Source organism: Methylocystis sp. Se48 (genome assembly GCF_056269425.1).
The window spans coordinates 1320565-1766111 of sequence record NZ_CM149850.1; the positions used below are offsets into that span (position 1 = coordinate 1320565).

The 445547-nt window shown below is 64.2% G+C and carries 411 protein-coding genes, 4 tRNA genes, 16 pseudogenes and 1 CRISPR repeat array (1 of these 432 running past the window's edge); of the genes and pseudogenes, 191 read left to right on the plus strand and 240 right to left on the minus strand.

From position 1 onward, the window contains the following. Positions 1-84 carry the final stretch of a 50S ribosomal protein L19 gene (gene rplS, locus ACV959_RS06500; protein ID WP_475739083.1) on the plus strand. The gene continues 300 nt to the left of window position 1, outside the view, so only the last 84 of its 384 coding nucleotides appear in the window; its start codon lies off the left edge, out of view; the stop codon is at positions 82-84. Positions 85-157: 73 nt separating this feature from the next. On the opposite strand, the gene ACV959_RS06505 is transcribed toward rplS, so the two are convergent. Both ACV959_RS06505 and ACV959_RS06510 read right to left on the minus strand, forming a co-directional pair. Then, on the minus strand, positions 158-565 hold the full coding sequence (locus ACV959_RS06505; protein ID WP_475739084.1) for a VOC family protein: 408 nt from the start codon (positions 563-565) through the stop codon (positions 158-160). Then, positions 562-1554, minus strand: coding sequence for a small ribosomal subunit Rsm22 family protein (locus tag ACV959_RS06510; RefSeq protein WP_475739085.1), 993 nt, complete (start codon positions 1552-1554; stop codon positions 562-564). The genes ACV959_RS06505 and ACV959_RS06510 overlap by 4 nt, the downstream gene beginning before the upstream one ends. A gap of 109 nt (positions 1555-1663) precedes the next feature. Here ACV959_RS06510 and leuC point away from each other — a divergent pair, with 109 nt between their 5' ends. The 3 genes from leuC (at position 1664) to ACV959_RS06525 (ending at position 4239) form a co-directional block, all read left to right on the plus strand. After that, the gene (gene leuC, locus ACV959_RS06515; RefSeq protein WP_475739086.1) at positions 1664-3079 is read left to right on the plus strand and encodes a 3-isopropylmalate dehydratase large subunit; all 1416 of its coding nucleotides are present in this window, start codon (positions 1664-1666) and stop codon (positions 3077-3079) included. 297 nt (positions 3080-3376) lie between these two features. Beyond that, entirely contained in the window at positions 3377-3799 is a 423-nt protein-coding gene (locus ACV959_RS06520) for a metallopeptidase family protein (protein WP_475739087.1), read from the plus strand. A 20-nt stretch (positions 3800-3819) separates the two neighbouring features. Next, positions 3820-4239, plus strand: a complete 420-nt coding sequence (locus ACV959_RS06525; RefSeq protein WP_475739088.1) for a YbaY family lipoprotein — start codon at positions 3820-3822, stop codon at positions 4237-4239. Positions 4240-4244: 5 nt separating this feature from the next. Here the strand turns inward: ACV959_RS06525 and ACV959_RS06530 are convergent, their stop codons facing one another. Together ACV959_RS06530 and ACV959_RS06535 are read right to left on the minus strand one after the other, a co-directional pair. After that, positions 4245-5363, minus strand: coding sequence for a FecR family protein (locus ACV959_RS06530; RefSeq protein WP_475739089.1), 1119 nt, complete (start codon positions 5361-5363; stop codon positions 4245-4247). Between the two features lie 130 nt (positions 5364-5493). Then, complete coding sequence (locus ACV959_RS06535; RefSeq protein WP_475739090.1) at positions 5494-6297, minus strand: putative bifunctional diguanylate cyclase/phosphodiesterase; 804 nt, start codon at positions 6295-6297, stop codon at positions 5494-5496. A gap of 313 nt (positions 6298-6610) precedes the next feature. Here ACV959_RS06535 and ACV959_RS06540 point away from each other — a divergent pair, with 313 nt between their 5' ends. The 5 genes from ACV959_RS06540 to ACV959_RS06560 all read left to right on the plus strand — a co-directional run bounded on the left by ACV959_RS06540 (position 6611) and on the right by ACV959_RS06560 (position 15086). Beyond that, positions 6611-7765 carry a hybrid sensor histidine kinase/response regulator gene (locus ACV959_RS06540; RefSeq protein WP_475739091.1) on the plus strand — a complete coding sequence of 385 codons (1155 nt, stop codon included), beginning with the start codon at positions 6611-6613 and terminating at the stop codon, positions 7763-7765. Further along, positions 7765-9063, plus strand: a complete 1299-nt coding sequence (locus ACV959_RS06545) for a TadE/TadG family type IV pilus assembly protein (RefSeq protein ID WP_475739092.1) — start codon at positions 7765-7767, stop codon at positions 9061-9063. The genes ACV959_RS06540 and ACV959_RS06545 overlap by 1 nt, the downstream gene beginning before the upstream one ends. Before the next feature lie 44 nt (positions 9064-9107). Next, positions 9108-11888, plus strand: a complete 2781-nt coding sequence (locus tag ACV959_RS06550; RefSeq protein ID WP_475739093.1) for an ATP-binding protein — start codon at positions 9108-9110, stop codon at positions 11886-11888. Between the two features lie 316 nt (positions 11889-12204). Then, positions 12205-12852: a sigma-70 family RNA polymerase sigma factor gene (locus ACV959_RS06555; protein WP_475739094.1), complete on the plus strand. Its 648-nt coding sequence runs from the start codon at positions 12205-12207 to the stop codon at positions 12850-12852. 485 nt (positions 12853-13337) lie between these two features. Then, positions 13338-15086: a TadE/TadG family type IV pilus assembly protein gene (locus ACV959_RS06560; RefSeq protein WP_475739095.1), complete on the plus strand. Its 1749-nt coding sequence runs from the start codon at positions 13338-13340 to the stop codon at positions 15084-15086. A 66-nt stretch (positions 15087-15152) separates the two neighbouring features. Here ACV959_RS06560 and topA read toward each other — a convergent pair whose 3' ends face one another. Continuing rightward, on the minus strand, positions 15153-18038 hold the full coding sequence (gene topA / locus ACV959_RS06565; RefSeq protein WP_475739096.1) for a type I DNA topoisomerase: 2886 nt from the start codon (positions 18036-18038) through the stop codon (positions 15153-15155). A 108-nt stretch (positions 18039-18146) separates the two neighbouring features. Here topA and ACV959_RS06570 point away from each other — a divergent pair, with 108 nt between their 5' ends. The 5 genes from ACV959_RS06570 (at position 18147) to ACV959_RS06590 (ending at position 20258) form a co-directional block, all read left to right on the plus strand. Next, on the plus strand, positions 18147-18632 hold the full coding sequence (locus ACV959_RS06570; RefSeq protein ID WP_475739097.1) for a cupin domain-containing protein: 486 nt from the start codon (positions 18147-18149) through the stop codon (positions 18630-18632). A gap of 12 nt (positions 18633-18644) precedes the next feature. Continuing rightward, a complete protein-coding gene (locus tag ACV959_RS06575; protein ID WP_475739098.1) occupies positions 18645-19358 on the plus strand; it encodes an MgtC/SapB family protein in 714 nt (237 codons plus the stop codon). Between the two features lie 101 nt (positions 19359-19459). Further along, positions 19460-19533: transfer RNA gene (locus ACV959_RS06580), tRNA-Cys, on the plus strand. Positions 19534-19657: 124 nt separating this feature from the next. Continuing rightward, positions 19658-19861 carry a hypothetical protein gene (locus tag ACV959_RS06585; protein ID WP_475739099.1) on the plus strand — a complete coding sequence of 68 codons (204 nt, stop codon included), beginning with the start codon at positions 19658-19660 and terminating at the stop codon, positions 19859-19861. A 100-nt stretch (positions 19862-19961) separates the two neighbouring features. After that, the gene (locus ACV959_RS06590; RefSeq protein ID WP_475739100.1) at positions 19962-20258 is read left to right on the plus strand and encodes a hypothetical protein; all 297 of its coding nucleotides are present in this window, start codon (positions 19962-19964) and stop codon (positions 20256-20258) included. 95 nt (positions 20259-20353) lie between these two features. On the opposite strand, the gene ACV959_RS06595 is transcribed toward ACV959_RS06590, so the two are convergent. From ACV959_RS06595 to ACV959_RS06625, 7 genes are all read right to left on the minus strand, one after another. Next, positions 20354-22288, minus strand: coding sequence for an AsmA family protein (locus ACV959_RS06595; protein WP_475739101.1), 1935 nt, complete (start codon positions 22286-22288; stop codon positions 20354-20356). Between the two features lie 78 nt (positions 22289-22366). After that, positions 22367-23368 (minus strand): DUF2865 domain-containing protein, encoded by a 1002-nt coding sequence (locus ACV959_RS06600; RefSeq protein WP_475739102.1) that lies wholly within the window; start codon positions 23366-23368, stop codon positions 22367-22369. Between the two features lie 99 nt (positions 23369-23467). Then, positions 23468-23902: a response regulator gene (locus ACV959_RS06605; RefSeq protein ID WP_475739103.1), complete on the minus strand. Its 435-nt coding sequence runs from the start codon at positions 23900-23902 to the stop codon at positions 23468-23470. A gap of 95 nt (positions 23903-23997) precedes the next feature. Then, positions 23998-24369, minus strand: a complete 372-nt coding sequence (locus ACV959_RS06610; RefSeq protein WP_475739104.1) for a DUF423 domain-containing protein — start codon at positions 24367-24369, stop codon at positions 23998-24000. A gap of 23 nt (positions 24370-24392) precedes the next feature. Next, complete coding sequence (locus ACV959_RS06615) at positions 24393-25937, minus strand: undecaprenyl-phosphate glucose phosphotransferase (protein ID WP_475739105.1); 1545 nt, start codon at positions 25935-25937, stop codon at positions 24393-24395. A 4-nt stretch (positions 25938-25941) separates the two neighbouring features. Then, on the minus strand, positions 25942-27165 hold the full coding sequence (locus ACV959_RS06620) for a glycosyltransferase family 4 protein (protein ID WP_475739106.1): 1224 nt from the start codon (positions 27163-27165) through the stop codon (positions 25942-25944). 15 nt (positions 27166-27180) lie between these two features. Beyond that, positions 27181-27777: a polysaccharide biosynthesis/export family protein gene (locus ACV959_RS06625; protein WP_475739107.1), complete on the minus strand. Its 597-nt coding sequence runs from the start codon at positions 27775-27777 to the stop codon at positions 27181-27183. A 161-nt stretch (positions 27778-27938) separates the two neighbouring features. Between ACV959_RS06625 and ACV959_RS06630 the strand changes: the two genes are divergently transcribed. Then, the gene (locus ACV959_RS06630) at positions 27939-30035 is read left to right on the plus strand and encodes a GumC family protein (protein WP_475739108.1); all 2097 of its coding nucleotides are present in this window, start codon (positions 27939-27941) and stop codon (positions 30033-30035) included. A 10-nt stretch (positions 30036-30045) separates the two neighbouring features. Here the strand turns inward: ACV959_RS06630 and ACV959_RS06635 are convergent, their stop codons facing one another. Further along, positions 30046-31239, minus strand: a complete 1194-nt coding sequence (locus ACV959_RS06635; RefSeq protein ID WP_475739109.1) for a GNAT family N-acetyltransferase — start codon at positions 31237-31239, stop codon at positions 30046-30048. Between the two features lie 117 nt (positions 31240-31356). On the opposite strand from ACV959_RS06635, the gene ACV959_RS06640 reads away from it, so the two are divergent. From ACV959_RS06640 to ACV959_RS06670, 7 genes are all read left to right on the plus strand, one after another. Further along, positions 31357-32412 (plus strand): polysaccharide deacetylase family protein, encoded by a 1056-nt coding sequence (locus ACV959_RS06640; protein WP_475739110.1) that lies wholly within the window; start codon positions 31357-31359, stop codon positions 32410-32412. 73 nt (positions 32413-32485) lie between these two features. Further along, complete coding sequence (locus ACV959_RS06645) at positions 32486-33409, plus strand: J domain-containing protein (RefSeq protein WP_475739111.1); 924 nt, start codon at positions 32486-32488, stop codon at positions 33407-33409. 65 nt (positions 33410-33474) lie between these two features. Continuing rightward, entirely contained in the window at positions 33475-34710 is a 1236-nt protein-coding gene (locus ACV959_RS06650) for a M48 family metallopeptidase (protein WP_475739112.1), read from the plus strand. Between the two features lie 96 nt (positions 34711-34806). Continuing rightward, positions 34807-36360 carry a M15 family metallopeptidase gene (locus ACV959_RS06655; RefSeq protein WP_475739113.1) on the plus strand — a complete coding sequence of 518 codons (1554 nt, stop codon included), beginning with the start codon at positions 34807-34809 and terminating at the stop codon, positions 36358-36360. Between the two features lie 242 nt (positions 36361-36602). Then, positions 36603-39896, plus strand: a complete 3294-nt coding sequence (locus tag ACV959_RS06660; RefSeq protein WP_475739114.1) for a transglutaminase family protein — start codon at positions 36603-36605, stop codon at positions 39894-39896. Further along, positions 39886-42408, plus strand: coding sequence for a circularly permuted type 2 ATP-grasp protein (locus ACV959_RS06665; RefSeq protein WP_475739115.1), 2523 nt, complete (start codon positions 39886-39888; stop codon positions 42406-42408). Before ACV959_RS06660 ends, ACV959_RS06665 begins: the two co-directional genes overlap by 11 nt. Continuing rightward, positions 42405-43289 carry a transglutaminase family protein gene (locus ACV959_RS06670; protein ID WP_475739116.1) on the plus strand — a complete coding sequence of 295 codons (885 nt, stop codon included), beginning with the start codon at positions 42405-42407 and terminating at the stop codon, positions 43287-43289. The genes ACV959_RS06665 and ACV959_RS06670 overlap by 4 nt, the downstream gene beginning before the upstream one ends. Before the next feature lie 24 nt (positions 43290-43313). Here the strand turns inward: ACV959_RS06670 and bufA2 are convergent, their stop codons facing one another. After that, the gene (gene bufA2, locus ACV959_RS06675; RefSeq protein WP_475739117.1) at positions 43314-43574 is read right to left on the minus strand and encodes a BufA2 family periplasmic bufferin-type metallophore; all 261 of its coding nucleotides are present in this window, start codon (positions 43572-43574) and stop codon (positions 43314-43316) included. 1412 nt (positions 43575-44986) lie between these two features. Here bufA2 and ACV959_RS06680 point away from each other — a divergent pair. Then, positions 44987-45913 (plus strand): annotated as a pseudogene (locus ACV959_RS06680) (IS3 family transposase). Positions 45914-46208: 295 nt separating this feature from the next. Then, on the plus strand, positions 46209-46982 hold the full coding sequence (locus ACV959_RS06685) for a polysaccharide deacetylase family protein (protein ID WP_475739118.1): 774 nt from the start codon (positions 46209-46211) through the stop codon (positions 46980-46982). A 45-nt stretch (positions 46983-47027) separates the two neighbouring features. On the opposite strand, the pseudogene ACV959_RS06690 reads toward ACV959_RS06685, so the two are convergent. After that, a pseudogene (locus ACV959_RS06690) lies at positions 47028-47183 on the minus strand (IS5/IS1182 family transposase); the annotation flags it as partial. A 70-nt stretch (positions 47184-47253) separates the two neighbouring features. On the opposite strand from ACV959_RS06690, the gene ACV959_RS06695 reads away from it, so the two are divergent. Next, entirely contained in the window at positions 47254-48180 is a 927-nt protein-coding gene (locus ACV959_RS06695; protein WP_475739606.1) for a transposase, read from the plus strand. A 276-nt stretch (positions 48181-48456) separates the two neighbouring features. Here ACV959_RS06695 and ACV959_RS06700 read toward each other — a convergent pair whose 3' ends face one another. The 3 genes from ACV959_RS06700 to ACV959_RS06710 form a co-directional block, all read right to left on the minus strand. Continuing rightward, complete coding sequence (locus ACV959_RS06700) at positions 48457-49044, minus strand: hypothetical protein (protein ID WP_475739119.1); 588 nt, start codon at positions 49042-49044, stop codon at positions 48457-48459. 505 nt (positions 49045-49549) lie between these two features. After that, positions 49550-50779 carry a pilus assembly protein TadG-related protein gene (locus ACV959_RS06705; protein ID WP_475739120.1) on the minus strand — a complete coding sequence of 410 codons (1230 nt, stop codon included), beginning with the start codon at positions 50777-50779 and terminating at the stop codon, positions 49550-49552. A gap of 111 nt (positions 50780-50890) precedes the next feature. Beyond that, positions 50891-51070 (minus strand): hypothetical protein, encoded by a 180-nt coding sequence (locus tag ACV959_RS06710; RefSeq protein WP_475739121.1) that lies wholly within the window; start codon positions 51068-51070, stop codon positions 50891-50893. Positions 51071-51281: 211 nt separating this feature from the next. Here ACV959_RS06710 and ACV959_RS06715 point away from each other — a divergent pair, with 211 nt between their 5' ends. Next, complete coding sequence (locus tag ACV959_RS06715) at positions 51282-52379, plus strand: alpha/beta hydrolase (RefSeq protein WP_475739122.1); 1098 nt, start codon at positions 51282-51284, stop codon at positions 52377-52379. Positions 52380-52849: 470 nt separating this feature from the next. Here ACV959_RS06715 and ACV959_RS06720 read toward each other — a convergent pair whose 3' ends face one another. Next, positions 52850-53065, minus strand: a complete 216-nt coding sequence (locus ACV959_RS06720) for a hypothetical protein (RefSeq protein ID WP_475739123.1) — start codon at positions 53063-53065, stop codon at positions 52850-52852. 272 nt (positions 53066-53337) lie between these two features. Here ACV959_RS06720 and pdxR point away from each other — a divergent pair, with 272 nt between their 5' ends. Beyond that, on the plus strand, positions 53338-54867 hold the full coding sequence (gene pdxR, locus ACV959_RS06725; protein WP_475739124.1) for a MocR-like pyridoxine biosynthesis transcription factor PdxR: 1530 nt from the start codon (positions 53338-53340) through the stop codon (positions 54865-54867). A gap of 58 nt (positions 54868-54925) precedes the next feature. Here the strand turns inward: pdxR and haoB are convergent, their stop codons facing one another. Together haoB and ACV959_RS06735 are read right to left on the minus strand one after the other, a co-directional pair. Then, entirely contained in the window at positions 54926-55876 is a 951-nt protein-coding gene (gene haoB / locus ACV959_RS06730; protein ID WP_475739125.1) for a hydroxylamine oxidation protein HaoB, read from the minus strand. A 103-nt stretch (positions 55877-55979) separates the two neighbouring features. Beyond that, a complete protein-coding gene (locus ACV959_RS06735; RefSeq protein WP_475739126.1) occupies positions 55980-57689 on the minus strand; it encodes a multiheme c-type cytochrome in 1710 nt (569 codons plus the stop codon). Between the two features lie 213 nt (positions 57690-57902). Between ACV959_RS06735 and ACV959_RS06740 the strand changes: the two genes are divergently transcribed. Next, complete coding sequence (locus ACV959_RS06740) at positions 57903-58598, plus strand: metallophosphoesterase family protein (RefSeq protein ID WP_475739127.1); 696 nt, start codon at positions 57903-57905, stop codon at positions 58596-58598. Between the two features lie 22 nt (positions 58599-58620). Here ACV959_RS06740 and ACV959_RS06745 read toward each other — a convergent pair whose 3' ends face one another. The 4 genes from ACV959_RS06745 to rsmI all read right to left on the minus strand — a co-directional run bounded on the left by ACV959_RS06745 (position 58621) and on the right by rsmI (position 61874). Next, a complete protein-coding gene (locus tag ACV959_RS06745; protein ID WP_475739128.1) occupies positions 58621-59577 on the minus strand; it encodes a transketolase family protein in 957 nt (318 codons plus the stop codon). Further along, positions 59570-60400 (minus strand): transketolase, encoded by an 831-nt coding sequence (locus ACV959_RS06750; RefSeq protein ID WP_475739129.1) that lies wholly within the window; start codon positions 60398-60400, stop codon positions 59570-59572. The genes ACV959_RS06745 and ACV959_RS06750 overlap by 8 nt, the downstream gene beginning before the upstream one ends. Positions 60401-60524: 124 nt before the next feature. After that, a complete protein-coding gene (locus ACV959_RS06755; RefSeq protein ID WP_475739130.1) occupies positions 60525-60902 on the minus strand; it encodes a YraN family protein in 378 nt (125 codons plus the stop codon). Positions 60903-60911: 9 nt separating this feature from the next. Beyond that, on the minus strand, positions 60912-61874 hold the full coding sequence (rsmI, locus tag ACV959_RS06760) for a 16S rRNA (cytidine(1402)-2'-O)-methyltransferase (RefSeq protein ID WP_475739131.1): 963 nt from the start codon (positions 61872-61874) through the stop codon (positions 60912-60914). 203 nt (positions 61875-62077) lie between these two features. Between rsmI and ACV959_RS06765 the strand changes: the two genes are divergently transcribed. Next, positions 62078-63310, plus strand: a complete 1233-nt coding sequence (locus ACV959_RS06765) for a penicillin-binding protein activator (RefSeq protein WP_475739607.1) — start codon at positions 62078-62080, stop codon at positions 63308-63310. A 177-nt stretch (positions 63311-63487) separates the two neighbouring features. Here ACV959_RS06765 and glyS read toward each other — a convergent pair whose 3' ends face one another. The 6 genes from glyS to carB form a co-directional block, all read right to left on the minus strand. Further along, entirely contained in the window at positions 63488-65665 is a 2178-nt protein-coding gene (gene glyS / locus ACV959_RS06770) for a glycine--tRNA ligase subunit beta (protein WP_475739132.1), read from the minus strand. Positions 65666-65761: 96 nt separating this feature from the next. Continuing rightward, a complete protein-coding gene (locus ACV959_RS06775) occupies positions 65762-66001 on the minus strand; it encodes a CDGSH iron-sulfur domain-containing protein (protein ID WP_475739133.1) in 240 nt (79 codons plus the stop codon). A 19-nt stretch (positions 66002-66020) separates the two neighbouring features. Then, a complete protein-coding gene (gene trxB, locus ACV959_RS06780) occupies positions 66021-66971 on the minus strand; it encodes a thioredoxin-disulfide reductase (RefSeq protein ID WP_475739134.1) in 951 nt (316 codons plus the stop codon). Between the two features lie 43 nt (positions 66972-67014). After that, complete coding sequence (locus ACV959_RS06785; RefSeq protein ID WP_475739135.1) at positions 67015-68007, minus strand: mitochondrial fission ELM1 family protein; 993 nt, start codon at positions 68005-68007, stop codon at positions 67015-67017. Further along, entirely contained in the window at positions 68000-68473 is a 474-nt protein-coding gene (gene greA, locus ACV959_RS06790) for a transcription elongation factor GreA (protein ID WP_475739136.1), read from the minus strand. Before greA ends, ACV959_RS06785 begins: the two co-directional genes overlap by 8 nt. 193 nt (positions 68474-68666) lie before the next feature. Next, on the minus strand, positions 68667-72002 hold the full coding sequence (carB, locus tag ACV959_RS06795; RefSeq protein ID WP_475739137.1) for a carbamoyl-phosphate synthase large subunit: 3336 nt from the start codon (positions 72000-72002) through the stop codon (positions 68667-68669). Between the two features lie 433 nt (positions 72003-72435). Here carB and ACV959_RS06800 point away from each other — a divergent pair, with 433 nt between their 5' ends. The 3 genes from ACV959_RS06800 to ACV959_RS06810 all read left to right on the plus strand — a co-directional run bounded on the left by ACV959_RS06800 (position 72436) and on the right by ACV959_RS06810 (position 73529). After that, positions 72436-72765 (plus strand): hypothetical protein, encoded by a 330-nt coding sequence (locus ACV959_RS06800; protein ID WP_475739138.1) that lies wholly within the window; start codon positions 72436-72438, stop codon positions 72763-72765. Between the two features lie 85 nt (positions 72766-72850). After that, positions 72851-73159 (plus strand): c-type cytochrome, encoded by a 309-nt coding sequence (locus tag ACV959_RS06805; protein ID WP_475739139.1) that lies wholly within the window; start codon positions 72851-72853, stop codon positions 73157-73159. 1 nt (position 73160) lies between these two features. Next, positions 73161-73529: a GtrA family protein gene (locus ACV959_RS06810; RefSeq protein ID WP_475739140.1), complete on the plus strand. Its 369-nt coding sequence runs from the start codon at positions 73161-73163 to the stop codon at positions 73527-73529. A gap of 3 nt (positions 73530-73532) precedes the next feature. Here ACV959_RS06810 and hemF read toward each other — a convergent pair whose 3' ends face one another. Together hemF and ACV959_RS06820 are read right to left on the minus strand one after the other, a co-directional pair. Beyond that, a complete protein-coding gene (gene hemF, locus ACV959_RS06815) occupies positions 73533-74444 on the minus strand; it encodes an oxygen-dependent coproporphyrinogen oxidase (RefSeq protein ID WP_475739141.1) in 912 nt (303 codons plus the stop codon). A 71-nt stretch (positions 74445-74515) separates the two neighbouring features. Next, entirely contained in the window at positions 74516-74995 is a 480-nt protein-coding gene (locus ACV959_RS06820; RefSeq protein WP_475739142.1) for a tRNA (cytidine(34)-2'-O)-methyltransferase, read from the minus strand. Positions 74996-75284: 289 nt separating this feature from the next. Here ACV959_RS06820 and petA point away from each other — a divergent pair, with 289 nt between their 5' ends. From petA to ACV959_RS06835, 3 genes are all read left to right on the plus strand, one after another. Then, the gene (gene petA / locus ACV959_RS06825; RefSeq protein WP_475739143.1) at positions 75285-75818 is read left to right on the plus strand and encodes a ubiquinol-cytochrome c reductase iron-sulfur subunit; all 534 of its coding nucleotides are present in this window, start codon (positions 75285-75287) and stop codon (positions 75816-75818) included. A 61-nt stretch (positions 75819-75879) separates the two neighbouring features. Next, on the plus strand, positions 75880-77118 hold the full coding sequence (locus tag ACV959_RS06830; protein ID WP_475739144.1) for a cytochrome b: 1239 nt from the start codon (positions 75880-75882) through the stop codon (positions 77116-77118). Positions 77119-77152: 34 nt separating this feature from the next. Then, on the plus strand, positions 77153-78004 hold the full coding sequence (locus tag ACV959_RS06835) for a cytochrome c1 (RefSeq protein WP_475739145.1): 852 nt from the start codon (positions 77153-77155) through the stop codon (positions 78002-78004). Here the strand turns inward: ACV959_RS06835 and ACV959_RS06840 are convergent. Together ACV959_RS06840 and smbP (ACV959_RS06845) are read right to left on the minus strand one after the other, a co-directional pair. Further along, on the minus strand, positions 78001-78636 hold the full coding sequence (locus ACV959_RS06840; protein ID WP_475739146.1) for a MarC family protein: 636 nt from the start codon (positions 78634-78636) through the stop codon (positions 78001-78003). The two genes, ACV959_RS06835 and ACV959_RS06840, sit on opposite strands and share 4 nt — an antisense overlap. Before the next feature lie 31 nt (positions 78637-78667). Beyond that, positions 78668-79024: a small metal-binding protein SmbP gene (smbP, locus tag ACV959_RS06845; protein WP_475739147.1), complete on the minus strand. Its 357-nt coding sequence runs from the start codon at positions 79022-79024 to the stop codon at positions 78668-78670. Between the two features lie 179 nt (positions 79025-79203). Between smbP (ACV959_RS06845) and ACV959_RS06850 the strand changes: the two genes are divergently transcribed. After that, positions 79204-80502: a homoserine dehydrogenase gene (locus ACV959_RS06850; protein WP_475739148.1), complete on the plus strand. Its 1299-nt coding sequence runs from the start codon at positions 79204-79206 to the stop codon at positions 80500-80502. 17 nt (positions 80503-80519) lie between these two features. Beyond that, a complete protein-coding gene (gene glpX / locus ACV959_RS06855; RefSeq protein WP_475739149.1) occupies positions 80520-81500 on the plus strand; it encodes a class II fructose-bisphosphatase in 981 nt (326 codons plus the stop codon). Positions 81501-81527: 27 nt separating this feature from the next. Here the strand turns inward: glpX and ACV959_RS06860 are convergent, their stop codons facing one another. Then, positions 81528-82022, minus strand: coding sequence for a hypothetical protein (locus ACV959_RS06860; protein WP_475739150.1), 495 nt, complete (start codon positions 82020-82022; stop codon positions 81528-81530). A gap of 160 nt (positions 82023-82182) precedes the next feature. On the opposite strand from ACV959_RS06860, the gene ACV959_RS06865 reads away from it, so the two are divergent. From ACV959_RS06865 to ACV959_RS06880, 4 genes are all read left to right on the plus strand, one after another. Further along, positions 82183-83472, plus strand: a complete 1290-nt coding sequence (locus ACV959_RS06865) for an RsmB/NOP family class I SAM-dependent RNA methyltransferase (protein WP_475739609.1) — start codon at positions 82183-82185, stop codon at positions 83470-83472. Between the two features lie 129 nt (positions 83473-83601). Beyond that, positions 83602-84000, plus strand: a complete 399-nt coding sequence (locus ACV959_RS06870) for an endonuclease domain-containing protein (RefSeq protein WP_475739151.1) — start codon at positions 83602-83604, stop codon at positions 83998-84000. Positions 84001-84091: 91 nt separating this feature from the next. After that, complete coding sequence (gene guaA, locus ACV959_RS06875; RefSeq protein ID WP_475739152.1) at positions 84092-85696, plus strand: glutamine-hydrolyzing GMP synthase; 1605 nt, start codon at positions 84092-84094, stop codon at positions 85694-85696. A gap of 293 nt (positions 85697-85989) precedes the next feature. Next, the gene (locus ACV959_RS06880) at positions 85990-87246 is read left to right on the plus strand and encodes a tyrosine-type recombinase/integrase (protein WP_475739153.1); all 1257 of its coding nucleotides are present in this window, start codon (positions 85990-85992) and stop codon (positions 87244-87246) included. Here the strand turns inward: ACV959_RS06880 and ACV959_RS06885 are convergent. The 12 genes from ACV959_RS06885 to trbB all read right to left on the minus strand — a co-directional run bounded on the left by ACV959_RS06885 (position 87212) and on the right by trbB (position 97100). Then, complete coding sequence (locus ACV959_RS06885) at positions 87212-87496, minus strand: helix-turn-helix transcriptional regulator (protein ID WP_475739154.1); 285 nt, start codon at positions 87494-87496, stop codon at positions 87212-87214. The two genes, ACV959_RS06880 and ACV959_RS06885, sit on opposite strands and share 35 nt — an antisense overlap. Positions 87497-87622: 126 nt before the next feature. Beyond that, a complete protein-coding gene (locus ACV959_RS06890) occupies positions 87623-87835 on the minus strand; it encodes a DUF2274 domain-containing protein (protein WP_475739155.1) in 213 nt (70 codons plus the stop codon). After that, positions 87832-89046 carry a TraB/TrbI/VirB10 family type IV secretion system protein gene (locus tag ACV959_RS06895; RefSeq protein WP_475739156.1) on the minus strand — a complete coding sequence of 405 codons (1215 nt, stop codon included), beginning with the start codon at positions 89044-89046 and terminating at the stop codon, positions 87832-87834. The genes ACV959_RS06890 and ACV959_RS06895 overlap by 4 nt, the downstream gene beginning before the upstream one ends. Then, complete coding sequence (gene trbG, locus ACV959_RS06900) at positions 89043-90038, minus strand: P-type conjugative transfer protein TrbG (RefSeq protein ID WP_475739157.1); 996 nt, start codon at positions 90036-90038, stop codon at positions 89043-89045. The genes ACV959_RS06895 and trbG overlap by 4 nt, the downstream gene beginning before the upstream one ends. After that, the gene (gene trbF, locus ACV959_RS06905; RefSeq protein ID WP_475739158.1) at positions 90035-90718 is read right to left on the minus strand and encodes a conjugal transfer protein TrbF; all 684 of its coding nucleotides are present in this window, start codon (positions 90716-90718) and stop codon (positions 90035-90037) included. Before trbF ends, trbG begins: the two co-directional genes overlap by 4 nt. Continuing rightward, the gene (trbL, locus tag ACV959_RS06910; RefSeq protein WP_475739159.1) at positions 90718-91971 is read right to left on the minus strand and encodes a P-type conjugative transfer protein TrbL; all 1254 of its coding nucleotides are present in this window, start codon (positions 91969-91971) and stop codon (positions 90718-90720) included. Before trbL ends, trbF begins: the two co-directional genes overlap by 1 nt. A gap of 4 nt (positions 91972-91975) precedes the next feature. Then, positions 91976-92353, minus strand: a complete 378-nt coding sequence (trbK-alt, locus tag ACV959_RS06915) for a putative entry exclusion protein TrbK-alt (protein WP_475739160.1) — start codon at positions 92351-92353, stop codon at positions 91976-91978. Positions 92354-92367: 14 nt separating this feature from the next. Beyond that, positions 92368-93102 carry a P-type conjugative transfer protein TrbJ gene (gene trbJ, locus ACV959_RS06920; RefSeq protein WP_475739161.1) on the minus strand — a complete coding sequence of 245 codons (735 nt, stop codon included), beginning with the start codon at positions 93100-93102 and terminating at the stop codon, positions 92368-92370. Beyond that, entirely contained in the window at positions 93099-95534 is a 2436-nt protein-coding gene (gene trbE / locus ACV959_RS06925) for a conjugal transfer protein TrbE (protein WP_475739162.1), read from the minus strand. The genes trbJ and trbE overlap by 4 nt, the downstream gene beginning before the upstream one ends. A 12-nt stretch (positions 95535-95546) precedes the next feature. Further along, positions 95547-95831 carry a VirB3 family type IV secretion system protein gene (locus ACV959_RS06930; protein ID WP_475739163.1) on the minus strand — a complete coding sequence of 95 codons (285 nt, stop codon included), beginning with the start codon at positions 95829-95831 and terminating at the stop codon, positions 95547-95549. Beyond that, the gene (locus tag ACV959_RS06935; RefSeq protein WP_475739164.1) at positions 95831-96169 is read right to left on the minus strand and encodes a TrbC/VirB2 family type IV secretion system protein; all 339 of its coding nucleotides are present in this window, start codon (positions 96167-96169) and stop codon (positions 95831-95833) included. Before ACV959_RS06935 ends, ACV959_RS06930 begins: the two co-directional genes overlap by 1 nt. Beyond that, a complete protein-coding gene (gene trbB, locus ACV959_RS06940; protein WP_475739610.1) occupies positions 96162-97100 on the minus strand; it encodes a P-type conjugative transfer ATPase TrbB in 939 nt (312 codons plus the stop codon). Before trbB ends, ACV959_RS06935 begins: the two co-directional genes overlap by 8 nt. 427 nt (positions 97101-97527) lie before the next feature. Between trbB and ACV959_RS06945 the strand changes: the two genes are divergently transcribed. Then, on the plus strand, positions 97528-99816 hold the full coding sequence (locus ACV959_RS06945) for a copper-transporting P-type ATPase (protein WP_475739165.1): 2289 nt from the start codon (positions 97528-97530) through the stop codon (positions 99814-99816). A gap of 121 nt (positions 99817-99937) precedes the next feature. On the opposite strand, the gene ACV959_RS06950 is transcribed toward ACV959_RS06945, so the two are convergent. From ACV959_RS06950 to ACV959_RS07025, 16 genes are all read right to left on the minus strand, one after another. After that, positions 99938-100168: a hypothetical protein gene (locus tag ACV959_RS06950; protein WP_475739166.1), complete on the minus strand. Its 231-nt coding sequence runs from the start codon at positions 100166-100168 to the stop codon at positions 99938-99940. Between the two features lie 509 nt (positions 100169-100677). Continuing rightward, positions 100678-103830, minus strand: coding sequence for an efflux RND transporter permease subunit (locus ACV959_RS06955; RefSeq protein ID WP_475739167.1), 3153 nt, complete (start codon positions 103828-103830; stop codon positions 100678-100680). Continuing rightward, a complete protein-coding gene (locus tag ACV959_RS06960; RefSeq protein ID WP_475739168.1) occupies positions 103827-105197 on the minus strand; it encodes an efflux RND transporter periplasmic adaptor subunit in 1371 nt (456 codons plus the stop codon). The genes ACV959_RS06955 and ACV959_RS06960 overlap by 4 nt, the downstream gene beginning before the upstream one ends. Continuing rightward, a complete protein-coding gene (locus ACV959_RS06965) occupies positions 105194-106429 on the minus strand; it encodes a TolC family protein (protein ID WP_475739169.1) in 1236 nt (411 codons plus the stop codon). The genes ACV959_RS06960 and ACV959_RS06965 overlap by 4 nt, the downstream gene beginning before the upstream one ends. Next, positions 106426-106818, minus strand: coding sequence for a FixH family protein (locus ACV959_RS06970; protein ID WP_475739170.1), 393 nt, complete (start codon positions 106816-106818; stop codon positions 106426-106428). Before ACV959_RS06970 ends, ACV959_RS06965 begins: the two co-directional genes overlap by 4 nt. 700 nt (positions 106819-107518) lie before the next feature. Then, on the minus strand, positions 107519-107950 hold the full coding sequence (locus ACV959_RS06975) for a ribbon-helix-helix protein, CopG family (RefSeq protein ID WP_475739171.1): 432 nt from the start codon (positions 107948-107950) through the stop codon (positions 107519-107521). 9 nt (positions 107951-107959) lie between these two features. Further along, positions 107960-109954, minus strand: a complete 1995-nt coding sequence (locus ACV959_RS06980) for a conjugal transfer protein TraG (RefSeq protein WP_475739172.1) — start codon at positions 109952-109954, stop codon at positions 107960-107962. Between the two features lie 161 nt (positions 109955-110115). After that, on the minus strand, positions 110116-111855 hold the full coding sequence (locus ACV959_RS06985) for a relaxase/mobilization nuclease domain-containing protein (protein ID WP_475739173.1): 1740 nt from the start codon (positions 111853-111855) through the stop codon (positions 110116-110118). A gap of 243 nt (positions 111856-112098) precedes the next feature. Continuing rightward, positions 112099-112947 (minus strand): lytic transglycosylase domain-containing protein, encoded by an 849-nt coding sequence (locus tag ACV959_RS06990; protein WP_475739174.1) that lies wholly within the window; start codon positions 112945-112947, stop codon positions 112099-112101. Then, positions 112947-113447 carry a S26 family signal peptidase gene (locus ACV959_RS06995; RefSeq protein ID WP_475739175.1) on the minus strand — a complete coding sequence of 167 codons (501 nt, stop codon included), beginning with the start codon at positions 113445-113447 and terminating at the stop codon, positions 112947-112949. The genes ACV959_RS06990 and ACV959_RS06995 overlap by 1 nt, the downstream gene beginning before the upstream one ends. Further along, entirely contained in the window at positions 113444-113914 is a 471-nt protein-coding gene (locus ACV959_RS07000; RefSeq protein WP_475739176.1) for a DUF2840 domain-containing protein, read from the minus strand. The genes ACV959_RS06995 and ACV959_RS07000 overlap by 4 nt, the downstream gene beginning before the upstream one ends. A gap of 379 nt (positions 113915-114293) precedes the next feature. Next, on the minus strand, positions 114294-115193 hold the full coding sequence (locus ACV959_RS07005; RefSeq protein ID WP_475739177.1) for a replication initiator protein A: 900 nt from the start codon (positions 115191-115193) through the stop codon (positions 114294-114296). A gap of 19 nt (positions 115194-115212) precedes the next feature. Then, positions 115213-115497 (minus strand): helix-turn-helix transcriptional regulator, encoded by a 285-nt coding sequence (locus tag ACV959_RS07010; RefSeq protein WP_341108144.1) that lies wholly within the window; start codon positions 115495-115497, stop codon positions 115213-115215. A gap of 155 nt (positions 115498-115652) precedes the next feature. Then, on the minus strand, positions 115653-115964 hold the full coding sequence (locus ACV959_RS07015; protein WP_475739178.1) for a DUF2285 domain-containing protein: 312 nt from the start codon (positions 115962-115964) through the stop codon (positions 115653-115655). Positions 115965-116196: 232 nt separating this feature from the next. Beyond that, a complete protein-coding gene (locus ACV959_RS07020; RefSeq protein WP_475739179.1) occupies positions 116197-116436 on the minus strand; it encodes a transcriptional regulator domain-containing protein in 240 nt (79 codons plus the stop codon). A gap of 132 nt (positions 116437-116568) precedes the next feature. Then, positions 116569-116835, minus strand: coding sequence for a hypothetical protein (locus ACV959_RS07025; RefSeq protein ID WP_475739180.1), 267 nt, complete (start codon positions 116833-116835; stop codon positions 116569-116571). Between the two features lie 137 nt (positions 116836-116972). On the opposite strand from ACV959_RS07025, the pseudogene ACV959_RS07030 reads away from it, so the two are divergent. Beyond that, a pseudogene (locus ACV959_RS07030) lies at positions 116973-117188 on the plus strand (helix-turn-helix domain-containing protein); the annotation flags it as partial. Between the two features lie 197 nt (positions 117189-117385). Here ACV959_RS07030 and ACV959_RS07035 read toward each other — a convergent pair. The 7 genes and pseudogenes from ACV959_RS07035 to ACV959_RS07065 form a co-directional block, all read right to left on the minus strand. After that, the gene (locus ACV959_RS07035) at positions 117386-117709 is read right to left on the minus strand and encodes a DUF736 domain-containing protein (protein ID WP_475736700.1); all 324 of its coding nucleotides are present in this window, start codon (positions 117707-117709) and stop codon (positions 117386-117388) included. 145 nt (positions 117710-117854) lie between these two features. Next, positions 117855-118157 (minus strand): DUF736 domain-containing protein, encoded by a 303-nt coding sequence (locus ACV959_RS07040; protein ID WP_475736699.1) that lies wholly within the window; start codon positions 118155-118157, stop codon positions 117855-117857. Between the two features lie 548 nt (positions 118158-118705). Continuing rightward, positions 118706-119854: pseudogene (locus ACV959_RS07045) on the minus strand (IS110 family RNA-guided transposase). A 616-nt stretch (positions 119855-120470) separates the two neighbouring features. Further along, positions 120471-120887 (minus strand): hypothetical protein, encoded by a 417-nt coding sequence (locus tag ACV959_RS07050; protein ID WP_475739181.1) that lies wholly within the window; start codon positions 120885-120887, stop codon positions 120471-120473. A gap of 123 nt (positions 120888-121010) precedes the next feature. After that, the gene (locus ACV959_RS07055; protein ID WP_475739182.1) at positions 121011-121949 is read right to left on the minus strand and encodes a DUF2493 domain-containing protein; all 939 of its coding nucleotides are present in this window, start codon (positions 121947-121949) and stop codon (positions 121011-121013) included. 329 nt (positions 121950-122278) lie between these two features. Beyond that, on the minus strand, positions 122279-123322 hold the full coding sequence (locus tag ACV959_RS07060; RefSeq protein ID WP_475739183.1) for a DUF7146 domain-containing protein: 1044 nt from the start codon (positions 123320-123322) through the stop codon (positions 122279-122281). 70 nt (positions 123323-123392) lie between these two features. Further along, a complete protein-coding gene (locus tag ACV959_RS07065) occupies positions 123393-125546 on the minus strand; it encodes a ParB/RepB/Spo0J family partition protein (protein WP_475739184.1) in 2154 nt (717 codons plus the stop codon). 413 nt (positions 125547-125959) lie between these two features. Here ACV959_RS07065 and ACV959_RS07070 point away from each other — a divergent pair, with 413 nt between their 5' ends. Genes ACV959_RS07070 through ACV959_RS07080 form a run of 3 tightly spaced genes read left to right on the plus strand, consistent with a single transcriptional unit; the run spans position 125960 to position 129410 of the window. Next, positions 125960-127504: a tyrosine-type recombinase/integrase gene (locus ACV959_RS07070; protein WP_475737034.1), complete on the plus strand. Its 1545-nt coding sequence runs from the start codon at positions 125960-125962 to the stop codon at positions 127502-127504. Further along, on the plus strand, positions 127498-128412 hold the full coding sequence (locus tag ACV959_RS07075; RefSeq protein WP_475739185.1) for a tyrosine-type recombinase/integrase: 915 nt from the start codon (positions 127498-127500) through the stop codon (positions 128410-128412). The genes ACV959_RS07070 and ACV959_RS07075 overlap by 7 nt, the downstream gene beginning before the upstream one ends. Next, entirely contained in the window at positions 128409-129410 is a 1002-nt protein-coding gene (locus ACV959_RS07080) for a tyrosine-type recombinase/integrase (protein WP_475737032.1), read from the plus strand. The genes ACV959_RS07075 and ACV959_RS07080 overlap by 4 nt, the downstream gene beginning before the upstream one ends. Positions 129411-129476: 66 nt before the next feature. Here ACV959_RS07080 and ACV959_RS07085 read toward each other — a convergent pair whose 3' ends face one another. Next, positions 129477-130661, minus strand: a complete 1185-nt coding sequence (locus ACV959_RS07085) for a DUF932 domain-containing protein (protein WP_475739186.1) — start codon at positions 130659-130661, stop codon at positions 129477-129479. Between the two features lie 358 nt (positions 130662-131019). Between ACV959_RS07085 and ACV959_RS07090 the strand changes: the two genes are divergently transcribed. The 7 genes and pseudogenes from ACV959_RS07090 to ACV959_RS07120 all read left to right on the plus strand — a co-directional run bounded on the left by ACV959_RS07090 (position 131020) and on the right by ACV959_RS07120 (position 140709). Continuing rightward, entirely contained in the window at positions 131020-131313 is a 294-nt protein-coding gene (locus tag ACV959_RS07090; protein ID WP_475739187.1) for a HigA family addiction module antitoxin, read from the plus strand. Continuing rightward, a pseudogene (locus ACV959_RS07095) lies at positions 131310-132911 on the plus strand (DNA methyltransferase); the annotation flags it as partial. The gene ACV959_RS07090 and the pseudogene ACV959_RS07095, both read left to right, overlap by 4 nt. A 130-nt stretch (positions 132912-133041) precedes the next feature. Continuing rightward, positions 133042-134385, plus strand: a complete 1344-nt coding sequence (locus ACV959_RS07100; protein WP_475737583.1) for an IS1380 family transposase — start codon at positions 133042-133044, stop codon at positions 134383-134385. Further along, complete coding sequence (locus ACV959_RS07105; RefSeq protein ID WP_475739611.1) at positions 134309-135730, plus strand: type IIL restriction-modification enzyme MmeI; 1422 nt, start codon at positions 134309-134311, stop codon at positions 135728-135730. The genes ACV959_RS07100 and ACV959_RS07105 overlap by 77 nt, the downstream gene beginning before the upstream one ends. A 20-nt stretch (positions 135731-135750) precedes the next feature. Then, positions 135751-137466 carry a GmrSD restriction endonuclease domain-containing protein gene (locus tag ACV959_RS07110; RefSeq protein WP_475739188.1) on the plus strand — a complete coding sequence of 572 codons (1716 nt, stop codon included), beginning with the start codon at positions 135751-135753 and terminating at the stop codon, positions 137464-137466. Continuing rightward, positions 137463-139517, plus strand: a complete 2055-nt coding sequence (locus tag ACV959_RS07115) for a DEAD/DEAH box helicase (protein WP_475739189.1) — start codon at positions 137463-137465, stop codon at positions 139515-139517. The genes ACV959_RS07110 and ACV959_RS07115 overlap by 4 nt, the downstream gene beginning before the upstream one ends. Next, complete coding sequence (locus ACV959_RS07120; RefSeq protein ID WP_475739190.1) at positions 139510-140709, plus strand: GIY-YIG nuclease family protein; 1200 nt, start codon at positions 139510-139512, stop codon at positions 140707-140709. The genes ACV959_RS07115 and ACV959_RS07120 overlap by 8 nt, the downstream gene beginning before the upstream one ends. A gap of 31 nt (positions 140710-140740) precedes the next feature. On the opposite strand, the gene qatD is transcribed toward ACV959_RS07120, so the two are convergent. The 13 genes and pseudogenes from qatD to ACV959_RS07185 form a co-directional block, all read right to left on the minus strand. After that, entirely contained in the window at positions 140741-141313 is a 573-nt protein-coding gene (gene qatD / locus ACV959_RS07125; RefSeq protein WP_475739191.1) for a Qat anti-phage system TatD family nuclease QatD, read from the minus strand. A 118-nt stretch (positions 141314-141431) separates the two neighbouring features. Continuing rightward, a pseudogene (locus ACV959_RS07130) lies at positions 141432-141533 on the minus strand (ATP-binding protein); the annotation flags it as partial. A gap of 7 nt (positions 141534-141540) precedes the next feature. Then, a complete protein-coding gene (locus ACV959_RS07135) occupies positions 141541-143643 on the minus strand; it encodes a recombinase family protein (protein ID WP_475739192.1) in 2103 nt (700 codons plus the stop codon). A 525-nt stretch (positions 143644-144168) separates the two neighbouring features. Continuing rightward, a pseudogene (gene istB / locus ACV959_RS07140) lies at positions 144169-144795 on the minus strand (IS21-like element helper ATPase IstB); the annotation flags it as partial. After that, positions 144698-146294, minus strand: a pseudogene (istA, locus tag ACV959_RS07145) (IS21 family transposase). The pseudogenes istB and istA, both read right to left, overlap by 98 nt. A gap of 56 nt (positions 146295-146350) precedes the next feature. After that, positions 146351-146893, minus strand: coding sequence for a KAP family P-loop NTPase fold protein (locus ACV959_RS07150; protein WP_475739193.1), 543 nt, complete (start codon positions 146891-146893; stop codon positions 146351-146353). Between the two features lie 417 nt (positions 146894-147310). After that, positions 147311-149956: an AAA family ATPase gene (locus tag ACV959_RS07155; protein ID WP_475739194.1), complete on the minus strand. Its 2646-nt coding sequence runs from the start codon at positions 149954-149956 to the stop codon at positions 147311-147313. A 58-nt stretch (positions 149957-150014) separates the two neighbouring features. Further along, positions 150015-151139, minus strand: a complete 1125-nt coding sequence (locus tag ACV959_RS07160) for a hypothetical protein (RefSeq protein WP_475739195.1) — start codon at positions 151137-151139, stop codon at positions 150015-150017. Further along, the gene (locus ACV959_RS07165) at positions 151136-152383 is read right to left on the minus strand and encodes a type II toxin-antitoxin system HipA family toxin (RefSeq protein WP_475739196.1); all 1248 of its coding nucleotides are present in this window, start codon (positions 152381-152383) and stop codon (positions 151136-151138) included. The genes ACV959_RS07160 and ACV959_RS07165 overlap by 4 nt, the downstream gene beginning before the upstream one ends. After that, positions 152376-152711 carry a helix-turn-helix domain-containing protein gene (locus ACV959_RS07170; protein ID WP_475739197.1) on the minus strand — a complete coding sequence of 112 codons (336 nt, stop codon included), beginning with the start codon at positions 152709-152711 and terminating at the stop codon, positions 152376-152378. Before ACV959_RS07170 ends, ACV959_RS07165 begins: the two co-directional genes overlap by 8 nt. 494 nt (positions 152712-153205) lie before the next feature. Beyond that, the gene (locus ACV959_RS07175) at positions 153206-153973 is read right to left on the minus strand and encodes an SDR family NAD(P)-dependent oxidoreductase (protein ID WP_475739198.1); all 768 of its coding nucleotides are present in this window, start codon (positions 153971-153973) and stop codon (positions 153206-153208) included. A 10-nt stretch (positions 153974-153983) separates the two neighbouring features. Continuing rightward, positions 153984-155540 carry an FAD-dependent oxidoreductase gene (locus ACV959_RS07180; protein WP_475739199.1) on the minus strand — a complete coding sequence of 519 codons (1557 nt, stop codon included), beginning with the start codon at positions 155538-155540 and terminating at the stop codon, positions 153984-153986. A 17-nt stretch (positions 155541-155557) separates the two neighbouring features. Next, positions 155558-156640 carry a helix-turn-helix transcriptional regulator gene (locus ACV959_RS07185; RefSeq protein ID WP_475739200.1) on the minus strand — a complete coding sequence of 361 codons (1083 nt, stop codon included), beginning with the start codon at positions 156638-156640 and terminating at the stop codon, positions 155558-155560. A 199-nt stretch (positions 156641-156839) separates the two neighbouring features. On the opposite strand from ACV959_RS07185, the gene ACV959_RS07190 reads away from it, so the two are divergent. From ACV959_RS07190 to ACV959_RS07200, 3 genes and pseudogenes are all read left to right on the plus strand, one after another. Further along, positions 156840-157540, plus strand: a protein-coding gene (locus ACV959_RS07190) for an IS5 family transposase (RefSeq protein WP_475739612.1) whose coding sequence is annotated in 2 segments (ribosomal slippage) — positions 156840-157100 and positions 157103-157540 — 699 coding nt in all. Because the reading frame shifts where the segments join, the coding sequence is not laid out codon by codon here. A gap of 290 nt (positions 157541-157830) precedes the next feature. Further along, positions 157831-158193: pseudogene (locus tag ACV959_RS07195) on the plus strand (DUF7146 domain-containing protein); the annotation flags it as partial. Between the two features lie 158 nt (positions 158194-158351). After that, entirely contained in the window at positions 158352-159551 is a 1200-nt protein-coding gene (locus ACV959_RS07200; RefSeq protein ID WP_475739201.1) for an IS256 family transposase, read from the plus strand. 115 nt (positions 159552-159666) lie between these two features. Continuing rightward, positions 159667-163210: a CRISPR direct-repeat array (repeat unit 36 nt; unit sequence GCTTCAATGAGGCCGAGGCGCGCGCGCCTCGGATGC). Positions 163211-163480: 270 nt separating this feature from the next. On the opposite strand, the gene cas2 is transcribed toward ACV959_RS07200, so the two are convergent. Genes cas2 through cas7g form a run of 6 tightly spaced genes read right to left on the minus strand, consistent with a single transcriptional unit; the run spans position 163481 to position 172324 of the window. Continuing rightward, positions 163481-163774 carry a CRISPR-associated endonuclease Cas2 gene (gene cas2 / locus ACV959_RS07205; protein WP_475739202.1) on the minus strand — a complete coding sequence of 98 codons (294 nt, stop codon included), beginning with the start codon at positions 163772-163774 and terminating at the stop codon, positions 163481-163483. A gap of 9 nt (positions 163775-163783) precedes the next feature. Next, positions 163784-165523, minus strand: a complete 1740-nt coding sequence (cas4g/cas1g, locus tag ACV959_RS07210) for a CRISPR-associated endonuclease Cas4g/Cas1g (RefSeq protein WP_475739203.1) — start codon at positions 165521-165523, stop codon at positions 163784-163786. 32 nt (positions 165524-165555) lie between these two features. After that, a complete protein-coding gene (locus tag ACV959_RS07215; RefSeq protein WP_475739204.1) occupies positions 165556-166557 on the minus strand; it encodes a type I-G CRISPR-associated protein, Cas3-extension family in 1002 nt (333 codons plus the stop codon). Next, a complete protein-coding gene (gene cas3g / locus ACV959_RS07220) occupies positions 166554-169562 on the minus strand; it encodes a type I-G CRISPR-associated helicase/endonuclease Cas3g (RefSeq protein WP_475739205.1) in 3009 nt (1002 codons plus the stop codon). Before cas3g ends, ACV959_RS07215 begins: the two co-directional genes overlap by 4 nt. Further along, positions 169549-171084, minus strand: coding sequence for a type I-G CRISPR-associated protein Csb2 (csb2, locus tag ACV959_RS07225; RefSeq protein ID WP_475739206.1), 1536 nt, complete (start codon positions 171082-171084; stop codon positions 169549-169551). Before csb2 ends, cas3g begins: the two co-directional genes overlap by 14 nt. Beyond that, a complete protein-coding gene (gene cas7g / locus ACV959_RS07230; protein WP_475739207.1) occupies positions 171062-172324 on the minus strand; it encodes a type I-G CRISPR-associated RAMP protein Csb1/Cas7g in 1263 nt (420 codons plus the stop codon). The genes csb2 and cas7g overlap by 23 nt, the downstream gene beginning before the upstream one ends. Positions 172325-172445: 121 nt before the next feature. Between cas7g and ACV959_RS07235 the strand changes: the two genes are divergently transcribed. Together ACV959_RS07235 and ACV959_RS07240 are read left to right on the plus strand one after the other, a co-directional pair. After that, positions 172446-172736, plus strand: a complete 291-nt coding sequence (locus tag ACV959_RS07235; protein ID WP_475739208.1) for a type II toxin-antitoxin system TacA family antitoxin — start codon at positions 172446-172448, stop codon at positions 172734-172736. Then, complete coding sequence (locus tag ACV959_RS07240) at positions 172737-173249, plus strand: GNAT family N-acetyltransferase (protein ID WP_475739209.1); 513 nt, start codon at positions 172737-172739, stop codon at positions 173247-173249. Between the two features lie 203 nt (positions 173250-173452). Here ACV959_RS07240 and tnpC (ACV959_RS07245) read toward each other — a convergent pair whose 3' ends face one another. From tnpC (ACV959_RS07245) to tnpC (ACV959_RS07270), 6 genes and pseudogenes are all read right to left on the minus strand, one after another. Further along, positions 173453-174985, minus strand: coding sequence for an IS66 family transposase (gene tnpC / locus ACV959_RS07245; protein WP_475736307.1), 1533 nt, complete (start codon positions 174983-174985; stop codon positions 173453-173455). Between the two features lie 69 nt (positions 174986-175054). After that, positions 175055-175411: an IS66 family insertion sequence element accessory protein TnpB gene (gene tnpB / locus ACV959_RS07250; protein WP_475736306.1), complete on the minus strand. Its 357-nt coding sequence runs from the start codon at positions 175409-175411 to the stop codon at positions 175055-175057. Further along, positions 175408-175860 (minus strand): IS66-like element accessory protein TnpA, encoded by a 453-nt coding sequence (tnpA, locus tag ACV959_RS07255; RefSeq protein ID WP_475736305.1) that lies wholly within the window; start codon positions 175858-175860, stop codon positions 175408-175410. Before tnpA (ACV959_RS07255) ends, tnpB (ACV959_RS07250) begins: the two co-directional genes overlap by 4 nt. A gap of 71 nt (positions 175861-175931) precedes the next feature. Beyond that, a protein-coding gene (locus ACV959_RS07260) for an IS5 family transposase (RefSeq protein ID WP_475739210.1) occupies positions 175932-176644 on the minus strand; the annotation gives its coding sequence in 2 pieces (ribosomal slippage) (positions 175932-176285 and positions 176288-176644; 711 coding nt in all). Between the two features lie 214 nt (positions 176645-176858). After that, positions 176859-177200 carry a hypothetical protein gene (locus tag ACV959_RS07265; RefSeq protein ID WP_475739211.1) on the minus strand — a complete coding sequence of 114 codons (342 nt, stop codon included), beginning with the start codon at positions 177198-177200 and terminating at the stop codon, positions 176859-176861. 258 nt (positions 177201-177458) lie between these two features. Continuing rightward, positions 177459-178094: pseudogene (gene tnpC, locus ACV959_RS07270) on the minus strand (IS66 family transposase); the annotation flags it as partial. 57 nt (positions 178095-178151) lie between these two features. On the opposite strand from tnpC (ACV959_RS07270), the gene ACV959_RS07275 reads away from it, so the two are divergent. After that, a protein-coding gene (locus ACV959_RS07275) for an IS630 family transposase (protein ID WP_475737613.1) occupies positions 178152-179101 on the plus strand; the annotation gives its coding sequence in 2 pieces (ribosomal slippage) (positions 178152-178493 and positions 178496-179101; 948 coding nt in all). A 12-nt stretch (positions 179102-179113) separates the two neighbouring features. Here the strand turns inward: ACV959_RS07275 and ACV959_RS07280 are convergent. Genes ACV959_RS07280 through ACV959_RS07290 form a run of 3 tightly spaced genes read right to left on the minus strand, consistent with a single transcriptional unit; the run spans position 179114 to position 181079 of the window. Beyond that, positions 179114-179629: a hypothetical protein gene (locus ACV959_RS07280; RefSeq protein WP_475739212.1), complete on the minus strand. Its 516-nt coding sequence runs from the start codon at positions 179627-179629 to the stop codon at positions 179114-179116. An 8-nt stretch (positions 179630-179637) separates the two neighbouring features. After that, positions 179638-180783 carry a HigA family addiction module antitoxin gene (locus ACV959_RS07285; RefSeq protein WP_475739213.1) on the minus strand — a complete coding sequence of 382 codons (1146 nt, stop codon included), beginning with the start codon at positions 180781-180783 and terminating at the stop codon, positions 179638-179640. Beyond that, the gene (locus ACV959_RS07290) at positions 180783-181079 is read right to left on the minus strand and encodes a type II toxin-antitoxin system RelE/ParE family toxin (RefSeq protein WP_475739214.1); all 297 of its coding nucleotides are present in this window, start codon (positions 181077-181079) and stop codon (positions 180783-180785) included. Before ACV959_RS07290 ends, ACV959_RS07285 begins: the two co-directional genes overlap by 1 nt. Before the next feature lie 108 nt (positions 181080-181187). On the opposite strand from ACV959_RS07290, the gene ACV959_RS07295 reads away from it, so the two are divergent. The 3 genes from ACV959_RS07295 (at position 181188) to ACV959_RS07305 (ending at position 183007) form a co-directional block, all read left to right on the plus strand. Next, positions 181188-182081, plus strand: coding sequence for an IS1 family transposase (locus ACV959_RS07295; protein ID WP_475739613.1), 894 nt, complete (start codon positions 181188-181190; stop codon positions 182079-182081). A gap of 82 nt (positions 182082-182163) precedes the next feature. Continuing rightward, positions 182164-182766: a J domain-containing protein gene (locus ACV959_RS07300; RefSeq protein WP_475739215.1), complete on the plus strand. Its 603-nt coding sequence runs from the start codon at positions 182164-182166 to the stop codon at positions 182764-182766. A 79-nt stretch (positions 182767-182845) separates the two neighbouring features. After that, the gene (locus ACV959_RS07305) at positions 182846-183007 is read left to right on the plus strand and encodes a hypothetical protein (RefSeq protein WP_475739216.1); all 162 of its coding nucleotides are present in this window, start codon (positions 182846-182848) and stop codon (positions 183005-183007) included. Between the two features lie 3 nt (positions 183008-183010). On the opposite strand, the gene argC is transcribed toward ACV959_RS07305, so the two are convergent. Together argC and ACV959_RS07315 are read right to left on the minus strand one after the other, a co-directional pair. Continuing rightward, complete coding sequence (gene argC, locus ACV959_RS07310; protein WP_475739217.1) at positions 183011-183928, minus strand: N-acetyl-gamma-glutamyl-phosphate reductase; 918 nt, start codon at positions 183926-183928, stop codon at positions 183011-183013. 75 nt (positions 183929-184003) lie between these two features. Continuing rightward, positions 184004-185854 (minus strand): glycosyltransferase family 61 protein, encoded by a 1851-nt coding sequence (locus tag ACV959_RS07315; RefSeq protein WP_475739218.1) that lies wholly within the window; start codon positions 185852-185854, stop codon positions 184004-184006. Positions 185855-185979: 125 nt separating this feature from the next. Between ACV959_RS07315 and ACV959_RS07320 the strand changes: the two genes are divergently transcribed. Genes ACV959_RS07320 through ACV959_RS07330 form a run of 3 tightly spaced genes read left to right on the plus strand, consistent with a single transcriptional unit; the run spans position 185980 to position 188013 of the window. Beyond that, entirely contained in the window at positions 185980-186159 is a 180-nt protein-coding gene (locus ACV959_RS07320; RefSeq protein ID WP_475739219.1) for a hypothetical protein, read from the plus strand. Further along, entirely contained in the window at positions 186156-186626 is a 471-nt protein-coding gene (locus tag ACV959_RS07325; RefSeq protein ID WP_475739220.1) for a flavodoxin family protein, read from the plus strand. The genes ACV959_RS07320 and ACV959_RS07325 overlap by 4 nt, the downstream gene beginning before the upstream one ends. Positions 186627-186651: 25 nt before the next feature. Then, positions 186652-188013 (plus strand): peptide MFS transporter, encoded by a 1362-nt coding sequence (locus ACV959_RS07330; protein WP_475739221.1) that lies wholly within the window; start codon positions 186652-186654, stop codon positions 188011-188013. Here the strand turns inward: ACV959_RS07330 and ACV959_RS07335 are convergent. The 9 genes from ACV959_RS07335 to ACV959_RS07375 all read right to left on the minus strand — a co-directional run bounded on the left by ACV959_RS07335 (position 187994) and on the right by ACV959_RS07375 (position 194722). Beyond that, complete coding sequence (locus ACV959_RS07335; protein WP_475739222.1) at positions 187994-188350, minus strand: DMT family protein; 357 nt, start codon at positions 188348-188350, stop codon at positions 187994-187996. The two genes, ACV959_RS07330 and ACV959_RS07335, sit on opposite strands and share 20 nt — an antisense overlap. Before the next feature lie 93 nt (positions 188351-188443). Beyond that, the gene (locus ACV959_RS07340; RefSeq protein ID WP_475739223.1) at positions 188444-188914 is read right to left on the minus strand and encodes a cupin domain-containing protein; all 471 of its coding nucleotides are present in this window, start codon (positions 188912-188914) and stop codon (positions 188444-188446) included. Between the two features lie 120 nt (positions 188915-189034). Next, positions 189035-189412 (minus strand): hypothetical protein, encoded by a 378-nt coding sequence (locus ACV959_RS07345; RefSeq protein WP_475739224.1) that lies wholly within the window; start codon positions 189410-189412, stop codon positions 189035-189037. 103 nt (positions 189413-189515) lie between these two features. After that, positions 189516-190103: a nucleoside deaminase gene (locus ACV959_RS07350; RefSeq protein WP_475739225.1), complete on the minus strand. Its 588-nt coding sequence runs from the start codon at positions 190101-190103 to the stop codon at positions 189516-189518. Between the two features lie 223 nt (positions 190104-190326). Continuing rightward, positions 190327-190809, minus strand: coding sequence for a 30S ribosomal protein S9 (rpsI, locus tag ACV959_RS07355; RefSeq protein WP_475739226.1), 483 nt, complete (start codon positions 190807-190809; stop codon positions 190327-190329). A gap of 2 nt (positions 190810-190811) precedes the next feature. Next, the gene (gene rplM / locus ACV959_RS07360) at positions 190812-191282 is read right to left on the minus strand and encodes a 50S ribosomal protein L13 (RefSeq protein ID WP_475739227.1); all 471 of its coding nucleotides are present in this window, start codon (positions 191280-191282) and stop codon (positions 190812-190814) included. Positions 191283-191441: 159 nt separating this feature from the next. Beyond that, a complete protein-coding gene (locus ACV959_RS07365) occupies positions 191442-192911 on the minus strand; it encodes a TadE/TadG family type IV pilus assembly protein (protein ID WP_475739228.1) in 1470 nt (489 codons plus the stop codon). 149 nt (positions 192912-193060) lie between these two features. Beyond that, positions 193061-194362 carry an ammonium transporter gene (locus ACV959_RS07370; protein ID WP_475739229.1) on the minus strand — a complete coding sequence of 434 codons (1302 nt, stop codon included), beginning with the start codon at positions 194360-194362 and terminating at the stop codon, positions 193061-193063. A gap of 21 nt (positions 194363-194383) precedes the next feature. Continuing rightward, complete coding sequence (locus ACV959_RS07375) at positions 194384-194722, minus strand: P-II family nitrogen regulator (RefSeq protein WP_475739230.1); 339 nt, start codon at positions 194720-194722, stop codon at positions 194384-194386. Positions 194723-195017: 295 nt separating this feature from the next. Between ACV959_RS07375 and ACV959_RS07380 the strand changes: the two genes are divergently transcribed. Then, positions 195018-197735: a caspase family protein gene (locus tag ACV959_RS07380; RefSeq protein WP_475739231.1), complete on the plus strand. Its 2718-nt coding sequence runs from the start codon at positions 195018-195020 to the stop codon at positions 197733-197735. A gap of 69 nt (positions 197736-197804) precedes the next feature. On the opposite strand, the gene ACV959_RS07385 is transcribed toward ACV959_RS07380, so the two are convergent. After that, positions 197805-198623, minus strand: a complete 819-nt coding sequence (locus ACV959_RS07385; RefSeq protein ID WP_475739232.1) for a tetratricopeptide repeat protein — start codon at positions 198621-198623, stop codon at positions 197805-197807. A 98-nt stretch (positions 198624-198721) separates the two neighbouring features. Between ACV959_RS07385 and ACV959_RS07390 the strand changes: the two genes are divergently transcribed. From ACV959_RS07390 to ACV959_RS07400, 3 genes are all read left to right on the plus strand, one after another. Next, a complete protein-coding gene (locus ACV959_RS07390; RefSeq protein WP_475739614.1) occupies positions 198722-200110 on the plus strand; it encodes a leucyl aminopeptidase family protein in 1389 nt (462 codons plus the stop codon). Further along, positions 200107-200958, plus strand: a complete 852-nt coding sequence (locus tag ACV959_RS07395; protein ID WP_475739233.1) for a C40 family peptidase — start codon at positions 200107-200109, stop codon at positions 200956-200958. Before ACV959_RS07390 ends, ACV959_RS07395 begins: the two co-directional genes overlap by 4 nt. A gap of 66 nt (positions 200959-201024) precedes the next feature. Then, a complete protein-coding gene (locus ACV959_RS07400; protein ID WP_475739234.1) occupies positions 201025-201513 on the plus strand; it encodes a MaoC/PaaZ C-terminal domain-containing protein in 489 nt (162 codons plus the stop codon). Here ACV959_RS07400 and ACV959_RS07405 read toward each other — a convergent pair. The 7 genes and pseudogenes from ACV959_RS07405 to ACV959_RS07435 form a co-directional block, all read right to left on the minus strand. Next, positions 201510-202316: a phosphorylase family protein gene (locus tag ACV959_RS07405; RefSeq protein WP_475739235.1), complete on the minus strand. Its 807-nt coding sequence runs from the start codon at positions 202314-202316 to the stop codon at positions 201510-201512. The two genes, ACV959_RS07400 and ACV959_RS07405, sit on opposite strands and share 4 nt — an antisense overlap. A 105-nt stretch (positions 202317-202421) precedes the next feature. Beyond that, the gene (locus ACV959_RS07410) at positions 202422-203279 is read right to left on the minus strand and encodes an ATP-binding cassette domain-containing protein (RefSeq protein WP_475739615.1); all 858 of its coding nucleotides are present in this window, start codon (positions 203277-203279) and stop codon (positions 202422-202424) included. After that, a pseudogene (locus ACV959_RS07415) lies at positions 203262-204056 on the minus strand (ATP-binding cassette domain-containing protein); the annotation flags it as partial. The pseudogene ACV959_RS07415 and the gene ACV959_RS07410, both read right to left, overlap by 18 nt. Next, entirely contained in the window at positions 204053-205216 is a 1164-nt protein-coding gene (locus tag ACV959_RS07420) for an ABC transporter permease (protein WP_475739236.1), read from the minus strand. The pseudogene ACV959_RS07415 and the gene ACV959_RS07420, both read right to left, overlap by 4 nt. 1 nt (position 205217) lies before the next feature. Next, complete coding sequence (locus ACV959_RS07425; RefSeq protein ID WP_475739237.1) at positions 205218-206330, minus strand: microcin C ABC transporter permease YejB; 1113 nt, start codon at positions 206328-206330, stop codon at positions 205218-205220. Positions 206331-206333: 3 nt separating this feature from the next. Next, positions 206334-208241 carry an extracellular solute-binding protein gene (locus ACV959_RS07430; protein ID WP_475739238.1) on the minus strand — a complete coding sequence of 636 codons (1908 nt, stop codon included), beginning with the start codon at positions 208239-208241 and terminating at the stop codon, positions 206334-206336. A gap of 101 nt (positions 208242-208342) precedes the next feature. After that, positions 208343-210433: a GumC family protein gene (locus ACV959_RS07435; protein ID WP_475739239.1), complete on the minus strand. Its 2091-nt coding sequence runs from the start codon at positions 210431-210433 to the stop codon at positions 208343-208345. Positions 210434-210567: 134 nt separating this feature from the next. Here ACV959_RS07435 and ACV959_RS07440 point away from each other — a divergent pair, with 134 nt between their 5' ends. Continuing rightward, the gene (locus ACV959_RS07440) at positions 210568-211767 is read left to right on the plus strand and encodes a glycoside hydrolase family 5 protein (RefSeq protein WP_475739240.1); all 1200 of its coding nucleotides are present in this window, start codon (positions 210568-210570) and stop codon (positions 211765-211767) included. A gap of 1539 nt (positions 211768-213306) precedes the next feature. On the opposite strand, the gene ACV959_RS07445 is transcribed toward ACV959_RS07440, so the two are convergent. Beyond that, positions 213307-214254, minus strand: a complete 948-nt coding sequence (locus ACV959_RS07445; RefSeq protein ID WP_475739241.1) for a class I SAM-dependent methyltransferase — start codon at positions 214252-214254, stop codon at positions 213307-213309. Between the two features lie 242 nt (positions 214255-214496). Between ACV959_RS07445 and ACV959_RS07450 the strand changes: the two genes are divergently transcribed. Then, positions 214497-215867, plus strand: coding sequence for a lipopolysaccharide biosynthesis protein (locus ACV959_RS07450; RefSeq protein WP_475739242.1), 1371 nt, complete (start codon positions 214497-214499; stop codon positions 215865-215867). Positions 215868-215928: 61 nt separating this feature from the next. Here the strand turns inward: ACV959_RS07450 and ACV959_RS07455 are convergent, their stop codons facing one another. Together ACV959_RS07455 and ACV959_RS07460 are read right to left on the minus strand one after the other, a co-directional pair. Continuing rightward, positions 215929-217503 carry a glucosamine inositolphosphorylceramide transferase family protein gene (locus ACV959_RS07455; RefSeq protein WP_475739243.1) on the minus strand — a complete coding sequence of 525 codons (1575 nt, stop codon included), beginning with the start codon at positions 217501-217503 and terminating at the stop codon, positions 215929-215931. Then, a complete protein-coding gene (locus ACV959_RS07460) occupies positions 217500-218615 on the minus strand; it encodes a glycosyltransferase family 4 protein (protein WP_475739244.1) in 1116 nt (371 codons plus the stop codon). Before ACV959_RS07460 ends, ACV959_RS07455 begins: the two co-directional genes overlap by 4 nt. Positions 218616-218827: 212 nt before the next feature. Here ACV959_RS07460 and ACV959_RS07465 point away from each other — a divergent pair, with 212 nt between their 5' ends. Next, complete coding sequence (locus ACV959_RS07465; RefSeq protein WP_475739616.1) at positions 218828-220276, plus strand: NAD-dependent succinate-semialdehyde dehydrogenase; 1449 nt, start codon at positions 218828-218830, stop codon at positions 220274-220276. Between the two features lie 24 nt (positions 220277-220300). Here ACV959_RS07465 and ACV959_RS07470 read toward each other — a convergent pair whose 3' ends face one another. Then, a complete protein-coding gene (locus ACV959_RS07470) occupies positions 220301-220648 on the minus strand; it encodes a hypothetical protein (protein WP_475739245.1) in 348 nt (115 codons plus the stop codon). A gap of 251 nt (positions 220649-220899) precedes the next feature. Between ACV959_RS07470 and smbP (ACV959_RS07475) the strand changes: the two genes are divergently transcribed. Next, on the plus strand, positions 220900-221241 hold the full coding sequence (gene smbP, locus ACV959_RS07475; protein ID WP_475739246.1) for a small metal-binding protein SmbP: 342 nt from the start codon (positions 220900-220902) through the stop codon (positions 221239-221241). A 97-nt stretch (positions 221242-221338) separates the two neighbouring features. Here smbP (ACV959_RS07475) and ACV959_RS07480 read toward each other — a convergent pair whose 3' ends face one another. The 3 genes from ACV959_RS07480 to ACV959_RS07490 all read right to left on the minus strand — a co-directional run bounded on the left by ACV959_RS07480 (position 221339) and on the right by ACV959_RS07490 (position 224107). Then, the gene (locus ACV959_RS07480) at positions 221339-222064 is read right to left on the minus strand and encodes a DUF2076 domain-containing protein (protein WP_475739247.1); all 726 of its coding nucleotides are present in this window, start codon (positions 222062-222064) and stop codon (positions 221339-221341) included. A gap of 262 nt (positions 222065-222326) precedes the next feature. Continuing rightward, positions 222327-223457 (minus strand): glutamate 5-kinase, encoded by a 1131-nt coding sequence (gene proB, locus ACV959_RS07485; RefSeq protein WP_475739248.1) that lies wholly within the window; start codon positions 223455-223457, stop codon positions 222327-222329. An 83-nt stretch (positions 223458-223540) separates the two neighbouring features. Next, entirely contained in the window at positions 223541-224107 is a 567-nt protein-coding gene (locus ACV959_RS07490) for a DUF2585 family protein (RefSeq protein ID WP_475739249.1), read from the minus strand. A 123-nt stretch (positions 224108-224230) separates the two neighbouring features. On the opposite strand from ACV959_RS07490, the gene ACV959_RS07495 reads away from it, so the two are divergent. Further along, positions 224231-224611 carry a DUF2147 domain-containing protein gene (locus tag ACV959_RS07495; RefSeq protein WP_475739250.1) on the plus strand — a complete coding sequence of 127 codons (381 nt, stop codon included), beginning with the start codon at positions 224231-224233 and terminating at the stop codon, positions 224609-224611. Between the two features lie 105 nt (positions 224612-224716). Here ACV959_RS07495 and ACV959_RS07500 read toward each other — a convergent pair. The 3 genes from ACV959_RS07500 to ACV959_RS07510 all read right to left on the minus strand — a co-directional run bounded on the left by ACV959_RS07500 (position 224717) and on the right by ACV959_RS07510 (position 226028). Further along, positions 224717-224792, minus strand: a tRNA-Trp gene (locus ACV959_RS07500). A 68-nt stretch (positions 224793-224860) separates the two neighbouring features. Further along, positions 224861-225391, minus strand: a complete 531-nt coding sequence (gene pal, locus ACV959_RS07505) for a peptidoglycan-associated lipoprotein Pal (RefSeq protein WP_475739251.1) — start codon at positions 225389-225391, stop codon at positions 224861-224863. Positions 225392-225560: 169 nt separating this feature from the next. Beyond that, a complete protein-coding gene (locus ACV959_RS07510) occupies positions 225561-226028 on the minus strand; it encodes a hypothetical protein (RefSeq protein ID WP_475739252.1) in 468 nt (155 codons plus the stop codon). Between the two features lie 154 nt (positions 226029-226182). Here ACV959_RS07510 and ACV959_RS07515 point away from each other — a divergent pair, with 154 nt between their 5' ends. After that, positions 226183-226632, plus strand: a complete 450-nt coding sequence (locus tag ACV959_RS07515; protein WP_475739253.1) for a hypothetical protein — start codon at positions 226183-226185, stop codon at positions 226630-226632. On the opposite strand, the gene xseA is transcribed toward ACV959_RS07515, so the two are convergent. The 3 genes from xseA to glmM all read right to left on the minus strand — a co-directional run bounded on the left by xseA (position 226633) and on the right by glmM (position 230704). Next, positions 226633-228174 carry an exodeoxyribonuclease VII large subunit gene (xseA, locus tag ACV959_RS07520; protein WP_475739254.1) on the minus strand — a complete coding sequence of 514 codons (1542 nt, stop codon included), beginning with the start codon at positions 228172-228174 and terminating at the stop codon, positions 226633-226635. A 94-nt stretch (positions 228175-228268) separates the two neighbouring features. Next, positions 228269-229138 carry an outer membrane protein gene (locus tag ACV959_RS07525; RefSeq protein WP_475739255.1) on the minus strand — a complete coding sequence of 290 codons (870 nt, stop codon included), beginning with the start codon at positions 229136-229138 and terminating at the stop codon, positions 228269-228271. Positions 229139-229357: 219 nt separating this feature from the next. After that, positions 229358-230704, minus strand: coding sequence for a phosphoglucosamine mutase (glmM, locus tag ACV959_RS07530; protein WP_475739256.1), 1347 nt, complete (start codon positions 230702-230704; stop codon positions 229358-229360). Between the two features lie 148 nt (positions 230705-230852). Here glmM and arsC point away from each other — a divergent pair, with 148 nt between their 5' ends. Then, positions 230853-231218 (plus strand): arsenate reductase (glutaredoxin), encoded by a 366-nt coding sequence (gene arsC / locus ACV959_RS07535; RefSeq protein ID WP_475739257.1) that lies wholly within the window; start codon positions 230853-230855, stop codon positions 231216-231218. Positions 231219-231313: 95 nt separating this feature from the next. Beyond that, on the plus strand, positions 231314-231577 hold the full coding sequence (locus ACV959_RS07540; protein WP_475739258.1) for a PilZ domain-containing protein: 264 nt from the start codon (positions 231314-231316) through the stop codon (positions 231575-231577). Positions 231578-231659: 82 nt separating this feature from the next. Here ACV959_RS07540 and ftsH (ACV959_RS07545) read toward each other — a convergent pair whose 3' ends face one another. The 3 genes from ftsH (ACV959_RS07545) to ybgF all read right to left on the minus strand — a co-directional run bounded on the left by ftsH (ACV959_RS07545) (position 231660) and on the right by ybgF (position 235718). Further along, on the minus strand, positions 231660-233579 hold the full coding sequence (gene ftsH, locus ACV959_RS07545; protein ID WP_475739259.1) for an ATP-dependent zinc metalloprotease FtsH: 1920 nt from the start codon (positions 233577-233579) through the stop codon (positions 231660-231662). A gap of 119 nt (positions 233580-233698) precedes the next feature. Further along, positions 233699-234694, minus strand: a complete 996-nt coding sequence (tilS, locus tag ACV959_RS07550; RefSeq protein ID WP_475739260.1) for a tRNA lysidine(34) synthetase TilS — start codon at positions 234692-234694, stop codon at positions 233699-233701. Between the two features lie 22 nt (positions 234695-234716). Further along, a complete protein-coding gene (gene ybgF, locus ACV959_RS07555; protein ID WP_475739261.1) occupies positions 234717-235718 on the minus strand; it encodes a tol-pal system protein YbgF in 1002 nt (333 codons plus the stop codon). Positions 235719-235849: 131 nt separating this feature from the next. On the opposite strand from ybgF, the gene ACV959_RS07560 reads away from it, so the two are divergent. From ACV959_RS07560 to ACV959_RS07570, 3 genes are all read left to right on the plus strand, one after another. Next, positions 235850-236686 carry a nuclease gene (locus ACV959_RS07560; RefSeq protein WP_475739262.1) on the plus strand — a complete coding sequence of 279 codons (837 nt, stop codon included), beginning with the start codon at positions 235850-235852 and terminating at the stop codon, positions 236684-236686. Further along, positions 236667-238139: a M48 family metalloprotease gene (locus ACV959_RS07565; RefSeq protein WP_475739263.1), complete on the plus strand. Its 1473-nt coding sequence runs from the start codon at positions 236667-236669 to the stop codon at positions 238137-238139. The genes ACV959_RS07560 and ACV959_RS07565 overlap by 20 nt, the downstream gene beginning before the upstream one ends. A gap of 118 nt (positions 238140-238257) precedes the next feature. Further along, entirely contained in the window at positions 238258-239145 is an 888-nt protein-coding gene (locus tag ACV959_RS07570; protein WP_475739264.1) for an RNA polymerase factor sigma-32, read from the plus strand. 65 nt (positions 239146-239210) lie between these two features. Here the strand turns inward: ACV959_RS07570 and ACV959_RS07575 are convergent, their stop codons facing one another. Then, the gene (locus ACV959_RS07575; RefSeq protein WP_475739265.1) at positions 239211-239900 is read right to left on the minus strand and encodes a CarD family transcriptional regulator; all 690 of its coding nucleotides are present in this window, start codon (positions 239898-239900) and stop codon (positions 239211-239213) included. Between the two features lie 511 nt (positions 239901-240411). On the opposite strand from ACV959_RS07575, the gene ACV959_RS07580 reads away from it, so the two are divergent. Beyond that, positions 240412-240618, plus strand: coding sequence for a hypothetical protein (locus ACV959_RS07580; RefSeq protein ID WP_475739266.1), 207 nt, complete (start codon positions 240412-240414; stop codon positions 240616-240618). 534 nt (positions 240619-241152) lie between these two features. Here the strand turns inward: ACV959_RS07580 and fdxA are convergent. Then, complete coding sequence (fdxA, locus tag ACV959_RS07585; protein WP_475739267.1) at positions 241153-241491, minus strand: ferredoxin FdxA; 339 nt, start codon at positions 241489-241491, stop codon at positions 241153-241155. Positions 241492-241627: 136 nt separating this feature from the next. On the opposite strand from fdxA, the gene ACV959_RS07590 reads away from it, so the two are divergent. Further along, entirely contained in the window at positions 241628-242518 is an 891-nt protein-coding gene (locus tag ACV959_RS07590; protein ID WP_475739268.1) for an RMD1 family protein, read from the plus strand. Here ACV959_RS07590 and miaA read toward each other — a convergent pair. Continuing rightward, positions 242434-243360 carry a tRNA (adenosine(37)-N6)-dimethylallyltransferase MiaA gene (gene miaA, locus ACV959_RS07595; RefSeq protein WP_475739269.1) on the minus strand — a complete coding sequence of 309 codons (927 nt, stop codon included), beginning with the start codon at positions 243358-243360 and terminating at the stop codon, positions 242434-242436. The genes ACV959_RS07590 and miaA overlap by 85 nt on opposite strands. Before the next feature lie 27 nt (positions 243361-243387). On the opposite strand from miaA, the gene serB reads away from it, so the two are divergent. After that, a complete protein-coding gene (gene serB, locus ACV959_RS07600; protein ID WP_475739270.1) occupies positions 243388-244284 on the plus strand; it encodes a phosphoserine phosphatase SerB in 897 nt (298 codons plus the stop codon). Between the two features lie 39 nt (positions 244285-244323). Here the strand turns inward: serB and ACV959_RS07605 are convergent, their stop codons facing one another. The 3 genes from ACV959_RS07605 to hflK all read right to left on the minus strand — a co-directional run bounded on the left by ACV959_RS07605 (position 244324) and on the right by hflK (position 247929). Continuing rightward, entirely contained in the window at positions 244324-245805 is a 1482-nt protein-coding gene (locus ACV959_RS07605) for a DegQ family serine endoprotease (RefSeq protein ID WP_475739271.1), read from the minus strand. 61 nt (positions 245806-245866) lie between these two features. Next, positions 245867-246793 (minus strand): protease modulator HflC, encoded by a 927-nt coding sequence (gene hflC / locus ACV959_RS07610; RefSeq protein ID WP_475739272.1) that lies wholly within the window; start codon positions 246791-246793, stop codon positions 245867-245869. Then, complete coding sequence (gene hflK / locus ACV959_RS07615; protein ID WP_475739273.1) at positions 246790-247929, minus strand: FtsH protease activity modulator HflK; 1140 nt, start codon at positions 247927-247929, stop codon at positions 246790-246792. Before hflK ends, hflC begins: the two co-directional genes overlap by 4 nt. 129 nt (positions 247930-248058) lie before the next feature. Between hflK and ACV959_RS07620 the strand changes: the two genes are divergently transcribed. Continuing rightward, the gene (locus ACV959_RS07620) at positions 248059-248442 is read left to right on the plus strand and encodes a YidH family protein (protein ID WP_475739274.1); all 384 of its coding nucleotides are present in this window, start codon (positions 248059-248061) and stop codon (positions 248440-248442) included. Positions 248443-248680: 238 nt separating this feature from the next. On the opposite strand, the gene ACV959_RS07625 is transcribed toward ACV959_RS07620, so the two are convergent. Further along, positions 248681-249073: a hypothetical protein gene (locus ACV959_RS07625; RefSeq protein WP_475739275.1), complete on the minus strand. Its 393-nt coding sequence runs from the start codon at positions 249071-249073 to the stop codon at positions 248681-248683. Between the two features lie 323 nt (positions 249074-249396). Next, positions 249397-249486 (minus strand) — tRNA-Ser (locus ACV959_RS07630). Between the two features lie 419 nt (positions 249487-249905). Between ACV959_RS07630 and ACV959_RS07635 the strand changes: the two genes are divergently transcribed. The 3 genes from ACV959_RS07635 (at position 249906) to ACV959_RS07645 (ending at position 252489) form a co-directional block, all read left to right on the plus strand. After that, positions 249906-250823 carry an outer membrane protein gene (locus tag ACV959_RS07635; RefSeq protein WP_475739276.1) on the plus strand — a complete coding sequence of 306 codons (918 nt, stop codon included), beginning with the start codon at positions 249906-249908 and terminating at the stop codon, positions 250821-250823. A 197-nt stretch (positions 250824-251020) separates the two neighbouring features. Next, on the plus strand, positions 251021-251761 hold the full coding sequence (locus ACV959_RS07640; protein ID WP_475739277.1) for a LuxR family transcriptional regulator: 741 nt from the start codon (positions 251021-251023) through the stop codon (positions 251759-251761). Positions 251762-251841: 80 nt separating this feature from the next. Continuing rightward, positions 251842-252489, plus strand: a complete 648-nt coding sequence (locus ACV959_RS07645; RefSeq protein WP_475739278.1) for an acyl-homoserine-lactone synthase — start codon at positions 251842-251844, stop codon at positions 252487-252489. Between the two features lie 445 nt (positions 252490-252934). Here the strand turns inward: ACV959_RS07645 and ACV959_RS07650 are convergent, their stop codons facing one another. Both ACV959_RS07650 and ACV959_RS07655 read right to left on the minus strand, forming a co-directional pair. Continuing rightward, positions 252935-253096, minus strand: coding sequence for a hypothetical protein (locus tag ACV959_RS07650; protein ID WP_475739279.1), 162 nt, complete (start codon positions 253094-253096; stop codon positions 252935-252937). A 173-nt stretch (positions 253097-253269) separates the two neighbouring features. Beyond that, the gene (locus tag ACV959_RS07655) at positions 253270-254736 is read right to left on the minus strand and encodes a GlxA family transcriptional regulator (protein ID WP_475739280.1); all 1467 of its coding nucleotides are present in this window, start codon (positions 254734-254736) and stop codon (positions 253270-253272) included. Positions 254737-254918: 182 nt separating this feature from the next. Here ACV959_RS07655 and ftsH (ACV959_RS07660) point away from each other — a divergent pair, with 182 nt between their 5' ends. From ftsH (ACV959_RS07660) to ACV959_RS07670, 3 genes are all read left to right on the plus strand, one after another. After that, entirely contained in the window at positions 254919-256844 is a 1926-nt protein-coding gene (ftsH, locus tag ACV959_RS07660) for an ATP-dependent zinc metalloprotease FtsH (RefSeq protein ID WP_475739281.1), read from the plus strand. A 229-nt stretch (positions 256845-257073) separates the two neighbouring features. After that, positions 257074-257844 (plus strand): bacterial ammonia monooxygenase, subunit AmoC, encoded by a 771-nt coding sequence (gene amoC / locus ACV959_RS07665; RefSeq protein ID WP_475737512.1) that lies wholly within the window; start codon positions 257074-257076, stop codon positions 257842-257844. Positions 257845-258252: 408 nt separating this feature from the next. Then, positions 258253-258750: a DUF1269 domain-containing protein gene (locus tag ACV959_RS07670; protein ID WP_475739282.1), complete on the plus strand. Its 498-nt coding sequence runs from the start codon at positions 258253-258255 to the stop codon at positions 258748-258750. A 53-nt stretch (positions 258751-258803) separates the two neighbouring features. Here the strand turns inward: ACV959_RS07670 and ACV959_RS07675 are convergent, their stop codons facing one another. Next, positions 258804-259478 carry a hypothetical protein gene (locus ACV959_RS07675; RefSeq protein ID WP_475739283.1) on the minus strand — a complete coding sequence of 225 codons (675 nt, stop codon included), beginning with the start codon at positions 259476-259478 and terminating at the stop codon, positions 258804-258806. 198 nt (positions 259479-259676) lie between these two features. Here ACV959_RS07675 and ACV959_RS07680 point away from each other — a divergent pair, with 198 nt between their 5' ends. Continuing rightward, entirely contained in the window at positions 259677-259847 is a 171-nt protein-coding gene (locus ACV959_RS07680; protein ID WP_475739284.1) for a hypothetical protein, read from the plus strand. 354 nt (positions 259848-260201) lie between these two features. On the opposite strand, the gene ACV959_RS07685 is transcribed toward ACV959_RS07680, so the two are convergent. Next, positions 260202-260495, minus strand: coding sequence for a hypothetical protein (locus ACV959_RS07685; protein WP_475739285.1), 294 nt, complete (start codon positions 260493-260495; stop codon positions 260202-260204). A 283-nt stretch (positions 260496-260778) separates the two neighbouring features. On the opposite strand from ACV959_RS07685, the gene ACV959_RS07690 reads away from it, so the two are divergent. Then, on the plus strand, positions 260779-260952 hold the full coding sequence (locus tag ACV959_RS07690; protein ID WP_475739286.1) for a hypothetical protein: 174 nt from the start codon (positions 260779-260781) through the stop codon (positions 260950-260952). A 205-nt stretch (positions 260953-261157) separates the two neighbouring features. On the opposite strand, the gene ACV959_RS07695 is transcribed toward ACV959_RS07690, so the two are convergent. After that, entirely contained in the window at positions 261158-262171 is a 1014-nt protein-coding gene (locus ACV959_RS07695) for a right-handed parallel beta-helix repeat-containing protein (protein WP_475739287.1), read from the minus strand. A gap of 253 nt (positions 262172-262424) precedes the next feature. Between ACV959_RS07695 and ACV959_RS07700 the strand changes: the two genes are divergently transcribed. From ACV959_RS07700 to ACV959_RS07710, 3 genes are all read left to right on the plus strand, one after another. Next, a complete protein-coding gene (locus ACV959_RS07700; protein ID WP_475739288.1) occupies positions 262425-262766 on the plus strand; it encodes a hypothetical protein in 342 nt (113 codons plus the stop codon). A 12-nt stretch (positions 262767-262778) separates the two neighbouring features. After that, positions 262779-263954 (plus strand): FAD-dependent oxidoreductase, encoded by a 1176-nt coding sequence (locus ACV959_RS07705; RefSeq protein ID WP_475739289.1) that lies wholly within the window; start codon positions 262779-262781, stop codon positions 263952-263954. 92 nt (positions 263955-264046) lie between these two features. Further along, a complete protein-coding gene (locus tag ACV959_RS07710; RefSeq protein WP_475739290.1) occupies positions 264047-264763 on the plus strand; it encodes a TylF/MycF/NovP-related O-methyltransferase in 717 nt (238 codons plus the stop codon). Between the two features lie 264 nt (positions 264764-265027). On the opposite strand, the gene ACV959_RS07715 is transcribed toward ACV959_RS07710, so the two are convergent. Beyond that, on the minus strand, positions 265028-266233 hold the full coding sequence (locus tag ACV959_RS07715; RefSeq protein ID WP_475739291.1) for a GNAT family N-acetyltransferase: 1206 nt from the start codon (positions 266231-266233) through the stop codon (positions 265028-265030). A 389-nt stretch (positions 266234-266622) separates the two neighbouring features. Here ACV959_RS07715 and ACV959_RS07720 point away from each other — a divergent pair, with 389 nt between their 5' ends. Beyond that, on the plus strand, positions 266623-268614 hold the full coding sequence (locus ACV959_RS07720; RefSeq protein ID WP_475739292.1) for an acyltransferase family protein: 1992 nt from the start codon (positions 266623-266625) through the stop codon (positions 268612-268614). 112 nt (positions 268615-268726) lie between these two features. Here the strand turns inward: ACV959_RS07720 and ruvB are convergent, their stop codons facing one another. Continuing rightward, complete coding sequence (gene ruvB / locus ACV959_RS07725; RefSeq protein ID WP_475739293.1) at positions 268727-269767, minus strand: Holliday junction branch migration DNA helicase RuvB; 1041 nt, start codon at positions 269765-269767, stop codon at positions 268727-268729. Between the two features lie 60 nt (positions 269768-269827). Between ruvB and ACV959_RS07730 the strand changes: the two genes are divergently transcribed. Beyond that, a complete protein-coding gene (locus tag ACV959_RS07730; RefSeq protein ID WP_475739294.1) occupies positions 269828-270400 on the plus strand; it encodes a Uma2 family endonuclease in 573 nt (190 codons plus the stop codon). A gap of 38 nt (positions 270401-270438) precedes the next feature. Here the strand turns inward: ACV959_RS07730 and ACV959_RS07735 are convergent, their stop codons facing one another. From ACV959_RS07735 to ACV959_RS07750, 4 genes are all read right to left on the minus strand, one after another. Continuing rightward, a complete protein-coding gene (locus ACV959_RS07735) occupies positions 270439-271011 on the minus strand; it encodes a methyltransferase family protein (protein ID WP_475739295.1) in 573 nt (190 codons plus the stop codon). Between the two features lie 105 nt (positions 271012-271116). Next, on the minus strand, positions 271117-271734 hold the full coding sequence (gene ruvA / locus ACV959_RS07740) for a Holliday junction branch migration protein RuvA (protein WP_475739296.1): 618 nt from the start codon (positions 271732-271734) through the stop codon (positions 271117-271119). Further along, entirely contained in the window at positions 271731-272237 is a 507-nt protein-coding gene (ruvC, locus tag ACV959_RS07745) for a crossover junction endodeoxyribonuclease RuvC (protein WP_475739297.1), read from the minus strand. Before ruvC ends, ruvA begins: the two co-directional genes overlap by 4 nt. Positions 272238-272267: 30 nt before the next feature. Then, positions 272268-272702: an iron-sulfur cluster assembly scaffold protein gene (locus ACV959_RS07750; RefSeq protein ID WP_475739298.1), complete on the minus strand. Its 435-nt coding sequence runs from the start codon at positions 272700-272702 to the stop codon at positions 272268-272270. 253 nt (positions 272703-272955) lie between these two features. Between ACV959_RS07750 and folE the strand changes: the two genes are divergently transcribed. From folE to ACV959_RS07770, 4 genes are all read left to right on the plus strand, one after another. Beyond that, a complete protein-coding gene (folE, locus tag ACV959_RS07755; protein WP_475739299.1) occupies positions 272956-273660 on the plus strand; it encodes a GTP cyclohydrolase I FolE in 705 nt (234 codons plus the stop codon). Then, positions 273660-274061, plus strand: coding sequence for a phosphoribosyl-AMP cyclohydrolase (hisI, locus tag ACV959_RS07760; RefSeq protein WP_475739300.1), 402 nt, complete (start codon positions 273660-273662; stop codon positions 274059-274061). The genes folE and hisI overlap by 1 nt, the downstream gene beginning before the upstream one ends. Continuing rightward, a complete protein-coding gene (locus ACV959_RS07765) occupies positions 274021-274575 on the plus strand; it encodes a hypothetical protein (protein ID WP_475739301.1) in 555 nt (184 codons plus the stop codon). The genes hisI and ACV959_RS07765 overlap by 41 nt, the downstream gene beginning before the upstream one ends. Positions 274576-274761: 186 nt before the next feature. Continuing rightward, complete coding sequence (locus ACV959_RS07770; protein WP_475739617.1) at positions 274762-275766, plus strand: patatin-like phospholipase family protein; 1005 nt, start codon at positions 274762-274764, stop codon at positions 275764-275766. A gap of 3 nt (positions 275767-275769) precedes the next feature. Here ACV959_RS07770 and ACV959_RS07775 read toward each other — a convergent pair whose 3' ends face one another. Further along, a complete protein-coding gene (locus ACV959_RS07775) occupies positions 275770-276201 on the minus strand; it encodes a CBS domain-containing protein (RefSeq protein WP_475739302.1) in 432 nt (143 codons plus the stop codon). Positions 276202-276284: 83 nt separating this feature from the next. After that, positions 276285-277037 carry a rhomboid family intramembrane serine protease gene (locus ACV959_RS07780; RefSeq protein WP_475739303.1) on the minus strand — a complete coding sequence of 251 codons (753 nt, stop codon included), beginning with the start codon at positions 277035-277037 and terminating at the stop codon, positions 276285-276287. A gap of 482 nt (positions 277038-277519) precedes the next feature. Between ACV959_RS07780 and ACV959_RS07785 the strand changes: the two genes are divergently transcribed. From ACV959_RS07785 to ACV959_RS07795, 3 genes are all read left to right on the plus strand, one after another. Then, on the plus strand, positions 277520-278098 hold the full coding sequence (locus ACV959_RS07785; protein WP_475739304.1) for a PAS domain-containing protein: 579 nt from the start codon (positions 277520-277522) through the stop codon (positions 278096-278098). A gap of 89 nt (positions 278099-278187) precedes the next feature. Beyond that, the gene (locus tag ACV959_RS07790; RefSeq protein ID WP_475739305.1) at positions 278188-278802 is read left to right on the plus strand and encodes a PilZ domain-containing protein; all 615 of its coding nucleotides are present in this window, start codon (positions 278188-278190) and stop codon (positions 278800-278802) included. A gap of 277 nt (positions 278803-279079) precedes the next feature. Next, entirely contained in the window at positions 279080-279571 is a 492-nt protein-coding gene (locus ACV959_RS07795) for a hypothetical protein (protein ID WP_475739306.1), read from the plus strand. Positions 279572-279652: 81 nt separating this feature from the next. On the opposite strand, the gene ACV959_RS07800 is transcribed toward ACV959_RS07795, so the two are convergent. After that, positions 279653-279892 carry a cysteine rich repeat-containing protein gene (locus ACV959_RS07800; protein ID WP_475739307.1) on the minus strand — a complete coding sequence of 80 codons (240 nt, stop codon included), beginning with the start codon at positions 279890-279892 and terminating at the stop codon, positions 279653-279655. A 358-nt stretch (positions 279893-280250) separates the two neighbouring features. Between ACV959_RS07800 and ACV959_RS07805 the strand changes: the two genes are divergently transcribed. Beyond that, on the plus strand, positions 280251-281267 hold the full coding sequence (locus ACV959_RS07805; RefSeq protein WP_475739308.1) for a right-handed parallel beta-helix repeat-containing protein: 1017 nt from the start codon (positions 280251-280253) through the stop codon (positions 281265-281267). Between the two features lie 157 nt (positions 281268-281424). On the opposite strand, the gene ACV959_RS07810 is transcribed toward ACV959_RS07805, so the two are convergent. Next, positions 281425-281502: transfer RNA gene (locus ACV959_RS07810), tRNA-Pro, on the minus strand. Positions 281503-281554: 52 nt separating this feature from the next. Further along, complete coding sequence (locus ACV959_RS07815) at positions 281555-282226, minus strand: MerR family transcriptional regulator (RefSeq protein WP_475739309.1); 672 nt, start codon at positions 282224-282226, stop codon at positions 281555-281557. 161 nt (positions 282227-282387) lie between these two features. Here ACV959_RS07815 and ACV959_RS07820 point away from each other — a divergent pair, with 161 nt between their 5' ends. Genes ACV959_RS07820 through ACV959_RS07835 form a run of 4 tightly spaced genes read left to right on the plus strand, consistent with a single transcriptional unit; the run spans position 282388 to position 285836 of the window. Next, positions 282388-283500, plus strand: coding sequence for a COX15/CtaA family protein (locus ACV959_RS07820; protein ID WP_475739310.1), 1113 nt, complete (start codon positions 282388-282390; stop codon positions 283498-283500). Positions 283501-283514: 14 nt separating this feature from the next. Beyond that, positions 283515-284438, plus strand: a complete 924-nt coding sequence (locus ACV959_RS07825) for a TIGR04222 domain-containing membrane protein (protein WP_475739311.1) — start codon at positions 283515-283517, stop codon at positions 284436-284438. After that, positions 284422-285261 (plus strand): MbnB/TglH/ChrH family RiPP precursor modification enzyme, encoded by an 840-nt coding sequence (locus ACV959_RS07830; RefSeq protein ID WP_475739312.1) that lies wholly within the window; start codon positions 284422-284424, stop codon positions 285259-285261. Before ACV959_RS07825 ends, ACV959_RS07830 begins: the two co-directional genes overlap by 17 nt. Continuing rightward, complete coding sequence (locus tag ACV959_RS07835) at positions 285252-285836, plus strand: SCO6045 C-terminal-like domain-containing protein (protein ID WP_475739313.1); 585 nt, start codon at positions 285252-285254, stop codon at positions 285834-285836. The genes ACV959_RS07830 and ACV959_RS07835 overlap by 10 nt, the downstream gene beginning before the upstream one ends. On the opposite strand, the gene ACV959_RS07840 is transcribed toward ACV959_RS07835, so the two are convergent. From ACV959_RS07840 to ACV959_RS07900, 13 genes are all read right to left on the minus strand, one after another. Continuing rightward, complete coding sequence (locus tag ACV959_RS07840) at positions 285812-286216, minus strand: flagellar export protein FliJ (RefSeq protein ID WP_475739314.1); 405 nt, start codon at positions 286214-286216, stop codon at positions 285812-285814. The genes ACV959_RS07835 and ACV959_RS07840 overlap by 25 nt on opposite strands. A 244-nt stretch (positions 286217-286460) precedes the next feature. Beyond that, positions 286461-287927, minus strand: a complete 1467-nt coding sequence (gene pqqE, locus ACV959_RS07845; protein ID WP_475739315.1) for a pyrroloquinoline quinone biosynthesis protein PqqE — start codon at positions 287925-287927, stop codon at positions 286461-286463. 19 nt (positions 287928-287946) lie between these two features. After that, positions 287947-288705 (minus strand): pyrroloquinoline-quinone synthase PqqC, encoded by a 759-nt coding sequence (gene pqqC, locus ACV959_RS07850; RefSeq protein ID WP_475739316.1) that lies wholly within the window; start codon positions 288703-288705, stop codon positions 287947-287949. Beyond that, positions 288702-289631: a pyrroloquinoline quinone biosynthesis protein PqqB gene (gene pqqB / locus ACV959_RS07855; RefSeq protein WP_475739317.1), complete on the minus strand. Its 930-nt coding sequence runs from the start codon at positions 289629-289631 to the stop codon at positions 288702-288704. The genes pqqC and pqqB overlap by 4 nt, the downstream gene beginning before the upstream one ends. A gap of 231 nt (positions 289632-289862) precedes the next feature. Beyond that, entirely contained in the window at positions 289863-289988 is a 126-nt protein-coding gene (locus ACV959_RS07860) for a hypothetical protein (protein WP_475739318.1), read from the minus strand. Positions 289989-290251: 263 nt separating this feature from the next. Continuing rightward, complete coding sequence (locus tag ACV959_RS07865; protein ID WP_475739319.1) at positions 290252-291091, minus strand: CDP-alcohol phosphatidyltransferase family protein; 840 nt, start codon at positions 291089-291091, stop codon at positions 290252-290254. Positions 291092-291097: 6 nt separating this feature from the next. Next, positions 291098-291823, minus strand: coding sequence for a phosphatidylserine decarboxylase (locus ACV959_RS07870; RefSeq protein ID WP_475739320.1), 726 nt, complete (start codon positions 291821-291823; stop codon positions 291098-291100). 60 nt (positions 291824-291883) lie between these two features. Then, a complete protein-coding gene (locus ACV959_RS07875; protein ID WP_475739321.1) occupies positions 291884-293101 on the minus strand; it encodes a molybdopterin molybdotransferase MoeA in 1218 nt (405 codons plus the stop codon). A gap of 3 nt (positions 293102-293104) precedes the next feature. After that, positions 293105-293584 carry a cyclic pyranopterin monophosphate synthase MoaC gene (moaC, locus tag ACV959_RS07880; RefSeq protein WP_475739322.1) on the minus strand — a complete coding sequence of 160 codons (480 nt, stop codon included), beginning with the start codon at positions 293582-293584 and terminating at the stop codon, positions 293105-293107. Between the two features lie 59 nt (positions 293585-293643). Next, positions 293644-294267, minus strand: coding sequence for a PilZ domain-containing protein (locus ACV959_RS07885; RefSeq protein WP_475739323.1), 624 nt, complete (start codon positions 294265-294267; stop codon positions 293644-293646). 237 nt (positions 294268-294504) lie between these two features. Next, positions 294505-295296, minus strand: coding sequence for an indole-3-glycerol phosphate synthase TrpC (gene trpC / locus ACV959_RS07890; RefSeq protein WP_475739324.1), 792 nt, complete (start codon positions 295294-295296; stop codon positions 294505-294507). 134 nt (positions 295297-295430) lie between these two features. Next, the gene (trpD, locus tag ACV959_RS07895; RefSeq protein WP_475739325.1) at positions 295431-296450 is read right to left on the minus strand and encodes an anthranilate phosphoribosyltransferase; all 1020 of its coding nucleotides are present in this window, start codon (positions 296448-296450) and stop codon (positions 295431-295433) included. Beyond that, positions 296447-297061, minus strand: coding sequence for an anthranilate synthase component II (locus ACV959_RS07900; protein ID WP_475739326.1), 615 nt, complete (start codon positions 297059-297061; stop codon positions 296447-296449). The genes trpD and ACV959_RS07900 overlap by 4 nt, the downstream gene beginning before the upstream one ends. Positions 297062-297307: 246 nt before the next feature. On the opposite strand from ACV959_RS07900, the gene ACV959_RS07905 reads away from it, so the two are divergent. Both ACV959_RS07905 and ACV959_RS07910 read left to right on the plus strand, forming a co-directional pair. Next, a complete protein-coding gene (locus ACV959_RS07905; RefSeq protein WP_475739327.1) occupies positions 297308-298663 on the plus strand; it encodes a DUF1800 domain-containing protein in 1356 nt (451 codons plus the stop codon). A 2-nt stretch (positions 298664-298665) separates the two neighbouring features. Then, entirely contained in the window at positions 298666-300024 is a 1359-nt protein-coding gene (locus ACV959_RS07910; protein WP_475739328.1) for a DUF1501 domain-containing protein, read from the plus strand. Positions 300025-300041: 17 nt separating this feature from the next. Here ACV959_RS07910 and ACV959_RS07915 read toward each other — a convergent pair whose 3' ends face one another. The 3 genes from ACV959_RS07915 to ldtR all read right to left on the minus strand — a co-directional run bounded on the left by ACV959_RS07915 (position 300042) and on the right by ldtR (position 302682). After that, positions 300042-301148, minus strand: a complete 1107-nt coding sequence (locus ACV959_RS07915) for a site-2 protease family protein (RefSeq protein WP_475739329.1) — start codon at positions 301146-301148, stop codon at positions 300042-300044. 80 nt (positions 301149-301228) lie between these two features. Further along, entirely contained in the window at positions 301229-301978 is a 750-nt protein-coding gene (locus ACV959_RS07920) for a DUF5765 domain-containing protein (protein ID WP_475739330.1), read from the minus strand. Between the two features lie 191 nt (positions 301979-302169). Then, positions 302170-302682 carry a transcriptional regulator LdtR gene (ldtR, locus tag ACV959_RS07925; RefSeq protein WP_475739331.1) on the minus strand — a complete coding sequence of 171 codons (513 nt, stop codon included), beginning with the start codon at positions 302680-302682 and terminating at the stop codon, positions 302170-302172. 349 nt (positions 302683-303031) lie between these two features. Here ldtR and ACV959_RS07930 point away from each other — a divergent pair, with 349 nt between their 5' ends. Together ACV959_RS07930 and ACV959_RS07935 are read left to right on the plus strand one after the other, a co-directional pair. Continuing rightward, positions 303032-304057 carry a bifunctional nicotinamide-nucleotide adenylyltransferase/Nudix hydroxylase gene (locus ACV959_RS07930; protein ID WP_475739332.1) on the plus strand — a complete coding sequence of 342 codons (1026 nt, stop codon included), beginning with the start codon at positions 303032-303034 and terminating at the stop codon, positions 304055-304057. A 134-nt stretch (positions 304058-304191) separates the two neighbouring features. Then, positions 304192-305583 carry a nicotinate phosphoribosyltransferase gene (locus ACV959_RS07935; protein WP_475739333.1) on the plus strand — a complete coding sequence of 464 codons (1392 nt, stop codon included), beginning with the start codon at positions 304192-304194 and terminating at the stop codon, positions 305581-305583. Here ACV959_RS07935 and ACV959_RS07940 read toward each other — a convergent pair. The 3 genes from ACV959_RS07940 to ACV959_RS07950 are packed head-to-tail and all read right to left on the minus strand — an operon-like array spanning position 305580 to position 309562. Further along, the gene (locus tag ACV959_RS07940; RefSeq protein ID WP_475739334.1) at positions 305580-306098 is read right to left on the minus strand and encodes a DUF6163 family protein; all 519 of its coding nucleotides are present in this window, start codon (positions 306096-306098) and stop codon (positions 305580-305582) included. The two genes, ACV959_RS07935 and ACV959_RS07940, sit on opposite strands and share 4 nt — an antisense overlap. Before the next feature lie 27 nt (positions 306099-306125). Further along, positions 306126-307649, minus strand: a complete 1524-nt coding sequence (trpE, locus tag ACV959_RS07945; protein WP_475739335.1) for an anthranilate synthase component I — start codon at positions 307647-307649, stop codon at positions 306126-306128. 8 nt (positions 307650-307657) lie between these two features. Beyond that, positions 307658-309562, minus strand: a complete 1905-nt coding sequence (locus tag ACV959_RS07950; RefSeq protein ID WP_475739336.1) for a SurA N-terminal domain-containing protein — start codon at positions 309560-309562, stop codon at positions 307658-307660. A gap of 232 nt (positions 309563-309794) precedes the next feature. Here ACV959_RS07950 and ppk2 point away from each other — a divergent pair, with 232 nt between their 5' ends. Further along, a complete protein-coding gene (ppk2, locus tag ACV959_RS07955) occupies positions 309795-310817 on the plus strand; it encodes a polyphosphate kinase 2 (protein ID WP_475739337.1) in 1023 nt (340 codons plus the stop codon). On the opposite strand, the gene arsB is transcribed toward ppk2, so the two are convergent. From arsB to ACV959_RS07970, 3 genes are read right to left on the minus strand one after another with little or no spacing between them, the layout of a single operon-like run. Continuing rightward, complete coding sequence (arsB, locus tag ACV959_RS07960) at positions 310814-311875, minus strand: ACR3 family arsenite efflux transporter (protein WP_475739338.1); 1062 nt, start codon at positions 311873-311875, stop codon at positions 310814-310816. The two genes, ppk2 and arsB, sit on opposite strands and share 4 nt — an antisense overlap. Positions 311876-311881: 6 nt before the next feature. Next, positions 311882-312409, minus strand: a complete 528-nt coding sequence (locus ACV959_RS07965; RefSeq protein ID WP_475739339.1) for an arsenate reductase ArsC — start codon at positions 312407-312409, stop codon at positions 311882-311884. Next, positions 312406-312747, minus strand: a complete 342-nt coding sequence (locus tag ACV959_RS07970; protein WP_475739340.1) for an ArsR/SmtB family transcription factor — start codon at positions 312745-312747, stop codon at positions 312406-312408. Before ACV959_RS07970 ends, ACV959_RS07965 begins: the two co-directional genes overlap by 4 nt. A 115-nt stretch (positions 312748-312862) precedes the next feature. Between ACV959_RS07970 and tpiA the strand changes: the two genes are divergently transcribed. Continuing rightward, positions 312863-313615, plus strand: coding sequence for a triose-phosphate isomerase (gene tpiA / locus ACV959_RS07975; RefSeq protein ID WP_475739341.1), 753 nt, complete (start codon positions 312863-312865; stop codon positions 313613-313615). A 35-nt stretch (positions 313616-313650) separates the two neighbouring features. Here tpiA and ACV959_RS07980 read toward each other — a convergent pair whose 3' ends face one another. Further along, positions 313651-313920 carry a hypothetical protein gene (locus ACV959_RS07980; RefSeq protein WP_475739342.1) on the minus strand — a complete coding sequence of 90 codons (270 nt, stop codon included), beginning with the start codon at positions 313918-313920 and terminating at the stop codon, positions 313651-313653. Between the two features lie 125 nt (positions 313921-314045). On the opposite strand from ACV959_RS07980, the gene ndk reads away from it, so the two are divergent. Continuing rightward, complete coding sequence (gene ndk, locus ACV959_RS07985) at positions 314046-314468, plus strand: nucleoside-diphosphate kinase (RefSeq protein WP_475739343.1); 423 nt, start codon at positions 314046-314048, stop codon at positions 314466-314468. A gap of 77 nt (positions 314469-314545) precedes the next feature. Here ndk and ACV959_RS07990 read toward each other — a convergent pair whose 3' ends face one another. Genes ACV959_RS07990 through purM form a run of 3 tightly spaced genes read right to left on the minus strand, consistent with a single transcriptional unit; the run spans position 314546 to position 317033 of the window. After that, the gene (locus tag ACV959_RS07990) at positions 314546-315262 is read right to left on the minus strand and encodes a glutathione S-transferase family protein (RefSeq protein WP_475739344.1); all 717 of its coding nucleotides are present in this window, start codon (positions 315260-315262) and stop codon (positions 314546-314548) included. A 4-nt stretch (positions 315263-315266) separates the two neighbouring features. Further along, on the minus strand, positions 315267-315917 hold the full coding sequence (gene purN, locus ACV959_RS07995; protein WP_475739345.1) for a phosphoribosylglycinamide formyltransferase: 651 nt from the start codon (positions 315915-315917) through the stop codon (positions 315267-315269). A gap of 51 nt (positions 315918-315968) precedes the next feature. Continuing rightward, entirely contained in the window at positions 315969-317033 is a 1065-nt protein-coding gene (purM, locus tag ACV959_RS08000; protein ID WP_475739346.1) for a phosphoribosylformylglycinamidine cyclo-ligase, read from the minus strand. A 164-nt stretch (positions 317034-317197) separates the two neighbouring features. Between purM and ACV959_RS08005 the strand changes: the two genes are divergently transcribed. Next, the gene (locus ACV959_RS08005; RefSeq protein WP_475739347.1) at positions 317198-318268 is read left to right on the plus strand and encodes a hypothetical protein; all 1071 of its coding nucleotides are present in this window, start codon (positions 317198-317200) and stop codon (positions 318266-318268) included. Between the two features lie 10 nt (positions 318269-318278). Here the strand turns inward: ACV959_RS08005 and ACV959_RS08010 are convergent, their stop codons facing one another. Then, positions 318279-318641, minus strand: coding sequence for a hypothetical protein (locus ACV959_RS08010; protein ID WP_475739348.1), 363 nt, complete (start codon positions 318639-318641; stop codon positions 318279-318281). Positions 318642-319095: 454 nt separating this feature from the next. Between ACV959_RS08010 and ACV959_RS08015 the strand changes: the two genes are divergently transcribed. Both ACV959_RS08015 and ACV959_RS08020 read left to right on the plus strand, forming a co-directional pair. Further along, positions 319096-319809 carry a DUF1013 domain-containing protein gene (locus tag ACV959_RS08015; protein ID WP_475739349.1) on the plus strand — a complete coding sequence of 238 codons (714 nt, stop codon included), beginning with the start codon at positions 319096-319098 and terminating at the stop codon, positions 319807-319809. A gap of 83 nt (positions 319810-319892) precedes the next feature. After that, complete coding sequence (locus ACV959_RS08020; protein ID WP_475739350.1) at positions 319893-321545, plus strand: acyl-CoA synthetase; 1653 nt, start codon at positions 319893-319895, stop codon at positions 321543-321545. Between the two features lie 128 nt (positions 321546-321673). On the opposite strand, the gene ACV959_RS08025 is transcribed toward ACV959_RS08020, so the two are convergent. Both ACV959_RS08025 and ACV959_RS08030 read right to left on the minus strand, forming a co-directional pair. Then, the gene (locus ACV959_RS08025) at positions 321674-321841 is read right to left on the minus strand and encodes a hypothetical protein (RefSeq protein WP_475739351.1); all 168 of its coding nucleotides are present in this window, start codon (positions 321839-321841) and stop codon (positions 321674-321676) included. A gap of 57 nt (positions 321842-321898) precedes the next feature. Then, on the minus strand, positions 321899-322066 hold the full coding sequence (locus tag ACV959_RS08030) for a hypothetical protein (RefSeq protein WP_475739352.1): 168 nt from the start codon (positions 322064-322066) through the stop codon (positions 321899-321901). A gap of 337 nt (positions 322067-322403) precedes the next feature. Between ACV959_RS08030 and ACV959_RS08035 the strand changes: the two genes are divergently transcribed. Next, positions 322404-324212 carry an ABC transporter transmembrane domain-containing protein gene (locus ACV959_RS08035; protein ID WP_475739353.1) on the plus strand — a complete coding sequence of 603 codons (1809 nt, stop codon included), beginning with the start codon at positions 322404-322406 and terminating at the stop codon, positions 324210-324212. Positions 324213-324242: 30 nt separating this feature from the next. Here ACV959_RS08035 and ACV959_RS08040 read toward each other — a convergent pair whose 3' ends face one another. After that, positions 324243-326282 (minus strand): pilus assembly protein TadG-related protein, encoded by a 2040-nt coding sequence (locus ACV959_RS08040; protein WP_475739354.1) that lies wholly within the window; start codon positions 326280-326282, stop codon positions 324243-324245. A 270-nt stretch (positions 326283-326552) separates the two neighbouring features. On the opposite strand from ACV959_RS08040, the gene guaB reads away from it, so the two are divergent. Beyond that, positions 326553-328040, plus strand: coding sequence for an IMP dehydrogenase (gene guaB, locus ACV959_RS08045; protein ID WP_475739355.1), 1488 nt, complete (start codon positions 326553-326555; stop codon positions 328038-328040). Between the two features lie 268 nt (positions 328041-328308). On the opposite strand, the gene ACV959_RS08050 is transcribed toward guaB, so the two are convergent. Genes ACV959_RS08050 through ACV959_RS08060 form a run of 3 tightly spaced genes read right to left on the minus strand, consistent with a single transcriptional unit; the run spans position 328309 to position 330972 of the window. Further along, entirely contained in the window at positions 328309-328707 is a 399-nt protein-coding gene (locus ACV959_RS08050) for a c-type cytochrome (protein ID WP_475739356.1), read from the minus strand. A gap of 15 nt (positions 328708-328722) precedes the next feature. After that, entirely contained in the window at positions 328723-329802 is a 1080-nt protein-coding gene (locus tag ACV959_RS08055) for a metallophosphoesterase family protein (RefSeq protein ID WP_475739357.1), read from the minus strand. A 30-nt stretch (positions 329803-329832) separates the two neighbouring features. Then, entirely contained in the window at positions 329833-330972 is a 1140-nt protein-coding gene (locus ACV959_RS08060) for a cytochrome-c peroxidase (RefSeq protein WP_475739358.1), read from the minus strand. A gap of 407 nt (positions 330973-331379) precedes the next feature. Here ACV959_RS08060 and ACV959_RS08065 point away from each other — a divergent pair, with 407 nt between their 5' ends. The 8 genes from ACV959_RS08065 (at position 331380) to ACV959_RS08100 (ending at position 340695) form a co-directional block, all read left to right on the plus strand. Next, the gene (locus ACV959_RS08065) at positions 331380-332417 is read left to right on the plus strand and encodes a cytochrome-c peroxidase (RefSeq protein ID WP_475739359.1); all 1038 of its coding nucleotides are present in this window, start codon (positions 331380-331382) and stop codon (positions 332415-332417) included. 773 nt (positions 332418-333190) lie between these two features. After that, on the plus strand, positions 333191-333961 hold the full coding sequence (gene amoC, locus ACV959_RS08070) for a bacterial ammonia monooxygenase, subunit AmoC (protein ID WP_475737512.1): 771 nt from the start codon (positions 333191-333193) through the stop codon (positions 333959-333961). A 327-nt stretch (positions 333962-334288) separates the two neighbouring features. Next, a complete protein-coding gene (gene amoA / locus ACV959_RS08075) occupies positions 334289-335047 on the plus strand; it encodes a bacterial ammonia monooxygenase, subunit AmoA (protein ID WP_475737511.1) in 759 nt (252 codons plus the stop codon). Between the two features lie 162 nt (positions 335048-335209). Next, positions 335210-336469, plus strand: a complete 1260-nt coding sequence (gene amoB / locus ACV959_RS08080) for a bacterial ammonia monooxygenase, subunit AmoB (protein WP_475737510.1) — start codon at positions 335210-335212, stop codon at positions 336467-336469. Between the two features lie 313 nt (positions 336470-336782). Next, the gene (locus ACV959_RS08085; RefSeq protein WP_475739360.1) at positions 336783-337493 is read left to right on the plus strand and encodes a hypothetical protein; all 711 of its coding nucleotides are present in this window, start codon (positions 336783-336785) and stop codon (positions 337491-337493) included. 77 nt (positions 337494-337570) lie between these two features. Beyond that, a complete protein-coding gene (locus tag ACV959_RS08090; RefSeq protein WP_475739361.1) occupies positions 337571-337957 on the plus strand; it encodes a copper resistance CopC family protein in 387 nt (128 codons plus the stop codon). 136 nt (positions 337958-338093) lie between these two features. Further along, positions 338094-340019, plus strand: coding sequence for a CopD family protein (locus tag ACV959_RS08095; RefSeq protein ID WP_475739362.1), 1926 nt, complete (start codon positions 338094-338096; stop codon positions 340017-340019). A gap of 70 nt (positions 340020-340089) precedes the next feature. Further along, positions 340090-340695 (plus strand): copper chaperone PCu(A)C, encoded by a 606-nt coding sequence (locus tag ACV959_RS08100; RefSeq protein ID WP_475739363.1) that lies wholly within the window; start codon positions 340090-340092, stop codon positions 340693-340695. 114 nt (positions 340696-340809) lie between these two features. Here ACV959_RS08100 and ACV959_RS08105 read toward each other — a convergent pair whose 3' ends face one another. Together ACV959_RS08105 and ACV959_RS08110 are read right to left on the minus strand one after the other, a co-directional pair. Continuing rightward, positions 340810-341037, minus strand: coding sequence for a hypothetical protein (locus ACV959_RS08105; protein ID WP_475739364.1), 228 nt, complete (start codon positions 341035-341037; stop codon positions 340810-340812). A gap of 266 nt (positions 341038-341303) precedes the next feature. Then, the gene (locus tag ACV959_RS08110; protein WP_475739365.1) at positions 341304-342290 is read right to left on the minus strand and encodes a phosphatase PAP2 family protein; all 987 of its coding nucleotides are present in this window, start codon (positions 342288-342290) and stop codon (positions 341304-341306) included. Between the two features lie 183 nt (positions 342291-342473). Between ACV959_RS08110 and ACV959_RS08115 the strand changes: the two genes are divergently transcribed. The 3 genes from ACV959_RS08115 (at position 342474) to ACV959_RS08125 (ending at position 344678) form a co-directional block, all read left to right on the plus strand. Next, positions 342474-343679: a pyridoxal phosphate-dependent aminotransferase gene (locus ACV959_RS08115; RefSeq protein ID WP_475739366.1), complete on the plus strand. Its 1206-nt coding sequence runs from the start codon at positions 342474-342476 to the stop codon at positions 343677-343679. Positions 343680-343778: 99 nt separating this feature from the next. Then, positions 343779-344330 (plus strand): SRPBCC family protein, encoded by a 552-nt coding sequence (locus ACV959_RS08120; protein ID WP_475739367.1) that lies wholly within the window; start codon positions 343779-343781, stop codon positions 344328-344330. A 132-nt stretch (positions 344331-344462) separates the two neighbouring features. Continuing rightward, positions 344463-344678, plus strand: coding sequence for a hypothetical protein (locus tag ACV959_RS08125; protein WP_475739368.1), 216 nt, complete (start codon positions 344463-344465; stop codon positions 344676-344678). A gap of 97 nt (positions 344679-344775) precedes the next feature. On the opposite strand, the gene ACV959_RS08130 is transcribed toward ACV959_RS08125, so the two are convergent. Both ACV959_RS08130 and ACV959_RS08135 read right to left on the minus strand, forming a co-directional pair. Beyond that, entirely contained in the window at positions 344776-345372 is a 597-nt protein-coding gene (locus ACV959_RS08130; RefSeq protein WP_475739369.1) for a superoxide dismutase, read from the minus strand. A 162-nt stretch (positions 345373-345534) separates the two neighbouring features. Further along, complete coding sequence (locus ACV959_RS08135) at positions 345535-346152, minus strand: hypothetical protein (protein ID WP_475739370.1); 618 nt, start codon at positions 346150-346152, stop codon at positions 345535-345537. A gap of 500 nt (positions 346153-346652) precedes the next feature. Between ACV959_RS08135 and ACV959_RS08140 the strand changes: the two genes are divergently transcribed. Further along, positions 346653-347174, plus strand: coding sequence for a hypothetical protein (locus ACV959_RS08140; RefSeq protein WP_475739371.1), 522 nt, complete (start codon positions 346653-346655; stop codon positions 347172-347174). A gap of 105 nt (positions 347175-347279) precedes the next feature. Here ACV959_RS08140 and ACV959_RS08145 read toward each other — a convergent pair whose 3' ends face one another. The 3 genes from ACV959_RS08145 to ACV959_RS08155 are packed head-to-tail and all read right to left on the minus strand — an operon-like array spanning position 347280 to position 350074. Then, positions 347280-348209 (minus strand): CBS domain-containing protein, encoded by a 930-nt coding sequence (locus tag ACV959_RS08145; RefSeq protein WP_475739372.1) that lies wholly within the window; start codon positions 348207-348209, stop codon positions 347280-347282. Between the two features lie 22 nt (positions 348210-348231). Next, entirely contained in the window at positions 348232-349029 is a 798-nt protein-coding gene (xth, locus tag ACV959_RS08150) for an exodeoxyribonuclease III (protein ID WP_475739373.1), read from the minus strand. 1 nt (position 349030) lies between these two features. After that, entirely contained in the window at positions 349031-350074 is a 1044-nt protein-coding gene (locus tag ACV959_RS08155) for a YcjF family protein (protein WP_475739374.1), read from the minus strand. A gap of 197 nt (positions 350075-350271) precedes the next feature. Between ACV959_RS08155 and plsY the strand changes: the two genes are divergently transcribed. Beyond that, positions 350272-350868, plus strand: coding sequence for a glycerol-3-phosphate 1-O-acyltransferase PlsY (plsY, locus tag ACV959_RS08160; RefSeq protein WP_475739375.1), 597 nt, complete (start codon positions 350272-350274; stop codon positions 350866-350868). Next, a complete protein-coding gene (dprA, locus tag ACV959_RS08165) occupies positions 350865-352121 on the plus strand; it encodes a DNA-processing protein DprA (RefSeq protein WP_475739376.1) in 1257 nt (418 codons plus the stop codon). The genes plsY and dprA overlap by 4 nt, the downstream gene beginning before the upstream one ends. Positions 352122-352572: 451 nt before the next feature. On the opposite strand, the gene ruvX is transcribed toward dprA, so the two are convergent. Continuing rightward, on the minus strand, positions 352573-353043 hold the full coding sequence (gene ruvX, locus ACV959_RS08170) for a Holliday junction resolvase RuvX (protein ID WP_475739377.1): 471 nt from the start codon (positions 353041-353043) through the stop codon (positions 352573-352575). A 140-nt stretch (positions 353044-353183) separates the two neighbouring features. Here ruvX and gatC point away from each other — a divergent pair, with 140 nt between their 5' ends. Genes gatC through ACV959_RS08185 form a run of 3 tightly spaced genes read left to right on the plus strand, consistent with a single transcriptional unit; the run spans position 353184 to position 355335 of the window. Continuing rightward, the gene (gene gatC, locus ACV959_RS08175) at positions 353184-353471 is read left to right on the plus strand and encodes an Asp-tRNA(Asn)/Glu-tRNA(Gln) amidotransferase subunit GatC (RefSeq protein WP_475739378.1); all 288 of its coding nucleotides are present in this window, start codon (positions 353184-353186) and stop codon (positions 353469-353471) included. Positions 353472-353518: 47 nt separating this feature from the next. After that, positions 353519-355006 carry an Asp-tRNA(Asn)/Glu-tRNA(Gln) amidotransferase subunit GatA gene (gene gatA / locus ACV959_RS08180; protein WP_475739379.1) on the plus strand — a complete coding sequence of 496 codons (1488 nt, stop codon included), beginning with the start codon at positions 353519-353521 and terminating at the stop codon, positions 355004-355006. Further along, positions 355003-355335 (plus strand): chorismate mutase, encoded by a 333-nt coding sequence (locus tag ACV959_RS08185; RefSeq protein ID WP_475739380.1) that lies wholly within the window; start codon positions 355003-355005, stop codon positions 355333-355335. The genes gatA and ACV959_RS08185 overlap by 4 nt, the downstream gene beginning before the upstream one ends. Positions 355336-355376: 41 nt before the next feature. Here the strand turns inward: ACV959_RS08185 and ACV959_RS08190 are convergent, their stop codons facing one another. Continuing rightward, positions 355377-355700 (minus strand): hypothetical protein, encoded by a 324-nt coding sequence (locus tag ACV959_RS08190; RefSeq protein WP_475739381.1) that lies wholly within the window; start codon positions 355698-355700, stop codon positions 355377-355379. A gap of 215 nt (positions 355701-355915) precedes the next feature. On the opposite strand from ACV959_RS08190, the gene gatB reads away from it, so the two are divergent. The 3 genes from gatB (at position 355916) to ACV959_RS08205 (ending at position 358371) form a co-directional block, all read left to right on the plus strand. Continuing rightward, positions 355916-357382 (plus strand): Asp-tRNA(Asn)/Glu-tRNA(Gln) amidotransferase subunit GatB, encoded by a 1467-nt coding sequence (gene gatB / locus ACV959_RS08195; RefSeq protein ID WP_475739382.1) that lies wholly within the window; start codon positions 355916-355918, stop codon positions 357380-357382. A 148-nt stretch (positions 357383-357530) separates the two neighbouring features. Next, positions 357531-357791, plus strand: coding sequence for a hypothetical protein (locus ACV959_RS08200; protein WP_475739384.1), 261 nt, complete (start codon positions 357531-357533; stop codon positions 357789-357791). Between the two features lie 247 nt (positions 357792-358038). Further along, complete coding sequence (locus ACV959_RS08205; RefSeq protein WP_475739385.1) at positions 358039-358371, plus strand: histone; 333 nt, start codon at positions 358039-358041, stop codon at positions 358369-358371. Between the two features lie 136 nt (positions 358372-358507). On the opposite strand, the gene ACV959_RS08210 is transcribed toward ACV959_RS08205, so the two are convergent. Next, positions 358508-358900 (minus strand): hypothetical protein, encoded by a 393-nt coding sequence (locus tag ACV959_RS08210; RefSeq protein WP_475739386.1) that lies wholly within the window; start codon positions 358898-358900, stop codon positions 358508-358510. A gap of 144 nt (positions 358901-359044) precedes the next feature. Between ACV959_RS08210 and hemB the strand changes: the two genes are divergently transcribed. Continuing rightward, entirely contained in the window at positions 359045-360064 is a 1020-nt protein-coding gene (hemB, locus tag ACV959_RS08215) for a porphobilinogen synthase (RefSeq protein WP_475739387.1), read from the plus strand. Positions 360065-360073: 9 nt separating this feature from the next. On the opposite strand, the gene ACV959_RS08220 is transcribed toward hemB, so the two are convergent. Beyond that, complete coding sequence (locus ACV959_RS08220) at positions 360074-360658, minus strand: NAD(P)H-dependent oxidoreductase (protein ID WP_475739388.1); 585 nt, start codon at positions 360656-360658, stop codon at positions 360074-360076. 192 nt (positions 360659-360850) lie between these two features. Between ACV959_RS08220 and ACV959_RS08225 the strand changes: the two genes are divergently transcribed. The 4 genes and pseudogenes from ACV959_RS08225 to ACV959_RS08240 form a co-directional block, all read left to right on the plus strand. After that, complete coding sequence (locus ACV959_RS08225; RefSeq protein ID WP_475739389.1) at positions 360851-361273, plus strand: DUF1036 domain-containing protein; 423 nt, start codon at positions 360851-360853, stop codon at positions 361271-361273. A gap of 48 nt (positions 361274-361321) precedes the next feature. Continuing rightward, the gene (gene pyk, locus ACV959_RS08230; protein WP_475739390.1) at positions 361322-362743 is read left to right on the plus strand and encodes a pyruvate kinase; all 1422 of its coding nucleotides are present in this window, start codon (positions 361322-361324) and stop codon (positions 362741-362743) included. Between the two features lie 83 nt (positions 362744-362826). Further along, complete coding sequence (locus tag ACV959_RS08235; RefSeq protein ID WP_475739391.1) at positions 362827-363648, plus strand: class I SAM-dependent methyltransferase; 822 nt, start codon at positions 362827-362829, stop codon at positions 363646-363648. Between the two features lie 63 nt (positions 363649-363711). Next, positions 363712-364041: pseudogene (locus ACV959_RS08240) on the plus strand (IS5 family transposase); the annotation flags it as partial. Positions 364042-364287: 246 nt separating this feature from the next. On the opposite strand, the gene ACV959_RS08245 reads toward ACV959_RS08240, so the two are convergent. Together ACV959_RS08245 and ACV959_RS08250 are read right to left on the minus strand one after the other, a co-directional pair. Continuing rightward, positions 364288-364794: a GNAT family N-acetyltransferase gene (locus ACV959_RS08245; RefSeq protein WP_475739392.1), complete on the minus strand. Its 507-nt coding sequence runs from the start codon at positions 364792-364794 to the stop codon at positions 364288-364290. Continuing rightward, complete coding sequence (locus ACV959_RS08250; protein ID WP_475739393.1) at positions 364791-365582, minus strand: inositol monophosphatase family protein; 792 nt, start codon at positions 365580-365582, stop codon at positions 364791-364793. Before ACV959_RS08250 ends, ACV959_RS08245 begins: the two co-directional genes overlap by 4 nt. 160 nt (positions 365583-365742) lie before the next feature. Here ACV959_RS08250 and ACV959_RS08255 point away from each other — a divergent pair, with 160 nt between their 5' ends. Then, the gene (locus ACV959_RS08255) at positions 365743-366015 is read left to right on the plus strand and encodes a hypothetical protein (RefSeq protein WP_475739394.1); all 273 of its coding nucleotides are present in this window, start codon (positions 365743-365745) and stop codon (positions 366013-366015) included. 477 nt (positions 366016-366492) lie between these two features. Beyond that, positions 366493-367026 (plus strand): protease adaptor protein RcdA, encoded by a 534-nt coding sequence (gene rcdA / locus ACV959_RS08260; protein ID WP_475739395.1) that lies wholly within the window; start codon positions 366493-366495, stop codon positions 367024-367026. Between the two features lie 148 nt (positions 367027-367174). Here the strand turns inward: rcdA and rpmE are convergent, their stop codons facing one another. Together rpmE and ACV959_RS08270 are read right to left on the minus strand one after the other, a co-directional pair. Further along, positions 367175-367405, minus strand: coding sequence for a 50S ribosomal protein L31 (rpmE, locus tag ACV959_RS08265; protein ID WP_428384876.1), 231 nt, complete (start codon positions 367403-367405; stop codon positions 367175-367177). A 125-nt stretch (positions 367406-367530) separates the two neighbouring features. After that, entirely contained in the window at positions 367531-368610 is a 1080-nt protein-coding gene (locus ACV959_RS08270; protein ID WP_475739396.1) for a hypothetical protein, read from the minus strand. A 224-nt stretch (positions 368611-368834) separates the two neighbouring features. Here ACV959_RS08270 and ACV959_RS08275 point away from each other — a divergent pair, with 224 nt between their 5' ends. Then, complete coding sequence (locus ACV959_RS08275; RefSeq protein WP_475739397.1) at positions 368835-369887, plus strand: hypothetical protein; 1053 nt, start codon at positions 368835-368837, stop codon at positions 369885-369887. Between the two features lie 15 nt (positions 369888-369902). Here ACV959_RS08275 and cpdR read toward each other — a convergent pair whose 3' ends face one another. After that, entirely contained in the window at positions 369903-370277 is a 375-nt protein-coding gene (cpdR, locus tag ACV959_RS08280) for a cell cycle two-component system response regulator CpdR (protein ID WP_475739398.1), read from the minus strand. Between the two features lie 186 nt (positions 370278-370463). On the opposite strand from cpdR, the gene ACV959_RS08285 reads away from it, so the two are divergent. After that, complete coding sequence (locus ACV959_RS08285; RefSeq protein WP_475739400.1) at positions 370464-371420, plus strand: N-formylglutamate amidohydrolase; 957 nt, start codon at positions 370464-370466, stop codon at positions 371418-371420. Positions 371421-371450: 30 nt separating this feature from the next. Continuing rightward, entirely contained in the window at positions 371451-372254 is an 804-nt protein-coding gene (gene hisN / locus ACV959_RS08290; protein ID WP_475739401.1) for a histidinol-phosphatase, read from the plus strand. Here hisN and ACV959_RS08295 read toward each other — a convergent pair. The 4 genes from ACV959_RS08295 to ACV959_RS08310 form a co-directional block, all read right to left on the minus strand. Next, positions 372251-373195, minus strand: a complete 945-nt coding sequence (locus tag ACV959_RS08295; protein ID WP_475739402.1) for an alpha/beta fold hydrolase — start codon at positions 373193-373195, stop codon at positions 372251-372253. The two genes, hisN and ACV959_RS08295, sit on opposite strands and share 4 nt — an antisense overlap. An 81-nt stretch (positions 373196-373276) precedes the next feature. Further along, positions 373277-373843 (minus strand): TlpA family protein disulfide reductase, encoded by a 567-nt coding sequence (locus ACV959_RS08300; RefSeq protein WP_475739403.1) that lies wholly within the window; start codon positions 373841-373843, stop codon positions 373277-373279. Between the two features lie 67 nt (positions 373844-373910). Further along, positions 373911-376430, minus strand: a complete 2520-nt coding sequence (locus ACV959_RS08305) for a TonB-dependent receptor (RefSeq protein ID WP_475739404.1) — start codon at positions 376428-376430, stop codon at positions 373911-373913. 78 nt (positions 376431-376508) lie between these two features. After that, complete coding sequence (locus ACV959_RS08310; RefSeq protein WP_475739405.1) at positions 376509-377057, minus strand: hypothetical protein; 549 nt, start codon at positions 377055-377057, stop codon at positions 376509-376511. Between the two features lie 139 nt (positions 377058-377196). On the opposite strand from ACV959_RS08310, the gene ACV959_RS08315 reads away from it, so the two are divergent. After that, positions 377197-377661, plus strand: a complete 465-nt coding sequence (locus ACV959_RS08315) for an Hsp20 family protein (RefSeq protein WP_475739406.1) — start codon at positions 377197-377199, stop codon at positions 377659-377661. Between the two features lie 67 nt (positions 377662-377728). Here the strand turns inward: ACV959_RS08315 and ACV959_RS08320 are convergent, their stop codons facing one another. Continuing rightward, positions 377729-378607 carry a hypothetical protein gene (locus ACV959_RS08320; RefSeq protein WP_475739407.1) on the minus strand — a complete coding sequence of 293 codons (879 nt, stop codon included), beginning with the start codon at positions 378605-378607 and terminating at the stop codon, positions 377729-377731. A 491-nt stretch (positions 378608-379098) separates the two neighbouring features. Between ACV959_RS08320 and gltB the strand changes: the two genes are divergently transcribed. The 3 genes from gltB to ACV959_RS08335 all read left to right on the plus strand — a co-directional run bounded on the left by gltB (position 379099) and on the right by ACV959_RS08335 (position 385675). Continuing rightward, complete coding sequence (gene gltB / locus ACV959_RS08325) at positions 379099-383802, plus strand: glutamate synthase large subunit (RefSeq protein WP_475739408.1); 4704 nt, start codon at positions 379099-379101, stop codon at positions 383800-383802. A 237-nt stretch (positions 383803-384039) separates the two neighbouring features. Next, positions 384040-385458: a glutamate synthase subunit beta gene (locus tag ACV959_RS08330; RefSeq protein ID WP_475739409.1), complete on the plus strand. Its 1419-nt coding sequence runs from the start codon at positions 384040-384042 to the stop codon at positions 385456-385458. A gap of 7 nt (positions 385459-385465) precedes the next feature. After that, positions 385466-385675 (plus strand): hypothetical protein, encoded by a 210-nt coding sequence (locus ACV959_RS08335; RefSeq protein ID WP_475739410.1) that lies wholly within the window; start codon positions 385466-385468, stop codon positions 385673-385675. A gap of 61 nt (positions 385676-385736) precedes the next feature. Here the strand turns inward: ACV959_RS08335 and ACV959_RS08340 are convergent, their stop codons facing one another. Continuing rightward, positions 385737-386420 carry a L,D-transpeptidase gene (locus tag ACV959_RS08340; protein WP_475739412.1) on the minus strand — a complete coding sequence of 228 codons (684 nt, stop codon included), beginning with the start codon at positions 386418-386420 and terminating at the stop codon, positions 385737-385739. A 144-nt stretch (positions 386421-386564) separates the two neighbouring features. Continuing rightward, a complete protein-coding gene (locus ACV959_RS08345; RefSeq protein ID WP_475739413.1) occupies positions 386565-387887 on the minus strand; it encodes an SGNH/GDSL hydrolase family protein in 1323 nt (440 codons plus the stop codon). 98 nt (positions 387888-387985) lie between these two features. On the opposite strand from ACV959_RS08345, the gene ACV959_RS08350 reads away from it, so the two are divergent. From ACV959_RS08350 to ACV959_RS08360, 3 genes are read left to right on the plus strand one after another with little or no spacing between them, the layout of a single operon-like run. Next, positions 387986-388447 (plus strand): hypothetical protein, encoded by a 462-nt coding sequence (locus tag ACV959_RS08350; protein ID WP_475739414.1) that lies wholly within the window; start codon positions 387986-387988, stop codon positions 388445-388447. Positions 388448-388476: 29 nt separating this feature from the next. Beyond that, positions 388477-389238 carry a ribonuclease T2 family protein gene (locus ACV959_RS08355; RefSeq protein WP_475739415.1) on the plus strand — a complete coding sequence of 254 codons (762 nt, stop codon included), beginning with the start codon at positions 388477-388479 and terminating at the stop codon, positions 389236-389238. Next, the gene (locus ACV959_RS08360; protein WP_475739416.1) at positions 389235-390080 is read left to right on the plus strand and encodes a 23S rRNA (adenine(2030)-N(6))-methyltransferase RlmJ; all 846 of its coding nucleotides are present in this window, start codon (positions 389235-389237) and stop codon (positions 390078-390080) included. Before ACV959_RS08355 ends, ACV959_RS08360 begins: the two co-directional genes overlap by 4 nt. Positions 390081-390126: 46 nt before the next feature. Here the strand turns inward: ACV959_RS08360 and ACV959_RS08365 are convergent, their stop codons facing one another. Beyond that, the gene (locus ACV959_RS08365; protein WP_475739417.1) at positions 390127-391200 is read right to left on the minus strand and encodes an alkene reductase; all 1074 of its coding nucleotides are present in this window, start codon (positions 391198-391200) and stop codon (positions 390127-390129) included. An 82-nt stretch (positions 391201-391282) separates the two neighbouring features. On the opposite strand from ACV959_RS08365, the gene ACV959_RS08370 reads away from it, so the two are divergent. Then, positions 391283-391876, plus strand: a complete 594-nt coding sequence (locus ACV959_RS08370) for a glutathione S-transferase (RefSeq protein ID WP_475739418.1) — start codon at positions 391283-391285, stop codon at positions 391874-391876. Between the two features lie 60 nt (positions 391877-391936). Here ACV959_RS08370 and lysM read toward each other — a convergent pair whose 3' ends face one another. Further along, positions 391937-392461 carry a peptidoglycan-binding protein LysM gene (gene lysM, locus ACV959_RS08375; protein WP_475739419.1) on the minus strand — a complete coding sequence of 175 codons (525 nt, stop codon included), beginning with the start codon at positions 392459-392461 and terminating at the stop codon, positions 391937-391939. Between the two features lie 92 nt (positions 392462-392553). Continuing rightward, positions 392554-393240, minus strand: a complete 687-nt coding sequence (locus tag ACV959_RS08380; protein WP_475739421.1) for an outer membrane protein — start codon at positions 393238-393240, stop codon at positions 392554-392556. 347 nt (positions 393241-393587) lie between these two features. On the opposite strand from ACV959_RS08380, the gene ACV959_RS08385 reads away from it, so the two are divergent. Together ACV959_RS08385 and ACV959_RS08390 are read left to right on the plus strand one after the other, a co-directional pair. Then, positions 393588-394358, plus strand: coding sequence for an SDR family oxidoreductase (locus ACV959_RS08385; protein ID WP_475739422.1), 771 nt, complete (start codon positions 393588-393590; stop codon positions 394356-394358). Between the two features lie 149 nt (positions 394359-394507). Continuing rightward, positions 394508-395890 carry a universal stress protein gene (locus tag ACV959_RS08390; protein WP_475739423.1) on the plus strand — a complete coding sequence of 461 codons (1383 nt, stop codon included), beginning with the start codon at positions 394508-394510 and terminating at the stop codon, positions 395888-395890. 34 nt (positions 395891-395924) lie between these two features. Here the strand turns inward: ACV959_RS08390 and ACV959_RS08395 are convergent, their stop codons facing one another. Next, positions 395925-396575 carry an MT-A70 family methyltransferase gene (locus ACV959_RS08395; protein ID WP_475739424.1) on the minus strand — a complete coding sequence of 217 codons (651 nt, stop codon included), beginning with the start codon at positions 396573-396575 and terminating at the stop codon, positions 395925-395927. 369 nt (positions 396576-396944) lie between these two features. Between ACV959_RS08395 and tsaD the strand changes: the two genes are divergently transcribed. Genes tsaD through ACV959_RS08410 form a run of 3 tightly spaced genes read left to right on the plus strand, consistent with a single transcriptional unit; the run spans position 396945 to position 399544 of the window. After that, positions 396945-398006: a tRNA (adenosine(37)-N6)-threonylcarbamoyltransferase complex transferase subunit TsaD gene (gene tsaD, locus ACV959_RS08400; RefSeq protein WP_475739425.1), complete on the plus strand. Its 1062-nt coding sequence runs from the start codon at positions 396945-396947 to the stop codon at positions 398004-398006. A 3-nt stretch (positions 398007-398009) separates the two neighbouring features. Next, positions 398010-398558: a phospholipase D-like domain-containing protein gene (locus ACV959_RS08405; RefSeq protein WP_475739426.1), complete on the plus strand. Its 549-nt coding sequence runs from the start codon at positions 398010-398012 to the stop codon at positions 398556-398558. Then, a complete protein-coding gene (locus ACV959_RS08410; RefSeq protein ID WP_475739427.1) occupies positions 398555-399544 on the plus strand; it encodes an NAD(P)H-dependent glycerol-3-phosphate dehydrogenase in 990 nt (329 codons plus the stop codon). Before ACV959_RS08405 ends, ACV959_RS08410 begins: the two co-directional genes overlap by 4 nt. Positions 399545-399546: 2 nt before the next feature. Here the strand turns inward: ACV959_RS08410 and ACV959_RS08415 are convergent, their stop codons facing one another. The 3 genes from ACV959_RS08415 to ACV959_RS08425 all read right to left on the minus strand — a co-directional run bounded on the left by ACV959_RS08415 (position 399547) and on the right by ACV959_RS08425 (position 403951). Further along, positions 399547-401442: a CHASE3 domain-containing protein gene (locus ACV959_RS08415; RefSeq protein WP_475739428.1), complete on the minus strand. Its 1896-nt coding sequence runs from the start codon at positions 401440-401442 to the stop codon at positions 399547-399549. A gap of 159 nt (positions 401443-401601) precedes the next feature. Continuing rightward, on the minus strand, positions 401602-403440 hold the full coding sequence (ilvD, locus tag ACV959_RS08420; RefSeq protein WP_475739429.1) for a dihydroxy-acid dehydratase: 1839 nt from the start codon (positions 403438-403440) through the stop codon (positions 401602-401604). A 250-nt stretch (positions 403441-403690) separates the two neighbouring features. Further along, positions 403691-403951, minus strand: coding sequence for an acyl carrier protein (locus tag ACV959_RS08425; protein WP_475739430.1), 261 nt, complete (start codon positions 403949-403951; stop codon positions 403691-403693). Here ACV959_RS08425 and ACV959_RS08430 point away from each other — a divergent pair. The 6 genes from ACV959_RS08430 to ACV959_RS08455 all read left to right on the plus strand — a co-directional run bounded on the left by ACV959_RS08430 (position 403938) and on the right by ACV959_RS08455 (position 407527). After that, on the plus strand, positions 403938-404948 hold the full coding sequence (locus tag ACV959_RS08430; protein WP_475739431.1) for a tetratricopeptide repeat protein: 1011 nt from the start codon (positions 403938-403940) through the stop codon (positions 404946-404948). The two genes, ACV959_RS08425 and ACV959_RS08430, sit on opposite strands and share 14 nt — an antisense overlap. Positions 404949-404972: 24 nt before the next feature. Further along, the gene (locus ACV959_RS08435) at positions 404973-405569 is read left to right on the plus strand and encodes a malonic semialdehyde reductase (RefSeq protein ID WP_475739432.1); all 597 of its coding nucleotides are present in this window, start codon (positions 404973-404975) and stop codon (positions 405567-405569) included. 11 nt (positions 405570-405580) lie between these two features. Further along, positions 405581-405970, plus strand: a complete 390-nt coding sequence (locus ACV959_RS08440) for a DoxX family protein (protein WP_475739433.1) — start codon at positions 405581-405583, stop codon at positions 405968-405970. A gap of 210 nt (positions 405971-406180) precedes the next feature. Then, positions 406181-406789: a CDP-diacylglycerol--glycerol-3-phosphate 3-phosphatidyltransferase gene (gene pgsA / locus ACV959_RS08445; RefSeq protein ID WP_475739434.1), complete on the plus strand. Its 609-nt coding sequence runs from the start codon at positions 406181-406183 to the stop codon at positions 406787-406789. 13 nt (positions 406790-406802) lie between these two features. Continuing rightward, a complete protein-coding gene (moaD, locus tag ACV959_RS08450; RefSeq protein WP_475739435.1) occupies positions 406803-407054 on the plus strand; it encodes a molybdopterin converting factor subunit 1 in 252 nt (83 codons plus the stop codon). Then, a complete protein-coding gene (locus tag ACV959_RS08455) occupies positions 407054-407527 on the plus strand; it encodes a molybdenum cofactor biosynthesis protein MoaE (RefSeq protein ID WP_475739436.1) in 474 nt (157 codons plus the stop codon). The genes moaD and ACV959_RS08455 overlap by 1 nt, the downstream gene beginning before the upstream one ends. A 53-nt stretch (positions 407528-407580) precedes the next feature. Here ACV959_RS08455 and ACV959_RS08460 read toward each other — a convergent pair whose 3' ends face one another. After that, the gene (locus ACV959_RS08460) at positions 407581-408147 is read right to left on the minus strand and encodes a Yip1 family protein (protein ID WP_475739437.1); all 567 of its coding nucleotides are present in this window, start codon (positions 408145-408147) and stop codon (positions 407581-407583) included. A 147-nt stretch (positions 408148-408294) separates the two neighbouring features. Here ACV959_RS08460 and ACV959_RS08465 point away from each other — a divergent pair, with 147 nt between their 5' ends. Then, positions 408295-409290 carry a lysylphosphatidylglycerol synthase transmembrane domain-containing protein gene (locus ACV959_RS08465; RefSeq protein WP_475739438.1) on the plus strand — a complete coding sequence of 332 codons (996 nt, stop codon included), beginning with the start codon at positions 408295-408297 and terminating at the stop codon, positions 409288-409290. A gap of 53 nt (positions 409291-409343) precedes the next feature. Here the strand turns inward: ACV959_RS08465 and sciP are convergent, their stop codons facing one another. The 3 genes from sciP to ACV959_RS08480 all read right to left on the minus strand — a co-directional run bounded on the left by sciP (position 409344) and on the right by ACV959_RS08480 (position 410992). After that, on the minus strand, positions 409344-409619 hold the full coding sequence (sciP, locus tag ACV959_RS08470; RefSeq protein WP_016920503.1) for a CtrA inhibitor SciP: 276 nt from the start codon (positions 409617-409619) through the stop codon (positions 409344-409346). 265 nt (positions 409620-409884) lie between these two features. After that, entirely contained in the window at positions 409885-410607 is a 723-nt protein-coding gene (locus ACV959_RS08475; protein WP_475739439.1) for a cytochrome c biogenesis CcdA family protein, read from the minus strand. Position 410608: 1 nt separating this feature from the next. Then, positions 410609-410992: a thioredoxin family protein gene (locus ACV959_RS08480; protein ID WP_475739440.1), complete on the minus strand. Its 384-nt coding sequence runs from the start codon at positions 410990-410992 to the stop codon at positions 410609-410611. Between the two features lie 75 nt (positions 410993-411067). Between ACV959_RS08480 and mobA the strand changes: the two genes are divergently transcribed. Further along, on the plus strand, positions 411068-411685 hold the full coding sequence (gene mobA / locus ACV959_RS08485) for a molybdenum cofactor guanylyltransferase MobA (protein ID WP_475739441.1): 618 nt from the start codon (positions 411068-411070) through the stop codon (positions 411683-411685). 27 nt (positions 411686-411712) lie between these two features. Further along, entirely contained in the window at positions 411713-412378 is a 666-nt protein-coding gene (locus ACV959_RS08490) for a hypothetical protein (protein WP_475739442.1), read from the plus strand. 42 nt (positions 412379-412420) lie between these two features. On the opposite strand, the gene ACV959_RS08495 is transcribed toward ACV959_RS08490, so the two are convergent. Beyond that, entirely contained in the window at positions 412421-413452 is a 1032-nt protein-coding gene (locus ACV959_RS08495) for a cysteine synthase A (RefSeq protein WP_475739443.1), read from the minus strand. Between the two features lie 143 nt (positions 413453-413595). Here ACV959_RS08495 and ACV959_RS08500 point away from each other — a divergent pair, with 143 nt between their 5' ends. Next, positions 413596-413823 carry a hypothetical protein gene (locus ACV959_RS08500; protein ID WP_475739444.1) on the plus strand — a complete coding sequence of 76 codons (228 nt, stop codon included), beginning with the start codon at positions 413596-413598 and terminating at the stop codon, positions 413821-413823. A 173-nt stretch (positions 413824-413996) separates the two neighbouring features. Here ACV959_RS08500 and ACV959_RS08505 read toward each other — a convergent pair whose 3' ends face one another. Beyond that, on the minus strand, positions 413997-414878 hold the full coding sequence (locus tag ACV959_RS08505) for an aldose epimerase family protein (RefSeq protein WP_475739445.1): 882 nt from the start codon (positions 414876-414878) through the stop codon (positions 413997-413999). A gap of 120 nt (positions 414879-414998) precedes the next feature. On the opposite strand from ACV959_RS08505, the gene ACV959_RS08510 reads away from it, so the two are divergent. From ACV959_RS08510 to ACV959_RS08535, 6 genes are all read left to right on the plus strand, one after another. Next, positions 414999-415697 carry a MarC family protein gene (locus ACV959_RS08510; RefSeq protein WP_475739447.1) on the plus strand — a complete coding sequence of 233 codons (699 nt, stop codon included), beginning with the start codon at positions 414999-415001 and terminating at the stop codon, positions 415695-415697. Positions 415698-415706: 9 nt separating this feature from the next. Further along, on the plus strand, positions 415707-417515 hold the full coding sequence (gene recJ / locus ACV959_RS08515; RefSeq protein ID WP_475739448.1) for a single-stranded-DNA-specific exonuclease RecJ: 1809 nt from the start codon (positions 415707-415709) through the stop codon (positions 417513-417515). Positions 417516-417840: 325 nt separating this feature from the next. Further along, on the plus strand, positions 417841-418854 hold the full coding sequence (locus ACV959_RS08520; RefSeq protein WP_475739449.1) for a septal ring lytic transglycosylase RlpA family protein: 1014 nt from the start codon (positions 417841-417843) through the stop codon (positions 418852-418854). Between the two features lie 138 nt (positions 418855-418992). Further along, a complete protein-coding gene (locus ACV959_RS08525; RefSeq protein WP_475739618.1) occupies positions 418993-420147 on the plus strand; it encodes a D-alanyl-D-alanine carboxypeptidase family protein in 1155 nt (384 codons plus the stop codon). Next, positions 420144-420818, plus strand: coding sequence for a dTMP kinase (gene tmk, locus ACV959_RS08530; RefSeq protein ID WP_475739450.1), 675 nt, complete (start codon positions 420144-420146; stop codon positions 420816-420818). The genes ACV959_RS08525 and tmk overlap by 4 nt, the downstream gene beginning before the upstream one ends. Beyond that, on the plus strand, positions 420815-421894 hold the full coding sequence (locus ACV959_RS08535; RefSeq protein WP_475739451.1) for a DNA polymerase III subunit delta': 1080 nt from the start codon (positions 420815-420817) through the stop codon (positions 421892-421894). The genes tmk and ACV959_RS08535 overlap by 4 nt, the downstream gene beginning before the upstream one ends. 77 nt (positions 421895-421971) lie before the next feature. Here ACV959_RS08535 and ACV959_RS08540 read toward each other — a convergent pair whose 3' ends face one another. The 3 genes from ACV959_RS08540 to ACV959_RS08550 all read right to left on the minus strand — a co-directional run bounded on the left by ACV959_RS08540 (position 421972) and on the right by ACV959_RS08550 (position 425013). After that, on the minus strand, positions 421972-423345 hold the full coding sequence (locus tag ACV959_RS08540) for an outer membrane protein (protein WP_475739452.1): 1374 nt from the start codon (positions 423343-423345) through the stop codon (positions 421972-421974). A gap of 181 nt (positions 423346-423526) precedes the next feature. Further along, the gene (locus tag ACV959_RS08545) at positions 423527-424759 is read right to left on the minus strand and encodes a CCA tRNA nucleotidyltransferase (RefSeq protein ID WP_475739453.1); all 1233 of its coding nucleotides are present in this window, start codon (positions 424757-424759) and stop codon (positions 423527-423529) included. Next, complete coding sequence (locus tag ACV959_RS08550; protein ID WP_475739455.1) at positions 424756-425013, minus strand: DUF6111 family protein; 258 nt, start codon at positions 425011-425013, stop codon at positions 424756-424758. Before ACV959_RS08550 ends, ACV959_RS08545 begins: the two co-directional genes overlap by 4 nt. A 502-nt stretch (positions 425014-425515) precedes the next feature. Here ACV959_RS08550 and ACV959_RS08555 point away from each other — a divergent pair. The 4 genes and pseudogenes from ACV959_RS08555 (at position 425516) to ACV959_RS08570 (ending at position 428076) form a co-directional block, all read left to right on the plus strand. Further along, positions 425516-426007, plus strand: coding sequence for a PilZ domain-containing protein (locus tag ACV959_RS08555; RefSeq protein WP_475739457.1), 492 nt, complete (start codon positions 425516-425518; stop codon positions 426005-426007). A 184-nt stretch (positions 426008-426191) separates the two neighbouring features. Then, positions 426192-426350: pseudogene (locus ACV959_RS08560) on the plus strand (hypothetical protein); the annotation flags it as partial. Further along, positions 426320-426961, plus strand: coding sequence for an IS5 family transposase (locus ACV959_RS08565; protein ID WP_475739458.1), 642 nt, complete (start codon positions 426320-426322; stop codon positions 426959-426961). The pseudogene ACV959_RS08560 and the gene ACV959_RS08565, both read left to right, overlap by 31 nt. Positions 426962-427375: 414 nt before the next feature. Beyond that, positions 427376-428076, plus strand: a protein-coding gene (locus ACV959_RS08570; protein WP_475739620.1) for an IS5 family transposase whose coding sequence is annotated in 2 segments (ribosomal slippage) — positions 427376-427636 and positions 427639-428076 — 699 coding nt in all. Because the reading frame shifts where the segments join, the coding sequence is not laid out codon by codon here. Here ACV959_RS08570 and ACV959_RS08575 read toward each other — a convergent pair. The 3 genes from ACV959_RS08575 to ACV959_RS08585 form a co-directional block, all read right to left on the minus strand. After that, complete coding sequence (locus ACV959_RS08575) at positions 428069-428236, minus strand: Arm DNA-binding domain-containing protein (RefSeq protein WP_475739460.1); 168 nt, start codon at positions 428234-428236, stop codon at positions 428069-428071. The genes ACV959_RS08570 and ACV959_RS08575 overlap by 8 nt on opposite strands. A 563-nt stretch (positions 428237-428799) precedes the next feature. Then, a complete protein-coding gene (locus tag ACV959_RS08580; protein WP_475739461.1) occupies positions 428800-430170 on the minus strand; it encodes a sensor histidine kinase in 1371 nt (456 codons plus the stop codon). Next, complete coding sequence (locus ACV959_RS08585; RefSeq protein WP_475739462.1) at positions 430167-430859, minus strand: response regulator transcription factor; 693 nt, start codon at positions 430857-430859, stop codon at positions 430167-430169. The genes ACV959_RS08580 and ACV959_RS08585 overlap by 4 nt, the downstream gene beginning before the upstream one ends. 827 nt (positions 430860-431686) lie before the next feature. Here ACV959_RS08585 and ACV959_RS08590 point away from each other — a divergent pair. The 5 genes and pseudogenes from ACV959_RS08590 to ACV959_RS08610 form a co-directional block, all read left to right on the plus strand. Continuing rightward, positions 431687-434023 carry a TonB-dependent siderophore receptor gene (locus ACV959_RS08590; protein ID WP_475739463.1) on the plus strand — a complete coding sequence of 779 codons (2337 nt, stop codon included), beginning with the start codon at positions 431687-431689 and terminating at the stop codon, positions 434021-434023. A 77-nt stretch (positions 434024-434100) separates the two neighbouring features. Next, complete coding sequence (locus ACV959_RS08595) at positions 434101-435318, plus strand: PepSY-associated TM helix domain-containing protein (protein ID WP_475739464.1); 1218 nt, start codon at positions 434101-434103, stop codon at positions 435316-435318. Between the two features lie 22 nt (positions 435319-435340). Further along, complete coding sequence (locus ACV959_RS08600) at positions 435341-435658, plus strand: hypothetical protein (RefSeq protein WP_475739465.1); 318 nt, start codon at positions 435341-435343, stop codon at positions 435656-435658. A 197-nt stretch (positions 435659-435855) separates the two neighbouring features. Beyond that, a complete protein-coding gene (locus ACV959_RS08605; RefSeq protein WP_475739466.1) occupies positions 435856-437769 on the plus strand; it encodes a TonB-dependent receptor in 1914 nt (637 codons plus the stop codon). A 312-nt stretch (positions 437770-438081) separates the two neighbouring features. Continuing rightward, a pseudogene (locus ACV959_RS08610) lies at positions 438082-439053 on the plus strand (transposase); the annotation flags it as partial. Positions 439054-439087: 34 nt separating this feature from the next. Here the strand turns inward: ACV959_RS08610 and ACV959_RS08615 are convergent. Beyond that, positions 439088-440329: an IS256 family transposase gene (locus tag ACV959_RS08615; protein ID WP_475739621.1), complete on the minus strand. Its 1242-nt coding sequence runs from the start codon at positions 440327-440329 to the stop codon at positions 439088-439090. On the opposite strand from ACV959_RS08615, the gene ACV959_RS08620 reads away from it, so the two are divergent. Further along, positions 440328-441566 carry an IS256 family transposase gene (locus ACV959_RS08620; RefSeq protein WP_475739622.1) on the plus strand — a complete coding sequence of 413 codons (1239 nt, stop codon included), beginning with the start codon at positions 440328-440330 and terminating at the stop codon, positions 441564-441566. The two genes, ACV959_RS08615 and ACV959_RS08620, sit on opposite strands and share 2 nt — an antisense overlap. Positions 441567-441591: 25 nt before the next feature. Continuing rightward, a complete protein-coding gene (locus tag ACV959_RS08625; protein WP_475739740.1) occupies positions 441592-441993 on the plus strand; it encodes a hypothetical protein in 402 nt (133 codons plus the stop codon). Positions 441994-442115: 122 nt separating this feature from the next. Here the strand turns inward: ACV959_RS08625 and ACV959_RS08630 are convergent. The 5 genes and pseudogenes from ACV959_RS08630 to ACV959_RS08650 form a co-directional block, all read right to left on the minus strand. After that, positions 442116-442628: pseudogene (locus ACV959_RS08630) on the minus strand (DUF932 domain-containing protein); the annotation flags it as partial. A 6-nt stretch (positions 442629-442634) separates the two neighbouring features. Beyond that, entirely contained in the window at positions 442635-444167 is a 1533-nt protein-coding gene (gene tnpC, locus ACV959_RS08635; protein WP_475736307.1) for an IS66 family transposase, read from the minus strand. A gap of 69 nt (positions 444168-444236) precedes the next feature. Further along, positions 444237-444593, minus strand: a complete 357-nt coding sequence (gene tnpB, locus ACV959_RS08640; RefSeq protein ID WP_475736306.1) for an IS66 family insertion sequence element accessory protein TnpB — start codon at positions 444591-444593, stop codon at positions 444237-444239. Continuing rightward, positions 444590-445042 (minus strand): IS66-like element accessory protein TnpA, encoded by a 453-nt coding sequence (gene tnpA, locus ACV959_RS08645; RefSeq protein WP_475736305.1) that lies wholly within the window; start codon positions 445040-445042, stop codon positions 444590-444592. Before tnpA (ACV959_RS08645) ends, tnpB (ACV959_RS08640) begins: the two co-directional genes overlap by 4 nt. Before the next feature lie 66 nt (positions 445043-445108). Beyond that, positions 445109-445435: pseudogene (locus ACV959_RS08650) on the minus strand (DUF932 domain-containing protein); the annotation flags it as partial. Between the last annotated feature and the right edge of the window lie 112 nt (positions 445436-445547).

Sequence of the window (445547 nt, forward strand, 5' to 3'; positions counted from 1 at the left end):
CTCTATTACCTCCGCGACCGTCGCGGCAAGTCGGCGCGCATCGCCGAGCGCGTGGACCACAAGACGAAGGCCGCGAGCGAGTAATCGCCCGTCTTTCGAGGGTTTTCAGCCGCCCGGCGCCGCGAGGCTCCGGGCGGTTCTGTTTTGCGGCGGCGCCCTATTTGTCCAGCGAGCCGTTCAGAATCCACCGGTGGCCGAAGGGATCCTTCAGGCTCGCGTAGCGGGTGCCCCAGAAGGAGTTGGTGGGCTGGGTCTCGATCTTGGCCCCGAGCTTTGCGGCGCGGGCGCAGACCTCGTCGACCTCCTTCGCTGAATCATATTCGAGGCTGATCGAGACGGTTGCGCTGTCGCCGGGCATGGGCACGCGGGTCTGGCCGAATTCGGGAAAAAAGTCGGCGAGCATCACCGAGCCGCCGTTGATCAGCAATTCGCAGTGCGCGATGCGCAGACCGTCGACGGAAGGCATCAGCGCGCGCTGCTTGGCGTCGAAGGCGCCTGTGTAAAATGCGATCGCCGCAGCGGCGGGGCTGACGGTCAGATAGGGCGCGACCCTCGGTCTAGTCATTCAGCGTCCTCCGGCGGGGCGTCAAGCGCGTCGCCCCAGTCTTTCCTGCGCAGGCTTTCATAGCGAGCCTTGTCGCGCTTTGGCACGAAAATTTCGCGTAGCCCGCGCTTTTCGCAAAGTTTTAGCGCGAGGCCCGCCTTGGAGTGGCGCGGGGCCGAGAGAATGCGCGCGGACGCGCCTTCGCCCCCGCGCGCCGCGACGAGGAAGGAGAATTTCTCGTCCTCAAAGGGCGCGTCCGCCCCCTTGAGCAATTTATGATCCCTCGAGCGCGGAAGCCTGACCGAGAAGCGGCACCAGTCCGGGACCGCCAGCGGGCAGGGCCGGACGTGGGGGCAGGGCGCGAGGATCGCGGCGCCGAGATCGACAAGGCGCGCGCGGACCCGCATCAGCCGTTCGTGGTCGCGCGGCGTGCCGGGTTCGACGACGACGAGCGTACGGCCCGCGCGCCCCCAGAGCGCGGTCGCCACGCTCTCGATGTCGGGATCGGCGATCTCCGTGAGCGCATAGGCTGCGACGACGAGATCGCGCGGCGGTCCCGCGGGCGGCCGGGACAGATCGGCCTGCGTGAAACAGGCGCTCGCGAGGGCCGGGACGTCGGCCGCCGCGGCCAGCGTGCGAGCGAGCGCGAGAAAAGGCCGGCTGCGGTCCAGCAGCTCCGCCTCCGCTATCTCCGGCCAAAGGCGCAGGGCGGCGTAGGCGCCCGCGCCGAGCCCGCACCCCGCGTCGAGGAGGCTTTCAGGCGCGAAATCCGGATGCTCCTGCGACAGCCGGCCGAGCGCGGCGACGACGGCGGCGTAGGTCGCGGGCATCCGCGTCAGCGCATAGGCGAGCGCGTCGTTTTCGTCGCGGATCGCCTCGCTCGACTTTCCTCTCGCGCGGTAGGCGTCCGAGAGGCGACGGGCGCTTTCCGCGAGCGCGGCGCGCGGGCGGCGTTCCAGTTTCGTCGCGATCGCGGCGGCGAGCCCGGCGGGCAGGGCGGGGGCGATCATGTGCGCCTCGCGGCGGGGAGGGGACGCGAACGCTCTTCCATGAGGCTTGCGTTACGGTTAGAAGACCCTCAATTCAAGTGGGCCGCAACCTGCGGCATAGGGAAAGACCATGTCCAATTCGACCGGGCCGCGCACGCTTTACGACAAGATCTGGGATGACCATGTCGTCGACCGTCAGGATGACGGCGCCTGCCTGCTCTATATCGACCGCCATCTGGTCCACGAAGTGACCAGCCCGCAGGCGTTCGAGGGTCTGCGCATGTCTGGCCGGAAGGTCCGCGCGCCCCAAAAGACGCTTGCCGTCGTCGATCACAACGTGCCGACGACCGACCGCTCGCTGCCGATCGAAGACCCCGAAAGCAAGGCGCAGGTCGAGCAGCTTGCGGCCAACGCCAAAGAATTCGGCGTCGAATATTACAATGAACATGACCGCCGGCAAGGCGTCGTCCATATCGTTGGACCCGAGCAGGGATTTACGCTGCCCGGCATGACGATCGTCTGCGGCGACAGCCACACCTCGACGCATGGCGCTTTCGGCGCGCTGGCGCATGGCATCGGCACGTCCGAGGTCGAGCATGTTCTTGCGACCCAGACGCTGATCCAGAAAAAAGCCCAGAACATGCTGGTGCAGGTGGACGGCAAGCTCCGCGACGGCGCCACCGCCAAGGACATTATCCTCGCCATCATCGGCGAGATCGGCACCGCCGGCGGAACCGGCTATGTGATCGAATATGCGGGCGAGGCGATCCGCGATCTGTCGATGGAAGGCCGCATGACGGTCTGCAACATGTCGATCGAAGCCGGCGCCCGCGCCGGCCTTATCGCGCCCGACGAAAAGACCTTCGCCTATATCAAGGATCGCCCGAAGGCGCCCAAGGGCGACGCCTTCGACATGGCGCGTAAATATTGGGAGACGCTCTACACTGACGCGGGCGCCCGGTTTGACAAGGTCGTCAAGCTGGACGCAAGCAAGATCGCCCCGACCGTCACCTGGGGCACCTCGCCCGAAGACGTCGTCGCCATCGACGGGACCGTGCCGACTCCCGATAGCGCCAGGACGCCCCAGAAGCGCGCCGCGATCGAACGCGCGCTGGCCTATATGGGCCTGAAGGGCGGGGAGAAGATGACGGACATCGAGATCGACCGCGTCTTCATCGGCTCCTGCACCAACGGCCGCATCGAGGATTTGCGCGCCGCCGCCAAAATGGTGGAAGGCAAGAAGGTCAACGGGCGCGTCAACGCCATGGTCGTGCCGGGGTCGGGGCTGGTGAAGGCGCAGGCCGAGGCCGAGGGCCTCGACAGGATCTTCAAGGACGCAGGCTTCGAATGGCGCGAGCCTGGCTGTTCGATGTGCCTCGCCATGAATCCGGACCGTCTCGCGCCGGGCGAGCGTTGCGCCTCGACATCGAACCGCAATTTCGAGGGCCGTCAGGGCTTCAAGGGCCGCACCCATCTCGTGTCGCCCGCCATGGCGGCGGCGGCGGCCATCGCCGGGCGCTTCGTTGACATCCGCGACTGGCGGTGAATCCGTTTGGCGCCCGCCTGACGTCGGCTGCGCGTAAATGCGCGTAAACAAGGGGATCCTCGCGATCCCCTTATTTTTTCCCTCACGCGGCTAAGCGAACGCGGTTCCGTCCCGTCGTCTTCGCTTGGCGGAGGCATGCGCCGGCGCATTCGATCATGGCTTCCGGTTCCACGAAACGAGATTATCCGAACCTTATCCGGTTCAGACGGCCCCCGGAGACTTTTGGCGCGACAATTTGTTATGATGCCGCGCGAGTTCGAAAATCAACTTCCCGCAAACCGAATGGCGTCGTCATCCATGGCTGAGACATCGACCGAGTGGGCGCGCCTTCACGCCCCAACGCTGTCCGAAATAGAGGCGCTCGCAGAGGCCGCTTTCGCGGCGCTGCCGGAGAAATTCACGCGCCTGTGCGAGGGCGTCGTGATGCGCGTCGAGGATTTCCCTGACGACGAGACGCTCGACGAGATGGCGTGCGAGACCGAGTTCGACCTTCTCGGCCTCTTTCGCGGGCGCGGTCTCGTCGAGGGGGAGCATTTGGCGGAGACAGGAGCGGAGCCCAATATGGTTTGGCTCTATCGCCGCCCGATTCTCGATCTTTGGGCCGAGGGCGACGATACGCTGGGCGCGATCGTCACCCATGTCCTCGTCCATGAGATTGGCCATCATTTCGGCCTCTCGGACGAGGACATGGAGGAAATCGAGCGCAGCGCCGGCGCTTAGGGCCGCAAGGGACCGTCGACATGGAAATAACATCGTCCATGTGCACTCGCCATTTTCTACTCGTCTGCCTCCTTGCGCAGTCGATCCCCGCCGCCGCCGCGACGGCGCATGTGACAGGCCGCGTCAGCGCGCGCGAGCGGATCGCCCTGCCGCCGGGATATGTCCTGCGGGTCGAACTGCGCGACATCACCCGGCAGGACGCCGCGTCCGAGGAGATCGCCGCCGTCGAGATGCGGCCGAAGCATCAGCTTCCGGTCCGCTATTCGCTCGCCTACGATCCTGGGCGCATTCATCCCGCGCATTTGTATTCGGTTTCCGCGCGCGTTCTTGTCGGGGCCCGGCTGGCCTTCATCAGCACGCGCATCAACGCCGTCATCACGCGCGGCGGATCCAACGCCGCGGATATCGTTGTGCAAGCCGTTCGCCACGCCGCGCGTTGAGATGGTCAGCGGGGGCCCCAGTCGCGAGAGGCGAAGGGGCTCGGTCCGCGCATTGTCGGACCGCCATATGACCCCGGCCCGCGCATGATGGACGGCGCGCGAGGCCCGTCTCCGTAGGCTCCCGAAGGGTAGCGAGGCCGCGGGAAGGGCGGACGATAGATCGGATCCCCATGTCCGACCGGCGGGAAATAAGGGCCGGGGTAGGGCCGTGGCCGCGGCGGATAGAAAGGCGGCGGCGGCGGCGGGTAGTCGTCCACCGGCGCCGGGCGCGCGATGGTTGGATCATAGGGTCGCCAGGGCCGCACGCGGGGCGGCCGCCCCGGCGCTACGGGTTGCGGCGCAAGGCGCGCATAGGATGGACGCGGCCGGAAATCCGCCAGCTGCGAAGGCTCCGCGCGCGCGGCCTGCGCTTTCGGAGCCGCAGTCCGGCCGCGCCCCGGAGGCTGGGCTGCGGCTCGCCTCGGCGCCATTTGCGGCGGCGGGGCGCTCTTCGGCGACTCGATCGCGCCTTGCCGGCGCCGGGGACCCTTCCGTTTCTTGCACGCGTCGTCGAAGCTCCAGTCGGCGGGGCCGACGTCGCGTGTGGTCGTGAAGCCCGCGTCCGTAACGGTGACGAAGGAGCAAGGCTCGCTCAACGTGCGGCAGGCGCCGCCGGCGGGAAGGCAAACCTCGATTGCGCCGTCGTAAAGAACGGCGTCGGTGCGCTCGGGCGTGGCGCGCACCCCGAAAGCCGTGCCGCGCACGCCGATGGAGGCCTTGGGCGTGCGAACTTCGTAGCCCTTGTGGCCGCCCGGCGCGCTGGCGAAGCGAAACACGCCCTTCGCCGCATTGAAAGCGACGGCCGGGGCGCTCGCAAAGACGAAACTGTCGAGCTTCACTTGCGACAGCGGCCCCATCTCCAACTTCGCCCGGTCGTCAAAGACGAATTTGCCGCGGCTCCCGGCGCCCGTCGTCAGCAATTCTTGAAAAAAGACGTCGTCGCCGACTTTCAGCCGCATGTTTCGGTCTCCGGCGACGCCTGCCACCTCCTTCTCGATGGAGACGGCGCTGCCGATTTTCTCCTCGGCGCGGAGCGGCGCGCTCACGACGAGCAGCGCCGAAAGTGAAACCGCCAGACTGCGCATGAGACGCCCCATTGCTGTCGGGTCGGCCCGGCCGGCTAGGAACCGCGGGCCCTCGACGACATGGAGCGATGAATGGAAGCGGCGCGCTGTGCGACGGCGCACAGGAGCGCCGGCCGGCGGCCGGTCGAGATCAGCCCGCCCGGGCGAGAGCGTCCTGAAGCCGCGCCGTCTCGAGCGCCGCCTGTGCGTAAAGGCGCGCCGTGATCGTTTCCGCGTCGACCGGGCGGCTGAAGCGGTATCCCTGCAAGGAATGGACGCCCGCGACTCGTAGAAACTTGTGCTGCTCGGCGGTTTCCACGCCCTCTGCGGTGACATGCATCCCCAGGGCCCGGCCGAGGCTGACGATCGCGTGAACAATGGCCGCCCCCCTGGCGTCGTCCGCCGCGCGCATGACGAAACTGCGGTCGATCTTTAGCTTTTGGAAAGGAAGCGAGACCAGATAGTTCAGGCTCGAATAGCCGGCGCCAAAGTCGTCGAGCGCCAGACTCGCGCCGATGGCCCGCAGCGCGCGCATTTTCTCCCGAGCGTTAATGAGATTGTCGAGGAACAGGCTTTCCGTCAGCTCCAGCTCGAGACGCGACGGCTCGATGTTCGTTTCGGCCAGAATGAAGCCTATGATATCGATGAAATTCGGCTCCGTGAACTGCCGGGGCGACACGTTCACCGCGAGCTTTATCCCCGGCCAGGCGCGGGCGTCGAGGCAGGCCCGCCTCAACACCCACTCGCCCAGCGGCGCGATCAATTCAACGTCTTCGGCAAGCTGGATGAATTTGGGCGGGGGAACGTCGCCGAGGACCGGATGGCGCCAGCGGCAGAGGGCTTCCACTCCCAGCATTTTCTCGCCGGAGACATCCATGATCGGCTGGTAAACGACATTGAGGCAATTTTCATGAATCGCTTGTCTCAAATCGCGCGCAAGGCGTTCGCGAGCCACGGTTTCCTGCCGTCCCTGTTCATGCATGGAATTTTACCGAGAGGATTTGACTTATTTGACAACATCGCGCCATCCGTTTCGTAACGCAACGCTCCCCGAAGGCCGTTGCGTTCGAAGCGTTAGCCGCGCGTAAATCGGGACGCCGCAATTCGATCTGCATTCGACTGAAGCGACAGGAGGCGCCGCCATCGTCAGCTCAAACGAAACAGCAAATAGGCGTTAATGAAATCCAGCGTAGAAATATAACCGGTTCTTAAAATGCTTGGCTGTATCTCTCGCGTCGAGCCACCCGGGCTGCGAGAGGGAGAATGGCGTGTCCCGCGACGCGGCAAATCCATGGACCTTCGTAATCGACGAGGAGACGCGACTGCTCTTTGTCGACGATGATCCGATTCTTGCCGAGTTCGCTAAGGTTCACCTCGCGACGCCCGCGACGAAAGTGGACGTCGCCGCCGACGGCGAGGAGGCGTGGGAGCGCCTTCGCAGCGAGCGCTTCGATCTCGTTCTTCTCGACATCGAAATGCCCCGGCTCGACGGCTTCGACCTTCTCGCGCGGCTGCGCGCCGACGCGCGCTTCGCCGCGGTGCCGGTCGTCATGCTGACGGGCCGGGAGGATATCGCGTCGATCGACCGGGCTTTCCAACTCGGCGCAAATTCCTTCATCACGAAGCCGATCAACTGGCGGCAATTGAGCTATTCGCTACGCTACGTGCTGCGAACGACGCGCATGGAGGCCGAGTTGCTGCGGGAACGCGAGCGATCCCGCGAATTGTTGCGGCTCACGACGAGTCTTCTGTCGCTCATTCGTATCGAGGCGCGAACGCCGTTGAGCGCGATCATCGGCTTTTGCGACTGCATCACCGAACAGATCGACGGGCCGGTGCCGCCGAACTATCTGAAATATGGCGAACAGATTCAATCGGCCGCGCGTCAGCTTCAGGACAATTTCCTGGACCTCATCCAATACGCGCAACTCGCCTCCGGGGCTGCGACGCTGGCGAGGGACGAATATTCGGCCGCGAAGCTTCTCGACGCCGCGATCTCCGGTCTCGGTCGCGAGGTCACGGAGCGCGCCGCCATCCGCGTCGTCAAGCCCGAACGGAGTTTCGAACTTTCCTGCGATCTCATGTGGCTCGCGCGCGCGCTGCGCCATCTCATCGAGGTCGCGTCGAATGGCGCGACAAGCGTCGAGCTTTCGATCTCCTTGACGCCGGAGGGCGGGGCGAGGGCGACGATCGTCGCAGCGCCGGCGCCCGATGCGGTCGGCGCGCGGCAGGCCGCCTCTCCTGAAAACGTCCGTCATGAAATGGGCGTCGGCGTGGCCTTCGCGAAATGCGTGATCGAACTTCATGGCGGCGCGTTGATCGTCGTCGATGGGAAGGACGGGTCCGAGACGATGGAGATCGTTTTTCCGCCGTCGCTCGTTGTTTCCGCCAAGGATCGCCGGCGCGGGAATGAGGCCGCATGATGAGCGTCTTCCACGTTTTTGGCGCCATCGCCGTCACGCTTCGCGAATTGTCCGGCTCGCCCGGAGGATTGGCGTACGACCGGCGCGGCAGCATCGCGATCTTTTTTTCCCTCTCGATCCTGCCGCTCATAGCGGTGGCCGGCGCGGGATACGATCTGCTCGCGATCAGCACGCTGAAAGGCCAGCTTCAGGCGGCGGCCGACGCCGGCGCGCTGCGCGTCGCGCGCGAACTGCGCCTCGCGCGCCGGGGCGGCTATGATCCGACTCCCATCGCCCGCAACGCGGCGCAGGCGGCATTATCGCGCTCCGCGCAGCCGCTCTCTTCTCTGAACGTCGCAGCGGCGTTGATCGACAACAGCAGCGCGGTGCAGGTCAAGGTCGACGCGGTCTATAACCCGCGCGTTCTGCGCGTGGTCTACAGGGAGCCGGTGAAGCTCGCCGCCAAGGCCACCGCGCGCACCAATGGCTTTCCGATCTGCGCGCTGGGTCTCGCGCAAGAGACGTCGGACAACGCAACGGTTTATCTCGAAGCCTCGGCGCGCGTAACCGCCCAGTTTTGCGCCGTGCATTCCAACGCAAAGTCGCCCGTCGGCATCACCGCGATGAACAATTCGAAGCTGACGGCCGGTCAGATTTGCTCGGCGGGCGGGACACACGGCCCGAAAGCGAATTTTCAGCCGGGACCGATCAACGACTGCCCTGTCTTGCCGGATCCGCTCGCCTCGCGTTCGCCGCCGCCCGTCGGCGCCTGCGCGCACAACGACGAAGTCGTCGATGGCGGCACGGTGACGCTGACGCCCGGAACCTATTGCGGCGGACTCAAGGTCGGCAGCGGCGCAATCGTCACGTTGTCGCCTGGCGAGTATGTCATCAAGGACGGACCGCTCGTCGTGGAGAAAAACGCGACGCTGATCGCGCAAAGCGCGGGCGTCTATCTCACGGGCTCGAACGCCACCGTTCGGTTCGCCGCCGAGTCGACGATCAAGATGACGGCGCCAGTCACAGGACCGCTCGCGGGACTATTGTTCTTCGAGGATCGCGCAGCCCCGAAAGAGCGCGGCCACAAGTTTACGAGCGACAATGCGCCGGTTCTTCTCGGGACGATTTATCTTCCGCAGGGCGTTCTGGTCATTGACGCCAACAGGCCGATCGCGCAGCAGTCCGCCTTCACGATCGTCGTCGCGCGCAAGCTCAAGCTCATGGCGGGTCCGGATCTGGTCCTCAACTCGGATTACGGCGCGACGAGCGTGCCCGTGCCCGGCGGCCTGAACCCCGGCGTTTCCTATCTGACGCAATAGCGTCGCCGCGCGGCGGGCGGCCGCGTCCTGCTGTGGCGCAGTTCATGACATTTGAGTCTCCATCCCCGCGTCTTTCCACGAACCGAACGCCGAGGCGTTCGATCGCCCGGAAGCTCGCCCTGCTCGTAACGATCGCCGTCGCAACGTCTGCGATGACGATGTCCGGCGTGTTCATTTGGCAGGAAATCAATCGTTACGCCGAGGCGAAATCGCGATCGCTCTTCGCCTCCGCGCAGGTCTTCGCCTCCGCGACCGCGCGCGCCGCCGCGACGGGAAACCAGTCCGGAGCCTATCAGGCGATCAAGGCCATCGCGCATATTCCCGGTTTCCTCTACGCGCGGGTCGACGCGCGCGGGCGCACGCTCGCGGCGATCGGCGGCGCGACCCAGCTCGATGGCGATCTGCGTCTAAGGGACGGCGCGGCCGCGTCGATTTCGCCGCTCGCGCTGTTGTCCAGCCACAGTATCGAGGTCTCGGCGCCCATCATCGACGGCGGCGTCGCTGTCGGGCGTCTGACGCTGGTTGCCGACGTCAGCGATCTTGCCGACAGCCTTTATGCGTCGCTGCGCGGGGCCGCCGTCGGCGCGGCGGCTGCGCTCGCGATCGGCCTTCTCGTCGCGAGCCAGCTTCAGAAAGGATTCACGCGTCCCTTGCGCGAATTCAGCGAAGCGATCTGGCGCATCCGCCGCAATCACGATTACGCGGAGCGCGTGACGGCGAAAAGCGACGACGAGGTCGGACTCCTGATCGAAGGCTTCAACGGGATGCTCGAGGAGCTGAACGAGCGCGACAAGAGCCTCGCCGAGCACAGGCGAAACCTCGAAAAGGAGGTCAGCGACCGCACGCGCGATCTGCGCGTCGCCAAGGACGCGGCGGAACAGGCGGCCGCCGCGAAATCGGACTTCCTCGCGACGATGAGCCATGAAATCCGCACGCCGATGAACGGCGTCATGGTGATGGCGGAGCTGCTCGCGGCGTCGGATATTCCCGAGCGCCAGCGCCGCTATGCGGAAGTCATCGTCAAATCGGGCCAGAGCCTTCTCGCGATCATCAACGACGTCCTGGATTTTTCGAAGATCGAATCGGGCAAACTCCAGCTCGAGCGCGTCGCGCTCGATCCCGCCGAGATCGCGGAGGACGTCACGAGTCTCTTCGGCGAGCGGGCCCGCGAGAAGGGCCTCGATCTCGTGTCCTATGTCTCGCCGGCGACGCCGCGCCTCGTGACGGGCGATCCGGTTCGCCTCAATCAGGTCATCGGCAATCTCGTCAACAATGCGTTGAAATTCACCGAGACGGGCTCCGTGATTTTGAAGGTCGCGCCCGATCCGAAAGACGCGGCGCGCATTCGCTTCGCCGTGACCGATACGGGTATCGGCATTCGGGCCCACAAGCTCAAGGAAATTTTCGGCGCCTTCTCGCAGGCGGACGCGTCGACGTCGCGGCGTTTCGGCGGCACGGGGCTCGGTCTTGCGATCAGCAAGCGGCTGATCGAAGCCATGGAGGGCGAGCTCGACGTGAAGAGCGTCTACGGACGCGGCTCGACCTTCTCGTTTTCGATTCCCGTCGGCGCGAGCGAAGCGGCGGGCCGCTGGCCGCGCGCACGGAACGTCGGAGCGACCGCCGTCGTCGCCGTGGATGGAGAGGCGACGCGGGCGACGCTGCTCCGTTATCTGACCGAGGCTGGCTATGCCGCCGCCGCCGAGCAGGAAGGCAGGCCCATCGCCGCTGACATCGTCGTGGCCGACCCCCAGCGGCTCGATCGGGTGCGGCGTTCGGAGGGCGGATATCTGCTCTGCCTCGCGACGTTCGGCGATCCAACGGCGCATCAGATGGTGCAACAGGGCCGGGCGGACGCAACGCTGTCGCGGCCCTTGCGCCGCTCCGAAATCGTCAGCCTGCTGGGCCGCATCGGCGTGGGGCGCAAGCTCGTCGACGCGACCGAAAAGCGCGTCGCCGCCTTGCAGGAGACGACCCGGCGCGAAGGGCTGCGCGTGCTCGTCGCGGACGATCAGGCGATCAATCGGGAGGTCGCGATCGAGTCGCTGCGCCAGCTCGGCGCCTTGGTGACGACAGCGCAAAACGGCCTCGAGGCTGTCGTGGCCATCGAATCCGGGAAGTTCGACGTCGTGCTGATGGACGTGAGCATGCCCGAGGTCGACGGCTTCGAGGCGACCCGCCGGATCCGCAAGTGGGAGAAGGCGAACCGACATGCCCGCACGCCAATCGTCGCGGTCACCGCGCATGTCGTCGGCAGCGCCGCCGATGCGTGGCGCGACGCCGGAATGGACGCCGTTCTTCACAAGCCTTACACGGTGCGTTCATTGTCGGATTGCCTTGCGGCCGTGGCGCCTGCGACCATCGTCGCGCCCGCCCCGTATGCGGCGCCCGCGTCTCGCGAGTCGGGTCCGTCGAAATTCGCCGGCGCGCCTGTGCTGAATGAAGACAAGCTGCGCCAGATGAATTTGCTCGGGGGAGTCGGCCCGTCCGAGTTTCTCCACCGGATTTTCGGTCTCTACCTGAAGCACGGGCCGGCCTCGATTGCGGACATGCGCCGGGCGATGGCGGATGGCGACAAGGGCGCCGTGGGACGCGCCGCCCATGCGCTGAAATCCATGAGCCTGAATCTCGGCGCCGATCGCGTGAGCGCGCTGGCCGAGGAGATCGAGCGCCGCGCGGCTCTGGGCGAATCCGGGATCGGGGAACAGGATGTCGACGCTCTGGACGACGCAATGCAACAAACCTGCGCGCGCATCCACGCGCTAACGGACGGATCGAAGATCGGGGCCGCCCAAGCGGATGCCCCGCCGGTCGCGCGACGGTCCTAGCGCGTCGGTCCGGAGCGCAGCCGATTTTTTTCAGTCGGACGACATGTCGCAGTGCAATGGGGCAAGCGTCGCCTCCGTGCGGCGCGCGCCTTTCCTTCCGGCGCGCGCCGCGCTGAAAATCGAAGGTCAGCCAAGTCGATAGACTTATCGAGAGGCGGCGTCCGCGGAGACGCCCCGCGAGCGATCACCAGGAATTAAAAGTAAAGCTGCAGCTTGCATAAGTATTTTTCCCAATAGCTAAGCCGATCCATTTTGTTACGAAACATCAGGCCTCTCTCTTGCACACCTGAAGGTTGTGTCAACGAGGCAAAAGAAGATGGAACAGCGCTTGAACAACAGTAGCTTGGCCGTATTGAAGGCCGACGTGATCTCGGCAATACCAACCCTTCGGGCATTTGCGCGGGCCCTGTGCTGGAATGTCGACCGCGCAGACGATCTTGTTCAGGAAACCTTGACCAGAGCTTTGGAGAACCTCGATTCCTTTGATCGCGGAACCAACCTCAAGGCTTGGCTGCGAACGATTTTGAGAAATACTTATTATAGCGAGCAGCGGAAGCGCCGCCGCGAACTGCCGGACCCGGACGGGATCGCCGCCGCCCAACTTATTTCGGCGCCGGATCAGGACGGCCGGCTGGACTTCCAGGATTTTCTCGCTGCGCTGCAACTGCTGCCGTCGCAGCAGCGCGAGGCCGTTATCCTCATCGGCGCGGAGGGAATGACCTATGACGAGGCGGCGCAGATCTGCGGCTGCAGCATTGGGACGATCAAAAGCCGGCTGAGCCGTGGACGGGAACGGCTGTCGAGCCTGCTCGGGGAGACCGGGACCGAACCTGTCAGCGGCGTCGAACCCCTGCGCTGCAGCGCCACGGACCGGAGCAGGGGGCGGATGCGCCCGACCGCCCTTGAGGCGATCTCGCCCCGGATTTCCCGGCCCACTGTCGAAAAGGAACGCGCCTGCGCCTGACAAAGGCGCTGGCGCCTCCGGTTGATCGTTCTACGCTTCCCCGGTTCGGCGCATTTTCGACGCGGCCGGGTTGAGCGTTCAGGATTTGGCGCGCGAATGCGGCAGGGATGAGCCCTGTCGGCGTCGTCGATCGCCTGCCGAACGCGATGTGAATCGCTTCCCTTCCAACGCCAGCGCCGTCGAGACGGCGGCTTTCGGCCTCGCGCGGTCCGGGCGGGCTCGGGGCGGCGCGTCCCTGCAATTTCTTGACTTTTGAAAAACTGGCGCAATTTGCCGGATTTTTGTTCCGGCTTTTCAAAGAAACGCCGCCTGTCGCCGGCGCCCTTCCTACAGGATTTCGACCATCGGTTAAGGTTTACTGCGGTTAACCGAGATCCCGAGATCTCGACAACTTAATCAGAAAGGAGAGTGGAACCATCTTGCGCGAGAAAGAGGGGGCTCCCGGCCCCTGGGAGCATCGACGGCCAGCGTTTCAGGAGATTGCAATGAAGCGGGCGAAAAAAAGATTTTACGCCACAGCATTCGTGAGGAACGAAAGCGGCAACGCCGCCATGATTTTTGGCCTCAGCTTCGTTCCGGTGATGTTCATGCTGGGGGCCGCCGCCGATTATGCGCGCCTGACCACGACGCGCGCGGAATTGCAGCAGGCTGTGGACAGCGCTGCTCTCGCCGTCGCGTCAAAAATGAAGAGCACGACAACCAATGCGGAAGCCCAGAAGCAGATTCAGGTTCTAGTCGCCTCGCGCCCCAAGCTTGCCGGCGCGACGGTGAGCAATGTCACGATTAGCGCCGACGCGCGGACGCTTTGCGCCGATGCGACGGCGCCGGTCGACAGCATCTTCATGAAAGTTGCGCATCTGGACAAAATGTTCGCCTCCGCGAAAGTCTGCGCTGATCTTGCAGGCGGCGTGAGCCCCGATACGACCTACGAGATCGCGCTGGTGCTCGATAATTCCGGCTCGATGTCGTCGAGCGCCGGCGGCAAAAGCAAGATGCAGGCGCTGCGCGACGCGGCGACGAGCTTCGCCAACACCATGTTCTCGAAGGTGGCGTCAGGCAATCTGAAGATGTCGATCGTCCCGTTCAACGCGATGGTCAGGGCGGTCGATCCATCGGTGGCCGCCAACCGCACCGCGTCCTGGATCGACACGCAAGGCGACTCCTCCCAGCATTGGGTCGTCTTCGGGGGCAAGGCGGCTGCGAACGCGGCGGGTTTTACGAACCGCTTCGATATTTTCAACAAGCTGAAAGCCAGACGCTCGGCGTGGGACTGGAACGGCTGCTTCGAGTCGTTGCCCTATCCGATGAATGTCAACGACACCGCGCCCACCGCGAGCAATCCGGACACGCTTTTCGTGCCTTACCTCTCTCCCGATGAACCGGACGGCTATTATAGAAAGTCGGACGGCAGCTATTTCGGTTCGAGCAGCGGGTCCAATACGTTCAGCTATCCGAACAGCTATCTGAACAGTGACAACCCTGGCGGAGGCTGCACGGGCGCGAGCGGCCAGTGGGACAGGCTGAACAAGGTCTGCAAATACAATATTTCCGGCACCGCCTCGATCAACACGAGCGTTCTCGGGCCGGACGGATATTGCACGGGCAATGCCAATCAGACCCTGATGCGGCTTTCCTCCAACAAGGCCACCGTCGTCAACAAGATCAGTAATCTGGTCGAAGGCGGCAACACCAACATCCACGACGGAACCATGTGGGGATGGCGCACGATTTCGCCGAATCCGCCCTTCGCCGACGGCGCTCCCTATAACGCCGAGAAAAATCGAAAGATCATGATCATTATGTCGGACGGCGAGAATTTCTGGGCGTCGAGCCCTTACACCGCCGGCGGTTCGACTTATCAGGCGGCCGGATATTACAGCTACAATGGCGCGGCGAACCAGCGGCTGCCTGACGGTTCCGTCGGCGGCGTCAATCATCAGGACACGCTCAAGGCGGCGGCGCCAAACAACGCGACCGATTTCCAGAGTCTGTCCCGCAGCGCGCAGGACGAACTGACGAAACAGGCTTGCGCCAACGCCAAAACGGCTGGCGTCGAGATCTTCACCATCGGCTTCTCGACGCCGGGCGATCCGATCGACGCGCAAGGTCTCGCCTTGCTGAAGGGCTGCGCGACCAACGACGATCACTATTTCAAGGCGGAGGACGCCGCTCAGCTCAACGCGGCATTCTCGCAAATCGGCATCGGTCTTGGAAAGCTGCGCCTGTCCCTGTGACGCGCAACAGAACTGGCGCTTCGCCCCGCTTCTTGGCCAGGGCGCTGCGCGCGACGGAAAAGCCGCCTATTTCGAGGCGGCTTTTTTCGTGGCCGGCTTTTTCGTCGCGGCTTTCTTCGCCGGCGCCTTTTTCGTCGCGGTGGTCTTCTTCACCGGCGTCGCGTCCTCGAAGGGCGCTTCGTCGCTGTCCTCGATGACCTTCTTCGACTTGGCGGGCGCTTTCTTCGCGGGGGCTTTCTTCTTCGGCGGGCCGCCCTTGGCGTCAATCAGCTTAATGGCCTCGTCGAGCGTCACGTCTTCCGCCGACATGCTCTTGGGCAGCGTCGCGTTGATCTTGCCGAGATTGACGTAGGGGCCGAAGCGGCCCGCGCGCACGGTGATGGCGCCGCCGTCCGGATGTTCTCCGAGCACGCGCCCGCCCGTCGCGCCGCCGGCCGCCCCCTTGGCGGCGATCATCGCCAGCGCCTGTTCGAGCGTCAGCGTCGCGGGGTCGACGTCCTTGGGGATGGTCGCGTTGACCTTCTTCCAGTTGACATAGGGCCCGAAGCGCCCGGCTTTCACGGTGACGGCGCCGCCCTCGGGATGGTCGCCGAGCGTCCGGCCGGGTTCGGACGCGCGTCCGAAACGTGAGCCGCCGCCGCCTGATTCCTTCTGCACGATGAGGTCGATCGCGCGATTGGCGCCGATCGTCAGCACGTCGTCGTCGCGTCCCACATTGGCGTAGGTCTTGCCGTGCTGCACATATGGCCCGAAGCGGCCGATATTGACGATGATCGGTTCGCCGGTCGTCGGATGTTTGGCGACCTCGCGCGGCAGCGAGAGCAGGCCGATCGCCTGCTGAAGCGTGAGGTCGTCCGGCTTGATGGTCTTGGGCACGGAGGCGCGCTTGGGCTTCTCGGCCCCTTCCTCCTGCTCGCCCTCCTGCACATAGGCGCCGAAACGGCCATCGCGCAGCGTGACTTCGGCGCCGGTCTCCGGATTGACGCCGAGGACCTTGACGCCGGGCCGCGCGCTTTCCGCCGCGTCGCCCGTGGGCGGCGACAATGTGCGCGTGTAGCGGCATTCCGGATAATTCGAGCAGCCGATGAAGGCGCCGAATTTGCCGACCTTCAGGGAAAGCTGGCCGCTGTTGCAGGCCGGGCAGAGGCGGGGATCGGAGCCGTCTTCCTTCGCCGGAAAGATATGCGGCCCCAGAAGCTCGTTGAGACTGTCGAGCACCTGCGTCGTGCGCAGATCCTTGGTCTCGTTCACGGCCGCGGAGAAATCCTTCCAGAAGTCGCGCAGCACCTGTTTCCAGTCGATCTCGTTATTTGAAATGCGATCGAGCTGCTCCTCGAGGTCGGCGGTGAAGTCGAACTCGACATAGCGCGAGAAGAAGCTTTCGAGAAAGGCGACGACGAGGCGTCCCTTGTCCTCCGGCACGAGACGCTTCTTGTCGAGCCGGACATAGTCGCGGTCGCGCAGCGTTGCGAGCGTAGACGCGTAGGTGGAGGGGCGCCCGATGCCGAGTTCCTCCATTCGCTTCACCAGAGTCGCTTCCGTGTAGCGCGGCGGCGGCTCAGTGAAATGCTGCGTCGCCTCGATCTTTTCGCGCGAACAGGGCTCGCCCTCTTTCATCGGCGGCAGGCGGCCGCTGTCCTCGTCTTGTTCGTCGTCGCGGCCTTCCTGATAAAGTTCGAGAAAACCGGGGAAGCGCACGACCTGGCCGGTGGCGCGCAGGTCGAGCGTGCGGGGACCGGCCTTGGCCTCGATATCGACCGTGGTGCGCTCGAGTTCGGCGGACTCCATCTGGCTCGCGATGGTGCGCGTCCAGATCAGCTCGTAGAGCCTGGCCTGCTCGGGCTCCAGATATTTCGCCATCTCCTTGGGCAGCCGCGCGGCGTCCGTCGGGCGGATCGCCTCGTGCGCCTCCTGCGCGTTCTTGGCCTTGGCGGTGTATTTGCGCGGCGCCGAAGGCACGAAACGGTCGCCATATTCCTTGGCGATCACCTTTCGGACGCTGGCGACGGCCTCGGGCGCCATGTCGACGCCGTCCGTTCGCATATAGGTAATGAGGCCCGCCGTCTCGCCGCCGATGTCGACGCCCTCATAGAGACGCTGCGCGATGCGCATGGTGACCGCTGGCGCGAGACCGAGCTTGCGCGAGGCTTCCTGTTGCAGAGTCGAGGTCGTGAAAGGCGCATAAGGGTGGCGCTTGACCGGCTTGGCCTCCACCGAACGGACGGTGAAGGTCGCGGCGTCGAGCGCCTTCTTGAAGCCCTCGGCCTCCGCGCCGGCGCCGATGTCGAGGCGCTGGATCTTCTTGCCGTCGGCGCCGACCAGCCGCGCCGTGAAGGGCTCGCCCGCCTTCGTCTTCAGATGCGCGACGATCGACCAATATTCGCGCGGGACGAACTTCTCGATCTCCAGCTCGCGGTCGCAGACGAGCCGCAGCGCGACCGATTGCACCCGCCCGGCGGAGCGTGCGCCGGGGAGCTTGCGCCACAGAACGGGCGACAGGGTGAAGCCAACGAGATAGTCGAGCGCGCGGCGGGCGAGATAGGCGTCGACCAGCGCCTGGTCGATCTCGCGGGGATGCGCCATCGCCTCCTTGATCGCGTCCTTGGTGACGGCGTTGAAGACGACGCGCTCGATCTTCTTGTCCTTGAGAACGCGCTTCTTGTTGAGGATGTCGAGCAGATGCCAGGAGATGGCCTCGCCCTCGCGATCCGGGTCGGTCGCGAGGATGACCTTGTCGGCCCCCTTGACCGCGTCCGCGATGGCCGAGACGCGCTTGGCCCCCTTGGCGTCCATCTCCCAGACCATGGCGAAATCCGCCTCGGGATCCACCGAGCCGTCCTTGGGAGGAAGGTCGCGTACGTGCCCATAGCAGGCGATCACATTGAAATCGCGGCCTAAATATTTGTTGATAGTCTGCGCCTTGGCCGCCGATTCGACGATTACGACATTCATTCCTGACGATCCCGAAGGGCGCCTGCCCGGCGCATGGGGCGCGAAGATGGTCAAAAGGAGCGGCGCCTGTCAAATTGGCGTCGGATCCGGGGGGAGGGAGAGACGGACGTGACCGGCGAGGATCGCAACCGATCGAGTGCAATAGACGCCGCTTCTGCTCCGCCCAGAAGCCGTCCGTCGAACTATCCCGAGCCCTTCGCCGCCCGCGTCGCCGGCCGAGAGAAGCGCCCGCTGGGGGACATTTTCGGCCTGACGAACTTCGGCGTGAACCTCACGCGGCTCGCCCCGGGCGCCCAGTCGGCGCTGCTGCATCGCCACAGCCGGCAGGACGAGTTCGTTTATGTCCTCGAAGGCGCGCCCACCCTCGTCACCGAGGCCGGCGAAACGCCGCTCGCGTCCGGCATGTGCGCCGGTTTCCCGGCCGGGGGCCTCGCCCATTGCCTCGTCAACAGAACCGACACGGACGTCGTCTATCTCGAAATTGGCGACCGGACGCCGGGGGATAGCGGGGAATATCCCGCCGATGACCTCGAGGCGCGCCTCGACCCTGAGGGCCGGTGGCGGTTTTTCCACAAGGACGGCCGTCCTTACTGACGCGGGAAAGTCATGGCGGGCGTAATCAGCTTCAACGGCGTCGAGTTTCTCAACACTTTCATTTCTCTCCTCGTCGCGATCGTGCTGGGCACGCTCATCGGCGCGGAGCGGCAATACCGGCAGCGCAATGCGGGATTGCGCACCAACGCGCTGGTCGCGCTCGGCGCCGCAGCCTTCGTCGATCTCGGGATGCGATTGACGGGCGACGAGGGCGCGACCCGGGTGCTCGCCTATGTAGCTTCGGGCGTCGGCTTTCTCGGCGCGGGCGTCATTCTGAAGGAGGGAATGAACATCCGCGGCCTGAACACGGCGGCGACCATCTGGTGCTCGGCCGCGACGGGCGCCTTCGCGGGAGCGGACCATCCGGCCGAGGCCGTGCTCATGTGCGCTTTCGTCCTCGCCGGCAACACCTTTTTGCGGCCGCTCGTCAATCTCATCGAGCGCGCGCCGATCGACGAGAGCCGGACCGAATCCATCTTCGAGATTCGCGTGACTACGGACGCCGCCAGCCGCGACGCCCTGCGCGACCTCATCGAGGAGCGGCTCGAGGAGGCGAAATATCCGGCCAGGGAGGTGCGCGAGCTGGAGCGGGAAGATGGCGTCGAGATCGTCGCCACATTGGCCGCGACCAGCGTCGACGCCGAGGAGCTCGACGCGATCCTCGAATCGCTGGGCAGGCTGAAAAACGTCGCTCACGCCACATGGTCGGCCCGCAATTCGGATTGAGCGGAGCCCGGGCCGAGGTTTCGCGACGGCGCTCTTGCCGATGAAGGCGCCCTCCTGTAAGAGCACGCGCAGGCGAAGCGCGTCGCGCCCATCGCTCGGACGGCCTCGTGGCGGAGTGGCTACGCAGAGGACTGCAAATCCTTGTACGGGGGTTCGATTCCCTCCGAGGCCTCCATCACTCGCCGCGACGCCTTGAACGCTGGAACTGGCGAGCTTTTACACGGCGCACCGGCGCCCCGTTAATGGCGTAAGTCGCCGTCTTCGAAATGGTTTAGTCTAGCCCACGACAAGGGGGAACGATGCTGCATGCTCTGATTGCCGACGCACAGGCCAGGCTCGACGAAGCGCGCCGTCAGCTGCGACTCGCTGCGATCAACTTCGACGTCTCGGACGAGGAGCTGCTCGAGCTGCGCGCGAACGCCCGCAAGGTCTATGAAGAACTGGCGGCGCTCGACCGCAAGTTCCTGAGGAAAGGCCTTTTCGGCTTCCTGAAGTTCTGGTGACCGCCCGATTCCGCTGACGACGTCTTGCTTCCGAGACGGCCGCGCCCTCCTTAATTTGAAAAGGGCGCGGCGCGCGTCGCCGCTGCGACGAGGAAGAACAATGATCAGTCCCGACACCCCTCCCGGAACGGAGGTCGTCTGCGTCGAGGATGGGCCCGGCCGATTTGGCGACGGCGGCCTCCGGCGCGGCGAGATTTACACCATCGAACGGATTGCGCCGGCGATCGACGGCGGCCATGTCGCGGTCGTGAGAGAAATCCCGCCATGGCGGACCTATGCGCCGCCATGGGGACTCGTCGGCGTCGGATTCGAGCTGCGGCGCTTCCGTTATCTCGACCTGCCGCCCGCGCTGACTGGGTTGCTCGAATCGGCCGCGCGCGAGAACGAGGCGGTCTAGAACGCCTGGCGCCGAAGCGGACGCCGGTTCGGCCGAATGGGCGTCACAGAAAACAGCTGGAGCCCCGATCCGAAGCGCTCGGATCGAGCGAGACTCTAACGCTCCGACTCGGCCGTCGGCTCCGGCGGCGCCTCCGGCAACAGGGGCGCCGCAGCGCCGGACCGCCGGATGAACGCCTGCGGATCCGGGGCGAGGGTCAGCTCGTCGAAGCCGCCGGCGACGTCGAAGGAGATGTGCAGCCCCTTCTCGCGGGATTTTCCGGCGTTGTCGGCCTCGCGCGCGACCGCCTTCAGCGACAGGGTGCGCTCCGCCAGATTCGCGGTTCCGCTGAAGGTCAACGCGAAGCCCGGACCATGGGCGGCGCCGTCCTCCAGCGTTCCGATCCCTTGCTCGACGAGCAATGTGGCGCTGGCCTTGTCCAGCGTAGAGCTGCCGGAACGGATGTCCTGCGCGCTGGCGAGCGGCCGCTTCTCGAGGCGGCGCAGCGCGCGCTCGAAATCTACGCCGGCGATTTCTCCTTCGCTCAGCGTCATTGAAGCGCGCCCGTTCAGGCTGCGCATCAGCTCCGCCATGCTGGCGCCTGTCGCGTCGAGCGAAAGCGCCGAATCGAGCGCCCCGCCGATCGCGAGCTTTCCGAAGGCGTCCCAGAGAAGGGCGTTGGCGTCGACCCCGGAGGTCTGCGACGCGGCGTGGACGGCCAGCCCTTGCGCGGCGGGCCTGAACGAGGCGCGGGCCTTGACGCGCCCCCGGTAAGCCCGTGCGTCAACGAGGGACAGATCGAGGATGCCGTCCCGAAGGGCCATCTCGAATGTCGCGTCATCGATCGTCAGCCGCCCGAGCCGCGCATGGCGCGCGGCGAGCCGCAGCTCGACGTCGGCCCCGGAAAGGTCGGGCGGATCGAGCGGTTCGCGACTCCACTGGCCGTCGGCGCCAAGAAGCGACGGCGCGTCGGCGAACATCGGCTTTAGTGCGACGAAATCGCTCGAGAGCTCGGCCGCTAGGTTCGGGCGGCCATCGCCGTCGCGAAGCGCCAATTCTCCGCTGAAGGCGTTGCCGTCGACGACCAATTGGAACTCTTTCAGCCGCGCTTCGCGCGCCGAAATCGTGGCCTGTGCCGAGAAACGGGCGTCGCCGAAGGGGCCGGGCAGGGGCGCCGATAGGTTAAACAGCCCGAGCGCCTGCCGCACGGAGGCCGCTGTTCCGGCCACGCGCCCGGAGAAATGCGCATTGGCGCCGGCCTCGGCCAGCCCTTGCGCTTCGAGCCGGAAGCTCTCGGCGTCGAGGCGGCCGGTGGCGACCGAGGGGTCGCCGCGCAACAGCGCGCCGGGGCGGGCGATCCAGAGAAGGGATTTGATCCGTTCGCCCTTCCAGTCGAATTCGGCCTTCAGCAGCGCCGGTTCGCCGACCCTTCGCCAATCGAGCGCCGCGGAGATCTTGCCGGCGCCGTAGTCGACCCCGTTGCGGCGCACGCTCAGCGCGCCGTCGACGATATTCACGACGCCGAGTCGCACATTGTCCGCCTTTTGCGCCTCGACAGTCGCCGGCGGCGCGACGGCGGCGCGGGCGGCGGCGCCGGGGGCGTCGATTCGTTTCGCGTCGAGATCGAGACGGGCGCGCGGCCGGACGAGCGCGAGCGAGTCGACGTCGAGACGTCCGAGGAGAAGCGGCAGAATTTTGAGGACGCCGTGAAGCTCGTCCGCTTCGATCACCAGCGCGCCGTTTCTGTCGGCGAAGGCGACGCCATGGAAGGACACATGCGGACGCGGGGCGAGGGAAAAGCGCGGCTGACCGCGCGTCGCGACGTAAAGGCCGGTCGAGTCCTGAAGCTGGCTGGAAACGGCCGCGAGAAGCGCGGCCGGCGAGTATAGCCATGGCGCGACGGCCGCCACGACTCCGGCCGCGACGGCAAGGCCCGCGACGGCCGCAAGCAGCGGGCGCGCCCAGCGGGCTGCGCGAATTTTCTTCGAGACGCCCGTGCCCCTTGAGGGAGGCGGGAAGATGGACGGGTCACGTTCCGCGAACGGCGGCAAGCGCTTGCTCCTACGCCAACAAGTTTTTAGCTTGTTGCGGGGAAGCGCGGCGAGAAAGTGGCGACGGCTCCGGCCCGTTCAGAGGCGCGGCTCCCTCCCGCCCGCGCGGCGTTCCGTGTGCGCCACGTCGAGCCGGCCCTGAGGCGTCTTCAGCGCCCGCTCTATCGCGTAAAGCGCGCTGCGGTTCGACAGCGGCGCGTCGCCGGTCTCCGCGAGGGACAGGAAATCCGACGCCTTGAAGGGGAACCGGCTGCCGCGGCGGACGACGCGGACCCCCTGCGGGGTGACGACCGTGTCGCCGGGCCGCAAGGTCGAGTCCCAAAGGAAGGCGCTGGCGGCGGCGGCCGAGGCGCTCGCCTCCGTCTGGCAGGCGCAGCTCTTCGAGCGCGCGTCGGAGGGATCGGGACGCGCGATGAAATGCGTATGGCTCTCCCCCGCGGCCGATTTCGCCTCGTCCGGTTTGTCGGAGCCCGTCGGCAGTACGAACAGCGTCGCTTGTGCGCCCGGGCAGAGCTTCTCGCAGTTCGCCCGCTGGCCGGCGACGTCCGTCGCGCGGGAAACCGGCAGGGCAGGGAAACGATAGCCGTCGCAGGCTCGCACGCAAACAGCGCGGCGACCAGTTCCGCCCGCCTCAACGCCCGGCGCCGGCTGGGCTGCGGCCGCGAGCTTTTTGGGCCGCTCGACGATCTCGTTTCCCGGCGATCGGCGCGCGTCGGCCGGAGCCGGGGAACGATGCAAAGCGTTGACGAATTTCGGGCGTTCGAGGATTCGTCGCCGTGCCTGAAGGACGTGGGCGCGTGGACGCTTCGCCTGCTTCAGGCGGCGGCGGGGCGCCGCCCGTTCGTCGGACGGGACGTAATAACGCGGCGCAAAACCATTGTAGTAAAGCGCCGCCGGCGGCTCTCCAGGACCGAACAGCGCGTCGACCAGCCCGCCCGCAGCCTTGCTGGCCGGCGCGTCATATCCCATCAGAACGACGCAAAACAGGGCGAATGCCGCCCCGAGGGAGATGGAGGAGCGGGCGCGCGCGGCTTGCGCGCTGGTCCGCGTGTGCGAGCCGAACTCGAAACGCGACGGCATGGAACAACTCACGCTAAGAGATTCTTAACTCTCTTTACGCAAGTTACCGGTTCGACGCCGCTTCATCAAGTTCACGGTAAAGCTTTTTTTCATCAGGATTCAGGCGTTTTTCGCATTGGCCAATTCTTCGCGAAGCGCCCGCATTATCTCCTCGACGTAAAAAGGCTTTTCCACCACGGCCCGTTCTAGATGCGCCTCGGGGAGCCCTGCGCGCCCGCAACCGGTGGTGAATATGAAAGGAATCCCTCGCGTCGAGAGAGCGTCGGCCACGGGGTCGATTTTCTCGTGACCGATGTTGACGTCGAGGAGGGCGATGTCGAAGCGCGCCGACTGCGCCAGCCTCAGCGCCTGGGAAACGCTCCGCGCCGAGCCGACGACCACGAGCCCGAAATCGGCAAGCGTCTCCTCGAGCGCAAGCGTAATGTAAGGATCGTCTTCGACAATTAGCGCCCGGCGGCCGAACAGGGGATCTCCCGGCCGTTGCGCATCGCTCGATGCGCCAGGTCTGTGCTGAGGCGCGTCCGAGACAGACATGAACGGATCGTGCGGCTCTTTGCCGCGCGAGTCCAGCGGCTACCCGGCAAAGTTGAACATCAAAGTCAACTGTTGCTCAAAAGACGCAGTCGGTTTCAGTTCTTCCGCAGATTGACCGCGCCCCAGAGCGCGAGCGCCAGCCAGGCGACGATGGTCAGGCCGCCGCCCGTCGGCGCGGCGAAGGGAAAGAGCTTTCCCCCGAGATAAACGCGCGCCGCGAGGTCGGCGGAGAACAGCGTCACCCCCGCCTGAAGCGCAAGCGCCGCCCCGGCGAGCCAGCGCGCCGCAGGCGGTGAGGAACGTCCGAGCGCCGCCAGCGCAAGGCCCGCGCAGGCGTGGATCATGAGGTAGCGGCTCGCCGTGTCGAGCAGAGGATTGGCGTCGACATGCGCCGCCGCGGCGGCGAGGGACACGCCCGCCGCGCCCTGCAGGGCCGCGATCGTCGCGATGACAAAGGGCGATCGCACGTCGAACTCCTCTCAAGCCCGATTCAATAGGCGTTTTCAGCCTTGATCAGCGCAAAGGGCGTCAAGGCCAGAATGTAGATGTCGAGCAAGATCGACCAGTTTTCGATGTAGTAGAGGTCGTATTCGACGCGCTTCTGGATCTTCTCCGGCGTGTCGGTCTCGCCGCGCCAGCCGTTGATTTGCGCCCAGCCGGTGAGGCCGGGCTTGACCCGATGGCGCGCGAAATAGCCGTCCACGACTTCATCGTAGAGGTGATTCGCCGCTTGGGCGACGATGGCGTGCGGCCGGGGGCCCACGAGCGAAAGGTTGCCTTTGAACACCACGTTGATGAGCTGCGGCAGCTCGTCGATCGACGTCTTGCGAATGAAACGGCCCACGCGCGTGACGCGCGGATCGTCGCGCGTCACCTGTTTTGACGCCTTGTAGTCGAGCTGGTCGACATACATGGAACGGAACTTGTAGATCTCGATCTTCTCGTTGTTGAAACCGTGCCGGACCTGCTTGAAGAACACCGGGCCGGGAGAATCGAGCTTCACGGCGATGGCCGTCAGCAGCATGACCGGCGAGAGCAGGATGAGGCAGATCGTTCCCACGATCTTGTCGAAGAGATATTTGACGACGACGTCCCAGTCCGCGATCGGCTTGTCGAAGACGTCGATCACCGGAACATTGCCGATGTAGGAATAAGACCGCGGCCTGAAGCGCAATTTGTGCGTATGCGCCGCGAGCCGTATGTCGATCGGCAGCACCCAGAGCTTTCTCAGCATTTGCAGCAGGCGCGCCTCGGCGGAAATCGGCAGCGTGAAGATCACGAGGTCGATGCGGGTGTGGCGCGCGAACTCCACGAGATCGTCCACGGTCCCGAGCTTCGGATAGCCGGCGACGACGTCGGGGGAGCGTTGGTCGGCGCGGTCGTCGAACAGGCCGAGGATGCGCAGATCGCCGTCTTCCTGCTTGGCGAGCTCGCGCAAAACCGGATCGGCGAGTTCGCCGCCGCCCACGATCACCGTGCGCCGGTCGAGCTTGCCCTGATGGGTGAGCCGGCGAACGATGACGGCCAGCGCGAAACGCTCGCAGGTCAGCAGCGCAAGGCCCGCCGCGTACCAGCCGAGCAGCCAGAGGCGGGAGACCGAGTCGTCGAGCTTGAAGAAGAAGACGGCGGCGAGCGCGACGACGAAGACGAGAGACCAGCCGCCGGCGATTTTCAGCCCGTCGCGGACGGGCGCGCGAAACGAGGCGGTGTTGTAGAGACCGAGCGATTGGAACACGGCGATGGCGCTCAGCGCCATCGCCGCCATGACGACGTAATAATCGAGCGACCGTCCCCAGTTCGGCACGACATGGGCTTCATGGATCGCGACGCCCGCAAGCAGAAGCATCGTGAATTCGACGAGTCTGACGACGCCCGCGAGAACGATCGGCGAATAGGATTTGCCGGGCGCGCCATTGCTGGCGATTTCCGCAAGCAGGGGACTCAGCGGCGGGCGCTCGACCGGAGAGTCGCTCTTTCGGGAGCCGTCCTTCTCCGGATTTACGCCTTTCATGTCGCCGACAGCGAAAGCGCACATATCCTTACTCTCCTGTTGGCGCCCGGGCGGCGCTGACATAGGGACGCGCCCGCGCATTAGCTAGAGCCTCGCGATAGCCCCGCAAGACGCCCTCGCTCATCAAGTCGATGGTGAACCCGTCGCGAACGAAGCGCGCCATCTCATCGGCGAGCGCCGTGCGCGCCTGCGGATCCATCTCGCGCATTTCGCGCATGGCCGCCGCGAGCGCGGCGACGTTCCTCGGAGGAACCAGCCGGTCCGCGCGGGCGCCGAAGATTTCCGGCACGCCGCCGACATTCGTCGCGACGATCGGCAATCTTGCCGCAATGGCTTCCAGCACGATGTAGGGCAGGGACTCCGCGCGGCTCGGGGCGACGAGTATGCGTCCCCGGCGGAAGGCGCGCGCGCCGGGCATTGGCGGCAGGAAGGCGACGCGATCGCCGACGCCAAGCCGCTGCGCGAGATCGCGGAACAGCGGCTCGTCCTGCCCCGAGCCGACGAGCGAGAGGCGCGGGCCGCTCGGCAGGGACGCGAAAGCGCGCAGAAGATCCTCCACGCCCTTGGCGATGCGCATCTCGCCGACGAAAAGGAAATCGTCGGCGTCCGCGTCCGTCTCGGCGGGCGCAAATTCTCCCTCGGCGAGACCGTTGTGAACCACGCGGGCGAGGCCCGGCGGAGCGGCGATCGTCTCGACGAAGCGGCGGCGCGCGTAATCGCTTTCGAAGGGGATGAGATCGGTGACGCCCGCCATCATGCGCTCCGCGGCGAAAAAGACGCGGCCGACCGGCGTGTCAGGCGGAAAATGCAGGCTCCCGCCATGCGGCGTATAGACGCGCACGAGCGGCCTTTTCGGCTGCGGAAAGCCGGGCAGCAGGGCTGGCAGGCGCGTGTAGAGCCCCCCCTTGGCGCCGTGCCCGTGCAGCACGTCGGGCTCGCATCGGCGCAGGAGGCTCGCGACGCGCCATGCGACGCGAAGATCGTCAGGATGCGGCAGACGGCGCATGGGAAGGCGTTCGAGCCCGAGAGCGAGGGAGGGCCGCAACTGCGCGAAAATTCCCTCCGCCGCGTCGCCGCCGGTGGTCGAATCCGCGACGATGCCGACCTCGTGGCCCGCCTTCGCCTGCGCGCGCGTCAGATCGACGACGTGACGAAAGAGCCCGCCAACGGGCGCGCGCATGACGTGGAGGATGCGCAGGCCGCCTCGCCCCGCCGTTCTCTCCGCCGCGCACTGATCGCCGTCCGAGGCCACCGCCGCCCTTTCTCGTCAAAATATGCGTTCGCGCACCGTAATCGTGTCGCCGGGCCGCACCGGCGTATCGAGCGGCACGCGGCCCGTCACTGGAACGCCGTCGATCACGCGGGTGAGATCCACGGCCCCCTGATAACCGCGCGGACCAAAGCCGCCGGCGATCGCGATCGCGGTTCTAGCAGTCATTGCTTCAACAAATGGATACTGACCGGCGTTGGTCACTTCGCCGAGCACGAAGAAGGGACGGTAAGCCTCGACTTCGACCGAGACGCGCGGCTCCCGGACGTAGCCGTTGCGCAGCCGCGCCGCGATTTCCCGTTCCACCGCCGGCGGATCGAGACCCTGCACCGGCACGGAGCCGATCAGCGGCATGGCGATGCGGCCCGCCCCGTCGACGAGATAGGAGTTGGAAAGGGCGTCCTGTCCAAAGACGATGACGCGCAGCCGGTCCCCCGCGCCGAGCGCGTAGGGCTCATAGGCGGAGGCGGCGAACAGTTCCGGACGGTTCTGGCCCGGAACGGCGCAGGCGGACAGGAACGCGCTCGTCATCATCGCTACCGCCAGGGTGAGCGTCTTGCAGGCGACCTTCTTGGAGGCGACCGTGTTCGCCATTTCGGTTCCGTCTGGTTCTAGCAAATCCGATGTCCGCAGCAGAGCGACGACAACTATTTATTGGCTCATGGTTAACAAACTTTGACCTTGCCGGCCCGGCGCGGCTTAACCAGCCCTAAACCATAATTGCTTTAGGACTCTTCGCGGACCCCGGAGAAGCGATGCGTTCCAGTATGCCAATCGAGACGGAGACTGCGACAAACGACGTCGATTTGTCGCGGATCGGCCGTGTTCTCCTCCAGAAGCGGTGGTGGGTGATCGGCCCAACGCTGCTGGCGTTTGTCGGCGCGCTCGTTTTCGTCAACGTCGTGAAGCCCCGTTACAGCGCGGACGCGAAGCTCCTCCTCGAAAATCAGGACGATTTCTACGCGCGCGTCGACAAGGGCGAGCGCGCCGACGTCAACGGCCCCGACGCCGAAGGCGTGCAAAGCCAGATCCAGCTGCTCACCTCGCGCGATCTCGCGCGCCGGGTCATCAAGCAGTTGGACCTTCAGGGCAACGTCGAGTTCGATCCGCTCGCGAACGGCGTCGGCGCGTTCACGCGCGTCATGGTGCTGCTCGGGATAGCGCGCGATCCGACGCAGATGTCCCCGGAAGACCGCATTCTCGAGAAATTCGGCGAAAAACTGTCCGTTCTGTCGCCAACGAAAACGCGCGTCCTGTCCATCGAGTTTTCCTCGCGCAATCCCGATCTCGCCGCGCGGGGCGCCAACGCCGTCGCCGAGACCTACATAGAGATGCAGCAGGAAGCCAAGCGCGACATCGCGCGGTCGGCGGCGCAGTCGCTCGGGATTCTCGTGTCGGAGTTGCACAAGCGCGTGGCCGAGGCGGAAGCGAAGGTCGAAGCCTATCGCGCCGAAACGGGCCTCCTCATCGGCGCCAACAACGCCATCATTCCCACGCAGCAGCTCGGAGAGTTGAACAACCAGTTGTCGACCGCGCGCGCCGCGCAGGCGGAGGCGCAGGCGAAGGCGCGACTGCTGCGCGAGATGTTGCGGCAAAACCGCGTCGGCGAGATCCCCGACGTCGCCAACAATGAGTCGATCCGCCGCATCTTCGAGCAGCGCGTCGCGCTGCGCGCGCAACTCGCGCTCGAGTCGCGCACGCTGCTGCCCATGCATCCGCGCATCAAGGAGCTGAATGCGCAACTCGCCGATCTCGATCTGCAATGGCGCGCGGCCGCCGAACGCACGGCGCGCACGCTCGAGAACGACGCCCGCATCGCGTCGGCGCGCGTCGAGAATCTCGCCAGCGAGCTGGAAGCGCAGAAGCGCGTCGCGGGCGCGGCGGGCGCGGAGGAAGTGAAGCTTCGCGATCTCGAGCGTCAGGCGCGCCTCCTCAAGGAGCAGCTCGAGGCGGAGACGTCCAAGTATCAGGAGGCGCTCGCGCGCGAACGCGTGAAGGCGACGCCTGCCGACGCGCGCGTCATCCAGCGTGCGCTCGCGCCTCAAAATCCCTCCTTTCCCAAAAAAATCCCGATCACGGCCTTCGCGACGCTCGCAACGCTGATCCTGTCCGTCGGCGCCATCGTCGCGACCGAGATGCTGACCGGACGGGCGCGCGTCGCGGCGCCGGCAATGACGCTGGTTGCGCCGGCGCCCTCACGGGGCGTCCTCGCGGAGCGCGCGCGCGTCGAGCCTGCGCTGGATGCGGCGGCCCCGCTACCGTCCGAGGGCGATCGCCGTCGCGTCGAAACTGGCGCCCGGGAGGCCGATGCGGTCAATCAGATCGATCAGGCGCGCGCGACGCAGACCTGCGTGAAAGTGCTGGTTACGCCCTGCGAGACGGAAGGAAAGCCCGCCGACACCGTCGTCGCCCTGGCGCGAAATCTTTCGCGGCGCGGCCGCACATTGCTCGCGGTCGCCGACCGGGGCGCCAAGACTTACGACGCGCTCGTCAATGCGCCCCATGGCGCGCCGAAGGGCATGTCGGACGTGGTCTGCGGCGCAGCGGATTTCAGCGAGGCGATTCATCGCGACGTCGGCAGCCGCCTGCATGTGATGCCGGGCGGAAACGGCGCCGGCGAGGAGCATTTCGAACTCGCGCTCGTCGTCACCGCGCTTGCGCACACTTACGATTTCGTCATCTTTGCGGCCTCGGCCGAGCAGGCGCTGCGCCTCGCGTCGCTTGTCGATCTCGCCTTCGTGCTCGGCGGCGACGCGGCGGCGGAAGCGCTTCGGGCGCAACTTGCGGCGGCGGGCGCCGATGCGCAACTGCTCGAAGGCGGCGCTGGCGCGGACGATCTCGTGGCCGCCTGACGAAACAGGCTCATTTGAGTTCGCGCATCGCGCGCCGGAAGCGCACATAGGCGCGGGCGAGCCTAGGGCTTTGCTTCACGCGCCGCTTGAGCCTCAGATAGGCGGAAAGCAGCGGCGCCGCGATGGCGCCGCGCGGAGAAACCGGCACGACGAGGTCGCATAATTCGATGGTCTCGTCGCAGACGGCGCTCTTGTAGCGCGCTTCCCCGGCGCCGAGATCGAAATGCGTCATCCCGCGCTCGACGAGGTTGCGCATCAGCGCATGGAGCAACAGTTCGCCGGGCGAACAGCGCGCGATTTCCTCATCCATATCGAAGGAGTTGAGCATGGCGGAAAAGCGTCCGCCGCGAACGACGCCCGCATAGGTCGCGACGACGCGCCCGCCGACGCTCAGTCCATGAATTTCCATCGCGCCGTCGCCGGTTTCCCGGCTCAGGCGGCGCAGCATCCGGCGCGCGCCTTCGCGTTCGAAGACGCCTTCGACGCCCATGTCGATGAAGCGAACGGTTTTCTGTTCGATGAGCGCCTCGACGATCGCGTCCGCGCGCGCGCCGGTCGCGCCATGCTCATAGGCGAGGGCGCCCATCTCGGCGAGACGCGCCTCTTTCTTGCGAAGCTTTTTGCGAGAGTCTTTGGAGAAGCGCGCGGCCAGTTCCTCGGCGGTCGCGGGCAGCGTCGTTCCAAAAGCGTAACTCGCGCTCGGCCGCGCGGCCTTGAACGCCAGCGGATTGGCGACGCCGTCGAACTGCTTCGGCTGGTTACGCAGATAGATGATGTCCGGGCCGCGCCGTGCGCGCCGCGCGCCGGCGACGAGAAGCGCGCGCAGGGTCTTTTCGTCGAAATGGGCGCTGGGGTGGAGAAGCGCGAGATTGAAGTTGCTTTCGCGGCCGCCGAGGAAGGCGGCGATGCGCAGCCCCGCCCGGGTTTCGATCGCCAAGGGAAGGAGCGCGCGCGGCCGCCCGGCGCCGTCGCGCGCCAGGAGCATGAAAGGTTCGAGGCGTTCGTCCTGTCCGATCGTTTCGAGCCAGACCGACTGAAAAAGGTAGGATTGATAGGCGCTGACCGGGGCGAGCGGATACAGCTCCTCCCACGCCTCGCGCGCATCCTCGACGCGCGTCAGGATCTCGATCGTCTCGAAAGGGGCGGAGGTCGCCGCCGGCGCGCTCATGCGGGCGCCATCCAGCGTTTCCAGCCTGGTAACCATATTTCCGCCCACGCTCCGGGAACGAGGAACCGTCCTCACGAATAAATCTGCCGCAAGACAGATAACAGGTGGTTAGAGTCTTTATCGTAAATTCGGAAAGGGTTTCCGGGAGGACAGATGGCGACCTGGCGGGAGCGCGCAATCGAAGCGGGGATGGGACTGTTCCGGGCGAGCGGCGCGCATCGCCTCGCCGCGCCCTTCACGCGCGGTCTGGGCGCGGCCCTCATGTTTCATCGCGTACGTCCCGATCCGGGCGAAGCCTTCGCGCCAAATGCGGGACTTGAGATCGCGCCTGCTTTTCTGGACGCCCTGCTGACCCACCTGCGCGCGCAGGGTTACGACATACTGTCGCTCGACGCGGCGCTCGACGCCTTGCGCGCCGCGCCGCCGCCGGCGCGTCCCTTCGTCGTTCTCACTTTCGATGACGGCTATCGCGATCTCGTGGAACATGCGCTGCCGATTTTGGAGCGCCATCGCGCGCCGTTCACGGCTTATGTCGCGGCGGGCTTCGCGGATCATTCCGCCCGGCTGTGGTGGCTGGAAATGGAAGAGGCGTTTCGCCGCCTCGCGCGCGTCGATGTCGTCGTCGGCCGTCGGCGGATCGTGCGCGATTGCGCCTCGGCGCAGGAGAAGAGCGACGCCTTCGCCGAGGTCTATTGGGCGATCCGCGCGGGCGGCGAGGCGCAATTGCTGGAGATCGTCGCCGCGCTTGCGTCGGAGGCGGGGATCGACTCCCGGCGCCTCGTTGCAGAGGCTTGCCTCGACTGGCGGGAGCTCGCCGCGCTGGCCGGTCACGAGCTTGCGACGATCGGCGCGCATTCCGTCACCCATCCGCGTCTCGCGAAACTCGATGCGGCCGAAGCCCGCCGCGAGATGGCCGAAAGCCGCGACCGGATCGAGCAGGCTTTGGGCGTGCGGCCGCGTCATTTCTGCTATCCGGTCGGCGATCCGACGTCCGCCGGGGGCCGCGAGTTCGCGCTGGCGTTGGAGCTTGGTTTCGCCAGCGCGGTGACCACCCGTCCGGGGATGCTCTTCTCCGAGCATAAAGACCATGTTCACGCGCTGCCGCGCCTTTCGGTCAACGGCAAGCATCAGAGCCTCGCCGCGCTGGACGTTCTGTTGAGCGGCGCGCCCTTCGCGTTGATGAACCGCGGCCGGCGCGTGGCGGCCTGAAGGGAGGCGGGCCATCTCCTTCGACATTTTCGACGAGCCCATAAAAGTCGTCGAGCGCGGCGAGGACCGGGGAATGCTCCGGGCCGCGCTGGCTCCGGCGCTCGCGATCGTCGTCCTGTCGCTTGTCGCCGTGGGGGCGCTGAATGTCGTTGCGCCGCAGGAACTCGCGCCGCTCGCCGTCGCCGACGCGCAGATGCAGCAATACGCCGAGGCGGGACATTTTCCGTTGATGGCCGCGGCCGCCGCGGCGCAACGGGGGGCCCTGTCGACCGTCGCCGGGCTGCAAACCTTTGGCGCGCTGGCGCTCGTCTTCTTCGCCTCGGCCCACGCCGCCTGGCGGGGTTTCGCAAGCAGCCGCGTTCGCGGCTGGTCGAACGCCTTCTGGGGCGTGAGCGTCGTTTCGCTCTGCCTCGCGCCGTCGATTTTTCACGGCGTCTCGCTGGCGACGCTCGACTACCTCGTCTCCGCCTCGGCGAGCGGGAAAGCCGTCGGCCTGCCGGGGTTCCTGAACGAAATCTATGGGCCGGATGGACTGAACAGTCGCATGCAGCCGGCGGTCTTCATCATCGAGCGCGCGGTCGCCGCCGGCGCCCTCGCGGCGTTTTTCTCTGTCCTCGCGCACGATATCGGTTACCGGCTGCGGGAGGCTTTTGAGGATTTCGGGCTGATCGAGGCCGACGAGGACAGACGGCGCCGCGCGCAGGCCGGGGCGGGCGCGAGCGCAGGAGCCGGGCCGCATCGTCGCGCCGACGGAGAGCGGCATGGGCCGGAGGAGGGGGGCTTCGGCCAGCGCCGCCGGCCGCCGCCGACGGGGGCGCCGATGAGCGAGGACGCCTGCGCTCGCGCGGTTCTCGGCGTCGGCGCCAACGCCTCGCGCCGGGAAATCGAGCGCGCCTATCGCACGCAGATGAAGCGCGCTCATCCGGACCACGGCGGCTCCGTTGAGCGCGCCGCCGCGCTCAACGCCGCCCGCGACGCCCTCTTGCGGCGCAAATAGGGGGCCTCGCAAAGCGAGGGCGGAGCGCGTATATTTGACGGAAATCATACGAACGGAGCGGTTCAATGAGCGCCATGGGCGTCCTGATCTGTGTGGCCATCGCCCTGTCCGCGGCGCTCGGCGTCTATCTGCGCAAGCGCCAAATCGACAATGTCGCCGCGAATCGCGACGCCGTGCCCGCCGACTTTGTCCGCGAGGTGACGCTCGACGAACACCGCCGCGCCGCCGATTACACCATTGCGCGCACGCGCTTCGGCATGGCGGAGACTGTCTATGACGCCGTCATCTCCATTCTCTGGCTCGCCGCCTGGATGGCGCCGCTCTATGCGCTGGTTTCACAATTCGTCGCGCCGGGGCTGACGCGCAGCGTCGCCTTCGTGCTGGCCGCGAGCATTGCGGGCCATCTGCTGGAACTGCCCTTTTCGCTCGTCAACGCTTTCTGGCTGGAGGAGCGTTTCGGCTTCAATCGCCTGACGCTGAAAACCTTCTTTCTCGACGAGATCAAAAGCGGCGCGATCGGCCTCGCGATCGGAGCGCCGCTGCTCTTCGGCATGTTCTGGCTTCTCGGCGCGCTGCCCGACACATGGTGGCTCTTCGCCTATGTCGCCTTCATGGTTTTCACAATCGCCATGACGGTGATCTATCCTGCCTTCATCGCGCCGCTCTTCAATGAATTCACGCCCATGGAGGAGGGATCGACCAAAGCGCGCATGGAGGCGCTGCTGAGGAAGTGCGGCTTCGAATCGAAGGGCCTCTATGTCATGGACGCCTCGAAGCGCTCGGCGCATGGCAATGCCTATTTCACCGGCTTCGGCAAGGCGAAGCGCATCGTCTTTTTCGACACGCTGCTGGAAAAGCACACGCTCGAGGAGATAGAGTCGATCCTTGCGCATGAACTCGGCCACTTCAAATACGGCCATGTGCGGCAGATGATCCTGCAGGCGGCCGTCATCGCCTTCATCGGCTTCGCGGTTCTTCACTGGGCCTTTGGCGACTCGACTTTCGCGGGCTGGTTCGGCCTGCCGAAGGACCCCGGCGTGGTGCTGATCGCGCTGCTCATCGCCAAGGAGCCGGTCTCGCATCTGCTGCATCCGCTGCTGGCGTATCGCTCGCGCAAAAACGAATTCGAGGCCGACGACTTCGCCCGTCAGATGGTTGGCAAGGAGCCGATGATCTCCGCGCTCACCCGCCTCACGCGCGACAATCTCGCGACGCTGACGCCTGATCCGCTCTACGCCAAATTCTATTTCTCGCATCCGCCGGCGCCCGTGCGCGTGGCGCAGTTGCGGGCGGCGGGGTGAGGGAGGTGGCGGAGGCGATTGAATTCCTGGTGGAATGAAGATTGGCAAGGCGCGCTTGCAAAGGTTAAGATTTGCCGTCTCTGAAAGGAGTTTGACATGAGTTCATTGCAGGAACGCTTGAGAATGGCGGAGGCGATCCTTGATTTCGAGGCGCGCCGGGATCGACAGGGGAGATTGGAAGTGTACCGCCTCCCCGTTGACGACGGCGGTGGGGCCTATGAGGTGGCAGGCATTAACGAGCGCTATCATCCAGAGGAAGCACGTTATCTCGCTCAACTGATCGAGGCGGGTCAATACGAGGAGGCGGAGCTTCAGGCTCGGGAAATGATCGCAACTTTCACGGACGTCGTTGTGACTTGGACCGGCGTCTCCGCGATTGAAAGTTACCTTCGTGACTGTGCTTTCAATCGAGGCCCGCGTGGGGCCGCACGGATACTGCAGCGCGCAGTCGGGGTCGAAGATGATGGGGTCGTAGGGCAAAAGACTCGATCAGCCGTTGCGCAGAAAGAGGCTGAGCCACGAACGCTTCTGAAAGCATTGCGCGCAAGTCGTGAAGATTACGAGCGAGAGGTCGTCGGACGAAGCGAGCAAAGCCGATTCTGGAAGGGATTGGTCAACCGGTGGAACAATGCCCTGAAGTTTGCCTTGACGTTTTTGCCGGATTACGAAGCGCCTGCGGAGGCAATTGCGCGAGTCCCGGCGACGTCGAGAGAAGATCGTTTCGAGTCGGCTCGGGCGGCTGTCGCGAACGCTATGGCTTTTCGTTCCACCGGGATTTCGGAAGCGGGTGTCGCGCCTCGCGAGTTCAATCTGGCCACAGCGGCGTCGGCTCTGTTGTCGGCTTCAATCGCGCCCGTGGCTTTGCCGGCTCTCCGCCTTGGATCACGAGGAGATTTGGTCAAAGCTTGGCAGTCATTCCTTCTTGGGCAGGGACTCGACCCCGGTGGGCTGGACGGCGTTTTCGGAGACAAGACCGAAGCGGCGACAAAAGAGTTTCAGTTGCGGCAAGGACTTGTGGTGGACGGCGTCGCGGGCCGCGCGACCATCCTTGCTGCAATGTATCAGGGGTTCGAACTGATCGAAGAACCCGCCTCGGACAATAGCGGCTCGAACTTTCCTCCGAGGCCTAACTTTGCGCCGCTCGAAAGCACCTCGGCGCGGCAGGCGGTTTTCGGGCGGTTCGACTTTGTCGCAGAGCCATTGCCCGACAATCGGGAGAACATCCGGATATTGGGAAGCTGGGAGCGCGAGAACATCGTCGATGTTCCGATTCCTCAACTGAGGAAAGCGCTCGGGACGAGGGCGCCCCGCACAATTCGCTTTCACCGTTTGGCGGAAAAGCAATTGAAAGGGCTTTGGCAGGATTGGGAGGACAATGATCTCCTCGATAGAATTCTTTCTTACGATGGCGCGTTTGTGCCCAGGTTTATTCGAGGAAGCGCATCCGACTTGAGCAATCATGCTTTTGGCTCCGCCTTCGATATCAACGCCGAAGAGAACCCCCGGGGGGCTCGGCCGCCGCTTGTCGGGCAAAGAGGGTCGGTGAGAGAGCTTGTTCCGTTCGCGAACAAGTGGGGATTCTATTGGGGCGGTCATTTTGGCAGCCGCCCGGATGGAATGCATTTCGAGATCGCGTTCCTGATGAGTTGAAGTGACGTAACTGGGAGCGTTCCGTCGCTCGCGGCTTATCCAACGCTCCCATGAGGCGATAGGAAGGGGGTGGCCAACGGCCGCCCCCTTCCTGTGCACCCCCTGCCCATCCCGCCGTCACTCTGCGGGAATTGCCAGCAATATCACGTATTTCCTGCCGATCTGATTGACTTGGGCGCCCACGCCTCCGCAAAATTCCCGTCGCGGCGCAGCATGCCGTTGTCGCGAAGGCGGTGGTTATCTTGTCGATCCAGGTCGCGCTTCATCACGTCACGCATTACAAATACGACCGTCTCGTGGGCCTCGGGCCGCAGATCGTCCGGCTTCGGCCCGCGCCGCATTGCCGAACGAAAGTCACGGGCTATTCGCTCAAAATTCTGCCAACAGAGCATTTCATCAACTGGCAGCAGGATCCGCACGGCAATTGGCAGGCGCGGCTCGTCTTCCCCGAGAAGGCGCGCGAGTTCAAGATCGAGGTCGATCTCCTCGCGGAGATGGCGGTCTACAACCCCTTCGACTTTTTCATCGAGCCCCACGCCGAGGAATTTCCTTTCGTCTACAAGGCGGAACTGGCGATGGAACTTGCCGCCTATCTCGAGATCGAGGCCGCGGGCGCGGCGCTCGACGACTATATAAACGCGATCTCGCGCGAGAAGCGGCGCACCATCGACTTCCTTGTCGACCTCAACGCGCAGCTCCAGAGGGACATTCGCTACGTCATCCGCATGGAGCCCGGCGTGCAGACGCCGGACGAGACGCTGACGCTGCGCTCGGGCTCTTGCCGCGACTCGGCCTGGCTGCTCGTGCAAATCCTGCGTCGCCTCGGCTTCGCGGCGCGTTTCGTGTCGGGCTATCTCATCCAGCTCAAGGCCGACGTCGAGCCCCTCGAAGGCCCGGCGGGAACGGATCGGGATTTCACCGACCTTCACGCCTGGACCGAGGTCTATCTCCCCGGCGCGGGCTGGATCGGGCTCGACGCGACCTCAGGCCTCTTCTGCGGCGAAGGCCATCTGCCGCTCTGCGGCGCGCCGCACTACCGCTCCTGCGCGCCGGTCTCGGGCCTCGTCGAACCGGCGGAATGCGATTTCCATTTCGAGATGCGCGTAGAGCGCATACGCGAGGCGCCGCGCATTACCGCGCCCTTTTCGGACGAAGCCTGGGCGCGGCTTGACCGGCTCGGCGAGAAGGTCGACGCGGAACTTGCCGCACAGGACGTGCGCCTCACCATGGGGGGCGAGCCGACATTCGTTTCCATCGACGATTTCCAGTCGGCCGAATGGAACACGGCCGCCGTCGGTCCAACGAAACGCGCCCGCGCGGACGAACTCATCCGGCGTCTGCGCGACCGCTTCGGGCCCGGCGGCTTCCTGCATTACGGCCAGGGCAAATGGTATCCCGGCGAGAGCCTGCCGCGCTGGGCCTTCGCGCTCTACTGGCGCAAGGACGGCAAGCCGATCTGGAAAAATCCCGCGCTCATTTCGGGCATGGCGCCGAATGCGGAGGTCGCAAATCCGGTCAACGCCGGCCGCTTCGCGTTCGAACTCGCCGAGACGCTGGGGGTCGGGAAGGATTATGTCATCCCCGCCTACGAGGATCCTGCGCATTGGATGCTCAAGGAGGGACAACTTCCGATCAACGTCGATCCGCTCGACCCGAAGATTGAGGACGCCGAGGAGCGCGCGCGCATGGTGCGCGTCTTCGAGCGCGGCCTCTCGACGCCCACGGGATATGTGCTGCCGATCCAGCGCTGGAACGCGCGCGCCGGGCAGCGCTGGCTGTCCGAACGCTGGCCGATGCGGCGCGGAAGGCTGTTTCTCGCGCCGGGCGACTCGCCGGTCGGCCTGCGCCTGCCGCTCAACGCGCTTCCATGGGTGCCAGCGTCGGTCTACCCTTACGTCCACAATCAGGATCCGATGGAGGAGCGCGGGCCGCTGCCCGATCCCTCCCATTTTCAACAAATCTACAGCGAGACGCGCGCCGCCGGGCAGGATGTGATGGGCCAGTCGATCGTCGAGGGCGTGGTGCGCACGGCCCTCGCCGTCGAGCCGCGCGACGGCGTGCTCTGCGTCTTCATGCCGCCAGTGACGCGGCTGGAGGATTATCTCGAACTTCTCGTCGCCGTGGAGACGACGGCGGAAGACCTCGGCATGCCGCTGCATATCGAGGGCTACCCGCCGCCGGTCGATCCGCGCATCGAGGTCGTGAAGGTCACGCCCGATCCCGGCGTGATCGAGGTGAACATTCATCCCGCCGCTTCATGGCGCGAGGCGGTGGAGAATACCACGACGCTCTACGAGGAAGCGCGCCTCGCACGGCTCACCGCCAGCAAATTCATGACGGACGGCCGCTGCGTCGGCTCGGGCGGCGGCAACCATGTCGTGCTTGGCGGCGTGACGCCGGCGGACTCGCCTTTCCTGAGGCGCCCCGATCTCTTGAAGAGTCTCGTGCTCTATTGGCAGCGGCATCCGTCGCTCTCTTATCTCTTTTCGGGCCTCTTCATCGGCCCGACGAGTCAGAGTCCGCGCATCGACGAGGCGCGTCACGACGCGCTATACGAACTCGAAATTGCGCTCGCGAACACGCCGGGACCGGCGGATTACGGCTATCCCATCTGGCTTGTCGATCGCCTGTATCGCAATCTGCTCGTCGATGTTTCGGGCAATACGCATCGCTCGGAAATCTGCATCGACAAGCTCTATTCGCCCGACGGCCCCACGGGGCGTCTGGGCCTCGTCGAATTCCGCGCTTTCGAGATGCCGCCGGACGCGCGCATGAGCCTCGCGCAACAATTGCTGCTGCGCGCGCTTGTCGCTTGGTTCTGGCGCGAGCCGCAGGCGGGCGACTGCGTGCGGTGGGGAACGGCGTTGCACGACAAATTCATGCTGCCGCATTTCGTTTGGACGGATTTTCTCGGCGTGCTCGACGACCTTGCGCGCGCGGGCTATCGCTTCGAGGCGGAATGGTTCCAGGCGCAATACGAATTCCGGTTCCCGCTCGCCGGCCGCGTGGAGCATGGCGGCGTGACGCTGGAGATCCGCCACGCGCTCGAGCCCTGGCATGTGCTGGGCGAAGAAGGCGCCGTTGGCGGCACGGTGCGCTATGTCGACTCGTCGGTCGAGCGGCTGGAGGTGAAGGCGAGGAACTTCGTGCCGAACCGCCATGTCGTCGCCTGCAACGGCCGCCGCGTGCCGCTGCAGTCGACCGGCGTTTCGGGGGAGGCGGTGGCGGGCGTGCGCTTCAAGGCGTGGCAACCCGCCTCGGGCATGCATCCGACGATCCCCGTGCATACGCCGCTGACCTTCGACGTCGTCGACGGCTGGAGCAACCGTTCGCTCGGCGGCTGCGTTTATCACAGCGCGCATCCGGGCGGGCGCAATTACGACACCTTTCCCGTCAATTTTCACGAGGCCGAATCCAGGCGCCTCTCGCGCTTTCAGGACCACGGCCATACGCCCGGCCGCGTGGAGCCGCCGCGCGAGGAACCTGCGGGCGAGTTCCCGCTGACGCTGGATTTGCGGAGGCGATTTGGCCGTTGAGCTTGAAGCGGTCGCTGATCCGGGAGCGGAGGCGCAACGGCTCGCCGCGTGGATCGCCGACTACCGGCCGATGCCGGGCGTTCCGGACGAGCTGATCGGCCCGGACGGGCGGCCGCGCGCGCATTGGTCGACGCTGCTCGACACATTGGCGGGGCTGGGGCAGGGCGGCGTTGAAAGCCGTTTCGCCGCCGCCGCGCGGCGCATCAACGACATGGGCGTGACCTATCGCGTCCATGGCGAGACGCGCGAACGCCCCTGGCCGCTGAGCCGCCTGCCGCTGCTCATCACGGAAAGCGAGTGGCGCGAGATCGCGGCGGGCGTGGCGCAGCGCGCCGAACTGCTCGATCTCATCTTGCGCGACGTTTACGGCGAGGGTCGCCTCGTCGCGGAGGGCGCGCTGCCGGCGGCGGCAGTCGCGGGTTCGCCGGAGTTCAATCGTCCGATGTGCGGCGTGAGGCCCGTGGGCGGGCGCTGGCTGCGCTTCTACGCCGTGGACATCGGCCGCGGGCCGGACGGCAAATGGTGGGTTCTGGGCGACCGCGCCCAGGCGCCCTCGGGCGCGGGCTACGCGCTCGAAAACCGCCTCATCCTCGCGCGCGCCTTTCCAAGCCTGTATCGCGAGATGAAGGTGCGGCGGCTCGCTGGCTTTTTCCGCGACTTTCGCGCGGGCCTCGTCGCGGCGTCGCCGCGCTCGGACCCGCGCATCTGCCTCATGACGCCGGGCCCTTGGAGCGAGACTTACGCGGAGCAGGTCTATCTCGCGCGCTATCTCGGGTTTCTGCTGGTCGAGGGCGAGGATCTCGCGACGAGCGAGGGCAAGCTGCACGTCCGCACGGTCGCGGGACTGAAGCGGATCGACGCGGTGTGGCGGCGTGTGGACGCCGACTGGCTCGATCCGCTGGAGGCGAACGCCGCCTCGCGGCTCGGCGCGCCGGGACTGTTCGACGCGATCCGGCAGGGCGCCGTCGCCATGGCCAACATGCCGGGGGCGGGCCTCGTCGAATCGCGGGCGCTGATGAGCTTTCTCCCCACGCTCGCCCCGCGGCTGCTGGGCGAAAGCCTGCGCCTGCCCAATGTCGCGACCTGGTGGTGCGGGCAGGAGCCCGAACGCGCGGAAATCCTGCGCGCCTTCGACAGCCGGGCCATCGCCGCGGCCTTCGGCGACACGGCGGAGGGGCTCGACGGCGCCCGCGCCGCGATCGGCGCCGAACTCGACGCCGCCCGGCGCGCGCGCCTCGTGCGCGCGATGGAGAGGCGCGGCATGGATTATGTCGGGCAGGAGGTCGTGAAGCTCTCGACCACGCCGGCCTGGGACGGCGGCGCCCTGACGCCGCGCCCCTTCACGCTGCGAATCTTCGCCGCCGCGACGCCGGAGGGCTGGAAGATCATGCCGGGCGGCTTCTGCCGCGTTTCGGACCGGCGCGACGCGCGCGCCATCTCCATGGGCGCGGGCGCGCAATCGGCCGACGTCTGGGTGATCGGCGAGGAGACGGTCGAAAACGCGACGACCCTGCTGCCGCCCAAGAACGACGCGCCGGTGGTGCGCGTGCCCGGCAATCTGCCGAGCCGCGCCGCCGATAATCTTTTCTGGTTGGGCCGCTATCTCGAACGCGCCGAAGCGACGCTGCGCGTCGTGCGTTGCCTGTGCAATCGTCTGACCGAGACGCAGAGCAACGCCATTCAGGGCCGCCAGCCGATTGAGCGCTGCGAGCGCCTGCTCTTCGCCTGGGGCGCGGCGGCGCCCTTCGCTGCGGGCCATCCCGGCGCGGCCATCGCGCATTGCGCGGCGAGCAATCCGGGCTTCTACGGGTCGGCGCGCGCGATTGTCGGGCAGGCGAAGCGCGCCGCCTCCATCGTGCGCGAACGTCTGTCGCAGGACATTTGGCAATTGCTGGTGCGGCTCGAAACGCGGCTGGAAAACGGGGCGGGCGCCGCGCCGCTCGAGCCTGAAATACTCGAAACGGCCGAACGCGCCCTCCACACGCTCGCCGCTCTATCCGGCCTCATCGACGAAAATTTCAACCGCGCCTCCGGCTGGGCCTTCATCGACCTCGGCAAGCGGATCGAACGCGCGATCAATGCGTGCCGCTTCGTGCGTCAGTTCGCCGACGAGGATCCGACGATGGAGACGCTCGACGCGCTGCTCGAACTCGTCGACTCGCAGATCGCCTACCGCTCCCGCTATCTCGCCGGTCCCGCTTTGGCGCCCACGCTCGACATGACGCTGCTCGACCCCTTCAACCCCCGCTCGGTCGCGTTTCAGGCGCATCGGATCGACGAGCGTCTCGCCGCGCTGCCGGCGCTCGCCGACGACGGCATGATGGAGCCCCAGCGCCGGTTCGCCGTGTCGCTGCGCGCCGATCTCGAAGCCGAGGACGCGCGGCGGATCGACCCCATGCGCGTGCTGCTCATCGAGCAGCGGCTGATGGCGCTCGCCAACGCCGTTTGCGAACGCTACTTTTCCCACGTCACCGATCCCGCGCCGGCGGAGAGGCGGTCGAAACTCGCGTGATCTACGACATCTCCCACGTCACGACCTACAGCTACGAGTCGAGCGTCGCCTCGGCGCGTTGCGCGATCCGGCTGACGCCGCGCGACGGCGCCGGCCAGCGCCTGCTGACGCACCGCGTCGACGCGGTCCCTGCGCCGGAGACAACGCGGGAAAGCTCGGATTTCTTTGGCAATCGGATTTTGGAGGCGACGATCCGGGAGGCTCATGCGCGGCTGCGCATCGCGGTCTCGGCGCGGGTCGAGGTCGCGCGGGAGGAACCGCCGGCCGCCCGTCTCACGCCGGCCTGGGAGTCGATTTCGCGCGCGGCGATCTCGGCGCGGGCGCTCGATCGGCAATCGCCGGTCCACTGGATCTTTCCCAGCCGTCTGACGCCGCTGCACGCGCCGGCGACCGATTACGCGCGGGAGAGTTTTGCTCCCGGCCGCCCCGTGCTGGACGGCGCTGCGGAACTGATGCGCCGCATAAGGGCGGATTTCGCCTACGACCCTGATGCGACCCATGTCGCCACTCCGCTCGCCGAGGCTTTCGCGGCGCGCGGCGGCGTGTGCCAGGATTTCGCGCATATCATGATCGCAGGGCTGCGCGGCCTTGCGATTCCGGCGGCCTATGTCAGCGGCTACATCCGCACCGCGCCCCCGCCGGGACAGCCGCGGCTCGAGGGCGCGGACGCCTCGCACGCCTGGGTGGCGGTATGGTGCGGCGAGCCTTTCGGCTGGATTCATCTCGACCCGACCAACGCCTTATTCGCTGACGACAACCACATCGTCGTGGCCATCGGCCGGGATTATGCGGATGTCGCGCCGATCGACGGCGTCATCGTCGGCGCCGGGCGCCAGGCGCTGACGGTCAGCGTCGACATCCGGCCGCATGGCGCCGCCTGAGCGGCGAGCGGTCCCCGCGCCGGGTCAGTCCAGAACCTTTCCGCCCGCCTCCTCGCAGGCCTGGGCGGAATCCTTGTAAAGCCAGCCCTGTCCCTTGCAGGCGTTCATGCCCTTGCAGGCGTTCTTGGGCGTGTGGCAGTCGGACTTGCCCTTGCAGCTGTTGCCGCCGAGGCAATGCACTTTCCCCGCCGTCGTCGCCGCTTTCGCGGTCGGCGCCGCGCCCGCCAGAACCATCGAGACTGCGGCGATCGCCAGCGCCGCTCCGTTGACCGCATCTTTTTTCATTCGACTTTCCTCACCTTCGCAGAATTCGCGGGCGCGCGTCTTGTTGGGGCGCGGTTGCTGAACGAGGCTAGGAGGAGGGCGCGCTCCCTGTCAATCTCGGCTGCTCGCGATCCGGGGCCTCCCGGAAAGCCCATTGTGTTTTCGCCCCGGCGACGGAGGAGCGCAAAATCGAATCGTGCGCGCCGACTCGGGAAGCGGATGTTGACGATGGATCTGTCCCGGCGGATGCTTCAGGCCGTCGACGGCCCGCCCGTGGACATCCTCGATTTCCGGCCGCTCGCCCCGGATTCATGCGTTGGATCCGGCGAGAAAGCGAAGTTGGGCGGGTTCTGCGCGGGGGTGGGGCTTGACAAAAGCAAGGGCCTCCGGTGAATGTAGCTCGCGGTTCGCCGTAAAAAAGGACGTCTTTGAAAGGCGTAACTATAGAGGGAGGTAAAGATGGGTTGGCTCGTCCCCGCTGCTATGCTGGCTATGGTCGTCATCGCCGCTGTCACCATTACGCGCCTCTGATCGCCAAGATCAGCGTGCGATCGGCGCTCATTGAGCGGTCCGGTTTAAAGATCGTCAGCGTGACCAGCGCTGGCGGTCTTTTTTTATTTGCTGTTGTCGATTTCCCGGCGAGGTTCGCCTGATCACCCCTCGCGGGCGACAAGAGCCGCACGCAGAAAGGGTGATCTATCTGTTGCCAGAGAGGGTTCGCGAAACCGCGCCATGCGCCGGCCTTTTCGGCCGAACCCGCATCATTTCACAGCGCTGGGTTGAATGGCTCCCGATCAGGACTCGCTTTGGCTGGATAAGCTATCGTTTTAGCCAGCTAAAAATATCCACAAAAATAAATGACGCCGTTTTCTGCGCTAGCTTTGGCTGCGCCTTAGAGAAGTCGGAAAGTCGAATGGTCTCGGCGCCGCCATTCGATTCAGGTCTCGCTACCTCTCGCTTCATTTGCAACAATTCCGGCCATGCGGCGCGAGGTTGGGTAGGGGAGGCGCGCCGCAGTCTGCCGCCTCTGTCCATAGCGAACCGACAAGTCGTTGTGGCGAAAATGAAAAAGGCCGTCTATGCGTCGGATGCGGCGCTCGCTGAACCAACCCGCCCTGAGTAAGCGAGCGGCGTGCCGAGGCGCGGGTTACGTGCCTGACAGGGTCGAGATTGTCGGGGTCGATCAGGGAATGAAATCGAGCCGCTGCAAGCGGCGCCGCTGCCCGGCCGATCATTGCGTCGCCGGAGGCATGACGAACTGTTCTATGGCTTGACGCCGCATTGCTTCTGGCAAACCAACAAATCCTTGTTGCAGCACTTTACGCAGGTCGCGTGGCCATCGCCGGTCGCGATGCATTTGTCGAAGATTGCCTTACAGTGAGCCGCCGCCGGTTTCATGGACGCCGAGAAACGGTGTTTCATGAGGCCGGAGGCTGGCTACGGCGAGACGGATATTCAGTCGGGAGTTCAAGGTCGAGGCGGTTCGGCTGGTCAAGGAGCGCGGCGTCAGTTTTGCGCCGGCCTGCCGCGATCTGGACGTGCATGAGAACGTGCTGCGGCGCTGGATTCGGGAGTTGACGGGGGATCCTGCGCAGGCCTTCCCCGGCCACGGCCAGCAGAAGCCGGAGCAACAGGAACTCGAGCGGCTGCGCCGTGAAGTCGCCAAATTGCCGGCGGAGCGCGATATTCTAAAAAGGCTGCAGCCTTCTTTGCGAGGGAAGCGAAATGAGGTTCGTTTTCATCGCAAAGCACCGGAGCGTCTGGCAAGAAGTCGTTCTCTTGGGCGTGGCTCTGCGAAGCGCTGGACGTCTCCCGATCGGGTTTTCACGCTTGGCTGCGTCGCCGGCCGAGCGCCCGGTCAGTTGCCGACGAAGAATTGACGGAGCAAATCCGCGCGAGCTTCGCGGGCGGCGCCCGAACCTACGGGGCCCGCCGCGTCTGGCGGGACGTTCTGGCCGAAGGCGTCTCCTGCGGCCTGCACAAGATCGAACGGTTGATGCGACGAACGCCTTTCGGGTCCGACCGCGCCGCCGCGGGCTGCCGAAGGACCGGACGCCTTGCCGCATCGCTCCGACATGGGCAGCCAAATTACGAGCGAGCAGTTCCAGCGTCTGATGGCCGACAATGGCGTCGTTTGTTCGATGAGCCGATCCGGCAACGTTTGGGACAATGCGGCGATGGAGGGCTTCTTCTATTCGCCGAAGACCGAGCGGATCGGGAAGAAAGTCTACCGCACGCGTGACGACGCCCGGGCGGACGTCTTCGATTACGTCGAGCGGTTCTACAACCCCGTCCGCAGGCACCCTACGATCGGCTGCGTCAGCCCGGTCGAGTTCGAAAAGAAGGCAGGGATAACTTAACCCGGCGTCCACGAAACCGGCAGCAGCTCAGTCAGAAACGCGGCGATTTGGCGAGGTTGACAGAAGCGTCCGACTTCAGTTGAAAGCTCAGGATGAATAAGCCGGAGAAATTCTTATCGAGCCCGCTCAACTAGACTTTGAGACTGAACTCGACCGCAAGCCCGCTCTCCTGAGCGACTTTCAGAGACGGCTGCGCCTTGTCAGAGGGGGTAATTTGAGAGAGAGTTCCACTCGTAGGAGCCTCTATCTGGCGAATTCCGCGTAAAGGTCGTCGTTCGTTGTTAGCGAGGATAAAATGAATACAAAAATTCTCACATTTTTATATCATGAAGTCACAGATCATCCAGACCTTTCTGGATTCCAAAGGCAAGGAGCGCTTCCCTACAAACATGGAGTAAATAAATTCTTGTCGGACCTAGATGCAATCGCGTTGGAGCATGTCAAAGCGTCGAGTATATTTGAAGCAGTTGGTAGCCAGAAAACGTCGTTGGTTATGACTTTTGACGATGGAGGCGTCTCCGCAATACAAATAGCCGATCTATTGGAAAAGCGAGGATGGCTTGGTCATTTTTTTGTCACCACGTCGTTAATTGGGAAGGCTGGGTTTTTAACCGAGGGTGAAATTCGTAATCTCGATAATAGAGGACACATAATAGGCTCTCACTCCCACACCCATCCGGATATCTTTAGAGACATCCCCTATAAACAAAAGATCGAAGAATGGCGCGTCAGCAAGGAGAAGCTAGAAGAGATTTTAAGAAAAGAGATATTTTGCGCATCTGTGCCGGGCGGGGATATGGATGATGATACGATAAAGTCAGCAGCAGAAGTTGGTATAAAGTATCTTTTTACATCTGAGCCGAGCTATTCTCCTTATGAAAAATATGGAGTGATTGTCATCGGAAGAGTTTGCGCAAAAAATACGACTACGACTAAACAGGTGCATACATGGGCTAAGGGAGAAGGGTTTGTTCGTGCCAGATTTGTGCGTTTTTGCAAAGAAATAATCCGAACTATACTACATCCAGTTTACCGAGGTTACGTCAGGATTAACGAACGAAAAATCTAGTGGATCAAATTTAGAGATGATTTGGCTCAGAACCTGTTTGGAAATTCATGGGTGAGCATTTCGACGGATGAGGAGGCCGCCGATGGCGACGTGGCTAATGGCGGTTGAGACGTCGATGCGGCGCTCTTAATCTCGAACAAGCCTGCGCCAGCGGATCATCCAGCCGAAAGTTCGTTCGACGACCCAGCGACGCAGCAGAACTGGACGCTACTATCAACTTCGCCAAATCGCCGCGTTTCTGATTCTCCGTCGCCGAAGGAACAGGGGGCGGATCGATGCGGGGGCAGGCTGGATTTTTGTCGACGAGCGGCTCAGGCGGGTGAGCGGGCTCGGGGATCATCAGGAAGCGTTCGTGGCGGCGGTCGATTTCGAGATGTTCCGCGCCGATCTCGTCGCGGCGCTGGGCTATTCCGACGGCGCGCGGGGCGGCAGGCCGGCATTCGATCCGGTGATGATGTTCAAGATCCTCGTCGTCCAGGCGATGGACAATCTCTCCGACGAGCGCGCCGAGTTTCTCATCAACGACCGCATGTCCTTCATGCGCTTCCTCGGCCTGTCGCTCGCCGACCGGGTTCCCGACGCCCGCACCATCTGGCTGTTCCGCGAGAAGCTCACAATGGCTGGCGCGATCGAGCCGCTCTTTGCCCGTTTCGACGCGGCGCTGCGCGCCTCGGGCGATATCGCCATGTCGGGCCAGATCGTCGACGCGACGCTGGTCGCCGCGCCCAAACAGCGCAACACCGAGGACGAAAAGAAGGCGATCAAGGAGGGGCGCATTCCCGAGGGTTGGGCTACGACGCCCGCGAAACTGCGGCGGAAAGATCGCGACGCGCGTTGGACCGTGACGTTCAGCAAGGCCAAGGCGCGGCCCGATGGAACGAAGCCCCCGGTCGACGTCGCCATCCCGACCTTCGGCTATCAGAACCATATCGCGATCGACCGCGGTTTCGGCTTCATCGGCCGCATTCATCGCAAGAAGCCGAAGGGGCGCCCCATGCCCGACGCCGTCCGTCGGGCGAACGCCATGAAATCGACCGTGCGCTCGCGCGTCGAGCATGTCTTTTCCGGGCAGAAGGAAAGGATGGGCCTTTTCATCCGAACGATCGGCGTCGCGCGCGCCAGGGTCAAAATCGGGATGGCCACCCTCGTCTATAATTTCAAGCGGCTGGTCTTCTGGCGCAGGATCGCCGCCGCCTGAGGCTCCGCCCAGGCGGAGCGGCGCTGCTGGCGCACGCCAAACTCATCCCCCCGACGTTCCTGACGCGAAAACACGACGCCGTCGACACACGCAACGTGTTGATGGAAGCGTCCAGATTATCAAAAAACGCCTGCTTCCGTGATTCTGCGGGCGTCCTGAGCGTCGCAGCCGAGCGTCGCCTTTTCCTTGTTTTCGACGGGGAGAGGGAAACCCGAAGCCTCCAGCAGGGATGACCCGCCGCCATTGCGGCAAGTCAGGCTTCCGCTTGGCGAAGGCTTACTGAACGCGCCGCAGCGGTCCGGCCGCGTCCGGGAAGTTTCCGCTGTTGAGCACCTGGACGCCGGCGTTGTGTTCTCCGTTGAAAGGCGTCACTGTGCCAGGGCAACCCGCCGCAACGGCGTCCGCAGGGCGATTGAACCAGATTCCGATATGGAAGGTGTGGATGGCGCCGTTCGTCGCCGGATTGGTTCTTGCGTCCCCGGCGTGAATCCAGGGCGCCGCCGCCGCGCCCGGCGCAATGACGAACGTTTCGATGTTAAAGCGGCCTTCGAAGTTCGCGACCGCCACGCCATTGGCGTCCGTGGTCATATCGCCCTGATACCAGGACATGCCAAAGGGCGCCCTCGGAACCTGAGTGAGGAACACGTCGAGGCCGATATTCGGCGCCAAGCCGAAAACCTCGATGTGCATCGTCTCTTTCTCGGAATGCGGTTCGATGGTGACAATCGCGCGCGCGTTCGGCGCGCAGGTCGCCACCGTGCTCGACCGAACGAGACTGAACCGGAGGTTGTTCGCCGCAAAGCCCGGCGTCGACGTCGCCGTCGCAGCCGCGACGGCGAGCGCCGCGAAAGCGCTCTTTCTCATAACCATTTCCCCCAACAAAAATTGCGAATTTGACTCAACGTCCCATCCTATGACGGCTTTCCGATTTCACCAACAACCATGGCGGGAATCGCGCTACTGCTCGCCAGCAAGGTCCATGAACATATGGACCTTCACGGCGATGTTCATGACGGCGAGGATTAGGCCCAGCCAGATCGCGACAAAGAGCGCCCAAAATCTCGGATCTGCGTGCATGAGGGGATCTCCTCTGCGGAAACGACCGAGGATGCGCCGCTTCGCCGCTGGATGACAAGGGCGCGCCGGAGGGCGGGGCCGTCCGATATTATCCCTTCACTGGCGCTCGCCATTCGCGCGGCCATGAAAAAAAGACGGCCTGCCGGAACCTTTTCGTCCCACGGCAGACCGTCGCTTCCCCTCAAAACCCGCCCTGAAACGAAATCAGGCTAACGCTGACGCGCGCCGCGGCCAAGCGCGGCATTTTGCAGAAGCGACGTTTCTCCCGGACGATGGTTAAGCGCGGCGGCCGCTATTTCACGAGCTTCGCCACCGACGGCGCGGCGCCCGGGACCTGGATCGCCTTGCCTGCGCTTTGGAAGTTCCAGTTCGACGTGTTTAGGATGATCGAGTTGACGACGAGCGTAATCTTTTCGGCCGTCAGATTGGACATGTTGTTGAAGGTCAGGTCGCGGCTCGGCAGATACATAAGTCCCTGAAAGACGTGGCCGGAGCCGCCGTTGACGACAAGAGGACTCCTCTCAAGGCCCTTCGGCTCGAACATCAGAATGTCGGCGTAGGCTCCCGATGTCGGGGCGGTCAGCGTCGCTGGCACACCGCCGTTAATCTGCACGTAGGAATTCTTGTCGGCGAAGTAGAACGTGACTCCGGAACCCACGATGGTCCAGCCCGTATTGAGGTTCCAGACTGCGCTCTTGAAGACATAGAGACCGGGGTTGAGCGTCAGCTTGCCCGAGCCGTTGAAGTTGAAACCGCCGCAATAGACGCCCGGCGATACTGTCACCTCGCCGGAATAGGTCTGACCGGAAACCGTGCAGGCGCCCGCGGAAACCGTTGGCAGCGTCGCCTCGAAGGGATCGCTGGCGGTCTTGCAATCCGTCTGGAGCATCGGGAGCGTTGCTGAGTTCAGGAGCAGATTTTTCCCGGCGACGCAAATCCGCGCGACCTTCAAGTCGACGCTGGAATTGAAGGTCGCCGCAGGATTGCCCTGAGACGCGACGTGAATCTCGCAGCCCGGCGCGTTGAGCGAGGCGAAAGCGTTTGCAAGCAGGCCGGGGCTTGCGGTTGCGCTTTTGGCCAGAATGCAGACCTTGCTTTGCGATCCCGCAACCGCGTTTGCCGCCGTCGCCGTAGCGGATAGATCGATCGTCTGGAGCCGCATCAGCTTCATTACCGTTGTCGGCAAAGCTGCAGTCGCCGTCACCTGGATTTGTCCTGCCGAAGGCGAAACGGCGGAGACGTTCGGGTTGATAAGATTGGCCAGCGGGCCGAGATTTGCGCGGACGGTCGATCTCGCTATCTGTTCCCTTTGCGCGAGGGGAAGTTCGGGCGTCTTGGCCGCCGCCAGCGTGCCCGCGTCGACCGCGTCCTGAAGCGCGGAACGCGCCTGCGACGCGCGGCCAAGATCGATCGCGGCGCCCGCGGTGAGCAGCAAGGGCGCGAGTGCGAGCCCGAAGAACATCGCCGCTTGCCCGCGGTTGTCGCGGCGGCACTCGGAGACCCGGTCTATGAAGGAGCGCATCGGGATTGCCTCGAGATGGGGAGCTCCCGCAAATTAGCCGTTAAAATAGTAACAATTCGTTGTGCAGAATGGATAGAGGCGGCCGAGATCCAGCTTCAAAACGTCACGCGCTCAAGACCTCGCATCAATCGCGCATGCTTCTGAACCGCGCGGCTCGCAGCCGTCGATATCGATCCGGTCGTTCTTGCCTTTCGGCGGGAAGGGAAGCAGGCGGCCCGGCGCGCGGGGGCCCACACGCCGAGCCTCGCCGTCCGAAACGGGCAGAGAATCGAACGGCTTGAACTCGACCATAACAGAGTTCGCTTGCCTTCGCCATTTCCCCGCGTCATTCAGAATCGGGCGTTCTCGCGCGTCGGACCAGTGTGTGCGGCGTTCGCCGATTGTGGGTTGGACTCTCGCAGTTTCATCGGCCTCGCCGGCGCGGCGGGGGCAGGAGCTGAGGACAATCACGACCGATTCCTATTAAGCTGAACGCTTCATGCGGCAGGGGTTCTCGCGATCCATGAAAATTTCCCGGTTCTCGGCGTCTCTCCCGATCATCTGGCTCGCGCTGACGTCCTGCGCGCAGGCGAAACAACGCCTGCCGACCGACGCGCGCGCCGCGGCCGCGATGAACGCCGAACCTGGCCCCCGCAGGGTTCCGCCGAGGGTCGTTCCCGTGCCGGCCGACGTCAGCCGCCAGCTACAGGCGCTGATCCGCGCGCCCTATCCGCCGGGAATCGGCGCGGCGCCGCCGCCAGCGACCCGGGCCGCGTGGGCCGCGCTCAAAAAGCGGCTCGATACGGAATGGTCGGAGCCGCTGGCCGCCCTTCGCAAGGAACTCGCGGTCATGGTCGAGCCGCAGACGATCGCGGGCGTGAAGGCCTATCTGGTTACGCCGAGAAACTTGCGCCCGGAGAACGCCAACCGGATGCTCATTCACCTGCATGGCGGCGGTTACGTCTTCGGGGGCGGAGAGGCGGCGACGAACGAGGCCGTCATGATGGCGGGCCTCGGCGGCTATCGCGTCATCTCGGTCGATTATCGCATGCCGCCGGAGGCGCCGTTTCCCGCCGCCCTCGACGACGCGCTCACGGTCTGGCGGGCGATGGCGCAATCGGTGAAGCCGGAGAACATGGGCGTATTCGGCTCCTCCGCGGGCGGCGGGCTCGCGCTCGCCATGGTTTTGCGCGCGAGGGACGAAGGCCTTCCGCCGCCCGCCGCGGTTTCGGCGGGAACGCCGTGGTCGGACCTCGACAAGATCGGCGACAGTTACTTCGCGAATGAATATGTCGACAACATGCTCGTCACCTGGGACGGCTGGCTCGGCGCGGCGGCGAAGCTCTACGCCGGCGGCCATGATCTCAAGCACCCGTATCTTTCGCCGGTCTATGGCGATTTTCGGAATTTTCCGCCGACCATCCTCACCACGGGAACGCGCGACCTGTTTCTGTCAAACACGGTTCGCGTGCATCGCGCCCTGCGTCGCGCAGGCGTCGAGGCCGATCTCAACGTTTATGAGGGCATGAGCCATGCGCAATACTCCGGGCCGGACATGCCCGAGGCTCGGGAAGCGTTCGGCGACATTACGCGATTCTTCGACGCGCATCTGGGAAGGTGAAACACGCCGACGACGGCGGACGGCGTCCGACGCGCTTTAGCCGTAGACCCAGCCGACGAAGGCGGCCCCTAGGAAAAAGCCGAACGCTCCGAAGATAATAATTTTGGTCAAGCCTTCCGGCACGCGCAAACCCCCTCGCTCAGAAAAACGGCCCGTCGCTACATCCGCGCTCGGGCCGCTCGATGGAGACGATGGCGAAGCCCCGTCTCTTTCGGACAGATAGTGACGCATTTCGAGGTCAACAAGCTCTGGCCATCGAAAAAGCTACATCCAGCCGTCCAGTCTGCCGATTGCGAACAGCGTGAAGAGACTGAGCAACTCCAACGCGAGGAACACGGCGAAGGCCATGGGCAAGCTCATATGCGGGTCTCCTTGACGCTTTTGGTTTCTCGGACGCGCCGAACGATTTGGCGAGAAACAAACGGCCGTAAGGCTGATTGCCGCGGTTAACCACCCATATGGCGCGGCGGCTAATCGCGACCAGCTTCGGCGGCGATAGTCCGCAGCGCGGGAGCGTTGCCACTCTCGGCGACCAGCGCTTCGGACGCCACGACGGTCTTCGCCGTCGGCCGGGCGGCGTGAACGACGCGATGCCGGTCAGGACCGCTGAAGCTCGTGATGAACCCGAGAGCCAGAAAACCGACCCAGAATGCAGCCGGCACGAATTTCGAACTGGCTAGCGACATCGTTTCCTCCCCGGTCGACGCGTTTATTTTCGCCAGTCATAGAGTTTCTCAATAACTGCGCCAGGAAAAGCGCCAGTCCAAACCTTGTTAATGGCGCCAGTTAAAGGATTTTTGACAATCTCCTGGTCGCGCGCATCGGTCGCGCCCCTGGAGCTGGTGGCGCCAGTAGACGGTTTTGTCGTGGATCTATGGCGCAACGCCGGAGCGCCCTACTTCTTCATTCACAAGCTGCCAAAAGCGCAACCAGGTGCGGATATCCCCTCATGATAAGCATGTCGTCGGTCAGTCGTCCGAATCCGGTGGTCCGGAGCGGCCACGTGCAATTGTCGATCATCCTCAAAGACTCCGAGAAATCGACGCTTCAGAACCAGATCTTCGACCAGATACGGACGATGATTCTGAACGGCCAGCTGCGCGGCGACGATCCGCTGCCCACCACGCGGGAACTGAGCGCGCAACTCGGCGTGTCGCGCAATACGGCGGTGCTGGCCTATGAGCGACTGATCGCCGAAGGCTATATCCGCACGAAGCCCTATGTCGGCACTTTCGTCTCGCCGGATTTGCCGGACACGGCCTTTTTGTCCTCCGCCACGGCGCCGGCTACGCCCGAAGCCATGGCGGCGCCGGTCGCGGAGCCCATCTCGGCTATTTCTCCTGTCCGGGAGATGCGGACCCATCGTCTCGCCGATCCTGATCGCCGTCGACTCGCCGCCGATTTCTGGGTGGGACGGCCGGACGCGCGCACCTTTCCGCTCAAGGCCTGGTCGCAGCATATCAAGGCGCGGCTGAAGTCGGCCGGCTCGCGTCTCACGAGCTACAGCGACCCTGCCGGCCTTCTCGAACTGCGTCAGGCGATCGCGAAACATCTGGCGCCGGCGCGCGGCGTCGTCTGCGATCCCGACCAGATCATCATCGTCGGCGGCTGCCAGGACGGCTTCAACCTCGTGGGCCGTCTGCTCGTCACGCCGGGATCGACCGCCGTCGTCGAATCGCCCTGCTACCAGGGCGCGGCGTTCGTTCTCGAGAGTCTGGGCGCAAAGCTTCATCCGGCGCCGATCGATCATGACGGACTCGACGTCACGAAGCTTCCGCCCGTGAAGGGCGCGCTCGCCTATGTCACGCCGTCGCATCAATATCCGATCGGCGTGACGATGAGCCTCCAGCGGCGCATCGAGCTTCTGTCCTGGGCGACGCAATACGACGCCTATATCATGGAGGACGACTACGACAGCGACTTCCGATTCGTCGGCTCGCCGCTGACGGCGCTGAAGGGGCTCGATCGCAACGAGCGCGTCATCTATCTCGGCACCTTCTCGAAATGCATGGGGCCGGGGCTTCGCCTCGGATATGTCGTCGCGCCCCCGCGACTCGTCGAGAGCTTCCGCCGCATGAAGATGCTGATGAACAACGGCCAGAGCTGGCTGGAGCAGGCGGCGATGGCCGATTTCATGGCGAGCGGCGAGTTCGGGCGTCATCTGCGCCGCATCCGTCAGCTTTACCGCGACCGGCGCGACGCGCTGCTCGCGGCGCTGAAGAAACATTTCGGCGAATGCGAGATCTACGGCGAACAGGCGGGCATGCATCTCGTCTGGAAATTGCCGGAAGGATTCCCGAGCGCCGCCGAGGTCGAGGCGAAGGGACTCGCGGCGGGCGTCGGCGTCTGTTCGCTCGCGACGGGCTCCGCGCTGCGTTTCGAAGACGACGACGGCGGCGACCGTCTGCTGATGCTCGGCTTCGTCGCGCTCACCGAAAAGGAGATCGAGGACGGCGTCGCGCGGCTCGCAGGAGCGCTGAAGGCCTGATCGCCAGCATTTGAAAAGGCGCTTCCTCTCCGGTTTCGCGGAGAGGGACGGCGCGGCGTTATCGCTTCAACTGATAAACCCACCAGCCCTTGTGCTGATAGACGAGATCGAACCGTTCCAGCTGCGCCGGGTTCGACGTCGAGAATGGCAGGAGCTTCGCGATCAGCGCGTCGCTTTCGCCCTTGCGCTGGAAGTAATGCAGCCGCGTCGCGCCGCCGATCGGCTCGACGGCGAAGCCGCCGTCGATCTTCTGCTCCCGCATCCATTCCGTCGCCGATTTGATGACGCCATGCGACACGCCGGACGAGGGGAAGTCCTTGTAGGCGATAGATAGGCGCTCCGGCCGCGCCGCCGCCGCTTTCCAGACGTCCGAAATATGAACCGCGACGTAAGCGGGTTTTCCGCCCGCTAGCGTCGTCAGCGTTTCAGCGCCCTGTTTTTCGTCCGCGAGCATGGCGGAGATGAATTGGCCGAATGGCCCGGCGGCTTGAGGATCGGCCCCTGCGCCCCAGCGCGCGCGCTCGGCCTCCCGCGCCTCCGTCCAGGTCGAGGGAATCAGCAGGCCGCGCGCTTCGGGATCGTCGAGCGGCGCGTTGCGTTTGGCGGCGACTCGGATCGCGCGCGAGAGATCCCACCAGGCGAGAATGACGGCGTCCTCGGGCGCATGTTCGCGGATCGCGGCCAAAACCTTCACAGCGTCGGCGGGGCTGACGTCCGCGAACAGGATCGGCTCGGTGACCTCGTTGCGCCAGACGAGCGGCGCAAGGCGCGGACCGTCGACGACGACAAGTCCCATCGCAACCGGACGGCGTTCCTCGGGGCTCGTGACCTCGACGCGCCTCAGCGCATCCGGCGCGAGCCCGAGGCTTTCGACCTCCTTTGCGGCGTCTGCCGGCGCAAGGGCGACGCTCAGGGCGTAATGCGAAACGGTTCTGAGCGCCGAATATCCGGCCCAGCCGATGAGGCCCAGTCCGACCGCGACCAGCACGGCGCCAAGGATTCGTTTCATGAAGCTTTCCATTCCGTGCCGACGAACAGGAAGCGGCCCGGAAACGTCGACGTTCCCGGGCCGCTCGATGTTTTTGCGCTTCGTGACGCGGCCAGGCTTGGCGTTACGCCTTCTTGCGATCGCGCTTCAGCATCAGCCCCGCGCCGACGAGCACCGCAAGACCGCCGAGGCCGGCCGCCCAGGCGCGGCGCATCGGCGAGTCGAGCTCGAGATCGCCGCGTTTCTGGCCCGAGATGCGCTTGAGCTCCGCGCGAATCTCCGCCGCTTCACGCAGCTTGGCATCCTCGTCGTTGATCCGCGCCGCGCTCTTGATGAGCTGCGACCAACCGTCCGAGTAGGTGTAGCCGCCGGGATTCATGTGCGCGAGCGCCTTGTAGTGCTTGATCTGATGGTGCTCCCACATCTCGGCGAATTCATACTCGACGGCGGACGGGTTGTTGCCCTTCTGCCAGAAGAGCTGGAAGAAGCCGCCGGCCTCGTCCTTCTCCGGCGCAGGCGGGATCGGGCGATTGGTCGTCTGACCCGGCAGCAGCTTGTCGTTGTAGAGCTTCACCAGAACGCTGCGCGCTTCCTCGGTGATCTTGAGGCCCGAGATCACGCCCTTGTCCATGCCGTCCAGATAGGCGCGGGCGAAGCTGTCGGAGTGACAGTTCGAGCACGTCGAAACCCACGCATCCTTGCGTTTGACGAACCACGGATGGTTCAGATTGTCGGCGATCTTCGGCATGGGCATGAAGGCCCAGCGCGACTTGCGCACCATGTTATGCGTGAACTTGCCCTCATATTCCATGTGGCAGAACTGGCACGTGGGCGCGTTCATGTGGCCTTTTTCGAAGGCGTCCGCGAGGCGCGCATTCCAGTCCCACTGGTCGCCGCGCGTCTGATAGACCGTGCCGTGCTTCGAGAGCAGGTAGTTCTCGAATTCATTGTGGTCGACGCCGTTGTGGCACTGCGCGCAAGCCTGCGGCTTGCGGGCTTCGACCGCCGAGAACTCATGCCGCGTATGGCAGGAGTTACAGGTCGTTTGCGGCGTGTGGCAGAAGGTGCACCCTTCCGCGACCTCGCGCTGCTCCATCGCGGCCCAAATCGCGTTCTCGACATTCGCCTTGTAGGAAACCGCGTGCGACGGATGGCCCGGCTTCCACTGGTCCTGCGGCCAGGTGAAAGTGTCGCGTTCGGATTCGCGCTCAGCGAACTGCTGCACGTGACACTGGCCGCAGGCCGCCGCGTCCGGCATCTTCAGCTCCGCCTTGTGGCTGCCGTGATCCTTGCCGACGCCCATATGGCAGTCAATGCAGCCGACCTCCTTGAGATTCTCGCCGGCCTTCAGCGTTCCCATCGAGCGGAGGTTGTCTTCCACCTCCTTGATCATCGCCTTCTTGTAGGCGCGCGAGTCGCTGTCCGGCAGCTTGCGGATTTCGTCGAGATTGCCGTGCGCGCTCTTCTGCCAGCTGTGCGTCCAGCCGGGCGTGACCTGCTTATGGCACTCTACGCAATCGTCGCGCTTCGCGTCGACGTCGATCGTCTGCGGAGGCTTATAGAAAGTGTGCGGGTTCAGATATTTCGAAATCGGGATCGGCTCCCAATATTTCGAAAGGGAACCTTTGCCTGCGCCCTGGGACTCGTCATGATAGCGCTTCGTCAGCGCGTCGTAGATTTCTTTCGGCGTAGCTGTTTTGGAAAGACCGAGCGCCGTGTATGTCTCGTCCGGAGTTTCCGCCGACGCCGGCGCAAGCGTCGCCAGTACGGCGCCGACAAGCGCAAACAGGCCGACGCACAGGCGACGGCGTAAAATCGCTCCCAAATTCAACATTTTCCCCTCGGCGCGCGAAGATTCCCCCTGTGGCGGCATTGTTTACAGCGGAGCAGTCGCTGGAAAGGACCACAGCGCCCGGCGCAAATGGCGCCAGCTGTGCTTTCTCTTCGACGCTGCGCCGCTGGCCACCGCCTTGCGGAACGATAGATCAGGAATTGTGATTAGGCCATGACTGCGCGATCGATTTTGGATGCTGCGGCGCCAACGGGCATGCGTATTTACGCGGTCGGCGACGTCCACGGCCGCGCGGATCTGCTGGGCGATCTTTCGCGGCGCATCGAAGCCGATTTGCGGTCAAGGCCCTGCGACGACGCGGTGACGATCTTTCTCGGCGATTATGTCGATCGCGGAATTGATTCCCGCGGGGTGATCGAGCGACTGGCGACGGGCGATTTTCCGACCCCGATTCGCACGCTTCGCGGCAATCACGAAGAGGTCATGCTCAATTATCTCGACGACGCCAGGATCATCGAGGAGTGGTCGGCTTTTGGCGGGCTGGCCGCGCTCGAATCCTACGGCGTGGACGTGGAGCGCGAGATGCGTCGCGGCGGCGCCGTCGCCTTGCAGGAAGCCTTTCTCGCGCGTTTTCCCCAGTCGCATCGCCTGTTTCTAGAAGCGACCGAGTTTTCGGCCGAATACGGCGATTACTTCTTCTGTCACGCCGGCGTTCGCCCGAACGTGCCGCTGGAGCGTCAAAGCCCGGACGATCTGCTCTGGATTCGTTACGAGTTTCTCGACTACCGCGGCGACTTCGGCAAGATCGTCGTCCACGGCCACACGGCGCGCGCGGAAGTCGAAAATCTCGCGAACCGGATCAATCTCGACACGATGGCGTTTCGCAGCGGCGTGCTCACGGCGGTCGCGCTGGAGGGCGCGGAGCGGCGATTCATCGCCACCGCGCCGTGAGCTTTGCGCTGCGAAACGAGGATCACGCCGATTCCACGATTCTCGACAGAGGCGCGCCCGCGGAGAGCGCCGACGCGATGGCGGCTTGCACGGCGCCAGCGTCCATTCCATAGCGACCGCGCAGATAGGACTGGTCGCCGACGATCGTCGGAAATACGTCGCCGAGCGCGACGCTTTTGAAGAACCCTGAGCGGACGCCGTGCGACAGCAAGGTTTCCGCCACGGCGCCCTTCAGTCCGCCGATCCGGCTGTGCTCCTCGAGCGTCACCACGCCGCCGGTCTCGCGCGCGGCGGCGACGATCGCCGCTTCGTCCAGCGGCTTGATCGTATGCATGGCTTCGATGCGGCATTCGACGCCCTGCGCCGCAAGCCGCTCGGCCGCGACCAGAGCCTCGCGCAGGATTGCGCCCGTGGCGATGATTGTTGCGTCCGCGCCCTCGCGCGCGCGGCGCGCCTTTCCGAGCGTCGCGCGCTCGCCCGCGCGCCGCGCCATGCCGCCCGCGTCCTTGTCGATGCGCAGATAGGCGGGGCCTTTCGTCTTCGCGAGTTCGCGCGTGAGATCCTGCGCCTCCCATTTCTCGGTCGGCGCCACGACGCGCATGTTGGGCAGGGCGCGCATGATGGCGAGGTCTTCCGTCGCGAAATGCGACATGCCGAGTTGGCCGTAGGAGAAGCCGCCGCCGATGGCGACGATCGTTACGTCGCAATTATGGTAGCAGACGTCGTTGCGCACCTGCTCCAGACAGCGAAGCGTCGGAAAGTTTGCGATAGAATAAGTGTATACGCGCCAGCCCGACAACGCCATGCCCGCCGCGATGGACGTCATGTTCTGCTCGGCGACGCCGGCGTTGATGAACTGGTTCGGGAAGCGCTCGGCGAATTTGCCGATGACGCCGTAGCCGAGATCGCCCGTGATGAGAACGACGCGCGGATCTTCCGCCGCCAGTTCGGTCAGCGTTTCGATGAAAGCGTCACGCATCGGAAGCCTCCAGCTCGGCGATCGCCCGATCGAAATCCGCGCCGAGCGGCGTTCGGTAATGCCAGGCCACCTGGTTCTCCATGTAGGACACGCCCTTGCCTTTCGTGGTATGGGCGATGACGACGCTCGGGCGGCCTTCCGTGAAGGGCAGGCGCGCGAAGGCGGAAAGAAGCTGCGCGTGATTGTGGCCGTCGGCCTCCTCGATCGACCAGCCGAAGGCGCGCCATTTATCGGCGAAGGGCTCCAGGCCCAGCGTCTCCGAAACGGGCGCGAGGCTTTGCAGCTTGTTGTAGTCGACGATGGCGATGAGATTGTCGAGCTTGTGATGGGCTGCGAACATCGCCGCTTCCCAGGTCGAGCCCTCGTCGCATTCGCCGTCCGAGAGCAGCGCGAAGGCGCGCCAGCTTTCGCCTGCGCGCTTCGCGGCGAGCGCCATTCCCGTCGCCACGTTCAGCCCATGGCCGAGCGCGCCCGTGGAAAACTCAACGCCCGGCACGTCCTTGTGCGAGACATGGCCCGAGAAGATCGAGCCGTTCTGGTAGTGCTGCTCCAGCAGCGACGGGTCGAAGAAGCCCGTTTCAGCCAACGCCGCGTAAACGGCGGCGCCGGCATGGCCCTTGGAGAGCAGGAAACGGTCGCGGTCGGGCTTGTGCGGATCGAACGGGTCGACGTCCAGGACGGCGCCGTAAAGCGCGGCCACGATGTCGGCGATGGAAAGCGCCGAGCCGACATGCGAGCTTTTTCCGCGGTTGGTCATGCGGACGACGTCTAGTCGGATGCGCTTGGCGAGCGCGGCCGTGTCGATTTTCTGGTTGAGGGGCATGGGGTCTCGCATCTGGAATTAGAGACGAGAAGGGTAGGGGGTAACGGTTGATAAAGAGTTTGGATAATGAACTCTTAAAGCGTCTCGTCGGCCGCGCTCGCCTGGAGATCTGGGGCGAAGGGGTTCACCCGAGCTGCAGTTCGAACGCGTTCTCCAAATGCCGTGGGAGTTTCCCCGGCGCGACGAAGATCGCGTCGGCGCGCAGCGTGAAATCCATCGCCCAGGGATGCGTGGCGACCCAGCGATTCGCCGCGCGCGAGACGCGGCGCTGCTTTTGCGGCGTGATGGCGGTGGCCGCGTCGTCGAAATCGCCCCGCGCCTTCACCTCCACGAAGACGACCGTGCGCCCGCGCTTCGCGACAATATCGATCTCGCCGCCGTTGATTCGGTAATTGCGGTCGAGGATCGTATAGAGTCGCGCGCGCAGCCAGAGCGTCGCGATGGCCTCGGCTTTCAGACCATAGGCGCGAGCGGCGCGGCGGGCGTCCTGTGTTTCACGCATATCAAGTGCTTAACCGTTATCTACGACAACGCGATCGGGCCTCCGGCGCAGCGGCGGTTGCTTCCTCCCTTCTGCCGCGAGTTGCAGCGCCCGCGCGTAAACCTGCCGGCGCGGCTGTCCCGTGGCGGCGGAAACGACGCTCGCCGCGTCTTTCACGGAATGGGCGCCGAGCGCTTCGTGGAGCCGCGCGTCGAGGTCCGCTTCCGCGAGCGCCGCCGCGCCCGCTTCGGGCGGCGCGATGAGCAGCACGATTTCGCCCCTCGGGGACTCCTCGGCCGCGAGGGCCTGCGCGAGCCCGGTCAGCGTTCCGCGCCGCACGGACTCATACATTTTCGTCAGTTCCCGCGCGATGGCGGCGTTGCGCGGCCCAAGAACCGCGGCGCAGTCGTCGAGCGTTTCGGCGAGACGGCGAGGGCTCTCGAAAAAGACGAGCGTGCCGGGCACCTGGGCGAGCTCCGCGAGCCGCGCGCGGCGCGGGCCGCTTTTGTGCGGCAGAAAGCCCTCGAAGAAGAAACGATCGGTCGGCAGGCCAGCGACCACCAGCGCGGCGAGAACGGCGGAGGGGCCGGGGACGGAAGTGACATGAAGGCCCTTTTCCAGCGCCTCCTGAACAAGCTTGAAACCAGGGTCGGAGACGAGCGGCGTGCCCGCGTCCGACACGAGCGCCAGCGCGGCGCCTCCTTCGAGCCGCGCGATCAGGTGCGGACGAATCACCTTGGCGTTGTGCTCGTGGTAGGCGACGAGCGGGGTCGAAATCCCGTAATGGGCGAGCAGCGTTTTCGTGACCCGCGTATCCTCCGCGATGACGGCGTCGGCGGCCGCGAGGGTGGCGAGGGCGCGGAAGGAAATGTCTTTCAGATTGCCGATCGGCGTCGCGACAACGTGAAGCCCGGGCGCGATTTTTTCCGCCTCGGCGCGCAGCCCGAAAGCGGTGTAGCCCGCGACGGGAGTTGGGTCGGCGTCTGTGGCCATTTCCGGATTCCCTCATCCGTTGTTCGTTTTGCCGTCCGGTTGTTCGGAATATGAAACCTCTGGTGGCGCTTCGGCAAGGCCTCGATTAGCGCTCCGACATTAATCTATTGACTTTCGGGCGAGGTGACGGACCCTATGCGCCGAAGAAACGCGCGCGCGCGGCCCCGGTCGCCATGGCGCAGGGGGTTGATTTCTCTATGAAGATGGATTCTCGAGCCGGCTGTGGCGGCGCTTTCCGGCGCAAGAAGGCGCTCGCTTTGACGGCTTGCGCGGCGCTCCTCGCGCTTGGCGCGTGCAACCCCGCGGCGGGGCCGGGCATTCCGGGCATGAAGGATCTGCGCATCGGCGCTCCTGCCGCGCCCGCGGATCAGCAGGCGGCCGCGGATGCGGGCGAGGTCATCGGCAACGGCGCGGTGAAAGTGGGGCTGATCGTGCCGCTGACGGGCGCGAGCGGCCCGTCGGCCGTCGGCGCGTCCCTGCGCAACGCCGCCAAACTCGCCTACGCCGACAGCGGCGTCAATGACGTTACCATCCTCGTCAAGGACGATCATTCGACGCCCGCAGGCGCCGCCGCCGCGACGCAGGCCGCGATCAACGAGGGCGCGGAGATCATTCTCGGTCCCGTCTTCGCGAATGACGTGAAGGAGGCGAGCCGCGTCGCGCGTAGCGCCGGCAAGCCGGTGATCGCCTTTTCGACGGATACGTCGGCCGCGGGTCACGGCTCCTATCTCCTGTCCTTTCTCGTGGAAGGCCACGTCGATCGCGGTCTGAGCTTCGCGGCGCAGCGGGGCAAGAAATCCGTCGCGGCGCTGGTGCCGGAGAACGACTATGGCACGCTGGCCATGGCGCAATTCCAGCAGAGCGCGGCGAATTACGGCCTCCGCGTGCCCGTCATCGAGCGGTACAAGCCGGGCGCGCCGGGCGAGTCGATCCAGCGGCTCGCCGCCGCGCGCGACCAGTTCGACGCGCTCTTCATTCCCGAGCAGGCCGACGCCATGGCGGCGGTCTCTAAGGAACTGGTCGCGAACGGTCTCGACTCGAAGAAGGTGCAAATCATCGGCACCGGCCTGTGGAACGACTCCCGCACGCTGAACCTGCCCGCGCTTCAGGGCGCTTGGTTCACGGCGCCGGAAAATGCCGGCTTCAACGCCTTCGCGAGCCGCTACAAGGCAAAGTTCGGCTCGGACCCCGCGCGCATCGCGACGCTCGCCTATGATGCGGTCTCGCTCGCCATCGCCTTGTCGCGTTCGCAAGGATCGCAGCGCTATTCGGAGAGCGTGCTGACCAATCCGTCCGGCTTCAACGGCGCCGATGGCGTTTTCCGCTTCAAGCCCGACGGCGCCAACGAGCGGGGCCTCTCGGTGCTCGAGATCGGCGGCGGGGCGGCCAAAATCATTTCGCCCGCGCCGCGGACCTTCACCGGGAACGGGGCGTAAGCGCTTCCTGCCGCTCGTTCGTCGAGACGCGCCTACGAGGCGCGTCCCGGGTTGCGTGCGGGGGATGCGCCTTTCAGGCTCCCCGCGGCACGGGAAACCTGGCGGGGCGGAGCCTGACTTCTTAATCTCGACAAGCCTGCGCTGCTTGCGCCTCGAAGGACGGGGAAATTCCGGCGCTCAAGCGCCCGCTTCGCCCGCGACCTTGCCAAAATCGGCGACGCCCATCATCACCCGGCGCAGCTCCGCGAGGAGGCGCAGCCGGTTGAGGCGCAGGTCGGCGTTGTCTGCGTTGACCGTCACCTTGTCGAAAAAGGCGTCGACCGGCTCGCGCAGTCTGGAGAGCGCGCGCATGGCCCCGGCGAAGTCTTCCTTCTCCAGCTTCTCGGCCGTCTCCTCCCGCGCGCGGGCGATCGCGGCGGCGAGTTTGTGCTCCTCCGGCTCGATGCGCAGATTGGGCGCGTGGCGGTGCGAATAGGCGTTCGGCCCATCCTTCTTCTCTTCCGCCTTGAGAATATTCACGGCCCGCTTGAAGCCGGCGAGCAGGTTCTTGCCGTCGTCCGTGGCGAGGAATTTGTCGAGCGCCTCGACTTTCTTCGTGATCATGAGCAGGTCGTCCTGTAACGGCGCGCCCGCGACGGTCTCCTCCTCGGAGTCGACGAACGCCACGGCGCCCAGCGCCGCATCGATAAGATCGTAGCGGGCGCCCTTGTCGCGCAAGTAGACTTTCAGGCGGTCGATGAAAAACTCGAGGAGATTCGCCGCGCTCGCGCCGACCATCTCGCCGCCGGCCTTTTTCAGCGCCTTGGAATGGAATGAAAAAGCGTTGTAGTGACGATCGGAGGCCGCAAGCAGCGGCAGCCGCAACTCATTCTCCAGCACAATCCGGATCACTCCCAACGCCGCCCTTCTCAGCGCATAGGGATCCTTGCTGCCGGTCGGCTTCTCGTCGATCGCCCAGAAGCCGACGAGCGTATCCAGCTTGTCCGCCAGCGCGACGGCGATGGACACGGGATCCTTCGGAACGTAATCGCCCTGGCCCTGCGGCTTGTAATGCTCGTAGCAGGCGTTCGCGACCGATGGGTCTTCGCCCTGCGCGGCCGCGTAATAGCTGCCCATCAGCCCCTGCAATTCGGGGAATTCGCCGACCATCTCCGTGACGAGATCGGCCTTGCAGAGCGTCGCCGCGCGTTCGGCCAGAAAAGCGTCGGCGCCCAAGATCGGCGCAAGCTCCTTCGCCAGCGCCGCAATGCGCTTCACGCGCCGGCCCTGCGTGCCGAGCTTTTCGTGGAAGACGATGTTGTCGAGTTTGGGCAGACGGTCCTCGAGCTTTGTCTTGAGATCCGTCTCGTAGAAGAATTTCGCGTCCGACAGCCGCGCGGCGATGACGCGCTCATTGCCGGCGACGATCGTCCGGCCGCCGTCCGTCGCCTCGATGTTCGAGACGAGAATGAAGCGGTTCGTGAGCTTGCCGGCCTTCTTCAGCACGAAGCATTTCTGGTTCACGCGGATCGTGGCGCGAATGACCTCCGGCGGAATGTCGAGAAAACTTTCGTCGAAGGCGCCCATCAGCGTCACGGGCCATTCGACGAGGCCCGCGACCTCCTCCAGAAGTCCCGCGTCTTCGACCAGCTCCAGCCCCTGCGCGAAGGCGAGATCCTTCGCGTCGTGGAGAATGATGTCGCGCCGGCGCTCAGGGTCGATCACGACCTTGGCCTTTTCGAGCGAAAGCGCATAATCCTCGAAGCGCTTCACGCGCATTTCGAAGGGCGCGAGGAACCGGTGGCCGAGCGTCACGTCTCCGGCTGCGACGCCGTCGACCTCGAATGGCACGACGTCCGGCGTCTCGGTCTCGGGGCCGAAGGTTGCGACGATGGAATGAAGCGGACGCACCCAGCGCAGACTGTCCGTGCGCTCGGAGGCCGCCCCCCAGCGCATGGACTTCGGCCACGGAAAACTCCGGACGATCTCCGGCAAGATTTCCGCGAGGAGTTGTATCGTTTCCGCGCCCGGACGCTCGATGACGGCGAGATAGAATTCGGCGCCTTTCTTGTCTTTCTCGATCCGCGCCTGATCGAGCGAGGCGAGGCCCGCGCTCTTGAGAAAGCCCTGTATCGCCGCCTCCGGCGCGCCGACGCGCGGGCCCTTGCGCTCCTCGCGCACGTCTGGCTGCCGGCCGGGAAGGCCCACGACCTGCAAGGCGAGCCGCCGCGGCGTGGCGTAGGCTGCGGCGCCCTCGTAGGTCACGCCGCGCTCGACGAGCGCATTGGTGACGAGCCTTTTCAGATCGTCGGCCGCCTGCCGCTGCATGCGCGCGGGGATTTCTTCGGAAAAGAGTTCGAGGAGAAGGTCGGGCATGTAGCTTTCGATCTTTCGTGCGCGCGGGCGGCGCGGTCGCTGCGCCCCGCCGCGGCAAGCGGCCTCCGGGGGAGGGCGAGGGCGTGGAGAAGTCCCTTACAGCTCCTTGTGCGTGCCGTCGCAGAGCGGTTCTTTCTTCGAGTGCTTGCAGCCGCAGAAAAAGGCCTTGCCCGTGGCTTCCGCCTTATAGGCGACGGGGTCGATTCCCGTGCCTTTGTGGGAGCCGTCGCAGAAGGGCTGCTTCGCGCTGCGGCCGCAGGCGCACCACCAATAGGTTTTGCCGGCCTCGACGTCGACCGGCATGGCTTTCTTCTGGAAGATGACGCGTTCAGTCATTGGGTTCTCCTCGGTCGAGTCAGGCGGCGGGCGCGTCCATCAGGAACTTTTCGACCTCCAGCGCGGCCATGCATCCAAGGCCGGCGGCCGTCACCGCCTGACGGTAGACTTCGTCCGCGACGTCGCCGGCGGCGAAGACGCCGGGGATATTCGTGCGCGTGGACCCCGGCTCGACCGCGATATAGCCGGAGGGCTTCAGCGTGAGCTGCCCCTTGAACAGCTCAGAGGCTGGGGCGTGGCCGATGGCGATGAAGACGCCTTCCGCGTCGAGCGTTCGCGTTTCTCCAGTCTTGACGTTTTTCACGCGCGCGCCAGAGACGGCCGGCGGCTCGCCGTCGCCCAGAATTTCGTCGATTACGTGATCGAACAAGATGGCGACGTTCTCGCGTTTGCGCAGCCGCTCCTGCAAGACGCGCTCGGAGCGCAGGGAATCGCGGCGATGCACCAGCGTAACATGCGCGGCGAGGTTGGAGAGATAGAGCGCTTCCTCCACGGCCGTATTGCCGCCGCCGACGACGATGACTTTCTTGCCGCGGAAGAAGAAGCCGTCGCAGGTCGCGCAGGCGGAGACGCCGAAGCCCTTGAATTTTTCCTCGCTCGGAATGCCGAGCCATTTGGCCTTGGCGCCCGTCGCGACGATGAGCGCGTCGCATGTGTAGGTCGCGCCGCTGTCGCCCGCGAGCGTGAAGGGCCGCTCGTCGAGCTTTGCGGCGACGATGTGGTCCGAAACGAGCTTCGTTCCGACATGCTCCGCTTGAAGCCGCATCTGCTCCATGAGCCACGGCCCCTGGATGGGCTCCGCGAAGCCAGGATAATTCTCGACGTCGGTCGTGATCATGAGCTGGCCGCCCTGGTCGAATCCGGCGATGAGCGTCGGCGCCAGCATGGCGCGCGCGGCGTAGATCGCCGCCGTATAGCCGGCCGGCCCGGAGCCGATGATGATCACGCGGGAGTGCTGCGGGGCGGACATGGCGAACTCGCTTCCGGTCTCGAAGGAGCCCGCAATCTAGCGATTATCCGCTGCGCCGCAAGGCTCGGAAACCGGCGTAGGCCTGCGCGATTTTTCCCGCGATCGCCGGCGTCGAATTGATGGGCGCGTAGGTCCAGTCGTCGAAACGGCAGGGCCAGAGTCTGATGGCGCCCGCGCGCTCCAGCGCCGTTAAATAAGTCGTGAGCTTTCGCCGCGTCACATAGGGCTCGATCACATGCACCGGGACGCCGGTCGCGACGGCCTCTCCCACCATATTGACGCTGTCGCCGGTGACGACGATGCGGTCGGCGTTGGCGAGCATCGAGAAATAGGGGTTCTCTCCCGCCCCGTCCCAGAACCAGCCGCCCGGCCCGGCGAGCGCCTCCCGCAGCTTGGCGCGGGTCTCCGCCGAGGTGCGGCGCGATGGCGTCGCCATCACGCTTGCCCCGGCGGCGATCAACACTGTCGCGATGTAATCGAGATCCTGCACGACGCCGCTCGCGTCGCCGATCAGCATGGCGATGCGGGGAGAGGGCAGGGCGGCGACGCGCGGATCGGGCGCGGCGCGGGCGGCGGCGAGGCGCGCCGGCGTAATCCGGTTCGGGGGCGTGAGCGGCGTCACGACATTGGGGCCGGAAAAGCCGTCGTGCCGGGGCGCGACGATGAGATCGGCTGTGCCGAGGCCGGCGCCGGGGCGGTTCACATAGACCGTGAACGTACGTCCGCCCGAATCGCCTTTCAGCCGCCGCAGCGCTGGGATGGTCCGCCTGCCGGCCGCGATGGCGATGTCCGGGTAGGGGGGCGAGAAGGCGTCGGCGTCGCGGGGATCGACCGGGCCAAGAGGCGCGAGCAGCCCGTAGAGCCCGCGCGGCGCGACGCGACGGATGGCCGGGGAGAGGCCCAGCGCTTCGGCGATCCCGAACGTCTGCGCCTCATGCCCGGCGCGCCCGTCGGAGAGAATGCGGAGGGTCGTTCCGGCCGGCAGAGCGAACTCTCTCTCCCCGCGAGCGGGGAGAGAGCGAAAGGCGTCACACAAACGCGACCTTCAAAATCTCGTAACTCTTGCCGCCGCCGGGGGTCTTCACCTCCACTGTGTCGCCGACCTTCTTGCCGATCAGCGCGCGGGCGATGGGGCTCGAGATGGAGACGCGGCCGTTCTTCACGTCGGCTTCGGTCTCGCCGACGATCTGATAGCGTTTCTCCTCCTCCGTGTCCTCGTCGACGACCGTCACGGTCGCGCCGAATTTGATCGTCGAGCCGGAGAGCTTCGAGACGTCGATCACTTCGGCGCGGGAAAGCTTGTCCTCGAGTTCGGCGATGCGCCCCTCGTTGAGCGACTGCGCCTCCTTCGCCGCGTGATATTCAGCGTTCTCCGAAAGATCGCCATGCGCGCGCGCCTCGGCGATCTGCTGAATGATGCGGGGGCGGTCTTCCTGCTGCCTGCGGCGCAATTCCTCTGCGAGCGCGGCGTAGCCGGGGGCTGTCATGGGCACCTTGTCCATAGTCTCGCTCTTCGCCTTTCCGATCAACTTGTCCGGGACATATCCGTCTCCCCCGCGAAGCGGAGGCGCGGGCGCGGGATTCCCCGATTCGCATGTCCGATGTCTTGCCGCGCGAGCGGCGCCGAGGTCAGCCCCCGGGGCGCCGCGGCGCCCGGCGGGCGCGTCACGGCGCGCCCTTCGATTTCCCTGGTCTTCAGACGGCTGTGGGCCGGAAATAATCCTGCAACGCCCGCGCCTCGAGATCTCCCGACACATAAGCCCGCACGCCCTGCGCCGCCGCGATGGCGCCGGCCAGAGTCGTATAATAGGGAACCTTATGCAGAAGCGCCGCGCGGCGCAAGGAACGGGAGTCGGCGAGCGCCTGCGCGCCTTCCGTCGTGTTGAAGACGAGCTGGATCGCGCCGTTCTTGATGGCGTCGACGATATGCGGTCGGCCTTCCGACACCTTGTTGATTTTCTGTGCGGAAATCCCCTGCTCCTGAAGGAAGCGCGCCGTGCCGCCTGTCGCGACGACGCTGAAGCCGATCTCCTTCAGCAGCCGGATCGCCGGAACGATGCGCGCCTTGTCGGCGTCGCGTACGGAAACGAACACCACGCCTTCGCGCGGCGCATTTGTGCCGCCGCCGAGCTGGCTCTTGACGAAAGCGGCGTCGAAGGACGTGTCGAGGCCGATGACTTCGCCGGTCGAGCGCATCTCCGGGCCGAGCACCGTGTCGACGCCCGGGAAGCGGGCGAAGGGGAAGACGGCCTCCTTCACGCCGATGTGGTTCGGCCGCGCCGTCGGCAGTTCGAAGCCGGAGAGCTTCTCGCCCGCCATCACCCGCGCGGCGATCTTGGCGAAGGGCGCGCCGACGACCTTGGCGACGAACGGCACCGTGCGCGAGGCGCGCGGGTTTACTTCGAGGACGTATATTTCGCCGTCCTTGAGCGCGAACTGCACGTTCATCAGGCCGACGACGCCGAGCGCCATGGCGAGGCTCTTGGTCTGCTTCTCAAGTTCCGCGATCACTTCGGGCGCGAGCGAGCGCGGGGGAAGCGAGCAGGCGGAGTCGCCGGAGTGAATGCCCGCCTCCTCGATATGCTCCATCACGCCCGCGATGGCGGCCGTCTGGCCGTCGGCGACGCAATCGACGTCCACCTCGATCGCGTCGGTCAGATAGCGGTCGAAGAGCAGCGGGTTCTTGCCGAGCACCATATTGATCTGCCCGGTCTTGTCGTTGGGGTAGCGCGCCTTGACCTCGGACGGCACCAAGCTCGGGAGCGTGCCGAGCAGATAATCGTCGAGATCGTTGTTGTCGCGGATGATCGCCATGGCGCGGCCGCCGAGCACATAGGACGGACGCACGACGAGCGGCAGGCCGAGTTCGCCCGCGACGATGCGCGACTGCTCGACCGAATAGGCGATGCCGTTCTTGGGCTGCTTGAGGCCAAGCTTGTCGAGGAGCCGCTTGAAGCGGTCGCGGTCCTCCGCGAGGTCGATCGAATCGACGGGCGTGCCGAGGATCGGCGCCCCCGTCGCGGCGAGGCCGTGAGCGAGCTTCAGCGGGGTCTGGCCGCCGTATTGGACGATGACGCCGACGAGCGTTCCGCGCGATCTCTCGACCTCGAGGATTTCGCCGACGTCTTCATTCGTCAGCGGCTCGAAATAGAGGCGGTCCGACGTGTCGTAGTCCGTCGAGACCGTTTCGGGATTGCAGTTGATCATGATGGTTTCGTAACCGGCGTCGGCCAGCGCGAAACAGGCGTGACAACAGCAGTAATCGAATTCGATGCCCTGGCCGATGCGGTTCGGTCCGCCGCCGAGAATGACGACCTTCCGGCGCGCCGAAGGGTTCGCTTCATTCGCGGGAACGCCCGCGAAGGGCGTTTCGTAAGTCGAGTACATATACGCCGTGGGCGAGGCGAATTCAGCCGCGCAGGTGTCGATGCGCTTGTAGACCGGGCGCACGCCGAGCACATGCCGCGTCGCGCGAACGTCCTTCTCCTTGAGGCCCGCGAGCGTCGCGAGGCGCAGGTCGGAGAAGCCTGCGAATTTCAGCTTGCGGAGATTTTCGGCGTCCTTCGGCAGGCCGAATGTCTTCACCTTCCGTTCGAGCGCGACGATCTCCGCGATGCGATCGATGAACCATGGGTCGATCTTGCTCGCCTCATGGATTTCCTGCACGCTCATGCCAAGCCGCAGCGCCTGGCCGACGACGAGCAGGCGATCCGGCGTCGGCGTGCCGAGCGCGCCGCGCAACACGTTCATGTCGTCGCCCTTGCCGAGCCCGTCGATTTCGATGTCGTCGAGGCCGGACAGTCCTGTCTCAAGCGAGCGGAGAGCCTTTTGCAGCGACTCGGCGAAGTTGCGGCCGATGGCCATGACTTCGCCAACGGACTTCATGGCGGTCGTGAGCGTCGGCTCGGCGCCGGGGAATTTCTCGAAGGCGAAGCGCGGAATCTTGGTGACGATATAGTCAATCGTCGGCTCGAAGGAGGCGGGCGTCGCGCCGCCGGTGATGTCATTCGCGATTTCGTCGAGCGTGTAGCCGACCGCGAGGCGCGCGGCGACCTTGGCGATGGGAAAGCCCGTCGCCTTCGAGGCGAGCGCCGAAGAGCGCGAGACGCGCGGATTCATTTCGATGACGATCATGCGGCCGTTCGCAGGGTTAACTGCGAACTGCACGTTGGAGCCCCCCGTCTCAACGCCGATCTCGCGCAGAACGGCGATCGAGGCGTCGCGCATGATCTGATATTCTTTGTCCGTCAGCGTGAGGGCGGGGGCGACGGTGATGCTGTCGCCAGTATGCACGCCCATGGGATCGATGTTCTCGATGGAGCAGACGATGATGCAGTTGTCCGCCTTGTCGCGGACAACCTCCATCTCGTACTCCTTCCAGCCGAGCACGCTTTCCTCGATCAGCACTTCGCTCGTCGGCGAGGCGTCGATGCCCCGCTCGACGATCTCGATGAACTCCGCCTTGTTGTAGGCGATGCCGCCGCCCGTGCCGCCGAGCGTGAAGGAGGGGCGGATGATGGCGGGGAGCCCGATGTCGTCCAGCGCGTCCAGCGCCGCCGTCAGCGTCTTGACGTGGTGGGAGCGCGGCGTGTCGAGGCCGATCTTGGTCATGGCCTCGCGGAAAAGCTCGCGGTCCTCGGCCTTGTCGATGGCGTGCGCCGCCGCGCCGATCAGTTCGACGTCGAACTTCTTGAGCACGCCCATCTTCTCGAGGGAGAGGGCGCAGTTCAGCGCCGTCTGGCCGCCCATGGTGGGCAGCAGCGCGAAGCCGCCGGGAACGGCGTAGCGCTCCTTCTCAATGATCTTGGCGACGAATTCCGGGGTGATCGGCTCGACATAGGTTCGGTGCGCCAGATCCGGATCTGTCATGATCGTCGCCGGATTGGAGTTCACCAGAACGATCCGGTAGCCCTCCGCCTTGAGCGCCTTGCAGGCCTGTGTTCCGGAATAGTCGAACTCGCAGGCCTGGCCGATGACGATGGGGCCGGCGCCGATGATCAGGATGGTCGAGATGTCGGTTCTTTTCGGCATAGGCGTCCTTCGGACGCCCGCCCCGCGAGGGACGGGCTATGTCGCTTTTCGTTTGCGCCCGGGGAGGGCAGGGGCGCGCGCGCATAAAAAAAGGCCGCGTTCCCAGCCTTTTGGACCGGCACGCGTCCCGGAGCGCCCGTCTTGCGGGCAAGCGAGCGGGGCGCGCCCGGCTCGAAAGTCGAGGACTGTCTAGACGAGATTGACGCCAGTGTGAAGGGCTCCGCAAAGCTCTCATCAACACATCCGCCGATTTTGGTTGCGGAAAGGGGCGGACGGGACAATTTTCCCGCGCCAATCGCCAATGTGCGCCGGGGAGGCGTCATGGCCCCGATCTATCGTCACACCCAGCCGGGAACGCTGCTGTTCCTGACCGCGATTCCGGGGGTCGCCGCGCTGCTTCTGGGGGCGCTCGCGGTTTCCCGGGCCGCTCGCCTTGCCGCTGGTCGCGTCGGCGGTGGTTTTCGGCGGCGCGTCCTATGCCTTTTCATCGCTCACCGTCGAGGCGACGCCGACCGAGGTGAAATGGTTTTTCGGCCCCGGCTTCTGGCGCAAGACCCTTTCGCGGGCCGAGATCGCGACCGCCGCTCCGGTCGAAAACAAATGGTGGTGGGGCTGGGGCATTCATCTCACCCCGCGCGGCTGGCTTTACAATATCGGCGGCCTCGCGGCGGTGGAAATCGCCCTGAAGGACGGCAGGACAACCCTGCGAATCGGCTCCGACGAGGCGGCGGCGCTTGCGAGGGCGCTCGCGACGGGCCATTAGAAGGCGGGGCGCAAACGTAGACGGCTCCTGCGAGCGGCAAATGCGCCAGGCGGCGGGGCGTCGCGCTGTCTTCCCGGAGTCTGCCATGAGGGCGATCGCCCATGTCTTTCTTGTTTCAATCGCCGTCGCAGCGGGGTCGGCCGCCTCGGCCGGAGAGAAGCCCTCTCTCGGCGACGTCATCGTTCAATGCGCCGCCTGCCACGGCGCGGACGGGATCGCCAAAAGCGCCGACGTGCCGCATCTTGCGGGCCAGCAGGAGTTGTATCTCCTCAACCAGATCAAGGCGTTCCGCTCCGGCAGGCGGCCGCACAAGGAGATGCGTTTCATGAGCCGCCTGCTCACGGAAGCGGAGATGGCGGCGATCGCCCGGCATTACGCCAGCATGCCGCGCTGAGATGGTCCGCCAGCTCGCGACCTACGCTTCGGTCGGCGCCGTGGCTACGATCGCGCATTACGCCATCCTGATCGCGCTGGTGGAGGCCGGCGGCTGGCGCGCCGTGCCGGCGACGCTCTGCGGCTATGTCGCGGGAGGCGTTGTCGCCTATATCTTGAACCGCCGCCACACTTTCGGGAGCGACCGCCCCCACCATGAGGCCGGCTGGCGCTTCGCTCTTGTCGCCTTCGCCGGCTTCTGCGTGACCTATCTGCTGATGAGCCTCTTTGTGGACCGGTGGGGCGCGCCCTATCTGCCGGCGCAGGTCGCAACGACGGCGCTCGCGATGTTCGTCACCTTCGGGCTGAACCGAGCGTGGACGTTTGGCTGAGCGTCACGGCCATTTTACCATCGGCGGCATGGAGGAGAGAATCGAATCCACATTGCCGCCGGTCTTCAGCCCGAAGATCGTGCCGCGGTCATATAGCAGGTTGTATTCGACGTAGCGGCCGCGGCGCACGAGTTGCTCCTCGCGCTGCCCGGTCGTCCAGCTTTTCGTGAAGTTCCGCCGCACGAGGACCGGGTAGATCGCCAGAAAACTCTCGCCGACGTCGCGGGTGAAGGCGAAATCCTCGTCCCAGCCGCTGTTCGCCGCATCGCCGGCGCTGTTGAAGTAGTCGTAGAAAATGCCGCCGATCCCGCGCGGCTCCTTGCGGTGCGGGAGATAGAAATACTCGTCGCACCATTTCTTGAAGCGGTCGTAGTCGGCGACCGGGTGCCGCTCGCACGCGCCGCGCATGGCCGCGTGGAAGGCGATCGCGTCGGGATCGTCCTGCGTGCGCCGCGCGTCGAGGACGGGGGTGAGGTCCGCGCCGCCGCCGAACCACGCCTTAGTGGTCACCACGAATCGCGTGTTCATGTGCACCGCCGGCACGTTCGGGTTCCAGGGATGCGCGATGAGCGAGATGCCGGTGGCGAAGAAGCGCGGGTCTTCCGCCGCGCCGGGGATTTGTTTCGCGAATTCCGGCTGGAACGTTCCGAAGACGGTCGAGCAATGGACGCCCGCCTTCTCGAAGACGCGGCCATGGATCATGCCCATGCGCCCGCCGCCGCCCGGCGCGCCGTCGTGATTCTGCCGCTCCCAGCGGGTCATCTCGAACCGGCCGGGCGCGCTTGTTTCGGCGAAGGGGCCGGCCGCCTCGTTCTCGAGCGCCTCGAAGGCGGCGCAAATGCGCAATTGCAGAGATTCGAACCAATCCTGCGCTTGCTTCTTCCGGGCTTCGAGCTGATCCGGCGCGGCGTTCATGTGCGTCTCCCTTTCCGAGCGCTCCATTCACGCCGCGAGCCGCGCCTTGTCAAATCCCGTCGGCCGCGCCGTCACGCGCCCGCCGCGTCGAAGGCGCCGGTCTGTCGCAGGGCTTCGCTCATTACGATCGCCGCCGCGACGGCGACGTTCAGGGATCGAGCGCCGGGACGCATGGGGATTTTCACGGCGACGTCGGCGGCGGCGAAGACCTCGTCCGGGACGCCCGACGATTCCCGACCGACCATCAGAATGTCGCCCGAACGGTAGTCGCAGGCGGCGTAGCAAAGGGCGGCGCGCGTCGAAAGAAGAACGAGCCGCCGTTCGACGCCCTGCGCCGCCCGCCACAGCTCGAAGGCGTTGAAAGACGCGTGACGCGCGATTCTCACCTGATCGAGATAGTCCATGCCCGCGCGGCGGAAGGCGCTGTCGGTGACGGGAAATCCCGCCGGCCCGATGATCGCCGCCTCTGCGCCGAAACAGGCGCAGGCGCGCAGCATCGTTCCGGCGTTCTGCGGAATATCGGGCTGATACAGGGCGAGCGTGAACGGCATTGTGGACGTCAATCCCTCTAGACTTCAAAGGTTTGCGGCAAATCGCCGCGATTGTGCGGCGCGGCTGAAAACCCGTGCGAATCGGCGAAGATTCGGGGCTGCGCCTTGTGGACATGTCGCCCAAATGGCGCCACATAGACCGCGCGAACCCGGGCGTTTCGATCGTTCGTCGCGTCCGGCCGCGTCGCAGACTGGCGCAAGGCGCGAAAAAATGGAACGATTGCCGCGGGTGGAGCTTGCGCTCGAGGGTCTGGCGCTCTCCACATGAGGCGATTGAAAGAGGTCAGGCGTGAGCACCAAAGACGTCACAGAAAATTCGCCGGCTGAGTCGAGCCGTCGAGACATCCTCTACATCGCAACCGGGGCGGCCGCGACAGTCGCGGCGGGCGGCATGGTCTGGCCGCTGATTTCCCAGATGAACCCCGACGCCTCCACCCTCGCGCTCGCCTCCACCGAGGTAGACCTTTCCTCGATCCCCCTCGGGCAGATCGTGACGGTCAAATGGCGCGGCAAACCCGTTTTCGTTCGCCACCGCACCCCCGAAGAGATCAAGGCCGCAGAGAACACGCCGCTGGCCGATCTCCCGGACCCCGAAGCCGACTCGAAGCGCGTCCAGAAGCCGGAATGGCTCGTGGTGATCGGAGTCTGCACCCATCTCGGCTGCATCCCCACCGGCAAGGCGGGCCAATACGACGGCTGGTTCTGCCCCTGCCATGGCTCGACCTACGACGTTTCGGGCCGCATCCGCAGCGGTCCGGCTCCGTCCAATCTGGAAGTGCCGAGCTACACATTCATCAACGATAAAAAGATCAAGATCGGATAGGCCGCCTGCCTGTCCGCATTCCCGCGCTTCCCGTCGCCATCGACGCATTCGAGAAAGTTCCATGAGCGGACATTCCCAATACACGCCCAAAAGCGGCTTCGCCCGTTGGCTGGAGCGCCGGCTGCCGATCATCAGTTTCGTCTACGATTCCTTCGTCGCCTATCCGACGCCGAAAAACCTCAACTATATGTGGACATTCGGCGCCATCCTGTCCTTCATGCTGGTGGCGCAGATCGTCACGGGCATCGTGCTGGCGATGCACTACACGCCGGAAACGACGCTGGCGTTCGACTCGGTCGAGAAAATCATGCGCGACGTGAACTGGGGCTGGGCGCTGCGTTACGCGCACGCCAACGGCGCCTCCATGTTCTTTCTCGCCGTCTATATCCACATCTTCCGCGGCATGTATTACGGCTCCTACAAGGAGCCGCGCGAGGTGCTGTGGATCCTCGGCGTCGTGATCTTTATGGTCATGATGGCCACCGGCTTCCTTGGCTACGTTTTGCCCTGGGGTCAGATGTCCTTCTGGGCGGCGACGGTCATCACCAATCTGTTCTCGGCCATCCCGGTCGTCGGCACGTCGATCACCACCTGGCTGCTCGGCGGCTATTCGGTCGACAATCCGACGCTGAACCGCTTCTTCGCCTTGCATTACCTTCTGCCCTTCATCATCGCCGCCATCGTCGGCCTTCATGTTTGGGCGCTTCACGTGACCGGCCAGAACAATCCAGCCGGCGTCGAGGTGAAGGACGTCGAGAAGGAAACCGTCCCTTTCACGCCCTATGCCACGATGAAGGACGGCTTCGCCATCGGCGCGTTCCTCGTGCTCTACGCCTGGATGATGTTCTTCGTGCCGAACTACCTCGGTCATCCGGACAATTACATCGAGGCCAATCCGCTGGTGACGCCGCCGCACATCGTGCCGGAATGGTATTTCCTGCCTTTCTACGCGATCCTGCGCGCAATCCCGAACAAGCTTCTGGGCGTCATTGCGCTGTTCCTGTCGATCCTGATCACGGCCGCGCTCCCCTGGCTCGACACGTCGAAGGTGAAGTCGGCGCGGTATCGGCCTTTGTTCCGAAAATTCTACTGGGTCTTCGTCGCAGTTTGCATCGGACTCGGCTATCTGGGCGCGCAGCCCGCCGAGGGCGTCTATCTGTGGTTGGCGAGACTGGCTTCCTTATACTACTTCCTGCATTTCCTCGTGATCCTGCCGTGGCTCGGCAAGCATGAGAAACCCGAACCGGTGCCCGAGTCGATCGAAGCCGCCGTTGCGACGGGGAGCGCGTCCCATGCGTAATGTGCGACAGATGTTTGGCCAACAGGACTCTTCGATGAAGCGCCGTCTCCTCCTTTCATTCTTTTCCGGCGCGGCGCTTCTGGTGTTGTCCGCCGTGGCGCCGACGTTCGCCTCGTCGGGGCACAATGACCGTAAGCCCGAAGTTCATACATGGAGTTTCGCGGGCGCGTTCGGAACCTACGACAAGGCGCAGCTGCGCCGCGGTTTCAAGGTTTACAAGGAGGTCTGCTCGACCTGTCATTCGATCAGGATGCTCGCCTTCCGCAATCTCAGCCAGCCGGGAGGGCCGGAGTTCTCCGAGAAGGAGGTCGCCGAACTCGCGGCGAGCTACAAGGTCAAGGACGGCCCGAACGACGCCGGCGAATATTTCGACCGGCCGGCCCGGCCGAGCGACCGCTTCCCGCCGCCCTTCGCGAACGAACAGGCCGCGCGCGCGGCGATGTCCGGCGCCTATCCGCCCGACATGTCAGTGCTCGCCAAGGCGCGTGGCTATGGCCGCGGATTCCCGACCTTCCTTCTCGACGCGTTGCCGGGGCTTTCCTATCAGGAGCACGGCGCCGATTACATCGCGTCGCTTCTGAAGGGCTACGTGGAGCCGCCACATGACATGAAGATGCCGGACGGGCAGTATTACAATCCGTATATGCCGGGCTCGCATCTCAGCATGCCGCCGCCCCTCTCGGATGGCGCCGTCACCTATGACGACGGCGCGCCGCAAACGGTCGATCAATATGCGCGCGACGTCACCGCCTTCCTGATGTGGGTGGCGGAGCCGCATCTCGAGGCGCGCAAGCGCATCGGGCTTGGGGTCGTGTCGTTCCTGATCGTCTTCGCCGGACTGCTCTATTTCACCAAGCGCAAGATCTGGTCGGACGTCTCGCACTAGCCAAAGAGCAGGCTTCGCGCGCCGTCCACGACATATTGGACGGCGAGCGACGCCAGCAGGACGCCCAGAAGTTTTTCGATCACGGTATTGGCGGCGCCGCCCAACATCCGCTCGATGCGCGCAGCGAGAACGCAGGCGACCCAGCAAATCGCGATGACGACGGCGATGGCGCCGATTAGCCCGGCGAGCCGGACAGGGTCGTTTCGCGCCTGACCTGAGAGCAGCAAAGTCGCGGTAATCGCTCCTGGACCCGCCATCAGGGGAATCGCCAACGGGAAGGCGGCGACGTTGCGCCCATTCTCCACGACTGCCTGGACCGTCGCCGCCGAGTCCCGGCTCACCCGGACGCCAAGCGCCATTTCTGACGCGATTGAGAACAGCAGAAGGCCCCCAGCGATATGGAAAGCGGGCAGGGAGATGCTCATCGCCCGCAGCAACTGCTCGCCGCCGAGCGCGGCCCCCGTCAGAATCAGAAAGGCGTAGACGCACGCGCGCGCGGCGATGCGCCGGCGCGCGCGCTCCGGGTAGCCGGCCGTCGAGGCGAGAAAGAGCGGCGCGAGGCCCGCCGGTTCGACAACGACGAGGAGAGTCACGAACGCCGCCGCGAGATCGTTGAAACTTATTTGCGCCATGCGTTCTCCCCGCGTGGGGCGCGAGAGGGCGCTACCTGACCTTCTTCATCTCGGCGAGCGCGTCGATCGAATGTTTCACGGCGCCGGCGGCGTCGCCGAAACGCGCGCGCGCCTCGGCTTTTTTGAGGAGGCCGATGGCGCGGTGGATGATCTTGTTCGCCGTGCGGTCGGCCTCGACCGCCTTTTCGTGCAGCGCTTCGCGGGCATGGCCGAGCGCGCTGCGCAAATGGACGACGATCTCCTTGGCGTCGTTCCGCACGTCGTCGGAAATCGCCTCCTCCGTATGCTCGATCGCGGCCGCGAGATGGGCGCCGATCCCGGCCTGCGCCGCGGCGGGCGCAAAAAGGAGAGCGAAGCCGACGAGCGCGGCGGCGGTCAATTTTTTCATGTGGACTCACTCCCTCTGGCCGACGGTCGCGCGCCGGCGGCGACCTCAACACTCTGGCGCGCGCATGCGGCCGGGGCAAGCCCCGCGGCCTTCCTTGATCCCCTCTGAGAAATCGTGCACAAGGCCCTTTAAAGCCGGCGGTCGCGCCGGTTCCAGCTTTACTTCCTGGAAAGGTCGAAATGTCGGAGATTTTGCGCGTTGGCATCGCGGGGCTCGGCACGGTCGGCGCGGCGGTGGCGCGGCTTCTCCATCGGCAGGCGACGGCGCTCACCGCGCGCACGGGCCGACGCATCGTCGTCGCGGGCGTTTCGGCGCGCGACGCCGCCAAGAAACGGGAGGCGGACTTTTCGGGCGCCGAATTTTTCGCTGATCCTGTGAAACTCGCAGCGTCCGAGGCGATCGACCTCTTCGTCGAGCTGATCGGCGGCTCGGAGGGCCCGGCCCGCGCCAGCGTAGAGACGGCGCTCGCCCATGGCAAACCGGTCGTCACCGCCAATAAGGCGTTGCTGGCCGCGCACGGCCTGCACCTGACGCAACTCGCCGAGGAAAAGCGCGTGGCGCTTTCCTTCGAGGCTTCCGTCGCGGGCGGCATCCCGATCGTGAAGACGCTGCGCGAGGGCCTCGCGGGCAATTCCATCGAGCGCGTCTATGGGATTCTGAACGGCACCTGCAATTACATCCTGACCCGCATGGAGCGGGAGCGGCTTTCTTTCGAGGAGTGTCTGAAGGAGGCGCAGCGGCTCGGCTATGCGGAGGCCGATCCGACCTTCGACATCGGCGGCTATGATACGGCCCACAAGCTGGCGATTCTCACCTCGCTTGCCTTTGGCGCGCGGATTTCGGCGGAGTCGATCGACATCGAGGGCATCGAGCGCGTGACGCTCGCGGACATCGAGGCCGCCGAGGAACTCGGGTTCCGTATCAAGCTGCTGGGCGTCGCCCAGCGCACGTCGGACGGAATCGAACAGCGGGTCCATCCGACCATGGTCAGCAAGAACTCGGCCATCGCGCAGGTGATGGGCGTGCTCAACGCCGTCACCATCGACGCTGACGCCGTTCACGAACTCACCCTCGTCGGCCCCGGGGCCGGCGGCGACGCGACGGCCTCGGCCGTCGTCGCCGACATCGCCGACATCGCCAAGGGCGTGCGCTCGGCGCCGTTCGGTCTGCCATCGGCGCAGCTTACCGAGCTGAAGCGCACGCCGATGCGTCGGCACGAAGGCGGCTATTACATCCGCATGTCGGTGCGCGACGTGGCGGGCGCTTTCGCCAAGATCGCCACGCGCATGGCCGAGCGTCAGATTTCGCTCGAGAGCATCATGCAGCGCGGACGGCGCGGCGCTCCCGGGGACTGCGTGGACGTCATCCTCATCACTCATGCGACCAGCGAGCATCTCGTGCGCGAGGCGCTCGAACTCATCTTCCAGGACGGCACGATCGTGTCGCGCGCGCAGGTGATCCGCATCGAGCGCGAATAGGCGCGGGAAAGCGCATCATGGCCCAAAAGCCGCAATTCGACGCCGCCTCGATCGAGCGTCTCCTCACCATCGAGCTTGCCCGCGCCACCGAGCGCGCGGCGGTCGCGGCTGCGAGGTGGCGCGGACGGGGCGACGAAATGTCCGCCGACCGCGCCGCCCTTGAGGCAATGCACGAGGAACTGGCGCGCTTGCCGGTGCGCGGCCGGATCGTCATCGGCGAGGGCGAGGACGACGAAACCGCGCGACTCCATGTCGGCGAGGAGATCGGCGCAGCGGCCGGCCCCCATGTCGAACTCGCGGCCGCGCCCCTGGAAGGCGCGACGCTCTGCGCCAAGGACATGCCGGGCTCGATCGCCATAGCCGCGGCGGCGGCCTCGGGAACGCTGCTCCATGCGCCCGATTCCTACATGGACAAGATCGCGATTGGTCCGGGCTATCCGGAAGGCCTCGTCGATCTGGATCGCGATCCGGCCGAAAACATCCAGGCGCTCGCCGAGGCGAAGGGCGTCGCGCCCGGCGAGATCACCGTCTGCATTCTGGATCGTCCGCGTCACGCGCAGCTCATCTCCAGGTGCCGCAAGGCCGGCGCCTGCGTGCGGCTGATTTCGGACGGCGACGTGGCGGGGATCATCTTCGTCACGGATCCGGAGGAAACCGGCGTCGACATGTATCTGGGGCGCGGCGGCGCGCCGGAAGGCGTGCTCGCGGCGGCGGTGCTGCGCTGCGCCGGCGGCCAGATGCAAGGGAGGCTGGTGCTGGAGAGCGCCGAACAGCGCGCCCGCGCCGCACGCCACGGCCTCGTCGATCCCGGCAAGAAATACCGCGTCGCGGATATGGTGACCGGCGACGTGGTGGTGTGCGTCACCGGCGTCACGGATGGTCCGCTCGTCGACGGCGTGGTGTTCGCCAAGGGGTCCATCAAGACCGAGACCGTCGTCTATCGGTCGGCGACGGGAACGATCCGCTGCATTGGCGCGAAGCGGCGGCTGGCGCGATAGGCCGGACCCATATCGCGCCGCCGGGTCTCACTGACTGACGGTCGGCCCGCTGATCGTCGCGGGCGGAGGCGCCGCGCCGCGGGGCCCGCCGCCGTAACCCGGGCGCCCCATGGACGCATTCGCGCCGCCGGGGGCGACCCCGATCGGAGGACGAACTTCATAGCCCCCGAGCCGGCCGATGGGCGAGACCCGATCGAGCGGATCCGTGCGACCGATCGGCGGTGCGATCGTCGTCGGCGGCGGGCCGCCATTGGCGGGAGGCGACCAGCCGCCGTTGGCCGGGGGCGCCCATCCCCCGGGCGGCGGCGGAGGACCGTGAGGCCTGCCGCCCCAATAGCCGCCGCGCCAATAACCGTAACGGCGCCCATAGCCGTAGCCGTAACCATATCCGTAACCCGGTCCGTATCCGTATCCGGGTCCATAGCCGTAGCCGCCGTAGCCGCCGCCGTAATATCCCTCGGTCGATGCGCATCCGGCGAGCGCGCCCGCCGATATCAGAACAGTGCAAAGCCAATATCTCATCGTCTCTCTCGACTTCTGGCGCTTCGTTCGAAACTCTCGCTCTACCGAGGTTAACCCGGGCTGAACGCCCGAGTCTCCCGGCGAGGCGCATGAGCGCCGTTTCGCGTCCGAGGGGAGACAAAGGTTGCAGGGGAGCAGCCGCGGTTATATCGACAACGTAATGACGCCCGCCGCCCAAGTCTCCGCCGCGATCGAGATTCTCGACGATCTCTCGCAACGTCGCCGTCCCGTCGCCGAAGCGCTCAAGGATTGGGGCGCCTCTCATCGTTTCGCCGGCTCCAAAGATCGCACGGCCATTGCGAGTCTCGTCTTCGACGCGCTGCGCAAATCCGCTTCCGCCGCCTGGGTGATGGGCGCGGACACGCCCCGCGCGCGCATGCTGGGCGCGCTGCGCGAGGCGCGCGGGCTCCCCGTCGACGCCATTGCGGCGCTGTGCGCGGGCGAACGCCACGCGCCCGAGCCGCTCTCGAACGATGAACGCGCGCGGCTCGAAACCGCGACGCTCGACGGCGCGCCGGACCATATACGAGGCGACTATCCCGATTGGCTGGACGACCGCTTTCACGCCGCCTTCGGCGGCCGAGCCGCGGACGAAGGCGCGGCGCTCGCGGCGCGTGCGCCTGTCGATCTTCGGGTCAATATTCTGAAGGCGTCACGCGAACAGGCGCGGGCGAAGCTTTCCCATCTGAACCCGGTCCCGACCCCGCTCTCGCCCATCGGGCTCAGGATCGACGCTGGGCGGGGCAGGGGTCCGGCGCTCGCCGCCGAGACGGCCTATGTGAAGGGCCTCGTCGAGCCGCAGGACGAGGCGTCGCAACTCGCCTCGCTCCTTTGCGGCGCCTCGCCCGGGGATCAGGTTCTCGATCTGTGCGCCGGCGGCGGCGGCAAGGCGCTTGCCCTTGCCGGGCAGATGCACAACAAAGGTCAGCTCTACGCCTATGACGCCGACGGCAGGCGCCTGATGCCGATCCATGAGCGGCTGGAGCGCGCCGGCGCCCGGAACATTCAGGTGCGCCAGCCGAAGGGCAAGGCCGACGTGCTCGCCGATCTCGCGGGACGCTGCGACCTCGTGCTGATCGACGCGCCTTGCACTGGAACCGGCACCTGGCGGCGCCACCCGGACGTCAAATGGCGCCTCGCTCCCGGCGCGCTGGAGTTGCGCGTGAAGGAGCAGGCGGCGCTGCTCGAACAGGCCGAGCGCTTTTTGAAGCCGGGCGGGCGGCTCGCTTACGTCACTTGCTCGCTGCTGCGGGATGAAAACGAGGACCAGATCGCGGCCTTTCTGGCGACGCATTCGGATTTCGCGGCGCTGTCCGGGGCCGAGACGGCCGAGGGGGCAGGGCTCCCCGAGCTTGCGCGCTTCGCCTCGCCGCATGGGGCGGGAATCCGGCTGTCTCCCGCGACGAGCGGGACCGACGGGTTTTATGTTTGCGTGATGCGGCGGGGGTGAAGTTGACTGATTCGCTCTCCCCGCAAGGGGGGAGAGCGAGCTAGGCTCGGGCTCACGATCCAGCTAAGCTAAAGCTGCCGGGTGGGCGTCCCCTCTCCCGCGAAGCGGGGGAGGGACAGGGAGGGGGCGGTGCGAGAACCGAAAACGTCGAAGGTGGCGTTCGCCCGCAAACTTCGACGCGACATGACGGATGCTGAAAGAAAGCTTTGGTATGCGCTGCGCGGCCATCGGTTCTCTGGGTTGCAGTTTCGTCGGCAAGCGCCTTGTGGTCCCTATGTCGCCGATTTCCTGTGTCACGCGGCGAAGCTAGTCATCGAGGTCGACGACGCGACGCATTCCAGCGACTCCGAGCTTCGCCGAGACAGCCGACGCGACGCATGGTTTGCGAATAACGGCTTTTCGGTCTTGCGCGTGACCAATGCGGAGGTTTACGCAGAGTTCGAGGGCGTGCTGGAGACGATCCGCCTGCGCGTCGAGGAGAGACTTCCCCCTCCCCAACCCTCCCCCGCTCCGCGGGAGAGGGCGTAGATTCTGGCCTTCATCACGACTGTTGATCGTGAGCGTCCCCTCTCCCGCGGAGCGGGGGAGGGATAGGGAGGGGGTCTTGGCAAGAGAACCCATGACCACCGCCACGCAAACTTTCCACCACGACATCGCCGACCGCCACGACAAGGTGCTCATTGTCGACTTCGGCTCGCAGGTCACGCAGCTCATCGCGCGGCGCGTGCGCGAGGCGGGGGTTTATTGCGAGATCGCGCCGTTCCAGAGCGCCGGCGGCGCCTTCGCGGAGATCCGCCCCAAGGCGGTGATCCTCTCCGGCGGGCCGTGCTCGGTGACCGACGAAGGCTCGCCGCGCGCGCCGCAGGCGATCTTCGATAGCGGCGTGCCGGTGCTCGGCATCTGCTATGGCGAGCAGACCATGGCGACGCAGCTCGGCGGGCTCGTCGAGGCCGGCCATCATCGCGAATTCGGCCGCGCCGAGATTACCGCGCTGGAACACAGCGCGCTCTTCGACGGCGTATGGGAAAAGGGCGCAAGCGCCACCGTCTGGATGAGCCATGGCGACCGCGTCACGAAGCTCCCCGAAGGCTTCCGCGTCATCGCCGCTTCCGAGAACGCGCCCATGGCGGCGATCGCCGATGAGGCGCGCCGCTATTACGGTCTGCAATTCCACCCCGAGGTCGTGCATACGCCGGACGGCGCGAAGCTCCTCTCCAACTTCGTGCATCGCGTCGCGGGGCTGAAGTCGGACTGGACCATGGCCGCCTTTCGCGGCGAAGCCGTCGCCGCCATCCGCAAGCAAGTCGGCGACGGGCGCGTGCTGTGCGGCCTCTCGGGCGGCGTCGACAGCGCCGTTGCGGCGGTGCTGATCCATGAGGCGATCGGCGATCGGCTCGCCTGCGTCTTCGTCGATCACGGCCTGCTGCGGCTCGGCGAAGCGGAGGAGGTCGTGAGCCTTTTCCGCGACCACTACAACATCCCTCTGCATCACGTGCAGGCGGAGGAGTTGTTTTTGGGCGCGCTAGAGGGCGTCGACGATCCGGAAGTAAAGCGCAAGACGATCGGGCGCCTCTTCATCGAGACCTTCGAGGCCGAGGCGAAGAAGATCGCCGAAGACGGCCGCGGCGCGCCGCAATTCCTCGCGCAGGGCACGCTTTACCCGGACGTGATCGAGAGCGTCTCTTTCACGGGCGGACCGTCGGTGACGATCAAGTCGCATCACAATGTCGGCGGCCTGCCGGAGCGCATGAATATGGCGCTGGTGGAGCCGCTGCGCGAACTTTTCAAGGACGAAGTGCGCGCGCTCGGCCGCGAGCTTGGATTGCCGGAAGCCTTTGTCGGGCGCCATCCGTTCCCGGGACCCGGCCTCGCCATCCGCTGCCCCGGCCTCATCACGCGCGAGAAGCTGGACATCCTGCGCAAGGCCGACGCCGTTTATCTCGACGAAATCCGCAACGCGGGTCTCTACGATCAAATCTGGCAGGCCTTCGCGGCGCTCTTGCCGGTGCGCAGCGTCGGCGTGATGGGCGACGGCCGCACCTATGATTATGTCGTCGCGCTGCGCGCGGTCACGTCGAGCGACGGCATGACGGCGGATTTCTATCCCTTCGACATGCGTTTTCTCGGCCGCGCCGCGACGCGCATCATCAATGAGGTGAAGGGCGTGAACCGGGTCGTGTACGACGTGACGTCGAAGCCGCCGGGAACAATCGAGTGGGAATAATTTTTGCCCATCTGATGGTATCCGGAACTACGCCGCCGTGCGACGCAACTACCTGAAAAAATAAATAATCCTGCCGATACCTATCGGGGGCTATCGGTGGGCGTGAATCGCATCTGGCGGCCTCGCTGACGGACCTCGCCCCCATTGATCAACCAGAAAATCGAAAGTACCGTCACGGCAAATGAGGCCCGTGACGGTACTTTTTTTGATCTAACACACTGAGTAGTAATCGGTTTTCACCGACACGAGCCTCCGAAAACTGCGTGACGGTACTTTTCGCGAGGTGGCTACGCATGTTAACCGATGCAGCGCTCAAGGCTCTGAAACCTAGAGAGAAAATGTTCAAGGTGACCGACCGTGACGGCATGTATGTGCGCGTGGCACCGTCTGGCGCCATCTCCTTCAGGCTCGACTACCGGCTGAACGGCAGGCGGGAGACCGTCTATCTCGGCAAGTACGCCCGAGACGGGATCTCGCTCGCCCGGGCTCGCGAACTATGCCTGGACGCGCGCCGGGCGATCGCAGAGGGGCGGTCCCCCGCCATCGAGAAGCAGCGGGAAAAGCGCCGGATCAAGGAAGCCAAGAGTTTCGGCGAGTTCGGGGAGAAGTGGCTGGTCAACGCGCCAATGGCTGACAGCACGCGCGCGATGCGCCGCTCGATTTTTGAGCGGGAGCTTATGCCAGTCTGGCGGAACCGTTTGCTGACCGAGATCACGCCCGATGACCTTCGCGCCCATTGCGCGAAGATCGTAGAACGGGGCGCACCGGCGACGGCGATCCATGTGCGGGATATCCTGAAGCAGATCTACGGCTTCGCCATTCTCCACGGCGAGAAGGTCGCAAACCCGGCCGATGACGTCGGTCCGGCCTCGATCGCCACCTTCGCACCCAAAGACCGTGCGCTCTCGGCGACCGAGATCCGCATCATGCTCAAGCAGCTCGAGCATGTTGCCACGCTGCCAACGATCCGCCTCGGCATGAAGCTCTACCTCCTGACCATGGTCCGGAAGAGCGAGCTGCAGGACGCAGTTTGGGACGAAGTCGATTTCGACAATGCCGTCTGGACGATCCCGAAGGAGCGTATGAAGCGATCGAAGCCGCACAACGTTTACCTGTGCCGGCAGACGCTCGATATCATGATCGCGCTCAAGACCTGCGCCGGGAACTCACGGTACCTGCTGCCGTCCCGATACGATGCGGACGCGCCGATGTCGCGCGCGACCTTCAACCGGATAACCTACGCCGTCGTCGAACAGGCCAAGAAGGAGGGGCTGCCGCTGGAGCCGTTCACCGTCCACGATCTGCGGCGCACGGGGTCGACGCTGCTCAACGAGCTGGGCTTCAACCGCGACTGGATCGAAAAGTGCCTGGCGCACGAGGACGGGCGCTCATCACGCGGCGTCTATAACAAGGCAGAGTATGAGGTTCAACGTCGGCACATGATGCAGGAATGGGCTGACATCGTTGATGCCTGGGTTGAGGGTCGGAAACATGTTCCGACGCTTCTACCTCCCTCTATGCCCCTTGTTGCACTCGATCCCGCGCTTTGACAGGCCGGGACTTGCGCTTGGAGACGTCCGGATGCTGCGCTCGACGGATCGGAGTTGCGCGCCGCGCCAATAACCAAGCGTGAACCTCGGAGAGATCCCAGACGATACAGCGAGGCGACAGCGCAAAGCGCCGAGGAAACTCACCGCGCTGCTCCATTTCGTAAATCGTGCTGTCTGCGAGGGGGACCATCTCTCGCAGTTGGTGCCGTCTGATGGTCTTCCTGATCTCCAAAGTATCGCTCTGGCGCATGCTCGATCTCCTTCTCGGCTGCTGCTGGGAATTGAGAACGATAGGTGTCGGTGCTGGAAGTCCCTTAAGAATAGCTTGCGGCAATTTCGGGCTCTGGCGTGCAAATCGGCGAGGCTAGTTATCCGCTTAGGATCGACGGGCCTTCTTGAACGCTCGATCGCTCGCGATGAACCGCTCCAACATAGGCGCGATGAGCTTTTCCGGTTCGACAGTATTGCCGGAGGCGCTTGCGAGAATTTCAGCATAAGCGACCAAATTCCGATGAAGCGCAGCGGACAGCGTGACGGTGACTTTCACTGGCTTTTCATCTTCGACCGCGGAGAGTTTCAGCTTGGTCATGGCTTGCTTCCTGGTGCGGCGACATCGCCGAACTCCAGATAAGGCGTGAGGACGAGATCACGGGTGACGATCACCCGGACCGGAATTCCGGGCCGAATGGTGAGCGTCGGCTGGATATTGAGATTCCGCCCGACGATCTGCTGTCCGGTCTGATTGAGGCTTTGCGCGCCGCCGCGGCGCAGCGCCTGAATGAGGGCGTTTTCGTCGCCGGTCGTTCCGAGCTGCGTTCCGACGCCGAGAATGGTGGAGAGCGCGGCGGCGCCGGCGAGGCGGAGCCAATGATGATCGATACCGTCTTCGAGGCCCGAATAGCCGGCGGCGTCGGCGCCGGGTTGGCGTTCGAGGACGATGGAGCGCCCGTCGGGGAAAATGAGACGGCTCCAGACGAGGAGCACGCGCGATTGGCCGAAGGCAATCTGCGAGTCGTAGACGCCGACGAGCTTGGCGCCCTGTGGGATAAGTAGAAAGCGCCCGGTAGGGCTGTCATAGACGGTCTCGGTGACTTGCGCGGTGATCTGGCCGGGAAGATCGGAGTGGATGCCGGTGACGAGCGCGGCGGGAATGACGGCGCCGGCCTGCAGGACATAGCGCGATGCGGGCGCGGCGAGGCGATCGGGGCTGACGGTGCGTCGATCGGCTGGCGCGTTGACGAAAGCGAGCTTGCGATCCTGCATGTTCTGGACGTCGGGGGGATCGATTGGCGCTGGCTCAGTTGGAGGCGCCGATGCGTGGACGCCTGGATCAACCGTCGGTCTTTGAGCGCCCTCGGCATTGCTCGACGGCCGCTCGCGGACGTTCGTGGTCGCAAAGAGTTTCGCGGTCCGCGCCGCCTCGCGCTCCTGGCCGATGCGCTGTTGCTCGGGATCAGGACCAGTCGGCGGCAGTTGCCCTTGGGCCGCGAGGATCGGACGGCCGAGATCGCCCGGGAGCGGCGGGCCGAGCTTGGGGACATTCTTCGGCAGGCCCGCGTAGTCACGTGGCAAGGCCGCAAGGCCATCGGGCGTCGCCTTGGCTTCGGTATTGATGAGCTCCGGCGCGGGGCCGGAGCGCGAGCGCGCCTGCAACGCCCAGATGGTCATGCCGAGAAGCGCGGCGGAGGAGATGCCTGCGAGCGCGATCAGCACGCGGCGCGACAGGCGCGTCACTGGCGGCCGCTCGGGGCGAAGGCGCAGCTCCTCCGCCAGCTTCTTCTCGTGCTCCGACCCGCTCATATGGCGGACCTTCCATCGCTGCGCACAATGCGGACGATCTTCTGGTCGTCGGAACCGAAGCGCAGTTCCGCGGCGGCGAAGAGCCGGTCGACGATCATGTGATTGCCGCGCACGCGGTAATTGACGAGCTGGCTGTCGCCCGAGGCGCCGGTGACGAAGAGCGGCGGCATCTCACCCTGAGAGATGCCGCGTGGGAATTCGATATAGACCTTGCGGCCATCATCGAAGGCGCGCAACGGCCGCCAGGGCGCGGCGTCGCCCTCGATCGCGTAGCGGAAATTGAGCCGGGCGAGATCGAGGCCGACATCGACCGGCGCGGCGGCCTCGGCGGCGGCGTTCTGCCGGCGCAGCGCGATGAGTTCGTCCTGCGGATATTGCCAGGAGACCGAGGCCATATAGGTCTTCTCGGTGGAACGCAGTTCGAGATGATAGGTGCGCCGGTCGGTGTTGATGACGAGATTGGTCATCAGGTCGGCGCGAGTCGGCTTGACCATGATGTGGGTCTTGCGGGCGGCCCCCGCGCCGCTCTCCGTGTCGCCGATGATCCAGCGCACCGTGTCGCCGGCGGCGACGGGGCCGGAGCCGACGAGCTGCTCGCCATCCTGCAGCGCGATGTCGGTGATCTCGCCCGGCGCGGCATAGACCTGATAGAGCGCGCCTTCGGTGAAGGGATAGATCTGGACGGCGTTGATATAGCCGGCGCGGCGCGGCTCCATGCGCGCGGCGGCGTTGGCCTGTTCGATGCGGGCTTTTGGATCGAGGGGCTCTGGGCGCTCGCGTTTGCCCTGTGAAAGGGATTTGAGCTGGCCGGGCAGCGGCAGGATCTTCGGGATTTCAACGATCTTGACCGGGCCGGGCGGATCGCTCTGCAGGCTCGCGGGGACGGGCAGATCGTCATAGGCGATCTCGGGCGGCTTGAAGCTCGAACAGGCGGTGAGCAAAGACGACGAGAGAGTGAGGCTCATGAAAGCCCGAAGCGACAATGGCGTCATTGCCCAAGCTCCTTCGACCAGTTGATGGCGTGAATGAAAAGGCCGAGCGGGTTCTTGCGCAGGCGCTCGGCGTCGCGGGGCGGCTGAACGATGATGGTGAGAATTGCGGTCCAGCGCTCAGTCGAAGCGAGGCTGGCGTTCTCGTAGCGGCGTTCCGTCCAGGCGACGCGGAAGGAATCGTCCGAAGCGCGAATGACGCTCGCGACGTCGACGGCGATCTGGACCTGGCCGACCTTGCCGAAGGGATCGTTCGCCCGGGCGTAGTCGTTCAGCGCCAGCGCGCCCTTGTCGGTGACGAAATCATAGGCCTTGAGCCAGTTCTGACGCACGACGATGGGGTCGGCCGGGATCGAGCGGACGTGCTCGACAAAGCGGGCGAGATGCCAGGCGATTTGGGGATCCGTCGGCCGATAATCGGCGATAGCGGGGGCGACAGCCTGCGCCTCGCCGAATCTATCGATCTGAACGACCCAGGGAACGACCGAGCCGCGCGCATTCTGCCAGATGAGGGCGACGGCGAGACCGCCCGCGAGGAAGAGATTGCCGAAGGCGATCAGCCGCCAGTTCTTCGCCTGCACGCGGGCGGAGCCAATGCGCTCGTCCCAGACCTGTGCGGCTTTCTGGTAGGGCGTTTCGGGTTCGGGCGTGCGCCCGTAGCGGACGGAAGCTCGTTTGAACATCAGCGGGCCTCGGAGAGATTGACGGAGGCGCCGCCGCCATGGGCGTCGCCGGAGCGAAGGGCGTGGGCGGCGATTGAGACGCCGTGCGAGATGGATTGGGAGCGCTTCAGGCGCGTTGCCCAAGCGGGTTCGCCGGAGGCGACTTGAGAGGCTCCAGCGCCTGAAGAGACGCCGCCATCAGGCGGAGGGGCCGACGCGGCGCCCGCTGAAGCGAATGGTCGCGCAGTCGAGCCCGCAGAGCCGCCGCCAGAACCGCCGGGGGGCGCGGAAGGGGGCGCGCCGCCGCCGGGCGGTTGCGGCCCCCGCGAGGGCGGCAATGTCGCCGCGGCCTGCGTCTCGCTCCTTCCGGCGAGGCCCGAGAGCGTCCCGCCCGCAAGACGCAGGGCGCCATAGCCGGCGACCGCCGCGCCGCCTGCGACAAGCCCGGTACCGACGACGGCGCCGGCGCCAAGCTGCGGACCGCCCGAGACGACCCCATTGGCGATGCCGGGCCCGAAGATTCCGAGACCGAGAAGGGAAAGGGCGGCGAGCACCAGCGCCATGGCGTCATCAACGGTGGGCTGACTTGCGAACCCTTGCGTGAATTGCGCAACGAGCGTCGAGCCGATGCCGACGATGACGGCGAGCACAAGAACCTTCACGCCGGAGGAGACGACATTGCCGAGGACGCGTTCGGCGAGAAAGGCGGTCTTGCCGAAGAGGCCGAAGGGAATGAGGACGAAACCGGCGAGGGTCGTCAGCTTGAATTCGATCAGCGTGACGAAGAGCTGGATCGCCAGAATGAAAAAGCTCAAGAGAACGATGAGCCAGGCTATGAGGAGGATGGCGATCTGGATGACGTTCTCGAAGAAGGAGACATAGCCCAGAAGCTGCGAAAGAGAATCGAGCATTGGCCGGCCGGCGTCGATCCCGACCTGGGCGACGCGGCCGGGCCGCAGGAAGTCGGCGGCTGAGAGCCCCGCGCCGGCGGCCTTGAGGCCGAGGCCCGAGAAGCTCTCGAAGACGATGCGGGCGAGATTGTTCCAATTGCCGATGAGGTAAGCGAAGACGCCGACGAACAGGGTCTTCTTCACCAAGCGGGCGATGATGTCTTCGTCGGGCCCCATGCTCCAGAAGAGCGCGGCGAGGGTGACGTCGATGACGACCAGCGTCGTCGCCAGAAACCCCACCTCGCCGCCGAGCAGGCCGAAGCCGGAGTCGATATAGCGGGTGAAGGTCTCGAGGAAACGATCGATGACGCCGGTGCCGCCCATGGCGCTACTCGCCCTTGCGCGCCGGCTTCGGCGACGCGCCGTCGGCGGGCGAGCGATGCGACGGGTACATATCGATGAGATGCTCGGCGGGTTGGACTGGCTCGCCATTCCCGAGAAACCTCTTGCGTTCCTTTGCCCAGAGCGCCTTGCAGGCGGGATCGTCGGCTTCTTCGATCGGGAGCTGGGCGCAGCGCAGAAGCTCTGGATCGATGGCGGGCTCTTTCGACGACGCCCCGATGGGCGAGAGCGACGCCGGTTTCGTCCGCGCCGCGACATCGGCGTCGCAGGCGGATTCGACGCCGATGAGCGCGATCGCGCCGATGACGATCCCAACGGCGACAAAGCCGACATTCTCGGGCGCGAACCATTCTCTCCAGTTCATGACATCGCCCTCGCTCAATGAAACATCGCGACATTGCCTGGCTGGTAGGCCTGGCCGGGCGCAACAAAGCGACGCATCTGCTCGCGCGCCTGTTCCTGGGCTTCGGCGTTGCGTGCGAGTTCGAGCGACTGGGCGCGCCCTTGCGAGGCGAGGAGCGCCGTCACATCCGCGAGCTGTTTGCTTTGGAGCGCTAAGAGCTGATTGCCGGCCTGTGACGCCTGAAGCGCGCCGAGCGCGGACTGGCTCGACGAGATGAGCGCGCCGGCTTCGGAACGGGCCGTGTCGATGGACTGAACGATCCCGGCCTGAACGCGCATGGCGTCCTGTAAGGCGGACAAGGAATTTTGCCAGCGCTGCCGCGCTCCATCGACAAGGCTCGCGGAACTCATCGACGAATTGACGGGGCCGTACTGCGTCGAAAAGGCCTGATCGATTTGCTGCACGTCATAGGCGATGCGCTGAGCCTCGCGGAGCAACTGCTGAGTCTGGGAGATCGACTGCTGGATCGTCTGCAGAGAGGAATAGGGAAGGTTCGCAAGGTTCCTTCCCTGATTGATCAGCATCCGCGCCTCGTTCTGGAGGCTCGTGACCTGATTGTAGATCTGCTGCAGCGTGTTCGCCGCGGTCAGGACGTTCTGGGCGTAATTGGTCGGATCGAACACAACGAATTGCGCCGAGACAGGATCGCTGAGGAAAGCCAGCGACAGAGCGAAGGCGCTCGCGGCTGCGAGGCGACGAATGCGGGTCATGACGATGTCTCCAGATCGGTTGGGGTAGGCAGAAGTTCGGCGGCCCAGTCGAGGCCGCGCGCGGACAACCAGGCGCGCCCAAAGCCCTCACGCCCGGCGGCAGCTGAAACCTCGGAGATGAGTTTTTGATCGGTCTTCGAAGACGCGGCGCAGAGGGCCAGCGCCACGGGACCAAGCCCCAATTCGAAGAGCCGATTGCCGCGCCGCGACTGGCAGTAATAGTCGCGCTTGGGCGTCGCCCGCGCGATGATCTCGATCTGCCGGTCGTTGAGACCGAAGCGGCGATAGATCGACAGGATCAGCGGCTCGATCGCGCGCTCGTTGGGGAGAAAAATCCGGGTCGGGCAGCTCTCGACGATTGCGGGCGCGATTGGGCTCGTCTCGATATCGGCGAGCGACTGGGTGGCGAAGATGACGGAGGCGTTCTTCTTCCTCAGCGTCTTGAGCCATTCGCGCAGTTGCGCGGCGAAGCCCGGATCGTCGAGGGCGAGCCAGCCTTCGTCGATGACGAGGAGCGCGGGCGCGCCGTCGAGCCGGCCTTCGATGCGGTGAAAGAGATAGGAGAGGACGGCAGGCGCGGCCGCGGAGCCGATCAGCCCGTCCGTCTCGAAACACTGGACGTCGGCGGCGCCCAGAACCTCCGCATCGGAATCGAGAAGCCGTCCATGCGGGCCGCCGAGGCAAAACGGCTTGAGCGCGCGTTTGAGCGGATTGGATTGCAGGAGAACGGAGAGGCCGGTGAGCGTGCGTTCCTCGATCGGCGCGGAGGCGAGGGACGAGAGCGCCGACCAAAGATGCTCTTTGACCTCCGGCGTGACGGCGACATTCTCGCGGGCGAGGATGGAGGCGATCCAATCGGCGGCCCAGCCACGCTCCACGGGATCGTCGACCGCGGCGAGGGGCTGCAAGGCGACGGGATCGGTTGTCTCTACCGAGAGCGCGCCGCCGAGATCATGCCAGCTGCCGCCCATGGCGAGAGTCGCCGCCCGGGCCGATCCCCCGAAATCGAACACAAAAATCCGAGAGCGCGAGTAGCGGCGGAATTGCAGCGCCATGAGAGACAGCAGCACGCTCTTGCCCGCGCCGGTGGGGCCGATGACGAGCGTATGGCCGACGTCGCCGACATGGAGCGAGAAGCGGAAGGGCGTCGAGCCTTCGGTCCGGCCAAAGAACAGCGGCGGCGCCTCAAGATGCGCGTCCGTCAGCGGCCCCGCCCAGACTGCTGAGATCGGGATCATATGAGCGAGATTGATCGTCGAGATCGGCGGCTGACGGACATTGGCGTAGACATGACCCGGAAGCGAGCCAAGCCAGGCCTCGATGGCGTTCACCGTCTCGACCATTGACGTGAAGTCGCGGCCCTGGATGACCTTTTCCGCGAGCCGCAGCTTCTCGTCGGCGAGGCGGGCATCCTCGTCCCAGACGGTAATCGTCGCCGTCACATAGGCTTCACCGATCAAATCGGAGCCTAGATCCTGCAGCGCGGCGTCGGCGTCGAGCGCCTTGTTATGGGCGTCGGTGTCGAGAAGGACGGAGGACTCATTGGTCATCACCTCCTTCAGGATCGCCAGGATCGATTTGCGCTTGGCGAACCATTGCCGGCGGATGCGGGTGACGACCTTCGTAGCGTCCGTCTTGTCGAGCGTGATTGCCCTTGTCGACCAGCGATAGGGAAAGGCAAGGCGATTGAGCTCGTCGAGGATTCCGGGATGGGTCGACGAGGGGAAGCCCATGATAGTGAGAATGCGCAGATGCGCGCGTCCGAGTCGTGGCTCGAGGCCGCCGGTGAGCGCCTCGTCGGCGAGGATCGCGTCGAGATGCATGGGCGTCTCGGGAACGCGGACCTTGTGGCGTTTGGTCGAGACGCAGGAATGGAGATAGGTCAGTGTCTCGCTATCCGAGAGCCATTCGGCCTCTGGCGCAAAGCCGTCGATGAGCTGCAAGAGCCGGTCGGTTCGGTCGATGAAGCTAGCGAGAACGGCGGTGGGCGCGCCTTCGGCAGAGCGCCCTTCATAGAGCCAGCTCTCGGCGCCCGCCGCCTCGTCTTCGGGCGGCAAATAAACGAGCGAGAGAAAATAGCCGCTCTCGAAATGCGCCCCTTCCTCTTCGAACTGGGCGCGGCGCTCTTCGTCGATGAGGGCGGCGACGGGATCGGGGAAGGAACTCGCCGGATAATCCTGCGCGGGATTGCGCTGCGCTTCGAAGAAGATCGCCCAGCCGGATCCCAGGCGCCGGAGCGCATTGTTGAGCCGCGCCGCGACGCCGACGAGTTCGGCTTGGGTGGCGCTTTCGAGATCTGGACCGCGAAAGCGCGCGCTTCGCTGCAACGAGCCATCTTTGTTGAGGACGACGCCCGGCGCGACCAGCGCTGCCCAAGGCAGGAAATCGGCAAGGCTTTGCGGCTTCTTGCGATATTCGGCGAGGTTCAGCATTCCCGCTTCTCCTCACACCCCGAAATGCGCGGGGTAGCGCAAATGCCGGCGCACGACTTCGACGAAGTCGGGATCGCGCTTGGCCGCCCAGGCCGCCGCGAATTGCGCGACGGCCCAGAAGGCGAGGCCGGCGAGCCACAGCCGCAGGCCGAGGCCGAGCGCGGCGGCGAGCGTGCCGTTCAGGATGGCGATGGAACGCGGCGCGCCGCCAAGAAAGATCGGCTCGGTGAGCGCCCGGCGGACAGGAACGCGGAAACCTGGGATGGCGCCGTCGATCGGAAGAGTATCGTTCTCCATCAGATCAACGCTCCGCCGCCGAAGGAGAAGAAGGACAGAAAGAAGCTCGAGGCGGCGAAGGCGATCGAGAGCCCGAAGACGATCTGCACCAGCCGCCGGAAGCCGCCCGACGTGTCGCCGAAAGCGAGCGTCAGGCCGGTCGTGATGATGATGATCACCGCGATGATCTTGGCGACGGGGCCCTCAATCGATTGCAGGATCTGCTGGAGCGGCTGCTCCCAGGGCATGTTGGAGCCGGCGGCGAACGCCGGCGTGGAAAGTGCGGCGGCCGAGATCAGGAAGGAAAGCTCAAGATAAATGCGAGCGCGCAACCGGTTGCGGGTAGGAAACCTATTCATGAACGTCTCCAAAGGTGACGGAGGTGAGGTCGACGAGCGCGTAGTCGCCGTATGAGTCGAGGCCCTGAACGGCGGCGAGTTCGATCAACCGCCGGTCCCTTCCGCGGCCAGCCAGAACGGCGATGATCTGGATCGTCTCGGCGATCAGCGCGCGAGGGACAGTAACGACGGCTTCCTGGATGAGCTGTTCGAGACGTCGGAGCGCTCCAAGCGCCGATCCAGCGTGAATTGTGCCGACGCCGCCGGGATGTCCTGTGCCCCAGGCCTTGAGCAGATCGAGCGCCTCGGCCCCGCGCACTTCGCCGATCGGGATGCGGTCGGGCCGAAGCCGGAGCGACGAGCGGACCAGGTCGGAGAGCGAGGCGACGCCGTCTTTGGTCCGCAGCGATACGAGATTGGGCGTGGCGCATTGCAGCTCGCGCGTATCCTCGATCAGCACGACGCGGTCGGAGGTCTTGGCGATCTCGGCGAGCAGGGCGTTGGAGAGCGTCGTCTTGCCGGTGGACGTGCCGCCAGCGACGAGGATGTTCTTGCGTTCAGCGACTGAGGCGCGAAGGATGGCCGCCTGATTTTTCGCTATGACGCCGGTTGCGACGTAATCGTCGAGCGAGAACACCGCGACGGCAGGCTTTCGAATGGCGAAGGCCGGCGCATAAACGACGGGCGGCAGCACACCCTCGAAGCGCTCGCCTGTTTCCGGCAACTCCGCCGAAACGCGCGGCGCCCCCGCATGCACCTCGGCGCCGACATGATGAGCGACGAGCCGGATGATGCGCTCGCCGTCCTCCGCCGAAAGCCGTGAGCCCGTGTCCTCGAGCCCGCTCGTCAGTCGATCGAGCCAAAGCCGCCCATCGGGATTGAGCATGATCTCGACCACGCTCGCATCGTCGAGCCAACCTGCGATCTCTGCGCCGAGCGCCGTGTGCAACATGCGGGCGCTGCGCGAGAGCGCTTCGGCGTTGTCGTTTTGAGAGCGCAATTTTGTCCCCGGTTGTCGTGGAACCGCAAGATGGCGGTTCGAAGCCGGGATCGATTAAGAAAGGCGTGACCGGATGGGATGCAACAAGTCATTCGGGGGCGTAGGGCTGTGGCGTGCAATGACAAGAAAAGGGGGGAGTTAATCCCTTAGCCGGGTCGGTAAAACGATCGAGTACGTGCGCCTTATTTGGTGAGCGCGATCGAGTATCCTTGCACCAGAAGCGGTCATTATCCAGCATGGCTCACGTTGGCAGCGATTGCTGGTCGCGTTTGGAAGGAAAGCAATTTGGAACCACCACCGAGCCAAACCTTCACCGTTTCCCACAAAATGAACCTGAAAGCCTAGTTGAGCAATCGCCACACAGCCGGGAGGAATGAATATGAGTCACGAGCATGACCACCCTCATCCCGGGCATGAGCGTCAACACGCGCATCAGGGTCACCATCATGCGCTGACGGCGGAGGCCCCCAATCGGGCGGACCTGAAGCGGCCTGCTCGCAGAGCGGTGGAGGGGGGCATCTACACCTGCCCGATGCATCCGCAGATCCGGCAGGTCGGCCCCGGAAATTGCCCGATCTGTGGCATGACGCTCGAACCGCTCGTCACGACGACGGAAGAGACGCCGAACGCTGAGCTCATCGACATGACGCGCCGCTTCTGGATCGGGTTGGCGCTGACTGTCCCGGTGTTCGTTCTGGAGATGGGCGGCCACTTCCTTGGTCTCCACCATTACTTTCAGCCGCAGCTATCAAACTGGGCGCAGTTCCTTCTCGCCACCCCGGTGGTCCTATGGTGCGGCTGGCCCTTCTTCGTGCGGGGCGCGCAATCGCTTGTCACCCGCAATCTGAACATGTTCACGCTAATCGCCATGGGCACGGGCGTCGCATGGGTCTACAGCGTGGTCGCCACTTTTGCGCCGTCGCTGTTTCCGGCGGCATTTCGCAGTGCGGATGGTTCGGTGCCGATCTATTTCGAGGCGGCGGCGGTCATTACCGTCCTGGTCCTCCTCGGCCAGGTCCTCGAACTGCGCGCCCGCGAGCAGACGGGCGGCGCGATCCGTGCGCTCCTCGATCTTGCGCCGGTTACTGCCAAGCGCGTGAAGGAGGATGGGTCCGACGAAGAGGTGGCGCTGGAAGAGGTGCTTGTCGGCGATCGGTTGCGCGTCCGTCCGGGCGAGAAAGTTCCGGTCGACGGCGCGCTTCTCGAAGGCCGCAGCTCGGTCGACGAGTCGATGGTCACCGGTGAGTCCATGCCAGTGACGAAGAGCGTCGGCGACAAGGTCATCGGCGGCACGCTCAACCAGACCGGCGGGTTCATCATGCAGGCGGACCGCGTCGGCGCGGACACCATGCTGTCGCGCATCGTCGACATGGTCGCCTCGGCCCAGCGCAGCCACGCGCCCATTCAGCGGCTCGCCGATCAGGTTTCCGGCTGGTTCGTGCCGGTGGTCATCCTCGTCGCCATTCTCGCCTTCGCAGCGTGGGCGGTCTGGGGGCCGGAGCCTCGCATGAGCTATGGCCTCATCGCCGCCGTTTCGGTGCTGATCATCGCCTGCCCCTGTGCACTCGGCCTCGCCACGCCGATGTCCGTCATGGTGGGCGTCGGGCGCGGCGCGCAGCATGGCGTGCTCATCAAGAACGCCGAAGCTCTGGAGCGCCTGGAGAAGATCGACACGCTAGTCGTCGACAAGACCGGGACGCTGACGGAAGGCAAGCCAAAGGTCACCGCTATTCGTGCTGTCGAAGGTGTGAGCGAAGACGAATTGCTCACCTTCGCGGCGAGCCTGGAGCGGTCGAGCGAGCATCCCTTGGCGCATGCGATCGTCGAAGCCGCGCATTCGCGAGGGCTTCCTCTGAGAGAAACCTCGGAGTTCGACTCTCCTGTCGGGAAGGGCGTCACGGGACGCATCGGCGCGCAATCCATCGTCATCGGCAACCGGCGCTTTCTGGCCGAAACCGGCATCGAGACGAGCGCGCTCGATGGTGATGCAGAACGGCTGCGGGAAGATGGCGCTACGGCTATATTCGTCGCGATCGACCACCAAGCTGCGGGGATCATCGCCATCGCGGACCCCATCAAGGAGACGACGCCGGACGCGCTGCAAGCGCTCCGTGACGCGGGCGTCTCGGTCGTCATGCTCACCGGCGATAATTGGACCTCCGCGCGCGCCGTCGCGAAGCGGCTGGGAATCAGTGAGGTCGAGGCCGAAATTCTGCCTGAGGACAAGAGCAAGGTGGTTGCCCGCTTGCGCGAGGCTGGGCGTATCGTCGCCATGGCGGGCGATGGTGTGAACGACGCGCCTGCGCTCGCGGCGGCGGATGTCGGCATCGCCATGGGAACCGGGACCGACGTGGCGATAGAGAGCGCCGGCGTGACGCTGCTCAAGGGAGACCTTCGCGGCATTGTGCGCGGGCGCCGGCTGTCGCGCGCAACAATGCGGAACATCCGTCAGAACCTGTTCTTTGCTTTTATCTACAACGCGGCGGGGGTGCCGCTGGCGGCGGGGGCGCTCTATCCCGCATTCGGCCTGCTTCTTTCGCCGACGATCGCCGCTGCGGCAATGGCCCTGTCATCGGTCAGCGTCGTCGCCAACTCGCTGCGCCTGCGCCAGGCCGAAATCGAGCCGGCCAAGCTGCTTGAAATGCCGCCGTACCCGGGTGCCTCGTAGATCCGAAAGACGTTCCATACTCGAGATTAGTAAGGGCCCGCCGAATTTACCGGCGAGCCCTGTTTTCTTCTGAAGGCCTTCTATGGTTCGCGTTTACCGGAAACTCGGGTTGTCATTCCTGTCAACGACAAACCCAGACCCAGCCCTGAGCCGCGTCCCAGTCCCAGCAGACATTGTGAACGTGACGACCCTCTTGCTGGCTCCAGTCACGGTGCCCGTGCCGCCAATGTCCGCCGATGTGCTGCATCGCGCTGTGCCGCCGGTTCTCCTCCCGCTGCGCATCACTCTGTGCAATTGCCGGAAGCGTTGCAGCGAAAAGGAAGGCGGCGGCCATGATTGCGTTCTTCGACATTTTTTATCTCCAGTATCTCAGTGACTTTACTTATGCTGGCTAACGCGACGCGCCTCCAGCAGTTGCTGAGTGGTCCTTGCAGAGGACTTAAGCCCCTTGCAAATCTTCGCTATTGGCCAATTGAAATATAGGCGGGCGAAGGTCTGGAGAAATAGACAATCCCTCCATGGGAAGGTCGATCGGCATCGGCAAATCGAGCGTCAGACGGGTATGCGCCACAAGCGAACAACAGACCGGAATTTGAAGGGCAAAGTTACAAGCGAGCGAGGAACAAGCTCCGGTGGGCGGGGCACCATCAGGGCTACCCAGGACGCAGTCATGCGAGACCATTTGGAAGCAGTGCACGGCAGTTCCGTGCACCGCATCGAATGCGGCGACGACTCCGATGTTGGACGCCCACATGAACAAGGCACAGATAACGATGCGGGCCCACGCCATCGGCAGTCTCCTTGAACCACGAGATATGTTTCGGCCGGACCTGCCACAAGGCTCCGCGGCGTTTGACCGCATCATTCCGAATGTTTCGCGAGCACAGGCTGAACTGTCGACGCTTCGGGCAAACCGACGCCCTTCACCAGGGCGTAGATCGCTGGGATGACCACGAGCGTCAGCAGCGTGGACGACACCATGCCGCCGATCATCGGCACGGCGATGCGTTGCATGACTTCGGAGCCGGCGCCCGTGCTCCACAGGATCGGCACGAGCCCGGCCATGATGGCGATGACTGTCATCATCTTGGGCCGCACGCGCTCGACCGCGCCGAGCATGATCGCCTCGCGGACATCGGACTTTGTGAAGACCCGCCCCTCGGCGGCGCGCTTCTCCGCGACCTCGCGCATCGCGGCGTCGAGATAGATGAGCATGATGACGCCCGTCTCCGCCGCGACGCCAGCAAGCGCGATGAAGCCGACGCCGACGGCGACCGACATGTTGAAATTCATCAGCCACATCAGCCAGACGCCGCCGACGAGCGCGAAGGGCAGCGACAACATGACGATGAGCGTCTCGGTGATCCTGCGGAAGTTGAGGTAGAGCAGTAGAAAGATGATGAAGAGCGTGACCGGAACCACGATCTTCATGCGCGCCTGCGCCCGTTCGAGATATTCATATTGCCCGCTCCAGACCGCGTAGGCGCCCGGCGGAAATTCGATCGCTTCAGCCACGGCCTTTTGCGCTTCCGTGACGAAGCCGCCAATGTCGCGCTCCCTGATGTCCACGAAGAGATAGACCGCAAGCTGTCCATTCTCTGTTCGGATCGAGGTCGGGCCGCGAACGAGCTCCACTTTCGCGACCTCGCCCAGCGGTATCGTCCCGCCGCCGGGAAGCTGGATCAGCACGTCACTCGCAATCGACCTCGGGCTCGATCGAAAGTCGCGCGGATAGCGGATGTTCACGCCATAGCGTTCGCGGCCTTCAACGGTGGTCGTCACCGTCTCCCCGCCAAGCGCCATGGCGATCGTCGACTGCACGTCGTCGATCATCAGGCCATAACGCGCGAGCGCCAAACGATCGGGCGCGATGTCGAGATAATAGCCGCCCATGACGCGCTCGGCGTAGGCTGACGACGCGCCGCGCACGCCCTTCACGACCTTCTCGACCTGACGCGCAAGTCCTTCGAGCTGGGCGAGATCGCGCCCCATGATCTTGACGCCCACGGGCGTGCGGATGCCGGTCGCGAGCATGTCGATGCGGTTGCGGATCGGCATGGTCCAGGCGTTGGAGACGCCGGGAAATTGCAGCGCGGCGTCCATTTCGGCGACGAGGCTGTCGATGGTCACGCCGGGACGCCATTCGCCCTTTGGCTTGAGGGCGATGACGGTCTCGAACATTTCGAGCGGCGCGGGGTCCGTGGCGGTCGAGGCGCGGCCCGCCTTGCCGTAAGCGGATTTCACCTCGGGGAAGGATTTGATGATGCGGTCCTGCGTTTGCAGGAGTTGCGCCGCCTTGGTCACGGAGAGGCCCGGGAGCGTCGTCGGCATGTAGAGCAGCGCGCCCTCGTTCAGCGCGGGCATGAATTCCGAACCGAGCTGGCGCGCCGGCAGGATGGTGACGGCGAGCGCCGCGATCGCGAGAAGAATGGTTGGAATCTTGGCGCGCATCACCAGGCGGATGACGGGCCGGTAGGCCCAGATCAAGGCGCGATTGATCGGATTGCGCGCCTCGGAGACGATATGGCCGCGCACGAAGACGATCATCAACGCCGGAACCAGCGTGACCGACAACAGCGCCGCCGCCGCCATGGAGAAGGTCTTGGTGTAGGCGAGGGGGCTGAACAGCCGGCCCTCCTGCGACTCGAGCGTGAAGATCGGCAGGAAGGAAACGGTGATGACGAGCAGGCTGAAGAAGAGCGCCGGCCCGACCTCCGTCGCCGCGTCGGTGAGGATTTCGACCCGCGATTGGTCGGGCGACGCGCGTTCGAGCCGCTTATGCGCGTTCTCGATCATCACGATCGCGGCGTCGACCATGGCGCCGATGGCGATGGCGATGCCCCCCAGGCTCATGATGTTCGAGCCGAGGCCGAGCGCCTTCATGGCGGCGAAGGCCATCAGCACGCCGACCGGCAGCATGAGGATGGCGACGAGCGCGCTGCGAAAGTGCAGAAGAAAGACGACGCAAACAAGCGCGACGATGAGGCTCTCTTCGACAAGCGTCCCGCGCAGCGTCTCGATCGCCGCATGGATCAGCTCGGAGCGGTCATAGACGGGAACGATCTCGACGCCTTTCGGCAGGCTCGGGGCGATCTGCGCGAGGGCCGCCTTGACGTTGTCGATCACCGTCAGGGCGTTGGCGCCGTAACGCTGGAGCGCAATGCCGCTCGCGACCTCGCCCTCGCCATTGAGTTCGGTGATGCCGCGGCGTTCGTCCGGGCCGAGCTCGATATGCGCCACGTCCTTCAGGAGCAGCGGCGTTCCCCCTCCCGCACGCAGCACGATATTTTCGAGATCGCCGACGCCCTTCAGATAGCCGCGCCCGCGCACGATGAATTCGAATTCGGAAAGCTCGACGGTGCGGCCCCCGACATCGGCGTTGTTGGCGCGGACCGCCTCGCGAATGCGCGACAAGGGGATGTTGAGCGCGCGCAGCCGGTTCGGGTCGACGACAATGTTGTACTGCTTCACGAAGCCGCCGGCGCTCGCGACTTCGGCCACGCCCTCCGCCTTGGCGAGGCCGTAGCGCAGCGTCCAGTCCTGCAGGGACCGCAATTCGGCGAGCGTCATCTCCTTGGCGACGAGCGCATATTGATAGACCCAGCCGACGCCCGTGGCGTCGGGGCCGAGCACGGGCGTCGCGCCCGCGGGCAGGCGCTTGGTCGCCGAGCTGAGATATTCGAGGACTCGCGAGCGCGCCCAGTAGATGTCGACGCCGTCCTCGAAAATCACATAGACGAAGGAGACGCCGAAGAAGGAGAAGCCGCGCACCACTTTCGAGCGTGGGACGGTGAGCATGGCGCTCGCCAGCGGATAGGTGACTTGATCCTCGACCACTTGCGGCGCCTGGCCGGGATATTCCGTGTAGACGATCGCCTGCACGTCGGAGAGATCGGGAATGGCGTCGAGCGGCAGGGTCCGCAGCGCATAAAGGCCAGCGGCGACGGCGAACGCCGTCCCGAAGAAGACCAGCACCAGATTGCGCGCCGACCATGCAATGAGGCGCCCGATCATTTTGGGGCTCCCTGATCCAGAGACTGCAACGCCGCCTTGAGATTGCTCTCCGCGTCGATGAGGAAGTTGGCCGAGGTCACGACCTTGTCGCCCTCCGAGAGTCCGCTCGTGATTTCCGCATAGCCCTCGCCGCGCCGGCCGGTCTTCACCTCGCGCGGCTCGAAGCGGCCCTCGCCCTTGTCGAGGATCACGACCTGACGCTTGCCGGCGTCGATGATGGCGCTCTCCGGCGCGGCGAGAACCTTCTCCCTTCCGCCCGCTTCGATCTCGACGTCGGCGAACATGTCGCCGAGCAGGCGGCCTTCGGGGTTCGGCAGCTCGATGCGCACCCGCGCCGTGCGCGTCTCCATGTTCAGATGCGGATAGATGAGCGCGACGCGGCCCTTGAACGGATGGTCGGGATAGGAGCGCGCGCGGATGACCGCGGTCTGCCCCGGCGCCACGGCCTCGACGTCGCGCTCCGGAATATCCGCGAGAATCCACACGACGCTGTGGTCGACGATGCGAAACAGCGTCTCGCCGGGCGCCGCGCGCATGCCGGCCAGCGCCGTGCGTTCGATGACATGGCCGTCCTGCGGGGCGGGCCAATCAATCACGCGGGGGACGCGGCGGCTGCGCGCAATCGCGGCGATGCTCGCGCTATCGAGGCCGAGATTGACGAGACGCCGGCGCGCGCCCTCGACCCGCGCTGCTGAGCGCGCATTGAGCACGGCCACATATTCCGCCGCGGCGCTGGAGAGGTCGGGGCCGTAGACCCGCATGAGCGGCTGGCCCTTGCGCACATAATCGCCCTCCGCGACCTTCTCGACGGATTCGATGAAACCCTCGAAGCGCAACGCGACGACCGAGGTGCGGCGCGGATCGAAATCCACGCGCCCCGCGGCGCGGACGGGAACGGTCAAGATGCGAAGCGTGACGGGCTCGGATCGCACGCCGGTCTTCTGCAACTTGCCGGGGCTGATCGTGATCGTCGATGCGTCTTGTGAATCGTCCTCATAGACGGGGACATAATCCATCCCCATGGAGTCCTTCTTCGGAACCGGCGACGTGTCGGGCAGGCCCATCGGATTGCGGTAATAGCGGATGCGCCGGCCGGACGGCTGCGGCTCAGCGACTTCCGGCGGCTTGTCCTCGAAAGAGACGTCCTCGCTGGCGCGGACGGCGACGTAGTCCTTGCCCGACGCGTTCTTCTTCGGCGCGTCCGAATAGAAGGGCCCGTCCGGATCGCGGTAATAGATGATCGGCCCGGTTCCATGCGCATGGATCGCGGGCGTTGGCGCCGGCGCCCTGGCGCGCCACAGCAGCAGACCGCCGCCCAGGGCCGTCACGGCGAGGACAGCAGCGGCGATGAGTTTCGCGCGCCTCATAGCGCGCCTCCCGCAAGGCGTTCGAGATCCGCATATCTGCTCTGCTCCTCGACCCGCAGGGTGAGAAGCTCCAGTTCGACGGCGCGCAGGCGCCGTTCGGATTCGAGAAGTGTTGCTAGCGGCGTCGATCCCGCGTCGAAGCCGCTGCGCGCCGTCTCGACGGAGAGCTTCGCGGGCGGCAACTGGCGTTGCTCGAAGATCCGGATCGCCTTGCGGATGGCCTCGAGCCGGTACCACGCTTCGGCGACCTCGCCATCGAGGCGGATGCGGACCGCGTCGTTGCGGGCCTGCGCCGCCCCGAGGCTGGCGCTCGCTGCGCGCTGTTCGGCGTCCTTGGCCTCATATTGCAGCGGCACCTTGACGCCGAGAAGAAACATGCCGCTCGTTTCGCCGTTCCGCGGTTGCACCAGATTTGCGCCGATGGTGACGTCCGGATAGTAGTTCAGATCGGTCAAAGCTTTCGTCCCCGTGGCCGAACGCACTTGCGCATGCGTCGCCGCGAGTTGCGGGTTCGAGGACCGCGCGAGCTCCTGCACGCCCGCAAGCGACAGTTTCGTCTTCAACGCCGGGAAGCCCTTGGCGGCGGCGAGCGGCGCGTTCGCGCTCCTGCCAATTAACGCATTCAACCGCGCCGCAACGGATTTGGCCTCGCCCTCACGACGGGCGACGTCCGCAGCGGCGTTCGCGGCCTCGAGTTCCGCCTTGATGACTTCCTGCTGATCGACCGAACTCGCGCCGTAGCGCAGCCTCAGAAGCTCGAGGAGCTGATCGACGCGCTGCTTGAGAGATTTCGACAGTTCCAGCGCCCGCTGGGCCGCGCCGTATTGGGCGTAGGCCGCCTTCACACGGGCGACGAGATCGACCTCCGTCGCTTCGCTCTGGCGCCTCGCCACGTCGGCGTCGGCATGGGCGATTCCCTTTTCCAGGTCGGTCTTTCCCCACAGCCTGAAGGTCTGCTCCGCGCCGATCCAGGTCTGGCCGACGCCTTTGCCGTTCACGTCCCAGGCTTGCAGCGTGACGGTGGGGTCGGGCTGAACGCCGGCGGCGCCGACGCGCTGCGAGGCTGCGTCCGCCTCGAGAACGGACGCCCGCAATTCGGGGCTCAGCCGCTTGGCGAGGGCCAAGACGCTCTCGACGGTCGTCCCCGGTTGGCTGCGCTCCGCCGCCGAGGCAGGGACGGGGGAAAGACTTTCCGCCGCACAGACCAAGAATATGAGAGGGAATCGTCTCATGGCGTCGCCTTCAAGATCAGCCGGCTTTGGAGCGTCTCGGTCTCGCCCTGTATCTTCGCCGCGATGGAGATGCGCCAGCGCCCCTCGTCTGTCAGGTCGATCTTGAACCGGTAGAGTCCCGGCCCGGGACTTTGCGCCAGTTCGATCGCACTCGTCATCGATTCCATGTCGTCCGGGGCCATGTCGAGACGCGTTGCGAAGATGACTGCGTCGCCAACCGCCCGGCCGTCTGGCCTATGGATGAGCCGAACATCAACCGTGCTCAAACCCTTCTTGATATGCGTCTGCACCAGTTCGAAGGCGTAGTCGTCGATGGCCGCGCGCGCGTGTCCACTGCCAAGCGTGACCAAAACCATTCCGCCGACAAGCCGCAGAAATTTGCACTGCATCTGAATTCTCTCTCACGCCGTGCGCAAGCCTCGCCACGCGCATGGCGGCCCCGGAGGAGCGTTGAGACGTAAGGATGGAGGAAGGGCGCGTGATGGCGCGGCCGTCTCTGATGGACGCCACTAGCCGTCAGTCGCCGCAGAAGGCGCGCCTCGAGGGAGCGCACGCCAGTCAAGGCCTCAGAGAATGGGAGGGCGAAGGTCGGGCGGCGCCGAGAGCCCTGGATTCGCTGCGTCGTCGACAATAGGCCGGACTGAACCGACCGCTGTCGGGGTGATCGACGTCTCGGCTTGGGGAGGTGTGAGCTGGAGAGCACCGCAAACAAGTGAGTCGCAGTGCCGAGGCGCGGTCGCGTGATCGCCAGCATGGTCCGGGCAATCGTCCATGATCGACATGGACGCGCAGTCATGGGCCGAGGACGCAGCCGAGCTCAAGGCCGCCCCTGACAGGGCGGCGAAGACGACCATCACGGAGATGATAAGGCGCAGCCAGCGAAGCTTCATTGCGGTCTCCGCCTCATTGATAGCATGGCGGGGTTCCGGCCGCAAGAAAGCAATGCGTGCTTGCTTCGATCCTTTGGAGAGCGGCCATTTTCAACCGAAGTCGAATTGGGTGCGGCGTTTTCACACGACCAGGGTCACGAGCGGACCATCGCAAAAATGTTCATTCATCCCGAGAGAGCCCCCGACGATGCGTGAACTTTTAAGAGTTCCCGTCGCTGACATTAGCCTGGACCTCCTCCGCGACCTCCTTCGCCAGTCGCTGCCCCCTAGCCAGCCTCCTTCCCAAAGCCTCGATGAAGCTTTCGTACCGCTCTCGTCCTTTCGCCTGTGCCGCTGCTTGTGCACCGTCGGGCAGGGCTGGCGTCGCCGTGAGCCAAGCGCGGATGTAAAGCGCCAGCGCCTCGACCGAGAATTCGAGGTCGCGCTCCACGCGATCGACGGAACGAGTGAGCCGGTCGAGTCGCCGCGTGAAGGCCGCCTCCCATCGATTTGCGTCGTCGGCCGTCAGGAAAGAAATGATCGCCGCCTCGGCGATCGACGACTTGGCGACGCGCTCTTTCGCGGCGAGATTTTCCAGCCGCGCCATCATGTCGGCGTCGAGATAGACGGAGAGGCGCTGCTTAACCGACATGTGGCCGCCTCATAAAGCGATGCCGTCGTCGGGATCGAGCGCCGCCTGGCGGGCGAGTGCGCGACCCTGACTGCGGAGGAGGCGGGCCTTGATCGCTTCGTCGTCATCCGACTCGTCGGCGACGAAAGCTTCGAGCGGTGGGGTCAGGGTCGGTTCTAGTGGCGCGATGTCCTCGTGCTCGGGGAGCTGGGGTTCTCGGCGGATGCCACCATTTGCGGGATCTTCGTCGGAAAGGGTTTCGCGCTTGGGCAGCGGCAAGGCAGACCAATCGTCCCTCACATTGGAGGCGGCGGAATCCAAATCCGATCGTCCATCGTCGACTACCGGGCGCTTCGGCGGCGGCGTTATCCGCCCCTGCAACCGGCGATCTTTATAGTAGCGCGCCTTCTTGGCGCGGATCGGCGGCAGCCCAGATACGAGGATGATTTCGTCGATCGGCGGCAACTGCATGACCTCGCCCGGCGTCAACAGCGCCCGCGCTGTCTCCTGACGCGAGACCATCAGGTGCCCGAGCCACGGGCTCAACCGATGGCCGGCATAGTTCTTCATGGCGCGCATTTCCGTTGCGGTTCCGAGAGCGTCCGAAACGCGCTTCGCCGTGCGTTCGTCATTGGTCGCGAAGGACACGCGGACGTGGCAATTGTCGAGGATGGCGTTGTTGGGGCCATAGGCCTTCTCGATCTGGTTGAGCGACTGGGCGATGAGGAAGCTTTTGAGGCCGTAGCCGGCCATGAAGGCGAGCGCCGACTCGAAGAAGTCGAGCCGCCCTAACGCGGGGAACTCGTCGAGCATGAGCAGCAGCCGATGGCGCCGCTGCTTCGACTCCAGCTCTTCCGTCAGCCGCCGTCCGATCTGGTTGAGGATCAGGCGCACCAGCGGCTTGGTTCGGGAGATGTCGGAGGGCGGCACGACGAGGTATAGCGTCGCGGGTTTCTCGGCAGTGACGAGATCGGCGATGCGCCAGTCGCAGCGCCGTGTGACCTCGGCGACGACAGGGTCTCGATAGAGCCCAAGAAAGGACATGGCGGTCGAGAGAACGCCGGAGCGCTCGTTCTCGGATTTGTTGAGGAGCTCGCGCGCGGTCGATGCGACCACGGGGTGCGGGCCAGCCTCGCCAAGGTGGCGCGTCGTCATCATGGCCCGCAGCGTCGTCTCGATTGGGCGCCTGGGATCGGAGAGGAAGTTGGCGACGCCGGCGAGCGTCTTATCAGCCTCGGCGTAGAGGATATGGAGGATGGCGCCGACCAGAAGCGAGTGGCTCGTTTTCTCCCAATGATTGCGACGCTCGAGGGCGCCTTCTGGGTCGACTAGAATGTCGGCGACATTCTGAACGTCCCGCACCTCGGCGGGGCCGCGCCGAACTTCGAGCAGGGGGTTATAAGCGGAAGACTCGGCGTTGGTCGGATCGAAGAGCAGCACACGGCCGAAGCGCGCGCGCCAGCCGGCGGTCAGGGACCAGTTCTCGCCCTTGATGTCATGGACGATGACGGAACCCGGCCAGGTGAGCAGCGTCGGAACGACAAGCCCGACGCCCTTGCCGGAGCGGGTGGGCGCGAAGCAGAGGACGTGTTCGGGGCCGGCATGACGCAGATAACGCTCCTGCAATCTCCCGAGCACCACACCATCAGGCCCAAGCAGCCCCGCCGCTTCGACTTCTTCCGGCGTCGCCCAGCGCGCCGAGCCATAGGTGATGACATTTTGCGCTTCGCGCGCGCGATGCACGGACATGGCGATGGCGGCGGCGATGGCGGCGAAGCCGCCCGAGGCGGCGATGACCGCGCCCTCGACGAACACATCCGGCGCATAGGCGTCGAAGTGATACCACCACCAGAAGAAGGCCGGGGGCGGATAGAGACGCCACTCTCCGAACAACATCCAGGGTGGCCCGAGCTCCGGCTGGTACGCCAAGCGCCACGCCGTCCATTGAGTGGCTCCCCATGTGGTCGCGAGCACGATGGCGCAGACGATGAAGATCTGGCCCCAGAGGATGCGGGTGGCGGACATGGCGCCAGCTTGTGGGGTCGTCGCTCGCGCTCGCAAGATGGATTGTTCAGGCGTCGCAGGCTGTCGCACTGCGGCGCGCAAATACCGGGAGAGGTGTGACCTCAAGGAGGGCGAGAGCGCGAACGCCCAGGTTGGGGCGGCGCCGCTCAACGTCCGTCCGCCTACAATCCGATTCCCTTCTTCCGCCCAAAGCTCCAATCCACGCCGCCCCCTGGCGTCATCGCGCCCGACACCTGCCGTCCGAGCTCCTTCTCCAGCGACGGCGACCACGGGACGAGGCTGAAGCCGAGTCCGTCGTCGATCATGGCGAAACGGCCCGATGCGAGAGTCAGGCGCTGACGATAGACGCCAGCGACTGTCTCGCCCTCGGCGGCGTCATGGCGTGGAAGGCCTGTCTGTGCCGCGAGCCGGGTGGAAGCTTCATTCAGCTCGCGCGAGCGGAGCATGTCGAGAAGATCGCGGCCGAACACAAGGCGCTGGCCCTGGCGGCGGACCAGCCCTTCGGCGGCATGATGGTCGGCGCGCGCTTCCATGGCGTCCCGGACCTCGCGGCCGAAGCCCGATTCCGATAGAGGCATAGGCTCCCTCGCGACGAGGCGTCGATCGAGCCAGGTCGCGCCCGTCGCGTTGACTTGCTCCTCGATGGAAAGGTCGGATCGAACGGCGAGGACCAGAAGGGGCGTCCCCGCATCCCGGGGAGGAAGTCGCCTGACCTCCACGATGGCGCCGGGGGCGGCGTCGCTCGTGGCGTCGATGTCTCTAAGCCGAACGTGATGCGCGCGGCCGTCGACGCCGTCGATGATCGCGAAGGCCGAGCCCTTGAGTTCGTCGTCGAGGCCTCGCGAGATGAGGCGGCCGATAATTGACTCGCTGCGCACGTCGCTATCCCAGATGAAGTCGGCAGTCGCGCGCTCGAGGCCCCGCTCCCTGAGGCCGCGATGGATGCGCTTGATGATGTCGCCGCGTTCGCCGAGCGCGCGCAGGACGGTTTCGGCGTCCTCGCCGATCATCCACTGGCCGGGGCCGAGCGGCGCGGCTAGGCCAAGCTTTTCGAGCTTGTGCGCACGAGCGATCAGCGTCGAGCGTTCGACATCGTTTCGCTGACCGGCGTCCGGCCGAAGGTCTATCAGCCCGTCCTGCTTTCCTGCTTCCCGCGCCAGCGCCCGATCGAGCGGCGTCCAGCGGTCTGAGTCGACTTGCCGCTCCAGCGACTGGCGAATCTCATGCTCGCTGCGGGGCCCGAGCTCCAGGGTGACAAGCTGCTCGGCACGGGCGCGAAGGCCTCGGCTGATATAGTCGCGGCTGATGACGAGATCGCCGCCGTCGTCGCCTCGGCCCCGCACCAGGACATGGATGTGGGGATGCTCCGTGTTCCAATGGTCGATCGCCGCCCAATCGAGTCTGGTCCCGAGATCGCGCGCCATCTCGCCCATGAGGTCACGGGTGAAGGCGCGCAGGTCGGAAAGCTCCGCGGCGTCATCTGGCGAGACGATGAACCGAAAATGATGTCGGTCGCCGTGGCAGCGATCGGCGAAGTCTCGCGCATCCATATGGTCGCTGTTGGGATCAAACATTCTTCCGGGCGCGCCGTCCCGGGTGACGCCGTCGCGTTGCAGATAGGCAAGATGCGTCGTTAGCGGCGCCGATCTCGGACCGTGTCGCACGACGCGCGCCTTGATCACAACGCCGCGCGAATTGGAGGTCAGGCCGCGCAGCGCCGAGACGCTCGCCGCCCGGCCGCGGCCGAAGGCGGCGCGCCCCTTTCCGCGCGCGCCCGAACGATGGAGACCGCCCGCCTTCTGTGTCGCGGCCAGCACGCGCGACACGAAGCTCTTCGCTCTTCCCGGCTTGGTCGAGCGGATGCGGCCGGGCCGAACGCGAATGTCGTCGTCACGCGACATGGCGAAGCACAGACGAGGTGGAAAATAATGCGTCGTTACAGAGGCTTGCGACGAGCGAAAGGCTGCGCATCGAAACCGCAACCCGTGTGAATGCATTGAAGCGCAACGACAAACCGACCGTCGGACAAAGCCGCAGGCTGTCCCTTTTATCTTGCCTTTGCTCGGTCGCTTGCGCTCCCTCGGCGGGGCTCGCGCACAAAGGCGCGAGGCCATACGCTATCCTGCGAAAATGTAAGAGCGGCGTCATCGGGATGCTCCTGAAGGCCCGCGAACGGCGAAGAGGTCAGAGGCGCGCGAAAGAGCAGCAGTCGACGAAGCGTTGGCGCCGCTCGTGGGCCGCAAATCTACGGCGAATAATCTGACGTCTAGCCGCGTCGGAGTGAGCGAGCGGCGTGTCGATCCTTCGGCTCCGAGAGCGGTTTCGACGCCGTGTCTAGGCTGTTGATCGTCGTGCCCTTGGGGCCGGGTGATCGCGACAAAGATTGGAGAGGCGCGGTTGGCGGAGGACGCCAAATAGGGCGCCGCGAAATTTCCGCCGAGTGAAAGCGCGGGCGCAATCCTTCGGACATAATCCGTCGTCTCAGTTGGCAAGGAGTGACCGTGAAGGTAGTCCTCATAGCGCCCCGGGCCGGCGTTATACGCCGCCAGAAAGCCGCTCTCGCCATATCTGTCGAGCAACTCGCGAAGGTAGGCGGCTCCGGCCAGAATATTGTCGTGAGGATCGAAAGGGTCGGCGGCAAGACCGTAGCGCGCCCGCAACTCGGCGTAGGTCGCCATCATGAGTTGCATGAGGCCGATCGCGCCTTTGCTGGAGACGGATTTGGCGTCGCCGTCGCTCTCGGCGCGCATGACGACGCGCAGCCAATGGACTGGGAGACGGAAGCGATTGGACGCCTCCGTGAGAGCGTTGGCGATGGCGAGATGGCGCGAAAGTTGGTTCGATATAGTCTCGCCGCGTGCTGTCTCGGCATAGGCGGGAAGCGAGGATAAGGCGCAGAGCAGGGCGAGCGCACTGGTTCGAAACCTTGCCGAACGCCGATCGATGGAAGCGCCGTTGCCAGTTGCGTCGTGGCAGAGTGATGGATCCATCATCACTCCGCCTCCGTCCAAACCGGCTGCGCGCGGCCGACGATAGTGTCAGCTGGAAGCGCCCCGAAATACCGCCCGTCGAGCGAGGTGGGATGGTCCCAATTGAGCAGGAAGACGTCGCCGGGCCTGAGCGTGAAACATCCGCTCCAGCGCGGCAGGTCGCGGCCCGTGTGATCGCGCGCATTCGCCTCGGCGACGACGCTGCCGTCGACGGAGATCGTGAGGTTGGCTCGGCATACTTTCTGTCCTGGGAGCGCCGCCACTCGCTTGATGAGCAGCGCGTCTTTGGGCAGATAGCCGCGCGCCGCGAGCCACTCGGCGAGGGGTTCGGGCGGCCGCGCGACGATGAGATCGGTGATTGCGAAGGCGCCAGCCGGACGGACGGCATAGAGTCCGATCGGCGCGCTGGCGGAGGCGTTCCAGACGAGAAGCGGCTCACGGCCGCGGGTGAAAGTCGACGCGATTGCGGAGACGGCTACAAAGGCGAGAGCGAGCGTCCTCATGGGCTGCGCTCCAAGCCAGCTCGCAGCAGCCAGGCGCGATGGCGATCACGCGAATAGGCGCGCGGCGGCAGACCGGCTGCGAGCCGGTTGTGGACGTGCCGCCAATGGTCGGGACAGACTTCCTGCGGGAGAAAGCCGAGCGCTTCGACGGCGTCGATGGCGCGAAGGACGCGCTGCACCTTCTCCCAGCCGACCGTCCGAAGCAAAATCTCTGCGCCGGGCTTTACGCCCGGAACGGTGGAGCAGGGTTCGCCGTCGTCGCAGGCGCGCAAGATATCGATGCGCGAGACGAGCGTTCCATGCGCATTCGACGCCCAGCGGATGAACGCGAAGATGGCGCCCGGAGCGAATGTTGCGATGCGCCGCCGGCGATCGAGCGTGCGTTCGCTGATCGGTTTGCCAAAGCGCAGCCAGCGTTCGATTTTGCCTTTGACGAAATAGAGTTCGACTTCGGTCGGCGCGCTCATGGCTGGCCTCCGGTCGCGTCATGGTCGAGCGGAGGAAATGCGCGCCGATTTTGGTCCGCTCGCCGGAGCGCGAGGGCCCGTTGTCCCGAGGCGAAGACGGCGTCGCTATCGGTCGGATGATCGGCACTGAGCGCGCGTCGCGAACGCCGGGCTGGGTGCGTGCCTCCTTCTCTTACCGGCGGGCCTTTCGCTCGTCGGGAGATGGTCGAGCGGAGGGCGCCCGCCGTTAGAAGGAATCCGAAGGATTCCGAAGTTAGTAAGTTAGGAGCGCCGTGAATAGTTCGACGACAATGGCTTGGGCGCCATTTCGGTCCCCGATAGCACGAGGATTTGGTCCCCGATAGCACGATAGCTTCGGTCCCTGATAGCACGAGGCTATTCACAGCTTTTCCCCAGCGGCGATACGGCGATCGAGGCGCTGAACGGCGCGCTCGAGTGGATCGGTGATAAGCGGCGTGAAGACCAAAAGTTCGCGGTCGAACGGGCCGCGGCGAATATCGAGCTGGTAATTGGGAATGGGCTGGCGCCGAACGATGTCGCGCAGATCGAATGCGAAGTGTTTGAGCGGCGAGAGCGCGCCGGATTTGGCGTGAAGATGCGCGAAATCGAAGCTCCAGCCGCCCTGCTGATTACCGGCGTGTTTGCGAACGAGGCGATACAGCCAGCGTTCCAGCCCGCCCGTCAGCCCGAAGTAGGCCCGGTCGATCGTGAGCACCAAAGACTCGTTGAGGACGCCTTCGTAGAACCAGTCGGGGACGATGAGTTCGACGCCGAGAGGGCGTCCGCTCGGATCGGCGGTCTCCTTCCATTCGTTGATCCAGGAGAAGCGCCGTCGCCGTCTTTCCGTCGTTTGGCGGATCGAGGTGACGACGCTCGTCGACTGCAGCCGATCGAAGGCGGCGCGCAGGCGCTGATAGTCCCGCGCGCCCGTGGCGCGGCCGGTGAATGTGAGGATCTCATAGGGCGTCGTCGCCATCAGGCGCGAGGTCTTGACGCCTCTATCGCGCGCCTGGACGATTTGGGATGCCGCCCAGATCAACACGTCGGCGTCCCAGATGGTCGCCATGCCGTGTTCGGCGGTCGCTTCAACCTTGATCGCGATCTGAGCCGTCCTGAAGTCGATCGGCGTCGTTCGCTTGGACTTGGCGAGGCTGAAGAAGGGATAGGCCATGAGGTCCTGCGCATCGCGCGGCGCGAGCTCGCCAGGCAGCGCTCGAAAGAGTTCGAGTTGCTCGCGTTCGTCGCCGCAGATGCGCGATTGTCGGTCTCGGGTCGTCATTCTCACCGCTCCCGAAAGGTCAGCCGCGCGGTTGAGCGGCGCGCTGCGCAAGGCCTTCGGCGTGACGACGTGCGGGGAGGACGGTTCCGACGCCGGGGTCGGAAGTCGACGCCTTGGCGCCGCGGTCGGCCCAGGCTTGCAGGTCTTCGACGCGGTAGACGACCCGACCGCCGAGCTTCGAGTAGCGGGGACCGGTTCCGTAGGTCCGATGCTTTTCCAGCGTGCGGCCGGAAAGGCCAAGAAATCGCGCGGCTTCGGGCGTGCGAAGGTAACGCGGCGGCAGGGGCGCTGTTTGTGCGGACATGGATAGGCCTCGGCAGATTGTGGCGCGCCGCCGGCTATCGGCGGCTTGGCTTGATCACCATCGCGGAGGGAAACGGGCGGGAGGGATGGCGAAGATGGGGACCACGAAAATCGCCACCCCGACGACAGCATCCGAGGGAGCTTTGGCGCGCGCCGCTACTTTTTGAGGAACTTGCGATAGCCGCCGCGCATCAGGGCGACGCCGCCGCGAACGAGGCGGATCGTGGCGTCGCGAAGGGAGGCTGTTTTCCAGGGATCGGCGGCGATGCGGGCCTTGCCGAAAAGGCGCTCGGCGATCATGCGATAGGAAGCGCCGTCGAGATGGCCGTCGAGGGCGCGAAGAAGGGAGAAGACGCGGCGCAGATCAGGAGGGTGTTCGGCGCGACGCGGCGGCTTGTCGCGCAGTAAGCGCCCGAATCTCAACGCGGCTTCGGCTCGGTGCGGCGCAAGTTCGTCGAGGAGGATCACTGCGGCGAGTGGTCCGTCGCCTGCCTGCCGATCAGGGAGCCAAAGCTGGCATTGGTCGCGGCCGGATTGCAACAGGACATGTTCGCCATCGTCACCTGTTCGGCGAGCGGCTAATTTGGAATGGCTTCGCAATTCAGCGGCAGAAGGCGCGATCAAAGATGGCGCCAGCGGTTCCTCGCCGGAAGCGGTTGCAATCGGCGACGCGACGAGGATGACGCTCGACGCGTGCAGCTCAGGCAGCCAGAAGATGTCTGCTTCGTCGGCGCGCAGATTTGGATCCACCGCGAAATCGCAACCCCCAGCGCCGCGTCGAACCGGCGGCGCCGGCGTCGAGCGCAGCTCGAATGTCTTGGTTTGCGAAGTCGGCGCGATAATCCGCGTTGCGTCTGAGAAACTCCCAGGCGAGGTCCGAGGAACTCAAATCCTGCAAAAAATCGTATGCGTTTGGCGAGCGCCAGTCCTGATCCGACATGGAAGTTCTCGCAATGAATGAATATTGCCTGCAAAGGTTGTGGAGAAACATGTCAAGAATCGCGTCAGAATCCGACCGGAATGGGAAATCGACGGCGATGAAGTCGAATCGGATGTTTGCAGAAGCTACGGTTCAGCTGCCTTTGAGCAAATCTCGATAGCCGTGCTCGGTGAGCCATCTTGCTCGTTCGAGATGCGACCGATGCGCGCTTGACGCGCGTTCGGGTTCTCGATCGGGATCAATGCCGAGCACAATCCGGCAGGCTTCTTCCCATGAAGCGCCTTCGGTCGCTGCATCCAGCAGACGCAGATATATCGGCGCGTGGGCGAGGTCGTAATCGGTGACGGACGTTTCGCTGGGCGCAAGATCGGCGACGGGCATGGGGTCGGGACGGCTCATGACGTCGCGTCTCCTATGGTGGCCTGCCGCATCAACGGCATTCTACAGGAATTTTGGTCTGTATGCGCGGATGCGGCGCGGTCGTTACATACTATAGTGGATAAACATTATGGTGTGTAAAAGGCCAGCCTTCCTGCATGGATATGCGGAAGCTGGTCGGTCGAAATGTAAAGCGGATCAGGCTCGAAAAGGGCCTGACGCAGGAGCAATTCGCCGAGCGTTCAGGCTTCACGCAGCAATATTTGAGCGGGCTGGAACAGGGTAAGCGAAACCCGACAATCCTCAGTCTCTACGAGCTTGCGCTCGCGCTGGGCGTAGATCAGGTGGCGCTCGTTGCGCCAGACGAAGTCGCTTTGGAGGAAGATGCGCGGCGGCGCGCGCCTTCGAGCGGCGACCCCAAGGCAGGTGGGGTCCGAATAACGAGGGGCAAAGCAAAAGCCGCCTCCAGCGCGAGTGGCGGCGGCGCGCCGCAAAAGACTAAGAAAGCCGTCGCATCATAGTCCGTGATTTGGTGCGACCCCGCCCGATTGCTCGGGCGGGGCGCTCGCGATCACTCGCCATTGGCCTTGCGGCCGCGCGACCAGATGAGGCTGTAGCCGTCGCCTTCCTCGTCGTCGAAGAGGTTGGCGTAGATCGGCGCGGTGAAGCTCGGATCGTCGAGCTTCAGAGAGAGATAGTCGCGGCCTTCGTTGGAGCGCTTCGGCCAGGCGGCCCCGATCTCGGCGCGACCGACGAAGACGCGGTGGCTGGGGGCGTTGTCGTTGGCGCGGTTGGTTTCGGGGAGGATGCGGACGCCGCGAGCCTGGACGCTGAGGGTGACGATTTCGCCCTGATACTCGTTGCCGGACTTTTTGAAGGAGCCGATGTTCGCCATGATATTCTCCTGTTGATCTCGCTTTCGAACCCGCGACCACCGCGGCCTCACATGAGGGACCGTTGGTCAAGAGGGCGGCGTGCTCTGGGATACTGTGGGTTGCAGATCGGACGCTCCGCCTTAGGCGGAGCGTCCGTAGCGCAAGTCAGCGCGACCAGATGAGCTTGTGTTCGGCGTTGTCGCCCTGGACCAGGGTCGCGTAGACCGGGGCCGTGAAGGACGGATCGTCGAGCTTCACCGAGAGGTATTCTGCGCCCGAGTCCTTGGCGGCCTTGCTCCAGCCTGCGCCCAGTTCGACGCCGTTGGCGGCGACCCGGAAGTCGGGACTGCGTTCGCTGTCCTTGGTGGCAACGGGTTTGATGGTCGCCTTGGTGTTGATGTTGAGAGTGCGGATCGTGCCGGTGAAGGTGCCGTCGTCGTTCCGGGTGAAGGTGCCGATCTGAGCCATTGTCGTATCTCCTGGCTGTTGCCCGAAGCCGCCCGATGCGACCTCGTGGCGGTCTTGAGGTGACGGGACGGACGCCTGCACCCTTGGGCCGCAGCGCAGCGGAGGACGGCGGCAGCCGAGCTTGTTGCCTCGCGAGGAATGACCGCTTGCGGTCAGGGGAAGAAGGTCGGCGAAGCCGTTGCAGGCATAGGACGGCCCGGCGCCAGACCAGCCCCATGAGAGGCCGCTCGGCGGCTTCGCTCGGCATTGTCGGCCGAGAAACGGCAATGAAGATCGTCGCGCCGTTAGAAGCGTCAAGGCGGCCAGCGGCGGTTGCGTTTCCTCCACTTCAACACGAGGTCCGAACCCGTTCGTGATCCGCGCCAATGCACGTATCAACCTCACATCCGGTCGCCGCCTGGGCGGACGCACCATAATCCCGCTTTCGGCGGCATGGGTTCAGGAGGGCGATACCAGACTCGATGACGGCGTTTTATGCCAGGCCGCAGATACGGTCGCCCACCTCGATCCGCAGGGCTGATCACGCCCCGACGGAACTCAAGATCACATCATGCGCGCACAACCGCACCTTCAATGTCGACGCCGGCGGTTGCGTATTTCCAGAGCGCCACGAACAGCTTTCGCGCCAGCGCGGTGATCATCGTCTTCTTCATCCGGCCGCCGTTCTGGGCCACACGGTTGCGGAACCATTTGGTGAGCTCGGACCCCGGCTGATGGCGAATCCAGAGCCAGGCGAGCTGGATCAGCGTGCTGCGCAGTCGACCGTTGCCGGACTTGCTTACGCCTTGTTCGCGCGCGACAGCGCCGCTTTGCCATGGCGTCGGCGCCAGTCCGGCATAGGCGGCGACCTGTCGTCGATTGTCGAAGCGCCGGAACAGGCCCTCCGACCATAGCACCGCAGCGAACTCGGCGCCGATGCCAACGACGTTGGTCAACATTCTTACAACAGACGTATCGCGACTGCTCTCAGCAGCCAGCATGGCGTCGCGCTCGGCATCGACGGTCGCCAGCTGCTCCATGACCTGTTCGAGGCGATCGATTTCGCGCAGGATCTGCCGTTTCATATGCTCCGGCAGCGGACGACCATCGCCGGTCGTCAGCGCTTCGAGCCGCGCGCGGCGGTCGCGTCGCAAGGGTGAGAAAGTCGTGATGCCCTGCGAGAAGAGCAGTCCCTTGATCCGATTGCTGTGCTGGATGCGCTCGCTCATCAGGGTCTTGCGCTCGCGCCCGATGCGACGCCGATCCTCTTATTCCGGCGACGGGACGCGCAGCATCGCGCAGATGCGGGGCTCGCCTCGCTTGTAGGCGAGCAAGGTTCGGACGAGCGTCTCGCCATCGACGCGGTCCGTCTTGACCCGGCGCTTGCGACGCGAGGTCGCGATCGAGGCGGCATCCACGACATGGCTGTCGATCCCTTCCGACAACAGTGCGCGGTGAACCCAGAAGCCATCAAAGCCAGCCTCGTGGATTGTGACGATTGGATACTCTCGCTGCCTCCGCTGCCGGGCCTTGGCCCGCAACAGCGAAAAGCGCTCGAGAAGCGCCGCCAGATTGCCCGCCTCGATCGTGTGCCGCGAAATCTTCTCGCCCGCGCCCGGCGACAGCGACGTGATCAACCAAGTGCTTCGGCTCAATTCCAACGACACGAAGATCGCGTTCAGTTCACCGGCTATTCCACTCTCGTCTCCAAACTGCATGATCTTTCTCCCAGCGACAATCGCGCGATCAGCTTTTACCAAGCGGCGCCTTGTCTGCCGTCATGGGATCTCGATGGCGCTTCGAGAGACGGAGGCGATCCGCCGACGCACCCGCGGGGCCGCAGCAAAGCGGAGGACGGTGGAGAAGCGGCTTTCTTGCCTCGCGAGGAATGACGCCGCAGGCGTCAGGGGAAGAAAGTTGCTGACCCGCTGTTGCGTCTTAGGCGATCGAGGCGCAGCCGTCCTTCGTCCAGATGCAGCCAAGAGAGAGACCAGCGGTGGCGTCGGGCTGGATTGCGATCAATGCGGAGAGTTGGCGCGCAACATCGGTTGCAGCACAAGTCCTGCGAGCTACGAAGTGAAGCAAAAGAAAGCGTCGGCGGCGTTCGGTTGACGTGACCTCAGACCGGAGCGACCGTCGCGACGAGAGGAACCGCAGCGCGCTTCTTCATCGCAGCGGCGTCCGCGCCGCAGCCTCCACGTCAAACGATGCCGCAGGCTCTCGTCTTCGGAAGATGTGACGTTCAGCCGTCCGAACTCGGATGCGCGACGATGGGGAAAGATCTGTCCCGGCTAGCCTAGGCGCCAGAAGGGCAACGACGCCGTCCGTGGCGCGTCATCTCGCGAGATCGGGAGGAGGCGCCTGCAATCGCGCCCGCGCCGCTGCGGCGACTGCGAGCGCCCCAAGAAGCGCCATGGCGTCTCGCCAGAGCCCGCTTGCGCCGCCAAGGCCGGCGAAGGCGCCCGAAAGCTGATAGCCGGCGACGCCCGCGGGGATGGCGTAGATCAGCGTGATTGCGAGGCGGATGGGTGCAGAGTGAGTCGTGGCGACGCCAATGCGCGCGAGCGTCAGGACGGCGATACCGGTGGTCAGAGCTAGAGCGACGGCGCCGACGATGCCGGCGCCAGCGTTGAGCGCGGCGAATGCGATGGAGAGCCCCGCGAAGAAAGCGAGCGCGTCGACGGCGAGTGCATAAAGGAGCCAGCAGAAGAGCCCCAGGCCTGCGAAATTGAAAAGGATGGCGAACAACATCTTTGCTGCTCCATGGCGTGAGTCGAGGCTGCGCCCCCACCTCCGCCATGGCGCAACGCGCATCGTCGTCAGAGGAATATGGAGAATCCTTGGCGGCGGCGCGTCATTGACCAGTGGCGGCGCCTATGCGCCGCTGCTCTCGTATTTCCAGACCGGGATGCCGAGGACCCGCGCCTTGTCGGCCAGATTCGCGGAAATGCCGGAGCCCGGGAAGACGATGACGCCGATGGGGAGCGTTTCGAGCATCCGGTCGTTGCGCTTGAAGGGCGCCGCCTTGGCGTGACGCGCCCAGTCGGGCTTGAAGGCGATCTGCGTCACCTTGCGATTGTCGGCCCAGCATGACGCGATGCGCTCGGCGCCCTTTGGTGAGCCGCCATGCAGCAGCACCATGCCGGGATGTTTCGCCAGCGCTTTGTCGAGCCGATCCCAGATCGCGCGATGATCGTTGAAGTCGAGCCCGCCGGTGAAGGCGATCCTCGGCCCGGCGGGTAGGAGAAGCTCGGTGTCGGCGTGGCGCTTGGCGGCGAGAAAGTCGCGGCTGTCGATCAGCGACGCTGTGAGAGATCGATGATTGACCTTGGAGCCGCCGCGGGGACGCCAGGACGAGCCCGTGTGCTTTTCGAAGGCGTCGGCGGCTTGGTCGCGAAAGAACTCCATGCTGTCCCGGCGCTCGATGAGCGTCTGCCCCTCGCAGATCAGCCGTTCGAGCTCGACCGAGCGGATTTCGGAGCCATCCTGCTCCTTCTGGCTGCGCTTTTGCGCCTGCTCATTGTCGTCGAGTTCGCGCTCGATGCGCGCGATGGCGCGGTGGAAGAGATTGACCGTCGACCAGAGCAGGTCTTCGAGGTCGGGTTCGAGTCGGCTGTCGCTGAGGGTCACGACAAGGGCGTCGAAGATGTTGGCGACGGCGCCGGTGATCGTGCTGGGCTCGGGCAGCGGCCGGGGATCGGGTTCGTCGTGAAAGGCGCGGTAGCCATAGAGTTGGAGTTCGGCGAGAACTCGGTCGGTTGTCGAGGCGGCTTGCGCGGTCTCGAAGTCTTGGTCGTCGCGATCGGTCGTCATTGGCGTTCTCCTTCGTCGGATGGGCCGCGACCCTCGCGGCCTTCGTGGCGACAAAAGGCGGCGGACGAGTCCGGTTGGCACCGGGAGCGGAGCGACTGGCCGAAGCGCAGCGGAGGATGGCGAAGCGCCGGCTATTTTGCCTCGCGCTGTAAAGCGCCCGCAGGGCGCGACGGAAAATAGCCGGCCGTAGCCATTGCCTGGCGGGCGCATGCGACGCAAAAGTCGCCCTCTCAGAAGGCCGGGGCTGCGGCCCGATCTGGCGGGCGGGAGCCGATCGGCGAGGAAGGCGGCGGCGAGAGGTCAGCGCCGAACATGCTCGACCTGCGAACTCACGCCGAGAGCGTCAAGAAGCGCTCGACGTCCTGCGGAGCGAGCTGCGTCCGGATCGCCGCGCGCAGCGCATCTTCGCCAAGGCGGCGCAGATCGTCGTTGAAGTCGCCAAGCTGGGGAACAAGCGCGATCGCCTCGATGCCCTCGGCGGTTGCGCGGTCGACGAGGACTGTCGAAGCCTTCTTGCCGGCGGCGTCATTGTCGCGAAGGATGTAAAGACGACGCAAGGTCGATGGCAAAAGCAGCGCGGCGAGATGTGCGGATGAGAGCGCAGCGATCATCGGCATGGCTGGAATCAGACAGCGAACCGACAGCACGGTTTCGATGCCTTCGCCAGCGGCCATCACGTCGAGCGGCGCCCCAAGGCGCACGCCATTGCCGCAAAGATCGCCCATCGCGCGTCGAGAGGTGGCGATCGGCGCCTTGTCGCGCCCAGATGGGTCGAGCCAGGTGCGATGCGCGCCGGTGATCTTGCCGTCGAGATCGGTGACGGCTGCGATCAATGCGGGCCAGGTTTCGACAGCGGAGGATTTCTCTGGCCTGTAGTAGCAGCGGTGGTGAAAGCGCAGGCTATCGAGGCCGTGCAGCCTCGTAATGCCGCGATGTTGCAGATAGCGCTCGGCCAACGTTCCTGTGATCGGCCTCGCAATATGGAAGAGACGTCGCGCGGCATCCGACAAAGTTTTCGGCGCCTGGATATGCGATTTCCCTGGTTCGGTCGGCTGGTCATCCCTCGGCAGACTTAGAAAGCGGCGTGCTTCATCAATGGCCTCGACGAAGTCGGCGCAGCGGGCGCTTTCGCGGATGACGTCGAGAAGATCGCCATGTTCGCCCGTGGCGGCGTCAGTCCATTTGCCGACGGCGCCCTTTCCGTTCTCCGGTCCGGTCAGGCGGACGAATAGGCTGCGGCCCGGCGCATTGCGCACGTCGCCGACAAGCCAGTACCGGCCTTCGCGACGGCCATTCGACAAATATCGCCGGCAGACCGCCTCGGCGTCCTGCGCGAGGCGGCGCGCCAGCTCGGAGGCGACTGAACTGGGCACGGCTCCACCCTCCAAAAGAAAAGGGGCCCGCCATTGCTGGCGAGCCCCACGCTGTCGGCCTCGGGGAGGTCTATTCGGCGGCGACGCCCTGGGGCTCGTCGACCGACGCCTCATCAGCATCTTCCTCGGAAGCCGTTTCGTCGATGGCCGTTTCGCTCGCGATCGCCGCCGTTTCTTCGACCGGCATGGCGTGTTCCTCGGCGGTCTGCTCGGAGGGCGTTCCTTCGGAGGCATGCAGATGCAGGGCGCGTCCGGGCGTGCGAAGCGGCTCGGGCAGCCAGTGCGTTCCCGCAAGTAGTCGCTCCGCCTCCTGTGCCATGTCGCCTTTCTTCAGGCCTTCGATGCGCCGGGCGATGTCCGCGCCCTTTGCTTCGCGCACCGCCTGGACGATCCGCGCCTTGGTCACGCGGCCGAGAAAATTGACAGCCGTCGGCGACCAGCCCGTCGCCGCGATGTCGAGGGACAGCGACGTCGCCAGACGATCAGCATGGGCGATGGCGCGCGGGCGCCGGCTCCAGGGCTCGTGCACGGCGTTGACGGTCAGGGAGACGCAATGCGCGAAGAGACGCTGGCGCGCTTCCAAGTCGAAGGTCGTGAGAACGTCCCAAAGGTCTTGCGGCTCCGCGGGGAGCTGCTGCGACCAATCGAGATGACGGGCGTGGACCTTGGCCGCGAGCGGCGTGTCGGAGAGGCCCGGCGCCTGCGCGCCAAAGGAAACATTCTTCGCCTCGATCTCCAGACAGGTGTCCGAGCCGTAGCGGTAGAAGAGTCGCAGGCTCATGGCGTGAAGCGCGGTGAGAAAGGCCATGTCCGGATCATTGCCGAGCCCCTCGCGCAGCGCCAGCGTGCGATAGGCGGTGAGCTCGGTCAGCAATTTGTCGGGCAGAGGGCGCAGGCCTTCGTTTTCCTCGTCCTCCGCCGGGTCAGACCGGACCACATCGTCGCCGTGCGGCGCCGTGCCCTGAGCAAGAGTCGCCGCGCTGGAAGGCCCGCTACCGACGTTGCCCATGTCGGCTTCGTCGATCAGCGCTTCGGGCTCGTCAATCGGCGCTTCGTCGTCAGGGCGGACATAGCCGCGCTCGATCCGCAGCCGCCCCGATCCGTCGATGCTGACGAAGACGCCAGCGCGGGCGATGTCCTCCGGCGAATAAACGACCGGACGGTCTTCCATCGCTTCGAGTGCCGTTTCGATTTCGGCAAGGCGCGCATCGACGTCCTCGGGAATCTCGTCGGCGTCCGAATAGGCGGCTTCGAGCTGTTCGGCTTCGAGACGAAGCGACTCGCGTGTCGCAGCTTCCGCATCGCTCAGAGGCTGGCGTTCGCCCTGAAGGTGGCGGAGCCCGTAGGTGTGGCCATAGGGGAAGTCGATCGCCGTCTCGACCCATTTCCAGCCCTCAGCCCGAAGGGGTTCGGCGTCGCGGGCGAGTTTCGCGGCGACGAGCCGTTCGAGAAGGGGGACATCCTGCAGCCAGCCGCCGTCGTCGCTCTGGAAAAGGTCCCGCATGATGGGACCGCCGGCGGCGAGATATTCGTCGCCGACATATTGCGCCCGCTTGTCCGAAGCCCGGACCGCACCCTCGGTGAGAAGCCGGCGGATCTGATAGGCCTCCTTGTTGTACGAACGCTGGATCGCCTCCCAGACCTGTTCCTGGCGCTCATGGTCGGGATTTACCGTGAACGCCATCAGTTGGTCGAGCGTCATGCCGTCCTCGGCATAGACGTCGAGAAGCGTCGGAGACACGGAAGCGAGCCGCAGGCGCTGTTTGACGACGGCGACGCTGACGAAGAAGGCGGCGGCGATCTCTTCCTCGCTCTGGCCCTTTTCGCGAAGGGTCAGAAAGGCGCGGAACTGATCGAGCGGATGCAAGGGCGCTCGCTGCACGTTCTCGGCGAGACTGTCTTCTTCGGCCGTTCCCTCCAAACGAACGACGCAGGGGATGGGGGCGTTGCGCGCCAGGCGCCTCTGCTTCACCAGAAGCTCCAGCGCGCGGTAACGGCGCCCGCCCGCGGGGATTTCGAACATGCCGGTCTCGGCGCCGCCTTCGTCGAGCACCGGCCGCACCGTGATGCTTTGCAGGAGCGTGCGGCGCGCGATGTCCTCAGCGAGTTCTTCGATCGAGACGCCCGCCTTGATCCTGCGGACATTGGCCTGCGACAGGACGAGCTTGTTGAAGGGAATGTCGCGCGAGGCGCTGAGCTGGATTTTCTGAACTGACCTGGTCATGGGGATCAACTCCGCGACGGGCGGCCGGGAAACTCTCTCTCGGCCTCGAACCCGTCACGAAGCGCAGCGCCGCCCTCTGACTTTGAGGGCGACGCCGGGGAAATCATCGAGGCCAATTCGAAGGTGGCGACGACCATCCGCCGGATAGCAGTCGCCAACCGCCAGCGGGCCTGAACTTACGCCGCCCGCTCGAAGAGCTTCTTCGCGCGCGCCTCGAGATCGAGCCTTGCATCCTGATGCGTCTTGTTCCGTGCGATCGCCGTAATTCCCTGCACGAAGTCAAAGACGCTTTATGCCGAGTTCGGGATTATGCCGAGTAGCGCCCCCGATCCACCGGATTCGCTTGAAGCTGCAGCCTGATTTACTCGGCATAATTATGGTCCCTCGGGTCGCAACAACCCGAAGGGACGAACATGACATTCGATGCTGGCGATTTATCCGGTCACCCGCAGACTGATCGCGCCACCCGTGATTCAACGGATGCGTTGGCGGAGTTTCTTGAACCGATGCGAGGAACGTCCTCCTTCGTGAGCTGCGGAAGCGCCGCCCGCCACTTTTTGTTCTGGCTCAATCGCAACCGCATTGCCATCAGCAGCGTGGACATGGCTGTCGTTCATCGCTTTGCGAAGCACAGATGCCGCTGCCCTCGCTATAGCCCGAAGCAGTTGATCAATCCGGCCTACATCAGCCGGGTCGGGCGGTTTGTTCGTTTCCTGGAGGATCGCGGCGATGTTCCCCGCACCGACGATGTAGAAGACATCGCCGCACATCTGTCGTCTTACGCGGATCGGCTCACGGCTTTGGGATACAGCTGTTGGGCGCGGCGGGTAATTTTTTCGGCAGCTGAACATTTCGCCGTCTGGGTCCGTATTTCGCGGCTTCGATGGCGCGATGTCGACGAAGCCGTCGTCGAACGCTTTGTGCAGCATGACTGCCGCTGCTCGATCGGGCGCAAGGGCGCCAAGCTGGAGGAATCCGGCGAGAAGAAGCGGCGGCGAGGGGCGCGTCGGTTTCTCGCATTCCTGAAGGACCAAGGCGTCATCGCGTCGACCGGCGCAGCGGCTATGCCGGTAGAAGACCCTCGGCTTGCCGAGTTTCGCTTCTGGCTCAAGCAGCACTGCGGAGCAACCGATCAGACGATCGATCGTTATCTCCACGAAACGTCGCGGTGGATTCATGGCCTGGGCGCCGATCCGACCGTGTATGACGCGGCGGCAATCCGGAACGTGGTCCTGAGCCAAGCGCCGTCCCGTTCCCGCTCGTCGGTACGGATGACGGCAACCGTGCTGCGAAGCTACCTCCGTTTCCTTGCCGCAAGGAGCGAGTGCCGTCCCGAGCTTTGCCTGGCGGTGCCGTCGGTTGCACGGCGGCGCTTGGCTTCCCTTCCAAGATACGCCAGCCCCTCGACGATAGAGCGGATCATTGCGTCGTGCGGAACCGCGACGCCAGTCGGCCTTCGCGATCGGGCAATTGTCCTTCTTTTGGCGCGGCTCGGCTTGCGGGCCGGCGACATCCGCCGGCTGCGGATCAGCGACGTCGATTGGACGAACGCGCTGCTGACCGTGCATGGAAAGGGACGTCGCTCCGTCAGCCTGCCGCTGCCGCAGGATGTGGGCGACGCAATGCTCGCCTATATCGAGCGCGGCCGTCCGCTGGTTACGGAGGAGCATCTATTTTTGCGCGTCCAGGCGCCATTCACCCCGCTCGCGTCATCCTCAGAGATCGCCGGCATCGTCTCCCGCATTCTGGCGCGAGGCGGAATCGAAGGCGTTCCCACTGGGGCGCATCTGTTCCGACATTCATTGGCGACCTCAATGCTGCGGACCGGAGCCAGCCTGGAGTCGGTCGGCGCCGTCCTGCGACATCGATCGCCCGGCACGACCGCCATCTATGCTAAGGTCGATGTGCCGATGCTCATGCGGGTCGCGCAGCCCTGGCCGGGAGAGGCGTCATGCTGAGTGAGGATGCGACGCGCTACGTCGCCCTTTATCGCCGGCTCGGGCTCAATTTCAGCGAACAAAGCCGGACGCTCCGCTTGTTTGCCGACTACGCTGAGGCGCACGGAGACCGGCACACGCGCATCAGCCGCGTCCACGACTGGTGCTCAATGGCGTCCTCCCCTGTTCGGGCGAGATCGCGCTTCGACACCGTCCGGCGTTTTTGCGCGTTCCTCAACGCCGAAGACCCGCAGCACGAGGTCCCTCCCGCCGGCGCCTTCGGGCGAGGCAAGCGACCGCGTCCGGCCCCCCATCTTCTGGAGCCTGACCAAATTCGCGCCATTATGGATGCGGCGTTGGATCTTCCTCCCAGTGGCTCGATCAGTCCGATTACCTACCACCATCTCTTCGGCCTGTTGGCGGCGACAGGGCTCCGCATCTCGGAAGCCCTGGCGCTGCAATGCGATGATCTCACCGAGGATGGCCTGGTCGTTCGGAACGGCAAGTTCGACAAGAGCCGGTTGTTGCCGATCCACGCGACGACGCGACAGGCGCTGACCAATTACATCGCCATCCGGAACAGAATGGGAGGCGATGGCGCTGATCTGTTCATCATAAAAACCGGGCGCGCGCCAAGCAAGGTCAGGGCGCACGTCGTGTTCGTCCAGATCGCGCGTCGCCTCGGACTGCGCGGGCCGACAGGGACATCGGGGCCGCGTCTGCACGACTTGCGGCACAGCTTTGCTGTACGCTCGCTTGAGTCTTGCGCGCATGATCGGCAGATCGTCGCCAATCATATGGTGGCGCTCAGCACATACCTCGGTCATGCGGACATCGCGCACACCTACTGGTATCTGGAGGCGACCCCGGTCCTAATGCGCAGCATCGCCGTGGCCAGCGAGCGGTTGTTTAGGGAGGACGCGGCATGACAGCCCTTGCTCTCCATCTGACGGCTTTCTTGCGTGAGCACCTCCCGCGAGAGCGCAACGCCAGCCCACATACCGTCGCGAGCTACGCCCATGCCTTCGCCCTGCTGGCGCGCTTCGCCGCCGACCGTCTCAAGCGGCGGCCGAGCGATCTCGCTATCGAAGATATCGACCCAGAACTTGTGCTGAAGTTTCTCGACCACATAGAAGGCGAGCGGCGCAACGTCGCCAGATCGCGCAACGCCCGCTTTGCCGCAATCAGATCGTTCTTCCGCTATGTCGAGTACAAGGTCCCGGTCTGCCTTGAACAAGCGATGCGAATCCGGGCGTTGCCGATGAAGCGGACCGACAAGGCGTTGATCGACCATCTGACGCGGGAGGAGATACAGGCTTTGCTGGCCGCTCCCAATGCGCGGACACCAGGCGGCGCAAGGGATAGGGCCATGCTGCACTTGACCTATGCCGCCGGATTACGTGTCTCCGAACTGCTTTCGTTGCGCATCGCAGACTTCCCGGATCACTCGCTCGCGACAATACGCATTCTTGGAAAAGGGCGGCGCGAGCGCGTGTTACCGCTATGGCGCGAGACGCAGGCGGTTGTGCGGGCGTGGATTGCGGTGCGCCCGGAAGCCTCGGCTCCTGAGCTGTTTCTCAATCGAGATGGCAAGCGCATGAGCCGTGACGGTTTTGCGCATCGATTGGCGCTGCACGTCGACAGTGCCGCCCAAAAGCAGCCTTCGCTGTTGCGAAAGCGGGTAACGCCGCACGTGCTGCGGCACAGCTGCGCCATGCACACGCTCGCTGCCACCGGCGACATCCGCAAGGTGTCCCTCTGGCTCGGCCACGCAAGCCTGCAAAGCACAGAAGCCTATCTCCGCGTCGACCCTGCGGAAAAGCTTGCTGTGCTCGCTGCGCACGCGCCGCCAACGATCCAGCAAGGTAGATTTCGCCCACCCGACAGGCTGCTGGCGAGCCTTGCTGACATCCAGCGCGCAAAATAGCGGTTGATCGATGAACCGGTCCCTCGGGTCGCAACAACCCGAGGGACCATAATTATGCCGAGTAAATCAGGCTGCAGCTTCAAGCAAAACCGGCGGATCGGGGGCGCTACTCGGCATAATCCCGAAGTCGGCATAAAGCGTCTTATGCCGATATCGGCATAAGACGCTCTCGGGCTTGCGCCCTTCCTCGGTCAGCACGGTGTCGATGATCTTCGCGGTCTCCGCTTTCGAAAAGCCGCGTTTGCGCAAGAACTCCGTGCGGTCGTCGTCATTGCGCGCGACGATCCGCTCCCTCGCCGCCTTGACGCCATTGATGAAAGGCATGGGCGAGGAATTGGCGAAGCGCGTCAACGCCGGCGCGGCCTCATGCGCAAAGCGCGACGCCGCGTATTTGGAATGTCGGATCGTGATCTCCTCGAAATCTTCCACACCCCAGAGATTGCGGTTCTGACAGACGGCCCGCAGATAAAAGCTTGCGATGCCAAGCGTCTTGGCGCCGACCTCGGAATTCCAGCAGTAGAAGCCTCGAAAGAAGAGGTCGGGCGAGCCGTCCGGCAACCGGCCAGCTTCAATCGGGTTCAGATCGTCGACGAGAAAGAGAAAAACGTCGCGATCGGAGGCGTAGAGCGTCGTCGTGTCCTGCGTGACGTCGACATTGGGGTTGTATATCCCAGTCGACCAGTCCAGCACGCCCGGGACCTTCCAGCGCGTGTCTCCCGTCCCATTGCCCGCAATGCGCTGCACCGCGGATATGAGTTCGTGATCGTAAATTCGGCCGTAATCGGGACCGGTCACGGCGCGCAGCTCGACGCGGCCGTCTTCGATCTCCAGCGTCTTGACCTGTTCGGCGCGGTGGGAGGTCAGGCCGTATTGCAGATTGATGCCGGCGAGCGGCGCCGGCAGCTGGCGCAGATAGGTCGCCGGCGCGCCAACAAGACTCGCGAGCTGGCCGAAACTCCAATGCGTCGGAGTGATGGACGCGTCCGAGCCCGGGAGCAGGAGCGCGAGTCGCTCGGAATCGTCGCGGCTTGCTTCCACACGGATCGCGGCGCTCTCCACCGTCCGTGTCCGGCTGCGTTCGGTCCGGCCATGGACGGCCGCAAATAGCTCCGACAGTGACAGATAGCGTTCATCCGCCGGGCGTGAAAACCACTCCGATGATACGCGGCCGATCCGCGCGCCGCAGCTCGGATCCACCTTGTAGCCGGCCTCGGCGCCGCGCGCGGCGTCCAGAATCTCAACCTGGGTCATGGGGCTTCTCCATGACGGGCGCCGGGAGCTTCTCTCTCGGTCCTCAACCCGTCACGGAACACCCGGCCGGCACTCTCACTCTCGGGGGCGTTGCGGGGGTACTCCCCGCAGAAGGGGTCCGCTGAGAGCAAGGGGCTCGGCCGCAGGGGAAGGCCTTCCCCACAGGCCATTGATCTCAATTAGCGGATGGCTCACTCTCAATCGGCGGGATCAAATCCGTTCGTCTTCAGCTAGATACCAACACTTCGATGGATCATCCGCTCTAAAGGCCCCTTTGGTCGAACTCCCTACATCCGCCGTTGTCGAGTGTCGATTGTCACTATACGCTCATGAATGAACTAGGCGAGTCGGTAAGGCAATGCACCCAGGATCAGCGGTTCGGCAGGAATGCCTCGAGAAACACGGGCTCAGTGTGACCGACGCCGCACGCGTGCTTGGCGTCGATCGCCAGACCCTCAGCAATCTCCTCAACGCGCGTTCCGGCATTTCGCCGGAAATGGCCATCCGGCTGGAAAAGGCGTTCGGCACGCCGGCCCGCGAGTGGCTGATGCGGCAACTTGATCACGAGCTGACCGAGGCGATGCACAAGGCCGATAGCATCGACGTGCGGCCCTTTACCGGCGTCCCCAACGACATGCAGGGGCGCGCATGAACGCCGTCGAGATCGAAGAAGCCATCTCGGCGCTGGCGGAGCGGCCGTTCGACGCCGAGGAATTCCCCTACGCGTTCCTCGAAGCGTTCGGAAACAAGGAGACCACGCTCAAACGCCTGCGCAAGGGCGAGTCCAACAAGTCCGACCTCGGCGGCGTGCTTCAGACGAACAACATCCACATCGCTACCTGCAAACTGGGCGATGTGACTCGCACGCTGGGGGCGTTGAAGGCGAGCCCGGCTACAGCGCGTGCGAAGGCGCGCTTTGTGCTTGCGACGGATGGCGAGCTGTTCGAGGCCGAAGACCTCACGACTGACGACGCGCCGATTTCCTGCGCCTATGCGGATTTCCCGAACCACTTCGGTTTCTTCCTGCCGCTGGCGGGCATCACCACGGTCAAGCAGGTCCGCGAAAGTTCGTTCGACATTCGCGCGACGAGCCGCCTGAACCGGCTTTATGTCGAGCTGCTGAAGGACAATCCCGAATGGGGCGCGGCGCAGCGCCGGCACGACATGAATCACTTCATGGCGCGGCTGATTTTCTGCTTCTTCGCTGAGGATACCGATATCTTCGAAGGCGGCGGCGCATTCACTTCCGCCGTCGAGACGATGAGCGCGAAGGACTCGTCGAACACCCATGAGGTGATCGCAACGCTGTTTCGCGCCATGAACACCAGGACGAATGAACGAGCGTCCGTGGGCATCCCGCGCTGGGCCGATCGCTTTCCCTATGTGAACGGCGGGCTTTTTTCCGGCAGCACCGACGTGCCGCGCTTCAGCCGCATCTCCCGATCCTATTTGCTGCACATCGGCAGCCTCGATTGGAAAAAGATCAACCCTGACATCTTCGGGTCGATGATCCAGGCGGTGGCCGATGATGAGGAGCGCGGCGCCCTCGGCATGCACTACACGAGCGTGCCGAACATCCTGAAGGTGCTAAACCCGCTGTTTCTCGACGATCTGCGCGCGAAGCTGGACGAGGCGGGCGACAATGCGCGCGTGCTGCTCAACCTGCGCAAGCGCATGTCGAAGATCCGCGTGTTCGATCCGGCCTGCGGCTCGGGCAATTTCCTCGTCATCGCCTACAAGGAAATGCGGGCGATCGAGGCCGAGATCAACCGCCGCCGCGATGAGCCTGACCGACCCACTGAAATACCGCTGACGAACTTTCGAGGGATCGAGCTGCGCGACTTCCCGGCCGAGATTGCGCGCCTGGCGCTCATCATCGCCGAATATCAATGCGACGTGCTTTATCGCGGCCAAAAGGAAGCGCTTCGCGATTTCCTGCCGCTGGATGCGCAGAACTGGATTACCTGCGGCAATGCTCTGCGGCTCGATTGGCTCAGCATCTGCCCCCCCACGGGAACTGGCGTGAAGTATCATGCCGACGACCTGTTCCACACACCGCTCAATCAGGCACAGATCGACTTCGAGAACGAAGGTGGCGAGACATACATCTGCGGAAATCCGCCATACAAGGGCAGCCAGGGACAAACGCCTTCTCAGAAATCCGACATGCAGGCAATTTTTGAGGGGCGGACCAAAAATTGGGGATCGCTTGACTATGTGTCCGGATGGTTCATGAGGGCGGCCGATTATGGGCTTAGCCCATCTTATTCAGCGATGAGGTCATTTTGGGTTGGCGAGCGTAGCGTAAGACATTGAATTAGTGTATGGATTAGTTGCTTACGCTGATCCCTCACGCCATCGCATCGCAGCCACACCCGCCATGACCGAAGATAACCTCCTCCCATTCTCGTTTCCAGCCGTTGGCCGCAAGAAGATCACTGCAGCCTTCGATGGTGGCCGCATCACCTCGGATGCTGGCGTGATGCTCTTGGGGCAAGCCGAGCATCGTCTGGGCCTGGCGGACAAGCTCGCCGCGGTCATTGCCGATCCGCGTAATCCTTTGTTGATCACCCATTCGCTCGCCAGCATTTTTCGCGCGCGCATTCTTGCTATCGCCTGCGGTTACGAGGATGCGGACGATCTCGATCATCTCCGCAAGGATCCGGCCTTTAAGATCGCCTGCGGGCGCTTGCCCGATACCGGGAACGATTTGTGTTCGCAGCCGACCATGTCGCGTTGGGAGAATGCGCCGACCTTGCGCGAAATCGTGAAGCTCGGCCGCGTGCTGATCGATCTTTATTGCGCCAGCTACGCCTCGCCTCCGGAAGCCGTGACGCTCGATATCGACGACACCTGCGACGTCGTGCATGGTCATCAACAACTGTCGCTGTTCAACGCGCATTACGATGAGCGCTGCTTCCTGCCGATCCATATTTACGACACCGCGACTGGACGCCCTGTCGCCATCATTCTACGTCCGGGGAAGACGCCGACGGGCAAGGAAGCGTGCGGTCATTTGCGCCGCATCATCCGTCGCATCCGCGCCCATTGGCCGACGACCAAGATCACCATTCGGGGCGACGGCCACTATGGCCGCCGCGAGGTGATGGATTGGTGCGAGGACAATGGCCTCGATTATGTTTTCGGCCTGTCCGGCAATAAGCTTCTCGCCGCGGCCGTCGAAGAAAGGGCCGACGATATCCGCACCCGTCGCGCGTTGGAACAGATGCCTGTCCTACGTGGCTACGCGGAAACGAACTACGGCGCCAGATCTTGGCGGGCCGAGCGCCGCGTCTGCGCCCGCATCGAAGCGACGGAACTGGGGCTCGATATTCGCTATGTTGTCACCAACATCGCAAATGGCTCGCCCGAACATATCTACGACACGCTCTATTGCGCGCGCGGCCAGATGGAAAATCTGATCAAATTGCACAAGAGCCAGCTGGCGTCGGATCGCACCTCCTGCCGGGCGCCGCTCGCCAATCAGATGCGGCTCTTCCTTCATACAGCCGCCTATTGGCTGATGCTCGAACTGCGCGACGCCATTCCAAAACCCCACCCGCTCGCCGTCGCCGAATTTGCCACCTTGCGCGAGAAGCTGCTCAAGATTGGCGCGCGTATCGTCGAGGCTGCAAGCCGCATCCGGCTTGCGCTGGCCAGCGCTTGCCCACAAGCCGGCCTATTCCGATATTTGGCCGGCGCGTTACAGTCGGCAGGACCGTGAACGACGGGGCAGAGCCTACGTCCGCAAGCCCCAGATAGGCCATCGTTTCAACTCCAACGCGTTCAAAAAGCCCGCACCTTACCCAGCGGTAAAACGCAAAGCGGACCCGCGTCCACGATCATGCCGCGGAAAAACTCGGCGAATCTCGGCGGCTGCGCGAATAGGACGGGTTAGCACGACAACTGTCAGTGCATTTGTGAGCACGAATTCAGTTTCCCAAGGACGCCAGGTAGAAACTCTATGGCCGCTGATCTATTCCACGGGTCATGAAATTGCCTTTGCATATACATCTTTCAAGTGGGCCAACCTCGCCAGTCATAACGCTGGCGTTACCGTTGTTATTATTGGCATTTCGAAACAAGTGCTAGCAAAACGACATCTCCTTGTGTCTGACGGTGCAAAAACCTCTGTGCGCCAAGTTGACAATATAAATCCGTATTTGGTTCCTGCCGCAAACATTGTCGTTGGCGCCCGCTCGAAACCAATGTCCAATATCGCAGAAATGGGCTTTGGCAGTATGGCCAACGATGGAGGCCATCTTTTGCTCACGAGCGCCGAGGCAAGAAAAGTGGTTTCCGCTCATAGCGTTCCAGCAGAATTTATCCGTCCGTTCCTAGGGTCACAGGAGTTTATCAGAGGTATTGAGCGACGCTGTGTATGGGTCAATGATGAGAACGCTGATCGGGCGATGGCAAATCGGTGGATGCGCGAGCGCTTCGAAGCTGTTCGTCTGCAACGCGCTGCCTCAGATAGGGCAACAACAAGAGCGTTGGCTTCGCGTGCGTACCGCTTCGGTGAAGTACGACAAATCGGCGTTGAAACGACAATCGTTGTTCCGAGTGTCTCTTCGGAGAACAGGGAATATCTCCCGGTGGGGTTTCGACCGGAAGGAACGATTGTATCGAATCTCGCGTTCGCACTCTATGACGCTCCCCTATGGAATCTCGCGCTGATCGCATCTCGCCTGCATCTTGTTTGGATAGCCACTGTCTGCGGGAAGATGAAAACAGACTTCCGCTATTCTAACACGCTCGGCTGGAATACGTTTCCTATCCCCACGCTCACCGAAAAGAACAAGGCCGATCTGACGCGCTGCGCCGAAGACATCCTGCTCGTACGTGAGGCGCATTTCCCCGCTACCATCGCCGATCTCTATGATCCGGAAGCAATGCCAGCGGACCTTCGCGCGGCGCACGAGCGCAACGATGAGGTGCTCGAGCGCATCTATATCGGCCGCCGGTTCAAGAACGACACTGAGCGGCTCGAAAAGCTGTTTGAGCTCTATACGAAGATGACCGCGAGGGCGGCGGACAACGGCGAGCCCCGAAAAATGAAGAAGCAATAGCGATAAGGAGCTGGGGCGGCATGGAAGCACGGAGCAAGACGATCGAGGCGTGGTTCTCGATGATCGAACAGGGTCAGGTAAAGCTACCCCGTTTTCAGCGCCATGAGGCGTGGCGACCGCATCAGATCGCTGGTCTGTTCGAAAATATCATGCGCTCGCCGTCACTGCCCGTCGGCGTGCTGCTTGTACTGGAGGTCGGCGACAAGGAGCTCTTTCATTCGCGCCCGATCGTTGGAGCCCCGAAATCCGAGGCCCGCCCGAGCATGCACATCCTTGATGGACAGCAGCGTATGACGGCGCTCTGGCGCTCGCTAACCGACAACTACGAGGATCTGAAGGTCTTCGTCAGACTGGTGCCTATGACGGACGGGGGCGAACCGAAGACCGTCTCAGAAGACGATGAGGATGGCGGTGATCTGATTGAGATCGAGAAGCGCTGGACACATAAAGGAGTCCGGAGACCAGTCTGGGCCGACGACTCTGTGGAATGTATCAAGCGCGGCCTGGCACCGATCTCGATCTTCCGCCCGGGCAACATCGGTGAAACTTCATTCAAGGCTTGGCGCGATTCCTTGCGCGCAGGAAATGCATTCACTGACGAGATCGGAGACCTGGCTAGCGAATTGAGAAAGCGCGTTCTTGGTTACTCGCTTCCGTTCCTCTCCCTGCCTGTCGGGACGTCTCGCGAGACGGCTTTAGAGGTGTTCATCAATATGAACACCTCAGCATCACCACTGAAGGACTACGACATAGTCGTGGCTCAAGTCGAAGAAGGAGTAGGCGAATCATTACACGACAAGGTGGAAGCTCTTCTTCAGTCGGCACCCGCGGCGAAGGACTACGGTCGCATAGAAGATATCCTTCTAGCGATGACAGCATTGCTGCTCGACAAGCCGCCTATCAAGAAGACGTACCTCGAAGAAGATTTCGGCAAGGGTCTCGCCAGTGTCTGGCCCAAAGTCGTGGCCGGCATCGAGAGAGGCCTTCAGTTCCTCAGTGACGAGGCCTTGTTCAACGAGAAGATTCTCCCGAGCGATGTGGCCGTCTATCTGACCTGCGCGCTCTGGGCGGTCGCTTCGAACTTGAAGCTTGATCAGGAAGGGAACGCTCGACAGATCATCCGGAAAGTGCTTTGGCGTGCATGTTTCACCCACCGCTATGGAAAAACCTCCGCGACGCGCGCCTTCGCCGATTACAAGACCCTGAGGGGCATGATCGACGGAACAACTCCGAACGTCACTTGCGAGCTGTTTGACACGGCTGCTTTCCGCCTACCCGACCTCGACGAAATCAAGGTCGCTGGCTGGCCGGGGCGCAAGGATCGACTCCCGCGCGCAATCCTCGCCACCTCGCTCAGACGCAAAGCGCAAGACTTTGCCGATGGAACACCTATTGGCCGTAACAACATAGCTGCTCGTGAGCTGGATCACCTCTATTCTTGTGGGTATCTGAAGGTGGATAGAGACGACGCATTAGCGAACCGCGCGTTAAACTGCGCGCTCATTACCGGGCTCACAAATCGAAACAAAAGCTCAGCGGCCCCCAGCGACTATGTAGCGAAACGCGCCAAGGCCGCAAATTTGGGTGAGGAAACCGTCCGCTGGCGGTTGGCGACCCACCTCATTCCTTATAGCGCACTTGTTTCGGACAACTACGATATGTTCCTGGACGAGCGAGCCAAGCTCATCGAGGCGGATATGAAAGCGCTTTGCGATGGCGTGGAACCGACCGCATGACTGTTAAACTTTCCGTCCCATCGGTCTCCGTTTCCTATGCCTCGAACGGCAGCTCGACAAAGGCCAACGAATTGGGCATGCGCCCGATGCAGGAGCGCGCCTTCGAAAAGCGCGGCGAGCAATATCTTCTGATCAAATCGCCGCCGGCCTCGGGCAAGAGCCGCGCGCTGATGTTCATCGCGCTCGACAAGCTCGCCAATCAGGGCGTCAAGCAGGCCATCATCGTCGTGCCGGAGAAATCGATCGGCGCCAGCTTTCACGACGAGCCGTTGAGCGAGCACGGCTTCTGGGCCGACTGGCGCGTCGAGCCGAAGTGGAACCTCTGCGACGCGCCCGGCAATGACAATGGCGGCAAGGTTAACTCGCTCGGCGCCTTCCTGGAAAGCGACGATAGGGTGCTTGTCTGCACCCATGCGACGTTCCGCTTCGCGGTCGACAAATTCGGGATCGAAGCCTTCGACGACCGGCTGATTGCGGTTGACGAGTTCCACCACGTCTCTGCCAACCCCGACAACAAGCTCGGCCTGCATCTGGGCGAGTTCATCACGCGTGACCGCGTGCATATCGTCGCGATGACAGGTTCCTACTTCCGGGGTGACGCCGAGGCGGTGCTGGCGCCGCAGGACGAGGGCAAGTTCGAGAGCGTCACCTACACCTACTATGAGCAGCTCAACGGCTATCAGTATCTGAAGCAGCTCGACATCGGGTATTTCTTCTATTCGGATTCCTACGCCGACGACATTCTGAAGGTGCTGAACCCAGCCGAGAAGACGATCATCCACATCCCGAACGTGAATTCGCGCGAAAGCACGAAGGACAAGATCAAGGAGGTGGAGCACATCATCGAGGAGCTGGGCGCCTGGCAGGGGACCGACCCCGCCACCGGCTTCCAGTTGGTCAAGACGGCCGACGGCAGGATTCTTCGCATCGCCGATCTCGTCGACGACGAACCCGCCAAGCGCGACCGCGTGTCTGCCGCGCTGAAGGATCCTGCGCAGAAGAACAACCGCGATCATGTCGATATCATTATCGCGCTGGGCATGGCGAAGGAAGGCTTCGATTGGATCTGGTGCGAGCACGCGCTGACGGTCGGCTATCGCTCCAGCCTGACCGAGATAGTTCAGATCATCGGCCGTGCGACGCGCGATGCGCCGGGGAAGATCCGCGCTCGCTTCTCGAACCTGATTGCTGAGCCGGCCGCGGCCGACGACATCGTCACCGAGGCTGTCAACGATACGCTAAAGGCGATTGCGGCCAGCCTGCTGATGGAGCAGGTGTTGGCGCCACGTTTCGAGTTCAGGCCGAAGAACCCGCAGAACCAGCCAGCATCGGGCTTCGACTATGGCGAGGGCGGCTACGATCCCAACAAGTGCAACGTCGGGTTCAACGAGGAAACTGGGAAGTTCCAGATCGAGATAAAGGGGCTGGCCACGCCGAAGAGCGACGAAGCGACGCGCATCTGCCAGGAGGACCTGAACGAGGTGATCGCGGCCTTCGTGCAGGACAAGACGACGATCGAGCGCGGCCTCTTCGACGAGGAACTGGTTCCCGAGGAGCTGACCCAGGTGCGCATGGGCAAGATCGTCAAGGACAAGTTCCCGCACCTCGACGCGGAGGATCAGGAAGCCGTGCGTCAGCACGCGGTGGCGGCGCTGAACCTGACTCAGAAGGCTAAGGAAGTCGCGGCGGGCAGCACGCTGGGCGAGGAAAAAGGCAACACTGCTTTCGTCGACGGTGTTCGCAAATTCGCGATGGACGTGAAGGAGCTCGACATCGACCTGATCGACCGAGTCAATCCGTTCGGTGAAGCCTATGCCATCCTCGCCAAGACGATGAGCGAAGAGAGCCTGAAACAGGTCGCCGCAGCGATCGCGGCCAAGCGTACCAGCCTGACGCCAGAAGAGGCCAAGGTGATCGCCAAACGCGCGGTCGAGTTCAAGCGCGAGCGCGGGCGACTGCCGTCGATCAGCTCGCCCGACGCCTGGGAAAAGCACTTGGCGGAAGGCGCCGCCGCATTCGTCCGATTCAAGGATGAGGGTCGCTATGAGTGACTTCGACCTTGATGAACTTCGGTCGGAGCTCGACGAATTCGCGCAGCCGGAGAAGAAGGGCGGCCGTTCACCCCGCGAGGAACGCATCATCGCTGGCTTCGAGGAGATTCAGCGGTTTGTTGAGAAGAAGGGGCATCCGCCCCGGCACGGGGAGGGCGGCGACATTTTCGAGCGGCTTTATGCCGTGCGGCTCGACCGCCTGCGCACGCTGGAAGAGTGCAGGTCATTGCTCTTGCCGCTCGATCACCAGGGGCTGATATCAGCCACACAACTCGTTGCTGCCGCCCCAGCAGACGAGATGGACGAAGACGAACTGCTCGCCGAACTGGAGGGCGCGGCCGGTTCGTCTGATATCACCAAGCTACGTCATGTGCGGACCAGCGCCGAGAAACGGGAAGCTGAGGAAATTGCCAACCGCGAAAAGTGCGTGGATTTCGAGTCGTTCAAGCCCCTGTTCCAACAGGTTCAGGCCGATCTTGAGAGCGGGCGCCGAACCACGAGGCGGTTCGTCAAGGATGCCGGTTTTCTGAAAGCCGACATTCAGGCCGGCCAGTTCTTCATTCTTGGCGGCCAGACAGCCTATGTGGCTGAAGTCGGTGAACCCATTAAGGCGCCGAACGGCGAGACCGATGCGCGCCTCCGCGTGATCTATTCCAACGGTACCGAAAGCGATCTGCTGCTTCGGTCACTCCAGCGTGCCCTCTACAAAGATGAAGCCGGAAGACGGATTACGGAGCCGAGTGCCGGCCCGCTGTTCGACGACCAGACCGACGATAGCGATCAGGCAAGCGGCACGATCTATGTGTTGCGGAGCAAGTCCGACCACCCGGTGGTCGCAGAGAACCGAGCGGTTCTGCACAAGATCGGCGTCACCGGCGGCAGTGTCGAACGGCGCATCGCCAACGCGCGCCTCGACCCGACTTATCTCATGGCGGATGTCGAGATCGTGGCAACCTACGAACTCTACAACATCAATCGGTCGAAGCTCGAAACCCTGATCCACAAGGTCTTCGGAGCGGCGCGCCTCGATGTCGAGATCATGGACCGGCTTGGCCGACCAATCGTGCCGAAGGAATGGTTTCTGGTGCCCTTGTACGCCGTCGATGAGGCGGTGAACCGGATTAGGGACGGCACCATCACGGGATATGTATACGACCCGAAGACTGCGAGGCTGGTTAGCCACGAGCGTTAGGTTCTAGAGCGACACTGATGGGACGTCTTCCTCACGTCCCAGTCGTTACTAGCGCGCGTAGGTTGCTCACGATTCGCAGCGCCATCGCTTCTGCCGTCTCCCCGCGCAACTTTGCGAGATCGGCGACGGTCTGCGCCACAGCTCGGGGCCGAACCGGTAGACCCTCCGATGTGACGAAGGGACCGTCGGTCTCGGTGAGCAAACGGTCGGGAGGGAGGCTGACCACGAGCTGCCGGTGCTTCGGCGAGCGCAGCATCTCCGAATTGATCGAGAAGTAGCAGCCGCGCTCGGAAGCTCTGCGCGCCTCCGCTGCAGTTCCTGTGAACCAGTGCAGGACGACGCGTCCACGGTCTGGCGGCAGGTCGCGGTCGAGATGGTCGAGCACCTTGCCGACGGCGCGGACGCTATGGATCGTCAGGATCTTGTCGCCCTGTTCGGCGCAGGCGGCCAGCACGCGCGCGAACACCCTCTCCTGAGCCTCGAAGCTCCGATAGAAGCGTGGACCGGCGTCGAGCCCGACTTCGCCGACATAGCGCGCTTCGACCAAATACCGCTCGAACAGGGGCAGCTCGGCCTCACGCTCGGCAACCAGCTGTGGATGCATGTCAATCGGCGTTGAAGTTTGACCCCGTATCGGCGTCCAAAACTGACCCCTTGTTGCGCGCGTCGTGACGGAAGGAGGGCGTAGCCCGACTGGAGTTACGATGCGCGCGGCGGCGTGATCAGAGGCGGTTCTTGAAGCGCCAACTCTCGTTGCCGGTTTCGACGATGTCGCAGTGGTGGGTCAGCCGATCGAGCAGCGCGGTCGTCATTTTCGGATCGCCGACGCTTTCATGATGCCTCCTTTTTCGAACGCCTTATGCGTTGCGCATGGGCGCGCAGCCTATCAACTTGTTCCGGGGAGAGGTCAATTTGCCATGGCTGGCCCTTCGTGAGCTGATGCCCCACCAGCAGGCCGCGTGCAAGGTAGTCGAAGACCGTTTGTGTCGTCACGCCGAGCGCGGTCGCCGCGCCTTGGATCGAGTAGCTGCCGTTGGACCACTGCGGCGGGTTCGGGTTCACGCCATTGATCTTTACCGTCGCAATGTCCCAGCGCTTGCGCAGCAACCACACATTGCCGCCTCTGAATGCGCAACCGCGTGCTGCGACAAAGCCCTCGTGATTGAGGACTTCCGCAATCTCCTTGTCCATCTTGCCGTCGGCGTTGAGCTGCGTAATCCTGCGCCGCAGTCCTTCGAGATCAACATGGTCGCGGTAGGACTGCACGTGGCGCGGCAAGCAATGCTCGCTCGTCGCGCCGGTTTGCCACAAAATCCTCAGCCATACCTGCCCATGCACCCTTTTCTGGTCAAGGATCACCTCGCGAATGATGAAGCGGAGAATGCGCTTCCGGTCAGCAGGCGAAGTGGTCGGCGCACGCCAGATGTGCGGCAGATTTTCGGCCAGCGCTCGTAGCGAGGCGATATCCGCCTCATGCAGGACGAGCGGCTCCTCGGAGCGCCAGCGCGCATGCTCCCGGTCGATCTCCTCGACGGCGCGCAGCTTGTCTTCCCATGCGCGTTCAAGCGAGCGCGCCACCAGCCGGTTTTCGGGTTCGACTGCGTCATATTGGCGGCGCGCCCGTTCAGCCTCGTAGCGGGCGCGCTCGCGGCGGAGCGCCCATTGCCGCTCAAGCTGTCGGCTCTCTTCCTCTATTTGGCCCATGGCCGCGATCGCGATCGCAATCCTATCCGGGGCGAGCGCGTCGAGGAGAACGCGTTCGACGAACCCGTCGACCGGCAAGGCTCGCACTTCCTGGCACAAGGCGACGCCACGCTGATCCCGATCGGATCGGCAGCAATAGACCGGATAATCGCCGTTCGGGCCGGTGTAGCGTAGGCTCATGCGGCGGCCGCAGCGCCCGCAAATGGCGACGCCCTGCAGCAGCGCCGAGCCCTTACGCGGTGCGCCGGCGTGTCCCGCCTCGTAACGGTTGACGTTGTCGGCCAAGCGCCGCTGGTTGGCCATGAACTCCTCCCAGCTGATGTACCCGGGGTGCGCGGCCTTCAAGCAAACCGCCCAGTCCGAGACAGCCACCTTGACGGTTCCCCGGAGAGATCCGGGGCGGCATCGGGTCGGATCCCTTTGCCGACGACCGTAGACATAGGCCCCAGCATAGGCGGGATTCTGAAGAATATTACGAACGCGCGCGCTATCGGCTTCCTGCCAGACGACGTCATGCGGGCTCGGTCCAAGAACGGGGCGCACCGGCAGCGGCAATCCGTTCGCCCGTAGGAAGCGCATCACGGCGCGGGCGCTCTGCAGCTCTCGGAACTTGGCGAAGACGAGACGAATGCGCGCCTGCACCTCTTCGTCTGGGTTGAGAATGATCGCGTCCGCGCGGTCATGGGCGAGCCCGGCCGGCAAGGGGAGCCGGAGTTCGCCGCGCGCCGCCTTTTGACGTTCTCCTTGGTGCAGGCGCATGCGAATCTGATGCAGCTCCGCTTCGCTCATGATGCCGGACAGCCCGAGCAGCAAGCGGTCGTGATAGAGTCTCGGGTCATAGAGGCGCTCGCCGTCGGCGATGAGCACGCCGAACACCGAGCAAAGCTCCAAGAGCTGATGCCAGTCGCGATTGTTGCGCGCCAAGCGCGACGCATCGAGACTGACCACCAGGCCAGCGTTGCCAAGGCCGACTTCAGCGATCAATTTCTGGAAGCCGTGGCGCTCGACGCCGCCGGCGCCGGATTTTCCCAGATCCTCGTCGATGACCTGAACCCGCTCGCGAGGCCATCCGAGCCCAACGGCTCGTTCGACGAGGCGGTATTGCAGCTCCGTGCTCTCCTGATGCTGACGCACCTGGTTCACTGACGATTGCCGGACGTAGATGTAGGCGAGCTTGGCGCGATGCGCCGTGGTGAGACGCTCGTCAGCGACATTCAATGTCATCAGCATGAGCGATCTCCCTTCTTGCTGCGCCCTCCGCCCGCTGCATGCGACGCATGAGCTGCGCCATCAGCTGAGCAATTTGCGCTTGGGCTTCGGCCGGCAGGTTCGGCCAAAGTCCTGGAGATGCTGTCTGGAGCCGGTCGGATGCGCAGACCGGGATCGACCGGGGTAGAGACGCTACGCGACGCGAGAGAGTTTGTAGGGTCATCGCGAATCACCTCCTCGGCGAGGAGGGACAGCTTCGCGCTCAAATGCTGCGTCAATGGGATCAGCGTGCGCACGCTGACGCGGGGTAGCTTTGGCGGCGTTGTGTCAATGCCGTTGGACGCTCCGCCGAGGTCCGTCGAGGCAATCCGGATTGAACGCTTTCGTCCGTCCGGCAACGCGACAACAACAAAGGCGGGACCCCGCCCAGAACGCTCCGATAAAACCGTAAGCTTCTGACCAAAAAGGGAGTGTCGAGATTCCGTGACCGTAATCACGCATCCGAGCCGTTCGAGGATTGTGTTACTCTGCGATGTTCGGGTCGCCGAAGACGCTCGGCCATTCGCCGAAGGCGAGGTTGGTCGTGACGATGATCGAGGTGCGCTCGTAGAGCCGGCTGACCAGATGGAACAGCAATTGGCCGCCGGCCTGGGCGAAGGGCAGATAACCGAGTTCGTCGAGGATGACGAGGTCGAGGCGGGTCAGGTAATCGGCGAGCCGTCCCTGCCGTCCGCCGCGCGCTTCCGCCTCCAGCCGATTGACCAGATCGACCGTGGTGTAGAAGCGCCCGCGCGCGCCGGCGCGTATGCAGCTTCGGGCGATGGCGATCGCCAGATGGGTCTTGCCTGTGCCCGTTCCGCCGACCAGCACGACGTTCCGCTGCTGGGCGATGAAGGCGCCGCCGGCGAGATCGCGCACCAACCCCTCATTGATCGGTGTGTCCTTGAAGTCGAAGTCGTCGACGTCCTTGGCGAGCGGCAATTTGGCGATGGTGAGCTGGTATTTGATCGAGCGCGCCTGCTTTTCCGATATCTCGGCCTTGAGCAGGTCGCCGACCAGACGCTGCGGCTCATGTTTACGCTTGAGCGCCGTCGCCAACGTCTCGTCGTAAGCGCTCCGCATGCCATAGAGCTTGAGTTCCCCCATCATGTCGAGCACTTCGGTTCGTTCCATGGTCATGCGCTCCTGAGCTGGTCGTATCTGGCGCAGTCGGCGATCGGGGCGTGCGTCAGCCGCAAGGCCTCCGGAGTTGCAATGACCGCGGCGGGTTCGGGATCGCGCCGGCGCGCGAGAATGTTGAGGACGACGTCGGCGGAGTAGACGCCATTTTCCAGCGCCTCGGCACTGGCGGCCTCGACCGCCGGCAAGCCGTCCGTGAGCACGGCGGCGAGAATGGCGACCATTTGACGATCGCCGTCGTCGGATCCGGCGAGCTTGCGGCGGACGCGCTCGAGCGCGCCGGGCAACACCCAATCCTTGAACGGCGCGCCATTCCTCAACGCGCCGGGCTTTCGCGCCAGAACCGGGACGTAATGCCAGGGGTCGTAGATCGTCTCGCCGCGCCCGAAGCAGCGGGCGTGTTCCGCGACGATCCTTCCATCCTGCCGGATGACGATGCGATCGGCGTAGGCATGAATCTCGACCGGGCGGCCAACCGCGCTGGCGTTCACGGAGTATTTGTTGTTGTCGAAGCGGATTAGGCACGTCTTCGACACGGACGCCGGCAGCGCGTGGAATCCGTCGAAGCGCCCGCGATAGGGAATGAGCCGGGGGCGCTCCTCCTCGAAGACCTCCCAGACCGTTTTGTCGGCGCGCTCCGGATGGGCATGCGCCTTGGCGTAGGCGATGCATTTATCCATCAGCCAGGCGTTCAGCTCGTCAAAGGTCTTGAACCGCAGGCGCGGCGTGAAGAAGCGCTCACGCACGAGACCGACCTGATTCTCGACCTGACCCTTTTCCCAGCCAGACGCTGGCGTGCAGGCCACGGGCTCGACGAGATGGTGCGAGCACATCTGAAGGAAGCGGCGATTGTATTGCCGGTCCTTGCCCACGAAGATCGTTTCGACCGCCGTCTTCATGTTGTCGTAGACGCCACGTGCGCAGGCGCCCTTGAAGAAGGCGAAGGCGCGCTCATGCGCGTCGAAGACCATCTCCTGCGTCTCGCGCGGATAGGCCCGGGCGATAAACATCCGGCTGTGACAAAGACGCAGATGCGCGACCTTGACGATCATGGTCACGCCGTTCATCAGAACGATCTCGTGGCTCCAGTCGAACTGGTAGGCTTCGCCGGGCGCGAACGACAACGGCACGAAGGCGCTTGCCGTCTCGCTCGCATGTTCGCGCGCCCATTGCCGGGCATAGCGCCGCACCGCGTCGTAACCCCCGGCATAGCCGAGCGCCCGAAGCTCCTCGAAAATCCGGATCAGCGTCAGCCGCTCGCGCGCCGGCTTGGTCCCATTCGCCGCGAGCATCCGGTCGAGTTCTTCCTTCCAGGCTCCGAGCTTTGGACGCGGCTGGACATCCCGTTCGTAGGAAGATGCCGTCTCACCCGACCGTAAAATCTTGCGGACCGTGTTGCGCGATATCTTCAGATCGCGCGCGATCGCCTTGATCGATTTGCCCTTCTGTAAGCCCTCGCGCCTGATCCGTCCGATCGTCTCCACAACCAGCATCCCCCACCGCCCGCTCGACGCCAAAGCGGACAGACCTGCAAACAATTCTCAGGGGGTCAATTTTGCACGCCGATCCCCCGGATCAGGGGGTCAATTTTGCACGCCGAAACACACTTCAGGTCTTCGATGGAGATGTGGTCGCGGGGCTTGGCGAGCACCGAAGTTGCGAGGCCGTAGAGGTCCTTCATTTGATCGAAGGTCGGGATTCCGGTCGCCGCGGTGAACGCGAACCCGCCGGCCTTGCGGGCGATCTTGAGCCAGTCGACGCGTTTCAGGACCTTCTTCGCCGCGTCCGCGACCTTAGTCGAGTTGGGGCGGGCGCGACGCAATTCGTCGACGATGGTTTCGATAACAATTGTCTTGGCGTCTTCGAAGCCTTCGAACGTCCACCCGTTAAACCAGAGGCAAAGGACGCGTTCGTCGCCGACAAAGGCGCTTTCGGTCATCTTCAGGACGCTGGACTTTCCTGCGCCCCAGTCGCCATGCACACCGATAGTAATCGGTGTATCAGGCGTTTGGCGGATCAGCTTGACAACTGTCTTGGCAATAGATTCGTAGTAAAGAAGATCGGTTGCCGTCTCGTGGTCGTTCAAGAACATGCTTTTCCCCGCCGGTTTGCTTGATACGGCTCGACTCGGCCAATTTAGCCATTTTCCCAAGGCGCAATTGTATAGCGAGCTGTGCCGAGGCGGAACAGCGGCTGAACGGCTGTTGCAATGTAGGTTTAGCCCGGGGTTAGAAGCCCGGAGCAAGCGCTTGCCGCAAAGTTGGGTTGATTGCGTTCGAGGCCGCGACGGCTACTTAGGGACTAGGCAAGCGATCGGCAAAGGCTGTGTCGTTGTCCCCCATGCGCTCGCCCAAATCGTCGCAATTTCTCATTTGTCCACAAGCTCTTGCATAAAACAACGCTAGACCCGTGCCAGACGGCCTGGATAACGTCGGAAGCTCGCTTCAGCTCGGACCATTTCACGATTATGGGGCACCTCCGATGTCGGGCCGAATGGTCCGATAGCTCGTCACCACGCCGCCTTCTCCTGCCTCGAACGGATATCGGCGATCCACTTTTCCAGTGCGTCGATTTCGACCTCAATTAGCGGTGGCGCGGGCAGCCTGGGATTGATCTCACCGGGCTGACTGTGAAGGAGCGCCGAGCAACGCCCAAACGCCTCCCGCATGGCGGAGCAATCGGCATCCGTGAGGACGGTAAGTTTGATGAGGCCCGTCGTGTCCACCTTGCGGGATAGGCGGCGGATCACAGGCCCTACAACCTCCTCGACAGCGCGCTCCCAAGTCGTGCGAAGTTGATCCTGAAAGGACGTTACTTCGCGCAGCCATTTCGCCTGGTCGCCGCGTTCATTATGGATTTTCACGTGGCCGAGATGCGCCCTCATTCCGCCGATTACCTTGTCGAGCGGCATGACGTTGGCCGGCGGGTCCTGATGACAATGACCCGCATTTTCCGTCCCGCGACTGATCAAGCGGTACGCCACGGGCGTTGCGTCACGATCTTTGGTCGCCCGGCAGGCTTCATCGAGAAGAAGCAAGAACGCCATGTCGTGGGTGAAGACGATGACCTGGCGCGTCTGCCCGGCCTCGGCCAATCGAGCGGCGACCCTGTCGCGATGCAAATGGTCGAGCGAGGAGACGGGATCGTCGAACACGATCGCTGACTGCGCATCGATGGTCGACAGCTCCGCGAGAAATGCGGCCAGCGCGACGCAACGGTGTTCGCCTTCGCTGAGGACCTTGCCGACCGGTTCGTTCGGCTTGTTGATCAGCCGGACCTGGAAGAAGGGGACGCCGGCTGTGGCTTTTGCCTGCTGAAGTTCGATGGCGAGGCCCGCGACGCCGAGCTTGTCTACCTCGATCGCGAACCTCCCTCGCAAGCGGTTGGTGACGAGAGCTTGCGCGATACGGGCGCTCTGGGTCGTGATCTTGTTTGTGGTCGTGTCCTTGCTGACGTTCTCGATCGCCTCAATGGCCTTGAGGCGCTCTATTTGGGCAAGCACGTCGGATTTCACCACGCCGAGCCACTTGCGGTCAGCAAGGCTGTCACGCTCGGCGATGAGCGCGGCGCGCTGCGGTGAACTGGCTTCCGACTGCAGGCCTTCGATACGCGTCGCGATGCCGCTGAGGACGGTGCGAAGTGGATCAAGCGCGATGGTCGCTGCTGGCGGTAGAGCCGGCTGGGTCGCGAGGCTGTGGGTCCGCAGAATGGCACGCAGGCGCCAAGCGAGATTGAGGATCTCGCGGCGAAGGGTGTTCGCGACTTCATCCTGGCCAACATCATCGCGGATCGTCGCAACGATCGCGACGAGGTCCTTCATCGAGAGGGCTTGCGACGAGACCTCTTCGAGCTTCTTTTCATAGGCGTCAACGGCTTCTTGTTCACGGCGCTTGCTCTCGTCCTGCACAAAAGTTTCGAAGCTGCTGAGCCGCTTCGAGGCTTCCTCAGTGAGCGGCTGCTGGCAAAGGACGCAATGGGCGCCAATCTCGGTTACAGGGAACGGGCGGTCGGGAAAGGCGGAGGCGCGCGAATAATCCCGGGCCGCCTCCCACAGGGCCTTCCAGACGTTGGAGCCGATGTCGGGCAGAGGTTCATCGGCGAACAGATTCGCGGAGGCGGCTGCGGCGGCAGAGCGCGAAGTTGCAAGTTGCGTGTGGGCCGCGCGTAGCGCTGCCTGGCTTTCGTCCGTAGCGGCGGCCGTCAGCCGCTCGAGTTGCTTGATCGCGGAACTGATACGAATGTCCTGGTTCTGGAGCTGGCGAACCGTGCGCGCAGGGTCGCTGGCAAGGTCGGTATTTAGCGTTTGAAGTCGGGTCGCTTCTTCTGCCGTCAGACCCGCGAGCTTTTCGACGGTTTCCCGGTTTGATTTGCCTGAGAGACTGGCGACCAATTTGCCGACCGGCGTGTCCATGTTGCATTCGGGTTTCGATAGGATCACGGGCGTTTGATCTTGGAGTGCCTTTATCTCAGCAGTCAGCTTCGCCTTCACATCCTGGCATGCCTGCGCGAGACCGGCGAGGATTCGGAGTGGCAGTGGTGTGTAGGCGAGATCGTTGGTGTTCTCGACGTGGACGTTAGCCGTGCGCGAATCGAAAACGCTGACAGCTGATAGCATTGAGTCAGGCGCGTTTCCTTGTGTCCATGATGCGCTTCGCTTTTGTCCGCCGATGAAAAAGTCGACGCTGGCAGCTGGGATGCCGGAGCCAGCCGCGTAGATGTTCGGTAGAATTGCGTCGCTTTTCGGCGAGCGGGCTCGGCAGAGTTGCTTGAGGACGCGCGCGTAGCCGGATTTGCCAGCGCCATTGTCGCCGTAGATCACGGTCAGGCCTGTTTTGCCGAACGAGAGGCGTTCGCCCGGCGCCAGCGCGTTGACATGAGACAGGCTATGAAGCGCGCCGAGGCTAACGACGGCGTGACTGGCTGCAGGGTCCCTCACGTGACTGGCATCGAGCGGGGCGGCCGCCGCGTCGCCCTTGCAGATCGCGACAAGCGCTGTGATGTCGGCTGCCTCCAGCTTGGTCTGGCTGCAAAGGCGACGTAGTGCGTCCCGTTGCCAGCCCGGGAGATCGGTCGACCATTTCAGGATATCGGCGAGCGCCGCCGCCTCATTCGAAAGATCGTTCTCCTGCGCTTCCACTGTTTCGCCCTTGTTCATGCCGCGTCTGGTGTTGCCGGTTGTTTCCCATGGTGTCCTATATTCTGCGTCCGCTGGTTCAGGCGCTGCCGATGATGCGTCGCTCCTGACCGAGTGGGACGATCCAGCCGCCGGCGCGGTCAGGTCGCGGAAATTCATCCGGATGAGTGATTTGGGTAAGGCGGGTTCGCACAGTCTGCGGCTCCGCATCAATGGCGGCGCGGATGAGATCGCGCTCGATCCCAACGAAGACCGGCCGAAGGTTGAGGCGGGCGAGTGCTTCCTGCTCGGCGGGCGCTGCCTCGACGTCAGTGATCGGCCCCGCGCGCGTGACGATCCCGCCGATCAGGCCGTCTATGGCAGTCGCCTTCTCCACTTCCCTAACCGGAGCGGCGTCCAGTAGCGTCCGGGCGCGCCCGAGGTCGTCTTGTAGCCTGCGCGCGAATGGCTGGTGCGTGATGCGGTAGAGCGCGTCAGCTAGCTCGGCGTGACCGAGCGGCTTTATCAAATTGGCGATGTGCAGGCGCAGAAGTCCGATGAATAGCTTATCTCTCTCTTGAGGATTGATAGGCTCGCCTTCATCGATCGGATCGCGAACCGAGAGGTGGGCTTCGGTCGGGCCTGACGCGGCCATGCCCCAGCGTGTTGCGATCGCAATGCGCTTCAACGTGACCTTGCGACCTTGTGCGGTGACGTCGATCCGTCCGGCTTGTGTCCACGCGCGGTTCAGCGCTTTCGCCGGTCCTCCGGCATCATGACAACCTTTCGCCTCGGCCACCGTCAGAGAGGACAAGTCGGCGGCGCAGGCGATCCAGTCGGGCAGATCGCCACGCGACAGGCGCGTGACCTTAATTTGCCGTCGGCAATCGAGATTGATCGTGCGGCTGCCGAGATGGGCGAAGATGGAGAGATTGAAGTAGCGCTCCAAATAGGCGCGAGCGACGAAGCGTCCGAACAGGCCGGACAGGGCGACTTTGACTTCGCGCGCCTGTCCAAGCGGCTCCCTGAAGATGAACGGCGTTCCCGTGCCGGTCGGTGCGAGCAATGCGTCGAGGATTGACCACGCGCCATACGCCGCGCCGGGCGTTTGCAGCACTTCCCGAATTCCGGCATCCTCGATGTCTGAGACTTCAAGGTCGACGGTGGTGCCGGTGATAGGGCTCGCTGTCGCTGGCTCGAAACTATGCAGAAATGTCCTCGTCATAGCGTCAGCGCTCGTTTGAGATCGTCATGTTCGAAGGCGCTGGCCATTCGGGCTATCTCGGCCGTGCGTGAGCCGACAGCCTTGGCCGTATCGCGCCAGGTCGAGGTCACCGTCGCGACGTCTTTGATGATTGCGCGGGCCTGCGTCAGCGTGAGCGCGAAATAATCCGCTGCCTTCTCCAGAAGATCGAGCGAGCAGGTGCCCTCGTCGAGATCGATGTTCGTCGTGAGCACGCGCGCCTTGAGATCTGTCGGTACCGGATTTAGGTCGTAAGCAGGCGAGAGCGACCATCCAGCCTTGCCGAGCCAGAGGAAACCGTGGTTGCGCAGATGATCGTCGATGTTGGAGATCAGCACATTGAAGACAACCCGCCTGTAGAGCGCGTGGGCGTCCGTCTTTCCCTGCGCGCCATGCCGGGCGAGGGCGTCGACGATCTCAGGGTAGCTGCCACGGTCGCCATCCTTGGCGCCCATCATCGCCATGGCCGACAGGAAGGGGGTACGTATCGCGCCATCGCGATCGAAGCGTCGCGATAGCATCACCGCCTTACCGGCGACTTCGACCAGTTGGTGTTTTGGGGTGGCGATGCCGGCTTGGTCGGCCAGCCGCAGCGCGATCTCTTCCCAAGTTTCGATGCTGTAGTCGTCGGTCTCCTTCGGAAACTTGGCGATGGAGAGATGGCCATGTTGATCGATGACCGACGCCTTCGGCCGCGCCCCGCCGAGAGAGGAGCCAGGCGCGAAGATGAGCTGAAGATCTTCGTCTGTTTCCTCGTCCCGAAGAATCCGCTCGGTGATCTGAAGTAGACGGCCAAGTTCGATCAGGGCCGGCACGCCGGTCGTGATCGGCGCTTGGAAGGTCTTATCGCCAACCCAACGAAACCGTAGCGCACCGAGCCGCGTTTCATCTGCAACCCCGAGCAGGTAGTCGCTTTCCGCCAAGTTCCGAACAGCGCGGTTCCCGCGTTCGGCAAGGCGACGTTCGGCGCGCTGCATTAAGCGACGGCCCCAGGTGTCAGGAGCCGAGTCGCCGATTGAGCCGAAGGTTTGCAGACCGGCGGGAGGAGCGAAGGCGCCGCGCGTCAGTGCAAGTGCCGGCTCGAGCGAAAAGCGGTCCGGATCCTCCAGCCATGCACGGTCGTACTCGAAGAGAATGGTCTCCGTGCCGCGGACGCGATTGCTCCTTGCCAATCCGATCGGGCGCGTGCTGCCGTACAGATCGATGTGGACCTCGAAGTCAGCCATCGCGGGACGATCCTGTTGGCCGCTTGAGATGAACGTGCTTGGGCAGATCGGCACTGGCCAGCGCCTGTCCAACGCTGTCATTGCCGATGTCGGCGACTTGGCCCAGCCCTTCAAGCAAACCGAGGGCTTGAAGGACGCTCGCATAGATGCCGATGCTGACATTGGTGTCGCCAGCTTCGACCTTTTGCAGGGTCGAGCGGGAGGTGAAAGCGCGCTCCGCCACGACCGCCATCGGCAGTTTGCGGCGGCGGCGGGCATCGTTGATATCCGCCCCGAGCTTGCGCAGGACGCGGCGCACAGCCGCTGAAGGGGTATGGGGAGTAGGCATTGCCACCCTCGCACTACAGATAAGCCGAATATGTAGCACGAAGATTACATTTTTCTAGCCCCGATTATGGGCGCTCCAGGACTGATTGGTGGTGGAACCACGCGGTTTCGCGAGCAGCTCGATCCGAAGTGTGAATCCTGCTATAGACAACTGACGGTACTTTCGGGGAGGCCTCCGCAGCGACGCGGGGCAGCCAAAAACTGGGCCTCAAGGCCGATTGACCTCGATAGATGTCGAAACCTCCAAAATATTTTTACCCGGAGTTCTCCCAACAAAATCAAAAGCGTAGCATTTTGACGGCCTTGCAGTCGGCAATTGACCGTCAGAAGGAGCCGATATCATCAATTTGTCAAAGGCTTATGGCTAATTTAAACAATCGAGTGGGAGTAGGGGAATAGGACACCGTGGAGGGCATTGGAGCGAGATAGCGTAGAAAAAGATCACGGGGCCAACCTACCTCAGGCGGACGCTAGCGCTGACAAGCTAAATGCAAATCACACCGCTGTCAGGCCGCCATCCAGGATGAGATTGCTCCCCGTCGCGAATTCGGCCTCGTCGCTCAGCATGAAGAGCGCCGCCTGGGCGATTTCCCCCGCCGTCGCATATCGACCCATAGGATACCTTGCCAGACGGCGTGACCGCGCTTCGGGGGATTCGTCGCCGCCAAGCAGGCGCAGGCCCATCTCCGTCGATGCTATAGTCCCGGGCGAAATCGAGTTGATCCGAATCCCGAAGGACGCATAGTCGACGGCCATCTGGCGGGTCAAACTGAGGACAGCGCCCTTCGACGCGCAATAGGGGGCCATGTTGCGGATGCCGACCAGGCCGGCGATCGACGCGACGTTGAGTATCACGCCGCGACGCCGTTCGAGCATGCCGGGCAGCACCGCTTTGGAAGCCAGGACGACCCCAGAGACATTCACATTCATGATCCGCCGCCAGGACTCTGCGTCGGCGTCGTGCACGGAGCCGAGTTCGGCGACGCCGGCATTGTTGACCAATCCGTCGATGTCTCCCAACGCCTCTCCAACCTGCCTCACCGCATTCGATATCGCGTCCCAGTTCGAAACGTCCGCTTCCAGCCCGATCGATCTCGCCCCATCCGCCTTCAACGACCGCGCGGCCTCCTCAGCGGAAGAGCCTTCGATGTCGATGACGCCGACGGCGGCGCCTTCGCTCGCCAGCAATTGCGAAATCGCGCGGCCGAGGCCGCCGGCGCCGCCCGTCACGATGATCGTCTTTCCTGAAACGCGTCCGGTCATCTGCGCGTCGCTACATGCTTGTGAGGTTTCTCTGGCCCGCTCGGAGCCGCGCCAGTTGAATGAAATAGGTCGCGTTCAGGAACAGCTCGTCCAGATCGCCGAGTTCATCGATCGTCAGGCCGCGTTTGACGAGCGCATTCAGATATTGAAACGCATCCTTCGCGCCGTAGCCGACATGGTGAGCGCCGATCACCCGTCGGGTGTCGCCGTCCAGGATCAGTTTCTGGAAACCGGACATGTGCGGGCGCGCCATTGCGTAGAGCATCGTGCGATCGCCCGCCGGCAGCCCCACATTCAGACCGTCGGGCGTGTCCGGCGGCAATTTAAGAACGACGACATTGCTGTAACGCGCCCGCGCGGCCTCCTCGCCCAGACCAAGCCAGCTGACTTCATAATGCGTATGCAGAAAGTCGGGCCAGTCGGCCGCACGATACTTCACCGCCTCGCCCATGATAGAACGGGCGGCGGAGGCGCCGCTCTTGCGCGCCTTGAACATTTCCATGGGCGCCTCGATGTGGTCGCCGACCGCATAGACGCCGGGGACCGACGTCCTCAGCGCGTCGTCTACGACGATCGCGCCTTTTGCGTCGACCTCGACGCTCAGCGTCTCGACCGCCATGTTCGAGCGCGGCCGCTCCCCGAGCGCGTGGAAGACGAAGTCCGTCTCGATTTCGAGACGCTCCGTTGACGTCTCCGCAGTCACGCGGGCGGCGCGGCCCTCGGCGTCTCCGATTATCTCGACGACATGCGCCCCCTCGACAATTTCGACGCCTTGCTCTCGCATGCGATCAAGCGCGTAGGCGCGCGTCTCGCCGTCGGCGATCATGTCGAGCGGGCGATGGCGCACGAGCATGACGACACGGCGGCCGGTTGCGTGGAAGAAGCAGCCATATTCCACAGCCGTTTTGCCGCCGCCGATTACGACGATCGCCGGTCCAGGCTCCTTGTCGAGCGTCTCGACAATGCTCGCATAAGTGTGCACGCCGGCAAGGTCTGCGCCCGGCGCATCCAATGGGGCCGCCTCGGCGCCGCAGGCGAGCACGAGGGCGCGCGCGCGGAAAATTTCGCCCGCCGCTTCCACCGCGCCTGCATCGAGAATGCGCGCGGGCGCGTTCAGCACGAATTCAATATCGAGCCGCTCCTTGCTTTGATAATTCATCACGGCGTGCGGGCCTGTACGACCTTTGCAGAAGAGATCGACCACTTCCTTGATGCTTACGATCTTTCCCCGAAGGTCCGGGAACCAGAGTTCCCCGCCGAAACTGCGCGCGAGCATCAGTTCCGCCGCGCAGTCAGAAAACAGATGATGCGGCACGCAGGCGTTGTGTGGACACGAGCCGCCCAAGAAGGGCCAGCGATCGACGATCAGAGGACGTCCGCCCATTGCGCGCATATAGGCCGCGCCAAACCGGCCTTCGGCGCCGCCGCCGATGAAGATGGCGTCGAATGGACGTTCGTCACCCGCGTCGATGTTACGGATCGGACCGACGTCCTGCGGATGCGCAAGCGCGTTTTCGATCTTCTCCGCCCATTGCGAGATGGATAGAAAGTTGCGACGAGACGTCATCCGGACGACTCCATGCGTTAATCCGCCGAAAGATCGAGTCGACTGAGCAGGACGGCGACCTCCGCCTGGCGCGCGCACCCCGTCTTTTCCATCACAGCTCTCAGCTGGGAGCGCACGGTGTTGCGCGAAACGTCGCCCTCGGCGGCGAGTTCGTCGAGCGTTGCGCCAGCGGCCAGACCCTGGGCGATGCGCGCCTCGCGCGAACTCAATCCGAAGGCGGCCTGTATCAGGCTGATAGGCGGCGCTTTTGGCGGGCTGACGGGAGCAAGCGTGATCATCGCCGCGCCGTCTCCAAAAACGTCGCGCGCCATGCCCCGTATCGGGATGACATGCACGACCATGAGATCATCCGAGTCCGGAATGCGGGCGGGGAAGGACTGCTTGTTCACAGCCGTGCCTCCGGCAAGCTCCTTCAGCGCCTTCTTGAGCAATGCTTCGGCAGTCTTGTCTTTGAGCCCAATCCGGTCTGTCGCCAGCCAGCGCACGACTCGCGCTTGCGTTTCGACGAGATCGTTGGCCGCGAGTACGCGTCCGCTGAAATCTAGAACGAGCGCCGGCATGCCAAGCAGCGACAGCGATTCGGTCGCAGCGCGCGCACGCTCCAAGCGCAGACGGCTCGCCACCATCGCGCTGCGACGGAGATGGGGGTGCAACTCATTCAGCCGATCGAGCGTGGACCGCTCAACCGGACCCCGCGCATTTTCCCGGTCCAGACTGAGGATGACGTCCTTACCCATGCCAATGGGAAGCCGGGTCGCCGCAGCCCAGCCGAAGCCGCGCGGCCAGAGAAACGCCCTGTAGATTGGGTCCCGTTCCATCTCCTCCTGAGAGAAAAGGTCCTTATCGCCGACGAAACCCTTTACTTGCAGCCCGCAAATCCGTTCGCGCCTCTTGGTGCGTTCGGACCATCTGCCGTCGATGTAGTCATTGACGAGGTCGAGCGCGCGATCGGAGGCCTTCCAGCGAAGCCCTTCCGGACCCGGCATATAAAGCGCTCCGCTGCGGGCGTCGGCCAGATCCGCCAATCGATGCAGAACCTTGCTCCAGAGCTCCGGAACAAAGGCGCTTTCCTCTATCAGCTCGAGCAGATCTTCATTCATAGGGGTCAGCAAAGGCGGGTCAGAGACGCTTCACTACACTCCAGAAAATCGAAGCGGTCAAAAGAAGCCCGACTAGGGTCTGTACCCGATTGAACTGAACGTCGCGCCGTGATTCAAGCTCTTCAGGAGGGCTTGATTCGTGGCGGACAATTTTTGGCTCAGCGATGAGCAATGGGCGGCGATCGAGCCGCATCTTCCGATGGTCCACACCGGGCCCAAGCGCCAGGACGATCGCCGCATCATCAGCGGCATCGTCCATCGGCTGCGCGAGGGCTGCCGATGGCGCGCGCTTCCCGACGAGTATGGGCCGTATACGACGGTCTTCAACCGATACAATCGCTGGAGCCAGCGGGGCCTGTGGCAACGCATATTCTCGGCGCTCGTCGCAAGCGGCGACCCGCCAGCGCTCACCATGATCGACAGTTCGGCGGTCAAGGCGCATCGCTCGGCGAGCGGCGCCAGAAAAGGGGGGCGCAAAATCAAGCCATCGGCCGCTCGCGCGGCGGGCGCACGACGAAAATCCACGCGCTCGTCGACGAAGAAGGACGACCGCACGCCTTCCTGCTGACGGGCGGACGCGTCGCCGACGTCACGGGCGCGGCGACACTGCTCGCCGCGACCGCGCCGAGCGAACAAATGATCGGCGACAAGGGCTACGACGCGGATCATTTGCGCCTCTTCCTGCAAGCACGCGGCACGACGCCGGTCATTCCCAATAAAGTCAACCGCAAGCGCCTCTTTCCGTTCGACGCGGAACTTTACCGCCTGCGCAACGTCATCGAGCGGACGTTCTGCCGGTTGAAGGACTTTCGAGCCATCGCCACACGTTACGACAAAACCGCTCGAAACTTCCTCGCCGGCCTGTGCCTCGTTGCCGCCCTCCGCTATTGGATCAATTGAGTCCAGACCCTAACTCTTCTTCCACCTAGCAGCAGCAGCTAAGCTGGCAATCTCCGATCGCTGCGCTGGCGTAAGAGCTTTGGCCCGCGCAGGGCCGCCAACAACGCCAGCCTTCTTGGCTCTCTCAGCCTTTGGCGTCTCAACTACGGCCGGGGGTTCACACGTGGCAGCGTCGACGACAAACTTGGCGAGCTGATTGGGGTCACGGGGGCGTTTCGGCTGTTTCGTCATGACTCTAGTGTGGGTATGCTTGGCGCGGCGTCAACCCCGCCGATTTTCAAACTGACCCACTACCGCCAACCGAGATCTGGCCGGCGATCATCGCCGCCGTCACGGATCTCAATGGCGAGCTTACCGGCGCACATCGCACCTGGCTGGACCCTGACGGCTTCGGCGAAGCGACCTTAGGCAAGGCGCCAGTGGAGACACCGAGACGGGCGATGGGCAATCTCCTCGGGTCTGCCGTGCGCTTCGGACTGCCGGGCTCGGTGATGGCGGCCGGCGAAGGCGTCGAGACCATGCTGTCGCTACACTGCGTCCTGCCGACTATGCCAATGGCAGCCGCGCTATCGGCGTCGCATCTCGCTGCTATCCAGCTCCCCGACACACTGCACCGGCTGTATGTCGCGCGTGATGACGATCCCGCCGGCGATGCAGGTCGTGTCCCCCGTGATGGTGTAGCTGGATGGGAGCAAGCCGCTCGCGACGCGCGCTTTTGATAGCGCCGTAGCGAGCGAGCGGCTTGCGGTGGTCATCGACGATTCGCCGGTAGGATCGGGTTGCGAACGCCAACGCAACCGAGGAACCGCCGATGACCGATGAGATGATGAACCTGCGCGCGCTTGTGGAGAAGGCCCCCGACGCGGATATTTTGCGCGAGATGATCGGCTTCGCCGCCGAGCGGCTGATGGAGATCGAGATCGGCGCCCTGACCGGGGCCGGCTATGGCGAGAAAAGCGCCGAGCGCCTCGCCCAGCGCAACGGCTACCGCGAGCGGACCTGGGAGACGCGCGCCGGCGCCGTGGAGCTGCGCATCCCCAAACTGCGCAAGGGCAGCTATTTTCCGGGCTTTCTGGAGCCGCGCCGGATGGCCGAGAAGGCGCTGACCGCCGTCATTCAGGAAGCCTATATCCAGGGCGTCTCGACGCGCGCGGTAGACGATCTCGTGAAGGCCATGGGCATGAGCGGCGTCTCGAAGAGCCAGGTCAGCCGCTTGTGCGAAGAAATCGACGAGCGTGTGAAAGCGTTCCTCGAGCGGCCGATCGAAGGCGACTGGCCGTATCTGTGGATCGACGCAACCTATGTGAAGGCGCGGCAAAACGGCCGCGTCGTCTCTCTGGCGGCGATCATCGCCGTGGGCGTCAACGCCGATGGGCGCCGCGAAGTGCTGGGCATGGATATCGGCCCGTCGGAAGCCGAGACCTTCTGGACCGAGTTCCTGCGCAAGCTCCGTCGCCGAGGACTGCGCGGGGTCAAGCTCGTCGTCTCCGACGCGCATGAGGGGCTGAAGGCCGCGGTCGCCAAGGTTCTGCAATCGACCTGGCAGCGTTGCCGCGTCCACTTCATGCGCAACGCGCTCGCTCATGCCGGCAAGAGCGGCAGGCGCGTCGTCTCCGCCTTCATCGCCACCGCCTTCGCACAGGACGACGCCGAGGCCGCCAAGGGACAATGGCGCAAGGTCGCCGATCAGTTGCGGCCCAAGCTGCCGAAACTCGCGACCTTCATGGACGACGCGGAAGCGGACGTGCTCGCCTATATGAGCTTCCCGGCGGCGCACCGCGCCAAACTGCACAGCACAAACCCGATCGAGCGCCTGAACGGCGAGATCAAGCGACGAACCGAGGTGGTCGGCATCTTCCCCAACGAGGCCGCCATCATCCGCCTCGTCGGCGCGATCCTGCTCGAACAGAACGACGAATGGGCCGTCCAGCGAAGTCGCTACATGACGCTGGAAACAATCGCGCCCTTGAGCGATGATCCCATCGTCGGGCTGCCCGCCGTGGCCGCCTGACCAACCCGGCTTGCCGGCGAGCGTCGTGATCACGCCAACCAGCTACGCCACGCCAAGGGACACGATCGCATTTGATGCCCGCCCGCGGCGTTTCTTGCTGGAAACGTTTTTCCGCGCTTCAATGAGGCCGAGGCGCGCGCGCCTCGGATGCCGGAGACTTCGAGGTCTCGATATGGCGGGGCGACTGGCTTCAATGAGGCCGAGGCGCGCGCGCCTCGGATGTTCCGGCCGCTTCTCCGGGAGTTGTTGTTTATGTCTTGCTTCAATGAGGCCGAGGCGCGCGCGCCTCGGATGCCTCCGTCATAGCGCGAAGACGGGCGCCCGCTCCGGTGCTTCAATGAGGCCGAGGCGCGCGCGCCTCGGATGCTGCGCGTGGATCGAAGACCTCCGCTGCGCGTCGTTGCTTCAATGAGGCCGAGGCGCGCGCGCCTCGGATGCATCCTCGTTTTCCGCGAGCTCCATCTCGATCGCCGGATGCTTCAATGAGGCCGAGGCGCGCGCGCCTCGGATGCGCGGGGTTCCCCGCATCGTCTACGCCATCGCAAAGACGCTTCAATGAGGCCGAGGCGCGCGCGCCTCGGATGCAACTTCCTCTTGCGCGTCGCCTACGTCGCTTGTCTGAGCTTCAATGAGGCCGAGGCGCGCGCGCCTCGGATGCCATCAATCGCCTGCTCATCAACGTCCCCCCCGGCTCGTCGCTTCAATGAGGCCGAGGCGCGCGCGCCTCGGATGCCTACCGAACCAAGATTGTTGCCGCCGCCGTCTACAACGCTTCAATGAGGCCGAGGCGCGCGCGCCTCGGATGCCACGAACCTCCCGACGATGACGGGCGTCTGCCCGTCGGCTTCAATGAGGCCGAGGCGCGCGCGCCTCGGATGCGAGGCCGTGATGCTCAACGCGCCCTGGTATCGCGCGCTTCAATGAGGCCGAGGCGCGCGCGCCTCGGATGCTTCGCGTCCCAGGCGTGAACGGTTACGCAGCGATCCGCTTCAATGAGGCCGAGGCGCGCGCGCCTCGGATGCTCAGAGACATGGGAGGACTTCGAGGCGCGCATATGGCGGCTTCAATGAGGCCGAGGCGCGCGCGCCTCGGATGCCACAGACAGGCGCCGCCTCTACCGCGCTCGCGGCGGCGTCGCTTCAATGAGGCCGAGGCGCGCGCGCCTCGGATGCATGTCGAAGCTCGCCTCGCGGCGGCCCATGTAGAGCTGCTTCAATGAGGCCGAGGCGCGCGCGCCTCGGATGCCCTATGCGCCGGGGATGCTGTTTGTCGTCATTCCGGCGCTTCAATGAGGCCGAGGCGCGCGCGCCTCGGATGCGAAGAGTTCGGCGTGAGGCTCTTGGTCAGCGACGTCCCGCTTCAATGAGGCCGAGGCGCGCGCGCCTCGGATGCGCACGATCAGCGACACCTTACGGTCCAGATAGTCGATGCTTCAATGAGGCCGAGGCGCGCGCGCCTCGGATGCGCGAACATTCAGGCGATTCAATTCATCGTTGATAGCCGCTTCAATGAGGCCGAGGCGCGCGCGCCTCGGATGCATTTCCGCCGAGCGCCTTGTGGAGGTCTTCGCCGCAATGCTTCAATGAGGCCGAGGCGCGCGCGCCTCGGATGCACGCTCTTCACGTTTTTTATGATGTTCCTCGCAACGATGCTTCAATGAGGCCGAGGCGCGCGCGCCTCGGATGCCCGCGCAAGCGACAGCGATGACGACCGCGATCGCGCCGCTTCAATGAGGCCGAGGCGCGCGCGCCTCGGATGCGCCTTCACGGCGGAGTTCCGCTCGCTCGCGCACCGCCTGCTTCAATGAGGCCGAGGCGCGCGCGCCTCGGATGCCCTGCGTCAAGTTTTATAGCATCAAGGCTCAGCGAGCTTCAATGAGGCCGAGGCGCGCGCGCCTCGGATGCAACCATCGTCCACCTCGATCTCATCCACACACAGGTGGCTTCAATGAGGCCGAGGCGCGCGCGCCTCGGATGCAGCCCGACCCCGCAAGATGCGAGCCAATGACGGAATAGCTTCAATGAGGCCGAGGCGCGCGCGCCTCGGATGCGCTGGCCCTCCGCTACGCCGCCGCCGTCGTCGCGCCAGCTTCAATGAGGCCGAGGCGCGCGCGCCTCGGATGCGATCGAGATGTGGCGGGCTCGCGCCGCGCTCGCGCAGATGCTTCAATGAGGCCGAGGCGCGCGCGCCTCGGATGCCACTCGACCCTAAGGAAATTGCACGGGTCCGCGCCGGGCTTCAATGAGGCCGAGGCGCGCGCGCCTCGGATGCGCGGCGGAGCCCATTACGCATAGACCGCGCACCGATCGCGCTTCAATGAGGCCGAGGCGCGCGCGCCTCGGATGCGGCGGTCGACGAGAACAAGACGAAGGTTGCGTCCCTGCTTCAATGAGGCCGAGGCGCGCGCGCCTCGGATGCCCCTCGGACCTTTGACATATGACCGTCCGCTGCATGATGCTTCAATGAGGCCGAGGCGCGCGCGCCTCGGATGCCTGTGTGTGGATGAGATCGAGGTGGACGATGGTTTCGCTTCAATGAGGCCGAGGCGCGCGCGCCTCGGATGCTGGCGATGATGGCGAGGCCCGCGACGACGGCGACGCCGCTTCAATGAGGCCGAGGCGCGCGCGCCTCGGATGCTCGCGACGACTTCAACGAGTTGTCGAGCGTCATCAAGCTTCAATGAGGCCGAGGCGCGCGCGCCTCGGATGCATCGCCGCCGGCGTTGCAAGGATCAGCCCGAGGTCGGGCTTCAATGAGGCCGAGGCGCGCGCGCCTCGGATGCGTCCACCGGCCGGCGTATTATCTGGAGAATGCGCCTGCTTCAATGAGGCCGAGGCGCGCGCGCCTCGGATGCGCCTTCACGGCGGAGTTCCGCTCGCTCGCGCACCGCCTGCTTCAATGAGGCCGAGGCGCGCGCGCCTCGGATGCCCGCATCGCGAAGCACATGGGAATCGTCGCCTTTGACCGCTTCAATGAGGCCGAGGCGCGCGCGCCTCGGATGCCATCTCGAGAAACGTCGGGGTCGACGGCGTTGTCCCGGCTTCAATGAGGCCGAGGCGCGCGCGCCTCGGATGCACGGCCAGCGTCGCGGCGGCGCTGCTCGGCGTGCATGCTTCAATGAGGCCGAGGCGCGCGCGCCTCGGATGCGCGGAGATCCGGCGAGCAAGAGCGCTTCATGGTCAAAGCTTCAATGAGGCCGAGGCGCGCGCGCCTCGGATGCGCGTTGCGGGCGTCAATTTATCGACTGCGGCCACGCTGCTTCAATGAGGCCGAGGCGCGCGCGCCTCGGATGCCCGAACGAACTGAACGAAAACCCGATCATCGTCGCACAGCTTCAATGAGGCCGAGGCGCGCGCGCCTCGGATGCAAGATCAGCCCGCGATGACCGAGGGCGCGATGTGGAAAGCTTCAATGAGGCCGAGGCGCGCGCGCCTCGGATGCCTATGACGACGTGAAGATCACGACCTACGGTCTGGAGCTTCAATGAGGCCGAGGCGCGCGCGCCTCGGATGCAGGAACGCCTCGACCTGCATCACTCTGGCGCCATCGGGCTTCAATGAGGCCGAGGCGCGCGCGCCTCGGATGCGAAGGGGCTGGAAAAGTTCCAGGATTTGGATGAATAAGCTTCAATGAGGCCGAGGCGCGCGCGCCTCGGATGCCCCCCACCCTACAAGCCGTTGGACACCCACGCAATCTCGCTGCGTTTTCGACCGGTAACGCCCAAGGATGAGCGAAGCGTGCCGGATTCCGCGCGCGATCATATTGACCATGTCAAACAGCCCACGATTTCAACAACCTAGCAGGATTCGAGCGGGTATGGAGGTCCGCGCAGCGCATCGCCGCTCGAAAGCACCCGGCAGCGGCGGAACGCCTTCGCTCAAGCCCGCCCTCCCCTTTTTCGGAATCCCGAGTGATTTTATCAGATTCCGCTAAATGACAGTAGCTCGGCGTTCCATTTTCGAGAATGTCTTGCCGATGCTCTCCATAGCCAGCTCGATTTCGTCCGCCGCCCCAACATCGATCAGAAGTACGTGGTCCTCACCGTTCTTTATGAGCTCGCGCAGCCGCGTCTCGAGCTCGGCGCGCCGCCGCCGCGTAAGCCGGCACTGGAAAACGGAAAGCTGCAGCCACTCGCCATATCCATGCATGGCCTTGAACACGCGCCGCCAGCGTTTCGGATTCGAAATATCGTAGGTGACGATAAACAGGCGTTCGTCCGTCATCGGGCTTGCTCAGCGCGGTAGAAAATGCGGGTAGCTCGACAGCTCGCCCAGCAGGAAGCGGGAGAGCAGCCGCGCCTGCACCAGCAGCATGCGACGCATGCTCACCTGGTAGCCGAAGACAGGATGCGTCGTCTCTTGCGACAGCCGGCGCTCGAACGCTTCGACAAAGCGGCGGCGCCCCGCTTGGGTGAGCGCCGTGCCCGTGACTGCCACCACGAAATCGTTCGGCCCGACTTCGCCAGTGTTGACCGCCGACAGCACGACGGAATCGGCGATGATGGCGCGGAACGGCTCCATGAGATCGAGCGCCAACGCCGGGCGCCCATAGCGTGGCGCGTGGTAGAAGCCACGATAGGGATCGAGACCGACCGAGGCGAGCGCAATCGTCAGGTGCCGGCTCAGCATCGCATAGGCGAGCGACAGCATGGCGTTGACCGGATCCGCCGGCGGCCGACGATTGCGCGCCTCGAAGCGGAACGCCGCGAGTTCGCCCGTTCCTTGCTTTTCCTCGGGCGATTTCAACAGACTTGCGAAAGCACGGAAATAGACGGACGCAGCGTCTCCTTCGATGCCGAGCAACTGCGTCAACGTCGTCGCAGCGTCGGCGGACTTGCGCGCGGCCGAGAGCCGGTCGAGAACCGCCTTCCGCTCCTCCGCAGCCCCGCGCCAGTTGCGGCGAAGGATGGTGCGCTGGTTCGCGATCTTGGCCGCGACCAGGTCCTTTGCGAATCGCAGACACGCGGCCTCGTCGAAGCTCATGCGATATTGTGCCGTGCGGACCTCGACATTGCGATGGCCGACGCCGTGGGCCACGCCGCGAAACCAGCCGCTGTGACTGTGGAACGTGACCGGGATCTCGCGCTCGAGCAGCGCCGCGAGCGCCGGGGTGGTGATCGACACATTGCCGAACAGCGCCACATCCGAAATGTCGATGAGGCGCACTTGCGTCTCGCCCTTCTCCTCATCAGTGATCTTGAGTGTCTCGCCCTCCTTGCCGATCCGCGCACGCTGGGACTGCACGATGAGCGGGAGAGCCTCGTCGGGCGGAACGGCGATCGTGCGCGGCGCGAGCGATGAGCCTGAAAGGGCGCGCACTTCGTCCGGCAGACACACCGTCACGAGCGCGCAACGAGGGCATTTTGGGCTGTCCTTGAGCGGCGGCGGAATGCGGCTTTGCGAGACCGTGAGGCGCAGCTCGCTGACCGCCGTTCGCGCCGCCATGCGCAGCGCATCGTCGAGCGCAATGCGCACGCGCTCGCGGCTCTCGGCGTAGTAGATAACGCCTTCCTCGACGCGGTAGCCGTGCTCTTCGAGCAGCAGCGCCTGAAGGCAGATCTGAATGCGCTCCGGCTCGTAAGCGCCCTGGGCCACATGCGGGCGTTTGCCGCGCTTGTAATCGACGGGCGTGACGACGCCGTCCTCCGCCTCGGCGATGTCGAGTTTGGCGATGACGCCGAGCGTCGTGGAGGAGAGCATGAGCGAGCGGCTGACGATCTTGTCGGCCTCCGGCGCCTCATCGCCTTCGAGGGCCTGCGGCGCCGGCAGGGGCGCATTGGGCCTGTCGACGCGCGCGTGAACACGGTGGCCTTCTACCGTATCGCCCGTCTCCGCCCATTCGCCTTGCGTCCACATCAGGTAGGCGAGCCGCGGGCAATACACGAACTCGTTCACCATCCGCGCGGGAATGAGCGGGGTGTCGCCGCTGACCGGCGGCGCGGGAAGGTGAAATTCGAGCTGGGAGTCGGTCATTGCTTTGCTTCAGCTTTGTGCACGAGCGATTTTCATGACCTCTCTGTCGTGAAACTCAACTCCGCTCGGGTTACATTGCCATAATCGCCTTGTTTTGGGTCCAACACATAACGCCGCGCGCTTGCGATCATGGGAACCAAGTGGCGAATTGATGGATGTTGTTGTGCGTCAGGTGCTAAGGTCCGAAGCATCGCCAAAATCATTTGAAACGAGGCACCGACGCCGTCCTCGGCACCCCAAATAGGCCAACAGACCTTTCCCTCACTTCTGCTTCCGGCATAAGCAACCATTCGCCATCGTGGTCGACCTTCGGACATGGTAAGATTCAACAAGCCAAGTCCGGCCAGCGCACTAGCACCCAACTCGGTCCGAGAGCCCTCTGGCGAGGGGTCAGAAGCAAGATAGGCATAACGCTGAGCGTCTACCGGTGAAAAGCGAAGCGAATTCCCCTTGTGCCCGTAGGTCCAGGTTTGGAACAAACACTTACGGATATCTTCCACATGACAAGCAGAAATCGCGTCGAACTGCGCGCCGATAAAAGTCATCTGACCGCTCGGAAGCTTCATCGGCGAAACATCGAACGCATCCTTCTTCTTGCGATCCACCCTACTGCCGCCGGAACCAGCAATCAGGTCGCACCTCAATTCCCAAATAGCTCGCTTTTCACTATTTGCTTCTGACGCTCCGCGCGCCCGGATACAGCGTTTTGACAAAGATCGTTGCCGGGATGGATTGGCCAAGAGAGCTCTCTTTTTTGAATTTCCCTGTTTGGTCCGAGGCCAACTGAATGGTCGCAACGCCTTTTGGAACACTTGGAGACCTTCAAGCACAGCCTCGGAAACATCTTGATGTGTTGTAACATCTCGCGTCGTCAAGATCGGCCGCAACGGCGCTTGCACCATGTCCCAATGCACTCTCGGCCTCCAATTCCGCCGACTTATCTCTAAGGCCCGCAACAGTCCCAACAACGCCAGAAAGGCGAGCAGGTTGTCCGGCTCCAAACCGTCGAGACGATGGGATTTCGTTGCGGTCATTCATCCCCCTCCCTCGCGATACGCTCCCGGGCCTCTTCGGACGCACGGTGGTCGGCCAGTCGTAGGATCGCCTCCATCCGCGCCAACTCCCAGACGCCGTACCGGGCCTTGAGGCGCGCAAAGAACGACGGCCAGTCGAGCCCGTTCCAGTCGAAAGCAAGAGATTGCGGGCCGACGACGGGTGGTTTCTCGATTGGATCATGGTGCGGGTAAAGAGGACGGCCATAACCATGATGAGTGCCAACGAGCCAGAGGACGAGTTCGGGATCGTTGGCCTGCGCGAGCCGCACATCCGTGCATGCCAGCCTGACCGATAGCGCCTCGTGCCGCCAATGATCAGGCAGCCCCGACCTCTCCCGCGCTGCAGGCGGCAGCGTGCGGCCGGATTTTGCGAGAACGTCCTTCTCATCACCTGGATCGAATCCCAGCGGATCGCCGAAATGCAGCCAGGCCTGGAATCGGGGATCGCGCTTTCCCTGGTCATGCAGGAATCCCGCGAGTTTCAAATCAGCGACATGCGAGGCCGGCAGACCGGCGCATCTTGCGAATTCCTCGGCCTTGCCTTCTACGTCCCGGCTGTGTTCCACTAGGGAGAGAGGAAAATCGAAGATGGAGCCGGCCGTGTCATCTTCAGTCGAACTCGGACGGCCATCTTCGCCGTGATCGATGACCTGCCCCGCTTCAGGGATCTCAACCCCGAAGGGCGCCACCAAAACAACCCCGCGCGGCTCACCTTTCTCATTTTCTCCGTAGAGGGTGAAGTCGACGACGATGCGCCGCTTTCTGGCAGCGCCAAGCCAATTGAGCGCCTGTCGAATCTCTGCGGGCAAATCGAGATCAAGCAAGGCTCGTCTTACCGTCTCCCCGCGTTCCGCGCGCAGTTCCGCTAGCGCAGCGGCGAGTGCTTCGTCACTCACGCGCTCTTCAAGCAATCCCGGGGCAATCCGCACACTGAACCGCTTTCCAGCAAAAGGCTCGGCTGCCTTCTGCGCTACATCGCTGGCGGGGACGTCGCAGCCCGGATTCCAGCCGAACGCGTCCACGCCGCCGTAGCGCGCTGGAGCAACAATAGTGTCACCAGGCCGCAGCATGGCCGCATCGATCCATTGCGACCGCTCATCATTTCCTTTCCAGCAAAAGATGCGCTTTCCGCCCGGCTCTTCATCGTCGGCGCCGGGGGCAGGAACATCCGCCACGTCCCCTGCCAATTTCCGGCGCCCTTCGAGCCAGCGCCGCACGGCCCACAGCGGCAGTTCGATAGCTTCACTTGAGCGCGGTGGCACGAGCGTCAGCAGACGGACCACATCCTGATCGCGCCAAGAAGGATCGATGTCTGCTCGCCAAATGATGGTGATCGAATCCGGCTGACGATCCGGGCCGTGCAGATAGAGCGCCACTTCCGGATCTGCGGCTGGAATGGGTGAGGTCTGGCTCAACAGATCAAGATGGGCGGGCAGGAGAACCGGCGCGTCGGGCTTTTCGGTGAGCGCATCGCGATCGGGGGGCGACAGCGCGTTCATCTTCTCGATGCCGAAATCGACGGACAAAGCGCCATTCTCTTCTGTCGCAACGCTTGAGAGATAATCCCACGCCGGCTTGATCGCCTTTCCGTAGACAGGATCGTCCGCGCGTGCGGAGATGTCGGATTTGTCTGCAACGATTGCGGCGTATGGATTGATATTGCGCCCGGCGCGGTTGAGCCGGCCGAAGCGCTGCCGCAAGGAGTCTATAGGAGCCGCTTCAGTGATGAGCGCGTCGAGATCGATATCCACGCCAGCCTCGATGCATTGCGTCGCGACCACGATGAGCGGCTTATCGAGCACGCGATTTTCTCCCGCTGCCCAGAGACGGGTACGGATCGGCCGCAGCTTTTCAACAAGATCGTCCCGATCCACTGGTCGTGCAGGCCCGATCATCAGGACGATCTCGGGGACTGAACTACGAGCGCTGTCGTTTCCGGGTGCCCCAGCAAATTCCTCCGACAATCGACTGAATACTTCTCGCGCCCTGGCAACGCGATTGACGACGACGCCGATCGCCGGCCGCGGCGCGCCATGCTCGGCATCATCGAAATGCCCGAGCGCCTTCCGAATCTCGCCGACAATCGCCGAGCAACGGCGGGCGAGATCCTTGGCGTTACCGCCGCCCCCTTCTTCTTCCTCATCGATTTCGGCTGCGCTTTCCATCTCCTTTCCTGATTTCGCGGGCAGTACGAGGCGCGCGATTTTCTCGGCTTCCAGACGCCGCTTCAGGACCGGATTCGACCTGTCCACATCGTCGAGAGAGAAAACTTCGCTGGCATTCTCTCCTGGCGTGGCGGTCAGAAGGGAAAAGCCCCACGGGGCGGCGATATTCGCCTCCCGCCAGTTCGGCCCACGATAAATGTCAGCCCAATGCATCGTCTGCCGAAACGGTTCGGCGAGATGCGCTTCGTCCAGCAGGATCAGGCAATCGGAGCCGATGAGGCCGGCATGGACCGGCTTCATGGAATCGGAGACGCCGTAACCGCGGAACAGCAGCCGTGAACCGATCTGATCGACCGTCGAACACAGGAGCGTCGGCTGCGAGGGCGTACGTGCCCAATCGTCCTCGCGCGGAATGCCGCCGCGCAGCCGGCGAGCGATGATCGGCGGCCCATCGCCGGAAAGAAGCCGCAGACGTTCGGCGACACGCGCGCTCACGCTGCCCGGAGGTGGCTTGGCAAGCGCCGCTTCGAGCTTCCGTGCTCGTCCGAAGGCATCGTCCACCACCAGCCGGCGGTCCACGACGAAGGCGACGCGGACGGGCGCCCGCCGCTCTGTGATGCGCTCGGCTTCCAGCGCCAGATGGAATACCGCGATATCGATGGCCGCTGTCTTGCCCGATCCCGTAGGCAGGTCCAGCGTGCCGGGCCATTTCCCTTCACGCTTTCCCACGATCTCCGCGAGCAGGCGCTTTTGCCACGGAAACGGCGCGTAGCCATGAACTTCCTCGAAAAAACGGTGGAAGTCGTCAGCGGTCAGCATCGTCGACCCCGCGGCCGATCGGGAGGCACAGCCCCAGCCCCACGAAACGCCCGGCCCCGAGGATCACCGGACCGTCGACGGGATCGGCGAAGCGGATCACGGCATGGGTGAGCTGACGGCTGGCAAGCGACGGCGGCAGCCGCCAGTTCAACCAGCGCGGGGCTTTCCCTGAAGGATAGGCGGACGGTGCGCCCTCGATGGCGGAATGCTTGTCGACAACAATCGCCTCAGGCTCCGGCAGCCCGATGTTGCGGCACGCCGCCGCGATCTGCACGGCGGTCTCTTGCAAGCGTGCTTCGCCGTTTCGCTTCAGGTGGCGATCGAGCACGATCGGCGTCACCGTCGCGAAGACCCGCGCCGGCTTCGTATATCGCGCGGGATCGAGCGAAGCTGGGCATGGCGGATCGAATGTCAACGACAGATCGATCGCGAATGCCCGGTCGCGTGGTGTCCCGGCCTCGGACTTGATACTGAGCACTCTGCGCCCGGCATGATCGATTTTCGTCAGATTGCGGAGGGCGTCGCGAAACGCCTTCGTCTCGGCGTCGTCTTCTGCGCCCGGCCGCGCCAGGACGCTCGTGCCGGTGGGCGGCACGAGCGCAAAGCCCATCACGTGACCGTCGGCATACGGAAATCCGGCGAAGGCAAGCGGTATGATGGCAAGATGTGGCTTCTGGCTCGGTGAGCCATCTCGTACGTGGCCGCTGATGGCTTCGGGAATGTCATCGCCGAGTCCGATCTGCCGGTATCCGCTGAGCAGCGTGTCGCGCACCGTCCGTGCCACGAGCGCACAGGCCCGAATGTCCGGCATATCACCTTCGACATGCTCGAGGATCAGCCAATGCCCACCGCCGTCGAACAGGTTTGACCGCTTCACACTCGCCGCGGGCTCCGGTGGAACGCGCATACCTTTTTGCGGCCGGTCTTTCTTGTCGGCCGATTTTTCGAAACGCTCATAGGCCGCCCGCAGCTCATCGAAACGCCCTTTGTAAATGCTGTGGCGAGGCGCCGTCGCCTGCTGGAGTTCAACCGTTGGATCAACCACGAAACGGCAGCGCGTCAGACTCGCGGAATGGCCGACATAAGCCGTGTCGTGAGCTAGTGCCTGCAACGCAGTGAACGTTGCGTGATCAGGCTTCGCATGAGGCCAACACAGGCGTAACACCGGATCATACGGTCGTGCAGCGGGGAAGCCAAACTCGCGCTCGTGCCGATTACGCAATGCGGGAAAAACGTTCTTTGCGTGCTTCTGCTTGCCGCTGCTCGCATCATTCGCCGGAACATACACGGTTACTCCGGGCCGCGGCTCTGCGCCGGAAGCTAGAAGACGGGGAACGTCAAGCCGCTCTAGCCATTCAAGCGTCCTCCGCTCTTCTTCCTTCTCACCTCGTGCTGCCCAACTCGCAACCAATGCGGAGAAGATGCGATCGGGCTGCGGCGGCCAGTCTGGCGCTTCGCTGTCGGGGCCGATAGCGGCAAACGAGACGCCCGACAGAAATTCAATTTCCAGAACCAGAGTCATCGCTGCCCGCCTCGTCCTGATCGCCACCCTTGCTTTCGAGCGCCAATCGCTGGCTCTCCTTGACAATGGCTACGAGCTTCACTTGGGGCGTAAGCCGAAGCGGTTCGGACGAGAGCGAAAAACCAGCCTCCTTCGCAGCAGCATATGCCGATTGGTAAAGTGACCGCGCTTGCGCGTGATCGACCTGGATTTCTTCGGTTGAGCCATCCGAGCGCACGAGCTCAAGCGCCGCACGCCCATCGCAGACGAGATCACAGCGCGATCGCAACGCGTAGCCCCGCGCGTCCTGCTCCGTAAGCGCGACAAGCCCGAGGGCCGCGAGCAAGCTGCGGCCTGCCGCGTTCTTCTCCGCACAGCCAAAACGCAATCGGCGCAGCGCGGCGAAGCTCAATACAAAGCTGTGCTCAATATGGTCACAAGTGACGCCAAGCGGCTGAACCGAAGGAGCGATATTTCCATGGTTGATCTCGGAGGGCTTGACCTCCTTTGCATTCTTGCCGGCGTCTGCTTTTGTCGTGTTCCAGCCGCTCTCGCCCTTGAATACTTTGACTTTTCTGAGCACTCCCAATGGATCGATTCGGCTACCGGTGCGCCGGCCCGAAGTCTGAACTTCAACTTCATTGGTTCGCTGGTTCACAACCACATCGACGGGAACATCAATTGCGACGATTTCGGAAATCAGGCAGCGGGCAAACTTGGCGCCAAGCCCGCCGCCCTGCCCGGTCGAATGCCAAGCACCAAAAAGGAGGGCTGTCGGAGAAATCTCGAGCAGTGCTGAGGCATCCTCAGCCTTCGCTTTGGCTAGGCGTTTGCCGATGTCGCTCTCCATGAAAGACGTGTCGTTGTAGAGGCTGTCGCGCAATATGGCGTCGTAGACGCGATGCGGCGCGTCGAGCGATGTGATCCTTCTGATGCCGTCGAGTTCGGCTTCAGCAAAATCAACTTCGACGTGGGGAATGGGAATACCGTCAGCTATGGCACCAAGCAGGCATTCCTCCAGTCGATTGGCCTGGGACTGCACGCTGTCGATCAGAACGCACCATGTATCCGCCCCATTGACCCGGCGCCGTTCATAGACGTGCCGTGGCGGTGCATTTCGATTCGCCCTTTTTGCCTCATCGGATGGTGGATAGGTCGGCGGAAAAATTTTGGTGCCCTTGCCTGCGACCGGCTGAAGAACTTGGCGCCGACGCAGAGCAGCACCTTCCGCCACCATGCCGTTCAGTTTCCCGATATCCATGTGCCCCCCTTATCGCCAAGAGCAGCCTTAATCCGCAGCGCCAGTACCCAACGTCACTTGAATTGTCCGTCTATTAGCCGTACACGATAGCCACATTTCGGGTGAAACTCAAGGTGACGGCATGCGTCGGAAAACCACCGCGAAAACGCGAGACGAGCGGCTGGAAGCGCGCATCTCGCGCGATCAGAAGGCGCTTTTCCAGCGCGCCGCCGAGCTGCAGGGACGCACGCTGACGGATTTCGTGATTGCCAGCGTGCATGAGGCGGCCGTGCGCGTGATCGAGGAAACGCAAACGATCCGGCTGAGCGCCAGAGACAGCCGGGCGTTTGCCGAGGCGCTCGTCAATCCGCGAGAGCCCAACGTCCGGCTCAAGTCGTCCGCGCAACGATACCTCAAGCTGACCGTTGCCTGAGTGGCCGCCGCAGCGCCGGCACTGCACATCGAGCCCCTGTCGGACAGGCACGATCGACAGAGCTTCGCCAGTGGCGTCGAGCCGCTGGATACGTATCTGCGGCAGCGGGCGGGACCGGAAGCAAGGCGACGCGTCGCCACGTGTTTCGTGCTGGTCGGCAACGATGAGCACGTCCCGATCGGCTACTACACGCTTGCCGCGACCGATATCTTGCTTGCCGAATTGCCCGAGCCGCTTGCAAAGCGCCTGCCCAGCTATCCAATGGTGCCTGCGACTCTGATGGGGCGCCTAGCGGTCGATGCTCGTCATCAGCGGCAAGGTCATGGTGAATTCATGCTTCTCGACGCCTTCAGTCGCGCCTTGCGCAACGAGATCGCCTCTTACGCGTTTGTCGCCGATGTCAAAGACGACAAGGCGGCACGCTTTTATCAGGGCTTCGGCTTTCGATCTCTCGCCGCAGGCGCCCGAAGGTTGTTCATGCCTATGACTGAGATTGCCAGATTGTTTTCGTAGCGTCCCGATCGGCGCGTCCAGCGTCAGTCACAAAGATGTGGCGAAATATTCCGATCTCAACGAGCGCTCCGGCAACGAATCTCCGGCCTTCTTTCCACGCATGGACCGCAGGGCATCTTAGGGTCTGGACTCAATTGATCCAATAGCGGAGGGCGGCAACGATGCACAGGCCGGCGAGGAAGTTTCGAGCGTAACCGCTGTTATCAGGCCACGTCTTCGAGAGCGACCGGCTGCGCGTAGGCCCAGGGCATGAGCTCGTCGAGTTTGCTCGCGAGATGGCCATTGATGATCTTCACGAGAACGTCGGCCAAATAGGCCTGCGGATCGACGCCATTGAGCTTGCAGGTCTCGATGAGCGAGGCGACGATCGCCCAATTCTCTGCGCCGCCGTCTGAGCCCGCGAAAAGCGCGTTCTTGCGATTGAGGGCAATGGGGCGGATGGCGCGCTCGACGATGTTGGAGTCGATCTCGATGCGCCCGTCGTCGATGAAGCGCGCCAGGCCGTCCCAACGCGAGAGCGCGTAGCGGATCGCCTCGGCGAGCCTGGTCTTCTGGCTGATCAGCGCGAGCTTTTCACGCAGCCATGGCTCGAGGGCGTCGAGGATCGGGCGGGATTTCTCCTGTCGCGCCGCGCGCCGGTCATCCGGGTTCTGCGCGCGGACGTCGCTCTCGATGGCGTAGAGCGCGCCGATGCGTTCGAGCGCCTCGCTGGCGATCGGCGCAGGACCTGCCGCGGCGAGTTCGTAAAAGCGCCGGCGGACATGGGACCAGCAGAAGGCCAGCGCCACGCTGTTCTTGTGCGCCAGCGCGCGATAGCCAGCGTAACCGTCGACCTGCACGACGCCCGTGAAGCCAGCGAGATGCGCGAGCGGCTGCTCGGACTTTCGGTTTTGCGCATAGACATAGACGGCGATCGGCGGATCGGCGCCGCCCCATGGCCGGTCGTCGCGGGCATAGGCCCAAAGTTGGCCGGTTTTCGTGCGGCCCCGCCCGGGGTCGAGCACCGGCGCCGTCGTCTCGTCGGCGAAGATTTTCGTCGACGACCGGATGTGTTCCAGAAGCCGCTCATGAACGGGCCGCAAATGCCAGGCGGCGCGGCCAACCCAGTCGGCGAGCGTCGAACGGTCGAGGGCGATCCCCTGTCGGGCGTAGATCTGCGCCTGGCGATAAAGCGGCAAGTGATCGGCATATTTGGAGACGAGCACATGGGCGATTGCCGCCTCGGTCGGCAGTCCACCCTCGATCAGCCGCGGCGGGGCCGGCGCCTGCACGATTGCGCCCTCGCAGGCGCGGCAGGCGTATTTGGGACGCCGCGTCACCAGCACCCGGAACTGCGCCGGGACGATGTCGAGCCGCTCGGAGACGTCTTCGCCGATCTTGTGCAGCAGTCCCTTGCAGCAGGGGCAGGCGTAGTCCTCGACATCGACGACGGTCTCGATGCGCGGCAGATGCGCCGGCAGCGCGCCTCGGTTCGTGCGGCGCTTTCTGGACGCCTTCTCGCGTTCGGCGGCGGACTTGGCTTCCCCCTCCGCCGCTGCGCCGGCTTCCGTCTGCTCGACCTCTTCGAGCGCCAGCAGCATCTGGTCATCGGGAAGCGTCTCTGCGCGCCGTCCGAAGCGATGACGCTGCATCTCCTTGATGATCTGAACGAGGCGCTCGTTGCGCGCCCGCTCGGCGAGGAGCATCGCCTTCAGTTCATTCGGATCGTCGGGAAGCGTCTCGACCGCCTGCGCCATAGACACAGAAGACCATATTTTCTGCGGTCTTTCGACGCTCTTCGACGCCCTGATTCATTGTGTCGCAGATCATCCCGCCAAGGCCGGCGCCGGCGTCTCCTTCACGCTGTGGACGCGCCGCCAGTCCAGCCCCTCCAGCAGCGCCGAAAATTGCGCCGCCGACAACCGCATCACCCCGTCTTCGATCTTCGGCCAGCGGAACTCGCCATCCTCCAGCCGCTTGGCGAAGAGGCACACGCCCGTGCCGTCCCAGAAGACCAGCTTGATGCGGTCCGTCCGTTTCGCGCGAAAGACGTAGATCGCGCCGTCGAAGGGATCGCACTGCATCGTCTCGCGCACCAGCGCCGCGAGACCCTCTGCGCCCTTGCGGAAGTCGACAGGCTTCGTCGCCACCATCACGCGCACCGCGCCCGTCGGGCCGATCATTTGGCGACTTTCAACGCCCGGATCACCGCAGCGATGGTCTTCGCTTGCGCGCCGCGTCCGACCCGAACCGTAACGCCGTCAATTTCAAGTTCGATCGTCGGCGTCGAACCAATTTCCTGGTCGACGGCGCGGCGTTTGCGCTTCGCCGGCGGCGCGGGCGCAGGCCCTTGCATGATTGCCGGAACAAACAATGGCGGCGCGCCTGCGTCCGCGCGAGCCTCGGTCTCTTTGCGCGCCTGACGACGCCACGTAAAAAGCTGCTGCGCCGTCAGACCGTGCCGCCGCGCCACTTCACAAACGCTCGCGTCCTCCGCAAAGCTCTCAGCGACGATCGCCGCCTTCTGATCGGAGCCCCACGTTCTCCGGCGTCCCGCGCCCGTGAAAACCTCGATCCGCCGCATCGGAGCTGCTTCAGGCTCCGACATATGCTTACGCTCTGAAATCGACATGTGTCGGAGCCCCTTTCGCTCCGATTATCGTCGCCCCAACTCATTCAAAACAGGTGCGAGCAGAACAGCGCTTACTTTCGAGCGGTTTTGTCGTAACGTGTGGCGATGGCTCGAAAGTCCTTCAACCGGCAGAACGTCCGCTCGATGACGTTGCGCAGGCGGTAAAGTTCCGCGTCGAACGGAAAGAGGCGCTTGCGGTTGACTTTATTGGGAATGACCGGCGTCGTGCCGCGTGCTTGCAGGAAGAGGCGCAAATGATCCGCGTCGTAGCCTTTGTCGCCGATCAACCGTTCGCTCGGCGCGGTCGCGGCGAGCAGCGTCGCCGCGCCCGTGACGTCGGCGACGTGTCCGCCCGTCAGCAGGAAGGCGTGCGGTCGTCCTTCTTCGTCGACGAGGGCGTGGATTTTCGTCGTGCGCCCGCCGCGCGAGCGGCCGATGGCTTGATTTTGCGCCCCCCTTTTCTGGCGCCGCTCGCCGAGCGATGCGCCTTGACCGCCGAACTGTCGATCATGGTGAGCGCTGGCGGGTCGCCGCTTGCGACGAGCGCCGAGAATATGCGTTGCCACAGGCCCCGCTGGCTCCAGCGATTGTATCGGTTGAAGACCGTCGTATACGGCCCATACTCGTCGGGAAGCGCGCGCCATCGGCAGCCCTCGCGCAGCCGATGGACGATGCCGCTGATGATGCGGCGATCGTCCTGGCGCTTGGGCCCGGTGTGGACCATCGGAAGATGCGGCGCAATCGCCGCCCATTGCTCATCGCTGAGCCAAAAATTGTCCGCCACGAATCAAGCCCTCCTGAAGAGCTTGAATCACGGCGCGACGTTCAGTTCAATCGGGTACAGACCCTAGCCCTCTACCGGGACGGCGAAGTGATCAAGCGGGAGCGCCATAAATGTTCGCAAGCGGATTTCGAAAGCACGCTGCGCACCGGGCAGGTTGTTCGGTCTCCGGCAGCTTGATAACGAGCGCGGGTTGGAATCGATTGGACGCGTGCGATCAGTCGTCCCGGAAGCGGAACGATTCCTTCGGGGCTCCAGCTACATCAGGCGACACGTCGCGCCATGTCATCTGGCGTCCGAGTGGTAGGGGCGAAGGATTTGAGCGCGGGGTGGGGGCAGCCTGCATCTCGCTTACGCCTGTGTCGCCTGAAAGCCCTTGCATTAGGATTGCAAACCCGTATGCGCATAATCCGAACGGCAAAAACAGCAGCGGCGGCGCAAAGATCAAAAGCAGGATAACGCCAAGCACTGATCCAAAGCAGAATACGAGCCACGAAACTCCAGCGATTGCGCCGATGATGATCCAGGCGATTCCCCAAAGAATTTGAAACAACCTCATTTTATGCCGCCTTTACGTTCTTGGGCGGCTTTGATCTTCGGTCCTTTTCGTGAAGATATGATTGACGACGCGCAACGCCTTTCGGCGCAGCCGGAGATGCCAAGCTCGGCGGCAACGATGGCGTCGCTGCTCGGCGATTTGGGCCGATGTCCTCTCTTATCTTCCCTTGAAGATTTTTCATTCGCTCGATCCTTCGAGCGAATGAAACTTTCAGCCGCCTCCTTCTCCGCCCTGACGACTGTTCCGTAACCGCTGTTTTCAGGCCACGTCTTTGATAGCGACCGGCTGTGCGTAGGCCCAGGGCATGAGCTCGTCCAGCTTGCTCGCGAGATGGCCATTGACGATCTTCGTGAGGACGTCGGCCATGTAAGCCTGCGGATCGACGCCATTGAGCTTGCAGGTCTCGATGAGCGAGGCGACGACGGCCCAGTTTTCGGCGCCGCCGTCGGAGCCGGCGAAGAGCGCATTCTTGCGATTGAGGGCAATTGGGCGGATCGCGCGCTCGACGATATTGGAGTCGATCTCGATGCGCCCGTTGTCGATGAAGCGCGTCAAGCCGTCCCAGCGCGAGAGAGCGTAGCGGATCGCCTCGGCGAGCCTGGTCTTCTGGCTGATCAGCGCGAGCTTCTCGCGTAACCACGGCTCGAGGGCCTCGAGGATGAGGCGGGATTTCTCCTGTCGCGCGTCACGACGCTCGTCGGGGCTGCGTCCGCGGATGTCGCTCTCGATGGCGTAGAGGACGCCGATGCGTTCGAGCGCTTGCGTAGCGATCGGCGCAGGACCTGCCGCTGCGAGTTCATAGAAGCGCCGCCGGACATGCGACCAGCAGAAGGCGAGCGCCACGCTGTTCTTCGCCGCTAGAGCGGTTTCTTGTCTGAATGAATCGAGAGGGATTCCCGAATCGTCTCTGGTCTGATTCAAACTGTCTGCTGGCGAAGGAGGCTGGCAGGCATGTCGAAGAAGACCCTTTCGCTTGATCTTCGGGAACGCGTGGTGGCCGCTGTTTCTGGCGGCATGTCTCGGCGGCAGGCGGCGGAACGTTTCGGCGTCTCCGCGTCCAGCGCGGTCCGATGGTGTCAACGGCAGAACGAGACCGGCAGTCCGGCCTCCTACAAGCGCGGCGGGGATCGCTGGTCGGCGCGCATCGACGCGCACAAGAGCCTGATCCTCTCGCTTATCGAGGAGACGTGCGACATCACGCTGAAGGAACTCTCCGCGCAGCTTGCCGAGCGAGGCCACAGCTTCAGCATCGGCGCGCTGTGGCGCTTCTTCGCCCGCCACAACATTACCTGGAAAAAAAGACCGCCCATGCGAGCGAGCAGGACCGGCCGGACATCCTGAAGCGTCGCCAGGCGTGGTTCGAGAACCAGCTCGATCTCGATCCGGAAAAGCTTGTCTTCATCGACGAGACCTGGGCGAGCACGAACATGGCCCGCAAGAACGGACGCGCGCCGAGAGGCGAAAGGTTGCGCGCCAGCGTTCCGCACGGACACTGGAAAACCACGACCTTCGTTGCCGGACTACGACTCACCGGCCTGACGGCGCCAATGGTTCTCGACGGCCCGATCAACGGCCAATGGTTTCAGGCCTATGTCGACCAGGTGCTCGTCCCGACGCTCTCACCAGGCGACATCGTCGTGATGGATAATCTCGGCAGCCACAAAGGCGCTGGCGTGCGCAAGGCGATCGAAGCCGCCAAAGCGACGCTGCTTTACCTGCCGCCCTATAGCCCCGACTTCAACCCGATCGAAAAGGCCTTCTCAAAGCTCAAGGCGCTTCTGCGCGCGGCCGCCGAACGCAACATCGACGCCTTGTGGAACAGGATCGGAGCCTTGCTCAACGCGTTCACGCCAACCGAATGCGCCAACTTCTTTGCCGCCGCCGGCTATGAGCCGCTTTGAGAGGAAACCGCTCTAGGCGACGGAATCGTCATCATCATCTTCTTCGTCGTCTGAGCGCATTTCCGCCGCTCGCAATTCAGCAACGTCATCCGTGAAATCTGTAAAGAAATTGAGTTGCGGGTCTTCAGGGAAGACTTTGTTCATTCTCTCAACGTCGCAGGCTCCCAGATAAACTGAGCGAGCAATCGCATCTCGCCGTTGCTTGGTTGCCTTTTGCCTCAGCGTTGGCGTCCCTCCTGTATCGGTGTCGAAGTAGTGCTTTGTTGCCACCCCGCCGTCGAACAGGGTGACGCATTGCTTCGCTCGATAGGTAAAGCCGCCTTCAATGTCGAACCGGCGCGCTTTCCTAAGTTCACGCGTCACTTGCTCTCGCAAGATACGTTTGATGTCCTGTGGGCGCGGGGCAAGCTTTTTCGCTGCCAACGCCCATTCGATAAAGTCTGCTGGGTTGCCAGCCCCGGAAGGCTGGCCGGTTTTTGCGACCCATTCATCCCAAATACGCATAACCTGTTCGTGATAATCCGCCATATTGCCCTCTATAGACCAGTTGGCGCAGAGTATCCCCACCCGTCTTTCAGACGCCAATCAAGTATGTGTTCCTTTATGCTGGTCTGATACTTTCGTAACCAAGCATAGTTTTTTGTCTTCTTCTGAATTTGTCCGACGACGACGCAGGGGTTTATTTTAACTCTCGCAGCAAAAGCCAGCATGTCTCTTTCTGAAATAAACGGACTTTTCCGTTCGATAAACGAATTTAATAAGTCTCTGGGCACACAAAACTCGCCAGCCTCTCGATTTGCTATTATCTCGCAGGCAGGGAGGCTCCGGTCAGAATCTGCGTCTGCGCCTATTTCGTCGACTGGAGTGAAAGATTCGGCTTGGCCGTCTCCGCGCAAGACGTGCTCGATTTCATGCCGAAGCACGAAACAGAAATTATCAAGGCGGTCGAGACGAAGCGTCATGCCAATAACAGGCTGGCCGCCAAGCCACACACATACGCCGTCGATTTTTGACCCCGGAAGCGCCTCGACGAAGACCAGCCTAACTCCGCAAGCCCACAAGATGGCCGGGATCTTTGCAAGGTCGTCTTTGTCGAGCATGTGCGCTCTTATAGACGGGAGCGCCTTGCGCAGCCCATCAGCCGAATAAGCTGGGCAATCGCTAACCCCTTCAGCTATTTTTCTGACTCGATGCAACCACACATACTGGATTGGCGTCGTTTTTTCATATCCGGTTTTCTTCGCCGCGTGCGCGATTATCTCAGCGTCGCTGACAAACGGGATATCCTCGACCCGATTCTTACCGAAGAAACGCAGCATCTGAAGATGAAGAAGGGCAGGTTCGGCGTCTTCGATCCAGCCGCGCTTTATCATCTCGCGAATAGGAAAAGCCCGAAGCCAAGATGCTCGCGTTCGAACGCCAGGGTCAGACTTTTTCGCGCGGTGAAGGTCATACATTTTCTGCAGGTTTAAAAAAAACTCAGCAGGCATGTCGAAGGCGTCGCCAAGCGCGACGGCAGAATCAGGGGTGATGTCTGTAGACCCCTTGATTAACCGGTTGAGCTGGCTGACATCGATGCCGAGAATATAGGCGAGGTCGGCCTGCGCCCAGCCGCGAGCGTCAAGCTCTTCAGCGATAAAGGCGCCGGGATGATCCACAGGCAAAGGCGCAGATTTCGACATTAGTGGTAATCCTCGATCGATAAGATCGTCATTGTTTGCGGTTCGGTTTCTTCGTCCAACTCGAATACAATTCGATGCTGGTCGTTAATCCGAATCGACCGTTGACCCTCTCGATCTCCTTTCAGCCTTTCGTAGTGAAGACTCTTCCAGTTCCGTAGAGAGCGATCGTCAATTGCGGCGCGAAGAACCGTGAGTTTCCGACGAGCTGATTTGATGACGCCGATCGGCAGCCTGGTTGCCCCCGCTTCGTCCGTCTCAATCAAAGAAAGCTCTTCGTCGGCAAACACGACTCTCATTAATCCCTCGTATCACAGGCGATCCAAGCCAGCAAGACAAAATTGATTAGTGTGATCAAAATGACCCTCATGCTTGACTTACAGCCGCGCATCTGGCAGATCGAATTCATGAACAAGCTCTCGACCGAAGACCGCGCGCGCATCCTTCACCTTCTCTGCGAAGGCCAGTCGATCCGCGCCGTGACGCGCCTCACCGGCGCGTCAAAGAACACGGTCGCGAAGCTCTTGGCGGACGCTGGCAAGGCGTGCTTGGCCTATCACGACGCGAACGTGCGGAACGTGGCCGCCAAGCGCGTTCAGGTCGATGAGATTTGGAGCTTCACCTACGCCAAGCAGAAGAACGTGGCGGCGGCCAAGGCCGCCCCCGATTGGGCTGGAGACACGTGGACCTGGACCGCAATAGACGCGGACTCCAAGCTAATCATTTCCTATTTCGTCGGCGGCCGGGATGGCGAGTGCGCCATAGCGTTTATGGACGATTTGGCCTCACGCCTCGCGAACCGCGTCCAACTGACCAGCGACGGGCACAAGGCGTATCTGGAAGCCGTTGAAGGCGCTTTCGGCGGCGATATCGACTACGCCATTCTGAACAAGATTTACGGGACTGTCCCAGAGGCCGCAAAGGGCCGTTACAGTCCCGCCGTGTGCCTCGGCGCGAAGAAAGAGCGCATCGAGGGCAAACCCGATCCTGCGCATGTCTCAACTTCCTACGTCGAGCGCCAGAACCTAACCATGCGGATGCACATGCGCCGCTTCACCCGCTTGACCAACGCTTTCTCGAAAAAGATCGAAAGCCACGCTTATGCGGTCGCGCTGCACATGATGTATTACAACTTTGTCCGCGTTCATTCGAAGCTGCGCATGTCGCCCGCAATGGCGGCTGGCGTTTCTGAGCGCCTTTGGGAAGTCGCAGACATCGTGGCGCTGGTCGAGGCGGAAGAAGCGGCCGCGCCGAAAAAGCGCGGCCCATACAAAAAGGCTGGGCAGGAAATTTCAAACTGACCTACTGCCCTCGTGACAATCAACTTGATCCTGCCCGCATCTCCGCGAAAAATAGCCGGATTCGGGGACGCTAGGGTAGGCGATGCGGACGCATTATGAGGTCCTGGGGGTCAGCGAGGGCGCGAGCGGTCGCGAGATCAACGCCGCCTATCGCAAGCTCGCGAAGAAGTATCACCCGGACGTCGGCGGCGATGCGGCGAAGTTTCAGCTGATCACCGAAGCCTACAACACGCTGAAGGATCGCACCGAGCGCGAGGCTTACGATTTCGAGCACAGGTTCGGGAGTTTCGTCGACGCGACCGTCAGGAAGCGCAGTTTCCGCCAGAAAATCGGCGGCGCGCTAAGGCAATACGCCTTTCTGCTGCTCAGCCTCGTTTTCTTCCTCGCGGGGGCGATCCTCATCGACGCCGGCGACGGCATCCACGAGGATCTCAATCCATTCCTGCTCGCCGGCGGCGCGGCCGCGGTTCTGTTGAGCGTCGGCTTTTTCGCTAATCGCGAGCGCCATTACCGGAGCGCCGCCGACGCGCTCATTCGCGCAGTCGTCGCGATCTCCATGTTTCTCCTCGACGTGGCGCTTAAGTTCTACCTGATATTCGTGGTGATTTTCCTCGCCGTCGCGCTGGTCGCGCTGCTGAACTGGCTCAAGATCGTCTATCTTCACGTGCTCCCCAGCCATTACTGAAGAGCCGCGCCGGTATTGACGGACGCGAGTAAGCGCGCTTTCTTAAAAAGTATGATCTTTCGCGCGTTCGGAGGGGCGCATGTGGTCTCACACAGCCTGGCTGGCGGTCATCTTCGCTTACGTCGCCGTCGTGATCCTCGGAATCGCCTGTGAGTGTTTTCGCGTGAAGCGGCGCAGGGTTGAAAAGCGCGATGCGCGCCGGCAGCCCGCGAGGTTCGACGACGTGATCGGTTTCCGCTGAGGCTCAGGCTTTCCCGAGCATCAGGTCGAGATTTTGCACGGCGGCGCCGGACGCGCCCTTGCCGAGATTGTCGAGACGCGCAATGAGTACCGCCTGGCGGCGCGCGTCATTCGCGAAAACGAACAACTCCATGTCGTCCGTGCCGTTGAGCGACAGCGCGTCGAGACGGCCGCTCGCCGGAGCGCAGGAAACGCGCACATGCGGCGCGTCCGCGTAATGACGCCGGTAGACGCTCTCGAACGCCGCCCCATCAGGCTTGCCGGGCAGCGCGTCGAGCTGGAGGGGGATGGAGACGAGCATTCCCTGCCGGAAATTGCCGACGGACGGCGCGAACAGCGGCCGCGCCGCGAGCTTTGAATAGGCCATGATTTCAGGTAGATGTTTGTGCTCGAGCCCGAGCGCGTAAATCTCGAAGGCCGGAGCCGTTCCCGCCTCATAGGCCTCGATCATCTGCCGTCCGCCGCCGGAATAGCCGGAGACGGCGTTGATCGTAAGCGGCTGGTCCGGCCGGATCAGCCCGGCGTCTACGAGCGGCCGCAGCAGCGCGATGGAGGCCGTGGCGTAGCAGCCCACATTGGCGACGCGCGCGGCGTGCGCGATCGCCTCCGCCTGTCCGGCGCAAAGCTCCGGGAAGCCGTAGACCCAGCCCGGCGCGACGCGATGCGCGGTGGAGGCGTCCAGGATGCGCGGGGCCTTGTCTCCGAGCGCGTCGCACAGCGCAACGGTTTCCTTCGCGGCGTCGTCGGGCAGGCAGAGGATGGCGACGTCGACGGCGCCGAGAATCTCGCGCTTGGCCGCGGCGTCCTTGCGCTTCTCGGCGGGGAGCGCGACCATCTCTATGTCGGCGCGGCCGGCGAGCCGCTCGCGGATCTCGAGGCCCGTCGTGCCGGCGTCGCCGTCGATGAAGATTTTGCTGGCCATGATCTCGTTTTCCCGCGGACAAGGGGTTTTTGCGCCGGTTGGATGATGGCTGCGTGACGCCTTGTCAACAGGCGCTCACAGAAGCGACTGCGCCAGCGCCGCGATCTCCGCGACGGGGGCGTCGAATTCGAAATGTTCGCCGGCGTAGGCGCGATTTTGCGGCGAGGCGGCGTCGATCATCACCCTGTGGAGGCGGTGTCCGCAAAGGTGCGCGACGTAGAGATACTCGTTGGAGCTGTAGTTGCTCGTGGCGATTTCGACGATGCGCCCGCCGCGCGGCATGAAGGGGATGTTCCATAGCGCGGCCCCGAACTGGCCGACCACGAACTTCGCGTTCGACATGAGCCGGATCTGATCCGCGAGCGTCAGCTCGTGGGTCTTTGCGACGTGAAACCCAATTTTCGCGAGCGCTTCGGCGAGCGCGGCTTCGTTTCTCATGCGGCGCGCGGAGGGAAAGCCGAGCCTGCTGAGAAACACGCGTTCCGGCGCCGGGCCGCGCGCGCCAGATTGGTGCGCGCGCGTGAGATGCGCGAAGAAATCGATGAGGCGCGGCGACGGCGCCATGTTGGCGAAGGTGGCGAGCGGCGAGGGATAGATGAGCCGGTCGGAGCGCGCATAGCGCGCCGCGCTTTCGACGATCGAGTCGGCCGGCGCGCCGAGTGCGAGAAGTTCATTCCGCTGCCGGTCCGTGAGCGGGGGGCAGAGCAGGCCGAGACGGCCGGCGCGCAGTTCGTCGAGGACGAGATAAGCGGAAAAAAGGCCGTTCATGAGCCAGTGCCCGTAATTGATCCGGGCCGCCCAGGTCGCGCAGAGCATGAGCGGCATGGCGGATTTCTGGGTCTGCTCGTCGGATGCGCGGCGCAGCCGGGCGTAGCGGCCGGCGATCGGGAAAATGTCGGGCGCGCGGGCGTCGCCGCCGGGAGAGAGGATCGTCGCGTAGAAAGAGTCCGACCAGGCCTTGTCGCGGTCGAAGATCGCCGCGCCGTTGGGCAAGTCCGCGCAGGCGTCGGGGAGGGCGGCAAGATAGAGGGTCGCCGCCGTCCATCGGCGCTTTTTCAGGAGCGCCTCGAACTGCGCGGTCTCCTGGCCGATCGAGGCGTCGACCGCGAGCGCGGGCGTCGCGTCATGCTCTTCGGCTTCCCGCAGAATCGTGATCGAGTATGGCTTTCGGGGCGGCTCGGACAGAAGCGCGGCGACATCGACGCGCGCGCCGGGAAGGCTCCGGCCGCCAGGCGCATTCGACGCCGGATCGCGGCAAAATTGGAGAGGATAAACGAATTCCTCGTCATGACGGTGGCGGAGGCCGAACCGGCGTTGCGAACGCGCTTCCGCGCCGCCATGGGCAATAAAATGGGCGCGCCCCGAAGCGATACGGCGCTGCGCGACCGAACGGGCGACGTCCGGGTTCGCGGCGAGATAGGCGCGTTCGTCGAAATTTTCGGCCGTCGCGCGTTCGACGAAGCCGATGGCGCGATCGAGATAGCTCCACGCTTCCTCAAAAAGCGCGGGCGCCGCCACGAGGGCGAAGGCCGTCCCCACGAGCCGCCAGCCGTGGCGCTCCGCCAGCCTGCGCGCATCGGCGCGCAGGTCGCGCTCGATCCGCGCGAGGAGAGTCTCGAGATCGTCCGCCCGCTCTCCATGGAGCGCAGCGGCGAACGCCCTAAGCGCGGCCGCCGCCGCCATGTCGTCCCGTCCGCGCAGGCGCAGGAGGCGCATCAGCAGGGCGCAGCGGGCTGCCGTGACAAAGGACCAGAACGCGGCGGCTTCCGCTTCTGCGAGGCCGGCCGGGGCAGAATCGGCGCGCGTCGCCGGTCCTTCCGCAAGCCGGCGCAGATGCGCGGCGACGGCTTCCGCGGATGCGGCTCGCCGATCCGCTTCGGCCGGCGGGCGGGGGCCGAACAGCTTATGAAGGAACCCGAGACCCATCCGCGCTCCGCAAAGGCAGTGAACGTTCGGCCAGACGACGAACCAGGACTGGCGCCAGTCTTGCGGCGCGATATCTCCAGAGTTGGCGCGTCATTCGGACGCGCCCCGAAGCCGGAGCAATTACCATGGCGGGACATGCGATTGGCGAGACATTTCGCGCCTGCGGCGTGAAGATCGTCGACTCCCTCTATGCCTTGTCTGTCTATTCGATCATCGCCTATAGCGGAATTCTGCTGCTGCTGGCGGTCATCGGCGCGGCGGTGTTCTTCCAACTCGTCGAGGTGCCGGAATTCCATCCGAAGTGACCGCCGGAAAACGGCTGCTCGTGGTCGCTCACGCGCCGTCGCCGAATCTGGCGCGGATGCGCGATGCGATCCTCGAAGGCGCGGCCGCGCCGGAAATCGAGGGCGTGGAATCGGTTGCGTCGAGTCCCTTCGACGCTATGCCGGATAACGTTCTGGCGGCGAATGCGGTCGTCCTTCTCACGCCGGAGAACCTCGGTTACATGAGCGGGGCGCTGAAGGATTTCTTCGACCGCTGCTATTATCCCTGTCTTGGGAGCACGCAGGGGATGCCCTATGCGCTCGTCGTTCGCGCGGGCAGCGACGGGACGGGAACGCGGCGCGGCGTCGAGACGATTCTGACCGGCCTGCGATGGCGCGCGATAACGGAGCCGCTCATCTGCCGCGGCGAGTGGCGGGAGGATTTCGTGGACCGGTGCCGGGAAGTCGGGATGCTCGCCGCCGCGGGTCTCGACGCCGGGATCTTCTAGCGCGCGCCGCCGAGGGAGAGAGAGGGTGACGCCGGTTTCGGATCAGCGCGACGCAGGGCATGCGTTTCTCGGCCACCCCAGGGGCCTGGCCTTTCTGTTCGCTTCGGAAATGTGGGAGCGCTTTTCCTTTTACGGGATGCGCGCGCTTCTCGTTCTTTACATGGTCGACCATCTCCTAGCGCCGGAGCGCATTGACTCCGTACTCGGGCTCGGCGCGCTGCGGCGCGGGCTCGAGGCGCTGTCGGGGCCGCTGGGGCCGCAGCCTCTGGCGTCGCAGATTTATGGCCTCTACACGGGACTCATCTACCTCACGCCGATCCTCGGCGGGCTCGCGGCCGACCGCTGGCTCGGGCGCACGCGAACGATCGCCGTCGGCGCGGGACTCATGGTCGCCGGCCATTTCATGATGGCGGAGGAATCGCTTTTTCTTCCCGCCCTCCTGCTCATCATCTTCGGCTGTGGCGCGTTCAAGCCCAACATATCCACGCAGGTCGGCGAACTTTACGCGCCGGGCGACGCGCGGCGCGACCGCGCCTATTCGATTTTCTACGTGGGCATCAACGTCGGCGCCTTCTTCGCGCCGCTCGTCTGCGGCACGCTCGGCGAAAGAGTCGGCTGGCATTACGGCTTTGCCTCCGCCGGCGTCGGTATGGCCGTCGGCCTCGCGACCTATCTCTCCGCGCGGCGGTCGCTACCGCGGGCAACCCTCCTGCCGGCGTCGCAGAGGCAGAGCGCGGGGGATCGACGCGCGCTTTTCGGCATCCTTCTGCTCTTTGCGCCCTCGGCGCTGTTCTGGGCGGCCTTCGAGCAGCAGGGCAATACGATTGCGCTCTGGGCGTCGGGCTCGGTCGACCGCGGCATGGCGCTCTTCGGATGGCGCGGCGAGATGCCGGTGACGTGGTTTCAGGCGTTCAATCCGTTCATGATCTTTCTCTTCACGCCGCCGCTTGTCGCGTTCTGGGCGTTCCTCGCGCGGCGCGGCCGCGAGCCGTCGACCCTGCGCAAGCTGTCGCTGGGATGTTTCGGCATTGCTTTGAGCTATGGCGTGCTGGCGCTCGCGGCGGCGGCGAACGAGGGCGGCAAGGCGAGTCCGCTTTGGCTGCTCGTCTATTTTGCGCTCATCACTCTGTCCGAGCTGCATTTCTCGCCGATCACGCTCTCGCTCGTTTCCCGCCTCGCGCCAGCCGGATCCCGCTCCGCGCTCATGGGGTTTTGGTTCACCTCCATGTTTCTCGGCAATCTGCTTGCGGGATGGATCGGAAGCTACTGGTCGAGCCTGTCTAACGCAGAATTCTTCCTGCTCATGGCGACCCTCGGGATTGGCGCGGCGGCTATCGTCGAAGGCGCGCGCGCCCCGCTGGGCGCGCTTATTTCGACTGAAAGATAAAAAAGGCGCCCGCGGCGATCAGGCCGAAGCCGAGGAAGGTGCGCCAGCCGGGAACCTCGCCAAGCACGAAAAATGAAAATCCCACGAAGATCACTAGGGTGATGATTTCCTGAATGGTCTTCAGCTGTGCGGCCGAATAGGCGCCATAGCCGATGCGGTTCGCGGGAACGGCGAGACAATATTCCACGAGGGCGATGGACCATCCCATCAAGATCGCCTGCGGCATGGACAGGCGAGGGAATTTCAGATGCCCGTACCAGGCCGCCGTCATGAACAGGTTCGAAACGCACAGCAAAAGGATCGGCGCGACCGTGGGCGCGCGGAGAAAGGCGAGCATTTTTCGGACTCCTTCGAGGTCAGGCACGTCGCCAGCCGGCGTAGCGCACTCGGCTAATTGCGCAACAACAATCGAGCGCCGATGGATGTTTCCCTATTGTTTCGGCAGCAGGATCACATGCTCCTGTTCGTCGCCGTCGTTGCGGGCGACGATGGCGATGGCGGGCTCTGTTTTGCTGAGATTCGTCGGCTGATGAGGGACGTCGGCGGGGATATAGATGAAATCGCCCGCGACATTGACGACGCGCTTCTCGAGATGCTGGCCGTAGCGCGTCTCCACCGTGCCCTGCAGCAGGTAGATCGCCGACTCATAGCCCTTGTGAACATGCGCCTGAGCCGAGCCGCCCGGCGGAATGACGACCTTGAGCAACGACAATCCCTTCGCGCCGGCGTTCTTGTTCGATACGCCGGGGAAGAAGGGAAGGGCTTGCCTGGACGTCGACGCCTCCGGCACTCGGATCGTGACGACGTCCTTGCCGTTCTTTTCGCCGATGATCTCGGGTTCCGCGGCGAGGGCGGGACCGGCCAGTGCGAACAGGACGGATGAAACGAGCGATGCGCGCATGAAACTCTCTCCCGCGGTTTCGATGTCCGCGTCCTTAGGAGAGGAGTTTGGGGCGTAGAGCGGAGCGCGGCAAGAGCGCGTATCCGGCTCCGCCCGTCTCCCCGTCGCGCGCGGCGACGATCAATCTCCGTTCTGCGTCAGCATATGCCGCAGCAAATATCCGACGGAATAGGAAAACGCCGCGCCCGCCACGCCTAGAAAGGTGGAATTGACATATTTCGCCTCGAAACCTTCCGAGACTATCCGCATGATCGACGCCGCCACCAGCAGGACGAACGGCAAGGAAATGAGAATGCCGACCCAGTAAAGCGCCGTTGCAATCTGTCTGGACATTGCTTCCTCCGCTTCAATCGGAACTGAATTTTTGCGCGACAATCGTGGCCCGCTGATCGCGACATGGGTTCCGGACCAGGAAAACGCCATAGCGTCCGTTCTTCGTCCGTTCTTTGGAATTGGGGAGATGGCGAATTTTGCCGGACGATTGACGAAAATACGCAATTATCCGAGCCGGACGGCCCCGGAGGCGCCTTTATGCCAGGGGCGGATCAAAGCGCCGGCTTTCCTGAAAATGCGGGCTCGGTCCTGCGCGGGACGCCGCGTTCTAGCCTTGACTCCTCTTCGCTCGGACAGCCGCCAATCCCTTCCAATCCTCCAGATCGAGATCGGGTTTTTCATTGCGGAACTTTTGATAGAGCGCGACGCCAGTCGGATCTTCGAGAATATCCACCTGCACGCCTTTCGAGCGCAGCGTGTCCTCGTTGCCCCTCGCATTTGTGACGTCCCCGACGACGACCCGGGCGAACCCTCGATTGAGGAGCAGGGCCGCACACACGTCGCAGGGGCTCAACGTCGTGAAAAGAGTCGTCACGCTGAAGTCCTTGCGGCCGGCGTCCCGAATGGCGGCCGTTTCGCCGTGGTTGTAGGGGTCGTCGTCCTGCACAAGGGTGTTGTGGCCCTTGCCGACGATTTCTCTGGTTTCGTTGTCGATAATCACGGCGCCGATCGGACAGCCGCCTTCCTGATAGCTCTTTCTCGCCAAATGCGCCGCAATTCGCATGAAGTGCGCGTCGGTCAGCTTCTTGAAGAAGCCGTCCTCGACAACGGAATTCAGGCTGCGGGTGGGAATAAGCGCTATGGCGTCGAGGACGGTGTCCGTCGCTTCGTCATCTTTGTCGATCAGCATCGGCATCGGGTCTGATCCATGGCAAGCATGACCGCGTTCGATGACGGTTGACTGGAGGGAGCCCGCCGACGCCTTGCGCCGGCCGTCTCGGTTTCAGCCGTTCGTTTCGGCGACAGGTCGGTCATCATCTGCGTCGCCTGAAAACTGCGCAACAAAAAAGCCGGGCTTGGCCCGGCTTTGATGCATGACGTCTTTTGCAAAAGACGCTTGTCGTGACGATTCCCGCGCGTTAGCGCTTCGAGAACTGGAAGCTGCGGCGAGCCTTGCGCTTGCCGTATTTCTTGCGCTCGACCACGCGCGAGTCGCGGGTGAGGAAGCCTTCCTTCTTGAGCGGAGAGCGCAGTTCCGGCTCATAATGCGTCAGCGCCTTGGCGAGGCCGTGGCGCACCGCGCCGGCCTGGCCCGAAAGACCGCCGCCGGCGACCGACACCATGACGTCGTATTGACCGATGCGCTTGGCGACGCCCAAAGGCTGCTGCACGATCATGCGCAGCACCGGACGGGCGAAGTAGACCTCAATGTCGCGGCCGTTGACGGTGATCTTGCCGGAGCCCGGCTTGATCCACACGCGGGCGACGGCGTTCTTGCGCTTGCCAGTAGCGTAGGCGCGGCCGTATTTGTCGAGCTTCTGCTCGTATTTCGGGGCTTCGACCGCAGCGGCGACGGCCGCCTGATTGAGGTCGGAGAGCGAGGAAAGGGTGGTCTCGGCCATGATCAGGCGCTCCGGACGTTCTTGGCGTTCATGGCGGCGACGTCGAGGGTCACCGGGTTCTGCGCTTCATGCGGATGCTCGGCGCCCTTGTAGACGCGGAGATTGCTAAGCTGCCGGCGGCCGAGCGGCCCGCGCGGCAGCATGCGCTGCACAGCCTTTTCGAGCACACGCTCAGGGAAACGGCCCTCGAGGATGAACTTGGCCGAGCGCTCCTTGATGCCGCCCGGGAAGCCGGTGTGATGGTGATAGACCTTCTGGTCGCGCTTGCGGCCGGTCAGCGCCACCTTGTCGGCGTTGATGACGATGATGTTGTCGCCATCGTCCATATGGGGCGTGAAGGTCGCCTTGTGCTTGCCGCGCAGGCGCAGCGCGATGATCGAGGCGAGGCGGCCGACGACGAGCCCGGAGGCGTCGATCAGCACCCATTTCTTTTCGATGTCGGCGGGCTTCGCCGAATAGGTCTTGCCGTACATGGGATGTCAAATTCCGTCTGAACGAGCGGTTCGGATGGCGCCGGAATAGGGGAAGGGCGGGCGCAGGTCAAGCGGTTTTGCGCGCCTTCGCGCCGCGCATCTCCTTAAAATCCGCCAGATTCAATTATGCGGTATTATGATACCGTATTTTCGGCCAACTCAGCGCGTCAGCTTCGCCGCGCGCACCATTGTCACGCGCTTGAACATCTGGTCGATCGCCGCCGTCACCTGCGCCGCGTCATTGGCGACGAAATAGTCCGCGGGCGACGAAGCGCAGGCGCGCATCTGGTCGGGAATTTCGGGAAGCAACCTGCGCCGCAGATAGGCGGAGCGCCAGTCGTAATCGCTGTGGTGGACGAGATATGTCGTATAAAGCGTCATGAGCGTCGCGCCCATGGCCTTGACCGGCGCGCACCAGGCCGGATCGACGCCGATCAGCTCCATTTCATAATTCCCGGTCCACGACGGCGGCACATGCGGATTCGGCACGCAGGGCGGGGCGCGCGGCGTATCGGCGGGTGCGGGCGTCGGCGTGCCGTCTCCGGGCGGAAGCTGGCTCCAGCAGGTCGTCGTTCCCGTATAGGGCGGGAAGAAGGTCGTCGAGGGAACCCAGTTGTAACCGCCGGGCGAACTGCGTTTATTGTCGACCGAATTCCCCACGCCGTCGGTCATCACGAGCACGAAAGTCTTCGGGCTCGCAGGCGAATAGCCGTCTCCCGTCGCGCCGATCTTCAGTTTCAGTTCGTCGAGCGCGTGCTTGAGCGACGTGCCCGCGCTGCCGTCGGCGATGTCCATGGCGGCGATCGCTTGGCGGATCGAGGCATAGTTCGAGGTGATGTTGATTTCGGTCCGGAAGTTGGTCGCGAATGTGTAGATCCCGAAGCGGATCGTTCCGCCCGTGGCCGACATCGTCGTCTCCGCCTGGTTGACGATCGCGGTCAGCGCGTCGCGAATGACATCGAAGCGCAGCTTGTAGCCCATCGCGCGCGCATGGGCGACGCCGTCGAAATTCGCCGGGTCGCCGCCGTGATTGTTGTGGCAGGCGAATTCACAGCCGATTTGCGGGTCCGCGCTCATATTGGACTGGTCGATGGCGGAGGCGCCCATGCCCATGGACTGGGAAGCGTCGACGAGCACGTAAACGTCCGTGTATTGCGTCCCGTTCGAGGATTTCGCGGTAGCTGTGACAGTGACGGGAATCGTCGTCACGCCCGCCATCTTCATGATCGATGTCGGCACATTGACGGTCGCCGTGGGCGAGTAATTCGCGGAAGTCGCGGTCACCGCCCCGTTTGGCGCAAATGACTCGACGGAGACGCCGCCCCATGTGACTACGTTGGCGTTGAACGTCATTTTGGCGGCGTTGTCGCCGGCGAGCGTCGCGGCGGAAATCGCGGCGCCCGCGCGCAGGCGCGCCGCCGCCGTGGTCGCGCCGGCGAGCGAGGCCGCGTCCAGCGCCTTCTGCGCCTTCGCGCGAATGCCGTGCGCCCTGGCGTAATCGACGGCCGCGCCGGCCCCCATGACGACGGGAATGATCGCGAGGCCGAAGATCAGCGCGACCGCGCCGGAACGCGATTTTCTGAAGTTTTTGGGCGAACCGCCGTTTGCGAGACGTTCGATGAGCCGCATAGCGCTTCCTCGGGACATGACGTGAGCGTCACAATAGGGCGGCGGCGGTTAAGGTCGCGTGCAACCTGCGGCTTCGTATGCTTCATAGTTGATAAACGAACAACGGCCCTCGCGCCCGAGCGGGGCGAGGGCCGTCTTGCGCCGGGCGGCTATTGATGCAGCGCCTCGCCATGCAGCGCGATGTCGAGGCCCTCGCGTTCGTCGTCGCTGTCGACGCGCAGCTTCGTGACGAGCGACACGGCCTTCAGCGAAATGAGCGTGCCGATCACGCACCAGACGATCGTTACGCCGACGCCGATCGTCTGAACGACGAACTGATGCGCGTCTCCTTCGAGCAGACCGGCGACGCCGGGATCGGCGCCGGAGGCGGTGATCGCCCGCGTCGCGAAGACGCCCGCCATCAGCGTGCCCATGATGCCGCCGACGCCATGGACGCCGAAAACGTCGAGCGTGTCGTCGTAATGGAACCTGTGCTTGGCGACGGTGCAGAACCAGTAGCAGACGGCCCCGGCGACGAGGCCGATGACGACGCCGTGCCAAGGGAGGATGTAACCTGACGCGGGCGTGATCGTGCCGAGCCCCGCCACCGCGCCGGAGACGACGCCGAGGACCGAGGGCTTGCCCCGCTCGATCCATTCCAGCCCGCTCCATACGATGGCCCCCGAACAGGCCGCGAGATGCGTGGCGACGATGGCGAAGACCGCGCGCGAATTGGCGCCGAGCGCCGAACCGCCATTGAAGCCGAACCAGCCGACCCAAAGAAGGCCCGTGCCGACGACTGCGAGCGAGAGATCGAACGGCGACAGATTTTCGCGCCCGAAACCCACGCGATTGCCCATTACGAGCGCGCAGACCAGGCCTGCGACGCCGGCGTTGATGTGCACCACCGTGCCGCCCGCGAAATCGAGGAGGCCCATCTTCTGAAGGAAGCCGCCGCCCCATACCCAATGCGCCGAGGGCACATAGACGATGAACAGCCAGACGACGCAGAAAAGAATGAAGGCCGAAAACTTCATGCGCTCCGCGACCGAGCCGCCGACGAGCGCGCAGGTGATGACCGCGAAGGTCATCTGATAGGCCATGAAGAGGATCTCGGGGATGGTCTTGGCGAGCGGGCTCACCGTGTCCATGCCGATACCCTTCAGCATGGCGCGCGCCGTGTCGCCGATCCAGGCGCCGTCGCCGGAGAAGGCGAGGCTGTAGGCGACGCCGACCCACAGCAGCGAGACCACGGCGGTCGCGATCAGGCTCTGCGCCATCGTCGCGAGCACGTTCTTCTTGCGCACCATCCCGCTGTAAAACAGCGCGAGGCCAGGGAGCGTCATCATCAGCACGAACGCCGTGGCGACGATCATGAAGGCCGTGTCGGCGCTGTCGATCTTCGGGGCGTCCTGCGCGAAGGCGGGCGTAGCGAGGAGGCACGGCGCGAGGAGCGCCGGAAAGCGTTTCATGGGCGTCTGCTCTTTTCTCGATTAAAGCGCGTCGGAATCGGCTTCGCCGGTGCGGATGCGCAGGGCGCGCTCCAGCGGCGTCACGAAAATCTTCCCGTCGCCGATATGGCCCGTGAAGGCCGCCTGCCGGATCGCAACGAGGGCGCGGTCGACTACGTCGTCGTTGACGGCGACCTCGATTTTAACCTTCGGCAGAAAGGAGACGATGTATTCCGCGCCCCGGTAGATTTCGGCGTGTCCTTTCTGGCGGCCGTATCCTTTCACCTCCGTCGCGGTCATTCCATGGATGCCGAGCGCCATGAGATGGTCCCGGACTTCGTCGAGTTTGAACGGCTTGATGATCGCGATGATGATTTTCATGTGAACGGAGTGCTTTCGAAGACGGCAAGATGGCCGTTTCGTCAGCAATCGCCGTGCCAGCGTCGACGGCGCTGCGCGTTGCGTGATCGAAACGGCGTCTTCTCGGGCGCCCGAGCCCTCTTTGTCCGCAGGCGCGGCGCCGCGCGCCCAAAAAATCCACAATCTGTGCAAAGTTTCGGCGCGATCTCTCCGTCTTCCGGCCTTGCGCGCCCGTTCTTGGTTCATGCTTGGTTCAGCGGCGAATCCGTAAATAGACGTGTCTTCGCACGAAGATGAACGGCGGGGAGGAGGGTGAATGCAGCTTCTTCGGACTTTGGCGGCCGCGCTTGCGATCGCCCTTGCTCTCGTCGCGGGACGGGAGGCGTCCGCGGCCGAACGGCGCCTCGCGCTCGTCGTCGGCGAAAGCGCCTATCCGGCGAAGCCGCTGGCGACCGCCGCGAACGACGCGGGGCTGATCGCCCAGACCTTGCAGGCTGCGGGCTTCGACGTCACCGGCGCCCGCGACCTCGAGGAAACGGCGCTGAAGCAGGCTTTCCGCGACTTCCTTGACAGGACCGCCGAGGCCGGCCCGGACGCTGTCGCCTTCGTCTATTTTTCAGGCTACGGCCTGCAGCTCGAGGGCGAGAACTATCTCGTGCCCGTCGACGCGAAAATTTCGCGCGATAGCGACATTCCCATGCGCGGCCTGCGCGTGACGGACTATTTGAAGCCTCTCGCCGCCTCCGGCGCCAAACTCGCGGTCATGGTTCTCGACGCTGCGCGCGCCAATCCCTTCGAGATGGGCGGTCAGCCGCTCGCCGGCGGACTCGCGCTTTATGAGCCGGGCGCGCGGGCGCTTCTCGCCTTCAACGCCGCGCCCGGAACGATCGCGCCGGAAGGGAAAGGCGACTACGGCGCTTACGCCCATGCGTTGGCGGAAATGATCCGCGACGGCGGCCGTCCGCTGATGGAGGTCTTCGAGAATGCGCGCCTGCGCGTCTCCGAGACGACCAAAGGCGCGCAAATCCCCTGGAATTCCGCGAAGGTCGAGACTGATTTCCTGTTCTTCCAGCGCGATGCGGGCGCCCCGCCGCGCGCCGACGACGCGGCGAAATTCGCGCAGCCGATGGCCGCGCTCGGGCCCGAGGACGGTTTCCTTGCGGCGCTTCGCCAGGACACCTTGGAGGGCTATCAGGATTATCTCTCTGCTTACCCGTCGTCCCCCTACGCCAAGCAGGCCCGCGCGCTGATCGCCGCCCGCCGCGAGGCGCTGACCTGGCGGCGCTCCTGCGGGGTCAATTCCGCCAACGCCTATTGGTCCTACCTCAAGCGTTATCCGAAGGGGCCGCATGTCGGGGACGCGCGCCGGCGGCTCGCGGAACTGTCCTACGATCCCGAACCGCCGCCGGCCTTCGACATGATCGACTACGGCTATCCGCCGCCGCCGGTGGAGGAAATCGTCTATGTCGAGCGGCCGGTGGTGATCTTCGACGATCCGATGTGGGGGTTCGTCCCGCCGCCGCCGCCGCCCGTCTATCTACTGCCGCCGCCGCCGCCGGATTTCGTCGTCCTGCCGCCGCCGGTCGTCATTGCGCAGCCCTATGTGTTGCCGACGCCGGTCTATGTGCCGGTTCCCGTCTGGCAACGGCCGCCAGCCTATATCGCGCCGCCGCCGAACAATTTCATCTACGCCAACGTCCACAATTCCGTGGCCGTGGACCCGATGGCCAATAATGTGGTCGTGCGCAATCCGGCCGGGGCGGTCATTTCGACGGCCGCCCTCACGGCCGCGGGAGCAGGCGCCGCCGCGGCGGCCGTCGGCGCGGCGCTGCCGCATTTCATCGCAAAGCGCAATCCGGTCGCGCCGCCCGTCGGCATGGTTCCGCCTGGCGGCGGCCCGGTTCCGATCTCCGCGCCGGGCGCTTCCGGCCCCGTCGCTCCGGGCGCCCTCCGGCCGCCGATTGCGCCGGCGGGGCCGGGCGCCGCAGCGGTCGCCCCGGGCGGACCTGTTCCTGGAGGCGTTGTCGCGCCCCTTCCCGGCTCCATGGGCAAGGGGCCGCCCGGCCAGCCCGGCGGCGGGGGCGGCGCCGTCGTCGCGCCGGAGCCCGGGAAGCCGGGCGGCGCGCTCCCCGGCGGCGTGATCGGCGGGCCCGCTCAACCCGGCCTGCCCGGCGCGCGGGATCATGCGCTGCCGCATCCGCCGGGCGCCGCGGGTAAGGCGGCGACGACTCCGCCCGAGGCTGGAATCGCTTCGCCGCTTGCGCCGCAACCCGGAGCGGTCGGCGGTCCGGCGGATCGCGCGCTTCCGAAACCCGGCCGCGCGGACAGAATCGGCAAGCCGCCCCTGCAGGGCGGCCCTGGCGCCGGCGCAGTGGAGATGGATCCCGGCGGCCGTCCCGGCGCGATCGCGCCCGGCGGCGGGGCGGGGGAGGCGCGCGTTGCGCCGCCACCGCGCGCCGGGAGGCAGCGGCCGCCTCAGGGGCCCGGCGGCGGCGAGGCGATGTCGCCGCGCGGCGTGATCGACCGGCCCCATCAGTTCGCGCCGGGCGGCGGCGGTTTCGGGCCGCCCGCCCAGAGCGCGCCCCCGCACGGGCGTCAGTCCCCCTATGACGGGGCGCCGCCGCAAATGCGCGGCATGAACCCGGGGGGCGGCGGTCCCGGCATGCCGCCGCAGATGCGGGGAATGCCTCGCGACGTCATGCCGGGCGGCGGCGGGTTCCCGCGGGAGGCCGCGCAGCCGCGCATCCGCGAGGCGCCCTTCGGCGGCGGGGGCTTTCCGCCGCAAATGCGCCAGGCGCCGGTTGATCGCGGTCCGCCCGCGGGGATGGGCCGCGCGCAACCGCCGATGCCTCAGCCGGCGGCGCCGATGATGCGGTCACCCCCTCCACCGACGGAGTCCGAGCCGCATGGCCCGGCCGCATTCGGCGGCGGGGGTGGGGCTCCGGCGATGCGCCGCGGCGGCGCGCCTAATCCCTACGCAGGCGGAGGCGGCGGCAGCTTCGGCGGGCCGCCGGGATTTGGCGGGATGCGCTGAAACGACAGCAAGAAGGCCGCGGGACGTCGCCTCCGCGGCCTTTTCGCATTAACGAGGCTTTTGGGGGGATTATTGGCGCGCCGCGCTGCGTTTCGCGCCGCCTGTCTGAATGTCGCGCCAGGTGTCCGACTGCGAAATCATCTGGCGGATCGAAGCGACGTTTTGCGCGGCGTCCACCGGCGAGAGATCGCGGCGCGACAGCTCTTCGGCCTCGCCAAACTTGCCCTGCAAGGCGAGCACCAGCGCCAGATTCTGCCGCACGCGCGCGTCGGCCGCCGGCTGGTTCGCCGCGAGGCGCAAGGTTTCCTCAGCCCGCGGCAGATTGCGCGAGAGTGCGTAGGAGAGCCCGAGATTCGAGAGAACGGAGGGTTCGTTCGGCCGGATTTTCAACGCCGCCTCGTAATAGACGCGGGCGCCCTCGTGATCGCCGAGCTGGTCGGCGAGCGAGCCCTGGGTCGACAGGATCGACCAGTCGGGACGGTCTGGCGTATGCGCCTTCTGCAGCACTTCCGCCGCCTGCTTGATCTGGCCGGCGTCGGCGAGCGCCTTGCCATAGGCGCCGAGCACCTTCATATCCTCGGGATACTGGATCGCGAGGCCCTGCATCACGGCGACCGCCTGTCCATTCTGGTCCAAAGCATGTAACGCCTTGGCGTAGGTCATGGCGGTCGTCTTGTCTTTGGGATTGCGATCGTAGCGGCGGCCCCATTCCTCCGCGAATTGACGCAACGCTCCTTCGTCGGTCGGCAGCGCGGGCGAGGAGGAGCCGATCGAGCCGGTGACGTCGCCAAGGGAGACCTTGTTGCAGCCCGCAAGTCCGACGAGGGCGACGAACGCCGCGACGGAAAGGCGGAGCGGTCTCCGGGGGGAAAGGGGCGCCTCGGTCACGGCGAATCTGATCCGTTTCGATGAATGGGCCGACGGGACCGAGCAATAAAGCGTTAACCTTAATGGGTGATTAACGGGAGCGGGACGCGCCGATGACGATGAAGCTCGAAGACTGGTCCGCAGACGCCATCGCGATCGACTTCGTGGACAAGAGCCGCTGGCCGCAGGCGAAGGAAAGTCTGCCGCCGGTAGTTGCGGCGCTCGCCGCGGCGACGGCGTTCGAGGCGAAGCCGGGCAGCCTTCTCGTCGCACCGGAGGTCGAAGGCGCGCCGCCGCGGGTTCTGTTCGCCGTCGAGGAGCCGGAAAGCAAGAAGCGCGATCCCTTCCTCGCCGGGAAGCTTGCGACCGCTTTGCCGCCTGGACGGTATCGACTGGGCGAGGGCGTAGCGGATCCCGAACAGGCCGCGCTCGCCTTTCTGCTTTCGAGCTATTCCTTCTCGCGCTATGTCGCGCCAAAAAACGAAAAACCGCGCCTGTGCGCCCCGCAGGGGATCGACCGCGCGCGCGTCGAGCGCATCGCGTCGGCCGTGGCGCTCGGCCGCGACCTTGTGAACACGCCCACGAACGACATGGGGCCGGAGGCGCTGGCGGAAGCCGCGCTCGCTCTCGCGGCGAAACATGGCGCGCAATCTCGCGCGATCGTCGGCGAGGCGTTGCTTGCGGAGAATTTCCCGCTGATCCACGCCGTCGGACGCGCCGCCGCGCAGGCGCCGCGGCTCGTCGAATTCACGCATGGTCCCGAGAATGGGTTGAAGGTCACGTTGGTCGGCAAGGGCGTGTGTTTCGACACGGGCGGGCTCGACATCAAGCCGTCAAGCGCGATGCTGCTCATGAAGAAAGACATGGGCGGCGCGGCGACGGCTCTCGCGCTCGCCTCGATGCTGATGGACGCCGCTGTTCCCGTCCGGCTGCGCGTTCTGCTGCCGATCGTCGAAAATTCCATCTCGGCGAACGCCTTCCGCGCGAGCGACATTTATCGCAGCCGCAAGGGGCTCACCGTCGAGATCGGCAACACCGATGCGGAAGGCCGCCTCATCCTCGCCGACGCGCTCGCCTACGCCAGCGAAGATGCGCCCGATCTGCTCTTCGACTTTGCGACGCTCACGGGCGCCGCGCGCGTCGCGCTGGGCCCCGAACTTCCGCCATTCTATACGGGCGACGACGCGCTCGCCGGGGAGATCGCCGCTTGCGGCCGCGCCGCAAATGATCCCGTGTGGCGCATGCCGCTGTGGGACAATTACGACAGCGGACTCGACGGCAAGATTTCCGACCTCGTCAGCGTGACGAGCGGCGGCTTCTCCGGCTCTATCATTGCGGCGCTGTTCTTGCGCCGTTTCGTGAGCGATCCGTCGAAATGGGCGCATTTCGACGTCTATTGCTGGAATCCGTCGACCAAGCCGGGCCGGCCCGAGGGCGGCGAGGCGCAGGGCGCCCGACTGCTCTACGAACTCATCGAGGCGCGTGCGAAAGGAAAGGCGAAACAGTGAGCGAGACATTCGACCGTCGACTGACGCCTGCGCGTCCCGACCTTGCGGCGGCGCATCTGAAAGGCCGTGTAACGGCGGAGCGCTATGTCGACGGCGCCGTGATGGAAGTGAAGGAGGGCGTCATCGACATGCGGCGCGAGCCGCGTCCGGACTGCCCGATCGACACGCAAGTTCTCTATGGCGAACGCGTCGCCGTCTATGACGAAGAGGAAGGCTGGGCCTGGGCGCAGCTCGCGCGCGACGGCTATGTGGGCTGGATCGCCGCCAATGCGTTGTGGAGCCGGTTGAGTTCGCCGACGCATCGCGTCGAGGCGCCGCGGACATTCGTTTATCCCGCCGCGAGCATCAAGCAACCCCCCATCCTGGCGCTGCCGCTTGGGGCCGAGGTGGAGATCGTCGACGAGCGCGGGTCGTTTCTCGTCACCCGCGACATGGGTTTCATCTGGCGGACGCACCTTGCGCCGCTGGCGAGCCCTGCGCAAGATTTCGTTGCGGTCGCGGAGAAGCTGATCGGCGCGCCCTATCTCTGGGGCGGAAAGTCGTCGATCGGCGTCGACTGTTCGGGACTGGTGCAAATTTCCCTTCTCGCGGCCGGCGTCGCCGCCCCCCGCGACAGCGACATGCAGGAGGCGCAACTCGGCGCGCCGGTCGTGGCGGGCGCCGCCCTTGCGCGCGGCGACCTGGTGTTCTGGAAAGGCCATGTCGGTCTCATGCGCGATCCCGAGACGCTGCTGCACGCCAACGGGACGCATATGCTCGTGTCGAGCGAGCCGCTCGAGCTCGTGCGGATGCGCAATCTGCAAGCGGGCGCGGGAGACATCACCAGCATCCGGCGGCTGGCCGTGTGACGCTTCGGCGCCGGACGATCGCCAAATCAATCGCCGCCGGGCGGCGACTATTCCCAAGCGAGGGTCATGCCGAAAACACTCTATTTCGACGACATCGTCGTGGGACAAAAGTTCCGCTCGGTCTCGGCGGAGATGACGGCGGAGGAAATGATCCGCTTTTCGCGAGACAATGATCCGCAATTTTTCCATGTCGACGAAGAGGCTGCAAAAGACAGCATTTTCGGAGGGCTGATCGCCAGCGGCTGGCAGACGGCCGCGCTGACCCTGCGTCTGCTGCTGACCGGATCGGGCGTGGTTTTCGCGGGCGGCGTCGTCGGCGCCGATGCGCGAATTTCATGGAAGCGTCCGGTTCGCCCGGGAGACCGTCTGCATATCGAGGGCGAAATCACCAAAACCGCGCCGTCGCGGTCGCGGGCCGATCGCGGTTTCGTGACCTTCACGGCGACAACCTTCAATCAGGACGGCGCCGCCGTGCAGACGATCGAAGCGACGATGCTCGTCTTCAGAAAGCCCGCTTTTCTGGAGAATGCGGTCGAGGATCTCGGCGGGGATTAGCGACCCTTGACGAAGGCGCGCAGGAGCCGCTTGGTGGCGACGACGCCCGCCACCGCCGCGCCGCGCGTCAGGTCCGACGTCGGATTGCCGCCGGAAAATCCGGCGCCGAAGTCGGTGACGACGGCGACGCCGGCGAACGGCAGACCAAAACGGCGCGCGAGGATTGCTTCCGGAACGATCGTCCAGCCGAGCAGATCCGCGCCGAGCTGCCGCGCGACCTTCGCTTCCGACGGCGTCTCGAAGCTCGGGCCGGAGAACCACATCAGGACGCCTTCATGCACGGCGACCCCGGCGCTGGCCGCCGCCGACTTGACGCGTCGAATCATGCGCTTGTCATAGGCCTCGTTCATATTGACCATCGCCTTGCCGCTTGCCGGCGCGCCGATGAGGGGATTGAGGCCGGTGAAATTGATGTGATCGGTGACGAGCACAACGCTGCTCGGCACGAGATCGGCCTGCACCGAAAGCGCGAGGCCGGTGCAAAGAATGTTGCGCAGCCCGAGGAGCGCCATCGTCTCGATCGGCCCGGCCATCAGACTGGGATCGCCGGTTTCATGGAAGGTCGTGCGCCCCTTAAGCATCAGCGTCGGCGCGCCGTCGATGGCGCCGACGATCAGTTCGCCGTTTTCGACGCCGGTCGCCGTCGGAAAGCCGGGCAGCTCCGCGTAAGGGATCGTGGCCACACGCTCGACAGTGTCTGTAACGCCGAAAAAATTTCGCCCGAGGATCACAGCGGACTCGATCGCAGTCAGGTCGCACTGGCCCTTGATTATTGCGGCCGCTTCCTCGGCGGGGCTGGTCATTGTGGCCTCTTGGCTCTCGCGAATCGCAAATGACGTGCTCGCCACCCTCGCAGATGCAAAAAGCCGGATCAACTCATAAGCAAAGCTCCAGTGTCCTGTTTATATTCAATTATGATTGATAAATTCTGATTGATTTCTGAACGCCGCGGCAAAGAGCGCGCGTGTGTAGTCATTCCGTGGCCGGGCAAATACTTCCGAGGCCGGGCCTTCCTCCACCACTTTGCCGTGGCGCATGACGATGAGATGCGCGGCGAGTGCCTTCACCACGCGCAAATCGTGGCTGATGAAAAGATAGGCGAGCGCGCGGCGGCGCTGCAGATCGCGCAAAAGATCAATGATCTGCGCCTGCACCGACATGTCGAGCGCTGAGGTGGGTTCGTCGAGCACGACGAATTTCGGCTCCAGCACTATGGCCCGGGCGATGGCGATGCGCTGGCGCTGGCCGCCGGAAAATTCGTGCGGGTAGCGATCCATCGTCGCGGGATCGAGGCCGGTTTCCTTCAACGCCCGCGCCACGATCTCGCGGCGTTCGTCGAGCGTGAGCTCTGGGCGCTGGACGGTGAGGCCCTCGGCCACGATCTCCGCAACCGACATGCGCGGCGAGAGCGAGCCATAGGGATCCTGGAAGACGATCTGCATGTCGCGCCGGAGGGGACGCATCTCGGCGACGCTTTTGCCGTCGATGCGCGAGCCCATGAAGACGATCGGCCCCTCGGAGCGGATGAGGCGGAGCATGGCGAGCGCCAGCGTCGTCTTGCCGGAGCCGGACTCTCCGACAACGCCCACGGTGGCGCCGGCGCGCACATTGACCGTCACCCCGTCGACAGCCTTGATGTGGTCGACGGTGCGGCGCATGAAGCCGCGCTTGATCGGAAACCAGACGCGCAGATCGTCCGCGGAAACGACGACAGGAGCATTTTCGTCTTCAACGATGGGATCGCCCTTTGGCTCAGCGGTCAGCAGCGCCTTCGTGTAGGGATGGCTGGGCGCGGTGAAGACGCTCTGCACGTCGCCCGATTCGACCACACGGCCCTTCTGCATGACGCAAACGGTGTCGGCGAAGCGGCGCACGAGATTGAGGTCGTGCGTGATGAACAGGATCGCCATTCCATAAGTCTGCTGCAGCCGCTCCAGCAGAGCGATGATCTGCGCCTGCACCGTTACGTCGAGCGCCGTCGTCGGCTCGTCCGCGATGAGGAGATCTGGCTTGTTGGCGAGCGCCATGGCGATCATGACGCGCTGACGCTGACCGCCGGAGAGTTGATGCGGATAGGCGCCGAGCCGCGCTTCCGGATTGGGGATGCCGACTTCGGTGAGAAGTTCGACGACGCGCGCGCGCATCGTCTCCTGGCCGCGCATCCCATGAAGCTCTAAAATCTCCGCGATCTGGCGCTCAATCGTGTGCAGCGGATTGAGAGAGGTCATCGGCTCCTGAAAGACCATGGTGATGCGCGCGCCGCGGATGGCGCGCAACTCGCCGTCGTCGACCTTGAGCATGTCCTTGCCGCCGAAGAGCGCCTGGCCCGTTGCGACGGCGCCCGGCGGCAGAAGCCGGACGATGGAGAGCGCGCTGATCGATTTGCCGGAACCCGACTCGCCGACGAGCGCGAGGGTTTTACCGCGCTCCAGCGAGAAGGACACGCGGTCGACCGCTTTCGTTTCCTTTCCGCCCTGCAGGAAGGAGACGGCGAGATCGCGGACGTCGAGGAGGGGAGCAGGTTGCGTCACTGGGTCCGTCACCGGAAATTCTTTCTCGGATCGAAGGCGTCGCGCACGGCCTCGCCGATGAAGACGAGGAGCGACAGCATCAGCGCGATGACGGCGAAGCCGGTAAGCCCCAGCCAGGGCGCCTGAAGGTTGGATTTGCCCTGTAGCAGCAGTTCGCCGAGCGAGGGAGAGCCGGGCGGCAGGCCGAAGCCAAGGAAGTCCAGCGCCGTCAGCGTCGTGATGGAGGAGTTGAGGATGAAGGGCAGGAAGGTGAGCGTCGCGACCGTGGCGTTGGGAAGAAGATGCCGCCAGATGATACGGAAATTCGACAGTCCCAGCGCGCGCGCCGCGTTGACATATTCGAAATTGCGCGCGCGCAGGAACTCCGCGCGCACGACGTGAACGAGCGAGACCCAGGAGAACAGCAGCAGTATGCCAAGCAGCACGAAGAAGCCGGGCGTGAGGAACGAGGAGATGATGATGAGCAGGTAAAGCTGCGGCAACGAAGACCAGACCTCGATGAAGCGCTGGAAGACGAGATCGACCCGCCCGCCGAAATAGCCCTGCACGGCGCCGGCCGCCACGCCGACGATCGAGGAAATGGTCGCGAGAATCAGGCCGAAGAGGACCGAGATGCGGAAGCCGTAGAGCAGCCGTGCGACGACGTCGCGTCCCTGATCGTCCGTCCCGAGCCAATTATACTCCAGCGCGGCGCAGCCCCGGTTCGGCTCTCCGGGCCGCAGTCCCTTGGCGGCGGCGGCCTCGCACTGCTTTTCGGTCAGCATCCAGGTCGGCGGCGAGGGCGCCGGCGTCGGCAGTTCGAGATTGTGCGTGTCGTAGGAAAAGCGAACGGGCGGCCACAGCATCCAGCCATGCGCCTTGATCTCGCCGGCGATGACGGGGTCGCGATAATCCGTGCGCGCGAGGAAGCCGCCGAATTTTTCCTCCGGGTAGGAAACGAAGGCGGGGAAGAGAAGTTCGCCCTTGTACCAGGCAAGAACCGGCCGGTCGTTTGCGAGGACGTTCGAGAGGAGCGACATCACGAACAGGGCCATGAAGATCCAGAAGGACCAATAGCCCCGTTTGTTGGCCTTGAAATTGTCGAGCCGGCGGCGGTCGAGCGGGGTCAGGCGTAGCCAGCCGCTGCGCGCGACCGGCGGCGCGAGACGGGTCGTATCGGTCGTCGCGCTCATCTCAAACCTCCCGCGTCTCGAAATCGATGCGCGGATCAATCCATGTGTAGGTCAGGTCCGAAATGAGATTCACCACGAGTCCGAGCAGAGCGAAAATATAGAGATTGGCGAAGACTACAGGATAGTCCCGGTTCACGATGCTTTCGAAGGAGAGGTAACCGAGTCCGTCGAGCGAGAAGATTGTCTCGATGAGGACCGAGCCGGTGAGAAAAGCGTGCACGAAGGCGCCCGGGAAACCCGCGATGACGATGAGCATGGCGTTGCGGAACACGTGACCGTAGAGAACCTGGTTCTCGGTGAGACCCTTCATCCGCGCCGTCTGGACATATTGCTTGCGGATTTCGTCGAGGAAGGAGTTCTTGGTCAGGAATGTCTGCGTCGCAAAGGCGCCGAGAGTCATGGCGCTCACCGGCAGGATGATGTGCCAGAGATAATCCTTCACCTTGCCGATCAACGATAGCTGCGCGAAGTCGTCGGAGGTGAGGCCGCGCAAGGGGAAGATCTGCCAGAAGGAGCCGCCTGCGAAGAGTACGATCAACAGCATCGCGAAGAGGAAGCTCGGGATCGCATAGCCGATGATGATGAGGTTCGACGTCCACATGTCGAAGCGGCTGCCGTCGCGCACGGCCTTGGCGATGCCGAGCGGAATTGAGATGGAATAGGAGAGCAGCGTCATCCACAAGCCGAGCGACATGGAAACCGGCAGCTTGTCGGCGATGAGCTTGATGACGCTTTCGTCGCGGAAATAGCTCCGCCCAAAATCGAACATTGCATAGTTTTTCACCATCAGCAGGAAACGCTCCCAGGCCGGCTTGTCGAAACCGAACTGTTTTTCCAGCTCTGCGATGAATTTCGGGTCGAGCCCTTGAGCGCCGCGATATTTCGAGGCGCTTTCGGCGGCCATGGGACCGGCCTGGGTCGCGGCGCCCTGGCCGACGTCGCCGCCGCCGCCCGAGAAACGGCCCGTCGCGCCGACGTCGAAGCCCTGAAGCTGCGCGATAATGCGCTCGACCGGCCCGCCCGGCGCGAATTGCACGATGGCGAAGGAGATGAGCATGATCCCGAGAATCGTGGGGATCATGAGCAACACGCGTCGCGCGATATAGGCGCCCATCTGTCAACGTCCCGTGAAGTTGATCTTTTTGGCCTTGTCTTCGTCCCACCACCATGTCCAGAGCACGCCGGTGTCGAATTTCGGCGGACGCTCGGGCTGGCCGAAGAGATCCCAGTAGGCGAAGCGGTGCACCGGATTGTACCAATGCGGAATCCAGTAGCGTTGCGAGCGCAGCGCGCGGTCGAGCGCGCGGCAGCAGGTCACGAGTTCCTCGCGCGTTCCGGCCTGCAACGCCTTGTCGACCAGCGCGTCGACGGCCGGATGCGAAATGCCGGCCAGATTGCGGGAGCCGTTCACATTGGCGGTCTTGGAGCTGAAATAGGCGCGCAATTCCTCGCCGGGATTCCACGCCATCATCATCACGTCGTGAACGATGTCGAAGTCGAAATCCTCCAGCCGTTTCTTATATTGGGCGGCGTCGACGATGCGAATGCGCGCGTTAATCCCGAGAAGCTTCAGGTTCTTGATGAAGGGCTGGGTGTGCCGCTCGAACACGTTCGAATTGTCGAGAAATTCGAATTCGAGCGGCGTCCCGTCGGGCAAACGAAGCGCCCCGTCCTTTCGGACGCAGCCCGCCGCGACAAGGAGATCATTCGCCTTCTTCAGCATCGCGCGGTCCTGGCCGGAACCGTCCGAGACCGGCGACATGAAGGGCTCGCCGAAGACTTCCGCGGGCAGCTGATCGCGATAAGGCTCGAGAAGCGCCTTTTCGGCGTCGCTCGGCAGGCCCCGCGCGGCAAGCTCCGAGTTCTCGAAATAGGAGGAGATCCGCTTGTAGGCGTCATACATCAGGTTGCGGCTCGTCCATTCGTAATCGAAGGCGTAGCCGATCGCCTCGCGCACGCGCGGATCCGCGAAAATCTTGCGGCGCGTGTTGAACATCCAGCCCTGGATGTTGGGAATGTTGTTGTTGGGGGTCGTCGCGCGCTTCACGCGCCCGTCCCTGAAGGCGGGGAAGTCGTAGCCCGTCGCCCAGACGCGTGCGATATTCTCCTCGCGTTCGGTGAAGGCGCCGGCCTTGAAAGCCTCGAAAGCCACTTGGCTGTCGCCGAAATATTCGAAGCGCACGACGTCGAAATTGCCCTGTCCCCGTGTGATCGGCAGGTCTTTCGCCCAATAATCCGGCACGCGGCGATAGGCGATGTAGCGTCCCTGTTGGAATTCGCCGACCTTGTAGGGGCCGGAGCCGAGCGGCGGCTCCAGCGTCGTCGCCTCGAAATCGCGGTCCTTGTAATAGGCGCGGGAAAAGATCGGCTGGCTCGCCACATTGAGCGGCAGGTCGCGCGCGCGGCCGGGGGCGAATTTCACGACCAGAACGTCGTCCGCTTCCGCCGTGGCGCTCACCATGTCGCGAAGCATCTGGCTGATGACGGGATGGCCCTTTTGCTTGAGGATGTCGAGCGAAAAGGCCGCGTCATGCGCGGTGAGCGGCGAGCCGTCGTGGAAACGCGCCTCCTTGCGCAGAAGGAAGGTGTAGGTGAGCTTGTCCGCCGAGATGCGCACCTTCTTCGCCACGAGGCCGTAATAGGCGTCGCGCTCGTCGAGGCTCTGATTCATCAGACTGTCGAAGACGAGCGACATGCCCGTCGCCGGGTTGCCGCGCAGCACATAGGCGTTGAAAGTGTCGTAGGTTGGGCTCGGCGGAGACAGCGCGAGCGCGCCGCCCTTGGGCGCATTCGGGTTCACATAGCCGAAATGTTTGAAGTCCGCGGGTTCGGCGAGGTCGCCAAAGGTCGACAGGCCGTGGCTCTCCGTTTCCCCGGCCGCGGCCGCGCGGGGCGCTTCGGCGGCGGCGGTCTTCTGGCCGCTCTTGGCGAGCGCGCGCGGAACGACGGCGGCGGCTGCGCCGAGCGCGCCTGCGCGGATCAGACGGCGGCGGGAGAGCGGGAAAGCGAAGGGAAGATCAGCCAAAATCGACCTCGGGCAGGGAAGGGGGACGGCGCGACGCGCGGCCGAAGATTCGCCCCAGATTATGTCGGTTTTTGGCGGCCTCGCCAGTGGCGGCGCGCCGCTCAGGCGGCGTTGGCGTACTCTTCGCCGCGCACGGTCATTTGGCGCGATTGCTCCGGATCATAAAGGCGAAGCCGCTCTGCGACCGTTTTATTATAGACCACGGCGGCGTCGCGCAGATCGAGCCGGTCGAGCGCCATATTCGCGTCAGCGGCGCTGGTCCTGTCCCACTCGACCAGAAACACGACGCGATCCGCCTGCGCCGCGAGGAAGCGCGTGTGCGCCGCCTCCAGCGCGGGGGGGCCGTCGATCACGATGACGTCGAACCATTTGCGTGCGAGCTTGAGCGTCGCGCGCAGGGTCAGGCCGCTCATCAGCCCGCCGACCGAGCTATGCGGGCGAACCGTGCGCCCGCCGTAAGGCAGCAGCGTGTAGCCGTCGGCGGCCTGATCGATAAGCGCGCCCTTGAGATCTTCGCCAGCATCCAGCACGTCGAGCAGGCCGAAGGGCGGCCTGCGCAGGTATGCGTTGCGGTCCGCCTCGATCAGGAGGACGCGGTCGCCGCCCTGGGAGAGATAGGCGGCGATATTGATGGCGGCCGTCGAGCGGCCCTCGCCCCGATGCGTCGACGTGACGAGCACGACGATCCCCTCGTCGCCCGCGACGGCCGGCGCGATTTCGGCGCAAAGGTCGCCAAGCCAGGGCGTGAGGTCAGGGACGACGGAGACGGGGTCTTCGCCGAGAGCGGGCGCCAGCATGGGCAGGAAGCCGAAGACTTCCACGCCGCCGAGGCGCTCGGCCTGAGAGGCGGTCCGCAGCGTCTTTTGCCGCAGTTCGCGCGCCGCCGCATAGGCGAGGCCGACCATGAGGCCGATCACCGCGCTGGCTCCGGCGAGCGCTATTCGGCCGGGAGTGGGCTTGGACGGCGGCGTGGCGGGCGAGACGAGGCGGATGTCGCTCGGCTCGAGATCCTTCACCTGAAGAAGTTCGCGCTGACGGTTGAGCAATTCTTCGTAGACGGCGCGCTCGGCCTTGGCCTCCCGCTCCAGCTCCCCGAGCTTGACCATCTGCGGGCCGAGTTCGCCGCTTTCCGTTTGCGCGGCCTTCAATTGGCCGGAGATGTCCGCCTCGCGCCGCTCCGCCTCCAGGAAGTCGGTGCGCGCCGAGGCCATCATGCGGCCGATTTCCGCGCCGATCTGGCGGCGAATGTCGGCGATCTGCGCATTGAGGCTCGCGACCTCAGGATGACGCGGTCCGAGAACCGTCGCCTGGTCTGCGGATTGGCGGGAGAGACGCGCGTAATCGGCGCGCAGCGCGCTGAGTACGCTCGATTGAATGGATTGCGGCAGGCTTTCGCCAACGCTGGCGCCAGCCTTGCGCAGCAGCTCGTAACGGGCGCGGGACTCTGCGGTGCGGGCGCCGGCAAGCACGAGCTGCTGATTGAGCTCCGCGATGCGGCGCTCGAGCAGCGTATTTCCCTGGCCTGCGTCCGTCACCCTGAGCCGCGCTTTCAATTCCGCCGCGGCCTCCTCCGCACGGCCGACGCGACCGCGCAGCTCCGCAAGGCGGCCCTCGATCTCCTTGGCCGCCGTCGCGCTCACGCCGCTGCGCAACATCGTTTGATCCTTGAGTATTTTCCTGGCCGCGGCGTTGGCGATCCGCGCGCTCCTTTCGGGCGAGGAGGAAACGGCCGTGACGTCGATCACATAGGTCGTTCCGCGCCGAACGATCGTCAGCTTGCTTCCCAGCTTGTCGATCGTCGCGATCCGGATTTTCTCCGGCGTATCGCCGCGCCCGCCGAAATAATCGTCCTTCGTGAGATCGAGTTCATCGACGAGTTCGCCCAAAAAGCCTTCGGCGTGCGCCACCTGAACGAGGCTTTCGATGGCGATCGCATCGCCGCCGATATTCGAAATGACGCCGCCGGAGCGCGTGACTTTCGCCGCGCGCGGATCGACCATCAGCACAGCGGTCGCCGTATACTTGTTGAAGAGGAAGAGCGAGGCGGCGAAGGCGAGCCCCGCGACGCCGGCGGCGACGATCGCCATCCGCAAGAGATTTCGCCGCAGGAACAGCCATACGGCGCCGGGATCGACGATGGCGTAGGCGCGCCGCGATGGCTCGCGCCAGAGGTCGAGCGGGCTGTCATCCATGTCTGCTGGACCGCTCATGCGCCGCGTCGAATTCTGGCTGGAATTTTTCATCGCTAACCACGTCCGCCGACGCTCGTTCACAGGTGGCTTCGAGATGCATAAAATATAAAAAGCATTAACCATGAGTTACGTTTGTGATTGATCCGATCACCCGGCGCAACGCGCTATTCCTTTCCATGCTCGTGGGAGGATCCGGCGCGGCCCGCGCAGCGCAGGCGGCGCGTGGGCATTTGCCTGAGACCATGCGTGCGGGTTTCAATCTGCCCGATCAGGCCCCGATGCGGGCGGACCATGTTGCGCGTCAGGAGACGCTTCGCGCCCTGCGGCAGATCGGGATGACCCATGTTCGCCTCCCGGTCGCCGCGGAATACGTTTTGTCGCCGTTCTCCGGTCCAGCGACCATCTCGCAGACGCTCGACGATCTTGATCGGGCGGTGGAGCGCCTGCTCGGGCTGGGTTACGCGGTGAGCGTCGATTTGCATCCGGAGAACGATTTCTCCGCACTACAGCGGCGCGACCCTGCGAACGCTCATCGGCTTCTCCTCGCGGGCTGGCCCGCGATCGCGCAGCGATTGAATCGATGGCCGTCCGAGAGAGTTTTCGTGGAGCTTTTGAACGAACCTGCGACGACGGACGATATCTGGCGCCCATTCGTGGAACGGCTGGCGCAGGCGGTTAGGGCCGTTCTGCCGGCGAACTACCTTGTCGTCGGTCCCGCGCCGTTCCAGAGGATCGACGCGCTCACGAACTGGACTCCCCTTGCAGACAAAAAGATCGTCTACGCCTGCCATTATTATGATCCGATGATGTTCACGCATCAGGGCGCGTCGTGGGATACTGCGCCCTGGGGCCGTGCGTCGGACGTGCCCTTTCCGACTGAGGCGAACGATGCGCGTTTGTTGTCAATCGCGCAGCGCGCGCAGGACGCCGGCGACGCCCCGCTTGCGGGCGAACTGCGGACCATGGCGCGCGCTGCGTGGAATGCGCAGACGATCGCCGCCCAATTCGCCGAACTCGGGCGCTGGGCGGCGCGTCACGACGCGCCGGTCGTCATCAATGAGTTCGGCGTCCTCAAATGGCGCGCGCGCCGCGCCGACCGGCTGGCGTGGCTCGTAGCGACGCGGCAGGCCGCTGAAGCGCAGGGTTTCGGTTGGGCGCATTGGGACTATTCGACGTCTTTCGGTCTCCTCGACGACGCCGGCGCAATCGATCAGGGTCTTCTGCTCGCGTTATTGGCCAAGCCCAGCGCCCTTGGCGCGAGCGCCCGGTCCGTCGCGCCGAGCGTCAGGGCGACGAGTCCCATGACGACGGGCAGCGAGAGCGGGACGAAATAGGCGTCTTCCTGAAAGAAGCCGTTCACGAGACAAATTGCGATCGCGCTCGTCGTGAAGGCGAGCGCCGGCGCGCCGGTGAGTTTATATAGACGCCAGCCGCAGCGCGCGATCCAGAGATAGAAGGCGATGACGAAGGCCGTGCAAACGCCGAGTTGATAGAGCAGCACGCCGAACGCGCTTTCGACAGCGACATTGGAGGCGCCGGAGCGCTGGAACGAGCCCCAGTCGAGTTTCGAGAAGTCCTCGATGGAGAGATTGCCGCCTTCTCCGAGCGTATGCCCGATCGGAAGCTTCAGGAAGCCGTTCACGCCGCCGAGCAATCCGAGCACGTGATAATCGCCGGTCCGGTAGCCCGACTGGAAGACGAAGATTGCATAGACGGCAAGACCGACGGCGAGCGCCGTCACCGGCAGATTGGAGCGGACGCGGCGGGCGAGCCAGTAAAACCCGACGCAGCCGAGCGCAAGCACCAGCGGTCCCTTGGCGCTCGTCGCGATGAGCAGCGGCATGGCGAGCGCCGCCATGATCCAATAGCCGTGCAAGGCGAGAAAGGCGATGAGAATCGACAGCAGATAGGCGAGGCTGATGGTGTTGAAATTCGGGCCGCTGAGCCGCTGAACCTGAATGCCGAGATCGCTGGTCAGCGTGGTGTTGAACAGGGTCGCGCGCGCATAGTCCGTCACATGCGTGACGACGACCCCCTGTTCCGCGGAGACCCTGATTTCATCGACATTAAGCAGGCGCTTGCCGACAAAGAGCTGAAGATAGTGCAGCCCGTTTGTCAGCGCGAGCCACGTCTCGTTGGAGAAGAGTTCAATGTAGCAACAGACCATGACGAGTCCGAGCAGGACGAAAATTGTCTGTGGCGCTGGAATCCGGTGCTTCACGCCGACGATCAGGAATGTCTGGAAAACGAAGATTGGCAGACCGATGTTGCGCAAATAAATGACCGAACTGCGCGGGTTGACGGCCATTCCGAGCACGAAATAGACGCCTACGACGCCGAGAACGCCGAGGGATGCGCCGATCATGCGGCGGATGAAGGGTGAAAAGATCGTCGGTTGCCGCAGGAATCCCCAGGCGACGGTGAAATAACAGACGATCGTCGTGATGAAGTTGTAGCTCTTGAGGAATTCGATGTCGGTGAAACTCGTGTAGTTCACCGACACGAGCGAGATGAACACGTTCTGGAAGATGTTCGCGGTCAGAATGACGATGGGAACATCCTGCTCGAAAATGCGGCCGACGACTATTGCGGCGGCAAGGCAGAACACGATCGCGAGAGGCTGCGATAGGACGTGCAGGAAAATCGGCGCGCCGGTCAACAGAAAGGCGAGCGCGAAGCCTCGGCCGAGGTCGGGCCATGCGTCGCGAACGCCGGCCGGCCGGCCGCGCGCAGCCGGAAGGTCGCCGGCGATGGTCGCGATCGCGAGACGGGGGTCGCGCACGTAAGCTCCTGCCGCCGCGCCTTGCGGGGGCGACGCGGCTGCGCGCGATTAACGCTCCGTTGTCGCTAACAAAAGATTAATGCGGGCCTGGTCAGCGCTGGAATCCCTGGTAGAGCGCCGGCAAATCCCTCGCGCGCGCCGGATGTTCGGTATTCTTCACGCCAAGGAAAAACACCCCGGAAGGCCCGTCCCACATCGCCGGCTCGCCGACGAAGCGATCGAGAAGGCGCGCGAGCAAAAAAAATGGCAGCCCGGCGGCGACGCCGGCTTTCTTGCTGCGGGTGAGCCCCCAGACCAGATATTTCACCGACCAGGCGAGAACGAACGCCGGGCCGCCGTTGCCGCCCATGTGGACGAGGGAGAAATCCCTGAAGAGAAAGCGGTGGCCCGTCACCGTGTAGCGCGTGAAATCGTAGGCGCCTTCGTGCACCTGCTGCATAAAGGGCGTTTCGGCATAGACGACGCCCTCGGGCTTTAGCATGCGCGCGATTTCGGCGACGACGTCCGCCGGCGCGGCCACATGCTCGAGCACCGCCTGGATCCACACGCCGTCGAAGCTTGCGTCGGCGAAGGGAAGGAAATGTGCGTCGGCGATGTAGTCGACGCTCGGGCTGAAATAGATGTCGACGCCGGTCTTGCGAATGGCCTCGTCGTCCCAAAGACGTTCGGTTCCGCTGCCTTTCGATCCGGAACCGATGACGAGAACGCGCGGGCCCGGGTTCTTTTGCTTCACCATGTCGACGAAGCGGGCGCAGTTCGCCAGCGTTCGCTGCGACACGCCGTAGAAGAGTCCGCGCGCGAACTCCATGAATTTCGTGGCCTTGCGTGGAAAATAGAATTTGCCGGTCTCGTAGGCCGAAGGCGTGCAGAGCGTATCGGTCTTCTCGAAAGCGATCAGGATCGGCTTGCCGCCGAAGCGCCTGAAGAGATGAGGAGCCTGGGAATGCGGACAGTCCGCGCCCGCACAGGCGAGATCGCCGTCCTTTTCGACGAGGGGGCGCTTCTCCTTGCAGGGGCATCGAAGAATTTCGTCGGACATCAACTGGAGCTCCTCGGGACGGTCCCGGCGCAGACAACATGCGGCGGAAGCTACGGCCTTGGGCTGAACATAAGGTTTTTGACGCGAATGCCGCCTGCAAAATCGAGGCTTGGCGTTCACCAGAGGTTAAAGCCGCGGCTGGCGCGATTTATTCCCTTTCCGCTAACCGTTTCGAGAGGATGAAGTGGCGGGGGATTCCGTCTCGCGCTATCTCGATTGCAACAAGCGGAGTCTTTTCGCTCATGCAAAAGCAGTTGAACGTCCTTGTTTCCCGGCTCGCCGCGCATCGCACCGCCGTCGGCGCCATTCTCGCGATGGGGATCAAGGCCGGCGGCGCATTGTTGACGCTCATCGTGTTTACGCTGGCGGCGCGCGCGATGACGGCGGACGAATTCGGGCGGCTCGCGATCTGGTTCAACGCCGTGAGTCTGCTGGCCGTCGGAGCGGTCTTTGGTCAGGACACGCTGATTGCGCGCTCCTTCGGCGAATACGCCGGCAAGGGCGACTATGAACAGGCGTGGGGCGCCTATCGCTTCGGCTGGAAAATGACGATCGCCTCCGCAATCGTCTTTCTCGCGGGCATGCTCCTTCTCGCGCCGTTTCTTTTCCCCGGGCTCGCGCGGACGTCGCTGCTCGCGGCCGCTTTCTTCCTGTTGACGCAGACGTTCCTGCACTATTCGTCGCATTCGACGCGCGTCGCGGTGAATTTCGTCGTCTCGGAGACCAATCGCGAATTGTTCTGGCGCATACTGCTGCTCACTGTCGTGGTCTGGGCCGTCTTGCGCCAAGGGCTCACGCCGGCCGAGTTCTTTATCGCAGCGGGCGTCGGACAGCTTCTCTCGCTCGTCGCGCAGCTCTGGTTCATGCGACGGGCCTATCTCGGACATCCGGTAGAAACGCTTACGCAAGCGGACAGCAAGACTTGGTTTTCCCGCGGAATTTCGATGTGGATCTCCGCGGTCGTCGAGGCGGCGGGACTCTATTTCGACGTCATTCTGATCGGCTATGTTGCCACCCCAGCGGTGGCGGGCGAGTATTTCGTGGCCGCGCGCATCGCGGCCATATTTCTGATGGTGCAGACCGGGCTCAACACCTACACCTACGCGCACAGTTCCCAGCTTTATTTTTCCGGGCAGATCGACCGCTTGCAGGATATGCTTCGCTCGCTCGTCGTGGTGTCGACGGCTCTGGTCGCTCCCTGCCTTTTGTTGATCTACGTTTTCGGCGCAGAAATCCTCACGATCTTCGGAGATCGCTATTCGGTCGTCTATCCGACGCTCGTCGTGCTTGCGACCGCTTGCTTCATCATGTCGACCTGCGGCTCTTCCTCCGTCGTGCTGCTCACGACGGGTCACGAAAAGCTCTATTCACGTGTGATTACTGCGGCGACGGCGGGGCGCGTCGCGCTCTCGGCGATCCTTGCGTGGCGGTTTGGCGCATTCGGCGCCGCCTGTGGCTGGGCGTTGGTCAACGCGCCGTTGGCTGCGGCGCTCGTGGCGATCTGCCGCCGGGTCTGCGGGGTGGATACTTCGATCTTCAGCGTTGTCGGTTATTTGCGTGCGAGGCTCGGCGATCGTTCGATTGGCCCGATCAAGGTGGCGTCATCCGATTAAAGAAAAGGACGGCCCACGTCGAAGGGGGCGCGGCCGCGATTTTCGGCCGCTTTTTTCTTCTTCAGTCTTCGGAGAGGGCGAGGCTCATGGGTCTCTCGCCTGCGGCGTCCGCGGGGCCAAGTCCACGCGAATCGATATGGTTTTGGACGATGCGGCGCAGCAAGAGCGGTTTTGGCGTGAGAATGGCGCCGTCGATGCACTCGAGCCGGCCCCAATGGTTGACGGTGTGCAGGCGATCGCCCGGCCAACCGGCGCCGGGCGCGATCCGGCGCTCGAAGGATTGATGAAAGACCTCAGGGTCCAGCTGGTCGATGCGCATGATCGTCAGGCCCTTGCCGTATCCATAGGTGCAATCCTGCACTGGCCGGAAGAGCGCGCCGTTGCGTGCGACGACGGCGCCAGCCGGCCGCGCGAAACGCGAGTCGACCAGCGCCGGATAAAGCGCATGCGGCTTCCATGGTCCGAACAGGCTGCCGGAATAGTGCAGGGCGAGCGTGTCCGAATAGCCGCCGATTCCGTCGCGCACGACGGAGGTCATCCAGTAGCGGTCCTCATGCCTGAAAATCGTGGCGTCGGCGGCTTCGACGCCGTCGAGCAGCCGGGCGACCGGCTCCCATTTCGCGGGGAAGTCGACGCAGCGGTAAAGCGTGGCGGCCTTCGAGGCCGACGCTTCGGGCAGCATGTAGAGCGCGCCCTCATGCGAGATCAGGAAGGGATAGGAGAGATGCCATGGCTCGGCGAGCGCGACGACGGGTTCGCCGAGCGGCCCGTCCGGGCCGAATTCCTGGAAACCGATTGCGCCCTTGTTGGTGCGATAGTCCATGGACTCGAAAAAGACGCCCATTCGGCCGCGCCATTCGATCGGGAAGGGATCGGCGGCGAAGCCCATGGCGCGGTCGGTCAACACGCGCCAGCGCGCGCCCGCCAGCCCGCCGGACTCGAAGACTCCAGGACCGTCGTTGAAACGCCAGCCGACGCGCCAGTGCGGCGAGTGGCAGCACAGATGGTAGATGGCCCTCACACATTGGAAGGCGAGGCCGCGCAGGAAGAAGTCCAGCGGCTTGCGCGCATGTCGATCCTCGCGCGCGATGGGCGTCGCGGCGCTGTCCGGCGCGCCAGCCAGCGCCATTTCAATGAGTAGGATGATCCGAGAGTAGACGGCGTCGAGACCGCTGGTGAGGCCGTGCGCCGTCTCGAGCGAGGGAAGGCCTTCGGTGAGGATGACCCCTCTCCCGGCGTCTTCGACGGCGAGGGCGGGGGCGGCCCCGGCGAGGAGCGCGGCGATGGCGGCCTGATCGGATTCCTGGCCGTCATACAGCGGACGTAGAACACGTGCGCCTTTCGCGGCTTGCAGGCGGCCCGTGAGGTCGACGATCACATCGGCCTGCGCGTCCAGGCTCGACTGCGCGGCCTGAGCGTCGAGCCTTTCGCAGAGCGGCGGGGTCTTGGAACGCAGGAGCAGCCTTTCGAGCGTCAGCAATTGCGTGACGGAAGATGGCTGCGGATCGTCGACGAACTCGAAGCGCAGAAGGATGTCCGCGCCGGGCCACCGCCGCGCCAGGCTGTCGCGCAGCCGCTCGTGCCAGCGCATGTAGCGCGACGACGGCGCGACGATGACGAGGCGCCGGAAATTCATGAAGCGCGCCTGACCATCAGGCGCAGATAGTCGTCGATCATGCCGTCCAGCGGATAGCGCTCGACGAGGCGGCGGCCCACTCTTGTCAGCGACTCGTTCAGCGCGGGGTCGCCCAGCACACGTCGCACCGCGGCCGCGAAACTTTCCGTATCCCTGGCGTCGATGAACAGGGCGCAGGCCGCGCCGTCGACGGCGAGCACTTCGCGCAACACTTCGATGTCGTTCGCCACGACCGGCACGCCCGCCTGCGCCGCCTCGACTGGCGCGAGACCGAAGGATTCGGTGGCGCTCGGGAAAACGAAGCAGTCGAGGGCGGCGAGGAAGACGCCCATTTGCGTGGTTCCCAGTTCGCCGAGGAAATGGACCCGATCCGCGACGCCGAGGGACGTCGCGAGCGTTTCGAGATTTTCGCGTTCCTGCCCCTGTCCGGCGATGGCGAGATGCTGGGCGTCGTTCATCGTCAAAACGCGTATCGCGAGATCGATCTGTTTCAGGGGATGCAGCCGGGCCGCGCAACCAAGTAGTTCGGCGTCCTGCGGCAGGCCCAGTTCGCGGCGGGCGTCGGCTTTGGAGACGCGCGCGGACTTGTCGAAAAAGCCATGGTCGATGCGCGTCATGCGCTTCATATAGGCCGGGGGATACCCGCGATAGGTCGCTTCCATACGGCCGGAATTGACGACAATGTGATCGTAAAGGCCGACCGCGCCCATCAGCTTGTCGACTGCCCCGACGGCGCCCGGAATAAGCTCCGCCGCGGACAGCTGATTGGCGATGACGATCGGCGCGCCCGACAGTTTCGCGACGGGCGCGGCGATGAGGTTTCCATAGTGCTGGAGGGTCATCACCACGTCGGGCGACTCGCGGCGGAACTCCTTGTAAAGCTCGCCGACCATCTTCAGCACCGCCAAAGGCGACGACGGGCGCTCCTTGGCGCAGAAGAAGACATTGCTTTCTCCGTCGAAGCTTTCGGTGCGGCGGTAGAAAAAGATTTGCCGCGTGCGCCAGCCGCGCTTTTCGAATCCTCGCGCGAGCTGGCGCGCGACCTCCTGCGCGCCGGCGTTCTCGGCCTGCGTCTGAACGATGGCGACGGTCTTTTGTTTCGGCGATGTCAACGGATCGACTTTTGAAGCTGTGCGATGGCGCGGTTTTTCGACAAATTGATTTAGCCATGGTCAGGCGGCGCGCGCCAGCAGCGCCGTTCGTCAGGGTTAAGCAGAATATTCGTTTACGAAACGCGACAATCGGCGAAAATTTTTTGATTCATTCCGCTATCTGAATGCGCAGGCGGCGGAGCGCCGCGCGACTGTCGAGGAAACCTAGGCCAATGGATGCGACGCAGCTTTCCCTCATCGAAAGGGCTTTGATCGGCGGCGAATGGGTTGAAGCGGACGGCGGGGCCGTTTTCACTGTGACCGATCCCGCGACAGGCGCGACGCTCGGAACCGTTCCCGATATGGGCGCGGCCGAAACGCGCCGAGCGATCGAGGCGGCGGAGCGTGCGCTGCCGTCGTGGCGCGACCGGCCGGCGAAGGAGCGCGCCCAGATCATGCGGCGCTGGTATGAAATGATGATCGCCGAACAGGAGCGGCTTGCGCGCATCATCACGGCGGAGCAGGGCAAGCCGCTGGCCGAGGCGCGCGCGGAGATCGCCTATGGCGCCTCCTTTGTGGACTGGTTCGCGGAGGAGGGGCGTCGCGTTTATGGCGACGTCGTTCCGGGCGCCATGGATCGGCGTCTTTTCGTCCTGAAACAGGCGATCGGCGTCGCGGCGGCGATCACGCCCTGGAACTTTCCCTCCGCCATGCTCGCGCGCAAGGCGGCGGCGGCGCTCGCCGCCGGCTGCGCGCTCGTGGTCAAACCCGCGGAGCTTACGCCTTTCTCGGCGCTGGCGCTGGCGGACATCGCGCAGCGCGCCGGGGTTCCGGCAGGCGTAGTGAATGTCGTCACCGCGCGCGATCCCGCGCCCGTCGGGCAGGAGCTCACGCGCAATCCGGTCGTGCGCAAGCTTACGTTCACCGGCTCGACGGAAGTCGGCAAAATCCTGATGCGCCAGGCGGCCGAGAACGTTCAGAAGTGCTCGATGGAGCTTGGCGGCAATGCGCCGCTTATCGTCTTCGAGGACGCCGATCTCGATCGCGCGGTGAAAGGCGCCATCGCGACCAAATATCGAAATTGCGGCCAGACCTGCATTTCTGCGAACCGTTTTCTCGTGCAGACGCGCGTCGCCGACGCGTTCGCGCGCAAGCTCGCGGAAGCCGCCGCCGCCTTGAAAGTCGGGGCGGGATCGGATGACGGCGTCGCCATCGGCCCAATGATCGAGGAAGCCGCGGTCGAAAAGGTCGAACGCCATATCGCGGACGCCCTGGCGCATGGCGCGCGCGTGCTTGCCGGGGGCGCCCGCCACAAGCTCGGCGGGTTGTTCTTCGAGCCGACGGTGCTGGCCGATGTGCCGGCGGACGCGCTGATTTTCCGGGAGGAAACCTTTGGCCCCGTGGCGCCCGTCATCTCCTTCGATACTGAGGAAGAGGCGATCCGCCTCGCCAATGCGACGCCCTATGGGCTCGCGGCCTACTTCTACAGCCGCGACGTCGCCCGGATCTTCCGCGTCGCGGAGAAGCTGGAATTTGGCATGGTGGGCGTCAACGAGAGCATCATTACCTCGGAGGCCGCACCCTTCGGCGGGGTGAAACATTCCGGCCTCGGACGAGAGGGCTCCCGATATGGCATCGAGGATTATCTGGAGCTGAAATATGTCTGCCTGGGCGGCATGTGAGGAGAACTGCGAGGGCGCGCGCCCTCACAAGGCCTTCCGGCAGACCGTGCGGACGACCGAGCCGCGAACGCCATAACCTTCGTCGGTTTCCACCACGACCTCATGGCAGTTTTGGACGCTCGCCACGGCGATCTCCCGCGTTTCGGCTTCGGCATTGTCTTCGACCGGGATGATGAAAGGCCTGACGGTGGACACGCTCGCGGCGACGGCCGGGACGGCGGCGACCGTCTTGTGGAAGACGACCTTGGCGGCGGCGAAGCTCACATTGGCGGCGAGGACGGCGAGCGCGATCTTCACGGCGAGTGCGGCGCGCACGGGGCGCGAAGCGAATTTGCGAGCGGTGGCGGCGCGGACGGCGGCGATGCGGTTCATGATCAGGATCCCTTCTTCGTTGGCGTTCGTCTTGCGAACGAGAAGAGGTTTAAAATCCGCCGCCGCTCGGAGCGGTGCGCTGGCGCACACGGCGGGCCGCACCAAGCGGTTTCCGCCGGGAACGCTTTGAAACCGCCGGTTTTTTGGCTATTGATTGGTTCGACGGACGTGCGCGGGGCGTGACCTTGCGTCATGATCGCCCGCGCAGTCGTCGCGAAACAAGAGACCGGAAGGCTCGAAGGGAGGCGAAGGTGATCAGACAATTGAAGATGCTCGCGCTCGGCGCGGCGCTGACGCTGTTGGGGACGTCCGGGGGTGCGCTCGCGCAAGACGAGAACCACCTTTCCGAGGCGATCGCCCATACGCGCGAGGCGGTCGTCGCCGGCCGCGAGGGCAAGCCGAGCGAACTCGTCCGGCACGCGACGGAGGCGCTGCATCACGCGGAAGCTGCGCAGCGCGAACGGCCGAACCCCTATGTGAAGGCCGGCGTCAACCGGCTCAAGGAAGCGATCAAGTTCGGCAAAAAGAAGCGCCGCGCCGCGACCACCATCGCCGACCGGGCGCTCCAGGAACTGGAGCGGGCGCCGCAGTGACCTGCGCGGAGCGGCGCATGGCCGTCGCTCCCAGCTCCCCAAAGAAAACGCCCGCCGGTGCTTCCGGCGGGCGACCATCTCATCCATTTTGCAGCGATCAGACGTCGAAGCCGCCGTCGCCGCCATCGTCAAACCCGCCTCCATCGTCGAAGCCGGGATCGGTGCTGTAATCGGCGTCCTGCATGTCGGCCGCGTTGTCGTAACCCTGATCGCCGTAGCCGGCCGAGTCGTAACCGCCTGGCCCGTCGCCGTAGTAATTGTTGATCACAGTTGTCTCGCTCGCGGGCGCGAAGCCCGAGCCGATGCCGAGATTGCCCATTCCGCCGTAGCCCGCGCCATGCGAGAACAGGTTGCGGATGCCGTCGGCTAGGAGCACGCCGCCCGCGACGCCCGCGGCCGTGCCGAGCGCGCCCTTCAGAAATCCTCCCCCGGCGTCAGCCTGCGGAGGGGCGTAACCCTGTTGCGGGGCGAAGCCGGGCTGCCCGCCCCACGGCCCGCCCTGCGGCTGCCCATAACCGGGCGGCGGCGGGCGGCGCGGCGGCGGAGCCTGGCGCTGGCCGCCGAAAAGCCCACCGAGAAAACCGCCCGCGGGTTTCGACTGCAGTTGCTTCACCTGCGCTTCGAGCTCCTCGATGCGGGCGTTGGCGCCCTGCAAAGCCTGATCCTGCACAATGACCGTCTGCGCCAAGAGATAAGGCGCGGCGGGCTGTTGCTTGATCTGCTCGTTGATGAAAGCTTCCGCCTCCTGGTCGCGCGGACCGTTGGCGGCGCTCTTCGTGCGCTCGAACAGCCCGACGAGCAGTTGACGTTCTTCCGGTGACATCAGTCTCTCCCCATAGGAACCGGCCCGAAAAGGCGCGGCGACTAAAGATATGGGGAAGGCTCGAATGGCGCCAAGGGCGGCCACGCGCGCGGCGGGGTTAAAGTTTTGAAAGCTGCCGTTAAGGTCGGCGGGTTTCCAGTCATGACGTCCGGAGCTCTCGCCGGGACAAGCAAAATCGTTGCGTCAATCGCCCGAACGCGACGGCATTCGAGAACTAAGTATAATTGGCTACAGGGAATTAGCGTCCCTTCTGTGACGGCGCTCACTCCCCCGCGAGCGCCATGTCGTCGCGGTGGATGATCTCGTCCGGCCCCTTGAATCCCAGCAGCGCCTCGATGTCCCTCGTCGAACGGCCGGCGATCTTGGCCGCGTCCACCGCGTCATAGGTGACCAGCCCGCGGCCGATCTCGCCGCCCTGATGGTTGCGGATCACGATGCAGTCGCCGCGGGCGAAGGCGCCTTCGATGCGGGTGACGCCGGCGGGCAGCAGGCTCTTGCCGGCGGCGAGCGCTTTCGCCGCGCCTTCGTCGATATGCACCGCGCCCTTGGGCTCCAGCGAGCCGGCGATCCATTTCTTGCGCGCCGTCACCGGGTTCGAGGGCGTCAGGAACCAGGTGCAGCGCGCGCCGTTGCGGATGCGCGCGATCGGCGCTTCCTCGCGCCCGTCCGCGATGACCATATGCGCGCCGCCGGTCGTGGCGATCTTCGCCGCCTCGATCTTGGTGCGCATTCCGCCGCGCGAATATTGCGAGGCCGCGCCGCCCGCCATGGCCTCGATCTCCGCCGTGACGCGCGGCACGACAGGGAGGTGCCGCGCGGTCGGGTCGGTGGCGGGCGGGGCGGTGTAGAGCCCGTCGACGTCGGAGAGCAGCACCAGCAGGTCGGCGCTCGCCATGGTCGCGACGCGGGCGGCGAGCCGGTCGTTGTCGCCATAGCGGATTTCAGCGGTCGCCACCGTGTCGTTCTCGTTGATGACCGGCACCGCGCGCAGCGACAGGAGACGGGTGACGCACTCGCGCGCATAGAGATAGCGGCGGCGCTCTTCCGTATCCCCGAAAGTGACGAGGATTTGGCCTGCGACGAGCCCGCGCTCGTGCAACGCCTCCGCCCAGAGCCGGGCGAGCGCGATCTGTCCGACCGCCGCGGCGGCCTGGCTGTCCTCGAGCGGCAGGGCGCCATGCGGCAATCCGAGCACGCTGCGGCCCAGCGCAACGGAGCCGGAGGAAACGACGAGAACGTCCGCGCCGCCGCGGTGCAGGGTCGCGATGTCGTCGGCAAGCCGCGTCAGCCAGCGCTGTTTCGCCGCCGCGGCCACGGGGTCGACGAGAAGGGACGAGCCCACCTTGACGACGATGCGGCGAAAAGAGTCGATGTCGGGGGCGCGCTTGGTCATGCGGGCGAGGGGGCGAGAGCTCTGATTCTTCGGGAACGCGGGGAGAGTTAGCCCAAGCGGGCGGGCGAGGGCAAATGAGCGCCTCAGCCCCCGCTCTGCCAGCGATGGATCGCCTCGGTCGGGTAGATGAAGTTCAGCAGGTTGAGCGTGAGATTGTCCCGGATGGCGAGCGCGAGGCCGATCTCCATCGCCGCCGCCAATCCGACCACGGCCCATACCGGCAGCCGCCAGGCGAGGACGAAGCCAATCGACATCATGAAGACGTCCGAGACCGAATTGATGACGCTGTCGCCCGTATAGCCTTGCGCCAGCGCCTGCTGGCGGTAGAGTTGGACGAAGAAGGACGAGTTTTCGAGAATTTCCCATAGAGCTTCGACGCCGATCGCCAGCAACAGCCGCTGCGACGCCGGCGCGCGCGGCGCTGCGAGCCAGGTCAGCAGATAGAAGATGAACCCGTGAACGACATGGGTGAGGCTGTACCAGTCGGCCATATGCTGTGAGGTTCCCGGCGAGAGAACGTCGCCTTCCCACAGCTTCACATAGCCGCAGCCGCAGATCGCCGGCTGTCCGAAAAAGAAAAGCGCCGCGACCTGCGCGCCGAGCGTCAATCCGGCGAGAAAAAGAAAGCGTCTTAACTGGGCGTTCGCCATCGCTCGCCGGCCTTGTGGCGTTCTGGTTCAATAGCTTTACAGTATTCGGTAAGGTTTTGCGTTTTTCTGAAGGTCCGCGCGCGATGCGCGCGACGGGATCCCCGATTGCAAGAGGAGAAAGGCATGAAGAACGTCGCCATTCGCGCGGCTGTGGCGCTCGCGCTCGCCGGTCTCGCCACGGGCGCAACGGCCGCCGGAGATCCGACCGGCACATGGCTGCGCGACAACGGGCGCGCTCAGGTGCGCATCGCGCCCTGCGGCGCTGCGCTCTGCGGCGTTATCGCTTGGCTGAAAGACCCCTCCAGCCCCGGCAAAGTGGGCCAGCGGGTCTTCTACGGCATGGTTCCGGACGGCAATGGCGGATGGGCCGGTCACGCCTTCAATCCGGAGGACGGCAAAACCTATTCGGGAACCATGACGTTGTCGGGAAACCATCTCACGACCGCCGGTTGTGTGCTGGGCGGGCTCATCTGCAAGTCGGTGAGCTGGTCACGGGTGAAATAGCGGGAAGCCCCGATCCGGTTCGGCGACTGCTTTTTGCGCGGCGGGCGCCCGCCCCAAGCCTGTCGGCGACAAGGGTGAACAGGAAGCGGCGGAGAGTTGGCGCGATGGCAGGAGTGGAGGGGCTCGAACCCCCAACCCCCGGTTTTGGAGACCGGTGCTCTACCAGTTGAGCTACACTCCTGCAGCGCCGAGGCGCGCGCCTTCATGCCGCAACAGCGCCGCCGACGCAAGCCTGTTTCGCGCCTGCGATCAGGAATTCCCGCTGGCGAGCACGGTGACCGCGCGGCGGTTCTGGGACCAGCAGGAAATATCGTCGCAAACCGCGACCGGACGCTCCTTCCCGAAGCTCACCGTGCGGATGCGCGAGGCGGCGACGCCGCGCGAGACGAGATAGTTTTTCGTCACTTCCGCGCGGCGGGCGCCGAGCGCGAAATTATATTCGCGGGTGCCGCGCTCGTCGGCGTGGCCCTCGACCGTGAAGCTGTAGCGGCCGTAGCGGTTGAGCCATTCAGCCTGCCTGTCGAGGGTGGCCTGGGCGGTCGAAGTCAACTCCGTCGAGTCGGTCTCGAAGAAGATGCGGTCGCCGACGTTCTGCGCGAAATCGGCGGCGCTGCCGGGACTCGCGACGCCGCTGCGCGCGATGCCGCCGCGTCCGCCGGCGCCGCCGCCAGCGAGGTCGCCGGCTTCGTCGGTCGCATTTTTCGCGCAGGCCGCCATGGCCAGCGCCGCCGTCGCCGCAAAGGCGAACTTGGCGCAGCGGGCGCTTCCAGAAATCAGCATGGAACAACTCCTGTTACGACTGGCGACTGCGAGAGAGTCGTAGTCTGGCAGGGTTAAGCGAAGGTTCCGTCAACCTTTATCGAAGGTGTGTCGAACCTGACGCATTCGAGTGAATTCGCTCCTTCATTAATAAGGGGTTAAATGGTTAACGAATAATGAACGGCCGGGCTCATGGCTGGTAAAGCTGGCCGTCCGGGCCCTTCCAGCCGCCCCCGAGTTCCGCGAAGCGCAGGTCTTCGTCGAACGTCCGCACGCCGTTGGGCTCGATATATTGCCGCTGGTCGGGGACCGGCCGGGTCGGACGGATGAGCGAGAAATAGGAGTCGTCGGTGCAATCGGCGGCTCGGCGCGCGGCGTCCGGCGCGCAGTCCAGATTGGCGCCCTCCGGGAATTTGACGGTCGCCTTGAAGAAAATCTCATAGCCGCGCATCTCCCCCGCGATCATGTCGAAATCGGCGGTGCGGGTCGTCTCGTAGGAGAGCAGGGCGAAGGGCGCATGATAACGCTGCTGGAGGAGATGGTTGACGACCTCTCGCGCGTGCTCGTCCGTCGGACGGCAGGCGATGAAACAGGCGGAAGCGGAGCTGGCTGTCAGTGCGAAAATGGCGCCTAGCGCGACGGCATGGTTTCTTGGCATTGTCCCATTCCTTGAACGTCCGTCCGGCGCGCCGCCGCTCGCGCGCCGCGACTTATGTGAAACAAGGGTAGTCAAGCTGGCAAATTGCCGCAACCGCTTGCCGGCGCGCCGCGCGGAACTATCATAAGCAGTCGGTTTGGACCTGGAGGATGTCATGAACGAAGGGATCGCGCCGTTTCTGTCGCCGCTGACGCTCATCATCGGCGGCGGCCTGTTTGTCATCGGCGTCCTGTCCTTTTTCGATCTCCATTTTCTGAAGTCCAGAACGCAGGAGAAGGTCGCGCTGATACTCGGCCTGGTCTTCATCCTCGCCACCGAGGCCATGTTCGTGACGAGCGGCGCCAGCGGCCGCTATTTCGAGGGGCAGAAGATCGACGTCACCGACTGCGAATTTCAGGTGGAGCGCGATTTTCCGCTCGAGCGTCGGGACAATCCGAAGCTGATCGAGGAAAAGATCAAGTCCTGTATGGACACGCTCGGCTACGACTGGACCGAGGATCATGAGCATTGCCAGGAGGCGCGGCTCTCGACCAACGTTTTCTGTTACATGCCGCGCGACAAGATGCAGCGCAGCATCGTCGCTTTCCAGATGCGCTTCGAATAGTCAGAACAGCGAGCCCTGATCGGTTCCGGGGGTCTTGCGCGCCTTGCGCCGCGCGGGGGCCGGAGAGGAAGCGGCCGTCTCGACGGCGCCGGCCCGCGCGAAGACGCGACCGTCGGCGAATTCGATGCTGAGCGCCGCGCCCGGCGGCGCCTGCGCGACGCCTCGGACCAGCGCGTCGTTCTCGTCGCGCACGAGCGCAAAGCCGCGTTCGAGCACTTTCCTGTGGCTCAGCGACTCCTGTAGGCGGGCGAGGCGCGCGAGGCTTTCCTTTTTTCGCGCGAGGAGCGCCGCCGCAGCGTGCTCGAGCCGTGTCGCAGCGCTTTCGATGCGCCGGGCGTTCGCCTGATTTTGCTGCCGCGCCAGGACGAGACGGGCGGCGAGGGCCTGGGTCAGCCGCGCGTCGAGCCCCTTCAGCTTCTCCCGCGCCCGCGCGAGTTCGGCCTGAGGCGAATGGCCGGCGAGGAGATGCGCCATTTTCGAGAGGCGAAGCCGGCGCGCGTCCTGCGACGCGCGGATCGCGGCGCGAAGACGTTCGCAGGCGCGATCGAACCGCTGGCGCGGAATTTGGAACAGTTGTTCCGGCGCCGGCAACAGCCGGGACAGGGTCGAAAGCTGACTGCGCCGCTGCTCCATCGCGCGGGTCTTCGCCGCCGAAAGCCGCCGCGCGCGCGCCGCCAGATGCTCGATGAGCTCCGCGCGAACGGGCACGGCCTTTTCTGCGGCGCCCGTCGGCGTCGGCGCGCGTAAATCCGCGGCGAAGTCGATCAGCGTCGTATCCGTCTCATGGCCAATGGCGGAAATGAGCGGAATGTCGCTCGCTGCGGCCGCGCGGACGACGATCTCCTCGTTGAAGCTCCACAAATCCTCCAGCGAGCCGCCGCCGCGCGCCACGATGAGCACATCCGGGCGCGGGATCCGGCCGCCGGGGCGCAGCGCGTTGAAGCCTGTGATCGCGGCGGCGACTTCCTCCGCCGAGGTCTCGCCCTGCACGCGCACCGGCCACACCAGCACATGGCGGGGAAAGCGGTCGTTGAGACGATGCAATATGTCCCGAATGACGGCCCCGGTCGGCGAGGTGACGACGCCGACGACCTTCGGCAGAAAGGGGAGGGGCCGTTTGCGGGCGTCGTCGAAAAGCCCTTCGGCGGCGAGTTTTTTGCGCCGCTCGTCGAGAAGCGCCATGAGCGCGCCGACGCCCGCCGGCTCTAGCGATTCGATGACGATCTGATAGGAGGACTTGCCGGGAAAGGTGGTGATGCGCCCGGTCGCGACGACCTCCAGTCCTTCCTGCGGCCGGGTGCGCAGGCGAAGGAACGTTCCTTTCCAGATCACCGCGTCGAGACGGGCGCCTTGGTCCTTCAGCGAGAAATACGCATGGCCGGAGGCGTGCGGGCCCCTGTAGTTCGAAATCTCGCCGCGCACGCGCACGCGCCCGAAACGGTCCTCGACCGTGCGCTTGAGCGCATTGGCCAGTTCCGTGACGCTGAGTTCGGGCGCGTTGCTTCCCTGCGTTACGGGCGCTTCGTCGTCGGCGCGTTCCATGCCGTCGATATGGCGGATTCGCGCGCCCTTCGCGAGAACAAAACGAAACGGCGCGGGGAGACCCCGCGCCGTCGATCTTCCGCCGAAGGCGAATTCAGTATTTGCGGACCAGCGGCCCCGGGGGCGGGGGCGGGGGCGGCGGCGGGACCAGCGTCGGGATGATGTAGCGGAAGCCGATGCGAATATCGTTCGAGGCGACGTTGAACGAGTGGCGTTCCCCGAAGCAGGGCAGCGAATTGCAGCTGATCGGATTGCTGGTGATCTTGCCCATGTCGAGGTAGCGATAGGCGACTTCGAGCCGCAGGTTCGGCGTGACCGCATATCCCAGGCCGCCCATCACCGCCCAGGCGAAGTTCGTCGGGCTCGTGTCGGCTGCGAAGCCGTAGCCGCCGTTCGCGACGCCGAAGCCATAGTCGGTGAAGCCGGAGAAGTTGTGGAACGCCGCGCCGATGCCGCCGCCGACGAAGGGCGTCAGGCCGTACCAGGTGCCAAGATCGAAATAGGCGTTGGCCAGAAACAGGGCGGTGCCGAGATTCGCATTGTATTGAGCGAAACCGAAACAGGCCGATCCGCATCCCGGGAAGGAGAAATGGTTCGTCGCGCGGTAGGACGACTGGATCCGGTATTCGCCGGTGAGATCGAAGCGGAACCAGTTGTTGAACTGATAGCCGACGCCCGCGCCGGCGAAGGCCGTATCGGTCAAGGCCCTGTAGGTGTTCCAGACTGGACCGCCGGGAATAGCGATGTTGCCGGCGTTGTCGATGCCCGGCCGCAGCGAATAGCTCCAGTCGGAAATTTGGGTCGCGCCGACGCCCACGTCGCCGCGCAGATACCAGCCTCCGAAATCGACCGGCGGAGGCGGCTCGACCGGCGGCGGAGGCGGCAGAAGATCAGCCGCCCGTGCGCCGGCGGTTGCGCCGGCGACAACTGCGGCCGCTAAAAGGAGGGCGAGTGAACGGCCCATGATTACTTTCCCCTTTTGCGTAAAGAGGGCCGCGGAGCGGTCCCGTGGCGCTTAGCCAATGGGAGTAAACATGGCCGATAAGATTTAAAGCGAGGTTAACCTTACCGCTTAACCAGAATTCGCTCCAAGCTGTTGGAGTTTTTAAACTTTATCGCTCCATCTGGGCTGGTTGCGCGCCGGGGCCGAAACAAGTTTTTTCGACCCCGTCACCGTCGCCGATCAGGCCGCTTCGGCCGAATCTTTCAGCGCGTTGCAGACTTGCGCGACAAGCGTTTCGACGAGGTCGCGGTCGTCTCCCTCGCCCATCACCCGAATCACCGGCTCCGTTCCCGACGGGCGCACGATGAGCCTGCCCGCATTGCCCAGGCGTTCGCGGGCGGAGTCGATGGCGAGGACGACCGCATCCTTTTCGAGCGCGCGTTTCTGGGCGCGCACGTTCTTGAGCACCTGCGGCAGCGGCTCGAAACAATGGCAGACCTCGCTGACGCGGCGATCCTTCCGCTTGACCTCCGCGAGCACCTGCATCGCCGTGACGAGGCCGTCGCCCGTCGTCGAATAATCCGAAAGGATCACATGGCCAGACTGCTCGCCGCCCACATTGTAGCCGCCCTGACGCATGCGCTCGATCACATAGCGGTCGCCGACGGCGGTGCGTTCGAGGGTCAGGCCCATGCCGGCGAGATGGCGCTCCAGTCCGAGGTTCGACATGATCGTCGCGACCACCCCCGGCTTCGCCAGCAGGCCCTGTTCGCGCCAGCTCGCCGCAACCACGGCCATCACCTGATCGCCGTCGATGACGGCGCCGGTTTCATCGACCATGATGACCCGGTCCGCGTCGCCGTCGAGGGCGATGCCGACGTCGGCGCGAAACTCGCGCACCTTCTCGCGCAAGGCCTGCGGGGCGGTGGAGCCGACGTCGCGATTGATGTTGAAGCCGTCCGGCTCGACGCCGATGGCGATGACTTCCGCGCCAAGCTCCCACAAAGCCTCGGGCGCGACCTTGTAGGCGGCGCCGTTCGCGCAGTCGATCACGACGCGCAGTCCCTCGAAACTGAGCTGGCGGGGCAGGGTGTGCTTGGCGTATTCGATGTAGCGCGCGCGCACGTCGTCGATGCGGCGGGCGCGGCCGAGCTGCGTCGGTCCCGCGAGCTTGCGCTCGAGATCGCTGTCGAGCAGCTTCTCGATCTCATGCTCGATCTCGTCCGACAGCTTGTGGCCGTCGGGGCCGAAGAGCTTGATGCCGTTGTCCTCGAAGGCGTTGTGCGAGGCCGAGATCATCACGCCGACGTCGGCGCGCATGGAGCGCGTCAGCATGGCGACCGCGGGCGTGGGCATGGGCCCGAGCAGCAGCGGGTCCATGCCCACGGATGTGAAGCCGGCGACGAGCGCATATTCGATCATGTAGCCGGACAGACGCGTATCCTTGCCGATGACCACGCGGTGGCGGCCTTCGCCCCGCTGGAAGATGAGGCCGGCCGCCTGGCCGACTTTCATCGCAAGTTCCGGCGTGATCTTGACGTTGGCGAGGCCGCGAATGCCGTCGGTGCCGAAATATTTACGGGCCATATCGTGTCCCTCTCGTCGGATTACTGCAATGTCTTCCGATCGCGCGTAAAAGCGGCGTATCAAACTGCCATATTCGATGCGCCGTGTATTCTCTTGTCTTAATGATTAGTTAATTGGCAATCTGCATCTTGAGCGAATGGATGTCCATATGAAACCGACGATCTATCACAACCCGGCTTGCGGCGCCTCCCGCAACGTTCTCGCCGCGCTGCGCGACGCCGGCTATGAGCCGACGGTCATCGAATATCTGAAGACGCCGCCGGATCGAAGGACCCTGCAAGAGCTGCTCGCGCGCATGGGGAAGGGCGTGCGCGACATTCTGCGCAAGCGCGGGACGCCCTATGACGAGCTGAACCTCGACAATCCAGCGCTGGGCGACGACGAGATTTTCGCGGCGATCGAAAAACACCCGATCCTGATCGAGCGGCCGATCGTCGTCATTGGCGAGACGGCGGCGCTGTGCCGTCCGGCGGAGACCGTGCTGGCGCTGATCACGCAAGCCAAGGCAGGATAACGGCCGGTAACGTTAAGAAGGGGTTGCGCTGTCCACAGAAGGCCGACGGGACTAGGCTCTTGCGCGCGTTTCATAAGGCAAGCGGGCAGGGCGCCATGAACACGACGGAAGAACGGCGGCAATCGCTGCGGCGGCGCACATTATTGAGCGGCCGGATCGAATTTCTCGATCGGTCAACCTTCGAATGCGTCATCCGCAATCTGAGCGAGACGGGCGCAAAAATACATTGCGATCATCAGATCGTGCTGCCGGACGTCTTCGACCTCGTCATCGCGAAGATGAGCGAAAGACGCCGCGCCAGGGCAATCTGGCGGCGGCGCGAGGAAATCGGATTGAAGTTCCTGCCGACCGAGGGCTGACAGGGCGAGAGCTGTCCGGCTCATCCCGGCGATCAATCCGCGTCGAAAGAAAAAGCCCGGCGGAAACGCCGGGCTTCGCTTGTCAAACCGGGTTCGGCGACAGGCCGCCAACGTCCGGTTCGGGTTTTTGTCCTGTTGCGGGGACGGCGGAGCCGCGGGGGGGCTGGGCGGAGGTCGAGCCCGTGTCCTCGCGGACCGGGCGCTTGCCGACCAGCAGGCCTTTCATCTCCTCGCCCGTCAGCGTCTCGAACTCCAGAAGCGCATTCGCCAGCGTGTCCAGCTGAGCCCGCTTCTCCGTCAGGATCTGCTTCGCCTTGTCGTAGGCTTCCTGAACCAGACGGCGAACCTCCGCGTCAATCGTCTGCTGCGTCGCCTCCGACAGCGTCTGCTGACGCCCGATCGAATAACCCAGGAACTGCTCCTGCTGCGGGTCCGCATAGGCGACCGTCCCGAGCTTGTCCGAAAAGCCAAGCTGCGTGATCATCGCCCGCGCAACCCGCGTGCACTGCTGGATGTCCGACGCCGCGCCAGACGTCACCTTGTCGTGGCCGAAAACCAGCTCCTCCGCCACGCGGCCGCCCATCGCGATCGCCAGCATCGCCGTCAGCTGCTCGTAGGTCTGCGACACCTGATCCCGCTCGGGAAGACCCTGAACCATGCCCAGCGCGCGGCCGCGCGGGATGATCGTCGCCTTGTGGATCGGCATCGCCCCCGGAACCGTCAGCTGAACCAGCGCATGGCCGCCCTCGTGATAGGCCGTGAGCTTCTTCTCCTCCTCCGTCATGGAGAGGGTGCGACGCTCCGCGCCCATCATGATCTTGTCGCGCGCGTCCTCAAACTCCTGATTCGTCACGATCCGCTTCGACCGGCGCGCCGCCAGAAGCGCCGCCTCGTTCACAAGATTCATCAAATCCGCGCCCGAGAACCCCGGCGTGCCGCGCGCCACCACCTTCAGGTCGACGTCCGGCGCCAGCGGCACCTTGCGGGCGTGAACCTTCAGGATCTTCTCGCGGCCGATGAAGTCCGGGTTCGGAACCTGGATCTGACGGTCGAACCGGCCCGGACGCATCAGCGCCGGATCGAGAACGTCCGGACGGTTCGTCGCCGCGATCAGGATGATCCCCTCATTCGCCTCGAACCCATCCATCTCAACAAGCAGCTGGTTCAGCGTCTGCTCGCGCTCGTCGTTGCCGCCGCCAAGGCCCGCGCCCCGGTGACGGCCCACCGCGTCGATCTCGTCGACAAAAATAATGCAGGGCGCGTTCTTCTTCGCCTGCTCGAACATGTCGCGCACGCGGCTCGCGCCCACGCCCACGAACATTTCCACGAAGTCCGAACCCGAGATCGAGAAGAAGGGAACCCCCGCCTCGCCCGCGATCGCCCGCGCCAGCAGCGTCTTGCCCGTGCCGGGCGGACCCACCAGCAAAACGCCCCGCGGTATCCGGCCGCCGAGACGCTGGAATTTGCCCGGATCGCGAAGAAACTCAACAATCTCCTGCAAATCCTCCTTCGCCTCGTCAACCCCCGCAACGTCCTCGAAGGTCACCCGACCCTGGGTCTCCGTCAAAAGCTTCGCCTTCGACTTCCCAAAACCCATCGCCCGGCCCGCGCCGCCCTGCATCTGGCGCGAGAGGAAGATCCACACGCCGAGGAAGGCCACGAGGGGGAGGGCGTTCAGAAGCAGCGTCATCAGCCAGCCGCCGCCGTCGCTCAACGGCTTCGCGCTGATCGAGACATTGTGGGCCTGAAGACGCGGAATCAGATTGGCGTCGTTCGGGATGTAGGTTGTGAAGGGACGGTTGTCGTTGAAATGGCCAACGACCTCGTTGCCGGAGATGGTCACGTCGTGAACGCGGCCCTGATCGACCTGCGTGAGCAACTCGCTGAACGAAATGTCCCGGATCGGCGTTCGCTGGCCGGGCTGCTGAAACAGCATGACAAGCGCCACCACCAGCAGGCCGATGATGGCCCACAAGGCGAGGTTCCTGAAGTTTGCGTTCATCGCGTAATCCGTAAGGAAACGCTTGGGCGGGACGATCCCGCGAAGCGGTCCGGTTTGGAATTAATCTAGGCCCGCGCTTGTTTCTTGCCAAGAGAGCGGGGTGAGAGCCCAGGCAGGGCTCAAGCTTCACGCCTGTCCGGACGACGCGGCGGCGCAGGCCGTAAGATGAGGTGGTGCAAGCCGCAGTCCAGCATCAGGCCCGCGAGGGTGAGGCGGATCGCCACGCCTGTCGAGAGAGCGTCGTGAAGGCGCCGCGCGGCGCGTTCCAGCCGGTCGAGGCGGAGCGGGGCGGCGGGCGCGAGTCTGTCGATTTCGGCGGCGATGATGCGTTGCAACAATTCGACGGGCGGATTGCGCAACATAGAGGCGTCGAAACGGGCGAAATCGACGCCGCTTTCCAGCATGGCGCGGCGGCGGACTTCCTGAGCGCAAAAGTCGAGCCCTTCGTCCGCGCGCGCAGCGCGCGCCCCAAGTCTTCGCAGTGCAGCGGCGTCGAGGCCTTCCGCCGCGAGAAGCGGCATGAGCTTGCGCAGCCGCGCGCGGGCGTAGGTTTCGTCCGTGTTGGACGGATCCTGAAAAAAGGCGTGCCGCCGCCGCTCGCAGATCTCGACGAGTTGGGCCTTGGTTAGAGAAAGAAGCGGCCGCAGCAGCGCCATGCGCCCGAATTTGGAAATCGGCGACATGCCGGCGAGGCCCGTGACGCCAGAGCCGCGCGTCAGCCGGAAGAGAATCGTCTCCGCCTGGTCGTCAGCATGATGGGCGGTGACGATGGCGTCGGCGCCGATTTGCTCCGCGCAAGCGGCAAGCAGCCTGTATCGCGCAGAGCGCGCGCGCTCCTGAATGCGGGACGATGGCTTTTCTCCCTTCCAGGTCAGGAGGCTGTGCGAAAAGCCGAGCGCTCTCGCCCAGTCGCCGACCTGCACGGCTTCCGAACGGGACGTCGCGCGCAGGCCGTGGTCCACGGTCGCAACCGCGATCGCATGGGCGGAGCGCGCGCGCCAAGCGGCGCATAGCAGCATGAGCGCCACGGAGTCGGGGCCGCCCGAGACGGCGAGCAGCAGCGAGCGATAGGGCGCGAGCATCTCCAGCGCGCCGGCCGCGGGGTCTCCGGTCACAACGCGGCGACGCGGCGCGCGGTCAACATTGGAGCTTTTTGCTCTCGCGCGTGGCGGCTTCCCGGATCCGCGCGGCCGAGCCGGGATATTTCATGCCGATCTCGGAAAACGAGGCGCAGGCCTGCTCCTTAGCCCCCATCGCGCCGAGTGATTGGCCGAGCCGCAACAGGGCGTCCGGCGCCTGGGCCGACTGCCCATATTTCTGGGAGATTTCGAGGTATTTCTCCGCCGCCTCGCGATGACGGCCGCGCAGGAAGAAGCTCTCGCCGAGATTGAAGGTCGCCGCCGGGACGAATTTGCTCTTGGGGTTCCTGGCGAGAAACGCCGTCAGCGATTTCTCGGCCGCCTCGAAGCGGCCCGCCTTCAGCGACGCGACGGCCTCCTCGTATTCTTCCTTCGGGCCCGGCGGAACGGCGGCGGGCGCCGGCGCGATTTCAGCGGGCGCAGCGGCGGATTCTTCGCCTACAAGCCGGCCATGGGCGATGTCAAGCGGCTGGCCGACCTCGCGCACCGGCGGGGCGGCGGCGATCGACCCCGTGGCCCTGGAGGCGTTGACGGGGAGGGGCGCGGAAGGCGCGGTGGAGCCCAACGGCCTGGGCGCGCCGGGCGCCGCAGGGTCAATAGCGGGGTCGAAGGCGTCGCCACGGCGCATGCCTGTCCCAGAGGCGGGCGTCGACGACGGGGCGGCGGCGGGACGGCTCTGCGCCTCGCCGGCGAGAGGCGCGGCTTCTTTCGCGGCGCGCAACTGTTCCTCGAGGAGTTGAACCTTGTGTTGCAGTTCCTCGTTCTGTCCCGTGAGACGGCGGATGTCGCGCTCCAGCCGGTCGATCCGCGTGACCATGGCGGCGGCGTCCGGTCCGGCGTCGGGTTCGATCGGCCCGCCGTCGATATCCGCGGGCGGGCGATTGTAGGACTGTGCGGGCTCCACTCCCGAATCGGGCCGCGCGACGCCGTAAGGGTCGTAGGCGCGCGCGGCGCCCGAAGCGAGCAGGAGGGCGGCGGCGAGAACGAGACGAGACATCATGGGGGTCGCCGGGGCGATACGGCGGCCGCGCCGGCGGCCGGTCAAAACATGCATGCACCGCATCATAGACGCGCTTTCGGCCAAATTGGGGCGAATTGCGTCGGCTGCGTCGCGATCTTAACCTTGAACATATGCGCCGCCGGCTTTTTGCTTCCCGCTTTCTGCTCATTTTTTTGGCGTTTCCCGCGCTGGCGGGTTCGCCGGCGCCTGAAAACGGTCCCTGTTCGCTGGAAGACGCGGTTCCAGCCGCCGTCGCCGCCATCGATGACGACTTCGATCTTCTGCTCGACGACGGCCGGCGCGCGGCGCTGACCGGGCTGGAATTCCCCCCCACGCCTGAAAAAGGCGCGCCGGAACTTCGCGCCGCCGCCCGCCGGCGTCTTGCGGACTGGCTCGCGGGGCGCGACGTCTTTCTGGGCGCCTTCGCTGCTGGCCCCAACCGATGGGGACATCTGCCGGCGCGCCTCTTCGCGCCCCTGCGCGAGGGGGCCGACGCCCCGCTCGTCTCCGTCGGCGGGGCGCTTCTGGAAGAGGGGCTCGCCCGTTTCCGTCCGGACCCCGCCGCCTCCCCTTGCGCGACGGCCTATCTGGCCGCGGAGGCCGCGGGGCGGGCGGCGGAGCGGGGGCTGTGGGCTGATCCCGCGGCTCGGCCCGTCGATCCCGCGGCGCCGGGCGCCAATGCGGCGTTGCTGCGGCGCAAGGGACTGACGATCGTCGAGGGCAAAATCCGTTCGGTCGCGGAAACGCGGGGCGCCGTCTATCTGAATTTCGGCGAAAAGCGCGCGGAGGATTTCTCCGTCGTGATTTTGCGCCGCAATTTGGCTATCTTCGCGCGGTCTGGAATCGCGCTGAACTCTCTCGCTGGTCGGCGCGCGCGCGTACGAGGACTTATTGAAACAGGTTTGGGACCGCGCATGGAAATTTCCACGCCAGCCGAAATCGAGATCATTGAAACCGTTTCGCCCTGACGTCTCAAGGCGGCTGCTCGTCGCCGCCGCCGTTTTCGCGCTCGCGAGCTGCGCCGAACTCGAGAAGCAGGGGCAGGTCTTCGCGCCTGCGCCTCTGCCGCCGACGCGGCCCGCGATGCCCAAGCCCGAGAACCGCGCCTCGGTGCAGCACAAGGAACTCGTCGCCCAGTTCGGCGGCGAGTATCAGGCGCTTGCGGCCGAACGCTATCTCGACGGCATTCTCGTCAAGCTCGCCCAGGCGAGCGATACGCCCGGCCAGACCGCCTACAAGGTGACGATTCTCAATACGCCGGTCGTCAACGCATTCGCGCTTCCCTCCGGCAATCTCTATGTGACGCGCGGGCTGCTGGCGCTGGCCGGGGACGCCTCGGAGGCGGCTGCCGTGATGGCGCATGAGATCGCTCATGTCACTTTGCGGCACAGCGCCCTGCGCGCCGAACGCGAGCGCGAGGCGGCTGTCATCTCTCAGGCCGCCTCCGTCATCCAGAACAAGCAGAAGGGCGAAGAGGTCCGTTCGACCCAGCGCCTTTCCGTGGCGAGCTTCTCCCGCCAGCAGGAACTCGACGCCGATGAAACCGGCGTGCGCGTGATCGCCCGCGCGGGATACGATCCCTATGGCGCCTCGCGTTTCCTCACCGCGCTCGGCCGTTCCTCGGAGCTTCGCGCCGCCCTCTACGGGAAGCGAAAGGAATCAATGGGTTTCGACATCATGTCGACACATCCCTCGACGCCCGAACGCGTCGCGAGAGCCGTCGCCGCCGCACGGCAGATCGGCGCGCCGGGCATCGGAACGCGCGACCGCAACGGCTATCTCGCCGCCATCAACGGCGTCGCCTTCGGCGACGATCCGATGGAGGGCTACGTCCGCGGCCGCAAATTCACGCATCCGCGCTTGCGATTCGCCTTCACCGCTCCGGAGGGCTTCCTGCTCGAAAATTCGAGCGAGGCGGTCTTCGGCGTCCGTCAGGCGGACAATGAGGCGCTGCGGCTTGACAGCGTGCGGAACCCCAATTTCGAAAGCCTTGAGGCCTATGTCGGTTCGGGGTGGGTGGACGGACTTCTTCAGTCGTCCGTGAAGAAAATGGATATCAACGGGCTTCCGGCGGTCACCGCCACGGCGCGCGCGGGGGAATGGAACTTCCGCCTCGCGGTCATCCAGTCCGGCGATTATCTCTACCGTCTGATCTTCGCGGCCAAGGCCCTGACGGATCAAGCGGAAAAGGAGTTCATGGAGTCGATCCAGACCTTTCGCCGGATCACGCCGGAGGAAGCTCGCGAGGCGCACGGGCTTAAAATTTCGGTAATCACAGCCGGCCCCGGCGACACGGTCGAGAGCCTCGCGGGGCATATGACGACGCCCAACCGACCGCTCGAATATTTCCGTCTTCTCAACGGCTTGGATGAGAATGAACCGGTGACGCCCGGCGAACGTTACAAAATCGTAACGGAGTAGGACAGGAAGCGCCGGGAACACGACGCCGCCCTGCGGGTTGAACGCTTAGAGCTGTTCAAAACGCGCGGATATCTCGCTACGTCGCTTTAAAGAGATAGCGCGCTATGGAGATCGAACCATGGCGTATCTTCCCGGCCTCGGCAGAGAACTCATGAAGGCGGCGGCCGACGCCCCCTTTCTCGAAAGAGGAGAAGAGAAAGAGCTGGCCATCGCCTGGCGAGAAAGGGGAGATCGTCATGCGCTTCACAAACTGACCGCCGCCCATATGCGGCTCGTGATCGCCATCTCCGCGAAGTTCCGTCATTACGGGCTGCCGATCGCCGACCTCGTGCAGGAAGGGCATGTCGGCCTGCTTGAGGCGGCGGCGCGGTTTGCTCCCGAGCGCGACGTTCGCTTCTCGACCTATGCGACCTGGTGGATCCGCGCCTCGATTCAGGATTACGTCCTGCGCAACTGGTCCATTGTTCGCGGCGGCACTAGCTCCTCGCAGAAGGCGCTGTTCTTCAATCTGCGCCGCCTGCGAGCTCGTCTGGCGCGCGACCCCAACGCCATGTCGCCAGACGAGGCTTACGAGAGCATCGCCCATACACTCGGCGTCTCCCGCACGGACGTGGAAATGATGGACTCGCGCTTGTCGGGGTCGGACGTGTCGCTGAACGCGCAACTCGTCGACGACGACTCGACGGGATCAGCGCAGCGCATGGATTTCCTCGTGGACGACGCGCCGCTGCCAGACGAAGTCGTGGAGCAGAATCTCGATTCGGACCGGCGGGCGCGTTGGCTCAAGGACGCCTTGGCGATCCTGTCGGAGCGCGAATTGCGCATTGTGAAGGAGCGGCGACTGACCGAAAATCTTGTGACGCTCGAAACGCTCGGCGACAAGCTCGGCATTTCGAAGGAGCGCGTGCGCCAGATTGAAAGCCGCGCGCTGACGAAGTTACGTCGTGCGCTGTCGCGTCTGCGGGACGACGATGCGCCAGAGGAAGCGGCGCCGCCAGCGATCTGACGTCCAAATGAAAACCCCCGGCGTCGACCGGGGGCTTTTTTTGGAAGTATCGGAGGCGGGCCAAATCAGGCCGCGCGGTCGACATCCTCTTCGTCGGCGTCGTCAGCAGCATTGCCGTCGGTCTTCTGGCCGCGGCGCGGGCCCTTTTGCAGGAAGGACTCGATCAGCTTCAGCGCTTCCGAATCGATCAGCTTGCGAACCGCCGCAACCTCGCGCGCCATGCGATCGAGCGCGGCCTCATAGAGCTGGCGCTCGGAGTAGGACTGCTCGGGCTGCGTGTCGGAACGATACAAGTCGCGCACGACCTCCGCGATCGTGACGAGATCGCCCGAGTTGATCTTTGCCTCATATTCCTGGGCGCGACGCGACCACATGGTGCGCTTGACGCGCGCGCGGCCGCTCAGCGTCGCGAGCGCCTTGTCGACGACATTGGTCTCGGCGAGCTTACGCATGCCCACATTGCCGACTTTGGTCACCGGCACCTTGAGAATCATCTTGTCCTTGATGAAGGACACGACGAAAAGCTCCAGGCTGAAGCCGGCGACCTCCTGGGTCTCGACGCCGACGATCTGGCCGACGCCATGCGCCGGATAGACGATGAATTCGTTCAGTTTGAAGCCGTGTTTCTGGGCGGCCAGCTTCGCCTTGGCGGGCGCCTGCGGGGGCGTCGCCTTCGCGACAGCCTTCGATTCGGTTGCAGTCTTCTCGGAAGCGACGGCGCTGGCCGTCCCAGGGTGCTCGGTTTTTTTTGCCAATTCTTTATCTTCGCCGGCTGTCGTGGGTGGGGAGATCTTTCCGTCCGTCGCAGAGCCCGCTGGCGCGGCGCTCCTTGCGGGGGAAGAGGGGCGGACGTCGCGCGCGCCGGAGTCCTGCGCGGCGGGCGTCCTGATCGCCGCGGCGGGCGCGGCCGATGGCCTGGAAGCGATCTTGGCCAATGCGACGTTTGCAGACGCCGAAACGGGCGGTTGCCGGGGCCGTTGCTTCGGAGCGGCGGCAGGCGCTTCGGCCGGTTTCGCTATGACGGCAGAGCCGATCGCCGCACTCTTGGCCGTCGCCGTCGTAACGCTCTTGGCGGAGCGCTCGACGGAATCCTTGGCGGCCGACTTCGCCGGCTGCTTCGCTGTCGCCCCGCTCGTCGCCGACCGTTGAGCCTTCCCGACCGCGTTTCTCGCCGCCGACTTTTGAGCGGCGGCCGCGGAGCGGGCGGCGGTCTTCGCCGGAGTCCGGGCGGAAGCGCGCCCGGCCGCCGCGGCTTTCGCCTGAGCCTTGGCGCTAGTCTTTGCAGCGGTTTTCGCGGTCTTCGCAGCGGATTTCGTTGCGGCGGTCGCCGCGCGCTTCGCTGCCGACTTGGCGCGGGTCGCGGCGCTCTTTGCCTTTGCCGATGATTTCACAGTGGACGCCGTGGAGGCGGTCGCCTTGCCCTTGCCGGCGCTCGACTTCGATTTGCTCCCGGCGCGCGTGCGGGTCGATTGAGCGGTTTTCGCCGCCGACGCCCGAGAACGCGCCGACGCGCGTGCGCCGGCCTCCTTGGTCTTCTCGTTCTTCTTGGCGGACGGCATACGCGGGCTACTCCTTTCACGTCCCGCTGTGGAGACGGGACAATCCTGCAGACCCCTTGCCTCGCCGGCATGTGAGAGGCCGGTGAGCAAGTCTGTAGAACTGACACCTTAGCTAGAGGCGCGAGCGGACTTATCTCCACGGCCGCTATCTTCGGTCGCGCTTTCTCATGCTGCGAGGCGGAACTCATCTAACTCGGCCGCCGATTGAGACGGCGAGGATTGAAAAAGTATATATCATGTCGCGGGGCAAAAATCAAAGGCGCCGGGCCGCGCGGATGGGCCGCGCGCAGGGGCAGAACAAAGCTAAAGTTCGGAAATTCAGTGGTTATTTTGTGTCGTTAAGGATGTGGAAACCTTTCGCTTCTCGGGCGCCCGGCGCCAATCCGCGGGGCGCGTCGATTCGCCGCCCAAGGATACGGCGCCGCACGCTCCGCGCGGCGCGGGCGCGTCAGTCGCCCTGTCCAGGTTCGGCCGAGAAATAGGCCTCGAATTTTCCGGGCTTGCCGTCCCATTCCTTGGCGTCGGCCGGCGGCTCGCGCTTGATCGTGATATTGGGCCAGTTCTGCGCCATCTCGGCGTTGAGCTGCAGCCACTTTTCGAGATTTTCTTCCGTATCCGGCTTGATCGCCTCCGCGGGGCATTCCGGTTCGCACACGCCGCAGTCGATGCATTCGTCCGGATGGATGACGAGCATGTTCTCGCCCTCGTAAAAACAGTCCACCGGACAAACTTCCACGCAGTCCATATACTTGCACTTGATGCAGTTTTCCGTGACGACGTAAGTCATGTGAGGCTCTCTTGAGCGTGCCGCGCCGATTGCTGCGCTAGCTAGCGTTTTTGCCGCCGTCATGCAAGGCATGCATGGAAGGGATTTCGAGCGCGCCGTCCCGGATGGAAGCGCGCCTTTTGCAAGTGAGCGGGTCATGACTGAAGTCGAGTTGAGGGCAAAACTTCCCGTCACTCAGACCATGACGGCGCGGGCGCTGCTGCTCGGCGAACGCATCGACACCGCCGGTCTGGAGCGCGCCGATCTGGTGTCCACGGCGCCTCTGGCTTTCCATGTCGGCCAGGCGGGCTTCGCGGTGCTCTATCGTTTCGGCGTCGCCGTGCTGTTCGGGCTGTCCCCTCTGGAGGAGGACGAGATCGTCTCTAAGATTGGCGCGCGCGTCGCGGGCGCGTCGCGCGGCGACGACGAGACCCTCGTTATCGAGACCCATCACGAGGGCGAGGACAAGGCTCTCACCAACGGCAGGCTGGCGGTGAAGGATCTCTCCGAGCCGCGCCTTCTTGTGATCGCCGACGCCCTGGCGAAAAGCGTGGCGCTCGCGCGCGACGAGCGGCGCGTCAACGCGGTCTTCGACACGGTGGAGCCCTTCGCCGCCGAACTCGCCAGCAAGGGCCGTCCGCCCTGGCGCCGAAAGGCCATGCTGGAGCTGATCGGCCAGACGCTCCTCGTGCGCCATCGGGTCACGGGCCGCGTGGCGGTCGAGGACAAGCCGGACGTGCTCTGGGATCGCCCCGACCTCGAACGCCTCTATGCGCGCCTCGAAGACGAATATGAACTCGAGGCGCGCGGCCGGACGCTCAACGCCAAGATCGACGTCATCGGCGAGACGGCGCGCGCCCTTACCGACATCATCGACGCCGACCGTTCCGTGCGGCTGGAATGGATCATCATCGTTCTTATCGCGATGGAGATCGTGCTGTCGCTCTTTCAGATGTTCGCGGGTCAGCACCAGTTGCGGGCGCTGCACGCCGCCTCGATGGCGGGACATGCTTCCGCTCCGGACAGCCACTGGAAACCCGGCAATTGATGCCGCGCGAAAGTGAACTGACGCTTGGCGTAGTGGCGCGTGTCGCGCTTGCCGCGCCGGATCGCCTCGTCGAGCGGCAGAATTCCGTCCAGATAGGCGATCAAGCCAGGAACGCCATGGGCGCGCATCGCGGGCAGCGCCGGGTCGAGGCGGCGGTCGCGTAGGGCCGCAACCTCGTCCAGCGCGCCCATCTCCATCATCCTGTCGAAGCGCGCGTCGATCCGCGCGTAAAGCGTCTCGCGCTCCGGCGCGAGAAAGAAGGCGGGACATCGTGCGGCGTCGAGCAGCGGCGCGCCGCGCGGACCCTGGAAAGCGGCGAGCGGCTTGCCGGTGGCTGCGAAAACCTCCAGCGCGCGAAGGATGCGCTGGGGGTCGGTCGGGCGCAGGCGCGCGGCGGTTTCCGGGTCTTTCGCAGCGAGTTCCACATGAAGCGCATGCGGGCTCTTGCCCTGCGCCGCGGCGCGCACCTGTGCGCGCACCTCCTCCGGCACGGCGGGAATGTCCGAGAGGCCGTAGAGCGCCGATTTGAAATACATGCCGGTGCCGCCCGTCACGACGGGCGTGACGCCGCGCGCGTCAAGGTCGCGCAGCGTCCCGGCCAGATCGGCAAGATAGCGGCCGACGGAATAGTTCACCGCCGCGTCGACATGGCCGAAAAGAAAATGCGGCGCCGCCGCCTCCTCGTCAGGCGTCGGTCGCGCGGTGATGACCCGGAGATCGCGATAGACCTGCATCGAATCGGCGTTGACCACCGGGCCGCCGATGCGCTTCGCGATTTTCTGCGCGAGCGCGGACTTGCCCGAGGCGGTCGGACCTGCAATGAGAATGGCGCGCGAGGACATGGCGCTATTGCGGCTCGAACGGGCACGATGTCAAAGCCGGAATCATTGGTCGCGACCTTTGTCGCGGGGCAGGGCGCCGCCCTGAGCGACGCCGCCGCGCGGCGCGCGTTGTGCGAGGCGGGGTTCGGCGCCGTTGCGCTGAATTGGCTCGCGCCAGATGTCGCGGCCGACGCCTTTCTGGAAGCCGGCGAGGCGCGCGACTTGTGCGCGCGGCTGCGGGGCGCGCTCGCCGGCGAAGCGGTCGACGTCGTCGTGCAGCCGGCCGCAACGCGCCGCAAGAACCTCCTCGTCGCCGATATGGACTCGACCATGATCGAGCAGGAATGCATCGACGAACTGGCGGATTTCGCCGGCATACGCGACCGCATTTCCGCAATCACCGAGCGCGCCATGGCGGGCGAGCTCGATTTCGAATCGGCCCTGAAGGAGCGCGTGGCGCTGCTCGCGGGCGTGACGCTGGACCAGATCGCAACGCTCGTTTCGCGAATCACGCTCACGCCCGGCGCCCGCGCCCTAGTGCAGACCATGCGCGCGCATGGCGCGCATACGGCGCTGGTTTCCGGCGGCTTCACGCAATTCACGCAGCCGGTCGCCGAGCGCATCGGCTTCCACCAGACGTTCGCGAACCGGCTCGTGATCAAAAACCGCGCCCTGACCGGCGCGGTGATGGAGCCGGTGCAGGGCAGGGAAGGCAAGCGCGCCGCGCTTGCGGGTTTGCGGGAAAGGCTGGGGCTTTCGCGCGCGGCGACCCTCGCGATCGGCGACGGCGCGAATGATCTGGACATGTTGCGCGAGGCGGGTCTCGGCGTCGCCTATCACGCCAAGCCGAAAGTGGCGGAGGCCGCAGACGCCCGCGTCGACTGCGCCGATCTCACGGCGCTGTTATATGCGCAGGGCTATCGTAGCAGCGAGTTTTCGGAATGAGGCGCCCCTCTCCCGCGAGGGGGAGAGGGGCGATGATCTTTATTCCACCGGCAGCGCGACGAAATGCGCGTCGCCCTGGCCGTTGGCGACGATCAAAAGCGCGGTCTTCTTGCCGGCGTCCTTCAGCGCCTTGATCTTTTTCACGGCGTCAGCCGGATCGCTCACCGGCTCCTGGTTCACCTCCAGAAGGATTTCGCCCGGCTGAAGCCGCTTTTCCGCGGCGCTCGACGAAGGGTCGACGGAGGTGATGAGCACCCCGCTCTTGACCGTGTCCTTGATCTGGAAGCGCGCGCGAAGCTCGTCCGTCAGCCGGGAAAGCTCCATTCCCAACGCGGACTGCGACGAGGGGCCCGCGGCTTCGGGCTTGTCCTTGCCCGACTCCTTCGAGGCGACCTTTTCGCCGTCTTCGAGGCGGCCGAGCTTCACCCGCTTGGTTTCCTCCTTGCCGCCGCGGATGATGACGAGTTCGACATCCTTGCCGACCGGGGTCGCGGCGACGAGCTTCGGGAGGTCGCGCGACTCCTTGATCGGCTTGCCGTCGAACTTCACGATCACGTCGCCGGCCTTGATTCCCGCCGGCTTCGAGGGGCCCTTATCGTCCACCCCGGCGACCAGCGCGCCGCGGACCGAGCCGAGATTGAGGGTCTCGGCGATCGCGTCGTCGACGTTCTGGATCCGCACGCCGAGCCAGCCCCGCCGGGTCTCGCCGAACTGCTGAAGCTGTTCGATCACGGGCTGCACTGTGTTGGCGGGCGTCGCGAAACCGATGCCGACCGAACCGCCGGAAGGCGAGAGAATCGCCGTATTGATGCCGATCACCTCGCCGTCCATGTTGAACAGAGGACCGCCGGAATTGCCCTTGTTGATGGAGGCGTCGGTCTGGATGTAGTTGTCGTAGGGACCGCTGTCGATGTTGCGGTTGCGCGCCGAGACGATGCCGGCCGTGACCGATCCGCCGAGGCCGAAGGGATTGCCGACGGCGAGCACCCAGTCGCCGACGCGAGCCTTGTCGCTGTCGCCGAATTTCACCGCCTTGAGCGGCTTTTCCGGCTTCACGCGCAGCACGGCGACATCGACCTTCTGATCCTTGCCGAGAATCTCCGCCTTCAGTTTCTGCCCGTCGTTGAAGATCACGGTCACTTCGTTGGCGTCGGCGATGACGTGATTATTGGTGATGACGATCCCGGCGGCGTCGATCACGAAGCCAGAGCCGAGCGAGGACGATTTGCGCTGGCGCGGCATCTCCGGCAGGCCCTGGCCATGACGGCGCTTGAAGAACTCCTCGAACAGATCGTCGAAGGGCGCGCCCGGGCCCATGCCCGGCGGCAGCCCCGGCATGTCGCCGTTCTTTCCCTGCTTGGCCTCGATCGTCTGGGTCGCGGAGATATTCACGACTGCGTCCGAGACCTGTGCGGCGAGATCGGCGAGCGAGTCCGGCCCTTTCGCCGAGGCGGGGGTCGAAAGCCACAAAGTAGTAACCGTCGCGAGCGCCAGCGCGGCGCGACGAAAGACGGATGTCATGCGTGATGTCTCCTGCGGGACAATGTTCCTGCTGGCGCGCGCCTTTGAATGCGCGCGGGGGTTAACGTTTTTGGGCCCGCTCCGGAGGCGTCGAGTCGATGACCGGCGCCGCGCTCCCCTCCGGAGCCGAGAAAAAACGGAAGAATTCCGAGCGCGGACTGACGAGAAAGCGCGTTTCCCCCGGCTTGAAGGCCGATTCATACGCCTGCATCGAGCGATAGAAAGCGAAGAAGTCGGGATCCTTCCCAAAAGCTTCGGCGAAAATGCGGTTGCGTTCCGCGTCGCCCTCGCCCTTGATCTGATCCGCCTTCTGCTGCGCCTCCGCCTTCAGCACGATGACGTCGCGATCGGCCTTGGCGGTGATTTTCTGCGCCTGCTCCGACCCCTGCGCACGATATTCCGCAGCCTCGCGCTGACGCTCCGTCTGCATGCGCCCGTAGACTTTCTCCGAAATCTGCTGCGGGAGGTCTACGCGCCGGATGCGCGCGTCGATGACCTGCACGCCGAAACGGCGGGCCTCCCGGTCGGCCTGTTCCTTGATCTTGGCCATCAGCGCGGAGCGCTCGTCCCTCACGATCTGTTGCTGATTGGCCTCGGAAAGGACACGGCGCACAGCAGAGTTGAGAACCGAGCCGAGCTGATTGTTGGCGCCCAGCACGCTATTGACCGACTGGTAGAATTTCAGCGCGTCGACGATGCGGTAGCGGATGAAACTGTCCACCTCGAGGCGCTGATTGTCGGCGGCGAGAACCTCGAGGTTGGGGCTCTCCACGTCGAGTATGCGATTGTCGAATGTGACGACGTTTTCGATCAGCGGCAGCTTGAAGTGGAGCCCCGGCTCCGTGATGAGCCCGCGGCCGGCCACCGGTTCGCCGAATCGCAGCACCAGCGCCTGCTCGGTCTGTTGAACCGTGAAGAGCGCGCCGCCAGCAAGAGCGACGGCGGCCAGGAGGAGGATCGAGAGGACGAAAAGAAAGCCGTTCTTCACTGTTGCGCTCCCTTGAAGGGGGCGAAGGAGGGCAGGGGCACGAATGGCGCGACGCTTGCGCCGCCCTTGGCGGGATCGTCGAGAATCACCTTCTCGGCGCCGCCCAGAACCCGCTCCATGGTCTCGATGTAGAGGCGCTGGCGGGTCAGCGCCGGCGCATTCTTGTATTGCTCGTAGATTTTCTCGAAGCGCGCCGCCTGGCCGCGCGCCTCGGCGACGGTCTGCTCGCGATAGGCTTCCGCCTCCTGAAGAATGCGGGCGGCGGCGCCGCGCGCCTCGGGGACGACCCGATTCGCATAGGCCTCCGCCTCGTTGCCGAGCCGCTGTAAATCCTGCTGCGCCGCCGTGACGTCGCGGAACGCCGCGATGACCTGCTGGGGCGGATCGACGGACAGCAACAGCACCTGAAGCACCAGCACGCCGGCGTGATAGTCGTCGAGCACCTTCTGCATCAACGACTGGCAGGCGGGCTCGATCAGCTTGCGATCGGCGGTGAGGATCTTCTGAATTTGCGATTGCCCGACAATCTCGCGCATCGCGCTCTCGGCCACGGCTTTCACCGTCGTGTGCGGATTGGCGACGTTGAAGGCGTAGTCCTCAGGCTTGGCCGGGTCGATCTGCCAGACGACGCGGAACTTCACGTCCGCGATGTTCTCGTCGCCGGTCAGCATCAGGCTTTCCTCCGGCGCCTCCGGTCCAAGCCGTTGATTTTGCTGGCCTCCACGGCGGCGTCCCTCAAGCGCGGCCTCCTCCCGGAAGCCCACGTCGGTGACGTTGCGGTCCGTGACCGCGAGCTTGATCACCGAGCCGACAGGGGCTGGAAGATTATAGTTGAGGCCCGCCTGCGTCTTGCCGCGATACTTTCCGAAAATCAGATTGAGGCCGATTTCGTTCGGACCGACCGTGTACAGGCCGGAGAGGAGCCATGCGAGCAGCGTGAGAAGGACGAGGATCGCAAGCCCTCGTCCGCCGAATCCGGCGGGCAGGATCTGCTTCAGGCCCTCCTGGCTGCGGCGAAGCAGCTCCTCCAGGTCCGGCGGCTGGGCGCCGCCGGGGCCTTGTCCCCAGGGGCCGCCTTGCTGCCCCCACGGATTGTTGTTCTGGTTACGGGGTCCGCCTTGATCGCTCCAGGGCATTTTGTCTCGCGGAGAAGTTGTCGTGGCCTCGGGCGCGGCGGAAGACGCCACGCTTAAATGTTATAGGCATTCGGCGCCGTGGCGGCAATGAGAGGCGGTCCAGCCGTCGCAATAACGGGAGATCTGGCGATGACTCCGAACTACGCCGACGCCGCCGCGAACGAGCGGACCTACCTTGCGTGGGTGCGAACGGGAATCGCCGTCGTCGCGCTGGGCTTCGTGATCGAGCGGTTCAATCTCTTCCTGCTGGCGCTCGCGGCCGAATCTGGGACTGGGACCGGTTTGCCGCAGCTTCGCCGGCTTGCGAGCCCCGCCGGGCGATACGGCGGCGCGGCGTTGGTCTGCGCCGGCGTCCTGATCATTATTCTGGCGACGATTCGCTTCACACAAAAGTCTTTGCTGCTCGCCGGCGATACGGGCCGTTTCGCCCGGATGGCCGCAGGAACGCTCGCCGCGCTGACTGTCCTGATTCTCGCCGTCGCCGCCTTCAGCGCCTATCTCGCGATCAGCTGATCAGCGATACCAGACGAAGGCGAAGGAAACGAGCAGCGCCAGCGCAAAGCCGATCAGCGCGTTCATCAAAAAACCGCCGCCGAATTCATCCATGACCACTCTCCGGAGCCAGTGTCATCCGGGGAAAGAGTGCCATTCGTTGTCGCTGCGCGCAACTTGGCGGTTCGGGCGGAAAAAATTACGGGGCATGAGGACGGCTCCCCATGCCCCGGAATGTCGACCGTCGAAAGAGCGACGATCAGCAGGTTACGCGCAGATGAAACGGACGATCCGAGGCTGCGCCGGTCGTGTCCGAGGTCTGCACGAAAACGGCCGTCGCGACGCCCGCGCGCGCGGCGGTGGCGATGATTTCCGGCGTCGCGACGCCGGCGCCGGCGTTGCCGATCGTAGCCACGTAGTTGCAGCCTGTCAGGTTCCGATAAAACCCGATCTGATAGGCTCCCGTAAACCCAGCAATCTTGAAGGTCGCCGAGAGTTGCGCGCCATCACTGCGCGCGACCGTGCCGTCGGCGTTGATGACTGCCCAGAGATCGGCCGATCCGAGGACCGAACCGACCGGCGCCTGCGGGGTCCTTTCGCCATTGCCATTTGCTCCCCCGGCATAAGCAACGGACGCAACGCCGATGACCAATGCCGTAGCCGCCGAAATCGCCGCATGAGTTTTCTTAAATTTAATTATTTGCCCATCCAGTTATCTGCCTAGGACTAAGCCTTGGGATGACGGGAAACAACTTTATTTTTACTAGGCTCAACGACGGTCCTCCCATCGCCCGGCGACGTCAACGGAGCGCCGATTGCATTTGATATGAAGTGCTACCATAGGTATATTTTTTTCACTTTTTTGCAGGCATCAATGGCAAGGGTTCGCGCAAAATGCGGCGCCGAGGGCGAATCGGGGAGGTATGAGGCGCCGGCGTTCGGATGGCGGCTGGGAATGAAGTTTTGACGATGAAATGGCGGAGACGGTGGGATTCGAACCCACGATAAGGTTTCCCCTATAACGATTTAGCAAACCGTCGCCTTCAGCCTCTCGGCCACGTCTCCGCAACATGCGCGGCAGAGCGCACGGTCAGCGACATATGCCAAAGCGTCTTCCGCTTGGCAAGCATCTGTTGGCAAGCATCTGTCTGCCGGTCGCGCGTCCCCGCGCTCGGGCGGAGCGGCTGCCGCGCGTTTGCGCGTTTGGGCGCCTCATTGTGCGGCGGGTCCAAAAAAACGCCCATGGCCCGCCTGCTTTCGCGGCAGACCCGCCGAATCTATGTGGCTTCGGCGCAACACCGCGAATCTTATTGCCCTGGAAGGCCTTTCAGATCGCGAGATTGCGTTGACTGTGCAGCGCGGCGCCTGTGAATTGGGGCATGGCTCATGGAGGAAGAATCGTTTCTCCGGCCGAGCCGGGCAAAAAATTGGAGGCGACATGCTTGGTCGTCGCTTCCGTCTGCTCTACTGAGAATGAGGCTGGTATGAAAAAAATTGCTCTCTCGGTCGCCGCCCTGGCGCTGACCGCCGGTTCGGCGCTCGCCGCCGACCTTCCGTCCCGCAAGGGCCCGCCGGTCCTTCCCCCGCCGCCGCCCCCGCCTCCGATGTGGACGGGTTTCTATGTTGGTCTGAACGCCGGCTACACTTGGTCGAACAGCAACACCGTCACTGTCGGCACGGCGCCCCTCTGGGCCAATCCGCTCCTGACGCCGTTTGGCGTGTCGCAGTTCAATAACGTCGCCTTCGGCGGCAGCGGCGTCCTGAGCGCGTCGAACGACGGCTTCATCGGCGGCGGCCAGGTCGGCTATAACTGGCAGTTCTACAACAACTTCGTCGTGGGCATCGAGGCCGATATCCAGGGCATCGCCGGCAGCGGCAACGGCGCGACCCTGTCGACGGCGGCCCCGACCACCGCGGCCGGCATCAACAGCTATACCGCGCTGAGCGTCTCGAGCCGTCTCGATTATCTGGGCACGGTTCGCGGCCGCCTCGGCTGGCTGTTCACCCCCACCCTCATGGTCTATGGCACGGGCGGTCTCGCCTATGGCGGCGTGACCTCGAACGCCCAGGCGTTCTTTGCCCCGCAGACCCCGTTGGTCGCGGACGTTCTCCCCTATGCGTCGGCTGGCGCCTATTCCGACACGCGCGTGGGCTGGACGGCCGGCGGCGGCGTCGAGTGGATGTTCTGGCCGAACTGGAGCGCCAAGGTCGAATATCTCTATTACGATCTCGGCACGGTCAATTATTCGGGCGGCTTCAACACGGCGTCGACGATCGGCGGGATCCCGGTCTGGTCGCACGCCACGCAGGTCAGCCAGCGCTTCGACGGCCATATCGTCCGCGCGGGTCTGAACTATCACTTCAACTGGGGCGCTCCGGCTCCGGTCGTCGCCAAATACTGATCGCTTCGATCGCTGATCGTCGCGATTGACAGAATGGAGCCCGGCCCTGCGGCCGGGCTTTTCTTTTTCCTGTGACGGCGGCGCGGCGCGCAGGAAATTCCCGAGCGCGTATTGTCCGGATCGAGCCGTCGCTCTAACCTAGAATTCATTGTCGTCGAACGCTTGGCCGATTCGTGCATCCCGACGATTTTTTTGATTTGATCGAACGTCTGGCGCGCGCCGATCGCGTCGACTCGGCTTCCGACGCCCTTCGGGAGTTCATGCGGGCCTGGGGCCTGCACAACGCCGCTTACGCCGCGCTGAACATGCCGACGCCCGGCGGCGCGCGCCCCTTGCTCTCCGTCACCTATTCGGCCGAGTGGCAGAAGCACTACGCCCAGAACGGCTATGTCGATCTGGACCCCATCGTTCGCGCGGGGCTCGGCGGCATTCTTCCCATCGACTGGGCCGACATCGACCGCAGCGATCCGACGATTCGAAAGTTTTTCGGCGAGGCGCAGGAACTCGACGTCGGCGCCAACGGTCTGTCAATCCCGATCCGCGGCCGGCTCGGAGAGTTCGCCCTGTTCACCGTCACCACGAACGGAACAGGCCCCGAATGGCGCTCCATGAAACGGGAGCTGTTGCGCGATCTGATGGTGGTGGCCTTCAATTTCCACGCGGCGGCGCTGCGATCCTGCGGGACCGCCGACGAGCAGCCCGTGCATTTGCCGCCGCGCGAGGCGAGTTGCCTGCGCTGGAAAGCGCTCGGCAAGACCGACGAGGAAATCGGACGCATTCTCGGCATCAGTCCGCATACTGTCCGCTTTCATCTCGAATCCGCGCGCGCCCGCCTCAACACGGCGAACACGACCCACACCGTCGCCAAGGCGGTGGCGCTCGGTCTCGTCAACATGTCCTACGAACCGACGCATCTCTTCCCGAGGAGACGTCGCTGACCCCCCATTTTCGGGAGGTGATAACCCTCTGTCTTTTAACCAGATTACCCTCATCACAAACTGATGAGAGGACTAGAGGGATGATCAAGATCATTCCAGGCGAATGGCGCGGCCGCTATCCCCGGCTCGTCGATGAAATGCACCGCCTTCGGCGCAGCGTGTTCCATGAACGTCTGAAATGGCAGGTGACGGTCATCAACCGCTGGGAGATCGATGGCTATGACGCGCTGGACCCGTTGTATGTGCTCTCGCTCGACGAGAACGAGCGTGTCATCGGCGGGCTTCGGCTCCTGCCTACGACCGGCTTCAACATGCTCAACGACACCTTCCCCGAGTTGTTGCCGGACGGCGCGCGCATCCAGAGCCCCCTGATCTGGGAGTCGAGCCGTTTCACCGTAAGGATGACGGGCGACTGCCGCGTCGACGCGCCGACCATCAGCCGCGCGACGGCGGAACTGGGCATGGCGCTCAACGAAATCGGCAAGGCGGCGGCCTTGACCCATATCGTCACTGTCTACGACCGCGCGATGCACCGCATGCTGATGCGCGTCGGCTGCGCCGGAGAGCCGCTCGGACCGCCGCGAATCATCGGCGGCGTGGAGACCTACGCCGTTCTCTACGAGGTGGGACCGGAATGGGATGCGCGGGTGCGCGGGCTCGCCGGCTTGTCGGAAATGACGCTGGAGCCGGCGGTCATGGACAGCTTGCGGGCGAAGCTTGCGTCGTGAGCGGGGCTCCTTCGGACGCGCGAACGAAAAATAAAAGAGGGTAGGGGCTTAGATGATCTATGTCATCACAAACGAGAATTTTATGCTTCTTGATCGGAAAATCGAGAAAGCTTACCGGCGCCGCTGTGAGGGCCCCGAACTTCCAAGCGCATGCGTCTGTCTGAGGAATATGGAGTGCGCCGCTCTGCTTGAGTCCGCCGGCGAGGCCCAACGTAGCAACGAGGAGGGGCGCGCCTGGCTCAGCCGGCTGGCGCAGGACGTGGAGGAGCTGGCGCACGGGGCGCAGAGGCGCCGTCTCAGCGATACGCGCATGGTCGCGGCCAACACAAAGAAGCCGGCTCGACCATCCGCGCCTCGCGGAAAACGGCGTCGCGCCGTCGGCGCCTGAAAAAGAAAGACGCGCGTCCAGGGGGCGCGCGTCACTAGTGCGTCCCGCGTCGGCCGATCAGTTCACATAAGCGGTGATCGCGAAGGTGACGGCGGCGGCGGCGGCGAGAATCGACACGATGGCGGTGAACGAGTTCATGGGCGTTTCCCTCTGCCTGTGGCGTTGCCGTCGACTGCTCTTTGCGGCGATGTAGACCGACGGCGCGACGAAATAACGCACCGGCTCACGCCATCGCGCAAGCGGGAAAAGTTATTGCGATGCACGCATATTCAGTCGCGCGCCGTCGTTCTGATCGAAGTCGCAGAGACGCGCTATCTGGAAATATGAGACTTTCCAGCCGCTTTGCAGCGCAATGACGATCGTTTGTCGGGCTGCGCCGAATATGACCCGCATCAAGCAATTGCCTGTAGTTTTGCCTTCAGGTCGCCGATTTCCGTTTCGGCGCGCACCTGGTCGGTGACGTCGTATTGAACGCCCAGGAAATAGAGCAGGTTCCCTTGGGCGTCGAAAAGCGGCGTAATATTGAGCTTATTGTAGAATAGCTCGCCGTCCTTCCTGTAATTGCGCAGCGTCACCTCGATCGGCTGGCGATTCTTGATCGCCTCGCGCAGACGGCGAAGCCCCTCTTGATCCCGGTCGGAGCCCTGCAAAAACCGGCAGTTGCGTCCGATGATCTCCTCGGTCTCGTAGCCGGTGATTTCCTCGAAACGCTTGTTGGCGTAAACGATCGGCGCGTCCTCGATGTCCGGGTCGGCGAGGGTGACGCCGTTCACGCATGTGTCGAGTATCGTCGTCAGTATCTCGGGGATGATTTCAGCGTCCTTTCGGACAGAGAACATCTGCGCCTTATCCTGGCTTTTGGCGCGCGCCCAGACGCGATACGCCGAAGGCGCCATGCCGGCGTAGCGTCGGAAGGCGCGGCGAAAGCTCGCCTCGTCGACGAAGCCAGCGCTGGCGGCGAGTTCCTTGACGGGCTTGGCGCTCGTTTCGAGAAGGGTTCGCGCCGTTTCGACGCGGATGCGGTCGATGAAGGTTTTCGGCGATTCGCCGCAGGCCAGCTTCAGCTTGCGGTGTAGCGTCCGCTCGGAGGTCGAAAGCGCGCGGGCGAGATCCTGGGCGTTGAACGCCGCGTCCGATTGCCGGACGATTCGCTCCGCATCCGCGAGGAATGCGTCCGCGCCGCCGCTGATCACGCTCGGCGTGTAGGCGGCGCCCTTCACGCCGCCTTTGGTCGGCGCCGCCTCGCCCAGCGTGAAGTCGGCGGCGATCCGGCCGGCCTCGGGCCCGCAGAGCGTTCGCAGGACATGCAGCCCGACGTCGATCCAGGAAAGAGGCCCGGCCGCCGTGACCACGCGCCGGTCGTCGATCAGGCGCGCCCCCCAAGCGGCGTCGGCGCGGGGATAGCGCCGCTTCAGCTCCTCGTGATGCCACCAGCTCGTGGTGCAGCGGCGCCCCTCGAGCAGACCAGCCTCTCCGAGAAGGAACACGCCCGAGCCGCAGCCGCCGATCAGAGCGCCGCGGGAATGGTGGCGACGAAGCCAGGCGGCCGCCGCGCCGAGCGTGGACATGTCCGGCGCCGTTCCGTCGGGCGCCGGCGCGAAACTCGGCACGATGACGGCGTCGCAGATGGAAATTTCCTCGAAGGACGTTTCGACGTCTAACGTCGTGCCGCGCCCGTCGTGGATCGGACGGCCGGTCGCGCTGGCGGCGACGGCGCCGAAATCGGGCACCACGCCCGCAGCGTCGCCCGGCGGCAGCGTCGCGGCGATCGCCCGCCGCGCCAGCGCAAGCAGGTCGCTCAGGCCGAGGAACGCAGACCCCAGACAGCCGTCCAGGCCAGCGATGACGATCTTGATCATGCCTCCCCACCATTTATCTTTTTGGCGAATTATGGACTCGATTTGGCTATTTCGCCATCCTGACCTAGGATGTCCCCAATCACATGTTGAGGAAGGCGAGGGCATCCGTCCTCCGTCATCATGGTGTTATTCGGGCGAGTCCGCTCCTGCCGTGGCGGGGGGGCTCGTCCAGGGAGGTGAAAATGAAGGCGAATTGGAAGAAATATTTGCCTTGGGTCGTCTTCGTCGCCGTCGCGGGCGTCCTGTTTGCGATGTTCCAGCAACAGCAGTCCCGCACGCCTGCGCGCGAAATCACCTTCAGCGAACTGCTGGTGCAGATCGACGAAGGCCGCGTCCACGACGTTACGATCGCCGGCAATGAAATCTCCGGGCACTTTAACGACAACCGCACCTTCACGACTTATGCGCCGAACGATCCGTCTCTGGTGCAGAAGCTCGAAGCAAAGAAGGTGCAGATCAGCGCGAAACCCGCCAGCGACAATCCCGGCTGGCTGTCCACGCTGATCGTGAACGGTCTGCCGCTGCTTCTGTTCATTGGCGTCTGGATCTACATGGCGCGCCAGATGCAAGGCGGCGCCGGCGGCCGGGCGATGGGTTTTGGGAAGTCGAAGGCGAAGCTTTTGACGGAGACCCAGGGTCGGGTGACCTTCGAGGACGTTGCGGGGGTTGACGAGGCGAAGGAGGATTTGCAGGAGATTGTTGAGTTTCTTCGCGATCCGGGCAAATTCCAGCGTCTCGGCGGCCGGATACCGCGGGGCGTTTTGCTGGTGGGTCCGCCCGGCACGGGCAAGACGCTGCTGGCGCGGGCGATCGCGGGCGAGGCGGGGGTTCCCTTCTTCTCGATCTCGGGTTCGGACTTCGTGGAAATGTTCGTGGGCGTGGGCGCGAGCCGCGTGCGCGACATGTTCGAGCAGGCGAAGAAGAACGCGCCCTGCATTATTTTTGTCGACGAGATCGACGCGGTGGGCCGTCACCGGGGCGCGGGCCTTGGCGGCGGCAACGACGAGCGCGAGCAGACGCTGAACCAGCTGCTTGTTGAGATGGATGGGTTCGAGGCGAATGAGGGGATCATCCTGATCGCGGCGACGAACCGTCCGGACGTTCTCGATCCGGCGCTGATGCGTCCGGGCCGGTTCGACCGTCAGATCCAGGTTCCGAACCCGGACTTCATCGGCCGCGAGAAGATCCTGAAGGTTCACGCCCGCAAGGTGCCGCTGGCGCCGGACGTCGACCTGAAGGTGGTGGCGCGCGGCACGCCGGGGTTCTCGGGCGCGGATTTGATGAATCTTGTGAACGAGGCGGCGCTTCTGGCGGCGCGCCGGTCGAAGCGGATCGTGACGAATCAGGAGTTTGAGGACGCGCGCGACAAGATCATGATGGGCGCGGAGCGTCGCACCCTCTCCATGACGGAGGAGGAGAAGAAGCTCACGGCCTATCACGAGGGCGGCCATGCGCTGGTTCAGCTGACGGTTCCGGGGGCGATGCCGATCCACAAGGCGACGATCATCCCGCGCGGCCGCGCGCTGGGCATGGTTCAGGGTCTTCCCGAGCGGGATCAGGTGTCGCAGACCTACGAGCAGCTGACGGCGATGCTGGCGATCGCGATGGGCGGCCGCGTGGCGGAGGAGCTGGTTTTCGGCCACGACAAGGTGACGTCTGGCGCGGCGTCGGACATCCAGCAGTGCACGCGGGTTGCGCGGGCGATGATCACGCAGCTTGGCTTTTCGGACAAGCTCGGGACGGTCGCCTATGCGGACCCGCAGCAGGAGCAGTTCCTGGGTTATTCGATCGGGCGTCAGCAGACGCTGTCGGAGGCGACGCAGCAGACGATTGACGCGGAGGTTCGCCGTCTGGTTCAGGAAGCCTACGACAAGGCGAAGCAGATCCTGACAGAGAAGCGGGCTCAGCTGGACACGCTGGCGAATGCGCTTCTGGAGTTCGAGACGCTGACGGGCGAGGAGATGAAAGGCCTGCTGGTCGGCAAGCGCCCGGTCCGCGAGGACACGGGCTCGACCTCCGCCCAGCCCCCCCGCGGCTCCGCCGTCCCCGCAACAGGACAAAAACCCGAACCGGACGTGGAAGGCGGCGTCGCGCCGCAGCCGATCTGATCCGGTTCAGGAACCTCGACAGAAAAAGAAGGCCCGGCTCGAGCCGGGCCTTTTTTTCGATAGACAGCATGTTGCGCTGCAAAATCAAGAAATTGCGGCCAAAGCCGATGGCGGTTTTTGTCTCTACATTGGCGACAAAGTCACTGTTGTCTGGCGGTACAAGAAGCAAGATGCGTCAGCTTCGAGGGGGAGTTCCTCGAGAGCGAAAAAATCAAAGAGGAGTTATCGAATGAGCTCGACCACTAGCACAGCTACTGGCGTAGCTGCTGGCTCGGAAGCTGTAGTCGATCTGCGTGGGATGTGGATTGGCCTTGCGCTTCTGAACACGTTTTATCTGATCGTTCGCATTTATGAGCAGGTGTTCGGCTGGCGCGCTGGCCTGGACTCTTTTGCTCCGGAATTCCAGACCTACTGGATGTCGATCCTTTGGACCGAGATTCCTCTGGAGCTGGTTTCTGGTCTGGCTCTTGCGGGCTATCTGTGGAAGACGCGCGACCGCAACGTCGACGCGGTGACGCCGCGCGAAGAGATGCGCCGTCTGGTTGTTCTGGTTCAGTGGCTTGTCGTTTACGGCATCGCCATTTACTGGGGCGCGTCGTTCTTCACGGAGCAGGACGGCACGTGGCACATGACGGTTATCCGTGACACGGACTTCACGCCGTCGCACATCATCGAGTTCTACATGAGCTACCCGATTTATTCGGTGATCGCGGTTGGGGCGTTCTTCTATGCGAAGACCCGCATTCCGTATTTTGCTCATGGCTACTCGCTGGCGTTCCTGATCGTCGCGATTGGCCCGTTCATGATCATCCCGAACGTTGGCCTGAACGAGTGGGGCCACACCTTCTGGTTTATGGAAGAGCTGTTCGTCGCTCCGCTGCATTGGGGCTTCGTGTTCTTCGGCTGGATGGCGCTGGGCGTGTTCGGCGTCGTTCTTCAGATCCTGATGCGCATTCATGCGCTGATCGGCAAGGAAGGCGTCGCCCTCCTCACCGAGTAAGGTTGGATGACCCGCTCGCGCCTTCGGGCGCGAGCGGACATTGCAAACTGGAGGGAAGTCGATGATTGCTTATCTTCTCATCGCGGCGTCATTGCTCTCGCCCCTGGCCTTTTGGTTCGCTGCGCCGCGTCGGGTAGCCGTTCCCGTGAGGCGCCGCTGCAGGGCGAATAGCAGAAGCTTTTAAGACCGGTCTTGTTCTCCCAACTTGACTGTCTTTACCCGCCGATGCCGTATGACATACGGCGCCGAGCGGGTAAGCTTTTAGGGCGTCCGTCTCCGTGTGGGGTTGAACGTCGCGACACCCCCGTTTTTCGGTTTCTCCCGCTACATTGTATTTTCAGGCGACCGGCTTAGATCGACAGATGCGACGCACAAAGGGTTCGTCGCGCCGGCATCGGGAGACAACTGATGAATGATCTGCTTGTCATTGCTTTTTCTTCGGAGCAGAAAGCCGAGGAAGTGCGCCAGAAGCTTTTCAAGATGCAGAAGGAATATTTGATCGAGTTGGGCGACGCAGTGGTCGCCGTGAAAGATCCTGACGGTCACATCAAGCTCAATCAGCTGTTCAACACGACGGCGATCGGCGGCGTGTCGGGCATGTTCTGGGGCGCGCTCATCGGTTTGATTTTCATGATGCCGCTCGCCGGCGCGGCGCTGGGCGCGGCCTCTGGCGCGGTCTCCGGCGCGCTGACCGATTTTGGGATCGACGACAAGTTCATGAAGGACGTCGCTGAAGTTGTGCCGCCCGGCGGCGCCGCGCTCTTCGTCCTCGTGCGGAAAATGACGACCGACAAGGTGCTTGAGGGACTCAAAGGGGTCGGCGGGACGGTCTTGAGAACGTCCTTCGAAAAATCCAAGGACGACGCCATTCGAGCGGCGCTTTCCGCGCAAAACCCGACGAGCTGAGAAAAGTCGAAACAACGCCGGCTCGTCCGTGACGGCGCCGGCGTTGTTTGCTGTCAGGCCGATCCTTTTTCCGCCTCGCGCCGCTGCGAGTGGAACGTCGTGTAAAGACTTGCGACGATGAACGCCAAGCCCAAAATTGCGACGAAGAAGAAAAGCGATGCGCGCTGAATGATCGCCATGGCGGGCACGAAGAGAGCGAGGATCAAACCCACAACGCAAATCTGCCAGGCTTCGGCGTGCACGCCGGCGACAAAGGTTCCGAGCGCCAGAAGAACCATGAGGTTCAACCCGGTCGCGTTGACGTCGACGAGAGCGCGCATCGTCGGGGTGTAAATCAGCCACATGGCGGCGAGAAACGCGGCCCAGTGAAGGATTTGCGTCCAGACGAGCTTCACGCGTTCTTCCCGCGTCGTTGCGTAGCGCCAGCCAATATGAATGCACAGCGCGCAATAGACGAGGGTCAGGAACTCCCAATACAGTCCGATTGGTTCGCCCGTAAAGGTGACGAGGCCGATGCCGAGCACCGCCATTGACAACATGATGATATAGGGAAGGTCGATCTTCAGAACGTCGAGGAAGAGCACCTCGGCCGGCTGTGTCGTGATCTCCTCGATGCCGTGTTCGATCGCGGTCACCCAGGACGTGTCATGCGCGCTCTCCTGGGATTTTTCCGCCTCTTTATGAGGTTCGGCCGCGCCGCCGCCGGCCGTATCCGGGCTGTTCGACATTTTGAGTTCCTTGTTGAGACGCGTTGCCGGTCAGTCGAGACGCGCCGAATCTGCGCCATGAGCGGCGCCTTGGACACCATCTGGAGGATAGTGCGGGGGACCAAGGTCGGCAACCGCCGCAAATTGTCCGATTTTTCGCATTGTGCGCCGGAAGGCGCGGCGGTAGCAGCGGCTTTTCATGTCTAACTGGAGGCCGTAATGAAAAGATCGCTAATACTCGCCGCCTTCGTGGCGATGGCGGGATTCGGCGTCTGGTCGCTCTATGTCGCAAGCCGCTATCAGGCGCTCTGCGAACTTTCCTACTGGTCAGCTACCTCGGCCGAGTTGAAGCTCTGCGACGAACGCGCCGCGGAACTGATTGGTAGGTGACGCCGGAACGCCGCCTCCCTCAGCGGACGATCAACATCGCCGCGCTGGCGACGACTGCGAAAAGCACGGAGTAGGTGACGGCGTTGGCTATCGGTTTTCTGATCATAGCGTCAATTGGGGCGTTGAATGGTTCGATTGCAATTGGTCAGAACGGCGCGCGTCCAAGGGTCGCAGGAACTGAAAGGCCAAGCTTTTACAAAAATACACTCTGATGACACGAACGCCTTGCGCCAGACGAATCGCGAGGCTAGGCTTCGAACAAGGTGACGGAGCGCCTGTCTTCGTCGCAACAGAAACGCCCCGACCGTGGATGTAACGGCGGGGCGTTTTTATTTTTCGAGCGGCGCTTCGGTTTCAATAGTAATAGCGGTAGTGCCGACGGGCGTAATGGTAGTGCGGACGCGGGGCGGTCGCTGCGCCGATCAGGGCGCCGCCAGCAGCGCCGATCGCACTGGCGGCAAGGGTGGGGCCCGCCATGCCGCCGGAAGCGAGCGCGCCGATGCCGGCGCCGCCGAGTCCGCCGATGATCCCGCCGCCCAAAGCGCGCTCGCCGGGCGTATAGCAGCCGTAGAGCGGCAGGCAGGCGGCTATCGCCGCCGCGAGAATCACGGCTTTCTTCGCGGGGCGGGCGATCGTCAGGCTCTGCATCTATCCAAATCCTCTTGTCGATGAGCGGAGCGCCTCGAAGCGCCGAGCTCCGGGCGTGCGAGTCCGGAGGTGACGGAATTTTGCGCCAGAAGGATGGCCCTGACGCGGCGATGGCTCGGCGGGGAGACGTTATCGCGGCTGCGGCGAAGGGACCGCTGGCGCGTTGTGCCGCCGCATGGAACTATGTGGACAATGCGCGACCGTGCGAGAACCGCTGGCCTGACATCATTCTGGCCGTGAATCCGATTCGCACGTACGATAGGATGAGACAGGCTCGACGCCGATGGAAAACGCTTGGCTGGATAGATTGCGTTCGCTCGCCGATGCGCTGGAGGAAGCCGTCGATCATATCGAGACGCTGGAGGCGATCGTCGAAATTCTAGAGAGAAAGCATCCGGAGACGGTGGATTGCGCGCGCGCCGAGGTTGCGGTGGCGAAAAAGGATCAGCATCTCTGAGCCCGGGTCATGACGCGACCTCGGGGGAGTCCGCATGCCGTGGGCGGGCGCATCGACGCGCGGCGCAGGGCCGGGCCTTTCCGTCGCGCGCGGTCAGTCAGGCTAGCTTTAGGGGGACGACAGTCTTGACGAGCGGGCGGCAAGCCTGCATGCGTCGGCCGTCTTCACCGCCGCGTCTCAGCTTGGCGCCGGGATCCGGTCACAATCATGGCGCCCAGGCTTCGGGGATGAATGTGCCGGGGTTCGCATTGTTGCGATTGCCCGTGAAGACGACGCCGCTCGGCCAAGCGTCCATCGTAATCACGCCCGGGAAAACCGTATTATTTTGAATGACGACGTTGGTCGCGGCGCCGAAGCCGTAAGACATCGCCTGACGACGCGGGGCGTACATCACATTGTCCGATATGATCGCATTGGAGAGGTCGGCGTGGACGTAGATGTGGCCGTCGCGCCATTTGTTGGCGCCCAGAAAAGTGTTTCCGATGATCCTAAGGCCAATGGACGGGCGGGGATAGAGGTGAACCGGCCACCCATGTTCAATGTTGTAGAAGAAGCTGTTTGCGATCGAGAGATTGTTCGTTCCGTCGATATAAACGCCGTGATCGTGGTTCTGGTAATGGGCGTTGCGGGGGCGGCAGCCGTTTTCCCCGGGACCGAGCCGGCCGATATCATGGAAAATATTCCGATCGACGACGACGTTCGCGCCGCCCTGAGCGTAGACGCCCGAAACGCCGTCGTCAGTGTCCGTGCAAACCCGCCCAATGTCGTGAACGAGATTTCCGCGAAGCAGGATATTCGATCCGCGTAAGCTGAAGGCTATCCCTCTGAAGCCAAAAATCTGGAAGTCCTGAAAGCGAACATAGCTGGCGCCGCGCCCGATATAGACGCCCGTCGACGTCGAGAAGTTGGCGCCGCTGAGCCTCGCGCCCCATTTTCGGAGCGATTGAAATGTGATCCAGGCGTCGGGCGCGCCGCCGTGCGATAAATCCACGAGCGGTTCGGAAGACGATGTGTAGGTTCCGTCGCCGACATAGATTGTGTCCCCCGGAGAGGCGACGTCTGCGCCTTTCTGAAGCGTGGCGAACGGCGTTGAAATAGAGAGTCCGCTGTTCGCGTCGTTTCCATTCGGCGAGACGTAGAACACTGTGGCCCCAGAGGCGGAGACGGAGGCCAGAAAAACGATCGCCGCCCCAAGCAGCTTTCCAAAAAGCTCGCTCATGAATCGCCCCCTACAAGTCGCTTGACTCCGGCGATCCGCACTCGACCAATGCGAGACGCAAATCTCGATAGCGGAAGGCAAGGACAATTCAGCCAGGTTCGCCGAAGCCTGAACGCAACTATTTTTAAGTGACGCCTGTTAACCTTATCGAAGAAAAACCCTCCGATCGGCTTTTGCAAGCTCGGCCAAAAAGCGAGCCGACGGCGTTTCAATTCGCAGTGGCGGCAAGCCGTGAGCGCAAGAGAAAAAATACATGAATTCCCACCGCTGCATGATCATCGCTGATCATGCAGTCATAGGGCCGATTGCGCTTGCGCTCGTCCGCCGCTGCGACAAAATCGTGCGCGCTGCGACCAGCATCATTCGGCGGGGATCGATTACATTTGATCGGCGCGACGCCCAAGCAACTCGGGATGGTTATATGGACAAGCTCAAGTATATATCTGACTTTGACGTTGCTATTGAAGCGGCGATCAACTATCAGTTTCTTCCAATAGTCCGTAGCTCGGCGATAGCGCGTCGGTTTCCAGTTTCAATCCGGCTTGTCCGCCAGCGCGGAGGTCCGGCCGAGGCGAAGTTGTCCTTCATTTGCTGAGGCGGTGATCCTATGGAACGTCAAGACGTCATCATCGTCGGCGCGGGCATGGCGGGAACGCTGGCGGCGAATCTTCTTTCGCGCCAGGGCTTGGCCGTGACGCTTATCGACTCGCGCGCCGAATTCCCGCCGTTGTTTCGCGCGGAGAAGCTCGAGCCGGATCAGATCGAACTTTTGCGTAAATTCGGGCTGTTCGAAACGGTCGCGCCCTGGCTGGCGCCAATAAGGGAAATTCTGCTCGCTTATCAGGGCAAGGTCGTCGCCCGGCAACCGATCGAACAATACGGCGTAGAATATCGCAATCTCGTCAATCCGCTGAGAGCGGCGCTTCCGCCCGCAGTCACTTTCAAACTTGCAAGAGTGGAGCGTATCGAGACCGATGCCGAGCGGCCGAAAGTCGTCCTCTCGGACGGAGAGGAAATCGAGGGGCGCGTCTTATTGATTTCCGGCGGAACGGCGAGCGGTTTCGCAAAGCAGCTGGGGATCGAGAAGCGCCCATTGTATTCCGACCTGTCTTTGGCGTTCGGCTTCGATGTCGCTCGGGTGGACGGAAAGCCTTTCGCATTCGACGCGGTCACCTATCGGCCCGATACTGTCGCAAACCGCGTTGGATATCTGACGCTGTTTCGCTTCCCTGAAACGCTGCGCGCAAACTTGTTCGTCTATTGGTCGCCCAAGGATCCGGAAACCCGTAAGTTCATGCAGGATCCCACGCATGAGCTGGAGCGCGTGCTGCCGGGACTTCGGTCAGTCATCGGAGACTATCACGTTCCGGGAAGGGTGGAAGCTTGCGCGGTCGAACTCTACCGGATGGAGGAACCCGCGCGACCGGGCGTGGTTCTTTTCGGGGATTCCGGTCAAAGCGTTTGTCCGACGACAGGCATGGGCCTCAGCAAGGTGCTTACAGACGTGGACGTCCTCTGCCATGACTACGTGCCGCGTTGGTTGCAGACCCCGGGGATGGGCGTGGAAAAGATCCGGGAATTCTATCTCGACCCACGAAAGCAGTCGGTAGACCGCGCCGCCTGGGTCGGCGCGCTTACGGGGAGGGACCTGGTCACGAGCAAGTCGCCGCTCTCTTGGTTGCGCCGACAGATCGGACTGTGGCGCTGGAAAAATTCGGACAACCGCGTGGTCTCGGCTGTCGCCGGATTGTTGCGGCAAGGTCATGCAGCCTTGATGAGATGATGTGAAACAAAGCGGTTCGTTGGCGATAGCGGGGTTCGTTGAATATGGGAACGTTGAATAGGGTTTTGGTGTCGTTATTCCGGCCGCTGTGGTTGTTCATTCAACGCCGCGGACCCGCGAGTTTCCGCTTTATCGGCCCGACCGGCTGCATCGAAACGGCTGCATCCTTCGCCGCCTGGAATCAGGTGGAAGGCGATTATCTGGAGTTCGGCGTCTACAAGGGCGAATCTTTCGCCGCCGCGTTTCGCGCGATGAACGCAGCGCGGCGCCCTTTCTCCAGCACTCCGAACGATCCGCCTGAATACGCTCACTGGCGCGCCAATCCGCCAAGGTTCTTCGCCTTCGATTCATTCGAGGGGCTCCCCCCCGGACCCGCGGAGCGGCACGTGGATTACGGCGTCGGCGCCTACGCCTGCTCCGAGGGGCAGTTTCTCGATAATCTGAAACGAGAGGGCGTGGATCTCTCCCGCGTCGTCACCATTCCGGGATATTACGACAAGACGCTTACGCCGGAACTCAAGTCTCGCTACGGTCTCGAGAAGGCGGCGGTCGTGATGATCGATTGCGACCTGTATGAGTCGACGGTTCCCGTGTTGGATTTCCTGACGGATATCGTTGATCAAGGAACCGTCATCATCTTTCAGGATTGGTTTCGTTTCAAGGGCCGCCCGGGTAGCGGAGAGCAGCGGGCCTGCCGTGAATGGCTGGCGCGCAATCCTCACCTCGAACTGATCGAATATTGGCGCGAGGGACCGCAGGCCGTCAGCTTCATCGTCAATCTGAAAGAGAACGATCCGGCGCAGAGCTGATCGCGTGCGCCGAACGCGGGGCGTTTTGCGTGACGAGACGATTTGGAGTCTCGGCTCGATCACGTCGCCATTCGTGGCGCGAGGACGCGACTGAAAACGCGACGCGTCCATGGAAAGCCACGCCTCCGAAGAATCCGCCGGGACAGATCGTCGACAAGTAACAGCGCTTACGCCCAATGGGGCCGCGCGCCATTTTCTTTTGAAAGTAGCATCCTGGGCTGGATCCGCGTCGCACAGGCGCGGCGGCTTTAACCGAAAGGAATTTCAGGTTTCCGCCTTTTCGGAGGCTGACGGCTGCGCTTCTTCGGCGCTCCGCAATCTGTAGGAATTCAGACCGCGACGCCAGCTCGTCGCAAGCCGCCGAACCCACTCGATCTTCTTGGCCTCTTCCTTTATCCGGCCGCCGACGAATTGCATTGTCAGATAGGCTTTGCCTTGACCGGTCAGGCCGATGTTGCATTCATAGAGCGGTAGGGAGTGATCCGCCCAAAGACTCTTGTACGCCTCGTCTCCAAGGGTGAAATCGAACACCTTCAGTCCCCGGGAGATGCTCCATTCCAGCAGGCTTTGCATGAGAACGCGTCCAACCGAGTAACGCGCCCATTCGCCCGCTTCGTAGCTTGGCATGAGCCAATAAAGACGATCTCGAAAAATCATCCCGCAATGCGTCGCAACGATAGTCTCGCCGACGGTGAGCGCCGATGTATGGATGAGGCCCGTCGTCAGGTGTCGTTCGATCAACCGGGAGAAGAAGGCGGAATAACTGGGTTTGGCGAAAAGGTCGGGAAAACCCGTCTCCCGATATTTGCGGCGCTTTTGGCGAATCATGGCGTCCAGAACGCTGCTTGCTTCCTCAGGGGAGGCAGCGATCCAAAAACGCGTCGGCGCAATATCCGAAAGTCGGCGTAACTTGCGAGAAGCGTCAGCGAAAAATTTCGCCTTATGGCGTTTCTTGAATTCCGCGAATGTTTCGGAAAGGGTCGCCGCAAAGGCGTCGTTCGCATGTTTGGCGCCGGGCAGTTCGATAAAGGGATTCGATACGCCCTCGATGAGAGACGGCATTTTGTCGAACGCGATCACATCGACCTGCGGCAACTTCTCCACGACCAACGTCATCAGGCGACTGAGAGCGGCGGCATCGAGAGCCGATGCGAAATCCGGCCGGATGATCGGCGCGTGATAATCTGTGATGCGTCCGCCCAGAAAACTCAGGAACGACAGGCCGCGCCGACGATGGATCCCGAGCGGCAACAACATCAACGTATTTTCGCTGGCGTCGACGATATGAATGATCCGGGGTTCAACTGCCTCCGCGGCGCCGACCGTTTCCTGCCAGGTCGAGAGCCATTCGAAGGTCTGGAAGCCGTAACAGGCGCAGCGCTCCTGGGCCTCGCGCCAACGGCTCTCGCTCTCGCTGAATGAATGGAAGATCTCAACGCGGATTGACGGGAAGTCCGCTGACAGAAACACGGGCCGCCTCTCTTCCGTTCGCCATGGACAAGTCGAGAATTCGACCCTCGACCGGCTTGTTCGTCTTCTATCAGAAAGTCTCTGGGGAGAGGTATCACATCTTCGTTCGAACGCCCACGATTTCGCGTTAATTTAACGACGTGTGCAAGAATCGACGGTCGCGCGAAACGGCGCAAGATCGAACGTAGCAAAGACTTGAGCCTGAAATGCGGCGTTTTGCCGAATTGCGTCTTTCGAAACTTCAATCCTGAGGTCTTTGGACGGCGTCGGTCGGAAATGCGTCGGCATGCGCGCGCGGAACGGACGTCGGCCTTTCTCGTCGCCGGAGCGGGGCTGCGTCCGAAACACCTCAATCCTGGGATTGGATTGTCAAGCTGAAGGTTGGGGACATGAACCTGAACGCCAAGATTGCTCGCGCCGAAGACGCGCCTGGCGCGGCGATCGGTTACCGACCAGATATCGACGGACTTCGCGCGGTCGCGGTCGTCTGCGTGATCGTCTTCCACCTTTCGCGATCGACGTTGCCTGGCGGTTACCTTGGCGTCGATATGTTCTTTGTCCTCTCTGGCTTTCTCATCGCCTCGATCATATGGCGCGAAGCCGAGAAGGGGACGTTTTCGATCGTGGGATTTTATGACCGCCGCATCAAGCGGATCATGCCCGCGCTGTTGCTGTTGCTGCTGTTCACGAGCGTTTTCGCATATCTGATTTTGCTCCCTGCGGATCTTGTCGGCTATGCGAAAAGCTTGCTTGCGACGCTGGCGTTCTCGGCAAATTTCTATTTCTGGCGCGACGCCAGCTATTTCGCGCGGATGGCGCAAGAAAAGCCACTGCTCCATCTCTGGTCCCTCGGCGTCGAGGAGCAGTTTTACGTTCTCTTCCCGTTGCTGTTGATCCTGCTTGCGCGCCGATGGCCGCGTGCGGCTCTTCCATGCATCGTCGCGTTGACGATCATTTCGGTTTTGCTGAATCCGCTCGTTTACAAACTCGGGATCGAGGGCGCCGCATTCTGGTTGCTGCCGACCCGCGCCTGGGAGTTGGGCGCCGGAGCAGTTCTGGCGCTCCTCCCGTCGCAGTTCATTCCGAGCCGAAAAATGGGTGCTCGCATCGGCTTCTTCGGCGCCTTTCTGGCGATCGCCGCGATTGTTCATCCGTTCACGGCGCTGTCGCCGCTGCCCGTCGCGCTACCCGTCGTCGCGGGAACGGCGCTTGTGATTTTCGCCGGATTGACGAACGCCTCGCCGGTCAATCGCGCGCTCGCCGCGCGGCCCTTTGTCCTGGTTGGTCTGATTTCCTACTCGCTTTATCTATGGCATTGGCCGATCATCGTCTTCGGACAATACTATCTGGTGCGAGATTTCACGCTGCCCGAGAAATTCGCCGCCGCCGTGTTGACGGCGGCGGCGGCGGCCTCGTCGTGGCGCTTCGTCGAGCGTCCGTTCCGCCGCAAACATATGCCGGTTCGGACGAGCCGCATTGCCGCCGCGAGCGGCGGAATCGCTTTCGCGGCTTTCGCGCTGGCTCTGCTTGCGCTCCAGGGCGCCCCGGGGCGGCTGAATAGAGAAGCGGCGGTCATCAATGAAGCCGTCGGGACGCTGTATCGCTGTCCGATATCGGACTACATGCTTCTGGGATCGGCGCGCGTCTGTCCGGTCACGCCCGGCCTCACGAATCCCGCCGACGCCGACGTCGTCCTGCTCGGCAATTCGCATGCGCTGATGTTCGCTCCGATTTGGGGCGAAATTTTCAGCGTGCGCGGACTGTCCGTGGTTCTCATCCTTATGGAAAGATGCCTGCCGACGACCCTGGCGAATATCAGTCTCGACTGCAACGAAACTGCAAAAAGCAAGCTTTCAGAAATACTGCCGCTCGAACGTGCGAAGATTGTCGTCGTCGGCATGACCTGGTGGAACAATGACCAATTGCTTTCCGCTGACGGCCGGCGGCTCGACGATCAAGAAGCGCGCGCGCTCACGCAGGCGATCGACGATCTGATCCGGCAGTTGCAGCGCTCGGGAAAGCAGGTGATCGTGACAGGGCCGCTCGCACAGCCTAATTGGGATGTCGCCTCGATCGTCAGCCGCCAGCTCGCTTTTGGCCATCCTGTCGACCGGCCGACGTTTCTGCCTCTCGCGGAATTCAACCAGCGTTTCGGACAGGCGATCCGTCACTTCGAGGAAAGAACCGACATCGGCTTTGCACGGCCCGATCTTGTTCAATGTTCGACGGATCGCTGCAACTTCATTCTCGACGGCCATTCGCTCTTTGCGGATTACCACCACGTCGCAAAGGCTGAGCTGTGGCGCTTCCGGACGCCCTTCGAACATGCGCTGGACGCGATTCGTCTTCCGCCGAAACGGACGAAGTTGGAAGCTCCGTGAAGGAAGGTCCGGCGGGCGCCTCGGGCGTCATCACGACCTCGAACAAGGTTTGGCGCGCTCGATGCGTCCGTTTTTCCGCCCGGCAAAGTCGCGCCGACATTGAGAGACGCACTCACTCCTCCTCCCCGAACAAGCCGAACTGTCCTGCGGCCCGAGCCGGCTCCGCGAGCCCCAGATGCCGAAAGGCGTGGGGGGTCAGCAGGCGTCCGCGCGGGGTGCGTTGCAGAAAGCCCTGTTGCAGCAGATAGGGCTCGATGATGTCCTCGATCGCGTCGCGCGGTTCCGAGAGCGCCGCGGCGATCGTTTCGATCCCCACCGGACCGCCGCCGAAATTAACCGCGACCATGGTGAGGTAGCGCCGGTCCATGACGTCGAGGCCGATCGAGTCGACGTCGAGCAATGAGAGCGAGCGGTCGGCGAGTTCGCGCGTGATCGTCGCGACGCCTTCCACTACGGCGAAGTCCCGCACCCGGCGCAGGAGCCGCCCTGCGATGCGCGGCGTGCCGCGCGAGCGCCGAGCGATCTCGCGGGCGCCTGCGTCGTTCATTCCTACGCCGAGCACGCGGGCGCCGCGCTTGACGATCAGCTCCAGCTCCTGCGGCGTGTAGAAATTCAGCCGCACGGGAATGCCGAAACGGTCCCGCAACGGCGTCGTCAGCAGCCCGGCGCGCGTCGTTGCGCCGACGAGCGTGAACTTCGCCAGATCGATCTTCACCGAGCGCGCCGCCGGGCCCTCGCCGATGATGAGATCGAGCTGGAAATCCTCCATGGCCGGATAGAGAATCTCCTCCACTGCAGGATTGAGCCGGTGGATTTCGTCGATGAACAGCACGTCGCGCGGCTCGAGATTGGTGAGCTGCGCGGCGAGATCGCCCGCCTTCGCGATGACGGGGCCGGAGGTCGAGCGGAAATTGACGCCAAGCTCACGGGCGACGATCTGGGCGAGCGTCGTCTTGCCCAATCCTGGCGGGCCGACGAGCAGCACATGGTCGAGCGCGTCGCCCCGCGTCTTGGCCGCCTCGATGAACACCTTGAGATTGGCGCGCGCGGCCTCCTGGCCGGTGAAATCGGCAAGCGTCAGCGGGCGCAGGCTGGCATCCGTGTCGTCGTCGCGCTGTTCGGGGCTCACGAGCCGCCGGGGAGGGGTGGTCAAGAAGTGCTCCAATGCGCCGGCGCCCGCGCTATGCTAATCTTTGTCAAACGGAGCCGCGCCGTGAATCGCCCGTCCTCGCGCTACGAATATATGCCCCTCGATGATTTCGAGGAACTTTTGGCCGACAAGCCTGCCGACGAGAAATGGGAGCTGATCGGCGGCCGGGTAGTGCGCATGATGGTTGGGGCGCGCTGGGAGCACAATTATATTATTCAGAACCTGGCGTCCCCGCTTCGGGAAAGGCTCCGCGCGAAGGGGTCGCCTTGCCGCACCCTGACCGAATCCGTTCGATTGCGGGACAAGTCGACGGAATCCTCGATTCTTCCGGACGTCATCGTTCATTGCCGGCCGCTGGAGCCCGGCGAGTCGGGGCTTGACGACCCGGCCGTGCTGGTGGAGGTCATGTCCGAAGGCAGCAAAGCGCGCGACCGGTTCGAAAAATGGGCGGTCCATCAGAAACTGGCGAGCTTGCGGCACTATGTGCCGGTGCAGCGCGATAGAGCGCATATCGAGATATTCGACCGAATTGGCGAGGCTTGGGGGGCGTCCGCATCCTCGACGGGCTGGAGGCGACCCTTGATTTCCCGGGGGTCCAGGCGAGCGTTCCGCTGCGCGAAATTTATCTCGATGTAATCGACGTCTGAGCAGCCCATCCCCCGGGCCGTTCGCTTTCAGCGCTTTCGCCCGAGCCAGCGGTTAACCCGCGCGCAATAGGCCGCGAAGGCGTCTGGATGCTTGCCGCGCAGGGCGGCCTCCTCATGCGGCACGATGAGCCGGTCCATGCCCCACCAATGGCCGTATAGCAGAGCGGGCGCCGCCGCAAAGGCGAGCAGAGCGTAAGGATGACCGCTGCGCCCGAGCCCGATAAGTCCAAGCGACCAGGCGAGGCTCTGCACCAGAGACAGCACATAAACCGGGTTGCGCGATATGGCGTAGACGCCGCTCGTGACGAGGGCCTCGGAGCCCACGAATTCTCGCGCGTCGCCGCCGCGTTTCTCGAGATAGACAACGAGTAGAATCTTCAGAACGAGGAAGATCATCCAGCCCAAAGCCGCGAGCAGCAGCGCGCGGGCGCCAGCCTCGGTTGGGGCCGCGAGGGCGAGCAGCAGCAGCGTCGTCGCCGCATAGGCGGCGCAAGCCGCGAGGTCGACGAGAAAAATACGGGAGAACTGCAAATCCTGACGGATCCGCCGGGCAATGAAGGCCAGCACGGACGAACGCTCGGCGTCGACAGACAGGCTCATCTCGAAACCCCAACGAGGCGACTGGCGGCCGCACGCTCGCCCGCGCCGCTTACTCTTACGGAAGCGTCGCTATTTTAGAGCGCAAAACGTTACCGCCGCCTTGCGCTATTTTGCGAGTTCCTTGAGCCCCTGACGGATCAGCGCGCCCGTTTCCGCGCCCTCGCCGAGCGTGTTCACGCTCGCCGCCACGGCGGCGGCGGCCTGCGGGCGGCCGTAACCGAGGTTGACCAGCGCCGATATGGCGTCGCGCACGGCGGAAGGCGCATCGGCCTCCGCGTCCTCGCCCGAAAGCTTCGCCACGATGGGGTCGACTGCGCCGAAGGCGGGCGCCTTGTCCTTCAGTTCCGCGACGATCCGGGCGGCGAGCTTTGGGCCGACGCCTGGCGCCCGCGCGACCATGGCCTTGTCCTGCGTGGCGATGGCGGAGCCGAGTTCGGATGCGGAGAGGATGGAAAGAATCCCCAGCGCCACCTTGGAGCCCACTCCCTGCACGGTCTGTAACAGGCGGAACCAGTCGCGCTCCGCCTCGCTCGAAAATCCGAAGAGCTTGATCGAATCCTCGCGCACCTGCGTCTCGATGGCGAGCGCTGCGGCTTCGCCGGGGCGCGGGAGCTTTTGCAACGTGCGGCCCGAACAGTGGACCACATAGCCGACGCCGTTGACGTCGAGGATGACGAAATCGTCGCCGTAGGAGTCGATGAGGCCCTTGAGTTTGCCGATCATGCGAGCGCTTTCAACGCCCGCGCCCCGCGATGCTGGGCGTGGCAGATGGCCACCGCCAGCGCGTCGGCGGCGTCGGGGCTGGCGGCCTGGCTCGTCGGCAGCAGCACGCGCACCATCATCTGGATCTGCGCCTTTTCCGCGTGGCCGGCCCCGACCACGGTCTTCTTGACGAGATTCGCGGCGTATTCGGCGATCCCGAGACCCGCGAGGGCGGGAGTCATGAGCGCGACGCCGCGCGCCTGGCCGAGTTTCAGGGTCGACTGCGGGTCGCGGTTGACGAATGTTTCCTCCACCGCCGCCTCGTGCGGCCGGTAATCGGAAATGACCTGCATCAAACCCTCGTGCAACTGGCGCAAGCGGTTGCCCATGTCGAGCGCGCCGTCCGACGTTACGCGCCCGCAGGCGATGAAAGACAGGCGCGAGCCTTGCAACTCGATTATGCCCCAGCCTGTGTTCCGGAGGCCGGGGTCGATGCCGAGAATGCGAATCGGAGGAACGTGCATGGCTCAGCATAAGCGCAAGGGCGGGAGAGGCTAGGACTGATCTGACGCGGCCTTCTCAACCGCCTCAACCACTGCGTCGAAGGCAAGCATGATCGACCCATGCCGGGCCTTGTAGTCCCGCACCGGCTCCAGCACGGCGAGATCGGCCCATTTGCCATCCGGCGGCGGGCCGTTTTCCTTCAGCATCCGGCGCAGCGCCTCGCGGGCGGCGCGCAGCTCTTCGGGCGTCGAGCCCACCACGTTGCGCGCCATGATGGAGGCCGACGCCTGGCCGAGCGCGCAGGCTTTCAGCTCATGCGCGTAGTCGGCGACTTTCCCATCCCGCAGGACGACGTCGACCGTGATCGTCGAGCCGCACAGCTTGGAATAGCCCTTGGCCGTTCCGTCCGGCTGTTCGAGCCGGCCGATGCGCGGGATATTCCCGGCCAGTTCCAGAATTTTGGCGTTGTAGACCTTGTCGAGCATGTCGGCGAAGACTCGGGCGCGGGGCTTACCTTCGCTCCCGCTCGGCTCTATATAGGTTCGAGAGGGTCGGCGCGGAAGCGCGGCCCCGGCGCAACGCCGAGGCGCCGCATTTGTTGCAAGACTCGGGCGAAGTCTCGAATTCTCGCGGTTTCTCACTCAGAGGGGCGAAATTTGAGGTCATGTCCCATGCGTCTTGAGCGCATGGAGGAAAAGCGTCGCGGCCAATGCGACGCGCTTTTTGAGGAGGCGCCACATGGATGACGTGGTTAAGACCTTTCCTGTTCGCCCCGATTTTCAGGATGACGCTTTGGACGTGATCGGCGCCGCCGCGGCGCACGCCGACCGTCGCGCGGCTCCCGCGCCGACCGCCACGCGCAAGGCGCTCGATCGCCCGAGCCGGGACGAAGCGGAAGCCGCCGTGCGCACGCTATTGCGCTGGGCCGGCGACGATCCCGAGCGCGAGGGCCTGCGTGAGACGCCGCGCCGCGTCGTCAAGGCCTATGAGGAATTCTTCAAGGGCTATACGGAGAGCCCCGACGAAGTTCTCTCGCGCGTTTTCGAGGAGGTCGAAGGTTACAACGACCTCGTTCTGGTGCGCGACATTCCCTTCACCTCGCATTGCGAGCATCACGTCGTGCCCTTCGTCGGCAAGGCGCATATCGCCTATTATCCGACCGGCGGCGTGGTGGGACTCTCCAAGCTCGCGCGTCTCGTCGATGTCTTCGCCAGGCGGCTTCAGACGCAGGAAGCAATGACGGCGCAAATCGCCGACGCCATCGAGACGCATCTCGGACCGCGCGGCGTCGCGGTGCTGATCGAGGCCGAGCACATGTGCATGTCGATGCGCGGCGTCCTGAAACAGGGCTCGTCGACGGTCACCGTGCAATTCTCCGGAGTTTTTCAGGACGATCCGGCGCAGCAGGCGCATTTCTACACGCTGCTGCGCGGCGCGCGCTGATGGCGCTGGACAAGACCGCGCTTGAGGAGGGGGCGGAATTCGCCCCCCGCTTCGATGCGAACGGCCTCATCGTCTGCGTCACGGTCGAGGCCGCGACGCGCGAAATTCTCATGGTCGCCTATATGAATCAGATTGCTCTCGACAGGACGATCGAGACGGGCGTGGCGCATTACTGGTCGCGCTCCCGCAACGCGCTGTGGCGCAAGGGCGACACGTCGGGCCAGGTGCAGCGTGTCGTCTCGCTCTCCGTGGATTGCGATCAGGATGCGATCATGTTGACGGTCGAAGCGGGAGGCGACGGGAAGGCTTGCCATACCGGCCGCAAATCCTGCTTCTACCGGCGTCTTACGACGGAGGGCGATGCGCGCCGGCTCGTTTTCGACGGCGATGAAGCGGTGTGAGAAGAACGCGCCGCGCGCGCTCGGCTTCGGCTCGCTCGCGCTTATCGCGCTGCTCTGCGGCGCGGCGGCGGGCGACGAGCTGCAAACGGCGCGCGGCGCGGTGGATCGCGCATTGAGGAAGGACGGCGGCCGCCTGGTCGATCGCGAGGCGCGATGTCCCACAGACGTCGGCAATCTCTGGGAATATGTGACGAGGACGCAGATCGTTCCTATTTCTGGGTCGTCCTCGGCGGCCCTTCTCGACACCGCGATGTGCGGCGGGGGGAACAAGCACGGTCAATATCTCGTCGTCGTCAAAAGCGGCCGGGGGGAATTGATCCGCGACGCCGAAATCGGCGACATGAGTTTTATCGGCCGCATCGCCCGTGTCGAGGGGAATGTCATCTCCCTGTCTGGAGTCCGATGGACGCCGGAAGATCCGCATTGCTGTCCCTCGATGGACGCGGTGCTCGAATACGACATCGCGCGACGGATTCACCGTTTCAAATCGAGCCCCAGAAAAGAAAAGGATTAGACGCCCACGTCATAGATGCGCTGCAGCATGTGGAAAGGTTAACTTTCTGGCCATTTTCCGGGCGCAGGCTCATTCCCATATAAAAAGACGAAAATTTGGGTAGTGAGACGACCGAGTGGGAAAAGTGCGATGTTATCGCTGCTTAGACGCAATGACGGTTCCGTCGTGAGCGACAATCGTGATGCGATGAGTCCGCAGGCTGCAAATGTGGCGACAGCGCCTCCTCCGGTCGCGGACGAACAAGCGCCTGCGCCGCCGCCGCGTCCGCGCGGCAGGCCGCTGATCGGCCTCGCGCTGGGCGCGGGCGCCGCCCGCGGCTGGTCCCATATCGGCGTGCTCCACGAACTGGCGGAGCAGGGGATTCGTCCCGACATCGTCGCCGGCACCTCGATCGGCGCCGTCGTCGGCGGCTGCTATGCGGCCGGCAGACTTGAGCAGATCGAGGCCTTTGCGCGCTCGCTCACGCGCCGCCGTGTCTTCACCTTAATGGATCTTTCTTTTTCGGGCGCGAGCCTGATCACCGGCGAGCGCCTGAAATCCGCGTTGGAGCAGGAGCTCGACGGGTTGCGCGTGGAGGAGCTGCCGATACCTTTCGCGGCAGTGGCGACGGAAGTTGGCACAGGCCACGAAGTATGGCTTCAGCGCGGCCCGCTGGCGGATGCGATCCGCGCCTCCTATGCGTTGCCCGGAATTTTCGAGCCGGTGCGGATTGGAGACCGCTGGCTTTTCGATGGCGCGCTCGTCAATCCTGTGCCGGTGACGGTCTGCCGCGCGCTCGGCGCGGAGTTCGTGATCGCGGTCAACGTCACCGCGGATACGATGTATCGCGCCCGCGTGATCCGGGACGATCCGGAAGCGGCGAAAAAGGCGGCGGCGGCCGGACCGTTCGGCGACAAGCCGGACGTCTCTTTCGTCGACCGCATCCTGCCGCGCTATTTCGACCGGCAGCCGGGAGACGCGCCAAACGTCGCGACGGCCATGATCGACGCCTTCAACATCATTCAGGACCGCATTTTGCGCTCCCGTCTCGCCGGCGACCCGCCCGACGCGACCATCACGGCGCGGATGGAAGACATAGGCATGTTCGATTTCCATAAGGCGGATCAACTCATCAATATTGGGCGGTCCGCGGCGAAGCGGGCGCTGCCCAATATTTTCGCGCATATCCCCATTCCCGGGGCGTCGGTCTGACGCTCACGCCTGGGCGATATATTCCCGCATGGAGCGGTGCTCTTCCTCGATCACGCGAATTCGGTGCTTCACCACGTCGCCGATCGAGATGAGCCCCGCGAGCCGGCCATCCCTGAGCACGGGCAGATGGCGGCGTCGTTCGAGCGTCATCGTCTGCATCGTCGAGTCGACCGTGTCGTTCTCATAAGCGGCGACGGGATTGACCTGCATGTATTCGGAGACCGGCTCGTCGAGCGACGTTGCGCCGCCGGTCGCGATCGCCGCGACGATGTCACGCTCGGAGATGAGTCCGACCACGGCGCCGTCATCGTCGGTGATGACCAGCGCGCCGATGCCATGGCGCATGAGTTCGACCGCGACGTCTCGCAGACTGACACTGGGCGGCGCCGTAACGACATGCCGTCCTTTTTCGGAGAGAATCATTGCGACGGTCATAGTTTCCTCCTCGGCCAGTTTGACCCGAACGCGCGCTCTGGCGCGTCGCGCTTGCGGCCGCGGCTGGTCGAGACGGCGCGGACCTAAGCCCGCGCCGTCCCGTGATCGAAGGCGCCGAATGTCAGAAGGCCAAACAGAAATCCTCCGATATGCGCTTCCCAGGCGACAGCCTCGGAAGCGCCCGCCGCCTCTGGAAAGACGCCGAGGAGGAAATTTGCGGCGAACCACACGACAAGGAACATCATCGCCTGTCGGTTCTCGCTCAGCTGCGAGAGGGGAGCTGTCCGTGCTCCTCTCCCGTCGATTGCGCCGGTTTCTCCCAGCCGCGAGCCGGGGGTAAAGGCAAAACGCACGATCGCCGCCATAGTTCCTGAAATCGCCGCGGATGCGCCGACCACCGGCGTCGCGTCCAGGGGATGAAAGGCGTAGTGCGCCAGAGCGCCGGCGATGGCGCAGCCTGCGAGGAAGAGAAGGAAGCGAATGTCGCCCAGTCGGCGCGCGACGGGCGCGCCGAAGGCCGTCAGAGTCAGGCCGTTGATCGCCAGATGCGTCCAGCCGCCGTGCAGAAGCGCATAGGTGACCAGCGTGAGCAAAACGCCGCGCCCGCCGCTAAACGCAAGCGCCATGCGCTCATCCGAACCCGATGCGCCCGTCCCGTTCGCGGACAGCGCCTCGATCACGCTTGCGGGCGAGATAAAGAAACTCAGGCGGACAGGGATGAAAGCGAAGGCGTCGTAGACGCCATAGGCGAGGGCGCTCGGGCCATATGCGACCAGCAATTGTAGCAAGGCCATGAAGATCAGGAGCGCTGTCACCACTCCTGGCAGATTGATCATTCGCTCCCTGTCGCCTTCCACAACGCCTCCCTTCGGTTTCATCGTTTATCTTACGCGCATCGCGCCGCCTGTCCCAAATCGGGCCAAGCGCGCTACGTGAGCCGACTCCATATTCAGGGTCGACGCGCGCAACTCAAGCAGCGTTTCAGGAAGGGGAAGGGGGAGCGGGAACGCCGGAGCAAACGTTCCCGCTCCAATTTACATTCCCATGCCGCATCAAATCCGGGCAAGAGGAAGGGTTCGAAATATCAAAAACCTGCCTGGGCAGTCCCAACGAGCGGAGCATCTCTCGGAACGCCTATGGCGTGGAAGAAAAAGTCTCACAGGCGCGGCGGGGCCGCAATCGAAGCATTGAAAAACGGTTAATTCGCCTGCCCCCTGGCACGCAGGCTGCTGTTTTCCAATGCGGGCGACGCGAGGGGCGTTGGCCGTTTCAATCCGAAGCAGGCAATGCGGCGTCGGGCGGGGCTATGCGACATCAAGTGAGCAAGGATCTTTTTGCATATTGGAGCGAACTCAAGGGCGCGCGCGCCGCGCCCGATCGCTCGGACATCGATCCCGGCGCGATCCGGCAAATTTTGGCGGATACGTTCATCATCGAAGTCGACGGCGACCTTATCTTTCCTGTGCGTCTGAGCGGGACGCGGCTGAATGCGCTCTGGGGGCGCGAACAGAAGGGCGAGTCGTTCGTCGATCTCTGGCGGGAGGAGGACCGGCGCAGCATTGCGGCCGCGATGCTGACGGTGATCGACGGCGTGGCGCCAATCGTCGCCGGAGCCCGTACGCGGGCGCCGGGAGCCGCGCCGCTGGAGCTCGAACTGCTCCTGTTGCCGTTGCGTCATTTCGGGAAAACGCATTCGCGCGTTCTTGGCGCCTTGTCCCCGGCATATCAACCGGAGTGGCTGGGTCTTCGCCGCGCCGGGCGGCTGGAACTCGTTTCTCTCCGCATCATCTCGGCGGAGCCGTCGCGCGCCTTCCTTCCGAGCCCGCCCTCTTTGCCGGCGCGAGTCCCGCGCGCAGAGCGCCCGCGCTTCGTCGTTTACCAGGGAGACAAGGCTTGATGGCTACATTCATTCGCATCTTGCCGTAAGCACTCGTTAATTGGGTGGCTGGTATCGTCGCCAAACTCGAATGCGGGTTACGCGCAGACATGGCCGCCATCCAACCTCAGCTCAATTATTTGTATGACGCGCGCGAGAACCGGCGTTTCCAGCGGGTTCCGGTCGCGTTGTTCGGGCGATACATGCTCGAAAACCGGCGCGAATATCCTTGTCAGACGGTCGAGATGTCGCCGGGCGACATGGCCCTTTTCGCGCCCGTGAAGGCGCAGGTCGGCGAGAAGGTCGTGGTCTACCTCGATCAGATCGGACGTTTCGCCGGCGTCGCCATTCGGCAGACCGACGTCGGTTTCGCGATGTCGATGAATCTGCCGCCCATGAAGCGGGACAAGCTCGCGGATCAACTCACATGGTTCGCCAACCGTCATGCATTCAGCCTGCCCGAAGACCGCCGTCACGAGCGTATTACGCCGCTCATGCAGCGGACGCTGCTACGATTGCCGGACGGTCAGGAAATTATTGCGAAGATCAAGGATATTTCTCTTTCGGGCGTCGGCATTGAAACGGAAGCGCGGCCGCCCCTCGGCTCGCGGATTGTCGTCGGCACGACGGGCGCCGTCGTCGTGCGTCATTTCGAAGGCGGGATCGGCGGCGAATTCGAACGGCCGTTCAGTCCCGGCGACATCGACGAATCGACAAGACTCTGACCGGTCGCGGACGCGCGCCATCTCGCGCCGAGCCGGATTTTCCAAAGCAGATCAGAATTCGATGCGCAACGCGCGACAGCTGAAGCGGTGCATTTCGTCAATTGATCTTGTCGAACGGCGCCAGGCCGAAAGTGAATCCGGCGCTTGCGACGACCACAAGTCTTTGTTCTGAGGGCGATCGCGTCGCAAATTTGACGGGCGCCGGGACGATGCTTAAAAGTTCGTTCAGCCTTGATCGATCGATCAAGAATCGGGTCCAGATTTAATGGTGGCATAGATGCTCAACTTGCCGTTTCAGGTCCAGTTTGGCGCCAAAGGCAATTATCTGGAGTGGGCCCGAGAGGGGTGGCATCTCGATCAAAACGACGCCCTTCATACCTGGGCCGGACATCTCGCGAAACTGGAGATGGATATTGCGCCCAACGACGGGGCGGACCTCGTTCTCGAACTGGACGTGATCCCGGTGATGGCGCCTAGCGTCCCTCAGGAACTGTTTGTTTTCGTCAACGGCGCTTTCGTAGCCTTCTTTCCCGTGCGTCAACCTCAGCTCTTGCGGGCGACGGTCGAGGGGCGGTTTTTCTGGCAGCCTCGAACGCTGATTTCATTCCTTGCGCCCAAGGCGCTGCGTCCCAGCGAGCACGGCAACGGCGACGATCATCGTATTCTCGGTTTCGCGTTCAAATCCATGTCGCCCGCCAAGCAGGGGGCCGCGTCGGCGACGCCTCCCGTTCAGGAGCCGGCTCGTTCGTCGAAGAGAAAGCGCGTCTAGACGGGCGCGAAAGACTCTAATTCCTTTCGCGCCGGGATGGGATGACGCCAAGCCAGTTCCGCGCTTGGGGCTCGGACAACTTCACTTGCCGGCCTTGCCCTTGAGCTTCATCAAGCCATGAGCGCAGCCGACGCTCATCTGTTCCTTGTGGCTCTTGAGGCACTGCAAGATACGTCCGCCGCCCGGCCGGACGCCCGCGCAAAGGCGCTCGACGTCTTCCTTGCAATAAGCGAGGACAGCGTCATCGACTGCGCGGGCTGATTGCGCCATCGCGACAAAAGCGATCGAAAGAACGGCGACTGTGATCCGACGCGCATTCATGCGCCCTCCCCCTGTTTCTGAAGTCGCCGTCCCGGCGAGCATGATTGCGCCGAAGATTTATTCCGCTCCATGATCTTGGTCAAATTCGCCGGCGTCAACCGGAGATCGGGCGATGCGCGTTGGACGTCGCGGTCCCCACGAAACGCCCATAGGCGGGGTCGGCGCTTCGGCGCCAAGAGATTTTGCGCCGACAGACAGAAAACCGCTCGCGCGGCGGCGCATTCTTGCCACGTCCGGCGACGACCTTGAGTCACATCGTGTCGCTCAAAGGCGATTCGTCGATCGCACGCGGGGCCGCTTCGAGCGTTGGAGGCGGTTCGGCATTCATTTTCCGAGAGGGCAGTCGAGAATGAATGGAATGCGCAACAGGCTCCTGCGGGCCGTCATGATCCTTTCCTGCTGGCCTGCGGATGTGTGGGCGGCGACTTATTATGTCGCCCCGCGCGGCAGCGACTCGAATTCCGGCCTGTCCGCCAGCGCGCCATTCGCAACGCTGCAAAAAGCGGCTGACACGGCGACGGCCGGGGACACCGTGCTCGTCCTGAATGGCGTTTACACGACGCCGTCGAGCGGGGGCTTGATCAATTTCTGGAGAAGCGGAACGCCTGGCGCATGGATCACGTTCCGATCCCTCGAGAAATGGGGCGCGAAGCTCAGCGGCAGAAATCAGGCGACTGCCTACGCCGCCTATTTCGGCTCAGCAGCCCGCTACGTCAGACTGCAGGATTTTGAGATATTCGGTTTCAGCGATGTCGGCGTCAGCGTGCAGAGCGCATCGGACATTTCTGTTTCCGGCAATCTCGTGCACGACATCGGGCGCATTTGCACCGACAGCGGCATCGGCCGTGTGGGCATGTCCATCAGCGACGGCGCGGCGAACGTCACGGTAGACAAGAACAGCTTTTACGATGTCGGCCGTTTCAGTCCTGGCGAGAACGCCTGTCGGCCTGCGAATAATTACTATCAGAACCATGACCACGCATTATATGTTCATGGCAGCAGGAATGTCGCCATCACGAATAACCTGTTCCGCAATATCACGCACGGGTGGGCGATTCATCTTTATCCCGACCTCGTGAACGGATTGAATGTCGTCAGCAACACGTTCATCGGTTCAAACCCGTGGCAGCGTGGTCAAATAATCGTAGGCGCGGATTTGAACAACGCAAGATTCGAGTCCAACGTATTTTATTACCCAAGGAGCGAGGGAATTTACTATTACAGCGGTTCGATGAGCAATGTCCTCGTTCAAAACAACAAGGCGTTTCCGGCGCCTGTCGCGCTACCCGGATCTTGGCCCGGCGGCGTCGCCTTCTCCGGCAACATCGACCGTGCGTCGCCCGGATCTTTCGTCCCCGGAGCATGGGCGCCCTGAGAACGGGGCGCTTGGATCTGAACTGGATCGGCGCAGGAAATTTCGTACGAGCGGAATCGTGTCGCAGTCGTCGACGGGCCGCGCGTGCAAAGGACGTCCGCGGGCGTTGTCGACGCCCGCGCGTCGCCGGCAGATTTTCGATTTTCAGCGAGATGAATGGTCGGAGTGGCGGGATTCGAACCCACGACCCCTTGTCCCCCAGACAAGTGCGCTAACCGGGCTGCGCTACACTCCGACTGGGCGTTCTTATAGAGACGCGCCGGCTCTCTTGCAACGGGGCCGTTCGTTTATCGCCGGGTGAGGTTGAGGAGGCGCTTGCATTCCTCGATTTCCGCCAGCGCATCCCGCAGGATCAGCGCCTGCTCCTGGTCGAGGCGGCGCGTGACGATCACGGCGGCGGAGGGTCGCAGCGCGGGGGGCGCCGGCGCGATGGGCGGCGCTTCCGGAATTTCGAGCGCCGGCTCGGCGCGCGGCGGCGAATCGAGCGCTGGCTCGATCGGCGGCGGAGGGGAATAGACAGGCGGCGACTCCGGCGCTTTTGGCGCAATGGCCTCCGGCGCCGGCAGATCGAGCGAGGGCCGGGCCAGCGGCGGTTCCCGGCGCGCAGGCTCGGGCGGCGGCGTCGGCGGGGCAGGCGGCGGCGGCTCTCGATCGAGGCCGAGACGGCGGCGGCGCACGTCCTCGATGACCGAATCGACGCCCTGTTCGCCGAGGATGCGCTGCACCCCCTTGATCGTGTAGCCCTCGCGGTAGAGCAGGTGCCGGATCGCTTCGACGACCTCGATGTCGCGCGGGCGGTAATAGCGCCGGCCGCCGGCGCGCTTGACGGGGTCGATCTCCTTGAAGCGCGTTTCCCAGAAGCGAAGCACATGCTGCGGCAGATCGAGATGTTCCGCGACCTCTCCGATCGTGCGCAGCGTGGCGATGTCTTCCCTGGCTGTCGCGCCTCTCCCTGTCACCGTCTTCCCTCGACTCACCCGGCGCACCCATTCTTACATCGCGCGGCGGCGTCATTTCAGCCCAAATTCAGGCGGCGCGCGGGCGGAGCCCGCGCAAGGTGTGGACAAGCGCCGCGCCCATCCCTTAAGTGCCGGGTCCAGAAACACCTCGGGCGAGCGCTATGGAAGACTGGCTTCTTTTCCCTCATCCCGTGCCGGAAGTCCGGCGCCACGCCACGGAGGAGGACGCTGTCGCGGTGCGTAACTGGCTATGGGTCGTCGCCGCCCTCGTCTTTCTGATGGTCGTCGTGGGCGGCGCGACGCGCCTGACCGAATCCGGCCTGTCGATCGTCGAATGGAAGCCCGTCACCGGCGTAATCCCCCCGCTTTCCGAGAACGAATGGATCGCGGCGTTCGAGGACTACAAGAAAATCCCGCAATATAAGGAACTGTTCCCGGACATGGATCTGTCCGGCTTCAAGTTCATCTACGCCTGGGAGTGGGCGCACCGGCTGCTCGGGCGGCTGATCGGCGTCGTCTTCGCCTTGCCGCTCGTCTGGTTCTGGGCGACGAAGCAATTGCCGCCCTCTGTCAAACCCAAGGTTCTCGGCATTCTGGCCCTCGGCGGGCTGCAGGGCGGCGTTGGCTGGTGGATGGTGTCGTCGGGCCTCGTTCATCGCACGGAAGTCGCTCAGGAGCGGCTGGCGATCCATCTCGTCATCGCCGCGCTGATCTTCGCCTCCTGTCTCTGGGTCGCCGGCGGGCTCGGGCGGCGCAAGCCGTCGGGCGCGCATGACCGGTTGGGGCGGCTGCGCGCGGTCGGCCTTTTCAGCCTTGCGCTCGTCTTCGTGCAATTGTTCATGGGCGGCATCGTCGCCGGATTGCGCGCCGGCATGGTCGAAAACACATGGCCGCTGATGGACGGCGTCTTAATTCCGCCGGCCGAGGTTCTCTGGCCGAAAGATCCGTGGTGGACCAATCTGGTCGATACGCCGGTCACTGCGCAATTCTTTCATCGCATGATCGCCTACGCGATCTTCGCCGTCGCGGCGTTTCATATGGTCGATGCGCTCATGAACGCCGAGGGCCGGGCGCGCCGCGGCGCGGTCGTGCTGTTCGTGCATGTCGTCGCGCAGGTCGTTCTGGGCATAGCGACGCTTTTGCTCGTCGAGCCGCCCTACGCCGGAACGCCGCATATTCTGCTGGCGCTGGCGCATCAGGCCACCGGCATGGCGGTTCTGGCGTCGGCGACGCTGCAGGCGCGGCGTCTCGTCAATGACATCGAAGCAGTCTGAGGGAGAGGGCCGCCTTGCAGAACCTTCCGTTCATGAACCTTCCCGGACCGGAGTTCCTCAACGTCTATGGCCTTCTCGCGATCATCGTCCTCGCCGCGGCCTGGCTCGTGATCCGCTTCGCGGATCATACGGACAGCGTTCCGCCGCCCGTGCCGGAGTCTCCCGACGCGATGGAGGTCGCCTTTCTGCAAGGCGGCGTCAATCAGGTCATCCGCACGCTGGTCTATGATCTCGTGCAACGCGGCTATGCCGCGCTCGCGCCAGAGGATCGTGTGGCGCCGACGGCGAAAACGCCTGCGCCCGGGGAGCTCACCGCGCTGGAGGCGCGGGTTCTGGAGTCGATCCAGGCCAGGCCCAAGGCGCACCAGCTATTTCAGAATCGCACGGCGCGGCTACGGCTGCTCGAACTTCTGGAGCCCACACGCAAGAAACTGGCCGAGCAAGACTTGCTGAAGCCCGACTCGGTGAAGATCTGGCGACGGCGCGCGCAGATCGCGGGAACGCTCGCGCTCGCGGGTTTCGCGGGCGCGAAGATTTATGTCGCGCTTACGACGGGCCACGCCAATGTCGCCTATCTGGTCTTCCTCTGCCTTGCGTCGATCGCGGCGCTTTTCGCCCTTGCTTATGTCCTCACGCGGCATCACGCGAGTCGCCGCGGCCGCGCCTATCTCGACGCCATGCGCGCCGCCTATGAAGGCAAGCTGAAGGCGGCCGTCTCGCATATCGGCTCGCCGGGACCGGAGGCTCGCGCCTTCGAGGGCGCGTCGCTGTTTCTCATCGGCCTTTACGGCTTCTCGGCTTTGAAAGGCACGTCGGAGGCGATGTTCGCCGACCATTTCAAGCGCGCCTCGGGCGATGGCGGCGGCGGCAGTTGCGGATCGAGTTGCGGCGGCTCGTGCGGCGACGGCGGATGCGGCGGTTGTGGCGGCGGCGACTGACCTGCCGGCGCTCGGCTCGGGGCTGGGCTATCGGCCGCCGTTTCGCGCGGACCTGTTCGCCAATCGCGCGCGCGTCGATTTTCTCGAGATCATCGCCGATCACTATTTCGGCGCGTCTCCAGAGAAGCTGAGGGAACTCGACCTTCTTCGCGCGCATTTTCCGATCGTCGCGCATGGGCTCGATCTGTCGCTCGGGAGCGCGGAAGGAATTGACGCGGCCTATGTGGAAAAGCTCGCGCGCCTTCTAGAGCGCCTCGCCCCGCCATGGTGGAGCGAGCATCTGTGTTTCACGCGCGCGGGCGGAATTGACATCGGCCATCTCGCGGCGCTGCCCTATACGCGGGAGGCGATCGACGTCGTCGCTCGCAATGCCGACCTCGTGCGCCAAAGCATCAAGGCGCCGCTCATTCTGGAAAACGTCACGACAGTCGTGCGCGTGCCCGGCGGCGAAATGGACGAGCCGGAATTTCTCACGCGCGTTCTCGACGCCACGGGCTGCGGCTGGCTGTGCGACGTCGCCAACCTCTACACGAACGCCGTCAATCACGGCGTCGATCTCGATGCGACGTTCGAGCGCTGGCCCTGGGACAGGCTGGTTCAGATCCATTACGCGGGCGGACGCTGGCGCGACGGCGTGCTGATCGACAGCCACGACGCGGCGACCAGCGAAGCCGTATGGGCGCTCTATGATCGGATCGTCGCGCGCGCGCCGGTCAGGGGCGTGATTCTCGAACGCGACGAGCGCCTGCCGCCTTTCGCCGAACTACTGGAGGAAGTGGCCCGCGCCCGCGCGGCGCTGCTGGAGCGCAGGCGATGGGCCTGAGAGAGACGCAGACGCTTCTTGCGCGTATTTTCACCGACGCGGACGCAAGGCGCGACTTTTTCGCCGATCGCGTGGCGGTCGCCGTGCGGTTCGGGCTGAGCGAGAAAGAGGCTGAGACGTTTGCCACGCTCGACCGCCGCGAGGTCGAGGCGTTCGCGCGCAGCCTTCTCGGCAAGCGCGTCCTCGACGCCCGCAAGGCGCTCCCGTTGACCGCGAAGGCGCTCGGAAAGGATTTTGACGCGCTGCTCGACGAATTGATCGACGGCCCGCCGGCGCCGGAGCGTCATCGCGCGGATGCGGCGGCGCTCGTTCAGTTTCTCGCCGCGCGCGGTGAGCTGTCGCCGCCGTGGATCGCCGATCTCGCGCGTTTCGAAATGGCTTTCATCTCGGTGGCGCGGCCCGGCGCGGTCTTCCTGATCCGCCGTTTCGACTATCCTGTAAACGACATCGCGCGCCAGTTACTTTCTGGCGCGCGTCCCGACGACCGACTGTCCGGGCGCTTCGGGTTCTGGCTGCGCGCGCCGGGCGGGAAACTGATTCACCGAATGTTTCAGGCGCCCCGGCGAAGCCCCTGAGCCATCTCGACGCGGCGTTCCGCGACGACATCGATCATGCGCTCGGTTCCGCGGTCACGCGCCTCCTGGCTCTGCGCCTTGGCGAGTTCTTCGTTGGCTTCCTTGAGCTGGGCTTCCGCTTCCTCGAGCTGGCCGCGCAATTCGTTCAACGAGGCGAGAATATTGTCGCGCCGCGTCCGCGCCGCCCGCGCATAGGTGGGATAGGCGAAATGGTTGGGGTCGGAAATATTGGCCCGTTGCTCTTCGCTCGAAATCTCGCGGTCGAGCTCGGCCGACATGCGCGTGAATTCGGCGATCATCGTGTTGAGCTGCACGACCCGCCGGCGCTTCTCTTCGGCCTGAAAGCGTTTCAGGCGGACAAGTGTATCCCGCGATTTCATGCCTTGAACTCCGTTACGCGACTCTTATGCGAAACAAACCATTAACTCCGCGAGACGGGTTTAATATGCATGTCGTAGGTTGCTCTTTTGTTACCGCATTCGAAAAAACCACAGGCGTTCGGCGCATGACGGCGGCGCCGAAGGATTTCCCGCACGGCGGCTTTCGCCCGATCGCAAAGGCCATAGCGGGGCGACGTAATCTTTCGGGATATCGGCGCGGCCCCGTCGTGCAGGGCGGGGCGCGCTATGCGGATTCTCCGGCGCGGCTCGGGGCGTCTTGCGGCGCGCCGCCATAGCGGCGGTAGACGAACGCCGGCGCCGGAGCTTGCGACTCGGTTTCCGCATAGGCTGCAAAACGCGCGTGCTCAGGCGAGAGATGGCAGGCGGGGTCCGTCGCCGCGGCGTCGCCCGTGACGGCGAAGGCCTGACAACGGCAGCCGCCATAGTCGATTTCGCGGCGATCGCAGGATTTGCACGGCTCCTTCATCCACCCTGTCCCACGAAAGGCTTTGAAGGCCGCGCCGTTCATCCAGATGTCGGCGAGCGGGCGTTGGCGCACGTCGTCGAAGATCAGGCCAGGAAGCGTCTGCGCCGCATGGCAGGGCAGAGTCTTGCCGGAGGGCGTGACCGCGATGATCGAACGCCCCCAGCCGCCGGTGCATTGCTTGGGCCGCGTCGCATAATGATCGTGGATTACGAAATCGAAGTTCAGCACGCCCTGAAGGCGCTTCTTCGCTTCCTCCACAATCCCGATGGTTTCCATGAAAACCTCGCGCGTCGGGATCAACGCCGCGCGGTTCTCCTGCGCCCAGGCGTAATATTGAATATGCGCGACTTCGATGCGCTGCGCGTCGACCTCGACCGCAAAATCGATGATCTGCGGCAGATGCGCGATATTCTGACGATGCATCGGCGCGTTGATGGTGAGGCCCATGCCAAGCTCGCGCGTCCAGCGCGCGACGTCGCGCTTCTTCGGCACGCCGCCTTCATAGGCCGAGATGCGGTCGGCGCTTTCGGGAACGACGTCCTGAATCGAGACCTGCACGTGATCGAGGCCGATTTCAGCGAGACGCTCCAGGCGCTCGCGCGTGAGCAGCACGGCGGAGGTGACGAGATTGGTGTAAAGGCCTGCCTCGACTGCGAAGGCGAGAATCTCCTCCAGGTCGCGCCGCGCAGTGGGCTCGCCGCCGGAAAGATGCAGTTGCAGCGCGCCGGCGGCGGCGGCTTGACGGAAGGTCTCGCCCCACTGATCGGCGGTCATCTCGACGTTCGATTTTTCGAGCGCCAGCGGATTGGAGCAATAGGGGCATTGCAGCGGGCAGCGGTGCGTGAGTTCCGCAAGCAGCCCTGTGGGCCCGCCCGCGAATGGCGCGATGGAAGAGGCGAAGTCCGAGAGCTGCGGCGGCGAGAAGGCATCGACGCCGTCGCGCAGCAGGCGCTTGTCGGCGAGGCCCTGAAGGAGATTTGTCACGTCGCGCGTAATGACATCGACTGGCGCGGCATATTGGTTCGCGAGCTTCGCGCAAAGATCGGCGAGGCGGGTCTGGCCGTCGATGGCGCGAAGAACGATGACGCTGATCGCATCCAATTCGTAAGCGCGCTCGGGCGCCAGAATGACGGTGCGTTGGCGCGCGCGGTCCTCGTGCAGGCGGGCATAACGCGTGAATGCGGGGCAGGAATCCGGGCCGATGATGTAGCGCGTCGCCGTCATTCTTTGATCGAAGCCTGTCTTATTCGCCCGGCCGCCAAGCGCCCGGCGGGATCAGCCCCGGCGTAACGTAGGCATGATGTAAAGCGTCAAGTTGCGCCCACAAGACGTTGCATTTGAACTCCACCGCAGCGACGCAGGCTTCCTGCTCCTCGCGGGTGCGCGCGTTGTCGAGCACATAGGCCAGCGCGAAGTCGGAGTCGCGCGGCGCCTGCGACAGGCGGCGCTTGAAATAGGCCATCACATGATCGTCGACGAAGTCGTAAGTCGCCAGCATCCCCGCGATGCGCTCGCGATGGATGGAGGGCGCGAAAAGCTCGGTGAGCGAGGACGCGACAGCGACGACGAGCGGCTGTTCGACGACGAAGCGCACATAGGCCTCCACGGCGAATTTCGTCGCGGGCAGGGCGCCGCGGCGCGACGTGACGTATTCGCGCGAAAAGCCCAGCGCGTCGGTGAGCACAAGCCAGCGCTCGATGCCGCCCGCTTCCTCGCCAAGGCCGTCGTGATCGTGGATGCGGTGAATCCATTCACGCCGCAATTCGCGATCATGCACGCGGCTCATGAAGGCGGCGTCCTTGCGCGGCACGGCCTCCTGATAGCAGTAGCGGTTGAGCGCCCAGGCGGCGACCTGATGTTTTTGCAGCTTGCCGCCATGCAGCAGTTTGTGAAACACATGTTTGTCGTGATAGCGCTCGACGCCGACATTGCGGATGGCGGCTTCGAAATCGGCGCGCGAAAGCGGCGCGGCGTCGCGCCAATCGGTCACGGTCTGGTTCATAGCGTCACCTCCATGCCGTCGGCGCCGACTTCCCAGCCGGCGGCCCGCACGGCCGCGCACTCTCTGGAATTGGCGTCAAGGACCGGATTTGAATTGTTGATGTGCACGTAAATTTTGCGCGCGACGTCGAGCGGGGCGAAAGCGGCGATCGAGCCGTCGTCTCCGCTCATATTGATATGCCCCATGCGAGAGCCGGTCTTGCCTAGGAGTCCCTGCTCGATCATCTCGTTCTCGTGAAACAGAGTCCCGTCGAAGAAAACGAGCGCCGCGCCGCGCAGGCGATCGGCGAGAGGCGCATCCACCCTGGCGCAGCCGGGAATGTAGAAGAACGATTTGCCGGTCGTCGTCTCGGCGATTTCAAGGCCAAGCGTATCGCCGGCGCTCGTGCCGAAATTGGGCGCGTTCTTGTCTTCGAGATAGAGCGCGATCTTGCCCGGCACGGGGAAGGCGCGGATCGTCAGGCCCAGATCGACGCCAGCGCCCTTGAGCGGGATCGTCTCGTCCATCCGCAACTCGATGCGCGGCACGAGCTGCGTTTGCAGAATCGTGAAAATCGGATTGGCGCCCAGAGCCTGGAGCACGCGGCCCGCCGCATAGATGTTGAAAGGCTGGGCCTCGCGCAGGTTGAGCAGCCCCGCGACATGGTCGACGTCGCCATTGGTGAGCGCCACCGCCTTGATCGGGCTCGCGCGCACGGGATCGTCAGGAGACGGGGCGAGTTGCGGCGCGGCGGCGATCTGCTCGCGCAGGTCGGGCGAGGCGTTGAGCAAAGCCCAATTGACGCCATCCGCGCTGACGGCGAGGGACGACTGCGTGCGTGGCGAGAAGCCGGGCGTTCCGGCGCGCACCGCGCGGCAGTTGGCGCAATTGCAGTTCCACTGCGGGAAGCCGCCGCCGGCGCCCGAGCCTAAGATCCTGATCCGCATCGCGTTTCCGGCGGCTCCGCGAGGGAGCGCGCTTCTCCCGTTCTTGTGTTCTTTGAGGGCGCACTATGCACCCTCGGCGCGGCGGCGCAAGTGCGGCAAATTCGCTTCCGGCGCGTCTACTCGAGGAAGCTTTCAGGAGCTTGTGATGCGCGCGGCAACCTTGTTGAAGTTGCGAAACGGGCCAAGGGAACGTTGAAATGGGGCGGCTCGAAGTCGCCCCACTGTTTGTCTTTACCAGGTTCCGCAGTTCGAACCGCAGTTGTGGACGTAAACGCCCGCCCAACTCGCCGTGGTCACCGCGTTGAGCATGCTCGCCGTGATCGCCAACTGGTTGCCGCGGCGAGGCGCCGCGTTCACCGAACGCCTTTCAGTCGATCCTTTCCGGTTTGGAGGGGACGAGCCCACTCCCCCCCCCCGCAATCTGCGGGGTGGGAAGCGCCAAATCTGGAGGCGGGAGGCGATTTTGAGGGAATGAGCCGCGATGCGTCGCTTTCGGCATTGAAACCGCGACGCCGTCGAACCGGTCGGTTTCAGTTCTTCGGGAGGCCCTGATGGAACTGAAATAGTCGGCTTGTTCGAAACAGCTGAGAGCATGTCGGAACGCTCCCCGGCCGGTCGTCTTACGCAGGCGCGTTCGAGCCCCCGCCCGCCTTCTCGGCTTCCGCCTTGGCCAGCGCGTTGTAGCGCTTCACGCTGAGCGGGATCATCGCGAGAAAAGCGATGCTCACGACGGCGAGCACTTCCATTGGATAGATGGCGAGCAGCAGGGCCGTCACGCCGACGCCGAAGAGAACCGGAATGACGAGATCGCGCGGGATACGGCCGATGCGCTTGCCGGAGAAGTGCGGAATGCGGCTCGCCATCAGGAAGGCGATGGCGAGAACATAGAGGATGTAGAAAGGCGCCATCGCCTTAGAGGCCGGCAACTCCAGCGCCGATTGATGCAGGTAGAGCGGCAGAAGGACGGTCACGGCCCCGGCCGGGGCGGGCATGCCGACGAAAAACTCCGCGTGCCAGGCGGGCTTCGACGGATCGTCGATCATGACGTTGAAGCGGGCGAGGCGCAGGGCGCCGGCGATGGCGAAGGCGAGCACGGCGAACCAGCCCAGCCCTTTGATCTCGTGAAGGCTCCACAGATAAAGGAGCAGACCGGGCGCGACGGCGAAATCCACGAAATCCGCGAGCGAATCGAGTTCGGCCCCGAAACGCGACGTTCCTTTCAGCGCGCGCGCGAGGCGACCGTCGAGACCGTCGAGCACCGCCGCCGCCATGATGGCGGTGACGGCCTTCACGAAATCCTCCTCGATCGCATAGCGAATCGACGTGAGGCCCATGCAGAGCGCGAGCAGCGTCACGAGATTGGGCAGCACCACGCGGATCGGGATGTTGCGAAAGCGCAGGCGCCGCAACTCCGGGGGTGTCAGTTCGACGTCGCGGGAGCCGTTGAGGTCATCGCTCATGAAGTCTCAGCCCGTCTTGAAGGTCAGCGCCGGCGCATCGGCCGTCAGGTCCGCGAGCACGGTTTCGCCGGCGATGGCGCGCGCGCCCACCGCCACCATGGGACGCGCGGATGACGGCATGTAGACGTCGACGCGCGATCCGAAGCGGATGAGCCCGAAACGGTCGCCGACGCCGAGATTTTCGCCTTCCTTCACGAAGCAGACAATGCGGCGCGCGACGAGACCGGCGATCTGCACCACGCCGAAACGGCCGCGCGGCGTATCGATCACAAGGCCGTTGCGCTCATTGTCCTCGCTCGCCTTGTCGAGGTCGGCGTTGACAAAGAGGCCGGGCTTGTAAGCGATTTTCGTGACGCGGCCCGTGACCGGCGCGCGGTTCACATGGCAGTCGAACACGCTCATGAAGACGGAGACGCGCTGCAGCGGATCGGCGCCCATGCCGAGTTCGGGGGGCGGCAGGAAGAAGCCGATCGAGCAGACGACGCCATCCGCCGGCGACACCACGAGCCCGTCGCGCAGGGGCGTGACGCGGGGCGGATCGCGGAAGAAGTAGACGCACCAAGCCGTTGCGATGAGGCCGATCCAGCCGAGCGTCGGCGAAATCCAGTCGAGCACGAAGGCCGCGACCGCGAAGCCCGCGATGAAGACATAGCCCTCCGGGTGGATGGGCACGAGAATTTTGCGAACGGAATCGATGACGGACATGGGCGCTGCTCCCGTTGCGCGAGTCATGAGCGGGTCGACCGCGCTTCTTTGCCATGTTGCGGCGCCGGTGTCACGGGCGCGGTCGCGTCATCCCGGCAGCCGCCGGATGCGGCAGGGCGCGCCCGCGGGCAGGGGCGCGTCCCCCGGCTCGCGGATCAGCAGCGCCTGCGATTGCGCGAGTTCCGTCAGCAGCGAGGAATCCTGCATCGGTTGCGGCGTCGCGACAAGGCGGCCGTCCGAACCGATCGTCAGCTTTGCGCGCATGTAGTCGCGCCGGCCCTTGTTGGCGGGCAGGTCCGCGCCGGCGATGGCCGTTTCGGTCTGGTCGGCGCCGGCGTGCGGGTCGCCCTGCAGGGCGCGGATCAGCGGCGCCAGAAACACCAGCGCGCAAACGAAGGACGCCACCGGATTGCCGGGCAGGCCCAGAATATGCGCCTCGCCCAGACGCCCGGAGATGAGCGGCTTGCCCGGCCGCATGGCGATTTTCCAGAAGTCGAGCGTCATGCCCTGGCGGGCGAGAGCGGGGCGCAGCAGGTCGCGGTCGCCAACCGAGGCGCCGCCGAGCGTCACGAGAATATCCGCCTTCGCCTCGCGGGCGAGGCCGACGCCGCGCTCTAGATCGGCGAGATCGTCGCGGAACAGCCCGAGGTCGATCGCCTCCGCGCCCGCGCTCTCGGCGATGGCGCCGACGGCGAAACTGTTGCAGGCGATGATTTGCGAGGGGCCGGGTTCCGCGCCGGGCGGGACGAGTTCGTCGCCTGAGGCGAGCAGCGCGACGCGCGGGCGGCGCGCGACGGGCAGCATTGCGTGGTTCATTGCGGCCGCGAGCGCGAGTTCGGCGGGACCGAGGCGCGTTCCGGCAAAGAGCGCCGCGGCGCCCGCGCGGAAGTCGAGACCCGCCGCGCGGATGTGAGGACCGGCCGCCGCGCCGGGCTTCAGGCCGACGGCGCCGTCGGAAACATCCGCGTCTTCCTGAAGCAAAATGGCGTCCGCTCCTTCGGGGACGGGCGCGCCGGTGAAGATGCGCACGGCCTCGCCCGGCTTCAGCGCTGCGGCAAAGCCATGGCCGGCGGCGCTCTCGCCGACGAGCTTGACGGGGCCGGCCGCGAGGTCGGCGGCGCGCGCCGCATAGCCGTCCATGGCCGAGACGTCGACCGGCGGCTGGGTGCGCTTTGCTATGAGATCGCGCGAGAGCGTGCGGCCGCGCGCGGCGGCGACCGGGACTTCCTCCTCGCCAAGGCGGGTTGCGCCGGCGAGCACGCGCGCGAGGGCGTCGTCCACGGGGAGAAGCTTGTTGTCGGCCATCGTCTATTCTTCCCGCCGCCAGTCGCCGCTCTTGCCGCCTTCTTTCGAGACCAGTTCGACGCCTTCGATGCGCATGGCGCGGTCGGCGGCTTTCAGCATGTCGTAAATCGTCAGGCAGGCGACCGAGACGGCGGTTAGCGCCTCCATTTCGACGCCCGTCTTCCCGGTGACGGCCGCCTCGGCTTCGACGCGCACGCCGGGGAGCGACTCGTCGGGTGCGATATCGACCGTGACGCTGGCGAGGGGCAGGGGGTGGCAAAGAGGAATGAGGTCGCTCGCCTTCTTCGACGCCATGATTCCCGCAAGGCGCGCGACGCCGAAAACGTCGCCCTTCTTCGCCTGTCCGGCGACGGCTAGCGCGAGCGTTTCCGGCGCCATCACGACGCTCCCGCGCGCACGGGCGATCCGCTTCGTGTCGGCCTTGGCAGAGACGTCCACCATATGGGCGTCGCCGGCGGCGGAGAGGTGTGTGAGCTTGGTCATGAGCGACTTTTGCGCTCTCACGGCGCGCGACACAAGGGGGACCAGGTTCGCCGACAAGTCTACAAGACGATGCTCTCGTCGATCGCGCCTTCCTCGAAAATCTCGTCGAATTTGGCGACGAATCCGCCGTCGAAGACGCGAATGACCCCTGCCTTTTTCTTGCCCACGAAAACGCTGCTGCCAACGAAAATCGTCACCTTGGAATTGACCGTCAGATTGATCTCGACGCTCACGCCAGATGCGGAAATATCGTTGATCCGCGCCATGCACTCCTTTCCGTTCGAGAATTGCACGGTCGTCAGCTGCGTCAGTGGCACGAAGCGCTTGTGGCGACGGTGCTCCGGCAGATCGAACGCCGACTGATTCGCGAACCAGACGAGTTGCTCGGCGAGTTTTTTGTGCTTCAGGGCCGTCAGTTTCATGCCGAGCCTGAAGCCCTCCGCGTCGACGCTCTCGACCGTCCCCTCGAAACGGCCGAGTTCGGCGATGTAGACGATCACGTGCTGACCAATCTTGGGACGGGCGTCGGAAGCGATCGCCATCTCGCCGGTCGACATTTCGATGACCTTGCCGACGTGCTCCTGTTGCGTCGGCAGCATGAAGCGGCCGTCGAGATCGACGCGCACCTTGTTGTGGAGCCGTTCGCCTGTCTCGCCGGGTTCGATCCGAATTCTCGATGACATCTGAAACCTTTGATGCGAAAGAAAGCGCGTGCGGTTCGGAAACGACGCTCGCAAAATTGAAAGTCGATGTCGTCATTAAAAAATTAAGCGCCGAACGACCTTGCGCCTCGCGATCGGCCCGCGACTGTCGTGGGAGATTAAATCACAAGGAAATTCAGAGCGTAACGAAGCATTAAGAAAATCTGCGGATCTCTCGATGGCGCCAGAGACCGGCGCCATGGATCGGACGATTTTGGTTCACCCGTTCAACAGCTTTCGGGTCGCCGTCTCCACATCTTCCTGCCGCATCAGGCTTTCGCCGACGAGGAACGTAAAGATGTGGGATTTCTCCAGCCGCAGGCAGTCGTCGTGGGTCATGATGCCGCTCTCGGCGACGATGATCTTGTCGCGCGGCACTTTCTCGGCGAGGCGCTCGCTGGTTTCGAGCGAGACCGAGAAATCGTGCAGATTTCGGTTGTTGATGCCGATGAGCCGCGTTTCCAGCGCCAGCGCCCGATCGAGCTCGCGCTCGTCGTGAACTTCGACCAGCACGTCCATCCTCAGATCGTGCGCGGCGGTGTTGAGCGCCTTGGCCTCCTCGTCGGAGACAGCCGCCATGATGATCAGGATGCAGTCCGCGCCATAGGCGCGCGCCTCATAGACCTGATAAGGATCGAAAAGGAAGTCCTTCCGGATCGCCGGCAGATGCGTGGCCTTGCGGGCGGCCTCCAGATCTTCGAGCTTGCCCTTGAACGAGGGTCCGTCGGTGAGCACCGAGAGACAGGCGGCGCCGCCCTTCTCATAGGCTTTGGCGAGCTTTGGCGGATCGAAATCCTCTCGGATGATTCCCTTCGAGGGGCTCGCTTTCTTCACTTCGGCGACGAGCGCGATGCGGCGCTGATTGAGCTTCGCCTCGATCGCATGAACGAAGCCGCGCGGCGGGTCGCGGTCGCGCACGTTGCGCTGGAGCGTCGCCAGCGGCATGCGCACCTTGGCCTCGGAGATTTCGGTGCGCTTGTAGGCTTCGATACGGTCGAGAATGTCGGTCATGTCTTCGGGCCCGAGGACGACGCGCCGCGCGCCGCCGCTGAATCAGCCATTGAATAGCGGATTGGCGCGCGCAAGCCTATCCCGTAGAAGGTCGCCCTGTCCCGCGCTCGCGGGAGGAGGGCGCGGCGCCGGGCTCAATCCTCGGCGTTGGAGAGCCTGACCAGCGCCTCGAGCTTCGCCGCCGCGGCCCCCGTATCGAGCGCCCGCGCCGCGAGCGCCGCGCCCTCGCGCAGATCGGCGGCGCGCTCCGCCACCACCAGCGCGACGGCGGCGTTCAGCACGGCGATGTCGCGATAGGCGTTTTTCTCGCCCGCGAGCACCGCGCGCAGGGCTTTCGCATTGTGGGCCGGATCGCCGCCGACGAGTTCCTGCGCCGTTGCGCGCGGCAGGCCCGCGTCCTCTGGCGAAATGTCGAAGGCGCGGATGGCGCCGTCCTCGAGCGCGACGACATGGGTGACGCCCGTCGTCGTCGCCTCGTCGATCCCATCGGAGCCATGGAGCAGCCAGACGCGCCGGGCGCCCAGTTCTCTCAGCACGCGCGCCAGCGGCGCGAGCCAGTCGCGGGCGTAGACGCCGATCGTCTGGCGCTCGACGCGGGCCGGGTTGCACAGCGGGCCGAGCAGGTTGAAGATCGTGCGAATCCCGAGTTCCGCCCGGACCGGCGCGGCGTGGCGCAGGGCGGGGTGATGGGTGGGCCCGGCCATGAAGCAGATGCCGGCGTCTCGCAGGCATGCCGCGGCCGCGCCCGGGGAAATCCCCACCTTCACGCATAATTCGCCGAGCACGTCCGACGCGCCGGAGCGCGACGACGACGCCTTTCCGCCGTGTTTCGCGACAACGGCCCCGGCCGCGGCCGCGATGATCGCTGCGAGCGTCGAAATATTGTAGGTGCCCGCGCCGTCGCCGCCGGTGCCGACGATGTCGATTGCGCCGGGCGGCGCCTCGACGGGCGTCATGGCCGCGCGCATGGCCTGCGCCGCGCCGATGATCTCCTCGACCGTCTCGCCGCGCATCCGCAGGCCCATGAGAAATGCCCCGAGCTGGGCCGGCGTCGCCGCCCCCTCGAAGATGAGGGAGAAGGCGGCGCGCGCTTCTTCCCGCGCGAGGGGCTCTCCCTCGGCGAGGGCGGCGATGTAGGGTTTGAAGTCGCTCACGCCACCTTGGCCCGGCCGCGCTTCGCCTCGTTCCACTCCGCCGCGAGATCGAGGAAGTTTTGCAGGATCTTGTGACCGTGCTGGGAGGTGATGCTCTCGGGATGGAACTGCACGCCATGCGTCGGCAGTTCGTTGTGCGAGAGCGCCATGATCAGCCCGTCCGGCGTCTCGGCGGTGATGCGCAGGCATTCCGGCAGTGTCTCGCGCTTGACGACCAGCGAGTGGTAGCGCGTCGCCTGGAACGGCCCCTCAATGCCCCGGAACACCGCGTCGCCGTGATGCAGGATCGTCGCCATTTTGCCGTGAATTGGCAGCGGCGCGCGAACCACCTCGCCGCCGAATACTTCGCCGATCGACTGATGGCCGAGGCAGACGCCGAAGATCGGGATGTTCTCGGCCGCCGCCCGGATGAGCTCCATGCAGATGCCTGCCTCGTGCGGCGTGCAGGGCCCGGGCGAAAGCACGATGGCGTCCGGACCGCCGGCAAGAACCTCGGCGACCGAGACCGCATCGTTGCGGCGCACCGTGACATTGGCCCCCAACTGGCCGAAATAATGGACCAGATTGAAGGTGAAGCTGTCGTAGTTGTCGATCAGCGTGACGTTGGACATGAGATTTACGGGGCCTTCGCGTTGCGCGGCTTCGCTTCAACGATCCAATAGGGCGCGGGGGCGCGTTTCGCAACCTTCGGCGCGCCGGGGCGCGGAGGAGCCGTCTTGCGCGTCGCCGCATCCTTTCGATCAAATCTGTTTCGAATTTTAATCGCCGCCTCAACGCGCCGGTGACGTGAGTCTGGCACCTTGATCGCGACAATCCGGCGACCGGGAAATAATTCGCGAACATTGGGGAGCGCTTTCGTGGCCCTCGCACAGGACAGGCTTGCGCATGTCGCGCTCAACCGTTTTGGCCTGGGCGCAAAACCGGGGGGCGTCGCCCGCATACGCGCGGACGCCAAGGCCGCCGTGGTCGCGGAGCTCGACACGCCGGACATCGCCCTCGTCACGACGCCGGGTCTGCCGACCTATGAGGAAGCCTGTCAGGCCGTGCACACGGATTTCTGGCGGGAGGAGAGGCTGAAGGAACGGGAATTGACGGCCCGGCTCGCCAAGCACTTGCAGCCGGAAATCGGCTTCGTCGAGCGCCTCGTCCTGTTCTTCTCGAACCATTTTTCGATGTCGGTGAACAAGGACGGCGCCGTCCGCGCGACGATCGGGCAGCTTGAGCGCGACGTCATTCGGCGCAATGTGCTGGGCTATTTCGAAAATATGCTGGTCGGCGTCATCCGGCACCCGGCGATGCTGAAATATCTCGACAACGACGACTCGATCGGCCCGAACTCGGTCATCGGCCGGAGCTGGGGCGTTGGCCTTAATCATAATCTTGCCCGAGAAATCCTCGAGCTCCACACGCTCGGAGCCGGCGGCGGCTACACGGAGGCGGATATTGCGGGTCTGGCCCGGGCGCTGACGGGGTGGTCGTTCGTGCGCGGGTGGGAGGCCGACGGGCGCTACAACGGCGGCGCGCCCTCCATTCGCGGCCGGTTCATCTTCCGACCCGACTGGCACGAGCCCGGACCGCAAACCGTGCTCGGCCAAACCTATCCCGACACGGGCGCCAGTCAGGCCGTCGCCGTGCTTAGGGCGCTCGCCCGTCATCCCTCCACCGCCCAGTTCATCGCCTTCAAGCTGGTGCGGCATTTCATTACCGACGAGCCGACGCCGGATCTCGTCGATCCGGTGGCGTCGGTCTTTCTTCGCACCAGAGGCGATCTCAAGGCGGTCGCGCGGGCGCTTCTCGACCTGCCGCAGGCCTGGAGCGCGCCCCTCAGCAAACTGCGGACGCCCTATGAATTGCAGATCGCCGAGATGCGGGCGCTGCAACGACTCTATCCTCAGGCGAACCGCTGGCCCTTCAGCGAGGCGCTCTACGCCCTTCGCAACAAGCCGTGGGAGCGCCTGACGCCGGACGGCTATCCGGACGAAACCTTTTATTGGGCGGGCCCGGACGCCATGCGCGTCCGCGTCGAATCCGCGCAGATGAACGTCTGGGCGCTTCTGGAGCTTGCCCCCTATGGCCGCACCGCCGCCGCGCTCGCCGACCTTCTGTTCGCCAGCGCGCTCTCGCCGACGTCCCGGCAGGCGGTCGCGGAGCCGGCGAATTTGTATGACGGGCTGACCATGCTTTTCACGATTCCCGAGTTCCAGCGGAGGTAACGATGGCCGGACGAAAGCATTGCGACGGTCTCCCTCCCGTCGACCCGCGCACCGCGGCCGCGGCGCGCGAAGGCTGTCCGGACGCCCGGCTGGCGCTCTCCCGCCGGTCCATGATCGGCGTCACGGCTTCGCTGTTCTCCTCCGCGTTCTTGCCCGATTTCGCTCAGGCGGCCACGGACCCGGACGCGCGGCTGCTGGTCGTCGTCCTGCGCGGCGGCATGGACGGAATGGGCATGCTCGTCCCGAAGCTCGATCCGCGTTACGCCTCCCTCCGGGGGCGGCTGGCGATCCCCTTTTCGTCCACCTTGTCCCTTGGCCCGGATTTCGGCCTGCACCCCGCGCTTTCGCGCGTCCATGCGATGTTTGCCGCCGGCGACGCGGCCTTCGCGCCCGCGGCCGGGATTCCCGTCCGCAATCGTTCCCATTTCGAATGTCAGGACAATCTCGAAAACGGCTTGCCCGCCAATGTGTCCAACTCCACGGGCTGGCTCAACCGGTTGCTGGGCGGCCTGCCGTCGGGCGATCCGATTCGCCTCAAACGGGGCATTGAAATCGGCGAGGCGCCGCTCATTCTTCGCGGTCCCGAACCTGTGCTCGGCTGGTCGCCGACATGGTTCGAGAAAACGCGTCCCGACAATCTGCAACGTCTCCAGACGGTTTACTCCACGCTCGATCCGGCGCTGTGGCAGTCGCTGTGGCGAGGAATTCTGGCGGATCGTCTGGCCTCGGCGGCCGGCGCGGGCGGCGGCGCGACGAGCCCGCTGCGCAAGGGTTTCATTGGGGCCGCCCGCCTCATGCGTGCGGCGACCGGCCCGAGAATCGCGGTTCTCTCTGTGGACAATTGGGACACTCACGCCAATGAGGGCGGCGTCACCGGACCATTCGCCGACAGGCTGCGCGAACTCGATGAGGCGCTGGGCGACCTCAGGACGGAACTCGGGGCGTTGTGGGGGAAGACGGTCGCGATCTGCGTCACGGAATTCGGCCGCACCGTGCGGATCAACGGCAGCGCCGGCACGGATCATGGGATAGCGTCAGCCGCGCTGCTCGTCGGCGGCGCGGTCCGGCGGGGGTTCATCGGCGACTGGCCGGGACTCGCGCCGGCTCAACTCTTCGATGGCGACCTGCGTCCGACCGTCGATCTGCGCGCAATATTCAAAGGCCTGTTGCGCGATCATATCGGCGTCCCGAGGGACATTCTCGATACGACGGTTTTTCCGGGCAGCGCCGCCCTCGCGCCGATCGCCGGTCTAGTCGACAATCCCCTTCCGGCCGCCGCGCCCGCATTCGCCGCGCAATCGGCGCCGCCGCGCGAAGAGGCGGCCATCCTACGCTACCGCCGGCAATTCGGCGCACGATAGCAGGGCCGGCGCGCCCGTCAGGCTTCCGTCGTCGGGATCGTGCGGCGGAATCGCCAGTCGGGCCGCGCGTCTCGGATCATCATGATCTCCGCGAGCGACTGGCGGGTGAGCAGGCCGACGAGCCGCCCTTCGGCGTCGACGACGCCCACCGGATCGCCCGCGTTGAGCGTCGGCAAGGCGGCGTCGATCGTCTCGTGTGCGCCGATCGTCGCCGCTTCCTTCCTGGCGAAGGGCGCCACGGGGGCGCCGGGGTCGGAGGTGCGCAAGGCTTCGACGATCTCGGCGCGGGACAACAGCCCAGACAGCTGACCAGACGAGTCGACGACGGGAAAATCGTCCTGCGAGGTGGCGAGAAGGATTTCGACCGCTTCTCCGATGGTTGCGCTGCGCCCGATCGTTGCGATCCGCGTCTCCATCGCGTCGACGGCCGGAAGCCCGCGGGCGGCCTCGGCCATGGTGGTCATCTGCGCCTCGCCAGCGGCGGCCATGTAGACGAAAATGGCGATGAAAAGCAGCATCGGATGGCCGAAGAGGCCGACGAAGCCGAGGAACAGCGCGAAAATCTGCCCGATCTGCGCCGCGATGCGCGTCGCCTTGGCCTGGCCCAGCCACATGGCCAGCGCCGCCCGCAACACCCGCCCGCCATCCATCGGGAAAGCCGGGATCAGGTTGAAAACGGCGAGAAAAACGTTGGTGGCGGCGAGACGCTCCAGAATATTGACCGAAGGATCGCTGATATTGGCCGCGTCGTCCAGGTTGAAAGCCCCCGAGACGGCGAAGAGCGTCGCGGCGATCACGATGTTGACCGCTGGTCCGGCAAAGGAGATCAGCAGTTCCTGATAGGGCTTTTGCGGCATGGACTCCATGTCCGCGACGCCCCCGATCGGCAGCAGGGTCACTTCCGGCGACACGATCCCGAACTGCCGCGCGGTCAGGATATGCCCGAATTCGTGCAGAACCACGCACAGAAAGATCGCGGAAATGAACAGCACGCTCTGCGCCGCGGCCTCCGAGCCGCCGCGCTGGAAGGCGGCCATGCCGATCCAGGCCAGAAAGAGCACGAGAGTGATGTGGATGCGCACGGCCGTTCCCTTGAACGTGCCGAGCGTGAAAGACCAGCGCATGGTTCCCCCGAAGGCGGGTTGTTTATCGAAGACATAGGGGGGCGCCGGGGTTTAGGCCAGTGCGCGCCGTGGCGGGCCGCCTATCGCCGGGCGTCCGGACGGGTCCACTCCGCCGGCCACAAGGGCCAGCGCGTCACGCGGAACCAGTCCACCATGGGCGGGAAAAAGGCGAAGAAGACGATGCCGACGGAGAAAAGGCACCAGATCGCCGGCACGTCGTTGTTGTTGGTCGTCAGCGCATTTGCGAAGACAGGGCCGAGCAGCAGATGGAAAATCGTGAATCGCCAGGAGCCATAGAGAAAGGGCATGAGGAAGACCGACAGCATATAAGAGGGCATCCCCCAGTTCGAACCGATGAGATCCTCGAGCCATGTTCCAAGACCGTTGTAGGGGATGTCCCAGGCGATGTGCCAGTCGCCCGAGCGCGTGCAGAGAGTCCGCGCGCACATGGTTTCGGGGATTCGGCACTCGCCTGCCCATTCCAGGGGGAGGAGCTGCGCGATCATGAAGGCCGAGCACAGGGCGCAGACGACATAGACGCCGAAGCGAAGGCGCCGGCTCACCTCGGCGGGGATCAGCTCCAGCGAGATCGCGTTGATGAAGGCCGGCTGGAAGGCGATATGCAGGAAGGAGAGCAGGGTGATCGCCTGATTCGCTGGCGTTCCGCAGGCGTTTATGACGAGATACCCCGCCGCCTGAAACGTCTCCATCAGCGCGAAATAGCCGAGCGCCACCCAGACGGCTCTGGGCAGACCCCGCCGCCGCGCCAGGATCGACGCGCCGCCGCCGAGCGCGGTCATGCCGAGGGAAACTGGCAAACTCCAGCACATGACGCGATCCTCGCCTGGTCTGCGGACCGAAGGCCGCCGGGGTCCGCACGAACGGCCCGGCCCGGTCCTGCTCGCGATCGGCGAGGCTTCAGCCAGTTTAGCGAAGCGTCGGAAATTTGACTAATGCAAAAAATCGCCGGCGAAGCTCGCCGGCGAAGTCGGAAGGATGATGGGAAGAGCGGAAGGCGGGTTCAGAGTCGATAGCGGATCTGGTCGGTCCAGAAGCGCTCCAGCCGGGTGAGGGAGGTGTTGAGGTTACGGAACTCCTCGCAGGAGACGCCGCCGATGTGCTCGATCGTCGAGGCGTGCTTCTCATAGAGCTGGGCGACGATGTCGTGCACTTCCTTGCCCTTCGGGGTGAGGCTGATGCGGACAGAGCGCCGGTCGAGGCGCGAACGGGCGTGGTGCAGATAGCCCATCTCGACGAGCTTCTTGACGTTGTAAGAAACATTGGAGCCGAGATAATAGCCGCGGGTGCGCAGTTCGCTCGCGGTCAGCTCCTTGTCGCCGATGTTGTAAAGCAGCAGCGCCTGGACCGAGTTGACGTCCCCGCGGTCGCGGCGGTCGAACTCGTCCTTGATCACGTCGAGGAGGCGGCGATGGAGGCGCTCGACGAGGGTCAGCGCCTCGAGATAGACCGGACGAATCTCGCTGATGCGGTCCGCGCGGTTCTGCTGAGGGGCGGTCTTCGTTACGGCGCTCATCTTCTTCTCCATCGTCTGGTGCGTGGCGCGTTGATCGCTTGATGGGCTCAAATTAGATCGACGCGAATGAACTTGAGTTTAAATAACAGCCTGAATCCGACGTTTACCCAGTATTGGCAGCTTTCGGTGAATGACCGTTAAATTCTAATCATCGATTTACGCTGAATCTCGCTTAAGAATTCCGACCGCAAGCCGATCGAATGTTGAAAAGTTGAATGAACGCCCGCCCCTTGGTTTAATCAGAGTCCCTCCTTTCCCTTGCCGGAGCGCAGGGGAGGGCGTAACTTCCCGTCAGCGGCGGATCGTCGCGACGCCTGGGCGGACCGGGCGAATAGCATGAGGGAGCCTCATGGCGCGTTACGACCTTGCGGTTTTCATTGGCCGATTCGAACCCTTTCACCTCGGTCACTTCGCGATTTTGCAGCGCGCGCTCGCGCTGGCGGAGCGCGTCGTCGTGCTCGTCGGCTCGGCCGAAGCGCCGCGCTCGGCGAAAAATCCGTGGAGCTTCGCCGAGCGCGCGGTGATGATTCAGGCTGCGCTCGGGGCAGACGCCGCGCGGGTGACGGCGCTGCCGCTGCGCGACCATCTCTACAACGAGAACGCATGGCTGGCCGAAGCTCAGGCGCAGGTGGCGAGCGTCGCCTCGGACGCGAAAAACATCGGGCTTTTCGGCCTGAGCAAGGACGCGTCGAGCTATTATCTGAAGGCTTTCCCGCAGTGGGCGCTGGTCGACGCCGCGTCCGTCCCGCTCCTGTCGGCGACCGAGCTACGGCGCCATCTCTTCTCGGAAGAGCCGGGGGCGCTGCGGCTGCTCGAAGCCAATGTGCCGCCGCCCGTCTTCGAGATCATCCGCGCCTTCCGCAAGACCGCCGCCTATGCGCAGACGCTCGACGAATATCGTCACGTCGAGACCTATCGGGCCGCCTGGTCCAATGCGCCCTATCCGCCGATCTTCGTCACCGTCGACGCCATCGTCGCGCATTCGGGTCATGTCCTGCTCGTGAAGCGCAAGGCGCAGCCGGGCCGCGGCCTTTGGGCCTTGCCGGGCGGCTTCGTCGGCGAAAGCGAAACGCTGCGCGATGCGGCGATCCGCGAATTGCGCGAGGAGACGCGGCTCAAAATTCCTGCGCCGGTGCTGCGCGGCAGTCTGCGCAGCGAGCGCGTGTTCGATCATCCCGACAGATCGCTGCGCGGCCGCACAATCACGCACGCCTTTTACTTCGACTTCCCTTCGGGCGACCTGCCGCCCGTGCGCGGCGCGGACGACGCGACGCGGGCGCGCTGGATTCCCGTCTCGGAAATCCAGGGGATGCGCGGGAGCCTGTTCGAGGATCATTTCTTCATCCTCGAACATTTTCTCGGAGCGGGGTGGTGAGCGGCGAGCGCGGCGCAGCGCGGGAGCGTGTCGCGCCGCACATCGCCGCGTCCCGCGGCCCTGTCATGAAAGACTGACTTTTGCCCCGAGGGGAGAGACCCCGAAGCGGGCTCGATGCGCGAAGGAGTTTCGCCATGACCGTCCTGAATCCGATCCTCAACACGGACAGCTACAAGACCAGCCATTACCTTCAATATCCGCCGCGAACGACGCGCGTGTTCTCTTATGTTGAGAGCCGCGGCGGCGTCTGGGACCGCACGTTGTTTTTCGGCTTGCAGGCGATCCTGAAGCAGGAGTTTTCGCAGCCCGTCACACGCGCGCATGTCGACGAAGCGCGCGAACTGCTTGGCCAGCACGGCGTGCCTTTCAATGAAAAAGGCTGGCTGCGCCTCATCGAGAAACATGGCGGGCGTTATCCGATCGAAATTCGCGCGGCCCCCGAAGGCAGCGTGGTGCCGGTTCACAATGCGATGATGAGCGTCGTGAACACGGACCCCGAATTCTTCTGGCTCACGAGCTATGTCGAGACGGCTTTGTTGCGCATCTGGTATCCGACCACGGTCGCGACGATCAGCTGGCATGTCCGCCAGACGATCGCCGACGCCCTGCGCAGGACGGCGATGGCGCCCGAGACGGAGCTGCCGTTCAAGCTGCATGATTTCGGCGCGCGTGGCGTTTCGAGCTATGAGAGCGCGTCGCTCGGGGGCCTCGCGCATCTCGTAAGCTTTCGCGGCACGGATACGCTCGCGGGCATTCTCGCCGCGCGCCGGTTCTACAACGAGCCGATGGCGGGCTTCAGCATTCCGGCCGCGGAGCACAGCACGATCACGGCCTGGGGCCGGGAGGGGGAGGGCGACGCCTACGCCAATATGGTCGCGCAGTTCGGCAAGCCGGGAAAAATCTTCGCGGTCGTGTCGGACAGTTACGACATCTACGCCGCGGTCGAGCATCTTTGGGGCGAGAGGCTTCGTCAGCGCGTGATCGACAGCGGCGCGACGCTGGTCGTGCGTCCCGACAGCGGCGATCCGGTGACGGTCGTGGCGAAGACCCTCGAAATTCTCGCGGCGCGCTACGGGTTCGACGTCAACGCAAAGGGCTACAAGGTGCTGCGCCATGTTCGCGTCATTCAGGGCGATGGCGTCAATCCGGAGAGCATCAAGGCCATGCTCGCGCGCGTCGTCGCGGACGGCTTCAGCGCCGAAAACGTCGCCTTCGGCATGGGCGGCGCGCTGTTGCAGCGGCTGGACCGCGATACGCAGGCCTTCGCTTACAAGGCCAGCGCGGCGGAAATCGACGGCGCCTGGCGGGACGTCTACAAGGATCCTGTGACCGATCACGGCAAGCGCTCCAAGCGCGGCCTGCTCGGCCTCGTTGCGGAGCCCGGCTATGCGACGGTCGTCGTCGACGGAGAGACGTTCGAGCCGCTCGACGGACGGCGCAATTTCTTGCGGCCGGTCTACCGAAATGGCGAACTGCTCATAGACGAGACGCTGGCGGACATTCGCGCGCGGGCGGAGAACGCCTAACCTTCCGCGGCGGGCGGCGGCGCGGCGCGGCGTTGCGCCTTGCGCCGGCGCCGTTCGCGCAGGCGCTGCGCCTCGAAGTCGCGTCCGGCCTCGAAGGTCAGCGCGAAATACATCAGGATCAGCACGGCGTTGACGCCGATGAGCCAATATCCGCCGACGAAGAAGCCGGGCATGCTGAGCGTGAGAAAGATCTGCGCGCTGGCGATCAGGAGCCACAGCACGCCGCCCCAGGGCGTCGCGAGCCAAAGGCCCACGCCGGCGATGAGATCGAGCACCGCGAAGAAGATGACGGCGAAGGCGGCGTTTTGCGGCATCACGTCGAAGATCGACTGCGGTCCGACGAGAACGATGCGCCAGTGCATCAGCCCTTGCAGCAGCCAGAACAGCGCCACGATGCGCATGAACCGCGACAGAAGCGCGCCCCATTTGGCCGCGTCGCCGGCCGGCCCCGGATCGCCGACGCGGATCGGCCGGTAGGGATCGTCGCCGTCATCGTAGATCGTGGGATCGGCCATCGACGGTCCTTTGCCGAGGCGCGGGCGCTATTGTCCCCGGCGCGAACGCGCCGCGAAGCGCACCGCCTCCTCGGCGGCGCGAAACAGCGCCATGGATTTGTTCACGCATTCGCGGTTTTCATATTCCGGCTCGCTGTCGTAGACGACGCCGGCGCCCGCCTGCACGTGCATCCTGCCGTCTTTCACGATGGCGGTGCGCAGCACGATGCATGTGTCCATCTGCCCGCCTGAGCCGAAATAGCCGATGCAGCCGCCATAGATGCCGCGCTTGTCGGTCTCGAGCTCGTCGATGATTTCCATCGCGCGCACTTTCGGCGCGCCGGAGACTGTCCCCGCCGGGAAGCCCGCCGCGAGCGCGTCGATGCAGTCGAAGCGATTGTCGTCCAGCTCGCCCTCGACATTCGAGACAATGTGCATGACGTGGCTGTAGCGCTCGATCGTGAAACTGTCGGTGACGCGCACCGTGCCGGTCTTTGCGACGCGCCCGACGTCGTTGCGGCCGAGATCAAGCAGCATGAGATGTTCGGCGCGCTCCTTCTCGTCGGCGAGAAGTTCGGCGGCGAGCCGTTCGTCCGCGGCCTTGTCCGCGCCACGCCAGCGCGTGCCGGCGATGGGACGGATCGTGACCTTGCCCTCGGCGACGCGCACGAGGATCTCTGGGCTCGAACAGACGATCTGAAAATCGCCGAAGTCGAGGAAGCACAGGAAGGGGGCAGGGTTCACGCGGCGCAGCGCGCGATAGAGCGCGAAAGCGGGCAGCGTGAAAGGCGCCGTGAAGCGCTGCGACAGCACGACCTGGAAAATGTCGCCCGCGCGGATGTATTCCTTGGCGCGCTCCACCATTTCGAGGAAACGCGCCTTCGGCGTGTTGGAGACTGGCTCCTGAGCGAGAAGCTGCGGATCGCACCCCGCGTCGCGATGGTCGAGCGGCGCCTCCAGCGTCGCGACGATCGCATCGAGCCGCGCGAGCGCGGCCTCGTAGGCCGCCCTGGCGGAAACGCCCGCGCGCGGGCGCGCCGGCGTCACGATGGAAATTTCATCCTTCACCGTGTCGAAGACGACCATCGCCGTCGGCCGCAGCAGCAGCGCGTCGGGAACGCCGATCTTGTCTTCTTTTGCGGGCGCCAGACGCTCCATTTGACGCACCATGTCGTAGCCCAGATAGCCGAAAACGCCTGCCGCCATGGGCGGCAATTGCGCCGCGGTAGACGGAATGGCGGACTCGGCGATGAGCTGCCGCAGGGCGACAAGCGGCGCGGCCGCGCAAGGCTCGAAGGCGTTGCGGTTCGAAAGCGCGTCACGGTTGATTTCCGCCCTGTCGCCCACGGCGCGGAAGATCACGTCCGGATTGAGCCCGATCATCGAATAGCGCCCGCGCGCCGCGCCGCCCTCCACGGACTCGAGGAGGAAGGCGGAGCCGGCGCGTTCGCGAGACAGCTTCAGATAGGCGGAGACGGGCGTTTCCAGATCCCCCACGAGACGGGTGACGACCAGCCGCGGACGGCCGGCGTCGTAGTCCGCGGCGAAATCGTCGAAATCTGGCTCGAACATGGGGCCGGTCACTGTTCCTTGCCCATTCCGATCGCGGCTTCGAGCGCCTTCTGATTGATGTCGACGTTGAGCGCCTTCTCGAGGCCGCCGACATATTGCTCCAGCAGATCGTTCTGAAGCGCGGGCTTGAGTTGCTCGGCGATGGTTTTCGACTCGATCGAGGTCGGATCGAAGGGCGGGGTCTGGGCGTCCTTGACGTGGAAGATGAGACGGCCGCCGTCAACGGTGACCGAGCCCGACCCGCCAGGCGCCACTTCGAAGAACTGAACGATCGTGCTCGTGGCGAATTCGGGGTTTTGGGCGCGCCTCACGTCGGTCGCGCGCTTTGCCTGGAGTCCCAGCGCCTTCGCCGCGTCGTCGATCGACTGGCCGCCCTTGATCTTGGCGACGATCTCGCTCGCCTTGGCGTCCAGCGCCTTCTGGGCGCTTTCGGCGCGCATCGCCTCGGCGACGGCGGCCTTTACTTCCTCGAAGGTCTTCTGGCGCGCGGGCTCGACGGCGTTCACCTCGAACCAGACATAGCCGCCGTCCCGCGTCGCGACCGTGTCATTGTCCACGCCCACGTCGGAGGCGAAGGCCGCCTTGATCAGGTCGGCGCCGGCCGGCGCGTCGATCGGCTTGCCATCCTTGTCGCGGCCTGCGTCGTCGATCGCGTCGATCGTGCGCGGCTGCATCCCGGCGGCGGCGGCGGCTTCCGCGAGCGTTTTGCCGGAGGTTCGCTGATCTTCGATGAGGTCGCGAAGGCGACGCACTTCCGGCATGGCGCGCTGGGCGGCGACTTCCTTCTTCAACTCGTCGGCGACTTGTTCATAGGTTTTGCTGTAGATCGCTGGCGAAATCTTCTTCACGACCGAAACCACCGTGCCGAAGGCGGTTTGCACCGGCTCGGCCACGCCGGGCTGCGCCAGGGCGAAAACGGCGGCGCCGACCTTGGGGTCGCCAAAATCCCGCTGCTCGACGAAGCCGAGGTCGACGTCCTTCGGATTGCGCTTGAGCTCGACGGCCAGCGCGTCGATGTCCGCGCCGCCCTTGAGTTTGGCTACGGCCTCCTCGACTTCCTTGTCGGTCTTGAAGACGAGCTGGCGAACCTCGCGCTTTTCGGGCGTCCCGTAGCGCTTGGCCTTGACTTCATCGTATAGCTTGCGGGCGTCGGCGTCGGACACATCGGCCGGCTTGGCGACCGTCGACGGGCTCACCTCCAGGACGGTGAGCTTACGGAATTCCTTGGCGCGGAACGTCTGTTCTCGGTCCTCGAAATATTTTTTCATCTCTTCTTCGCTCGGCGCGGCCGCGGCGCCGGCTGCGGAGACGGGGAGCACGAAATAATCGACCGAGCGCGCCTCGTTGCGGAAGCGATGAATCGCCTCGATCATCAGTTTCGGCGGTTCGACGCCGGTTATGACGACGTCGGTCAGGATCTTGCGCAGATAGGCCGCCTTCTGGTCGGCGACAAAGCTGCGTTCGGTGAAGCCGGCGTCGCGGGCGATCTGCTTGAAGCGTTCCGCGTCGAACTTGCCGTCCGCGCCCTGGAAGATCTTTTCCTTGGCGATGAGCTTCTGAGTGGTCTCGTCGCTCGCGGCGAGGCCGAGCTGGCGGGCCTTCTGGTCGAGGGCGAGGTCCGTGATCAGGCGCTCGAGAACCTGGAGATCGAGGCCCGCGCGATGCGCCTCCTCGGCGGTCACGGCGCGGCGCAGGCGCTGCTGCACCCGGCGCAGCTCGTTCTGGAAGGACGTGCGGAACTGGTCGACCGTCACCTCGCCGGAGCCGACGCGCGCCAGCCGCTGGGCGGTGAAGCCGCGAAAGACGTCGCCGACGCCCCAGATCGCGAAACTGACCACGATGACGCCCATCACAACCGCCATGATGGCGCGGCCGATCCAGTTCTGCGATGCGACGCGCAGGCCCTCGAGCATGATTTCCGGTTCCCTTTTTTCAAGCATTTCGGAGCTGAGCCACCCCATTTTGGCGGCGGACTATAGGGAGGGGAGCGGGCCGTGGCAATCAGCCGCGTGTAGAAGTTTCGGGCGCGTCGAAATGCGCTCTTGCGAGCTTGGCTGGACAGGCAGACTCTCCCGGTCGAAATCAGAGAAGCCGGACTGGTCGGAACGCCGTTCCGCGCCGGGAATTCGACGCGAGAGGGACCGCATGGACGAAACGAGGAATGAGATTGGCGCCGAGGCGGTCGAGGCTATCGAGAGACTGGGCGCGGACGCTGTGGAGGGCCAGGCGCAGGCCGCGGTAGCCCCGCCGGTTTCGAAGGTCGCCGGACCCGAGCCCCGGCGCGAGGACGTTCGCCGCCTGCGGGCCGATTCGGAGGCGATCCGTCACGCCTTCGAGACGGGCGAATTCCCGTATAAGACGCGGCTGTCCAATCGGGTCTACCTTGAGCATATGGAGTCGCTCCAGGTCGAGCTGCTCAAGGCCCAGAACTGGGTCAAGGAGACCGGCCAGCGGATCGTCATGCTGTTCGAGGGCCGCGACGCGGCGGGGAAGGGCGGCACGATCAAACGCTACATGGAGCATCTCAACCCGCGCGGGGCGCGCGTGGTGGCGCTAGAGAAGCCCTCCGAGCGCGAGCGCACGCAGTGGTATTTCCAGCGCTACATCGAGCATCTTCCCGCGGGCGGCGAGATCGTTTTCTTCGACCGCTCCTGGTACAACCGCGCGGGCGTCGAGCGGGTGATGGGCTTCTGTACGCCCAACGAATATCTTGAATTTATGCGCCAGTGTCCGCAGCTCGAACGCATGTTCGTCAATTCCGGCATCCGGCTCTACAAATATTGGTTCTCGGTGACGCGCGAGGAGCAGATGCGCCGCTTCCAGGCGCGCGAGACCGATCCGCTGAAACAGTGGAAGCTGTCGCCCATCGACCGCGCCTCCATGGACAAATGGGACGACTACACGGAGGCGAAGGAGGCGATGTTCTTCTTCACCGACACGGCGGACTCGCCGTGGGTGGTCATCAAGTCGGACGACAAGAAGCGCGCGCGCCTCAATTGCATGCAGCACTTCCTGTCGAGTCTCGACTATCCCAACAAGGATACGAGCGTCGTGCGCGGCCCCGACCCGTTGATCGTCGGCGCCAGCGCCCATGTCATCGGCCGCAGCGAGCATATCGTCGGCCGATCGCTGACGCTTGATCTGGAGAAGAGGCGGAGCCGGGTTTAGACGGCCGTATTCGACGCGGGTCGGGCGTCGGCGCGCGCGCCCCGCTCGTACCACCCCTTGCTGCGGTTCACGATCCAGCAGACGCTCAGCATCACAGGCACTTCGATCAGCACGCCCACGACGGTCGCGAGCGCGGCGCCGGAGTCGAAGCCGAAAAGGCTTATCGCCGCCGCGACCGCGAGTTCGAAGAAATTGCTGGCGCCGATCAGCGCCGAGGGACCCGCGACACAATGCGCCTCGCCGGTCACGCGATTAAGCGCATAGGCGAGCGCAGAGTTGAAATAGACCTGGATGAGGATCGGAATCGCGAGCATGGCGATGATCGCCGGCTGGCGTATAATCTGTTCGCCCTGAAATCCGAACAGCAGAACCAGCGTTGCGAGCAGCGCGACGAGCGACAGCGGGCCGATCTTCGCGAGCGCGCCGGAAAGCGCCGCCTCCCCGCCGGACGCCAGAAGCGTTTTGCGGATGAACTGCGCGATGATGACGGGAACGACGATATAGAGAACAACCGACAGAAACAGCGTGTCCCACGGCACGGCGATCGACGACAGGCCCAGCAGAAGCCCCACGATCGGCGCGAAGGCGACGATCATGATGGCGTCGTTGAGCGCCACTTGGCTCAAGGTGAAATGCGGTTCGCCCCTGGTCAGGTTCGACCAGACGAAGACCATCGCCGTGCAGGGAGCCGCCGCCAGCAGGATCAGGCCTGCGATATAGGAGTCGATCTGATCCGCCGGGAGATATGGCCGGAAGAGATGGCCGATGAAAAGCCAGCCCAGCAGCGCCATGGAGAAGGGCTTCACCGCCCAGTTGACGAAAAGCGTCACGCCAATGCCGCGCCAGTGACGGCCCACCTGCTTCAGCGCGGCGAAGTCGATCTTCATCAGCATTGGCACGATCATCAGCCAGATCAGCGCCGCGACCGGCAGATTGACCTTGGCGAATTCAAGCGCGCCGATCGCATGGAAAAAGCCGGGAAAAAAATGGCCCAGCGTCACGCCCGCGACGATGCAAAGTCCGACCCAGAGGGAAAGATAGCGTTCGAAGATCGTCATGACGATTTACTCCGCCTGGACGCGCGGATGCGTCGCGCCTTCCAACTCTCCGATCTCGCGCAGGCGCTTGCCGAGCGCGAGCCTGTCGAGACGGTGCAGTGGAATCGCGAGGAACTGTTCGATGCGATTCCTGAGATATCGGAAGGCGGTCGCGAAGGCGCGCTGTTTGTCGATGTCGGACCCTTCCACGGCGGCGGGGTCTTCGATTCCCCAATGGGCGGTCATCGGCTGGCCCGGCCAGACCGGGCAGATTTCACCCGCCGCATTGTCGCAGACTGTGAAGACGAAATCCATCGCCGGCGCGCCGGGCGCGGCGAATTCGTCCCAGCTCTTGGAACGGAAACCTTCGGCGGGAAAACCCATCTTTTCCAGCGTCAGCAGGGCGTAGGGGTTGACTGCGTCCTTGGGATGGCTGCCCGCCGAATAGGCGTTGAAGCGTCCTGCCCCGAGATGGCCGAGAATGGCTTCCGCCATGATGGAGCGGGCGCTGTTGCCCGTGCAGAGAAAAAGCACGTTGTAGGTCTTCTCGGTCATTTTGCGGTCTCTTCGCAGGTGGAAAGGAGGAGGTTTTCTGCGCTCGCGCAGCCGGCGCCGCCACAGCAGTCTTCGGCCATGAACCGCAACAGCGCGGAGAGGCGGGAGACGTCGGCGCGATACACGACGCTGCGCCCATTGCGCGCGCTCATCACAAGCCGCGCATGGGACAGGACGTTGAGATGCGCCGACAGGGTGTTTTGCGGCACGCCGAGCCTGCGAGCCAGTTCCCCCGCCGGAAGCCCGCCGGGCTCGGCCCGGACGAGCAGACGAAAGGCGTCAAGCCGCGTTGGCTGCGCGAGCGCCGCGAAGCAGACGAGAGCGGATTCTGATTCCATATTTCCAGATATATAGAAATAATAGTGACAAGTCGATGACGCCGCGCCCCTCCGCCGCATTGCGAGTTAACGGTCATCTGTTAACAGAGATCGCCGCCTCATAAGGATTCCGCTCATGACCCGACGCCCGCTTGTCGCCGGAAACTGGAAAATGAACGGTCTGCGCGCATCGGCTGCGGAATTTGCGGCGATGGGCGCGGCCTATGATCCGGGGCTGAAGGCGAAGACGGAATTGATTGTCTGCCCGCCCGCCACGCTCATCGGCCTCTTGGCCGAAGCGGCCGCCCGCGCTGGGATCGGACTGGGCGGGCAGGATTGCCACGCGGCGGCCAGCGGCGCCCATACCGGCGATATTTCCGCCGAAATGCTCAAGGACGCGGGTGCGGCTTATGTCATTGTCGGACACAGCGAGCGCCGCGCCGATCATGGCGAGACGAACGAGGCCGTCCAAGCGAAGGCGGCGGCCGCGTTACGCGCAGGGCTCACGCCGATCATCTGCGTCGGCGAGACGCGCGCCGAACGCGAGGGAGGCGACGCATTGTCCGTCGTCGGCGAGCAGATCGAGGGATCTCTCCCGTCGGAAGCGCCCGGAACCGTCGTCGTCGCCTATGAGCCGGTCTGGGCGATCGGGACCGGGCTGACGCCCACGCCCGCGGACGTCGCCGAAATGCACGCCTTCGCCCGCGAGCGGATCGAGGCGCGGCTCGGCGACGGCAAAGGCGACGCCGTTCGCATCCTCTACGGCGGTTCGGTGAAACCGGCGAACGCGAAGGAGCTGATGAGCGTTCCCAACGTCGACGGGGCGCTGGTGGGCGGCGCGAGCCTGACGGCGAAGGATTTTATGGCGATCGCCGACGCCTATCGGTGACGCTCTCGCGTCGTGGACTGTCGGTTTGACGCCGATCAATCATTTGGCTCGAGTTCGAAAAGGCATATTCCGTTGGTCCAACCGTCAGGCGATCGCTTTTTCGTGAATTTGAGAACCTTGTAGGACGGCGTTTCCCGGTAGCCGAGCGTTTTCGTCATCGCGGCGAAATCCGGTCCGTCCACGAGATATCTCCCGTCGCCCATGTTTCGGCAGGGGAAAGAGGTCGTCTGTCCCGCCTCGGCCATCGACGCGGGGCCAAGCGCGGCCAGCAGCGCGCCGGTAAACAGAATGTTTCGGTTCGGCATGGCGTTTATCTTGCGTCTCCTGCGATCGGACGCCGGCGGCGCCGAGGCTTGCCGCCCCGCGGCGCCGCCGGTATAAGCGCGGCGCTTATCCCTTTAGCACTCCAACAACGAGGCGATGCGCTCTCATGGCGATCGAACGCACTTTTTCAATCATCAAGCCCGACGCGACCAAGCGCAACCTCACCGGCGCCATCAATGCGATCATCGAGGGCGCCGGCCTGCGCATCGTCGCACAGAAGCGCATCCGCATGACCCGCGAGCAGGCCGAGACATTTTACGCGGTCCACAAGGAGCGTCCCTTCTTCGGCGAACTCGTGGACTTCATGATCTCTGCGCCGGTCGTCGTTCAGGTGCTGGAAGGCGAAAACGCCATCGCGCGCTATCGTGAGGTCATGGGCGCGACGAACCCCGCCAACGCCGCGCCGGGCACGATCCGCAAGGAGCACGCCCTCTCGGTCGGCGAGAATTCGGTGCACGGCTCCGACGCGCCCGAGACCGCGGCGGTCGAAATCGCGCAGTTCTTCTCGGGCAACGAGATCGTCGGCTGACGGGACCGTTCAAACGCCCCGGATCGGGCGGCCGGACTTGGTCCCGGCCGCTCTGGCAATCGGACCCTTGGACGCGATTAACCCAGGGCGCGCTCCGGGAAGAAACGCGCCATCATCCGGTCGCGATAGGCGACAAGGTTGGGCGCCGCCATCGCCGCATCGCGCGTCGGCGAGGCGGTTGCTTCGTCCATCAGCAGGTTCAGCATCGCGAAAACAGCGGCGTCCGCCGCGCAGGGGACCTCGCCCATGAGAAAGGGCTTGTCGCCGATGAGCGTCGCGAGCGCCTCCACGTCGCGCGCGCCGAGGATCGAAAGCTCGGCGTCGGTGAAGCGGCCGACGCCCATCTGCCAGAGGCGCTTCACAATCTGACGGCGGATCATCCATTTGGCGGGGGCGCGAATTGGCGCCGGCAGCATTCTGTCGAAAAATAACCCGATCCCCCGGGCGAAATTCGCATCGTCCCGCCAGCGCAGGCGCGCGATGATCCACAATAGATGATCCTCGCACATTTTTTCGATCGCCCAGCCCTGCGCGCGTTGGGCGGGCGACAGCCCCGCATCGAAGTCGACGCCGCGCGATTTCTCGAGATGGAAGCGGATGAAGGTCGAATCCGCGACGACGACGCCATTGTCCTCGATATAGGGCAACTTGCCCTTCGGCGCCTTCCGGAAACCGGTCGTGTCGACGACGTAATCGGCGCCGGCCATCTTCAGGAGGGTCATCGCCTTGATGACGAAAGGCGAAAGATCGGGGAGTCCCGGGGCGGGTCCGAAGCCGTAGATTTTGACCGTCATCGTCTCAATCCTCCCGAGGGGCGCGCAGCGACGCGTCGCTGCGCGCCAACGCCCCCAGCACCCGGTTGCCTTCGACCCGCACCTTGCCCGACGCCACCAGCCGGAGCGCCAACGGATAGATCGCATGCTCCTGCGCCAGCACGCGCGCGCCGAGCGTTTCGGGCGTGTCGCCGTCGAGCACGGGCACCGCGGCCTGGGCGACGATCGGGCCTTCGTCCATCTCGGGCACGACGAAATGCACGGTGCAGCCATGGATTTTCACGCCGTCCGCCAGCGCGCGCTCATGCGTATGCAGGCCGCGATAGGCGGGCAGCAGGGCGGGGTGGATGTTGAGCATCCGCCCGCGCCACTGATTGATGAACCATGGCGTGAAGAGCCGCATGAAGCCGGCAAGGCAGATGAACTCGATGCGATAGGCTTCGAGCATCGCCTGAAGCGACCGCTCGAACTCTTCTCGGCCGGCGTAAATCTTGTGGTCGACGGCGGCGACGGCGATTCCCGCCGCCTTCGCCTTCGCGAGGCCTGGCGCATCGGGGCGGTTGGAAAGCACGAGGGCGATCTCGGCAGGGAATTCCGGCGCCCGCGCCGCGGCGATCAGCGCGTCCATGTTGGAGCCGCGGCCGGAGATGAGAATGGCGGTGCGCAGACGGGTCATCATTCTTCCCCGGCCGTCAAGGCCGAAAGCCGGCGGGTCGCGCCTTCAGGATCACAAGCCCAGCGCGCCGTTCATGATGACGCGCTCGCCGGTTTTGGCCGCGATCGCCTCGCCGATCCGAACCGGCTTCTCGCCGGCGTCGCGCAGCGCCTTTTCGACCTCGCCGGCGCCGTCCCGCGCGGCGAAGACCACCATGCCGATCCCGCAGTTGAACGTGCGCAGCATCTCCGCTTCCGCCACCTCGCCTGTCTGTGCGAGCCATTTGAAGACGCGCGGAACCGGGAAGGCGGTGAGATCGAGCCTTACGCCGACGCCCCTGGGCAAGACGCGCGGCAAATTGTCGGGGAAGCCGCCGCCGGTGATATGCGCGAGAGCGCGGATGTGGGCCGTGCGCTTCAGCGCGGCCAGCGCCGGCTTTACATAGATCCGCGTCGGCTCGAGCAGGGCGCGGGCGAGGGTCATCTCGGGCGCGAAGGGGGCGGTGGCGTTCCAGGAAAGGCCGGTTTCCTTCACGATCCGGCGGACGAGCGAGAAGCCGTTGGAATGCACGCCGGACGAGGGGAGGCCGATGGCCACGTCGCCCGCCTGAACCTCGCGCGGCAGCAGGCTCCGGCGCTCGGCGGCGCCCACCGCGAAGCCCGCGAGGTCGTAATCGCTTCGGGCGTAAAGGCCCGGCATTTCCGCCGTCTCTCCGCCCAGAAGCGCGCAGCCCGCTATTACGCAGCCGTCGGCAATGCCCTTGACCACAGAGGCGGCGACGGCCGGATCGAGTTTGCCGGTCGCAAAATAGTCGAGAAAAAACAGGGGTTCGGCGCCCTGCACGATGAGATCGTTGACGCACATGGCGACAAGGTCGATCCCGATCGTGCCATGCAGGCCGGATTCGATGGCGATCTTGACCTTGGTGCCGACGCCGTCGTTGGCGGCGACGAGAACCGGATCGGCGAAACCGGCCGCCTTGAGGTCGAAGACCCCGCCGAATCCGCCGATCTCGCCATCGGCGCCGGGCCGGCGCGTCGCGCGGATGGCGGGGCGGATCATCTCGACGAGACGATTGCCGGCGTCGATATCCACGCCCGCGTCGGAATATGTGAGCCCTTTGGCTTTCTGTTGCATCTCGCTGTCCCGTCGGGCCTCCCGCCCGCTGGGGTAAATGGGCGAAAGGCGCGGCGGCTGTCAAATTGTCAGCAATCCATTAGGCTCATTAGGCTCATGTGCGTTTGCACAATCCTCTATTGCGGCGCGGCAGCTAGAAACGTCGTCGACAGGAGACTCTCCCGATGAAATCACGCTCGACTCTCAACGATCTGTCCGAGGCGCGGGACGCCGGCGTCATCGACGCCGACACCTTCGACCGGCTTGCCCGCTTCTTCGCCGCGCGTGTCGCCGCCGCCCCGTCCGGTTATCAGCCGCCGCGCTATGATTTCGTGCATCTGCTCTGGTATGCGGGCGCCCTCATCGTGCTCGGCGCCATGGGGCTCTTTTCCACGACCGCCTTCGGCCTGTGGGGCGACAAGGCGCTGCTGACGACGGCGCTCGTCTATGCGGCGGCCTTTACGGCCGGCGGCGCGCATCTCTGGCGTCGCGACCTGCGCACGCCGGGCGGGCTTTTGGTCGCCTGCGCGGTCGGCATGGCGCCGCTCGCCATCTTCGCGTTGCAGTCGCTCTGGGGTCACAGCCCGATCGACGCGCCCGGCGGCTATCGCGATTTCTACATCTGGATCAAGTCGAGCTGGCTGCCGATGGAACTCGGCACGATCTCGGCTGCGCTCGTCGCGCTCTGGTTCTTCCCGTTCCCCTTCCTGACCATGATCATCGGCTTCTGCCTGTGGTTCCTGTCCATGGATTTGACGCCATGGCTGATGGGCGTCGAGGAATTTTCATGGGAGCAGCGCGCGACGGTCAGCATGTATTTCGGTCTTGCGACGATGGCGCTCGCCTGGCTCGTCGATCTCAGGATCTGGAGAAACGGAGACTTCGCTTACTGGCTGCATCTAGGCGGTCTCCTCGCTTTCTGGGGCGGGCTGACCGCGCAGCACAGCGGCGATGAATTCGGCAAGGCTGTCTATTGCGCAATCAATGTCGGACTGGTGTTCCTGTCGCTATTCCTGATGCGCCGTGTCTATGCGACCTTCGGCGCGATCGGCGTGACCATGTATCTCGGCCACCTCGCGAGCGAAGTGTTCAAGGATTCGATCCTTTTCCCCTTCGCCCTCTCGGGCATCGGAATCCTGCTGATCGCCTTCGGCCTGTTCTTCCACAAATACGGACCGAAGATCAGCGGCGCGCTGGGAGACGTGTTGCCGGAGCATCTGCGTGGACTGAGGCCAGCCCACGCGAGAGAGGCGTGACGCGCACGACCTATCGAATGGAGAGCGGCAGCGTGTAGCCGGGAACGTAGGCGCTCTTGCCGACCGATCCGACAATGACGTTCTCTTCATAGATGCCCATGCAGGCGCCCGGCAGGCCCACCGATTTCAAGTTGATCCTGACGAGCGGACGCTTCGCGTAATAGATCGTGCCGCCGAGGCTCTTGCCGGGTTCCGGCGTCCTCGGATAGGCGTCGAAATAGGCGAAGGCCGGGAAGCTGTCCGCGCGGGCGTAGCGCGGGCCGGAACAATCCGTCGTCGGATAATAATAAACCGGGCTCGCGCCCGCCGGCGTGGAAAGACCGAAGCTGTCGATTTTTAGCAAAGCGTCGCCGTCGGCGAATTTGACCAGCACTTCGTCTCGACCGACCAGCGTCCCAACCGCCTTCCCATTTGCGTCCACCACCCGCGGGCCGGATGACGCAGTTTGGGACAGGGCGGAACCGGCAGAGGCGAGGCCGAGAGCTGCGGCCAGGACCAAGCTTTTATGAAATCTTGACATTTTTGACTTCTCCCGAATTTGCGCATCTGCGGCGCATGTAACAGTCACGGCAAGGCTTGCGCCGTTGGAGGCGAAGCCGGGGTCGGGGGAGCGAATTGTCGGGGTTAAGGTTATCCGCTGAGCGCGGCGATCCGGGCCGGCGCCGCAGTTTTCGGCGCGCGGCCGGGGAATCATTGCGTTTTACCCTTCAGGCGCGTATATAAGCGTCATTCCCATCATGGACGGTCGAGCCTATGGGGTCGCCAGCGCGAAGGAGGCGCGGCGCCGGACGCTCCCGCCATGCCCGCGACCCAAGGAGATTTCCAGGATGAGCAACGCCCCCTTGATGCCGAAGGCGACGGCAGTCTGGCTCGTCGAGAACACATCATTGACCTTCGATCAGATCGCCGAATTCTGCAAACTCCACCCCCTCGAGGTGAAGGGCATCGCCGACGGGGAGGTCGCCGCTGGCATTCGCGGCCACGACCCGATCACTTCGGGCCAGCTCACGCGCGAGGAAATCGCGAAGGGCGAGCGCGACCCGAGGCATCAGCTTCGGCTTTCCGTGTCGAAGGTCGTCGTTCCCGAGGTCAAGAAGGCGCGCGGGCCGCGCTATACGCCGCTCTCCCGCCGCCAGGATCGCCCGAACGCGATCCTGTGGCTGGTGCGCAACCATCCGGAGCTGAAGGACGCGCAGATCATGCGTCTCGTCGGCACCACCAAGGCGACCCTGAAAGCGATCCGCGAGCGAACGCACTGGAATTCCGCCGCGCTCACGCCGATGGACCCGGTGACGCTCGGTTTGTGCTCGCAGATCGATCTCGACTTCGAGGTCAATCGCGCGGCGAAGGATCGTCCGGCGGTGGTCGAGGATCAGGGCCAGACGCTGATGCCCGCCGCCCTGACGACCAACCTGCGCGAGCCGGCGACGACCGAGGAGCTTTTCGGCAAATCCGCTCCCGCGCGTCCCTCGAACGAGGACGACAATTTCGACGCCGACCGCGTTTTCGGCCGGCTCAAGGATCTCGATTTCGGCGAGTAAGCAGTTTCGCGTCATGGCGGCGGCTGGCGGGAAGTTGCATATATCCTGCTAGGCGTCGCCTGCTTGCGCCCATGGAGCTTCGGATGACCGCATACGATCGCGACCTCGACCGCAATCCGGCCAATTTCCAGCCCCTGACGCCGTTGACCTTTCTGGCGCGCGCGGCGGCGGTTTTTCCGGACCGGGTCGCCATCGTTCACGGCGAATTGCGGCGGAGCTATCGCGATTTCTACGCGCGCAGCCGGCGCCTCGCGAGCGCGCTGGAGAAGGCGGGAATCGGGCGCGGCGACACGGTTTCGGCCATGCTCGCCAACACGCCGGCGATGCTTGAGTGCCATTACGGCGCGCCGATGGCCGGCGCCGTGCTCAATACGCTGAACACGCGCCTCGACGCGGCGATCCTCGCTTTCACGCTCGACCACGCCGAGACCAAGGCGCTCATCGTCGATCGCGAATTCACGGGCGTCATTCGCGAGGCGTTGGCGCTCGCCAAGGCGAAACCGCTGATCATCGACTACGACGATCCCGAATATCGCGGGCCGGGCGAACGTCTCGGCTCGATCGACTACGAGGACTTCATCCTCGCCGGCGATCCGGATTACGACTGGAAGCCGCCGGCAGACGAATGGGACGCGATCTCCCTCAATTACACATCGGGCACGACCGGCGACCCGAAGGGAGTCGTATATCACCATCGCGGCGCCTATCTCCTGGCCCTCGGCAATATTCTCACCGGCGACATGGGACGGCATCCCGTCTATCTGTGGACCCTGCCGATGTTCCATTGCAACGGCTGGTGCTTCCCCTGGTCGCTCTCGGTCGCCGCCGGCACGCATGTCTGCCTGCGTCAGGTGCGCGCCGGGCACATGTACGCGCTGATGTCAGAGCATGGCGTCACGCATCTTTGCGGCGCGCCCATCGTGATGTCGACGCTGCTCAACGCTAGCGAGGCGGAAAAGAAGCCGCTGAAGCAGACGGTGCGATTCTTCACCGCCGCCGCGCCGCCGCCGCAGGCGGTGCTGGCGGCGATGAAAGCGGCGGGCTTCGAGGTGACCCATCTTTATGGGCTCACCGAGACCTACGGCCCGGCGGCGGTCAACGAATGGCAGGACCGCTGGGATGGTCTCGACGCCTCTGGGCAGGCGCAGATGAAGGCGCGGCAGGGCGTTCGTTACTGCGTGCTGGAGGGACTCGACGTTATTGATCCCGAAACGATGCAGCCCGTGCCGCGCGATGGCGCGACCATGGGCGAGGTGATGTTCCGCGGGAACATCGTCATGAAAGGCTATCTCAAGAACAAGGCCGCGTCGGACAAGGCGTTCCACGGCGGCTGGTTCCATTCGGGCGATCTCGGGGTGATGCACCCGGACGGCTACATCCAGCTCAAGGACCGCTCCAAGGACATCATCATTTCAGGCGGCGAGAACATCTCCTCCATCGAGGTCGAGGACGTTCTGTTCAAGCATCCGAAGGTGAGCGCGGCTGCGGTCGTCGCGGCGCCCGACGATAAATGGGGCGAGACGCCTTGCGCCTTCATCGAGCTGAAAGAGGGCGAACTGGCGACGGCGGAAGAAATCATCGCTTGGTCGCGGACGCATCTCGCCCACTTCAAATGCCCGCGCCACGTGGTTTTCGGTCAGCTTCCCAAGACGTCGACCGGTAAAATCCAGAAATACATTCTGCGCAATCGCGCCAAGGAAATGTGGCCGGGCGGGACGTCGACGGCTACGCTCTGACGCCGCGGCGCTCTTTCGGGGAGCGTGCGTGAAAACAACACAGCCAGCAATTGCTGATCGCAATTGCTGGCTGGTGTCGACTTGCGCCGCCGCCGCCGGCCAGACCGGCGGAAGACGGCAAGAGCCGATTAGAAGAACAGGCCGAGGCAGCCGCCCGCCAGAGCGCCGACGACGCCCGCCGCGATCGTGTTCTGCAATCCGCCGAGAGCCGCAGCGGCGAGGCCGCCAAGAAGCACGCCGCCGACGCCGGCGAAGATGTAGGTGTTCGTGGTGATTTCGAAGTCTTTATCAGCCATGACCTTCACTCCTTAGGACGTTTCGGGGGCCGGGCCTTTTCGGCGCGGCGGATGGAATTAGAAGAACAGGCCGAGGCAGCCGCCCGCCAGAGCGCCGACGACGCCGGCCGCGATCGTGTTCTGCATGCCGCCGAGAGCGGCAGCGGCGAGGCCGCCGAGGAGCAGAGCGCCGACGCCCGCGAAGATGTAGGTGTTCGTCGTGATTTCGAAGTCTTTATCAGCCATAACCTTCACTCCTCTTTCGTTCCCAGAGCTGCGCCTTATTGTTTGTTTTTCTGGCGCTTATTCCCCCACTGCCGTGGTGGGCGCGTCATTTCGACGCAGGGGGAGGTTAGCACAAGTTTCGGCCGTGTCCAGCGCTGCGGCAAATGATCCGCGACAACGTGTCGCATAATATAGCAATTTGAAAAAACGTCAATTTCTTCTCCAGAGGCGAGAATTATCCGGCTTTCGCGCCGAAAAAAATTTTTTTCACGGGGCATTGCGGCCAGTTTGGCCGCACATGGCGGCGGGCGCTCGGCGGAGTCGTCTTGACGCCGTTGCGGCGGTATAGGGACGGGCTATGACCCAGATCAACGCTGACGCGCCTTCCGCCGAATCGAAACGCCCTTTCCTCGCCACGCTCTCTCCGCTGCGGCCGCTGCTTCCCTATGCGCTGCGCTACAAGGGAACGATCGCGCTCGCCTTCGCGGCGCTCATCGTCGCGTCCAGCGCGACGCTGACGCTTCCGGCCGCCGTGCGCGGCATGATCGATCATGGTTTTTCGGCGGAGAGCGCGGGCGCGGTGAACGCCTATTTCGGCGCCATGATCGCGGTCGCCGCCACCCTCGCGCTGGCTTCCGCCACCCGCTACTATTTCGTGATGACGCTCGGTGAGCGCGTGGTCGCGGACCTGCGCGCCGATCTCTTCAAACATCTCACCTCGCTCGACGCCGCTTTCTACGATACGGCGAAGACCGGCGAGCTGCTGTCGCGCCTCACGACGGATACGACGCTCCTGAAATCCGCCTTCGGCTCGTCTGCCTCCGTGGCGCTGCGCAATCTCTTCATGTTCATCGGCGCCGTGGTGATGATGTTCGCCACGAGCCCCAAGCTCGCCGGCCTCGCGCTCGCGGCGATCCCAGTCATCGTGCTGCCGCTCATCGCGTCGGGCAGGAGCGTCCGGCGCAGGTCGAAACATGCCCAGGACATGTTGGCGCAGGCGTCGGCTTATGCGGGAGAAAACCTGTCGGCGGTGCGGGCGATGCAGGCCAATGGCGCGCAGGCGGCGACCGTCTCGCGTTTCCGGCGCGCGGTCGAAACCGCCTATGAGGCCGCGCAGGCCGCGACGCTGACGCGCGCCTATGTGACGGCGGGCGCGATTCTCGTGGTCTTCACCAGCATTGTCGCCGTGCTGTGGCTCGGGGCGCAGGACGTTCTCGTCGGCCGCATGAGCTCCGGCCTTCTGTCGCAATTCGTGCTCTACGCCGTTCTCGGGGCGAGTTCCCTGGGTGAATTGTCCTCGGTCTGGAGCGAAGTCGCCGCGGCGGCGGGGGCGGCCGCGCGCATCGCCGATCTCTTGTCGGTCGCGCCGCGCATCGTGGCCCCGGCGAATCCCACGCCGGCGCCCGCGCGCTGGCAGGGGCGCATCGTGTTCGATCATGTCGGCTTCGCCTATCCGACGGCGCCGGACCGTCCTGCGCTCCGCGATCTGTCGCTCGCCGTCGCGCCGGGCGAGCGGGTCGCGCTCGTCGGTCCTTCGGGCGCGGGCAAGTCGACGCTGTTTTCTCTGCTTCTCCGCTTCTACGACGTGGACAGGGGCTCCATCACGCTGGACGGCGTCGATCTACGCACGCTCGATCCGCTCGATTTGCGTGCGGCCTTCGCGCTCGCGCCGCAGGATCCGGTGATCTTCGGCCTGAGCGTCGAGGAAAACATCGCCTACGGGCGCGACAATGCGACGCGGGAGGCCGTTGTCGCGGCTGCGAAGCGCGCGCAGGCGCACGATTTCATCGCCGCCCTGCCGCAGGGTTACGACACGCTTCTGGGAGAACGCGGCGTGACGCTCTCGGGCGGCCAGCGCCAGCGCCTCGCGATCGCGCGCGCGATCCTCGCCGACGCGCCGGTGCTGCTGCTGGACGAGGCGACTTCCGCGCTCGACGCCGAAAACGAGGCCGCCGTGCAGGCGGCGCTGCACGACGTGATGTCCGGCCGCACAAGCATTGTCATCGCCCACCGTCTCGCGACCGTGCTGGAGGCCGACCGCATCGTCGTGCTCGATGAGGGACGCATCGTGGAGGAGGGCACGCATGCGAGCCTCACCGCGGCGGGCGGCCTCTATGCGCGGCTTGCGAAACTGCAGTTCGACACGGAGCGCGGGGCGGCGGCCTGACGTTTCCGCCGCTCGCGTTTTCTTCCGCCGTCACTGCGTCAGGCGCAGCGGCGACGCGGTCGCGGAGACGGCGATATTGGCGAAGGCGTCCGACAGGGCGGAGGAATCCGTCGCCACGAAGGCGTTTTCCGGCTTGCTGGCGCAATAGGAGAGCAACGCCGCCGAATGCGCCTGTTCCGCGGGGCTCAGGAAGCCGCTGTGGTTGAACATGACGGTATAGATCGAAATCCCTTTCGCCTTGGCGTTGTCGCAGGCCTTTTTCAGGCGGTTGTCGAGGAAGGTCTGCAAGCCGGCGTAGGTGGTCACGCCGTCCGCCCATGACAGACGGCTTGCGCCCATATAGCCGTAGGCGGAGTAGTCGGAGATGTTCGCGCTCGACGCGTTGCCGTTTTCGGCGAGCCCGTTCACGCCGTCCGTCATCAGCACGATGACTTTTTTGGTCTTCGTGTCCGTGTAGGGCGCGCCGTCGGCGTAGGGCTTTTCCGGCGACAGCGTGCGCCACGCCCAGGTCAGTCCTTCCGAGATCACCGTGCCGCCGTTGTACCAGAAGTTCATGGCCTCGATCGCCGAGATCACTTGTCCCTGATTGTTGGTGAGGCGCGTCACCGGCTCGGGGCAGGCGGCGTTGGGGCCGTAGGTGTCCGGCGCGGTCTCCTTGATGATGGCGGACCTTGTCTTGCCGTCATATTTCAGGATGCTCTGGCCGTTGTTCCAGCTATTGGCGACCCAATTCCAAGTCGACGGAACCGCGTAGTCTACGAGATAATTGTTGTGGAACGCGCCCGAACCGGAGACGAAGGCGCCGGGCGCCGCCGCCGACCAGTCGGACGGCTTGTAGTCTGGTTCGTCCGGCCAGAAGTAGGGCGTGAACAGCGAGGCGGCGTCGCCGCTCGTCGGCGGAATGTCGGTCACGTCGTAATCGACGCCTGTGTTGTAGGAGGTTCCCCAGGACGCGTTCGCGGCGGCGATTTCATTGGCGTTGGCGCGCGCCTCGACGCAGCCCTTCCATCTCACCGCTTTCCCTTTTTCATCGAGCAGACGGTTGAAGAGTTCGTAATTGCTGACCGTGCCGGGGTTCATCGTCCAATCGCAGCCGGCGGTGTAGGAATCCTTGGGTTGCAGATTGAAGCCCGTGGGAACGGTGAACTGGCGGTTGGTCGCGCTCGATCGCAGCCTTTGCGTGGAAAGCGGGGGAATCGTATTCGGCGTAACGTCGGCCGCGAAAGCGGCGCTGACGCCGAACAACTGTTGCGCGACGCGCCGGAAGGGGTCGAGTAGCTGGATCAGATCGCGCGCGTCGCCGGAGGTGTCGCCGCTGTTCCCGCCGCCCGGGCCGAAGCCGCCAGGGCCCCACACGGGCGTGCAATTCTTGTCGTAGCCGAGCCAAGCCCAGCGGAACCAGTTTCCCGTCGCGGGCGCGGACATGCGCGTGTCGATCATCGACATGTCGGCAAGGCCGGGATTCACCGCCGCCACATAAGGCACGACGCTCACCCGAATCTTGCTTTTGGAGCCGCCGCCCATGACATTCTGAACCAGCGTCTTCGCGGCGCTCTTCAGGGAAGCCATGTCGTTGCGCATGGAGCCCGTGTTGTCGAGAGCAAGGGCGATTTCGACCGGCGCGTCGCCCCCGCCGAACGAAACGGCCTCCGACATGGCGCTGATGCGGATCGTCTCGAAATTCGCGAATTTCAGCAGAGAGGTCTTGACCAGCGCGTCGGCCTGAACCCGATAAGTTCCGGCGACGGGCTCCGTTTCCGTCACCTTGAGCGATAGACTGCCGGCGAGGGCGCCGAGATTGGCCAGAACCGCGTTTTTCGCAACGTTCTGGCGCGCCGTCTGCGTCAGCCGGCTTTGTCCGCCAGCCGTCAGCGCGGCGGCGTCCGTCGCGGACTGCAATTTGGACTTGATCAGCGCCGCGCGTCCGTAGTCGATCGCGGCGCCAATGCCGAGCATCGACGGAACGAAGGCGAGGCCAAAAATGAGCGCCGCGGCGCCCGAGCGGGCGCGCGCGAACTGTGCGGCAAAAGCGGCGGCGGCGCGGACGAGCGAAACATTCGATGTCGTCATTCTCGAGGATTCCTCCGAAGCGCGCATCGTACATGGCCAAATTCAAGCTTCCGTAAATCAGTTGCTCTTGACGCGCCTAACTTGCGTTAATCTTTGCTTTAACGTCGCGGCTGGCGGCGCGCTCGCCGACCGTCCGCCGAGGATGGGAGAACTGCGGCGCGGCGGCCGGCGGCATTTGCCTTTGCTTTGATTGATGCTAAGAGCACCCGCCAACCCCGCGCGGCGCGCTCATCCCGCCGTCGCCCCTTTCCGCGCACAAGGAGTTGGCCCATGGCCCGTCTGACCGCCACGTTGACCGAAGCCCTTACGTTCGACGACGTGCTGCTGCGGCCAGGCCATTCGCGCGTGATGCCGTCGGGCGTCGACATCTCCTCGCGCCTGACTCGCGAAATCCGCCTCAACCTGCCGATCGTCTCCGCGGCCATGGACACGGTGACCGAGGCGCGTCTCGCCATCGCCATGGCGCAGGCCGGCGGCATCGGCGTGATTCACCAGAATCTTTCGCCCGCCGATCAGGCGGCCGAGGTGCGCAAGGTCAAGCGCTACGAGAGCGGCATGGTGGTCGATCCGATCACCATCTTCCCCGACGCCACGCTGGCCGAGGCGCTGTCGCTCATGGCGGCCAACGGCATCTCCGGCATTCCGGTCGTGGAGCGCTCAGCCGACGGCGGGAAGGGCAGGCTTGTCGGCATTCTGACGAATCGCGACGTGCGCTTCGCGGCGGATCAGCGCCAGCCGATCGCCGAATTGATGACGAAGAAGCTCGTGACCGTGCGCGAGGGCGTAGGGCAGGAGGAGGCGCAGCGCCTGCTGCACGAGCATCGTATCGAGAAGCTGCTTGTCGTCGACGAGAATTATCGCTGCGTGGGCCTTGTCACCGTCAAGGACATCGAGAAGGCCACCCAGCACCCCAACGCCTGCAAGGACTCCGAAGGCCGCCTGCGCGTCGCGGCGGCGACGACCGTCGGCGACCACGGATTCCAGCGCGCGCTCCAGCTCATCGACGCGGGCGTCGATTGCGTCGTGATCGACACGGCGCATGGCCATTCGCAGGCGGTGATCGACCAGGTCGCGCGGGTGAAGCGGGAAACCAACAAGGTTCAGATCATCGCCGGCAATATTGCGACCGCGGAGGCGGCTAAGGCGCTGATCGACGCCGGCGCAGACGCGATCAAGGTCGGCATCGGGCCGGGCTCCATCTGCACGACGCGCATCGTGGCCGGCGTCGGCGTGCCGCAACTCACGGCCATCATGGAGGCGGCCGAGGAGGCGCGCAAAGCAGACGTGCCGGTGATTGGCGACGGCGGCGTGAAATATTCGGGCGATCTCGCCAAGGCGATCGCGGCGGGCGCGGAAGTGGTGATGATGGGTTCGCTCTTCGCCGGCACGGAGGAGTCGCCCGGCGAGGTGTTCCTCTATCAGGGCCGCTCGTTCAAGGCCTATCGCGGCATGGGCTCGGTCGGCGCGATGACGGCCGGCTCGGCGACGCGCTATTTTCAGGGCGACGTGAAGGATCAGCTGAAGCTGGTGCCGGAGGGCATCGAAGGGCAGGTGCCCTACCGCGGTCCAATCGGACCCATCCTCTATCAGCTCGCGGGCGGCCTGCGGGCGGCGATGGGCTATGTGGGCGCGCCGACGGTGAAGGAGTTCCAGGAGCGCGCGCAGTTCGTGCGGATCACCAACGCCGGTCTGCGCGAGAGCCATGTGCACGACGTCGCGATCACGCGCGAGAGCCCGAATTATCCGACCGGGGTCTGAAACGAGAAGGGGGCCCCGCGACAGGCCCCCGGAAAATTTTAGGATGAAACCGATCCCTGAAAGATCGAACCCAGCCCGAGAATCCTGCCCCTCAAATTCGCGTCTCAGTATCGAACACCGAGACTTTTCGACGTCCGCCGAAATTTCGTACGCCCCTCGCTGTTCGTGTACAGACTATGATTCCCTTGTCGGAAGCGCATCGCGCAAATGGATGATGCGCTTCCGGCGTTTTGTGCTAGGCGCCGGCGGATCCCGTCCGCCGGCCGCCTCAATGCTTGCCCGGCTCGAGTTTCACGCCGCGCCGCTCGTAGTGAATATAAGAGAGCAGGGCGGTCATTTTCGGGTCGTCCGCGGCCAGCGGCTGCCCCTGCAGCGGGTTCCTGACGCACCAGTTCACCATTTCCCAGAGCTGGGCGACCTTGCCGAACTGCTTCTGGAATTTGGGGTAGGTCTCCGGGTGGGTGTTGGCGGCGTTCGGATGGCATTGCGCGCAGGCGACGCCATTCGTCCCGAGCGCGCCGCTGGTCCAGAGCTCGCGGCCCTTCTTGGCGACGGAGTCGTATTCCGCCTGCCAGCGTTGCACGTCCGTCTGTTTGAATTCGTCCGCGAGAGCGGGGCCGGCGGCAAGGCCGAGGCCCAGCGCGAGGGCGGTCATGGAAAAGCGCATGATGTTCTCCTCGGGTCAGTAATGGGCCTGGGCGGCCTTCCGGCGCATGGGATCCTGATAGCTCTTGTCGACGGGATGGCCCGCGTAGGGATCGAAACCGACGATGCGCGGGTCATTGTCCCAAAGCTGGTAGCGCGCCGTGACGCGGCCCGAGTTGACGTCGATGAGCTGCCAGCCGGTGGCGTCGCGCTCGAAGAAGGGATCGGCGCGGTTCATCGGCACGGTGAGCACCGGCAGGTGGCTTTCCGCCTGCGCATAGGTCGCGGGGTAGGGCCAGGGCCAGGCCGTCGCCATCACCGAATTGAAGGCGATGTTGCCGATCTGGTTGTACTGGATCTGGTGAACGTGCCCGTAGATGACGTTGACGCGCTTGAACGGCGCCAGCAACGCCTGCACCTCCTCCGCGTCGTCGGTCCAGAAGTTCCAGCCCTTATAGATTTTCTGCAAGGGCGAATGGGAAAAGACGACGATCGGCGTGTCTTTGGAGACCTTGGCGAGGTCGTCCGCGAGCCATTTGCGCTGCTTCTCGCCGACCATGAAGGGAGAGCCGTTCGGATTGTCGAGGCCCGCCATCTCCAGCATCCGCTGCTCGGGCGTCGGCCAGCGATGGAACGTCCATTCGTCCGTCGTCAAAATGGAGTTCAGCACGATGAAATGCACGCCCTTCACGTCGAAGCTGTACCAGTGCGGGCCATAGAGTTTCGACCAGTATTCGCCGAGATCGAGATAATAATCGTGTTCGCCCATCACTGCATGGAGCTTGCCCTTGAGCGCCGACAGCATTTCGGCGCCGTGATCCAGCTCCTCCCGCTTGCCGAGCTGGGCGAGGTCGCCGCCGAACATGACGAAGTCGACCTCCGGCTGGATGAGATTGGCCTCCGCCACGGCGCGCTTGAGACCCATGTCCCAGTTGCGCACGAAGCTCGCGCCCTTGATCTGCTGAATGTGTGAGTCGGAAATATAGGTGAAGGACACGTCGGGCCGTTCGCCTGCGAACGCCAGCCGCACCATGCTGATCGGCAGCGTCGACACTGTGCCGGCAAGTCCCGCCGCGCCCGCCGCCATGACGCTGCGTCTCGTAACGAGTTTCGTCATCGTTTCTCTCCCTCGCGGTTCATGGCCGCGTCATTTCGACTGCGCTGCGGCGTAAGCCGGGCTCGTGAGCGTCTCCATGAAGGCGACGAGATCGTCGATCTGTTGATCGGACAGGGCGAGCGGCCGTATGCCGCCGGACAGATAGGGATTGACGGAAGGGTCGCCCGGGCTCTTGCCGCCTTCGTTGTAATGTTTGACGACGTCCTTGAGCGTCTTCAGCGAACCGTCGTGCATGTAGGGCGCGGTCAGCGCGATGTTTCGCAGCGTCGAGGTCTTGAAGCCGCCGATCTCGTCGAAGGCGTTCGTCACCGCGAAGCGTCCGAGGTCTGACGTCTTGGGATCGGCGAGAACGGATTTGTCCACGTCCGCGCCCGCGAGCTTGGCCTTGAGAAACTCTCCCGCGAGCTTCGGGACGTCCGCCTGTATGCGGTTGATGCCGACGCCGATGTTGTGGAACCTGTTGTCTGTGAAGAGCGCCTGCGTCTGTTCGATCACATGGCAGGAGACGCAGCGTCCCTGACCGACGAAGACGTTGAAGCCGCGTTTCGCCTGATCGCTGATGGCGGCGGCGTCGCCGCCGAAATACCAGCGGTCAAAGGGCGAATCGCCGGAGACGACGCTGCGCTCGAAGGCGGCGATGGCTTTCTTGACCTCGTCCATCGTGACGTCCTTGCCGCTCTTCCCGAAGGCTTTCTTGAAGCCGTCGACATAGGCGGGATCTTCTCGAACGATCTTCAGGACGGGCTCATGATTGGGCAATCCCATCTCGACGGGGTTCACCATCGGGTGTTGCGACTGATCCTCGAGCGACGGCGAGCGTCCGTCCCAGAACAGCGTCGTGAAATAGGCCGAATTGATCACCGTCGGCGCGTTGCGCGTGCCGGTGAGCTTGTGATGCCCTTCCGAGACCTTCAGCGGACTATCCGTGAAAGCTTTCTTGTCATTGTGGCATGTCGCGCAACTCACCGTGCCGTCGATCGAAAAGCGCATATCGTGAAAGAGCTTGTCGCCGAGCGCGATCTTCTCGGGCGTCTGCGGGTTGTCGGCGGGAACGGGAACTTTGGGCAGTCCCAGGGGCTCCGCGAGCGCTCCCGTCAGGCCGAAAGCGGCGGAGAGGGTGAGCGCCGCAAGCGTTGTCTCAACGCGAATCCTTTTTCTTGACAAGCGCATAGCTTTGTTTCCTCCGCGTCATGCGCAGCGCGCCGCGCCGGCGGCTGCTCTTTTCAGAGTGCTCCGCTTACCAACTGATGACAAGTCTCCGTCCCGGCAATACGCAACCAGCGAAGTCGACGGTCGATTTTCACTGGAATTCTATTTGTGCGATGCGGCATGTACAGTGTTCGAATATTTTCTTCCTGACAATCTTCCTTGTCCGGCGACTTGGTCACGGGCGCGGATTCGACCTCGCCCAATTCCCCGGTCCCGATTGTTTTTTACGCCGAAACCGGCCGCGTCGCCGGGTCGCGAGGGCTTTCGCCGGAAGAGGGCTTGTGATAGCCGAAGGCGCGAGCTTCGCGCGCGCAGCGCAGCGGGGCGGTCAGCTTTCAACGACCAAAGCTGCAAGGGAGCGAAAAATAATGTCCCGAATTCGGATTGCCGTGACGAGCGCGATGCTGCTTGCCCCCGTCATCGCGCAGGCGGGCGACTTGCGCGATGACGCCAACGCGCTGTTCAAGCCGATTGACGCCGCGAGCGTCAATTCGGTCGTGAAGAACAACCCGATCACCCCCGCGAAGGTTGAGCTCGGCCACAAGCTCTTCTTCGAACCCCGTCTCTCGAAGAGCCAGATCATCAGCTGCAACAGCTGCCACAATCTCGGCACGGGCGGCGTCGACGCCGGCCCGACCTCGATCGGTCATGGCTGGGCGAAAGGCCCGCGCCGCGCGCCGACGGTTCTCAACGCGGTCTTCAACGTCGCCCAGTTCTGGGACGGCCGCGCGGTCGACCTGAAGGCGCAAGCGAAGGGGCCGGTGCAGGCCGACGTCGAGATGAACAACTCGCCGGCCGCGGTCGAGGCGACGCTCAAGAGCATGCCGGCCTATGTCGCCGAGTTCCGGGCGGCTTTCCCGAACGATCCGAATCCGGTCAGCTTCGACAATATGGCCAACGCCATCGAAGCCTTCGAGGCCACGCTGACGACGCCGAACTCGAAGTTCGACAGGTTCCTCGCTGGCGACGGCAGCGCGCTCAACGACGCCGAGAAGAAAGGCTTGCGGCTGTTCATGGACAAAGGTTGCGCCGGCTGTCACAACGGCGTGAACGTCGGCGGCAACGGCTACTTCCCCTTCGGCGTCGCCCAAAAGCCCGACGCGACGATCATGCCTGTCGCCGATCGCGGCCGCGCCAAGGTGACGAATAGCGATTTGGACGCCTTCGTCTTCCGGTCGGCGCCCCTTCGCAACGTCGCGCTGCGGGCGCCGTATTTCCACAGCGGCGCCGTCTGGACGCTGGAGGAGGCGGTCGACGTAATGGCGAAGGACCAGCTCGGCATGACCCTCGCGCCCGACGAAAACGCCGCGATTGTCGCCTTCCTGGGAGCGCTCACCGGCGACCAGCCGAAGGTGTCCTATCCCATTCTGCCGGCGCGGACCAAGGACACGCCGCGTCCGCAGTAACGAGTCGTGAGCGCGCCCTAGCGGCGCGCTCCCCTCCGCAGGCTCGGACATGGCGCGCGACGGCGGGGTCATTTGTCGCGCAATCGCTCATGCGAGCCCGATTCCCGCGAAATCGACGTTCCAGCTTCAAAACGTTTTTTGGGAGGGTGGAACCGGTCGACGCGGTCGCGCCGGTCGCTCTGTCGCGTCCGGCCGTGGACTGGCTGCAACAGTCCTGTTGGCGGGGATTCTAATCTCATGACGGACAGCTGATCGCCTATTCGCCCCCATCTTGCCACATTGATTTGAGTGTTAATCAATTCATAATCTTATGGAGGCGCCCGGAGTGTCCCTGGCGGCCCAATTTCCATCCCATAGGATAGTTTTTTTCCTATCCACTGGGGTTGTTATTACTATTCGATAGACAGTTATTTTCCATTCTTGTGGGTATTGTCATTATGTTGGGGAGGGGGAATGGTTGGGCCACGCTAAACGGGGTCTGCGGTCTGGTCCGGGAGGGTCGGATTGGGGCTTTGTTTAGGCGGCGACGTCGGTGTTCGTCCGATAACAACAAGCGGCTGAACTGGCTTGTTTTGGTTTCTCTGGAATTGATCTGGGGGGGCTGGGACGGGTTGGGGGCTGCGCAAGACAAGGGCGGTAGGGCGGTGGTTTTCGTTTTGAGGACGGGACCTGCCCAACGTTTACGAAAACGAGGACGAAGCAGCTCTGTTCTGGGAGGCGGAGCGATACCGGTCACGCGCATATCCCTGGGAGCACATAGGAGGAGTTGAAATATGAGCTCGACCACTAGCACAGCTACTGGCGTAGCTGCTGGCTCGGAAGCTGTAGTCGATCTGCGTGGGATGTGGATTGGCCTTGCGCTTCTGAACACGTTTTATCTGATCGTTCGCATTTATGAGCAGGTGTTCGGCTGGCGCGCTGGCCTGGACTCTTTTGCTCCGGAATTCCAGACCTACTGGATGTCGATCCTTTGGACCGAGATTCCTCTGGAGCTGGTTTCTGGTCTGGCTCTTGCGGGCTATCTGTGGAAGACGCGCGACCGCAACGTCGACGCGGTGACGCCGCGCGAAGAGATGCGCCGTCTGGTTGTTCTGGTTCAGTGGCTTGTCGTTTACGGCATCGCCATTTACTGGGGCGCGTCGTTCTTCACGGAGCAGGACGGCACGTGGCACATGACGGTTATCCGTGACACGGACTTCACGCCGTCGCACATCATCGAGTTCTACATGAGCTACCCGATTTATTCGGTGATCGCGGTTGGGGCGTTCTTCTATGCGAAGACCCGCATTCCGTATTTTGCTCATGGCTACTCGCTGGCGTTCCTGATCGTCGCGATTGGCCCGTTCATGATCATCCCGAACGTTGGCCTGAACGAGTGGGGCCACACCTTCTGGTTTATGGAAGAGCTGTTCGTCGCTCCGCTGCATTGGGGCTTCGTGTTCTTCGGCTGGATGGCGCTGGGCGTGTTCGGCGTCGTTCTTCAGATCCTGATGCGCATTCATGCGCTGATCGGCAAGGAAGGCGTCGCCCTCCTCACCGAGTAAGGTTGGATGACCCGCTCGCGCCTTCGGGCGCGAGCGGAAGTCTGAGCGCGGGATTTTTTCTTAACGGACATGGGCGCGGGTTTCATCTGGCTGCCTGAGGCGGCTGGGGAGGTTTCGTCTGTGTCGAGATCCGGGGTTGAGCCCTGGGTTGGAGAACGGGAAGGTTTCGCGGCGCTTCGCCGAGAGGCGCAGCGTGAGGAAAGGCCGGCCGGCGGGATGCGTTCCGACGTCCGGGGCCAATTTCGGGGCCTATGAGGGACCCGGGTTTGGCGGCAACAAGAAATCTCGGGGCTGCGAGGCGCTCGAGAAACACCAAGGAGAAGAGTGATGTCACAATCGAAAAGCGGGGGGGCGGTCGGTCCGTTCAACTCCGTCGCCGAGGCGGCGGGTTGCGTTCAGTCGGTCGACTGGATGCTTCTTGTTCTGCTGTTTTTCGCCGTTCTGGGCGGTTACCACGTCCACTTCATGCTGACGGCGGGCGACTGGGACTTCTGGATTGACTGGAAGGATCGCCGTATGTGGCCGACGGTCGTGCCGATTCTGGGCGTGACCTTCTGCGCGGCGTCGCAGGCTTTCTGGTGGGTTAACTTCCGCCTTCCGTTTGGCGCCGTTTTCGCGGCTCTGGGCCTTCTGATCGGCGAGTGGATCAACCGCTACGTCAACTTCTGGGGCTGGACCTATTTCCCGATCAGCCTGGTGTTCCCGTCCGCTCTGATCGTTCCGGCGATCTGGCTCGACGTGATCCTGCTTCTGTCGGGTTCCTATGTGATCACGGCGGTTGTCGGTTCGCTGGGCTGGGGTCTGCTGTTCTATCCGAACAACTGGCCGGCGATCGCCGCCTTCCACCAGGCGACGGAGCAGCATGGTCAGCTGATGACCCTGGCCGATCTGATTGGCTTCCACTTCGTCCGCACGTCGATGCCGGAATACATCCGCATGGTCGAGCGCGGCACGCTGCGCACGTTCGGTAAGGACGTTGTGCCGGTTGCGGCGTTCTTCTCGGGCTTCGTCTCGATGATGGTGTATTTCCTCTGGTGGTTCATGGGCCGCTGGTATTCGACGACGAAGGTCATCGACACCATCTGATGCGGGTTTCGGCCGGGGGTTCGCGAGGCCGGTCGGCCGAACCTGACAAGCAAGACGCAGGGCGGATTTGGTTGGATCGCCGATTTGGCCTTTCTCTTTGCGGATGAAAAAGCGGCTGGCGCGCGAGGCGCCGGCCGGAAGAGGAACCTGGGAGGTTTGTTCATGAAAAAGCTAGTCAAGCTCGCCGCCATTGGCGCGGCGGCTGCTGTTGCGGCGACGCTGGGAGCTGTCGCTCCGGCCTCGGCGCACGGCGAGAAGTCGCAGCAGGCGTTCCTTCGCATGCGCACGCTGAACTGGTATGACGTCGCGTGGTCGAAGACGACGGTGAACGTCAACGAGGAAATGGTTCTGTCCGGCAAGGTCCACGTGTTCTCGGCGTGGCCGCAGGCTGTTGCGAACCCGCGCGTTTCGTTCCTGAACGCCGGCGAGCCCGGCCCGGTTCTGGTTCGCACGGCGCAGTTCATCGGGGAGCAGTTCGCTCCGCGTTCTGTTTCGCTGGAGATCGGCAAGGACTACGCGTTCTCGATCAACCTGCGGGGCCGTCGCGCCGGCCGTTGGCACGTTCACGCTCAGATCAACGTCGAAGGCGGCGGTCCGATCATCGGCCCGGGCCAGTGGATTGAGATCAAGGGCGACATGAAGGACTTCACCGACCCGGTGACGCTCCTCGACGGTTCGACGGTTGACCTCGAGAACTACGGCATCTCGCGCGTTTACGCGTGGCATCTGCCGTGGATGGCGATTGGCGCGGCTTGGATCCTGTTCTGGTTTGTCCGGAAGGGCATCATCGCGTCGTATATCCGCGTTGCGGAAGGCAAGCCGGACGCCGTGATTGGCGACGACGACCGCCGCATTGGCGCGATCGTTCTGGCTCTGACGATCCTCGCGACGATCGTTGGTTACGCCGTGACGAACTCGACCTTCCCGCGCACGATCCCGCTTCAGGCTGGCTTGCAGAAGCCGCTGACGCCGATCGAGACGGAAGGCACGGCGGGCGTGGGCAAGGAGCAGGTGACGACCGAACTGAACGGCGGCGTCTACAAGGTTCCGGGCCGCGAGCTGACGATCAACGTGAAGGTCAAGAACGGCACGTCGCAGCCGGTTCGCCTCGGCGAATATACGGCGGCTGGCCTGCGCTTCCTGAACCCGTCGGTGTTCACCACGAAGCCTGACTTCCCGGATTACCTGCTTGCCGACCGCGGTCTGTCGAACGACGACACGATCGCCCCTGGCGAGTCGAAGGAAATCGTCGTGAAGATCCAGGACGCGCGTTGGGACATCGAGCGTCTGTCGGACCTGGCTTACGACACCGACAGCCAGATCGGCGGCCTGCTGTTCTTCTTCACGCCGGACGGCAAGCGCTTCGCGGCTGAAATCGGCGGCCCGGTGATTCCGAAGTTCGTCGCCGGCGACATGCCCTAAGCGAAACTCAATCGCCAACTAAATATGCCCGGCCGGATGAAAATCCGGCCGGAGCTTTTTTGGGGAGCGGCTTTCACCTGGACGGCGAATTCGAAAGCGATACGTTCTGTCGACGTCGCCTGGAAACGACGCCATATGCTTTATGGAAGTTCAGGCGCGCTCTTTGCTGAAGATCAAATGGTGCGTCCTTTAGACGCAAAGCGGCAAGGGGCTTTTCGCTCGTTTGCCTTATGGTTTCGTTGCAAAATATGCAGCAAGCGTAAGATCGCTCTTGGGTGCATCCTGAGGGGCGCGGGTGCGCGGTGGCAGATGCGTGGAATGGGACTCCGACGGAGAGTGCGTCGGCGCGTTTGAGCAGACAGGCGCTGGAAAAAATGAAGCGCCTGTAAATAAAGAAAACCGAGGGATGGAAATGATGAAATGGCCTAGCCTTGCACCGGCTCTGTTCGGCGCCGTGCTCTCTCTTTGTTCGGCGTCGCTGTCGCATGCCGAGGGCGGCGCCGGGCCTGAGGCGATGTCCATGGGCAACATGTGCATGGTCATGTTTGGCTATGACATGATTCACATCACGGTTTTCCAGCCTGACAAGTCCCGTTCAGAATATTGTTCGGAAATCCCGGCGACCGGCCGCACAATCATGGTCTTCGATATAGAGACGCCCGCGTTCCGGGATTTGCCGCTCGAGTTGCGCATCATTCGCGACCCGCTGACGCCGATTACCAAGGACACGGATCTCGAAGCGCTCACAGAACTGCATCTGCCGGCGAAAAAATACACCAAGGGCACGTTCAGCATCGAGCACAACTTCCAGAACAATGGCCACTACATCGGGCTGGTGACGTTGACGCGCGAGAACGGCGAACAACAGACGGAACAGTTCAAATTCATGGTCGGCGAAACGCTGTGGGCCTGGGTGCCTCAGATCGCGGGAACCATTCTCATCGCCGGGATGGTGTTCGTTTACTGGAAGCATACGCACCCGGGCGGGAAGAAGAAGGAAGAGCCGGAGACGGCTGCGTCTTGAGCTGCGGCTCATGTCGCATCATCTGAATTACGTGGGATATAGGCGCATGGGGCCGGAGAGCTCCGGGGGGAAACGTCATGAAGGGACTGGTCTCGTTTTGGCGCAAGGCTGCAACGCTTGGCGTGGGCGTGAGCCTTGCGGTTTCCGTTGCGGCTCCGGCGCGCGCGCATTCGTTCCTGGTGGAGGCGACGCCGTCGTCCAAGGACCACGTAACGACATCGCCTAAAACGGTGAAGCTGCGTTTTGGCGGCGGCGTGGAGCCGAAATATTCTAAACTGAGCATCGAGAACGCCGAAGGAAAGGTCCTCGGGGAGGGATCGATCGGCACGCCCGACAAACCTCGCGAGTTGTCGATGGAGACGCCGGAACTCGCCCCTGGAAAATATGTCGTGCGCTACCGCGTCCTCTCCACCGACGGACATATCGTCGAGGGGAATTACGAATTCACCGTCGATCCGAAATAAGTCCAGGCTCCCGCGAGACGGTTCTAGGTTCGGCGTCGCCGACCAGGCGGCGGCGCAATGGCCGCGCCTTTTCTCGTCTCGCACTTGAGTCGAAGTCAACGCGAAGAGCGGAACGAGTTAAGAGCGAGAAGCGAAGATGTATCTTTCTCTTGCGTTCATACGCTTCCTCGAGAGCCTGCCGTCCGCGCTGGCAGTGGGCTTGTTGCTGCTGCCGCGGTTGATCGGGGAGGATAGCGCGCGCTTTAAGGCGCCGGTCGCAGCGGCCGCGGCTTTTCGCGCGCTGATCGGATTCGCGCTCCTTTATTTGATCGCCAGGGCGATCATTCCGGCCGAGCGTGAGCTGAACGGCGACGTGCTTTGGGAGTTCACCGTCGGAACCAGCGTCGGCAAGGCGTGGCTGGCGACGCAGGCGCTGGCTTTCCTGTTCGCCGGGATGACTGTCGCGCGGCTCTTCATCAATTCCGATTTGCTCGACCGCGTCACCTTGTGGACCGGCGTCGGCGTGCTCGCGGTGGTTTCCGTCACGGGCCATGCGATCGACGACGGATTGCCGACCTGGACGCAGATCAGCTTCCTGTTGCATACGGCGGCCGGGCTCACCTGGCTTGGCGGACTGCTGGGGCTCATCTGGTGGATGTTCACGGCGCACGACAAGGATCCGGAGGTCGCCGCGAGCTTGGCCGAACGCTGGTCGCTGGTCGCGAAAGTGGCGGTTGGCCTTGTCGCTGTCACGGGCGTCGCGATCGCTTATGAGAATGTCGGCAGCGTTCCGAACATGCTCGCCACGCCCTACGGCCGATTGCTCACGCTGAAACTGACGCTGCTTTGCGCGGTGCTTCTCTGCGCCCTCGCGATCGTGCGCTACATGCGCCGGCGGCCGGCGGGCGAGTTCGACGTCGATTGGGTCGGCAAAGTCGGCAGTCTGGAGGCGGCGTTCGGTCTCGGTCTGCTGTCGATCGCCGGCTACATTGCGGTGATCACGCCCGCGTCGCATGAGACAGACATCTATTGGCCGCTGCCCTTCCGTCTGTCCTACATCGCCACCTGGGGGCAAAAGCCGGCGTTTCCGTCGCCGATCTGGTGGTGGGGCATAGCGTCGGTCGTTTTCGCGATTGCAGCGGCGCTCGTCTGGTGGACGCCCGCGACGCGCGAAAGGCGGCTTTTCGCTACGCCTGCGGCGACGATCGCAGCGCTCTTCTGTCTCGCCGTGTCGTTTTCGACGGAGGCCTATATCGACACCTACAATGATCCGACCCAAGATTTCACCGCCGAGTCCGTGACTCGCGGCATGGCGGCGTTCCAGGAAAACTGCGTCGCCTGCCACGGGCCCATGGGCGAAGGCAACGGGCCGATGGCGAAGGAACTGAAAAACGCCAAGGGTCTTCCTGTCGAACCGGCCGACCTGACAGCGCCGCATGTCGGCACACATACGATTGGCGACATTTTCCACTGGCTGACTTTCGGCGGGCAAAGCGGCGTCATGCCGAGCTTCGCGCACGTCCTCGACGTCGACGATCGCTGGGACATGATCAACTATTTGCTGATGCTGTCGAATACGAACCGGTCGCGCTTCATTGGCCCACAGGCGATGATCCAATGGCTTATCGCGCCTGATTTCGCGCTCGTCGATCCGAAGGAGGAGGTTACGACCTTCTTCAAGCTGCGCGGCAAGCCGACGCTTCTCTCCTTCGCACGTTGCAATCTCGCCGGCGACGCCGCCAGGGAGCTTGAGGCGAGCCTGCTGAAGGCCGCCGAGGTTGCAAAGTCGGCTGGCGTGAACCATGTCACCGTGTATACGGGAGACTGTCCCGCCGAGGCGAAGGATCGGGAAGCGGTTCACCCGGCTGCCGTGGAAAAAGCCTATTCGATTATCAATCGCTATCCGAACGTGCCGTACACGACGGAAATCGCTCAGGCGCATTTCCTGATCGATCGTTCAGGTTATGTGCGCGCGCGTTTCAAACAATTCGGTCCCGACGACGGAAACGCCACCCAATTCTCCGCTCAGGCGGCGATGATGGCGAACGAGCCGCTTGTCGAGATCAACCTCCACTCGCACTGACAGACAGGCGCGAGCTGGGCGTCACTTTCGAGCCGGCGGAGAAAAGCCGGCCGCACCAAGGGAGAGGAACATGATGATCAAGCGGCGTGATCTTTTGGCGACGGGCGGCTCCCTGCTGGCCGGCGCCGCCTTGGGCGTTTTCGGTCTGCGCGGGACTGCGCGGGCGCATGAATACGACGTCGGCAAGCTCAAGGTCGAGCACCCCTGGCTGCGCGCGCCCGCCGACGGAGACAACAAGTCGTCGTTCTACGCCTTCCTTCACAATAACGGCGACACGCCGGACAAACTTGTCGCCGTGAAGGTGGAGAAATTCGGAAAAACGGTGATCCACGGAGATCCCAAGAATCTCGAGCTGGAGACGCCGGTCGTCCTGCCGCCGAAGACCAAGGTGACGCTCGCGCCGGGCGGCGCCTATGTCGCCCTTCTCGATGCGAAGAAGCATCTTGAGGTCGGCTGGGGTCTGGAAATGACGCTCGTGTTCGAGAAGGCGGGCGAAGTTGTCATCGACGCGGCCATCGACGCGCCCGACGCCGCTCACGCTCATGACGCCGAGGCGATGGAGCGATGGGAGAAGGCGCACAACAAGGATACGTCCGGCCCTAAGGACGCCGGACACGAAGGTCACAGCGGCCATGATCATCATCACGGCGAGAAGAAGTCGGAGGGCGCACATTAGGCGCGCCCACGTCACGGCTGTGCAGGGATTCCTCACTCGGACCCCGCCGACGCAGAGTCGCAAACGTCGACGCGCGCCCCTACAGGCGCGCGTTTCAATTGCGCCGCCGCGCTGTCACCGATCGACGCTGACCAGGCGTCCCGCGAACTCAGAATTATCGGCGACCGGCGCCGGATTCTGAACCGAATTGATCGGCAGGGCGAAACCGAGCACGAATGCAGCGGCGGCCATTGCCGCGACGAGCAAAATGGAAACTCGAAATTGACGGCGCGCCGACTCGCGATCGAAGCTACGCGTGAAGGCCGGCTCAATCTGGTCGTCGAACTTATCAACGAGCGACATTGTTCCTGTTCCTCTTCGGGTCTCTCGCCCTTGCTTCACCCGCATTGACGCGACCGCTCCCTCCAAAAGGCCGCTACGGGAGAGCCCCGGACCTCTTCGTATCCGTGAACTCGAAGTAGAAACGAGCATCGACGGAAAAAGTTGCATGCCGTTCCGCGATTTTCATAAATTTTTAACAGTTGAACCACGCCTCGTTTCGAGGGGTACGAATTCGTCACGATTCGCATGATCTTTTCGCAGTTGCGGAAGGCTTTTTGCTTGAGCAGTCAGGCCGGCGTGCGCTGCATTTCTGCGTTCCGGCGCGTCCATCCGGCGATATTTGCGGCGGAACTTCTTTGCATCGCAGCATTGGCCAAGTATAGGCTCAAGACCGTCACCGCCGCGCCGATGCCGACGTCGGCGAAGTGATGGCCGCCATCGGCTGGAATCGACGCTAAAACAATGACATTCAGGCCAAGCGCGATCTTTCCCGCGTAAGGCGCGTCCCACAGCGCGTAAACGACAAGTATGGCTAACGCAGTATGAAACGACGGGCAGCCAATGAGCCCCGTAAGATCTTCCAGCCGCAGGATCGGCGTCGGGCCGGCGTGGAGCGAGAGAAGCTTCAGCGCCTCGTGCTTGGACATCGCGAGTTCAAAGGTCGGGTCGGCGAGTCCTTGCGCATAATGCAGCGGCAGGGCGCCGAAGCTTGGAAACGCGGTCCAGATGGCGATGGTCAGCGCCGAGGAGAACATGAAGGCGAGGCTGAACCGGTCCAGGCGTTCGAAACGTTTCGTGAAGCCGAGGATGATGATCGCGACCGCAACCTGGGGGAGAGAACTCAGATAGGCGACGGTGAGGATCCGGCCGATCACCGGATTGGATTTCACCCAGCACACATAAGCCCACCAGTCGACGCCGATCGCTTTGTCGATCTGCGCAAGAAAGGCGTCATTGAGCGGACGGCGGAGCTCGAGGCCAAGGTAATTGTCGAGCACGGCGACATTCGAATAGACGACGACCTGCGCGACGACGAACACCGTCGCGGCGATGCCTTCGTCCCGGCCGAGCAGGCGATAGGCGACGCCGACGCCGGCCAGGATCGCCGCCATGAGGTAGACCGGCGCGAGCGTCATCCAGTCGACGCGCAGAGCCGTGAGCGGCGCGAAAAGCTCGAAGATCGCCACACAGGCAAGGATGACGCCGAGGCGCCAGCAGTCTCCGGAAGTCAGCAGTCGATGCGGCATGTCGAGCCCCTGATTGGCAGGCGGCATTAGGCCCATCCGGTCGCAAAAATCCCCTTAATGGCCGGAAGCCGCCTTGTCGCGGCGCCGCAACCGGCGGGTTTACGGCCCCGAAGCCGAGGCTTTTCGATTGATCGGCGGGATGGCCACGACTATCTTCGGCCCCGCTATGTGCGGCGCACCTAAGCCGCCTCAATCCAGAAGGCTCTCCCGATGTCCTCGTTTCTCGCCCACGCCCTCTCGCGCGTAAAGCCCTCCGCCACGATCGCCGTGACGCAGAAGGCGCGCGACTTGAAAGCGCAGGGACGGGAGGTCATCAGCCTTTCTGTGGGCGAGCCGGACTTCGACACGCCGGAGCATATCCGCAACGCGGCCAAAGCGGCCATCGATCGCGGCGAGACCCGCTACACGCCCGTGCTCGGCATTCCGCAGCTTCGCGAGGCAGTGGCCCGCAAGTTCAAGCGCGAGAACGGGCTCGACTACAATGCCTCCGACACGATCGTTGCGACGGGCGGAAAGCATATTCTGTTCAATGCCTTCCTCGCCACCATCAACCATGGCGACGAGGTGATCGTCACCGCGCCCTATTGGGTGAGCTATCCCGAGATGGTCGCGATCTGCGGCGGCAGGACGGTCTTCGTCGACACGAAGATGGAGGACGGCTTCAAGTTGCAGCCCGAGGCGCTCGAGGCCGCCATCACGCCGAAGACCAAGTGGCTGGTGCTGAACTCCCCCTCCAATCCGTCGGGGGCCGCCTACAGTTACGATGAGATGAAGAAGGTGACGGACGTGCTCGTTCGCCATCCGCAGGTGCACGTTCTGACGGACGACATTTACGAGCACCTCGTCTATGGCGATTTCAAATTCGTCACGCCGGCGCAGGTCGAGCCCAACCTCATGGACCGCACGCTGACGATGAACGGCGTCTCGAAGGCTTACGCCATGACCGGCTGGCGCATCGGCTATGCCGCGGGCCCGAGCAACCTCATCAAGGCGATGGATCTGCTTCAGGGCCAGCAGACCTCGGGCGCCTGTTCCATTGCGCAATGGGCGGCGGTCGAGGCGCTGGAGGGGCCGCAGGAGCATCTGGGGATCTTCCGCAAGGCCTTCCAGGAGCGTCGCGACCTCGTCGTGTCGATGCTCAACCAGGCGAAATATCTGAAGTGCCCGACGCCGGAGGGCGCCTTCTACGTCTTCCCGTCGTGCGCCGAGGCGATTGGCCGCAAGGCGCCCTCGGGCAAGGTGATCGAGACCGACGAGGACTTCGTCACCGAATTGCTCGAGGCTGAAGGCGTGGCGGTCGTTCACGGCTCGGCCTTCGGCACGGGGCCGAACTTCCGCATCTCCTATGCGGCCTCTGCGCTTACGCTTGAGAAGGCCTGCGCCAAGATTCAGAGCTTCTGCGCAAGCCTGACCTGAGCCGACCGCTCATTTTGCGGCTTCCGGCCGGGCGCTTTACAATGATCAAAAAGCGCGGCCGGTCGGCGGAGGCGCGCGCGTGCAGGAGGAACGTCGGGAATGACCCTTTTTCTTCTCATCGTGCTCGCAGCGGTGAGCGCTCTCATCGCCTATGTATCCCTGCGGCCGGACACGTTCAGGATTTCGCGCTCGGCGGTCGTGGACGCGCCGCCGGAGACGATTTATCCGCAGATCAACGATCTCCACAATTGGGCGGGCTGGTCCCCCTGGGCGCGGCTCGATCCCGCGCAAGAGACGGCTTTCGACGGCTCCCCGCTCGGCGCCGGCGCGATCATGGCCTGGTCGGGCAACAAAAAGGTCGGCGCCGGCAAAATGAAAATTATGGAAAGCAGCCAAAACGAGCGTGTGCGCCTCAAGCTCCAGCTCGAGAAGCCGATGAAAGCGCTCAGCGACATCCAGTTCGAGTTGAAGCCCATCGACGAGACCCGGACGGAGATCGTCTGGACGATGTCGGGCCGCAACGAGTTCATCGGCAAGGCGATGCACGCCTTCATGGACATGGACAAGATGGTCGGGAGCCAATTCGAGCAGGGACTCGCCAATCTCAAGGCTCTCGTCGAGCAACTGCCGAAGTCTCTGCCGAGCCGCTGACGAGCACGCCACGGTCCGCCATTCGGCGGCCAGTTCCCGCAAGGGCGCCCCGAGGACGCAATTGCCGGTTGCGCGCGGCCGGGCCATAGTCGGCCGCCGGCGCGCACGCCCGGACAAAGGAGAAGCTTGCCAATGAAAAATTTTATGCTTGCCGGGCTGGGCTTTGCGGCCTTCGCCGCCACGCTCACCGTGGAGCCGCGGGAGGCGAATGCGGTGGTCTGCGCGCGAGGCGTCTATCGCGCGGGCTGCGTGGGGCCGAACGGCGGCGCCGTGGTCCGCCGGGCGCCGGTCAGGCGCGCATGCCGGACCGTCTGGAGCGGCGGCGTCCGCCGCACGGTCTGCTTCTGACGCGGGCGGGGCCGCGCTCGCGCCCCAATGGACGTCCTTTGAGCGGACTTAGGCGCGCGGCGGGGTTTCTCCGCCGCGCGCGGCAAGCGCCCTGGCGTTATTTCGCGGCGTCGAACATTTCCTCGACATGCTCCCAGTTCACGAGATGGTCGAGGAACGCCTTGAGATAGTCGGCGCGGCGATTGCGGTAGTCGATGTAATAGGAATGCTCCCAAACGTCGGCGACGAGCAGCGGCTGGGCGCCGTGCACGAGCGGGTTCTCGGCGTTGGGCGTCTTGCGGATGGCGAGTTTGCCGTCTTTCATTTCCAGCCATACCCAGCCGGAGCCGAATTGAGCGAGGCCTTCTTTCTGGAAGTCTTCCTTGAATTTGTCGACAGAGCCGAACGAATCGACGATCGACTTCTCGATTTTGCCGGGGATCGCGCCGCCGCCGTTGGGCTTCATCCACTTCCAGTAGTGATGGTGGTTGTAGTGCTGCGCGACGTTGTTGAAGATCGGCGTGTTCTTGCCGAAAGAGCCGACGATCACGTCCTCGATCGCCTTGCCCTCGAATTCCGTGCCCTTGATCAGATTATTGGCGTTGGCGACATAGGTCGCGTGGTGCTTGTCGTGATGATACTCGAACGACTCGCGCGACAGATAGGGCTGCAGGGCGTCATAGGCGTAGGGGAGGTCTTCAAGCGTGAAGGACATCAATTCTCTCCTGAACAGGGATGGGGTTCGAATGGGACTCGAAATCCCTGCGTTTAACTAGACCCCCAGCCTCTGTGCGGCAACAACTGAGAATAATTCTAAAACGGGGTTCATGAAACAGAAGCGGCCCGGTTCCACGCCGGGCCGTCCGTGTTTTCGACGTCAGGTCGTCGCGCCAGCGGCCTGGTTCGCCTTCTCTTTGGCGGACTTCGCCCGCAGCGCCAGCCACATCACGCCGACGAGCGCGAAGAAGCCGACCGCATACAGGATGTATTCGATCATCCCCCAGAAGGTGTAGAGCCCCACCGTGAAGGGGAAGCGCGACACCCATTCGTTGCCGAGATCGTCGCGCACCGTCACAAGGCCGACATAGTGGCCGGCGTCCTTGAAATCGTGCTCGAAGGTCATGATGCCGTTGCGATAGACCTTGGGCTCGATGAAAAGAACGGTCGCATTCTTCAGGTCGCCCTTCTCATTCGCTTCGCCGCCCACATCCTTGATGATGCGAACGCCGATCGCCATGTCGCGCAATTCGTCCGACACAGCTTCCAGCGCGATCACCGTCGGGCCGGTCTGCGCTATGTCCTCGCAGAATTCCTGCTCCTCGCCGCTTCGCTGATAGCCGATGAAATGCATCGTGCTGGGACCGATGCGTAGCACGCATTCGTCCTGCTCCAGCTTCACGCCGCCATGCGCGAGCGCCGTGGACGGCGCGACGCCGAAGGCGGCCGTCAAGCCGAAAATCGCGGCCAGGAAGCCGCGCTGAAACCAACCCTTCATTCTCGTCTCCTCGTAAACGCACGCCCGACTGTGGATCGCGACGGCCTCTCGCCATCGCCCGCCGCTCTACCGGCCGTCGACAAGAGCTTTGTATTTCATAGGCATTTTACTATGCGTCATCAGGCCGCATCTATGAGAGTTTTTATAACAAATTGATAAATAAAGATAAATAGGAATACGATGGCCCTGTCTGGGCCGTTATAAATGTCTATATATTGTGTTTTGTGTGAATGATGCACATATAAGTAGAAAAACTGTCTCGCAAGCAGCGCGCCGCGTTCGAGCAGATATATTGAATTGATATAGAATATATCCTTTCCAATATTGATTGACTGGCGTGATGCGTCGCCGTTCTGTTGTCTCTCCATCTGGCGCCGCCCCAACACGGGCGGGCGGCTTCCTCGTCAGCGACGCGCCCCTCTATCCTGTCCGGACAGTCTGCCTGTGCGCCTGCGAAAGGGATGTGCTAAAAGATCACCGGGAAGAAAGACGGGAGCGAAATGACGCGCAAGACGTCCGGATGGGGCGTGACGCTCGCGGGACTGCTGCTCGCCTGCGGCGGCGCCTATGCGATGTGGACCGGCTGGGACATGATACTGCTCGAGCGCGGCTGGAGCCTGTTCATCGCAGGCTCGGTCGCCGTGTCGGGCGGCGTCGTAACGATTGCGCTGGGGCGCGTCATCGCGCATCTCGGCCGGCTTGCGCCGATGGCTGCGCCGGCGCCCGCCGCGCCCGCGAATCTGGTCGAGAGCGCCGCTCCGGAGGCATTCGCGCCTGCGACCCACGTGCCGCCGCCGCTGGAACCCGCCGCCATGATGGAGCAGAAACCGGTCGCGGCGCCGGCTCCGAAGCCCGCGCCGCGCGTCGACGAGACGCCCATGGAAGTCGACCGCTATTCCGCGGGCGACGCCACCTATGTGATGATGTCGGACGGCTCGGTGGAAGTGCGCAGTCCAAGGGGCGTGCAGCGCTATCCGTCTCTCGCAGCATTGCGCGCGGAAGCCGAGTGGAAGCCGCACTGAGCGGCCAGGACCGTTTCGTTCCGACTGCGTTTGATCGGGGCTCCAGCTTTTTGTTTTGACGCGCTTACAAACGTCGAACCCGCAGCCGCTTCGGCGGAATGCGCTCTACTGCGCCATTCCGCCCCACATTAGGAAAAGCGCGGCGTCGCCGGGAAGCCCTTCCGGGAAATCGATGATTTGCGCCGCGATCTTGAACCCGCGGGGGTGAAGCTCGTTGCGCCAGCGCCGAAACACGTCCGCCGGTTCTCCGCGTAGCGTTTCCGGCCAATGCGGGTCCGGCGCGTTGATCGCCCGCCCGCCGTCCGTGCAGAGCTGGGACGGAAAGCGGATGAGCATATGTTCCGTGAGTCCTGACGCCGCGGCGCGGCGCGCTTGGGTAAGCATGTCGCGCCACCGCCCTTCGGTAAGGCGTTGCGACGCCAGATCGCGAATGCGCTGGTCACGAAGCTCTTTAAGCGCGCGCCGCCTTTCGGCGCGTTCCGTTTCACTCCGCCGTTCATGCTCGGCGACGAGCGCGCGAAACTCGTCGGCTGTCGCGATCTCGCAATAATTTCGCTCTGGCTGTGAGAGGGTCAGCACGGGACGTTCCGGCGGGGGCGGCGCCGCGGAACTGGCGAGAGCCTGCATTACCTCCCGGAGCAGCACGAATCCGATAAGTTTTTGTCCTTCCACCACCGGCGCGCGCTTGAGGTGATGCCGCTTCATCAGAGTCGCGATTTCGCCAATGGCTGCGCCGCTCGGAACGGATATCGCAGGCGTCGTCATCACCTCGCGAAGCCGCTGGCCCGTCGCGCGAATGAGCGGCATAGGCCGGCTACGCAAAAGAAAGTTTGGGAAAGGCCCGAGATCGGCCACGAGCGGCGCGCGGGCGCGCTCGAGGTTGCTGCGCGTGACGATGCCGATGGGAGCCAGCTTTTCGTCGACGACCGGAACCGCGCCGATGTCGCATTCGGACAGAAGTTTTGCGACATAGTCGAGATCGGCGTCTTCCATCACATAAGGAAAATGCCGCTTCATCAAATCGCGAGCGATCATCTGGCCTCCCGCCGCTCCGCAATCACTCCGACAGTTCGATCATCGCGGGAACATGGTCGGATGGCCGCTCCCAGCCGCGCGCCTCGGTCAACACCTCGAGCTTCTTCAGCGCGCCGCCCAGCGCTTCGCTGACGAGAATGTGGTCCAGGCGCCGGCCGCGGTTGGACGCCGCCCAGTCCGCCGCGCGATAGCTCCACCATGTATAAAGCTTTTCGTCCGCCGGCACGAAATGGCGCATGGCGTCAATCCATTTGCCGGCGCGAAACACGTCGTTCAGCTTTTCGACCTCGATCGGCGTGTGGCTGACGACCTTCAGCAGCGCCTTGTGGCTCCACACGTCGTGCTCCAGCGGGGCGATGTTGAGATCGCCGACCAGCGCAACGCGGCCTCTTGCAGCGCCTTTTTCGCCCCATTCCTTCATCTCGTCGAGAAAGCCGAGCTTGTGGGCGAATTTTGGATTGATCTCGACGTCGGGCTCGTCGCCGCCCGCCGGCACGTAGAAATTATGGAGCGTGATCGGGCCGCCCGCGCCCTCGATCTCGACGGCGATGTGGCGCGCATCGCCCTTTTCGCAGAAGTCGCGCTTCTCGACGAGGCGCAGCGGCTTTTTCGACACCACGGCGACGCCGTGATAGCCCTTCTGCCCGTTGATGGCGGCGTGCGTGTAGCCCAGCGCCGTGAAGTCCTTCATGGGGAATTCGGCGTCACGGCACTTGGTTTCCTGAAGGCAGAGAACGTCCGGCGCGCGGCTCTTGAGAAAATTGGCGACGAGCGGCATGCGAAGGCGCACGGAATTGATGTTCCAGGTAGCGATCTTCAAGTCATTGCGCCTTGGTCTTGTCGCTGAACAGGAAGGGCGCGACGTCCTTCACGCCTGGCTGCTTCTCGGTGACAAAGGGCGCGGGGCGGCACACCGCCATGGCGGAGAGCCCCACGCGCGCGGTGAGCAGTCCGTTGAGAACGCCTTCGCCGAGTTTCGCCGACAGACGCGCGGCGAGGCCATGACCGAGGACCTGCTGCAACAGCGAGTCGCCGACGGCGACCGTGCCGGTGATCGCGAGATGCGCGCCGACGGAGCGCGCGAGCTTGAAAAAGCCGAGGAGGCCCGGCCGCCCGCCATAAATTTCCGCAATGCGGCGCATCAGCACAATCGCCTGGCCCGCGACGAAAATCACATCGAGAACGGCGCGCGGGCTGACGGCGGTGACGACGGACACGCGCTTGGCGGCGGCGGCGATTTCGCGCCGCGCCTTTTCGTCGAGCGGCGCGACGAGATTGCGTTCAGCGAGGTCGATGAGATCCTTCCCGTCCATGATCTGCTTCATGTAGTCGTTCATCATCGCGCGCGGCCGCGCGAGTTCGGCGCGATCCTCGTAGAGCTTGCAAAGGTCGGCGACCCGGGCGAGAGCCGCATTGGCGTCGTCGGCCGCCCGCGCCTCGGCCAGCGCCGCGTGAAGTTTCGCGACGCGGTTTTGCAGGACGATGGACCGGATTTCGCGCGCGACGAACATTAGCACGGCGAGCGTTATGGCGCCCGCGAGCGCAAGGCCGACGGAGCCGAGGATCGCGGATCGGGCGAACAGATCCTCGACGAAATTCCAGATCCATACGCTGAGCGCGAGCGTCAAGAGTCCGCTGAGCGCGGAAAAGAAGACGCCGCCAGACGAGAAGATGAAGCGATCGAGGAAGCCCTTCGCGAGGGCGGCCTCGACGGCGGCCTCGTCGCCTTTCACGCGCTCGACCAATTCCTCCGCAAAGACGTCGACGTCGGACTCGATCACCTCCGGGGCCGGTTTCGATGGCACCGTCTCGTCGCCCTGAAGGCGAAAGGCGCGCGGGCGGGGTCTGCGCTCTGAATTGCTCATGTCGGTCATCCGGTTTCTGGCCTTCCTTTAGCGCCTCGGAGCGGGAAACGGGAGCGGCAATTTGCCGGGCGAAGGGCGATGTTGCGAGTTGGAGGACGGTCGACTACTGTCCGAACGCAATCTTATCCATGAGCTGGACCGCCTCGGGCTCGTCGGCGCGAGACACGGACCAGGCTTCCCAGCGGTCGTCTCGGCTAATGATTTCGGCATTGATTCCCGACCTCGCTGCGCTCGTCGTCGGCTATCTCCTCGGCTCCATTCCCTTCGGCCTGCTGCTCACGCGGGGGGCCGGAACGAGCGACCTTCGGTCCATCGGCTCCGGAAACATTGGCGCAACGAATGTGTTGCGCACCGGACGAAAGGATCTCGCCGCCGCGACCTTGCTGCTCGACGCGCTGAAAGGCGCGGCGGCCGTGCTCGTCGGATCGAGATTATCGCCTGAAGGCGCGATGATCGCGGGGTTCGCCGCTTTCGTCGGGCATATCGCCCCCGTCTGGCTTCAGTTCAAGGGCGGCAAGGGCGTCGCCACCTTTCTCGGCTGTCTTTTCGGCCTGCATTGGCCGGTCGGGCTGGCTTTCTGCGCCGTGTGGCTGACGGTCGCCGCGATCTGGCGCTACTCCTCGCTTTCCGCCCTCGTCGCGAGCGCGGCCGCGCCGATCCTTCTCTTCGCGCTCGGCCATGGCGGCGAGGCTTTCGTCGTCGGCGCGATGGCCGTGCTGTTGTGGCGCAAGCACAAGGACAATATCGCTCGCCTGCGCGCCGGCGCTGAAAGCCGGATCGGGCAGAAGGGATGAGCGGGGCGGTCGGCGGCGCGCGACTGAGCGACGAACAGCTCGTCGATTGGCTGCGTCTGATCCGCAGCGAAAACATTGGGCCGCGCACCTTCCGGCAGCTCGTCAACCGTTATGGCGGCGCCCGCGCCGCGCTGGAGGCGCTGCCTGAGCTCGCCGCCAGAACCTTGCGCGGCCGAACCGTCCGCATCGCCGCGCGCGACGACGTCCTGCGGGAAATCGACCGGGCCCGGTCGATGAGCGTGCGTTTTGTCGCGACCGGCGATCCCGACTATCCGGCGCTGCTCCGCGAGATCCCGGACGCGCCGCCGATCCTCTCGATCAGGGGCGCGGCGGAGACCGCTCGTCGCGACTGCGTGGCGATCGTCGGTTCGCGCAACGCTTCTGCGGCCGGCCTCGCCTTTGCCGAGCGTCTGGCGCGGGGCCTTGCGCGGGAGGATTTTGTCGTCGTTTCGGGTCTCGCGCGCGGCATCGACGCCGTGGCGCACCGCGCCTCGCTCGAGACTGGGACGATCGCCGTGCTCGCGGGCGGACAGGCGCGGCCTTATCCCGCCGAACACGAAAGGCTTGTGGAGGACATTGCCGCGCATGGTCTGATCGTGTCGGAAATGCCGCTGGAGTGGGAGCCGCGCGGGCAGGACTTCCCGCGTCGGAATCGCATCATTTCCGGGCTCAGCCGCGCGTCGGTGGTAGTGGAGGCGGCGCGCCGCTCCGGGTCGCTCATCACCGCCCGGTTCGCGAATGAGCAGGGGCGGGAGGTTTTCGCCGTGCCGGGCTCGCCGCTCGACCCGCGCGCGGAGGGAACCAACGACCTCTTGCGGCAGGGCGCGTCCCTCTGCGCCCGCCCGGAGGACGTCATCGACACGCTCGCCGCCGGCGCCCGTCCTTCGGCGGGAACCCTCTTCGACGCCGACGACGGGCCGATGGAACAAGAACCGCTTTTTGACGAGCTGGAGCTTTTCCCGGCGCAAAGCGCATTCGCCTTCGAGGAAAGGGCGCCGCCGTCGCCGGACGAGGCGGCGGCGGCAAACGCGCCCGTACCGACCGCAGACTCGCCTGCCGCGTCGTCTGCGTGCGACCCGCGCGAGCGCATCCTGTCGCTGCTGGGGCCGGCTCCGGTCGCGGTCGACGAACTCATTCGCATCGCGGGTCTTTCCGCCAGGGAGGTGCAGGGAGTTCTGGTCGAACTCGACCTCGCCGGCCGGCTGGAGCGTCACGGCGCGAACGCCGTCTCGCTCGCTTTCACTCGCGAGTGATCCTATTCGCCGCGCGCGACCCTGGCGCCGCCAGCCCGTCGCGCCTGAATTTCGGCTTCGACCCGAGCGAGATTCAAAAAATAGGCGAGCATCGGCATGTTCGCCCCGCCTGCGAGTTTCGCAAGCTCGGCAGTCATATCAGCGACGTAGCTCGCGAGACCGGCGGCGTCTTCGCAGACGGGGGGATCACTCAGGGTTTCCCTGCCGGCTGGCTCGAACGCTGCCGTAAAAGTTGAATCAGTAGCAGACGGACGAGCCATCGCCGGATCTCCATTGGAATTTGCGCCTCACGAGAACGCAATTAAAGCTCATTTCGCATTAAAGAATTTTTTGCCGTCTAGCTTGCGCCTGTCAAGTAGCGATGCTCGTATAAGCTGTAGACATGCGCTCTGGTCGCTCAGGCGTCAGCTTTTGAATAATGCGTCCGCCTGCACAGGGGCTTGCCATCGCTTCAGAGCCGCGAGAGGCGGTCGAGCGCGCCCTGGAGGATATAGGCCGCCGCCATTCGGTCGACGACCTCGGCGCGTTTGGCGCGGGAGGCGTCCTGGGCGATCAGTTCGCGCGTCACGGCGGCCGTCGACAGGCGTTCGTCCCACATCGCGAAGGGCAGGGGCGTGAGCTTGCGAAGGTTTCGCATGAAAGCGCGCGTCGCCTGAGCGCGTGGTCCCTCCGTTCCATCCATGTTGAGCGGATGGCCGAAGACGAACGCCTGAACGTCGAAATCCGCCGCGCGTTTCAGCAAAGCTTCGGCGTCGGCCGAGAATTTCACGCGCTTGATGGTGTCCAGCGGCGAGGCGAGGCGGCGCTCGACGTCGGACAAGGCGAGGCCGATGGTTTTCGTGCCGAGATCGAGGCCCATCAAGCGGCCCTTCGGGGGAAGGCGGCGCGCGATTTCCTCCAGCGTCGAGGCTTGGTCCGTCATTCCCTCCGCCTAGCACAGCCTCCCCGACCCGCAAAACCGGCGCGCCAAATCCTTCGCGGGGAATCGATCCGGGGCTCATTGCGCCCCGGCGCCCGGAGCGCTATAGCGCCGTAGCAGTTTCTTTCCGGCGGAGATCTCCAATGTCTGTCGATTCCGCGGTGGTTCGCCGCATCGCCCATCTCGCGCGCATCGCTGTCGACGACAGCGAAGTCGAGCGTCTGGGCGGCGAACTGAACGCCATCCTTTCTTTTGTGGAGATGCTGAACGAGGTTGACGTCGCGGGCGTCGAACCGATCGCCTCCGTTCTGCCCATGCAGATGAAAAAACGCGCCGACGTCGTGACCGACGGCGGCATCGCCGATGACATCCTCGCGAACGCGCCTGTGCGCGAGGACCATTATTTCGTCGTTCCCAAGGTCGTCGAATAACGCACGACGATACCTCGCCGGCGGCTTCCCTTATATAAAGAGACTCGATGTCCGATCTGACGCATCTCTCCCTCGCCGATGCGCGCGACGCGCTGAAGACGAAGAAAACCTCGGCTGTCGAACTGACCAGAGCGCATCTCGACGCGATGGAGAGCGCGCGGGTTTTGAACTGCTTCATCACCGAGACGCCGGAGCTGGCGCTCGCGCAGGCGCAGGCCAGCGACGCGAAACTCGCGCGCGGAGAGGGCGGCCCGCTGGAGGGTCTGCCGCTTGGCATCAAGGACCTCTATTGCTCCAAAGGCGTGCGCACCACCGCCGCGAGCCGCATTCTCGGCAATTTCACGCCGACCTACGAGTCGACGGTCTCCGCCAATCTCCTGCGCGACGGCGCGGTGACGCTCGGCAAGCTCAATCTCGATGAATTCGCGATGGGCTCGTCGAACGAAACGAGCGCCTTCGGTCCCGTCGTTTCGCCGTGGCGACGCAAGGGCGATCCTGACGCGAAGATCGTCCCGGGCGGATCGTCCGGCGGGTCTTCCGCGGCCGTCGCCGCGCATCTCTGTCTCGGCGCCACGGCGACGGACACGGGCGGGTCCATTCGCCAGCCTGCCGCCTTCACGGGAACCGTCGGCATCAAGCCGACATATGGCCGCTGCTCGCGCTGGGGCATCGTCGCTTTCGCGTCCTCGCTCGATCAGGCGGGGCCGATCACGCGCACCGTGCGCGACGCGGCGATCATGTTGCGCTCGATGGCGGGACACGATCCGAAAGATACGACGAGCGTCGACGCGCCCGTGCCGGATTACGAAGCCGCCGTCGGCGCCTCCGTGAAGGGCCGCCGCATTGGCGTCCCCAGGGAATACCGGCTCGACGGACTCTCGCCGGACATCGCGGCGCTGTGGGATCAGGGCGTAGCCTGGCTGAAGGACGCCGGCGCCGAAATCATCGAGATTTCGCTGCCCCACACGAAATATGCGCTGCCGACCTATTACATCATCGCGCCCGCGGAAGCGTCTTCCAATCTCGCGCGCTACGACGGCGTCCGCTACGGCATGCGCGAGCCCGGGCGCGACATCATCGAAATGTATGAAAAAACGCGCGCCAAAGGCTTCGGCCCCGAGGTGCGTCGCCGCATCATGATCGGCACCTATGTGCTATCCGCCGGCTATTACGACGCCTATTACGTCCGGGCGCAAAAAATTCGCAGTCTCATCAAGCGCGATTTCGACGAGGTCTTCGCGGCCGGCGTCGACGCCGTGCTCACGCCCGCGACGCCCTCGACCGCCTTTGCGCAAGGCGAGCAGGGTTCGACCGATCCCGTCGAAATGTATCTCAACGACGTTTTCACGGTGACCGTGAACATGGCCGGCCTGCCGGGCGTCGCCGTGCCTGGCGGGCTTGCCGCCAACGGCCTTCCGCTCGGCTTGCAACTCATCGGTCGGCCCTTCGACGAAGAGACGCTGTTCTCGCTCGCGGCGGCCATCGAGCAGGCGGCGCCGACGATCGAGTTCCCGCAACCCTGGTGGCGTCGATGAACAAGGCCGCATCCGACCCCGACCTGAAGGCGATGCAGGATGAAATGGCCGACGTTCGCCGGGCCATCGACGAACTCGACGACGAATTGGTCGCGTTGCTCGCCAAACGTCAGCGTCAGATCGAGCGCGCCGCGAAAGTAAAGCCTGCGCTGGGCATCCCGGCGCGCGTGCCGGAGCGCGTCGACGAGGTGCTGGCGCGCGTGCTCGGCGCCGCCCGGCGCGAGGGCTTGTCGGTCGAACTCGCCATGAATTTGTGGACGACAACCATCGAGTGGTCGATCCATTATGAAGAACGCCTGATGGGCGAGAGGGCGCCGAAGGGCGAATAGAGCGCCGCCGGGCGTTGCGCGGCTGGGGCCGGGCGGGTCTGTCAGGCCTTGCCAGACGGCGTGTCCGCGGCGCCTTTGCGCTCCGTCTGTTTCACGCGCACGAAGCCGTTCTGGATCGACCAGCGCAAGAACTTCAAAGACCACCAGTGAAGGCGCCGCGACAGCCGTCGGGCGCGGCGGGAGTGCGGGGCGAGGATCGCCAGCCCGATCGGCGCCATCCACAGGCCGAAAACGGGCAGGGGCGCCAGGATCGTTCCGCCGATGATGAGGCCGACACCGACAGGAATGCTGACGTGACGCGGCGCGTCGCGCATGCGCGCTATAAGATTGCGCCGCCGCGCCCTTTCCAGTTTGTCGCCGTCCATTCTTGCCGCCTGTCCCCACTCGATCGGTTTTCTGCATCCGGAAGGCCGCCGCGCCCTCCGCGCCGCTCATTACGCGTTCCTGGGCCGCAGGAGAAGTTGGCTCCGCATCGGTTCGGAACGCGTCTGGACGCTTTCCGCGATCTGCGGCTTCTGGTTTATAAGGCCCGTAGCACAACATCGGGCGGCCAAGCCGCCGCGTCAACACGGGCCAATCCATGACGACAGCGCATCCCTCCAAATTCATCAAAGGCGCGACCGGCGACTGGGAAGTCGTCATCGGCATGGAAATCCACGCGCAAGTGACGTCGCAAGCCAAGCTCTTCTCCGGCGCGTCCGCCGAATACGGCGGCGCCCCCAACGATCACGTTTCGCTCGTCGACGCTGCGATGCCGGGGATGCTGCCGGTCATCAACGAGGAATGCGTCAAGCAGGCGATCCGCACAGGCCTCGGGCTGCAGGCGCAGATCAATCTGCGCTCGATCTTCGACCGCAAGAATTACTTCTACCCAGATCTTCCGCAGGGTTATCAGATCTCGCAGTACAAACACCCGATCGTCGGCGAGGGTCAGGTGATCGTCGACGTGTCGCCGACGGAACGCATCACGGTCGGCATCGAGCGTCTGCATCTGGAGCAGGACGCCGGCAAGTCGCTGCACGACCTCTCGCCGGGCGAAAGCCACGTCGACCTCAATCGCAGCGGCGTCGCGCTGATGGAGATCGTCTCCAAGCCGGACATGCGTTCGGCGGAAGAGGCGCGCGCCTATGTCGCCAAGCTGCGGGCGCTGCTGCGCTACATCGGCTCCTGCGACGGCAACATGGAGCAGGGCTCGCTACGCGCCGACGTCAACGTTTCCGTGCGACGGCCCGGCGCGCCGCTCGGCACGCGCTGCGAGATCAAGAACGTCAATTCGATCCGCTTCATCGGCCAGGCGATCGACGTCGAGGCTCGCCGGCAGATCGGCATTCTGGAAGATGGCGGCAAGATCGATCAGGAGACGCGCCTCTTCGATCCCGGCAAGGGCGAAACGCGTTCCATGCGCTCCAAGGAGGAGGCGCACGACTACCGCTATTTCCCGGATCCTGATCTGCTGCCGCTCGAATTCGACCAGGCCTATGTCGACGCGCTGAAGGCGGAGCTGCCGGAACTGCCGGACGCCAAACGCGCCCGCTTTATCGAGCAATACGGGCTGTCGCCCTATGACGCCGGCGTGCTGGTGATGGAGAAGGCGAGCGCTGACTTCTTCGAGGAGACGGCAAAAGGCCGCGACGCGAAGCTTGCCGCGAACTGGGTCATCAACGAACTCTTCGGCCGGCTCAACAAGGAAGGCCTCGACGTCACGCGCTCTCCCGTCTCGGCGCAGGCGCTCGGCGCGATCATCGACCTCATTTCCAGCAACGTCATCTCGGGCAAGCTCGCCAAGGATCTCTTCGAGATCGTCTGGACCGAAGGCGGCGATCCGAAAGAGATCGTCGAGACGCGCGGCATGAAGCAGGTGACGGATACGGGTGCGATCGAAGCCGCGGTCGTCGCCGTTATCGCCGCCAATCCGGACAAGGCGGAGCAGGCGAAGGCGAAGCCGACGATGCTTGGCTGGTTCGTCGGTCAGGTCATGAAGCAGACCGGCGGCAAGGCGAATCCGCAGACCGTGAATGAACTGCTGAAACAGAAATTGGGCATCTGACGGACGCCCTTTTCCAGCTGAAGCGAATCACCGGCGCCGGCGCGTTGCGCGATTTTTTGATCGTCGCGCACGCCGGCGCGATATTTTTTTGCGACGCGAAGCGAGTCGCGCACAATTTTTTTTGAGCATGTCGCGCGCGGGACATTGTATGAGCGATCCCGGCGCCGATCCGATCCGGCGATCGTGCTCAAACTCGTCGAGCGACCATCGCGATGCCTCGTTTGCGAGGCGAGTCATTCCGCGCCCGCGCATCGACGGCGCTCTCGCGCAGATCGCGCGCGGCTTCGTCGAAGCTCCTCGAAACGTTTCGTATCCTAAAGAAAAACAAGCGATTGAAATGCAGCGGCGCGCATGGGGGCGTTTGCGCATCGTCGTCGTCGCCGCTCGTCGTCGCGAATTTTACGCGTAGCCAGACGCGCCGTTGCGACAATAAAAAGCCTCGCGAAGATCATGCGTGGAAGCATTTGCGTGACGCATCGACGCCGCGTCGAATGCGCTGCTCTATGATGTCGACAAAGGTTTGAAACGACCCGTCGCGCGTTGCAGCGCTTACATCTCGCACAACGCCACTTGAACCCGCGATTAACCACGTTACGCTATTTGCGCGTATTGTCGGTCGACCATAGCTCCGGCAATTCGGATCAAGGGGACTTATTATGGCGAGAGCTACAACGAAGCGTAAGCCGGCCAAGAAGGCGGCGGCGAAGAAGGGCGCGCGCAAAACCGCGACAAAGAAAGCGGCGACCAAGAAGCGCGCTACGAAGAAAACGGCCGCGAAAAAGACAACGCGCAAGACCGCCGCAAAGAAGACCGCTCGCAAGGCTGTCCGCAAGGTAGCGACGAAGAAGCGCGGCGCGACCAAGAAGGTCGCGACGAAGAAGCGCACGACCAGGAAGACGGCCATCAAGAAGGCGGCCGCCAAAAAGCGCGCGCCGCGAAAGGTCCGAGAGAAGGTTGCGCCGGAGCCCGCCCCGACCGAGGGCGTCTGAAGCGAGGAGCCTGCGTCGTACGTGATCGAAAGCTCACGCGACCAATGCGCCCTTTTGCAAAATCGATTGCCCGAGGAAGCGCTTGCGAAGCGCGCCTCGGGCGAAGTCGTTTCCGGGACTGGACGCGCTCCGCGCCTCAGCGCGTCAGACAACCCGTAGCGAAATCGCGCCACATCGGCAGGCCCGTTTTCGTCGCGCGTTTCATTTTTTCCCATTCCTCCGCGCAGGCCCGCATCTTTTCACGCGGCGCACGCGGCAGCGAGGGCGGCGGCAAAGACGTGTCGAGGGGCGGCAGGGGCGGGAATTTGCGGGGCGCGCTCACAGGCGTCGGCGCTCCCACGGAAGGCGTCGGCGGCGGCTTGTCGGGCGCCAGCTTTTTCGGCGCGGCGACGTCGCTGGGCCGGGCGTTCCGCGGCGCTTTAACGGCCGACGGCTGAGCCGCGGACGGCGCCGCCGACGCAAGAAAAAATCCCAGGGAAACGAGCGCGACGGTTCCGAACTGCGTGGAGCATTTGCGCGCGGCGGTCATTTTTCGTCTTTCCTCGCGCAAGCGCGACTGAAACGCCCTATGTTTGAAGCGGGATCTTATAACGTCCCGGCGCGGCGGAGCGAAAGAGCGGGCGATTGACGGCCCCGGCACGCGTGCTAAGCGTCCGCGCCAATGGAGGCGATCATGTCGGACACTGCCATTTCCGCGTCGACGCGGCTCAATCTCGTCCAAAGACCGAGGCGCAATCGCAAGAGCGACTGGTCGCGGCGACTTGTGCGCGAAACGTCGCTCGACGTCTCGGATCTGATCTGGCCGATCTTTCTGATCGAAGGGGAAGGAAGGCGCGAACCTGTCGCTTCCATGCCGGGAGTCTATCGGCAGTCGATCGATCTTGCGACGGAGGCGGTCGCGCAAGCGACGGCGCTCGGCGTTCCGGCCGTTGCGCTGTTCCCCAACACCGATCCGACGCTGCGAGACGAAAAAGCGAGCGTTGCGCTGGACCCCGAAAATCTGGTGTGCCGCGCCTGCCGCGCCATCAAGGGGGCCGCGCCCGACATCGGCGTCATCACCGACGTCGCCCTCGATCCCTACACGAGCCATGGTCACGACGGTCTGCTCGTCGGCGACGAGATCGTCAACGACGAGACGGTGGCCGTGCTGACGCGGCAGGCGGTGACGCAAGCGCGCGCCGGCTCGGACATCATCGCGCCGTCCGACATGATGGATGGGCGCGTGGGCGCCATTCGCGCGGCGCTGGACGCCGAAGGTTTCCACAATGTGCAGATCATGAGCTACGCCGCGAAATACGCCTCGGCCTTTTACGGCCCGTTCCGCGACGCGATCGGCACCAACAAGACGCTGCGCGGAGACAAGCGCACCTATCAAATGGATCCTGCGAACAGGGATGAAGCGCTGCGCGAAGTCGAACTCGATCTGGAGCAGGGCGCCGACATGGTGATGGTGAAGCCCGGCATGCCTTATCTCGACATTGTCAGCCGTATCGCGGAGACGTTCCACGCGCCGACCTTCGCCTATCAGGTGTCGGGCGAATACGCGATGATCATGGCGGCAGCGCGCAACGGCTGGCTCGACGAGGAGCGTGCGATGATGGAAAGCCTGCTCGCGTTCAAGCGCGCGGGCGCAGCTGGCGTGCTCACCTATTTTGCGCCGCGCGCGGCGGCGCTGTTGCGCGAGCAGGCGTAGCCGCCGCGGTCAACTTCCGGCGCGGCCGAGACTTTCGGCCGCCGCCAGCCATTTCTCGGCCGTAGCGCGCTCCATGTTTTTCGCCGAACCGATCAAGGTCTCTCGCACCGGCGCGACGCCCGCGTAGTTCAACACGTTGCGCTTCAGATTTCGAAGCCCGTGCGCGAAGAAGTAGAAGCGATAGATGAAGGCGGGCATCCCCATCGTCACCACGACGCGCGCGGATTTCCCCGTGAGCAGCCCCTCGGGGAGCTTGCCGGCGCGATAGCGCAGCGCGAAGCCCGGCCTGAAAGTCTGTTCGACGAAGGCTTTGAAAAGCGCGGGCGCGTCGCCGAGCCACAGAGGGTAGATAACGACCCAATGGTTGGCCCAGAGGAGTATCTCCTGCGCTTCTTTGATGGCGGGCGCGGCAACGCCGCGTTCGAAGTCGTCCTGGCTGCGCAGAAGCGGGAAATCGAGCGCCGCGACGTCGATGGTCCGCACCTCGTGACCCGCGCTGGCGGCCCCGCGCGCATAGGACTCGGCCAGCGCCCTGCAAAGCCGTTCCGGCGCCCGGTCCGGATGCCCCTGCACAATGGCGATGCGTTTCGGCATTGCTCTCGATCTCCCTGGCGTAGCCGCGCCCCATTCTGGGCGCGGCGCGCCTCCGCTGCAACCACGGCCAGCGGTCCGGGACGTTTTGCCCCATGCCGGGGTTGCCAAACCTGCGCGCCCGTGGTTTGCCTGTCGTTTGACGGCGACGCTCCGGCGCGCTCGTCGGTCGCCCCTTCCAGCTTCGCCAAGAAGATGATTCGACGCCTTTTCATTCCCGCCGTCCTGACGGGTCTGGCCCTGTCGGCGCCTGCGCGCGCCGACTTCCGCCTCTGCAACAATACGACCACGCGGGTAAGCGTCGCCATCGCCTATACGGACGGGAAGAACTGGCTCTCCGAGGGCTGGTGGAATCTGCGGCCCGCCGCCTGCGAGACCCTGCTGCGCGGCCCGCTCGCCGCGCAGTTCTATTATGTGTATGCGATGGACGAGCGCGGCGGCGAGTGGAAGGGAAAGGCCTTCATGTGCACGCGAGACCGCGAATTCCGAATCGACGGACGCGAGGACTGCTTCGCGCGGGGATATGAGCGCACCGGCTTTTTCGAGATCGACACGGGGCGCGACGCCAAGAGCTGGACGGTGCAACTCACCGACCCCAACGCGGCGCCCCCCCAGTGACATCCAGCCGCGCTCGCGCGGCCGCAAGGAACAGGATTTGGAACGGACATGAGAAGGCTCAGGCGGACCAAGATCATCGCCACGCTCGGACCGGCGACAGTCGACAAGGCGATCATCGCTGGGCTCGTGCGCGCGGGCGCCGACGTATTCCGCATCAACATGAGCCACACGGATCACGCGGCGCTCGCCAATTATGTGCGCATCATTCGCGAGATCGAGGCCGAGATGTCGCGCGCGATCGGCATCCTCTGCGACCTTCAGGGGCCCAAGCTGCGCATCGGCGCCTTCGAGGAAGGGTCGATCCATCTGCGCAAGGGCGACGTCTTCGTTTTCGATTCGGACCCGACGCCCGGCGACGTGACCCGCGTGCGGCTGCCGCATCCTGAAATTCTCGCCGCGCTCAAGGTCGGCGACACGATTCTCATCGACGACGGCCGCGTCCGGCTGCATGTGGTGGAAACGACGCCCGAGCGCGCCCACGCTGTCGTGGACGTCGCGGGCCGCCTCTCGAACCGCAAGGGCGTGAGCCTGCCCGACACCGAAATCCCCATCACCTCCATGACCTCCAAGGATCGCGCCGATCTCGACGCGGCGCTGAAGGAAGGCGTGGACTGGGTGGCGATCTCCTTCGTCCAGCGTCCCGAGGACGTGATCGAGGTCAAGCAGATCACCAAGGGCCGCGCCCTTGTGATGGCCAAGATCGAGAAGCCGCAGGCGATCCACCGGCTCGACGAGGTGATCGAGGTTTCCGATGCGCTGATGGTCGCGCGCGGCGATCTCGGCGTCGAAGTGCCGCTGGAACGCGTGCCGGGGCTGCAAAAGCGCATCAACCGCTCGGCGCGGCGCCTGGGCAAGCCGGTGGTGATCGCGACCCAGATGCTCGAGTCCATGATTCTTTCGCCTTTGCCGACGCGCGCGGAAGTCTCGGACGTCGCGACGGCGGTGTTCGAGGGCGCCGACGCCGTGATGCTCTCGGCGGAGAGCGCGGCCGGGCAATATCCGCAGGACGCAGTGGCCACCATGAGCCGCATCGCGGAGGAAGTGGAGACAGACGCGGTGTTCCGCTCCATCATCAACGCCCAGCGCGGCGAATTGCCCAATCCTACCTCCGCCGACGCCATCGCCGTCGCGGCGCGCGACGTCGCGCAGACTTTGCATTCCAAAGCCATCTGCGCCTGGACCTCGTCCGGCTCGACGGCGCTGCGCATCGCCCGCGAGCGTCCGCAGTCGCCCATTCTGGCGCTGACCCCCAAGCGCGACACGGCGCGCCGGCTCGCGCTGGTCTGGGGCGTGCATGCGCTGGAGACGCGCGACGCCGTGGACATCGAAGATATGGTGAAGCGCGCCTGCGAATACTCGAAAAGCGAGGGCTTCGGCGAGGATGGCGACCGCGTGATCATCGTCGCCGGCATGCCCTTCGGCTCCCCCGGCGCCACGAATATGATCCGCATCGCGCATGTGGGGGAGTAGGGAAAGACGAACTTTGTCATCCCCACGCGCTAAATGCTCCGGACGACTGCGCGCCGTCCCGGCACAGAAGGAGTGAGATTATCATGGATATTCTTTCCAGCGGCGATAGCTTAGAAGAAGTTCAGGAGTGGTTTAAAAGCAAGGGCGGCACCGACTACAATTACCTCAAGAACCACCATGCTCGGTTCGTTCAGACGCGAGACTTCGCGCTGGAACCCGTCGCGGCTGATTCGAAGTTGACGGTGCTGGATATTGGGGCGCATTGGCTGCATAATGCCTTCTTCTACGCCCGTCTGGGCCACAAGCTTATATGTTTGGATGCGTCTCCCACGCTAACAAGGCCCGTCGTCCTCGCGGCAGCCAAGGCGATGGATGCCCAACTTATTCTGTCACCTAGGCTTGATAAGGCGCAAAATTTTGAACAAATTGCTGACAATAGTGTAGATCTTGTACTTTTTTGTGAAATTATCGAACATCTCGCGTTCAATCCAATTCCATTTTGGAAAGCGGTCTACAGAGTTCTTCGTCCAGGCGGGCGCATTATTGTTACTACACCGAATGCTTTTTACTTGAGAACCTTGCAGATGAATTTCAATCGTCTGATGTTCGGGAAGGGCTACGGCATCACTGTTGAGCATATCATGAATTGTGGAACGTATGGGCATCACTGGAAAGAGTTTACGTTGGGCGAGCTCAAGGAGTATTTCGCTCGGCCGACGCCGGACTTTGACACGTCCCGGCATCGCTTTGCCGTTCGGGAGGCAGACCGGAATGTCGACTTGAACCCGACCCTGAAAAGGGTCGCGGAACATGTGGAGGTTCTAGGATACAACATATTCCTGGATGTCAAATTACGTGCAAAGGAAAACGGCATCCAAATAAGTCCCCCCTGGGAGCCGCTCTAGGGTCTGTACCTGATTGAACTGAACGTCGCGCCGTAATTCAAGCTCGTCAGGAGGACTTGATTCATGGCAGACAATTTTTGGCTCAGCGACGAGCAATGGGCGGCGATTGCGCCGCATCTTCCGATGGTCCACACCGGGCCCAAGCGCCAGGACGATCGCCGCGTCATCAGCGGCATCGTCCATCGGCTGCGCGAGGGCTGCCGATGGCGCGCGCTTCCCGACGAGTATGGGCCGTATACCACGGTCTTCAACCGATACAATCGCTGGAGCCAGCGGAGCCTGTGGCAACGAATATTCTCGGCGCTCGTCGCAAGCGGCGACCCGCCAGCGCTCACCATGATCGACAGTTCGGCGGTCAAGGCGCATCGCTCGGCGAGCGGCGCCAGAAAAGGGGGGCGCAAAATCAAGCCATAGCTTTGCTACGATCTCTTCGGGCGTCGGTCGCTTTCTCGCCATTTCGGTCCTCCTTCTCTCGTCCGAAGACATACCTCAAGGTGGACCAGTTCAGTGGGGGTGGATCAGTTTGGGAAGAATGTCAGTCGCCGACGCGTCTCGAGACGTGAGAGCAAGTTCTTTCGGCCGAAACCCGATAGCCCCTATATGGCCCGCTTCGCCGGACAATGGAAGCGCGGCCGCGCATTATTCCTGCGCGCGCCATTCCATCATGACCGTCGCGCGGCCCGAGAGCGTGTTGGCGCCGCGCCCGATTTGCGTAAAGCCGCCGCGCTCGTAAAAACGGATGGCGCGATGATTGTCCGCGTTCACGTCCAGCCGGATGAATCCCGGAGACGCCGCGCGCGCCGCCGCCATCAGCGCCTCCGCGCAGCCTTGGCCGTAGTAGGCGGGTCCGACACAAATCTGGTCGAGCCAGCCGGTCTTCGGGTCGATTGACACGAAGCCGGCGAGCGCCGGCGGATGGCCGGCGAAGAGGCAGAGCGTGATTGCGCCATCCGCCTCGAGCGTCGCGATCTGTTTCGTGAGCCAGCCGCGACGCGCGTCGAAGTCGATGTCCGGATAGGTCGCGCGCCATGTCTCGACCCATAGATCGAGCATTTGCGGCAAGTCCGCATCCTCCCGCCGGCGAATTTGTGAGGACGCGTCTGCGCGCGAGGCGGCGGCGGAAGCCTGGCTGGCGAGAGCGCTCACGCTTTCCTCATCACATCGAGAAGCTGGCGGTGAACCGACTCGTTGCCGGCGCAGATCTCGCCCTTTGTCAGCATGTCGCCGCCGCCGGAGAGGTCCGTCACGAAGCCTCCGGCCTCGCGCACGAGCACGACGCCCGCCGCGACGTCCCACGAATTGATGCCGCGTTCCCAATAGCCGTCGAAGCGGCCGCAGGCCACCAACGCGAGGTCGATGGCGGCGGCGCCCATGCGGCGGATGTTGCCGATCTTGGCCATGCCGGCGGAGAGTTCGCGCTTGAACGACTCATGGTCCCGGGCGCGGGCGAGGGGCGGAATGCCGCAGGCCACCATCGAGTCGGCGAGCGTGCGGCGCGCGGCGACGCGCATCCGGCGATTGTTGAAATAGGCGCCCTGGCCCTTCTCTGCGACGAACATTTCGTCGGTCGCGGGGTTGTAGACGAGGCCGGCGACAAGCTGGCCTTCCCGCTCCAGCGCGATCGAAACCGCGAAGACCGGGAGCCCGTGCAGGAAGTTCGAGGTGCCGTCGAGCGGGTCGATGTGCCAGGTGTGCGTCTTGTCCGCGCCCTCGATCGCGCCGCCTTCTTCCATGATGAAGCCGTAACCTGGGCGGGCTTTCGACAACTCCTCGAACAGGATTTTCTCCGCGCGCTTGTCCGCGGCGGTTACGAAATCGCCGGGGCCTTTCACCGAGACCTGGAGATTTTCCACTTCGCCGAAGTCGCGCTTCAATCCGCGTCCCGCCTTGATCGCGGCGGCGGTCATCACATTCATCAACGCGGAACGAATCATCGGCGAACGCCTCGGGGAGCGGGATCGGGGGAGGGGTTCAAATGCCTGCCGTGCGCCCGCCCGTCAAGCAAAAGCGCGGAGCGCCGGACGAAAGACGAAGCTTTACCAAAAAGAAATGTCTTCGCTCAATTTTTACGCTGTCACAGCGTAGGAGCGCACCATGGCGAACATCGACCTCGATTTCGCAGCGACGGCGTCAAACCGTCCGAGAGCCCTAATCGACGCCTATCGGCGCGCGCTCGCCGAGGAGCAGCCGGCTCATCGACCGCCGCCGCCGCCCGCGGTTCCGAAGTTCTCCAGGATCGACTCCGGGCAGCTGATCCGCGCGTTGTTTCTCGTCGCCTTATGTCTCGTTCTCGCGCAATTTCCGCGGCTCAACGATCGCGCGCAATCTGATAATCCGATCGCCGCCGCAGTCGCGAAGCCTCTTTAAGAACCACTGAGGCGTTTAATTTTCGCCGCCCTGCGTCGTGTCCAGCGCGGCGCCTCGTCCAGCTCTGGCGCGTCGCGGGCGAGGCGCCCAACAGGGGCCGCCGGGCAGGGGACGCAGCAGAACGAAGGGCCGGGGGCCTCCGTCATGGTTCGACGCCTGGCGCGGGAGCGCCACGGCGAAGCTTCATCCGACGTTGCAGAAAATTGCGCGCGTTAACTTTATCTTAACGAATGGCGCGCAGCCTCGAAACATCCGCGATGCGGATCCGAGTGGCCTTCTTCTCCACTCGTCCTTGATGCCTCCCTGTCATTGCCTCGAGAGCCGCTTTTGCGGCTCTCTTTTTTGCGCGCCCCCGCTCATCCTTGGCGTTAAGGTTAAAAAACGCCTAAGCGCGCGGGGTGCGTTCAATTGCGCTAAGGTCTCTGTGTATCGAGATCGCCGGGATCAACCAGACCCGGACAGCGGCGTGAGCGTGACATGGGGCGCGTTAGTGATCATCGGGGCGAGCCGAGCCAGCCCGTCTCTTTCGTGGAAAAGCTCGCGGGTTCCGAGGCGTTCGGGGCGATGTTCAAGGAGGGGATGGGGCTCGTCGAAGAGGCGGCCGCCTATCTCGACGGCGCCGGGCGCGAAGAAGCCAAGGATCTGCCCCGCGCCGAAGCGCTCGCCTATGCGGCGGAAAGCATGCGGCTGACGACGCGTCTCATGCAAATCGCCTCATGGCTTCTGTTGCAACGCGCGGTCAATCAGGGCGAACTCACCCGGGCCCAGGCCGCGAGCGATCGTCATCGCGTCAAGCTGCATCAGCAGGAACTCGCCTCGGCGCCGGACATGTTCCAGCGCTTGCCGCAAAAGCTGCGGGAGCTGGCGCTCCATTCGCTGCGCCTGCAGGCGCGCATTATTCATCTGGATCACCTGATCTACGCCACCACCGAGAGCGCGCCGGCGCAGCCCGCGCCCGTAAGTCCGGTGGAGGCGCAACTGGCCAAGCTGCGCGACGCCTTCGCGCAATAAACGCCGATTTCTTCATGTCGGTCGGCGGAGCGGCGGCGGGGAGCTTTCCTCGCCGCCGTCATTTTTTTGGCCGCCGGAGGCTGGCAAAAGAAAAACGCCGGGACGGAAGGCGTCCCGGCGTTCGAGAAAGTCGTTGACGCGGTCGAGCTTACTTCTTGCCGAAGCTGAGATTGCCGAAACGCGAATTGAACCGCGAGAGACGGCCGCCGCGGTCGAGAAGCTGGGTCGAGCCGCCAGTCCAGGCCGGATGCGTCTTGGGGTCGATGTCGAGGTTCATCGTGTCCCCTTCTTTCCCCCAGGTCGAGCGCGTCATATATTCCGTGCCGTCGGTCATGACGACCTTGATCGTGTGGTAATCGGGGTGGATTTCCTTTTTCATCGAACGCATCCTTCCTGTGATCTGAACAGCCAAGACCCCGGAACGCCTTTCGGCGCGGGGCGGCCCGTTGAATCTGACGAATTTGGCTGCGCTCTTAGCGCAACGCGCCGCATTCGGCAAGGTCGTCAGCCGAGGGTGTCGCGCTGAATGACCCCCTCGGGGTTCCTGAGGCCCTCCGAGATCGCTTCTTCGACAAAGGAGTAGAGCGCGAGATCCTCTGCGAGGATGTCGTTCACGAGCCCGATGCGGGACAGAACGCCGGCGAATGTCCGCACGCTTTCGAAAACGGCCGGATCTTCGTCGCCCAACACGTCGGCGCCGGCGACGCCGGCGAGCATTTCCTTGAAAACCCCGTATCTTTCCCGCGTCCCGACGACGTCGAGCGCCGCGAGATTTTCGAGGGCGATCGACACATTTCCGCGATTGGGCGCTTCGCCGACGTCGCAGCCGAACACGCGGGTCATGGGGCTCGCCAGCTCTCGCCGCTGCTCCTCGGTCGCCGTTCGGAACGCCTGGGTCAGCGCCCTCGGGTCGTTGAAAGGCAAGTCGCGGGCGAAGTCGAGGAGGCTGGCCACACCGTTCGTATAGGCGGCGAGCGAGGAAGCGGCGTCCTCCTTGGCTAGGAAGTTGAGAAAGAAGAGGCGCTCCGCAAGTTCCTCATGGGGCTCGCGCAGCAGGGCGGCGCGGAGGTAACCCTTCTCCTTGAGGAGTTGATCATAGCGCATCAGCACCGATCTGCCGGAAATGAAGACCGACTTGACGATCGGATTGGTGATGATCGCGGTGGTCGTCTCGAGGCCGTTGCGCTCCGAATTGAAGTAGCTGAGCGCGAAGCGGCTCCTGATTCCATTGAGGATGCGGCGCTGGGGTATGATCGAACAGTCGAACAGGAACAGTTTTTTCGGGATATCCCGGCCTTCGAGAAACCGGCGGTAGATCGGGAGACGGGTTTCCGCCTCGAGGATTTCCACGTCCGTGAGTTGGGCGAGCTGCGGGACGTGTTGCGTATTGATGTCGAAGCCGCACAGCCCGGTCGCATGGAGGCCAAGGTCTCGGATGCCGGCCCGCATGACGTTGGCGGTCACCTCGATTTCGGCGTTCAGCTCCGGGAGGACCGCGACGAGGGTCGGCGTGAGGGAAGGATTGTCCGGCGCGAGCCAACCCTTGATCGAGGCGCCGTTATCCCCGTCTATGATGAAATGCATCCGAGCCGGCCGCCTGACGTCGCGTAGTAGGATTGTGGAGGAATAGCCCGATGGCGCGTCGAAGAAAACGCTGAGGCGCGCCTGCGAGCGCACGCCTGACGCGAGGCTAAAAATTTCAACGCCTTGTAGCGGATGCCCGACTGAGGCGCAAGGCTGGTTCAAAGAGGCGGTCCGCAATAAGAATGGGCTCGATCGGGCGGCGCCGCGAGCCGGGAGACGTCAATTTGAACATCTTGATCCTCGGGGGCTCCAACTCGGGGCCGAAGACCGGCTGGGCTGCCGTCCTGCGCGAGATCGCGCCGGAATGCCGTATCGAGAACGCGTTTCTCGGCGCCGTCGGTTCGCTCTTCGGTCTGTTGCGGCTGCTGAAAATGCGCCAGGACGGCGCGAGGAAGCCCGACGTGGTCGTTTTCGAATATACGTTGAACGACTCCTTGTGGCTCCTCGGCGGCAATATCACGCTCGATCTGATCGAAAACGCCCTCCAGGACGTCATCACGCTCTGCGCACGCGAAGGGATCGGGCTTCTCTTCCTGTGTCTGTGCCTGCGACCGCCCGAGCCGGAGGGGGAAGCGGAACTCTCCCTCATCATGGATCAGATTTACCGCAAGATCGCGCTCTCCCGAGGCGCGGCGGATTGCCTGCTGTTAACCGACATCCTCGGCGGGATCGCTCAGCGCCATTATGTCGACTCCGCCCATATCGGCCCCCAGCCGTCGCGGCGGGTCGCGGAGGCTGTGAGGGAGCGCCTGAAATCGCCCGTGCCGGTCCCGCGCGGCGGGCGACGAAGCCTCTCCTTCTCCTATTTCGACGCGACGCGAGCGCAAACCGAGGGCGCCGTCGCGCGGACCGACCTGAAATCGACGGTTTTCAGCGGCCCTTTTCTGGAGATCGGCCGCGGCGGCGGCGCACGATGGCGCGTTCCGGGTCGGCTCGTCGCCCTCATGCTGCGCTCGACCGATGCGAGCGGCGAATATCGGATCACGGCGGGGACGGCGGCCATCCGCAAGAACGCCCAGTCGCTCGCGCGGGAGAATGTGCCGAATCTCATGACGCTTCACTATGTCACGCATGAGCTTCCCGAGGCCCGCGACATCGTCATCGACATGCCGGCGTCGCAGGATGAACTCGCGGCGCTCCCCTATGATCTCACGCTGATGGACGGCCCATCGCCGACGCCCTTCCGGGAACAGACGCTCGAAATCAATGGGATCGTCGTGCGGCGCAAAAGGCCGATCCTTCGCCGAGCGCTCGATTCCCTTCTTTCGCGGTGGTGAAGCGGCGAAGGCGGATCAAGCCGCGAGCATGCGCTGAACCTCGGTGACGAGGTCGCGCAGGTGGAACGGCTTGGAGAGGATTTTCGCCTGCCGCGGAGCGTGATTGTCCGGGTTGAGCGCGACGGCCGCGAAGCCGGTGATGAACATGACCTTGATGTCCGGGTCGAGCTCAGTCGCGCGGCGGGCGAGCTCGATGCCGTCCATCTCGGGCATGACGATGTCTGTGAGAAGCAGCTCGAACGGTTCGACCCGCAGCTGGTCGTAGGCGGAGAGGCCGTTGTCGAAGGAGGCCACGGAAAAGCCCGCCTGCTGCAACGCCTTGACCAGAAAGCGCCGCATGTCGTTATCGTCTTCGGCAAGCAAGATTTTCGCCGTTGGCCTCTCGTTCATGGCAGTCCTCGCGTCTTTTTCCTCATAGAGCCGGAGTTTCGTAAATATCAGGTGAAAGTCTGACCGCGCCACGTTAACTTACAAGGCCATATTGTCACAATCCGCGATGCTTTCGACAATCCGCTCCGGCGCCGTGGCTGCTACCATAGACGCTCGGGGCCGGCGAGGCCCGGGCGAGGCGATTGGATGAACGGCGATACAAAGGGAAACGGAGGAGCGGACGTGCCCCTCGAACCGCACGAACCTGAACTTGCGCCTCCCTTCGAGGTGGTCGAGCCCAAGGAATTGCTCTCGCCGCTCGTGTTTTCTTCGCCGCATTCCGGCCGAATCTATCCGGCCCGGTTCATCGCTGCGGCGAAGCTCGACCAGGCGGCGCTTCGACGCTCGGAGGACGCCTATGTGGACGAACTGTTCGCCTCCGCGCGCGCCGTCGGAGCGCCTCTGCTGAAAGCGAATTTCCCGCGCGCCTATCTGGACCTCAACCGCGAGCCTTATGAACTCGATCCCAAGCTCTTCCATGGCCCGTTGCCGCAATTCGCCAATACGCGGTCGCTGAGGGTGGCGGCGGGTCTCGGAACGATTCCGCGCGTCGTGGCGGACGCACGGGAAATCTACGTCGAGCGTCTCTCGGTCGAGGAGGCGCTTCGGCGGATCGAGGCGCTCTACAAGCCCTATCACGCCGCCTTGCGGGGCCTGATGGAACGGGCGGCGCGCCGGTTCGGAGTGGCGATTCTCGTCGACTGCCACTCCATGCCGTCGACCAGCGCCCGCGAACCGTCTATCGCCGCGCGCGGCGACAAGCGCCGTATCGATTTCGTCATCGGAGACCGCTATGGCGCGAGCGCGGCGCCGGGCGTCGTCGACGGCGTCGAGGAGCGGCTGCGCCGGCGCGGTTATCACGTCCAGCGGAATCGTCCCTATGCGGGCGGCTTCATCACGGAACATTTCGGTCGCCCTGCGGCCGGATGGCACGCCCTGCAGATCGAAGTGTCGCGCGGCCTTTACATGGACGAGACGACTCTGGAAAAGAACTCGCGCTTCGCGGCGATCGCCGCCGATCTGGCCGAGGTCGTTGCGGGCCTTGCGCAAGACGTCGAGATCGACGAGGCGCTGGGCGGCCCGCGCCGCATGGCCGCCGAGTAACATACGCGGCTGCGCGTCGCTGGAGCAGGAATGACGGCTGTTGATTTCGAGAAATTCGTCGAGCGCCTCGCCGATGTGTCGGGCGAGGCGATCATGCCCTTTTTCCGCACCTCGATCGCGGCGGACGACAAAGCACATGGCGGCGCTTTCGATCCCGTGACGGAGGCTGATCGGGCCGCAGAACTCGCCATGCGTCGCCTCATCGAAACGACCTTCCCGAATCACGGAATCATCGGGGAGGAGTTCGGCTCCAAACGGGAGGACGCCGAATATGTGTGGGTGCTGGACCCGATCGACGGGACCAAAAGCTTCATCTCCGGCTTTCCTACCTGGGGCACGCTGATCGGCCTCTCCCATCGCGGCCGCCCCTGCTACGGGTTGATGCATCAGCCCTTCACGCGCGAGCGCTTCCACGGCGACGGCGAGGCCGCTTTCTGGCGCGGCCCGGCCCGGCACGGGAAGAGCGGGGAGGAGCGGCGCAAGCTGGTGGCGCGGCCCTGTCCGACGCTCGCGCAAGCCACGCTGATGACGACCTCGCCGCTCCTGATCGACCCCGCGTTGCGCGAAAATTTTCAACGGGTCGAGGCTCAGGCGCGGCTGTCGCGCTACGGCGGCGACTGCTACGCTTATTGCGCCCTCGCCGCCGGACACGTCGATCTCGTGATCGAAACCAATCTCAACCCCTACGATATCGTCGCGCTCATCCCGATCATCGAGGGAGCGGGGGGCGTCGTCACCAGCTGGGACGGGGGCGACGCCGCGCGGGGCGGCTCGATCGTCGCCGCCGGCGACAAGGCGCTCCACGCGGCGGCGGTGCGATTGTTGGCGGGTTAGGCTCTCCGCTCGCCTGGAATAAACGCGTCGAAGGCCTTCCAGAACTGAGCTAGATATTCGTCGCGCTCCATCAGGAGTTCATGCTTCGCGCCCGGAACCCAAACGAGGGCGGCGGTGTTGAGGTTTTGCACGAATCGTTCGATTGCGGCGTTCGAAACGATATTCTCCCGGCCGACCGCGAAGGAGAGCACGGGCGTGCGAATGCGCCGGGCGTATTCCGGCTCCTCGAATCGCTTCATCAGGCGGAAGGCGGCGTTCACCCAGCCGATTGTGGGGTCGCCGATCACGAGTTCCGGCGCCCTGGCGATGATCCCGGCGTTGCGCGCGAAGCGGACTGGGTCGGTCGTCAGGTGATTGCCCTCGAATGGGCCTTCCAGGAACGATTTGCGTTTCCCGCCGGGAATATACCAGCCGCCAAGGCCGAGCATGTCCAGCGTGTCGGCGAGCCAGCGCGCGCCGCGCGGGAACCGCAGATTCGCCAGATCGATCATCGGCGCGGTCACGACGAGCCGCTCGAAGGGCGGGCGCCCCGCATGTGCGGCGTCGAGCATGATGGCGCCGCCCATCGAATGCGCGAGCGCAAACCATGGCTGCGGACGCGGACGCAGGGCGTCGGCGACGAAAGCCTCCAGATCGCGGCGATATTGCGCGAAGTCGTCGACATGGCCCTTGCGCGGGTCGTCGAGTTCGCGCTCGGAGCCTGCCTGTCCGCGCCAGTCCATGGTAACGACGTCCAAACCGCGTTTGCGAAGCTCTTCGATCGTTTCGAAATATTTCTCGATGAATTCATTGTGCCCCTGAAAGAGCGCGACCGTGCCGCGCGCGACGCCGGGGCAGGGGAACGAAGCCGCGCGCAGCCGCCGACCGTCGCTCGTGCGCAACTGGTGGACAACGGCGCCTTGCGGGACGGGATTATCGGGCGTCGCGACCAATTCCTGCATGTCGTCTCCCCGGCGCTCGCGCCGAATCCATTTCGAGGACCATAGTGCATTTGTCGATCCGCGCCGAAAGATGGCGCGCGCTCAACTCTGGCAGAAGGCCGCGAGCCTTTGCGGCTCCCCGAAATTGATCTTGCCGCTGACGATGGCGTCGACGTTTCCGCCGGGAGATATGAAGAAGTGCTGCGGCGTCACCACGCCGCCCTGCGCCGTCTCGCCGTAGAACGCGCGTGCGGCTTTTGCCTTGGCGCGATCGGTCTTGGCCGAGTCGCCGACGCGATAGAATTTCCACGGCAGGCGGTAGCTGTTGAATTTGACGAGATCCTTTGGATAGTCGTCGGCCCGGGCCGAAACGAAGACGACGTTCCAGCGTTGCGGGCACGACTTGGCGAGCGCCCTCAGGCCGGAAATTTCCGCGACGCAATTCGGGCACCAATGCGCCCAGAGGGTAACGAGAGTCGGCTTGCCGTTCGACATCAGCGCGCGCAGATCGAGGGGCGCGCCCTTGTCGTCGACGAGGTCGATTTCTCGTAACGACGCTTTCATCTCGTCCTCGGTCACGGCGCGCTCCACCTGCATGCCGATAATCTCGGCCCGGGCGGCGCAGGGGGAAAGGACCGAGAGAGCGAGAAAAATGGGAAGGAGTTTCATGGGCGGGGTCCGACGTGCAAAGGGCGGCGCCCCGAGACGCCGCCCTCATTATTATGGTTCGGAGAGATCAGAATTTCACGGTCAGGCCCGCGTAGAAATTCCGGCCCATGCCGGGAACCTGCCGGACGTTCGCGAGTCCGACGCCGCGCCCGAAGATGACGGAATTCCTGTAGAAGTCCGTCAGATCGAAACCGCCGAGCGGCAGCGAGTAGAGCGCATTGGTGATGTTGTCGACGCCGAGGTCGACGCGCAGATTGCTCCATTCATAAGCTGCGCGCAGGTTCAGAAGCGCGTAGTGCGGCGTGGTGAATTCGCCGCGGTTCGCTGACACGTGATCCTTGGCCGCGACAATCTGGGTTTCGATCGCGGTCGTCAGTCCTCCGTATTGATGCTCCAGGCCGATGCGCGTGTTGAGCGGCATGAGGTTCCAGATGCCGTCTCCGCGCTTCACGAGGAAGGAGGTGAGGGAGCAAAGCCCGTTGATTGGCGCGCAATGGCTCGGATTGCCGATGTCCAGATTGCGGCCGTACACGAAGCTCGCCGCGCCCGAAGCCGAAAGCTTTCCATATTCCGGCGACTCGTGCAGGGTCACCCGGCCCGAGGCGTCGACGCCGTAGAGTTCGGCCTTGAAGTTGCCGAACTGCATGATTTGAAAGACATAGGTCCCCACAGACGGTGCGACCGCGAAATTCGGGAAAAAGAAGGTTCCGCCCGTGCGCCTGCCGTCGATGAAGTTCTCGATATAGGTGTAGAAGGGCGAAACGCGCGCCTCCCACCGGTTGGCGCCGGACGCATCGCGCCACGCGCCAGTGATCGAGAAATTATGCGCGACCTCTGGCTTCAGGTTCAGATTGCCCACATAGCCGTTGCCGTCGCCGAACCAGTTGAACATGGCGGTGAACGGTCCTGCGACCGGCCAGGTGTAGCGTTCGTAGAGGTTCGGCGAGCGCGTCTTGCGGGAGTAGCCGACTTCGTAGGTCGCGCCGGGCGTCGGCTCGTAACGCGCGAGCGCCGTCATATCGAAGTTCACGTCCGTCCGTCCGCGGCTCTGCGCGTTGAACAGATTGACGGCCATGTTGTTCGCTCTAGCGTTGGCGGGCGTCGTGGGGAAGATGAAGGGCGTGTAGCTCTGGCCGGGGCCGGTATCCATCCAGACGACGTCGTTGCGCACGCCGATGAGCGTCATCCATTGCGGCGACCAGCGGCGCTCCCACTCCGCGTATGTGCCGAAGCGGTTCCGTTGCCCGCCGTTGATGTTCACATTGGCGAAGGGGCGCACCATGTTGCCTGGCGGCGTCGCAAAGCCGGCGAAACCGGTGAGATCGGACGGCCAGTAGTCCTGCAGCCGGAAGCCGTGGAACTCGTTGCCGATGCGGAACAAATCCTGCTGGCCGTAGGGGACTTCCGCCTTGACTGAGTAGCCGAAGTCGCGGCCTAGCGCGATCATCGGATGGTTGAGCGACGCGCGGTCGTCCAGGAATCCCATTTTGTGGAAGACCTGATGCCAGTAGGCGCGCGCGTCGAGCGCGCCCCAGTCGTAAGCGCCCTTGTAGGCCGCTTCCAGCGAATAGCCGCGGTTGCGGGTCATATCCATGCGCTGGTTGGGATAGCCCTGATAGGGAATGTTCTGATACGCGCCCCGGAAGGTGAACAGGTGCCCGTCGTTCTGGTAGCCGAGCGTGACGGCGTGATTTTCCGAACTGAACTGGGTTCCCCAGACCTTGCCGGCGTTGCCGCCCGCCATGTAGCTCGTCGCCCGCTGCCAAGAGCCGTTGTAGAGCAGGCTCCAGTGGTCGGTCGCGACGTTGAGATTGGCGGAGACGCCGACATTATTGTTGTTGCCGCGGAAGAAGCTGGAGACCGTTCCCGTCGCCAGCACGCCCTTGTCGGGACCGAAGCGCAGGGTTCCCGGCGCGGGGAGCGGCAAGAATGGCGCTGGCGGATAGGGGCTCGGCGCGGCTGCTGCGGCGACGACCGGGGAGAGGGGCTTGGCGCCAGGAGCCGCCGGCATGGCGGCCGGGCCGGCGGCGGGCGCCGCGAAGACGGGCGACTTCGGCGTGACGAGAATGGAGCCGCCGATCGAATCGCCGCCCTTGCTGACGGAGGAGACGCCGTAGATGACCTCGACATTTCCGATCGTATTGGGGTCCGTATAGCTCAGCGGCGAATTCATGTGGTTCGCGCAGGCCGAGGTCGACTGGACGCCGCCGACGAGCACTTTCACGCGGTCGTCCGCGAGACCGCGAATCACGGGAAGGCCAGAAACGCCGCCGCCGGTTTGCACGCTCACGCCCGGCTCACGTTCCAGAACCCTGGCCGTGTCGGAAAGCGCGGGCCTCTCATTCTCGATCTTTTTCTGCCCGACGACGACGGCGTCTACCGGCTTAACGGGTTCTGGCTGAGCCGGCGCCGCCTGTAGCGCCGGTTCGATCGGCGCCGGGCCAGGTCTCGCGGGCGCGGCGGCGGGGCGCTGCGCGGCGCCTCGGATCGTGAGGTCCGGCAGCGGCGTTTGCGCGTGGGCCGCCGCGGCCAAAGCGAGGGTAAGCGCGCTGGCGGATGCGCCGAGCGCGAGCGAGTGACGGGACATTGGCAAAGTTCTCCTAGCGCGCTCAAGCGAATCAGCGCCGCGATGAGGTTGGACTTCAGCGATTGGTTTGCGGGGTTATCAGGCGCGCCAGGGCGGGCCTCGGGCGAGGAAGGCCCTGCAGGCGCGTGCGGCCGGAGCGAGGGTATCGTCGACCAGCGCATGACCGGTCTTCTGGATGTCCGCGAAGGCGGGGGACAGAGGCAGCGGCAAGGCAGCCGCGATCGAGAAGAAACCCGGAAAACAGGCGGCGCACAGATGCTGATGAGCGGTCTGATGCAGCGGCGCAGCCCGGCTCGCCGTCAACTGGCCGTCTTGCTGCTCGCATTTGACTTGGGACGCAGCAAAGGCCCTGTCCGCCCGACCTTGGGCAAGCGATGCGTAAAGTCCGACCGGCGCAGAGAGCGCCAGGCTCAAGACAAGCGCAGCCAACGCTACAACCGAAATCCGGTTGACGCGCGGGCCGAAGCGTAAAGCCGCATTTACGATGAACCGCATGATCGGATTCTTGCCACTGCCATTTTGCGAGACATAGTGACAAGCTGACACATTGCGGCAATAATCTGGAGGTGTGACTTTCAGGCAACTCAATTTGATTTTCAGCAAATTTTGCAACTGTTTCGTCGACAAGCAGACCGGCGGGTTTCCGGCCTCTTGAACTCCGCGAGCCCCCTTCCCAAATCGAGGTCAGCGCGGGCCGCACCGGACGCGCGGAAGGCGCGGCGCGTTACGCAGCGCGCCGCATGTCGCTTCTTACGGAGGATATGTCATGCGTCACTTCGATCTTTCGCCCCTCTACCGTCAGACCGTGGGTTTCGATCGCCTTTTCAATCTTCTCGATCAGGCGAGCGGCGTCGACAGCGCGTCGACCTACCCGCCTTACAACATCGAGCGCATGGGTGAGAACGCCTATCGCGTAACGCTTGCCGTCGCCGGTTTCTCGCGAGAGGAACTGTCCATCGAGACGAGGGAAAACACGCTTTCGATCAGGGGCTCCAAAGAGCAGACAGCTCAGCCCGAAGGCCGCGAGATGCTTCATCAGGGCATCGCCGCCCGCGCGTTCGAGCGACGTTTCCAACTCGCCGATCATGTGGTCGTCACGGGCGCGAGCCTCGTGAATGGCCTGCTGCATGTGGATCTCGTGCGCGAAATTCCGGAGGCTCAGAAGCCCCGCCGCATCGAGATCAACGCCGGCGCGCCGACGGCTCAGGTTGTGGAGTCAAAGGCTGCTTGACGGCGGCCTGACGCGCCGAAAAGGCTTGTGAACAGGCGAGGCGCCCGCGAGGGCGCCTCTTTTTATTTTATTGCGTCCGGGGCAGGGCCACATTTTGCGGCGTCTTTGGCCCTGCCGGCGAATGCGCCGTCGCCGTCGACCGCGTCGCGGGGGTGACGACGGTGACGCCCTCCGTCGCCTTGGGCGGAACGATCGCCCGATAGGACGAGGCCGCTGTCGAGCGGGCGGCGGTCGTTCGAGGAGCGGAGGCGGGCGAGGTCTTGACGGCCGCGGCGACGGGGGCGGACGCCTTTTCTTTCGCGGCCTCGGCCTTTGACTCCGCCGGCGCCGCGGATCCACCGCCCGCAGCCGGTTCGGCCGGTTTCCCCGGCGTTGCAGCGGGGGGCTCGATCGCCCTGGCGGTCTCGGGGGCTTTCTTATTGTCCGCCGGTTTCGGCGCGACGGCGGGCTTAGCCGCCTGAACGGGCGCCGGAATGCGCGAGCCGTCCGGCTTGCGGGCCTCTCGAGGCGGCGCGCGGTCTTGGCCGATTTCCTTCACGACGGGGTGCGAGCCGCCAAGCTGCGGGACGAAACCGCCGTCCTCGCGCGACGGCCGCTCGGCCCCCGGCGGCGGCGCAAGCCGGATGGCGTGAATGATTTCGCCCTCGTAAGGGTCGATGAAGAAGCGCATCTCCCCGTCGCGTTGGCTCAGGCCCGTGGCGACGACCTGTTCGCCGCGTTGACCGAGAGGCCCTACGAGCCGGTAGCCCTCGCGGGCGAGGATTCGCGCCACTGCGCGGCGAGAGGCGAAGCGCGGCGCTTCATCTTCTTCTGGCGGAAGTTCGTAACGATAGGCATAGGCGAAGGGCCGAAAGTAGAACTGCGCCTGCGCCGCATCCGCGCCGCCGGCGAGCGCAAGGCCCAGCGCGAGCGGCGCGCGCCATTTTCGCCAGGTCGAGCAAAACATCTACAAAATCCCCATTCGTCGCCCCACGACGCCAAAGCTTCTCGCCCGATTGCGGCGAGGGTTGGACGACGATCCTTCGTCAACCGCCTTCTTACCAGGCGGTTGCTTGTCACCGAAGCATAAATCTGCCATCAATCATGGGCGTCGATATGTCAGCCCTACTGACCTTTTGGCGCTGTTCGCCCGTCTTATGCCGCCAGTTTCCGCCGTGTCGCCGTCAGATCCGGGGATGCGGCGCGAGCCGGCGCCGGCCGAGCCGTCTGGCGCGCCTTTTGCCTGAGGGCGCGGCGGCCGGGGCGGGGCTCGGAAATGCGGGGACAACGCGGCCGCCTCCGGGGTTTTCCCCGGTTCGGCCAAAGGGGCAAGGGCGGGACGGGCGCGAGAGCGCTTCTGTGCGTCCTGATCTTGCTCTAAAGCATTTTTGTGAATCGAGGATGTGACGGGACGACGGCAGCGTAGAGAGCGCCGCGCCACGTCGGGGAGACGACGCCATGACGAAGGTCGTAGACGCCAGGGCCGCACAAGAGGCCGCGCAGGAGCAGGACGCCATCGGTCGCGATCCGGCTCTGCCGACCGCCCGAGGGCTTTACGACCCCTCGAAAGAGCACGATTCTTGCGGCGTCGGCTTCGTCGCCAACATGCACAACGAGAGGTCGCACGCCATCGTCGAGATGGGTCTGCAGATCCTGCTCAACCTCGACCATCGCGGCGCTGTGGGCGCCGACCCCAAGCTCGGCGACGGCTGCGGCATTCTCGTTCAGATTCCGCATGATTTCTTCAAGGCCGAATGCGCGAAGATCGGCTTCGACCTGCCCGCGCCGGGCGATTACGCCATCGGTCAGTTCTTCATGCCGCGCGACCCCGACGTTCGCGCGAGGGCGCGCGCAATCCTTGAGCAGCAGATGCGCGAGGAGGGAGTTTCCATTCTGGGCTGGCGCGATCTGCCGGTGGATTCGAGCGATCTCGGCGACGCCGTGCGCGCGGTGGAGCCGCATCACATTCAGCTCTTCGTCGGCCGCGGTCCGGAGGTGACGGACGCGGACGACTTCGAGCGCCGCATCTATCTCGCCCGAAAGTCGGCCTCGAACGAAATCTACAAGCTCGAAGGCGGCCGTGAGTTCTATTCGGTCTCCGTCTCGACGCGCACCATCGTCTATAAGGGCATGGTGCTGGTGTCGCAGCTCGGGAGCTATTTTCTCGATCTCAAGGACGAGCGCTTCGTCTCGGCGATCGCGCTGGTGCACCAGCGTTTCGCGACCAACACCTTCCCGTCCTGGCGCCTCGCCCACCCCTATCGTTTCGTCGCGCACAACGGCGAGATCAACACGCTGCGCGGCAACCTCAACTGGATGGCCGCGCGTCAGGCGTCGGTGTCCTCGCCGCTCTTCGGCGACAACATCAGCAAGCTTTGGCCGATCTCCTACGAGGGCCAGTCGGACACCGCCTGTTTCGACAATGCGCTCGAGTTCCTGGTGCGCGGCGGCTATTCGCTGGCGCATGCGGTGATGATGCTCATCCCCGAGGCCTGGGCGGGCAATCCGCTCATGGACGAGGACCGCCGCGCCTTCTACGAGCACCATGCCGCGCTCATGGAGCCGTGGGACGGCCCCGCCGCCATGGCCTTCACAGACGGCCGCCAGATCGGGGCCACGCTCGACCGCAACGGGCTGCGCCCCGCGCGCTATCTCGTCACCGACGACGGCCTCGTGGTCATGGCCTCCGAAATGGGCGTCCTGCCCATTCCGGAAGAAAAGATCGTCACCAAATGGCGCCTCCAGCCCGGCAAGATGCTGCTGGTGGATCTGGAGCAAGGCCGCATCGTCTCGGACGACGAGATCAAAAAGGAGCTGGCGCTCTCGCACCCCTACAAGGAATGGCTGGCGCGCACCCAGATCCAGCTGGAGGAGCTGAAGCCCGTCGAATCGCGTCCGGCGCGCGCCGACGTCTCGCTGCTCGATCGCCAGCAAGCCTTCGGCTACACCGAAGAAGACCTCTACACGATTATGTTCCCCATGGCCGTGACCGGCCAGGAAGCCGTCGGCTCCATGGGCACGGACACGCCCGTGTCGCCGCTCTCCGACAAGGAGAAGCTGCTCTACACCTATTTCAAGCAGAACTTCGCGCAGGTGACCAATCCGCCGATCGACCCGATCCGCGAAGAGCTGGTCATGAGCCTCGTATCCTTCATCGGCCCGCGCCCGAACATCCTCGACCACGAGGGGTCGGCCAACAAGAAGCGCCTTGAGGTTCGCCAGCCGATCCTAACCAACGAGGATCTGGAAAAGATCCGCTGGATCGGCATGGTCGAGGACAGTTTCGACACCAAGACGCTTGAAATCTCCTATGATTCAAGCAAGGGCGCCGCGGGCATGCGCAGCGCCATTCAGCGCCTGTGCCAGCGCGCCGAGGAGGCCGTCAGCGGCAAATACAACATCATCATCCTGTCCGACCGCATGGTGGGGCCGGACCGCATTCCGATCCCGGCGCTGCTGGCGACGGCGGCGGTGCATCACCACCTGATCCGAAAGGGTCTGCGGACGTCCGTCGGGCTCGTCGTCGAGACAGGCGAAGCGCGCGAGGTGCATCACTTCGCCTGTCTCGCGGGTTATGGCGCGGAGGCGATCAACCCCTATCTCGCCTTCGACACGCTGGAAGCCTCAGTTTCCGAGTTTCCCAAGGACGTCGACGCCGACACGGCGGTCAAGCGCTACATCAAGGCGATCGACAAGGGGCTGCTCAAGGTCATGTCCAAGATGGGCATTTCGACCTATCAATCCTATTGCGGCGCGCAGATTTTCGACGCGGTCGGCCTGGCGCAGAGCTTCGTCGATGAGTTCTTCACCGGCACGACCACCCGCATCGAAGGCGTCGGTCTGGACGAGATCGCCAAGGAGACGGTGCGGCGTCATCGCCTCGCTTTCGGCGATGCGCCGGTCTATCGCGACGCGCTGGACGTCGGCGGCGATTACGCCTTTCGCATCCGCGGCGAGGCGCATAGCTGGACGCCGCAGACGGTCTCTCTTCTTCAGCACGCCGTGCGCGGCAATGCGCAGGATCAGTATCGCGCTTTCGCCAAGGCGCTGAACGAGCAGGACGAGCGCCTGCTCAATCTGCGCGGCCTGTTCCGCATCAGGAGCGCCGAGGAAGACGGTCGCAAGCCGGTTCCGCTGGAGGAAGTCGAGCCTGCGAGCGAGATCGTCAAGCGCTTCTCGACGGGCGCCATGTCCTTCGGCTCGATCTCGCGCGAGGCGCACACCACGCTCGCCATCGCGATGAACCGCATCGGCGGCAAATCGAACACGGGCGAGGGCGGCGAGGAGCCGGATCGCTTCAAGCCGCTGCCGAACGGCGACAGCATGCGTTCGGCGATCAAGCAGGTGGCTTCCGGCCGCTTCGGCGTGACGACGGAATATCTCGTCAACGCCGACATGATCCAGATCAAGATGGCGCAGGGCGCGAAGCCCGGCGAGGGCGGCCAGTTGCCCGGCGACAAGGTGGACGCGGTCATCGCCAAGGTGCGTCATTCGACGCCGGGCGTCGGCCTCATCTCGCCGCCGCCGCATCATGACATCTATTCGATCGAGGATCTCGCGCAGCTCATCTTCGATCTCAAGAACGTGAACCCGAAGGCCGCGGTCTCGGTGAAGCTCGTGTCCGAAGTCGGCGTCGGCACGGTCGCCGCGGGCGTGTCGAAGGGCCGCGCGGACCATGTGACGATTTCCGGCTTCGAGGGCGGCACGGGCGCGTCTCCGCTGACCTCGATCAAACATGCGGGCTCGCCCTGGGAGATCGGCCTCGCCGAAACCCATCAGACGCTGGTGCTCAACGGGCTTCGCGCGCGAATCGCCGTGCAGGTCGACGGCGGGTTGCGCACGGGCCGCGACGTCGTCATCGGCGCGCTGCTTGGCGCGGACGAGTTCGGCTTCTCGACGGCGCCGCTCATCGCCGCCGGCTGCATCATGATGCGCAAGTGCCATCTCAACACGTGTCCCGTGGGCGTCGCCACACAGGATCCGGTGCTGCGCAAACGTTTCGTCGGCCAGCCGGAACATGTCATCAACTACTTCTTCTTCGTCGCCGAGGAAGTGCGCGAGCTGATGGCGCAGATGGGCTACCGCAGCTTCGACGAACTCGTCGGCCAGATGCAGATGCTCGACAAGACCAGGGCGGTCGCGCACTGGAAGGCGCAGGGCCTCGATTTCTCCAAGTTGTTCCACAAGCCGGTGGGCGAGGGCGCGGCGATCCGCCATTCGCAGGCGCAGGATCACGGGCTCGAGAAGGTGCTCGACAACAAGCTCATCGAGCAGGCGCGTCCGGCGCTCGACCGGGGGGCCAGGGTCTCGATCGAGACGCCGATCAAGAACGTCGACCGCGCGACGGGCGCCATGCTTTCGGGCGAAGTCGCCCGCATTTATGGCCACGTCGGCCTGCCGGAGGATACGATCAACATCCGCGCCACCGGGACGGCCGGACAGAGCTTCGGCGCCTTCCTTGCACGCGGCGTGACGCTGCAACTTGAAGGCGAGGCGAATGACTATGTCGGCAAGGGTCTGTCGGGCGGCAAGCTGATCGTCTATCCCTCGCGCAACGCCAGAAAGATCGACCCTTCGAACTCGATTATCGTCGGCAATACAGTGCTTTACGGCGCAATTGCCGGCGAGTGCTACTTCCGCGGCGTCGCGGGCGAGCGCTTCGCTGTGCGCAACTCGGGCGCCATCGCCGTCGTCGAGGGCGTGGGCGACCATGGCTGTGAATATATGACTGGCGGCGTGGTTGTCGTGCTCGGCCAGACAGGCCGTAATTTCGCGGCCGGCATGTCGGGCGGCATCGCTTATGTGCTCGACGCGGACGATACGTTCTCGACGCGCTGCAACCTCTCAATGGTCGATCTCGAGGCCGTGGGCGAGGAGGAGACGGCGATGACGGAGGCCTATCACCAGTCGGGCGACCTTGAGACGCATGGCAAGGTCGACGTCATGTCCGACATGACGCGGTTCGACGCCGAACGCTTGCGCCAGCTCATCCAGAACCACCTGCGCTACACGGGTTCAACCCGCGCGAGGGAAATCCTGGACGACTGGCCGGTCTATCGCGCCAGGTTCCGCAAGGTCATGCCGATCGAATATCGCCGCGCGCTGACCGAAATGGCGGCGAAGAAGGCGCAGCCGAAGAAGCTGGCCGCCGCCGGCGAGTAAGCCCGGGAGCGGCGATCTCCCTCCGGGCGGCGTGGGCAGGGGCTTGCGCCGCCCGCCCCTTCAGGCGGGACGCGCTTGACGGGGCCAGAGCGAAAGCGTTTAGAACTTTTTCGAAATCACGCGGTGGCGGCGGCTGTCGGCAGACTGGCGGAATTCGCCTTTGTTTCCGGCGGCGAGGCGGAGGCAAAATGAACCCCGCTCACGGCTGGAGCCCGATGCGAAAGGTTGGGAAGCGATATGGGCAAGGTCACGGGCTTTCTCGAAATCGACCGTCAGGACCGCAAATACAAGCCGGCCGCGGATCGCATCCGTCATTACGACGAATTCGTTATTCCACTCACGGAAGAGGCAACCAAAAGCCAGGCGTCGCGCTGCATGGACTGCGGCATTCCGTTCTGTCACAACGGATGCCCGGTCAATAACCAGATCCCGGACTGGAACGATCTCGTTTATCATGGCGAGTGGCGCCGCGCGCTCGCCAATCTCCATTCGACCAACAACTTCCCCGAGTTCACCGGCCGCATCTGTCCCGCGCCCTGCGAGGCGTCCTGCACGCTGAACCTTCAGGATCAGCCGGTCACCATCAAGACGATCGAATGCGCGATCATCGATCGCGGCTTCGAGCAGGGTTGGGTCGCGCCCGAGCCGCCGAAGCGCAAGACGGGCCGCCGCGTCGCCGTCGTCGGCTCCGGTCCGGCGGGCCTCGCCGCCGCGCAGCAGCTCGCGCGCGCGGGGCACGATGTGCATGTCTACGAGAAGCACGCCAAGGCCGGCGGGCTGCTGCGCTACGGCATTCCCGACTTCAAGATGGAGAAGCACCTGATCGACCGCCGCATCGGGCAGATGGAGGCAGAGGGGGTGGTTTTCCATTACAACGTGAATGTCGGCGTCGATCTGGGCGTAAAGGAACTCGTCGCGGGTCACGACGCCGTGATCCTCGCCGGCGGCGCCGAGCATCCGCGCGACCTGCCGATCCCCGGCCGCGAGTTGCGGGGCATCCATTTCGCCATGGACTTTCTGCCGCAGCAGAACCGCCGTGTTTCCGGCGAGCCGCTCACGACCAACGAACCGATCTTCGCGACCGGCAAGCATGTCGTCGTCATCGGCGGCGGCGACACGGGCTCGGATTGCATCGGCACTTCCGTGCGCCACGGCGCGCTGTCCGTGACGCAGCTCGAAATCATGCCGCAGCCGCCGGAGAAGGAAAACAAGCTGCTCACCTGGCCGGACTGGCCGTTGAAGCTGCGCACCTCTTCGTCGCACGAGGAAGGCGCAAAGCGCGAGTTCTCCGTCCTCACGAAGGAGTTCGTCGGCGAGGGCGGCGTGGTGAAGGGCCTGCGCTGTGTGCGCGTTGACGGCAAGATGCAGGAAGTCCCGGACAGTTCGTTCACGCTGAAGGCGGATCTTGTGCTGCTCGCCATGGGGTTCGTTTCGCCCGTGCGCGAGGGCCTGCTGGAACAACTCGGCGTCGATCTCGACAACCGCGGCAATGTCGCGGCGGATACGCGCGCCTACAAATCGTCGCACGAAAAGGTGTTCGCGTGCGGAGACATGCGGCGCGGACAATCGCTCGTCGTGTGGGCCATTCGCGAGGGACGCCAATGCGCCCATGCGGTCGACCTTCACCTGATGGGCGAAACAAATCTGCCAAGGTGAGGAAACAATGGTCGACGAGAAATTGAACCTTTGGTACTGCGACACCTTCGTCTCGCAGCCATGGCAGTTCTTCTTCCTGCTTCTGCCGCTGGCCGGCGCGTTTCTCTACGGTCGCGAGCAGAAGAAACTGGCGTGGATCCTGATCGGGGTCTGGATCGTCATCCAGGTCACTTTCTCGGCGCTGACCAATTTCGTCTTCAGCTGCAATCTCGAATAGCGCGCGGCCCACAAAAAAGCCCCGGTTCGTCCGGGGCTTTTTTATTTCGCCGTGAGAGGAATCAGAGAACCACCACCGTCGTGCCGACCCGCACGCGATTAAACAGATCCGAAACGTCGTCGTTCGTCATGCGAATGCAGCCGGAGGAGACCGCCTGTCCGATCGTCCAGGGCTCGTTGGAGCCGTGGATGCGGAACATCGTGTCCTTGCCGCCCGAGTAGAGATACATGGCGCGCGCGCCGAGCGGGTTATCTTCGCCGCCCGCCATATGGCGCGGCAGGTCGGGCCGGCGCTTTAGCATTTCTTTCGGGGGCGTCCAGTTCGGCCAGGTCTCCTTGCGGCCGATATGGACGCGCCCCTTCCAGGTGAAGCCTTCGCGCCCGACGCCGATGCCGTAACGCATCGCCTGACCATTCGGCATGGAGAGGTAAAGATAGCGGTTCTCGGTGTCGACGGTGATCGTGCCGGGCCGCTCGTTCGTCGGGTCGGAAACGATTTCGCGCGTCGCGGTCGGATAGTCGCGCTGCAGGCGGGTCTCGTCCTGATCGTAGGACGCCTGCTGGCCGCCGCCGTAATAGGCGTTGTAGTCCTGCGGGTCGGCGGGCGTCGCCTCCTCGAAGAGCGCCATGAAGCCGCTGTCTTCCGCCTGCGCGGCGGCGCTGAAGCCCGCCAGAAGCGCAAAGGCCGCGACAGACAGGAGGCGAGTGGTTTTCGAAACGGGATGCGATGACGCGACGCGGGACATGTTGTGCGGCTCCCCTCAAATCCTCTGCGCGGGACAATGCGTGAGCCGGGCAAATCGTTCCGTGCGCGCGCGCACGATCGTGAATGGAGAAGAAATTTTTTGCGATCAAGGCCGCGCCTGCGCTTAAGCGGCGCGAAACCGGGGTCACGGCGCAGCGGGTTTCCAGGAATAATCGTCGGCGCGATTGGGCCGGATCGGCTGGTCGCCGCCCTCGACGAAGACATGCCGCGCGAGCGCTTGCGCGGCGGGCGCTGCGGAGGCGGGCGCACGCCGGGCGAGTTCCGCGGCGCCCGAACCGTCGGAGACCCCGTTCAGCGATTGCACAGGTCCGACATCCGGGCGCTCGGGCAGGGCAGGCGCCTCGGAAGACGGCGGCCGCACGGGCGACCGGAATACGAGCGGGGCGGCCTCGGGCCTAGGGGTTGTGGGCGCGGCGGCCTGATCCGAAGCGGGATGTTGCGCTCCAGCGGCGGTCCCCGATGGCGTCGCCTCCGGAGCCGGATGGCCGTGCGCCTCATAGAGCTTTTTCACCTCGTTGGCGACGAAATGAGCGACGCTGAGCGCGCCCGCGTCCGTGAAATGCACGCCGTCCGCCGTTCGAAGCTTCACGATCTGGCCGTTGATGTCCGGGCCGAAGGCGCTGTATTGGCCGCGTTCGTCGGCCAGCGCTTCCCAGAGATCGACATACGCGTCTCCGCCCTGCGTCACGCGCTCGCGGAAAATATCGTTGAGCTTGGCCATGTCGGCGGAAAAGCTCTCGCTTTTCATCACCGGCAGGCCGACCCACACGACCGGTATCCTTTTCTCGCGGAAGGGGGCGAGCACGGCGTCCACCCGCGAGGCGTAGATTTCGCGCCAGCGCGGCGAGAGGGGCTCCTCGTTCTTTCCGCCCTCACGCAACGCCTGACGATCATTACTGCCGATCATCATCACGGCCACGTCGATTTTCTGCGGACCGTTTGCGATTTCCCGCGCGGCCTTGGGCCAGTCGTAGTAATCGTTGCGCACGAGGCCGGAGCTTTCCCTGGACCGCCGCACCACGCCGATTTCGGGACGGTCGGCGAAGATTTCCTCGAGGCCGTTCGCCAGCAGAACGCCGAGCGTGTCCCCCATGACGGCGACGAAATAGGTCGCCGCGACTTCCGGCTGCTCCGCCGGGGAGGCGCCGGATGGCGCCTCCGGGCGTCTTGCGGCCCGTTTTGCGGGCCGCGACGCCTCTCCGCTGCGCCAATATGTCGGGGGGCGATTCTCCTGATGCGGCATCATCCGCCGCACGCGAGGTTGATCCGGCGGGCGCGACGGTTGGGCGCGTTTCTGCGGGCCGCCGAAGAGGCCGCCGAAGAAGTCGGAGAAAATGTCCTGTGCGGCTGTCTCCGGCGCGGAGGCGATCAGCGCGCCGACGGCGAGAATCAGGGCGGCGAGCGCACGGCGCAGGAGAGGGGAGCGGCGGGTGAGGGGGGCGCCCATGAATTTAATATAGCGGCGACGCGCCGGCTTTCGCAAATCGCCTTGACGTCGGCGCGAGACTCGGGGCCAATCGGCGTCGATGCGAAGGAGGAGCGCATATGCGAATCTGTGCCGTCGGGCGCGTGTGGGCGGCCCTGTTTGTTTCCGTGGCGATCGTGGACGGCGCGACGGCGGGATCGATGCGCGAACACGATCCGCCGGCCGAAAATCGTTATTCGCCCTACTGGGGCTACGTGCCGTCCTGCGACGATCCGGGCGTCCTCTCGGACATCCGATTTTATTTCCAGCGCCGCGAGGCGGAATTCTGGAACTCGGACCTGCAAATCGCCGCGTTCGAAGCGCCTGCGGAGACCGGCTATCGCGCCAACGGCCACACGTTCATTCCGCGGCGCTATTGCCGCGCCGACGCATGGTTTTCCGACGGCAAGCGCCGCCGTGTCGTCTACAATGTCGGCGAGGGGCTTGGCTTCATCGGGTCTGGTCCGGGTGTGACCTGGTGCGTCGAGGGGCTTGACCCCAGCCACGCCTTCAGTCCGAATTGCCGCGCGGCCGGACCTTGATCGCGGCCTTTTCCGGCCACGGGGACAGGATGTCGGCTTCTTCTTTCCGTTTGCGGGCGCCGAGTCCGCTTCTGATCTGCGCGCTGTTTCTCGTCGCCGCCTTCGTTTCGGCCGCGCGCGCCGGGGATGACGACTGCATTCTCGACCGCTGCGCCGATCGCCAGCCGCCGCGGACGGAGTCTGCGACGGAAAGCAAGCAAGGCGGCGGATTTCGCGGTGGCGCGTCCTCGGGAGATTTCGATTTCTACGTGCTCGCCCTGAGCTGGTCGCCGGGCTTCTGCGACGGCGTCGGCGGCGCGCATGACCAGTGCGAGCCGGGGAAGGGGCTGGGCTTTGTCGTCCACGGCCTCTGGCCGCAGTACGAGAACGGCTTTCCGAGCGACTGTTCCGGCCCGCGCAGCCCCTCGCGCATCGCGCTCGAGCGCGCGAACGGACTCTTCCCCGACGAGCGGCTCGCGCGCTACGAGTGGCGAAAACACGGCACATGCAGCGGCAAGAGCCCGAGCGACTACTTCGGCGACGTCGTCCGCGCCCGCGCGGCGGTGACGATTCCGCCGCTCTTCGCCAAGCCGACGCGCGAACAGACCTTCACGCCCATCGACATCGAACGCGCCTTTTACGACGCCAATCCGCGCCTGCGGCCCGGCATGATGGCCGTGTCCTGCCGGCGCAACGTCTTCGAGGAAGTGCGGATCTGCATGTCAAAGGATTTGCGCGAGTTCCGCGCCTGTCCGGAAGTTGTCCGGCGCGGCTGCCGCGCGCGCGAGATCACCGTGCCGGCGCCGTTGTGAATTATCGCCACGGGTTCCACGCCGGCAATTTCGCCGACGTTTTCAAACATGCGCTGCTCGCGCGACTGCTCATTTATCTAACGCGCAAGGACGCGCCCTTCCGCGTGATCGACACCCATGCGGGCGAGGGCGCCTATGACCTCGCCGCCGACGAGGCCGAACGCACGGGGGAGTGGGAAGGCGGCGTCGGCCGCCTCGCCGACATTTCGGGAGCGGACGAGGCGACGCGCGACCTGCTCGCGCCTTATCTCGACATCGTCGGGCCGCTCGGCGCCGATGGGCGGCCCGCCCTCTATCCCGGCTCGCCGTTAATCGCCGCACGGCTCATGCGCGCGCAGGATCGCGCCATTTTCTGCGAATTGCGTCCCGACGCTTTCGACGCCCTGCGCTACCGCTTCGGCCGCGACGCGCGGGTGAAGACGATCCACATCGACGGCTATACGGGACTCGGCGCCTATGTTCCGCCGAAAGAACGCCGCGGGCTCGTTCTGATCGACCCGCCGTTTGAACGAACGGACGAATTCGACGCGATGTTCGCGGCCTTTTTCGCCGCCTGGCGCAAATGGCCGACCGGAATTTACGCCTTATGGCATCCGTCGAAAGACGCTTCCGCGGAGCGTAAGTTCCTCGACCGTTTCAAAAGAGAGAGCGTCAAACGCGCGCTACGGCTCTCGCTCGCGGTTGCGAGCGGCGGCGAAGGCCTGCGGCGCACGGGGCTCGTCGTCGTCAATCCGCCCTTCGTTTTCGAGGAGGAGGCGCGCAAGATCATGACTTTCCTCGTCCCGCGTCTGGCTCAAGGCGAGGGGGCGGGGTTCGAGGCGGCATGGCTGACGGGGGAGTAGCCGCTGCGCGCGCCGCGTCCGTTCTGATTCGTCGCGATCCGCTCTCTCATCGCATCGCCGGATAATCCGTGTAGCCCTCGGGCCCCGGCGTGTAGAAAGTCGCGGGGTTCGGCGCGTTGAGCGGCGCTCCGGCCCTTATGCGCGCGGGCAGATCCGGGTTGGCGAGGAAGGCGGCGCCAAAAGCCACGGCGTCGAGCTTGCCGTCGCGGATCGCGGCGTCGGCCTCGTCGGCGTCGTAGCCCATATTGCCAATCAGCGAGCCCTTGAACTGCGCGCGCGCGGGCGTCATCACGTCGCCCGTCTGCTGCTGGAAGAAGTCGCCGCGCATCACGTGAAGATAGGCGAGGCCGAAGCGGTTCAGCTCTTTGGCCATGAATGAGATGAGACCGACCGGATCGCTGTCGCTCATGCTGTTATAGCTGTTGAGCGGGGAGAGGCGCAGGCCGACGCGGTCCGCGCCCCAGACGCCGATGACCGCCCCCAGAACCTCGAAGGTCAACCGCGCGCGGTTTTCGATTGGTCCGCCATAGGAACCACTGCGCTTGTTGGCGCCGTCGCGCAGGAATTCGTCGAGAAGATAGCCGTTCGCGCCATGCACTTCGACCATGTCGAATCCCGCGGCCTTTGCATTTCGCGCGGCCTGCGCGAAGCCCGCGACGATCGCCGGGATCTCGTCGTCGCGCAATTCGCGCGGCGTCACATAAGGCTGCTTGCCTTGCGGGGTGCGCGCTTCATCGTCCGTGATGGGAATGGCGGAGGGCGCGACGGGCGCGGCGCCGTCGTTGAGCAGCGGATGGCAGGCGCGCCCGCCGTGCCAGATTTGCAGCGCGATGTGGCCGCCTGCGGCGTGCACGGCGTCGGTCACGCGCTTCCAGCCCTTGACCTGCGCGGGCGAATACACGCCCGGTTCTCGCCAGAAAGCCGAATTGCCCGCCATGGCCATGGTTGCTTCCGCGATGATGAGACCCGCGGAGGCGCGCTGAGCGTAATATTGCGCCATCAGCGGGCCGGGCACATGGCCGTCTTCGGCGCGGCAGCGGGTCAGCGGCGCCATCAGAATGCGGTTCGTCAGGGTGAGCGCGCCGAGCTTCAGCGGCGAGAAAAGGGCGTCATGCGCCATGGATGCTCCTTCGATAGCGGCCTGATTGGCGCCGCGCTCCCGCTGTCATACTAGAAGCGACGCAACAGAAAGAAGCCCCCGCATGATGATCCTTCGCTATTCCGCCGCCTCTCCCTATGCGCGCAAGATTCGCATCGCCGCGGATCTCCTCGGGCTTTCGGACCGGATCGAGATCGTCGCGGCGAATACGGCCGATCCGAACGACACGCTGCGCGGCCAGAACCCGCTGGGCAAGATCCCGACGCTCGTTCTGGAGAGCGGCGCCGCGCTCTACGATAGCCGCGTGATCGCCGATTATCTCGACTGGCACGGGGGCGGGAAGCTGATCCCCGCCGATCCCGCGCGCCGTTTCGACGCGCTTCGCCTGCAAGCGCTGGGCGACGGGATCAACGACGCGGCGCTGCTGATCCGCTACGAGGTCGCTTCGCGGCCCGAGGCCCTGCGCCACGCCGACACGATCGCGCTCCAGCAGGGCAAGATCGATCGCGCGCTCGCCGCGCTCGAAGCGTCGCCGCCGTCGGGTCCCGTCGACATCGGTCAGATCGCCGTCGCCTGCGCGCTGGGCTATCTCGATTTGCGCTTCGAGGGCGCGTGGCGGGCGACGCATCCGAAGCTCGTCGCCTGGCTCGCGGATTTTGCCGCCAAAGTTCCGCCCTTCGACGCGACGAAGCCCTGACGACACGCTCCGGAGGCGAGGGAAGGCCTCCGGAGCGTCGCGCGCGGGGACGGACGCCTGTCAGCCCGCCTTGCCCGCAATTTCCGCCGGCGGAGCCCAGCCGCTGGCGCTGGCCAGAGCCGCGCCCGTCGCGCCCGGAATGCGCAGCCGCTGGCCGGGATAAATCTTGTCGGGGTCCTTCAGCATTGGCCTGTTGGCCTCGAAAATCTCAGTGTAGCGCGCGCCCTGTCCCGCCCCGTAATGCGCTTCCGCGATCTTCCAGAGCGTGTCGCCTTCCTCGACGATGTAGAGGCCCGACGGTTGCGCGGGATCGTGATCCGGCGCGATGAGATTGTTCTCGACTTGCGCGACCCCCTTGGTGTTGCCGACAATGAGGATGATCTTCTCCATCTCGGCGCGCGAGTTGACTGCGCCGTTGAGCGTCACCTTGCCGCCGTCGACCTCGATGTCGACGCCTGACGTGTCGAAGCCGTGGCTGGCGAGTTCCTTCATCAGCGCGTCAGCCGGCGCGGCCGACGTGTCGGTTGCGCCGGCCGGCGCCGGCGCCGCTTTTCCCTTGCGGGTGAAGAAGTCGAATATGCCCATTTGAGAATGCCTCCTCGAGAAGACGCCCCACTGCGCCGCTTTTCTATAATAGGCCGGTTCGATGGCGGTGACAGGGACTTTGGTCACGCCGCTTAGAAATGGAAATTCAGCCCGCCCTTGATCGACGACATGTTCACCCCTGATTCCAGCGCATAGGGCGAGACGTCGAAGTAACGGCCCGAACCGGTCGAGGTGAACAAATACTCGGCTTTTGCCGAGAGGTTTTGCGTGACCAGGTATTCGAGACCTGCGCCGAGCGCCCAGCCGGGTTCGAAGCTCGATTGATAGCCGGAAAAGGGCAGGGGGAAGAGCGTGTTGAAGCCGATCGTGTTCTTGCTCGCCGCGAAGCCCGCCGTGCCATAGACCAGCGCGCGGTCGATAAAGGCGTAGCCCGCGCGTCCGCGCACGGTCAATACGTCGTCCGCCTCGCCCCGGGCGACTGCGCCGAAGAAGGGCGTCTGCGTGTCGCCAACGCCGGAAAACGCGAAGTCCACTTCACCGCCGACGAGGAATTGCGGCGTGACCATGTAATTGTAGCCGCCGGTGACGCCGATGAGGCCTCCGCTCGGGCTGCCGACGAGCGCGCCGCCGCCGTCCTGGAAAGCGCTGAATCCATAACCGCCTTGAACGCCGGCATAAAAGCCGCCCCAGGCGAACGCCCGCGGCGGCGCATAGTCCACCGCTTGCGGCGGACCCGAGCGACGCGGCAGATCGGCCGCCCCTGCGGCCGTCGCCGCAAGGAGCAAAGGAGCGGCGAGAAGGATGCGTTTCGCATTCATTTTTTAACTCCCTCGGCCGCCATGCGAGGGTGGCGGCGCAACGGCGCGGCGGGCCCAGATCGGACGGCCTTTCCGCGCTTCGACGAGGTCAAATGAATTCGTTCAGCTTAACGAAATCTTGCACGGGCAATCCTTGGATGCCCATGCGAAGCATTGGTTCACGTATTGAGTTTGTCAGAACTTTGACTGTCAGAGATGGCTCGCGTGTCTGCTTGCCAAAATCGTTAAGTTAGTCTGTAAAAACCAGCTAAAATCGTGTCCAGATTGGCTAATGTTCCGTCAACGAGAGGCGTTGACCGCGCCTGTCCGGCGTGGGAAGTCGCCCCATGTAGCGAGGCGGAGCGACCATGACCGAGGCAATCGAGCGACACCACGGACCCGCATTGGTGACAGGCGCGGCCCGCCGCATCGGCCTTGCGATCGCTGGACGTCTCGCCCGCGAAGGCCGGCCCGTCGTGCTGCATTCGTCGCGGCGCTCCGCGGAGGAGGCGGAATTGGCGGCGGAGGCGATACGCCGGCAGGGGGGACAGGCGGCGGTCGCGGTCGCCGATCTCGCCGACGCCGAGGCGACGCAGCGACTGATCGAGAACGCCGCGCGCGCCTTCGGGCCGCTGACGCTTCTCGTCAACAACGCCTCCGTTTTCGAGGTGGACGAGGCGCAGGGCTTCCCGCTCGAACGCTACGAACGGCAGATGGCCATCAACCTGCGCGCCCCTCTGCTCCTGTCCCGCGACTTCGCGGCGCAAGCGCCCGCGGAGCGGGAGGGCGCGATCGTCAACATCATCGACCAGCGCGTCTGGCGCCTGACGCCGCGCTATTTCAGCTACACGCTGTCGAAGTCGGCGCTCTGGACCGCGACCCGCACCATGGCGCAGGCTTATGCGCCCAGAATCAGGGTCAACGCCGTCGGGCCGGGCCCTGTGTTTCCCAACGAGGCGCTGGGGGATCGGGAGTTCGAGATCGAGGCGAGGGGCGTGCCGCTTGGTCATGCCGCCGACGTTTCGGGCGTGGTGGACGCCGTCGTTTTTCTCAGCAAGGCGAAAAGCGTGACAGGACAGATGATCGCCGTCGACAGCGGCCAGCATCTGGCCTGGCGCACGCCGGACGTCGCGGACTGATCACGGCGCGCCCGCCGGGCGCGCGGGGGCATCCGCCGAAGAGGGTCGCAGAACGGCGGGAATGCTCTATTTTCCGTTCGATGGAAGGTTTGGCGGCGCGGCCGGCGGCCTTGAGAAAACGCGAGCGCGGGAAAGGCGAAACACGACCGATGACGGGCCTCAACACTATTCTGGCGGCGACCGATCTTTCCTCCAATTCGGCGCCGGCCCTTGAGCGCGGCGCGCTGATCGCAAAGGCGGCCGGCGCGCGCTTTGACGTGATGCACGCCATCGGACGGGGGGTGACCGGCGCCCTGCGGGAGTTCCTCGGCGACAAGGCCGAGACAATTTCGACGAAACTGGCCGACAAAGCGCGGGCGCAGCTGGCGGAAATGGGGGCGGGCGGCGGTCTCGCCGGCGACGTCAGCGCCGAAGTTCATGTCGAGACTGGGCCCGCCGCGAAAGCAATTTCGGCTTGCGCGCAATCCCTTTGCGCAGATCTGATCGTGCTCGGCGCCAATGGCGGCAGCTTCCTGTCGGGCCTCATGCTGGGGTCAACGACCTCGCGGGTCATTCACGACAGCGGCGGACGTCCGGTCCTTGTCGTGAAGGAAAAGCCCAGGGGCGCCTATGAGCGCGTTCTCGTCGCGGTCGACTTCTCGCCCGTGTCGCGGACCGCGATCGAGCTCGCGCGCCAGACCGCCCCCGGCGCCCACATTGTGCTGATGCATGTCTTCGACGAGCCCGAGTTCGAAGAGACGATGGAGGATATCGCGGACAGCGACTTCATCGCCGCGAGATACAAGGAGCGCGCCGCTGACGAACTGAATAAGCTCGCAAGCGGCGCGGGCCTGTCGTTGTCGGACTACACGCCTCTCGTCGTTCGCGGCGACGCGCGGCGGGAAATCGTCGATCACGAGGACAAGCTCGGCTGCGATCTCGTCATTTTGGGCAAGCACGGTTCGCATGTCACGGAAGAGCTTCTGCTCGGCAGCGTCGCGAATGGTGTTCTCATAGACTCCCGTCGCGACGTTCTTGTCGTCGTCGACGGTCGCGAGCCGCCTCTCTTGGCCTTTTCCGGCGACCGTCCAGCTGCGGCTCGCCTGCTCCAGGCGGACCGGTTCGACGCAAGCAATTGGAGCGCGGGCGAGGCTGATCCGTTGTCGCAGATCGTTTCCGGAGCGACGGGAGAGGCGATCGTGCGGGCCTTGCGCGACGCATTTTCGCGCGAAAACGCCTTTCAGTTCGAATTCGGCGCGACAATCGTCGAACCGGAGATCGACGCGCGGCCGACGGACCTCGTCATGACGCTTCCCTTCACGAAAGAAGGCGAGGCGTGGCTGGGGCCGCTCCTGGTCATCTCACTCGAAAATATTGTCCAAAGACAGATCGACGCGCTCGATATGGGGGACGGGGCTCTCGTGGATCCCGAAAGCATGGCTCAATTGCGCAACGGGCTTCATGCGCTGGCCAACAGGATCAATTCGGCGCTTTCCCGCAACGTCTGCCGGATCGCGCGCTATCAGGAACGCAGGGCGCCCTTGTGGGTTTGAAGGGGATCCGACGGCGGGGCGGCGGCGCGTATATCTATCCGGAGGCCGGGGCCGGCCTCATGACGCGCGCCGCGCGCGAATGGTTCGCATAGGTCGGCCAGTCGGGATGGTAGCTGTCATCCGCCTGATCGCCCCAGGTCGCCCAGCCCGTCCGGGCTCCGCGGGCGAAAAGCTCCAGATACGGCCCCGGGGAGCACGACTCGATGAGGGCGTATTGTTCGTCCGGTTTGCGCGAATGCTCCCGCTTGCGGGTGGCCAGATAATTCACCTGCGTTCGCCCGGCCTGAAGCGTGCGCGCATTCTTTCCCCGGACGCCGAAGAGGATGAGTTCCGTGACGTTGCGGAAATAAAAACCGACGCCGCGTCCGTCGGAGCCGCCGTCCTTCCGGACTTTGTGCCAGACGATGTTGGATTTGTATTGGAAGCCCCACGCCCGAAGGACGTCGAGTCCTTCCGGCAGCAGCGCGTTTGGAACCCACATGTAGAGATGCGCCGCCTCCGCCGAAATCTCGGCGACTGGAAGCGCCTTGATCTCGTCCAGCGTCATCGTGCCGTAGCGACTCAGGCGCCGGTGCTCCGGCGCGACCTTTCCCGTCTTGTTCTGGAATTGCCAAGGTGGGTCGGCGAGGATCGTGCGGAACTTGCAGGCCCCGGCAAATTTAGAGAGGTTTTCACGCGCTGTCATTGGGATCACCTTTTTCGGCGGCGCGTTCTGCGCCGGGACCGATCCGTTGTTCTTCATAAGCCAAGACATCCGCCAACCCATGACCGCAGATCGTTGTCATGCGCTTTGGAATGCACAGGGGAGTTGAGCGCCGCAAGTCTGGCTTGGGAAGAACCGCCGGAGCGTTGTCGGGTGTTCAGGCGCCTGGACTTCCCGAAACGGCGCTCCGTCCAACGGTCGTGAGAGAGCCTCGAACAAGCGGTCCCCTTCCGTAAACCCTTCACAAACCATAATCGCGTAAACATCGAACGGTTGCGGTCAGTTATCCGCGGCGGCGGGCGCGCCGCGCGCGGCCGTTTAAAAGGCGCGTTTCGCGCCTAGGGAGCGTCTATGCGCGTGCTTGGCATCGAAACCACCTGCGACGAGACGGCCGTGGCTGTTGTCTCGGACCGCCTCGGGATGGATGGCGGCGACATTCTCTCCAATGAAGTGCTGAGCCAGATCGCGCAGCACGCGGCCTATGGCGGCGTGGTGCCGGAGATCGCGGCGCGCGCGCATATCGACGTGCTCGACCGGCTTATCGTCCGCGCCCTCGCCAACGCCAATGTCGGACTCGACGACATCGACGCCGTCGCCGCCTCGGCGGGACCGGGACTGATCGGCGGCGTGCTGGTGGGACTGACGGCGGCCAAGGGGCTGGCGCTCGCATCGGGCAAACCCTTCATCGCCGTCAATCATCTGGAAGCCCACGCGCTGACCGCGCGGCTGACGGATCACCTCGATTTTCCCTATCTGGCGCTGCTGATTTCGGGCGGGCACACGCAGCTCGTTGCGGTCCGGGGCGTGGGCGACTATCGCCGCCTCGGCTCGACGATCGACGACGCCGCGGGCGAGGCCTTCGACAAGGTCGCCAAGATGCTCGGCCTCGGCTACCCGGGCGGCCCGCAGATCGAAAAGCTGGCGCTTGGGGGCGACCCTCACCGCTTCGATTTTCCCCGGCCCATGCTCGGCCGGGGCGGGGCGGATTTCTCCCTTTCCGGCCTCAAGACCGCGGTGCGGCTCGAAATTCTCAAGCTCGGGACGCCGACCGAGAAAGACGTCCAAGATCTCGCAGCGTCCTTCCAGGCCGCGATCGTCGACGTCGTGGTGGATCGGGTGCGCGGCGGCATCCGCCTCTTTACCGAGGGCGAGGGGCGCCCGAGCGGGCTGGTCATCGGCGGCGGCGTCGGCGCCAATGGCGCGATCCGTCGCGCGCTGACGCGCCTGTGCGCCGAGAGCGGCCTGCGCTTCGTTTCGCCGCCCGGCCATCTGTGCTCCGACAATGGCGCCATCGTCGCCTGGGCGGGGCTCGAGCGGTTCAAGCGCGGCTTCACGGACGACCTCGGCTTCGCGCCCCGGCCGCGCTGGCCGCTCGACGCTTCCGCCAGCGGAGCGCATCACGGCAAGGCGTAAACGGTGCGCCGAACCTTCGTCGCGGCGCTGGCGACGCTGCTGCTGGCGCCGCAGCCGCAGGCGGGGGAACCGCTCTCCGAGGAGCCGACTTTCGCCGGCGTGCGGGTCTTTTACGGTCCCGCCGACGGATTCGAGACGGTGGACGCGCGGCTTCTCGCCGGTGCGCGCCGCTCGATCGACATGGCGGCCTATGTCCTCACCGACCGCGCGGTGGCGACGGCGCTGGGGCGCGCCGCCATGCGGGGGGTCAAGGTTCGCGTCTATCTCGACAGCGAGGAAACCGGGCGCGGGTCGCCGTTGGCGCAAATCGCCGACGCGCCAAACTTGGAAGTGCGGCGCAAGGGTCGTTCCCGCGATCTGATGCATCTGAAATCCTATCAGGTCGACGGGCGCGTCCTGCGGACGGGCTCAGCGAATTTTTCCGTTTCGGGCGCCGTCTACCAGGACAACGATCTCGTCGTTATAGACAGCCCGCAGGCGGCCGCGCGCTTTCGGGACAACTTCGAGAGACTATGGGCGCGTCCGGACAATCAGCGGATCGGATCAAGATGATGCGCGACAGTATTGCAGTTCTCGGCGCGGGGGCGTGGGGCACGGCGCTCGCCAATGTCGCCGCGCAGGGACGGGAGCGCGTCGCGCTTTGGGCGCACGATCCCGCTCACGCCGAAGCGCTCGCCCGCGAGCGCGAGAACAGGCGTCATCTGCCCGGGCTCCCGCTCGCCTCCGCCGTCGCGCCGACGAGCCAACTCGCCTGCATCCGCGACGCGGCCATCGTTCTCGCCGTCGTCCCGGCGCAGGCGATGCGTGAGACGGCGCGGGCGGCGCGCGCCCATCTCGCGGACGGAGCCGCTTTTGTGATCTGCGCCAAGGGCATCGAACGCGACAAGCGCAAGTTCATGAGCGAGGTCGTCGCAAGCGAATTGCCGAAGGCGCGGCCGGCGATTCTGTCAGGACCGAGTTTCGCGGTCGACGTCTGCAAGGGGCTTCCCACCGCAGTCACCGTCGCGGCGGAAGACGAGGCGCTGGCGCAGCGCATTTGCGAAGCGGCGTCCACCAAGACGTTCCGTCTCTATCGCTCGACGGACATGCGCGGCGTCGAAATTGGAGGGTCGGCGAAAAACGTTTTCGCCATCGCCGCGGGGATGGCGTTTGGACGACGGCTCGGCGCGAGCGCGCAGGCCGCGCTGATCGCCCGGAGTTTCGCGGAACTGACGCGGCTTGGACGCGCGCTCGGCGCGAAAAGCGAAACGCTCATGGGCCTCTCGGGTCTCGGCGATCTCGTGCTCACCTGCGGCTCGGCGCAATCGCGCAATTTTGCCTTCGGTCAGGCGTTGGGGCAGGGCGCCGCGGTCAAGGACGCTTCCGGCGGCAAGTTGACTGAAGGCGCCTTCACGGCGCGGGTGCTGGTCGAAATGGCGCAGGCGGCGGGCGTCGAAATGCCGATCGCCGAAGCCGTCGACGCCATCCTCTCGTCGCGTCTCAGCGTCGACGCCGCAATCGACGCGCTGCTGATGCGGCCGCTGAAGGCGGAGGCGTGAGCCTATGTTCTTCCAAAGGTGAGATTTGCCGGCCCGTCGAGCGTTTCGCGGATTTTCCTCGCGAGCTGGGCGAGGGTGAAGGGCTTGGTCAGAACGTTCACCTTTGCGTCGAAGACGGCGTCCCGCGTAATGGCGTCCGGCGAGGAGCCAGTGACGAAAAGCAATTGCAGCGCATGACGCCGGAAGACGGCTTCCCGCGCGAGCTGGCCGCCGTCGAGACCCGGCGTCGCCGCTTCGGCGATCATCAGGGAGATGTCGGCGCGCTTGCGGATGATCTGAAGCGCTTCCTTGCCGTCGTTCGCTTCCAGAACCGTATAGCCGAGCTCTCTGACGCCTTGCGAGGTCGCGCGGCGCGCGGAATCGTCGTCTTCAACGACCAGAATGATTTCAGCGGGTTTCCCGCGCGGAAAATCCTCGAGCTTCGCCTCCGGCTCCGGTTGGGGCGCGTCTGCGCCGTCCACATGACGCGGCAGATAGAGCGTGACGCGGGTTCCTCGGCCCGCTTCCGAGGAAATCGTGACGTGGCCGCCGGACTGCCGGACGAAGCCATGGACTTGCGAGAGGCCGAGGCCTGTTCCCTTGCCGACCGGCTTGGTCGTGAAAAAGGGGTCGAAAGCCTTGGCGGCGACGTCGGGCGGCATTCCCTGTCCCGTGTCGGCGACCGCCACCATCACATAGTGGCCCGCGCGCGCGTCCGGATTTTGCGCTGCATAGGCGTCGTCGATGTGGACGTTGGACGTTTCGATCGTCAGGCTGCCCCCGTCGGGCATGGCGTCCCGCGCATTCACCGCGAGATTGAGGATGGCGTTCTCCAGTTCGTTGGCGTCGACTTTCGTGGGCCACAGATCGGTGGCGAGCGCCGTCTCGAGCCGGACGTTCCCGCCGAGCGCGCGCTGGAGAATTTCTGAAATGCCCGAGACGAACTCATTGGCGTCGAGGGGCTCGGGATTTAGCGGTTGCATCCTCGCGAAGGCGAGAAGCCGATGGACGAGATTGCCGGCGCGCTCCGTGCCGTCGAGCGCGGAATCGATCAGCTCCTCGACGCCGCTCTCCTTGCGTTCGAGCTTGCGCCGCAAGATGTTGAGGCTCGCGACGATGACGGCGAGCATGTTGTTGAAGTCGTGGGCGATGCCGCCCGTGAGCTGGCCGAGCGTCTCGAGCTTCTGCGACTGGCGCAATTGCGCCTCGAGCGATTCCCGCCGCGTCGTCTCCTCGATGAGCTGATTATAGGCGCGACGAAGCGAATCTCTGGACTCGGTCAGCGCGTTCATCTGCTTCTGAGCGAGCGCGATTACGAAGACCGCGACGGTCGCGCCGATGAACATCAACGCGCCGATCGCAGCCTGCAAGGATTCTGTCGCTTCGGTGAGCCGTTCGTCGCGTTCCCGATAGATTTTCTCCTCTTCGGAAATCATCTCTGCGATGAGCGCGTCGATCTGGTCCATCAGCGCCTTTCCGCGGCCATCGCGCAGGAGCGCCACAGCTTCGTCGAAGCGCCCGGCGTTCATGATCTCGAGCTTGCGCAGCAGCAGCTCGACGCGCTCTTGCAGGATGGGGCGCAGCTTTTCGACGCGCTCGGACTGTATCGGATTGTCCGCGACCAGAGCCGTGATCTGCGCGACATCCTTTTCGAGCCGCTCCCTGAGGTCGCCGCGTGGATCGAGATAAGCGGGCTCGCGGGTAATCAGATAGCCGCGCTCGTCGCTCTCGGCGCGTCGGATCTCGCCATAGAGGCGATGAAGGGCGCTTTCGACCCTGAGCGTATGGCGGCGATTGGCGCCGCTGATGCGGCGGTGTTCGGCGGTGCGCATGGTGACGATGCCCGCCGAGGCGAGAATCGCGAAGGCCGCCACGAGGCTGACCGTCTCGAAGGACAGAAACTTTCTCACTGCCGCCATGGTCCGTCCGCCGCGAATCCCAAAGCCTCGGGGAGGTCTTAAGCTTCGATTTTACGCGCGGTTGCGGTCGACGCCAGCTTTTCCGGACGCAAAACAAAAAAGGAGCGCTCCGGCTTTGGCCGAGGCGCTCCCGTCTTGAATGCGTTTCGCGCTCCGGCTTTACGCCTTCGGAACCTCGCGCACGGCGCCGCGCGCGGCGCTCGTCGTCATCGCGGCGTAGGCGCGCAACGCCGTGGACACCTTCCGTCGCCGAGGGTTCGCGGGCGCGAAGCCCTTGGCCGCCTGCGCCGCGCGGCGCGCGGCAAGTTCGGTTTCCTCGACCGCGAGCGAGATTTTCCGGCTCGGAATGTCGATGTCGATGCGGTCGCCATCCTGCACGAGCGCAATCGTTCCGCCCTCGGCCGCCTCCGGCGAGACATGGCCGATCGAGAGGCCGGAAGTGCCGCCGGAGAAACGCCCGTCCGTGATGAGCGCGCAGGCTTTCCCGAGCCCCTTCGACTTCAGGTAACTCGTCGGATACAGCATCTCCTGCATCCCGGGCCCGCCACGCGGGCCCTCGTAGCGGATGACGACGACGTCGCCTTCCTTCACCCCGCCCGTGAGGATGCCGGCCACCGCGGCGTCCTGGCTCTCGAATACGCGCGCAGGGCCAGAGAATTTCAGGATGGATTCGTCGACCCCCGCCGTCTTCACGATGCAGCCGTCTTCCGCCAGATTGCCGAAGAGCACGGCGAGGCCGCCATCCTTCGAGAAGGCGTGCGTCGCGTCGCGGATCGCGCCCTTCTCGCGATCGGCGTCGAGCGCGTCGTAGCGGCGATCCTGGCTGAAGGCGACCTGGGTCGGCACGCCGCCGGGCGCCGCGCGGAAGAAGGTCTTCGCCGTCTCGCTCGTCGTCACGCCGATATCCCAGCGCGAAATCGCCTCGGCCATGGTGGCGCTGTGGACCGTCGGCAGATCGCCGTGCAGCAGGCCCGCCCGCAACAGCTCGCCGAGAATGGCGATGACGCCGCCCGCGCGATGCACGTCCTCCATATGCACGTCCGGCACGGAAGGGGCGACCTTGCAGAGCACCGGCACGCGGCGCGACATGCGATCGATGTCGGCCATGGTGAAGTTCACCTCGGCTTCGTAGGCGGCGGCGAGGAGATGCAGCACGGTGTTGGTCGAACCGCCCATGGCGATGTCGAGCGCGATGGCGTTCTCGAAGGCCTTGAAGCTCGCGATCGAGCGCGGCAGCACGCTTTCGTCGTCCTGCTCGTAATAGCGGCGCGCGAGATCGACGATGAGATGGCCCGCTTCGACGAAGAGGCGCTTGCGGTCGGCATGGGTCGCGAGCGTCGTGCCGTTGCCCGGCAGCGAGAGACCCAGCGCCTCGGTGAGGCAGTTCATGCTGTTCGCGGTGAACATCCCCGAGCAGGAGCCGCAGGTGGGGCAGGCGGAGCGCTCGATCGCCTTCACGTCGCTCTCGGCCACCTTGTCGTCCGCGCCGGCGATGATCGCATCGACGAGGTCGAGCGCATGCTCCTTGCCGGCGAGCACGACCTTGCCGGCCTCCATCGGGCCGCCGGAGACGAAGACCGCCGGGATATTGAGGCGCAGCGCCGCCATCAGCATGCCGGGCGTAATCTTGTCGCAGTTGGAGATGCAGACGATCGCGTCGGCGCAATGGGCGTTGACCATATACTCCACGCTGTCGGCGATCACTTCGCGCGAGGGCAGGGAATAGAGCATCCCGTCGTGCCCCATGGCGATGCCGTCGTCGACTGCGATGGTGTTGAACTCCTTCGCCACCCCGCCGGCCTTCTCGATCTCGCGCCCGACCAGCTGCCCGAGATCCTTGAGGTGCACGTGGCCGGGCACGAATTGCGTGAAGCTGTTGGCGATGGCGATGATGGGCTTGCCGAAGTCCTCTTCCTTCATGCCCGTCGCGCGCCAAAGGCCGCGCGCGCCCGCCATGTTGCGGCCGTGGGTGGTGGTGCGTGAACGATAGGGAGGCATGGGCGACGTCTTTCCTGCTGATGCGCTGGCTGGACGAGGCGATAGCCCAGGCCGCGCGCCCCCGCAACCGCGGGCAAGGCGACTATGAATTTACATCATAAATCGAAAAAAGCGATGCGGCTGCTCGGCGCTCACTCATTCTGTTCGGTTTCGACGGCCATGTGGAAACGCACAAGCCCGAAAGCTCTGGGCGGCCGGAACCGGGCCGCGCGCTTTCGGGCTTTGCGAAGAGCCGGGTTGCTCTGGAGTGTCAGGCGGCCTGGCGGGCCAGGGAAGCTGGTTTGATCTCGTCGAGGCAGGCGGCGATGGCGTCGATGGAGGCGAAGCTCTGGCGGCGCAGCATGTTGACCGGGAATTCGACGTCGAACGCTTCTTCGATCGCGAGCATGGTGCGAATCGCGGCGAAGGGGGTCAGACCCGCCTTGTAGAGATCGGCGCTGTCTGACAGCGATTCGACCGGGGTGTGCAAACGGCCGTTTTCTTGCAGAAGACGGCGAATGGTCTCTCTCATGACGTCACCTCCAAAAGCCCGCGCCTGGCTCGAACGGGGCCGCAGTCCCGCGTATGAAGCGATAGTCGCGATCGTTTCAGCCAATCGTGAATACCGAGTAATTAAATGCCGCGCCGACCCTGAACCGAGAATGAATTTTTCGGAATTTGAACCAAATTTCCCAGCGGATTGGGTTAACGAAAAGTACTATGAATCCAGCGGAGACATTGGCGGCTCTCCGCGATTGCTCTACACTGTCGCCATGCGGAAGATCGCGCGCCTGTTCCTCACCGTTTTGTCCATGAGTTTGGGGGCGGCCGTCGCGCAGGAGGAAGCGCCGCCGATCGTCGGCGAGGATGAGGGCGGGAACTTTCTGTTCATTCCGGGCATCGGCAAAATTCCGCTCCCCCCCGGCGTGCGCGGCTTCGGGCCGGGCAATCCGCCGCCCGACCAGCTGGACAGCCTCGCGCCCAGGCCGCTGGGGCCCAAGGCGGCGCGTCCCGCGCCCGAGCCACCCAGATCGCTCGAGGAGAGGCGGGCCGCCGAGCTCGAACGGCTCTTCTCCCGGCTGGCCGAGGCCGACGACGACCGGGAAGCTCAGGCCGCTGCGGCCGCGATCCTCCGGCGCTGGGGCCAATCGGGCTCGGACACGATCGACCTGCTCGCCGCGCGCGCCGCCGCCGCGGAGGCGGCCGGCGCGCCGGCGCTCGCCAAAGCCTTGCTGGATTATATCGTCGCCTTGTCGCCGAATTGGCCCGAGGGTTTCGTCCGCCGCGCGCGAATCATGGCGGCGGAGGGCGACGTCGCCGGCGCGCTCGCGGATCTCGAAACGGCGGCGCGGCTGGAGCCGAAACGTTTCGACGCGCTGGAGACGCTCGGGGCGCTCGCGGAAAAATCCGGGGAAAAGAAGCGCGCCCTCGACGCTTACCGCAAGGCGCTCGCCATTGCGCCGCGGAACGAGGCGCTCCGCAAAAACGAGGAGCGCTTGCGCATCGAGGTGGAAGGGCGCGACATTTAGCCGGCGACCCGGAGGGAGAAAGCCATGACCGACGCGAAGCCGCTCTCGCCGGAGGCGATGGCGCAGCTCTTCACCGCCGCTCGGACTCACAACGGCTGGCTCGACAAGGAAGTGCCGGACGAATTGCTGGCGCGTGCGGTCGATTACGCCAAATGGGGCCCGACTAGCGCCAACTGCTCGCCAATGCGAATCGTATTTGTGCGGTCGCCCGAAGCGAAGGCGCGACTCGCGCCCGCCATGTCGAAGGGAAATCTCGACAAGACCATGGCCGCTCCCGCCACGGCGATCATCGCCTATGATCTCGATTTCCTCGACCATCTGCCGCATCTCTACCCGGCGGCCGATGCGCGTTCCTGGTTCGCCGGCAACGACGAGCTCATCCACGAGACGGCCTTCCGCAACGGCTCGTTGCAGGCCGGCTATTTCATCCTCGCCCTGCGCGCCGTGGGCCTGGACGCCGGTCCGATGAGCGGCTTCGACAAGGCGAAGGTCGACGCGGCGTTTTTCGCGGGAACCAATGTCAAGTCGAATTTCCTGATCAACATCGGTTACGGCGACGCCTCGAAGCTCTATCCGCGCGGTCCGCGTTTCGCCTTCGAGGACATCGCCCGAATCGTTTGAGGCCCGCGACCATGCCCCTTCGGATCATTCCCGACCGTTATCTGCCCCATGTGCAGGGCCTGCTGCGCATCGCGACGGCGCTGCTCTTCATGCAGCATGGAACGGCCAAGCTCTTCGGTTACCCTCATGTCGCAATGTTCGACAATCTGAAGCTTCTGTCGCTTCTCGGCGTCGGCGGCGCGATGGAGTTCGCGGGCGGTTTGCTGATGCTCGTCGGGCTCTTCACCCGGCCCACCGCTTTTCTGCTCTCCGGCGAAATGGCCGTGGCCTATTTCCTCTTCCACGGATTCGAGTCTTTCTGGCCCATTCTCAACAAGGGCGAGCTTGCGGCGCTCTATTCCTTCGTTTTCCTCTTTTTCGCGGTCGCCGGGCCGGGGAAGTTCGCGCTCGACAAGGCGTAGGGCCGTCGCGCGCTTGTTCCTGAGTCCCCAGTTTCGGATAGCGGCGCCGGCTTGCGCGGGTCGTCACGTAGGATATTGATTAAAAATATTTTTTCTCGATAAAGGCCGCGCCGCCGGGGTCGCGCCGTCAGCCCGCGCCGCCGCTTGTCGCGGCTCCCGGCCGGCGGCGTCTATTGACAAGTTGGGTCCGCCACCTATTCCCTCTCACTCATGACCGAGACGGCAGTCACGACCAAGCGTCGATCTCATGCGCTGGCGCTACCCAATCTCCTCACCTATGCGCGGTGCGTGGCGGTGCCGGTCGTGGCCGGTTTTCTTTTGTCTTCCACCGAGCATTGGGCGCGCTGGGCGGCGCTGGGCGTTTACATCGCCGCGGCGGTCACGGACTTTTTCGACGGCTATCTGGCGCGGGTGTGGCATCAGCAGTCGCCAATCGGGCAGATGCTCGATCCGATCGCGGACAAGCTGCTCGTCGCCGCGACGCTCCTCGCCGTTGTCGCGGACAGAACGCTCGCGGGCTGGACAATCTGGGCGGCGATCATAATTCTGTGCCGGGAAATCCTCGTTTCCGGCCTGCGGGAATATCTCGCGGAGCTCAAGGTGCGTTTGCCGGTGTCGGCGATCGCGAAGTGGAAAACCACGGTGCAACTCGTCGCTTTGGGATTTTTCATCGCCGGTCCGGCGGGGGAGGCGGTTCTCCCCGGCACGATAAAAATCGGCGCGGCGCTGCTCTGGATCGCGGCGGTGCTCACCCTCTACACGGGGCTGGATTATCTCCAGGCGGCGATTGCGCATTTCAGCGATGACGAGGCGTCATGAATTCGGGGAGGCGATGAAGGCCGTTTATTTTGCCTGGGTCCGGGAGCGGATCGGCGTGGGGGAGGAGGAAATCGCTCCGCCTGCAGAGATCGAGACCGTTCGCCAGCTCGTCGATTGGCTCGCGTCGCGCGGCGATGGCTACGCCGCCGCCTTCGCCAATCCCGGAACCATTCGCGCGGCGATTGACAAGACGCACGCGCCGCCCGACGCATCCATTGCCGCCGCGCGGGAAATCGCGTTCTTCCCGCCGATGACGGGCGGCTGATGACGACGCCGACGATTCGGGTCCAATCCGGGGATTTCGACGCCGCCAGCGAAGAGGAAGCTCTCACGCGCGGCCGGACGGATATTGGCGCCGTGGTGTGTTTCACCGGCTTGTGCCGCGACGAAGACGGCGCGCTGGCCGCGCTCGAGCTCGAGCATTACCCCGGAATGGCCGAAGACGAGATCGGCCGCGTCGCCGCGGACGCCTTGTCCCGCTGGCCGCTCATCGGTCTCACCGTTATTCATCGTTTTGGCGTCATACGGCCGGGCCAACGCATCGTTCTCGTCGTCGCGGCGGCGCGGCATCGCGGCGAGGCTTTCGCGGCCGCGGAATTCATGATGGATTATCTCAAGACACGTGCGCCGTTCTGGAAAAAGGAACGGCGGGTCGACGGCGCGGACGGCGGCTGGGTTGCGGCCAGGAGCGAGGACGAAACCGCCGCCGCGCGGTGGCGGCAGGGGGTCGGCCGTTGAAGCCGGAATGGGGCCCGGCAGCCGCCACGCGCGTCGTGATGGCGGCTGGAGCCTCACATGAGCTGTGCGGGCGCTATCGCCGACACGACCCAGGCGTGAAGAGCCCCCGTCGCGATGGTGACGAATAGCGCGACCAGCGTGAAGACGTCGAGGTTGTCCTTCGGCACGCGCATCATTCGCGTGAGGCCGAGGGAAAACACGTAAACGCCATAAAATCCCAGAACGTCGAGAAAACGCAGGCCCGGGATAAGCCCGAAGGCGGCGGAGAGCCAGGCGGGCGTATAAGAATAGGCGGCCAGCGCCAACGCCCGGCGGTCATCGCTTTTGCCGTCGAAATGGGGCGCGATCATCGAGATGACGAAGGCGACAATGAACAGCGCCGGAAGGCTCAGCGCATATTGCAAGACGGCGCGGAAAAGCCCTTGCGCGAAAGCCGGGTGAAGACCGCGCGTTCCGAAAAGCCATGCTCCCAAAAAGCTCGCGAAAGGCGGAATCGCCGCAAGAAAGACGATGTAACGGCGGTAGAGATCGAGCGTGGAGACATCCTCCGATTCGATCAGTTCCCACTCCTTCTGGGGGGAGAAAATGACGCCTTTGACCCTCGAGAGCAGCGACTCCATGACTTCCTTCCGCTTCGTGGCGGGACCGGGGGCGGGGGCGTGGCACTTGGCGCTTGCCCTTGGCCTGCCTACATGCGAGGGAGTGCGCAGGCCAGGTGCGGCCCCCGCCGTCGGAAACCGACCTTCTAGTCTAACGCGATAGGCTGCATGAGAAAACTGGCAGAATTTTTTTGGCCCGTCGTCGGCATCGCTGCGGTCGTCGGCTCCTTTTACCTGCTCTACCACGAGTTCCAGGGCGAATCCGTCGGGACTGAGGTCTGGATCAATCTGAAGGCCATTCCGACGTCGGATTATCTTCTGGCCGGGCTCTCGACCCTGCTCGCCTATGCGGCCCTCGCGTGGTACGACCGCATCGCCCTGCTGCATCTCGGCGTGAAGCACATTTCGTGGATTTTCATCTCGATGTGCTCATTCACGACCTACGCCCTGTCCCATAATATCGGGGCCAGCGTCTTCTCCGGCGCAATGGTGCGCTATCGCGCCTATTCCTCGAAGGGACTGACGGCGACTCAGGTCGCGGCGCTCGTGGTGCTGTGCTCCTACACCTTCGCCTTCGGCAATATCGTGCTCGGCGGCCTGCTGCTGACCTATGATCCGTCGATGATGCAGCGACTGTCCGGCTTCCTGCCGGATGTCTTCACACATCCGCACACGGCGCGCACGGTCGGCCTCATCTGCCTCGGTTTCGTTGCGCTCTACATTGCTGGCTCGCTGATGCATCTGAAGCCATTCCGGTTCGGACGCTTCGAGATCCTCTATCCGCGGCCGGACATCATGGTGCGTCAGCTTTTCGCGGCGCCGCTCGAGCTTATCGGGGCGGCCGGGATCATCTATTTCGCGCTGCCAGAGATGGGTAACCCGGGTTTTATCGTTGTCCTGGGGGCGTTCCTCTTGTCCTTCTCGGCGGCGCTCGTTTCTCATGCGCCCGGCGGACTCGGGATTTTCGAGCTTCTCTTCATCAATCTGATGCCGGACGTGCCGCGCCTTGAAGTTTTGGCCGCGCTGCTGGTCTGGCGGCTGTTCTATCTTATCATTCCGCTGCTTGCCGCATTGGTCGTGGTCGCCTTGTTCGAGCGCAACAAGCTGCTGGAGAAGCTTCGTGGCGTGAGTAGCGTGACGGAGGGTCCGCCGCCCAGCCAATAAATAGCCGGCCCCAAAAAGGAGCCGGCGTTTTCCGTTGGTCGTATCTTTTGAAGTTACATGCGATATTGCTGGAGGCGCGTTGTGCGCAGGCCCGCAAGACCGTGCTGGTCGATCGACATCTGCCAGCTCAGAAACTCGTCAACCGTCAGCGTGTAACGGCTGCAGGCTTCGTCGAGGGAGAGCAGGCCGCCGCGCACCGCTGCGACGACTTCCGCCTTGCGGCGAATGACCCAGCGCTTCGTCGTCGGCGGCGGAAGGTCGGCGATCGTGAGCGGACTGCCATCGGGGCCGATCACATATTTGACACGCGGACGATGCGTCTCGGTCATATCAGTTACTCACATACTCTACGACCACACAGTAGCGACCTTATAGCGCGCGCCCGTTTAAGATTTGGCTAAACGCGCGTGGCCTATACGCAATCAAATATAAACCGAATTTTAGGAAAAATTGACGCGTAACCGCGTTTGCCCAAGAGTCGCCGGGTTTCCAGCATCAAACCTTCCGGACCCACGTCAAAGAATTCATCGTGAATGCGCCAATAGCGTTAACGCGCATTAAAGCTCAGGTGGCGGATTTACTTTAAACCGCGTCCTAGAAGCGCGTCGTCAATTCCGTCAGCCAGGCCGGGGAGGCCGAGAGAAGCGCCGACTCGAGGAATTTGTCCGCACCGGTTACGATCGAGACGCCAAGGATCAGGAAGACGAAGCCGAGCGCCTGCTTCAACCGTTTGCCGGCGGCGAGAAGCGCGTCGCGCCAGCGGCTGAAGGCCTTTCGCGACATCGCGCCCAGCGCCAGTAACGGAGCCGCCGCGCCGAGTCCGAAGACGGTCATGGTCGCCGCCACGGCGCCGAGGTCCTCGCCGCGCGCGGCAAGGACGGAGGCCGCGCCGAGCGTGGGCCCGACGCAGGGGCTCCAGACGGCGCCGAGCAGCAGGCCAACCCCGAACTGTCCGAAAAGGCCGCCCGAGGCCGCGCCGCCAAAGGCGGCGTTGAGCCGGTCGCTCAACGGCCCGCCCATCGCCGCGACGCGCGCCTGAAGGCCGGGCGCAAGCAGGATGACGCCCAGCGCGATCATCGCCGCCGCCGCCGCGGTGCGGAAGACGCCGCCATCGAGGCCGACGGAGAAACCGACCGTCGCGACGAAAAGGCCAATGAGAACGAAAGAGAGGGCGACGCCCAGAGCCAGCAGCGCCGGCGCCCATTTGTGCTCGGCCGCCGCCGCTCCCAACACCAGCGGGAGCAGGGGGAGCACGCAGGGCGACAGCGCCGAGAGCAGGCCGGCGAGAAAGGCCAGTCCGAGCGCGCCCGCGCTCATGTCAAAGCGCCTTGTCGAGGAGGGCGGAAATCGCCTTGGCGTCGGTTTCCCCCACAGAACGGCCCACCTCCTTGCCGCCCTTGAACACGATGATGGTGCTTTGGTTCGTGGCCTTCAATGCGCGCACCGCATCCTTCTGTCCGTCGAAATCGACCCGGAAGGCTTCCACTCCGGAAAATTTCGGATCCGCCTCGAGCTTGCGCAGGATGGGCTCCTGAGCGCGGCAGGTCGGGCACCAGGGCGCAAAAATGTGAATGACGACCGGCTTTCCGGCCGACTGCGCCGCCGAGAAGGCGTCCGGCGTAAATGGTTTCTCCGCGGCGAAAACGGACGCAGAGGAGGCGAGAAGGGCGAGGAAAGTGAGAAGACCCCGGCGCGACAGCATCTATTGCTCCTTTATGACCAGACGCTCTTCGCGTTAGATCGAGCTTCGGACGCAACCTTGCAAGTGCGGGGGAACATGACGCGACGCTGCATTGGCGTTCTTCTCGCGGGCGGGCTCGCCCGCCGCATGGGCGGGGGCGACAAGCCGCTTCTCGAGATCGGCGGACGCCCAATCCTTGCCCACGCCGTCGCGCGCCTCGCCCCGCAGTGCGAAAGCCTTGCGATCAACGCCAATGGCGATCCGGGGCGTTTCGCCGCCTTCGGATTGCCTGTCGTCGCCGATAGCGTCGCTGGGTTCGCGGGGCCGCTCGCCGGCGTGCTGGCGGGGATGGACGCCGCTGCGCAGCGAGGCGCGATCGACATCGTCAGCGCGCCGGCGGATACTCCCTTCATTCCCCCGGACCTTGTCGACCGGCTCTACGAGGCGCGACAGGCGGCAGGGGCCAACATCGCGGTCGCGGCGTCAGGCGGCCGTGTGCATCACACCGTGGCGCTCTGGCCCGTCGCCTTGCGGGAGCCGCTGCGCTGCGCGCTGGTCGAGGTGGGGCTTCGCAAGGTTTCCGATTTCATCGCGCGATATCCCAATGTGACCGTCGACTGGCCCCTTTCGCCCGTCGATCCCTTCTTCAACGTCAACCGCCCCGAGGACGTCGCGCGGGCGAATGAAATGGCTAAAGCGGGCGACTCCAGCTAAACCAATCTCGACAATGGAGAATTTGCGATGAGCGAGCCGCGGACGCAGCGCCTCAAGGAAATGGCGGTCGAGGAGACGAAGGAGTTCCTGCCGGTCTTCTTTTACGTTTGGTTTCTGCTCGCGATCTTCGGCCTGCACAAATCGCTGATCCTGTCGCAGGCGCATATCGTCGAACGTCAGGGTTTTGCGCTGGCCAAGGCGCTCGCCTTCTCGAAGGTTCTGTTTCTGGCGGAAAAAACGCCGCTGGGACGGCTCATGGCCGACAGGCCGCTGGTCTGGCCGGTCCTCGCGAAGTCGGCGATCTTTGGCCTCGTCCTTCTCGTGATCGACATCGCGGAGGAAGCGCTGATCATCAAATTCCTGCCGTCGCACGCGGGCGCGGATCGTCTCGATTTCAGCAATATCAACGTTCTGTTTTCGACCCTCGGCTTGATGAGCGCCGCGCTCATTCCCTTCTTCGGGTTGCGTGAACTCGGGAAGGTTTTCGGCGAGGCGGAGATGATGAAGCTGTTTTTCAAGGAGCGCGGAAATTATCAGACGATCCGGGATGCGGGGCCCGAACCGGCGCTGGCTGAGACGTGGGAAAACCCGGACGCGCCGCGCGAAGGACAATATTATTACGCAGACGGTCAGTATTACTATTATTCAAATGGACAATATCACCCGTGCGAACCGCCCGCGGGAGATCCTTAATACGCAATCCCCTGCGCGTGTTCATTTTCCACCGCCCGGCATTCACACAAACCCCGGATCTATCCTGTCGTTCCTCTCCAGCCACGTCGGCGTCGGCAGGTTCAGTCCGCGAAGGAATTCGACATTGAACAGCTTCGAGGCGTAGCGCGCGCCGCCGTCGCAGAGGATCGTCACGATGGTGTGGCCCGGGCCGAGGTCGCGGGCTAGGCGGATTGCGCCGGCCACATTGATCCCGGACGATCCGCCGAGCAGCAGTCCCTCGTTCGCGGCGAGGTCGAAGACGATATCGAGCGCTTCGCTGTCCGGGATTTGATAGGCGACGTCGACCGGCGCCCCCTCGAGGTTGGCCGTGATGCGGCCCTGGCCGATCCCCTCCGTGATCGAGGAGCCCTCAGCCTTCAGGACGCCGCTCGTGTAATAAGAATAGAGCGCCGCGCCGAAGGGGTCCGCGAGGCCGATCTTGATATCAGGATTGTGCGCCTTCAGCGCCATGCCGACGCCCGCGAGCGTGCCGCCGGTGCCGCAGGCGCAGACGAAGCCGTCGACCTTGCCGCCGAGCTCCTCGTAAATCTCCGGGCCGGTCGTCGCGATATGGGCTTCGCGGTTGGCGATATTGTCGAACTGATTGGCCCAGACCGCGCCAGCCGGGTCTTCCTTTGCGAGCCGCTCGGCGAGGCGGCCCGAGAGCTTCACGTAATTGTTCGGGTTGGCGTAGGGAACCGCCGGCACCTCGACAAGCTGCGCGCCCTGCAGGCGCAGCATGTCCTTCTTCTCCTGGCTCTGCGTCTCGGGGATCACGATGACGGTGCGAAAGCCCATGGCGTTGGCGACGAGCGCCAGTCCGATGCCCGTATTGCCCGCCGTGCCCTCGACGATGACGCCGCCGGGCTTCAGCGCCCCCTTGGCGATGGCGTCCTTCACGATGAAGAGAGCGGCGCGGTCCTTCACCGAGCCGCCGGGATTCATGAACTCCGCCTTGCCGAGAATCCGGCAGCCCGTGGCTTTCGAGGCGGCGCGCAATTCGATGAGCGGCGTGCGGCCGATGGCCTCGATGACGCTGGCGGCGATGGTCATGAACTCTGATTCCTGTGGCCGGGACGCCTTGTCCTAGCCGGAAGAGCCGTCCCGTTCAAAGGCAAAACTGGCGCCGGGGAGGGGGCGCTATTTCCGAGAAGGCGCGTAACGGCTACACTAGTACAATTGGACGGGAGAACGCGATGGCCGACAATGTCACGAACGAGCTTCTGCTGGAAACGCTCAAGGCGATCCAGTCAAAGCTGACCGACATTGCGAGCGACATCGTCGATCTGAAAGCTGATATGCGCGGCATGAAGGGCCATATGGCGGCGTTCATGCAAAGCGAAGTCGCGCAGGATGACGCAATCGCGTCGATCCAGTTGAGAATCGAGCGGATCGAACAACGGCTGAACCTCGTCGATGGATGAGGCGCCGCGGAGAGATATCCGCAATTGGTATTCTGTCACCGGACTCCCAGAATGCGGCATCCGGCGACTTTCGAGGCGGCGCGCAATTCGATGAGCGGCGTGCGGCCGATGGCCTCGATGACGCTGGCGGCGATGGTCATGAACTCTGATTCCCGTGGCCGGGACGCCTTGTCCTAGCCGGAAGAGCCGTCCCGTTCAAAGGCAAAACTGGCGCCGTGGCGCGCGCTTTCCCCGGGCTGGAGGACTCGCATGGACGGCTTCTCGTAAAGATCGCCCCGAAAATCCACAGGGTCGCCGTGCCCGGTCCATGGCTCGATGCATAGATAGGGGGCTGGCGGCAGCGTCCAGAAGCCGGCATGGGGAAAGTCGTCGAGCGCAACCCGCAGCCGCGCCCCCGCGCCATTGTCGAAGACGAGGCCGCGGCTTTTCAGGTTCAGGAAAACGAGCGCGTCGCGGGCGAACATGGGCGGCGACAGCGGCAGGCGGTTGCCGGCGAGCGGCGTGCGCTTCGTCTCCTTCATGAGGAGCCCGCCGGGGCCGATGACCGGAACGTCGGGGCGTTCTTCCGCTTCGAAAACAATGGCGTGCTCGGCGACTGAGTCTGCGAGCGGCCAGCGGAAGGCCGGGTGCAGGCCGCAGGCGTAGGGCAGGGGCCGCGCGTCCGTGTTGGCGACGATCAGATGATTGTCGAGCGCGCCTCCGCGCAGCCGGAACTCGACCTCGAAATGGAAGGAGAAGGGGTAGAGCGCACGGGTCTCGGCGTCGTCGACGAGGAGAAGGCGTAGATAATCCCGACGGCGTTCGGCGACCTCGAACCGCTTTCTCCACGCAAAGCCGTGCAGGGAGAGCGGATAGGTCTTGCCCTCGACCAAGACTTGGCCATTCCGGGTCCAGCCCACGACAGGAAAGAGGATCGGCGCTGTCTGGTCCCAGACTTTCGGATCCTTCGCCCAGATCATGTCGACGCCATCCGCCCGCCAGGCCGAAAGCTCGGCGCCGAAGGGGAGGATTTCCGCGCTGTCGCCGTCAGCTTCAAGGAGAATCGCGTCGCTCATCACAGCGTAGCTTTACACAGTTTTGCGTCCCCGCGCCGATTGTTGCCGGCTGGGTGCCGCAATAGAGTCGCGGCCTGTGCGCCGGACCCGCGGCGCGACCACCCATCGTGAGGAAAACGGTTGTCACCGAACCTTCCGCCGGCAGGCCCCAACTCGATCTTGCCGCTGTTTCTGAGCACTTTCACGACGCTTCTCGCCGTCATCAATCCGCTCGAGGTTCTGCCCGTCTTTGTGTCGATCACCCACGACAGGGACGCAGCCGGCCGCCGGCGCATCGCCTTTCTCGCAACGGTCTATGCGCCGCTGCTGGCTCTTTTCTTTCTCTTTTTCGGCGCTATCGTGCTGAAGGCCTTCGGCGTTTCGCTGAACATGGTCCGCATTGCGGGCGGGATTGTCCTCACCCGCATCGGTTTCGAGCTTTTCGCGCCGTCGGGCGCTGGCCATAGCGCCTTTCTCAACGCCGGGCCGGATGACAATATCGCCTTCATGCCCCTCGCCATGCCCCTGATGGAGGGACCCGGCGTCATCGCGACTGTGCTCGGCATGATGGCGACGATCGAACGGGCGCCGAGCGAGATGGCCCCTTATGTGGCGATTCTGGCGGCGGCTTTTCTCGTGGTCGTCACAACATTCCTGCGTCTGGCTTTCGCCGGACGCCTCGTCGCCTGGCTCGGCCGGATGGGCATAGACGCCATTACGAGAATTGTCGGATTCTTCATCTCCTCCATGGGCGTCTCGCTCATTTTCGACGGCGTCATGGGCGCGCTCGGCGCGCATGGCGTGAAGGTCGTGCTTCGACCTCGAATCGAGCGAGGCTGAACGAGACCCATGAACCCGCCGCCCTCTGAGCCTCACGCCTTTCTCGGGGTCGAACGCTCGATCCTCGGCCGGCCGTGGCGGGCGCGGCTCGATCCTGCGGGCGAGGCGCGGGCGCTCGCGCTCATGCAGGCGCACGGCCTCGACGACCTCCTCGCCCGCATCCTTGCCGGCCGGGGCGTCGAGGTGTCCGAGGCCGCCCGCTATCTGGACCCGACGCTTCGCGAGCTGATGCCCGATCCCTCCAGCCTGACGGAGATGGACGCCGCGGTGGCGCGGCTCGCGCGCGCCATCGAGACGGGCGAGCAGATCGCCATCTTTGGCGATTACGACGTGGACGGCGCCTGTTCGTCGGCGCTGCTGATCGACTATTGGCGCGCCGCTGGGGCGCCAGAGCCTTTCCTCCACATTCCCGACCGCATTTTCGAGGGCTACGGGCCGAACAGCGAGGCTATCCGCACGTTGGCCGGGCGCGACGCGACGCTCCTCGTGACTGTCGACTGCGGCACGGTCAGTCATGAGCCCTTTGCGGTCGCGCGCGAGCTGGGGATGGACGTTATCGTTCTCGACCATCATCAGGCCTCGCTCGAGCTTCCCCCGGCCATCGTCGTCAATCCCAACCGTCAAGACGACCTCTCGGGGCAGGGCGGGCTCTGCGCCGCCGGGGTCGTCTTTCTGGCTCTGGCCGGATTGACCCGGTTGCTGCGGTCGCGCGGCTGGTGGACGGATGCGCGGCCGGCGCCCGACCTCCTCGCCGCCCTGGACCTCGTCGCGCTCGCGACGGTCGCCGACGTCGCGCCGCTCGCCGGGCTCAATCGCGCCTTCGTCGTCAAGGGGCTCCAGGTGATGCGAAGCCGCGCCCGACCTGGACTTTCGGCGTTGATGGACGCCGCCCGAATGGATGGGCCGCCGCGTGTCTATCATCTCGGCTTTGCGCTCGGGCCCCGCATCAACGCTGGAGGGCGGATCGGCGACGCAGGGTTGGGCGCGCGCCTGCTGACCCTCTCCGACGCGGTCGAAGCCGCCCGCATTTCGCGGGAACTCGACCGTCTTAACGCCGAGCGGCAGGCCATCGAGAAGCAGGCGCTGGAGGAGGCGATCGCCCAGGCAGAAGGGCAATTCCTTAAATCCAACCGGCTATCTTGTCTCGTGGTCGAAGCGGAAAACTGGCATCCCGGCATCGTCGGCTTGATCGCCGCACGGCTCAAAGAGCGCTTCAATTTACCTTCATTCGCCTTTGCTTTAAATGGAGAAACATGGTCAGGTTCAGGTAGAAGTTTAAGTGGGGTCGATCTCGGCAGGGCAGTCCGGCGCGGCGTGGATCTCGGCATCGCGATCAAGGGTGGAGGCCACGCCATGGCGGCGGGCGTCACGCTGGCGCGCTCGAAGGTCGACGCATTTCGGGCTTTCATCGACGATGCGCTGACGGAGGCCGTCGAGACTGCGCGGGGCGCCGACTCCCTTGTTGTCGATGCGGCGGTGGCGGGGCGCGGCGTCAATCTCGATCTCTTGCGTCGGGTGGAGAAGGCAGGCCCGTTCGGGCAGGGAAATCCGGAGCCTCTTTTCGTCCTGCCGGACCAGCGCCTGGCGGATGCGATGATCGTCGGGGAGAACCATGTCCGCGCCCGGCTCCGCTCCGACGACGGCGCATCGGTCGACGCCATCGCTTTCCGCGTCGTCGGATCGCCGCTTGGCGAAGCCCTGTTGAGGGGGCGGGGCGAACGCTTCCATGTTGCGGCCCGAATCTCGCCCAACAGCTTTCGTGGGCAGGAGCGGGTCGAGACCCGCGTCGTGGATGCGGCCATTGCGGAACGGAAATGACGAAAGGCCTGTGACCATCGCGCCACAGCATGGGAGAAAACCGACAAGACGGCGTTCTTCCAGGCCGCGAGCCGTAATTCCGCCCAGATCGAGCCGCCTTTTCGCCTCAGCCAAACCGTGTCGTTAACGGCAGGTTCAGATTTTGGGGAGAAACTCCCGGCAATCGCAACGCATGGCGAATCAAAGCCATGCGGCACGTCCGAAGAAGCGCGGCGCAAGCGCCGCCAGCGGCGGGCGGACTGGGGGCGGCTCTTCAGGGCTTCGTCTTTGAACAGGGACCGTTTCGATGCGATTTGCCGTGTCCTGGGAGAAAACGCGCTTGTCGATGAAGTTCCGTCCGACCGTTTTCCCTCTTCGCCGATCGCTGGTTCTTCTTTCTCTAGCTTCGCTCGCGGGATGCGCCTCTCATGGTCCCGGCCCCCGCTACGCGAGCCTCGGCGGCGGGGGCGGGGTCGATCCGCGCTACGGAGTCCGCCCGAGCCCGCGCGTGATCGCGGACGGCGAGGAGGTTCCGAAGGGCGGCGGCAGCTACATGGTCGGCAAGCCATACAAGATAGCCGGCCAGACCTATTATCCCAGCGAGAAGCCTTATTCGGCCGTCGGCACGGCTTCCTGGTATGGTTCAGATTTCCACGGTCGGCGAACGGCCAATGGCGAAATTTTCGACAGGGAGTCGATTTCCGCCGCCCATCCGACCATGCCTCTGCCGAGCTACGCACGCGTCACCAATCTCAAGAATTCCCGCTCCATCATCGTGCGCGTCAACGACCGCGGCCCCTATCACGGCGGCCGGGTGATGGACGTGTCGCAACGCGTCGCGGAAGCGCTCGATTTCCAGAGCGCTGGAACAGCGAGGGTGAAGGTCGATTGGATTGGCCGCGCCAATCTCGCGGGAGACGACGATCGGAAGCTGCTCGCGACCTTGCGCGACGACGGACAGCCTGCGACGATCGAAGGCTTCGAGGCGGTCATGGTCGCCGCGCGGCAGGAACAGCGACGCGTTGCGTCAGTCGCCCGGCAGGAAGCCGTGACCGAGCCGCCCGCCCGGCCGGTCGTCAATGATGCGCCTCCGCGCCCGGTCGAGAGCGAGGCGATGGCCTACGCCGCCGAACCCCGACCCGAGCCGCTGAGCGAAACGACGACGGTTTCCCGCACTGACGAGGAAGCCCTGGACGCCGAACCCGTCGCCTCCACGCACGGGGAGGCGCTCGATCCGGAAAAGACCCGGGAGAAGGTCAAGTCTTTCCAGGCTGCCCCGCTCCCGCCCATGCGCCCGGCCTCCCTTGGCCGGGAGGAGGCTGCGGTCCCGAGGCCGCCCATGCGTCAGGCGCTCAACTGACGCTTTCGCCGACGGGCGATAGGGCGTTTATTGCAATTCCGGGTGGCAAGCGCCATTCTCTTGCGGCGCCGGGATCTTGCGGCGCATCCAAGCGGAGCGCAGGCCTTGCACAATCGCCCAGCCAGAGCGGCCCTTACCATCGCATTTCTCATTTTTGCGGCGGTCCTTCCCGGGAGCGCCATCGCGCAACCGTTCCAGACCAGCGTTCCTCAGGCCATACTGATGGACGCCGGCACCAATACGGTGCTCTTCGAGAAGGGCGCCGACGATCTCGCCGTCCCGGCCTCGACCGTGAAGATTTTGACGGCCGAGCTGATTTTCCGGGAGTTGAAAGAAGGCCGGCTGAAGCTCGACGATGAATTTCCCGTGTCAGAATACGCCTGGCGCAACGGCGGCGCCCCCGCGGGCGGCTCCGCCATGTTCCTCAAGGTCAACAGCCGCGCGCGGGTCGAGGATCTCCTTCGGGGTCTATTGATCGACTCGGGCAATGACGCGGCGCTGGTTCTGGCGGAGGGCGTCGCGGGATCGGAGGAAGCCTTCGTCATGCGCATGAACAAGCGCGCCACGGAGCTCGGCCTCGTCAAGTCGCGTTTCGGCAATCCCTGGGGCAAGCCGAGCGACGACCAGAAGGTGACGGCGCGGGAGATGGCGAGGCTCGCCCTTCACGTGATCCGAACCTACCCGGACTATTATAAATATTTCGGAGAGAAGGAGTTCACCTGGAACAACATCCGCCAGCAGAACCGCAATCCGCTGCTGAACATGAGCATTGGCGCGGACGGTCTGAAAACGGGCAATGTCGACAAGGGCGACTTCGGCCTCGTCGGATCCTCCCTTCAGGAAGGGCGCAGGCTCATCGTTGTCGTCTACGGCGCCAAGACGGCGAAGGAGCGCGCGGAGGAAGCCCGCAAGCTCCTGCAATGGGGCTTTCGCAATTTCGAGGAGAGAGACCTCTTCAAGGCCGGAGAACCCATCGGCCCGGCGCAGGTCTATGGCGGCACGAAAGGGTCGATCGAACTCGTGTCGCCGACCGATGTGAAGGTTCTCCTGCCGCGGGGCTCGAACGAGAAGCTTTCCGGCAAGATCGTCTATGAAGGCCCTGTTATGGCTCCCGTCGAGGCGGGACAGAAGGTCGGCAAGCTCGAGATCAAGCGGGGCGCGACCGTCGTGCTGGAGCAGCCGCTGGAATCGTCGGAGGCCGTCGGCGAGGGGTCGCTGTCTCGCCGCGCTTTCGACGCGGTTTACGAATACGCCGCCGCCAAAATTCACGAGAAGCTGTCGGCAAGGAAATGACGGACGACGAAAAAGGCCGGTTCATCACCTTCGAAGGCGGCGAGGGCGTCGGCAAGTCGACGCAACTCGCGCTGCTGGCGGCGCATTTGCGCGCCTGCGGTCTGGAGGTGGTGGCTACGCGGGAGCCGGGCGGCACGCCGAGAGCCGAGATGCTGCGGGCGGTTCTCCTTTCCGGCCAGATTGCGCCGCTCGGTCCTCTGGCCGAGGCGGCGGTCTTCGCCGCAGCCCGCATCGACCATGTGGACCGGCTGATCGCGCCGGCGCTGAAGCGCGGCGCCTGGGTGCTGTGCGACCGTTTCGCGGATTCCACCCGCGCTTATCAGGGCGCGCGCGGCGGCGTCGACCCGGATTCTATCGCGCTGCTGGAGCGCGCCGCGCTCGATGAGCTGAGGCCGGACCTCACCATCATCATCGATCTCCCGCCGCAGCAGGGACTCGCCCGCGCCGCCGTCCGGCGACAGGCGAATGGGTCGAGGCCCGACCGTTTCGAGGCGGAGGACGACGGCTTCCACGAAGAACTGCGCCGGGCCTTTCTCGACATCGCCGAGCAGGAGCCGGAGCGCTGCTGCGTCGTGAACGGCGCGCTGCCGGAGGAGGAGCTCGCCCGCGCGATCCGCCAGCTCGTCGATGCGCGCTTCCTCGACCTGACAGGGGCCGCCGCCGCCCAATGAGCAAGGAGCCTGCCGGGCCGCCGGAAAGCGACCGCTTCGAGGGCGCGCCGCATCCGCGCGAAACGCTCGCGCTGTTCGGCCATGCGGCTGCCGAGCGCGAACTGCTCGACGCCTATCGCAACAACCGCCTCGCGCAGGCGTGGATCGTCGGAGGGCCGGAGGGAATCGGCAAGGCGACGCTCGCCTGGCGTTTTGCGCGCTTCCTGCTCGCCCAGCCGGACCCCGGCCAGCCCGCGGTTCAATTTGCGGCGGATCTTTCGGTTCCCGCCGATCACCCCGCCGCGCGCCGCATTGCGACTATGGCCGTCGCCGACGTGTTTCTGCTGCGGCGGGAATGGAACGAAAAGACCAAGAAGCATTTCACCGAAATCCGCGTCGACGACGTGCGTGAGATTTCCCGCGCGTTCCATCAGGCGTCCGGGACCGGCGGCTGGCGCGTCGCCATTATCGACTGCGCCGACGACCTGAACCGCAGCGCGGCCAATGCGCTTCTCAAGCTTATCGAGGAGCCGCCGGAGCGCTCGCTCTTTTTGCTCGTCGCGCATCAGCCTGGCCGCATCCTGCCCACGATCCGCTCCCGATGCCGCAAGCTGATGCTGTCGGCGCTGACCCGGGAAGAGACGATCGCGGCGGTCGAGGCCCTGGGCGCGCCCTGGAGCGCCCGGCCGGCCGAGGAAATCGCGGCGGCGGCGGCCCGTGCGGAAGGTTCGGCGCGCGAAACGCTGCGGCTGCTCGACGGCGACGCCATGATCTTCGACGCCGGCGTGGCGAGGCTGCTCGGGGGCTTGCCGAAGGTGGACTGGCTCGGCGTGCACATGCTCGCGGACAAGCTTGCCGGCCGCGATAATGAGGCGTCGTACGACGCCTTCATGCGCGCGCTGGAGCGCCACCTCGACTCCCGCGTCCGGACCCTGTCACAGGCCGGCGCCCCCGCTGCGCGGCTCATCGGCTACGCCCGCGTCTGGGACGATATTCGGGAACTGGCGCGCGAGACCGATGTGTTCAACTTCGACAAACGCGCCATGACGCTCGGCATCTTCGAGAGGCTTGCGAGGGCGGAAGGCGGAGCGACATAAAGAACGCGTTGAGCGTCCCTTCTTTCAGTGGGCGATAGGAGGAGATGCTCCGTAGATCCGGAGCGTCCCGAAGCCTCCTAGAATTTATAGATAACTGCCGCGCGGGTTTTACCCCCCGTTGGCCTCGCGTCTACCGACGATCCCATCACGGCGGCATATTTGTCATAGAAAGTTTGCAAATATTCGAGACGCGCGCCGATATGAGCCGTCAGCATCGTTTCCAGGCCTCCACCGAATTGAAGTCCTCCAAACGCATGCGACGTCTGCAGACCGCCGAGACCGACCGTAGAGAGTTTGCCCCCGGTCTGCGACCATCCGATCGATGCGAAAGCGAGCGTATTCCCGAAAAGGCGCCCGAACCGGGCGCGGATCGAATAATCCCAAGAATAATCGATTTGGCCGTTGACCGTCAGTACGGACAGCGACGACTTGACGCCGGCGGCGCTTCCGTCCGCTTCCAGGGCCGCTACCGCATTCCCCCATTGATATTCGTACCCGACAAGCAAGCCGCCTATCGGGCCGTTGCCTCCCACGCCATTGGCCGTCCAGGCATTCCCTCCCGAAAGCCGGGTGGTTTGCCAATCCCAGCCGCCATGAATGCCGGCGTAAGGTCCGGTCCAGCTATCCCGCATCGGCGGCGCATTCGAAACGCCTGTCGCCGAGAATTCCGCAGGTTTGAAGATCAGCCCCACACGCGCAAGGCTAGCCTCCGGCGAGGCGCTGAACAGTCCGCCCGCGAACCAGCGTCGGTCATAGAGGCCGTGCAGATATTCGATGCGCGCGTAAAGACCGCCGTCCAGGCGCGTTTCAATGCCCGCGCCGAAGATCGCGCCGGTATATTTCGCGCTGCCTCCCTGGGCGCCTGGCGTATTCGGGAAACTCAAACGAGTGAAGACCTCCGAGACGCCGGCCGTCACATAGACCATGGTTTCATCAGAGGTGAGTGTGCCCAATCGTCCGCGAAGGGCCCAGGATGCTTCTTCTTGAAAGTTCGCCTCGCCCAGGCCGCTAATTGATCCGGTCGCGCTCGTGCTGTTCAAATTGCCTTCCGCGACGACGCCAGCAACGACTTGCGGTGAGAATTGATAATCAAAGCCGGCGGTGACGCCGCCAGTAAAGCCGTTCATTCCAACGCCGCTAAAGTTCGCCACGCCGGGAACTTCCAGGCGCGTGTTCGCCCATCCGGCTCCGACATGCGCGCCCAGGTTAAAGCCCGTCCAGCCGCCAGAAACGGCAAGCAATGGGGGAGGGGTGACGCCTGACTTCGCAATTAAAGCGGGCGGCCGCCCTGAACCGGCGAGCGCGGGCGCCGCTTCGTTCATATCGGACGAAGAGGAAAACGGATGACGCGCATAGAAGTTCGTCGGCAGGTTGTAGCGAGGTTCCTGACCGGCGGTCGATGCTGTCGCGCCGAAAACGAGCAATGTGCCTGAAATCAGTAGCCTCTTCATAATTGCCTCCGATCTTGTTGAAGCAATTATTGCCAAGCTTGGTTAATTTTTCATTTTTTCGCCACGTTTTGCGCCCGGCGCCAGAGAAGCGGAGCGAGGGGCCGCACGCGGCGTCCTGCTCCGGCTATTGATTTCAAGGCGGCACGACATCCGGCTCCGAAGACGAAACCGGGAGACCGCGTCATTTTCTCCCCACCGCCTCCTCCAGCAATTGGCGAACGGCCGCCGGATCGCGCGGAAAGCCCGCCCTTATCCACTTGGCCTGGAGCGCTTTCAAAACGGCGCCCAATTCCCGGCCTGGCGCGACGCCGCGGGCGATGAGATCCGCGCCCTTGATCGGAAAGGCGGGGGCGGGGGTCTCCTCGAGATATCTCGCCGCCTCGGTCCATTGTGGATCGTCCGCCGGGGCGCGGCTTTCAGCGAAAGCGAGGGCGAGCGCGTCGCGGGCGGCGCGCGAGCCGCACAGAAACAGCATTTCGCGCAGATGCGACGCGGGCGGCGGATCGTCCGCCCCATGCAGCGCGGCGAGCGTTCGCGCGGCGGCGGCGAGACGCGCATGTTCGTCGTTGGAAAGGCGCAACCGATCGCGCATCCGGTCCGCGTCTTCGACGGTGAGCACGGAGAAGGCGGCGAGCCGCAGCACCGGGTCCGGCCTCCTGCGACGAACGCCCTCGAAGGCTGCGAGGCGCTCAAGCCGCGCCGGATAGCCCATGCCGAGAATGACTTCGATGATCCCCGCCTGCGACATGGCGCGCATGATCTCGGGCGCGCGGCGGGCGGGGAGAAGCTTCAGCAACTCGGCGCGGATTCGCTCGCGCGACAGACGCGCCAGATTTTCGCGCGCGACGATCGACTCGTGCAGACCGTCGTGGTCGAACGCGCCTTCGCCGTGCGAGGCGTTGAAGCGGAAGAAGCGCAGGACGCGCAGATAATCCTCACGGATGCGCGTCGCCGCGTCGCCGATGAAGCGGATGCGCTTGTCGGCAATGTCCCTCAGGCCGCCCGTGTAATCGTGCAGCTTGCCGTCCGGCGAGAGCGACAGCGCGTTGACGGTGAAATCGCGGCGCCGCGCGTCCTGCTCGAAATCGCCGCCGAAGCGCACCACCGCGTAGCGCCCGTCCGTTTCGACATCCTGCCGCAGCGTCGTCACCTCGAACGGCGTTCCGGCGACGACGATCGTGACCGTTCCATGCTCGATGCCAGTGGGCACGCCCTTCAGTCCCGCCTCCCGCGCCGCCGCGAGAACGGCTTCGGGCAGGGCCGTCGTCGCGAGGTCGATTTCGTGGGGCGGCAGTCCGAACAGCGCGTCGCGCACCGCTCCCCCGACGATCCGCGTTTCGGCGCCGGTTTTCGCCAGCGCCGCGAACAGAGTCGCGAGGCGCGGATCGTCGAGCAACAATTGAGCGGCGTTCATTTGAACGCGCCCGGCACCAGCCGGCCGTTTTCGACATGCGCGGGCACATAGACGCCAGTTTCGACCCCGGTGAGTCCGATCGCGACCATGCCGGCGATGGCGACGAGAAGTCCCGCGATCGTCAAGAGCGACACGACGCGGCCATGCCAGAGTTCCGCGACGAAGGGCCATCGGCGCTGTAGGGCGTGGAACAGCGCATAGGCGGCGAAGGGCGTCAGGAACAGGAGGGCGGTTTCGACGATTGCGCGCCACATGGGCGGAGAGAACCTTTCTTTACGGCCGTCAGCACGTCAGAATGTCTTACCCCAACTCCTTGATGACATGAACCGTTTCGTCCGCCACCGTTTTTTTGGCCTAAAGCGTCGCCAAGTTTAGAGAAAATTTTACACGGTTTCCTTAAGGTCAAGCTCAGGCAGGTTTGTTTTTCTTCGCTGGGAAGCGGTCTTCAATGTCCTTGGAAAGCCAAAATGCGTCAGAAAATTTTCGGGATTTGAACGAAATTATCGAGATTTTGAGGAAAATAAAGGAAATGTTGAAGGGTCACGATCCTGTTTGCCTTTATTTCATTAATATGTGCGAGCTAGCCTTGCTCGAAGAGTTAAAGACTCATGGATCGTCACAGTAGTATAGAGTAAAATTGAATTCTTTTGATTTTTGCAGGCTTATCGTGTGACTCTGAGGGGCAGTGAGGAAGCTTCGATGGATGGGTTTTTAAACCGTGTTATCGATCGAACTATATCCGATACGGAAAGGCTGATGCATCTGGGCGATCTGGATTGGGGAGTTGCGCGTCGCGCGGTGCTGTTCATGATTGGTGATCTTTCGCGCAGCTATCCCTGCTCGAGCGGCCAGATCAAGGAGGCTTTCGAAGCATTTATAGTTCGAAATGACAAAGCGAACGCTGTCGCTGCCTCCGAGGAGGGGGGGCTTTTCGTGAAATTGGTTGACAGGGATTCCAAATTCTCGCTGGTGCCCGCAAGACGCCATGAACGGCGGAAGCCTACTCAGATCGAGGGCGCCGTTCGGATCAACAGCAAAACGTTTGCTGCGAAGATCCTAAATGTCTCCGCCTCGGGCGTCGGAGTTGAGACGTCGATCAAGCCTGAGATTGGCAGTACGATCAGGGTCGGGGACAAAGAGGTCACTGTTGTCCGTCATTTCGACGCTGGCTTTGCCGCGAAATTTCTCTCGGAAATCGAGCCAGAGAGTTTCGACGGCGGCGCGGGCATTTCAAATTCCGACGACTGACCGCGAGCCGCCCATTCCCGTCCGGACCGTCTTCTTTAATCATTGTCCGTCAACCGCTGGGAGCTGCTTACTAGGCCGTGTGGACGAATTGGCGATTGAAGATCGTTTTGGGATTCCCCTGCGGAATCAGGCATGATTCATAGGGCTCCGACTGAGTCGGAGACCGGAAGCCATGTCGACGCGGATGGATGAGGAAGACTGGGCGCATACGCTCGCGGTGTTTCGGGCCTGCCTTCCGCGTCGCGGACGCAAGGCTGAAGACGATCGCCGTTTCCTCGAAGCGCTTCATTTCTTCACGGTCGAAAACGTGCGATGGCGCGCGCTGCCGGAACGGTTCGGCAACTGGAACAGCGTCTGGAAGCGCTTCGACCGGTTGAGCAAGGCCGGCGTGTTCGAAGCCTTCTTGGATGCGCTCGCCTCCATGAGTTCGACGGCGCATCTCATCCAGATGTTCGATTCAACCATCGTGCGCGCGCACGTATCGGCCGCAGGCGCCAAAGGGGGCAAGAAGCGCAGGCGCTCGGGCGTTCGCGCGGCGGGTTCACCACGAAAATCCACGCCAAGTCGGACGCGTCGGGCGACATCATCGCTTTCGATCTGACCGGCGGCGAGGCTGCCGACGCGCCGCATTTCGAAACGCTTCTCGACATCGGCCCCGATATTCAGCCGCGCGCCGCGATTTGCGACAAAGGCTACGACAGCAAGGCCAACCGCGCGGCGGCAAGAGCCCGTGGCATCGCCCCGGTCATTCCCCACAAGGCCAATGAGAAAGACAGGCCGAAGTTCTTCGCCAGGACGCTCTACAAAGCCCGCGCCCGTATCGAGCAGGGCATCGGACGCATCAAACGGTTCAAGCGCGTCGCGCTACGCTGCGAAAAGACAGCCCGAAATTTCCGGTCCATCGTCAGTTTCGCCGCCGGCCTCTGCTTGATCAAATTCGTCCACACGGCCTAGAAGTAGACGTTCCTGAGTTATATTTTGAGGCAGCGTGCGGCTACGCCCAAGATCAGGGCGGGACACCTTACCCAGACATGCAGGACTCGATCATTTTTGACAAGGAAATTGCCGGAGAGAACTATTCTGTATTTTTCTTTGTAGGGAGGCAAGGAAAAGGCGTTAACATAACATTGACTAAGCGACGACCTTCTTTCGAAATTGCGAAAGAGGACGCCGAAGAGTTTGTTAGGCAAGCGTCAAGACCGCAAGCATCTCTTGCAGTCCAAGCTGTCCTGGCACGCGTTTTAGGGTCTGTACCCGATTGAACTGAACGTCGCGCCGTGATTCAAGCTCTTCAGGAGGGCTTGATTCGTGGCGGACAATTTTTGGCTCAGCGATGAGCAATGGGCGGCGATCGAGCCGCATCTTCCGATGGTCCACACCGGGCCCAAGCGCCAGGACGATCGCCGCATCATCAGCGGCATCGTCCATCGGCTGCGCGAGGGCTGCCGATGGCGCGCGCTTCCCGACGAGTATGGGCCGTATACGACGGTCTTCAACCGATACAATCGCTGGAGCCAGCGGGGCCTGTGGCAACGCATATTCTCGGCGCTCGTCGCAAGCGGCGACCCGCCAGCGCTCACCATGATCGACAGTTCGGCGGTCAAGGCGCATCGCTCGGCGAGCGGCGCCAGAAAAGGGGGGCGCAAAATCAAGCCATCGGCCGCTCGCGCGGCGGGCGCACGACGAAAATCCACGCGCTCGTCGACGAAGAAGGACGACCGCACGCCTTCCTGCTGACGGGCGGACGCGTCGCCGACGTCACGGGCGCGGCGACACTGCTCGCCGCGACCGCGCCGAGCGAACAAATGATCGGCGACAAGGGCTACGACGCGGATCATTTGCGCCTCTTCCTGCAAGCACGCGGCACGACGCCGGTCATTCCCAATAAAGTCAACCGCAAGCGCCTCTTTCCGTTCGACGCGGAACTTTACCGCCTGCGCAACGTCATCGAGCGGACGTTCTGCCGGTTGAAGGACTTTCGAGCCATCGCCACACGTTACGACAAAACCGCTCGAAACTTCCTCGCCGGCCTGTGCATCGTTGCCGCCCTCCGCTATTGGATCAATTGAGTCCAGACCCTAAATCCCGGCGCTTGCCTTCATGTTGGACACGCAGGAGCCAGCTTGCGCCCCCGCTCTTGCTCACTTTCAGGAAAAGGCCGTCGCCGTCGCCATAGGTTCCGGGTTTCGCCAACGCTGCCTTAACTTCGTTTGCCGTCAGCTTTCCCATGCCCGCCCCGCACCCCTGGGGCAGCCCTTCCCCACACTTGGGAATTTCCCCACGCCGTTCCCCACATAATAACGTGGTTGCAGGCGTCCGGCAACGAACGGCGGCGGGTTGCTACGGTTAGATTAACCGTTGAAATTCACGGCCTTAAGCGGTTGTGAGCGAATGGCGGTGAACGAGGAATTGGCGGAGAGGGAGGGTCTGGGAGCAAACCGTCTGGGCGGGGCGGGGCGGAGCGGAGGGGAGCGGGATTCTACGGAAAGGCCAAATTTTTGGCGCGCTCGCAGGAATGCGCGGGAGCCCGCCAGGGACTGAGATATCTCGCCGCTACACTCTATTGATTTTGTACGCTGGCGCAGCTGTGCAAACGTAACTCGGCGAGGCTTTCTTCGTAAGCTCCGGCATGGCGAGGTTGGAGCGGGCTGGCGCGCCACGGTCGATCAAGATGGGCAATATGTCTTCGCTATAGCGCTGTCATGGCGATTTCGTTAGCCCATAGCCGGGACCGGGACTTTGCGGGAATTCTGACCATCCGCGTTGTCGGCGCACGCCCGCTCCGGCGGGTTTCAACTCAGATTCGCCTGCCGAAACGAAAGCTTGAACGTCGCCCCTCCGCCGGGCGTGTCCTCGACCCAGATACGGCCGCCGTGCGCGTCCACTATTTCCTTGGCGATGGCGAGGCCAAGGCCTGCGCCGGAGTCGGCTTCGTTCTTGCGCCAGAAAGGTTCGAAGATCGTTTCACGATCGCTAGCGGCGACGCCTTCGCCGTGATCGATCACCGCGACGACGCCATCGTCGATGCGAACGAAGACAGTCCCCCCTTGCGGCTCCGCGCGCACGGCATTGTCGATGAGATTGGTGATTACGCACTCAATCGCGCGGTGGTTGCCGCGCACAAACGCCGTCGCGGGCGCAGCCTCAAATTCGATGAAACGGCGGCGGTCGAGCGCGAGCGGCAGAAAGTCCGAGACGGCCCGCCCAGCCGCTTCGGACAGATTTACACATTGATCGAGCCGCGTCTGACCTTCGCTCAGCCGCCCCGCGACCAGCATTTGCTCGACGATCGAGCGAAGGCGACTCGCATCTCCAAGCAGCTCGCTCCTGAGTTCGGACGCATTGGCGTTTTCCAGCCGCGCACGCATGATTGCGAGTGGGGTCCGCAATTCATGCGCGGCGTTGGCGGCGAAGCGTCTTTGTCGCGCCGCCCAGGCGTCGAGGCGCATCAGCGCTTCATTCACGGCGTCGACAAAAGGCGTTATTTCGACAGGCGCGTCTTCCAAGACCAGTCGTTTGCCTAAAGCGTTCACGCCGATCTGCGTCAATTCGGCGGCGGCGCTGCGCAAAGGCGTCAGCCCCTTTCGCACGGCGAGCCACGCCGTCGCCCCGGAGAGTAATGCGGCGACGATGAGATAGGCCGCATAATTCCAGAAATCCTCTCGCATGCAGAGGAAAATGTCCTCCCATCGGAATTTTGCCCGATAGCTGGCGATCTGAAAACGCCCGTAGGGCGTCCAATACGGTCCCATGAACCCCAGCGTCGGCGAGTCCGGATCGCCCGGCAAGACGAAATGAGAGTGCGTCGGGCTCACTTCTATAATATTCTTGAGCCTGCCGACGAGTTCCGGCGAGGAGCCGGCGACCGGCAGTTTCGTTCTGAAATCGAAGGCCGCATATTTGAATCCCGGGGTTCGTCTTAACTCGGCTTCCAGTTGCGCCGTCGGAACAATATGGACTTCGCCGGCTTCGTCAGCTTTGAGCGAATCAATCACCAGATTGCCGCCGCGAAAAGCGGCGAGTTCGTCCCATGACTGGGTAAATCGCTCAACGCCAGCGAGGCCGAGACCGAGCGTGATTGCCCAGGCAAGAATGAAGGCGGAGATCTGCGCCAAAATGAGAAAGCCGACCGTCCGGCGCGCCAGCGACGGGCCGCGCGTCACGCTCCCGCTCCGCTCTCCCTGGCTTCTCTCAATATGTAGCCGAGAGACCGCGCAGAATAAATTTCGACTTTCGCATCGAGCGCCGCGAGACGTGCGCGCAAACGGGACACAACCGACGTTAACGCATGCTCCTGAACCATCTCTCCATATCCATAGAGTTCGGCGTTCAGCGTCTCGCGCGAGACGACGCAATTGGCTCGTCTGACGAGCGCCTCAAGTAATACGAGTTCGCGATGCGTGAAGAGGACAGGTTCGCCGGCGATGAATACCGCGCGTCGAACAAGATCGAACGACATCGCGCCGATGGCGACCTCAACGGTCGCGCCTCCCTCGCGTTTTCTTAAGTTCGCGCGAATACGCGCGATCATCTCGTCTAGATTGAACGGTTTCGTTAGATAGTCGTCCGCGCCGGCCTCAAGTCCTTCAATTCTGTCGTCGATGGCGTCAAGCGCGGTAAGCATAAGAATTCGTGTCTCCGGCTGCCGCCTGCGGATGCGTGGAACCAGCGAGACGCCGTCGCCGTCGGGCAATCGGCGATCGAGAAGAAAAAGCGCATAGGAGCAATGGTCGAGCGCATGGATTGCGCCCTCGATCGTGCCGACCCGATCGACGTCATAGCCGGCGCGTTCGATTCTCGCTGCGACTTCTCGCGCCAGGCTCCCCTCATCTTCGACCAACAGAATTCGCATGGGCGCCGCTCCCAGCTTGCTTCGCGGACCGGCCGCTCCGGCGTGGGGACGCCCCCGCCGCCTTGCGATTTCATAGCCGAGCGAGCCCAATTGGCAAGCGTGGAAGCCCTTGTCCTTTCACGACCCGGGCCCGCGGATTCCCCGGCCGATGTGGCGCAAAGGCAACAGGCCTGGCTTTTTGCGCGCCGCTTCCGTTTTGCGAGGTTCCCGCGACCTTTCTTCATTATCCCTGCTCGTCAAGTCCCCCACGAACCGGGGAGCAATACCGGCAGGACTGACCCCTTGTCCTGCTTTGGGGACGAGACGTTGAGAGGGACGATGATCGAATCGTGGGGCAAAAGCTGTTGGCGGAGGGCGGCGACGGGTCCGCTCCTCCCCGGCTTCTTTGCCCTGATCCTGCTGTTGCAAGCCCTCGCGGCGCTCGGCGTTTCACATGCGCGTCAAGGCCCGGCGGTCGACGAAGCGCGAGGCGTTTCCTTCAACGTTGACAGGCATTGTGGCGCAGAAGGGCTCTCCGATGAGACCGGGCGGCGCGAAAGCGACGGCGGCGTTCTGTGTTGCCTCTGCTGTCCCGCCTCCGCTGTCGAAGGACTGGCAGCCTCCCGCGCGGCGGGGAGCCTCCCGGCCATTCCGCTTCCAAAGGCGTCCGTTTCCTTTGGCGGGTTATTATACGACACACCCTGCAACCCGCCGAACGGCTGGGCGACATCATGGTCGTCGCAGGCGCCGCCGCTTTTCTCCTGATCGAACCGAGCCAATCCCGGCCGCCGCGTTTGCATCCCGTTCGATCACGTCGGCGTCGACGCCGCGTCAGGAGATTCCATACAATGCACAGCAACCTTTTCGCGCGCGGCGTTTCCGCCTGCGCATTGACCCTCGCGCTCACCTCGCTCGCCGCCGCCCAACAGACCTTGCCGACGATCGAAATCGGCGGCCAGCGCCGCCCGGCGTCGGCAGCGCGCGGCGTCCTCGGATCTGGGTCGAGATCCGCGTCAGGCCCAGCCTTAGGTCCGGCGACGAACGCCCAGAGCCCAGGCAGAAACTCGACCGTCTCGACCGAGCCGAAAAATCCCACAGAAGGCTATGTCGTTCGCGAGGCATCGACCGGAATGAAGGCGGATATCCCTATCAGAGAGACGCCCGTCACGATCAATGTCGTGCCCAAGCAGGCGGTCCGCGATCAGGCGCTTACGACGCTACAAAGCGCGCTAGAAAATGTTCCCGGCGTCCGCTCGAACAATAACGACATCGGGGGGTATCTCTATAAGATACGCGGCTTCAATGTATTCGATACATATCGCAACCAACTCAATCAAGGCGGCGCGAACTTCTTTACTGATCTCGCGAACGTCGAGCGCATCGAAGTGCTTAAGGGACCGGCGTCGATCCTCTATGGCCGCGCCGAGCCCGGCGGCCTCATCAATATCGTGACCAAACAACCGCTATTCACGCCGCGGTATGTTGTGGAGCAGCAGATTCGCAATTACGATCATTATCGCACGCAATGGGACCTGTCGGCTCCGGTGAAAACATTTGAAGGAGTCGCCTACCGCGTCTCCGGCGCATACCAGGACAGTCGCGTCTTTCGGCAGTTCCAGCACGGGCAGCGATTCCTGATCGCGCCGGTCGTGACCTATCAACCGAGCGCCTGGACAGAGTTCACCGCGGATCTCCAATATCTGAGCAACAAGGTCAATGTCCTCACTGGCATTCCGACGCTTCCCAACGCCTCGGCGCCAGCGAACGTTCCACTGTCGCGGTCCTATCAGGAAGGGAACATGCCGCGCGGCGGCACCGACGCGGTCGTTGCGAGCTATGTTTTTCGTCAAAACCTCAACGAGGATTGGAAGATCGTCAATCGCTTCCTTTATTCATCGTTGTGGTTTCAGCAGAGCCTGATTGGGCCGACAGGCTTTTTCGACGATTTGACGCTAGATCGTTTCACGCAAGCTCAAAATATACAGACCGGTACGTTTTCGACGAACCTCAACCTCGAAGGCAAGTTTGAGACGTTCGGCGCCAAGCATAAATTCCTCTTCGGCTTGGATTACCTGAATCTCCTACAAGACTACTATTTTGGCGCCGGGATGACATCATACCCGATTAATGTCTTTGCGCCGATCTATGGAACCGTGCCGCTCCCGGCGTATTACGACGCGCTGATCGGCTCTGGCTTCAAATTCCATTCTTCGACTCTCCAGCGCCAAAAAGGCATGTATGTTCAAGATCTCATCAACGTCCTGGACGACAAGGCGCATATCCTGCTCGGCGTACGCTACGACATCGCTGATGTCACGCCAGGAAGCGTGTCCAGTTGCTGCGCTGGCGACCTTAGCGACTACAGCGCGAGCAAATGGGGAGCGATCGCCGACCGTCTTCGAACCACGTCACGCAAGGACACCGCATGGAGCCCGCGATTCGGCGTCGTTTACGACTTGATCCCGGAAGCCAGCGTTTACGGCAGCTACACGCGGTCGTTCGGTCCCAACAATTCGACCCCTGGTCAAGTTTTTCCTCCGCAAATCGGCGTGCAATGGGAAGTTGGGCTCAAAACGCAGCCTCTACCCGATCTTTCCGCGAATCTCGCGATTTTCCAGCTCACGAGATCTAATCTGACGACGCTGGATTTTTCGACGCCAGATCCGAATGACGTAAAGCTCGCGGGCCTTCAACGAAGCCGCGGCATTGAACTCGATATCATGGGTCGCTTTAATGATCGTTTCGCGGTCCTCGCCAACTACGCCCTCATCGACGCCAAAGTGATCGCCGACAATGCAAGGGACCCGCTAAACCCTTACGGGAGCGGACTCTATCTCAATCATCTCGACAATGTCCCGCGGCACTCCGGCAAGGCATGGCTGACATATGATTTCGGCGATGCAGGCCTTGGTTGGCGCATCGGTGGCGGCGTCACGGCTTCGACCCGCGCGTGGGGCGACATTCAGAACACTTTCCTCATTCCCGGTTGGGCGCAGCTCGACGCGATGGCGAGCTACACGGCGCTGTATGAAGGCCACAAGCTGACCGCCCAGCTCAATCTCAACAACATCACCAATACGAGATACTTCACCGGAACGGACATTTTCTTCTCAGCGCCCACGCGTTTGAGCGCTTTTCCCGCCCAGCCTTTCACCGTCGTGGGCTCGCTGAAATTCGAGTGGTGATATCGCGATTGGGCTGTCTCGTCTCTGCCGAGCACGAGGCAGCCCAACTGTAAATGATTAACCGAGGAGTGCGGTCGATGACTCGCGGTTTATTCGTTTGGCTGCATCGCTGGACCGGGCTTGCGATGGCGGGTTTCCTGATTATCGTCGGACTTACGGGAAGCCTGCTCGCCTTTTATGGCGAACTGAATCATCTGCTGACGCCGGAACTCTATCCTGCGGCGCGGGACGGCGCGGCGCTCGACGCCGCCGCGCTGGCGCGACGCGCCGAAGCGATTGTTCCTGGCGCGCAAACGTCCACCGTCTATTTCGGCTATGACGCGCCCGTCGCCGAGATCGGCATGGAGCCGAAGCCCGGCGCGCCGGCGCTTGATTTCAACACCCTCTATCTTGATCGCTATTCGGGCGAGGAGCTTGGCCGGATGTTCTGGGGCGCGTTTCCGACAAAACGAGCGGGGATCATGCCCTTTGTCTATCAACTACACATGACGCTTGTCGCGGGCGAAATCGGCGCCTGGATTCTCGGCTTTACGGCGCTCGCCTGGACCCTTGATTGTTTCGTCGGCTTCTATTTGACGCTGCCCGCGGCGAGCGAACGTTCGCGGAAAAACTTTCTGGCCCGCTGGAAGCCCGCATGGCTCGTGAAGCTCTCGGGCTCGTTCTATCGCGTCAGCTTCGACTTGCATCGCGCCGGCGGGCTCTGGTTCTGGGTCCTGCTGGTCATTTTTGCGTGGTCGAGCGTCTATATGAATTTGAATGGTTTCTATGCCCGCGCCATGTCTTTTCTCTTCGACTATCAGCCATCGTTCTATCATATGGAGCTCGATGAGCCGCTCGCCGAGGGGGAGCCGATGAGCTGGGAGAAAGCCCTGCAAACCGGCCGGGCGCTCATGGCCGACGAGGCGCGCAACAATGGCTTCAGCGTCGAGCGGGAAATATCGCTATATGCCGTCAAGGACAAGGGCGCTTGGGAATATCGGGTGCGCTCATCGCGCGACATCGGCGACAAATACGGTCAGACATCGGTCTGGTTCGACATAGCAAACGGCGAATTACGCCAGATAAGTCTTCCCACCGGCGGCCGCGCCGGGAATACGATCACCACATGGATATACGAACTGCATAAGGCGAATCTCTTTGGTCTTCCCTACCGCATCTTCGTCTGCCTCCTCGGCCTCATCATCACGATGCTCTCCGCGACCGGCGTTTACATTTGGTGGAAGAAGCGGGCCGCGCGCGGGTCGCATCAGCTTCGTAAGTCGACGGCGTCCACCACGATAGAAACGACCTCATGAGCGTATCCGAGAGGAATGCCCAATGTCGAATCATGAAAGCCTCCCCTGTAAGATTGAGCGTCTGCGGCGCGCGTTGCCGGTCTCGGCCCATCCGCGTTCCGGGCTCTTTCTCGAGTTGCGTAGTAGAGGCGCTTGCGGCAGCGGCGCGCCACGGCTTACGGTCGTCGACATTTTCGACATGGGCGCCGCCGGGGGTGGATTGATGTGCCGTTTTGTCGTCGGTGATCAGGACTCGCGCAGCTTTGTCGCACCGCTGTCGCAGATCGCGCTGGACCGCCGTCATATGTTGGCGCAAGCTGTCGCCATGCATTGCCGTGCGCGGCGCGCCGGGGCGGCGTGAAGGGCTGCCCGCTTATCTCTGTGCTCGCCGTCGTTGTGTCCGGCGCGACGGCCTTTGCCGGGGAGTGGCGGGAGATCGAACGAAAGGAGAAGGCAGCCTCGGAGCGCCACGCGCGCAATCTCGTACCGCGCACGAAGCGCCAGGCGCCTCTCAGGGTTCCGCTCAGGCCCTCAGATACGGCGCCGCAGGTCGGCCCTATGCGTGAGGATCCTCCGGCGCCGCGCGCTCAGACGCTGGGGCGCGACCAGAGCGGCGTCTATGTCAACGCGCCGGCGACGAACTCGGCCTATTCGCCAAGCTTCGTCATGCGCGGCTTTCCGGCGGGGGTGACGCTTTTCGACGGCGCCTCGCACGGCTTCACCGCCCAGGACGTCGATCTCTCCACCATCGACCACGTCGAGTTCTTCAAGGGGCCCAGCGCCATGCTATTCGGCAAGGCGCTCGGCGGCTATGGCGGCGCAGCGAATTACATCCGAAAGGCCCCGACGCAGGAGACTTTCGCGCGCGCCGTTTCGACCCTCGCCAGTTTCGCCGTGCGGCGTTTCACCGTCGACGTCAATACGCCGCTCAATAACGACAAGAGCCTGCTGTTTCGCTTCACCGGCTCGGCGCAGAGCCTGGGGAGCTTTGTCGATTTCGTAGGCTCGCGCAGTTTCGACATAGCCCCCATGCTCGCCTATACGGCGGATAACGGCGACAGAGCCAGCTTGCGCGCCGAGCACAACGGCGCCCGGCTCGTCTGGCGCGATGGCGTTCCCGCCGATCCGATCTTCCTGCACGTCCCGCGCGAGTTCTATGCCGGCCTGCCCGCCAATGAGCATGAAACCCCGATCTTCGACGATCTCACCTTCACCTATGAGCACGCCTTCAACAAGGACTGGAACATCACCACGGTCGTCGATTATTTTCTCTCCGCGAGCCGCTGGGGCTGGTTCACCGGCTGGGGCTATGACGGCTTCCAGTCGGTCGTCCTCGGCAATCCGGCCCGCGCGCGCGTCGCCAATCGCAGTTTCGACGCGCAATTGCGCCTCAACGGCCGCTTCGACACAGGGCTCCTCTCTCACACGGTCTTTCTCGGACTTGAACATTGGGATTTCTATTACGGCTATAACAACGATATCGCCCGCGATGAGGCGGCGCCGGTCAACATTTTCTTCCCCGTCTATTCGCCGGGCGTCAATTACGCCGGCGCCTATTGGTCGAATGGCGTCGCGCGCGCGATCAGCCGTTCGGTCTACGGCCAGGACCTCATCGATCTGAACGAGAACTGGCGCATTCTGATCGGCGGGCGTTACGATCTTCTCGCCCAGCGCGAGCGCGTCTTCGATCCCTTCGGCGCGCTGACCGGCGAGCCGACATCGAGCTTAAGCAAGGGGAGAAAGGGCTATTTTTCGCCGCGCGCCGGCATTCTCTATCGGCCGAACGAGGAGACGCAGCTCTTCGCCGCTTACGGCAAATCGCTGATCCCAAACACCGGCGTGCGCATCCAAAGCGGCGAGGCGCCGCCGCCGCAGCAGGACACGCAATATGAGATCGGCTTCAGGCGCGAATTTCTCGACCGCAAGATGAGTTTCGAAGTCGGTCTCTTCGACATCACGCGCGACAATGTCGCCATTCCCAATCCGGCCAATCCATCCGGCTTCTATTCCGTCGTCACCGGCCAGCAGCATAGCCACGGGATCGAGGTCAATCTCGGCGGCGAAATCTTGCCGAACCTGAAAATCAACGCCGTCGCCACCTTCCTGCACGCGCTCGTCTCGAAGGACGACAACATCCCCTCGCAGCAGGGCAGCGATCTTTTGGGCGCGCCGCGCCGAGTCTACAACCTCTCCGCCAATTACACATTCGACTCGGGCGACCTCAAGGGCCTCGAACTCGGCGCCAGCTACTACTACGCCAGTCGCCTCGAGGCGACGTTGCCCAACACCTATGGCTTCACCCTTGCGCCCCAGCAGATGCTCGGCGCCTCGCTCGCCTATAGCTTCAACGATAATCTCAAGCTCGAAATCAACGCGACCAACCTCACCAATCGCCCGAACTGGACCTCGAACGGCGCTCTTTTCCATGGCGAGCCGCGCGGTTTCAGCGTGAGCCTGAGCGGCGGATTTTGAGGCCAAGTCCGTCAAGCTCGCGCGCCGTCCTTTGACGCTCGCAGCAGCAGGCGCCACGCCCGTGGGGCGACAACTGGGTTGGCGCGATCCGTGGAAGCCGCCTGTGAGAGGGGATGGGCGGCCGAACTCGCGAAGAACAATATCGAAATCAGCGCTAAGCTCGGGGGAGCTCGCATGTCGATTGATAGCAGCGACTGTTGAATGGCTGCAACAGTCGAGAAGTTTCATCGCAACCCATATGGACGCTTCTAAAAACTGGCGCACGAGCGGCGTTTCTGATTCCCTGTGGTGGAAGGGATTGGAGACGAGTCGATGCGCGGACAGCCTGGATTTTTTGATGTCGACGAACGGTTGAAGCGCCTGAGCGGGCTCGGCGATCATCTCGAGTCCTTTGCGGCGGCGGTGGATTTCGAGATGTTCCGCGCCGATCTCGTCGCGGCGCTTGGCTATTCCGCGGGGTCGCAGGGCGGCCGCCCGCCGTTCGATCCGGTGATGATGTTCAAAATCCTCGTCATCGCGGCGATGGACAATTTGTCGGACGAGCGCACCGAATTTCTGATCAACGACCGCATGTCGTTCATGCGCTTCCTGGGGCTCTCGCTCGCCGACCGCGTTCCGGATGCGCGTACGATCTGGCTGTTCCGGGAGAAGCTGACCAAGGCGGGCGCGATTGAACCCTTGTTCGCGCGCTTCGACGCGGCGCTGCGGGCGTCGGGCTTCATCGCCATGTCCGGGCAGATTGTGGACGCAACGCTTGTCGCCGCCCCGCGGCAGCGCAACACGCAAGAGGAAAAGGAGGCGGTCAAAGACGGCCGCATTCCCGAGAACTGGAAAGCCAATCCCGCCAAGCTGCGGCAGAAGGACCGCGACGCGCGCTGGACGGTGAAGTTCACCAAGGCGAAGACGAAGGAGGACGGCTCGACGCCGCCCTGCGATATCGCAATCCCCCTGTTTGGCTACCAGAACCATGTCTCGATCGACCGCGGCTTCGGCTTCATCCGCACATGGCAGGCGACCGACGCCGCGGCTTACGAGGGCGCGCGATTGCGGGAAGGCTTGCTCGACAAGACCAACACGGCGTCGAGCGTCTGGGCCGATACGGCCTATCGTTCGGCGGCCAATGAGACGTTCATGGAGAAGAACGGCTTCGTCAGCCGCGTTCATCGCAAGAAGCCCAAGGGCAGGCCGATGCCGGACGCCGTTCGCCGCGCCAACGCGGAAAAATCGAAAGTTCGCTCGCGCGTCGAGCATGTCTTCGCAGAGCAGAAGGATCGAATGAGGCTCTGAGCTATGGCCGAATGTGGGTGACGGGCGCTGATCAAGCGGCGTGGCTTTCTCTGGCGTCGCTGCTTGCGACGCCGTCGACGAATCTGACGCCTTCGATGAGCCGAGGCAACTGATTTGCGCCTTTCAATCTGCGCCAGGTTTTTGACGCCGCTCGAATGAGGGTGAAGACCATGATCTTCACCGTCTTCTGGGACAGAGCGCCCTTGGTGCGCACCGTCCGATGCCGGACGGTGGCGAAGACGCTCTCGATTGGATTGGACGTTCGCAGGTGATCCCAGTGTTCGGCGGGGAAGTCGTAGAACGCCAGCAATGCTTCTTCATCCTTGGTCAGGCAGGCGACGGCCGGCGCGTATTTGGTCCCGTATTTTTCGTTGAAGAGGTTTATCGCCGCGCGCGCCGCCGCCTTGGTTTCTGAGTGATGGATCTCCTGCAGGTCGGCCTTGACCGCCGCCGCCATGGACTTCGGGAACTTGCCGAGAATATTGGAGATCTTGTGGAACCAGCATCGCTGACGCCGCGCGGCTGGATAAATCTCGTCCATTGCTTTCCAGAACCCCAAAGCGCCATCGGCAACCGCAAGTTCGGGGGAGATTGTCAGGCCCCGCGCCTTGAGATCGACAAGCAACTCACGCCAGCTTTGCGCGCTTTCCCGGGCGCCCACATGAAAGCCGAGAAGCTCCTTTTTGCCTTCGGGCGTGGCGCCGATGATGACAAGAATGCATTCCGCTTCCGGCTCCATCCGCGCCTGTAGATAGACGCCGTCCGCCCAGATGTAGACATAGCGGCGAGCCGAGAGATCCCGACGTTGCCAGCGACCATGCTCCTCCCGCCAAGCCTCGATCAGACGAGCGATCACGCCCGGCGATAGGTTCGGGGCCTCTGGGCCGAGAAGGGCCGTCAGCGCCTCCTGAAGGTCGCCCATCGAGACGCCCCGCAGATAAAGAACCGGCAACAAGGCGTCGAGGCTGCGCGACCGGCGCGCCCATCTGGGCAGAATGTTCGAACTGAAGCGAACTTTCGCCGACGCCGGCGCATCGGCGGCGCGATCCCGGACCTTTTGCCGCTGAACGGTTATCGGCCCGATCCCGGTCTGGATGACCCGTTCTGGCCCGACGCCATGCCGCACAACATGTTGGCGGCCATCAGGCAGCCGCTCGGGTCCCGTCGCGAAGGTGGTTGGAATTTGGTTGGCGTAGTCTCCGGGTTGCCTAACCCAAACGATTCCAGCGTTGGAGCGCTGGAAAGGAGACCACGCCGTGACGAAGAATACCATGAAGACGGCGGCTGTCGCCGCCGACATTCTGCTTTTCGACGATTGGGCCGACGCGATCGAGGACGCGGTCCGCGCTCGGGTTCGCGGGTTCATCGAGGCGATGCTGGAGGAAGAGCTGGCGGACGTCCTAGCGCGGCCGCGTTATGGACGACGCAAGCCGAGCGGCCCGGACGAACCGACGCCCACCGTTGGCTGCCGCCACGGCCGTCGCAACCGGACGCTGACCGGAACCTTCGGCAAGACCGAGATTTCCGTTCCACGCGCCCGCCTCCTGGGCGAGGACGGCAAGACACGTGAATGGAAGAGCAAATCGTTGCCGGCTTACCAGCGTCGCACCAAGGCCGCCGACGCCTTGATCGCCGGCGGTTATCTCGCCGGAACCAATACGCGCCGGGTGCGCCGGGCGTTGAAGGCGGTTTTCAACGGCGCCATCGGCAAGGACGTCGTCAGCCGGACGTGGCGGAGGGTGAAAGGCGACTGGGACCTCTGGAACAGGCGTCCGCTTGGCGAAGAGCCGATCATCCGGCTCATTCTCGACGGAACCGTCGTGCGCGTGCGGCTGGACAAGAGGGCGACCTCCATCTCGTTGCTCATGGCGCTCGGCGTGCGCGCCGACGGCCAAAAGGTTCTGCTCGCGGTCAAGAATATGGGTGGCGAGAGCGAGGCCGCCTGGCGGGCGCTGCTCGACGATCTCGTCGCGCGCGGTTTGAAGACACCGGAACTCGTCATCGTCGACGGCGCGCCGGGGCTCGAGAAGGCGCTGGCGGCGTTATGGACCGATGTCGCCGTCCAGCGTTGCACGGTTCACAAACATCGCAATCTGCTGGCCCATGCGCCCGAACGGCTGCATGAGGAAATCTCGAACGACTACAAGGACATGATCTACGCCTCGACGAAACAGGAGGTCGAGGCGAAACGCAAGGCGTTCATCCGCAAATGGCGCCTCAAATGCCGCGCCGTCGCCGACAGTCTGGAGGAGGCCGGCGACAAGCTCTTCACTTTCACGCGCTTTCCGCCAAGCCAGTGGCGCTCGATCCGAACCTCGAACGCCATCGAGAGGCTGCATGAAGAGTTCAAACGTCGGATCAAGACGCAGACCGTCTTGCCCTGCGCGGAGACCGCCGCAATGTTGTTCTGGGCGCTGTTGGCGTCGGGTCAGATCACCATGCGAAAGGTCGACGGTTGGGAGAGCCTCGCCGAAAAACCAGTCGATCAGATCATTGACCTCGCGGCATGATCGGATAGCATCATGGCGCACGGAGATGCGTCAGCAAATTCCAACACAATTGGCGACGGGACCGCCGCTCGTGGGAAAACATCTCGACGAAACTGTCCGCTTCAGCCTTCAGCGCGGCCAAAAGCATGCGTTGTGCGCCTTCTCGGGCAATCTCCGTCAGGGGATCGGAGATCAGACCCCGCTGCCGGAGATGGATGATCGTGCTATCTTCTTCCATGGCGTATCGCTCCTTTGGAGGAGCTGGCAGGATTCAGCACCCCCCACGATACGCCGCCTTTTCAGGCCCAATCACCCATTTTCAGTCATAGCTCTGAGGCTCTTCATCCGCACCATTGGCATCGCCAGAGCCAGAGTGAAAATCGGCATGGCGAACCTCGTCTACAACTTCAAGCGGCTGGTCTTCCTGCAACGAACCGCCACCGCCTGATCCCGGCGTGTGGGCGCCGCGCGCCTTCAGGCGCGCCTCGCCCACCAACAGCACGCATTCCGCAGATGAATAGCCGCCTCACCGCGGTCAACACTGCAAAACGCCGCGTTGATAGAAGTGTCCAGATTGCGGTTCTGGCAAACGGCTCGGAGGTAAAAGCTCGCAATGCCAAGTGTCTTCGCGCCAACTTCGGAGTTCCAGCAGTAGAAGCCGCGAAAGAAGAGATCGGGTGAGCCGTCCGGCAATCGGCCGGCTTCAATCGGATTGAGATCGTCGACCAGAAACAGAAACACGTCGCGGTCGGAGGCGTAGAGCGTCGTCGTGTCTCGCGTGATGTCGACATGGGGGTTGTAAATTCCGGTCGACCAGTCGAGCACGCCCGGCACCTTCCAGCGCGTATCGCCCGTGCCATTGCCCGCAATGCGCTGCACCGCGGATACAAGTTCGTGATCGTAAATCCGGCCGTAATCTGGACCGGTTACGGCGCGCAGCTCGACGCGCCTGTCTTCGATCTCCAGCGTCTTGATCTGCTCTGCGCGGTGCGAGGTCAGGCCATATTGCAGATTGATGCCGGCGAGCGGCGCCGGCAGCTGACGAAGATAGGTCGCCGGCGCGCCGACGAGGCTTGGTAACCGCTGTTATCAGGCCACGTCTTCGAGAGCGACCGGCTGCGCGTAGGCCCAGGGCATGAGCTCGTCGAGTTTGCTCGCGAGATGGCCATTGATGATCTTCACGAGAACGTCGGCCAAATAGGCCTGCGGATCGACGCCATTGAGCTTGCAGGTCTCGATGAGCGAGGCGACGATCGCCCAATTCTCTGCGCCGCCGTCTGAGCCCGCGAAAAGCGCGTTCTTGCGATTGAGGGCAATGGGGCGGATGGCGCGCTCGACGATGTTGGAGTCGATCTCGATGCGCCCGTCGTCGATGAAGCGCGCCAGGCCGTCCCAACGCGAGAGCGCGTAGCGGATCGCCTCGGCGAGCCTGGTCTTCTGGCTGATCAGCGCGAGCTTTTCACGCAGCCATGGCTCGAGGGCGTCGAGGATCGGGCGGGATTTCTCCTGTCGCGCCGCGCGCCGGTCATCCGGGTTCTGCGCGCGGACGTCGCTCTCGATGGCGTAGAGCGCGCCGATGCGTTCGAGCGCCTCGCTGGCGATCGGCGCAGGACCTGCCGCGGCGAGTTCGTAAAAGCGCCGGCGGACATGGGACCAGCAGAAGGCCAGCGCCACGCTGTTCTTGTGCGCCAGCGCGCGATAGCCAGCGTAACCGTCGACCTGCACGACGCCCGTGAAGCCAGCGAGATGCGCGAGCGGCTGCTCGGACTTTCGGTTTTGCGCATAGACATAGACGGCGATCGGCGGATCGGCGCCGCCCCATGGCCGGTCGTCGCGGGCATAGGCCCAAAGTTGGCCGGTTTTCGTGCGGCCCCGCCCGGGGTCGAGCACCGGCGCCGTCGTCTCGTCGGCGAAGATTTTCGTCGACGACCGGATGTGTTCCAGAAGCCGCTCATGAACGGGCCGCAAATGCCAGGCGGCGCGGCCAACCCAGTCGGCGAGCGTCGAACGGTCGAGGGCGATCCCCTGTCGGGCGTAGATCTGCGCCTGGCGATAAAGCGGCAAGTGATCGGCATATTTGGAGACGAGCACATGGGCGATTGCCGCCTCGGTCGGCAGTCCACCCTCGATCAGCCGCGGCGGGGCCGGCGCCTGCACGATTGCGCCCTCGCAGGCGCGGCAGGCGTATTTGGGACGCCGCGTCACCAGCACCCGGAACTGCGCCGGGACGATGTCGAGCCGCTCGGAGACGTCTTCGCCGATCTTGTGCAGCAGTCCCTTGCAGCAGGGGCAGGCGTAGTCCTCGACATCGACGACGGTCTCGATGCGCGGCAGATGCGCCGGCAGCGCGCCTCGGTTCGTGCGGCGCTTTCTGGACGCCTTCTCGCGTTCGGCGGCGGACTTGGCTTCCCCCTCCGCCGCTGCGCCGGCTTCCGTCTGCTCGACCTCTTCGAGCGCCAGCAGCATCTGGTCATCGGGAAGCGTCTCTGCGCGCCGTCCGAAGCGATGACGCTGCATCTCCTTGATGATCTGAACGAGGCGCTCGTTGCGCGCCCGCTCGGCGAGGAGCATCGCCTTCAGTTCATTCGGATCGTCGGGAAGCGTCTCGACCGCCTGCGCCATAGACACAGAAGACCATATTTTCTGCGGTCTTTCGACGCTCTTCGACGCCCTGATTCATTGTGTCGCAGATCATCCCGCCAAGGCCGGCGCCGGCGTCTCCTTCACGCTGTGGACGCGCCGCCAGTCCAGCCCCTCCAGCAGCGCCGAAAATTGCGCCGCCGACAACCGCATCACCCCGTCTTCGATCTTCGGCCAGCGGAACTCGCCATCCTCCAGCCGCTTGGCGAAGAGGCACACGCCCGTGCCGTCCCAGAAGACCAGCTTGATGCGGTCCGTCCGTTTCGCGCGAAAGACGTAGATCGCGCCGTCGAAGGGATCGCACTGCATCGTCTCGCGCACCAGCGCCGCGAGACCCTCTGCGCCCTTGCGGAAGTCGACAGGCTTCGTCGCCACCATCACGCGCACCGCGCCCGTCGGGCCGATCATTTGGCGACTTTCAACGCCCGGATCACCGCAGCGATGGTCTTCGCTTGCGCGCCGCGTCCGACCCGAACCGTAACGCCGTCAATTTCAAGTTCGATCGTCGGCGTCGAACCAATTTCCTGGTCGACGGCGCGGCGTTTGCGCTTCGCCGGCGGCGCGGGCGCAGGCCCTTGCATGATTGCCGGAACAAACAATGGCGGCGCGCCTGCGTCCGCGCGAGCCTCGGTCTCTTTGCGCGCCTGACGACGCCACGTAAAAAGCTGCTGCGCCGTCAGACCGTGCCGCCGCGCCACTTCACAAACGCTCGCGTCCTCCGCAAAGCTCTCAGCGACGATCGCCGCCTTCTGATCGGAGCCCCACGTTCTCCGGCGTCCCGCGCCCGTGAAAACCTCGATCCGCCGCATCGGAGCTGCTTCAGGCTCCGACATATGCTTACGCTCTGAAATCGACATGTGTCGGAGCCCCTTTCGCTCCGATTATCGTCGCCCCAACTCATTCAAAACAGGTGCGAGCAGAACAGCGCTTACGAGGCTTGCGAGCTGGCCGAAGCTCCAATGCGTCGGCGCGATGGGGGCGTCCAAGCCTGGGAGCATCAGCGCGAGCCGCTCGGAATCGTCGCGGCTTGCCCCGACACGGATCGCGGCGCTCTCAACCGTCCGCGTCCGGCTGCGCTCGGTCCGGCCGCGCACGGCCGCGAACAGTTCCGACAACGACAGATAGCGCTCATCCGACGGGCGTGAAAACCACTCCGATGATACGCGGCCGATCCGCCCGCCTCGGCTCGCATCCACCTTGTAGCCGGTCTCGGCGCCGCGCGCGGCATCCAGAATCTCAACCTGGGTCATGGGGCTTCTCCATGACGGGCGCCCGGGAGCCTCTCTCTCGGTCCTCAACCCGTCGCGAATACGCCGATTTCCTCTGACTTTCGTCAGTCCCGATACTGCAACGCCTTTCTTC

Excerpts from the sequence above, each read along its gene's own strand:
- ACV959_RS07435 (WP_475739239.1), bottom strand. The coding sequence starts at position 210,433 with ATGGATGACAGCCCGCTCGACCTCTGGCGCGAGCCATCGCGGCGCGCC.
- topA (WP_475739096.1), bottom strand. The coding sequence starts at position 18,038 with ATGAATGTCGTAATCGTCGAATCGGCGGCCAAGGCGCAGACTATCAAC.
- ACV959_RS07510 (WP_475739252.1), bottom strand. The coding sequence starts at position 226,028 with ATGCCAAGAAACCATGCCGTCGCGCTAGGCGCCATTTTCGCACTGACA.
- ACV959_RS06885 (WP_475739154.1), bottom strand. The coding sequence starts at position 87,496 with ATGCGCCAGAGCGATACTTTGGAGATCAGGAAGACCATCAGACGGCAC.
- ACV959_RS07780 (WP_475739303.1), bottom strand. The coding sequence starts at position 277,037 with ATGATCAATCTGCCAGGAGTGGTGACAGCGCTCCTGATCTTCATGGCC.
- ACV959_RS08410 (WP_475739427.1), top strand. The coding sequence starts at position 398,555 with ATGATGCGCGACAGTATTGCAGTTCTCGGCGCGGGGGCGTGGGGCACG.
- ACV959_RS07315 (WP_475739218.1), bottom strand. The coding sequence starts at position 185,854 with ATGGGTCTCGGGTTCCTTCATAAGCTGTTCGGCCCCCGCCCGCCGGCC.
- ACV959_RS07590 (WP_475739268.1), top strand. The coding sequence starts at position 241,628 with ATGACTGAAGTCGAGTTGAGGGCAAAACTTCCCGTCACTCAGACCATG.
- ACV959_RS08185 (WP_475739380.1), top strand. The coding sequence starts at position 355,003 with ATGAACAAGGCCGCATCCGACCCCGACCTGAAGGCGATGCAGGATGAA.
- haoB (WP_475739125.1), bottom strand. The coding sequence starts at position 55,876 with ATGAAACGAATCCTTGGCGCCGTGCTGGTCGCGGTCGGACTGGGCCTC.
- ACV959_RS07700 (WP_475739288.1), top strand. The coding sequence starts at position 262,425 with ATGAATTCCCACCGCTGCATGATCATCGCTGATCATGCAGTCATAGGG.
- ACV959_RS07035 (WP_475736700.1), bottom strand. The coding sequence starts at position 117,709 with ATGGCGAACATCGGCTCCTTCAAAAAGTCCGGCAACGAGTATCAGGGC.
- ACV959_RS06530 (WP_475739089.1), bottom strand. The coding sequence starts at position 5,363 with ATGCGCAGTCTGGCGGTTTCACTTTCGGCGCTGCTCGTCGTGAGCGCG.
- ACV959_RS08620 (WP_475739622.1), top strand. The coding sequence starts at position 440,328 with ATGAAGACGGCGGCTGTCGCCGCCGACATTCTGCTTTTCGACGATTGG.
- ACV959_RS08500 (WP_475739444.1), top strand. The coding sequence starts at position 413,596 with ATGGCCGACAATGTCACGAACGAGCTTCTGCTGGAAACGCTCAAGGCG.
- ACV959_RS08140 (WP_475739371.1), top strand. The coding sequence starts at position 346,653 with ATGACGCGCAAGACGTCCGGATGGGGCGTGACGCTCGCGGGACTGCTG.
- ACV959_RS08105 (WP_475739364.1), bottom strand. The coding sequence starts at position 341,037 with ATGTCGCTCGTTGATAAGTTCGACGACCAGATTGAGCCGGCCTTCACG.
- hflK (WP_475739273.1), bottom strand. The coding sequence starts at position 247,929 with ATGCCCTGGAGCGATCAAGGCGGACCCCGTAACCAGAACAACAATCCG.
- ACV959_RS08385 (WP_475739422.1), top strand. The coding sequence starts at position 393,588 with ATGACCGAGGCAATCGAGCGACACCACGGACCCGCATTGGTGACAGGC.
- ACV959_RS08490 (WP_475739442.1), top strand. The coding sequence starts at position 411,713 with ATGAGCGAGCCGCGGACGCAGCGCCTCAAGGAAATGGCGGTCGAGGAG.
- ACV959_RS07160 (WP_475739195.1), bottom strand. The coding sequence starts at position 151,139 with ATGACGAGGACATTTCTGCATAGTTTCGAGCCAGCGACAGCGAGCCCT.
- ACV959_RS06955 (WP_475739167.1), bottom strand. The coding sequence starts at position 103,830 with ATGATCGGGCGCCTCATTGCATGGTCGGCGCGCAATCTGGTGCTGGTC.
- ACV959_RS07480 (WP_475739247.1), bottom strand. The coding sequence starts at position 222,064 with ATGTCACCGGAAGAACGTCAACTGCTCGTCGGGCTGTTCGAGCGCACG.
- ACV959_RS06615 (WP_475739105.1), bottom strand. The coding sequence starts at position 25,937 with ATGTGCGCTTTCGCTGTCGGCGACATGAAAGGCGTAAATCCGGAGAAG.
- ACV959_RS07170 (WP_475739197.1), bottom strand. The coding sequence starts at position 152,711 with ATGCCTACTCCCCATACCCCTTCAGCGGCTGTGCGCCGCGTCCTGCGC.
- ACV959_RS07690 (WP_475739286.1), top strand. The coding sequence starts at position 260,779 with ATGGAAAACGCTTGGCTGGATAGATTGCGTTCGCTCGCCGATGCGCTG.
- ACV959_RS07680 (WP_475739284.1), top strand. The coding sequence starts at position 259,677 with ATGAAAAGATCGCTAATACTCGCCGCCTTCGTGGCGATGGCGGGATTC.
- tsaD (WP_475739425.1), top strand. The coding sequence starts at position 396,945 with ATGCGCGTGCTTGGCATCGAAACCACCTGCGACGAGACGGCCGTGGCT.
- ACV959_RS08430 (WP_475739431.1), top strand. The coding sequence starts at position 403,938 with ATGGTCTCTCTCATGACGTCACCTCCAAAAGCCCGCGCCTGGCTCGAA.
- ACV959_RS06745 (WP_475739128.1), bottom strand. The coding sequence starts at position 59,577 with ATGCGTGACGCTTTCATCGAAACGCTGACCGAACTGGCGGCGGAAGAT.
- ACV959_RS08565 (WP_475739458.1), top strand. The coding sequence starts at position 426,320 with ATGGCGCGCGCTGCCGGAACGGTTCGGCAACTGGAACAGCGTCTGGAA.
- ACV959_RS08340 (WP_475739412.1), bottom strand. The coding sequence starts at position 386,420 with ATGTCCCGCGTCGCGTCATCGCATCCCGTTTCGAAAACCACTCGCCTC.
- ACV959_RS08115 (WP_475739366.1), top strand. The coding sequence starts at position 342,474 with ATGTCCTCGTTTCTCGCCCACGCCCTCTCGCGCGTAAAGCCCTCCGCC.
- ACV959_RS07155 (WP_475739194.1), bottom strand. The coding sequence starts at position 149,956 with ATGAACAAGGGCGAAACAGTGGAAGCGCAGGAGAACGATCTTTCGAAT.
- ACV959_RS07365 (WP_475739228.1), bottom strand. The coding sequence starts at position 192,911 with ATGCGGCTCATCGAACGTCTCGCAAACGGCGGTTCGCCCAAAAACTTC.
- miaA (WP_475739269.1), bottom strand. The coding sequence starts at position 243,360 with ATGTCCTCGCGCGCCATTCTCATTGCAGGTCCGACCGCCTCGGGCAAG.
- trbK-alt (WP_475739160.1), bottom strand. The coding sequence starts at position 92,353 with ATGAACTGGAGAGAATGGTTCGCGCCCGAGAATGTCGGCTTTGTCGCC.
- ACV959_RS06635 (WP_475739109.1), bottom strand. The coding sequence starts at position 31,239 with ATGGTTACCAGGCTGGAAACGCTGGATGGCGCCCGCATGAGCGCGCCG.
- ACV959_RS08615 (WP_475739621.1), bottom strand. The coding sequence starts at position 440,329 with ATGGTATTCTTCGTCACGGCGTGGTCTCCTTTCCAGCGCTCCAACGCT.
- ACV959_RS08595 (WP_475739464.1), top strand. The coding sequence starts at position 434,101 with ATGACTCGCGGTTTATTCGTTTGGCTGCATCGCTGGACCGGGCTTGCG.
- greA (WP_475739136.1), bottom strand. The coding sequence starts at position 68,473 with ATGGACAAGGTGCCCATGACAGCCCCCGGCTACGCCGCGCTCGCAGAG.
- ACV959_RS08370 (WP_475739418.1), top strand. The coding sequence starts at position 391,283 with ATGATGATCCTTCGCTATTCCGCCGCCTCTCCCTATGCGCGCAAGATT.
- ACV959_RS07920 (WP_475739330.1), bottom strand. The coding sequence starts at position 301,978 with ATGTGCTGGAGTTTGCCAGTTTCCCTCGGCATGACCGCGCTCGGCGGC.
- ACV959_RS08550 (WP_475739455.1), bottom strand. The coding sequence starts at position 425,013 with ATGTGGCGCGCAATCGTCGAAACCGCCCTCCTGTTCCTGACGCCCTTC.
- ACV959_RS07405 (WP_475739235.1), bottom strand. The coding sequence starts at position 202,316 with ATGACCAGCCCCGCCGAGGAAGCGGCCGCAATAATCAAGGGCCAGTGC.
- ACV959_RS06630 (WP_475739108.1), top strand. The coding sequence starts at position 27,939 with ATGCGTTCCAGTATGCCAATCGAGACGGAGACTGCGACAAACGACGTC.
- ACV959_RS07340 (WP_475739223.1), bottom strand. The coding sequence starts at position 188,914 with ATGCGCGCATCGCTCGTTTCATCCGTCCTGTTCGCACTGGCCGGTCCC.
- ACV959_RS08300 (WP_475739403.1), bottom strand. The coding sequence starts at position 373,843 with ATGAAACTCCTTCCCATTTTTCTCGCTCTCTCGGTCCTTTCCCCCTGC.
- ACV959_RS08205 (WP_475739385.1), top strand. The coding sequence starts at position 358,039 with ATGGCGAGAGCTACAACGAAGCGTAAGCCGGCCAAGAAGGCGGCGGCG.
- ACV959_RS07235 (WP_475739208.1), top strand. The coding sequence starts at position 172,446 with ATGCGTCGGAAAACCACCGCGAAAACGCGAGACGAGCGGCTGGAAGCG.
- ACV959_RS08090 (WP_475739361.1), top strand. The coding sequence starts at position 337,571 with ATGAAGGGACTGGTCTCGTTTTGGCGCAAGGCTGCAACGCTTGGCGTG.
- ACV959_RS07110 (WP_475739188.1), top strand. The coding sequence starts at position 135,751 with ATGGAAGCACGGAGCAAGACGATCGAGGCGTGGTTCTCGATGATCGAA.
- xseA (WP_475739254.1), bottom strand. The coding sequence starts at position 228,174 with ATGGAACGCGCCGACGACGAAGCGCCCGTAACGCAGGGAAGCAACGCG.
- ACV959_RS07705 (WP_475739289.1), top strand. The coding sequence starts at position 262,779 with ATGGAACGTCAAGACGTCATCATCGTCGGCGCGGGCATGGCGGGAACG.
- ACV959_RS06510 (WP_475739085.1), bottom strand. The coding sequence starts at position 1,554 with ATGATCGCCCCCGCCCTGCCCGCCGGGCTCGCCGCCGCGATCGCGACG.
- ACV959_RS07465 (WP_475739616.1), top strand. The coding sequence starts at position 218,828 with ATGGATGCGACGCAGCTTTCCCTCATCGAAAGGGCTTTGATCGGCGGC.
- ACV959_RS08520 (WP_475739449.1), top strand. The coding sequence starts at position 417,841 with ATGAAGTTCCGTCCGACCGTTTTCCCTCTTCGCCGATCGCTGGTTCTT.
- ACV959_RS08200 (WP_475739384.1), top strand. The coding sequence starts at position 357,531 with ATGAGCGATCCCGGCGCCGATCCGATCCGGCGATCGTGCTCAAACTCG.
- recJ (WP_475739448.1), top strand. The coding sequence starts at position 415,707 with ATGAACCCGCCGCCCTCTGAGCCTCACGCCTTTCTCGGGGTCGAACGC.
- guaB (WP_475739355.1), top strand. The coding sequence starts at position 326,553 with ATGGCCCGTCTGACCGCCACGTTGACCGAAGCCCTTACGTTCGACGAC.
- ACV959_RS07870 (WP_475739320.1), bottom strand. The coding sequence starts at position 291,823 with ATGACTCGCGCAACGGGAGCAGCGCCCATGTCCGTCATCGATTCCGTT.
- ACV959_RS06520 (WP_475739087.1), top strand. The coding sequence starts at position 3,377 with ATGGCTGAGACATCGACCGAGTGGGCGCGCCTTCACGCCCCAACGCTG.
- ACV959_RS07655 (WP_475739280.1), bottom strand. The coding sequence starts at position 254,736 with ATGATCAAGATCGTCATCGCTGGCCTGGACGGCTGTCTGGGGTCTGCG.
- ACV959_RS06705 (WP_475739120.1), bottom strand. The coding sequence starts at position 50,779 with ATGCGCTCCTTCATAGACCGGGTCTCCGAGTGCCGCCGCGACAACCGC.
- ACV959_RS07285 (WP_475739213.1), bottom strand. The coding sequence starts at position 180,783 with ATGTCGAAATCTGCGCCTTTGCCTGTGGATCATCCCGGCGCCTTTATC.
- ACV959_RS07970 (WP_475739340.1), bottom strand. The coding sequence starts at position 312,747 with ATGGAATCAGAATCCGCTCTCGTCTGCTTCGCGGCGCTCGCGCAGCCA.
- ACV959_RS06810 (WP_475739140.1), top strand. The coding sequence starts at position 73,161 with ATGGTCCGCCAGCTCGCGACCTACGCTTCGGTCGGCGCCGTGGCTACG.
- ACV959_RS07280 (WP_475739212.1), bottom strand. The coding sequence starts at position 179,629 with ATGGCGGATTATCACGAACAGGTTATGCGTATTTGGGATGAATGGGTC.
- argC (WP_475739217.1), bottom strand. The coding sequence starts at position 183,928 with ATGGCCAGCAAAATCTTCATCGACGGCGACGCCGGCACGACGGGCCTC.
- purN (WP_475739345.1), bottom strand. The coding sequence starts at position 315,917 with ATGACCCGTCTGCGCACCGCCATTCTCATCTCCGGCCGCGGCTCCAAC.
- plsY (WP_475739375.1), top strand. The coding sequence starts at position 350,272 with ATGATTTCGGCATTGATTCCCGACCTCGCTGCGCTCGTCGTCGGCTAT.
- ACV959_RS07605 (WP_475739271.1), bottom strand. The coding sequence starts at position 245,805 with ATGACATCCGTCTTTCGTCGCGCCGCGCTGGCGCTCGCGACGGTTACT.
- trbF (WP_475739158.1), bottom strand. The coding sequence starts at position 90,718 with ATGTTCAAACGAGCTTCCGTCCGCTACGGGCGCACGCCCGAACCCGAA.
- pal (WP_475739251.1), bottom strand. The coding sequence starts at position 225,391 with ATGCTGATTTCTGGAAGCGCCCGCTGCGCCAAGTTCGCCTTTGCGGCG.
- ACV959_RS06625 (WP_475739107.1), bottom strand. The coding sequence starts at position 27,777 with ATGGCGAACACGGTCGCCTCCAAGAAGGTCGCCTGCAAGACGCTCACC.
- ACV959_RS08505 (WP_475739445.1), bottom strand. The coding sequence starts at position 414,878 with ATGAGCGACGCGATTCTCCTTGAAGCTGACGGCGACAGCGCGGAAATC.
- ACV959_RS06720 (WP_475739123.1), bottom strand. The coding sequence starts at position 53,065 with ATGTCGCTAGCCAGTTCGAAATTCGTGCCGGCTGCATTCTGGGTCGGT.
- folE (WP_475739299.1), top strand. The coding sequence starts at position 272,956 with ATGGATGACGTGGTTAAGACCTTTCCTGTTCGCCCCGATTTTCAGGAT.
- ACV959_RS07215 (WP_475739204.1), bottom strand. The coding sequence starts at position 166,557 with ATGACCGCAACGAAATCCCATCGTCTCGACGGTTTGGAGCCGGACAAC.
- ACV959_RS06560 (WP_475739095.1), top strand. The coding sequence starts at position 13,338 with ATGAAGCGGGCGAAAAAAAGATTTTACGCCACAGCATTCGTGAGGAAC.
- ACV959_RS08435 (WP_475739432.1), top strand. The coding sequence starts at position 404,973 with ATGACCGACGCGAAGCCGCTCTCGCCGGAGGCGATGGCGCAGCTCTTC.
- ACV959_RS06975 (WP_475739171.1), bottom strand. The coding sequence starts at position 107,950 with ATGTCGGTTAAGCAGCGCCTCTCCGTCTATCTCGACGCCGACATGATG.
- ilvD (WP_475739429.1), bottom strand. The coding sequence starts at position 403,440 with ATGCCTCCCTATCGTTCACGCACCACCACCCACGGCCGCAACATGGCG.
- ACV959_RS06995 (WP_475739175.1), bottom strand. The coding sequence starts at position 113,447 with ATGAGGACGCTCGCTCTCGCCTTTGTAGCCGTCTCCGCAATCGCGTCG.
- ACV959_RS07450 (WP_475739242.1), top strand. The coding sequence starts at position 214,497 with ATGCAAAAGCAGTTGAACGTCCTTGTTTCCCGGCTCGCCGCGCATCGC.
- ACV959_RS07620 (WP_475739274.1), top strand. The coding sequence starts at position 248,059 with ATGACTCCGAACTACGCCGACGCCGCCGCGAACGAGCGGACCTACCTT.
- ACV959_RS07025 (WP_475739180.1), bottom strand. The coding sequence starts at position 116,835 with ATGAGCCGTCCCGACCCCATGCCCGTCGCCGATCTTGCGCCCAGCGAA.
- cpdR (WP_475739398.1), bottom strand. The coding sequence starts at position 370,277 with ATGAACGAGAGGCCAACGGCGAAAATCTTGCTTGCCGAAGACGATAAC.
- ACV959_RS08210 (WP_475739386.1), bottom strand. The coding sequence starts at position 358,900 with ATGACCGCCGCGCGCAAATGCTCCACGCAGTTCGGAACCGTCGCGCTC.
- ACV959_RS06895 (WP_475739156.1), bottom strand. The coding sequence starts at position 89,046 with ATGAGCGGGTCGGAGCACGAGAAGAAGCTGGCGGAGGAGCTGCGCCTT.
- ACV959_RS08025 (WP_475739351.1), bottom strand. The coding sequence starts at position 321,841 with ATGGCTGATAAAGACTTCGAAATCACCACGAACACCTACATCTTCGCC.
- ACV959_RS06880 (WP_475739153.1), top strand. The coding sequence starts at position 85,990 with ATGTTAACCGATGCAGCGCTCAAGGCTCTGAAACCTAGAGAGAAAATG.
- ACV959_RS07950 (WP_475739336.1), bottom strand. The coding sequence starts at position 309,562 with ATGCTCGAGGGCCTGCGCGTCGCATCGCAGAACTGGATCGGCCGCGCC.
- cas2 (WP_475739202.1), bottom strand. The coding sequence starts at position 163,774 with ATGACGGACGAACGCCTGTTTATCGTCACCTACGATATTTCGAATCCG.
- ACV959_RS07090 (WP_475739187.1), top strand. The coding sequence starts at position 131,020 with ATGCACCCAGGATCAGCGGTTCGGCAGGAATGCCTCGAGAAACACGGG.
- ACV959_RS08605 (WP_475739466.1), top strand. The coding sequence starts at position 435,856 with ATGCGTGAGGATCCTCCGGCGCCGCGCGCTCAGACGCTGGGGCGCGAC.
- ACV959_RS08440 (WP_475739433.1), top strand. The coding sequence starts at position 405,581 with ATGCCCCTTCGGATCATTCCCGACCGTTATCTGCCCCATGTGCAGGGC.
- ACV959_RS07200 (WP_475739201.1), top strand. The coding sequence starts at position 158,352 with ATGACCGATGAGATGATGAACCTGCGCGCGCTTGTGGAGAAGGCCCCC.
- amoA (WP_475737511.1), top strand. The coding sequence starts at position 334,289 with ATGTCACAATCGAAAAGCGGGGGGGCGGTCGGTCCGTTCAACTCCGTC.
- ACV959_RS08455 (WP_475739436.1), top strand. The coding sequence starts at position 407,054 with ATGACGACGCCGACGATTCGGGTCCAATCCGGGGATTTCGACGCCGCC.
- ACV959_RS08145 (WP_475739372.1), bottom strand. The coding sequence starts at position 348,209 with ATGATCGCTCGCGATTTGATGAAGCGGCATTTTCCTTATGTGATGGAA.
- pqqC (WP_475739316.1), bottom strand. The coding sequence starts at position 288,705 with ATGAACCAGACCGTGACCGATTGGCGCGACGCCGCGCCGCTTTCGCGC.
- ACV959_RS06985 (WP_475739173.1), bottom strand. The coding sequence starts at position 111,855 with ATGTCGCGTGACGACGACATTCGCGTTCGGCCCGGCCGCATCCGCTCG.
- ACV959_RS08320 (WP_475739407.1), bottom strand. The coding sequence starts at position 378,607 with ATGTTTTGCTCGACCTGGCGAAAATGGCGCGCGCCGCTCGCGCTGGGC.
- ACV959_RS07040 (WP_475736699.1), bottom strand. The coding sequence starts at position 118,157 with ATGGCTCAGATCGGCACCTTCACCCGGAACGACGACGGCACCTTCACC.
- ACV959_RS08135 (WP_475739370.1), bottom strand. The coding sequence starts at position 346,152 with ATGAAGGGTTGGTTTCAGCGCGGCTTCCTGGCCGCGATTTTCGGCTTG.
- ACV959_RS07470 (WP_475739245.1), bottom strand. The coding sequence starts at position 220,648 with ATGAACCGCATCGCCGCCGTCCGCGCCGCCACCGCTCGCAAATTCGCT.
- ACV959_RS07305 (WP_475739216.1), top strand. The coding sequence starts at position 182,846 with ATGTGGTCTCACACAGCCTGGCTGGCGGTCATCTTCGCTTACGTCGCC.
- ACV959_RS08095 (WP_475739362.1), top strand. The coding sequence starts at position 338,094 with ATGTATCTTTCTCTTGCGTTCATACGCTTCCTCGAGAGCCTGCCGTCC.
- ruvX (WP_475739377.1), bottom strand. The coding sequence starts at position 353,043 with ATGACGGACCAAGCCTCGACGCTGGAGGAAATCGCGCGCCGCCTTCCC.
- tnpA (WP_475736305.1), bottom strand. The coding sequence starts at position 445,042 with ATGTCGATTTCAGAGCGTAAGCATATGTCGGAGCCTGAAGCAGCTCCG.
- ACV959_RS07320 (WP_475739219.1), top strand. The coding sequence starts at position 185,980 with ATGGCGGGACATGCGATTGGCGAGACATTTCGCGCCTGCGGCGTGAAG.
- hemB (WP_475739387.1), top strand. The coding sequence starts at position 359,045 with ATGTCGGACACTGCCATTTCCGCGTCGACGCGGCTCAATCTCGTCCAA.
- ACV959_RS08055 (WP_475739357.1), bottom strand. The coding sequence starts at position 329,802 with ATGACGAAACTCGTTACGAGACGCAGCGTCATGGCGGCGGGCGCGGCG.
- trbG (WP_475739157.1), bottom strand. The coding sequence starts at position 90,038 with ATGACGCCATTGTCGCTTCGGGCTTTCATGAGCCTCACTCTCTCGTCG.
- ACV959_RS07000 (WP_475739176.1), bottom strand. The coding sequence starts at position 113,914 with ATGAGCGCGCCGACCGAAGTCGAACTCTATTTCGTCAAAGGCAAAATC.
- ACV959_RS07175 (WP_475739198.1), bottom strand. The coding sequence starts at position 153,973 with ATGACCGGACGCGTTTCAGGAAAGACGATCATCGTGACGGGCGGCGCC.
- ACV959_RS06645 (WP_475739111.1), top strand. The coding sequence starts at position 32,486 with ATGCTCCGGGCCGCGCTGGCTCCGGCGCTCGCGATCGTCGTCCTGTCG.
- ACV959_RS07910 (WP_475739328.1), top strand. The coding sequence starts at position 298,666 with ATGGCCGGACGAAAGCATTGCGACGGTCTCCCTCCCGTCGACCCGCGC.
- ACV959_RS08395 (WP_475739424.1), bottom strand. The coding sequence starts at position 396,575 with ATGACAGCGCGTGAAAACCTCTCTAAATTTGCCGGGGCCTGCAAGTTC.
- glyS (WP_475739132.1), bottom strand. The coding sequence starts at position 65,665 with ATGCCCGACCTTCTCCTCGAACTCTTTTCCGAAGAAATCCCCGCGCGC.
- ACV959_RS08590 (WP_475739463.1), top strand. The coding sequence starts at position 431,687 with ATGCACAGCAACCTTTTCGCGCGCGGCGTTTCCGCCTGCGCATTGACC.
- trbJ (WP_475739161.1), bottom strand. The coding sequence starts at position 93,102 with ATGACCCGCATTCGTCGCCTCGCAGCCGCGAGCGCCTTCGCTCTGTCG.
- ACV959_RS08350 (WP_475739414.1), top strand. The coding sequence starts at position 387,986 with ATGCGAATCTGTGCCGTCGGGCGCGTGTGGGCGGCCCTGTTTGTTTCC.
- ACV959_RS08425 (WP_475739430.1), bottom strand. The coding sequence starts at position 403,951 with ATGAGAGAGACCATTCGCCGTCTTCTGCAAGAAAACGGCCGTTTGCAC.
- ACV959_RS07820 (WP_475739310.1), top strand. The coding sequence starts at position 282,388 with ATGGAAGACTGGCTTCTTTTCCCTCATCCCGTGCCGGAAGTCCGGCGC.
- ACV959_RS06575 (WP_475739098.1), top strand. The coding sequence starts at position 18,645 with ATGGCGGGCGTAATCAGCTTCAACGGCGTCGAGTTTCTCAACACTTTC.
- ACV959_RS06980 (WP_475739172.1), bottom strand. The coding sequence starts at position 109,954 with ATGTCCGCCACCCGCATCCTCTGGGGCCAGATCTTCATCGTCTGCGCC.
- ACV959_RS07885 (WP_475739323.1), bottom strand. The coding sequence starts at position 294,267 with ATGTCATCGAGAATTCGGATCGAACCCGGCGAGACAGGCGAACGGCTC.
- gatA (WP_475739379.1), top strand. The coding sequence starts at position 353,519 with ATGTCCGATCTGACGCATCTCTCCCTCGCCGATGCGCGCGACGCGCTG.
- pgsA (WP_475739434.1), top strand. The coding sequence starts at position 406,181 with ATGACCGAGACGGCAGTCACGACCAAGCGTCGATCTCATGCGCTGGCG.
- ACV959_RS07335 (WP_475739222.1), bottom strand. The coding sequence starts at position 188,350 with ATGCTCGCCTTTCTCCGCGCGCCCACGGTCGCGCCGATCCTTTTGCTG.
- ACV959_RS08235 (WP_475739391.1), top strand. The coding sequence starts at position 362,827 with ATGGATATTCTTTCCAGCGGCGATAGCTTAGAAGAAGTTCAGGAGTGG.
- ACV959_RS08305 (WP_475739404.1), bottom strand. The coding sequence starts at position 376,430 with ATGTCCCGTCACTCGCTCGCGCTCGGCGCATCCGCCAGCGCGCTTACC.
- ACV959_RS07515 (WP_475739253.1), top strand. The coding sequence starts at position 226,183 with ATGAACGAAGGGATCGCGCCGTTTCTGTCGCCGCTGACGCTCATCATC.
- lysM (WP_475739419.1), bottom strand. The coding sequence starts at position 392,461 with ATGGGCATATTCGACTTCTTCACCCGCAAGGGAAAAGCGGCGCCGGCG.
- ACV959_RS07010 (WP_341108144.1), bottom strand. The coding sequence starts at position 115,497 with ATGTCCGCACAAACAGCGCCCCTGCCGCCGCGTTACCTTCGCACGCCC.
- ACV959_RS07635 (WP_475739276.1), top strand. The coding sequence starts at position 249,906 with ATGAAAAAAATTGCTCTCTCGGTCGCCGCCCTGGCGCTGACCGCCGGT.
- ACV959_RS08020 (WP_475739350.1), top strand. The coding sequence starts at position 319,893 with ATGACCGCATACGATCGCGACCTCGACCGCAATCCGGCCAATTTCCAG.
- trxB (WP_475739134.1), bottom strand. The coding sequence starts at position 66,971 with ATGTCCGCCCCGCAGCACTCCCGCGTGATCATCATCGGCTCCGGGCCG.
- rcdA (WP_475739395.1), top strand. The coding sequence starts at position 366,493 with ATGGGGCGCGTTAGTGATCATCGGGGCGAGCCGAGCCAGCCCGTCTCT.
- ACV959_RS07670 (WP_475739282.1), top strand. The coding sequence starts at position 258,253 with ATGAATGATCTGCTTGTCATTGCTTTTTCTTCGGAGCAGAAAGCCGAG.
- ACV959_RS07290 (WP_475739214.1), bottom strand. The coding sequence starts at position 181,079 with ATGAGAGTCGTGTTTGCCGACGAAGAGCTTTCTTTGATTGAGACGGAC.
- ACV959_RS07525 (WP_475739255.1), bottom strand. The coding sequence starts at position 229,138 with ATGGGCCGTTCACTCGCCCTCCTTTTAGCGGCCGCAGTTGTCGCCGGC.
- pyk (WP_475739390.1), top strand. The coding sequence starts at position 361,322 with ATGAGAAGGCTCAGGCGGACCAAGATCATCGCCACGCTCGGACCGGCG.
- ACV959_RS06990 (WP_475739174.1), bottom strand. The coding sequence starts at position 112,947 with ATGATGGATCCATCACTCTGCCACGACGCAACTGGCAACGGCGCTTCC.
- ACV959_RS07150 (WP_475739193.1), bottom strand. The coding sequence starts at position 146,893 with ATGTTCTTGAACGACCACGAGACGGCAACCGATCTTCTTTACTACGAA.
- ACV959_RS08600 (WP_475739465.1), top strand. The coding sequence starts at position 435,341 with ATGTCGAATCATGAAAGCCTCCCCTGTAAGATTGAGCGTCTGCGGCGC.
- rsmI (WP_475739131.1), bottom strand. The coding sequence starts at position 61,874 with ATGGCCACAGACGCCGACCCAACTCCCGTCGCGGGCTACACCGCTTTC.
- ACV959_RS08250 (WP_475739393.1), bottom strand. The coding sequence starts at position 365,582 with ATGATTCGTTCCGCGTTGATGAATGTGATGACCGCCGCCGCGATCAAG.
- fdxA (WP_475739267.1), bottom strand. The coding sequence starts at position 241,491 with ATGACTTACGTCGTCACGGAAAACTGCATCAAGTGCAAGTATATGGAC.
- rpsI (WP_475739226.1), bottom strand. The coding sequence starts at position 190,809 with ATGGCCGAGACCACCCTTTCCTCGCTCTCCGACCTCAATCAGGCGGCC.
- rpmE (WP_428384876.1), bottom strand. The coding sequence starts at position 367,405 with ATGAAAAAGGAAATCCACCCCGATTACCACACGATCAAGGTCGTCATG.
- ACV959_RS06960 (WP_475739168.1), bottom strand. The coding sequence starts at position 105,197 with ATGAGGCGCGCGAAACTCATCGCCGCTGCTGTCCTCGCCGTGACGGCC.
- ACV959_RS08015 (WP_475739349.1), top strand. The coding sequence starts at position 319,096 with ATGAGCAACGCCCCCTTGATGCCGAAGGCGACGGCAGTCTGGCTCGTC.
- glpX (WP_475739149.1), top strand. The coding sequence starts at position 80,520 with ATGGCCCAAAAGCCGCAATTCGACGCCGCCTCGATCGAGCGTCTCCTC.
- moaD (WP_475739435.1), top strand. The coding sequence starts at position 406,803 with ATGAAGGCCGTTTATTTTGCCTGGGTCCGGGAGCGGATCGGCGTGGGG.
- qatD (WP_475739191.1), bottom strand. The coding sequence starts at position 141,313 with ATGCATCCACAGCTGGTTGCCGAGCGTGAGGCCGAGCTGCCCCTGTTC.
- ACV959_RS07685 (WP_475739285.1), bottom strand. The coding sequence starts at position 260,495 with ATGCAGAGCCTGACGATCGCCCGCCCCGCGAAGAAAGCCGTGATTCTC.
- moaC (WP_475739322.1), bottom strand. The coding sequence starts at position 293,584 with ATGACCAAGCTCACACACCTCTCCGCCGCCGGCGACGCCCATATGGTG.
- ACV959_RS07265 (WP_475739211.1), bottom strand. The coding sequence starts at position 177,200 with ATGAGGTTGTTTCAAATTCTTTGGGGAATCGCCTGGATCATCATCGGC.
- ACV959_RS06930 (WP_475739163.1), bottom strand. The coding sequence starts at position 95,831 with ATGGAGAACGATACTCTTCCGATCGACGGCGCCATCCCAGGTTTCCGC.
- ACV959_RS06890 (WP_475739155.1), bottom strand. The coding sequence starts at position 87,835 with ATGACCAAGCTGAAACTCTCCGCGGTCGAAGATGAAAAGCCAGTGAAA.
- ACV959_RS06640 (WP_475739110.1), top strand. The coding sequence starts at position 31,357 with ATGGCGACCTGGCGGGAGCGCGCAATCGAAGCGGGGATGGGACTGTTC.
- ACV959_RS08110 (WP_475739365.1), bottom strand. The coding sequence starts at position 342,290 with ATGCCGCCTGCCAATCAGGGGCTCGACATGCCGCATCGACTGCTGACT.
- ACV959_RS07005 (WP_475739177.1), bottom strand. The coding sequence starts at position 115,193 with ATGACGACCCGAGACCGACAATCGCGCATCTGCGGCGACGAACGCGAG.
- ACV959_RS08330 (WP_475739409.1), top strand. The coding sequence starts at position 384,040 with ATGGGCAAGGTCACGGGCTTTCTCGAAATCGACCGTCAGGACCGCAAA.
- ACV959_RS06860 (WP_475739150.1), bottom strand. The coding sequence starts at position 82,022 with ATGAGATATTGGCTTTGCACTGTTCTGATATCGGCGGGCGCGCTCGCC.
- ACV959_RS06755 (WP_475739130.1), bottom strand. The coding sequence starts at position 60,902 with ATGCGTGAAACACAGGACGCCCGCCGCGCCGCTCGCGCCTATGGTCTG.
- proB (WP_475739248.1), bottom strand. The coding sequence starts at position 223,457 with ATGACCAAGCGCGCCCCCGACATCGACTCTTTTCGCCGCATCGTCGTC.
- trbE (WP_475739162.1), bottom strand. The coding sequence starts at position 95,534 with ATGCTGAACCTCGCCGAATATCGCAAGAAGCCGCAAAGCCTTGCCGAT.
- serB (WP_475739270.1), top strand. The coding sequence starts at position 243,388 with ATGTCAAAGCCGGAATCATTGGTCGCGACCTTTGTCGCGGGGCAGGGC.
- tnpC (WP_475736307.1), bottom strand. The coding sequence starts at position 174,985 with ATGGCGCAGGCGGTCGAGACGCTTCCCGACGATCCGAATGAACTGAAG.
- ACV959_RS06775 (WP_475739133.1), bottom strand. The coding sequence starts at position 66,001 with ATGACTGAACGCGTCATCTTCCAGAAGAAAGCCATGCCGGTCGACGTC.
- ACV959_RS08535 (WP_475739451.1), top strand. The coding sequence starts at position 420,815 with ATGAGCAAGGAGCCTGCCGGGCCGCCGGAAAGCGACCGCTTCGAGGGC.
- hisI (WP_475739300.1), top strand. The coding sequence starts at position 273,660 with ATGGCGCTGGACAAGACCGCGCTTGAGGAGGGGGCGGAATTCGCCCCC.
- ACV959_RS07980 (WP_475739342.1), bottom strand. The coding sequence starts at position 313,920 with ATGCCGAACCGAAACATTCTGTTTACCGGCGCGCTGCTGGCCGCGCTT.
- ACV959_RS07940 (WP_475739334.1), bottom strand. The coding sequence starts at position 306,098 with ATGGCCGATCCCACGATCTACGATGACGGCGACGATCCCTACCGGCCG.
- ACV959_RS06970 (WP_475739170.1), bottom strand. The coding sequence starts at position 106,818 with ATGCAGTGCAAATTTCTGCGGCTTGTCGGCGGAATGGTTTTGGTCACG.
- ACV959_RS08575 (WP_475739460.1), bottom strand. The coding sequence starts at position 428,236 with ATGGGAAAGCTGACGGCAAACGAAGTTAAGGCAGCGTTGGCGAAACCC.
- ACV959_RS07900 (WP_475739326.1), bottom strand. The coding sequence starts at position 297,061 with ATGTCCAACGTCACGCTGATCGACAACTACGACAGCTTCACCTTCAAT.
- ACV959_RS07865 (WP_475739319.1), bottom strand. The coding sequence starts at position 291,091 with ATGAGCGATGACCTCAACGGCTCCCGCGACGTCGAACTGACACCCCCG.
- ACV959_RS06550 (WP_475739093.1), top strand. The coding sequence starts at position 9,108 with ATGACATTTGAGTCTCCATCCCCGCGTCTTTCCACGAACCGAACGCCG.
- ftsH (WP_475739281.1), top strand. The coding sequence starts at position 254,919 with ATGAAGGCGAATTGGAAGAAATATTTGCCTTGGGTCGTCTTCGTCGCC.
- ACV959_RS07185 (WP_475739200.1), bottom strand. The coding sequence starts at position 156,640 with ATGAATGAAGATCTGCTCGAGCTGATAGAGGAAAGCGCCTTTGTTCCG.
- ACV959_RS06805 (WP_475739139.1), top strand. The coding sequence starts at position 72,851 with ATGAGGGCGATCGCCCATGTCTTTCTTGTTTCAATCGCCGTCGCAGCG.
- trbL (WP_475739159.1), bottom strand. The coding sequence starts at position 91,971 with ATGGGCGGCACCGGCGTCATCGATCGTTTCCTCGAGACCTTCACCCGC.
- hisN (WP_475739401.1), top strand. The coding sequence starts at position 371,451 with ATGACGGCTGTTGATTTCGAGAAATTCGTCGAGCGCCTCGCCGATGTG.
- ACV959_RS06865 (WP_475739609.1), top strand. The coding sequence starts at position 82,183 with ATGACGCCCGCCGCCCAAGTCTCCGCCGCGATCGAGATTCTCGACGAT.
- tpiA (WP_475739341.1), top strand. The coding sequence starts at position 312,863 with ATGACCCGACGCCCGCTTGTCGCCGGAAACTGGAAAATGAACGGTCTG.
- ybgF (WP_475739261.1), bottom strand. The coding sequence starts at position 235,718 with ATGATGTCTCGTCTCGTTCTCGCCGCCGCCCTCCTGCTCGCTTCGGGC.
- ACV959_RS08380 (WP_475739421.1), bottom strand. The coding sequence starts at position 393,240 with ATGAATGCGAAACGCATCCTTCTCGCCGCTCCTTTGCTCCTTGCGGCG.
- ACV959_RS08365 (WP_475739417.1), bottom strand. The coding sequence starts at position 391,200 with ATGGCGCATGACGCCCTTTTCTCGCCGCTGAAGCTCGGCGCGCTCACC.
- ACV959_RS07645 (WP_475739278.1), top strand. The coding sequence starts at position 251,842 with ATGATCAAGATCATTCCAGGCGAATGGCGCGGCCGCTATCCCCGGCTC.
- ACV959_RS06820 (WP_475739142.1), bottom strand. The coding sequence starts at position 74,995 with ATGCCGTTCACGCTCGCCCTGTATCAGCCCGATATTCCGCAGAACGCC.
- ACV959_RS06735 (WP_475739126.1), bottom strand. The coding sequence starts at position 57,689 with ATGTTGAATTTGGGAGCGATTTTACGCCGTCGCCTGTGCGTCGGCCTG.
- ACV959_RS08475 (WP_475739439.1), bottom strand. The coding sequence starts at position 410,607 with ATGAGCGCGGGCGCGCTCGGACTGGCCTTTCTCGCCGGCCTGCTCTCG.
- amoC (WP_475737512.1), top strand. The coding sequence starts at position 257,074 with ATGAGCTCGACCACTAGCACAGCTACTGGCGTAGCTGCTGGCTCGGAA.
- gatB (WP_475739382.1), top strand. The coding sequence starts at position 355,916 with ATGACGACAGCGCATCCCTCCAAATTCATCAAAGGCGCGACCGGCGAC.
- ACV959_RS07695 (WP_475739287.1), bottom strand. The coding sequence starts at position 262,171 with ATGAGCGAGCTTTTTGGAAAGCTGCTTGGGGCGGCGATCGTTTTTCTG.
- ACV959_RS07675 (WP_475739283.1), bottom strand. The coding sequence starts at position 259,478 with ATGTCGAACAGCCCGGATACGGCCGGCGGCGGCGCGGCCGAACCTCAT.
- ACV959_RS08130 (WP_475739369.1), bottom strand. The coding sequence starts at position 345,372 with ATGTCCTTCACGCTTGAAGACCTCCCCTACGCCTATGACGCCCTGCAG.
- leuC (WP_475739086.1), top strand. The coding sequence starts at position 1,664 with ATGTCCAATTCGACCGGGCCGCGCACGCTTTACGACAAGATCTGGGAT.
- ACV959_RS07080 (WP_475737032.1), top strand. The coding sequence starts at position 128,409 with ATGACAGCCCTTGCTCTCCATCTGACGGCTTTCTTGCGTGAGCACCTC.
- gatC (WP_475739378.1), top strand. The coding sequence starts at position 353,184 with ATGTCTGTCGATTCCGCGGTGGTTCGCCGCATCGCCCATCTCGCGCGC.
- ftsH (WP_475739259.1), bottom strand. The coding sequence starts at position 233,579 with ATGAACGCAAACTTCAGGAACCTCGCCTTGTGGGCCATCATCGGCCTG.
- ACV959_RS07930 (WP_475739332.1), top strand. The coding sequence starts at position 303,032 with ATGGCGCGTTACGACCTTGCGGTTTTCATTGGCCGATTCGAACCCTTT.
- ACV959_RS07735 (WP_475739295.1), bottom strand. The coding sequence starts at position 271,011 with ATGAGCCTGTCTGTCGACGCCGAGCGTTCGTCCGTGCTGGCCTTCATT.
- ACV959_RS06945 (WP_475739165.1), top strand. The coding sequence starts at position 97,528 with ATGAGTCACGAGCATGACCACCCTCATCCCGGGCATGAGCGTCAACAC.
- csb2 (WP_475739206.1), bottom strand. The coding sequence starts at position 171,084 with ATGACTCTGGTTCTGGAAATTGAATTTCTGTCGGGCGTCTCGTTTGCC.
- ACV959_RS07120 (WP_475739190.1), top strand. The coding sequence starts at position 139,510 with ATGAGTGACTTCGACCTTGATGAACTTCGGTCGGAGCTCGACGAATTC.
- ACV959_RS08100 (WP_475739363.1), top strand. The coding sequence starts at position 340,090 with ATGATGATCAAGCGGCGTGATCTTTTGGCGACGGGCGGCTCCCTGCTG.
- ACV959_RS07965 (WP_475739339.1), bottom strand. The coding sequence starts at position 312,409 with ATGACCGAGAAGACCTACAACGTGCTTTTTCTCTGCACGGGCAACAGC.
- ACV959_RS07455 (WP_475739243.1), bottom strand. The coding sequence starts at position 217,503 with ATGAATTTCCGGCGCCTCGTCATCGTCGCGCCGTCGTCGCGCTACATG.
- ACV959_RS06685 (WP_475739118.1), top strand. The coding sequence starts at position 46,209 with ATGAATACAAAAATTCTCACATTTTTATATCATGAAGTCACAGATCAT.
- ACV959_RS06765 (WP_475739607.1), top strand. The coding sequence starts at position 62,078 with ATGGATTCTCGAGCCGGCTGTGGCGGCGCTTTCCGGCGCAAGAAGGCG.
- ACV959_RS07420 (WP_475739236.1), bottom strand. The coding sequence starts at position 205,216 with ATGAGCGCGACGACCGATACGACCCGTCTCGCGCCGCCGGTCGCGCGC.
- ACV959_RS08415 (WP_475739428.1), bottom strand. The coding sequence starts at position 401,442 with ATGGCGGCAGTGAGAAAGTTTCTGTCCTTCGAGACGGTCAGCCTCGTG.
- ruvC (WP_475739297.1), bottom strand. The coding sequence starts at position 272,237 with ATGCACGTTCCTCCGATTCGCATTCTCGGCATCGACCCCGGCCTCCGG.
- ACV959_RS07570 (WP_475739264.1), top strand. The coding sequence starts at position 238,258 with ATGGCGTATCTTCCCGGCCTCGGCAGAGAACTCATGAAGGCGGCGGCC.
- ACV959_RS08495 (WP_475739443.1), bottom strand. The coding sequence starts at position 413,452 with ATGACCATCGCCGCCAGCGTCATCGAGGCCATCGGCCGCACGCCGCTC.
- ACV959_RS07800 (WP_475739307.1), bottom strand. The coding sequence starts at position 279,892 with ATGAATGCGCGTCGGATCACAGTCGCCGTTCTTTCGATCGCTTTTGTC.
- rplM (WP_475739227.1), bottom strand. The coding sequence starts at position 191,282 with ATGTACGGCAAGACCTATTCGGCGAAGCCCGCCGACATCGAAAAGAAA.
- ACV959_RS07075 (WP_475739185.1), top strand. The coding sequence starts at position 127,498 with ATGCTGAGTGAGGATGCGACGCGCTACGTCGCCCTTTATCGCCGGCTC.
- ruvA (WP_475739296.1), bottom strand. The coding sequence starts at position 271,734 with ATGATCGGCAAACTCAAGGGCCTCATCGACTCCTACGGCGACGATTTC.
- ACV959_RS07495 (WP_475739250.1), top strand. The coding sequence starts at position 224,231 with ATGAAGAACGTCGCCATTCGCGCGGCTGTGGCGCTCGCGCTCGCCGGT.
- ACV959_RS07915 (WP_475739329.1), bottom strand. The coding sequence starts at position 301,148 with ATGCGCTGGTCTTTCACGCTCGGCACGTTCAAGGGAACGGCCGTGCGC.
- sciP (WP_016920503.1), bottom strand. The coding sequence starts at position 409,619 with ATGACCGAGACGCATCGTCCGCGTGTCAAATATGTGATCGGCCCCGAT.
- ACV959_RS06715 (WP_475739122.1), top strand. The coding sequence starts at position 51,282 with ATGAAAATTTCCCGGTTCTCGGCGTCTCTCCCGATCATCTGGCTCGCG.
- ACV959_RS08345 (WP_475739413.1), bottom strand. The coding sequence starts at position 387,887 with ATGGGCGCCCCCCTCACCCGCCGCTCCCCTCTCCTGCGCCGTGCGCTC.
- ACV959_RS06655 (WP_475739113.1), top strand. The coding sequence starts at position 34,807 with ATGAGTTCATTGCAGGAACGCTTGAGAATGGCGGAGGCGATCCTTGAT.
- tnpC (WP_475736307.1), bottom strand. The coding sequence starts at position 444,167 with ATGGCGCAGGCGGTCGAGACGCTTCCCGACGATCCGAATGAACTGAAG.
- ACV959_RS07165 (WP_475739196.1), bottom strand. The coding sequence starts at position 152,383 with ATGGCTGACTTCGAGGTCCACATCGATCTGTACGGCAGCACGCGCCCG.
- gltB (WP_475739408.1), top strand. The coding sequence starts at position 379,099 with ATGACGAAGGTCGTAGACGCCAGGGCCGCACAAGAGGCCGCGCAGGAG.
- tnpA (WP_475736305.1), bottom strand. The coding sequence starts at position 175,860 with ATGTCGATTTCAGAGCGTAAGCATATGTCGGAGCCTGAAGCAGCTCCG.
- cas4g/cas1g (WP_475739203.1), bottom strand. The coding sequence starts at position 165,523 with ATGACCGACTCCCAGCTCGAATTTCACCTTCCCGCGCCGCCGGTCAGC.
- ACV959_RS06950 (WP_475739166.1), bottom strand. The coding sequence starts at position 100,168 with ATGTCGAAGAACGCAATCATGGCCGCCGCCTTCCTTTTCGCTGCAACG.
- ACV959_RS06710 (WP_475739121.1), bottom strand. The coding sequence starts at position 51,070 with ATGGTCGAGTTCAAGCCGTTCGATTCTCTGCCCGTTTCGGACGGCGAG.
- ACV959_RS08355 (WP_475739415.1), top strand. The coding sequence starts at position 388,477 with ATGTCGGCTTCTTCTTTCCGTTTGCGGGCGCCGAGTCCGCTTCTGATC.
- ACV959_RS07720 (WP_475739292.1), top strand. The coding sequence starts at position 266,623 with ATGAACCTGAACGCCAAGATTGCTCGCGCCGAAGACGCGCCTGGCGCG.
- ACV959_RS06750 (WP_475739129.1), bottom strand. The coding sequence starts at position 60,400 with ATGCCCCTCAACCAGAAAATCGACACGGCCGCGCTCGCCAAGCGCATC.
- ACV959_RS08255 (WP_475739394.1), top strand. The coding sequence starts at position 365,743 with ATGGCGAACATCGACCTCGATTTCGCAGCGACGGCGTCAAACCGTCCG.
- ACV959_RS08545 (WP_475739453.1), bottom strand. The coding sequence starts at position 424,759 with ATGAACGCCGCTCAATTGTTGCTCGACGATCCGCGCCTCGCGACTCTG.
- ACV959_RS06700 (WP_475739119.1), bottom strand. The coding sequence starts at position 49,044 with ATGAGAAAGAGCGCTTTCGCGGCGCTCGCCGTCGCGGCTGCGACGGCG.
- ACV959_RS07935 (WP_475739333.1), top strand. The coding sequence starts at position 304,192 with ATGACCGTCCTGAATCCGATCCTCAACACGGACAGCTACAAGACCAGC.
- ppk2 (WP_475739337.1), top strand. The coding sequence starts at position 309,795 with ATGGACGAAACGAGGAATGAGATTGGCGCCGAGGCGGTCGAGGCTATC.
- ACV959_RS07560 (WP_475739262.1), top strand. The coding sequence starts at position 235,850 with ATGCGCCGCCGGCTTTTTGCTTCCCGCTTTCTGCTCATTTTTTTGGCG.
- ACV959_RS07875 (WP_475739321.1), bottom strand. The coding sequence starts at position 293,101 with ATGGCCGACAACAAGCTTCTCCCCGTGGACGACGCCCTCGCGCGCGTG.
- ACV959_RS08050 (WP_475739356.1), bottom strand. The coding sequence starts at position 328,707 with ATGCGCTTTTCCATGACCGCCCTCGCGCTGGGCCTCGGCCTTGCCGCC.
- cas7g (WP_475739207.1), bottom strand. The coding sequence starts at position 172,324 with ATGGATATCGGGAAACTGAACGGCATGGTGGCGGAAGGTGCTGCTCTG.
- ACV959_RS08465 (WP_475739438.1), top strand. The coding sequence starts at position 408,295 with ATGAGAAAACTGGCAGAATTTTTTTGGCCCGTCGTCGGCATCGCTGCG.
- ACV959_RS07490 (WP_475739249.1), bottom strand. The coding sequence starts at position 224,107 with ATGGCGAACGCCCAGTTAAGACGCTTTCTTTTTCTCGCCGGATTGACG.
- ACV959_RS06835 (WP_475739145.1), top strand. The coding sequence starts at position 77,153 with ATGAAGCGCCGTCTCCTCCTTTCATTCTTTTCCGGCGCGGCGCTTCTG.
- ACV959_RS07840 (WP_475739314.1), bottom strand. The coding sequence starts at position 286,216 with ATGAAATCGCGGGATACACTTGTCCGCCTGAAACGCTTTCAGGCCGAA.
- ACV959_RS06505 (WP_475739084.1), bottom strand. The coding sequence starts at position 565 with ATGACTAGACCGAGGGTCGCGCCCTATCTGACCGTCAGCCCCGCCGCT.
- ACV959_RS07400 (WP_475739234.1), top strand. The coding sequence starts at position 201,025 with ATGCCGAAAACACTCTATTTCGACGACATCGTCGTGGGACAAAAGTTC.
- pqqE (WP_475739315.1), bottom strand. The coding sequence starts at position 287,927 with ATGACGGCGACGCGCTACATCATCGGCCCGGATTCCTGCCCCGCATTC.
- ACV959_RS07775 (WP_475739302.1), bottom strand. The coding sequence starts at position 276,201 with ATGACCGTCGCAATGATTCTCTCCGAAAAAGGACGGCATGTCGTTACG.
- ACV959_RS08295 (WP_475739402.1), bottom strand. The coding sequence starts at position 373,195 with ATGCAGGAATTGGTCGCGACGCCCGATAATCCCGTCCCGCAAGGCGCC.
- ACV959_RS08390 (WP_475739423.1), top strand. The coding sequence starts at position 394,508 with ATGACGGGCCTCAACACTATTCTGGCGGCGACCGATCTTTCCTCCAAT.
- trpE (WP_475739335.1), bottom strand. The coding sequence starts at position 307,649 with ATGTTCGAGCCAGATTTCGACGATTTCGCCGCGGACTACGACGCCGGC.
- trpC (WP_475739324.1), bottom strand. The coding sequence starts at position 295,296 with ATGACCGACATTCTCGACCGTATCGAAGCCTACAAGCGCACCGAAATC.
- ACV959_RS08190 (WP_475739381.1), bottom strand. The coding sequence starts at position 355,700 with ATGGACGGCGACAAACTGGAAAGGGCGCGGCGGCGCAATCTTATAGCG.
- ACV959_RS07990 (WP_475739344.1), bottom strand. The coding sequence starts at position 315,262 with ATGACGGTCAAAATCTACGGCTTCGGACCCGCCCCGGGACTCCCCGAT.
- ACV959_RS06555 (WP_475739094.1), top strand. The coding sequence starts at position 12,205 with ATGGAACAGCGCTTGAACAACAGTAGCTTGGCCGTATTGAAGGCCGAC.
- ACV959_RS07375 (WP_475739230.1), bottom strand. The coding sequence starts at position 194,722 with ATGAAAATCATCATCGCGATCATCAAGCCGTTCAAACTCGACGAAGTC.
- ACV959_RS08005 (WP_475739347.1), top strand. The coding sequence starts at position 317,198 with ATGAAATCACGCTCGACTCTCAACGATCTGTCCGAGGCGCGGGACGCC.
- amoC (WP_475737512.1), top strand. The coding sequence starts at position 333,191 with ATGAGCTCGACCACTAGCACAGCTACTGGCGTAGCTGCTGGCTCGGAA.
- ACV959_RS08460 (WP_475739437.1), bottom strand. The coding sequence starts at position 408,147 with ATGGAGTCGCTGCTCTCGAGGGTCAAAGGCGTCATTTTCTCCCCCCAG.
- ACV959_RS07805 (WP_475739308.1), top strand. The coding sequence starts at position 280,251 with ATGCGCAACAGGCTCCTGCGGGCCGTCATGATCCTTTCCTGCTGGCCT.
- ACV959_RS07180 (WP_475739199.1), bottom strand. The coding sequence starts at position 155,540 with ATGACGTCTCGTCGCAACTTTCTATCCATCTCGCAATGGGCGGAGAAG.
- ACV959_RS08060 (WP_475739358.1), bottom strand. The coding sequence starts at position 330,972 with ATGCGCTTGTCAAGAAAAAGGATTCGCGTTGAGACAACGCTTGCGGCG.
- trbB (WP_475739610.1), bottom strand. The coding sequence starts at position 97,100 with ATGTTGCACACGGCGCTCGGCGCAGAGATCGCAGGTTGGCTCGACGAT.
- ACV959_RS07050 (WP_475739181.1), bottom strand. The coding sequence starts at position 120,887 with ATGTTGTTCGCCATCCTTTTCAATTTCGCAGGCCTGGGGCTCTTCTGC.
- glmM (WP_475739256.1), bottom strand. The coding sequence starts at position 230,704 with ATGGCCCGTAAATATTTCGGCACCGACGGCATTCGCGGCCTCGCCAAC.
- ACV959_RS06740 (WP_475739127.1), top strand. The coding sequence starts at position 57,903 with ATGCGTATTTACGCGGTCGGCGACGTCCACGGCCGCGCGGATCTGCTG.
- ACV959_RS08155 (WP_475739374.1), bottom strand. The coding sequence starts at position 350,074 with ATGAGCAATTCAGAGCGCAGACCCCGCCCGCGCGCCTTTCGCCTTCAG.
- ACV959_RS07055 (WP_475739182.1), bottom strand. The coding sequence starts at position 121,949 with ATGACGACCGATCGCGACGACCAAGACTTCGAGACCGCGCAAGCCGCC.
- arsB (WP_475739338.1), bottom strand. The coding sequence starts at position 311,875 with ATGACGATCTTCGAACGCTATCTTTCCCTCTGGGTCGGACTTTGCATC.
- ACV959_RS07790 (WP_475739305.1), top strand. The coding sequence starts at position 278,188 with ATGGCCGCCATCCAACCTCAGCTCAATTATTTGTATGACGCGCGCGAG.
- ACV959_RS07770 (WP_475739617.1), top strand. The coding sequence starts at position 274,762 with ATGAGTCCGCAGGCTGCAAATGTGGCGACAGCGCCTCCTCCGGTCGCG.
- ACV959_RS08540 (WP_475739452.1), bottom strand. The coding sequence starts at position 423,345 with ATGAAGAGGCTACTGATTTCAGGCACATTGCTCGTTTTCGGCGCGACA.
- dprA (WP_475739376.1), top strand. The coding sequence starts at position 350,865 with ATGAGCGGGGCGGTCGGCGGCGCGCGACTGAGCGACGAACAGCTCGTC.
- amoB (WP_475737510.1), top strand. The coding sequence starts at position 335,210 with ATGAAAAAGCTAGTCAAGCTCGCCGCCATTGGCGCGGCGGCTGCTGTT.
- tnpB (WP_475736306.1), bottom strand. The coding sequence starts at position 175,411 with ATGATCGGCCCGACGGGCGCGGTGCGCGTGATGGTGGCGACGAAGCCT.
- ACV959_RS08285 (WP_475739400.1), top strand. The coding sequence starts at position 370,464 with ATGAACGGCGATACAAAGGGAAACGGAGGAGCGGACGTGCCCCTCGAA.
- ACV959_RS08125 (WP_475739368.1), top strand. The coding sequence starts at position 344,463 with ATGAAAAATTTTATGCTTGCCGGGCTGGGCTTTGCGGCCTTCGCCGCC.
- ACV959_RS07795 (WP_475739306.1), top strand. The coding sequence starts at position 279,080 with ATGCTCAACTTGCCGTTTCAGGTCCAGTTTGGCGCCAAAGGCAATTAT.
- ACV959_RS06840 (WP_475739146.1), bottom strand. The coding sequence starts at position 78,636 with ATGGCGCAAATAAGTTTCAACGATCTCGCGGCGGCGTTCGTGACTCTC.
- ACV959_RS08220 (WP_475739388.1), bottom strand. The coding sequence starts at position 360,658 with ATGCCGAAACGCATCGCCATTGTGCAGGGGCATCCGGACCGGGCGCCG.
- ACV959_RS08030 (WP_475739352.1), bottom strand. The coding sequence starts at position 322,066 with ATGGCTGATAAAGACTTCGAAATCACGACGAACACCTACATCTTCGCG.
- ACV959_RS08335 (WP_475739410.1), top strand. The coding sequence starts at position 385,466 with ATGGTCGACGAGAAATTGAACCTTTGGTACTGCGACACCTTCGTCTCG.
- ACV959_RS06605 (WP_475739103.1), bottom strand. The coding sequence starts at position 23,902 with ATGTCTGTCTCGGACGCGCCTCAGCACAGACCTGGCGCATCGAGCGAT.
- hemF (WP_475739141.1), bottom strand. The coding sequence starts at position 74,444 with ATGAACGCCGCGCCGGATCAGCTCGAAGCCCGGAAGAAGCAAGCGCAG.
- ACV959_RS07300 (WP_475739215.1), top strand. The coding sequence starts at position 182,164 with ATGCGGACGCATTATGAGGTCCTGGGGGTCAGCGAGGGCGCGAGCGGT.
- ACV959_RS06830 (WP_475739144.1), top strand. The coding sequence starts at position 75,880 with ATGAGCGGACATTCCCAATACACGCCCAAAAGCGGCTTCGCCCGTTGG.
- cas3g (WP_475739205.1), bottom strand. The coding sequence starts at position 169,562 with ATGCTGACCGCTGACGACTTCCACCGTTTTTTCGAGGAAGTTCATGGC.
- ACV959_RS06585 (WP_475739099.1), top strand. The coding sequence starts at position 19,658 with ATGCTGCATGCTCTGATTGCCGACGCACAGGCCAGGCTCGACGAAGCG.
- ACV959_RS07425 (WP_475739237.1), bottom strand. The coding sequence starts at position 206,330 with ATGGGCGCCTATATCGCGCGACGCGTGTTGCTCATGATCCCCACGATT.
- carB (WP_475739137.1), bottom strand. The coding sequence starts at position 72,002 with ATGCCGAAAAGAACCGACATCTCGACCATCCTGATCATCGGCGCCGGC.
- ACV959_RS07750 (WP_475739298.1), bottom strand. The coding sequence starts at position 272,702 with ATGCTCGACAAGGTCTACAACGCCAAAATTCTGGAACTGGCCGGGAAT.
- ACV959_RS07370 (WP_475739229.1), bottom strand. The coding sequence starts at position 194,362 with ATGAAACGCTTTCCGGCGCTCCTCGCGCCGTGCCTCCTCGCTACGCCC.
- ACV959_RS08625 (WP_475739740.1), top strand. The coding sequence starts at position 441,592 with ATGCGTCAGCAAATTCCAACACAATTGGCGACGGGACCGCCGCTCGTG.
- ACV959_RS07765 (WP_475739301.1), top strand. The coding sequence starts at position 274,021 with ATGCGCGCCGGCTCGTTTTCGACGGCGATGAAGCGGTGTGAGAAGAAC.
- arsC (WP_475739257.1), top strand. The coding sequence starts at position 230,853 with ATGAAACCGACGATCTATCACAACCCGGCTTGCGGCGCCTCCCGCAAC.
- ACV959_RS07445 (WP_475739241.1), bottom strand. The coding sequence starts at position 214,254 with ATGTCCGACGAAATTCTTCGATGCCCCTGCAAGGAGAAGCGCCCCCTC.
- ACV959_RS07115 (WP_475739189.1), top strand. The coding sequence starts at position 137,463 with ATGACTGTTAAACTTTCCGTCCCATCGGTCTCCGTTTCCTATGCCTCG.
- ACV959_RS06965 (WP_475739169.1), bottom strand. The coding sequence starts at position 106,429 with ATGAGACGATTCCCTCTCATATTCTTGGTCTGTGCGGCGGAAAGTCTT.
- ndk (WP_475739343.1), top strand. The coding sequence starts at position 314,046 with ATGGCGATCGAACGCACTTTTTCAATCATCAAGCCCGACGCGACCAAG.
- guaA (WP_475739152.1), top strand. The coding sequence starts at position 84,092 with ATGACCACCGCCACGCAAACTTTCCACCACGACATCGCCGACCGCCAC.
- ACV959_RS08555 (WP_475739457.1), top strand. The coding sequence starts at position 425,516 with ATGCATCTGGGCGATCTGGATTGGGGAGTTGCGCGTCGCGCGGTGCTG.
- ACV959_RS06850 (WP_475739148.1), top strand. The coding sequence starts at position 79,204 with ATGTCGGAGATTTTGCGCGTTGGCATCGCGGGGCTCGGCACGGTCGGC.
- ACV959_RS08225 (WP_475739389.1), top strand. The coding sequence starts at position 360,851 with ATGATTCGACGCCTTTTCATTCCCGCCGTCCTGACGGGTCTGGCCCTG.
- purM (WP_475739346.1), bottom strand. The coding sequence starts at position 317,033 with ATGCAACAGAAAGCCAAAGGGCTCACATATTCCGACGCGGGCGTGGAT.
- ACV959_RS07020 (WP_475739179.1), bottom strand. The coding sequence starts at position 116,436 with ATGTCGGATCAGGACTGGCGCTCGCCAAACGCATACGATTTTTTGCAG.
- ACV959_RS07100 (WP_475737583.1), top strand. The coding sequence starts at position 133,042 with ATGACCGAAGATAACCTCCTCCCATTCTCGTTTCCAGCCGTTGGCCGC.
- ACV959_RS07070 (WP_475737034.1), top strand. The coding sequence starts at position 125,960 with ATGACATTCGATGCTGGCGATTTATCCGGTCACCCGCAGACTGATCGC.
- mobA (WP_475739441.1), top strand. The coding sequence starts at position 411,068 with ATGACGCGACGCTGCATTGGCGTTCTTCTCGCGGGCGGGCTCGCCCGC.
- ACV959_RS08065 (WP_475739359.1), top strand. The coding sequence starts at position 331,380 with ATGTCCCGAATTCGGATTGCCGTGACGAGCGCGATGCTGCTTGCCCCC.
- pdxR (WP_475739124.1), top strand. The coding sequence starts at position 53,338 with ATGTCGTCGGTCAGTCGTCCGAATCCGGTGGTCCGGAGCGGCCACGTG.
- ACV959_RS08120 (WP_475739367.1), top strand. The coding sequence starts at position 343,779 with ATGACCCTTTTTCTTCTCATCGTGCTCGCAGCGGTGAGCGCTCTCATC.
- ACV959_RS07835 (WP_475739313.1), top strand. The coding sequence starts at position 285,252 with ATGGGCCTGAGAGAGACGCAGACGCTTCTTGCGCGTATTTTCACCGAC.
- tnpB (WP_475736306.1), bottom strand. The coding sequence starts at position 444,593 with ATGATCGGCCCGACGGGCGCGGTGCGCGTGATGGTGGCGACGAAGCCT.
- pqqB (WP_475739317.1), bottom strand. The coding sequence starts at position 289,631 with ATGCGGATCAGGATCTTAGGCTCGGGCGCCGGCGGCGGCTTCCCGCAG.
- ACV959_RS07295 (WP_475739613.1), top strand. The coding sequence starts at position 181,188 with ATGAACAAGCTCTCGACCGAAGACCGCGCGCGCATCCTTCACCTTCTC.
- ACV959_RS07135 (WP_475739192.1), bottom strand. The coding sequence starts at position 143,643 with ATGCTGATGACATTGAATGTCGCTGACGAGCGTCTCACCACGGCGCAT.
- ACV959_RS06545 (WP_475739092.1), top strand. The coding sequence starts at position 7,765 with ATGAGCGTCTTCCACGTTTTTGGCGCCATCGCCGTCACGCTTCGCGAA.
- ACV959_RS08315 (WP_475739406.1), top strand. The coding sequence starts at position 377,197 with ATGCGTCACTTCGATCTTTCGCCCCTCTACCGTCAGACCGTGGGTTTC.
- bufA2 (WP_475739117.1), bottom strand. The coding sequence starts at position 43,574 with ATGAAAAAAGATGCGGTCAACGGAGCGGCGCTGGCGATCGCCGCAGTC.
- ACV959_RS06935 (WP_475739164.1), bottom strand. The coding sequence starts at position 96,169 with ATGAATAGGTTTCCTACCCGCAACCGGTTGCGCGCTCGCATTTATCTT.
- ACV959_RS06525 (WP_475739088.1), top strand. The coding sequence starts at position 3,820 with ATGGAAATAACATCGTCCATGTGCACTCGCCATTTTCTACTCGTCTGC.
- ACV959_RS07085 (WP_475739186.1), bottom strand. The coding sequence starts at position 130,661 with ATGACCCAGGTTGAGATTCTGGACGCCGCGCGCGGCGCCGAGGCCGGC.
- ACV959_RS08585 (WP_475739462.1), bottom strand. The coding sequence starts at position 430,859 with ATGCGAATTCTGTTGGTCGAAGATGAGGGGAGCCTGGCGCGAGAAGTC.
- ACV959_RS08040 (WP_475739354.1), bottom strand. The coding sequence starts at position 326,282 with ATGACGACATCGAATGTTTCGCTCGTCCGCGCCGCCGCCGCTTTTGCC.
- ACV959_RS08270 (WP_475739396.1), bottom strand. The coding sequence starts at position 368,610 with ATGCATTTCATCATAGACGGGGATAACGGCGCCTCGATCAAGGGTTGG.
- ACV959_RS07380 (WP_475739231.1), top strand. The coding sequence starts at position 195,018 with ATGCAGCTTCTTCGGACTTTGGCGGCCGCGCTTGCGATCGCCCTTGCT.
- tmk (WP_475739450.1), top strand. The coding sequence starts at position 420,144 with ATGACGGACGACGAAAAAGGCCGGTTCATCACCTTCGAAGGCGGCGAG.
- ACV959_RS06590 (WP_475739100.1), top strand. The coding sequence starts at position 19,962 with ATGATCAGTCCCGACACCCCTCCCGGAACGGAGGTCGTCTGCGTCGAG.
- ACV959_RS08035 (WP_475739353.1), top strand. The coding sequence starts at position 322,404 with ATGACCCAGATCAACGCTGACGCGCCTTCCGCCGAATCGAAACGCCCT.
- ACV959_RS07540 (WP_475739258.1), top strand. The coding sequence starts at position 231,314 with ATGAACACGACGGAAGAACGGCGGCAATCGCTGCGGCGGCGCACATTA.
- ACV959_RS08480 (WP_475739440.1), bottom strand. The coding sequence starts at position 410,992 with ATGCTGTCGCGCCGGGGTCTTCTCACTTTCCTCGCCCTTCTCGCCTCC.
- ACV959_RS07390 (WP_475739614.1), top strand. The coding sequence starts at position 198,722 with ATGAAGCTCGAAGACTGGTCCGCAGACGCCATCGCGATCGACTTCGTG.
- ACV959_RS06600 (WP_475739102.1), bottom strand. The coding sequence starts at position 23,368 with ATGCCGTCGCGTTTCGAGTTCGGCTCGCACACGCGGACCAGCGCGCAA.
- ACV959_RS06650 (WP_475739112.1), top strand. The coding sequence starts at position 33,475 with ATGAGCGCCATGGGCGTCCTGATCTGTGTGGCCATCGCCCTGTCCGCG.
- ldtR (WP_475739331.1), bottom strand. The coding sequence starts at position 302,682 with ATGAGCGCCGTAACGAAGACCGCCCCTCAGCAGAACCGCGCGGACCGC.
- ACV959_RS07065 (WP_475739184.1), bottom strand. The coding sequence starts at position 125,546 with ATGACCAGGTCAGTTCAGAAAATCCAGCTCAGCGCCTCGCGCGACATT.
- smbP (WP_475739147.1), bottom strand. The coding sequence starts at position 79,024 with ATGAAAAAATTGACCGCCGCCGCGCTCGTCGGCTTCGCTCTCCTTTTT.
- ACV959_RS07350 (WP_475739225.1), bottom strand. The coding sequence starts at position 190,103 with ATGCCGATGCTGATCGACAAAGATGACGAAGCGACGGACACCGTCCTC.